The organism is Azospirillum aestuarii (assembly GCF_016632405.1).
Taxonomy (GTDB): domain Bacteria; phylum Pseudomonadota; class Alphaproteobacteria; order Azospirillales; family Azospirillaceae; genus Azospirillum; species Azospirillum aestuarii.
The window spans coordinates 1-377,711 of the sequence record NZ_JAEPIV010000003.1; the positions used below are offsets into that span (position 1 = coordinate 1).

361 protein-coding genes, 4 tRNA genes, 1 other RNA gene and 1 riboswitch are annotated in these 377,711 nt (G+C 69.4%); of the genes, 194 read left to right on the forward strand and 172 right to left on the reverse strand.

Annotation, left to right across the window (positions count from 1 at the left end):
- From JJL56_RS09320 to JJL56_RS09335, 4 genes are all read left to right on the forward strand, one after another.
- The coding region (locus JJL56_RS09320) for an integrase core domain-containing protein (RefSeq protein ID WP_200484995.1) at positions 1–395 on the forward strand (395 nt) is incomplete at its 5' end.
- 158 nt (positions 396–553) lie between these two features.
- Complete coding sequence (locus JJL56_RS09325) at positions 554–799, forward strand: type II toxin-antitoxin system Phd/YefM family antitoxin (RefSeq protein WP_247891013.1); 246 nt, start codon at positions 554–556, stop codon at positions 797–799.
- Positions 799–1,215, forward strand: coding sequence for a type II toxin-antitoxin system VapC family toxin (locus JJL56_RS09330; protein ID WP_145626718.1), 417 nt, complete (start codon positions 799–801; stop codon positions 1,213–1,215). The genes JJL56_RS09325 and JJL56_RS09330 overlap by 1 nt, the downstream gene beginning before the upstream one ends.
- 120 nt (positions 1,216–1,335) lie before the next feature.
- Entirely contained in the window at positions 1,336–1,830 is a 495-nt protein-coding gene (locus JJL56_RS09335; protein ID WP_200484996.1) for a hypothetical protein, read from the forward strand.
- Between the two features lie 601 nt (positions 1,831–2,431).
- Here JJL56_RS09335 and JJL56_RS09340 read toward each other — a convergent pair.
- Positions 2,432–4,402, reverse strand: a complete 1,971-nt coding sequence (locus JJL56_RS09340; protein WP_345772560.1) for a hybrid sensor histidine kinase/response regulator — start codon at positions 4,400–4,402, stop codon at positions 2,432–2,434.
- A gap of 306 nt (positions 4,403–4,708) precedes the next feature.
- Here JJL56_RS09340 and JJL56_RS09345 point away from each other — a divergent pair, with 306 nt between their 5' ends.
- Positions 4,709–6,943 (forward strand): hybrid sensor histidine kinase/response regulator, encoded by a 2,235-nt coding sequence (locus tag JJL56_RS09345; RefSeq protein WP_247889382.1) that lies wholly within the window; start codon positions 4,709–4,711, stop codon positions 6,941–6,943.
- A gap of 498 nt (positions 6,944–7,441) precedes the next feature.
- On the opposite strand, the gene JJL56_RS09350 is transcribed toward JJL56_RS09345, so the two are convergent.
- The 3 genes from JJL56_RS09350 to JJL56_RS09360 all read right to left on the reverse strand — a co-directional run bounded on the left by JJL56_RS09350 (position 7,442) and on the right by JJL56_RS09360 (position 11,164).
- The gene (locus tag JJL56_RS09350; RefSeq protein WP_247891002.1) at positions 7,442–8,146 is read right to left on the reverse strand and encodes a substrate-binding periplasmic protein; all 705 of its coding nucleotides are present in this window, start codon (positions 8,144–8,146) and stop codon (positions 7,442–7,444) included.
- A 288-nt stretch (positions 8,147–8,434) separates the two neighbouring features.
- Positions 8,435–9,109: a 3,4-dihydroxy-2-butanone-4-phosphate synthase gene (gene ribB, locus JJL56_RS09355; RefSeq protein WP_200484998.1), complete on the reverse strand. Its 675-nt coding sequence runs from the start codon at positions 9,107–9,109 to the stop codon at positions 8,435–8,437.
- A gap of 150 nt (positions 9,110–9,259) precedes the next feature.
- A riboswitch (FMN riboswitch) is annotated at positions 9,260–9,412 on the reverse strand.
- Positions 9,413–9,475: 63 nt separating this feature from the next.
- The gene (locus tag JJL56_RS09360) at positions 9,476–11,164 is read right to left on the reverse strand and encodes an alpha-amylase family protein (protein WP_145624959.1); all 1,689 of its coding nucleotides are present in this window, start codon (positions 11,162–11,164) and stop codon (positions 9,476–9,478) included.
- A gap of 213 nt (positions 11,165–11,377) precedes the next feature.
- On the opposite strand from JJL56_RS09360, the gene JJL56_RS09365 reads away from it, so the two are divergent.
- A complete protein-coding gene (locus JJL56_RS09365; RefSeq protein ID WP_200484999.1) occupies positions 11,378–12,553 on the forward strand; it encodes a calcium-binding protein in 1,176 nt (391 codons plus the stop codon).
- On the opposite strand, the gene rsmD is transcribed toward JJL56_RS09365, so the two are convergent.
- The 3 genes from rsmD to JJL56_RS09380 are packed head-to-tail and all read right to left on the reverse strand — an operon-like array spanning position 12,544 to position 14,632.
- Positions 12,544–13,122: a 16S rRNA (guanine(966)-N(2))-methyltransferase RsmD gene (rsmD, locus tag JJL56_RS09370; protein WP_145624961.1), complete on the reverse strand. Its 579-nt coding sequence runs from the start codon at positions 13,120–13,122 to the stop codon at positions 12,544–12,546. The genes JJL56_RS09365 and rsmD overlap by 10 nt on opposite strands.
- A complete protein-coding gene (locus JJL56_RS33655; RefSeq protein ID WP_282188926.1) occupies positions 13,103–14,362 on the reverse strand; it encodes a pseudouridine synthase in 1,260 nt (419 codons plus the stop codon). The genes rsmD and JJL56_RS33655 overlap by 20 nt, the downstream gene beginning before the upstream one ends.
- A gap of 60 nt (positions 14,363–14,422) precedes the next feature.
- Positions 14,423–14,632, reverse strand: a complete 210-nt coding sequence (locus tag JJL56_RS09380) for a dodecin (protein WP_014239544.1) — start codon at positions 14,630–14,632, stop codon at positions 14,423–14,425.
- A gap of 113 nt (positions 14,633–14,745) precedes the next feature.
- Between JJL56_RS09380 and JJL56_RS09385 the strand changes: the two genes are divergently transcribed.
- The 3 genes from JJL56_RS09385 to JJL56_RS09395 are packed head-to-tail and all read left to right on the forward strand — an operon-like array spanning position 14,746 to position 15,939.
- Positions 14,746–15,180 (forward strand): nucleoside deaminase, encoded by a 435-nt coding sequence (locus tag JJL56_RS09385; RefSeq protein WP_200485150.1) that lies wholly within the window; start codon positions 14,746–14,748, stop codon positions 15,178–15,180.
- A gap of 43 nt (positions 15,181–15,223) precedes the next feature.
- Complete coding sequence (locus tag JJL56_RS09390; RefSeq protein WP_200485000.1) at positions 15,224–15,538, forward strand: nucleotidyltransferase domain-containing protein; 315 nt, start codon at positions 15,224–15,226, stop codon at positions 15,536–15,538.
- The gene (locus JJL56_RS09395) at positions 15,535–15,939 is read left to right on the forward strand and encodes a HEPN domain-containing protein (protein WP_200485001.1); all 405 of its coding nucleotides are present in this window, start codon (positions 15,535–15,537) and stop codon (positions 15,937–15,939) included. The genes JJL56_RS09390 and JJL56_RS09395 overlap by 4 nt, the downstream gene beginning before the upstream one ends.
- Before the next feature lie 6 nt (positions 15,940–15,945).
- On the opposite strand, the gene purD is transcribed toward JJL56_RS09395, so the two are convergent.
- Positions 15,946–17,235 (reverse strand): phosphoribosylamine--glycine ligase, encoded by a 1,290-nt coding sequence (gene purD, locus JJL56_RS09400; RefSeq protein ID WP_200485002.1) that lies wholly within the window; start codon positions 17,233–17,235, stop codon positions 15,946–15,948.
- 75 nt (positions 17,236–17,310) lie between these two features.
- Here purD and xseA point away from each other — a divergent pair, with 75 nt between their 5' ends.
- A complete protein-coding gene (gene xseA / locus JJL56_RS09405; RefSeq protein WP_200485003.1) occupies positions 17,311–18,909 on the forward strand; it encodes an exodeoxyribonuclease VII large subunit in 1,599 nt (532 codons plus the stop codon).
- Between the two features lie 128 nt (positions 18,910–19,037).
- Here the strand turns inward: xseA and JJL56_RS09410 are convergent, their stop codons facing one another.
- Together JJL56_RS09410 and pyrC are read right to left on the reverse strand one after the other, a co-directional pair.
- A complete protein-coding gene (locus tag JJL56_RS09410; protein ID WP_200485004.1) occupies positions 19,038–19,433 on the reverse strand; it encodes a hypothetical protein in 396 nt (131 codons plus the stop codon).
- Between the two features lie 123 nt (positions 19,434–19,556).
- A complete protein-coding gene (gene pyrC, locus JJL56_RS09415) occupies positions 19,557–20,612 on the reverse strand; it encodes a dihydroorotase (RefSeq protein ID WP_200485005.1) in 1,056 nt (351 codons plus the stop codon).
- A gap of 158 nt (positions 20,613–20,770) precedes the next feature.
- Between pyrC and hisS the strand changes: the two genes are divergently transcribed.
- The 3 genes from hisS (at position 20,771) to JJL56_RS09430 (ending at position 27,481) form a co-directional block, all read left to right on the forward strand.
- The gene (gene hisS, locus JJL56_RS09420; protein ID WP_145624971.1) at positions 20,771–22,120 is read left to right on the forward strand and encodes a histidine--tRNA ligase; all 1,350 of its coding nucleotides are present in this window, start codon (positions 20,771–20,773) and stop codon (positions 22,118–22,120) included.
- Positions 22,121–22,308: 188 nt separating this feature from the next.
- Complete coding sequence (locus JJL56_RS09425) at positions 22,309–24,237, forward strand: tetratricopeptide repeat protein (protein WP_200485006.1); 1,929 nt, start codon at positions 22,309–22,311, stop codon at positions 24,235–24,237.
- Positions 24,238–24,454: 217 nt separating this feature from the next.
- Entirely contained in the window at positions 24,455–27,481 is a 3,027-nt protein-coding gene (locus JJL56_RS09430; RefSeq protein WP_200485007.1) for a transglycosylase domain-containing protein, read from the forward strand.
- 116 nt (positions 27,482–27,597) lie between these two features.
- Here JJL56_RS09430 and JJL56_RS09435 read toward each other — a convergent pair whose 3' ends face one another.
- From JJL56_RS09435 to JJL56_RS09445, 3 genes are all read right to left on the reverse strand, one after another.
- Positions 27,598–27,855, reverse strand: coding sequence for a hypothetical protein (locus tag JJL56_RS09435; protein ID WP_145624975.1), 258 nt, complete (start codon positions 27,853–27,855; stop codon positions 27,598–27,600).
- A gap of 166 nt (positions 27,856–28,021) precedes the next feature.
- Positions 28,022–28,498, reverse strand: coding sequence for a bacterioferritin (gene bfr, locus JJL56_RS09440; RefSeq protein WP_035671636.1), 477 nt, complete (start codon positions 28,496–28,498; stop codon positions 28,022–28,024).
- 411 nt (positions 28,499–28,909) lie between these two features.
- A tRNA-Leu gene (locus JJL56_RS09445) sits at positions 28,910–28,992 on the reverse strand.
- Between the two features lie 187 nt (positions 28,993–29,179).
- On the opposite strand from JJL56_RS09445, the gene JJL56_RS09450 reads away from it, so the two are divergent.
- A complete protein-coding gene (locus JJL56_RS09450; protein WP_186452881.1) occupies positions 29,180–29,347 on the forward strand; it encodes a hypothetical protein in 168 nt (55 codons plus the stop codon).
- A 48-nt stretch (positions 29,348–29,395) separates the two neighbouring features.
- On the opposite strand, the gene JJL56_RS09455 is transcribed toward JJL56_RS09450, so the two are convergent.
- Both JJL56_RS09455 and JJL56_RS09460 read right to left on the reverse strand, forming a co-directional pair.
- A complete protein-coding gene (locus tag JJL56_RS09455; RefSeq protein WP_145625590.1) occupies positions 29,396–29,641 on the reverse strand; it encodes a hypothetical protein in 246 nt (81 codons plus the stop codon).
- A gap of 100 nt (positions 29,642–29,741) precedes the next feature.
- Positions 29,742–30,518 (reverse strand): competence/damage-inducible protein A, encoded by a 777-nt coding sequence (locus tag JJL56_RS09460; RefSeq protein ID WP_200485008.1) that lies wholly within the window; start codon positions 30,516–30,518, stop codon positions 29,742–29,744.
- An 82-nt stretch (positions 30,519–30,600) separates the two neighbouring features.
- Between JJL56_RS09460 and sfsA the strand changes: the two genes are divergently transcribed.
- The 4 genes from sfsA (at position 30,601) to JJL56_RS09480 (ending at position 33,628) form a co-directional block, all read left to right on the forward strand.
- Positions 30,601–31,344 (forward strand): DNA/RNA nuclease SfsA, encoded by a 744-nt coding sequence (gene sfsA, locus JJL56_RS09465; protein WP_200485009.1) that lies wholly within the window; start codon positions 30,601–30,603, stop codon positions 31,342–31,344.
- Between the two features lie 71 nt (positions 31,345–31,415).
- A complete protein-coding gene (gene map, locus JJL56_RS09470; protein WP_145677561.1) occupies positions 31,416–32,249 on the forward strand; it encodes a type I methionyl aminopeptidase in 834 nt (277 codons plus the stop codon).
- A gap of 89 nt (positions 32,250–32,338) precedes the next feature.
- Positions 32,339–33,118, forward strand: coding sequence for a RadC family protein (gene radC, locus JJL56_RS09475; RefSeq protein WP_200485010.1), 780 nt, complete (start codon positions 32,339–32,341; stop codon positions 33,116–33,118).
- A gap of 84 nt (positions 33,119–33,202) precedes the next feature.
- The gene (locus tag JJL56_RS09480) at positions 33,203–33,628 is read left to right on the forward strand and encodes a tellurite resistance TerB family protein (RefSeq protein ID WP_145624981.1); all 426 of its coding nucleotides are present in this window, start codon (positions 33,203–33,205) and stop codon (positions 33,626–33,628) included.
- 46 nt (positions 33,629–33,674) lie between these two features.
- On the opposite strand, the gene JJL56_RS09485 is transcribed toward JJL56_RS09480, so the two are convergent.
- Complete coding sequence (locus JJL56_RS09485; RefSeq protein WP_200485011.1) at positions 33,675–36,929, reverse strand: bifunctional diguanylate cyclase/phosphodiesterase; 3,255 nt, start codon at positions 36,927–36,929, stop codon at positions 33,675–33,677.
- Positions 36,930–37,263: 334 nt separating this feature from the next.
- On the opposite strand from JJL56_RS09485, the gene purB reads away from it, so the two are divergent.
- Positions 37,264–38,559: an adenylosuccinate lyase gene (purB, locus tag JJL56_RS09490; RefSeq protein WP_035671612.1), complete on the forward strand. Its 1,296-nt coding sequence runs from the start codon at positions 37,264–37,266 to the stop codon at positions 38,557–38,559.
- Between the two features lie 108 nt (positions 38,560–38,667).
- Here purB and JJL56_RS09495 read toward each other — a convergent pair whose 3' ends face one another.
- Positions 38,668–38,988 (reverse strand): DUF1476 domain-containing protein, encoded by a 321-nt coding sequence (locus tag JJL56_RS09495; RefSeq protein ID WP_145624983.1) that lies wholly within the window; start codon positions 38,986–38,988, stop codon positions 38,668–38,670.
- Between the two features lie 152 nt (positions 38,989–39,140).
- Between JJL56_RS09495 and JJL56_RS09500 the strand changes: the two genes are divergently transcribed.
- The 5 genes from JJL56_RS09500 (at position 39,141) to JJL56_RS09520 (ending at position 42,503) form a co-directional block, all read left to right on the forward strand.
- The gene (locus JJL56_RS09500) at positions 39,141–39,917 is read left to right on the forward strand and encodes an NRDE family protein (RefSeq protein ID WP_200485012.1); all 777 of its coding nucleotides are present in this window, start codon (positions 39,141–39,143) and stop codon (positions 39,915–39,917) included.
- A 115-nt stretch (positions 39,918–40,032) separates the two neighbouring features.
- Positions 40,033–40,797: a phosphoribosylaminoimidazolesuccinocarboxamide synthase gene (purC, locus tag JJL56_RS09505; protein WP_014239519.1), complete on the forward strand. Its 765-nt coding sequence runs from the start codon at positions 40,033–40,035 to the stop codon at positions 40,795–40,797.
- Between the two features lie 49 nt (positions 40,798–40,846).
- Entirely contained in the window at positions 40,847–41,089 is a 243-nt protein-coding gene (gene purS, locus JJL56_RS09510) for a phosphoribosylformylglycinamidine synthase subunit PurS (RefSeq protein WP_038529315.1), read from the forward strand.
- Between the two features lie 92 nt (positions 41,090–41,181).
- The gene (locus tag JJL56_RS09515; RefSeq protein ID WP_200485013.1) at positions 41,182–41,817 is read left to right on the forward strand and encodes a DNA-3-methyladenine glycosylase family protein; all 636 of its coding nucleotides are present in this window, start codon (positions 41,182–41,184) and stop codon (positions 41,815–41,817) included.
- Positions 41,814–42,503: an MOSC domain-containing protein gene (locus tag JJL56_RS09520; RefSeq protein WP_200485014.1), complete on the forward strand. Its 690-nt coding sequence runs from the start codon at positions 41,814–41,816 to the stop codon at positions 42,501–42,503. The genes JJL56_RS09515 and JJL56_RS09520 overlap by 4 nt, the downstream gene beginning before the upstream one ends.
- A 3-nt stretch (positions 42,504–42,506) precedes the next feature.
- On the opposite strand, the gene JJL56_RS09525 is transcribed toward JJL56_RS09520, so the two are convergent.
- A complete protein-coding gene (locus JJL56_RS09525) occupies positions 42,507–43,682 on the reverse strand; it encodes an MFS transporter (protein WP_200485015.1) in 1,176 nt (391 codons plus the stop codon).
- Positions 43,683–43,783: 101 nt separating this feature from the next.
- On the opposite strand from JJL56_RS09525, the gene JJL56_RS09530 reads away from it, so the two are divergent.
- From JJL56_RS09530 to rarD, 7 genes are all read left to right on the forward strand, one after another.
- Entirely contained in the window at positions 43,784–44,680 is an 897-nt protein-coding gene (locus JJL56_RS09530) for a LysR substrate-binding domain-containing protein (protein ID WP_200485016.1), read from the forward strand.
- A 99-nt stretch (positions 44,681–44,779) separates the two neighbouring features.
- Entirely contained in the window at positions 44,780–45,469 is a 690-nt protein-coding gene (gene purQ, locus JJL56_RS09535; RefSeq protein WP_200485017.1) for a phosphoribosylformylglycinamidine synthase subunit PurQ, read from the forward strand.
- Positions 45,470–45,501: 32 nt separating this feature from the next.
- Positions 45,502–47,682, forward strand: coding sequence for a phosphoribosylformylglycinamidine synthase subunit PurL (purL, locus tag JJL56_RS09540; RefSeq protein ID WP_200485151.1), 2,181 nt, complete (start codon positions 45,502–45,504; stop codon positions 47,680–47,682).
- Positions 47,683–48,012: 330 nt separating this feature from the next.
- A complete protein-coding gene (locus JJL56_RS09545) occupies positions 48,013–48,252 on the forward strand; it encodes a BolA family protein (RefSeq protein WP_038531271.1) in 240 nt (79 codons plus the stop codon).
- A gap of 47 nt (positions 48,253–48,299) precedes the next feature.
- Positions 48,300–48,641, forward strand: coding sequence for a Grx4 family monothiol glutaredoxin (grxD, locus tag JJL56_RS09550; RefSeq protein ID WP_145624992.1), 342 nt, complete (start codon positions 48,300–48,302; stop codon positions 48,639–48,641).
- A gap of 142 nt (positions 48,642–48,783) precedes the next feature.
- Positions 48,784–49,218 (forward strand): hypothetical protein, encoded by a 435-nt coding sequence (locus JJL56_RS09555; protein WP_200485018.1) that lies wholly within the window; start codon positions 48,784–48,786, stop codon positions 49,216–49,218.
- A gap of 100 nt (positions 49,219–49,318) precedes the next feature.
- The gene (gene rarD / locus JJL56_RS09560; RefSeq protein WP_145624994.1) at positions 49,319–50,293 is read left to right on the forward strand and encodes an EamA family transporter RarD; all 975 of its coding nucleotides are present in this window, start codon (positions 49,319–49,321) and stop codon (positions 50,291–50,293) included.
- Between the two features lie 17 nt (positions 50,294–50,310).
- Here rarD and JJL56_RS09565 read toward each other — a convergent pair whose 3' ends face one another.
- Complete coding sequence (locus JJL56_RS09565) at positions 50,311–50,982, reverse strand: TetR/AcrR family transcriptional regulator (protein ID WP_145624995.1); 672 nt, start codon at positions 50,980–50,982, stop codon at positions 50,311–50,313.
- 206 nt (positions 50,983–51,188) lie between these two features.
- Here JJL56_RS09565 and JJL56_RS09570 point away from each other — a divergent pair, with 206 nt between their 5' ends.
- Both JJL56_RS09570 and JJL56_RS09575 read left to right on the forward strand, forming a co-directional pair.
- Positions 51,189–52,292 carry an alkene reductase gene (locus JJL56_RS09570; RefSeq protein WP_200485019.1) on the forward strand — a complete coding sequence of 368 codons (1,104 nt, stop codon included), beginning with the start codon at positions 51,189–51,191 and terminating at the stop codon, positions 52,290–52,292.
- 289 nt (positions 52,293–52,581) lie between these two features.
- The gene (locus JJL56_RS09575) at positions 52,582–53,085 is read left to right on the forward strand and encodes a hypothetical protein (protein ID WP_200485020.1); all 504 of its coding nucleotides are present in this window, start codon (positions 52,582–52,584) and stop codon (positions 53,083–53,085) included.
- 102 nt (positions 53,086–53,187) lie between these two features.
- Here JJL56_RS09575 and rpsD read toward each other — a convergent pair whose 3' ends face one another.
- From rpsD to cimA, 6 genes are all read right to left on the reverse strand, one after another.
- On the reverse strand, positions 53,188–53,802 hold the full coding sequence (gene rpsD, locus JJL56_RS09580; RefSeq protein WP_145625005.1) for a 30S ribosomal protein S4: 615 nt from the start codon (positions 53,800–53,802) through the stop codon (positions 53,188–53,190).
- Positions 53,803–53,986: 184 nt separating this feature from the next.
- Positions 53,987–54,283 (reverse strand): N(2)-fixation sustaining protein CowN, encoded by a 297-nt coding sequence (gene cowN, locus JJL56_RS09585; RefSeq protein ID WP_014239500.1) that lies wholly within the window; start codon positions 54,281–54,283, stop codon positions 53,987–53,989.
- 141 nt (positions 54,284–54,424) lie between these two features.
- On the reverse strand, positions 54,425–54,637 hold the full coding sequence (locus JJL56_RS09590) for a hypothetical protein (protein ID WP_145625007.1): 213 nt from the start codon (positions 54,635–54,637) through the stop codon (positions 54,425–54,427).
- A gap of 156 nt (positions 54,638–54,793) precedes the next feature.
- Entirely contained in the window at positions 54,794–55,486 is a 693-nt protein-coding gene (locus JJL56_RS09595) for a PAS domain-containing transcriptional regulator (protein WP_247889384.1), read from the reverse strand.
- Positions 55,487–55,547: 61 nt separating this feature from the next.
- Positions 55,548–56,318 (reverse strand): RNA methyltransferase, encoded by a 771-nt coding sequence (locus JJL56_RS09600; protein ID WP_145625011.1) that lies wholly within the window; start codon positions 56,316–56,318, stop codon positions 55,548–55,550.
- A 16-nt stretch (positions 56,319–56,334) separates the two neighbouring features.
- On the reverse strand, positions 56,335–57,939 hold the full coding sequence (gene cimA, locus JJL56_RS09605; protein WP_145625013.1) for a citramalate synthase: 1,605 nt from the start codon (positions 57,937–57,939) through the stop codon (positions 56,335–56,337).
- A gap of 313 nt (positions 57,940–58,252) precedes the next feature.
- Between cimA and JJL56_RS09610 the strand changes: the two genes are divergently transcribed.
- A complete protein-coding gene (locus JJL56_RS09610) occupies positions 58,253–58,666 on the forward strand; it encodes a response regulator (protein WP_186452883.1) in 414 nt (137 codons plus the stop codon).
- Positions 58,667–58,675: 9 nt separating this feature from the next.
- The gene (locus JJL56_RS09615) at positions 58,676–60,532 is read left to right on the forward strand and encodes a CHASE domain-containing protein (protein ID WP_200485021.1); all 1,857 of its coding nucleotides are present in this window, start codon (positions 58,676–58,678) and stop codon (positions 60,530–60,532) included.
- Positions 60,533–60,644: 112 nt separating this feature from the next.
- Here JJL56_RS09615 and JJL56_RS09620 read toward each other — a convergent pair whose 3' ends face one another.
- A complete protein-coding gene (locus JJL56_RS09620; RefSeq protein ID WP_145625019.1) occupies positions 60,645–61,109 on the reverse strand; it encodes a preQ0 transporter in 465 nt (154 codons plus the stop codon).
- A gap of 300 nt (positions 61,110–61,409) precedes the next feature.
- Between JJL56_RS09620 and JJL56_RS09625 the strand changes: the two genes are divergently transcribed.
- Complete coding sequence (locus JJL56_RS09625) at positions 61,410–62,606, forward strand: acyltransferase family protein (RefSeq protein ID WP_200485022.1); 1,197 nt, start codon at positions 61,410–61,412, stop codon at positions 62,604–62,606.
- A gap of 4 nt (positions 62,607–62,610) precedes the next feature.
- On the opposite strand, the gene cysS is transcribed toward JJL56_RS09625, so the two are convergent.
- The gene (cysS, locus tag JJL56_RS09630) at positions 62,611–63,984 is read right to left on the reverse strand and encodes a cysteine--tRNA ligase (RefSeq protein ID WP_145625024.1); all 1,374 of its coding nucleotides are present in this window, start codon (positions 63,982–63,984) and stop codon (positions 62,611–62,613) included.
- A 74-nt stretch (positions 63,985–64,058) separates the two neighbouring features.
- On the reverse strand, positions 64,059–65,402 hold the full coding sequence (gltX, locus tag JJL56_RS09635) for a glutamate--tRNA ligase (RefSeq protein WP_200485023.1): 1,344 nt from the start codon (positions 65,400–65,402) through the stop codon (positions 64,059–64,061).
- A 262-nt stretch (positions 65,403–65,664) separates the two neighbouring features.
- On the opposite strand from gltX, the gene ipdC reads away from it, so the two are divergent.
- From ipdC to JJL56_RS09650, 3 genes are all read left to right on the forward strand, one after another.
- Entirely contained in the window at positions 65,665–67,302 is a 1,638-nt protein-coding gene (ipdC, locus tag JJL56_RS09640) for an indolepyruvate/phenylpyruvate decarboxylase (RefSeq protein WP_200485024.1), read from the forward strand.
- A gap of 204 nt (positions 67,303–67,506) precedes the next feature.
- Positions 67,507–68,076: a hypothetical protein gene (locus tag JJL56_RS09645; RefSeq protein ID WP_038529345.1), complete on the forward strand. Its 570-nt coding sequence runs from the start codon at positions 67,507–67,509 to the stop codon at positions 68,074–68,076.
- Between the two features lie 157 nt (positions 68,077–68,233).
- On the forward strand, positions 68,234–68,473 hold the full coding sequence (locus JJL56_RS09650) for a hypothetical protein (protein ID WP_200485025.1): 240 nt from the start codon (positions 68,234–68,236) through the stop codon (positions 68,471–68,473).
- A 69-nt stretch (positions 68,474–68,542) separates the two neighbouring features.
- Here the strand turns inward: JJL56_RS09650 and JJL56_RS09655 are convergent, their stop codons facing one another.
- The gene (locus tag JJL56_RS09655; protein ID WP_200485026.1) at positions 68,543–70,207 is read right to left on the reverse strand and encodes an NAD+ synthase; all 1,665 of its coding nucleotides are present in this window, start codon (positions 70,205–70,207) and stop codon (positions 68,543–68,545) included.
- A gap of 146 nt (positions 70,208–70,353) precedes the next feature.
- On the opposite strand from JJL56_RS09655, the gene JJL56_RS09660 reads away from it, so the two are divergent.
- From JJL56_RS09660 to JJL56_RS09670, 3 genes are all read left to right on the forward strand, one after another.
- Positions 70,354–71,934 (forward strand): FAD-dependent oxidoreductase, encoded by a 1,581-nt coding sequence (locus JJL56_RS09660; RefSeq protein ID WP_200485027.1) that lies wholly within the window; start codon positions 70,354–70,356, stop codon positions 71,932–71,934.
- Between the two features lie 127 nt (positions 71,935–72,061).
- A complete protein-coding gene (locus tag JJL56_RS09665; RefSeq protein WP_200485028.1) occupies positions 72,062–73,045 on the forward strand; it encodes a hypothetical protein in 984 nt (327 codons plus the stop codon).
- 120 nt (positions 73,046–73,165) lie between these two features.
- Positions 73,166–73,585, forward strand: a complete 420-nt coding sequence (locus tag JJL56_RS09670) for a nuclear transport factor 2 family protein (RefSeq protein ID WP_145625038.1) — start codon at positions 73,166–73,168, stop codon at positions 73,583–73,585.
- 27 nt (positions 73,586–73,612) lie between these two features.
- Here JJL56_RS09670 and JJL56_RS09675 read toward each other — a convergent pair whose 3' ends face one another.
- The 3 genes from JJL56_RS09675 to JJL56_RS09685 all read right to left on the reverse strand — a co-directional run bounded on the left by JJL56_RS09675 (position 73,613) and on the right by JJL56_RS09685 (position 77,802).
- Complete coding sequence (locus JJL56_RS09675; protein ID WP_247889385.1) at positions 73,613–74,767, reverse strand: serine hydrolase domain-containing protein; 1,155 nt, start codon at positions 74,765–74,767, stop codon at positions 73,613–73,615.
- Positions 74,768–74,962: 195 nt separating this feature from the next.
- A complete protein-coding gene (locus JJL56_RS09680; protein ID WP_145625041.1) occupies positions 74,963–76,654 on the reverse strand; it encodes a glycosyltransferase family 39 protein in 1,692 nt (563 codons plus the stop codon).
- Positions 76,651–77,802: a glycosyltransferase family 2 protein gene (locus tag JJL56_RS09685; RefSeq protein WP_200485029.1), complete on the reverse strand. Its 1,152-nt coding sequence runs from the start codon at positions 77,800–77,802 to the stop codon at positions 76,651–76,653. The genes JJL56_RS09680 and JJL56_RS09685 overlap by 4 nt, the downstream gene beginning before the upstream one ends.
- Positions 77,803–78,203: 401 nt before the next feature.
- Here JJL56_RS09685 and JJL56_RS09690 point away from each other — a divergent pair, with 401 nt between their 5' ends.
- From JJL56_RS09690 to JJL56_RS09705, 4 genes are all read left to right on the forward strand, one after another.
- A complete protein-coding gene (locus JJL56_RS09690) occupies positions 78,204–80,213 on the forward strand; it encodes a HAMP domain-containing methyl-accepting chemotaxis protein (RefSeq protein WP_200485030.1) in 2,010 nt (669 codons plus the stop codon).
- Between the two features lie 118 nt (positions 80,214–80,331).
- Positions 80,332–80,982, forward strand: a complete 651-nt coding sequence (locus tag JJL56_RS09695; protein WP_200485031.1) for an elongation factor P hydroxylase — start codon at positions 80,332–80,334, stop codon at positions 80,980–80,982.
- A gap of 51 nt (positions 80,983–81,033) precedes the next feature.
- Positions 81,034–82,200, forward strand: coding sequence for an ABC transporter substrate-binding protein (locus tag JJL56_RS09700; RefSeq protein ID WP_200485032.1), 1,167 nt, complete (start codon positions 81,034–81,036; stop codon positions 82,198–82,200).
- A gap of 22 nt (positions 82,201–82,222) precedes the next feature.
- Complete coding sequence (locus JJL56_RS09705; RefSeq protein ID WP_145625052.1) at positions 82,223–83,137, forward strand: branched-chain amino acid ABC transporter permease; 915 nt, start codon at positions 82,223–82,225, stop codon at positions 83,135–83,137.
- Between the two features lie 9 nt (positions 83,138–83,146).
- Here the strand turns inward: JJL56_RS09705 and queC are convergent, their stop codons facing one another.
- A complete protein-coding gene (gene queC, locus JJL56_RS09710) occupies positions 83,147–83,842 on the reverse strand; it encodes a 7-cyano-7-deazaguanine synthase QueC (protein WP_145625054.1) in 696 nt (231 codons plus the stop codon).
- A 268-nt stretch (positions 83,843–84,110) separates the two neighbouring features.
- On the opposite strand from queC, the gene JJL56_RS09715 reads away from it, so the two are divergent.
- From JJL56_RS09715 to JJL56_RS09740, 6 genes are all read left to right on the forward strand, one after another.
- Entirely contained in the window at positions 84,111–85,541 is a 1,431-nt protein-coding gene (locus JJL56_RS09715) for a hypothetical protein (protein WP_200485033.1), read from the forward strand.
- 195 nt (positions 85,542–85,736) lie between these two features.
- On the forward strand, positions 85,737–87,098 hold the full coding sequence (locus tag JJL56_RS33035) for a nucleotidyl cyclase domain-containing protein (protein ID WP_247891003.1): 1,362 nt from the start codon (positions 85,737–85,739) through the stop codon (positions 87,096–87,098).
- Between the two features lie 119 nt (positions 87,099–87,217).
- Positions 87,218–88,237: a branched-chain amino acid ABC transporter permease gene (locus JJL56_RS09725; protein WP_200485034.1), complete on the forward strand. Its 1,020-nt coding sequence runs from the start codon at positions 87,218–87,220 to the stop codon at positions 88,235–88,237.
- Positions 88,234–88,992, forward strand: a complete 759-nt coding sequence (locus JJL56_RS09730) for an ABC transporter ATP-binding protein (protein ID WP_345772561.1) — start codon at positions 88,234–88,236, stop codon at positions 88,990–88,992. Before JJL56_RS09725 ends, JJL56_RS09730 begins: the two co-directional genes overlap by 4 nt.
- A complete protein-coding gene (locus JJL56_RS09735) occupies positions 88,992–89,693 on the forward strand; it encodes an ABC transporter ATP-binding protein (protein ID WP_145625061.1) in 702 nt (233 codons plus the stop codon). The genes JJL56_RS09730 and JJL56_RS09735 overlap by 1 nt, the downstream gene beginning before the upstream one ends.
- A complete protein-coding gene (locus JJL56_RS09740; protein ID WP_200485036.1) occupies positions 89,683–90,525 on the forward strand; it encodes an alpha/beta hydrolase in 843 nt (280 codons plus the stop codon). The genes JJL56_RS09735 and JJL56_RS09740 overlap by 11 nt, the downstream gene beginning before the upstream one ends.
- A 66-nt stretch (positions 90,526–90,591) precedes the next feature.
- Here the strand turns inward: JJL56_RS09740 and JJL56_RS09745 are convergent.
- A tRNA-Ser gene (locus JJL56_RS09745) sits at positions 90,592–90,681 on the reverse strand.
- 209 nt (positions 90,682–90,890) lie between these two features.
- On the opposite strand from JJL56_RS09745, the gene rplU reads away from it, so the two are divergent.
- The 5 genes from rplU to JJL56_RS09770 all read left to right on the forward strand — a co-directional run bounded on the left by rplU (position 90,891) and on the right by JJL56_RS09770 (position 94,728).
- Complete coding sequence (rplU, locus tag JJL56_RS09750) at positions 90,891–91,208, forward strand: 50S ribosomal protein L21 (RefSeq protein WP_145625065.1); 318 nt, start codon at positions 90,891–90,893, stop codon at positions 91,206–91,208.
- 33 nt (positions 91,209–91,241) lie between these two features.
- Entirely contained in the window at positions 91,242–91,520 is a 279-nt protein-coding gene (gene rpmA, locus JJL56_RS09755; protein WP_145625067.1) for a 50S ribosomal protein L27, read from the forward strand.
- Positions 91,521–91,668: 148 nt separating this feature from the next.
- Positions 91,669–92,907: a GTPase ObgE gene (gene obgE, locus JJL56_RS09760; RefSeq protein ID WP_145625069.1), complete on the forward strand. Its 1,239-nt coding sequence runs from the start codon at positions 91,669–91,671 to the stop codon at positions 92,905–92,907.
- On the forward strand, positions 92,831–94,048 hold the full coding sequence (proB, locus tag JJL56_RS09765; RefSeq protein WP_247891004.1) for a glutamate 5-kinase: 1,218 nt from the start codon (positions 92,831–92,833) through the stop codon (positions 94,046–94,048). The genes obgE and proB overlap by 77 nt, the downstream gene beginning before the upstream one ends.
- Entirely contained in the window at positions 94,045–94,728 is a 684-nt protein-coding gene (locus JJL56_RS09770) for an HAD-IA family hydrolase (protein WP_200485037.1), read from the forward strand. The genes proB and JJL56_RS09770 overlap by 4 nt, the downstream gene beginning before the upstream one ends.
- A gap of 22 nt (positions 94,729–94,750) precedes the next feature.
- Here the strand turns inward: JJL56_RS09770 and JJL56_RS09775 are convergent, their stop codons facing one another.
- The gene (locus JJL56_RS09775) at positions 94,751–95,494 is read right to left on the reverse strand and encodes a sulfite exporter TauE/SafE family protein (protein ID WP_145625073.1); all 744 of its coding nucleotides are present in this window, start codon (positions 95,492–95,494) and stop codon (positions 94,751–94,753) included.
- A gap of 110 nt (positions 95,495–95,604) precedes the next feature.
- Complete coding sequence (locus tag JJL56_RS09780; RefSeq protein ID WP_200485038.1) at positions 95,605–96,456, reverse strand: c-type cytochrome; 852 nt, start codon at positions 96,454–96,456, stop codon at positions 95,605–95,607.
- A 181-nt stretch (positions 96,457–96,637) separates the two neighbouring features.
- Here JJL56_RS09780 and JJL56_RS09785 point away from each other — a divergent pair, with 181 nt between their 5' ends.
- From JJL56_RS09785 to JJL56_RS09825, 9 genes are all read left to right on the forward strand, one after another.
- Positions 96,638–97,918, forward strand: coding sequence for a glutamate-5-semialdehyde dehydrogenase (locus tag JJL56_RS09785; RefSeq protein WP_200485039.1), 1,281 nt, complete (start codon positions 96,638–96,640; stop codon positions 97,916–97,918).
- Between the two features lie 103 nt (positions 97,919–98,021).
- Positions 98,022–98,639, forward strand: a complete 618-nt coding sequence (locus tag JJL56_RS09790) for a nicotinate-nucleotide adenylyltransferase (protein ID WP_145625079.1) — start codon at positions 98,022–98,024, stop codon at positions 98,637–98,639.
- Positions 98,636–99,076 carry a ribosome silencing factor gene (rsfS, locus tag JJL56_RS09795; protein WP_145625081.1) on the forward strand — a complete coding sequence of 147 codons (441 nt, stop codon included), beginning with the start codon at positions 98,636–98,638 and terminating at the stop codon, positions 99,074–99,076. Before JJL56_RS09790 ends, rsfS begins: the two co-directional genes overlap by 4 nt.
- A gap of 41 nt (positions 99,077–99,117) precedes the next feature.
- The gene (rlmH, locus tag JJL56_RS09800) at positions 99,118–99,576 is read left to right on the forward strand and encodes a 23S rRNA (pseudouridine(1915)-N(3))-methyltransferase RlmH (protein WP_145625084.1); all 459 of its coding nucleotides are present in this window, start codon (positions 99,118–99,120) and stop codon (positions 99,574–99,576) included.
- A 146-nt stretch (positions 99,577–99,722) separates the two neighbouring features.
- Positions 99,723–101,288, forward strand: coding sequence for a 2,3-bisphosphoglycerate-independent phosphoglycerate mutase (gene gpmI, locus JJL56_RS09805; protein ID WP_145625086.1), 1,566 nt, complete (start codon positions 99,723–99,725; stop codon positions 101,286–101,288).
- Positions 101,289–101,301: 13 nt separating this feature from the next.
- Positions 101,302–102,711, forward strand: a complete 1,410-nt coding sequence (locus JJL56_RS09810; RefSeq protein ID WP_200485040.1) for a murein hydrolase activator EnvC family protein — start codon at positions 101,302–101,304, stop codon at positions 102,709–102,711.
- Complete coding sequence (locus tag JJL56_RS09815; RefSeq protein ID WP_145625089.1) at positions 102,712–104,136, forward strand: S41 family peptidase; 1,425 nt, start codon at positions 102,712–102,714, stop codon at positions 104,134–104,136.
- A 16-nt stretch (positions 104,137–104,152) separates the two neighbouring features.
- Positions 104,153–105,400, forward strand: a complete 1,248-nt coding sequence (locus JJL56_RS09820) for a divergent polysaccharide deacetylase family protein (protein WP_200485041.1) — start codon at positions 104,153–104,155, stop codon at positions 105,398–105,400.
- Positions 105,401–105,405: 5 nt separating this feature from the next.
- Positions 105,406–105,903, forward strand: a complete 498-nt coding sequence (locus JJL56_RS09825) for an RNA pyrophosphohydrolase (RefSeq protein ID WP_200485042.1) — start codon at positions 105,406–105,408, stop codon at positions 105,901–105,903.
- Positions 105,904–105,923: 20 nt separating this feature from the next.
- On the opposite strand, the gene JJL56_RS09830 is transcribed toward JJL56_RS09825, so the two are convergent.
- The 6 genes from JJL56_RS09830 to JJL56_RS09855 form a co-directional block, all read right to left on the reverse strand.
- The gene (locus JJL56_RS09830; RefSeq protein ID WP_145625096.1) at positions 105,924–106,742 is read right to left on the reverse strand and encodes an acyl-ACP desaturase; all 819 of its coding nucleotides are present in this window, start codon (positions 106,740–106,742) and stop codon (positions 105,924–105,926) included.
- A 198-nt stretch (positions 106,743–106,940) separates the two neighbouring features.
- A complete protein-coding gene (locus JJL56_RS09835) occupies positions 106,941–107,354 on the reverse strand; it encodes a F0F1 ATP synthase subunit epsilon (protein ID WP_200485043.1) in 414 nt (137 codons plus the stop codon).
- A gap of 90 nt (positions 107,355–107,444) precedes the next feature.
- Complete coding sequence (gene atpD / locus JJL56_RS09840; RefSeq protein WP_145625099.1) at positions 107,445–108,884, reverse strand: F0F1 ATP synthase subunit beta; 1,440 nt, start codon at positions 108,882–108,884, stop codon at positions 107,445–107,447.
- Between the two features lie 69 nt (positions 108,885–108,953).
- Positions 108,954–109,844, reverse strand: a complete 891-nt coding sequence (locus JJL56_RS09845) for a F0F1 ATP synthase subunit gamma (RefSeq protein ID WP_145625101.1) — start codon at positions 109,842–109,844, stop codon at positions 108,954–108,956.
- A gap of 72 nt (positions 109,845–109,916) precedes the next feature.
- A complete protein-coding gene (gene atpA / locus JJL56_RS09850) occupies positions 109,917–111,446 on the reverse strand; it encodes a F0F1 ATP synthase subunit alpha (protein WP_035671446.1) in 1,530 nt (509 codons plus the stop codon).
- Entirely contained in the window at positions 111,446–112,015 is a 570-nt protein-coding gene (locus JJL56_RS09855) for a F0F1 ATP synthase subunit delta (protein ID WP_145625105.1), read from the reverse strand. The genes atpA and JJL56_RS09855 overlap by 1 nt, the downstream gene beginning before the upstream one ends.
- 414 nt (positions 112,016–112,429) lie before the next feature.
- Here JJL56_RS09855 and JJL56_RS09860 point away from each other — a divergent pair, with 414 nt between their 5' ends.
- Complete coding sequence (locus JJL56_RS09860) at positions 112,430–112,753, forward strand: hypothetical protein (RefSeq protein WP_145625108.1); 324 nt, start codon at positions 112,430–112,432, stop codon at positions 112,751–112,753.
- A 62-nt stretch (positions 112,754–112,815) separates the two neighbouring features.
- Here the strand turns inward: JJL56_RS09860 and JJL56_RS09865 are convergent, their stop codons facing one another.
- Positions 112,816–113,319, reverse strand: a complete 504-nt coding sequence (locus JJL56_RS09865; protein WP_247889390.1) for a cache domain-containing protein — start codon at positions 113,317–113,319, stop codon at positions 112,816–112,818.
- A gap of 159 nt (positions 113,320–113,478) precedes the next feature.
- Positions 113,479–115,743, reverse strand: coding sequence for a primosomal protein N' (locus JJL56_RS09870; RefSeq protein WP_247890528.1), 2,265 nt, complete (start codon positions 115,741–115,743; stop codon positions 113,479–113,481).
- An 88-nt stretch (positions 115,744–115,831) separates the two neighbouring features.
- Between JJL56_RS09870 and fsa the strand changes: the two genes are divergently transcribed.
- From fsa to JJL56_RS09885, 3 genes are read left to right on the forward strand one after another with little or no spacing between them, the layout of a single operon-like run.
- Positions 115,832–116,488: a fructose-6-phosphate aldolase gene (fsa, locus tag JJL56_RS09875; RefSeq protein ID WP_145625114.1), complete on the forward strand. Its 657-nt coding sequence runs from the start codon at positions 115,832–115,834 to the stop codon at positions 116,486–116,488.
- An 11-nt stretch (positions 116,489–116,499) separates the two neighbouring features.
- Positions 116,500–117,213, forward strand: coding sequence for a DUF484 family protein (locus JJL56_RS09880; RefSeq protein WP_145625116.1), 714 nt, complete (start codon positions 116,500–116,502; stop codon positions 117,211–117,213).
- Between the two features lie 13 nt (positions 117,214–117,226).
- Positions 117,227–118,186, forward strand: a complete 960-nt coding sequence (locus JJL56_RS09885) for a tyrosine recombinase XerC (protein WP_145625118.1) — start codon at positions 117,227–117,229, stop codon at positions 118,184–118,186.
- 192 nt (positions 118,187–118,378) lie between these two features.
- On the opposite strand, the gene lpdA is transcribed toward JJL56_RS09885, so the two are convergent.
- The 3 genes from lpdA to JJL56_RS09900 form a co-directional block, all read right to left on the reverse strand.
- Positions 118,379–119,779, reverse strand: a complete 1,401-nt coding sequence (gene lpdA / locus JJL56_RS09890) for a dihydrolipoyl dehydrogenase (RefSeq protein WP_145625120.1) — start codon at positions 119,777–119,779, stop codon at positions 118,379–118,381.
- A gap of 212 nt (positions 119,780–119,991) precedes the next feature.
- Entirely contained in the window at positions 119,992–120,633 is a 642-nt protein-coding gene (locus JJL56_RS09895) for a hypothetical protein (RefSeq protein WP_145625122.1), read from the reverse strand.
- A gap of 136 nt (positions 120,634–120,769) precedes the next feature.
- On the reverse strand, positions 120,770–121,651 hold the full coding sequence (locus JJL56_RS09900) for an alpha/beta fold hydrolase (RefSeq protein ID WP_200485045.1): 882 nt from the start codon (positions 121,649–121,651) through the stop codon (positions 120,770–120,772).
- 124 nt (positions 121,652–121,775) lie between these two features.
- Between JJL56_RS09900 and JJL56_RS09905 the strand changes: the two genes are divergently transcribed.
- On the forward strand, positions 121,776–121,934 hold the full coding sequence (locus JJL56_RS09905; RefSeq protein ID WP_038526216.1) for an entericidin A/B family lipoprotein: 159 nt from the start codon (positions 121,776–121,778) through the stop codon (positions 121,932–121,934).
- A gap of 69 nt (positions 121,935–122,003) precedes the next feature.
- On the opposite strand, the gene rfaE1 is transcribed toward JJL56_RS09905, so the two are convergent.
- Positions 122,004–123,449 carry a D-glycero-beta-D-manno-heptose-7-phosphate kinase gene (rfaE1, locus tag JJL56_RS09910; RefSeq protein ID WP_145625126.1) on the reverse strand — a complete coding sequence of 482 codons (1,446 nt, stop codon included), beginning with the start codon at positions 123,447–123,449 and terminating at the stop codon, positions 122,004–122,006.
- Positions 123,450–123,614: 165 nt separating this feature from the next.
- Here rfaE1 and JJL56_RS09915 point away from each other — a divergent pair, with 165 nt between their 5' ends.
- The 3 genes from JJL56_RS09915 (at position 123,615) to JJL56_RS09925 (ending at position 126,182) form a co-directional block, all read left to right on the forward strand.
- On the forward strand, positions 123,615–125,069 hold the full coding sequence (locus JJL56_RS09915) for a sensor histidine kinase (protein ID WP_200485046.1): 1,455 nt from the start codon (positions 123,615–123,617) through the stop codon (positions 125,067–125,069).
- A gap of 105 nt (positions 125,070–125,174) precedes the next feature.
- Positions 125,175–125,384, forward strand: coding sequence for a hypothetical protein (locus JJL56_RS09920; RefSeq protein ID WP_186452886.1), 210 nt, complete (start codon positions 125,175–125,177; stop codon positions 125,382–125,384).
- 33 nt (positions 125,385–125,417) lie between these two features.
- Positions 125,418–126,182, forward strand: a complete 765-nt coding sequence (locus JJL56_RS09925; protein WP_145625129.1) for a methyltransferase domain-containing protein — start codon at positions 125,418–125,420, stop codon at positions 126,180–126,182.
- 18 nt (positions 126,183–126,200) lie between these two features.
- Here the strand turns inward: JJL56_RS09925 and JJL56_RS09930 are convergent, their stop codons facing one another.
- From JJL56_RS09930 to JJL56_RS09945, 4 genes are all read right to left on the reverse strand, one after another.
- Positions 126,201–126,737, reverse strand: a complete 537-nt coding sequence (locus JJL56_RS09930) for a DUF4405 domain-containing protein (RefSeq protein ID WP_145625131.1) — start codon at positions 126,735–126,737, stop codon at positions 126,201–126,203.
- A gap of 112 nt (positions 126,738–126,849) precedes the next feature.
- Complete coding sequence (locus JJL56_RS09935) at positions 126,850–127,473, reverse strand: ParA family protein (RefSeq protein ID WP_145625133.1); 624 nt, start codon at positions 127,471–127,473, stop codon at positions 126,850–126,852.
- A gap of 11 nt (positions 127,474–127,484) precedes the next feature.
- Positions 127,485–129,092, reverse strand: coding sequence for a CYTH and CHAD domain-containing protein (locus tag JJL56_RS09940; RefSeq protein ID WP_145625135.1), 1,608 nt, complete (start codon positions 129,090–129,092; stop codon positions 127,485–127,487).
- A gap of 95 nt (positions 129,093–129,187) precedes the next feature.
- Positions 129,188–130,312 (reverse strand): class I SAM-dependent methyltransferase, encoded by a 1,125-nt coding sequence (locus JJL56_RS09945; protein ID WP_247891005.1) that lies wholly within the window; start codon positions 130,310–130,312, stop codon positions 129,188–129,190.
- Positions 130,313–130,456: 144 nt separating this feature from the next.
- Between JJL56_RS09945 and JJL56_RS09950 the strand changes: the two genes are divergently transcribed.
- Positions 130,457–131,653: a phosphoglycerate kinase gene (locus JJL56_RS09950; protein WP_200485047.1), complete on the forward strand. Its 1,197-nt coding sequence runs from the start codon at positions 130,457–130,459 to the stop codon at positions 131,651–131,653.
- A 169-nt stretch (positions 131,654–131,822) separates the two neighbouring features.
- On the opposite strand, the gene recR is transcribed toward JJL56_RS09950, so the two are convergent.
- The 5 genes from recR to JJL56_RS09975 all read right to left on the reverse strand — a co-directional run bounded on the left by recR (position 131,823) and on the right by JJL56_RS09975 (position 135,593).
- Positions 131,823–132,416: a recombination mediator RecR gene (gene recR / locus JJL56_RS09955; RefSeq protein ID WP_200485048.1), complete on the reverse strand. Its 594-nt coding sequence runs from the start codon at positions 132,414–132,416 to the stop codon at positions 131,823–131,825.
- An 83-nt stretch (positions 132,417–132,499) separates the two neighbouring features.
- The gene (locus tag JJL56_RS09960) at positions 132,500–132,823 is read right to left on the reverse strand and encodes a YbaB/EbfC family nucleoid-associated protein (RefSeq protein WP_014239409.1); all 324 of its coding nucleotides are present in this window, start codon (positions 132,821–132,823) and stop codon (positions 132,500–132,502) included.
- Positions 132,824–132,826: 3 nt separating this feature from the next.
- Entirely contained in the window at positions 132,827–134,683 is a 1,857-nt protein-coding gene (locus JJL56_RS09965) for a DNA polymerase III subunit gamma/tau (RefSeq protein WP_145625143.1), read from the reverse strand.
- Between the two features lie 117 nt (positions 134,684–134,800).
- An RNA gene (gene ffs / locus JJL56_RS09970) (signal recognition particle sRNA small type) lies at positions 134,801–134,898 on the reverse strand.
- Between the two features lie 155 nt (positions 134,899–135,053).
- Positions 135,054–135,593 carry a c-type cytochrome gene (locus JJL56_RS09975; RefSeq protein ID WP_145625145.1) on the reverse strand — a complete coding sequence of 180 codons (540 nt, stop codon included), beginning with the start codon at positions 135,591–135,593 and terminating at the stop codon, positions 135,054–135,056.
- Between the two features lie 248 nt (positions 135,594–135,841).
- On the opposite strand from JJL56_RS09975, the gene JJL56_RS09980 reads away from it, so the two are divergent.
- Positions 135,842–136,630, forward strand: a complete 789-nt coding sequence (locus JJL56_RS09980) for a 3-deoxy-manno-octulosonate cytidylyltransferase (RefSeq protein WP_200485049.1) — start codon at positions 135,842–135,844, stop codon at positions 136,628–136,630.
- A gap of 14 nt (positions 136,631–136,644) precedes the next feature.
- Complete coding sequence (locus tag JJL56_RS09985; RefSeq protein ID WP_200485050.1) at positions 136,645–137,529, forward strand: prephenate dehydratase; 885 nt, start codon at positions 136,645–136,647, stop codon at positions 137,527–137,529.
- A 215-nt stretch (positions 137,530–137,744) separates the two neighbouring features.
- Here JJL56_RS09985 and nudC read toward each other — a convergent pair whose 3' ends face one another.
- Positions 137,745–138,674 carry an NAD(+) diphosphatase gene (gene nudC, locus JJL56_RS09990; protein ID WP_145625149.1) on the reverse strand — a complete coding sequence of 310 codons (930 nt, stop codon included), beginning with the start codon at positions 138,672–138,674 and terminating at the stop codon, positions 137,745–137,747.
- A 142-nt stretch (positions 138,675–138,816) separates the two neighbouring features.
- Between nudC and hisN the strand changes: the two genes are divergently transcribed.
- Positions 138,817–139,599 carry a histidinol-phosphatase gene (gene hisN, locus JJL56_RS09995; protein ID WP_145625151.1) on the forward strand — a complete coding sequence of 261 codons (783 nt, stop codon included), beginning with the start codon at positions 138,817–138,819 and terminating at the stop codon, positions 139,597–139,599.
- Between the two features lie 18 nt (positions 139,600–139,617).
- Positions 139,618–140,145: a hypothetical protein gene (locus JJL56_RS10000; RefSeq protein WP_145625153.1), complete on the forward strand. Its 528-nt coding sequence runs from the start codon at positions 139,618–139,620 to the stop codon at positions 140,143–140,145.
- Positions 140,146–140,475: 330 nt separating this feature from the next.
- Here JJL56_RS10000 and aqpZ read toward each other — a convergent pair whose 3' ends face one another.
- Positions 140,476–141,216, reverse strand: coding sequence for an aquaporin Z (gene aqpZ / locus JJL56_RS10005; RefSeq protein WP_145625154.1), 741 nt, complete (start codon positions 141,214–141,216; stop codon positions 140,476–140,478).
- A gap of 214 nt (positions 141,217–141,430) precedes the next feature.
- Here aqpZ and JJL56_RS10010 point away from each other — a divergent pair, with 214 nt between their 5' ends.
- The 7 genes from JJL56_RS10010 (at position 141,431) to JJL56_RS10040 (ending at position 150,141) form a co-directional block, all read left to right on the forward strand.
- Positions 141,431–143,230, forward strand: coding sequence for an extracellular solute-binding protein (locus JJL56_RS10010; protein WP_247890698.1), 1,800 nt, complete (start codon positions 141,431–141,433; stop codon positions 143,228–143,230).
- 81 nt (positions 143,231–143,311) lie between these two features.
- Positions 143,312–145,186 carry an extracellular solute-binding protein gene (locus tag JJL56_RS10015; protein WP_200485052.1) on the forward strand — a complete coding sequence of 625 codons (1,875 nt, stop codon included), beginning with the start codon at positions 143,312–143,314 and terminating at the stop codon, positions 145,184–145,186.
- 143 nt (positions 145,187–145,329) lie between these two features.
- Complete coding sequence (locus JJL56_RS10020) at positions 145,330–146,439, forward strand: microcin C ABC transporter permease YejB (RefSeq protein WP_200485053.1); 1,110 nt, start codon at positions 145,330–145,332, stop codon at positions 146,437–146,439.
- Between the two features lie 160 nt (positions 146,440–146,599).
- Positions 146,600–147,712 carry an ABC transporter permease gene (locus JJL56_RS10025; RefSeq protein WP_247891006.1) on the forward strand — a complete coding sequence of 371 codons (1,113 nt, stop codon included), beginning with the start codon at positions 146,600–146,602 and terminating at the stop codon, positions 147,710–147,712.
- Entirely contained in the window at positions 147,709–148,026 is a 318-nt protein-coding gene (locus tag JJL56_RS10030; RefSeq protein ID WP_247889393.1) for a type II toxin-antitoxin system Phd/YefM family antitoxin, read from the forward strand. Before JJL56_RS10025 ends, JJL56_RS10030 begins: the two co-directional genes overlap by 4 nt.
- A 2-nt stretch (positions 148,027–148,028) precedes the next feature.
- Entirely contained in the window at positions 148,029–148,499 is a 471-nt protein-coding gene (locus JJL56_RS10035) for a PIN domain-containing protein (protein ID WP_145625166.1), read from the forward strand.
- A 10-nt stretch (positions 148,500–148,509) separates the two neighbouring features.
- A complete protein-coding gene (locus tag JJL56_RS10040; protein ID WP_425599126.1) occupies positions 148,510–150,141 on the forward strand; it encodes an ABC transporter ATP-binding protein in 1,632 nt (543 codons plus the stop codon).
- Here the strand turns inward: JJL56_RS10040 and JJL56_RS10045 are convergent.
- Positions 150,116–150,742 (reverse strand): pseudouridine synthase, encoded by a 627-nt coding sequence (locus tag JJL56_RS10045; protein WP_200485055.1) that lies wholly within the window; start codon positions 150,740–150,742, stop codon positions 150,116–150,118. The genes JJL56_RS10040 and JJL56_RS10045 overlap by 26 nt on opposite strands.
- A 53-nt stretch (positions 150,743–150,795) precedes the next feature.
- Here JJL56_RS10045 and JJL56_RS10050 point away from each other — a divergent pair, with 53 nt between their 5' ends.
- Entirely contained in the window at positions 150,796–151,722 is a 927-nt protein-coding gene (locus JJL56_RS10050; RefSeq protein WP_200485056.1) for an NAD(P)-dependent oxidoreductase, read from the forward strand.
- A gap of 12 nt (positions 151,723–151,734) precedes the next feature.
- Here the strand turns inward: JJL56_RS10050 and JJL56_RS10055 are convergent, their stop codons facing one another.
- From JJL56_RS10055 to JJL56_RS10065, 3 genes are all read right to left on the reverse strand, one after another.
- Positions 151,735–152,175, reverse strand: coding sequence for a MarR family transcriptional regulator (locus tag JJL56_RS10055; protein ID WP_145625174.1), 441 nt, complete (start codon positions 152,173–152,175; stop codon positions 151,735–151,737).
- A gap of 306 nt (positions 152,176–152,481) precedes the next feature.
- Positions 152,482–153,504, reverse strand: a complete 1,023-nt coding sequence (fliG, locus tag JJL56_RS10060; protein ID WP_014239388.1) for a flagellar motor switch protein FliG — start codon at positions 153,502–153,504, stop codon at positions 152,482–152,484.
- Between the two features lie 143 nt (positions 153,505–153,647).
- Positions 153,648–155,036: a leucyl aminopeptidase family protein gene (locus JJL56_RS10065; RefSeq protein ID WP_200485057.1), complete on the reverse strand. Its 1,389-nt coding sequence runs from the start codon at positions 155,034–155,036 to the stop codon at positions 153,648–153,650.
- 179 nt (positions 155,037–155,215) lie between these two features.
- Here JJL56_RS10065 and JJL56_RS10070 point away from each other — a divergent pair, with 179 nt between their 5' ends.
- Entirely contained in the window at positions 155,216–155,875 is a 660-nt protein-coding gene (locus JJL56_RS10070; protein ID WP_145625180.1) for a glutathione S-transferase family protein, read from the forward strand.
- Positions 155,876–155,888: 13 nt separating this feature from the next.
- Here the strand turns inward: JJL56_RS10070 and JJL56_RS10075 are convergent, their stop codons facing one another.
- The 3 genes from JJL56_RS10075 to JJL56_RS10085 all read right to left on the reverse strand — a co-directional run bounded on the left by JJL56_RS10075 (position 155,889) and on the right by JJL56_RS10085 (position 158,298).
- Positions 155,889–156,980 (reverse strand): TAXI family TRAP transporter solute-binding subunit, encoded by a 1,092-nt coding sequence (locus tag JJL56_RS10075; RefSeq protein WP_145625182.1) that lies wholly within the window; start codon positions 156,978–156,980, stop codon positions 155,889–155,891.
- Between the two features lie 119 nt (positions 156,981–157,099).
- Positions 157,100–157,663: a HupE/UreJ family protein gene (locus JJL56_RS10080; protein WP_200485058.1), complete on the reverse strand. Its 564-nt coding sequence runs from the start codon at positions 157,661–157,663 to the stop codon at positions 157,100–157,102.
- A 104-nt stretch (positions 157,664–157,767) separates the two neighbouring features.
- Positions 157,768–158,298, reverse strand: a complete 531-nt coding sequence (locus JJL56_RS10085; RefSeq protein WP_200485059.1) for a hypothetical protein — start codon at positions 158,296–158,298, stop codon at positions 157,768–157,770.
- Positions 158,299–158,466: 168 nt separating this feature from the next.
- On the opposite strand from JJL56_RS10085, the gene JJL56_RS10090 reads away from it, so the two are divergent.
- Both JJL56_RS10090 and JJL56_RS10095 read left to right on the forward strand, forming a co-directional pair.
- Positions 158,467–160,074 carry a Y-family DNA polymerase gene (locus JJL56_RS10090; RefSeq protein ID WP_200485060.1) on the forward strand — a complete coding sequence of 536 codons (1,608 nt, stop codon included), beginning with the start codon at positions 158,467–158,469 and terminating at the stop codon, positions 160,072–160,074.
- 10 nt (positions 160,075–160,084) lie between these two features.
- The gene (locus JJL56_RS10095) at positions 160,085–163,258 is read left to right on the forward strand and encodes an error-prone DNA polymerase (protein WP_200485061.1); all 3,174 of its coding nucleotides are present in this window, start codon (positions 160,085–160,087) and stop codon (positions 163,256–163,258) included.
- 21 nt (positions 163,259–163,279) lie between these two features.
- On the opposite strand, the gene JJL56_RS10100 is transcribed toward JJL56_RS10095, so the two are convergent.
- Both JJL56_RS10100 and JJL56_RS10105 read right to left on the reverse strand, forming a co-directional pair.
- Positions 163,280–163,858 carry a tyrosine phosphatase family protein gene (locus tag JJL56_RS10100; RefSeq protein WP_200485062.1) on the reverse strand — a complete coding sequence of 193 codons (579 nt, stop codon included), beginning with the start codon at positions 163,856–163,858 and terminating at the stop codon, positions 163,280–163,282.
- Between the two features lie 296 nt (positions 163,859–164,154).
- Positions 164,155–164,850: a tRNA-uridine aminocarboxypropyltransferase gene (locus tag JJL56_RS10105; RefSeq protein WP_145625194.1), complete on the reverse strand. Its 696-nt coding sequence runs from the start codon at positions 164,848–164,850 to the stop codon at positions 164,155–164,157.
- Positions 164,851–165,116: 266 nt separating this feature from the next.
- Here JJL56_RS10105 and JJL56_RS10110 point away from each other — a divergent pair, with 266 nt between their 5' ends.
- Positions 165,117–165,287: a hypothetical protein gene (locus JJL56_RS10110; protein ID WP_186452888.1), complete on the forward strand. Its 171-nt coding sequence runs from the start codon at positions 165,117–165,119 to the stop codon at positions 165,285–165,287.
- 59 nt (positions 165,288–165,346) lie between these two features.
- On the opposite strand, the gene JJL56_RS10115 is transcribed toward JJL56_RS10110, so the two are convergent.
- From JJL56_RS10115 to JJL56_RS10125, 3 genes are all read right to left on the reverse strand, one after another.
- A complete protein-coding gene (locus JJL56_RS10115) occupies positions 165,347–166,159 on the reverse strand; it encodes an ImuA family protein (RefSeq protein WP_200485063.1) in 813 nt (270 codons plus the stop codon).
- 148 nt (positions 166,160–166,307) lie between these two features.
- Positions 166,308–167,411: a Tim44 domain-containing protein gene (locus JJL56_RS10120; RefSeq protein WP_145625198.1), complete on the reverse strand. Its 1,104-nt coding sequence runs from the start codon at positions 167,409–167,411 to the stop codon at positions 166,308–166,310.
- 139 nt (positions 167,412–167,550) lie between these two features.
- Positions 167,551–167,787, reverse strand: coding sequence for a hypothetical protein (locus tag JJL56_RS10125; protein WP_145625200.1), 237 nt, complete (start codon positions 167,785–167,787; stop codon positions 167,551–167,553).
- A gap of 521 nt (positions 167,788–168,308) precedes the next feature.
- On the opposite strand from JJL56_RS10125, the gene JJL56_RS10130 reads away from it, so the two are divergent.
- The 4 genes from JJL56_RS10130 (at position 168,309) to JJL56_RS10145 (ending at position 171,469) form a co-directional block, all read left to right on the forward strand.
- A complete protein-coding gene (locus tag JJL56_RS10130) occupies positions 168,309–168,734 on the forward strand; it encodes a DUF4112 domain-containing protein (protein WP_145625202.1) in 426 nt (141 codons plus the stop codon).
- 81 nt (positions 168,735–168,815) lie between these two features.
- A complete protein-coding gene (hemN, locus tag JJL56_RS10135) occupies positions 168,816–170,219 on the forward strand; it encodes an oxygen-independent coproporphyrinogen III oxidase (protein ID WP_200485155.1) in 1,404 nt (467 codons plus the stop codon).
- 156 nt (positions 170,220–170,375) lie between these two features.
- The gene (locus JJL56_RS10140; RefSeq protein WP_145625204.1) at positions 170,376–170,996 is read left to right on the forward strand and encodes a glutathione S-transferase family protein; all 621 of its coding nucleotides are present in this window, start codon (positions 170,376–170,378) and stop codon (positions 170,994–170,996) included.
- Positions 170,997–171,004: 8 nt separating this feature from the next.
- Positions 171,005–171,469 carry a protease complex subunit PrcB family protein gene (locus JJL56_RS10145; RefSeq protein ID WP_145625206.1) on the forward strand — a complete coding sequence of 155 codons (465 nt, stop codon included), beginning with the start codon at positions 171,005–171,007 and terminating at the stop codon, positions 171,467–171,469.
- A gap of 136 nt (positions 171,470–171,605) precedes the next feature.
- Here the strand turns inward: JJL56_RS10145 and JJL56_RS10150 are convergent, their stop codons facing one another.
- The 3 genes from JJL56_RS10150 to JJL56_RS10160 form a co-directional block, all read right to left on the reverse strand.
- A complete protein-coding gene (locus tag JJL56_RS10150) occupies positions 171,606–172,499 on the reverse strand; it encodes an ABC transporter permease (RefSeq protein WP_145625208.1) in 894 nt (297 codons plus the stop codon).
- A complete protein-coding gene (locus JJL56_RS10155) occupies positions 172,496–173,461 on the reverse strand; it encodes an ABC transporter permease (protein ID WP_094301804.1) in 966 nt (321 codons plus the stop codon). Before JJL56_RS10155 ends, JJL56_RS10150 begins: the two co-directional genes overlap by 4 nt.
- 124 nt (positions 173,462–173,585) lie before the next feature.
- Positions 173,586–175,247, reverse strand: a complete 1,662-nt coding sequence (locus tag JJL56_RS10160; RefSeq protein WP_345772562.1) for a peptide ABC transporter substrate-binding protein — start codon at positions 175,245–175,247, stop codon at positions 173,586–173,588.
- 191 nt (positions 175,248–175,438) lie between these two features.
- Between JJL56_RS10160 and JJL56_RS10165 the strand changes: the two genes are divergently transcribed.
- On the forward strand, positions 175,439–176,218 hold the full coding sequence (locus tag JJL56_RS10165; protein ID WP_200485065.1) for an enoyl-CoA hydratase-related protein: 780 nt from the start codon (positions 175,439–175,441) through the stop codon (positions 176,216–176,218).
- Between the two features lie 94 nt (positions 176,219–176,312).
- Positions 176,313–177,752: a DHA2 family efflux MFS transporter permease subunit gene (locus JJL56_RS10170; protein WP_200485066.1), complete on the forward strand. Its 1,440-nt coding sequence runs from the start codon at positions 176,313–176,315 to the stop codon at positions 177,750–177,752.
- Positions 177,753–177,793: 41 nt separating this feature from the next.
- Here the strand turns inward: JJL56_RS10170 and JJL56_RS10175 are convergent, their stop codons facing one another.
- The gene (locus JJL56_RS10175) at positions 177,794–178,039 is read right to left on the reverse strand and encodes a hypothetical protein (protein WP_145625216.1); all 246 of its coding nucleotides are present in this window, start codon (positions 178,037–178,039) and stop codon (positions 177,794–177,796) included.
- 437 nt (positions 178,040–178,476) lie between these two features.
- Between JJL56_RS10175 and JJL56_RS10180 the strand changes: the two genes are divergently transcribed.
- Positions 178,477–179,367: a LysR family transcriptional regulator gene (locus tag JJL56_RS10180; protein ID WP_145625596.1), complete on the forward strand. Its 891-nt coding sequence runs from the start codon at positions 178,477–178,479 to the stop codon at positions 179,365–179,367.
- Positions 179,368–179,840: 473 nt separating this feature from the next.
- Here JJL56_RS10180 and JJL56_RS10185 read toward each other — a convergent pair whose 3' ends face one another.
- The 4 genes from JJL56_RS10185 to JJL56_RS10200 all read right to left on the reverse strand — a co-directional run bounded on the left by JJL56_RS10185 (position 179,841) and on the right by JJL56_RS10200 (position 182,432).
- Complete coding sequence (locus tag JJL56_RS10185; protein ID WP_345772563.1) at positions 179,841–180,209, reverse strand: hypothetical protein; 369 nt, start codon at positions 180,207–180,209, stop codon at positions 179,841–179,843.
- Positions 180,210–180,330: 121 nt separating this feature from the next.
- Entirely contained in the window at positions 180,331–180,885 is a 555-nt protein-coding gene (locus tag JJL56_RS10190) for an outer membrane lipoprotein (RefSeq protein WP_247891007.1), read from the reverse strand.
- Positions 180,886–181,046: 161 nt separating this feature from the next.
- Positions 181,047–181,451 (reverse strand): hypothetical protein, encoded by a 405-nt coding sequence (locus JJL56_RS10195; RefSeq protein WP_145625323.1) that lies wholly within the window; start codon positions 181,449–181,451, stop codon positions 181,047–181,049.
- 141 nt (positions 181,452–181,592) lie between these two features.
- On the reverse strand, positions 181,593–182,432 hold the full coding sequence (locus JJL56_RS10200; protein WP_145625325.1) for a universal stress protein: 840 nt from the start codon (positions 182,430–182,432) through the stop codon (positions 181,593–181,595).
- A 458-nt stretch (positions 182,433–182,890) separates the two neighbouring features.
- Here JJL56_RS10200 and JJL56_RS10205 point away from each other — a divergent pair, with 458 nt between their 5' ends.
- Positions 182,891–184,639 (forward strand): putative bifunctional diguanylate cyclase/phosphodiesterase, encoded by a 1,749-nt coding sequence (locus JJL56_RS10205; protein ID WP_145625327.1) that lies wholly within the window; start codon positions 182,891–182,893, stop codon positions 184,637–184,639.
- 19 nt (positions 184,640–184,658) lie between these two features.
- On the opposite strand, the gene JJL56_RS10210 is transcribed toward JJL56_RS10205, so the two are convergent.
- A complete protein-coding gene (locus JJL56_RS10210; RefSeq protein WP_200485067.1) occupies positions 184,659–185,294 on the reverse strand; it encodes a glutathione S-transferase family protein in 636 nt (211 codons plus the stop codon).
- 208 nt (positions 185,295–185,502) lie between these two features.
- On the opposite strand from JJL56_RS10210, the gene JJL56_RS10215 reads away from it, so the two are divergent.
- Positions 185,503–186,903, forward strand: coding sequence for an aspartate aminotransferase family protein (locus JJL56_RS10215; protein WP_200485068.1), 1,401 nt, complete (start codon positions 185,503–185,505; stop codon positions 186,901–186,903).
- Between the two features lie 73 nt (positions 186,904–186,976).
- Here JJL56_RS10215 and JJL56_RS10220 read toward each other — a convergent pair whose 3' ends face one another.
- Positions 186,977–187,378, reverse strand: coding sequence for a hypothetical protein (locus JJL56_RS10220; protein ID WP_200485069.1), 402 nt, complete (start codon positions 187,376–187,378; stop codon positions 186,977–186,979).
- Between the two features lie 456 nt (positions 187,379–187,834).
- Here JJL56_RS10220 and hemA point away from each other — a divergent pair, with 456 nt between their 5' ends.
- The 3 genes from hemA (at position 187,835) to JJL56_RS10235 (ending at position 190,667) form a co-directional block, all read left to right on the forward strand.
- On the forward strand, positions 187,835–189,049 hold the full coding sequence (gene hemA / locus JJL56_RS10225; RefSeq protein WP_145625333.1) for a 5-aminolevulinate synthase: 1,215 nt from the start codon (positions 187,835–187,837) through the stop codon (positions 189,047–189,049).
- 183 nt (positions 189,050–189,232) lie between these two features.
- The gene (locus tag JJL56_RS10230) at positions 189,233–189,778 is read left to right on the forward strand and encodes a hypothetical protein (protein WP_145625335.1); all 546 of its coding nucleotides are present in this window, start codon (positions 189,233–189,235) and stop codon (positions 189,776–189,778) included.
- Positions 189,779–189,890: 112 nt separating this feature from the next.
- Positions 189,891–190,667 (forward strand): Hpt domain-containing protein, encoded by a 777-nt coding sequence (locus JJL56_RS10235; RefSeq protein ID WP_145625337.1) that lies wholly within the window; start codon positions 189,891–189,893, stop codon positions 190,665–190,667.
- A gap of 222 nt (positions 190,668–190,889) precedes the next feature.
- Here the strand turns inward: JJL56_RS10235 and JJL56_RS10240 are convergent, their stop codons facing one another.
- Positions 190,890–191,627 (reverse strand): SDR family NAD(P)-dependent oxidoreductase, encoded by a 738-nt coding sequence (locus JJL56_RS10240; protein WP_200485070.1) that lies wholly within the window; start codon positions 191,625–191,627, stop codon positions 190,890–190,892.
- A 142-nt stretch (positions 191,628–191,769) separates the two neighbouring features.
- Here JJL56_RS10240 and JJL56_RS10245 point away from each other — a divergent pair, with 142 nt between their 5' ends.
- Entirely contained in the window at positions 191,770–192,945 is a 1,176-nt protein-coding gene (locus tag JJL56_RS10245; protein WP_200485071.1) for a ChaN family lipoprotein, read from the forward strand.
- 20 nt (positions 192,946–192,965) lie between these two features.
- Here JJL56_RS10245 and JJL56_RS10250 read toward each other — a convergent pair whose 3' ends face one another.
- A complete protein-coding gene (locus JJL56_RS10250) occupies positions 192,966–193,550 on the reverse strand; it encodes an NUDIX hydrolase (protein WP_145625345.1) in 585 nt (194 codons plus the stop codon).
- A gap of 162 nt (positions 193,551–193,712) precedes the next feature.
- Here JJL56_RS10250 and JJL56_RS10255 point away from each other — a divergent pair, with 162 nt between their 5' ends.
- The 7 genes from JJL56_RS10255 (at position 193,713) to JJL56_RS10285 (ending at position 199,682) form a co-directional block, all read left to right on the forward strand.
- Positions 193,713–195,143, forward strand: coding sequence for a DNA recombination protein RmuC (locus tag JJL56_RS10255; protein WP_145625346.1), 1,431 nt, complete (start codon positions 193,713–193,715; stop codon positions 195,141–195,143).
- A 199-nt stretch (positions 195,144–195,342) separates the two neighbouring features.
- Positions 195,343–195,552 carry a cold-shock protein gene (locus JJL56_RS10260; RefSeq protein ID WP_014239340.1) on the forward strand — a complete coding sequence of 70 codons (210 nt, stop codon included), beginning with the start codon at positions 195,343–195,345 and terminating at the stop codon, positions 195,550–195,552.
- 108 nt (positions 195,553–195,660) lie between these two features.
- On the forward strand, positions 195,661–195,891 hold the full coding sequence (locus JJL56_RS10265; protein ID WP_145625348.1) for a hypothetical protein: 231 nt from the start codon (positions 195,661–195,663) through the stop codon (positions 195,889–195,891).
- Positions 195,892–196,031: 140 nt separating this feature from the next.
- The gene (def, locus tag JJL56_RS10270) at positions 196,032–196,538 is read left to right on the forward strand and encodes a peptide deformylase (RefSeq protein WP_094301779.1); all 507 of its coding nucleotides are present in this window, start codon (positions 196,032–196,034) and stop codon (positions 196,536–196,538) included.
- Between the two features lie 25 nt (positions 196,539–196,563).
- Positions 196,564–197,532 (forward strand): methionyl-tRNA formyltransferase, encoded by a 969-nt coding sequence (gene fmt, locus JJL56_RS10275; protein ID WP_145625350.1) that lies wholly within the window; start codon positions 196,564–196,566, stop codon positions 197,530–197,532.
- Positions 197,514–198,251: a tRNA pseudouridine(38-40) synthase TruA gene (gene truA, locus JJL56_RS10280; RefSeq protein WP_145625352.1), complete on the forward strand. Its 738-nt coding sequence runs from the start codon at positions 197,514–197,516 to the stop codon at positions 198,249–198,251. The genes fmt and truA overlap by 19 nt, the downstream gene beginning before the upstream one ends.
- Before the next feature lie 84 nt (positions 198,252–198,335).
- Positions 198,336–199,682 carry an ABC transporter permease subunit gene (locus JJL56_RS10285; RefSeq protein ID WP_200485072.1) on the forward strand — a complete coding sequence of 449 codons (1,347 nt, stop codon included), beginning with the start codon at positions 198,336–198,338 and terminating at the stop codon, positions 199,680–199,682.
- A 77-nt stretch (positions 199,683–199,759) separates the two neighbouring features.
- On the opposite strand, the gene leuC is transcribed toward JJL56_RS10285, so the two are convergent.
- Entirely contained in the window at positions 199,760–201,163 is a 1,404-nt protein-coding gene (gene leuC / locus JJL56_RS10290) for a 3-isopropylmalate dehydratase large subunit (protein ID WP_200485073.1), read from the reverse strand.
- Positions 201,164–201,401: 238 nt separating this feature from the next.
- On the opposite strand from leuC, the gene JJL56_RS10295 reads away from it, so the two are divergent.
- Together JJL56_RS10295 and JJL56_RS10300 are read left to right on the forward strand one after the other, a co-directional pair.
- Positions 201,402–201,599 carry a hypothetical protein gene (locus JJL56_RS10295; protein WP_014239330.1) on the forward strand — a complete coding sequence of 66 codons (198 nt, stop codon included), beginning with the start codon at positions 201,402–201,404 and terminating at the stop codon, positions 201,597–201,599.
- A gap of 110 nt (positions 201,600–201,709) precedes the next feature.
- Positions 201,710–202,624, forward strand: coding sequence for a DMT family transporter (locus tag JJL56_RS10300; RefSeq protein ID WP_200485074.1), 915 nt, complete (start codon positions 201,710–201,712; stop codon positions 202,622–202,624).
- A 198-nt stretch (positions 202,625–202,822) separates the two neighbouring features.
- On the opposite strand, the gene rplS is transcribed toward JJL56_RS10300, so the two are convergent.
- The 5 genes from rplS to ffh form a co-directional block, all read right to left on the reverse strand.
- Positions 202,823–203,215 (reverse strand): 50S ribosomal protein L19, encoded by a 393-nt coding sequence (gene rplS, locus JJL56_RS10305; protein ID WP_145625367.1) that lies wholly within the window; start codon positions 203,213–203,215, stop codon positions 202,823–202,825.
- A 40-nt stretch (positions 203,216–203,255) separates the two neighbouring features.
- Entirely contained in the window at positions 203,256–204,056 is an 801-nt protein-coding gene (gene trmD / locus JJL56_RS10310) for a tRNA (guanosine(37)-N1)-methyltransferase TrmD (RefSeq protein WP_119509113.1), read from the reverse strand.
- Positions 204,053–204,658 carry a ribosome maturation factor RimM gene (rimM, locus tag JJL56_RS10315; protein WP_145625369.1) on the reverse strand — a complete coding sequence of 202 codons (606 nt, stop codon included), beginning with the start codon at positions 204,656–204,658 and terminating at the stop codon, positions 204,053–204,055. Before rimM ends, trmD begins: the two co-directional genes overlap by 4 nt.
- A 132-nt stretch (positions 204,659–204,790) precedes the next feature.
- Positions 204,791–205,144: a 30S ribosomal protein S16 gene (gene rpsP, locus JJL56_RS10320; RefSeq protein WP_014239325.1), complete on the reverse strand. Its 354-nt coding sequence runs from the start codon at positions 205,142–205,144 to the stop codon at positions 204,791–204,793.
- A gap of 81 nt (positions 205,145–205,225) precedes the next feature.
- On the reverse strand, positions 205,226–206,593 hold the full coding sequence (ffh, locus tag JJL56_RS10325) for a signal recognition particle protein (RefSeq protein WP_145625371.1): 1,368 nt from the start codon (positions 206,591–206,593) through the stop codon (positions 205,226–205,228).
- Between the two features lie 396 nt (positions 206,594–206,989).
- Between ffh and JJL56_RS10330 the strand changes: the two genes are divergently transcribed.
- Positions 206,990–208,354 (forward strand): pentapeptide repeat-containing protein, encoded by a 1,365-nt coding sequence (locus tag JJL56_RS10330; protein ID WP_200485075.1) that lies wholly within the window; start codon positions 206,990–206,992, stop codon positions 208,352–208,354.
- A gap of 26 nt (positions 208,355–208,380) precedes the next feature.
- Here the strand turns inward: JJL56_RS10330 and JJL56_RS10335 are convergent, their stop codons facing one another.
- The 4 genes from JJL56_RS10335 to JJL56_RS10350 form a co-directional block, all read right to left on the reverse strand.
- Complete coding sequence (locus tag JJL56_RS10335; RefSeq protein ID WP_200485076.1) at positions 208,381–209,088, reverse strand: hypothetical protein; 708 nt, start codon at positions 209,086–209,088, stop codon at positions 208,381–208,383.
- 147 nt (positions 209,089–209,235) lie between these two features.
- A complete protein-coding gene (locus JJL56_RS10340) occupies positions 209,236–209,862 on the reverse strand; it encodes a hypothetical protein (protein WP_200485077.1) in 627 nt (208 codons plus the stop codon).
- Positions 209,863–209,888: 26 nt separating this feature from the next.
- Entirely contained in the window at positions 209,889–211,232 is a 1,344-nt protein-coding gene (locus tag JJL56_RS10345) for a DUF2336 domain-containing protein (RefSeq protein ID WP_200485078.1), read from the reverse strand.
- On the reverse strand, positions 211,229–212,836 hold the full coding sequence (locus JJL56_RS10350) for a sensor domain-containing diguanylate cyclase (protein WP_247890573.1): 1,608 nt from the start codon (positions 212,834–212,836) through the stop codon (positions 211,229–211,231). Before JJL56_RS10350 ends, JJL56_RS10345 begins: the two co-directional genes overlap by 4 nt.
- A 289-nt stretch (positions 212,837–213,125) precedes the next feature.
- Here JJL56_RS10350 and JJL56_RS10355 point away from each other — a divergent pair, with 289 nt between their 5' ends.
- From JJL56_RS10355 to JJL56_RS10370, 4 genes are all read left to right on the forward strand, one after another.
- Positions 213,126–213,800, forward strand: coding sequence for a pyrimidine 5'-nucleotidase (locus JJL56_RS10355; protein ID WP_247891008.1), 675 nt, complete (start codon positions 213,126–213,128; stop codon positions 213,798–213,800).
- 135 nt (positions 213,801–213,935) lie between these two features.
- Positions 213,936–214,778 (forward strand): 2,3,4,5-tetrahydropyridine-2,6-dicarboxylate N-succinyltransferase, encoded by an 843-nt coding sequence (gene dapD, locus JJL56_RS10360; RefSeq protein ID WP_145625384.1) that lies wholly within the window; start codon positions 213,936–213,938, stop codon positions 214,776–214,778.
- A gap of 19 nt (positions 214,779–214,797) precedes the next feature.
- On the forward strand, positions 214,798–215,979 hold the full coding sequence (dapE, locus tag JJL56_RS10365) for a succinyl-diaminopimelate desuccinylase (RefSeq protein WP_200485080.1): 1,182 nt from the start codon (positions 214,798–214,800) through the stop codon (positions 215,977–215,979).
- A 47-nt stretch (positions 215,980–216,026) separates the two neighbouring features.
- Complete coding sequence (locus JJL56_RS10370) at positions 216,027–216,596, forward strand: hypothetical protein (protein ID WP_145625388.1); 570 nt, start codon at positions 216,027–216,029, stop codon at positions 216,594–216,596.
- A 113-nt stretch (positions 216,597–216,709) separates the two neighbouring features.
- Here the strand turns inward: JJL56_RS10370 and cobT (JJL56_RS10375) are convergent, their stop codons facing one another.
- On the reverse strand, positions 216,710–217,738 hold the full coding sequence (gene cobT, locus JJL56_RS10375) for a nicotinate-nucleotide--dimethylbenzimidazole phosphoribosyltransferase (protein WP_145625391.1): 1,029 nt from the start codon (positions 217,736–217,738) through the stop codon (positions 216,710–216,712).
- A 174-nt stretch (positions 217,739–217,912) separates the two neighbouring features.
- On the opposite strand from cobT (JJL56_RS10375), the gene cobS (JJL56_RS10380) reads away from it, so the two are divergent.
- Genes cobS (JJL56_RS10380) through JJL56_RS10390 form a run of 3 tightly spaced genes read left to right on the forward strand, consistent with a single transcriptional unit; the run spans position 217,913 to position 219,864 of the window.
- A complete protein-coding gene (cobS, locus tag JJL56_RS10380) occupies positions 217,913–218,692 on the forward strand; it encodes an adenosylcobinamide-GDP ribazoletransferase (protein WP_200485081.1) in 780 nt (259 codons plus the stop codon).
- Positions 218,689–219,318, forward strand: a complete 630-nt coding sequence (locus JJL56_RS10385) for a histidine phosphatase family protein (RefSeq protein ID WP_145625396.1) — start codon at positions 218,689–218,691, stop codon at positions 219,316–219,318. The genes cobS (JJL56_RS10380) and JJL56_RS10385 overlap by 4 nt, the downstream gene beginning before the upstream one ends.
- A gap of 36 nt (positions 219,319–219,354) precedes the next feature.
- Positions 219,355–219,864, forward strand: a complete 510-nt coding sequence (locus JJL56_RS10390) for a pyridoxamine 5'-phosphate oxidase family protein (protein WP_145625398.1) — start codon at positions 219,355–219,357, stop codon at positions 219,862–219,864.
- A 150-nt stretch (positions 219,865–220,014) separates the two neighbouring features.
- On the opposite strand, the gene JJL56_RS10395 is transcribed toward JJL56_RS10390, so the two are convergent.
- The 3 genes from JJL56_RS10395 to JJL56_RS10405 form a co-directional block, all read right to left on the reverse strand.
- The gene (locus JJL56_RS10395; protein ID WP_200485082.1) at positions 220,015–221,142 is read right to left on the reverse strand and encodes a UDP-3-O-(3-hydroxymyristoyl)glucosamine N-acyltransferase; all 1,128 of its coding nucleotides are present in this window, start codon (positions 221,140–221,142) and stop codon (positions 220,015–220,017) included.
- 101 nt (positions 221,143–221,243) lie between these two features.
- A complete protein-coding gene (locus JJL56_RS10400; RefSeq protein WP_145625402.1) occupies positions 221,244–222,080 on the reverse strand; it encodes an ABC transporter permease in 837 nt (278 codons plus the stop codon).
- A complete protein-coding gene (locus JJL56_RS10405) occupies positions 222,067–222,867 on the reverse strand; it encodes an ABC transporter ATP-binding protein (protein ID WP_145625404.1) in 801 nt (266 codons plus the stop codon). The genes JJL56_RS10400 and JJL56_RS10405 overlap by 14 nt, the downstream gene beginning before the upstream one ends.
- A 120-nt stretch (positions 222,868–222,987) precedes the next feature.
- On the opposite strand from JJL56_RS10405, the gene JJL56_RS10410 reads away from it, so the two are divergent.
- Both JJL56_RS10410 and JJL56_RS10415 read left to right on the forward strand, forming a co-directional pair.
- Positions 222,988–224,319: an ActS/PrrB/RegB family redox-sensitive histidine kinase gene (locus JJL56_RS10410; protein ID WP_145625407.1), complete on the forward strand. Its 1,332-nt coding sequence runs from the start codon at positions 222,988–222,990 to the stop codon at positions 224,317–224,319.
- Positions 224,320–224,333: 14 nt separating this feature from the next.
- Entirely contained in the window at positions 224,334–224,918 is a 585-nt protein-coding gene (locus JJL56_RS10415) for an ActR/PrrA/RegA family redox response regulator transcription factor (protein WP_014239303.1), read from the forward strand.
- Between the two features lie 77 nt (positions 224,919–224,995).
- On the opposite strand, the gene JJL56_RS10420 is transcribed toward JJL56_RS10415, so the two are convergent.
- Positions 224,996–225,187 (reverse strand): YgaP family membrane protein, encoded by a 192-nt coding sequence (locus JJL56_RS10420; protein WP_145625410.1) that lies wholly within the window; start codon positions 225,185–225,187, stop codon positions 224,996–224,998.
- A gap of 77 nt (positions 225,188–225,264) precedes the next feature.
- Complete coding sequence (locus JJL56_RS10425; RefSeq protein ID WP_247891009.1) at positions 225,265–225,981, reverse strand: Crp/Fnr family transcriptional regulator; 717 nt, start codon at positions 225,979–225,981, stop codon at positions 225,265–225,267.
- 203 nt (positions 225,982–226,184) lie between these two features.
- Between JJL56_RS10425 and JJL56_RS10430 the strand changes: the two genes are divergently transcribed.
- From JJL56_RS10430 to JJL56_RS10465, 8 genes are all read left to right on the forward strand, one after another.
- Positions 226,185–228,458, forward strand: coding sequence for a GumC family protein (locus JJL56_RS10430; RefSeq protein WP_200485083.1), 2,274 nt, complete (start codon positions 226,185–226,187; stop codon positions 228,456–228,458).
- Positions 228,459–228,618: 160 nt separating this feature from the next.
- Positions 228,619–230,076 carry a flippase gene (locus tag JJL56_RS10435; RefSeq protein WP_200485084.1) on the forward strand — a complete coding sequence of 486 codons (1,458 nt, stop codon included), beginning with the start codon at positions 228,619–228,621 and terminating at the stop codon, positions 230,074–230,076.
- A gap of 230 nt (positions 230,077–230,306) precedes the next feature.
- A complete protein-coding gene (locus tag JJL56_RS10440) occupies positions 230,307–231,662 on the forward strand; it encodes a nucleotide sugar dehydrogenase (RefSeq protein ID WP_200485085.1) in 1,356 nt (451 codons plus the stop codon).
- Between the two features lie 52 nt (positions 231,663–231,714).
- Positions 231,715–232,716, forward strand: a complete 1,002-nt coding sequence (locus JJL56_RS10445) for an NAD-dependent epimerase/dehydratase family protein (RefSeq protein ID WP_200485086.1) — start codon at positions 231,715–231,717, stop codon at positions 232,714–232,716.
- Positions 232,717–232,729: 13 nt separating this feature from the next.
- Complete coding sequence (locus JJL56_RS10450; protein ID WP_200485087.1) at positions 232,730–233,710, forward strand: GDP-L-fucose synthase family protein; 981 nt, start codon at positions 232,730–232,732, stop codon at positions 233,708–233,710.
- Positions 233,711–233,716: 6 nt separating this feature from the next.
- Entirely contained in the window at positions 233,717–234,988 is a 1,272-nt protein-coding gene (locus JJL56_RS10455) for a glycosyltransferase family 4 protein (RefSeq protein ID WP_200485088.1), read from the forward strand.
- Positions 234,985–236,190: a glycosyltransferase gene (locus tag JJL56_RS10460; RefSeq protein ID WP_200485089.1), complete on the forward strand. Its 1,206-nt coding sequence runs from the start codon at positions 234,985–234,987 to the stop codon at positions 236,188–236,190. Before JJL56_RS10455 ends, JJL56_RS10460 begins: the two co-directional genes overlap by 4 nt.
- Positions 236,190–237,338 carry a glycosyltransferase family 4 protein gene (locus tag JJL56_RS10465; protein WP_200485090.1) on the forward strand — a complete coding sequence of 383 codons (1,149 nt, stop codon included), beginning with the start codon at positions 236,190–236,192 and terminating at the stop codon, positions 237,336–237,338. Before JJL56_RS10460 ends, JJL56_RS10465 begins: the two co-directional genes overlap by 1 nt.
- Before the next feature lie 6 nt (positions 237,339–237,344).
- Here the strand turns inward: JJL56_RS10465 and JJL56_RS10470 are convergent, their stop codons facing one another.
- Positions 237,345–237,947, reverse strand: coding sequence for a demethoxyubiquinone hydroxylase family protein (locus JJL56_RS10470; protein WP_247889400.1), 603 nt, complete (start codon positions 237,945–237,947; stop codon positions 237,345–237,347).
- Between the two features lie 4 nt (positions 237,948–237,951).
- Positions 237,952–239,904, reverse strand: coding sequence for a right-handed parallel beta-helix repeat-containing protein (locus tag JJL56_RS10475; protein WP_200485091.1), 1,953 nt, complete (start codon positions 239,902–239,904; stop codon positions 237,952–237,954).
- 279 nt (positions 239,905–240,183) lie between these two features.
- Between JJL56_RS10475 and JJL56_RS10480 the strand changes: the two genes are divergently transcribed.
- The 4 genes from JJL56_RS10480 to JJL56_RS10495 are packed head-to-tail and all read left to right on the forward strand — an operon-like array spanning position 240,184 to position 244,746.
- A complete protein-coding gene (locus JJL56_RS10480) occupies positions 240,184–241,611 on the forward strand; it encodes a hypothetical protein (protein ID WP_200485092.1) in 1,428 nt (475 codons plus the stop codon).
- 20 nt (positions 241,612–241,631) lie between these two features.
- Positions 241,632–242,789 carry an alginate O-acetyltransferase AlgX-related protein gene (locus JJL56_RS10485; protein ID WP_145625430.1) on the forward strand — a complete coding sequence of 386 codons (1,158 nt, stop codon included), beginning with the start codon at positions 241,632–241,634 and terminating at the stop codon, positions 242,787–242,789.
- A gap of 29 nt (positions 242,790–242,818) precedes the next feature.
- Positions 242,819–243,823 carry a glycosyltransferase gene (locus JJL56_RS10490; protein ID WP_200485093.1) on the forward strand — a complete coding sequence of 335 codons (1,005 nt, stop codon included), beginning with the start codon at positions 242,819–242,821 and terminating at the stop codon, positions 243,821–243,823.
- Entirely contained in the window at positions 243,823–244,746 is a 924-nt protein-coding gene (locus JJL56_RS10495; protein WP_200485094.1) for a glycosyltransferase family 2 protein, read from the forward strand. The genes JJL56_RS10490 and JJL56_RS10495 overlap by 1 nt, the downstream gene beginning before the upstream one ends.
- Positions 244,747–244,777: 31 nt before the next feature.
- Here JJL56_RS10495 and JJL56_RS10500 read toward each other — a convergent pair whose 3' ends face one another.
- Entirely contained in the window at positions 244,778–246,280 is a 1,503-nt protein-coding gene (locus tag JJL56_RS10500; protein WP_200485095.1) for a hypothetical protein, read from the reverse strand.
- A 217-nt stretch (positions 246,281–246,497) separates the two neighbouring features.
- On the opposite strand from JJL56_RS10500, the gene rpmH reads away from it, so the two are divergent.
- The 6 genes from rpmH to JJL56_RS10530 all read left to right on the forward strand — a co-directional run bounded on the left by rpmH (position 246,498) and on the right by JJL56_RS10530 (position 251,283).
- Positions 246,498–246,632, forward strand: coding sequence for a 50S ribosomal protein L34 (gene rpmH / locus JJL56_RS10505; RefSeq protein ID WP_014239280.1), 135 nt, complete (start codon positions 246,498–246,500; stop codon positions 246,630–246,632).
- A gap of 5 nt (positions 246,633–246,637) precedes the next feature.
- Positions 246,638–247,120 carry a ribonuclease P protein component gene (rnpA, locus tag JJL56_RS10510; protein WP_145625438.1) on the forward strand — a complete coding sequence of 161 codons (483 nt, stop codon included), beginning with the start codon at positions 246,638–246,640 and terminating at the stop codon, positions 247,118–247,120.
- Positions 247,117–247,437: a membrane protein insertion efficiency factor YidD gene (yidD, locus tag JJL56_RS10515; RefSeq protein WP_145625440.1), complete on the forward strand. Its 321-nt coding sequence runs from the start codon at positions 247,117–247,119 to the stop codon at positions 247,435–247,437. The genes rnpA and yidD overlap by 4 nt, the downstream gene beginning before the upstream one ends.
- 26 nt (positions 247,438–247,463) lie before the next feature.
- Complete coding sequence (gene yidC, locus JJL56_RS10520; RefSeq protein WP_145625442.1) at positions 247,464–249,203, forward strand: membrane protein insertase YidC; 1,740 nt, start codon at positions 247,464–247,466, stop codon at positions 249,201–249,203.
- 144 nt (positions 249,204–249,347) lie between these two features.
- Positions 249,348–250,010 carry a ribosome biogenesis GTP-binding protein YihA/YsxC gene (gene yihA, locus JJL56_RS10525; RefSeq protein ID WP_145625444.1) on the forward strand — a complete coding sequence of 221 codons (663 nt, stop codon included), beginning with the start codon at positions 249,348–249,350 and terminating at the stop codon, positions 250,008–250,010.
- 4 nt (positions 250,011–250,014) lie between these two features.
- Positions 250,015–251,283 (forward strand): cation:proton antiporter domain-containing protein, encoded by a 1,269-nt coding sequence (locus JJL56_RS10530; RefSeq protein ID WP_200485096.1) that lies wholly within the window; start codon positions 250,015–250,017, stop codon positions 251,281–251,283.
- A 4-nt stretch (positions 251,284–251,287) separates the two neighbouring features.
- On the opposite strand, the gene JJL56_RS10535 is transcribed toward JJL56_RS10530, so the two are convergent.
- Positions 251,288–251,533: a hypothetical protein gene (locus JJL56_RS10535; RefSeq protein WP_145625448.1), complete on the reverse strand. Its 246-nt coding sequence runs from the start codon at positions 251,531–251,533 to the stop codon at positions 251,288–251,290.
- A 168-nt stretch (positions 251,534–251,701) separates the two neighbouring features.
- Between JJL56_RS10535 and argB the strand changes: the two genes are divergently transcribed.
- Genes argB through JJL56_RS10550 form a run of 3 tightly spaced genes read left to right on the forward strand, consistent with a single transcriptional unit; the run spans position 251,702 to position 253,928 of the window.
- Positions 251,702–252,601, forward strand: a complete 900-nt coding sequence (argB, locus tag JJL56_RS10540; protein WP_145625606.1) for an acetylglutamate kinase — start codon at positions 251,702–251,704, stop codon at positions 252,599–252,601.
- Between the two features lie 26 nt (positions 252,602–252,627).
- Positions 252,628–252,930, forward strand: a complete 303-nt coding sequence (locus tag JJL56_RS10545) for a hypothetical protein (RefSeq protein WP_200485097.1) — start codon at positions 252,628–252,630, stop codon at positions 252,928–252,930.
- A gap of 14 nt (positions 252,931–252,944) precedes the next feature.
- Positions 252,945–253,928 (forward strand): magnesium transporter CorA family protein, encoded by a 984-nt coding sequence (locus JJL56_RS10550; protein ID WP_200485098.1) that lies wholly within the window; start codon positions 252,945–252,947, stop codon positions 253,926–253,928.
- A gap of 7 nt (positions 253,929–253,935) precedes the next feature.
- Here the strand turns inward: JJL56_RS10550 and JJL56_RS10555 are convergent, their stop codons facing one another.
- From JJL56_RS10555 to JJL56_RS10585, 7 genes are all read right to left on the reverse strand, one after another.
- Positions 253,936–254,478 carry an MAPEG family protein gene (locus JJL56_RS10555; RefSeq protein ID WP_200485099.1) on the reverse strand — a complete coding sequence of 181 codons (543 nt, stop codon included), beginning with the start codon at positions 254,476–254,478 and terminating at the stop codon, positions 253,936–253,938.
- 6 nt (positions 254,479–254,484) lie between these two features.
- Entirely contained in the window at positions 254,485–255,441 is a 957-nt protein-coding gene (locus JJL56_RS10560; protein WP_200485100.1) for an acetyl-CoA carboxylase carboxyltransferase subunit alpha, read from the reverse strand.
- Between the two features lie 87 nt (positions 255,442–255,528).
- Positions 255,529–256,443 carry an EamA family transporter gene (locus tag JJL56_RS10565; protein ID WP_200485101.1) on the reverse strand — a complete coding sequence of 305 codons (915 nt, stop codon included), beginning with the start codon at positions 256,441–256,443 and terminating at the stop codon, positions 255,529–255,531.
- A 234-nt stretch (positions 256,444–256,677) separates the two neighbouring features.
- Entirely contained in the window at positions 256,678–258,282 is a 1,605-nt protein-coding gene (gene aceB / locus JJL56_RS10570) for a malate synthase A (protein WP_200485102.1), read from the reverse strand.
- A 143-nt stretch (positions 258,283–258,425) separates the two neighbouring features.
- The gene (locus JJL56_RS10575) at positions 258,426–259,457 is read right to left on the reverse strand and encodes a site-specific tyrosine recombinase XerD (RefSeq protein ID WP_145625462.1); all 1,032 of its coding nucleotides are present in this window, start codon (positions 259,455–259,457) and stop codon (positions 258,426–258,428) included.
- Positions 259,454–261,505: a hypothetical protein gene (locus tag JJL56_RS10580; RefSeq protein ID WP_200485103.1), complete on the reverse strand. Its 2,052-nt coding sequence runs from the start codon at positions 261,503–261,505 to the stop codon at positions 259,454–259,456. Before JJL56_RS10580 ends, JJL56_RS10575 begins: the two co-directional genes overlap by 4 nt.
- Complete coding sequence (locus tag JJL56_RS10585; protein WP_237904351.1) at positions 261,486–261,674, reverse strand: hypothetical protein; 189 nt, start codon at positions 261,672–261,674, stop codon at positions 261,486–261,488. Before JJL56_RS10585 ends, JJL56_RS10580 begins: the two co-directional genes overlap by 20 nt.
- A 216-nt stretch (positions 261,675–261,890) precedes the next feature.
- On the opposite strand from JJL56_RS10585, the gene JJL56_RS10590 reads away from it, so the two are divergent.
- From JJL56_RS10590 to JJL56_RS10605, 4 genes are all read left to right on the forward strand, one after another.
- A complete protein-coding gene (locus tag JJL56_RS10590) occupies positions 261,891–262,526 on the forward strand; it encodes a shikimate kinase (RefSeq protein WP_145625466.1) in 636 nt (211 codons plus the stop codon).
- 7 nt (positions 262,527–262,533) lie between these two features.
- A complete protein-coding gene (gene aroB / locus JJL56_RS10595) occupies positions 262,534–263,658 on the forward strand; it encodes a 3-dehydroquinate synthase (RefSeq protein WP_145625467.1) in 1,125 nt (374 codons plus the stop codon).
- A gap of 113 nt (positions 263,659–263,771) precedes the next feature.
- Positions 263,772–264,257: a CBS domain-containing protein gene (locus tag JJL56_RS10600; RefSeq protein ID WP_200485104.1), complete on the forward strand. Its 486-nt coding sequence runs from the start codon at positions 263,772–263,774 to the stop codon at positions 264,255–264,257.
- A gap of 124 nt (positions 264,258–264,381) precedes the next feature.
- Positions 264,382–264,993, forward strand: a complete 612-nt coding sequence (locus JJL56_RS10605) for a DUF2889 domain-containing protein (RefSeq protein ID WP_145625471.1) — start codon at positions 264,382–264,384, stop codon at positions 264,991–264,993.
- A 152-nt stretch (positions 264,994–265,145) separates the two neighbouring features.
- On the opposite strand, the gene JJL56_RS10610 is transcribed toward JJL56_RS10605, so the two are convergent.
- Both JJL56_RS10610 and JJL56_RS10615 read right to left on the reverse strand, forming a co-directional pair.
- On the reverse strand, positions 265,146–265,568 hold the full coding sequence (locus JJL56_RS10610; protein WP_247889401.1) for a ribbon-helix-helix domain-containing protein: 423 nt from the start codon (positions 265,566–265,568) through the stop codon (positions 265,146–265,148).
- Between the two features lie 311 nt (positions 265,569–265,879).
- Positions 265,880–266,152 carry a BolA family protein gene (locus tag JJL56_RS10615; protein WP_014239259.1) on the reverse strand — a complete coding sequence of 91 codons (273 nt, stop codon included), beginning with the start codon at positions 266,150–266,152 and terminating at the stop codon, positions 265,880–265,882.
- Positions 266,153–266,330: 178 nt separating this feature from the next.
- Between JJL56_RS10615 and JJL56_RS10620 the strand changes: the two genes are divergently transcribed.
- The 5 genes from JJL56_RS10620 (at position 266,331) to cobT (JJL56_RS10640) (ending at position 270,558) form a co-directional block, all read left to right on the forward strand.
- The gene (locus JJL56_RS10620) at positions 266,331–266,915 is read left to right on the forward strand and encodes a J domain-containing protein (RefSeq protein ID WP_145625476.1); all 585 of its coding nucleotides are present in this window, start codon (positions 266,331–266,333) and stop codon (positions 266,913–266,915) included.
- Between the two features lie 73 nt (positions 266,916–266,988).
- A complete protein-coding gene (gene cobS / locus JJL56_RS10625) occupies positions 266,989–267,993 on the forward strand; it encodes a cobaltochelatase subunit CobS (protein WP_014239256.1) in 1,005 nt (334 codons plus the stop codon).
- 31 nt (positions 267,994–268,024) lie between these two features.
- Positions 268,025–268,291 carry an AbrB/MazE/SpoVT family DNA-binding domain-containing protein gene (locus JJL56_RS10630; protein WP_145625478.1) on the forward strand — a complete coding sequence of 89 codons (267 nt, stop codon included), beginning with the start codon at positions 268,025–268,027 and terminating at the stop codon, positions 268,289–268,291.
- Complete coding sequence (locus tag JJL56_RS10635; RefSeq protein WP_200485105.1) at positions 268,288–268,683, forward strand: PIN domain-containing protein; 396 nt, start codon at positions 268,288–268,290, stop codon at positions 268,681–268,683. Before JJL56_RS10630 ends, JJL56_RS10635 begins: the two co-directional genes overlap by 4 nt.
- Before the next feature lie 9 nt (positions 268,684–268,692).
- Entirely contained in the window at positions 268,693–270,558 is a 1,866-nt protein-coding gene (gene cobT, locus JJL56_RS10640; protein ID WP_200485106.1) for a cobaltochelatase subunit CobT, read from the forward strand.
- Positions 270,559–270,637: 79 nt separating this feature from the next.
- On the opposite strand, the gene JJL56_RS10645 is transcribed toward cobT (JJL56_RS10640), so the two are convergent.
- On the reverse strand, positions 270,638–271,150 hold the full coding sequence (locus tag JJL56_RS10645; RefSeq protein WP_094301712.1) for an invasion associated locus B family protein: 513 nt from the start codon (positions 271,148–271,150) through the stop codon (positions 270,638–270,640).
- Positions 271,151–271,428: 278 nt separating this feature from the next.
- On the opposite strand from JJL56_RS10645, the gene JJL56_RS10650 reads away from it, so the two are divergent.
- Entirely contained in the window at positions 271,429–272,457 is a 1,029-nt protein-coding gene (locus JJL56_RS10650) for a Fe(3+) ABC transporter substrate-binding protein (RefSeq protein ID WP_145625487.1), read from the forward strand.
- Between the two features lie 67 nt (positions 272,458–272,524).
- Here JJL56_RS10650 and JJL56_RS10655 read toward each other — a convergent pair whose 3' ends face one another.
- The 12 genes from JJL56_RS10655 to ihfB all read right to left on the reverse strand — a co-directional run bounded on the left by JJL56_RS10655 (position 272,525) and on the right by ihfB (position 282,533).
- Positions 272,525–273,373: a pirin family protein gene (locus tag JJL56_RS10655; RefSeq protein WP_200485107.1), complete on the reverse strand. Its 849-nt coding sequence runs from the start codon at positions 273,371–273,373 to the stop codon at positions 272,525–272,527.
- A 105-nt stretch (positions 273,374–273,478) separates the two neighbouring features.
- Entirely contained in the window at positions 273,479–275,215 is a 1,737-nt protein-coding gene (locus tag JJL56_RS10660) for an ABC transporter permease (RefSeq protein ID WP_200485108.1), read from the reverse strand.
- A gap of 131 nt (positions 275,216–275,346) precedes the next feature.
- The gene (gene upp / locus JJL56_RS10665) at positions 275,347–275,997 is read right to left on the reverse strand and encodes a uracil phosphoribosyltransferase (protein ID WP_094301708.1); all 651 of its coding nucleotides are present in this window, start codon (positions 275,995–275,997) and stop codon (positions 275,347–275,349) included.
- Between the two features lie 106 nt (positions 275,998–276,103).
- Entirely contained in the window at positions 276,104–277,018 is a 915-nt protein-coding gene (locus tag JJL56_RS10670; protein ID WP_200485109.1) for a diguanylate cyclase, read from the reverse strand.
- Between the two features lie 184 nt (positions 277,019–277,202).
- Positions 277,203–277,847, reverse strand: a complete 645-nt coding sequence (locus JJL56_RS10675; protein ID WP_109070693.1) for a phosphoribosylanthranilate isomerase — start codon at positions 277,845–277,847, stop codon at positions 277,203–277,205.
- A gap of 11 nt (positions 277,848–277,858) precedes the next feature.
- Complete coding sequence (gene pyrF / locus JJL56_RS10680; protein WP_145625496.1) at positions 277,859–278,572, reverse strand: orotidine-5'-phosphate decarboxylase; 714 nt, start codon at positions 278,570–278,572, stop codon at positions 277,859–277,861.
- A 104-nt stretch (positions 278,573–278,676) separates the two neighbouring features.
- On the reverse strand, positions 278,677–279,297 hold the full coding sequence (locus tag JJL56_RS10685) for a hypothetical protein (protein WP_200485110.1): 621 nt from the start codon (positions 279,295–279,297) through the stop codon (positions 278,677–278,679).
- 42 nt (positions 279,298–279,339) lie between these two features.
- Positions 279,340–279,483, reverse strand: a complete 144-nt coding sequence (locus JJL56_RS10690; RefSeq protein WP_186452901.1) for a hypothetical protein — start codon at positions 279,481–279,483, stop codon at positions 279,340–279,342.
- A 115-nt stretch (positions 279,484–279,598) separates the two neighbouring features.
- Entirely contained in the window at positions 279,599–280,711 is a 1,113-nt protein-coding gene (locus JJL56_RS10695) for an NAD(P)/FAD-dependent oxidoreductase (protein ID WP_200485111.1), read from the reverse strand.
- Positions 280,712–280,725: 14 nt separating this feature from the next.
- On the reverse strand, positions 280,726–281,682 hold the full coding sequence (lhpI, locus tag JJL56_RS10700; protein ID WP_145625502.1) for a bifunctional Delta(1)-pyrroline-2-carboxylate/Delta(1)-piperideine-2-carboxylate reductase: 957 nt from the start codon (positions 281,680–281,682) through the stop codon (positions 280,726–280,728).
- Positions 281,683–281,770: 88 nt separating this feature from the next.
- Entirely contained in the window at positions 281,771–282,160 is a 390-nt protein-coding gene (locus tag JJL56_RS10705; RefSeq protein WP_109070688.1) for a lipopolysaccharide assembly protein LapA domain-containing protein, read from the reverse strand.
- Positions 282,161–282,248: 88 nt separating this feature from the next.
- Entirely contained in the window at positions 282,249–282,533 is a 285-nt protein-coding gene (gene ihfB, locus JJL56_RS10710) for an integration host factor subunit beta (RefSeq protein ID WP_014239239.1), read from the reverse strand.
- Positions 282,534–282,808: 275 nt separating this feature from the next.
- Between ihfB and JJL56_RS10715 the strand changes: the two genes are divergently transcribed.
- Positions 282,809–283,615 (forward strand): DUF2189 domain-containing protein, encoded by an 807-nt coding sequence (locus tag JJL56_RS10715; protein ID WP_200485112.1) that lies wholly within the window; start codon positions 282,809–282,811, stop codon positions 283,613–283,615.
- A gap of 134 nt (positions 283,616–283,749) precedes the next feature.
- On the opposite strand, the gene rpsA is transcribed toward JJL56_RS10715, so the two are convergent.
- The 4 genes from rpsA to ggt form a co-directional block, all read right to left on the reverse strand.
- Positions 283,750–285,459: a 30S ribosomal protein S1 gene (rpsA, locus tag JJL56_RS10720; protein WP_145625507.1), complete on the reverse strand. Its 1,710-nt coding sequence runs from the start codon at positions 285,457–285,459 to the stop codon at positions 283,750–283,752.
- Between the two features lie 156 nt (positions 285,460–285,615).
- Entirely contained in the window at positions 285,616–286,278 is a 663-nt protein-coding gene (gene cmk / locus JJL56_RS10725) for a (d)CMP kinase (protein WP_145625509.1), read from the reverse strand.
- A 5-nt stretch (positions 286,279–286,283) separates the two neighbouring features.
- Complete coding sequence (aroA, locus tag JJL56_RS10730; protein WP_200485113.1) at positions 286,284–287,621, reverse strand: 3-phosphoshikimate 1-carboxyvinyltransferase; 1,338 nt, start codon at positions 287,619–287,621, stop codon at positions 286,284–286,286.
- A 236-nt stretch (positions 287,622–287,857) separates the two neighbouring features.
- Positions 287,858–289,636 (reverse strand): gamma-glutamyltransferase, encoded by a 1,779-nt coding sequence (ggt, locus tag JJL56_RS10735; RefSeq protein WP_200485114.1) that lies wholly within the window; start codon positions 289,634–289,636, stop codon positions 287,858–287,860.
- 208 nt (positions 289,637–289,844) lie between these two features.
- Here ggt and JJL56_RS10740 point away from each other — a divergent pair, with 208 nt between their 5' ends.
- From JJL56_RS10740 to JJL56_RS10755, 4 genes are all read left to right on the forward strand, one after another.
- A complete protein-coding gene (locus JJL56_RS10740; protein WP_145625516.1) occupies positions 289,845–290,237 on the forward strand; it encodes a TIGR02300 family protein in 393 nt (130 codons plus the stop codon).
- A 127-nt stretch (positions 290,238–290,364) separates the two neighbouring features.
- Positions 290,365–290,440 (forward strand) — tRNA-Ala (locus JJL56_RS10745).
- A 170-nt stretch (positions 290,441–290,610) separates the two neighbouring features.
- Positions 290,611–290,889: a hypothetical protein gene (locus tag JJL56_RS10750; RefSeq protein WP_183177320.1), complete on the forward strand. Its 279-nt coding sequence runs from the start codon at positions 290,611–290,613 to the stop codon at positions 290,887–290,889.
- 89 nt (positions 290,890–290,978) lie between these two features.
- Positions 290,979–291,881 carry a pirin family protein gene (locus tag JJL56_RS10755; RefSeq protein ID WP_200485115.1) on the forward strand — a complete coding sequence of 301 codons (903 nt, stop codon included), beginning with the start codon at positions 290,979–290,981 and terminating at the stop codon, positions 291,879–291,881.
- Here JJL56_RS10755 and JJL56_RS10760 read toward each other — a convergent pair.
- The 5 genes from JJL56_RS10760 to JJL56_RS10780 are packed head-to-tail and all read right to left on the reverse strand — an operon-like array spanning position 291,859 to position 302,604.
- A complete protein-coding gene (locus tag JJL56_RS10760) occupies positions 291,859–293,844 on the reverse strand; it encodes a molybdopterin biosynthesis protein (protein WP_345772564.1) in 1,986 nt (661 codons plus the stop codon). The two genes, JJL56_RS10755 and JJL56_RS10760, sit on opposite strands and share 23 nt — an antisense overlap.
- Before the next feature lie 26 nt (positions 293,845–293,870).
- Positions 293,871–295,097 (reverse strand): molybdopterin molybdotransferase MoeA, encoded by a 1,227-nt coding sequence (locus JJL56_RS10765; RefSeq protein WP_200485116.1) that lies wholly within the window; start codon positions 295,095–295,097, stop codon positions 293,871–293,873.
- Positions 295,098–295,128: 31 nt separating this feature from the next.
- The gene (locus JJL56_RS10770; protein ID WP_200485117.1) at positions 295,129–296,049 is read right to left on the reverse strand and encodes a diguanylate cyclase; all 921 of its coding nucleotides are present in this window, start codon (positions 296,047–296,049) and stop codon (positions 295,129–295,131) included.
- A gap of 52 nt (positions 296,050–296,101) precedes the next feature.
- Positions 296,102–299,932 carry a response regulator gene (locus JJL56_RS10775; protein ID WP_200485118.1) on the reverse strand — a complete coding sequence of 1,277 codons (3,831 nt, stop codon included), beginning with the start codon at positions 299,930–299,932 and terminating at the stop codon, positions 296,102–296,104.
- Positions 299,933–299,991: 59 nt separating this feature from the next.
- Positions 299,992–302,604 carry an ATP-binding protein gene (locus JJL56_RS10780; protein WP_200485119.1) on the reverse strand — a complete coding sequence of 871 codons (2,613 nt, stop codon included), beginning with the start codon at positions 302,602–302,604 and terminating at the stop codon, positions 299,992–299,994.
- Positions 302,605–303,178: 574 nt separating this feature from the next.
- Between JJL56_RS10780 and JJL56_RS10785 the strand changes: the two genes are divergently transcribed.
- The 7 genes from JJL56_RS10785 to JJL56_RS10815 all read left to right on the forward strand — a co-directional run bounded on the left by JJL56_RS10785 (position 303,179) and on the right by JJL56_RS10815 (position 310,212).
- A complete protein-coding gene (locus JJL56_RS10785) occupies positions 303,179–304,294 on the forward strand; it encodes a glycosyltransferase family 2 protein (protein ID WP_145625525.1) in 1,116 nt (371 codons plus the stop codon).
- Complete coding sequence (locus JJL56_RS10790; RefSeq protein ID WP_145625526.1) at positions 304,291–304,716, forward strand: GtrA family protein; 426 nt, start codon at positions 304,291–304,293, stop codon at positions 304,714–304,716. Before JJL56_RS10785 ends, JJL56_RS10790 begins: the two co-directional genes overlap by 4 nt.
- 189 nt (positions 304,717–304,905) lie before the next feature.
- Positions 304,906–305,385, forward strand: coding sequence for an Hsp20 family protein (locus tag JJL56_RS10795; protein ID WP_014239222.1), 480 nt, complete (start codon positions 304,906–304,908; stop codon positions 305,383–305,385).
- 73 nt (positions 305,386–305,458) lie between these two features.
- The gene (locus JJL56_RS10800) at positions 305,459–305,692 is read left to right on the forward strand and encodes a DUF1150 family protein (RefSeq protein ID WP_038525869.1); all 234 of its coding nucleotides are present in this window, start codon (positions 305,459–305,461) and stop codon (positions 305,690–305,692) included.
- Between the two features lie 214 nt (positions 305,693–305,906).
- Positions 305,907–307,004, forward strand: a complete 1,098-nt coding sequence (locus tag JJL56_RS10805; RefSeq protein ID WP_145625527.1) for a hypothetical protein — start codon at positions 305,907–305,909, stop codon at positions 307,002–307,004.
- Positions 307,005–307,018: 14 nt separating this feature from the next.
- The gene (locus JJL56_RS10810) at positions 307,019–307,846 is read left to right on the forward strand and encodes a LytTR family DNA-binding domain-containing protein (RefSeq protein WP_200485120.1); all 828 of its coding nucleotides are present in this window, start codon (positions 307,019–307,021) and stop codon (positions 307,844–307,846) included.
- A 443-nt stretch (positions 307,847–308,289) separates the two neighbouring features.
- Positions 308,290–310,212: an acyltransferase family protein gene (locus tag JJL56_RS10815; protein WP_200485121.1), complete on the forward strand. Its 1,923-nt coding sequence runs from the start codon at positions 308,290–308,292 to the stop codon at positions 310,210–310,212.
- Positions 310,213–310,275: 63 nt separating this feature from the next.
- On the opposite strand, the gene acnA is transcribed toward JJL56_RS10815, so the two are convergent.
- Positions 310,276–312,966 carry an aconitate hydratase AcnA gene (acnA, locus tag JJL56_RS10820; protein ID WP_200485122.1) on the reverse strand — a complete coding sequence of 897 codons (2,691 nt, stop codon included), beginning with the start codon at positions 312,964–312,966 and terminating at the stop codon, positions 310,276–310,278.
- Between the two features lie 248 nt (positions 312,967–313,214).
- Here acnA and JJL56_RS10825 point away from each other — a divergent pair, with 248 nt between their 5' ends.
- A complete protein-coding gene (locus JJL56_RS10825; RefSeq protein ID WP_200485123.1) occupies positions 313,215–314,558 on the forward strand; it encodes an ABC transporter substrate-binding protein in 1,344 nt (447 codons plus the stop codon).
- A 6-nt stretch (positions 314,559–314,564) separates the two neighbouring features.
- Here JJL56_RS10825 and JJL56_RS10830 read toward each other — a convergent pair whose 3' ends face one another.
- Positions 314,565–315,584: a class I SAM-dependent methyltransferase gene (locus tag JJL56_RS10830; protein ID WP_200485124.1), complete on the reverse strand. Its 1,020-nt coding sequence runs from the start codon at positions 315,582–315,584 to the stop codon at positions 314,565–314,567.
- A gap of 327 nt (positions 315,585–315,911) precedes the next feature.
- On the opposite strand from JJL56_RS10830, the gene JJL56_RS10835 reads away from it, so the two are divergent.
- Together JJL56_RS10835 and JJL56_RS10840 are read left to right on the forward strand one after the other, a co-directional pair.
- Positions 315,912–316,502: an NUDIX domain-containing protein gene (locus JJL56_RS10835; protein WP_145625533.1), complete on the forward strand. Its 591-nt coding sequence runs from the start codon at positions 315,912–315,914 to the stop codon at positions 316,500–316,502.
- Positions 316,503–316,516: 14 nt separating this feature from the next.
- On the forward strand, positions 316,517–317,140 hold the full coding sequence (locus tag JJL56_RS10840; protein WP_200485125.1) for a 3'-5' exonuclease: 624 nt from the start codon (positions 316,517–316,519) through the stop codon (positions 317,138–317,140).
- A 24-nt stretch (positions 317,141–317,164) separates the two neighbouring features.
- Here the strand turns inward: JJL56_RS10840 and mtnA are convergent, their stop codons facing one another.
- Complete coding sequence (mtnA, locus tag JJL56_RS10845; RefSeq protein WP_200485126.1) at positions 317,165–318,265, reverse strand: S-methyl-5-thioribose-1-phosphate isomerase; 1,101 nt, start codon at positions 318,263–318,265, stop codon at positions 317,165–317,167.
- 184 nt (positions 318,266–318,449) lie between these two features.
- Here mtnA and JJL56_RS10850 point away from each other — a divergent pair, with 184 nt between their 5' ends.
- Complete coding sequence (locus JJL56_RS10850; protein WP_200485127.1) at positions 318,450–320,135, forward strand: sensor histidine kinase; 1,686 nt, start codon at positions 318,450–318,452, stop codon at positions 320,133–320,135.
- Positions 320,136–320,156: 21 nt separating this feature from the next.
- Here the strand turns inward: JJL56_RS10850 and JJL56_RS10855 are convergent, their stop codons facing one another.
- From JJL56_RS10855 to JJL56_RS10875, 5 genes are all read right to left on the reverse strand, one after another.
- On the reverse strand, positions 320,157–320,756 hold the full coding sequence (locus JJL56_RS10855; RefSeq protein WP_247891010.1) for a 3'-5' exonuclease family protein: 600 nt from the start codon (positions 320,754–320,756) through the stop codon (positions 320,157–320,159).
- A 28-nt stretch (positions 320,757–320,784) separates the two neighbouring features.
- A complete protein-coding gene (locus JJL56_RS10860) occupies positions 320,785–322,617 on the reverse strand; it encodes a putative nucleotidyltransferase substrate binding domain-containing protein (RefSeq protein WP_211111821.1) in 1,833 nt (610 codons plus the stop codon).
- A gap of 117 nt (positions 322,618–322,734) precedes the next feature.
- Positions 322,735–324,447: a cation acetate symporter gene (locus JJL56_RS10865; RefSeq protein ID WP_145625538.1), complete on the reverse strand. Its 1,713-nt coding sequence runs from the start codon at positions 324,445–324,447 to the stop codon at positions 322,735–322,737.
- Positions 324,447–324,749, reverse strand: coding sequence for a DUF485 domain-containing protein (locus tag JJL56_RS10870; RefSeq protein WP_014239204.1), 303 nt, complete (start codon positions 324,747–324,749; stop codon positions 324,447–324,449). Before JJL56_RS10870 ends, JJL56_RS10865 begins: the two co-directional genes overlap by 1 nt.
- A 218-nt stretch (positions 324,750–324,967) precedes the next feature.
- A complete protein-coding gene (locus JJL56_RS10875; protein ID WP_200485129.1) occupies positions 324,968–325,492 on the reverse strand; it encodes a DUF1178 family protein in 525 nt (174 codons plus the stop codon).
- Between the two features lie 132 nt (positions 325,493–325,624).
- Here JJL56_RS10875 and JJL56_RS10880 point away from each other — a divergent pair, with 132 nt between their 5' ends.
- Positions 325,625–326,257, forward strand: a complete 633-nt coding sequence (locus JJL56_RS10880; RefSeq protein WP_200485130.1) for a class I SAM-dependent methyltransferase — start codon at positions 325,625–325,627, stop codon at positions 326,255–326,257.
- A 7-nt stretch (positions 326,258–326,264) separates the two neighbouring features.
- Here the strand turns inward: JJL56_RS10880 and JJL56_RS10885 are convergent, their stop codons facing one another.
- The 4 genes from JJL56_RS10885 to JJL56_RS10900 all read right to left on the reverse strand — a co-directional run bounded on the left by JJL56_RS10885 (position 326,265) and on the right by JJL56_RS10900 (position 328,474).
- Positions 326,265–327,101, reverse strand: a complete 837-nt coding sequence (locus JJL56_RS10885; RefSeq protein ID WP_145625541.1) for a carbon-nitrogen hydrolase family protein — start codon at positions 327,099–327,101, stop codon at positions 326,265–326,267.
- Complete coding sequence (gene grxC / locus JJL56_RS10890; protein ID WP_014239199.1) at positions 327,098–327,361, reverse strand: glutaredoxin 3; 264 nt, start codon at positions 327,359–327,361, stop codon at positions 327,098–327,100. Before grxC ends, JJL56_RS10885 begins: the two co-directional genes overlap by 4 nt.
- A gap of 89 nt (positions 327,362–327,450) precedes the next feature.
- The gene (locus JJL56_RS10895; protein WP_145625542.1) at positions 327,451–328,194 is read right to left on the reverse strand and encodes a ComF family protein; all 744 of its coding nucleotides are present in this window, start codon (positions 328,192–328,194) and stop codon (positions 327,451–327,453) included.
- A gap of 13 nt (positions 328,195–328,207) precedes the next feature.
- Positions 328,208–328,474 carry a flagellar biosynthetic protein FliQ gene (locus tag JJL56_RS10900; protein WP_035669536.1) on the reverse strand — a complete coding sequence of 89 codons (267 nt, stop codon included), beginning with the start codon at positions 328,472–328,474 and terminating at the stop codon, positions 328,208–328,210.
- Between the two features lie 94 nt (positions 328,475–328,568).
- Between JJL56_RS10900 and JJL56_RS10905 the strand changes: the two genes are divergently transcribed.
- A complete protein-coding gene (locus JJL56_RS10905; protein WP_200485160.1) occupies positions 328,569–329,465 on the forward strand; it encodes a methyltransferase domain-containing protein in 897 nt (298 codons plus the stop codon).
- Positions 329,466–329,648: 183 nt separating this feature from the next.
- Here JJL56_RS10905 and JJL56_RS10910 read toward each other — a convergent pair whose 3' ends face one another.
- From JJL56_RS10910 to JJL56_RS10920, 3 genes are all read right to left on the reverse strand, one after another.
- The gene (locus JJL56_RS10910) at positions 329,649–330,416 is read right to left on the reverse strand and encodes a sulfite exporter TauE/SafE family protein (RefSeq protein WP_149164084.1); all 768 of its coding nucleotides are present in this window, start codon (positions 330,414–330,416) and stop codon (positions 329,649–329,651) included.
- 92 nt (positions 330,417–330,508) lie between these two features.
- A complete protein-coding gene (locus JJL56_RS10915; RefSeq protein WP_200485131.1) occupies positions 330,509–331,114 on the reverse strand; it encodes a hypothetical protein in 606 nt (201 codons plus the stop codon).
- An 83-nt stretch (positions 331,115–331,197) separates the two neighbouring features.
- Positions 331,198–331,344, reverse strand: a complete 147-nt coding sequence (locus JJL56_RS10920) for a hypothetical protein (RefSeq protein WP_167555893.1) — start codon at positions 331,342–331,344, stop codon at positions 331,198–331,200.
- Between the two features lie 106 nt (positions 331,345–331,450).
- On the opposite strand from JJL56_RS10920, the gene JJL56_RS10925 reads away from it, so the two are divergent.
- Positions 331,451–332,014: an ankyrin repeat domain-containing protein gene (locus JJL56_RS10925; RefSeq protein WP_145625545.1), complete on the forward strand. Its 564-nt coding sequence runs from the start codon at positions 331,451–331,453 to the stop codon at positions 332,012–332,014.
- Positions 332,015–332,021: 7 nt separating this feature from the next.
- Positions 332,022–333,029 (forward strand): cobalamin biosynthesis protein CobD/CbiB, encoded by a 1,008-nt coding sequence (locus JJL56_RS10930; RefSeq protein WP_145625546.1) that lies wholly within the window; start codon positions 332,022–332,024, stop codon positions 333,027–333,029.
- A gap of 241 nt (positions 333,030–333,270) precedes the next feature.
- Here JJL56_RS10930 and JJL56_RS10935 read toward each other — a convergent pair whose 3' ends face one another.
- From JJL56_RS10935 to secA, 3 genes are all read right to left on the reverse strand, one after another.
- Entirely contained in the window at positions 333,271–334,797 is a 1,527-nt protein-coding gene (locus tag JJL56_RS10935; protein ID WP_247891011.1) for a DEAD/DEAH box helicase, read from the reverse strand.
- A 253-nt stretch (positions 334,798–335,050) separates the two neighbouring features.
- Positions 335,051–335,497, reverse strand: coding sequence for a large conductance mechanosensitive channel protein MscL (gene mscL, locus JJL56_RS10940; RefSeq protein WP_145625547.1), 447 nt, complete (start codon positions 335,495–335,497; stop codon positions 335,051–335,053).
- 134 nt (positions 335,498–335,631) lie between these two features.
- On the reverse strand, positions 335,632–338,382 hold the full coding sequence (gene secA, locus JJL56_RS10945; protein ID WP_145625548.1) for a preprotein translocase subunit SecA: 2,751 nt from the start codon (positions 338,380–338,382) through the stop codon (positions 335,632–335,634).
- A 402-nt stretch (positions 338,383–338,784) separates the two neighbouring features.
- Here secA and JJL56_RS10950 point away from each other — a divergent pair, with 402 nt between their 5' ends.
- The 9 genes from JJL56_RS10950 (at position 338,785) to JJL56_RS10990 (ending at position 347,860) form a co-directional block, all read left to right on the forward strand.
- The gene (locus JJL56_RS10950) at positions 338,785–339,735 is read left to right on the forward strand and encodes a peptidylprolyl isomerase (RefSeq protein ID WP_145625549.1); all 951 of its coding nucleotides are present in this window, start codon (positions 338,785–338,787) and stop codon (positions 339,733–339,735) included.
- Between the two features lie 150 nt (positions 339,736–339,885).
- Positions 339,886–341,124 (forward strand): bifunctional glutamate N-acetyltransferase/amino-acid acetyltransferase ArgJ, encoded by a 1,239-nt coding sequence (gene argJ / locus JJL56_RS10955; RefSeq protein WP_200485132.1) that lies wholly within the window; start codon positions 339,886–339,888, stop codon positions 341,122–341,124.
- 16 nt (positions 341,125–341,140) lie between these two features.
- Complete coding sequence (locus JJL56_RS10960) at positions 341,141–341,674, forward strand: GNAT family N-acetyltransferase (RefSeq protein ID WP_200485133.1); 534 nt, start codon at positions 341,141–341,143, stop codon at positions 341,672–341,674.
- Positions 341,674–342,117 (forward strand): (deoxy)nucleoside triphosphate pyrophosphohydrolase, encoded by a 444-nt coding sequence (locus JJL56_RS10965; protein WP_145625552.1) that lies wholly within the window; start codon positions 341,674–341,676, stop codon positions 342,115–342,117. The genes JJL56_RS10960 and JJL56_RS10965 overlap by 1 nt, the downstream gene beginning before the upstream one ends.
- A gap of 439 nt (positions 342,118–342,556) precedes the next feature.
- Complete coding sequence (gene recQ, locus JJL56_RS10970) at positions 342,557–344,485, forward strand: DNA helicase RecQ (RefSeq protein ID WP_200485134.1); 1,929 nt, start codon at positions 342,557–342,559, stop codon at positions 344,483–344,485.
- Between the two features lie 81 nt (positions 344,486–344,566).
- Positions 344,567–344,641 (forward strand) — tRNA-Thr (locus JJL56_RS10975).
- A gap of 82 nt (positions 344,642–344,723) precedes the next feature.
- Complete coding sequence (locus JJL56_RS10980; RefSeq protein WP_200485135.1) at positions 344,724–346,295, forward strand: glycosyltransferase; 1,572 nt, start codon at positions 344,724–344,726, stop codon at positions 346,293–346,295.
- A gap of 169 nt (positions 346,296–346,464) precedes the next feature.
- Positions 346,465–346,893 (forward strand): hypothetical protein, encoded by a 429-nt coding sequence (locus JJL56_RS10985; RefSeq protein WP_145625560.1) that lies wholly within the window; start codon positions 346,465–346,467, stop codon positions 346,891–346,893.
- A 52-nt stretch (positions 346,894–346,945) separates the two neighbouring features.
- On the forward strand, positions 346,946–347,860 hold the full coding sequence (locus tag JJL56_RS10990) for a DMT family transporter (RefSeq protein WP_145625561.1): 915 nt from the start codon (positions 346,946–346,948) through the stop codon (positions 347,858–347,860).
- 4 nt (positions 347,861–347,864) lie between these two features.
- Here the strand turns inward: JJL56_RS10990 and JJL56_RS10995 are convergent, their stop codons facing one another.
- From JJL56_RS10995 to JJL56_RS11005, 3 genes are all read right to left on the reverse strand, one after another.
- Positions 347,865–349,148, reverse strand: a complete 1,284-nt coding sequence (locus tag JJL56_RS10995; protein ID WP_145625562.1) for a TRAP transporter large permease — start codon at positions 349,146–349,148, stop codon at positions 347,865–347,867.
- Positions 349,148–349,657 (reverse strand): TRAP transporter small permease, encoded by a 510-nt coding sequence (locus tag JJL56_RS11000; protein ID WP_247889407.1) that lies wholly within the window; start codon positions 349,655–349,657, stop codon positions 349,148–349,150. The genes JJL56_RS10995 and JJL56_RS11000 overlap by 1 nt, the downstream gene beginning before the upstream one ends.
- 87 nt (positions 349,658–349,744) lie before the next feature.
- Positions 349,745–350,782 carry a DctP family TRAP transporter solute-binding subunit gene (locus tag JJL56_RS11005; RefSeq protein WP_186452902.1) on the reverse strand — a complete coding sequence of 346 codons (1,038 nt, stop codon included), beginning with the start codon at positions 350,780–350,782 and terminating at the stop codon, positions 349,745–349,747.
- Positions 350,783–350,931: 149 nt separating this feature from the next.
- Between JJL56_RS11005 and JJL56_RS11010 the strand changes: the two genes are divergently transcribed.
- Complete coding sequence (locus JJL56_RS11010; protein ID WP_200485136.1) at positions 350,932–351,573, forward strand: OmpA family protein; 642 nt, start codon at positions 350,932–350,934, stop codon at positions 351,571–351,573.
- 15 nt (positions 351,574–351,588) lie between these two features.
- Here the strand turns inward: JJL56_RS11010 and tagF are convergent, their stop codons facing one another.
- Genes tagF through icmH form a run of 3 tightly spaced genes read right to left on the reverse strand, consistent with a single transcriptional unit; the run spans position 351,589 to position 355,593 of the window.
- Positions 351,589–352,233 (reverse strand): type VI secretion system-associated protein TagF, encoded by a 645-nt coding sequence (gene tagF / locus JJL56_RS11015; RefSeq protein WP_145625564.1) that lies wholly within the window; start codon positions 352,231–352,233, stop codon positions 351,589–351,591.
- Positions 352,233–354,239 carry a type VI secretion system membrane subunit TssM gene (tssM, locus tag JJL56_RS11020; protein ID WP_247891012.1) on the reverse strand — a complete coding sequence of 669 codons (2,007 nt, stop codon included), beginning with the start codon at positions 354,237–354,239 and terminating at the stop codon, positions 352,233–352,235. Before tssM ends, tagF begins: the two co-directional genes overlap by 1 nt.
- A 10-nt stretch (positions 354,240–354,249) precedes the next feature.
- Positions 354,250–355,593, reverse strand: a complete 1,344-nt coding sequence (gene icmH / locus JJL56_RS11025) for a type IVB secretion system protein IcmH/DotU (protein ID WP_145625566.1) — start codon at positions 355,591–355,593, stop codon at positions 354,250–354,252.
- A 101-nt stretch (positions 355,594–355,694) separates the two neighbouring features.
- Between icmH and JJL56_RS11030 the strand changes: the two genes are divergently transcribed.
- Positions 355,695–356,084, forward strand: a complete 390-nt coding sequence (locus tag JJL56_RS11030; RefSeq protein ID WP_200485138.1) for an STAS domain-containing protein — start codon at positions 355,695–355,697, stop codon at positions 356,082–356,084.
- Position 356,085: 1 nt separating this feature from the next.
- Here the strand turns inward: JJL56_RS11030 and JJL56_RS11035 are convergent, their stop codons facing one another.
- From JJL56_RS11035 to msrB, 3 genes are all read right to left on the reverse strand, one after another.
- On the reverse strand, positions 356,086–356,256 hold the full coding sequence (locus JJL56_RS11035; RefSeq protein WP_014239127.1) for a hypothetical protein: 171 nt from the start codon (positions 356,254–356,256) through the stop codon (positions 356,086–356,088).
- 139 nt (positions 356,257–356,395) lie between these two features.
- Complete coding sequence (locus JJL56_RS11040) at positions 356,396–357,415, reverse strand: LLM class flavin-dependent oxidoreductase (RefSeq protein WP_200485139.1); 1,020 nt, start codon at positions 357,413–357,415, stop codon at positions 356,396–356,398.
- Positions 357,416–357,557: 142 nt separating this feature from the next.
- Positions 357,558–358,052 carry a peptide-methionine (R)-S-oxide reductase MsrB gene (gene msrB, locus JJL56_RS11045; protein ID WP_145625569.1) on the reverse strand — a complete coding sequence of 165 codons (495 nt, stop codon included), beginning with the start codon at positions 358,050–358,052 and terminating at the stop codon, positions 357,558–357,560.
- A 119-nt stretch (positions 358,053–358,171) separates the two neighbouring features.
- Here msrB and JJL56_RS11050 point away from each other — a divergent pair, with 119 nt between their 5' ends.
- A complete protein-coding gene (locus JJL56_RS11050; protein WP_145625570.1) occupies positions 358,172–358,870 on the forward strand; it encodes a dienelactone hydrolase family protein in 699 nt (232 codons plus the stop codon).
- A gap of 59 nt (positions 358,871–358,929) precedes the next feature.
- Here the strand turns inward: JJL56_RS11050 and JJL56_RS11055 are convergent, their stop codons facing one another.
- The 4 genes from JJL56_RS11055 to JJL56_RS11070 all read right to left on the reverse strand — a co-directional run bounded on the left by JJL56_RS11055 (position 358,930) and on the right by JJL56_RS11070 (position 362,366).
- The gene (locus JJL56_RS11055; protein ID WP_145625571.1) at positions 358,930–360,561 is read right to left on the reverse strand and encodes an alpha-D-glucose phosphate-specific phosphoglucomutase; all 1,632 of its coding nucleotides are present in this window, start codon (positions 360,559–360,561) and stop codon (positions 358,930–358,932) included.
- Between the two features lie 149 nt (positions 360,562–360,710).
- Positions 360,711–361,463: a cold-shock protein gene (locus tag JJL56_RS11060; RefSeq protein ID WP_145625572.1), complete on the reverse strand. Its 753-nt coding sequence runs from the start codon at positions 361,461–361,463 to the stop codon at positions 360,711–360,713.
- A gap of 148 nt (positions 361,464–361,611) precedes the next feature.
- A complete protein-coding gene (locus tag JJL56_RS11065) occupies positions 361,612–361,827 on the reverse strand; it encodes a hypothetical protein (RefSeq protein WP_145625573.1) in 216 nt (71 codons plus the stop codon).
- Positions 361,827–362,366, reverse strand: a complete 540-nt coding sequence (locus tag JJL56_RS11070; protein WP_145625574.1) for a hypothetical protein — start codon at positions 362,364–362,366, stop codon at positions 361,827–361,829. The genes JJL56_RS11065 and JJL56_RS11070 overlap by 1 nt, the downstream gene beginning before the upstream one ends.
- A 156-nt stretch (positions 362,367–362,522) precedes the next feature.
- Between JJL56_RS11070 and JJL56_RS11075 the strand changes: the two genes are divergently transcribed.
- The 4 genes from JJL56_RS11075 to JJL56_RS11090 all read left to right on the forward strand — a co-directional run bounded on the left by JJL56_RS11075 (position 362,523) and on the right by JJL56_RS11090 (position 365,688).
- Positions 362,523–363,314 carry a nucleotidyltransferase family protein gene (locus tag JJL56_RS11075; protein ID WP_200485140.1) on the forward strand — a complete coding sequence of 264 codons (792 nt, stop codon included), beginning with the start codon at positions 362,523–362,525 and terminating at the stop codon, positions 363,312–363,314.
- Positions 363,307–364,038, forward strand: a complete 732-nt coding sequence (locus JJL56_RS11080) for a metallophosphoesterase family protein (protein ID WP_145625576.1) — start codon at positions 363,307–363,309, stop codon at positions 364,036–364,038. The genes JJL56_RS11075 and JJL56_RS11080 overlap by 8 nt, the downstream gene beginning before the upstream one ends.
- Positions 364,039–364,155: 117 nt before the next feature.
- Positions 364,156–365,067 (forward strand): DMT family transporter, encoded by a 912-nt coding sequence (locus tag JJL56_RS11085; protein ID WP_145625577.1) that lies wholly within the window; start codon positions 364,156–364,158, stop codon positions 365,065–365,067.
- Positions 365,068–365,172: 105 nt separating this feature from the next.
- Positions 365,173–365,688, forward strand: coding sequence for a MarR family winged helix-turn-helix transcriptional regulator (locus JJL56_RS11090; RefSeq protein WP_200485141.1), 516 nt, complete (start codon positions 365,173–365,175; stop codon positions 365,686–365,688).
- A gap of 21 nt (positions 365,689–365,709) precedes the next feature.
- Here JJL56_RS11090 and JJL56_RS11095 read toward each other — a convergent pair whose 3' ends face one another.
- From JJL56_RS11095 to JJL56_RS11115, 5 genes are all read right to left on the reverse strand, one after another.
- Entirely contained in the window at positions 365,710–366,486 is a 777-nt protein-coding gene (locus JJL56_RS11095; RefSeq protein WP_200485142.1) for an ABC transporter ATP-binding protein, read from the reverse strand.
- Between the two features lie 4 nt (positions 366,487–366,490).
- A complete protein-coding gene (locus JJL56_RS11100; protein ID WP_200485143.1) occupies positions 366,491–367,333 on the reverse strand; it encodes an ABC transporter ATP-binding protein in 843 nt (280 codons plus the stop codon).
- Complete coding sequence (gene nikC, locus JJL56_RS11105; protein WP_200485144.1) at positions 367,330–368,241, reverse strand: nickel transporter permease; 912 nt, start codon at positions 368,239–368,241, stop codon at positions 367,330–367,332. Before nikC ends, JJL56_RS11100 begins: the two co-directional genes overlap by 4 nt.
- Before the next feature lie 10 nt (positions 368,242–368,251).
- A complete protein-coding gene (locus JJL56_RS11110; protein WP_145625582.1) occupies positions 368,252–369,271 on the reverse strand; it encodes an ABC transporter permease in 1,020 nt (339 codons plus the stop codon).
- Positions 369,272–369,376: 105 nt separating this feature from the next.
- Positions 369,377–370,984, reverse strand: coding sequence for an ABC transporter substrate-binding protein (locus tag JJL56_RS11115; protein ID WP_145625583.1), 1,608 nt, complete (start codon positions 370,982–370,984; stop codon positions 369,377–369,379).
- Between the two features lie 240 nt (positions 370,985–371,224).
- Here JJL56_RS11115 and JJL56_RS11120 point away from each other — a divergent pair, with 240 nt between their 5' ends.
- Together JJL56_RS11120 and JJL56_RS11125 are read left to right on the forward strand one after the other, a co-directional pair.
- Positions 371,225–371,383: a hypothetical protein gene (locus JJL56_RS11120; protein WP_200485145.1), complete on the forward strand. Its 159-nt coding sequence runs from the start codon at positions 371,225–371,227 to the stop codon at positions 371,381–371,383.
- A 58-nt stretch (positions 371,384–371,441) separates the two neighbouring features.
- Positions 371,442–371,663: a hypothetical protein gene (locus JJL56_RS11125; RefSeq protein WP_014239111.1), complete on the forward strand. Its 222-nt coding sequence runs from the start codon at positions 371,442–371,444 to the stop codon at positions 371,661–371,663.
- 21 nt (positions 371,664–371,684) lie between these two features.
- On the opposite strand, the gene JJL56_RS11130 is transcribed toward JJL56_RS11125, so the two are convergent.
- Positions 371,685–373,517 (reverse strand): CHAT domain-containing protein, encoded by a 1,833-nt coding sequence (locus tag JJL56_RS11130; protein WP_200485146.1) that lies wholly within the window; start codon positions 373,515–373,517, stop codon positions 371,685–371,687.
- Between the two features lie 45 nt (positions 373,518–373,562).
- On the opposite strand from JJL56_RS11130, the gene JJL56_RS11135 reads away from it, so the two are divergent.
- Entirely contained in the window at positions 373,563–373,970 is a 408-nt protein-coding gene (locus tag JJL56_RS11135) for a hypothetical protein (protein WP_145625585.1), read from the forward strand.
- A 9-nt stretch (positions 373,971–373,979) separates the two neighbouring features.
- On the opposite strand, the gene JJL56_RS11140 is transcribed toward JJL56_RS11135, so the two are convergent.
- Complete coding sequence (locus JJL56_RS11140; protein ID WP_200485147.1) at positions 373,980–375,554, reverse strand: helicase HerA domain-containing protein; 1,575 nt, start codon at positions 375,552–375,554, stop codon at positions 373,980–373,982.
- 171 nt (positions 375,555–375,725) lie between these two features.
- On the opposite strand from JJL56_RS11140, the gene JJL56_RS11145 reads away from it, so the two are divergent.
- Complete coding sequence (locus JJL56_RS11145) at positions 375,726–377,594, forward strand: bifunctional diguanylate cyclase/phosphodiesterase (RefSeq protein ID WP_345772565.1); 1,869 nt, start codon at positions 375,726–375,728, stop codon at positions 377,592–377,594.
- The last annotated feature ends 117 nt before the right edge of the window (positions 377,595–377,711 follow it).

Sequence of the window (377,711 nt, forward strand, 5' to 3'; positions counted from 1 at the left end):
CATGGCGGTTGTCGAATACCATGGACGTCGAGTTCCGCATCGAGGCCGTGGAGGAGGCGATGGCGCGGCACGGACGGCCGGACATCTTCAACACCGATCAGGGCAGCCAGTTCACCAGCCCGCGCTTCACCGGGCTCTTGACCGCGGCCGGCATTCGGGTGTCGATGGACGGGCGCGGCCGGTGGATGGACAACGTCTTCATCGAACGGCTGTGGCGATCGATGAAATACGAGTGCGTCTACCTCCACGCCTTCGAAACGGGCAGCGAGGCCAGGGCCGGGATCGGCCGCTGGATCGATTACTACAACGCCGACCGCCCGCACTCGGCGCTCGGCGGCAGAACCCCGGACGAGGCCTACCAGGGCACATCGGACCGGATCAGATTGGCGGCATGACACGAACCTGAACCAAGCTTATTCCAACCGCAAATCTGTCCGGGAAACGGGGACCAGCTCATTGTAGGCTTGTGCCTACATCTCGTGTAGCGCGAGTCGTCTTTATGTAGTATTGTACCATCATCGTAGTGGATGGGGTGCATAGCATGGGCCGAATGATGTCCAGCAGAGAGTTCAACCAAAACCCAAGCGAAGCGAAGCGAGCAGCCGAAGATGGCCCGGTGATCGTCACGGATCGCGGCGAACCGGCCTTCGTACTTCTGCGTTACGACACCTATCAGCGCTTGTCGGGTGAACAGGGTGGCTCCATCGTCGAGATGCTGCGCCAGGACGACGCCGGGGCCGATTTCGACTTCGAGCCGCCGCGCATCGGCGACATCGCCCGGCCGGCGGTGCTGGACTGATGTTCCTGCTCGACACCAACGCCATTTCCGAACTGCGGCGGCCGGCGCGGACCAACCCTGGCCTTCTCGCCTGGGCGGGCGGCGTGCCGCCGGCCGACCTGTTCATCTCCGCCATCACCTTGTTCGAGATCGAGCTGGGTGCCGGCCAGGTCGGCCGCAGGGATGCCGCGCAAGGGGCGGTGCTGCGCAGTTGGATCGACACCCAGGTAATGCCGGCCTTTAGAGGCCGCATCCTGCCGGTGGATGCAGAAGTGGCGCAGCGCTGCGCGACGCTCCACGTTCCTGACCCACGGCCACAGGGCGACAGCCTGATCGCGGCCACCGCGCTGGTTCATCGCTTGACCGTGGTGACCCGCAACGTGCGTGATTTCGAGCCGATGGGCGTTCCGTTGCTCAACCCCTGGAGCAACAGCTGACACCCTTCCGCCTTTCCAGAAACCGCCGGTTTGGCACCCTTCCGCTCCCCCTGGACAGCCCCTTACCCGCCCCCACGGTAGGGGCTTGTCGCGCAGAAGACCAGAAGAGGAGGCAACCCTATGCTCCGCAAAATCCCCGGCACCGCGCTGTCCTGGACCACCATGCGGGACTGGTTGGCGCTCGTGTACGCGGTCTGCGGCCCGATCCGCGCCAGGTCGCGCGAACACGCCCGTCGCGAAAGGCTTTGCCGATCGCTGACCATCGCCAACATTCGCGCGTGCCTCGATGTCGAGACACTGGAGGAGGCGGCCGACCTGTTCGACCGGTCCCGGTACAACAATGCCCACCTGCATCACGGACCCTTCCGCTCTCTGACCCGAGCGGAGTGTGCCGAGCGCATGGTGGAGTGCCACAACCAAGCGCACCGCATCCGTTCCGGAGCGGCCTTCCGAGAGAGGATGCCGGGTCCGCGCTTCGACCCGGCCCGCACGCCCATGCGCGCGCTGGACCGGCTGCTTCAGACGCACCCCGACCTCGCCGTGGTCGAGGCGCTGCGTGCCGAAAAGCGACGCCGCTTCGAACACCGGGCCCAGCCGTCCCCCATGGCCGCCTGATCGTCCAACTGACCTCACTAAGACGTTGGCGCATAAGGCGAATACGTGAGTCGGGTCAGTTTTATTGTAGAAGTGCCGGAATCAGGTCAGTCTTATTGTGGAAGCGGGGTCACGCCAGTTCGGGAAAACTCAGCCTTTTCAGCATGTTAATAGGGTCAGTCTATCTGTGGCCTGACATGAGGTTGTCGGGCCACAGATAGACTGACCCTGAACCACACACGAATTGACCCTGAAACCACAATAAGACTGACCCGGAGACGGCCCGCTTCGGCGTCGCGCCAGCACTCGTTGGATGGCCGCTGACCGGCCTCCTCTCGCCGCAGATCGCGCTATGAAACGGGCGGCGCGACGGAAGGGAGCAGGCCGTCATGAGAATGATCGGCGAGTGCCCCCTTCTTCCCGAACCGGGTTCTGTGATCGAGATTGCGCGCGGGTTCACGGGACGCGGAGGGCACGATGGAGGATGGTGTCGGACTTCATCCCAGGCTTGAAGTCATGGATGAAGGCAGGCCGCATCGGCGGGTCTCGGCTGCATCACTCCAGAGCGGGCCAAGCTTCGGGCCGCATAACACGCTGTCCATTCTCCCAGGGGAAGCTCACCTCAGCCATTGCCCAGCATCGCGTGCACCTGGGCGATGAACTGGTCGATGGCGATGGGCTTGCTCAATAGCCGTGTGCGCGGCCCGAGTGCTTCCTTGTCCGTGGCTGCGTTGCCGGCATAGCCGGTCAGGAACAGCACTTTCAGCTCCGGCCGCATTGACCGGGCCGTTTCCGCGATCTGCTGTCCGCTGATGCCGGGCAGGCCAATATCCGTCACCAGCAGGTCGATCCCCGTCGGGGAGGCGAGGATGGTCAAGGCTGCATTTCCATCTTCTGCCTCCAGGACTGTCGAACCCTGCTCCCGGAGCGCCTCCACAAGCAGCATGCGGACAATCGCTTCGTCCTCCACCACCAAAACCGTTCCCGTCACCGGCGGCGGCGGCTGATCGGGTGCCTTTTCGGGGGTGGGTTCCGCCTTCTCCGCACCCTGATGGCGGGGCAGGTACAGCTTCACGGACGTTCCCTGTCCCACCGCGCTGTCGATGCGGACGCATCCGCCCGACTGCCGGACAAAGCCGTAGATCTGACTGAGCCCCAGGCCGGTTCCCTGGCCAACGGGCTTCGTCGTGAAGAACGGTTCGAAGGCACGGGCGAGAACCTCCGGCGGCATGCCGGTGCCGGTGTCGGCCACATCGAGCAGCACATAGTTGCCAGGCTGCATTCCGGCTTCCAAAGCCACCGCAGCCTCGTCCAGATGGGTGTTGGCGCCGCGAACGGTGAGTCGTCCGCCATCGGGCATCGCGTCGCGGGCGTTGATGGCCAGATTCAACAGCGCGGCCTCGACCTGATTGGCGTCCGCCCAGATCGGCCACAGTTCGGGAGCCAGCCGCGTCTCAACCCGGACCGCTTCGCCGACCGAGCGTTCGATCAGGTCCCGAAGCTCATCCACAAGCGCCTTCAAATCGGTGCGCTCGGGTTTGAGGGGCTGTCGGCGCGCGAAGGCCAACAGCCTCCGTGTCAGGGCTGTTGCCCGGTCGATCGAGGTCCGGGCGGCGGTCACATACGGTTCGATGTCGCCTCGCCCGGCGGCGAGCCGCCGTTCGATGGTCTCCAGGCTGCCGCCGATGGCTTGGAGCAGATTGTTGAAGTCGTGTGCGATGCCGCCGGTCAGTTGCCCCACCGCCTCCATCTTCTGGGCCTGGAAGAGGGCCGCACGGGTTTCCTCCAGAGCTTCCTGCGCCTTCTTGCGCTCCGTGATATCGCGGGTGACTTTGGCAAAACCGATCAGGTTTCCGTTGGTATCCCTGATCGCATCGATGACGACGCTGGCCCAGAAACGGGTGCCATCCTTGCGGAGCCGCCAGCCTTCGGTTTCGAATTTCCCGGTCTGCTCCGCGGTGCGCAGCCCCTGCATGGGCATGCCGACAGCCCGATCCTCGTCGGTGTAGAAGCGCGAAAAGTGCTCCCCGATGATCTCCTCGGCGGCATAGCCCTTCATGCGCTGGGCACCGGCGTTCCAGTTCGTGACATGCCCGGTCGTATCGAGCATGAAGATCGCGTAGTCGATCACTCCCTGGACCAGCAGGCGGAAGCGCGCCTCGCTCTGCCGCAGGGCCTCCTGGGCCTGCTTGCGCTCGGTGATGTCGCGCGTGACCTTGGCAAATCCAACCAGGTTGCCGCCGTCGTCCCGGATCGGATCGATGAGGACGTGGGCCCAGAAGCGCGTGCCGTCCTTGCGAACCCGCCAACCTTCCGCTTCGAATTTTCCTTCGGTCAAGGCGATGGTGAGCGCCCGCTGCGGCACTCCGGCTTGTTGATCGTTCTCGGTGTAGAAGCGGGAGAAGTGCTGGCCGATGATTTCCGCGGCCGCGTACCCCTTGAACCGCTGCGCACCCGGGTTCCAGCTGGTCACGACCCCATGTGCATCGAGCATGTAGATGGCGTAATCGCGAACGCTGTTGACGAGCAGCTCGAATCGCCGCTCGCCGGACAGCGACTGCCCGCCAACGCCGGTCGACGACTCAATCTCCACCAGGATTCTCCAAAGACTCTGAATGATGGTTGGCACTCTATCGCTGTTGGTGACACCACTCAACGAAACCAGCCTCAGGGAAACCCAAGGCTGTCCACTATGACCTGTGGCCGCTTGTCCGGCGGGCGGCCTTCTGTATAGTCCAGCCCATTCAGTGTCTAAGCCTTCGTGCTTCCGGTCGGCGGACGCCGCATCGCCAGCACGAAGGGACCAGATCGCCATGGCGATGCCAAGGGAAGCGCGGCAGAGAGCAAGGCTGACGATGGGAGTGAATGCGGTGCTGGGAGCGAACCGGAGGCGAGGGTCTTGCGGCGGCTTCTGAAGACCAACCGTCCGCTCCGGCGCATCGGCGCGCTCGGTGGGATCGTGCTGGCGGCCCTGTGCGGCGGTACCGCGATGATGATGGATCGGCTGCATGACGAGACGGTGGCCGAGGCCACGCTCGGCCTGCGCACGCTCAACGCTTCGCTGGCAGAGCAGACGCTGCGCGCAATCGAAGGCATCGAACTCACCGTCAGCGGAGTCGTCGAACAGATCCCCGCCGACAACCGGCGCAACGCCGACGCCTTCAAGCGGCTGGAAGCCGACCACGAAACCCATGAATTCTTGAAAGCCAGGGCGTCCAGCCTGCCGCAGCTTGAGGCTCTGAGCTTGATCGCCGCCGACGGCACGCTGGTCAACTTCACCCGCCAGTTCCCGGCTCCGCCACACGACCTGTCGCAGCGCGACTACTTCCTGGCGCTCAAGGACACCGATCCCGGGCGCGTTTACGTCAGCCGACCGGTGAAGAGTGTCGCCACCCAGGAATGGACCCTCTACATCGCCCGCCGCGTGAACGATCCCGATGGCGGGTTGGCTGGTCTGGTCGTGGGGGCCATCCGCCTGTCCTATTTCGAGCAATTCTACCGTAGCCTGCATGTGACGCCGGGCAGCGGCATCAGCCTGTGGTGGCGCGACGGCATGCTGCTGGCGCGCTACCCGGCGTTGCCGGACAAGGTCGGGACCATCGCCATCAGCCCCGGCGTCGCCGAACAGGTGGCAAACCACTCGGCCGGCACCTACGAGACGCCGCAGTCGGTCGACGGCGAGGACCGCATCCTGTCCTTCCTGTCCTTGCGCAACTACCCGCTGGTCGTCGGCGTAAGCCGGACACGGGGAGAAATCCTGGCCCGCTGGCATCACCAGGCGCAGATCATCGCCGCCGCCGGGCTGCTCAGCGCGGTGACGCTTACCCTGATGCTGTGGGCGATGGCGCGCCAGTTCTTCGCGTATGAAACCGCCAACCGCGCGCTCCAGGAGCGGCAGCAGGCGGTCGAGGCGCGCAATGTGGCGGAGGAGCATGTTCGCCAACTGCAGAAGATGGAGGCGCTGGGCCAGCTGACCGGCGGGGTGGCTCACGACTTCAACAACCTGCTGCAGGCGGTGCGCTCAAGCCTGCATCTGCTGGAGGGCAGCGGCGAGGTGGTGGAGGCGGAGAGCCGCCGGGCGCTGCAGGTCGCATGCCAGGCGGTCGAGCGGGGCGCCACCCTGACCCAACATCTGCTGGCCTTCGCCCGCCGCCAACGGCTGGCCCCGGCGCCCGTCGACCTCGGTGCCCAGGTGGCGGGGATGGTCACGCTGCTGGAGCGCACTCTGGGCAGTGCCATCCGCATCCGCATCGACCGGGAAGGCGACGTGCCGCCAGCCCTGGTCGATCCCCACCAGTTCGACATCGCCCTGCTGAACCTTGCGATCAACGCCCGCGACGCCATGCCCGGCGGGGGCACCCTGACCATCGTCATCGCCAGCCTGTCGGTGGGGGAGGAGACCAAGGGAGGAAACGAGGGAGAGGCGAAGGAAATGGGCGTCTCGCCCACCCTGGCACCGGGCGAATACGTCGCGGTGACGGTACGCGACAGCGGGGCCGGGATGCCGCGGGATGTGCTGGCCCGTGCCTTCGAACCCTTCTTCACCACCAAACCGGTCGGCCAGGGCAGCGGGCTGGGGCTGAGCATGGTGCACGGCCTGACCGCCCAGTCGGGCGGCGGCATCCGCCTGGAAAGTCACCTTGGGCTCGGCACCGCGGTGACGCTGTATCTGCCCCATGCCCCGGCCGACAGCCGATCCGAGGCTCAAGACGCCGCCACCGCCGCGGTTCCCCTTGCCGCGCCCCTCACCGCCGCCTCCGACGGACCGCCGGTCGGCATCTCTCACGTGCTGCTGGTGGAGGACGACGCCCTGGTTCGCATGGCCAACGCCGCAGTGCTGGCAGAGGCCGGCATGGTGGTGACCGAGGCCGCCACCGGGGAGGAAGCCTTGGCGCTGCTGGAGGCGGACGGCGACCTGGGCATCCTGGTCACCGACTTCGCCATGCCCGGCATGACCGGCGCCGACCTTGCCCGTCTTGCCCGCCGCCATCGCCCCGGCCTGCCGGTCCTGATCGTCACCGGCTATGCCGAGAAGGCGGCACTCCAGGATCTCGGTCGCGAACCCGGTATTCGCATCCTATCCAAACCGATCCCGCCGACCGCCCTGATCGGGCATATCTCAGCGGTGCTGTAGCGAGTGTGCCGATTTGGGTCGCGGCCATGGGCATGGTACCGGTCGCGCCCCTGGTGGAGCGGCTGACCGGCGACGGGACCAACGACCGAACCGAAATCCACGTAGCTGTGCGTGAACCGGAGATACAACCGGATCGCGTGCTGGATCAGGGCGGGAGGGAACTGATGGCGGGCATACGAGATCGGCGATGCCCGAGCAGGATAACGCCATGACGGCGCGTCTGCACCGTTCTCGCGACAACGCCGGTAAGCCCTACTGCGACGACCCATTCCGGGCTCGACTCCCTTGCGCGCTTCGTCGGTGCGATGATCGAGGGCATGTCCGTGCAGGCGCAGAACGGCGCGTCCACCAAGGCGCTGTCGTCACTTGCCCACCATGCCGTCGCCGAGATCGAGCGGCGCCGCGCGCAGCGCTTCTTCCCTGTCCACGCCGCGCTGTTCCACTCCCGCGGCGAACTCCACCTCAGGGCGGAGGGGGTTCAAGGGAGCCGGTCACGCCTTACCGCTCCCAGGCGCGGACGATGGCGTCGATGGTGCCGTCCCGTTTGAGCTTTTCGTAGGCCGCCTGCAATCGCTCGGCCTTCACGGCTCTCAACTTCGGGACGGACATGAAGCGCGGCACCATGGCCAGCGGTTTGGGAAGGATCTTGACGGAACTCGCCCGGCCCTCGCTCTCGGCAAGATATTTGAGCACCTGCAGGTCGCCGGCGATGGCATCGACACGGCCGAGAAGCAGGCGCCGGAAGGACACGACGTTGCTGCTGCTGCGGACCTTCTCGAACAGGGACGATTTGTCGAACTCGGGGGTGTACTCGAAGCCCTCGACGACGCCGATCCGCAGACCTTGCAGGTCGTCGATCCGCGTGTAGGTGATCTCCGAGGTGCTGCGGACCATGAGCACGGTCGCCCCGACACGATAGGGACCGATCAGATGGCCACGCTCCAACCGGCGCGGCGACGTGAAGAATTGGAAGGCGACATCCACCTCGTTCTCGTCGTGCGCGCGCACCACCTCAGGCCATGCCATGGGGCGATGAACCGGATAGACGCCGATGTCCTTCAGCATGGCATCGACGATCTCCGTGTCCATCCCCGTTCGCTTGCCGCGCTCGGTGAAATTGTATGGCGGGAAATAGTCTTCGGAGGCGACCGTCCAGTTCTCCGCGCGCGCCGGGGCCGAAGCCAGAAGCAAGGCGGCGACCATCAATCGCGCCACAGTCGCCAAACACGCGCGCAGCCTCGTCCTCATCAACCGTCTCCACTCAGTTCCTGAAATCGCGCGCACGACCGTTCACGCAGCGGCACGGCGAAGGGTGGCCGCCGCGTGTCGCCGGGCACCGCGTACAGGGCAATAGGATTGTCCTCAATGGGAAAAGAGCGGGCGGGTGTGATAACGCTCCGGCGGATGCGGAGGTCGACCGTTCCAGCGGACCGATGGGACCGGCCCCGCCCAGGAAGGCGGAACCGGTCCCACTCACTCAACCCAGGCCGGTCACGCGGCGGAGCGCAAACGCATCGCCCCGACCAGATCCTCGATGCTCACGATCGGCATGCCGTGACGCTCGGCGAAGGCCACCAGTTCGGGCAGGCGGGCCATGGTGCCGTCCGGGTTCATCACCTCGCACAGCACCCCCGCGGGACGGCGCCCGGCCAGGGTGGTCAGCTCGATGGTCGCCTCGGTGTGGCCGCGCCGCGCCGCCAAACCTCCGGCGTGCGCCCGGATCGGGAAGACGTGGCCGGGCCGGGCGAGGTCCTCCGGCCGGCAGCCGTCGGCGATGGCGGTGCGGATGGTGGTCACCCGGTCCGCCGCCGACACGCCCGTGCTCACACCCTCCCGCGCCTCGATGGAGACGGTGAAGGCGGTGCCGAAGCGCGCGGTGTTCGCCCCCACCATGGGCGGCAGGTCGAGGCGGCGCGCGTCGGCGTCGGTCAGGATCAGGCAGACGATCCCCGACCCTTCGCGGATCAGCAGGGCCATCTGCTCGGCGGTGATGGTCTCGGCGGCGTAGATCACGTCGCCTTCGTTCTCGCGGTCCTCGTCATCCACGACGACGACCCCGCCACCCTGGCGGATGGCCTCCACGGCACGGGCGACCCGCTCCTCGGCGGTACCGAAACGGTCGAGAAGGCCGGTGGAGGGTTGGTTGCTGGCAAAGGTCTGATTCACGGTTCTCACTCCGGTTGGGGCGAGCCTGAATCAGGGCGCAAAGAGACATCCGGCGGCGCGCGGGATGCCCCACGCGGACCACCGTCGCAGGCCAACGCACGCGCCCCACGCCCAACGCCATGCGCAGCGGGCGGACCACGGTGATGACCGGCTCGTCCTCTTCCATCCGGACTGTAACCGTCGGCTCCGGCCTTGAACCGGATCTGCTGACCTCCCCGCCTGACGGCCGGGAGCGCTCGCGGGCTCCCCCTCTTGCGAGGGGCTACCGCCGGTCGGGATTTTCACCCTGCCCTGAGAACAAGCGTCTGATGCGCCGCCCCCGGCTGGGGACGGCACGGCCAGCGTCCCCCAGCGGGCCGGAAGAAGTCAAGACCGCTTTCCCCCGCCGACCGGCCCCTCCGTCCGGCGCAGCAGGTAATCCAGTCCGCCCAGCCGGTACCAGCGGTAGCCGTAAGGCTCCAGCACCAGGCGATGCCGCCCGTCCTCCTCAGGGTCGTTGTGGTCCTCCGCCAACAGATTGACCAGCCGCGGCGATTTTCCCTCGCCATCGACCGCCAGCGCGACCTCGTGCGGGCGGTCGTCGAGGTTGTGGACGACGAGCACCGAGTTGTTCCGCCAGTCGTAGCGGATCGCCAGCACGGCGTTCGATCCGGTGGGCAGCACCCGATAGTCGCCCCAACCGATTTCCGGGCATTCCTTGCGCATGCGGATGATGCGCTCGGTCCAGTTCAGCAGGGACGACGGCTCACGGCGCTGGTGGGCGGCGTTGATCCGTTCGTAGCCGTAGGCGCCGCCGCTGATGACCGGGTGCACGGGGTCGGCGGCCTTGGTGAAGCCGCCCTGCGGCTCGTCCGACCACTGCATCGGGGTGCGGGCGCAGTCGCGCTCCGGCAGGGACAGGTCGTCGCCCATGCCGATCTCGTCGCCGTAGCGCAGCACCGGCGTGCCCGGCAACGTGAACAGCAGGCTGTAGGCCAGTTCCAGCCAGCGCCGGTCGCCGTGCAGCATCGGGGCGAGCCGCCGCCGGATGCCGCGGTCGTAGAGCTGCATGTCCTTGTCCGGGCCGAAGGCGTCGAAGACGCGCTTGCGCTGCGCCTCGGTCAGGCGGCCGAGGTCCAGCTCGTCGTGGTTGCGCAGGAACAGGCCCCACTGGTTGCTGCTGGGGCGCGGCACCCGGGTGACGTCCAGGGCCTTGGCCAGCGGCCGCGTGTCCGCCGTGGCCAGCGCGTAGAACAGGGTCTGGTTGACCTGGAAATTGAAGACCATGTGCATGCGGTCGCCGTCGTCGCCGAAATACTCCTGGTCGATGTCCGGTAGCACATTGGCTTCCGCCAGCAGCACGGCGTCGCCGCACCGCCACTGCACGAATTCCCGGAAGGTGCGGAGCATGTCGAACTGCTGCTTGGGCTTCTTCACCTCCGGCCCCTTGGTCGCGATGACGAAGGGCACGGCGTCCATGCGGAAGCCCGACACGCCCAGCTCGATCCAGAAGCCCATCACCTTCAGCAGTTCGGCCTGCACCTCCGGGTTGGCGGTGTCCAGGTCCGGCTGGAACTCGTAGAAGCGGTGGAAGTAATAGGCACGGGCCTCCTTGTCCCAACTCCAGGTCGTCTTCTGCACGCCGGGAAAGACGACGCCCTCGTCGGCGTCGGACGGCTTCTTGTCCGACCAGACGTACCAGCTCCTGTAGGGGGACTCCGGGTCCTTGCGCGCCGCCTGGAACCAGGGGTGCTGGTCCGAGGTGTGGTTGACCACGAGGTCGATGATGAGGCGGATGCCGCGCTGCTTGCAGGCGTGGCTGAACTCGACGAAATCGCCCAGCGTGCCGTAACGCGGGTCGACGTTGTAGTAATCGGAAACGTCATAGCCGTGGTCCCGCATCGGCGACGGCTGGAACGGCCCCAGCCAGAGGCAGGTCACGCCCAGCCCCTGCAGATAGTCCAGCCGGCGCTGCAAGCCCTGGAAATCGCCGACGCCGTCGCCGTTGGCGTCCATGAAGCTGCCGACCGACAGGTTGTAGATGACCGCGTTCTTGTACCAGAGATCCTTGATCATGGCCCGCCCCGCCTTGGACGCGGCGCCCGCCGCCGCTCGTCCTAGGCCATAACAGGGCCGACCGGCCGAGGTCCCTCCGCCCTGCCGCGCCAACCGTAAGGGGTGTCCTACGCCCTTAGGAAAAAGGTTAATGTATAGTTAAGGTCACAAGAAAGCCTTCAATCCTGCCCGCATGATGTCCCCCAAGACGCACAGAACCAGGGGAATCGTGCCATGAAGCGTGCCATGCGCCAGAACGCGCCGCAGAATTCCGGGACGCAGACCACCACGACGCAGGCCGTCAGCTACGCCTACGGGAACAACGCCGGCGCCATGGCGGCGGCTCCCGCGGCGCCGGTTCCCACCAGCTTCGCCCCGGTGACCATCAACTACGCGGAAACGCGGGCGGACGGCGGGTTCGGCTGGGACGTGAAGTACGACCTCGCGTTCGACGGCACGGCCTTCACCGTGCAGACCCGCATCCACCTGACCGGCGATGACGCCGGCTCGATGAAGCAGGTGTGGGAGCAGGGCATCGAAGGGATCTGGGGCGACAAGTACAGCCTGTCGGACGGCACCGGCAGCTACGCCATCCGCTTCGACGTGCAGTTCGTGGCGGCCGGGAGCCAGCATTACAACGTGAATGTCAGCAACAGCTACGGGCGCTGCGACATGCTCAACTGGTGCACCCAGACCGACTGGGGCCCCGACTACCAGGACGAGCTGGCGGCCCACGAGTTCGGCCACATGATCGGCGCCTTCGACGAGTATGCGGGCGGGGCCACCTACGGCAACTTCGCCGCCACCGGCACCATCATGTCGGACCTGACCCCGACGCTGCGTCCCAACTACATGAACTCCATCGACTATTACGCCGAGCAGTTCACCGGCAAGAGCTTCCAGATCGTGGAGATCCCGAAGAACCTGACGCTGACCGGCAACACTTGGGCCGACAGCCTCTATGGCGGGGCCGGCGACGACACGCTGAGCGGGCTGAGCGGCAACGACCAGCTGTTCGGCGGTGCCGGCAACGACCTGCTGTGGGGCGATGCCGGAAACGACACGCTGCGCGGGCAGGCCGGCAACGACGCGCTGCACGGCGGCGCGGGCGCCGATCTGCTGATGGGGGACGAGGGGAACGACACGCTGTGGGGCGATGCCGGCAACGACACGCTGTGGGGCGGCGCCGGGGCGGACCTGTTCGTCTTCGCACGCGGCGGCGGGCAGGACCGCATCGCCGATTTCAGCGGCGCGCAGAACGACCGCATCCAGATCGCCTCCAACATGACCTACCGCCTGGGATCGGACGGCAAGGGCGGCGCTCTGCTCGACTTCGGCGGCGGCGACCGACTGACCCTGGCCGGGATTGCCCCGATCCAGGTCGCCTCGTCCTTCTTCACCTACGGCTGAGGCGACTCGCAGCGCAGGAAGTGGACGCGGGTGTCACCGTAGCGGCGCTCGTCCAGCTCCGTGAAGCCGGGCGGCAGGGGCAGCGGGTCGCGCCCGGCGACCTCGACCACCAGGACGGCGCCGGGGGCCAGCCAGCCGGCCTTGGCCAGCCCGGCCAGCGCCCGCGGCGCCAGATCCTGGCCATAGGGCGGGTCGAGGAAGGCCAGCGTGCAGGGGCGGCCCGGCGGAGGAGGCGGGCGGGTGGCGTCGGCGCGCAGGATCGCGGCGTTCGCCCCCTCCCCCAGCGCCGCGACGTTGGCCCGCAAGGCGTCCAGGGCGGCGCGGCCCAGGTCGAGGAAGCTGGCGTGGGCGGCCCCGCGGGACAGCGCCTCCAGCCCCAGGGCGCCGGTTCCGCAGAAGGCGTCCACGACGACGGCGCCCTCCAGCAGGTCGGCGCCGTCCGGCCCCCAGTCGGCGTGGGACAGGATGTTGAACAGGGATTCGCGGGTGCGGTCGGTGGTCGGCCGCGTGTCGCTCCCCGCCGGGGCGGCCAGCCGCCGCCCGCGGTGCTTACCGCCGACGATCCGCACGGGTCCGCTCCGGCCCCCGGCCACCGGACGCACCACCACCCGAGGCGCCGCCGCCGGATGCACCGCCAGCGCCACGGGGCTTCGGTCCAGGCTTGCCGCCGCCGCCGGGCTTGCCACCCTTCAGCGTCAACGTGCCGGGCTTGCCGCCGGGTTTGGCCGCGGACCTGGTGTTGGGATTGGCGTTGGGATTGGCGCTGGGCTTTCCAGTGGCGCGCCCCGCCGAAGCGGTGTTGGCGTCGCGCGGCTTGGCCGGGCCGCGCCGGTCGGACACGGTCTTCGGCTCCGCCTTGGCCCAGCCCTCTTTGGCGTCGCGCGGCTTGGACGCCTTGGCCGGAGCGGCGGGGCGGCCCTTGGCGCCTTCGGCACCGGCGCCCTCGTTCCTGGCGGCGGCCTTGGCGGCGGCGGTCTTCCCACCGCCCCTGGCCTTGCCATCCTCAGCCGGATCGGCGCCGGTGAAGAAGCGGGACACCTGCTCGCGCACGACGCGCTTCGGCACCTCCTCGACGGCGCTCTCCTCCAGCTTGCCGAGTTGGAAGGGGCCGTAGGCGACGCGGATCAGCCGGTTCACCTGGAGGTCCAGCGCCTCCATCACCTTGCGGATCTCGCGGTTCTTGCCTTCCTTCAGGCTGACGGTCAGCCAGGCGTTGCGGCCCTGGACGCGGTCCAGAACGGCTTCGATGGGACCGTACTTCACCCCCTCGATGGTCGGTCCCTTCGCCAGCTCGGCCAGCTTCACCTCGTTCACCTCGCCGAAGACGCGCACGCGGTAGCGGCGGGTCCAGCCGGTGGCCGGCAGTTCCAGGAAGCGGGCCAGTTCGCCGTCGTTGGTCAGCAGCAGCAGCCCTTCGGTCGTCAAGTCGAGCCGACCGACCGAGATGACGCGCGGCATGTCCGGCGGCAGCCGTTCGAAGACGGTGGTGCGTCCCTTCTCGTCGCGGGCGGTGGTGACCAGCCCGGACGGCTTGTAGTAGCGCCACAGCCGCGCCGGCTCCGGCTCGGGGATGACCTTGCCGTCCACCTGAACGACGTCGCCGGACCGCACAACGCAGGCCGGGCTGTCCAGGGTCGTGCCGTTGACGGCCACGCGGCCGTCGGTGATCCAGCGCTCGGCGTCGCGGCGCGAGCACAGGCCCGCGCGCGCCAGCCGCTTGGCGATGCGCTCGCCGGCATCGGGCTCGCCCGCATCCGCATCGGCGGCGCCGGGCATGGCTTTGGAATGTTCGAAATCGGGGGTGTCCATGGGCACGGACCATAGGGCTTGCAAGCCCCGCCCGCAACCCACGGCACGGGGTCCCCGCCGTTATTCTTCGAGGCGGAAGCCGACCTTCATCACCACCTGGAAGTGGGCGACCTTTCCACCGCTGACGTGGCCGCGAATTTCGCCCACCTCAAACCAGTCCACGTTCTTCAGTGTCTTGGACGCCCGCTCGATGCCGTTGCGGATGGCGTCGTCGATGGTGGTTTCGGCGGTGCCGACGATTTCCACCTTCTTGTAGACATGGTTGCTCATGGATGTCCTCCCTGTTTCGTCCGATGCTTAACAACGCCGGAGGGCGTTCCGCGGCTTGACGAAAACAGGGACCGCCGGGCAGGGTGCCCCGCATGAGCCGCCCCCCCTCCCCCATGAACATCGCCTTCGTCGAGGCCGAAGCCGCAGCATCCCGCGGGGAGGTGCCGGTGGGTGCCGTGCTGGTCGATCCGGCGACCGGCGCCGTGCTGGCCCGCGCCGGCAACCGGACCGAGGAGTTGAACGACCCCACCGCCCACGCCGAGGTGCTGGCGATCCGCGCCGCCTGCGCCGCCTTAGGCGAGCCGCGCCTGCCGGGCCTGGACCTGTATGTGACGTTGGAGCCCTGCGCGCTGTGCGCCACGGCGATCAGCTTCGCCCGGCTGCGGCGGGTCTATTTCGGCGCCTACGACCCCAAGGGCGGCGGGGTGGAGCACGGCCCCCGCTTCTACCGGCAGCCGACCTGCCACCACGCCCCGGAGGTCTACGGCGGCATCGACGAGACGCGGGCGGGGGAAATGCTGCGGGAATTCTTCAGGAGGCGGCGTTGAAGACACCCATCGCCCATACCCCATCTCATGGTACATTATCGGCATGGCCAGCGCCGATCCCGTCCTGACCCGATTCCGCGCCGCTCTCGACCGAGCCTACGGCGACCGTGTGGAGCGCGTCGTGCTGTTCGGATCGCGCGCCCGCGGCGATGCCCGGCCGGACTCCGATTACGACATCGCCGTGTTTCTGAAGGACATGCCGGATCGCTGGGACGAGGCCGACCGCATCGCGGACATCGCGTCCGCCGTGATGGAGGACACTGGCGTCTTCATCCACGCCATGCCGTACCGGGCCGGTTCCTACGCCGACCGCACACCTCTGATGCACGAGATGCGTCGCGAAGGGCGAGACCTGTGAGTCCGGAAGCCTCTGGTTATCTGGACAAAGCCCGCCAGTGCCTTGGCTATGCCCGCATCAATCTGACGGTCGATTTGGGCAACGACGCAGGCCGCAATGCCTACCTCGCGGCCTTCCACGCGGCGCAGTCCCTGATCTTTGAGCGAACCGGAAAAGTCGCGAAAACCCACCAGGGCGTTCATGCCGAGTTCACCCGGCTGACCAAGGACGACCCCCGCCTGCCCGCGGAGGTTCGTCGCTTCCTGGCTCAAGCCTACAACCTGAAGGCTGTGGCCGATTACGAGCTTGGTCCGGAGTCCATCCTGCCGCTGGAGCGGGCGGCGAAGGCCGTGGTGAACGCCGAAACCTTCGTCGACGGCGTCACGGACCTTCTCATTCCCTCCGCGGAACAGCAGGGATAGGCGCCGTCAGCGCCCCACCGCCCGCCAGCCGATGTCGCGGCGGCAGAAGCCGTCCGGCCAATCCAGCGCGTCCACGCCCTGGTAGGCGCGCTTCTGCGCCTCGGCCACGGTCGGCGCCTTGGCGGTCACGCCCAGGACGCGCCCGCCGGTGGACAGCACCCGCCCACCGTCCGCCAGCTTCGTGCCGGCGTGGAAGACGGTCACGCCCTCCACCGCGTTGGCGGCCTCGAAACCCCTGATCTCCGTGTTCTTCACGTAGTCGCCGGGGTAGCCGTTCGCCGCCATGACGACGCACAACGCCGTCTCGTCGTGCCAGCGCAGGTCAATGTTCTTCAACTGGCCGTCCGCCGCCGCGATCAGGGCGGCCAGCGCGTCGGACTTCAGGCGCATCATCAGCGTCTGGCATTCCGGGTCGCCGAAGCGGACGTTGAACTCCAGCGTCTTCGGCACCGGCTTGCCGTCGGCGTCCTTGCCGATCATCAGGCCGGCGAACAGCACGCCCTTGAAGGGGCGCCCCTCCGCCGCCATGCCCTTGACGGTCGGCTCGACGATCTCGCGCATCACGCGGGCCTGGAGATCCGGGGTCAGCGCCGGGGCCGGGGAATAGGCGCCCATGCCGCCGGTGTTCGGACCGGTGTCGCCGTCGCCCACCGCCTTGTGGTCCTGGGCCGAGGCCAGCGGCAGCGCCGACTCGCCGTCGCACAGCGCGAAGAAGCTGACTTCCTCGCCGTCCAGGAACTCCTCGACCACCACCTCGGCCCCGGCGGCGCCGAAGCGGCCCTCGACCAGGGCCTCGTCGATGGCGGCGAAGGCCTCCTCCTCGGTGCGGGCGACGGTCACGCCCTTGCCGGCGGCCAGCCCGTCGGCCTTGACCACGATGGGGGCGCCGTTCTTGCGGACGAAATCCTTGGCGGCCTCGACGTCCTTGAAGCGGCCATAGGCGGCGGTCGGCACGCCGTACTTGGCCAGGATGTCCTTCATGAATCCCTTGGAGCCCTCAAGCTCCGCCGCCGCCGCGCTGGGACCGAAGGCCTTGATGCCGAGGGCGGTCAGCTTGTCGACGAGGCCGAGCACCAGCGGCCCTTCCGGCCCGACGACCACGAAGTCGATGGCCTTGTCCTGGGCGAAGCGGACAAGAGCGTCCACGTCCTCGGCGCCGATGGCGACGCATTCGGCCACGTCCGCGATGCCGGCGTTGCCCGGCGCGCAGTAGAGCGTGTCGCACAGCGGCGAGTTCTGAATGGCCCAGCACAGCGCATGCTCGCGCCCACCCGACCCGACCACCAGGACTTTCATGGCACCTCGTCCTTCCACGCTTGTTGCCGACACCGCGCCTTGTATCATGGTGCCGCCATGACTCAAGACCTTGATATGACCTCTCCGCTGATCGCCCCAGAGCCGCGCCCCGGCTCGAACCTGCCGGAATTCTCGGTGGGCGACCTCGCCCGGCGCCTGAAGCGCAGCATCGAGGAGGAGTTCGGCTTCGTCCGCGTGCGCGGCGAGATCTCCCAGCCCAAGCGCCACAGCTCCGGCCACTGTTACCTCCGCCTGAAGGACGACACGGCGGTGATCGAGGCGGTGTGCTGGCGCGGCACCGCGTCGAAGCTGGCCATCCAGCCGGCGGAGGGGCTGGAGGTCATCGTCACCGGGCGCATGACGACCTACCCCGGACGCTCGCAATACCAGCTCATCATCGAGTCGATGGAGCTGGCCGGCGAGGGCGCCCTCCTGAAGATGCTGGAGGAGCGCAAGAAGCGCCTCGCGGCGGAGGGGTTGTTCGACGCCGGGCGCAAGAAGCCCATCCCCTTCCTGCCCGACGTGATCGGCGTCGTCACCTCCCCCACCGGGGCGGTCATCCGCGACATCCTGCACCGGCTGCACGACCGTTTCCCGCGCCGGGTCCTGCTCTGGCCGGTCGCCGTGCAGGGCGAGCGGGCGGCGGCAGAGGTCACCGCGGCGATCGAGGGCTTCAACCGCATCGCCCCCGGCGGCCCGGTGCCGCGCCCCGATTTGCTGATCGTGGCGCGCGGCGGCGGCTCGCTGGAGGACCTGATGGCCTTCAACGAGGAGAATGTCGTCCGCGCGACGGCGGCCAGCCGCATCCCGCTGATCTCGGCGGTCGGGCACGAGACGGACACCACCCTGATCGACTTCGCGTCCGACCGCCGCGCCCCCACCCCCACCGCGGCGGCGGAGATGGCCGTTCCGGTGCGGGCGGAGCTGCTGGCCCAGGTGCTGGACGACGAGCGTCGCATGGTCGGCGCCGCCACCCGCCTGCTGGCCGAGCGGCGGACGCGGGTGGAGGGGCTGGCCCGTGGCCTTGGCGACCCGCGCGCCCTGCTGGAAAGCCACGCCCAGCGGCTGGACGACCGGGCGGAGCGGCTGGCGCTGGCCGCCGCCGCCCTGCTCGACCGCCGCCGCACCCGCCTGAACGAAATGGGCGCCGCGTTGCGTCACCCGCGGGAGAAGCTGGCGGAGGCCGGGCAACGGCTGGCGTCGGAGTCCCGCGCGCTCGACGGCGCGCTGCGCTACGCCGTCGTCGCCGCGCGGGGCCAGTATGAGCGGGTGAGCGGGCGGCTGACGCTCGGCCCGATCCGGGTGAAGTTCGGCGACGGCAGCCGGCGGCTGTCCGACCTGACGCCGCGGCTCGACCGCAGTTACGGCAAGGCGGTGGAGGACCGCGCGGCGAGGCTGGCGGCGGTGGGGCAGCTTCTGGAAAGCTATTCCTACAAGGGCGTCCTGGAGCGCGGCTTCGCTCTGGTGCAATCCGGCGACGGCAAGCCGCTGACCAGGGCCGCTCAGGCCACGCCGGGACTGGCGGTGTCGCTGGTCTTCGCCGATGGCCAAGCCGCCGCGACGGTGGACGGCGGGCCGTCGGAAAAGCCCGTTCCACCGCCCACGAAGCCGAACAAGGTCAAACCGGAGGCAAGAAAAACGCCAAAGGCGCCGACCCAAGGCTCCCTGTTCTGAGAGCGGGTCGGCACCAGAGGGACATCAGCGGTGCCCGCCACTCCAGCCCTTCCACCGATTCACTGTCTCAATCAGCGCCGGCGGGGGGGACAGGGAGCGTTGTCGCTTCGATGGCACCCGATGCCTTGTCACGGGGTTGGGCTATACTCAAGAATAAACTGATACAATGCATCCGCCGCGTCGTCCGGATTGGCAGGAAGATTGAGGGAGAAAATGACCTTCGCATCACCGCCAAGGCCACTGCACTTGGGCAAGGTCTTACCGATCTTGCTGACGTAGGTTTCTCCCGTCTTCTGCGCGCACTCCTTCAAAAGCAGCAGATACTTCGCCTTGCTGTCGTTCATGAGCTGAATGCTGGACTTCACCGCCTTGTCCCAACTGGCGAAATCCCGGTAATTGTCCATCATCGGATTGTAGCCATCGCCTCCGGAATATGTCGTCTCGGAGGAACCACGGATCGCGAGTTCAAACCGTTCGATCTTTCCGGCAAGCGTCGCCTTGTTCGCTTCATAGCTCGTCTTCATCGGACTCTCCGCCATCAATAAGGAGGCCTCCCTGAGGGAGGCCTATGTCGATGACGCCTGTCCTGATGAATCTGTGACGTGGGCTCCTCGTATCTGACCAGTGTATCTGGCCATGGAACTTGGTCAGACTGCCCCGGCAAAGGTCCAGCGGGTCGTCTCGCCGCTGCGGAAGGGCAGCACGGCCTCGCCGTCGGCGGTCAGCACGATGTCCGGCGTCGTGGAGGGGGTGCGCTCCAGAACCACCTTGTCCTCGTTGACCGGCAGGCCGTAGAAGCGCGGGCCGTTCAGGCTGGCGAAGGCCTCCAGCTTGTCCAGCGCGCCCGCCTCCTCGAAAGCCTCGGCGTAGAGTTCCATGGCGTTGGCGGCGGTGAAGCAGCCGGCGCAGCCGCAGGCGCTCTCCTTGGCGGTCACCGTGTGCGGGGCGGTGTCGGTGCCCAGGAAGAACGGCCCCTCGCCCGAGGTCGCCGCCTCGACCAGCGCCACGCGGTGCGTCTCGCGCTTGGCGATGGGCAAGCAGTAGAGGTGCGGACGGATGCCGCCGGCGAACAGGTGGCTGCGGTTGATCAGCAGGTGATGCGCGGTGATGGTCGCCCCGACCCGGCCCGAGGCGGCGTGCTCGCGCACGAAGGCCACGGCCTCCGCGGTGGTCGCGTGCTCCAGCACCACGCGCAACGCCTTGTAACGCTCAAGCAGCGGGCCGAGGGTGCGCTCGATGAAGACGGCCTCGCGGTCGAAGATGTCGACATGGGCGTCGGTCACCTCGCCGTGGATCAGCAGGGGCATGCCGATCTCCGCCATGCGCTCCAGCACCGGGGCGATCTTGCCGAGGTCGGTCACGCCGTGGGCGCTGTTGGTGGTGGCGTTGGCCGGGTAGAGCTTGGCGGCGGCGAACACGCCGTCCTCGAACCCCTGGGCCAGATCCTCGGCGTCGGTGCCGTCCGTCAGATAGGCGGTCATCAGCGGCGTAAAGGCGTGGCCCTCCGGCAGGGCGGCCAGGATGCGCTCCCGGTAGGCCACGGCGTCGGCCGTACGGGTCACCGGCGGCTTCAGGTTCGGCATGATGATGGCGCGGCCGAACTGGTGAGCGGTGAAGGGCAGCACCGCCTTCAGCATGGCGCCGTCGCGCAGGTGCACATGCCAGTCGTCGGGACGGCGAAGGACGAGACGGTCGGTGGGCATGGCGGCTCCGGCACGGATGTATGGGGGTTTGCCGGAGTTCTAGACCCTTACGGCCCCCCGCTCAACGGTATCCGGCCACTGCATTGGTGACGGGACCGGCGAAAGCCGCTAGAACCCTAGCCGAATCCCCAGGGACATTCGAAGCCGGACCCGCGCCGATGAGCCTCATTACCCCCCGCACCCCGCCCGGAACGATGGAGCTGCTGCCGCGCCAGCAGGTGGCCTTCCAGCGTCTGCTCGACACCATCCGCCGCGGCTATGAGCGGTTCGGCTTCGTGCCGGTGGAAACCCCGGTGTTCGAGACGGTGGACACCCTGCTGACCAAGTCCGGCGGCGAGACCGAGAAGCAGGTCTATTTCGTGCAGTCCACCGGCGCCATTCAGCAGGGGAACAAGCCGGACATCGCGCTGCGCTTCGACCTGACGGTGCCGCTCGCCCGCTACGTGGCGGAGCATGAGCGCGACCTCGCCTTCCCCTTCCGCCGCTACCAGATCCAGCGCGTCTACCGCGGGGAGCGCGCGCAGCGCGGGCGCTTCCGCGAATTCTACCAGTGCGACATCGACGTGATCGGCAAGGACAGCCTGTCCGCTCATTACGACGCGGAGATCCCGGCGGTCATCTACCACGTCTTCCGCGAACTGGACTTCGGCGGCTTCACCATCAACGTGAACAACCGCAAGGTCCTGCTCGGCCTGCTCGACGGGCTGGGGGTGGATGACGCGGAGAAGCGCGTCCTGGTCCTTCGCGAGATCGACAAGCTGGACAAGATCGGCCGCGACAAGGTGCGCGACAGCCTGACCGGCCTCGGCATGGCCGCCGACGCCGCGGAAAAGATCCTGTCCCTGATCGACGCCAAGGGCACCAACGAGGAGACGCTCGCCGCGCTAGGCGCGCTGGGCATCGACAACGAGACCTTCCGTCAGGGTGTCTCGGAGCTGACCACCGTCATCGAGGGGCTGAAGGCCCTCCAGGTGCCGGACGGCGTGGTGCGCATCAACCTCGCTATCGCGCGCGGGCTGGATTACTACACCGGCACGGTCTACGAAACCTTCCTGAACGACCATCCGGGCATCGGCAGCGTGTGCTCCGGCGGGCGCTACGACAACCTCGCCAGCCACTACACCAAGTCGAAGCTGCCGGGAGTCGGCATCTCCATCGGCGCGACGCGGCTGTTCTACCAGCTGATGGAAGCCGGCATCATCAAGGACGGCGGCGCGACCGCCCAGGTCCTGGTGACGCAGATGGACCCGGCCCTGTCCGCCGACTATTACGGTCTGGCGACGGCGCTGCGGGCGGCGGGCCTCAACACGGAAATCCAGCTCGACGGCGGCAAGCTCGCCAAGCAGATCAAGTACGCCGACAAGGCGGGCATTCCGCTGGTCGTCCTGATGGGCTCCGACGAGAAGGCCCGCGGCACGGCGACGCTGAAGCATCTGGTGAAGGGCGAGCAGGTCGAAGTCCCGCTGGCCGATCTCGCGGCCAAGGCGAAGGAACTGCTGGGGGCCTGACGTCTTCCCCCCCCGCCGCAGGCGGGGTCATTGCATTTGAAGTCCCCTCTCCCCTCTGGGGAGAGGGTCAGGGTGAGGGGGTTGCGCTTGTGCCGGACGTAGCGCCCCGCGCAACCCCCTCACCCGGCCCTCCGGGCCACCCTCTCCCCAGAGGGGAGAGGGGTCGTCCACCGCAGTGAGCCCCGCCCATGGCCAGCGTCGCCGAAGCCCTGAACCTCGCGCTCGACCATCATCTGTCCGGGCGGCTGGAGGAGGCGCGGCTGCTCTACGGCCGCATCCTGGAGGTGGACCCGGACAACCCCCACGCCCTGCATTTCGCCGGGCTGCTGGCGGCCCAGACCGGCGCGGTGGCGGACGGGGTGGCGATGATCGGCAAGGCGGCGGCCCGGCTGCCGCTCGCCGCCGACATCCACGGCAATCTCGGCAAGGCGCTGATGGCGCTGGGCACGGCCGACGGGGCGGCGCAGGCCGCCGCCGCCTTCCGCAGCGTCCTTGCCCTGCAACCCGAGGGCGCCGGCGACTGGTTCGCCCTGGGCGGCGCCCTGATCGAGGCCGGCGACGGTCCCGCCGCCCACCGCGCCCTGACCCGCGCCCTGACGGCCAGCGCCGCCACCGACAGCGAGCCGCTGGCCGAAGCCTTCGAACGGGCCGGCATGCTGCTTTACGCCGCCTCCGACTGGGCGGGCGCCACCGACGCCTTCCACAAGGCCCGCCGCCTCGCCCCGCAGCGCGCCGAGGCGCACCGCATGCTTGGCGCCGCGCTGGCCCAGACGGGCGACCCGGAGGGCGCCGTGGAAGCGCTGGGCGAGGCGCTGCGGCTCGACCCCACGCTGGCCGACGCGCAGACCAACCTCGTCCATCTCCTGGTCACGCTGGGGCGCTTCGACGACGCCGAGCGCGCCGGGCACCGGGCGGTGGCGCTGGACCCCGGCAACGCCGACGCCTACGGCAACATGGTGCCGCTGTTCGAACAGACCGTCCGCGTCGCGGAGGCGCTGCGCCAATGCGCGCGGGCGACGCGCATCGCCTCGGAACGGGCCGCCTTCCACCGCAACCGTCTGTCGCTCCTGCTGCACGAGGGCCGCCGCGACGAGGCCGTCGCCGCCGGGCGGGAGGCCACCCGCCTCGCCCCCGCCGACGCCGACGCCCATCTGGCGCTCGCCGTCGCCCTGCTCGCCTCCGGCCAGCTCCGCGAGGGTTGGGAGGAGTTCGAATGGCGGTGGGAGACCCGGCAGCTCGACCCCGTGCACCGCAGCTTTCCGCAGCCGCAATGGACCGGTGCCGAAGACGTGGCGGGCCGCACCGTCCTGCTCTACGCCGAACAGGGGCTCGGCGACACGCTGCAATTCGTCCGCTATGCGCCGCTGCTGGCCGGGCGGGGGGCGCGGGTGGTGGTCGGCTGCTCCCCCCTGCTGGTCCGGCTGATGGAGCGGGTGGACGGCGTATCCGCCGCCGTCGCCTGGGGCGGAGAGCTTCCCGCCTTCGACCTGCACATCCCGATGATGAGCCTGCCCCGTGCCTTCGCGACGGATTTGGACAGCATCCCGGCCGCGGTGCCCTATCTGCGCGCCGATCCCGCCGACGTCGCGGCGTGGCGCGAGCGCTTTCCGGTGAAGGATGGGCGTCCGCGCGTCGGGCTGGTCTGGGCGGGGTCGCCGCGCACGGTGCGCGGGGTGGCCAGCCCGATCGACCGGCGGCGCAGCCTGCCTCTGGCCGCCCTGGCCCCCCTGGCCGAGGTGCCGGGGGTGCGCTTCGTCAGCCTCCAGATGGGGCCGGGCGCGGCGCAACTGGCCGAGGCCCCGGCGGGCATGGACATCGCCGACCCCATGGGCGGCGTCCGCGACTTCGCCGACACGGCGGCGCTGGCCGAGACGCTGGACCTCGTCATCACGGTGGACACCTCCGTCTGCCACCTCGCGGGCGGTCTGGGGCGGCCCACCTGGACGCTGTCGCGCGCCGACGCCTGCTGGCGCTGGCTGGGCAACCGAGAGGTCAACCCCTGGTACCCGACCATGCGGGTGTTCGGCCAGGACCGCTCTGGCGACTGGTCCGGCGTGGTCGCCCGCCTGCGCACGGCGTTAACGGATTTCGTGGCGGCGCGCGGTCACGCCCCTTAACCCCACAACCACTGGGCGCATTCGTGGCGCCGCCGCAACGGTCCGCTACGAATTTGAGTTACACCGATTTCGAGGCGGACTCGCACCCCCGAAGGTCAGGGGATTACACCGGTTGTTAACCAAGGCGCCTCTACATTCCGGCCATATCGCTTGGCCTTTTTGCCAAGCATTTTAACCAATTCGCGGGCGTCGCCCGCGGTCATGGCTGGAGCCGGACATGACACGGTTGTGGGTGCGGCGCGCGATCTGGGGTGTGACGCTGGCGGCGACGCTGGGCGGCGGCGCTCTTCTGGCGCAGGAGGAGATGCGCACGTCGCGGCTGCAGGCCCGCCTGCTCGCCGGCTATGCCAAGGACATGACCTACACGCTGAGCGAGGGACCGAACCCCGCCGCGCGCCACCCCACCCAGGGTCCCTACAACGAGCGGATGGGCTATGTCGGGCTGCCCGGCTATCTGCGCTCGCTGACCTCGGACATGTACGCGGTGGAGATGCAGGCGCATCTGTCGCCGAGGCTCGACCAGTTCATGGCCGCCGGCGGCTTCCCGATCTACCACGAGAAGACGCGCGCCGGCCTGACCCTGCTGGACCGCAACGGCACCGCGCTGTTCTCCGCCCGCTACCCGGAGCGGGTCTTCGCCAAGTTCGAGGACGTGCCGCCGCTGGTCGCCGCCACGCTGCTGTTCATTGAGAACCGCGAGTTGCTGAACACCGACGAGCCGCGCCGCAACCCCGCCGTGGAGTGGGACCGCTTCGCCGGCGCCGTGGCGATGCTGCCGGTGCAGTGGGTCAAGCCCGGCCAGCGCTCCCCCGGCGGCTCGACCCTGGCAACCCAGATCGAGAAGTACCGCCACTCCCCCGATGGCCAGACCAGCGGCGCCACGGAGAAGCTGCGCCAGATGATCTCGGCCAGCACCCGCGCCTATCTGGACGGCGAGGACACCGGCGCCCACCGCCGCCGCATCCTGATCGACTATCTGAACTCCACCCCGCTGACCGGGCGCCCCGGCTTCGGCGAGGTGAACGGGCTGGGCGACGGGCTGTGGGCCTGGTTCGGCACCGACCTCGCCATCGCCGAGAAGGTGCTGTCGGAGGAGCCCGCCGACGACCGCGCCCTGCAGGTGAAGGCGCTGGCCTACAAGCAGGTTCTGAGCCTTCTGCTCGCCCAGCGCCGTCCCTCCTATTACCTGATCCAGGACCGGCAAGCGCTGGAGCGGCTGGCCGACAGCCATCTGCGCGTGCTGCATGGCGCGGGCGTGATCGACACCGCGCTGCGCGACGCGGCCCTCGGCCTGACGTTGAAGTTCCGCGAGGACCCGCCGCAGGCCCAGACCGCCAATTTCGTGGAGCAGAAGGCCCCCAACGCCATCCGCGCCCGGCTTCTCTCCATGCTCGGCGTGTCCAGCCTCTACCAGCTCGACCGCATCGACCTGACCGCCGAATCGACGCTCGACGCCCCGGCGCAGCAGCGGGTGGTCGAGGTTCTGGCGAAGCTGGGCGACCCGGCCTTCGCCGCGCAGATGGGGCTGACCGGCGAGCGGCTGCTCGACACCAAGGGCAGCGATCTGTCCAAGATCATCTACTCGGTCACGCTGTACGAACGCGGGCCGGACGCCAACTACCTGCGCGTCCAGGCCGACAACCTCGACCAGCCGCTGGACATCAACGAGGGCGCCAAGCTCGACCTCGGCTCCACGGCGAAGCTGCGCACGCTGGCGACCTACCTGGAGATCGTGGCGGAGCTGCACACCCGCTACGCCCACCTGCCCAAGGACTTCCTCGCCGACGTGGAGGAGGAGGCGTCCGACAACCTGACGCGCTGGGCGGCGAATTGGCTGTCGACGTCCGGCAACCGCGGATTGAGCGCCATGCTCGACGCCGCCATGGAGCGCCGCTACTCGGCGAACCCCGGCGAGGCCTTCTTCACCGGCGGCGGTCTGCACAGCTTCGTGAACTTCAACCCCCGCGACAACGGCAGCATCCTGACCGTGACCGAGTCACTGCGCAATTCGGTCAACCTGCCCTTCATCCGCATGATGCGCGACGTCGTGCAGTTCTATCTGTCCGAAGGCGGCGACGACAGCACCGACATCCTGCACAACCCCGACCACCCCGCCCGCCAGGCCTATCTCGCCCGCTTCGCCGACAAGGAAGGCAGCGACTTCCTGAACCGCTTCTACAACAGCTACCGGAAGCACACGCCGGACGCGATGCTGACCATGCTGGCGGCCCGGTCGCGGCCGATGCCGCACCGCCTGTCGGTGATCTTCCGCACCGTACGCCCGCAGGCCGGGGTGAAGGAGTTCGGCGCCTTCCTGCGCGCCCGCCTGCCCGACGCCAAGCTGGACGACGGCGACATCGCGTCGCTCTACGGCAAATACGGGCCGGGCAAGTTCCCGCTGAACGACCTCGGCTATCTGGCGCGCGTCCATCCGCTGGAGCTGTGGCTGGTTTCCTACCTGCAGAAGCGCCCCGACGCCAAGCGGCAGGAGGTGCTGGAGGCCAGTGTGCAGGAGCGCCAGGAAAGCTACCGCTGGCTGTTCAAGAAGGGGCAGTCGGCCCAGAACACCCGCATCCGTATCGGGCTGGAGGAGGAGGCCTTCCAGCGCATCACCGAGCAGTGGCGCAAGCTGGGCTACCCCTTCGAAACGCTCGTCCCGTCCTTCGCCACCGCCATCGGCAGCTCCGCCGACCGCCCGGCGGCCCTGGCCGAACTGGTCGGCATCATCCAGAACGACGGGGTGCGCCAGCCGACCGTGCGCGTGCGCAAGCTGCATTTCGCCGCCGGCACGCCCTACGAGGCCATCGTCGGCCTGGGCGAGCTGCGCGGGCAGCGCGTGATGAAGGCGGAGGTCGCGGCCACCCTGCGCAAGGCGCTGATGGACGTGGCGCAGAACGGCACGGCCAAGCGCGTCTGGGGCTCCTTCAAGGACTCGGCGGGGGCGGTCATCCCGATCGGCGGCAAGACCGGCACGGGCGACCACCGGCTGGACCGCTACGGCCCCGGCGGGCACCTGATCGAGTCGCGGGCGGTGAACCGGACGGCGACCTTCGCCTTCTACATCGGCGACCGCTTCTTCGGCACCATGACGGCCTTCGTCCATGGCCCGGAGGCCGACAACTACCGCTTCACCAGCGCACTGCCCGCCCAGCTGCTGAAGAGCATCGCCCCGGCGCTGCAGCCCCTCATCGACCCCGGCGTGACCAAGACGGCCGACACCGGCAAGCCGCAGACCGGGCTGTGAACGATGGGGCTGTGACCGGCGCGCCGGGGCCGCCGACCCGGACAGTGAAAAGGCCCGCCCCGGAAAACCGGAGCGGGCCTTCATCGTAAGCCGAAGAGAAAACGGCCGGGCGCGCCTTACGCCAGAGCGGGCTCCTGGGCGGCGGAGACGGCGGCCGGCAGGGAGGCCAGCAGCAATTCCAGCTCCGCCGCGGCAACGTTCAGCGGCAAGCCGGGACGGTAGCCGCGCAACGTCTCCAGCGCCCGGTCGAAGGCGCTCTCATGATCGCCCTGATCCAGGTCGCTTTCATCCAGCGCCGCCAGATAGGCGTGCGCGACGGCGGCGGTCTCCTTCGGCGTCAGGTCGTCAACCTGCAAGGACGTGATGGGGAGCATGATGGCGGTTCCCGTACAGACTGAAGCGGAAACCCGCAATCTATGGCAACATGGTTAACAAGGCGTTGCCGACACCGCCCCGCCACTCTGCGAAAAAGGGGGAAACGCAAAGGGGCGCGGCCCGTGGCCACGCCCCTCCGATCAGTCCCGAGTGGCTTCGAGCGGATCAGCTCTCGCCGTAGATCTGCTCCTGCTGGTAGGCGACGATGCCCACGCGCTGGATCAAGTCGAGCTGCGTCTCGATCCAGTCGATGTGCTCTTCGGTGTCGTCCAGCAGCTCGGTGAGCTGCGCACGCGTCTCGTAGTCGCGGACCTGCTCGCACAGGGTGATGGCGTCGATCAGATCGGTGCGGGCCTTGTGCTCCACCTTCAGATCGTTGCCGAGCATTTCCGGCACGTCCTCACCGATCATCAGCTTGCCCAGGTCCTGAAGGTTGGGAAGACCTTCCAGGAACAGGATGCGCTCGATCATCTTGTCGGCGTGCTTCATCTCGTCGATGGATTCTTCGTAGATCTTGTGCGCAATGCGCTTCAGGCCCCAGTTCTTCAGCATGCGGGCATGCAGGAAGTACTGGTTGATCGCCGTCAGCTCGTTGGTCAGGATCTTGTTCAAATGGGTGATGACCTGCGGATCGCCCTTCACGCCCTGCCTCCATGCGGTTTGTTTGTCGAATCGCAACGTTTCTGGAATGACCATGCCCCATTTGTCGAGCCTTGGCAACCAGCTGGACGGCAGTCGACAGAACAAATTCTCCACATCACATCAGAACAGCCATCGCAATTGCGAGTGAATATCAAAAACAGCGCCGGGCAGGCTGGACGATGAAGTGAAACCTAGAAAAGCAACCCAACGAATTTTGATAGTTTTACTTCATGAAACTGCGATATAAACACAATTTTTCTTGAAATATGGGAAGTTTGGGATGCCGGATCTACAATGCTCGTGAAGAGCAACAGGACCCACGGAAGCCCAAAGCGGGGCAATCGCAGCCCGCCACCAGCCCGGTCCACGCCCATCGGCGCGAGATCCTGGATATCGCCATTTTTGGATTTATGGTGCGGGCGGCGGGACTCGAACCCGCATGCCTAAGCGAAGGATTTTAAGTCCTTTGCGTCTACCGATTCCGCCACGCCCGCGCACCGTCGCGGATCGGCTCGGAGAACGGGTTGCCCCCGCCCGCCGGAGTTGCATATCATTGTATGCACCCCACCGTTCCGCTGGATTGACTTAGACAATCGGCGGGCGTTTGGTCAAGGATTGAGCGCGCTTGAGGCGCCGGACACGCAAAAATCCCCGCAACCCTGGCGTTCAAGGGAGGTGAGTTTGGAATCGATCAACTGGCTGGGTGTCGTGAGCGTGCTGATGATCGCCGTGCTGGTCGTCCCGGCGGCCTTGCGGCGCAACCGCAACACTTGGCTGCCCTACGCGGCGGTCTGGGTCGCCGCCATCGTGGCGCTGGTCTGGGCATACGACAGCTTCGGGCCGTTCTGAGCGGCCTAGGCCCGGCCGGGCTTCATCCAAACGGGTGTCCGGCGCCGGTCAGGGGCGCGTGTCCTCGTTCAGGGTCATGATGCCGATGCCCATCGCCACGCTGCCGAAGGTGAGGATGAGGCTGGCATACAGCATGATCGCGGCAATAATGCCGTGATCGCTGTTTCCCATCAGAGTCGCCAGATTGGCGACGTCAAGAACCAAAAGCCCCGTCGCCAGAACAACAGCCCCGGCCACGCCGGATGCCAGATGCTTCAGCAAGAACAGGATCGCCGCTTTTTCGAAGGGTTTCATGGCACGACTTTTCATGACCGTCACATCCCAGTCCTCAACATAGAATTACCCAGGGCGGCGACAATATGACCAAGGGTGGCTTGGCGTCCTAAGGGCTTCTCTAGCCTTTGGTCCCCACCGTGACGTTCGGCGTACCGCCCAAGCGCAGGACGATGCCCGCCAGCTCCTCCGTGGCCGCCACCACGCGGGCCTCGTCGGTGCCGCGCAGAACGAGGCTGACACCGAAGAAGCCGTTCCGGAAATAGGGATAGCTGCCGATCTCCAGGTCCGCGTAGCGGTCCTGCAGGGCGCCGAGATCCGCGGCGATCTGGCCCTCGGCCAGTTCGCAGGCGACGGTGCGGGCGTGCAGGTCCGGCCCGCCCTCCAGCTGCGGCAGGACGCCGTCGAGCATCGCCTGCATGATGTTGGGCACGCCCGCCATGACGAAGACGTTGCCGATGCGGAAGCCCGGCGCGGCGCTGATCGGGTTGTCGATCAACGACGCGCCCGCCGGGATGTTGGCCATGCGCAGCCGCGCCTCGTTCAGCTTCGACGGGTCGCCGTAATGGCGTTCCAGCCGGGCCACGGCCTCGGCGTTGCGCTCCAGCGGCACGCCGAAGGCCTTGGCGACGCAGGCCGAGGTGATGTCGTCGTGGGTCGGCCCGATGCCGCCCGTGGTGAAGACGTAGCCGTAGCGGCCGCGCAGGGCGTCCAGCGCCGCGACGATCTCCTCCTCCACGTCCGGGACGACGCGGGCCTCGCGCAGACGGACACCGATGCCGGCCAGCTTCTCCGCGATGTGCGGCAGGTTGGCATCCTTGGTGCGGCCCGACAGGATCTCGTTGCCGATGACGAGGACGGCGGCGGTCGGGTTGGGATTCGGGGAGGGCGCGGACATGCGGAGTCGGCTCCGTTCTCGGTTGTGGCGGGGATGGCGGGCTTGCCGGGCGGCGGGGGCGCGCTTTAACCTGGGGCCCAAGATGCGCTTCCCCACCCCCCTCCTGCAAGGCCGCCTCGTCCGCCGCTACAAGCGGTTTCTCGCCGACGTGGACCTCGACCGCACCCTGGTCACCGCCCATGTGCCGAACTCGGGCAGCATGATCGGGCTGGACGCTCCCGGCGCCGCCGTCTGGCTGTCGCGGTCGGACAATCCCAAGCGCAAGCTCGCCCACACGCTGGAGCTGGTCGAGGCGCTTGACGAGCCCGACACTCCCTGTCTTGTCGGCGTCAACACGTCGCATCCCAATGGGCTGGTCGCCGCCGCCATCGCCGCCGGCACCATCCCGGAACTGGCCGGCTATGCCCGGCTGCGCCGCGAGGTGAAGTACGGCCGCAACTCCCGCATCGACATCCTGCTGGAGGACGAGGCCCGGCCGCCGGCCTATGTCGAGGTCAAGAACGTCCATCTGCGCCGCCCCGCGCGGGGCGACGGGCGGGCCGCCGAGTTCCCCGACTGCGTGACCGCCCGCGGCGCCAAGCATCTGGTGGAGATGGCCGGGATGGTCCGCCAGGGCGCGCGGGCGGTCATGGTCTATCTTGTGCAGCGCGCCGACTGCACCCACTTCCGAGTCGCCGCCGACATCGACCCCGCCTACGCCGCCGGATTGCGCCTCGCGCTCGAATCGGGGGTGGAAGCCGTGTGCTGGTCCTGTAGGATCACCCCGCAGGCGATCGAGCTGGAACGGCCTTTGCCGATCCTGCATGGGCCGATCCGCACGGATTGACCGCAATCTCTGTTCGCCGCCGGGCCTGCCGGCGCGTTTTCTTGGGACCTGATCTGTAAGGGACGACTCTCTTGGACCACGACGACCTCGATTCCCATCGCATCCGGATTCATGGGCCGGAGGATTTCGAGGGCATGCGCAAGGCCGGACGGCTGGCCGCGGCCACGCTCGATTTCATCACGCCCTATGTCCAGCCGGGCGTCACCACCGGCGAGCTGGACCGGCTGCTGGAGCAGCACATCCGCGACCATGGCGGCGTCCCGGCCCCGCTCGGCTACCGCGGCTTCCCGAAGGCCAACTGCATTTCCGTCAATCATGTGGTCTGCCACGGCATCCCCGGCGACAAGCGGTTGCAGAACGGCGATATCCTGAACATCGACGTCACCCCGATCCTGGACGGCTGGTACGGCGACAGCAGCCGCATGTATCTGTGCGGCGACGTCGGCGTGAAGGCGAAGAAGCTGGTGGACGTCACCTACGACGCGCTGATGATCGGCATTGCCCAGGTGAAGCCGGGCGCCACGCTGGGCGACATTGGCCACGCCATCCAGACCTTCGCGGAAGGTCACCGCTACTCGGTGGTCCGTGACTTCTGCGGCCACGGGCTGGGCCGCGTCTTCCACGAGCCGCCGTCGGTCCTGCATTTCGGCAACCCCGGCACCGGCGCCGTCCTGCGCGAGGGCATGATCTTCACCATCGAGCCGATGATCAACGCCGGCCGCTACGACGTGAAGATCCTCGGCGACGGCTGGACCGCGGTGACCAAGGACAAGTCGCTGTCCGCCCAGTTCGAGCATTCCATCGGCGTGACCAAGGACGGCTGCGAGATCTTCACCCTGTCCCCCGCCGGCTTCCACAAGCCCCCCTACGCCGTCCCGGCCGAGGAAGCGACCGCGGCGGTGTGATGGCGCTCCGAGCGTGATGTTCCCGCGGATGTGATTTTCGCGCGGAAGAGGTATAGTCCCGACGCACACATTCGTATGGTGGCGTCGGGATGGCGGGACGGAAGAGCGCGAAGCGGCTTGGGGATGCGGTGGAGGCTCGGGAGCTACCCGGGCTGGAGCCGTCCGCCATTCCTGCTTCGGAGGACCCCCACCACAAGGGCCACCGCCAGCGTCTCTACACCCGTTTCCTCGACGGCGGCCCGGACGCGCTCCAGGATTACGAGCTGCTGGAGATGATCCTCTTCGCGGTCAACCCGCGCCGCGACGTGAAGCCGCTGGCCAAGGCCCTGATCCGCGATTTCGGCGACATCTGGAGCGTCGTCAACGCCCCGCCGCCCCGTCTGCGCACCTATTGCGTGGGAGAGGTTTCGCTGGCTTCCGACAAGGCCGTCGCGACGCTGCGGGCGGTCGGGGCGGCGGCGCTGCGCGGGATGCGCCAGCGGGTGATGGACCGGCCCGTGCTGGCCAACTGGCAATCGCTGCTGGACTACTGCACCGCCGCCATGGCGCACCAGCCGATGGAGCAGTTCCGCCTGCTGTTCCTCGACCGCAAGAACAAGCTGATCGCCGACGAGGTGCAGCAGACCGGCACGGTGGACCACACCCCGGTCTACCCGCGCGAGGTGGTGCGGCGCGCGCTGGAGCTGTCGGCCAGCGCCATCATCCTGGTGCACAACCACCCGTCCGGCGATCCCACCCCCAGCCGCGCCGACATCGAGATGACCAAGGAGATCCTGCGCGCCGCCCACAGCCTGGGCATCGCGGTCCATGACCACGTCATCGTCGGCAAGGGCAAGCATGTCAGCTTCAAAGCCCAAGGGTTGATATAGCCGCAACCCTGTCCTGCAGTCCCATCTTGTCGCCTGGATCGGCGCCCCCATATGTGCGGCGTTCGTCACCATAGAGGTAGCACCATGGGCCTTTTCGACATGTTCAAGGGATCGGCGCCGCTGGATCTCACCCCCCGCCGGACGCTCGTCGTCTCGCTGATCTACTGCATGGGCTCGGACGGGGAGCTGGACCCGGAGGAGGTCGGCCACCTGCTGTCCGTGATGGGCCGCAGCGCCACGCGGGAGGAACTGGACCGCTGCTTCAAATACGCGCGCAGCACCCCGCCGGACGCCTTCCTTGCCGCCGCCACGCCGAACCTGAACGAGCAGCAGCGGCTGTGCATCCTGTTGAACATGATCGACAGCGCCATGGCCGACGGCGAGGCCGAACAGGGCGAGCGTGACCTGATCGCGCGCTTCCAGCAGGCCTTCGGCCTCGACGACGCCAAGCTCGGCCCCTACTTCCAGGCGCTGGCCGCCAAGAACGACCGCAGCGTGCTGGGCGCGTAAGCCCCCCTCGCGCTCCTGGCCCGCGCTCCCTGGAGCGCATCGCCCATCAGCCGACCGCCTCCCCGACCGCTTCCGGGGGGGCGGCGTGACGGGCGATGAAGGCCACGAAGTCGTCATAGGGCATGGGGCGGCCCAGCAGATAGCCCTGGATCTGGTCGCAACCCAGCCGGGCGAGCCCGCCGAACTGCTCCTCGGTCTCCACCCCCTCGGCCAGGGTCTGCATGCGCAGCGAGCGCGCCATGCCGATGATCGCCTCGGCAATGGCCCCGCCGTCGGACCCGTCGGTCAGGCTGGTCACGAAGGAGCGGTCGATCTTCAGCTTGTCGACGCGGAAGCGCTTGAGATAGCTGAGGCTGGAATAGCCGGTGCCGAAATCGTCGATGGCCAGCGCCACCCCCATCTCGCGCAGCCGGGCGAAGGTGCCGGTGACCATGTCGGATTCGTCCATCAGGACGCTTTCCGTCACCTCCAGCTCCAGGCAGCGGGCCGGGACCTTGTAGGCGTCCAGCCAGAAGGCCACGCGGTCGGCCAGACCGGGACGGCGCAGCTGCACCGCCGACAGGTTGATGGCGATGAGAAGCGGATGGCCGCGGGCGAGCAGGTCGGCGGCGCGGCGGCAGGCCTCGCCCAGCACCCAGTCGCCGATCGGCTGGATCAGGCCGGTGTCCTCGGCCACCGGGATGAACTGGCCGGGCGGGATCATCGTGCCGTCGCGGCGGCGCCAGCGCAGCAGCCCTTCCGCGCCCACAAGACGGCGGCCGTCCACGGCGAACTGCGGCTGGAAATGCAGCTCCAGCTCGTTGTCGGCCAGGGCGTGGCGCAGGTTGCTTTCCAGCCACATCCGCTCCGACGCCCGCTTGTTCAGCTGCGGCGTGAAGAACTGATGGTTGGCGCGCCCCGCCTCCTTGGCGGCGTACATCGCCATGTCCGCGCATTTCAGAAGCGCGTCGATGGTCGTCGCGTCGTCGGGATAGAGCGCGATGCCGATGGACGGCGAGATCTGCAGCTCGTGCCCGTCCACCGGGAAGGATTCGGTCATCGCCCTCAGCACCTTGCGGGCCACCGAGCAGGCCGCGTCGGGTCCGTCCAGGTCGTTGACGAGGATGACGAACTCGTCGCCGCCCTGGCGGCTGACGGTGTCGCTGGCCCGCACCGTCTCCAGGAGCCGGGCCCCCACCGCGCGCAACAGCCGGTCGCCGACACCATGCCCCAGGCTGTCGTTGATGGTCTTGAAGCGGTCGAGATCGACGAACAAAAGCCCCACCTTGGTGCCGTGCCGGTCGGCGGCGAGCATCGCGCGCTCCAGCCGGTCGCACAGCAGGAAGCGGTTGGGCAGGTCGGTCAGGAAGTCATACTGCGCCAAGTGCCGGATGCGCTCCTCCTGGGCGCGCTTCTCGGTGATGTCGGAGAAGGCGGCGATGTAGTTGACGGCCTCCCCCGCCTCGTTGCGCACCATCTGGATGCTGAGCCACTCCGGATAGACCTCGCCGGACTTGCGCTTGTTCCAGATCTCGCCGGACCAGTGGCCCTCCTCCTTCAGCTTCACCCACATTTCGGCGTAGAAGGCGCCGTCCTGCCGGCCCGAGGCGAGCATGGCCGGATCGCCGCCGATCACCTCCTCGCGGCTGTAGCCGGTGATGCGGCAGAAGGCGTCGTTGACCGCGACGATGCGGTTCTTCTCGTTGGTGACGACCATGCCTTCCGCGGCGTTGTCGAACACCTTGGCGGACAGCCGCAGCTCCCACTCCGCGCGCTTGCGCTCCGAGATGTCGCGGGCGATGGCGCAGTAGTAGGCGTCGCCTTCGTAGGTGACGCGGCTGGCCGTCACCTCCAGCTCCAGCGCGCGCCCGTCGCGGGTTTGGTAGAGCGTCTCGTAATGGGCCGACGCCTCGGCCGCCTCGTCGCGGAAACGTTCCAGCAAGTCGGCGTGGGTGCCGGCGAGCCCGGCCAGCGGGGCGCCCAGAGCGTCGCAGCCGAAGGGGTTGACGTAGGCGATGCGCAGCTCCGCATCCGCCAGCACGACGATCTCGGACACATGGTCCACGAAGAAGTTGGCGAGATAGAGCTGCCGCGCCCGCTCGCGCAGCATGCTGTCGCTCTCCCGCATGTTCGACTGGTAGCCGCGGACGATGCGGCGGACCCAGCCGGTGACCAGCCAGGACACCCCGGCCGACGCGCCCAGCGCCAGCGCCAGCACCGCCACCGTGGTCAGGATGCGCTTCTTCATGCCGGCGCTGATCTCGGCCCGCCGCTGGGCCATCACGGAGTCGATGTCGTCGGCGTAGAAGCCGGCGACCAGCACCCATCCCCAGACGTCCGGCGCCGAGGCGTAGGACAGCTTCGGCGCCGGGCGCCCGGTGACCGGATGCACCCAGTCGAAGCGCAGCTCCCCGCCGCCCGTCAGCCCGGCCTCCAGCAGGCGGGTGACCAGGTCCCTCTCGGTCTCCCACGGCAGGTCGCGGGCGTTCCTGCCCTCCGCCGCCGGCGAGGTCGGCGAGAGCAGCACCTCGCCATCCTCGCGCAGAACGGCGATGAAGCCCGAATCCCCGAAGCGCCGGGCGCGCAGCCGCTCCAGGGTCTCGCGCTGGAGCTTCTCCTCCACCGCCCCGACATAGTCGCCGGCCCCGATCAGCCAGTCGAACGGCTCGAACCGGCGGACATAGGCGAACTTGTCGGACATGCTGTGCGGGTTGCCCGGCGCGTACCAGCGGTAGCGGGTGAAGCCCTGCATCTCCGGATCGTCCACGGCGCGGATCAGGTTGCGCATGATCGGGCGCCCCTGGTCGTCGCGATTGTCGAGCAGCGAGCTGCCCTCCCGCTGCGGGTCGGTGGGCAGCAGCACGCAGGTGCCCTGCATGTCGTCGATGAAGTAGTAGCCGCGCCCGGCGAAGAAGCGCAGGGGCCGCAGGGTTTCCTTGATCGACTGCCGGATCGACACCTCCGGCAGATACTCCTTCTCGCGCTCGTAGATGGTCCAGGCGATGCCGTAGGCCTCGTCCACCTTGGCGCGCAGCTCGGCGCGCAGCAGCGGTTCGGTGCGCGACCGCATGTAGGCGAGGTAGGAGCGCGCGTTCTCCAGTTCCTCCTGCAGGGTCTGGCGCTGCACTTCCAGGTAGCGGGCTTCGGTCTGCCTCAGGTCGGCTTCGAAATCCAGCCGGTGCTGCCAGATGAAGTAGGCGCCCAAGCCCACCACCACCGCCGCGACCAGAAACAGGGAGGTCAGGAACTGCAGACGGTAAAGGCGCCTTTCGTCCGAAGTCCGGGACGGCTCGCGCATCAACTCGGCGATCGGATCGGACAACGAAAGCCCTCCTGGAACCACGCCCGGCGTTGCCCGTCCACGGCGCATATGACACATCATTAGTGCGCACGACCGGGGCTCGGCAAGTTCAAGGTGAAGAAGCCGGCGCGACCAATTGCCAGTCTTTGCGATTTTTCCGGGAACAAGAGCCTGTCCTTGGAAACCTTATGACGCGCGCGCCGTGTCCGATGGGGCTGCGAAGGGGCTTTGCAGCGCCGTCCGGCGCGGCTATGGTCCCGCGCGCGAGCAAGACGGGGCGGTTTCCGCCGCTGCAAAGTCCCGATGCGCCCCGCCCGCCCCCAAGCGTTCAGGTCCGCCACCCCCGGAGAGTCCGATGATCCCCCGCTACACCCGCCCCGAAATGGCCCGCATCTGGGAGCCGGAGAACCGGTTCCGCATCTGGTTCGAGATCGAGGCGCACGCCTGCGACGCGCAGGCGGAGCTGGGCGTCATCCCGAAGGAGGCCGCCGCCGCCGTGTGGGAGCGTGGCAAGTGGGAGATCGACCGCATCGACGAGATCGAGCGGGAGACCCGCCACGACGTCATCGCCTTCCTGACCAACCTCGCCGAACATGTCGGGCCGGAGGCGCGCTTCGTCCACCAGGGCATGACCTCGTCCGACGTGCTGGACACCTGCCTCGCCGTGCAGATGACCCAGGCCGCCGACCTGCTGCTCGACGACATGGACAAGCTGCTGGCCGTGCTGAAGCGCCGCGCCTACGAGCACAAGGACACCGTCACCATCGGGCGCAGCCACGGCATCCACGCCGAGCCGACGACCTTCGGCCTGAAGCTGGCCGGCCATTACGCCGCCTTCGCCCGCGGGCGGGAGCGTCTGGTCCAGGCGCGCGCCGACATCGCCACCTGCGCCATCTCCGGCGCCGTCGGCACCTTCGCCAACATCGACCCGCGGGTCGAGCAGCACGTCGCCGCCAAGATGGGGCTGACGCCGGAGCCGGTGTCCACCCAGGTCATCCCGCGCGACCGTCACGCCTTCTACTTCTCGGTGCTGGGCGTCATCGCCTCGTCGATCGAGAATCTGGCCGTGGAGATCCGCCACCTCCAGCGCACCGAGGTGCGCGAGGCGGAAGAGTATTTCCATCCGGGCCAGAAGGGCTCCTCGGCGATGCCGCACAAGCGCAACCCGGTGCTGTCGGAGAACCTGACCGGTCTGGCGCGCATCGTCCGCGCCGCCGTCGTCCCGGCGCTGGAGAACGTCGCCCTGTGGCACGAGCGCGACATCTCCCACAGCTCGGTCGAGCGCATGTTCGGCCCCGACGCCACGGTGACGCTGGACTTCGCGCTGGCCCGCCTGACCGGCATGATGGACAAGCTGGTGGTCTATCCGGAGCGCATGCAGAAGAACCTGGACGATCTGGGCGGACTGGTCTTCTCGCAGCGCGTCCTGCTGGCCCTGACCCAGGCCGGGATGAGCCGCGAGGACAGCTACAAGGCGGTGCAGCGCAACGCCATGCAGGTGTGGGAGAAGGGCGGCAACTTCCTCGACCTGCTGTCGTCGGACGCCGACGTCGCGAAGCACATCTCCCGCGAGACGCTGGCCCCGATGTTCGACATGACCTACCACACGAAGAACGTCGACATGGTGTTCAAGCGCGTGTTCGGCGAGTGATCGGTCGGGGGCTTCGGTCTTCGGGGCCCCCACCCTTCCCACGGCTTCGCCGCGGGCCCCTTCCCTCCCCCGCTGACACAGGGGAGGGTCAGGGTGGGGGCACGCCCCTTACTCCGCGTGCACCTGCTGGCGGGCGACGTCCAGCAGTTGGGCCAGCTCCTTCTCCACGCGGTGGTCGGAGATGTCCACGCCCCTCGCGTGCAGGTCGGCGGCCAGACGGTCGCGGATGTCGTGCGGACCGGTGGCCGAGATGTCGGCGTCGATGATCTGGCGGACGTAGGCGTCGGCCTCGCCCCCGGTCAGGCCCAGCAGGCTCGCCGCCCAGAGTCCCGCCAGCCGGTCGCGGCGCGCGCGAATCCTGAAGAGCAGGTCCTGGTCGTGCTGGAACTTGTTCTCGAAGGCCCTCTCGCGCTCGTCGAAGGTCGTCATGGGACCCTGCTCCTTGGATTGGTTTTGCGCTCCCAGATACAAGACTATATAGCCGGTGGATCGGGCGTCGTCATCGCCCCCACCCACCGGCCAATCGACGAATCCGGCGTGCGGCGACATACCCAAGAGGGAAGCGGAAGGCAAGATTCCCCATGTGCAGCGTGATCCTCCTGCGACGACCGGACGCAACATGGCCCCTGATCCTGGGCGCCAACCGCGACGAAATGGCCGGACGGCCCTGGACGGCGCCGGCGCGCCACTGGCCCGACCGCCCCAACGTGGTCGCCGGGCTGGACGAGCTGGCCGGCGGCTCCTGGCTGGGCCTGAACGACGAGGGCGTCGTCGCCGCCGTGCTGAACCGCATGGGCACGCTGGGGCCGGAGGCCGGCAAGCGGTCGCGCGGCGAGCTGGTGCTCGACGCGCTGGATTTCGCCGACGCGGCGGAGGCGGCGCTGGCCATGGCGCAGCTCGACACGCGGGCCTACCGCCCCTTCAACCTGCTGATCGCCGACAACCGCGACGCCCGGCTGCTCGTCCATCGCGGCCCCTCCTCCCGCAACCGCCCGGAGGTGATCGAGATCCCCGAAGGCGTGCACATGATCACCGCCAGCGACCTGGACGACGTGGCGGCGGACCCGCGGCAGGCCCAGTATCTTCCCCTCTTCCAGCACACAGCACCGCCCGACCCGGAACGGGGCGAGGCCGGGGATCTGTGGGGCGGCTGGCCGGAATTGCTGGCGAGCCGCATCTGGGACGGAGCGCGGGGCGAACGCGGGGCGATGAACTTCCTGCTGCCCACCGGCTTCGGCACGGTGTCGAGCGCGCTGATCGCCCTGCCCGCCGTGGAGCGCCCGGACCTGGACCCGGTCTGGCACTTCGCCGCCGGCCGTCCTCACGAGGCGCCATGGCAGCCCGTCTCCTTGGGGTGAGGCGGTGGCGGACCCCGCGCATTGTGTTCCCTGGGCCAGCTTGCTATATCACTTGTGCATATCCCCTGGACCGGTCACCCGTCGGCCCGGGCTACACGTTTTTGGACGATCTCTCATGACACGACGTCGGCGCATCTACGAAGGCAAGGCGAAGGTCCTGTTCGAAGGTCCGGAGCCGGGCACGCTGGTGCAGTACTTCAAGGACGACGCGACCGCCTTCAACAACCAGAAGAAGGGCATCATCACCGGCAAGGGGGTGCTGAACAACCGCATCTCCGAGTATCTGATGAGCCGTTTGTCGGAAATCGGCGTGCCGACGCACTTCGTGCGCCGCCTGAACATGCGCGAGCAGCTGGTTCGCGAGGTCGAGATCATCCCCATCGAGCTGGTCGTGCGCAACACCGCCGCCGGCTCGCTGTCCAAGCGCTTCGGCATCCCCGAGGGGACCCCGCTGCCGCGCTCGATCATTGAGTATTATTACAAGTCCGACGAGCTGAACAATCCCATGGTCACCGAGGAGCACATCACGGCCTTCGGCTGGGCGGCTCCGCAGGACCTCGACGACATGGTGGCGCTGTCGCTCCGCGTGAACGACTATCTGTCGGGCCTCTTCCTCGGCATCGGCCTGCGGCTGGTGGACTTCAAGCTGGAGTTCGGCCGGCTGTGGGAGAACGAGGAGATGCGCATCGTCCTCGCCGACGAGATCAGCCCCGACAACTGCCGCCTGTGGGACATCAAGACCAACGAGAAGCTGGACAAGGACCGCTTCCGCCAGGACCTCGGTCAGGTCGAGGAGGCCTACCAGGAGGTCGCCCGGCGCCTCGGCATCCTGCCCGAAGGCGGCCCGGTGGACGTCAAGGGTCCCAAGACGGTTCAGTAACCCCCTTTTATCCCCTACCCATCAGCACCATCAAGCGAGCGGACATCCGATGAAGGCGAAGGTTCACGTCACCCTCAAGCGCGGCGTTCTCGACCCCCAGGGCAAGGCCATCGCGCACGCGCTGCACACGCTGGGCTTCGACGGCGTCGAGGACGTCCGCGCCGGCAAGGTCATCGAGCTTCAGCTCAAGAGCACCGACGAGGCCGCCGCCCGCAAGGAGGTCGAGGCCATGTGCACCAAACTGCTGGCCAACACCGTGATCGAAGACTACGCGATCGAGCTGGTGGCCTGAGAGTTGGTGGCCTGAGGCCGCCTCCGCTCAATCCTGCCTGTCGGAAAATGGGGGATGCGCAACCGCTGCGCATCCCCCATTTTCGTTCGGCCATGTCCATCAACCACCTCTCCGCGCTCGATCCTATCTTCGCCGAGTCCCTGCGCGTCGGCGGCCCGACGGTGCGCGACTTCCGCCGCCCGGACGGCTTCTCCGGCCTGCTCTGCCTGATTATCGAGCAGCAGCTCTCCACCACGGTCGCCGCGGCGCTGTGGGCCAAGCTCCAGGCCATGGTCGGGGTGGTGACGCCCGACGCCATCCTGGCCCTGCCCGACGAGGACCTGCGGGCCTGCGGCCTGTCGCGCCAGAAGATCGGCTACGCCCGCGGGCTGGCCCGGACCGTCGCGGACGGCCAACTCGATTTCGACGCCATCCACAAAATGGACGACGAGGAGGCCATCGCGGCGCTGATTGCGCTGAAGGGCATCGGGCGCTGGACCGCCGAAATCTACCTGATGATGGCGCTCGGTCGGCCGGACATCTGGCCGGTCGGCGATCTGGCCATCCAGCTCGGCGTGCAGCGGCTGAAGGGCTGGGCGGAGAAGCCGACCCAGACGCAGCTCCTCGCCGTCGCCGAGCCCTGGCGCCCGCACCGCAGCCTCGCCGCCCAGCTCGTCTGGCACCATTACGTGGCCCTGCAGGAGCAGGCCAGAGCCTCGAAGCCGCCCAAAGGGAAGAAGACACCGTGACCGAGACCACCATCACCGCCGTCCTCGTCGGCAAGGTCGCCGCCTTCGGCCCGCCGGGGCGGACCAGCGCCATCGCCAAGTTCCCGGTGGACGGCCCGCGCGCCGTCGGCCCCGAGGGCTTTCTGGACGACGAGCAGGCCGACCGCCGCGTCCATGGCGGGCCGGACAAGGCCATCCACCATTACCCGCTGGACCACCACCCGGCGTGGCGGGACGAGCTGGGCGGGGAGGTGCCGCTGCTCGGCCAGCCCGGCGCCTTCGGCGAGAACCTCGCCACGCTGGGGCTGACCGAGGCCGACGTCTGCGTCGGCGACCGCTTCCGCGCCGGCACCGCCCTGCTGGAGGTTGCCCAGGCCCGCCAGCCCTGCTGGAAGCTCAACCACCGCTTCGCCGTGCCCGACATGGCCAGGCGCGTCCAGACCACCGGGCGCACCGGCTGGTACTACCGAGTGCCGGAACCCGGCCGTATCGGCCCCGGCGACCGGCTGACCCTGGTCGAGCGCCCCTACCCGCAATGGACGCTCGCCCGGCTGCTGCACGTCCTCTACGTGGACACGCTGAACCGCGAGGCGCTGGCGGAGATGGCCGCCTTGCCGGTGTTGGCCCAGACCTGGCGCACGCTGGCCGAACGCCGGCTGGCTCAGGGCGTCGAGGACTGGAACAAGCGCCTGAACGGCGGCGACTGACGACTATCGGCGGCCGGTCGCCCACAGCACCCCCGCCGCGCCCACCGCCACCAGCGCCAGGACGGCGGACAGCAGAAGCGCCGCCGTCTCCCCCGCCCGCTCGATGATGACCGCGTAGCCCATCGGCGCCAGGGCGGCGGCGTAGAAGCTCGGCACCAGCAGCCGCCCGACCGTCCGGCCGTAGCTCTGCGGGTCAAACAGCACCAGCGGCAGCGTGCCGCGCACGATCGTCGCCAGCCCGGCCCCCGCTCCGAACAGCAGGGAGAAGGCGACGCCGGCGGCCAGCGCCTCGCCGCTCCACAAGCCGATCAGGAAGCCGGGCAGCAGCAGGCCGCAGGCGAGCAACGCCAGGGCGGTGGGGTGCAGGCGGGACCCCGACAGCACCTCGCACAGCCGGGCCGAGGACTGGCCGACGCCGCGCACCGTGGAAATCCACACCGCCGCCGCGGGCGCCGCCCCCAGCCCGACCAGGATGCCGATCATGTGCGCCGACATCGCCGAGGTCAGCACGCCGACCGCCGTGGTCATCACCATGTAGAACAGCGGCGCCACCCAGCTCCGCCGCCGCGGGTCGACGGGCCCGGCGGGCTCCGTTCCAGCGGGAATCGCCGGGCGCACATAGCGGTCGGACGGGATGGCGGCGTGCAGCGGGATGGTCAGAAGCGCGATGACGGCGTAGGCGACCAGGGCGCCGCGCCAGCCCCAGGCGTCGGCCATCGCCTGCCCCACCGGCCACAGCACCGTCGAGGCCAGCCCGCCCAGCAGCGTGATCTGCGAGATCGGCACCCGCGCCAGCGGGCCGCCCAGCCGGGCCAGGGCGGCGAAGGCCGCCTCGTACAGGCTCGCCCGCATCGCCAGCCCCAGGACCAGCCAGGAGGCGTAGTAGCTCACCAGCCCGGTGGAGGAGGCCAGCCCCAGGCAGCCCGCCGCCGTCAACAGCGAGCCGATGACCATCACCGGCCGCCCGCCCCAGCGGTCGATGGCCCGCCCGACGCTGCCCGACACCACCCCCATGACCAGCAGCGCCGCCGTGAAGCCGCCGAAGGCCACCGGCAGGCTCAGGCCCAGGTCGGCGGCCATGGGATTCCCGAAGATGGCGATCAGATAATAGGAAATCCCCCAGCACAGCAGCTGCGAGACGCCAAGGAACCAGACCAGCCGGCGGGTGATGTGCGACATGACGGACCAGGGGACGACGGAAAACGGCAGGCACCCTAGCCAGCCGGTCGGACACCGACAAACGACTTGTCTTCCGCCGACCGGTGAGAAAAACTCAACGGATGTCCTCCCGCTTCCCGCCGCTGAACGCCCTGCGGGCCTTCGTCGCCGCCGCCCGCCATTCCAGCTTCCGCCTCGCCGCGGAGGAGCTGAACGTCACCCCCGGCGCGGTCAGCCGCCAGATCCGCAGCCTGGAACTCTTCCTCGGCATCGCGCTGTTCGACCGCAGCCAGCGGCAGGTCCGGCTGACCGAGGCCGGGGGGCGCTACTTCACCCGCATCGCCGACCTGTTCACCGAGATCCAGCAGGCGACCGACACGCTGCTCGACGGCGACGGGCGGCGGACGCTGCGGGTGGACTGCATCCCGACCTTCGCCATGCACTGGCTGCTGCCGCGCCTGCCCCTCTTCCAGCAGCGCTTTCCGGAGCTGGCGGTGTCGCTGTCCACCGCCCCCGGCCCGATCGACATCGGCCGTCCCTTCGATTACGCCATCCGCCGCGACCCCGCCCATTTCGCCGGGCTGAAGCCGCTGCCCCTGATGCGCGAGCATTGCGTGCCGGTGTGCAGCCCGTCCCTGCCGGGGCTGGAAACGCTGCGCAGCCCCGCCGACCTGACCCGCCGGACGGTCATCACCATCCGCGCCCGCGCCGACCTGCTGCCGGCCTGGAGCACGGCGCACGGGCTGGAGCTGGACGCCTTCCGCAGCCGCATGGAGGTCGACCACACCTACTTCGCCATCCAGGCGGCGGAAGACGGGCTGGGCGTCGCCATCGTGCCGCGGCTGTTCGTGGAACGCCCGCTGGAGACCGGCCGGCTGACCGCGCCGCTGGGGGCCGAGGGGGTGGTGTCCGGTCACTATTACCTGCTGGAAAGCCGCCAGCGCGGCCACACCGAGGCGCCCGCCTTCCCCGATTGGCTGCGCGAACAGGCCGCCGGCGCGTCAACGCAGGGCCGATAAGGGAGAATGGCGGGGTCCTTGCCCTTGCTTTGGCGGGGCGGGGCCTTTAGTGTCCGGCCTCGAACCGTTCCCCCCACGACGCCGGATTTTCCAAGCCCCATGAAGGCCGCCGTCATCGTTTTCCCCGGCTCCAACCGCGAACGCGACGCCGTCGCCGCGCTGGAGGCCGCCAGCGGAACCAAGCCGCATCTGGTCTGGCACCGCGACACCGAACTGCCCAAGGTCGATCTGATCCTCGTGCCGGGCGGCTTCTCCTATGGCGACTATCTGCGCTCCGGCGCCATGGCGGCGCACTCGCCGATCATGCGCGAGGTCAAGGCGCGGGCCGATCAGGGCGTGCGGGTGCTCGGCATCTGCAACGGCTTCCAGATCATCACCGAGGCGGGGCTGCTGCCCGGCGCGCTGATGCGCAACGCCAAGCTGAAGTTCATCTGCCGCACCGTGCATCTGCGGGTGGAGAACACGGACAGCCCCTTCACGACCAAGTACCGCAAGGGCCAGATCGTCCGCTACCCCGTGGCGCACGGCGACGGCAACTACTGGACCGACGCCGAGACGGTGAAGCGGCTGGACGGCGAGGGCCAGGTGGCCTTCCGCTACGTCAGCGACGAGGGCCGCGACGATCCGCTGTGGAACCCGAACGGTTCGCTGGACGGTATCGCCGGCATCTTCAACGCCAAGCGCACCGTGCTCGGCCTGATGCCGCACCCCGAGGACGCGGTGTCCGCCTTCCATGGCAACACCGACGGCAAGCCCATGTTCGATGGTCTGGTGGAGGCCCTGTCGTGACCACCGCGCAGCAGCCCGAAGTCTCCCTGGAGATGGCCCGCGAGTTCGGCCTGTCCGAAGGGGAATACAACAACGCCCTGGAGATCCTGGGGCGCCAGCCGACCTACACGGAGCTGGGCATCATCTCGGTGATGTGGTCGGAGCATTGCTCCTACAAGTCGTCGAAGAAGTGGCTGATGACGCTGCCGACCACCGGCCCGCAGGTCATCTGCGGCCCCGGCGAGAACGCCGGCGTGGTCGATGCCGGCGACGGCGACGCCATCATCTTCAAGATGGAGAGCCACAACCACCCGTCCTACATCGAGCCCTTCCAGGGCGCGGCGACGGGCGTGGGCGGCATCCTGCGCGACGTGTTCACCATGGGCGCCCGGCCCATCGCGAACATGAACGCGCTGCGCTTCGGCGCTCCCGAGCATCCCAAGACCCGCCATCTGGTGTCGGGCGTGGTGGCCGGCATCGCCCATTACGGCAACTGCGTCGGCGTGCCGACGATCGGCGGCGAAACCAACTTCCACCCGGCCTACAATGGCAACATCCTGGTCAACGCGATGACCGTGGGCGTGGCCAAGGCCGACCGGATCTTCTATTCGGCCGCCGCGGGCATCGGCAACCCGGTGGTCTATGTCGGCTCCAAGACGGGCCGCGACGGCATCCACGGCGCCACCATGGCCTCGGCCGAGTTCAGCGAGGATTCGGAGGAGAAGCGCCCGACCGTGCAGGTCGGCGACCCCTTCACCGAGAAGCTGCTGATCGAGGCCTGCCTGGAGCTGATGGAGACGGACGCCATCGTCGCCATCCAGGACATGGGCGCCGCCGGCCTCACCTCCTCCTCGGTCGAGATGGCCGGCAAGGGCGGCCTCGGCATCGAGCTGGTGCTCGACGACGTGCCGATGCGCGAGGAGGGGATGACCCCCTACGAGATCATGCTCTCCGAAAGCCAGGAGCGCATGCTGATCATCCTGAAGCCCGGCCGCGAGGAGGTCGCCAAGGCGATCTTCGACAAGTGGGAGCTGGACTTTGCCGTGATCGGCACGCTGACCGACAACGGCAAGCTGGTCATCAAGATGCACGGCCAGACCTGGTGCGACATGCCGATCGCGCCGGTCTCCAACGCCTCGCCGCTCTATGACCGCCCGTGGGAGCCGACCCCGCCCGCCGCGGAGCTGGAGGACGCCGTGCGCGCCCTGCCGGCCGACAGGACGCTGGGCGACATCCTGGAAAAAATCATGTCCTGCCCCGATCAGGCGTCCAAGCGCTGGATCTGGGAGCAGTATGACAGCCTCGTGAACGGCGACACCCGCTTCATGTCCGGTCAGGCCGACGCGGGCGTGGTGCGGCTGCCCGGCCAGAGCAAGGGCATCGCCGTCACCACCGACTGCACCCCGCGCTACTGCCTCGCCGACCCGGTGCGCGGCGGCGCCCAGGCGGTGGCCGAGGCCTACCGCAACCTGTCCGCCGTCGGCGCCCTGCCGCTGGCCGTCACCGACAACATGAACTTCGGCAACCCCGAGAAGCCGCGGATCATGGGCCAGTTCGTCGGCGCCATCCAGGGCATGGCCGACGCCTGCCGCGCGCTGGACTTCCCGGTCGTGTCGGGCAACGTGTCGCTCTACAACGAGACCAACGGCGAGGCGATCCTGCCGACCCCGGCCATCGGCGCCGTCGGCCTGCTGCCGGACGCCATGATCGCCGTCGGCATCGCCTTCCGGAACGAGGGCGACACCATCCTGCTCGTCGGCGAAGGCACCGGCCATCTCGGCCAATCGCTCTACCTGCGGGAGATCCTGGGCCGCGAAGAGGGCCCGCCGCCGCCGGTCGATCTGGCGGTGGAGCGCCGCAACGGCGAGTTCGTCCGCGGCCTGATCGCCGAGGGTCTGGTGGTGTCGAGCCACGACATCCAGGACGGCGGCCTGCTGGTCACCGTGGCCGAGATGGCCATGGCCGGCGGCATCGGCGCCAACCTGTCGGGCCTCGACGGCGCCGACGCCGGCACCCTGTTCGGCGAGGACCAGGGCCGCTACGTCCTGGCCGTCCGCGCCGACAAGGCCGCCGCGGTGCAGGAGAAGGCGAAGGCGGCCGGCGTGCCGGTGAGCGTGCTCGGCAAGACCAACGGCACGGCCCTGACCGGCCGGGGCGGCGAGGCGATCACCATCGCCCGCCTGAAGAAGGCCAACGAGGCCTGGCTGCCCGGCTACATGGCCGCCGCCGAGTGATCGGACGCGGTTGAGGGTTCGAAGAACGGAAGGCCGGGCCATCGCCCGGCCTTTTCGTTTTGGGGCGGAGCCTTGCCCCCACCCTTCCCACGGTTTCGCCGCGGGCCCCTTCCCTCCCCCGCTTCGCAGGAGAGGGAGTTTATCCGCTGCAAACATCATCCCCTCCCCCGCCCAGCGGGGGAGGGTTAGGGTGGGGGCAAGAGCTCCAACACCACCAAACCCTTCGCACCGCGGAATGTCGTCGCTTCTCCGGTGACAAACCCGGCCGCTCCGCCTAATTATACGGGCAGTGCCCGCATGGGCAGGGATTGACGGAACAGGATGACGGCCATGGCGATGGAAGCCGCGGTGATCGAGAAGCTCATCAGGGAAGGCATCCCGGACGCGACGGTGGAGATCGCCGACCTGCGCGGCGACGGCGACCATTACGCCGCGCTGGTCACCTCCGCCGCCTTCAAGGGCAAGTCGCGCGTGCAGCAGCACCAGATGGTCTATGCCGCCCTCCAGGGCAGGATGGGCGGGGAGTTGCACGCCCTGGCCCTGACCACCGCCGTGCCGGAAGGCGCGTAGGACGGCATCCCGCACAACACGATGACATCGTAAGAAGGCCGAGAGACATGGTTGACCAGAACGTCAAGGATCGCATCGAGCAGGACATCAAGGGCAACGATGTCGTGCTGTACATGAAGGGTACGCCCGTCTTCCCGCAGTGCGGCTTCTCCGCCGCCGTCGTCCAGGTGCTCAGCACCGTCGGCGTGAAGTTCAAGGGCGTGAACATCCTGGAGGACCCAGGCCTGCGCCAGGGGCTGAAGGACTACTCGAACTGGCCGACCTTCCCGCAGCTCTACGTCAAAGGCGAGCTGGTCGGCGGCTGCGACATCGTGCGCGAGATGTACGAGTCGGGCGAGCTGCAGTCGCTGCTGGCCGACAAGGGCGTCGCGACGGGTGCCAACGCCTGATCGGTGCTCCTTGCCGAAGGTGTGTGACAAAGGGCTCCGCCACCGCGGGGCCCTTTTCCTTTGGCGGAACCGGTGCCGGGCGGCCCTTGTTTTTCCATCGATGAATCCGTGGAGGTGTCGGCACGGAAAAGGAGGCCCGGTCATGGACAGGCGCGTGTTTCCAGCGGCGGCGCTGCTGGCTCTGATGTCTCTTCCCGCTCAGGCGCAGGGCCAGGACGGAACGGTCACGAAGCAGGAACGGCTGACCGCCTGCCGGGACGAGGTGTCCCGCTTCTCCGACCTGTTTCTGGGCGACAAGGTGGTGGCCGGCGGGCGTAACCACACCGCCCTGACCGGTGAGCAGAAGGACCGGCTGCGCGGCCTGCTGGGCGAGGCGCGGTCCGCCGCCGGCAAGGGTGACCCGGACGGCTGCGTGACCCGGCTGCGCGAGGCCCGCGCGCTGGTCCGCAACGAGGGCGTCGGCACCAACGTCCCGATCGGCCGGGGCTCGTCGGGGTCGTCGGGGTCAATGCCACGCAACAGCGCCCCCACCGGCAGCGGAAGCGGAAGCGGCACCGCAGGCGGCGGAGGGGGCTGAGCGGGAAAACCCCTGCGGGAACTGCGGCATTCCCGGCGCGCAGTGCGGGCATGAGGGGGCGTTCCTATCGCCCATTTCTTGGGCATGGTAAAGGGGAGTCATGGCCCAGACTCCCTCCCCCTCCTTGCCGCAGGCCGACGGGCGCAACCCCGCCACCCTGGGCTTCGCCGCCGCCCTGACCGCCTTCCTGATCTGGGGTGGGCTGGCGCCGGTCTTCTTCAAGCAGCTTGGCAACGTCGGGGCGGTGGAGGTCGTCGCCCACCGGGTGCTGTGGACCGTGGTGCTGGTCGGGCTGTGGCTGGTGCCGACGCGCGGCCTGTCCGGCATCCTGCGCGGGGTGGGGAGCTGGCGGCGGCTGGGCATCTTCCTGGTGACGACCGCGCTGATCGGCAGCAACTGGACCATCTTCATCTGGGCCGTGAACAACGGCCATATGGTCCAATCGAGTCTCGGCTATTACATCAACCCGATCATCAACGTCCTGCTGGGCATCGCCTTCCTTCAGGAGCGGCTGTCGAAGCGGCAGGGCGTGGCGGTCCTGATCGCGGCGGCGGGCGTGCTGAGCCTCGTCCTGTCCTACGGGGAGGTTCCCTGGGTGGCGCTGTCGCTGGCCTTGACCTTCGGCGTTTACGCTCTGGTCCGCAAGAAGGCGGCCATCGACCCGCTGATCGGGCTGTTGGTGGAAACGGTGCTGCTGGTGCCGCCGGCCATCGCCTATCTGCTGTGGCTGAACGCCCAGGGCCTGGGGAGTTTCGGCGCGCACGGGCTGGGCACCGACCTGCTGATCATCCTGACCGGCCCGGTGACCGCCATCCCGCTGGTGCTGTTCATGGTCGGCGCCGCCCGGCTGAAGCTGTCGACCATCGGCATCCTGCAATACATCAGCCCGACCGGGCAGCTCCTGCTGGGTGTCGCGGTCTATGGCGAGGCCTTCACCTCCTCGCACCTGCTGGCCTTCGGCTGCATCTGGGTGGCCCTGGCGCTCTATTCGGCGGACGCGCTGTTCACCCACCGGGCCGCCCGCGCCGAGGCCCGCGCGGAGCAGGCCCGTGCCGCCGCCTGCCGCGCCGATTGATGGCGGATTGAGGTGGCTCAGGCCCGCGGCGCGAGGCCGTGGGCCATGGTGTGGGCGAGCGTCCGCACCACCTCGTTGACACGGTCCGGGCAACGCCCGAACACCACCTGATCGAGGAAGCCCAGCCCGAAGCTGAGCGTGGCGATGCCCGCCGCGACATGGGCGAGGTCGGCGTCGGGCGCGATCGCCCCGCGCGCGCGGAAGATTTCCAACCGGCTGAGCAGGCAGGGGATGCGGCTTTCCGACAGGGTGCGCGCCATCTCGTTCGCGATGTCCGGATCGACCAGCGCGCGCGCCAGCATCACCCGCGTGAAGTCACGGCACTTCCAGGCGTGGCGGAGCTGGTGCAGCAGGAAGGCGGCCAGATCCTCCTCCAGATCGTCTCCGGGCGGCGGCATGGCGCAGCCGCTCCCCTCCTCGCGCCCGTAGCGCTCCACGACGGCCAGCAGCAATCCGGCCTTGCCCGAGAAATAGCGCTGGATCAGCTGCTCGTTCACGCCAGCACGGCCCGCGATATCGCGCGTGGTCGCGGCGTCGAAGCCGCGCTCGGCGAACACCATCTTGGCCGCGTCCAGAAGGACGCCCTTGGTCGCCTCGCGGTCGCGCTTGCGCGCGGGCGCGTCGGCACCGGCGGCGCAACAGCCGTCGTCAATAGCCGGGGCGGTCGCCGGGGTGTCGGTCTTGTCCACGATACAGGCCCTCTCACTGGCCGCCGATCTGTGTGGCGGCTGAAATGATAATAGGTATGCGCGTGCATACTTGACAAGCCCGTATGGCGCTGGCAAGTATGTACCCACATACATACCGGGCACCGCCCAACCCGCGGAACCCCGGACCCCACTTTGGGACGCCCCAACGTGGGACCCGATTTTTGAATCGAGAGGGCAACCGCATCATGACCACCGCCGATCTGTTCACGCCGCTGCGTCTTGGCTCCATGGAGCTGCCGAACCGCGTCATCATGGCGCCGATGACCCGCAGCCGCGCGGGCGAGGGCAACGTTCCCACCCCGCTGATGGCCGACTATTACGGCCAGCGCGCCTCCGCCGGCCTCATCATCACCGAGGCGACTCAGGTCTCGGCCACCGCCCAGGGCTATCCCAGCACGCCGGGCCTCCACACCGACGCGCAGACGCTCGCCTGGCGCCGCATCGCGGAGGAGGTCCACGCCAAGGGCGGGCTGATCGCCGCGCAGCTCTGGCACGTCGGCCGCATCTCCCACACGGAATTCCAGCCGAACGGCGCCCTGCCGGTCGCCCCTTCGGCGATCGCCGCCGCCGGGGAGTCCTACACCAGCAAGGGTCTGCTGCCCTTCCCCACCCCGCGCGCCCTGGAAACCGGCGAGATCCCCGGTCTAGTCAAGGCCTTCGCCGACGCCGCCAAGCGGGCGGTGTTCGACGCCGGGTTGGACGGGGTGGAGATCCACGGCGCCAACGGCTACCTGATCGACCAGTTCCTGCGCGACCGCACCAACAAGCGCACCGACCGCTACGGCGGCGGCGTGGAAAACCGGGCGCGCTTCCTGCTGGAGATCGTGGACGCGGTGACCACCGCCGTCGGCCCCGGCCGGGTCGGCGTCCGGCTGTCGCCGACCGGCACCTTCAACGACATGGCCGACAGCGACCCGCGGGCGCTCTACACCCACGTCACCGAGGTGCTGAACCCCTTCGGCCTCGCCTTCCTGCACGTCATCGAAGGCCAGCCGGGCCATCACATGGCCCCGCCGGAAGGTGCCCCGCACCTCGCGGCGGAGCTGCGCCGGATCTTCAAGGGCCCCTTCATCATCAACGGCGGCTACAGCAAGGAGCAGGCCGAGGCGGCCATCGCCGCCGGCGCGGCGGACGCGGTGAGCTTCGGCGAGCCCTTCATCGCCAACCCGGACCTGCCGGAGCGCTTCCGCCGGAACGCGGCGCTGAACACGCCGGACAAGACCAGCTACTACGGCGGCGACGCCCACGGCTACACCGACTATCCGGCGCTGGAAACGGCCGACGCCTGATCCCTCTCCCCCGCGGGGATTGCCCCCGATCCCCGCACCTCAAGGCCGGGACCCGCAAGGGTTCCGGCTTTTTTCAATCCCTTTCAGGGTCGAACTCCACCAGATCCCATTTTCGATGCCAAATCTGAATCGCTACGCGTATTGAGCTGATTTATTTACATCATGTTCGATTAATGGTATTTATTAAATGGCATTATGCCAACAATCCGAGAGTCCGTCAGCCTTAACACCCTTAAACTCAGATCCTGGCCTTCTGAAAAAGCAAACACAGACACCAAAAGGCGGAAAAATGAAATTTTTAGTTTTACTATTTTCTATTTTTCTATTCTCCGCAAACGCAAATGCCGACCAATTCGCGGTTGCCGTTAAATATTTGTGCGATAGCGAGAGTGACATTCTTTCTATAAAATACGTAGGAGCATGGAACTCCGATGGTGACAAGTTAATTGAAGGATTGGGGCCTGATGATTGGGACCCGTGGAATTTATTTGTTGAAAATGAATATAACGATCTTCGTTATGCAATTACCGCCAAAAGAACCTGCTCCCTCAGCAGCGGCGCCTATCACGTTACCGTCGGACCCACTCCTGAAATCTGGAATGCACAGGGAGAATGCGGGGCAACCTTAACCGCTTGGGCAGAAATAAAGAAGGATGCCAATATTCTATTCAAACGCAGCTTTGAGGGATGGTGTCACGGATCAGACCCAGTTATCCGTGAAGTCAGAGTGCGTGGTAGCAATGGGGTTGCGGAAGTTGAAAGTGTTTCACAAGATGAATTCTACAAAGATTAGGAGCATACTCTAAAATCTTTGCATGCTCTCTTAAGCATTTCCCCAAACGAAAAAGGCCGCGCCCGGAGGCGCGGCCTTTCTTGTGTCGGCTGGGCCGAACGGTCAGCGCGAGTAGAACTCGACGACCAGGTTCGGTTCCATCTGGACCGGGTACGGAATGTCGGCCAGCAGCGGGATGCGAACAAAGCGGCCCTTCAGGGCGCCGGTGTCGACTTCCAGGTAGTCCGGGGTGTCGCGCTCACCCGAGGCGGCGGCCTCGAGGATGAGGGCCATCTGCTTGGACTTGGCGCGCACCTCGATGGTGTCGCCTTCCTTGATCTGGGCCGACGGGATGTTCAGGCGGCGGCCGTTGACCAGGATATGGCCGTGGTTGACGATCTGGCGCGCGGCGAACGGGGTCGGCGCGAACTTCATGCGGTAGACCACCGCGTCCAGGCGGCGCTCCAGCAGGCCCACCAGATTCTCGCCGGTATCGCCCTTGCGGCGCACGGCCTCGGCGTAGATGCGGCGGAACTGCTTCTCGCCGATGTTGCCGTAGTAGCCCTTCAGCTTCTGCTTCGCCATGAGCTGCAGGCCGTAGTCGGACGGCTTCTTGCGGCGCTGGCCGTGCTGGCCGGGGCCATACTCACGCTTGTTGATCGGCGACTTGCCGCGGCCCCAGAGGTTTACGCCGAGGCGGCGGTCGATCTTGTACTTGGACTGTTGACGCTTGGCCATTTTGGTCCTCGATGGAACACGAGTTGGTTTTGTCCCGGTAGTTCCGCGGAACAGGCCGCGGACGGGGCGCAAACAAGAGGCACGCCCGCTTTCCCAGGAGTGAAGGCGCGCACTATACGGATTCGGCGCGCCTTGTCAAACCATGAGTCGGGTCAAACCATGAGTCGTGTCGAACCACGAAGCCTCAGCAGCACTCGTCCTCGAGCTGGCGCAGCATGGCCAAGCCCTCCTCGTCCTCGTATTCCTCGAAGAGGTCGGAGATGTAATAGACGTTGGCGCAGAGCAGGCACAGCCCGTCCGCCTGACGCTTCAACGGATCGTCGGCCACGGCCAGCTTCGCCCGGAAGCGTTCCCAGAAGGCGTTGGTCTTGGCCGGGTCGTCGATGTGCATGTACAGGCGCTCGATGATGCGGCGGGAGTTGCCCTCGCAGTCGATGCCCTTGAAGGAGACGTAGCGGTCGGGAGTGTCGGTTGCGTCCACGGTCGTGTTTCCTGCGCAAGAGGCTTGTATTGACCTCTCTCATCGCGGAAGGCGGGTCCGGGAACAAGACCCGCTGCACGAACGGCGGGCGGACGGCGCGAACGGCGGGTGTCCTGCGCGAACGGTTCGCGCTCTCACCACTCAGGCGGCGTGCGACAGCTCTTCCTCGGTGAAGTCCAGCAGCGTGTTCAGCCGCTGCGGGGTCAGCGCTTCGATCCCCTCGTGCCACATCACCTCGCCGAACAGCGCGTGCAGAGCGGCGAGACGCTCCGGCGCGAGCCCGGTCAGGCGGTCGCCGTAATACTCCACCACGAGCTGGTCCACATAGGCGTGGTCGTCGTCCAGGAAAGCCATGGCCGTATCTCCTCGTCATCCTGGCGCCCACCCGATGCGGGCGCCGGCCATGGCTTTGTTCTACGCCTGCGGCGGGACGGGACGATTGAGGCGGATCAACCGCCGTCGGAAGTCACAAGGCGGCGGGATCAACCCTGATGCGCGTAAGGAGAAAGGCTAGAGGGCCAGCAGCTTCTTCAACTGCTCGATCCGGCCACGGCTGACCGGCACGCGGGGGGAGCCGGGGGCGGCCATGACGAAGGCGGCCCGCCCGTCGCTGCGGTCGATGGCCTGGGCGTGGCGCAGGTTGACCAGATAACGCCGGTGCGCCCGCACGAACTGCCGCCCGTCCAGCCGCGCTTCCAGCTCCGACAGGGAGAGCGAGCAGAAGAAAGCGCCGTCCGCCGTGTGGACCCGCGTGTAATGGCCGTCGGCCTGCACATAGACCGCATCGGCAGGGTCGATCAGAACCACGCCCTGGCGCGTCGTGATCGGCAGCTTAACCAGCGGCGTGACGGGTTCGGCCACCGCGTCCGCAGGCGACGGCGGAGCCGGCTCGGGAAGCGCCTTGCCGTTCACCTCGAACAGCATCAGGGCCAGCGCGGCCCCGCCGCCCGGCGGCAGGGCTGTGGCCTTCACCACGATGGTCCGTCCCGGCAGCGCCACCATCATGGAACTGGCCACCGCCGGGGAGTCCGGATCGTGCGCCGCGGCCAGCAGCAGCTCCACTTTGGCCCGGCTGCCCGGCGGATGCAGGTCGTGCAGGCTGGCCCCCAGCAGCGGACGGTCACGGCCCAGCATCCGCGCCACGGCGGCGTTGACCGACACCACGCGCCGGTCGCCGTCGAGCAGGACGAGGCCAACGTCCATATGCTGCAAGGTGTATTCCATGGGGCAGTATAGGCAGCGATTCGCCCCGGAAGGGAAGAGGTTACGCTTCGCCCTTGCGCCGTCCGGTCAGCGCCGCGACGACGCCGTGGAAGGTGCGGACCTCCTGCTCGGTCATCTGCATCCGCTCCAGGGCGTTGCGCAGCGTGCGGACCATGGAGGGGCGCTTTTCCGGCGAGGTGAAGAAGCCGGTGCGGTCCAGGTCGCCTTCCAGATGCTCGAAGAAGTTCAGCAACTCGGCCTTGGTCGCCGGGCGGGTCTGGCCGGTGTGCAGCACGCGGTCCGGCGGAGTCTCGCCGGTCTGGAACCACTCGTAGCCGATCAGCAGGACCGCCTGCGCCAGATTGAGCGAGGAGAAGGCCGGGTTCAGCGGCACGGTGATCAGCTTTTCGGCCAGCGTCAGATCGTCGTTGACCAGCCCGGTGCGCTCCGGCCCGAACAGCACGCCGGTCTTGTGCCCGGCGTCGACATGGGCGCGCAGCTCCGTCGCCGCGATGCGCGGGGTGACGAACTCCTGGATCATCCCGCGGGTGCGGACGGTGGTGGCGAAGACCACGTTCAGGTCGGCCACGGCCTCCGCCGTCGTGTCGTAGAGCTTGGCCCCGTCCAGCACCGGATCGGCGCCCGACGCCGCGGCCACCGCCTTCTCGTTCGGCCAGCCGTCGCGCGGCTTCACCAGACGCAGCTCGGTCAGGCCGCAATTCAGCATGGCCCGCGCGCAGGCGCCGATGTTCTCGCCGAGCTGGGGCTGCACGAGGATGATGGTCGGGCCGCCCAGGACGGAGGGCCGGTTGGGGTCTTTGCCGGAGGTCATGATCTGAACTTTGGTCTCAGCTTCGCGGTGTTGCGCCGCCTTTAAACAGCTTGAATGTGTAACTGTCCACCAGCGCCTCCATCGACGCCTCGATGATGTTGGTGGAGACGCCCAGCGTCGACCATTCCTGCCCGTCGCCGTTGCGCGAGCGGATCAGCACGCGCGGCATGGCGCCGGTACCGTCCTTGGCGGCCAGGATGCGCACGCGGTAGTCGGACAGCTTCACCCCGTCGAGCAGCGGGTACAAAGGCTCCAGCGCCTTGCGCATCGCGGTGTCCAGGGCGTTGACCGGGCCGTTGCCGGACGCCACCTCGTGATACTCCTTGCCGCCGATCTTCACGCGCACCACCGCCTCGGACTCGACCACCAGTTCGCCCTTGGCGTTGTAGCGGCGCTCGTCGGTGACGTGGAAGCGCTTCAGGGTGAAATAGTCCGGCACCTCGCCCAGCTCGCGGCGGACCAGCAGTTCGAAGCTGGCCTCGGCGGTGTCGTAGGCGTAGCCCTCGGTGTCGCGCTGCTTCACGAGGTCGAGCAGGCGGTTCAGCCGCTCGTCCTTCGGGTCCACCGCCATGCCCATCTCGCGCAGGCGCGCGATGACGTTGGCGCGGCCCGCCTGGTCCGACATCACGATCTGGCGGCGGTTGCCGACCGCCTCCGGCTCGACATGCTCGTAGGAGGACGGGTCCTTCTCCACGGCGGAGACGTGCAGGCCGCCCTTGTGGGCGAAGGCGCTGGCGCCGACGTAGGGGGCGTGGCGGTTCGGCGCGCGGTTCAGCCGCTCGTCGAACTTGCGGCTGATCTCGGTCAGCAGCGGCAGGTCGGCGGGCTTGATGCCGACGTCGTAGCCCATCTTCAGCATCAGCGACGGGATCAGCGACACGAGGTTGGCGTTGCCGCAGCGTTCGCCCAGCCCGTTGATCGTCCCCTGCACCATCCGCACACCGGCCCGCACCGCGGCCAGCGAGTTGGCGACCGCGTTCTCGGTGTCGTTGTGGCAGTGGATGCCCAGCCGGTCGCCGGGAATGCCGTGCTCCTCGATCACCCGACGGACGATCTCGTCGATCTCGTGGGGCAGCGTGCCGCCATTGGTGTCGCACAGCACGACCCAGCGCGCGCCCGCCTCATAGGCGGCCTTGATGCAGGAGGCGGTGTAGGCCGGATTGCGCTTGTAGCCGTCGAAGAAATGCTCCGCGTCGAACAGCGCCTCGCCTTTGGCGGCCTTCAGCGCGGCGATGCTGTCGGCGATCAGCTCGATGTTCTCCTCACGCGGGATGGCCAGCGCCACGTCGACATGGAAGTCCCAGGTCTTGCCGACGATGCAGACGGCACGCGCCTTGGACTGGATCAGGGCGGCGAGCTGCGGGTCGTTCGCGGTGCTGCGGCCCGGACGGCGGGTCATGCCGAAGGCGGTGAAGGTCGAGCGGGCGAGGTCCGGCGCCTCGGCGAAGAACTGGTCGTCGGTCGGGTTGGCGCCGGGCCAGCCGCCTTCCACATAGTCGATTCCCAGACGGTCGAGATCGCGGGCGATGGCGATCTTGTCGGCGACGGAGAAATCCACGTCCTGGGTCTGCGCCCCGTCGCGCAGCGTGGTGTCATACAGATGGATGCGTTCGCCCGTCATTGCCGCCGCCCGAAGATATTGGTCGCCCGAAGGAAGGTCATAGGACTGTCCGGAGGGCCGGAAGAATGGACGATGCGCTCCGCCATCTCAATGCTTTTGATCGAACCCGCCAGAAATGCGGGGCTTTGCCGCGCCCGACATAGGCACGCAATGGAGGTAATAGGACAAATGTACTGACCGAACAAACCATCGTCTGTGCTACACAGCCGCCCCTCTGCATGGCGCCCATCTCACGGGTGCGGTACTCTTTTCTGGCTGGATGCCTATTGATCAGTATGATCCTCGGCCTTTCTGAATGGATGGATTGGACACAGTGACTCCCGCGGGTGACGACGACCAGGACAAGCTCGTCATTGTGATCGACGACGAGCGGACGGTTCTGCAGGCCCTCAATCTCCTGCTGGAGATGTGGGGGTATCGCGTCGTCACCGCCGAAAGCGAGGGCGAGGCCGTCGACCGCCTGTCCACCGCCGGAGAAACGCCGCACGCCATCCTGGCCGATTACCGGCTGCGCGAAGGGCGCACAGGCGTTCAGGCCATCGACCGCATCCGGGCGGAGGCCGGGGCCGAGGTGCCGGGCGTCATCATCACCGGCGACACCTCCACCGAAGGGCTGCGCGACGCCCGCGCCCGCGGGCTGACCGTCCTGCAGAAGCCGGTGCTGCCGCCCCATCTCCAGGCGGTTCTGACCAAGGTGCTGCGGGAGCACCCCGCCGGTACGGCGTGACGGACCGGCATGGACGTTCCCTTACCATCGGCGCCCTCCACGCCGCCCCAGCCGAAGCACGACAAGCCGAAGCGCAAGCGCGCCGCCGTTCCCGACGGGCGGCTGTTCCGGTCATGGGAAAGCTGGGTGGTCTTCGGATTGGGGCTGCTGCTGACCGGCCTCGCCTGGTGGCTGCTGACCGAGCAGAACCACCGGCTGGCCGAGGCGCGCTTCCGCACGCTGACCCGCGATCTGGCGGGTGACGTCACGGCGCGGCTCGACACCTATGAACAGATGCTGCAGGGCGCCGTGGCGATGGTGGACGCCGGCGGCGGGCAGGTCAGCCGCACGGAATGGCGGGCCTACGTCACCGGCCTGCATGTGGAGGACCGCTATCCCGGCATCCAGGGCATCGGCTACGCCAGGCGCGTGAAGGCTCCCGACCGGGAGCAGCACGAGGCGGCGCTGCACGCCGCCGGCTTCTACAGCTACCGCGTGACGCCGGAGGGCGAGCGGCCCGAGTATTTTCCCATCGTCTACATCGAGCCCTTCGCCAGCCGCAACCTGCGGGCCTTCGGCTTCGACATGCACGCCGAGCCGACCCGCCAGGCCGCCATGGAGCGCGCCCGCATCAGCGGCACCGCCGCGGCGACCGCCCGGCTGCGGCTGGTCCAGGAAACCGACGAGGACGTGCAGCCCGGCTTCCTCATCTATGTGCCCGTCTACGACCAGACCCTGCCCCTGACCACCGCCGCCGACCGGCGGGAGGCGCTGCTCGGCTTCGTCTACAGCCCTTTCCGCGCGCATGACCTGATGCGCAGCATCATGGACCGGGGCGCGTCGGAGCTGCTCGACATCCGCGTCCATGACGGGACGGAGACCACCGCGGACTCCCTGATGTTCGACTCCGCGATCGCCCGGGACGCCGCCTTTCAGGAGGTTCTTCATGTCGAGGTGTTCGGCCGCCCCTGGACGCTGGTCCTGTCCGGCACCCACGCCTTCGAGGGAAGCGTGGCCAGCGCCACGCCGCGGGCGGTGCTGTTCGCCGGCCTGATCATCACGCTGCTTCTGGTCGCCACCGTCAACTCCGTGCTCCAGGACCGCGACCGCATGGCGGAGCTGCGCCGCAGCTACGACGCGCTGGCGCTGGCGCGGGCCGAGGCGGAGCAGGCCAACGCCGCCAAGTCGCGCTTCCTGGCCGCCGCCAGCCACGACCTGCGCCAGCCGCTCCAGACGCTGGGCATCTACCTGCACATGATCGGCGAACAGACGGACAGCCCCCGGCTGCATAAGCTGGTGGACGCCGCCCGCGACGGGTTCGAGGCGACGCAGCGCCTGCTGAACTCGTTGATGGACATCGCCACGCTGGAAACCGGCGTGATCAGCCCGCAGCTGGCCGAGCTGGACCTGCCCGTCTTCTTGGAGCGCATCTGCGAGGAAGGCCGGCTGGAGGCCGCCGGCAAGGGTTTGGGCTTCCGCGTCACCTGCGGCGGCGCCCGCGTGGCGACCGACCCGGCGATGCTGGAGCGGATCGTCCGCAACCTGCTGAGCAACGCGCTGAAATACACCCACAGCGGCACCATCCGGGTGACCTGCCGGCAGGCCCGCGGCTTCACCGCGATCAAGGTGCAGGACACCGGCCCCGGCATCCCGCAGGACCGGCTGCACTTGATCTTCGAGGACTTCTACCAGATCGGCAATCCGGAGCGCGACCGGCGCAAGGGCCTCGGCCTCGGCCTCGCCACGGTGGCGCGGCTCAGCCGGCTGCTCGGCTACCGGGTGCGGGTGCTGTCCCGCCCGGGACGCGGCGCCATCTTCCTGGTCGAGATCCCCGACGAGACGACCAGCCCCCGTCAGGCCACGGAGACGGCGACCTCGGAGGCGTGACACCCTCCGGTCCTTTTGGCAATCGCCGACGCCGCGGACCTCCGGCCCCGCCGGGATGGCCTGCGGCGGAACCGGCGTCTCGCCGAGTCGGCGATTGCCAAATCCGTATGGATCACGCCGTCGCTGGCCGGGTCGCCCGCGCGCGCATCAGCATCCACACCGCCGACACGCCGACCAGCTTGGACGCGAGACTGGCCGCCCAGACCGCCGGGTCCCAGATGCCGAGCATGCCGAAGAACAGCGCCGTGTCCACCGGCACCGACAGGGCGGCGCTGATCCACAGCCGGTCGCGCAGCGGGCGGCGGGTGACGGTGAAGACGCCCCAGTCAATCAGCTCCGACACCGCGAAGGCGGTGACGCTGGCCGTCGCGACGAAGGGATCGGCCAGCAGGAAGGACAGCAGCGTGGCGGCCAGCATGGCGGCCAGCGACCAGTGGCCGTAGCGGACCTGGACCATGTCGCGCAGGATGAAGATCAACCCGGCCCAGCAGGACCACACCAGATCCAGATGCGGCGCCAGGCTGAAGGCGTAGTTGATGGCGAGTACGCTGCCGATGTAGGCGGCGAGCCAGAGCATGACGGAATCCTCCAAATGCCACCCGCGGAAATACGGGCGCGAACGACGGCGCCACCCGCGTGAATGCGAGCGCTTCGCAACGGTCTTGTAGCAGGTTCAAACCATCGTCGTGAACCCTCGGCGCGCACCGGTCCGGACGGGGCGCAACCGGCGGGAACGGCTTACCCCCACCTCGGTTCCTCGAATGCGCCGGCGGTTCTAGCGCATCCGGACGATGCCCCGGCGCGTTCGTTCGGAGAGGCGAAACGAAAGAGACCCCGAAAGGTGTGGGCGATGGCGGCGGCGGGCGTATCAATTGGAATGGGCGGCACACGGGATCACGCGCTGGACGCGGCGCGCAGCCTGCTGATGATCCTCGGCGTGCCCTACCACGCGGCGCTGATTTACACGCCGGGCTACGACTGGGTGATGAACTCCCCCGACGGCATCGCCTGGATCGGGCTGTTCGCGGACTTCATCCACAGCTTCCGCATGCCCGCCTTCTTCCTGATCTCGGGCCTGCTGATCACCCACAGCCTGCGCCGCCACGGGCCAAGGGCGGTGCTGACCTCGCGCGCCTCGCGTCTGCTGGTGCCGCTCGTCGCCATGGCGGCGACGCTGAACGTCGCGCAATTGTGGATGGAAAGCCGCGCGGTCGACCCCGGCCTGACCGCCGCGGAGTTCCTCACCCAGGCCATCCCCGCGGCCTTCTGGAGCGGTGGCCTCGTCTATCACCTGTGGTTCCTGGTCGAGCTGTTCATCAGCGTGCTGGCGCTCTGCCTCGCCTACCCGCTGCTGGTCGCGCTGCATCGGCGGATGGCCGGGCGGGCGCCGGGGCTGGCCCGCTGGCTGGCCGACCCGCCGGACTGGCTGCCGCCGCTCCTGCTCAGCCTCGTCATGATGGGAGTGCTGGGGTTCGACAACATCTCCGATCGGCTGGTGACGCCGCTGGTGCCCACCAACTCCACGGCGGTGAGCATCGTCACCTCGGCGGGCTTCTTCGCGGTCGGGGTGCTGATCGCCCATTGGCCGGGCGGGGCCGCGCGCTACGCCAAGGCGAGCTGGGGGGTGGCGCTGACCTATCTGGTCTGTTTCGCCATCCACATCGGCATGGTCGGCGTGGAGAAGCCCATGCCGGTCCGCTTTCTCGACGAGGCGCTGCGCGCCGTCGCCGCCTGGTCGGCCTTCCGCTTCGTCCTCGGCCTGACGCAAGCCTTCTTCTCGGCGGAGAGCCGCCGGGTGCGGGCGCTGTCGCAGGCCTCCTACACGATCTATCTGCTGCACCATCTGGTGGTCATGGCCGCCGGCTTCGCCCTGCTGGCCGTCACCGCCCCGCCGTTGCTGGAGTTCGCCGCCATCAACGCGGTGGGGCTGTTCGTGCCGCTGGCGGTCCATCACGGGCTGGTGCGCCGCTCGCCGACGCTGCGCTTCCTGATGAACGGCGTCCCGCCAGGGGAAACGAAGAAGCAAAGAGGTCCGGCGCGCGGCCGCGAGGCGATGGCGCGCCGGACCGGTTAAAGCGTCAGGCCCGCTTCCAGCTCGTGCCCTGCGGGCCGTCCTCCAGGACGATGCCGAGGTCGGCCAGTTCCTTGCGGATGCGGTCGGCCTCCGCGTAGTTCTTGGCCTTGCGGGCGGCCAGACGGTCGTCGATGCGCTGCTGGATGTCGGCGTCCGACAGGGCGGCGGCCCCCTTCGGCGCCCAGCGGAACCATGCCTCCGGGTCCTGCTGGAGCAGGCCCAGCGCCTCGCCGGCGGCGCGCAGCGCGCCCTTGGCGGAGGCCTTTTCCGCCTCGCCCGTCGCCTTGTTCACCGCGGACGCCAACTCGTGCAGATGCGATATGGCGAGCGGGCTGTTGAGGTCATCCTCCAGCGCGGCCAATACGTCGAACGGCAGTTCGGCCTGCGTCGGAGCCGGGTCGCCGCGCAGCGCCTGATACCAACGGTCGAGCGTCGCCTTGGACTGCTTCAGCCCCTCGCGGGTGAAGTCCAGCGGCTGGCGGTAGTGGGCGCTCATCAGCGTCAGGCGGATCGCCTCGCCGGGGAACTCGTCCAGCAGCTCGTGCACGGTGAAGAAGTTGCCCAACGACTTGGACATCTTCTCGCCCTCGACGGTCACGAAGCCGTTGTGGACCCAGTAGCGGGCCAGCGGCTCGCCGTCGTGGGCGCAGCGGCTCTGGGCGATCTCGTTCTCATGGTGCGGGAAGATCAGGTCCAGCCCGCCGCCGTGGATGTCGAAGGTGACGCCCAGATGCTCCTTCGCCATGGCCGAGCATTCGATGTGCCAGCCGGGCCGGCCACGGCCCCACGGGCTGTCCCAGCCGGGCTGGCCGTCGGCGCTCGGCTTCCACAGCACGAAGTCGGAGGAGTCGCGCTTGTAGGGGGCGACCTCGACGCGGGCGCCGGCGATCATCTCGTCCAGCGAGCGGCGGGACAGCTGCCCGTATTCCGCCATCGACGGCACGGAGAACAGGACGTGCCCTTCCGCGGCGTAGGCGTGGCCGCGCTCGATCAGCAGGCCGATCAGGGCGACCATGTGCGAGATGTGGTGCGTGGCGCGCGGCTCGATGGTCGGGCGCAGCGCGTTCAGCGCGTCCATGTCGGCGTGGTAGAGGTCGGCGGTGCGCTTGGTCAGCGCCTCGATCGGCTCCCCGCTGTCGCGCGAGCGGTCGATGATCTTGTCGTCCACGTCGGTGATGTTGCGGACGTAGGTCACCGCCGGATAGAGCCGTTGCAGCAGCCGGAACAGCAGGTCGAACACCACCACCGGGCGGGCGTTGCCGATGTGCGCGGTGTCGTAGACCGTGGGTCCACACACATACATGCCCACCCGATCCGGACTCATCGGCTCGAAGCGTTCCTTGCGGCGGGTCAGCGTGTTGTAGAGGTCCAGCGGCACGGCGCCCTATCTCCTGTGAAAGGTTCATCCCCCTCCCCCGCCCAGCGGGGGAGGGCCGGGGTGGGGGAAGGACTCTAGGCCGTCTCTCCCGCGAGGCGCTTCTGCGCGCGGGTTCGGCCGATCAGGGGTAGCAGGTTCTTCAATTCCGGTCCATGGTCCCGCCCGGTGAGGGCGCGGCGCAGGGGGAGGAACAAATCCTTGCCCTTCCGTCCCGTCTTCGCCTTCACCGCACCCGTCCAGGTGCCCCAGGTGGAGAGGTCCCAGGGCTCCTCCGGCAGCAGGGCCGCCGCCTCGGCCAGGAAGGCGGGGTCGTCCGCCGCCGGGGCGACCGGGGCGTGGGTCACCGCCCACCAGTCGCGGGCCTCGGCGACGCGCGACAGGTTGGGGCGCACCGCCTCCCAGAAGACGGCGTCGGCGTCCGCCAAACCGAGCGCGGCCAATTCCCCGGCCACCCGCTCGAAGGGCAGCAGGTGGAGGATGCGGGCGTTCAGCCGCAGCAGTTCCTCCGGGTCGAATTTCGGGGTGGCGCGGGACACCTTGGCGATGTCGAACTCGGCCACCAGCTCGTCCAGCGTCAGCCGCGGCTCGATGGCGTCGGAGGTGCCGAGCTTGGCGAGCAGGCTGGCTAGCGCCATCGGCTCGATCCCCTCCTCCTCGCGCAAGCTGGCCACCGACAGGCTGCCCAACCGCTTGGACAGGCCCTGTCCCGCCGCGTCGGTCAGCAGCGGCAGATGGGCGAAGACCGGGACCGCTCCACCAACCGCTTCGAAGATCTGGATCTGCACCGCCGTGTTGGCGACGTGATCCTCGCCCCGGATGACGTGGGTGATGGCGAGGTCGGCGTCGTCCACCACGCTGGTCAGCGTGTAGAGCGGGCGCCCGTCCTCGCGGATCAGCACGGGATCGCTGAGAGCGGCCCCCTCGAAATGCACCGGCCCGCGCACGAGGTCGGTCCATTCCACCGGTGTGTGCTCCAGCTTGAAGCGCCAGTGCGGCTTGCGCCCCTCCGATTCGAGGCGGGCGCGGTCGGCGTCGCTCAGGCGGAGCGCCGCACGGTCGTAGATCGGCGGACGGCCTTGCGAGACGAGGCTGGCGCGCTTGAGGTTCAGTTCCTCCGGCGTCTCGTAGCAGGGGTAGAGCCGCCCGCTGGCCTTCAGCGCCGCCGCCACCTCGTCGTAGCGGCCATAGCGGTCGCTCTCCCGCGCGAAACGGTCCCAGGTCAGGCCGAGCCAGGTCAGGTCCCGCTCGATCCCCTCCGCGTATTCCGGCTTGGAGCGCTCCTCGTCCGTGTCGTCGAGGCGCAGCAGGAAGCTGCCGCCCGCCTTGCGCGCGAACAGCCAGTTGACGAGCGCGAGGCGCACGTTGCCGACATGGAGGAGACCGGTCGGGCTGGGGGCGAAGCGGACGGCGACGGACATGCTGGCATCATTCGAAAGTCGGGACGGGCCGGCAGTCGTAGCACGCCGCGCGCCGCTCCGAAAGACGCCCATCGGGCGTCACAGGGGGCGCCACGGGGCCTATCGCGTTCGGCGACAAATCCCTGTCCCACCTCTCCACAATTTCCGGCGCAAACGGATTGTTTCGAATGAAACAATTCTTGCGCGGAGCGGTGGCGGAGGCGATGCTGTCCCCCTGTGCGGGTTTTCGGCCCGCGAAACCAATTGGAACGGGAGAGCGGCCATGAAGCTGGCCGAAGCCCTGCTGCGCGCGCTGAAGGATCGCGGCGCACAGGCCATGTTCGGGATTCCGGGCGACTTCGCCCTGCCCTTCTTCAAGGTGGCGGAGGAAACGCAGATCCTGCCGCTCCACACGCTGAGCCACGAGCCGGCGGTCGGCTTCGCGGCGGACGCGGCGGCGCGCTACAGTTCGACGCTGGGGGTGGCGGCGGTCACCTACGGGGCGGGCGCCTTCAACATGGTGAACGCGGTGGCCGGCGCCTACGCCGAGAAGTCGCCGGTTGTCGTCATCTCCGGCGCGCCGGGCACGACGGAGGGCAACGCCGGCCTGCTGCTGCACCACCAGGGCCGCACGCTGGACACACAGTTCCAGGTGTTCAAGGAGATCACCGTCGCCCAGGCGCGACTGGACGACCCGGCCAAGGCCCCGGCGGAGATCGCCCGCGTTCTGGGGGCCGCCCGCGCCCTGTCGCGCCCGGTCTATCTGGAAATCCCCCGCAACATGGTCAACGCCGAGGTCGGGCCGGTGGGCGACGATCCCGCCTGGCCGGTGGACCGCGACGCGCTGGCCGCCTGCGCGGACGAGGTGCTGGCGGCCATGCGCTCGGCCACGTCCCCGGTGCTGATGGTCTGCGTCGAGGTCCGCCGCTACGGGCTGGAGGCCAAGGTGGCGGAGCTGGCGCAGCGGCTGGGGGTGCCGGTGGTCACCACCTTCATGGGGCGCGGCCTGTTGGCCGACGCGCCGACCCCGCCGCTCGGCACCTACATCGGCGTTGCCGGCGACGCGGAGATCACCCGGCTGGTCGAGGAGTCGGACGGGCTGTTCCTGCTCGGCGCCATCCTCAGCGACACCAACTTCGCGGTGTCCCAGCGCAAGATCGACCTGCGCAAGACCATCCACGCCTTCGACCGGGCGGTGACGCTGGGCTATCACACCTACGCCGACATCCCGCTGGGCGGGCTGGTGGACGCGCTGCTGGAGCGGCTGCCGCCGTCCGACCGGACGACGCGCGGCAAGGAGCCCCACGCCTATCCGACCGGCCTTCAGGCGGACGGCGAACCGATCGCCCCGATGGACATCGCCCGTGCCGTCAACGACCGCGTCCGCGCCGGGCAGGAACCGCTGCTGATCGCCGCGGACATGGGCGACTGCCTGTTCACCGCCATGGACATGATCGACGCCGGGCTGATGGCGCCGGGCTATTACGCGGGCATGGGCTTCGGCGTGCCGGCGGGGATCGGGGCTCAGTGCGTGTCGGGCGGCAAGCGCATCCTGACGGTGGTCGGCGACGGCGCCTTCCAGATGACCGGGTGGGAGCTTGGCAACTGCCGACGCCTGGGCATCGACCCCATCGTGATCCTGTTCAACAACGCCAGTTGGGAGATGCTGCGCACCTTCCAGCCCGAATCCGCCTTCAACGACCTGGACGACTGGCGCTTCGCCGACATGGCGGCGGGCATGGGCGGCGACGGCGTCCGCGTGCGCACGCGGGCGGAGTTGAAGGCGGCCCTGGACAAGGCCTTCGCCACGCGCGGGCGCTTCCAGCTGATCGAGGCGATGATCCCGCGCGGCGTGCTGTCCGACACGCTGGCCCGCTTCGTCCAAGGGCAGAAGCGCCTGCACGCCGCACCCCGGGAGTAGGCGGGGGAGCCGCGTCCGCAAGCTGGCGGTCAGCCTCCCACCGATCGGGCTGGTCCGCTAAGCTCTTGTCGCGCTTGCGCTAAGGGCAGCGGCGCCGAAGCGGGATACCCCCTTCGGCGCCGCTGCCGCGCAACAATTCGTTAACCATAAAAGCCCACCCTGTCCCTGCTTTCGGGCAGAATTGATTCAGGGACGAGGACGGCGATGACCTGCATTGTTGGCTTGGTGGACGGCGATCGTGTGTGGATGGGCGGTGACAGCGCGGGCGTGAACGGCCTGGACATCACCGTGCGCGCGGACACCAAGGTGTTCCGCAACGCCGACCTGCTGATCGGCTTCACCAGCAGCTTCCGCATGGGCCAGCTTCTGCATTACCGGCTGGAGCCGCCGCACCGCGACCCCGAGGCCGACGTCTTCCGCTACATGGTCGTCGATTTCGTGGACGCCGTGCGCGGCTGCCTGAAGGACGGCGGCTATGCCCACCGCTCCAACGACGTGGAGACCGGCGGCACCTTCATGGTCGGGTACGAGGGGCGCCTCTTCTCGATCCAGTCCGACTATCAGGTGGGCGAGGCGGTGCGCGGCTATCACGCCATCGGCTGCGGGTCCGACTACGCGCTGGGCTCGCTCGCCTCGACGGCCGGGCTGCCGGCGGAGGAGCGGGTGCTGAAGGCGCTGGAATGCGCCGAGCTGTTCAGCGGCGGCGTGCGCGCGCCCTTCACCATCCAGTCGATGGTCCGCCGCCCGCATCTGGCGCTGACCGAAGCGGCGTAAAGCCACAATAAAAATCAGGACTTCCCGCGCCGTTTTCGCCATCCGGCAAGACGGCGCGAAGTCGTGCCCGCACTGCGGCAAACTGTGTTATAGGGACGCCGCTCCGTCCCGAAGAGATGGAGAACAAAAAGACCATAAATACAGTGGGTGCTAGAGAATGGTTGACCAAACTGTTGGTGATGCTGATCGTTTGATTGGCGAAGATTCCCGCGATGTCTCGGGCTTGGTGCATGGCCTGCCGGCTTACTGCAATTCGCCTTACTTCGTGTTTCCGGCGCTGATCCTTCTGCTGATCATGCCGCTGTCGATCATTTTCCACCCGTCCTGGATCATTCCGCTGGCCGAGCTGTACGCGGTCGGCATGATGGTGACGATCATCCGCCTGACGCGCGGGTGAACTGCGGGTCTTGCCCCCACCCTTCCTATGCTGCGCACGGGAAAGGTGGGGGCCCGTTTCACGCATGCCTCACGCAATGCTCCCAAACCCGTTGGTGATCGGATAGCGCCGCTCGCGGTTGAACAGCCGCGGGGTGATCTTCGGCCCCGGAGGCGCCTGGCGGCGCTTGTATTCGGCCAGATGCAGCATGCGCCAGACCCTGTCCACCACCTCCGGCGTATGGCCGCGGGCGACGATTTCCGCCACGCCCAGATCCTTCTCCACCAGACACCTCAGGATGTCGTCCAGTTCGTCGTAGGGCGGCAGCGTGTCCTGGTCGGTCTGGTCGGGTTTCAGCTCCGCGGTCGGGGCTTTGACCAGAACCCGCTCCGGCACGACGCGCCCCGCCGGGCCGAGCGCACCCTCCGGCACATGGCCGTTGCGCCAGCGCGCCAGCGCGTAGACCGTCGTTTTGTAGACGTCCTTCAGCACGGCATAGCCGCCGCACAGGTCGCCATAGAGCGTGGCGTAGCCGACCGACATCTCCGACTTGTTGCCGGTGGACAGCACCATGGGGCCGAACTTGTTCGACAGCGCCATCAGCGTGACGCCGCGGGAGCGCGCCTGGATGTTCTCCTCCGTGGCGTCCGGATCGCGCCCCGCGAAGGCCGGCAGGAGCATCCGGTCGAACGCCTCCATCGCCGGAACGATGGGAACGGTGTCCAGCTTGCAGCCCAGCAGTTCCGCCGATTCCGCGGCGTCGTCCAGGCTGTCCTGCACGGTATAAGGCGACGGCATCATCACGCCGTGCACCCGGTCGGCGCCCAAGGCATCCACCGCGATGGCCGCCGACAGCGCCGAGTCGATGCCGCCCGACAGGCCCAGGATGACGCCGGGGAAACCATTCTTGGTCACGTAGTCGCGCAAGGCCAACACCAGCGCCGCATAGACTGACTCCAGACCCTCCGGCGGGGCGACGCACTCCGTGTCGGCGCAGCTCCAGACATCGTCTTCGCCGCGCTCCCAGCGGGTGACCAGCAGATGCTCGGCGAAGGCCGGGGCCTGCGCCACCAGCCGGCGATCGGCGCCCAACGCGAAGCTGGCGCCGTCGAAGACCAGCTCGTCCTGCCCACCCACCTGATTCACGTAGAGCAGCGGCAGGCCCGACTCGGTGACCCGCCGCACGGCGAGCTGCAAGCGCTGGTCGTGCTTGCCCAGCTCGAACGGGCTGCCGTTGGGAACCACCAGGATCTCCGCCCCGCTTTCCGCCAGCGTCTCGATCACGTCGGCGGACCACATGTCCTCGCAGATCGGAACGCCCAGCCGCAAGCCGCGGACGTTGATCGGGCCGGGCAGCGGGCCGGGGGTGAAGACGCGCTTCTCGTCGAACACGCCGTAGTTCGGCAGATCCACCTTGAAGCGGGTCGCCGCGACCGTGCCGCCGTCGAGCAGCAGCGCCGCGTTGAAACATGCGCCGCCGTCGCGCCAGGGCGCGCCGACCAGCAGGGCCGGACCGCCGTCCGCCGTCTCGGCGGCGAGTTCACGCACCGCCCGCTCCACCACGTCCAGGAAGAAGGGTTTCAGCACCAGATCCTCCGGCGGGTAGCCGGTCACCGCCAGCTCCGGGCAGACCATCAGGTCGGCGCCGCGCGCGGCGGCCTCCGCCCGCGCGTCGCGGATGCGGTCGATGTTGGCGGCGATGGCGCCGACGGTCGGGTTGATCTGGGCCAGCGCGATGGAAAAGCGGTCGGTCATGGCGGCGTCGTCCGAGGAAGCGGCGGATCGGCGACACCGTAGCAGCCGAAGGCGGGGGGCGGAAGCGGCGCACGGCCGCAGCGGAACCGCCCCACCGCAAGCTGTGTTGCCGAAAGGACAGGATTCCAACAGAAGGATGACCGGTCATGCAAAAGTCCGGGCAGGGTTCCGGGGCCACGACCTCCGTCTGGATGGATCGCGGCGGGGCGGCGATGCCCGCCGGGACGGTCGCCCCCACCGCCGCGGCGCTGGGCGCCCTGCGGCCCAACCCATCACCCGACGTGATCGTCGTCGGGGCTGGCATCGCCGGGGTCACCACGGCCTACCTGCTCCAGCGTTCCGGCAAGTCGGTTCTGCTGCTGGACAACGGGCCGCCCGGCGGCGGCGAAACCGGGCGGACCACGGCGCATCTCTCCAACGTCATCGACGACCGCTTTACCGAGATCGAACGGCTGCACAGCGAGTCCGGCGCCCGCATGGCGGCGGACAGCCACGGCGCCGCCATCGACACCATCGAGCGGATCGCCCGTGAGGAAGGCATCGACTGCGGCTTCGCCCGGATCGACGGCTATCTGATGCTGGCGCCGGGGCAGGACCCAGCCACCCTGGACCGCGAGCGCGACGCCGCCCGCCGCGCCGGACTGGACGATGTCGAGCGGCTGGACGCCCCGCCCATCCGGCATCCCGGCCCCTGCCTGCGCTTCCCGCGGCAGGCGCGGATTCAAGCGCTGGACTATCTGGCCGGGCTGACCCGCGCCTTCCTGGCGCGCGGCGGCGCGCTGGCCACCGGGGCTCATGTCTCCACGGTCCGGCAGGACGGGGAGTGCGTGCGCGTCGAGGCCGGGCCGGACCATGCGTTGATCGAGGCCGCAGCGGTGGTCGTCGCCACCAACTCCCCGATCAGCGACCGCTTCGCCATCCATTCCAAGCAGGCACCCTACCGCACCTACGCCATTTCCGTCCGGGTTCCGAAGGGCAGCGTGCCCGACGCCCTCTATTGGGACACGCTCGACACCTATCACTATGTGCGGCTCCAGCCGGAGGCCGACCACGACCGGCTGATCGTCGGCGGCGAAGATCACAAGACCGGCGAGGCCCGCGACATGGCGGAGCGCTGGGCCGCGCTGGAAGCCTGGACACGCGCGCATTTCCCCCAGGCCGGGGCGGTCGGGCACCGCTGGTCCGGGCAGGTGATGGAGCCCTTCGACGGGCTGGCCTTCATCGGCCCCGACCCGGCCTATGGCGGGCGGGTCTTCGTGGCGACCGGCGACAGCGGCATGGGCATGACCCACGGCACCATCGCCGGGCTGGTCCTGTGCGAGCTGATCCACGGCAGCGGCAGCCCCTGGGCCGCGCTCTATGATCCCGGCCGCAAGATGACCAGCACGCTCGGCACCTATCTGCTGGAGAACCTGGACGTGGCCCGCCACTTCCTGCCCTACGTCCAGGGGCCGGAACTGGAGGGCGAGGACCGCATCCAACCCGGACAGGGCGCGGTGCTGAAGTCGGGCGTCTGGCCCGTCGCCGTCTTCCGCGACGAGTCGGGGGCGCTGCACCGCCGCTCCGCCATCTGCCCCCATCTGAAATGCGTGGTGCGCTGGAATCCCGGCGAGCGGAGCTGGGACTGCCCCTGCCACGGCTCCCGCTTCGCGGTGGATGGGACGGTTCTGAACGGCCCGGCCACCCAACCCCTCGCGCCCGTGGAGGACTCCGCAAGCAAAAACTGATAAAATCCTTCGAAACCGAAGGGTTTCGACCGGGCGTTGCAGGAGCCCTGCGACGAATTAACCTGTGGTAAAGGACTCCGGTACGATCATACCCTTACGGCGAAACGATCACGCGCGGGAGGCGGCGATGTATTACTCGGAAATGTCCGGACCGACAGGGACGACCAGTACGGTCCTGCAACAGGCGAACAACGCCAAGAAGGCAACCGAGAGCAAGGCCGCGGACGGCGCCAAGGCCGCCGCCGCCACGACCGACGCCGCGGCCCCCGCGAAAAGCGCCAGCCCGGCCTACACGATCAGCCAGTCGATGGAAAACCTGCTCGACAACCTGTCGGGCAAGAAACCCGCCGCGGCGGGCGCCGACGGCGCGAACGCCGGTGCTGCGGGCGACGCGGCCGGCGGCGGCAAGACCGGCGCCCAGGCCATGGCCGACCGGGCCAAGGAAGCCGAGCGGATCATGAGCAACGCCCTGGAGCAGTCCAAGGGGCTCGCCGGCCTGTTCGAGAAGGCCATCGACAACATGGCCGGCGACCTCGGCAGCCTGCTCGGCGGGCTGGGCATGTCGGACGACGACGTGAAGGGCGCCGTCGGCGATTTCGGCAGCACCATGAAGGACAAGCTGAAGTCCATGGATTTCAGCCAGATGGGCATGAGCATGGAGGAAGCCCGGTCGCAGTGGTCCATCGAATCCCGCGGCATGGAGTTGACCATCCAGGACGGCGACAAGTCGGTCCGCATCTCCTTCGCCAAGTCCACCCTCGACTTCACCCGTGAGGACCGCGGCCTGTCGGCCACGCTGAACGCGGACGGTTCGGGCAGCGCCATGTTCTCCGCCGCCACGACCAAGGTGTCCGGCAAGGCCACCGGCATGATCGTCCGCTCCGAGGGTTTCAGCGACGACGAGATCAAAGGCGTCCTGGAGAAGCTGAACGGCATGGCCGCGAAGGGCGGGATGAGCGGCCTTGGCGCCCTGACCCCGACCAAGAGCGCCGATGGCGTGATGCACCTGAACCTGGACCTGTCGCAGCCGATCGCCGGCCTGACCGACGGCAGCAGCGCCAAGACCGGCGCCGCGGCGGACACGTCCCAGAAGGTGGACATCAAGGCGTGACAAAGCGCGGTTCGTGCCCGCAGGGGGCGGTATGGGCTGTGATAAAGGGGGCCGATGCTTGCCGTTGAGCCGGCTCCCTGTATAGAAGCGGCTTTCGATGTATCGGAGATTCGCTTCCCCATGACCGACCGCAACGCCGTGCTGGCCGCGAACCGGGCTTTCTATCAGGCATTCACCGCGCGTGACTTTCCCGCCATGGACCGGCTGTGGGCCTCCCGCCTGCCCGTGTCCTGCATCCATCCCGGCTGGACGATCCTGTTCGGCCGGGAGGCGGTGGTGTCGAGCTGGCAGGACGTGCTGCGTGCCCCCCGCGGCCCGGCGGTGCAGGCGCGCAACGAACGCGTCAGTCTGTACGGCGACACCGCGGTCGTCCTGTGCGAGGAGATCGTGGGGGACACCCTCCTGGTCGCGACCAACCTCTTCGCGCGCGAGGACGGCGAATGGCGGCTGGCCCACCATCAGGCCGGGCCGGTGGCCGAGCCGGCCTCGCAGGTCCTGACCCCTTCCGACCGCCTTCCACCCGGCGGCCTTCTCCACTGACCGCGGCCAGTTTCGACAGCCGCACCTTCACCGACGGTCCGCCGCGTTCTCCAGATGCCAGATCAGGTCGCCCACCACACGGTCGGCGGTGACGCGCTCGGGGTCGCTGTTGGTCAGCGCCACCGCGGCCCAACGGTGGGCGCGTGAAAAGGCGATGTAGGCGTTGAAGCCGCCGGTGGACCCGGAATGCCAGAGGATCGGCGTGCCGTCCGCCGCCCAGGCGACGAACCAACCCAGCGCCATCGCCCCCTGCCCCAGCGCCCCCGGATCGCGCAGCGCCCGCCCATCCACCTGCACCGACTGGGCGAGCGCCAGCGTCGCGGCGGTCTCGCCGTCGCAGGCGGCCTTTCCCAAGCCGGTGCAGTCGCCCATGTTGGCGCGCAGCCAGCGCAGCAGGTCGTCGGCGGTGGAGTAGAGGCCGAAGGAGGGCTGCATGGCCGGCGCCTCCCAATCGGGCACCACCTGCCCGCGGGCGTGGCCCACCGCCTTGCGGGCTCGCTGCCCGGCGTTGGGCGACAGGGTGGTGTCGGTCATCCCGAAGCGGTCGGTGACCACTCTCTTCAACAGCGTTTCGTACGGAATGCCGGAAGCGGTGGACAGCGCCTCCCCCAGCACCGCCATGCCGACGTTGGAGTAGCGGAAGCGCGTGCCCGGCGGCACCGTCAGGCTAAAGCCGGACAGCCACGCCCCCACCTCCTCCCGCGTCAACGGCTTGTAGGGGTTGCGCGGGTCCTCCAGCCGGCTCCAGGAGAAGCGCGGCGTTTCCGGCACGTTGGGCAGCCCCGCCGTGTGGGTGGCGAGGTCGAGCAGGCGGATCGGCGTGCCGTCGAAGTCCGGGGCGTGGACCGGCTTGGGCAGATGGCGGGCCAGCGGATCGGTCGGGGCGACTCGTCCGGCGCGGATCAGCTCCGCCAGGATGGTGCCGGTGAAGGGCTTGGTCAGCGAGGCGATCTGGAACAGGGTGCGCCCGTCCGGCGGGCCGCCGTCGGGCCGTCCGCTGTCGCCACGCCCGATGACGAGGCTGCGCCCGTCGCGGATCACCCCGACGACGATGCTGCCCGCCCCCGCCTCGGCCAGACGGCGGTCGGCCAGCGCCGTCACCGCCTCGCCCAGACGGTCCGGGGCCACCGCGTCCGCCGGGGCCGGGGCCGTCGCCCAGACGGTGAGCGCAAGAAACGACACGACACCGAGCACCGGCCCCCGCATCCCCAGCCTCCGTCATCGGCGCGCGGAATGGGCGCGCTGAGGGGAGAATGGGAAGCGGCCCCGCCCGCCGGTACGCCCGCGGACGGACATCACGCCAACGGAGCAGGCCGCGCCGGGCGGGTTAGACCGGTAAGGTCCAGCCCACCCGGCCGAAATTTACTCGGCCAATTTCTACTCGGTGGGAATTTCCGCCAGCGGCGGGCGGCGGTCCTTCACGATGGTCAGGGGCACGTCGTCGGCGGCGATCTCGATGATCGGCTGGCCGCCCAGCAGGCTGGGGCACTGCTTGACCTGGGTGAAGGCCATGAAGAAATCGGCCTTGCGCCAGTCCAGCCCGGTGCCGTTGACCAGCTTCAGCCAGGGCGGCAGCTCGAAGCGTACGGCCAGCGTGTTGCCGCAGACCGACAGGGTGTACTGGCGCGGCGGCGCCTTGCCGCCGTTCTCGCGCTCCACCAGATCGATCAGCTCGGCCAGCGCCTCATGCTGGGAGTTGCCCCAGTAATCCAGCTCGAACCGGCCCTCGGCGCCCTTCAGCCCGCCGGCGAACTGGTTGTAGTAGACGTACTGGTTCGGGTGCATGGCGCCGAGCTGCCACGCGTACAGCACGGCCACCGCGATGGCCGCCGCCCCGTACGCCTGTCCCGTACGCCGCCCCAGCGCCTCGGCCCCGCTCCACAGCCGGTCGAGGGCGATGCCGGCCAGCACCGCCATCGGCGGCGCCACGAACAGGAAATGGCGGATGCCGTTGTAGACGGACGGGCGCATCAGCATGAACAGGATCACCGGCAGGAAGGCCGCCAGCGCCAGCGGCACCCAGCGCACCGCGCCGAAGGCGCCGTCCACGCTCCGCCAGCCGCCGCGCACCACCCACAGGGCGGCCAGCACCACCGCGGCCAGGGTGCCCAGCAGGACCGCCTCCGGCAGCTTCACCCCCAGATAGACCGGCAGGTAGAGCGCCGGCGGGGCGGCGGAGCTGACCATCTGCCCCATGAACAGCGTCTGGATGTCGATGGGGAAGTGCGAAACGACGCGCAGCGCCTCCAGCGGGTTCAGCGGCTTCTGCACCGCCCAGGGCCAGAACAGCGCCATCACCGCGTAGGCCAGGGGAATGGCCGGCAGCAGGGGCGGCACCGAACGACGGACGACGCCGAACGCCGGCCGCAGCCCGCCCCGCCACGCCACCAGCACCACATAGAGCGCCAGCGCCACCGCAAGGTAGAAGCCGGCCAGCACCGCGCCCACCCGGATCGACAGGGTCAGGCCCAGCGCCAGCCCGAATTTCAGCACCGCGCTGCGGCGCGGGGCCGGCATCTGCCCGATAATGCGGGTGGCGAAATAGAGCGTCCACACCATGCCCGCGGCGAAGGGCACGTCCTTGGTGTTGTTGAACATGGCGCCGTAATAGACGCCGGACAGCGCCAGCAGCGCCGCCGCCAGGAAGCCCGCCCGCGGCCCGGCCAGCAGCCGGGCGTAGCGCCAGCAGCCGGCGATGCCCAGCACCCCGACCAGCGCGCAGAGCAGGTGGCGCGTCTCGTACTCCTCGAACGGCGAGATCGGGACCACCAGGGCGGTCACCAGATCGAACAGCCCGCCATACAGGTACAGGTCCTTGAAATGGAAGGCCGACCGGTCGGTGAAGCCGGACAGGTAGAAGGACAGCAGCTTCTTGCCGTAGATGTGCTGCACCTCCTCGTCGGTGCTGATCCCGTAGTTCCGGAAGGTCAGCGCGGCGAGGATGATCAGGCACAGCAGAAGCGCGCGCGCCATGTCGTCCCACAGGGCCCCGGCGCGGCGTTGCGTCAGGGCGCCCGCCGGGGGCGTCGCCCCGAGGGGATTCAGGCCGATCGGCGGCATCAGGCTCATGAACGGCGGTCCTCGCTTCCGGGCTGGCGCCAAGCGCCTGCATTGGCCCCCGGATTGGCCCCTGGATTGGCCCCTGGATTGGATGCCGGAGCCGCGGCCTCGTCCTCGAAGCCGTGCGCGGAACGGACGATGTAGAGGGGGCGCCCCTTCACCTCGTTGAAGACGCGGCCGAGATAGTCGCCGATGACCCCCAGCGTGACGAGCTGGATACCGCCCATGAACAGCACCGCCGCCAGCAGCGATTCATAGCCGGGCACGTCGATGCCGTAGATCAGGGTGCGCAGCAGGCGCAGCAGGATGTAGACGAAGGCGAAGCCGGAGATCGCCATACCCACCAGACTCCACACCCGCAGCGGGAAGGTGGAGAAGGCGGTCAGACCGTCGAAGGACAGGCTGAGCAGCTTCAGGAAGCCCCATTTGGTGTCGCCACCCGCGCGCTCCCCCTGCTCGTAGGGGATGCTCGCCTGACGGAAACCGACCCAGGCGAAGATGCCCTTCATGAAGCGGGTGCGTTCCGGCATGCGGTTGATGACGTCGACCACCCGACGGTCCATCAGCCGGAAGTCGCCGACCTCGCGCGGCAGCTTGACCTCCGACAGGTTGTCGAAGATCCAGTAGAAGGCGCGGGCGAACATCCGGTGCCTCAGGCTCTGCCCCACCCGCGCGTGGCGCACGGCGACGACCACGTCGTAGCCCTCGCGCCATTTGGCGAGGAATTGCGGCAGCAGCTCCGGCGGGTGCTGGAGGTCGGCGTCCATCGGCACCACGGCGTCGCCGGTGGTGTGGCGCAGCCCGGCCGACAGGGCCAGCTCCTTTCCGAAGTTGCGCGACAGGTCGACCACCTTGATCCGCGGGTCGGCGTCATGGACGTCCAGCAGGCGGTCGAGCGTGTCGTCGCGGCTGCCGTCGTTGACGCAGACCACCTCCCACTCCGCGTCCAGCCGGTCGAGCACGGGCACCAACCGTTCGAACAGCGCCGCGATGTTGGGGGCTTCGTTGTAGAAGGGGATCACCACCGACAGGCGCCCCCGCTTCGTGCGGGCGGAGCGCGACGGCTTCGAAGCGGAAGCGGCGTCGCCTGGGCCAAGGGCGGGGCGGGGAACGGTGTTGGGAGAAGGCGCCAGAGTGGGCGCGTCGGTCAGGGACATGGCCGGCCGTTGGGTCAGATCATCACGAGCCGGGTCGGAGGGGTCCAGGCAGGCGTCCCCGGCGGGGCGCTTCGCCCTTTGGCGTATAGCACGATACATGGGGATGAGCAAAACGCCTCTATTGTGACCATCCACGGCCTAAGCCGTGACCAGCACGCCGCTGGAGCCGGCGCCGGAACGGCCCGTCGCTGTGGGCTAACGCCGCGGGCAGGACAAATATTCCAAGCCCCCGCGAAACCGCCAGAACCCGGAAGGATAAGGACATCCCCAAGCGTGCGCGGAGGGGCCACATGCCCGTTTTCGGGGACCGCAAGCCAGTTGGCACACTTAATGAATTGGTAAGCGGACACTGCCATGTTCTGTATCTAAACCATTCAGCCTCATCCGGAGTTTTCCCGACCATGAGCCTGTTCAACCATCTGCGGGTCGGCACCAAGATCACGGCGGCGAACGCCGGGGTTCTCCTCTTCCTGGTCGCCATCGGCGGCGTCGGGGTGTACGCACTGACGGGCGCGAAGGACGGCTTCGCGACCTATCAGACGCTGGCCCGCCAGACCACGGAGGTCGGGCGCATCCAGGCGACGATGCTGGAGGTCCAGCTCCAGGCCAAGACCTTCCTGCTGACCGGCAGCGAGGAGGCCGCCCACACGGTGGACTCGCTGGCCGCGGATCTCGACGGGCGGATCGACGAGGCCAAGACGCTGTTCACCGAGCCGACCCTGAACCGCACGGTGACCCAGATGGACGATGAGCTGGGCCAGTACCGCGAGGCCTTCGCCCGCATCATGGAGTTCCAGGCGACCCGCAACGAGGCGTCGGCGGAGCTTCTCGATCTCGGGATCAAGATGGAGAAGGCGCTGAGCAGCGTCATGGACAGCGCCTACGCGGACGGCGACACCGAGGCCGCCTATCAGGCGGGCATGGCCGCCCGCCACTTCCTCGCCGCCCGCAACACCGCCAACCGCTTCCTGACCGACGGCATGGCGGACAGAGCCGACAGCTTCCGCAAGGAGCTTCAGAGCGCCCGCGAGCGCGGCAACGCGATGCTCGCCAAGCTGACCGAGCTGGAGCGGCGGCGGGGCGCCTCCTCCTTCCTGGCCTACCAGCGCGTCTTCGCCACCCAGTTCGAGAAGGTGGTCGTCGCCACCACCAAGCGCGACGAGCTGGTCTCGCAGGTGCTGGAGACGCTCGGCCCGACCGTCAACGCGCGGGTCGAGCAGCTGCGCGACGCCAGCGCCCGCCAGCAGGCGGCGCTCGGCACCACCGCCACGGAGAACATCGACCGCGCCCGGACGATGACCACCGCCGCCGCCGCGGTCGCCGTCCTGCTCGGGCTGATCTCCGCCCTGCTGATCGGGCGCGGCCTGTCGCGGCCCATCGTCTCGATGACCGACACCATGACCCGTCTGGCCGGCGGCGACCGCCGGGTTGACGTGCCCGGCCTGGGCCGCGGCGACGAGATCGGCGGCATGGCCAAGGCCGTCGAGGTCTTCAAGCACAGCCTGATCGAGGCCGACCGCATGGCCGCCGCGCAGGCCGCCGAGCATGAGACCCGCCGCGAGCGGTCGGAGCGCATCGACGCCCTGACCCGCGAGTTCGACCGCATGGTGATGGAGGTGCTGTCCCGCGTCTCCTCCGCCGCCACCCAGCTCAACAGCACGGCCCAGGGCATGTCGGCCACCGCCGAGCAGACCACCCGGCAGGCCAGCGCCGTCGCCGCCGCCTCCACCCAGGCGACCGCCAACGTGGAGACCGTCGCCGCCGCCGCGGAGGAGCTCTCCAGCTCGATCCAGGAGATCAGCCGGCAGGTCGCCCAGAGCAACAGCATCGCCGGGCAGGCGGTCAACACCGCCGAGCGGACCGACGCCACCGTGCGCGGTCTGGTCGACGCCGCCCAGCGCATCGGCGAGGTGGTGCAGCTCATCAACGACATCGCCAGCCAGACCAACCTGCTGGCGCTCAACGCCACCATCGAGGCGGCCCGCGCGGGCGAGGCCGGCAAGGGCTTCGCCGTCGTGGCGTCGGAGGTCAAGAGCCTCGCCAACCAGACCGCCAAGGCGACCGAGGACATCTCCGGCCAGATCGCCGGCATCCAGCAGGTCAGCCGCGAGGCCGCCGGGGCCATCGCCGAGATCGGCCGCGTGATCGGCGAGATCAGCCACATCTCCACCACCATCGCCGCCGCGGTCGAGGAGCAGGGTGCGGCCACCCAGGAGATCAGCCGCAACGTTCAGCAGGCCGCCCGCGGCACGCAGGAGGTGTCCGGCAACATCGCCGGGGTGACCCAGGCGGCGGAAGCCACCGGCGACGCCTCCCGCCAGGTGCTCGACGCCGCCGACGGGCTGACCGGCGAGGCGGAGGGGCTGCGCGGATTCGTCTCCCGCTTCCTGACCGACATGCGGGCCGCCTGACGGTCTCTTCTTCACCCCTCTTCCATCGGATTGCGATGGAAGAGGGGTTTTTCTTGCGCCGCGCCGGACCTGTTGGGCAAATAGGGGTCGTTGCGCACCCCGGACTGCTTTTCCCATCATGATCCTGACCCCGATCCCGGCCGAGACGATGCCGGAGGCTCTGGCGACCTTCGAACGCCTGCTGGCCGGCAAGCCCCTGCCCCTCGCCGCCTTCCGGCGCATCGCCGCGACATGGCCGGTGCCCGGCGGCGTCGACACGCCGGAGCAGCGCGCCGAAGCGGTGCGGCTTGCCCATGCCCACGGCATCGGCACGCTGGACGAGCCGCCGAACGCCTCCTTCATGTGGGACGGCGAGGTCATCCGCACCGACGTGGAATCGACCGTCATCGTGCATGAGGTGGCCCACTGGCTGGTCGCGGCGCCCGAGCGCCGCGCGCTCTACGACTTCGGCCTGGGGCCGGGGCCGGAGACGACGCTGCGCAAGGAGGCGCGCAGCCAGCAGAAGCTGACCTTCGAGGACTGCATGCACGAGGAGCAGCAGACCTCCCTCCTCGGCGTGCTGTGGGAGGCCGAGCTGGGCCAGCCGGCGATCCTCGCCTTCCTGGAGCAGAACTGGATGGAGCGCTGGGAGCGGGAGAGCACCGCCGCCTTCTTCATCCGCCATGTCGAGGAACTCTTCACCCGCGGCCTGATCGACGCCGAGGGCCGCCCGTCCACGGCGCGCGCCTGGGCGGACCAGCGGGCAGACGAACGGATGCGGGCTGCCTGAAATTTGCACTGCCTATAAATCAATCATAATACCCCTGGAGGCTGGACCGTCATGACCCGCAACCTGCTTACGCTGGCCTCCGCGCTGGCCCTGCTCGCCACCCCGGCGGCGGCGGACACGCTGAAGATCGGCATGATCACCACCCTGTCCGGCCCCGGCGCGGGTCTGGGCATCGACATCCGCGACGGCTTCGCGCTGGCGGTGGAGCATGCGGGCGGCAAGCTGGGCGGGCAGGACACCCAGGTCATCGAGGCGGACGACCAGCAGAAGCCGGACGTCGCCGTCGGCCTCGCCAACCGCATGGTCGAGCGCGACCGCGTGCAGGTGGTGACCGGCGTGGTCTGGTCGAACCTCGCGCTGGCGATGCTGCCGACGCTGGCCGGCGGGCAGACCTTCTTCATCAGCCCCAACGCCGGCCCGTCGCAGCTGGCGGGCGCGCAGTGCAACCCGTACTTCTTCAACGCCGCCTACCAGAACGACCAGATCCACGAGGCCGTGGGCAAGCATGTCCAGGACGAGGGCTTCAAGAAGGTCTATCTGATGGCCCCCAACTACCCGGCGGGCAAGGACGGTCTGGCCGGCTTCAAGCGCTACTACAAGGGCGAGGTCGCGGGCGAGGTCTACACCCAGGTCGGGCAGCTCGACTACGCGGCGGAGTTGGCGCAGCTCAAGGCCGCGGCGCCGGACGCCGTCTACGTCTTCTACCCCGGCGGCATGGGCATCAACTTCATCAAGCAGTATGAGCAGGCCGGGCTGAAGGGTGCGGTGCCGCTGTTCGGCCCCGGCTTCTCCTTCGACCAGGACATCCTGGCGGCGGTCGGCGAGTCCGCGCTCGGCGTGAAGAACTCGGCGCAGTGGAGCCCCGACCTCGACAACGCCGCCAACAGGAAGTTCGTCGCCGACTTCAAGGCCAAGTACGGGCGCATCCCGTCCATGTACGCCGCCCAGGGCTACGACACGGCGCTGCTGATCGACACGGCGGTGAAGGCGGTCGGCGGCAACCTGAAGGACAAGGACAAGCTGCGCGCCGCGCTGGCCTCGGCCAAGCTGCAGAGTCTGCGCGGCGAGGTGGCCTTCAACACCAACCACTACCCGATCCACAACATCTACCTGCGCGAGGTGGTGAAGGGTGCGGACGGTGCGGTGACCAACAAGACCGTCGCCACGGTCTTCACCAACCACGCCGACGCCTATGTCAAAGACTGCCCGATGAAGTGAGGCGCAGCCAGGACGCCGGAGAATGGACGCGCTCCTCCTCGTCGAACAGGGTCTGAACGGGCTTCAGCTCGGGGTGATGCTGTTCCTGATGGCCGCCGGACTGACGCTCGTCTTCGGCATCATGGACCTCATCAACCTCGCCCACGGCACCTTCTACATGGTCGGCGCCTACCTGACGGCGGCGCTGGTCCCGGTGCTGGACAGCTTCCCCCTGGCGCTGGCGGCGGCGGTGCTGCTGACGGCGCTGCTGGGGCTGGTGGTGGAGGCGGTGGCTCTGCGCACGCTCTACCGCCGCGATCATCTCGACCAGGTGCTGGCGACCTTCGGGCTGATCCTGTTCTTCAACGAGCTGGTGAAGATCGTCTTCGGCCCGGTCCCCATCTTCCTGAACCCGCCGGCGGCGCTGGCCGGGACGGTGGACCTGTTCGGACTGAAATATCCGGCCTTCCGGCTGGCGATCCTCGCCGTCGGCATCGCCGTGGCGGTGTTCCTGTGGCTGCTGATCGCCCGCACGCGGGTCGGCATGCTGATCCGCGCCGGGGCCACCAACCGCGAGATGGTGATGGCGCTGGGGGTGGACGTCCGGCGGTTGTTCGGGCTGGTCTTCGCGCTGGGCTGCGGGCTGGCCGGGCTGGCCGGCGCGATGGCCGGGCCGGTGCTGGCCGTGCAGGTCGGCATGGGCGAGCAGATCCTGATCCTGACCTTCGTGGTCATCGTGATCGGCGGCATCGGCTCGATCCGCGGGGCGCTGGCCGGCGCCCTGCTGGTCGGCATGGTGGACACGCTGGGCCGCGCCCTGCTGCCCGCCGCCTTCCGTCTGGTGATGGACGCCGCCAACGCCAGCGCCGCCGGGGCGGCTTTGGCCTCCATGGCGATCTACGTGCTGATGGCGGTGGTTCTGGCGATCAAGCCAAAGGGGCTGTTCCCCGCCCATTGACGGCGTGTGTCACGCCCCGCCATAAGCCACCGGGTCGGCCAGCCCGGCCTCCTGGAAGCCCTTCAGCCGCAGCAGGCAGCTGTCGCAGGACCCGCAGGCGGTGCCGTCGGGCGCCGGGTCGTAGCAGGAGTGGGTCAGGCCGTAATCCACGCCCAGCTCCAGCCCGCGGCGGATGATGCCCGCCTTGTCGAGCGTCATCAGCGGGGCGTGGATCGTGAACCGGCTGGTGCCCTCGACCCCCGCCTTGGTGGCGAGGTTCGCCATGGCCTCGAAGGCGGCGATGTATTCGGGGCGGCAGTCCGGATAGCCGGAATAGTCCAGCGCGTTCACGCCGATGAAGATGTCCGACGCCTGCAGCGTCTCCGCCCAGGCCAGCGCGAAGGACAGGAACACCGTGTTGCGCGCCGGGACGTAGGTCACCGGGATGCCCGTCCCCAGATCCGCCGCGCTGGCGTGCTTGGGCACGGCGATGGCGTCGGTCAGGGCCGAGCCGCCGAAGGCCCGCAGATCGATGTCGGCGATGACGTGACGGTCCACCGCCATGGCCGCGGCGACGCGCCTGGCCGCTTCCAGCTCCACCGCGTGGCGCTGGCCGTAGCGGAAGCTGAGCGCGTTCAGCCGGTAGCCCTGGTCCCGGGCGATCGCCAGCACCGTCGTGGAATCCAGCCCGCCGCTGACCAGCACCACCGCGTTCCTTGCGTTCATGTCCTTGCCCTTTCCCCATGCCCCCGGCCGGCCCGGCATAATCCCGTCCAGCCGGCGGGTCAACGGCCATGGCCGCTTGTGCAGGGCCGCTCGTGGTAGCCCGCCTACAGGGGCCAGCCGCCGAAGCCCCTCCGCACCGCTCCAGAATCCCCGCAGCTGTTAACTCTTCGGCAATTTCCCTGTAACATTGTTGTTAAGACGACAAACATTCAGAAGGCGGAAGCATACCGGCACACAGGCTTATGCCGGTCGCAAGGGAGCTATTGCCGTGAATGCAATCCATTCGCCCCCCTCCGTCCAGGAAGGGCCTGCCGAATCCACCTGCTCCGGCCCCACTTCCCACTGCACCAGCGCCACGAAGGCAGCGGAGTGCCGGTCGTCCTGCCATCTGAACGACGCGGCCTTTCGAGACAGAGCCCGCGATATCCTTTCCAGCGGAAGGACCGTCACCGCCGGCGCCGTTCATCTGATCGGTCTGGAAGACATCCGGGACCATCTGGGCAAACGGTGGGAGACCGTGAAGGAACGGGTGCGGGACTACACGGGCCGCCTGCTCGAAAAGATGCTGTCCCCGCAGGATGTGTGGTTCCGGCATGGGGAAGCCCAGTTCATCATCGTGTTCGCCCATGCCGACATAAAGGCCGCCCAACTGATTTGCGGCAAGATCGTCGAAACCCTCCATCAGACGCTGCTCGGCCACAGCGACACCAGCCAGATCACCGTCAAGACCGCCCTGATGGAAATCGACGGCAGCATCGCCATCGGCAGCGCCCGCCTGGACGATCTGCTCCACCGGGCCGCCGGCCAGCCGGAGCGCCAGGCGGATCGCACCGACCCGACGGCCCAGCCAAGGACGGCCCAGCCAACTGCCCAGCCGGCCGCCCAGCCGCAGGCCGAGGAGCGGCGGCGGCCCTCGCTGGCCGGTTTCGCCCTCGACAACGGCGAACCGTCGCTGCAGCCGAAGGTGCTGTTCCGTCCGGTCTACGATGTGAAGAACAAGGTGATCTCCACCTACACCTGCCGTCCGGATCTCCACACCTGCCGTCACATCAACCAGATCACGCTGGACGACGTCCTGCAGGAAGAAGCCATTTTCGATTACGACATGGAAACCCTGTGCCACGCCATCAGCACCTACAATGAACTGTACAAGAACAAATTCCGTTACGCCCAGACCATTCCAGTCCACTTCGAAACCCTTGCCTCGGCGCGGCGGCGGCGGGAGTATCTCCAGTCGTGCCGGATGATCCCCAATTACTTGATCCCCTTCCTGGCCTTCGAGTTTGAAGGGCTTCCGCAGGGCATTCCCAACGGGAGGCTGGCCGAGATGGTCACCATGCTGCGCCCCTTCGGCCGCGCCGCCATCGTCATCCTGCGGGAATACACCACCGACATCGCGGTCTATGCCAACGCCGGCGTCAAGGGGGTGGGGCTGTCCATGGATTTCCGGGACGGCGACCAGCGCTGCATCGACAAGATCAACGCCTTCTGCCCTGCCCCGCGCAAGCATGGCCTGTTCGCCTATCTGGACGGCGTCCGGAACGTCGAGCAATTCCAGGCCGCGATCGAAGCCGGGGCGGCCTATATCGGTGGCGCCGTGGTCGGCAAGGATTCCGACGTTCCCGAACACATGCGGCGTTGCACCGAAAGGCAAATGCTGATGAGGGCCAGAGTAAAAGCACGGCGCAAGTCGGCATAAGCGGGTTCGGCAGAGACGCGCTCCTTTTCGCATAGATCGTCTGCAGAAGCCGGCGCGACGTCTCCGTTAACCCATTAGCAAGTGCGAAAGGATCATCCTGGTTGTGCAGTCGATCCATTCATGTTCGCACCCATTCCAGGCGGCTGCCCTGCCTTTGGGTTCGCGCTCCCCACAACCGGAAAGGGAAGCTCGGCCATGGTTTCACACCATCCCTCCGGTCCGGACTGTGTTCCACTGGAACAGGATGACGGCCCAACTCCGTCCTCCACCCAGTCCATCGACGAGTCCTTCAAGGAGCGCGCCCGGCAGATCCTGTCGCACGGCCAGACGATCACCGCGGGGTCCGTTCACCTGATCGGTCTCGACGAAATCCGGAAAGAGTTGGGTGACCGCTGGGAGAGCGTGAACGAGCGGGTGCACGTCTACACCGAGCGCATGCTCAAGAAGGTGCTGTCGCCGCGCGACGTCTGGTTCCGCTATGGTGAGAACCACTACATCATCGTCTTCGCCCAGGCCGACCGGAGGTCGGCGCAGCTGACCTGCAGCAAGGTGATGGAAAGTCTGCACCAGGCGTTGCTGGGCCACGCCGACACGCGGCGCATCACCGTCAAGACCGCGGTGGTCGATGTCGGCGGCGGAGTCGCCCTGGACACCGCGCGGCTGGCCGACCTGCTCAAGGACGCCGTCCATGGCCCGGAAGGCACCGCCGCGGCCTCCCCCCCGCCAACCGACGCCGCCGTTCCCGCGGTGGAGGCGCGGCGCACGCACTGGACCGAGATGCCGGCGGACAACGTCACGCCGCAGCTTCGGCCCAAGGTGCTGTTCCGTCCGGTCTTCGACGTGAAGCACAAGGTGGTGTCCACCTACTGCTGCCGCACCGACGCGGACACCGCCCGCTATCTGAACTGCATGGACGCCTTCGACCCGGAGCGCGAGGAGGCGGTCTTTGACCTGGACATGGAGACGCTGAGCTTGGCCGTCAGCACCTACAACGAGCTGTACGCCAACAAATTCCGCTACGCCCAGACCATCCCCGTCCATTTCGGCACGCTCGCCTCCAGCCGGCGGCGGCGGGAATACATCCAGGCCTGCCGGATGATCCCGCGCGTGCTGATGCCCTTCCTCGCCTTCGAACTGGACGGGCTGCCGACCGGCGTTCCCTACGGCCGGCTGGCGGAGATCGTGGCGATGCTGCGCCCCTTCGCCCGCGCCGCCATGGTCATCCTGCACGACGACGCGGGCGACCTGTCGGTCTACGCCACCGCCGGCGTCAAGGGGGTCGGGCTGCGGCTGGACGGGCGGGAGGACGAGCCGCACATCCTGGAGCGGGTGCAGACCTTCTGCCCCGGCCCGCGCAAGTTCGGCATGTTCGCCTATGTGGACGGCGTGCGCACCCCGGTGGAGCTGGAGGCTGCGGAGGCCGCGGGCGCCGCCTATCTGAGCGGTCCCATCGTCGGTGAGGATTCGGAGGTGCCGGAGCATATGAAGCGCTGCACCGAACGCCAGCTCCTCCAGCGGTCGCGGCGCCGCCGCCACCACGGCGCGCCCTGGGGCTAAGCGGGCGGGCACGCGCTGTCGGCGCGACCTTTTGTGTTCAAGCCCGCCCATCTGTGCGAAAAGACGGGCCTACCGATTGGCCTGCCGATTGGTTGACCACCCCTCTTTTCCGGCCCTCCATGCCTCCGACCGCGCCCCGAACCGCCCTGCTCACCCGTCCCCGCATCGCCCTGCTGATCCTGCTGGCCGTCGCACTGGCGCTGCCCACCGTCGCCCATTGGATGGGAGAACCCTTCTACGTGCGGCTGGCGACGCGCATCCTGGTCTTCGCCCTGGCGGCGGTCAGCCTCGACCTGATCCTGGGCTTCGGCGGGATGGTCAGCTTCGGCCACGCCGCCTTCGTCGGGATCGGCGGCTATGCCGTCGGCATCCTGTTCGCCCACCAGTCGGACGGATCGACGCTGTTCGGCTTTCCCGGCACGGTGAACGGGCTGATCGTCTGGCCGCTGGCCATGCTGGCCGGGGCGCTGGCGGCGCTGCCGGTGGGGGCGATCTCGCTGCGCACCACCGGCGTGCCCTTCATCATGATCACGCTGGCCTTCGCCCAGATGCTGTTCTACCTGATGACCGGGCTGAAGGCCTATGGCGGGGACGACGGCATCGCGCTGTGGAGCCGCTCCACCCTGCCCGCCCCGCTGAACATCGCCGACCACACCACCTTCTATTACGTGGTGCTGGGGCTTCTGGTGGCGGCGCTGGCACTGGGCTGGCGGCTGGTCAACTCCCGCTTCGGGCGGGTGATCCGCGGCGCCAAGGACAACGAGCGGCGGATGGCCGCGCTCGGCTACCCGGTCACCCGCTACAAGCTCGTCGCCTTCGTCATCGCCGGGGCGCTGGCCGGGCTGGCCGGGGCGCTGCTTGCCAACGCCACCATGTTCGTCGGGCCGCAGTACCTGCATTGGAGCCGTTCCGGCGACCTGATCGTGATGGTTGTGCTGGGCGGCATCGGCACGCTGATCGGCCCGGTGCTGGGCGCCGCCGCGCTGCTGCTGCTGGAGGAGTTCGTGCCGGAGCTGATGGACCTCGCCCACGCCGGGCTGGGCGAGCATTGGAAGATCGTGCTGGGGCCGGTGCTGATTCTTCTGGTGCTGTACGCCCGCAAGGGGCTGTGGGGCGTCGTCGCGGGGAGGCGCCCGTGAGCCGTCCCCTGCTGAGCACAAACTCGCTGGTCAAGCGCTTCGGCGGTCTGGCCGCCACCGACGGCCTCTCGCTGTCCGTCGCGGAGGGGGAACTGCACGCCCTGATCGGCCCGAACGGGGCCGGCAAGACCACCCTGATCGGCCAGCTGTCGGGGGAGCTGACTCCCGATTCCGGGACCATCCTGTTCGACGGGCGCGACGTGACCCGCCTGCCCGTGCACAAGCGGGCACAGCGCGGGCTGGCGCGCAGCTTCCAGATTACCTCGATCTTCCCCAGCTTCACCGCGCTCGACAACGTGGCGCTGGCGGTGCAGGCCCACGCCGGGCACAGCTTCCGCTTCTGGCGCGACGCCGGGCGCGACCGGCGGCTGAGCGACCCCGCCCGCGCCGTGCTGGAGCGGGTGGGGCTGGGCGCGCGGGCCGACACCCGCGCCGACGCCCTGGCCCATGGCGAGAAGCGGCAACTCGAACTGGCGATGGCCCTGGCCACCGGTCCACGCCTGCTGCTGCTCGACGAGCCGATGGCCGGCATGGGGCCGGAGGACTCCGCCCGCATGGTCGAGCTTCTGCAAGAGCTGAAGGGCGGCGTGACGATCCTGCTGGTGGAGCATGACATGGACGCCGTCTTCGCGCTGGCCGACCGCATCACCGTTCTGGTGCGCGGCAAGGACCTCGCCAGCGGCACCCCGGCCGAGATCCGCAACGACCCGGCGGTGCGCGAAGCCTATCTCGGCGACGAGCTGGAGGTCGTCTGATGCTGCGCGTCGCCGACCTGACCGCCGCCTACGGCTCCAGCCAGGCGCTGTTCGGCATGGAGCTGTCCGTCAACGCCGGAGAGGCGGTGACCCTGATGGGCCGCAACGGCATGGGCAAGACCACGACCATCAAGGCCATCATGGGCCTCGTGGCGCCGACCGGCGGCTCGATCGCCTTCGAGGGCACGGAGATCGCTGGCCGGCCGCCGCACCGCATCGCGCGCGCCGGCATCGCCCTAGTGCCGGAGGGGCGGCAGGTCTTCCCCACCCTGACCGTGCGCGAGAACCTGATCGCCACCGCCGCCAACCGCTTCGCGCGGCGCGATCCCTGGACGGTGGAGCGTGTGCACGCCCTGTTCCCCCGGCTGGCCGAGCGCGCCGGCAACCTCGCCCGCAACCTGTCGGGCGGGGAGCAGCAGATGCTCGCCGTCGGGCGCGCCCTGATGACCAACCCGAAGCTGCTGATCCTCGACGAGGCGACGGAGGGGCTGGCCCCGCTGGTCCGGCAGGAGATCTGGGACTGCCTCGCCCGCCTGAAGGGCGAGGGGCAGGCGATCCTGGTGGTGGACAAGAACGTGCACGCCCTCGCCGCCCTGGCCGACCGCCATCACGTCATCGAGAAGGGACGGCTGGTGTGGTCCGGCAGTTCCGCCGCCCTGCTCGCCGACCCCACGTTGAAGGAGCGATATCTTGGCGTCTGACCCCCTGTTTTCCGGCATGACCGCCGCCGAGATCGACCGCCAGTACAATTTCCGCAAGCTGGTGCCGGAGCACCCGGCCTATTTCGCCCGCTGGCAGGCGGAGAGCGAGGCGGTGCGCGCCCGGCTCGGCGGACGCTACGACGTCCCCACCGGCCCGCACCCGCGCCAGCGCGCCGACGTCTTCCTCGCCGGAGAGGGCGCGCCGGTGCTGGTCTTCATCCATGGCGGCTACTGGCGGGCCCTGTCGAAGGACCTGCACTCCTTCATCGCCGCGCCCTATGTGGAGCGCGGGGTGGCGGTCGTCCTGCTCGGCTACGGCCTGTGCCCGGACGTGACGATGGACGAACTGTGCGGCCACGCCCAGGCCGGGCTGGACTGGGTGATCGCCAACGCAGCCAGCTTCGGCGGCGATCCGCGGCGGGTGGTGGTGTCCGGCCATTCGGCGGGCGGCCACCTGACGGCCAAGCTCGTCTCGGAGAATCGCGACCGCGTGGCCGGCGGCATTCCGATCAGCGGCATCTACGACCTGGAGCCGATGCTCGGCTTCGAGGTGAACGAGCAGCTGCGGCTCGATCCCGACTCGGCGCGGCGGCTGAGCCCGATCCACGCCGTTCCCGCACTGGCCCCGCTGCTGATGCCGGCGCTGGGCGGCCTTGAGACCGACGCGATGCACCGCCAGCAGGCCGACTACGCCCTGGCCTGGGCCGCGCAGGGCAACGCGGTGCGGGAGATCGTGGAGCCGGGCGCCGACCATTTCAGCGTGGTGGACCGCTTCGCCGAACCGGGCAGCGCGCTGTTCGAAGCGGCGCTGGAGATGATCCGGAGCGCCTGAGCCTGGAAACAAAAAAGCCTTCCCGGTTGGGAAGGCTTTTTTCTTGAGCGTTCGCTCGAATGAGAGTGGCGGATGGGGGGAGATTCGAACTCCCGATACCCTCGCGGGTATGCCGCATTTCGAGTGCGGTGCATTCAACCGCTCTGCCACCCATCCGCTGCCCCGTTTCCGGGGTGGCGCGGAACCTACCCAAAAGCTTTTGGGGATGCAAGCCCTTGTTTGCAGGAAAATGAACGGGAAAATGCCACCATGCCTGTTGACTCCCGGTGGCCCATCAGTTAAATCCCCGCTCTCACGAACGGGCTTGCACCTCAAACGGTGGGCGAGCGGCCCTTCCGTTTGTTTTGAGATAGGCAGTGACGACGATGTTTGCAGTGATCCGCACCGGCGGCAAGCAGTACAAGGTCGCCAATGGCGACGTGATCCGCGTTGAGAAGCTCGAGGCCGAGGCCGGCGCTTCCATCACGCTCAACGACGTGCTGATGGTCAGCGATGGCAGCAGCACCACCCTTGGCACCCCGACGGTTGCCGGCGCCGCTGTGACCGCCGAGATCGTCGCCCAGGATCGCGGTCCGAAGATCATCGTCTTCAAGAAGAAGCGCCGCCAGAACTACCGCCGCAAGAACGGCCACCGCCAGGACCTGACCGTCCTGCGCATCACCGGGATCAACGGCGCCGCCTGAACGGCCGCCGACCAGTCACAGGAGTAACTCCCCATGGCCCATAAAAAAGCAGGCGGCTCCTCGCGCAACGGCCGCGATTCCGCTGGCCGCCGCCTCGGCGTGAAGCGTTTCGGTGGCGAGAACGTCGTCGCCGGCAACATCATCGTCCGCCAGCGCGGCACGAAGTTCCACCCTGGTGAGAACGTCGGCATCGGCAAGGACCACACCCTGTTCGCCAAGGCGAACGGCACCGTGGCCTTCAAGCGCAGCGCCCAGGGGCGCACCTACGTCGCCATCCTGGCGGCGGAGGTCCCGGCGGTCGCGGCCGAGTAATCTCGTCCGGCCCGTACGGTGTGATGGGATAAATCGGGGGTTCGGGCAACCGGCCCCCGATTTTCTTTTGTTGATGTGGTGGTCACCGCCCCCCTTCCCACGGTTGGAGGACGGTGCGCAAACGGTAGATTGGCCGGCACGGTCCCCGATGAAGTTCCTCGATCAAGCCAAGGTGTATCTGAAAAGCGGCGACGGCGGCCCCGGCGCCATCGCCTTCCGCCGCGAGAAGTTCATCGAATATGGCGGACCGGACGGCGGCACCGGCGGCCGTGGCGGCGACGTCGTGATCGAGGTCGTGAACGGCCTCAACACGCTGATCGACTACCGATACAAGCAGCATTTCAAGGCGCAGCGCGGCAACCACGGCATGGGCGCCAACCGCAACGGCGCCAGGGGCGACGATGTGGTCCTGCGCGTGCCCGTCGGCACCCAGATCCTGGACGAGGATCAGGAGACCGTGCTGCTCGACCTTACGGAGCCCGGCCAGCGCGTCGTCTTCCTGAAGGGCGGCGACGGCGGATTCGGCAATGCCCATTACAAGACCCCGACCAACCGCGCCCCGCGCAAGTCCCACCCCGGCTGGCCGGGCGAGGAGCGCTGGGTCTGGCTGCGGCTGAAGCTGATCGCCGACACCGGGCTGCTCGGCCTGCCCAACGCCGGCAAGTCCACCTTCCTGGCCGCGACGACGGCGGCGCGCCCGAAGATCGCCGATTACCCCTTCACCACGCTGGCCCCCAATCTGGGCGTCGTCCGCGCTGGCGACGAGGAATTCGTCATCGCCGACATCCCCGGCCTGATCGAAGGCGCCCACGAGGGGCATGGGCTGGGCGACCGCTTCCTCGGCCATGTGGAGCGCACCCGCGTGCTGCTCCATCTGATCGACGGCACGGCGGAGGATGTGGTGCAGTCCTACACCACCATCCGCAACGAGCTGATCGCCTATGGCGGCAACCTCGCCGACAAGCTGGAGATCATCGGCCTGAACAAGGCCGACGCCCTGCTCGACGAGGAGATCGCGGAGAAGAAGGCCGCGCTGGAAGCGGCGTCGGGCGCGGAGGTCATGGTTCTGTCCGGCGCCACCGGCCAGGGCGTCCAGGCCGTGCTTTACCGCTTGCTCACGCTCATCAAACAGTCCAAGGAAGAGGAGCCCGACGTCATCCAGGCCCCGGTCACGCGCTCCATCCCCCGGCCCCCGGTCGGCCGGAAGATGGACGACGAGTATGCGGGCTGGAACGAGGAGACGGGCGAGTACGACGATCTCCCCGACGAGCCGGACAGCGACTCCGACGAGGACGGGGACGACTGGGACGATGAAGGCGACGATGACGGTGACGACACCGAACACAGCGACGACGGCGACGACCGCGGCGACAACGCCAAAGGCTGATACCCCCTCCCTGCTCCCCACATTGCTCGACGCGCGGCGGCTGGTCGTCAAGATCGGCTCAGCCCTGCTCGTCGACAGCGCCACCGGTCGGATGCGCCGCGAGTGGCTGGACGCGCTGGCCGACGATGTGGCCGCCTGCCGCAAGCGCGGGCAGGAGGTGGTGATCGTCACCTCCGGCGCCGTCGCCTGCGGGCGCGAGCATCTCGGCCTCGTCGGGCGCGCCCTGCGGCTGGAGGAGAAGCAGGCCGCCGCCGCCACCGGCCAGATCCGGCTCGCCGCCGCCTATCAGGAGACTCTGGCCCGCCACGGGCTGACCGTCGCCCAGGTGCTGGTGACTCTGGAGGACACCGAGGAGCGCCGCCGCCACCTCAACGGCCGCGCCACCATCGACACGCTGCTGAAGCTGGGCGCCGTCCCGGTCATCAACGAGAACGACACGGTCGCCACCGCGGAGATCCGCTTCGGCGACAACGACCGTCTGGCGGCCCGCGTCGCCCAGATGATCAGCGCCGACACGCTGGTCCTGCTGTCGGACATCGACGGCCTCTACACCGCCGACCCGCGCAAGGACCCCGACGCCCGGCACATCCCGGTCGTCCAGGAACTGACCTCCGACATCGAGAACATGGCAGGCGAGCCGCCGCCCGGCTACAGCTCCGGCGGCATGGTGACCAAGATCGTCGCCGCGCGCGTGGCGCTGGCCGCCGGCTGCCGCATGGTCATCGCCAAGGGCAAGCGCATGAATCCGCTGGCCGCGCTGGAGCAGCGGCCCGAGCAGGGCGGCGCGCTGTGCACGTGGTTCCTGCCCGCCGCCTCCCCCTCCTCCGCCCGCAAGGCGTGGATCGGCGGCAACCTGAACGCCCACGGCGCGCTGACCGTGGACGCCGGCGCCCTGTCGGCGCTCGCCCGTGGGGCCAGCCTGCTGCCCGCCGGGGTGCGCGGTGTGGAGGGTGACTTCGAGCGCGGCGACGTGGTGGTGGTGAAGGCGCCGGACGGGCGCGAGGTGGCGCGCGGCCTGACCGCCTACGCCGCCGAGGACGCCCGCCGCATCGCCGGCCGCAAGAGCCACGAGATCGAGGAGATCCTCGGCTACCGGGGCCGCGACGAGATGATCCACCGCGACGATCTGGTGGTGCGGTGAGCCGTTCGATCCTGGCCCGCCCGCCCCTCCAGGCCATCCTGTGGGACATCGACGGCACGCTGCTGGACAGCGAGCCCTGGCACCAGCGCGCCACCATCGCGGTCTGCCGGCTGCACGGCCATGCCCTGTCCGACACGGATTACGCGGCCACGCTGGGCGTCGCCTTCCCCGAGCTGTACGCCCGGCTGCACGCCGCCCGGCCCATGGCCCTGACTTTCCGGGAATGGGCGGACGCCATCACCGACCTCTATCTGGAGCGCATCGCCGAGGTCGAGGCGCGGGCCGGCGCCCTGGCGCTGGTCGACGCCTTCGCGGAGCGGGGGCTGTTGCAGGCCTGCGTGTCGAACAGCGGGCGCCGGGTGGTGGAGGCCAACCTGCGCCACATGGGCAGCCCGCATTTCCTGTTCGGCCTCAGCCGCGACGACGTGAGCAAGGGCAAGCCGGACCCCGAGCCCTACCTGACCGCCGCCGACCGCCTCGGCGTGCCGCCCACGGCCTGCGCGGTGATCGAGGACAGCCCGACCGGTGCCCGCGCCGCCAAGGCGGCGGGAATGCTGACCATCGCCTGGCCCCAGCACGCCGACCTGCTGTTCGAGGCCGCCGACCATGTGGTGGCGGACCCGGCGGCGCTGGACTGGGACAGCCTGTGCGGCCTCGCGGAGCGCATGGCGGCGGACTGACCGCCGCCGCCCCCTCGGCGCCTCAGCCCTTCGCGAAGAAGAAATAGACGGTCATCGCCACGCCCACGACGATCACGAACTTGCGCAGGATCGGCGGCGGGATGTGGCGGGCGACGGCGGCCCCGGCATAGCCGCCGGCCATGGCGGCGACCAGCATGATCAGCGCTTCGTTCCAATAGACCGCACCGCCGAGGACGAAGGCGACCACCGCCACCGCGTTGAGACAGCCCGAGACCAGCGCCTTCAGCCCGTTCATCGCGTGCAGGTCGGTCAGGCCGAAGACTCCCAGCGTCGCCAGGATCAGGATGCCGATCCCCCCGCCGAAATAGCCGCCGTAGATGGCGATGAAGAACTGCACGATCAGCACCGTGCCGTGCCCGACCTTGAAGTTGCGGCGGATGTAGGCCGACACCTTCGGGCCGAAGGCGAACAGCACCGTCGCGAACAGCAGCAGCCAGGGGATGATCTCCACGAACACCCGCTGCGGCGTCCACAGCAGGAGCAGCGCGCCCAGCAGCCCGCCGATCAGGCTGACGCCGAGGAAGGCCGGCAGGCTGACCTCCTTGATCCGCCCCAACTCCCGCCGGTAGCCGTAGGCGCTGGCCAGCGCGCCCGGCGACACCGCCACCGTGCTGGTCGCGTTGGCGTTCAGCGGCGGCACGCCGGCCATGATCAGCGCCGGAAAGGTCAGGAAGCTGCCGCCACCGGCCACGGCGTTGAGCACGCCCGCGAAGAAGGCGGAGACGATCAGCAGCAGGGTCAGCATGGGAGGCACGGTCCGGCGGGTGGGAAAAAGCCCGCGGACTATGCCCTCTCGGCAAGGCTTACGGTACTGCGTTTTCGGCGGTGCGGTATTTCACGCTTGCCCAGTGGGGTCTAACGGGTCGGAGGAAGCGTACGGAGGTAGGCGACCAGGGCGCCCAGCTCGCTATCGCTCATGGACCTGTAATAGTGATAGCCCATGGGCGGGCTCAGCCGGCTGCCGTCGGGACGTACACCCTCGGTGATGGCCTTGCGGATCTCCGCGTCGGTCCAGGCGCCCAGCCCATGTTCCTTGTCCTGCGTGATGTTGCGGGACACCGCGTTGCCCCACGGCCCGGTGAAATTCCGCCCACCGGCCCCCGCGCGCGTCATGTCGAGCCGCCCGTCCGGCAGCATTGGCGTGTGGCATTCCATGCAGTGGCCGAGCGGCCCGGCCATGTACGCGCCGTACGTCACCGGGTCCGTACGCGGCACCTCCGCCACCGCTCCGACCGGTGGGCCATAGGCGGCGGGAAGCGCCATGCGGTACTCCGACTTCGGGACGGAATGCCGCACCGGCGGCACGCTGCGCAGATAGGCGACGATAGCGCGCAGATCGCCGTCCGACAGGCCGCGGTAGAAGCTAAAGGGCATCGGCGGACCGATCAGGCTGCCGTCGGGACGCTTGCCCTCGCGGATGGCGGTGATCAGCTGCTCGTCGGTCCATCGGCCGATCCCCGTCTCCGGGTCCGGCGTGATGTTGGAGGCGTAGGCGGTGAAGGGCTCCTCGACGAAGGGCGTCCCGCCGGCCAGTTCCCGTTCCGCGACCGGACCGCCCGGCCCCTGCGGGGTGTGGCAGTTGCCGCAGGCGACGATGCCGTTGACCAGGGCGCGCCCCCGTTCCAGCGGTGTTTCCGCCCAGGCCGATCCCCCCAGGCACACCACCCCAACGGCCACGGCGGCGCCGCGGCGGACCAGCCGGTTCATGAAAGGCTCCCTCGCCAATGTTGCATGACGGAACGCTAACCACGCAACAATCCGCGGCCCAGACTGAATGTTGAGTATTCCACTCAGCTTTTCGGCTTAACCGGCATGGCTTTCGCGGAAACGCAGGATCGGCTATGGTTCCGGCCCTTTTCAATTGGCGAACGCCACTGGAGTGAGACCGATGTCCGCCCTGCTTGAGACCACCGACGCCTTGCACGATCAGATGCTCGCCCTCGGTCGCGCCGCCCGCGCCGCCGCGGCGGAGCTGGCGACCGTGCCAAGCCCGTCGAAGGATCAGGCCTTGCGGGCCGCCGCCGCCGCGATCCGCGCCCGCAAGGCAGAGATCCAGGCGGCCAACGACGCGGATGTCGCCGCCGCCCGTGAGCGCGGCCTCGCCGGTCCCATGATCGAACGTCTCGCCCTCAACGACGCCCGCATCGAGGCGATGGCCAAGGGGCTGGAGGACATCGCCGACTTCCCCGACCCCATCGGCGGCGTCATCGCCGAATGGACCCGCCCCAACGGGCTGGCCATCCAGCGCGTGCGCGTGCCGCTGGGGGTGATCGGCATCATCTACGAGAGCCGCCCCAACGTGACCGCCGACGCCGGCGGCCTCTGCCTGAAGTCGGGCAACGCGGCGATCCTGCGCGGCGGCTCGGAGAGCATCCGCTCGTCCGGCGCCATCGCCGCCTGTCTGGCCGACGGGCTGCGCGCCGCCGGTCTGCCGGAGGCGGCGATCCAGCTCGTTCCGACCACGGACCGGGCGGCGGTCGGCCACATGCTGACCATGCGCGACTTCATCGACGTGATCGTCCCGCGCGGCGGCAAGTCGCTGATCCAGCGCATCGCCGAGGAGAGCCGCATCCCGGTCATCAAGCATCTGGACGGCAACAACACCGTCTATGTCGATGCCGGCGCCGACCCGGAGAAGGCGCGCAAGGTGGTGATGAACGCCAAGATGCGCCGCACCTCGATCTGCGGCGCCGCCGAGACGCTGCTGGTCGACCGCCGGATCGCCGACGCCGTCCTGCCGGTTCTGGTGAAGGACCTGCTGGACGCCGGCTGCGCCGTCCGTGGCGACGCCGCCGCCCAGGCCGCCGACCCGCGCGTGACGGCGGTGACGGCGGAGGACTGGGACACCGAGTATCTCGACGCCATCATCGCCTGCGGCGTGGTGGACGGGGTGGACGGGGCGATCGACCACATCAACCGCCACGGTTCCCACCACACCGACGCCATCGTGACCGAGGACCCGGCGGCGGCGGAGCGCTTCCTGCAGCGCATCGACAGTGGCATCGTGCTGTGGAACGCCAGCACCCAGTTCGCCGACGGCGGCGAGTTCGGCATGGGGGCGGAGATCGGCATCTCCACCGACAAGTTCCACGCCCGCGGCCCGGTCGGTGCGGAGCAGCTGACCAGCTACAAGTATGTCGTGCGCGGCGATGGCCAGACGCGGCCGTAACACGTCCATCCACGAGCCCCCCTCCCAACCTCCCCCCGCTCCGCAGGGGGAGGAGTTAGTCCCCTCCCCTGCGAAGCGGGGGAGGGTCAGGGTGGGGGCAAGCATGGCGACACCCCCCCACCGCTACGCCGGCCCGCTCCACGCCGGCCTGCGCGTCGGGCTGCTCGGCGGGTCCTTCAACCCGGCCCACGCCGGGCACCGGCACATCAGCCTGTACGCGCTGAAGGCGCTGGGCCTCGATCAGGTGTGGTGGCTGGTCAGCCCGCAGAACCCGCTGAAGCCGGTGCGGGGCATGGCGCCGCTCGCCGAGCGGTTGGAGGAGGCCCGGCGCACTGCCCGCCATCCGGCCATCCGCATCACCGCGATCGAGCGTGAGCTTGGCACCCGCTACACCGCCGACACGCTGGCCCAGCTGAAGCGCCGCTTCCCCAGAACGCGCTTCGTCTGGCTGATGGGGGCGGACAATCTTCGGCAAATCCCCCGCTGGCGGCATTGGACACGCATCTTCCGGCTGGTGCCGGTTGCAGTTCTCGCCCGACCAACTTATTCTATAGGGGCGCTTGGTGGCATAGCCGCTCAGCGCTATGCCCGTCGCCGGGTGAGCATGCACAAGGCCAAGGGGTTGGCCGGTTCCAAAACACCGGCCTGGATTTTCCTCCGCAACCCGCTGCATCCGGCTTCGGCGACGGCGATCCGCCGGGCACGCGCCAGCGGGTCGTGACCCTGTATCGCGAGGTAGGTACCATCAACACGTTCATCGAACCGGCCGCGCCCGTTGTGCGGCCCGCGCCCGTTCCCGTTCCCCAGCCGGACGAACTGAAGGCGCTCGTCGAGCAGTCCCTGGACGACGATCAGGCCGAAGACGTCGTCGTCATCGACCTTGCCGGCAAGACCAGCATCGCCGACTACATGATCGTGGCGTCGGGCCGCAACACCCGGCACATCGCCGCCATGGCCGTGAAGCTGGCCGACCGCATGAAGCAGGCCGGCCTGCGCGGCGTCGAGACCGAGGGCCTGAACCAGTGCGACTGGGTTCTGGTCGACGCCGGGGACGTCATCATCCACCTGTTCCGCCCGGAAGTCCGGACCTTCTACAACATCGAGAAGATGTGGGGTCTGGAGACGCCGCGGCCCTCCGCCGAGCGCATGAGCGCCTGACGGAGAACGTTCAGGACCGGTGACGAACGGGAGTCGGACCGATGCGTCTGTGGCTTGCCGCGGTTGGGCGGTCACGGACCGGTCCGGCGCGCGACCTTTATGACGAGTATGCCGGCCGCTTGTCCTGGCCGCTGACGCTGCGCGAGGTCGAGGTGAAGAAGCGCCTCGCCTCCGACGAGCTGAAGCGGCAGGAGGCGGATCTGCTTCTGGCGGCCATCCCCGCCGGGGCGATTGTCGTGGCGTTGGATGAGCGCGGCAAGACCATCACCAGCGAAGCCTTCGCCGCCAAGATCGGCGGCTGGCGGGACCAGGGTGTGGGCGACATCGCCTTTCTCATCGGCGGGGCCGACGGCCACGGCGACGCCGTGCGGGCGCGCGCCGATTTTCTTTTGGCCTTGGGCGCCATGACATGGCCGCATATGCTGGTGCGAGGCATGTTGGCGGAGCAAATCTACCGTGCCCAGCAAATTCTGGCCGGACACCCCTATCACCGTGCATGACTCCCATTGCGCGGCTGCGAGGGCGTGCCATTTTCTGATCCGGCCCAAGGCGATGCGCGCGTTAAAGGGCATCAGCCATAAGAAACCGCGTCAGACAGTTCGACCGAGACCCGCAACCCGACCGTGACAGGCGTATGAGGAGCGTGATGACCGAGACCAATCGTCCCCGACCCGTAGTGCTGTGCATCCTGGATGGCTGGGGCTACCGCGAGGAGCGCGAGGACAACGCCATCGCGCAGGCCAACACGCCCAACTGGGACCGGTTGTGGTCGTCGGAGCCGCGCGCCTTCCTGGAGGCCAGCGAGGAGGAGGTCGGGCTGCCCAAGGGCCAGATGGGCAACTCCGAGGTCGGTCACATGAATCTGGGCGCCGGCCGCGTCGTCCGCCAGGATCTGGTGATGATCGACCACGCCATCGTCGAGGGCGAGCTGGAGCGCAACGCCGCGCTGACCGGCCTCGCCAAGACGCTGCTGGCCTCGGGCGGGCGCTGCCACATCCTGGGCCTGCTGTCGCCGGGCGGCGTCCATTCGCACCAGGACCACATCGCCGCGCTGGCCGGCGTGCTGGCCCATGAGGGCGTCCCGGTCGAGATCCACGCCTTCACCGACGGCCGCGACGTGCCGCCGCAGAGCGCCAAGGACCAGATGGCCGAGTTCATGGCCGACGTCCACGCCCTGCCCGGCGTCAATGTCGCCACGGTCAGCGGGCGCTACTACGCCATGGACCGCGACAAGCGCTGGGACCGCGTCGCCAAGGCCTACGCCACCTTGGTGAGCGCCCAGGGCGAGACCGCCGCCGATCCGATCCAGGCCATCGAGCAGAGCTACGCCGCCGGCACCCACGACGAGTTCATCCTGCCGACCGTCATCGACGGCTACACCGGCATGAAGGACGGCGACGCCATCCTGATGGCGAACTTCCGCGCCGACCGCGCCCGCGAGATCCTGGCCGCCTTCGTCGACCCGGCCTTCGACGGGTTCGAGCGCGCCTCGGTCCCGAAGCTGGCCGCCGCGGTCGGCATGGTCGAATATTCGTCGACGCTCGCCAAGCTGATGACGACCATCTTTCCGCCGAAATCCCTGACCAAGGTGCTGGGCGAAGTGGTCAGCGAGGCCGGATTGACCCAGTTGCGCATCGCCGAGACGGAAAAGTACCCGCACGTCACCTTCTTCTTCAACGGTGGCGAGGAGCGTGTGTATCCGGGCGAGGACCGCATCCTGGTGCCGTCGCCGAAGGTTGCGACCTACGATCTCCAGCCGGAGATGTCCGCCGCCGAGGTGACCGACAAGGTCGTCGCCGCCGTGGACAGCGGGAAGTACGATCTGGTGGTCATCAACTACGCCAACCCCGACATGGTCGGCCACAGCGGCATCCTGTCCGCCGCCATCAAGGCGGTGGAGGCGGTGGACGCCAGCCTGGGCCGGCTGGAGGCCGCCGTGCGCGCCCAGGGCGGGGTGATGCTAGTCACCGCCGACCACGGCAACTGCGAGCTGATGAAGGACCCGCAGACCAACGGGCCGCACACCGCCCACACGCTGGACAAGGTGCCGCTGGTGCTGGTGAACGGCCCCGCCGGGGTGTCCGCGATCCGCAGTGGGCGTCTGGCCGACATCGCCCCGACGCTGCTCGACCTGATGAAGCTGCCGCAGCCGGCGGAAATGACGGGCAAGAGCCTGATCGACCGCGCCGCCGCGCAGGCCGCCGCGGAATAAGGCGGAACAGGGCATGGGCGCAGGGCGCGATCATCCGGCGGGTGTTGCTCTGCTCCCCCTCCCCGTCTCCCGTCCGCAAGGCGCGGGGGGGAGACGGGCGTTTCCCTGGCGGCCGGCCCTGCTGACCGCCACCCTTCTCGCCATCTCCGCCACCGCCGCGGCGCAGACCGAGTCCCCCGGCCAGACGCTGAAGCGGGTGGAGCAGGACCTCCAGTCCGACAAGGCCCTGCAACGGCAGCTCGACCGCCAGTCCCAGACGCTCCAGAAGGAGCTGGACGAGCTGCGCGAGCGGCTGGTCGGTCTGGCCGACCAGGAACGGGCGCAGGAGGACGAACTCGCCCATCTCGAAGAGTCCCTGACCGCGCTGGAGACGCAGGAGCGCAGCCAGGCCGACAAGCTGGAGGGCGAGCGGCAGCAGATCGCCGCCCTGCTCGCCGCCCTGCAACGGGTCGCCCGCATCCCGCCGGAAGCGGCGCTGGCCCGCCCGGACGGGCCGGTGGACACGCTGCGCTCCGCCCTGCTGCTGCGCGACACGGTCCCGGCTCTGCGCGCCCGCGCCGACGCGCTGGCCCAGGCGCTGACCCGGCTGGCCGAGACGCGCGAGACGCTGCAGGCCCAGCGCAGCCGCACCTACGCGGCGCGCCTCACCCTGATCGACCGCCAGAAGGAAATCGGCCAGCTCGTCGCCCGGCGCGAGGAGCTGTCGCGCCAGACCGAGGAGGAGCGCCAGCAGGTCGCGCAGCGCACCGCCCGGCTGAGCGGTCAGGCTGCCGACCTGCGCCAGCTGATGGAGCGCATCGAGGCCGAGCGCCGCGCCGCGGCGGCAGCGGCGGCCAAGCGCGAGGCCGAACGGCTGGAAGCGGCGCGCCGGGACGCCGAACGCCGGCTCGCCGAGCAAAAGGCCGCGGAACAGAAGCAAGCCGAGCAGAAGCTGGCGGACCAGAAAGCGGCGGAGCAAAGGCAGGCCGAAGAGAAACTCGCGGAGCAGCGGGCCAGGGCCGAGGCGGAAACCGCCCGCGCCGCGCCCAGCGCGCCCGCCGGGGAGCGCCTGCCGGTGGGCGGCCGGGTGACCGTCCGCTACGGCGAGGCCGACCGCTACGGCGCGACCAGCCGGGGCGTCACCATCCAGGCCCGCGCCGGCTCGACGGTGGTGTCACCGCAGGCCGGAACGATCGTCTTCGCCGGGCCGTTCCGCGGCTATGGCCAAATCTTGATCGTGGAACACAGCCACGGATATCATAGTCTCATCGCTGGATTTGGCCGCATCGACACGGCCGTCGGACGGCGCGTGGCCACGGGGGAACCCATCGGCCTGATGCCCGCCGACGGGTCACCCGATCTTTACTTCGAGCTACGACGTCACGGACAGCCGATCAATCCACAGCGCGGTTTCGGCGCCCCGGAGGGGAAAGGACAAGGGTAGATGAGGATAGTCAAGCGTGCCGCCACCGCCGCGGCCCTGGTGTTTCTGGGGGCCGGCGTCGCCACCGTCACCGCGCAGGTGAACAGCACCGGCAACAGTTCCGAGACCTACCGCCAGCTCAACCTGTTCGGCGACGTGTTCGAGCGCGTGCGCGCCGAGTATGTCGAGTCGACGACGGACGAGCAGCTGATCGAATCCGCCATCAACGGAATGCTCACCTCGCTCGACCCGCATTCCAGCTATCTGAACCGCAAAAGCTTCCAGGACATGCAGGTTCAGACCCGCGGCGAGTTCGGCGGGCTGGGCATCGAGGTGACGATGGAGAACGGCCTGATCAAGGTCGTGTCGCCCATCGACGAGACGCCGGCCTTCCGCGCCGGGCTGCAGCCGGGCGACCTGATCATCCAGCTCAACGGCGAGGCGGTGATGGGCCTGTCGCTGAACGAGGCGGTGGAGAAGATGCGCGGCCCGGTGGGCAGCGACATCAAGGTCACCGTGCGCCGCGGCGAGGCCGGAGAGCCGTTCGAGGTCACGCTGACCCGCGCCGTCATCAAGGTGCAGTCGGTCCGCTACCGCACCGAGGGCGACATCGGCTACGTCCGCGTCACCAGCTTCAACGAGCAGACGCAGCAGGGTCTGGAGAAGGCCATCGCCTCGATCCAGCAGCAGCTGGGCGACAAGCTGAAGGGCTACGTCCTCGATTTGCGCAACAACCCCGGCGGCCTGCTCGACCAGGCGGTCTCCGTTTCCGACACCTTCCTGGAGAAGGGGGAGATCGTCTCCACCCGTGGCCGCAAGGCGGAGGAAGGCACGCGCTACAACGCCAAGCCCGGCGACCTCGCCAAGGGCCTGCCGGTCGTGGTGCTGATCAACGGCGGCTCGGCCTCGGCGTCGGAGATCGTCGCCGGCGCGCTTCAGGACCACAAGCGGGCGCTCGTCCTCGGCACCCAGTCCTTCGGCAAGGGCTCGGTCCAGACGATCATCCCGCTGCCCGGCCACGGCGCCATGCGCCTGACCACGGCGCGCTACTACACCCCGTCGGGCAAGTCGATCCAGGCGCTGGGCATCGCCCCGGACATCGAGGTGCATCCGGCCCGCGTCGAGGAAACCGACCAGGGGCTGATCCGCCGCCGCGAGAGCGACCTGCGCGGCGCGCTGCGCAACCCGGACGCCCCGCGCCCGGCCACCACCCAGCCGGCGCCGGCGCCGGGCGCCAGCAACGCTCCGGCTCCGGGCGCTGCCCCTGGGGCGACGCCGGGTGCGGCCCCTGGGGCGGCTCCGGCGCCCGCCAACGGCAACGCGCCGGCGGCGCCGTCCGCGGAGAATGGCGAGGGCGCGCCCAACCAGCCGCCCTTCGACTACCAGCTGGCCCGCGCGCTCGACCTGCTGCGGGGCGTCGCCCTGTTCCAGGCCCGCGCGCACTGAGGGGAGTGACGGGTCCGTGAACGCTGCCGCCCTGCTGGGCCGCCTGAAGCCCGCGAAACGGGAACGTTCCGGACCCGGCCTGCTGGCCCGCCTCCGGCGCCGGAAGGCCGGCGGCGACCTGGACGACGCTCCGCGCGCGCGCAAGGAGCGTCGCCCTCTGTCGCCCCTCGCCAAGAGGCTGCTCGGCGCTTACGCCGTGCTGGCCCTCGGGCTGGGCGGACTGGCCGGCTGGCTGGCGATGAACGGGGAGCACACCACCGAGGCGTGGCAGGCCGCGATTCCCAGCGTCGAGGTGCCGGTGAAGGGCGCGCAGCCCCCGGCACCGCCGGCAGCACCGCCCGCCGCGGCTGCGGCCGTTCCCGTCCAGCCGGCTCCTCCGGCTGCCGCCCCGGCGATGGTTCCGCCACCCGCCGCCGCGGCTCCCCCGCCGCCGCTCGCCGTGCCCGTGAACGAGCCGGTCACCCTCACACCGGCGCCGGTCCCCGGCCTGGTCGAGGATTCGCGCAACGGCCCGCTGCCGCGCATCGCCGAGGATGGCCGCAAGCCCTGGCAGGTCTACGCCCGGCCCTTCCCCGCCGCCGACCGGCGCCCGCGCATCGCCATCGTGCTGGCCGAGATGGGCATCTCCGGCGTGACCACCGGCAACGCCCTGCAGAAGCTGCCGCCGACCATCACGCTGGCCTTCGTCCCCTACGCCGAGCGGCTGGACAACTGGGTCGAGCGCGCCCGCGGCAAGGGACACGAGGTGATGCTCTCCGTCCCCATGGAGCCGCAGGACTATCCACGCAACGACCCCGGCCCCAACGCCCTTCTCACCATGCTGCCCCCCGAGCGCAACATGGAGCGGCTGGAATGGTCGCTGGGCAAGGCGGTCGGCTATGTCGGCATCACCAGCACCACGGGCAGCAAATTCACCGCCAACCCCGACGCGGTGAACCCGGTCGTCGCGGCGATGAAGGCGCGCGGCCTGATGGTGCTGGACGCCCGCGCCAACCCGCGCAGCGTCGCCGGCACCCTGGCGGGACAGGCCGGCGTGCCGCGTGCCTTCGCCGACCGGGTGATCGACCGCGACCTGTCGCGCGGCGCCATCGACGACCAGCTCGCCGAGCTGGAGGCCATCGCCAAGGCCAACGGCGCCGCGGTGGGCATCGGCGCGCCCTACCCCAGCACCATCGAACGGATCAACCTGTGGCTCACCGGGCTGGCCGACCGTGGCATCGCCATCGTGCCGGTCTCCGCCGTGGCCAACATGCAGAAGCAATAAGGCGCATGAGCAAGAAGCCCATCGACCGCGAGTCCCTCCCCTACCGCCCCTGCGTCGGGGTGATGCTGCTGAACGACCGCGGGCAGGTCTTCGTGGCCCGGCGCTGCGACAGCAAGGACGCTTGGCAGATGCCCCAGGGCGGCATCGACGAGGGAGAGAGCGCCCACGAGGCCGCCCTGCGCGAGCTGAAAGAGGAGATCGGCACCGACAAGGCCGAGATCCTCGGCGAGACGGCGGAGACGCTGCGCTACGACCTGCCCGACCATCTGATCGGCAAGGTCTGGAAAGGCCGCTGGCGCGGGCAGGAGCAGGTCTGGCTGGCCGCGCGCTTCACCGGCGCGGATGCCGACATCGACCTCGCCACCGAGCATCCGGAGTTCGACGCCTGGAAATGGGTCGATGCCGACGACCTGCCCGGCCTGATCGTGCCCTTCAAGCGCCCGGTCTATGAGTCGGTGCTGGCGGAATTCGCCCCGGTGATCGCGGCGCTGCGGCGGGGCTGACCCCGCCGCGTCCGGTCTGTTCAGGCGACCTTGGCCAGCCGCTTGGCGCGGCTTTCGATCAGCCACCAGGCGCCACGGGCGGCGACGCTGTAGAAGCGGGTGTGCGGCTTCAGCCCGCAGGCCTTGAAGACCATCGCCACCGCGCGGTCGACGTGCTTGGGCCGGTAGCGGCCGTAGGCGCGGCGCATGTAGGCCTGATTGTAGGTCTTGTGCGCGTAGGGCTCGCCCTCCGGCGCGTTGGCCGCGTAGTAGGCGTAGGCCAGCTCGTCGTCCTCCGACTCGCCGATGCGCGACAACGCCACCTTGAGCCGCTGGAACTTGTTGAGCTGCTCCAGCTCCAGATACTTCTTCGTGTAGGTGTAAAAGAGCTTGAAGTGGCGCAGCTCGTCGGCGGCGATGTTCTTGCAGATCAGCTTGAGGACCGGCTCGTCCGTCGAGTCGCCGATGGCGGCGTAGTAGCTGCTGGTGCCGGTCTCGACCATGCAGCGGGCGATCATCTCGCCGGTGCGCGAGCCGCGGACCGAGGCGTCGAGGTTGATCGGCACCTTGTAGCCGGCGCGGAAGCGCTCCACGGCCCGGTCGAAGTCGAAGGTCGGATCGACCAGCTCGGCCCATTTGCCGAGCGCGCGGCCATGCTGAACCTCCTCGACCGCCCAGCCGTGCGCGACCTCCTGGAACTCGGGGTCGTCGTGGAAGACGTTGCAGAGATAGGCCGTGTAGTCGTCGGCGTTGAACTCCACCAGGGCCGCCGCCTTGATGAGCGGGACGAGGTCGGGATCGACCTTCGTGTGGTCCAATTGATCCCAGGGAAGCTCTTCGTAATTCCAGTGCAACGCCACACTCCACTCCCGCTGCTGGCCGCCGTTCCGGGCCGGTTGTTCCACGCTCTGACGGAAACCAGGACCAAAAAACAAAACGCCTCGACGGACGGGCCGGGAGGCGTTCGATCCCCTGGGGGATACTATGTATGGCTGCGATGACACAATACAACGGAAACGGCCCAGCCGGCGGTCGCCGCCGCCGGGCCGGCCCCGCTGTCAGTGCGTGGTCGCGCCGGTCGCGTCGAGCTTGGCGCGGGCGACGGCGATCTTCGCCTCCACGCGGGCCTTCTCGTCGTCGGACTTGGCGTCTTCCAGATCCTCGCCCAGGTCGCGGATCTGCTGCTCGACCTTGCCGCGGTCGATCTCGGAGACCGCGATGGCCTCCTCGGCCAGGACGGTGCAGCGGGTCTCGGTCACCTCGGCGAAGCCGCCGGCGACGAACACCCGGTCGACCACGCGGTCGGCCTCGTAGACGTCGATCACGCCCGGACGGACGGTCGAAATCATCGGCGAGTGGCCGGCGAGGACGCCGAAGTCACCTTCCGAACCCGGCACCACGACCATGTCGACGGGCTGCGAGGTCAGCAGCTTCTCCGGGGAGACCAGCTCGAATTCGACTTTATCGGCCATGGGTTTCCTGGTGCCTCTTCATAAGAACCCCCTCCCCCGCGCGGGCGGAGGAGAGGGTTAGCCTCGTTACCGAACCTCAGCCGACCCTTATCAGGCGGCTTCGGCGGCCAGCTTCTTCGCCTTGGCGATGGCTTCGTCGATGGTGCCGACCATGTAGAAGGCCGCTTCCGGCAGGTGGTCGTAGTCGCCGTTCACGATGCCCTTGAAGCCCTTGATGGTGTCTTCCAGGCTGACGAGCACGCCCGGGGTGCCGGTGAACACCTCGGCGACGTGGAACGGCTGCGACAGGAAGCGCTGGATCTTGCGGGCGCGGGCCACGACCAGCTTGTCCTCTTCCGACAGCTCGTCCATGCCCAGGATCGCGATGATGTCCTGCAGCGACTTGTAGGTCTGCAGCACCTTCTGGACCGAACGGGCGACCGCGTAGTGCTCTTCACCGACGACGCGCGGGTCCAGGATGCGGCTGGTCGAGTCCAGCGGGTCCACCGCCGGGAAGATCGCCATTTCGGCGATCGAACGCGACAGCACCGTGGTGGCGTCCAGGTGGGCGAAGGAAGTGGCCGGGGCCGGGTCGGTCAGATCGTCGGCGGGCACGTAAATGGCCTGCACCGAGGTGATCGAACCCTTCTTCGTGGAGGTGATGCGCTCCTGCAGGGCGCCCATGTCGGTGGCCAGCGTCGGCTGGTAACCCACCGCCGACGGGATGCGGCCGAGAAGCGCCGACACCTCGGAGCCCGCCTGCGTGAAGCGGAAGATGTTGTCCACGAAGAACAGCACGTCCTGGCCTTCCTCGTCGCGGAAATACTCCGCGAGGGTCAGACCGGACAGGGCGACGCGGGCGCGGGCGCCCGGCGGCTCGTTCATCTGGCCGTACACCAGGGCCACCTTGGAGCCCGGGCCGTCGAGCTTGATGACGCCCGACTCGATCATCTCGTGGTAGAGGTCGTTGCCCTCACGGGTGCGCTCGCCCACGCCCGCGAACACGGACACGCCGCCGTGCGCCTTCGCGACGTTGTTGATCAGCTCCATGATGGTCACGGTCTTGCCCACGCCGGCGCCGCCGAACAGGCCGATCTTGCCGCCCTTGGCGTAGGGAGCCAGCAGGTCGATGACCTTGATGCCGGTGATCAGCACTTCGGCGTCCGTCGACTGCTCGACGAAGTCCGGGGCCGAACGGTGGATCGGCAGGGTGCGCTCGGCGCCGACGTCGCCGCGCTCGTCGATCGGCTCGCCGATCACGTTGATGATGCGGCCGAGGGTGGCCGGGCCGACCGGCACGGCGATCGGGGCGCCGGTGTCCGTCACCGCGGCGCCGCGGACCAGGCCGTCGGTGCTGTCCATGGCGATGGCGCGGACGGTGCTCTCGCCGAGGTGCTGCGCAACCTCGAGCACGAGGGTCTTGCCGTCGTTCTGGGTGTGCAGCGCGTTCAGAATGGCCGGCAGCTCGCCGTCGAACTGGACGTCGACAACGGCGCCCGTGACCTGCGTGATCTTGCCGGCGGCGTTCGTCGCCTGGGTGGTGGTGGCCATGGAGTAAAGCTCCCTCGGAACTCGATAATTGTCGGATGTGCCGTCGTATCGACCGCGAACGCTGCGCCGTTAAACCGCCTCGGCGCCGGAGATGATCTCGATCAGCTCCTTGGTGATGTAGGCCTGGCGCGTGCGGTTGTAGGTGATCGTCAGCTTGTTGATCATGTCGCCGGCGTTGCGCGTCGCGTTGTCCATCGCGGTCATGCGGGCGCCCTGCTCGGACGCGGCGCTTTCCAGGAGGGCGCGGTAGACCTGGATCGACAGGTTGCGCGGCAGCAGCTCGGCGAGGATCTGCTCCTCGTCGGGCTCGAACTCGTAGATCGCCTTCGCTTCGGCGCCCGCGGCCTCCTCGTCCGCCTGCGCCTCGACGGCGAAGGGAACGAGCTGCTGGACGGTCACGATCTGGGAGATCGCCGACTTGAACTTGTTGAAGATCACCGAGCAGACGTCGAACTCGCCCGCGTCGTACATCGCCAGAACCTTCTGAGCGACGACGTCGGCGTCGGCGAAGGACAGCTTGCGGCGACCCACATCCTCGTAGGTCTCGACGATCAGCGAGCCGTACTCGCGGCGCAGCTGGTCGCGGGCCTTGCGGCCGACGGTGAGCAGCTTGACCGTCTTGCCTTCCGACTGGAGGCGCTGGATCTGGCGGCGGGACTCACGGACGATGGCGCCGTTGAAGGCGCCGCACAGGCCGCGGTCGGAGCTGATGATGACGAGGAGATGCACCTGATCGGAACCGGTGCCGCTCATCAGCTTCGGGCCGTTGCCCGAGTCCTGCACGTTGGCCGCGAGAGAGGCCAGCATGCGGCCCATGCGCTCGGCGTAGGGACGACCGGCTTCCGCCTGCTCCTGCGCACGGCGGAGCTTGGAGGCGGCGACCATCTTCATCGCCGAGGTGATCTTCCGCGTCGATTGGACGCTGGCGATCCGGTTCTTAAGGTCCTTGAGGTTAGGCATGCCGGCCCTTCATTCCGCTCGGGGTCGTTCGGGTTGACGGACGGGGCGCAGAGACTGCGCCCCCGCCGTCGATCAGACGAACACCTTGGAGAAGTTGTCGAGGAAGGCCTTCAGGCGCTCCTCGGTCGCAGAGGTGATCTGCTTCTCGTTGCGGATCGTCGCCAGGATGTCGGCCCCCTTGGAGCGGACCTCGGCGAGGAACTTCTGCTCGAAGCGGTTGACGTCCTCGACCTTGATCTTGTCGAGGTAGCCCTTCACGCCCGAGAAGATCGAGACGACCTGCTCTTCGACCGGCAGCGGCTGGAACTGCGGCTGCTTCAGCAGCTCGGTCAGACGGGCGCCGCGGGCCAGCAGGCGCTGGGTGGCAGCGTCGAGGTCCGAGGCGAACTGCGCGAAGGCGGCCATCTCGCGGTACTGGGCCAGCTCCATCTTGATGGTGCCCGCGACCTGCTTCATCGCCTTGATCTGGGCGGCGGAGCCGACGCGCGACACCGACAGGCCGACGTTGATGGCCGGACGGATGCCCTTGTAGAACAGGCCCGTCTCCAGGAAGATCTGGCCGTCGGTGATCGAGATCACGTTCGTCGGGATGTAGGCCGACACGTCGCCGGCCTGCGTCTCGATGACCGGCAGGGCGGTCAGCGAGCCGTTGCCGTGGGCGTCGCCCATCTTGGCGGCGCGCTCGAGCAGGCGGCTGTGGAGATAGAACACGTCGCCCGGGTAGGCTTCGCGGCCCGGCGGACGGCGGAGCAGCAGCGACATCTGACGGTAGGCGACGGCCTGCTTGGACAGGTCATCGTACACGATCAGGGCGTGCATGCCGTTGTCGCGGAAGTACTCGCCCATCGTGCAGCCGGTGTAGGGCGCCAGGAACTGCAGCGGGGCCGGCTCCGACGCGGTGGCCGCGACGACGATGGAGTATTCCAAGGCGCCGGCGTCTTCCAGGGTCTTGACGATCTGGGCGACGGTGGAGCGCTTCTGACCGACGGCGACGTAGATGCAGTAGAGCTTCTTGCTCTCGTCGTCGCCCTGGTTGATCGGCTTCTGGTTCAGGAAGGTGTCGATGACGACGGCGGTCTTGCCGGTCTGGCGGTCACCGATGATCAGCTCGCGCTGGCCGCGGCCGATCGGAACCAGGCTGTCGACGGCCTTCAGGCCGGTCTGCATCGGCTCGTGCACCGACTTGCGCGGGATGATGCCGGGGGCCTTGACCTCGACGCGGGTGCGGGTGACGTCCACCAGCGGGCCCTTGCCGTCGATCGGGTTGCCCAGGCCGTCCACGACGCGGCCCAGAAGCCCCTTGCCGACCGGCACGTCCACGATGGTGCCCGTGCGCTTGACGGTGTCGCCTTCCTTGATCTCGCTGTCGGTGCCGAAGATCACGACGCCGACGTTGTCGGTCTCGAGGTTCAGCGCCATGCCCTTGATGCCACCGGGGAACTCGACCATCTCGCCGGCGCGCACGTTGTCCAGGCCGTGCACGCGGGCGACGCCGTCACCCACGGAGAGGACCTGGCCGACCTCGGCGACGTCCGCCTCGGTCCCGAAATTCGCGATCTGCTGCTTGAGGATCGCAGAGATTTCTGCGGCGCGGATATCCATCAGACTGATCCCCCTGAGGCCTTCATGGCGAGTTGCAATTTGTTCAGCTTCGTGCGCACCGAGGTGTCGACCATGCGCGAGCCGAACTTAACGATCATGCCCCCGATCAGCGCGGGATCGACCGAGGTGTTGACCAACACCTTGGAGCCGATCGACGCCTTCAGCGTGTCGGTCACCGCGGCCAGCTGAGCGTCGCTCAGCGGCTGGGCGGAGGTGACCTGTGCGGTCACTTCGCCGCGGCGGCGGGCCAGTTCGGCGAGATAGCCTTCGATCATGCCTTCCAGCGCGAACAGGCGGCGGTTCTTGGCCGCCAGCCCGATGAAGCGCTTGGTCAGATCGGACACTTCGGCGCGGTCCAGAACCGCGGCCATCGCCCGGCCTTGGTCGGCGCGGCTGATCACGGGACTGCGGACGAGGCGGCGAAGGTCGGCGCTCTCAGCCAGGATTTGCTTCAGCGCAACCAGATCGCTCGCGACCTGATCCAACGCTTTGTTCTCGTCCGCAAGCTCGAACAGCGCGATGGAGTAGCGCGTAGCGAGTTCGGAAACGCCTGTACCTTCGATTGCCACCTGATCCCTCGAATTGAGTTCGGTAGACGGTGAATTTTCAGGGCCTTAAATAGGGCAAAACCCACATCGCGGCGGCCCAGCCCGCGAAAGCGAGCGGTCCAATATCACAGGATTAGGCCCTGCGCAACGGGGTCTGGACAATTTGCACGCGGCTTGCGTGCGGCGTTTTGCGCCCCTGCGGCGTGGGGTCCGCTCTTGGCGGTGGCGGCTGGAAATGGGCATACCACTTCACAACCGCAACGGATCACCTCGGCGTCCACTGGCCCCACGCTCGTCAGGGGCCATGTTTCCGGGTCCCGTTTCGCGATGGTCCAGGGACCAGACTGTGACCTAACGCCCTGCTTAACACCCGTTTAACCATTCGCGCGCACGGTCGCCCCACAGCCCGTCTGACAGGACAAACCCAGGCCAATCATGACCGTCGTCGCCTTTTCCTGCGCCCGCTTCACGCCCGCCGACCTCAACGAATTCGAGGCGGTGGCCGAGCCGAAGCTGCGCCTTGGCCATTGGGCCGGGGTCATCCGCGAAACGGGCCGGGAGCATGACCGGCTCCTCGTTCTCCTGCCCGGCGTGGACCGTCCCGTCTTCCGGTTCGAGCGCGACGGGCGCGGGCGCTACAGCCTGTCCTTCAACGACCGCTCCGGCTGGTACGGCATCGGATCGGGAGGCAGCGCCGCCGAATGCCTGTCGATCTGGCGTCCCCGCCCGCGGACCGACCGCTCCGTCTCGGTGCTCTGAGCGCCTTTTTCACCCCTCGGGAAAGTCCGAGTCGGCGGTCCGCCGACCGGTCGGCCCATCCTTCAGCGATACACGCCGACCGACAGCAGATAGGGCTCGCCGCCCAGGACGATGCGGCGCACGATCATCGTCTTCGGCGCGATCTGGCCGGACAGCGGGTCCGTCCATTTGTAGCTGACGGCGCCCGAGTCCCGCTCCGCCACGATGTCCAGCGCCTCCCGGATGAAGGGCTTGCCGTCGACGTCCTTCAGGTCCTTGAGGTTCGCGCCATTCAGCGACGGCGTCCAGCCATGGGCCACCATCACGCCGTCGCGGTCGATCAGCATCGGGTAGAGATCGCGGTCGATCAGCGCGCCGTCGCGCTGGGCGAAGGCGTCCGGCGCGCCCTCCGCGCCATGCTCGCGCAGGTAGCCGCTGGTCTTGTCGAGCAGCGCCTTGGCGTCCGATTCCGTCCCGCGCGTCTGGGCGGGCACGCCCGCGGCCAGCGCGATGATTGCCAGCAGGGCGAGAACCGGAAGAACCGTCAGCAAGGTGTGGAGGTGGAAACGACCGCGCAGCCTGGACATGAGATCGCTCGGCGAAAGATGACTTCCATACTCTGGTAATACCATGACCCGCCGGCCGCAACGGACCAAACGTCACAGGTGCCTTGCGGAGCGCGCAGGGACAATCGGTCGCAGCCCCCCTTTACAGGAGTCCGACGTTTCTTAGCGGGAGCCGCGCCATTACAGGAAGCTGTAGGGGTCCACGTCCACTTGCACGCGCACGTTGGGGGGAATCACCACCTGCTCCAACCAATGGGCGATCAGGGGTTGCACCTGAACGGTGCGCGGCGCCTTCAGCAGCAGACGCCGCCGATGGCGCCCCCGGAGCAGGGCGAGCGGCGCCGGGGCCGGGCCGAGCACGGCGACGGTGTCGCTGCGCGGCGCGGCGCGGCCCAGCGCGATGGACAGCTTCTCCACCGCCGCCGCGTCCTCGCCCGACACGATCAGCGCGGCCAGCCGTCCGAAGGGCGGCATCCCGGCCTCCAGCCGCATCTCCGCCTCCAGCTGGTAGAAGCCGTCGCGGTCCCCGGCGGCCAGCGCCTGCATCACCGGATGTTCAGGCATGTAGGTCTGCAGCATGACCCGCCCCGGCCGCTCGCCGCGCCCGGCGCGCCCGGCCACCTGATGGAGGAGCTGGTAGGTCCGCTCCCCCGCCCGCAAATCGCCGCCGGCCAGCCCGAGATCGGCGTCGACCACCCCGACCAGGGTCAGCATGGGGAAATGGTGGCCCTTCGCCATCACCTGGGTGCCGATCAGGATGTCCAGCTCATGGTCGGCGATGCGGCGGACCATCTCCTGGATGGCGCGGGGGCCGAACAGCGTGTCGGACGCCATGATGGCGGCGCGGGCGTCGGGGAACAGCTCCGCCACCTCCTCGGCGATGCGCTCCACGCCGGGACCGCAGGCGGCCAGCGTCCCTTCCTCGCCGCATTCCGGGCAGGTCGGGGAGAGAGGCTGGGAGAGGCCGCAATGGTGGCACTGGAGCTTGCGGGCCAGCCGGTGTTCGACCAGCCACGCCGTGCAGTTGGGACATTGCAGCCGGTGCCCGCAGGCACGGCACAGGGTCAGCGGGGCGTAGCCGCGGCGGTTGAGGAACAGCATCACCTGCTCCTTCTCCGCCAGCGTCTGCTCGATGGCCTTCTTCAGCGACGGGGCCAGCCAGTGGCGGGCCGGCGGCCGGTCCTTGCGCAGGTCCACCAGCTCGACGTCGGGCAGCACGGCGCCGCCGTGACGGCCCGGCAGCTCGATGCGGGCGTAGCGGTTGCTGTCGGCGTTGACCTTGGTCTCCAGCGACGGCGTGGCGGAGACCAGCACCGTGGGGATACCGCCGAGATGCGCCCGTGCGACGGCCATGTCGCGGGCGTGGTAGATCGACCCCTCCTCCTGCTTGTAGGCGGAGTCGTGCTCCTCGTCGATGATGATGACGCCGAGGTTCTTGTAGGGCAGGAACAGGGCGGACCGGGCGCCGACCACCACCGGAACCTCGCCGTTGGCCACCGCCCTCCAGGTGTCGCGGCGCTGCGCCCCGGTCAGTTCGGAATGCCATTCCGCCGGCGGCGCGCCGAAGCGGCGGGCGAAGCGTTCCAGCCACTGCGCCGACAGGGCGATTTCCGGCAGCAGAACCAGCGCCTGCTTGCCCACCTTCAGGGCGGCGGCGATCGCCTCGTAATAGACTTCCGTCTTGCCGGAGCCGGTCACCCCATCGAGCAGCACGGTGGAATAGACGCCGGACTCGACGCGGGCGCGCAAGTCCGCCGCCGCGGCCTCCTGGTCGGCGGACAGGGTGGGGCCGGGGCGGTGGCAGTCGGGCCGCCCGAGCTTGGTCGGCTGCAGCAGCACCGGCTCCAGCAGCCCGGCCTCCGCCAGCCCGCGCACCACGGTGACGCCGCAGCCGGCCTCCTCGGCCAGCTCCGCCGGGGTGCGTGGCGGACCGTCGTCCAGCAGGGCCAGGACGCGCCGCCGCGGGTCGGTCATCTTGAAGCCGGGGGGCGGCTCGGCGTCGGGCTTGCGCAGATAGGCGAGCATGGCCTTCGCCGGCTCCAGCGCCGACGGCACGCTGATCGCCATGCGCAGCACATGGCCCGGCGGCGTCATGGTGTAGGCGGCGACCCACTCCACGAACTTGCGCTCGACCTCCGGCATCGGCGGCACGTCGAAGCGGCGGACCACCGGCTTCAGCCGGGCGGCCTCCACGACTCCGGCGCCGTCGCCCCACACCACTCCCAGCACGCGGCGCGGCCCCAGCGGAACCTCCACATAATCGCCGGGGACGAGGGTCATCCCGGCGGGCACGCGGTAATCGTAGGCCTCGCGCAGCGGCAGAGGCAGCAGCACGCGGACGCGCGGGTCCGCGTCCACCGGCACCGTGCCCGGCAGAAGGGCCTGCGCAGAATGTCCGGAAGCGGCCCCGGATTTGGCCCCGGATCTGGCGGAATTTTCACGCATCGGCTACAGTGCCCCCTGGCCGCGACGCCGGGCAGCGAATCCCGGACAACAGGGCGCGCTCTTCCTCAGCAAGTATGGATTCCTGGTCATGAAGTTCTTCGTTGACACCGCCGACATCGCCGAGATCCGCGATCTGGCCGACACCGGCCTGCTGGACGGTGTTACCACCAACCCCTCCCTCGTCGCCAAGTCCGGTCGCAGCTTCCTCGACCTCGTGGCCGAAATTTGTGACGTGGTGAGCGGCCCGGTCAGCGCCGAGGTGGCCTCCACCGACTTCGAGACCATGCTGGCGGAAGGAAAGAAGCTTGCCAAGATCGCCGACAACGTCGCGGTCAAGGTTCCGCTGACCCAGGCCGGTCTGAAGACGTGCAAGGCGCTGTCCTCCGAGGGGACGATGGTCAACGTCACGCTGTGCTTCTCCCCGGCGCAGGCGATCCTGGCCGCCAAGGCCGGCGCCAGCTTCGTGTCGCCCTTCGTCGGCCGCCTGGACGACATCGGGCAGGACGGCATGGGCCTGATCGCCGACATCGTGGAGATTTACAGCAACTACGATTACTTCAAGACCGAGGTGCTGGTCGCCTCGATCCGCAACCCGATCCACATCGTCGACTCCGCCCGCCTGGGCGCCCACGTCGTCACCGCCCCGCCGTCGGTGCTGAAGCAGCTCTTCAACCACCCGCTGACCGACAAGGGTCTGGCCCAGTTCGTGGCCGACTGGCAGAAGACCGGCCAGTCCATCCTCTGAGGACAGCAAGCATGGGCCGGGAGCCGGGACACACCCCCCACCGGAAGGATGCGCCGACCGCCGAGGAGGTGCACGCCTACCTGCGGGACCATCCCGATTTCCTGGTCCATCACGGTGATCTGGTCCACCATCTGACACCGCCGTCGCCGGACCGCGGGCGCGGGGTGGTGGACCTGCAGGCCTACATGGTCGAGCGGCTGCGCGGCGAGGTCCGCCTGCTGAAGGACCAGCAGCGCGAGCTGATCGGCACCTCGCGCGCCAACATGAACAGCCAGAACCGCATCCACGCGGCGGTGCTGTTCCTCCTCGACGCCCAGAGCTTCGAGCAGCTCATCCAGACCATCACCACCGATCTGGCGGTTCTGCTCGACCTGGACGTCGCCTGCCTGATCGTCGAGTCGAACGGCCAGGACACACCGCATGTCCAGACCTCCGGCGTGCGGGTGGTCGAGCCGGGAACCGTCGACCGCTGGCTGGGCAAGGCCGACGTGGCGCTGAACGCCGACATCCAGGGCGACCCGGAACTCTACGGCCCCGGCGCCGGGCTGGTGCGGTCGGAGGTCCTGATCCGCCTCCAGGTGTCCAGCGAGACGCCGGACGGCATGCTGGCCTTCGGCAGCCGCGAGCCGGACAGCTTCCACGGCGGCCAGGGCACGGAGCTGGTCGGCTTCCTCGCCCGCGTGGTCGAGCGGGTGATCCGCGGCTGGCTCGAACTGCCGGCCTGAACCCACGGAACGCATGACCGGAAAACAGAACCCCGTCCTCGGCTTCGCCGCCCAGCCCGACGTGCAGGATACGCTGATGCACTGGCGCCGCTGGATGGAGAGCGAGCGCAACGTCTCGCCCCACACGCTGACCGCCTACATCGGCGACGTCGCGACCTTTCTGGAGTTCATCACCGGCTATCAGGCCAAGCCGCCGTCGATGAACGACCTCGCCGCGCTGACCGTCACGGATTTCCGCTCCTGGCTGTCCCACCTCGCCATGAAGGGAATCGGCTCCAACAGCCGCTCGCGCGCCCTGTCGTCGGTGCGCAACCTCTTCCGCTGGATGGACCGCGACGGACGCCTGCACAACCCGGCGATCAACACCTTCTCCGGCCCGCGCATCAAGCGCCCGGCGCCGAAACCGCTGACCGTGCTGGACGCCGACCGCCTGCTGGAGGAATCGGAGAAGGAACCGGACGAGCCGTGGATCGGCAAGCGCGACCGCGCGCTGTTCACGCTGCTCTACGGCTGCGGCCTGCGCATCTCGGAGGCGCTGAACCTGACGCGCCGGAACGCGCCGCTGGGCGAGACGCTGCGCGTCACCGGCAAAGGCAACAAGGAACGGATCGTCCCGGTGCTGCCGGCGGTGAACGAGGCGGTGCGGGCCTACATGGACGCCTGTCCCTACCGCCAGGGGCCGGACGCGCCGCTGTTCGTCGGGGTGCGCGGCGGGCAGCTCGCCCCGGCCATCGCGCAGCGGCAGATGCGCGACCTGCGCCGCATGATGGGCTTGCCGGAAACCGCGACGCCACACGCGCTGCGGCACAGCTTCGCCACGCATCTGCTGGCGGACGGCGGCGATTTGCGGGCGATCCAGGATCTGCTGGGCCACGCCTCGCTGTCCACGACGCAGCGCTACACGGACGTGGAGAGCGAGCAGCTGATGCAGGTGTACCGCTCGGCGCACCCGCGGGCGAAGAAGACGCCGTAGGGTCGCAGGGTGGGAGGTGCTCGCCCCCTCCCCGGCCAGAGCGACCGCACTTGAAGTCCCCTCTCCCCTCTGGGGAGAGGGTTAGGGTGAGGGGGGCGCGCTTTTGCCGAACCGCCGTCACGCGCAACCCCCTCACCGGCCCTCCGGGCCACCCTCTCCCCAGAGGGGAGAGGGTTATGAGAGAGACGCGCCTTAGATGTGCAGAGCGCGGCCGTCCACGGCGAGGGCGGCTTCCTTGGTCACTTCCGACAGGGTCGGGTGGGCGTGGCAGGTGCGGGCGATGTCCTCGGCGGACGCGCTGAACTCCATCGCCACGGCCAGCTCGGCCACCATCTCCGACACGTTCGGGCCGACCATGTGGACGCCCAGCACCTTGTCGGTGCGCGCGTCGGCCAGGATCTTCACGAAGCCGTCGGTCGTGCCGCTGGCGCGGGCGCGGCCGTTGGCGGTGAAGGGGAACTTGCCCGTCTTGTAGGCGACGCCGGCGGCCTTCAGCTCCTCCTCGGTCTTGCCGACCGCGGCCACTTCCGGCCAGGTGTAGACAACGCCGGGGACGAGGTCGTGGTTGACGTGGCCCGCCTGACCGGCCAGCAGCTCGGCGAGCGCGACGCCCTCCTCCTCGGCCTTGTGGGCCAGCATCGGGCCTTCGACCACGTCGCCGATGGCATAGATGCCCGGCACATTGGTCTCGAAATGCGCGCCGATCTTCACGCGGCCTCGGTTGTCCATCTCCACGCCCACGGCGTCGAGGCCCAGGCCGTTGGTGAAGGCGCGGCGGCCGATGGCGACCAGCACCACGTCGGCCTCGATCTCCTCGGCGGTGCCACCGGCGGCGGGCTCGACCGACAGGGTGACGCCGGTGTTGGTGACCTTGGCGCCGGTGACCTTGGCGCCGAGCTTGAAGGTCATGCCCTGCTTGCCCAGGATGCGCTGCATCTGCTTGGACACTTCGCCGTCCATGGTCGGCAGGATGCGGTCGAGGAACTCCACGACCGTGACCTGCGCGCCGAGGCGGCCCCAGACCGAGCCCAGCTCAAGACCGATCACGCCGCCGCCGATGACGACGAGGCGCTTCGGCACCTCCGGCAGCTCCAGGGCGCCGGTGGAGGAGACGATCTTCCGCTCGTCGATCTCGATGCCCGGCAGCGGTGTGACTTCCGAGCCGGTGGCGATGACGATGGCCTTGGACGCCGTGATGGTGCCGATGCCCTCGACCTCGACGGTGTTCGGGGCGGTGATGCGGCCGGCACCCTTCAGCCAGGCGATCTTGTTCTTCTTGAACAGGAACTCGATGCCGCCGGTGTTCTCTTTGACGACCTTGTCCTTGTGGGACAGCATGCCCGGCAGGTCCAGCTCGACGCCGCCGACCTTGATGCCGAACTTGGCGAGGCCGTGCTTGGCCTCCTCGTACTTCTCCGACGCGGCGAGCAGCGCCTTGGACGGGATGCAGCCGACGTTCAGGCAGGTGCCGCCCAGCGCGCTGCGCTTCTCGACGCAGGCGACCTTGAAACCGAGCTGCGCCGCACGGATCGCGCAGACATACCCGCCGGGACCGCCGCCGACCACGACGACGTCGAAAGTGCTTTCAGCCATTGGGGCTTTCCTTCCGCCATTTTTGTGTTTGCCAAAAGCCGTCCCGTCCAGCGGGGAGGGCCGCGCGCCGATTTATGCCGCCGCTCACGCCAACTGGCAACGGGACAGTTCGTCCGGGGGGAGGGATGCCGGGTTGAAAGACCGGCATGGGACCAGCCGGAACCCATGCCGAAACGAGCGGGACCGGGGCCGACTCCCCGGTCCGGGCCGCATCACACCGAAACGGCGACGAGGAACAGCCTGGGGACGCCGCCCTGGGCGACATTCGCCAGGGTGCTGACCTGGTTGTTGGCCACGTCGTAGACATAAGCGGTGCGCCCGCCCGCCCAGAACCAGCCGAGCGTCGGGTTGAGCCCTCCGACATCGGCCTGCTGAAAGATCCCGAACGTCGCCAGCATGGAGATGTAGTTCAGGCCGGCGTTGCCGAGGCGCAGGGTTTGCTGCTTGAGAACGTCGGACTCGAAGCGCCCCCAGGCATCATTGATCGGATTGGCGTGCGACGGATTGATGCATTTCAGCTCGATGTAGGCGTCGTCCGCCATCCCGGCGTTGCGGTGCAGGAAGAAATCGGCGCGCGCGGCGGCGCGGCGGTTGCCCGTCACCCCCCAGGCCGGACCGACCGCCGTATAGGTCAGAAACGGGTTTCCGATGTTTGTGGAGGGGTAGGGCTGCTCCCGTTCGCAGGTCCAGTTGCCGAGAACGTTCAGAAACCCATGAGCGATTTCCAACTGGAGCCAGACCTCCCAGCCGCCGCGGATGTTGGCGTTCTGAGCGAAGACGTTGGCCCGTTGAAGATTGATGTTCCCGTTGTTGAACTCGGTCTGGATGGTGTTCAGGAGTTGCTGGCAACGCATGGCGATGTCCCTTGCTGACGACCGGGCGCCGGAGCCGCGCTCCGGGCTTCTGCAAAGGGACGGTTTCGCGGGGCTCCGCGTGACCGGAAATCCACAAGCCCCCCAACCGCCGATCCCCGGTCGCCCAGGGTCCCGGTCACTCCGTGAAGAAATCCAGCAGCGCCTGCGCCGTCTCCTCCGGCGCCTCCTCGGGGATGAAGTGGCCGGCGGGCATCACATGGCCCGCGATGGCCGGGGCGTAGCCGCGCCAGATGCCCAACGGATCGTCGTAAAGGCGCCCGACCGCGCTGTCGCGGCCCCACAGGAACAGGGCGGGGCAGTCGACCTTGCGGCCCGCCGCCCGGTCCTCGCGGTCGTGCTCCAGGTCGATGCTCGCCGCAGCGCGGTAGTCCTCGCACATGGCGTGGACGGTGGCGGGATCGCGGAAGGCGGCGCGGTAGGCCTCCATCGCCTCCGGCTCGAAGATGTCGGCGCTGCTGCCGATCGAGCCGAGCACCTGCCCCAGGTAGAAGTCCGGGTCCGACCCGATCAGCCGCTCCGCCAAACGGTTCGGCTGGATCAGGAAGAACCAATGGTAGTAGGCGGTCGCCATGCGCTGGTCGATGCGGGCGAAGACCTCCAGCGTCGGCACCACGTCGAGGAAGGCCGCGCGATCCACCCGGTCGGGATGATCGAGGACGAGCCGGTGGGCCACCCGCGCGCCGCGGTCGTGCCCGGCCAGCCTGAAGCGGTCGAAGCCCAGCGCGGCCATCACCGCCACCTGATCGCGCGCGTTGGTGCGTTTGCAGTAGGTCTCGTGCGCGGAATCGCCCGGCGGCTTCGACGATTGGCCGTACCCCCGCAGGTCGGTCAGCACCACGGTGAAGCGCTCGGCCAGCCGCGGCGCGACCCGGTTCCACAGGGCGTGACACTGCGGAAAGCCATGAAGCAGAAGGAGCGGCGGCCCCTCGCCCCCGACCAGCGTGTGGATCTCGGCGCCGTCGGTGGCGATGCGGTGGCGGGTGAACCCTTCGAACATGCGCGCCCTCCCCCTATCCGTTTGAGTGTGGAGAACTGTCCTTCCGCATCGCGGGTCATCGGAAACCTTGGGGGGTTTCTCGCGTTTTTCAGCCGATTGTTTTCGACCTCAAGAGGAAAATGCCATGCGTAGCCTGAAGAAGCTCGTCCTTTTCGCCGCCTTGGGTGCCGCCCTGACCACCAGCCTCGCCGCCTGCAACACCGTCGAAGGCATGGGTCAGGACGTGCAGGCGGGCGGCCGCGCAGTGGAGCGCTCGTCGGACAGCGTCCAGAAGAAGATGTGATCGCGCGGCGCGGACGCCCCGGAGCTTCGGCTCCGGGGTTTCAGCGCCCCGGCGTCCGCATCCCAGGGCTCAGCGCTGCATGCGCTTGATGGTGTTGGTCGTGCTTTGGCCGTCCACGAGGTCGGCCAGCACGACCTTTCCGCCGTAGCTCTGCACGAACCCGGCGCCGATCACCGTGGCGACGGTGTAATCCGCCCCCTTCACCAGCACGTCGGGGCGCAGGGCGCGGATCAGCTCCTCCGGCGTGTCCTCGCCGAAGATCACCACCAGATCGACGCAGGCCAGCGAGGCGAGCACCGTCGCCCGCGCCGTCTCGGTCTGCACCGGGCGGGTCTCGCCCTTCAGCCGCTTCACCGAGGCGTCGCTGTTCAGCCCCACCACCAGCACGTCGCAGGCGGCCTTGGCCTGGTTCAGCAGCGCGATGTGGCCGGGGTGCAGCAGATCGAAGCAGCCGTTGGTGAAGCCCACCCGCCTGCCGCGGGCGCGCCAGCGCGCCGCGCGCTCCACGGCCTGCTCCAGCGTGTCGACCTTCTCCTCGCCGCTGCGCCATTCCTGCTCGTGCAGGGCGGACAGCAGCTCCGGCGCGCGGACCACCGCGGTGCCGACCTTCCCCACCACGATCCCGGCGGCCAGATTGGCGAGCCGCGCCGCGTCGGTCAGCTCCACCCCCACCGACAGGGCGGAGGTCAGCGTCGCCACCACCGTGTCGCCGGCGCCGGACACGTCGAAGACCTCGCGGGCGTTGGCCGGCAGATGGGTGGCTGCGTCCCGGGTCACCACGGACATGCCGCGCTCGCTGCGCGTGGCGACCACCGCGTCGATTCCGCAGGTCTCCAGCAGGAAGCGGCAGGCGGCCTCGACCTCCGAGTCGCTGTCGGCGGGCATCCCGGTCGCCTGCATCAGCTCCTTGCGGTTGGGGGTGATCACGCTGGCCCCGCGGTAGCGCCCGAAATCGTCGCCCTTGGGATCGACCACCACCGGCAGCCCGGCTTCCCGCGCCGCCTGGATGAGCTGCGCGACCAGCCCGTCGGTCAGCACGCCCTTGCCATAGTCGGACAGGATCACCGCGCCCACCGTCAGCAGGCCGGTGCGGGCGGCGACCATCACCTCCTCCTCCGATCCGATGGCGGCGATGGTTTCGGCGTCGGCGCGCAGCAGCTGCTGGCGCCCGCCGATGAAGCGCGTCTTGACGGTGGTCTGGCGCCCCGGCTCGGCGACCAGCCCGCCGCCGTCGCCCGTCTCCCTGGCCACCAGGCGGACCAGCTCCAGCCCCGCCGCGTCCTCGCCCACCACCGACACGAAGCGGCAGCCGGCGCCCAGCGCCATGACGTTGGCGGCCACGTTGCCGGCGCCGCCGAGCATGGCCGTCTCGCGCTCGATCCGCAGCACGGGGATCGGCGCTTCGGGGGACACGCGGTCGACCGACCCGTAGATGAATCGGTCGAGCATGACGTCGCCGACGCACAGCACGCTGGCGCGGGACAGGGAGTCGATGTGACGGGCAAGGTCGCTCATGCCGGTTCTACTACCAACCTTGCGCGCGGGGCGCCAGAGGAGAGCGCTCGAATCCCCTCCCCCGGTGCGGGAGAGGGATAATAAGGTCCGGCAACTGGTCTGCGGCGGCATCCTGCCCTATCCTCCGGCATCCCTTTCCCCGGACCCTGCTCCCGGACGCCGCCCATGCCCCTGCCCTCCGTGACGCGCAGCCTGTCGGCCAAGCTGCTGGTGCTGACCGTGCTGTTCGTCCTGCTGGCCGAGGTGCTGATCTACACGCCGTCCATCGCGCGCTACCGCCTGACCTATCTGGAGGAGCGGCTGGCCGCCGCGCATCTCGCCGCCCTGTCGGTGGAGGCCACGCCGGACATGATGGTGGCGATGGAGCTTCAAAACGAGTTGCTGGCCCATGTCGGCGCCCACGCGGTGGAGCTGATCCGGCCCGACAGCCGCGTCTACATGCTGTCCCGCTCCATGCCGCCGACGGTGGACGCCGTCTTCGACCTGCGCGCCGCCATGGCGCCGCGGCTGACCGCCGACGCCTTCATGGCGCTGGCCCAGCGGCGGGACCGGGTGATCCGGGTGATCGGGCCGTCGCCCAAGGACCCCGCCTTCCAGGTCGAGATGGTGATCGACGAGCGGCCGATGATCCGGGCGATGGTCGATTTCTCGGGCCGCATCCTGGCGCTGTCGGTGGCGATCTCGCTGATCGCGGCGGTGCTGGTCTTCGTCTCGCTGACCCGGTTGCTGGTGCGGCCGATGCGCCGCCTGACCGAGGGGCTGGTCGCCATCCGCCGCGACCCCGACGGCACCCCGCCCTTCCAGCCCAGCGCCCGCACCGACGAGATCGGCGTGGCCGAGCGCGAGCTGGCCGACATGCAGGCCACCATCCGCAGCGCGCTGCGCCAGCGCGAGCGGCTGGCCGCGCTGGGCACCGCGGTCGCCAAGATCAACCACGATCTGCGCGCCATCCTGTCCACCGCCGCCCTGCTGTCGGAACGGCTGGCCGAGAGCGCCGATCCGGAGGTGCGGAGGGTCACGCCGCGGCTGATGGCCTCCATCGACCGGGCGGTGGAGCTGTGCGGCCAGACCATGACCTACACCCGCGACGGCCTGCTGCCGCTGGCCCGCACCGAGGTGCCGCTGCGCCCGCTGGTCGAGGAGGCCGGGGCCGAGGCGCTGGCCGCCCTGCGCCCGGACGGTGAGCGGGCGGAGGTCCGCTGGGACAACCGCGTGCCGGATGGGCTGACCGTCCGCGCCGACGCCGCCCAACTGTCCCGCGCGCTGGTCAATCTGGGACGCAACGCGGCGCAGGCGGGGGCCGCGGCGGTGACGGTGACGCTGCGGGAGCGGGAGGGCGGCGGGCTGGTCCTCCTGGTCGCCGACGACGGACCGGGCCTGCCGCCGCGGGCGCGCGACAACCTGTTCCAGCCCTTCGCCGGCTCCGCGCGGGCGGGCGGCGTCGGGCTGGGCCTCGCCATCGCGCGGGAGGTGCTGCGCGCCCATGGCGGCGACCTGCGGCTGGCGGAGAGCACCGCGGCGGGCACCGTCTTCGCGTTGGAACTTCCCGCAGGACTCGTCGTGGAGGGTGCCGGCCGGGTGGGCGAATTGCCCACATCGGATTCGCCCATCCCGGATTGATTTCCGGCGCCCGCTCCACCAGAATTCGCGGCACGGTCAACCCGTCGGCATCCCGCCGGGCGGACGCCCCGCGCGGGACCGGCAGCGAAGGAAGGGAACGGGACTTTGGAAGGCACGGGCAAGTGGATCACCGGGGGTGTCCTGGGCTTCATGGCGTTCATCGGCCTGCTGGCGGCGTCGCGCGCGTCGGACGAGGCGTTCTATTATGGCGGCTGGCTGCTGGCCATCGGCTGCATCGCGACCATCTTCATGATGGTGACGAAGCACTACAACCACATGGACGAGCAGATCGCCCGCCAGCGCGAGCAGGACTGACCGCGACACCCCTTCAACCGGTGGAGGCCGGGCATGCCGTGGGACCCCGAACAATACGCACGGTTCGAGTCCTGGCGCCGCCGCCCGGCCCACGACCTCGTGGCGGCCCTGCCCTCCCTGACCCCGCGGACGGTGGTCGATCTCGGCTGCGGGACCGGGCAGCTCGCCCGCCTGCTGGCTGAGCGCTGGCCGGAGGCCGAGGTGCTGGGGGTGGACAATTCCCCCGCCATGCTGGAGCGCGCGCGGACCACGCCGTCCCGCGTGCGCTGGCTCCAGGCCGATCTGGGCGTCTGGCGTCCTGATCGGCCGGTCGATCTGCTGATCTCCAACGCCGCCCTGCAATGGCTGGACGGGCACGAGCGGCTGTTCCCCGACCTGCTGCGGGCGCTGGCTCCCGGCGGGGTGCTGGCCGTGCAGATGCCCCGCAACTTCGACGCGCCCTCGCACCGCCTGTTGTACGAGACGGCGGCGGACGGTCCCTGGGCCGAGCGGCTGGCGCCGGTGCTGCGCACCGCCCCGGTGCACGCGCCCGAGACTTATTACGGCTGGCTCGCCCCGCTCAGCCGGCGTCTGGACCTCTGGGAGACGGAGTATCTCCAGGTTCTGGAGGGCGACGATCCGGTGCTGGAATGGACGCGCGGCACGACGCTGCTGCCGGTCCTGGACACGCTGACGGGCGCGGAGCTGGACGACTTTCTAGCGGCCTACCGCGCCCGGCTGAACACCGCCTATCCCCGGTGCCCCAATGGCCGCACGCTGTTTCCCTTCAAGCGGCTGTTCCTCGTGGCGCGGGTCTAGGCGGGCGGTTTCAGGGCATTACGACGCCGGCCCATTTGACGCTGGCTTGGGTTGCTTGGCGGCGGTGAGGATGTTCGCCACGCCCACCGCGTTCATCCCGGCGCGGCTGCCAATGGCCGACAGCGACTCGCCGGGCTGCGCCTCGATGTTGGCGGCCTTGAGCGCCTGGATGGCCTTGTCGGGGTCCAGCCCGAAGACCGGCGCCACCGTCGCCAGCGGGGCGTTCGCCACCGCCCGCATCATCGCGCCGGGTCCGCCGGTGGAGGCCGGGGTCCCGGTCATCGCCGTGAAGACCAGCGAGCCGGCGACGCTGACCACGAAGGCCGACAGGGCCACATTGCGCTTGAAGTATTGGAGGAAAGCGGCCCAGTTGCGCGCCAGATGCCACAGGCCGATGGCGGAGAAGCCGACGCTGAGCCATTCGTGCGAGAAGCGCACCAGATTGCCGTTCCAGTGCAGCAGCAGCATGATTCCCGTCACCGTCGAGACGACGAACAGGACGATGGTCACCGGCGTGACGATCTGCCGGGTGATGGTGGAGGATATGGAGGGCATGGAGGACGGCTCGCGGGTTGAACGGAATGCGGCCAAAGTGAGGCCGGATTGTAACCGCTTGATGTCCCGCGCCGCCGCCGAACGTAACAGACTGTAACGGCGCCGTCCCCGCTCACGCCTTCTCGATGTAGGCGAGCAGCGGTTCCCAGTCGGCGCGATGCTCGGCGGCGCGCTTGCCGGTCAGATCGAACAGGCTGAGGCCGGAGGCCGCGGCGTCGGCGTAGATCTGGCTGTCGCGCAGACGGGTCACCACGCTGTGCCCGACCCCGCCGAGGAACTGGTCCAGCCGGTCCGCCGCCTTGGTGCGGGCGCGCAGGCGGTTGCCGACCACCGCCACCGCTTTGCGGTTCCTGGCGATCGACTTCAGCTCCTCCAGCTTGCCGAGGAAGCGCTGCGTCGCCTGCTCGTCGAAGGCGCTGGGCAGGACCGGCAGCACGACGATGTCGGCCATCCGCACCAGATCCTCGATCTGCTTGGTCTTCAGCGCGGCCGGTGCGTCGATGACGAGGCGCTGGATGCCCTTCGGCGCGTCGGACAGGTCCTTGGCCCAGTCCAGACCCACCAGGGCGGCGGCCGTGGCCGGGCGGCGGGCCAGCCAGCCGAGCGAGGAGCGCTGGCGGTCCACGTCGGCCAGCGCCGTGCTGTGCCCGGCGGCGGCGCAGGCCGCGGCGAGGTGGGTGGCGATCGTGGTCTTGCCGCAACCGCCCTTGATGTTGGCGACGAGGATGGTCCGCATGGGCCGGAAGATTACCCCTCCCGGTCGGGCTTTGACCAGAAGGCTTTCGCGTCGGCGAACTCCTCCCACAGGCCGCGGAGCACCGTCTCGGACTCCGCCACGCCGCGGGCGTGCCAGCCGATGACGATGCCGGCGGCGCGCGGCTCGCCCGGCTCGGGGCGGCTGCCGTCGTCGTGCAGCTCGTGCAGCAGGCGGGTCGCCGTCGCCACGTCGTTCAGGTGGCCCAGCGCGTCCTGGAAGGCCGACAGGTCCTGGATGTAGCGGCGGGCCGGCTTGTCGTCGTAGAGGCTGCGGAAGAACTCCGCCGCGTAGCGCAGCTTCTTCAGCGCGATGCGCAGCTCGTGCCGCTCGGTCACCGACAGGCCGGCGAAGCCGTGGCCGGCGCGGCGGGCCTTCTTGGCGCGGCGCGACAGCAGATGGTCGGCCAGATCCTCCACCGGGTCGAACAGCCGGGCGGAATGCTCGCTGACCGGCTGGTCGCGCCAGCCCCGCGACTCGACCCAGGCGCCGAACTTCAGCAGGAAGGTGGTGTAGCGCTCCGACCGGATGGCCTCGCGCACCGCCTCGTAGGCGCGGTCGCGGCGGGCGCGCGCCGCCGCGGCGAGCGCGTCGATGTCCTCCTGGAGCGGCTTGCCGTGGCCGTCGGCGCGGTGGAAGGAATCCTTCACCGGCTCCAGCAGCTCGGCCAGGAAGACGTCCCAGTCGCGCGCCGGGCCGAGGCTGCCGCCCAGCCACTTCACCTCGCCGACCAGCCAGGCGTAGGACGCGGCGGGGATGAAATCCTTGAACAGGGCGAGCGCCGAGCGCAGGCGGCGCAACGCCACGCGCATCTGGTGGACGCCCTCCGCATCCTCGCCGATCAGGGTGACGGCCTCGTTCGCCAGCATGTGGCCGATGCAGGTGCGCAGGATGCGGGCCAGCGCGCCTTCCACCGTGGTGTCGCGGTCAAGCTCCAGCTTGCCCGCCTTGATGACCTTGTCCACCGTGCCGTCGGCGAGCGCGTAACCGCGCTCCGCCTTGGTGCGCGGGTCGAGCCGCAGCGGCGCGGCCTGGGCCAGCTCCAGCGCCAGATCGTAGAGGGCGGCGGCAGAACCTTCGAGAAGCTCCAGCTCCACCTCCGACACGGGGATGGAGGCGCCGTCGGGGCTGCGGATCTCGCCGCTGTCGAAGGCGACCTCGATGCGGCTGGCGGTTTCGCCCTCGCCCACCGTCACCACGCGCACGGTGCGCTGGATGACCGTGGTGAAGAGCGGCTGCAGCTCCGCCGCGCCGACCGAGCCCAGCAGGTCCAGCGCCTCCGGCGATTCGATGGCCGACAGGTCGGGGGCCGGTCCGGCGACCGGATGCTCCCACTCCGCCCGGCCAAGCTCACCGCGCTCCGGCGCGCCCTTGATGGTCTGGAGATGCTGGTTTCCGACCTTGCGCACGCGCAACGCCACCAGCCGCCCGGCCAGACGCCGGTCGGCGGTGTCGTAATAGGTGCTTTCCAGGGTCTTGGTGCCGGCTTTTCCCTTGGCGCGGGATGCGACCGCCGGGCAGGACCGGAGCTTCGCCATGTCTTCGGCCTTGACGGCCAGCTTCAGCTCGGTTTCCCGGTTGGACTCCGCTTCGACCACCATTCGTGCCCCGTCGTTTCCGGTGGGTCCCCGTTTTGCACAGGCCCCAGCCACGGTCAAGTTACAGAACCATGACGCTTTTGTTGCAGTCCCCGCAATCAGGGGTCCACCTTTTCCAGCACCAGGAGCTTGGACATGTAGGCGAGCGACGTCTCGCGCAAGCGCAGCCCGGCGGCGGCGAACAGGGCGGGCAGGTCATCGCGGGCGTAATGGGCGTAGAAGGGCTCGTGGAAGGACTGCGGGAAGCGGTCGATCAGCCCGTCCATCATCGGGTTGTCGCCGTACTGCACGCTGTCCATGAAGACCAGGATGCCGCCGGGCTTCAGCACGCGGGCCATCTCGGCGGCGGCCTGGGCACGGATCTTCGGCGGCAGTTCGTGGAACAGGTAGATGCAGGTCACGATGTCCTGCGAGCGGTCGGCCAGCGGGATCGCCTCGGCCGCCGCCTGGACCAGCGCGCTGCTGCGCGCCCAGGGGGCGAGGTTGCGCCGCGCCTCCCGCAGATAGGCCGGGGAGAGGTCGAGCGCGGTGACCGGCAGGCGCGGATGGTTGTCCTTCACGAAGGTCAGGAAGCGCCCCGTCCCGGCGGCCACGTCGAGCAGGCGGCAATCCGCGCCGCGGCGTGTTTTCAAGTATTCGAAGATCGGCACCAGGACTTGGCGGCGCATGGCGTCGGCGCCGCCGCCGAACAGCACCTCCACCTGATGGTCGTAGAGGCGGGCGCTCTCTTCCGTGAGGTAGCCGCCACTCTGGTAGTGGAAGTTCTGGCGGTAGTAGGCGGGCAGCCCCGCGCTGCCGGGCGGCGGATTGGCGCGCACCTCCACCGCCGCATGATCGCGGCGGCGGCGCGACACCTCGGGCACGTCGCGGAAGAAGGCGGCGGCCTCGGTCAGCAGCCGGCGCGGGTCGGGCAGCAGGTCGTGCGGCAGGCGGTACCAGCCCGCCTCGATGTTGGCGAGGTCGCGGGCCAGCAGCACGCGCAACTCCTCCAGAATCGCGCGGGTGTCTGGCACCGGACGCCCGCCGGGCGGGGGTGTTCGCGGCGGTCCGGTGATCCGCCGCCCGATCCGCGCGGCCATCATGTACTGGCCGAGGAACCAGGCGACGCGGGCGGACTGGCTGGCCGCATAAGCCAGCCGGGGGGCCAGCCGCGGGGCCGGCCAGGGAGCCGGCCGGGGAGCCGGATGGGCGGAGGACGGCGGGGTGATCCTGTTCATGGACATAGAGATGGGATCGCCGGCCCCGCCCGCCCAGAGCCCGGTCCTTTCGCCGCATGGGGCAACCGGTCGCCCACGCGGGCCGTTGCAAAGCGGCCGCCCCTGTGCTGGATTGCCCGGCAAAAGTTTCAACCCGTAGGGACAGCAGCCATGACCGAGTTCAACACCATCGACGACCTCGACGTGAACGGCAAGACGGTGCTGGTGCGTGCCGACCTGAACGTCCCGATGCAGGACGGCAAGGTCTCCGACACGACCCGCATCGACCGTCTGGCGCCGACTCTGACCGAGCTGGCGAAGAAGGGTGCGAAGGTCGTGGTGCTGTCGCACTTCGGCCGTCCGAAGAACGGTCCGGACGCCAAGAACTCGCTGCGCAACGTGCTGGAGGCGCTGAGCGCCGCCGTCGGCCAGACCGTCGCCTTCGGCGAGGATTGCGTCGGCGACAAGGCCAAGGCCGCCATCGACGGCGCGCAGCCGGGCGCCATCGTGCTGCTGGAGAACACCCGCTTCCACGCGGAAGAGGAAAAGAACGATCCGGCCTTCGCCAAGCAGATCGCCGAACTCGGCGACCTCTACGTCAACGACGCCTTCTCCGCCGCGCACCGCGCCCACGCCTCGACCGAAGGCGTCGCCCAGCATCTGCCGGCCGCCGCGGGCCGCCTGATGCAGGCCGAGCTTGAGGCGCTGACCAAGGCGCTGGAGAAGCCGGAGCGTCCGGTGGCCGCCGTCGTCGGCGGCGCCAAGATCTCCACCAAGCTGGACCTGCTCGGCAACCTCGTGAAGAAGGTCGACATGCTGGCGCTTGGCGGCGGCATGGCCAACACCTTCCTCTACGCCCAGGGCGTGGATGTCGGCGCCTCGCTCTGCGAGAAGGACATGGCCGATCAGGCCCGCGCCATCATGGAGACCGCCAAGGCCGCCAACTGCGAGCTGCTGCTGCCCAAGGACTTCATCGTCGCCAAGGAATTCAAGGCCGGTGCGGCCCACCGCGCCGTTCCGGCGGACGGCATCGGCGCCGACGAGATGGCGCTGGACGTCGGCCCCAAGACGGTCGAGTTTCTCGGCCTGAAGCTCCAGGGTGCGAAGACGGTGGTGTGGAACGGCCCGCTGGGCGCCTTCGAGATCCAGCCCTTCGACGCCGGCACCAACGCCGTCGCCGGCCTCGTCGCCGAGCGCACGTCGGAAGGCGGCCTGCTGTCGGTGGCCGGCGGCGGCGACACCGTGTCGGCGCTGGCCCATGCCGGCGTGGATGAGAAGTTCACCTACATCTCCGCCGCCGGCGGCGCCTTCCTGGAGTGGCTGGAAGGCAAGGACCTGCCGGGCGTCGCCGCGCTGAAGAAGAAGTAAGGGCTTGGGGGAATGGGTGGGTGGTCGGAACGGGCCCCCACCCTCCCCACGGCTTCGCCGCGGGCCCCTTCCCTCCCCCGCTGCGCAGGAGAGGGAGCTTTATCCCCTCCCCTGCGCAGCGGGGGAGGGTCAGGGAGGGGGCAAGGAACCTCCCCCCACAAACACCTCGCTACAGCGGCCGCCGCGCCTTCAGTGCCGCGGTCAGCGTCCCGTCATCGAGATAGTCCAGTTCTCCGCCCACCGGCACGCCGTGGGCCAGACGGGACACGGACACCCCGCTGCCGGACAGACGGTCGGTCACCACATGGGCAGTGGTCTGCCCGTCCACCGTGGCGTTCAGCGCCAGGATGACCTCGGTCACCACCGGGTCCTTCGCGCGCTCCACCAGGGACGGGATGTTCAGATCGTCCGGCCCGACCCCCTGCAAGGCCGACAGCGTGCCGCCCAGCACATGGTAGGTGCCGCGGAAGGCGCGCGTGCGCTCCAGCGCCCAGAGGTCGCCGGCATCCTCCACCACGCAGATGGTCGAGCGGTCGCGGCTGTGGTCGGAACAGACGGAGCAGGGGTCGCGGCTGTCCAGATTGCCGCAGACCGAACAATTGCGGATGGCCTCCGCGGCGAGCGCCATGGATTCGGACAGCGGCACCAGCAGGCTGTCGCGGCGCTTCATCAGGTGCAGCGCCGCCCGCCGCGCCGACCGCGGCCCCAGCCCCGGCAGCTTGGACAGGAGCTGGATCAGGCGCTCGATTTCAGGTCCGATCATTCACGGCTTCGCTGGCACGGCTTCGTTGGCACGGCTTCGATTTCAAGGGGCGGCCGGGCCGCGTTCGACCCGGCCATAACAACTCAGAACGGCAGCTTCATGCCCGGCGGCAGCTTCATCCCGCCCATCAGATTCTGGGTCTCGTTGGCGACGTGCTGCTCCACCTTGGCCTTGGCGTCGTTGAAGGCGGCGATGATCAGGTCCTCCAGAACCTCGATGTCCTCCGGATCGACGATCGACTTGTCGAGCTTGATCTTCTTCATCTCGCCCTTGCCGTTGACCGTGACGTTGACCATGCCGGCGCCCGACTGGCCGGTCATCTCGACCTCGCCCAGGCGGGCCTGCATCTCCTGCATCTTGGCCTGCATCTGCTGGGCCTGCTTCATCATCTGGCCGAGGTTCTTCATGGGTCAGAAATCTCCTTCATCGTCGAGCGGGTAATAAACCCCGTCGTCCTGCTGCATGACCATAAGGTCGGGATTCTCGCCGTCATCCGCAACCTGGGGCTCGGCCTCGACCGCCGCCTTGAGGTCGCGGACGTCGGTGATCTTCGCGCCGGGAAAGGCGTCCAGAACGGCGCGCACCACCGGATGCGCCTCCGCCTCCTCCAGCGCGCGCCTCTGGGCGGCCTGCTCCTGCTGGATCAGCGTCGGCTCGCCCGGCGCGTCCGACACGATGACGACCCAGCGCTGGCCGGTCCATTCCGTCAACAGCTGGCCGACGCGATTCGGCAGGGTCGACGGGGCCAGGGTCGTCAGCCGCAGTTCCAGCCGCCCCGGCTCCAGACGCACCAGATGGACGCTGCCGGTCAGGTGGCCGTAGAGCGCGCCCTCGCGCTTCTCCGCGAAGACCTGGACCAGCGTGCGGAAGTCGCGCGGCATCGCCACGCGCTCCTCGTCCGCCACGGCGACGGCAACGGTCTGCACGGGTTGGGCAACCGGCTGCGGGCTTGGCTGTGCCTGGGCGACGGCGCGCACGGCGGAACCGCCCACCGCCACCGGCCCGCCACCGGGACCGCGTGGGGCCGAGCCACCACCTTGTCCACCCTGCCCGCCACCGTTCTGCAAATTCTGGAACTGGCGGATCAGGTCGCCCGGAGTCGGCATATCGGCGGCGTAGGACAGCCGCACGATGACCATCTCCAGCGCCTGCTGCGGCACCGGGGCCGCCTGCACCTCGCCCAGCCCCTTCAGCAACAGTTGCCACGCGCGGGTCAGCGCCGGCATACCGAGCTTGGCCGACAGGGCGGCGCCGCGGGTGCGCTCCGCCTCCGGCAGGCCGGGGTCGTTGGCGCTGTCCGGCACGACCTTCAGCCGCGTCAGATTGTGCACGAGGTCGAGAAGGTCCTGGAGGATCACCACCGGATCGGCGCCGACGCGGTGCAGGTCGGACAGGATGTCCATCGCCTCCGCCGGCTTGGCCGAGACGGCGGCCTCGAACAGGTCGATCACCTTGGAGCGGTCGGCCAGACCCAGCATGTCGCGCACCTGCTGGGCGGTCACCGTGCCGGCGGCCAGCGCGATGGCCTGGTCGAGCAGCGACAGACCGTCGCGCACCGACCCGTCGGCGGCCCGCGCGATCAGGGATGCTGCGTCCGGCTCGATCCCCGCCCCTTCCAGGCCGGTGATGCGGGTGAAATGCTCCTTCAGCACCTGGGCGTCGACGCGCCGCAGGTCGAAACGCTGGCAACGCGAGAGCACCGTCACCGGCACCTTGCGGATCTCGGTGGTGGCGAAGACGAACTTCACATGGGCCGGCGGTTCCTCCAGCGTCTTCAAAAGCGCGTTGAACGCGCTCTTGGAGAGCATGTGGACCTCGTCGATGATGTAGAGCTTGTAGCGCGCCGAGACGGGGGCGTAGCGCACACCGTCGATGATCTCGCGGATGTCGTCCACGCCGGTGTGGCTGGCGGCGTCCATCTCCATCACATCGACGTGGCGGTCCTCGGCGATGGCGCGGCAATTGTCGCAGACGCCGCAGGGCGTCACGGTCGGCCCGCCGGTGCCGTCCGGCCCGGTGCAGTTCAGCGCGCGGGCGATGATGCGGGCGGTCGTCGTCTTGCCCACGCCGCGCACGCCGGTCAGCATGAAGGCCTGGGCGATGCGGCCCGAATGGATGGCGTTGGTCAGGGTGCGGACGAGCGCGTCCTGCCCGATCAGCTCGGCAAAGCTCTTCGGACGGTATTTCCGCGCCAGCACCCGGTAGGCGAGGCCCCCGGACGTCCCGGAAACGGAAGAGGACATATCGGCAACGGTGGTATCGGTCACGCGGCTGGCCCGGTAATCGGCTTCACGACGGAGCGCAGAATAGCGTCACGGCACAGGGCTGTCGCCGTTTCAATTCGCTGAAACGATTTGACTGGCGCAACGATTTCATGGGGAAGGGTGGGAGACTGGACGAACGACCCGAGCCGAAACTCGTTACGGCTGCTTCCTTCCGGACCTGACCGGGTTGGCGAGGGACTCGTCCGCCGCCAGCCTCCCGCGCCTTATATCGGCGATCAGGCCGTCCCATGCAAGGCCAATCTGCGCCGATCTGCCGGCCTTCCGTTTGACGCGGAACGAAAAAGCCCCGCGTCCGGCGGAACGCGGGGCTTTTCCTCTTCCCAGGCCTCGTCCCGGATGGAACCGAGGCGCGTTACTGCGGCAGCGGCGCCGGGCTGTCGGACAGGGAGCGCAGATAGGCGATGATGTTCGCCCGGTCCTGGTCCTTCTTCACGCCGGCGAAGGTCATCTTGGTGCCCGGCGCGTAGGCCTTCGGGTCGTAGAGGAAGTGGTTCAGCTCGTCGTAGTTCCAGGGGCCGGCCTTGCCCTTGATGGCATCGGAATAGGCGAAGCCGTCGATATGACCGTGTGCGGCGCCGACGATGCCGTAGAGGTTCGGGCCGACCTTGTTCGCGCCGCCCTTGTCGAAGCTGTGGCAGGCGGCGCAGGCCTTGGCCGCGGACTGGCCGGCGGCGGCGTCGGCCTTGGCGAGCAGCGGGGCGATCTCGGCGGGGCCGGACGGGGCCGCGCCACCGGTGGGAGCCGGAGCGGCGCCGTCCGGCATGGCCACCACATAGGCGGGTTTCTCAAGCGACTTCGGGTGCACCAGAACTTCCGCGGCGAAGCCCGCCAGCATGGCGATCAGACCCGCCAGCAGCACGGCGCCGAAAATCTTGTTCCACTCCATGCTCATAACGTCTTGTTCCCCTTTTTGTCGTGCCGCGGGTCCGTCGCCAGGGCTGGCTGGTTCTCCGCCGCACGATAGCGTGACCGCGGCGGCTTGTCACCGCTTCGGCCCCCTCCCATGCCACAGGAATGTCGGTTCTCCGACTGTTGGCCGTCTGAATATTGGACCGACGCCGCTTGACGCAAAGGGCGATCCATGGTTCACCCGCCCGACCTTTCGACGCGACAGGGGGCCGTTCCATCATGAACGCCGACATGAACGCCAGCGCAGACATCCGGAGCACGGCGAACCCGCCGCCCTCAAATCCAATCGTCGTGATTCCCGCCCGCATGGCATCCACCCGCCTGCCAGGCAAGCCGCTGGCCGACATCGGCGGGGCGCCGATGATCGTGCAGGTGTGGCGCCGCGCCATGGAGGCGGAGATCGGCCCGGTGGTGGTCGCCTGCGCCGAGCCGGAGATCGCCGCGGCGGTGGAAGCGGCGGGCGGCACCGCCGTCCTGACCCGGCCCGACCATCCCTCGGGCTCCGACCGCATCTTCGAGGCGGTCAGCCTGCTCGACCCGGAGGGGAAGTACGACGCGGTGGTGAACGTGCAGGGCGACCTGCCGACCATCGAGCCCGCCGTGGTGCGCGCCGCCTTCGCCCCGCTGTCCGACCCGCAGGTCGACATCGCCACGCTGGTGGTCGAGATCACGCGGGAGGAGGAGCGCACCGACCCCAACGTGGTGAAGGCCATCCTGGAGCTGCCGCCCGGCGCCCGGCGCGGCCGCGCCCTCTATTTCAGCCGCGCCACCGCACCCTGGGGCGACGGGCCGCTGTTCCACCACATCGGGCTTTACGCCTACCGCCGCGCCGCGCTGGAGCGCTACGTTCGCCTGCCGCCCTCGGCGCTGGAGCAGCGGGAGCGGCTGGAGCAGCTCCGCGCGCTGGCCTTCGGCATGCGCATCGACGCCGCCGTCGTTGACGCGGTTCCGCTCGGCGTCGATACTCCCGCCGACCTGGAGCGCGCCCGCGCGATCCTTGCCAAGCGCACTTCCCTTTAAAAGAAGATCTCCCGATGACGACTTCGAACGTGATCGCCTTCCAGGGCCTGCCCGGCGCCTATTCGGACCTGTCCTGCCGGACGGTCTTTCCGGACATGACGACGCTGCCCTGCGCCACGTTCGAGGACGCCTTCGCCGCGGTGCGCGAGGGGCGCGCGGCGCTCGCCATGATCCCGGTGGAGAACTCCATCGCCGGGCGCGTGGCCGACAACCACCATTTGCTGCCCGAGGGCGGCCTGCACATCATCGGCGAGCATTTCCAGCGGGTGAACCACCAGCTCCTCGCCCCGAAGGGCGCGACGCTGGCCGGGCTGAAGACGGTGCGCAGCCACATCCAGGCGCTGTCCCAGTGCCGCAACATGACGCGCGAGCTGGGGCTGACGGCGATCTCCCACGCCGACACCGCGGGCGCCGCCGCCGAGATCGCCAAGCTGGGCGACCCGCAGCACGCCGCCATCGCCTCCTCGCTGGCGGCGGAGATCTACGGCCTGGACATCCTGAAGGGCGGCATCGAGGACGCGGAGCACAACACCACCCGCTTCCTGATCCTGTCCCGCGAGCCGAAGACCCCGCCGCTGCCCACCGAAGGGACCGGGGCCAAGATCATCACCACCTTCGTCTTCCGCGTGCGCAGCGTGCCGGCGGCCCTCTACAAGGCGCTGGGCGGCTTCGCCACCAACGGCATCAACATGACGAAGCTGGAAAGCTACATGGTCGGCGGGCACTTCACCCAGACCCAGTTCTACGCCGACGTGGAAGGCCATCCGGAGGAGCGCTCCCTGCGTCTGGCGCTGGAGGAGCTGGCCTTCTTCGCCCGCGCGGGCGAGGTGAAGATCCTGGGCGTCTACCCCGCCAACCCCTTCCGCTATCAGGAAAGCCAGCGCATCGGCGAGGATTGAACACCCGCCCACTTGCCCCCACCCTTCCCACGGCTTCGCCGCGGGCCCCTTCCCTCCCCCGCTATCGCAGGAGAGGGAGCTTAATCCCCTCCCCTGCGAAGCTCTCGCACAAACCAAAGGTTTGCGCTGACGCGACAGGCGGACCTCTGGTCCGCCGAGAGCGGGGGAGGGTTAGGGAGGGGGCAATGACCGAGGGGGCACGCGATGCGACGCCCTCACTCCCCCTCGGCGATCCACTCGTCGATCAGGCGGCGGGCGATGCTGTCGGGGCGGGCGAGGCGGAACTCCTCGCTGGGAGTAAAGGTCCGCAGAAACTCGCGGTCGAACCAATGGGCCGTCTCCAGCTCCTCCAGGTCCGTCTGGATGTCCAGCGTCACCGCCCGCGCGCTGAAGCCCAGCATCAGCGAGGACGGGAAGGGCCAGGGCTGGGATGAGTGGTAGCGGATGTCGGTGACCTCCAGCCCCACCTCCTCCAGCACCTCGCGCTTCACGCTGTCCTCCAGGCTTTCGCCCGGCTCGACGAAGCCGGCCAGCACCGAATGCATGCCCGGCGGGAAGCGGGAGTTGCGGCCCAGCACCATGCGTCCGGCCCCGTCATGGACCAGCATGATCACCGCCGGGTCGGTGCGCGGGAAATGGTGCGTGGCACAGTCCGGGTTGGTGCAGACGCGCACGTGCCCGCCCTCGGCACCCATAGCGACGGAGCCGCAGACGCCGCAGAAGCGGTGCCGGGCGTTCCACCAGGTGATGCCGCGGGCGTAGGCGCACAGCCCGGCCTCCGTCGCCTCCATCAGCGGGCCGACGGCGCGCAGGTCCTCGAAGCGACCGAGCCCGGCAAGGGCCGGATGCTCCTCCGGCGCTTCCAGACCGGTCAGGTCCACGGTGAACTGCGGCACGCCGTCCAGCAGGCCGAGGAAGACCGGCTCCACGCCCCAGTCGCCACCACAGGCCACGGCGACCGCGCGGGCCGAGTCGGCGTCGCCGGTCACGAAGTTGCGCGATTTCGCCACGGGCAGCAGGCGCGCGTTCGGCGAGGCCCAGGCGTCTTTCAGCCAGTCCTTGTCCTTGCGGCGCACGGCGGCGCGGTCGAGCGGAATGCCGGCGTAGGCGTTCGGGCGGTCGGGTGGGGAGGAGCGGTCGTGCATGGCGAAGAGGCTGCCACAAGCCCGCGGAACGGGGAAGCGGCGTCCCGCGCAACCCTCCCCCCGCATTGATGGTTTGCGCCGGGAGAGCACCCGACTAGGATGCCGTCCTCGTCCCAACCACGCGCATTCCGGCGGAGCGACCATGACCGAACCCTGCCCCACCCCCCTGGTGACCCTGGCGGAGCGTCTGGCCGACGCCTCCGGCCCGGTCATCCGCCAGTATTTCCGCACGCCGGTGGCGGTGGACGACAAGGCCGACGCCTCCCCCGTCACCATCGCCGACCGCGAGGCGGAGCGGACCATCCGCACCATCATCGAGGCCGAGCGCCCCGACGACGGCATCTATGGCGAGGAGTTCGGGACCAAGAACCTGGACGCCGAGTGGGTGTGGGTGATCGACCCCATCGACGGCACCAAGTCCTTCATCACCGGCCGCCCGATCTTCGGAACGCTGATCGCCCTGCTGCACCGCGGTCGCCCGGTGCTGGGGGTCATCGACCAGCCCATCGTCCGGGACCGCTGGCTGGGCGTCGAGGGCCGCCCCACCCTGTTCAACGGCCAGCCGGCCCGCGTGCGCGCGTGCGCCGGGGGGCTGGCCGCGGCGACGCTGGGCACCACCTCGCCCGACCTGTTCCCCGGTGCGGACCAGGACGCCTTCCGCCGGGTGGCGGGGGCGGCCAAGGTGTCCGTCTATGGCGGCGACTGCTACAGCTACGGCCTGCTGGCGGCGGGCTATTACGACCTCGTCGTCGAATCGGGGCTGAAGCTCTACGACTTCGCGGCGCTGGTGCCGGTGGTGACCGGGGCCGGCGGGCTGATGACCGATTGGGACGGCCAGCCGCTCGACGCCAAGTCCAGCGGGCGGGTGGTCGCCGCGGGCGACGCCCGCACCCACCGCGAGACGCTGGCCGCCCTGGCCGGCTGAGACAGGAGGACCACGCCCATGGCCACCATCGCCACGCCCGCCCGCTCCGTCTTCGAGACCTCGCCGGAGAAGCTGCGCCCCTTCCTGCATTCGCTGGCCGGCCGGGTGTCGGGCGGGGCGAACTGGCTGGTCCGCAAGAAGACGGTCTGCGACCTGCTGCTGGGGCTGGACGCCTTCTTCGCCCTGCCGGCGGAGGAGCGCCGCGCCCTGATGGGCGCCGGGGAGGACGCCTCCAGCCAGGACGGCACCGGCCCGGAGGACTTCCGCAACGTCCTGCCGCTCTATGTCGGGGCGATCCTGGAAGGGCTGAAGGAGGAGGCCGTGACGGGGCCGGAGCAGGCGGCGATCTACATGCTGTCCATCCATCCGGAGCACCAGATGGCCGCGGAGGAATGGATGCTCGCCGACCCGCGCAACGGCAAGGCGGTGCGCCGGATGATGCGGTCCGACCGCCGCTACCGCCAGCTCATGGAGCGCATGGCGGACCATTGGAAGAAGACCCGCGCCGGTCAGGGCAGCAGCGAGACGGCCAGCAGCCCCAGGTAAATGCCGATGAACAGGCCGAGGACGATTCCGTAATCCTCGTCGGTCATCGGGTTGGAATCGGGGTCGAACTGCCGCATGATATACTCCCGGTGCGTCAACGGATTCCCAGAATAACCGTTGACGGGCCAAGAGTTCCCGCGACAAGGCCGTGACTTCCGGTGGACAGGGATGAACCACAGAGACACGGAGGCACAGAGAGGCCTCGTGTCGATGGCTCCGTGCCTCCGTGGTGAAAATTCCGACAAAAAACGGACCGCGCCGGAGGGGCACGGTCCGCGTAGTCGGGAGGGACCCGAAGGGAAGGGTCAGGAAGGACTCAGGTGGACGGACTCAGGTGGAAGGCCGGGCCTCGCCGGTGATGGCCGGTTTCGGCGGCAGCTCCTCGGCCAGCGCACGGTAGGCCAGCCCGCCGAGCAGCCCGCCGACCAGCGGCGCCACCCAGAAGGCCCAGAGCTGTTGCAGCGCCCAGCCGCCGACGACCAGCGCCGGCCCCGTGCTGCGCGCCGGGTTCACCGACGTGTTGGTGACCGGGATGCTGATGAGGTGGATCAGCGTCAGCGCCAGACCGATGGCCAGCGGCGCGAAGCCGGCGGGCGCCCGCCGGTCGGTGGAGCCCAGGATGACGATCAGGAACATGAAGGTCAGGACCACCTCGGCCAGCAGGCCCGAGGTCAGGTTGTACGCGCCCGGCGAATGCTCCCCGTACCCGTTGGCGGCCAGCCCCTTGGCGGCCAGCGACCAGTCGGCCTTGCCGGTGGCGATGACGTACAGCACCACCGCCGCCAGGAAGGCGCCGACCAGCTGCGCGATGACATAGGGCAGGATGTCCTTGGCCGGGAAACGCCCGCCGGCCCACAGCCCCACCGTGACCGCCGGGTTCAGGTGGCAGCCGGAGATGTGGCCGACCGAGTAGGCCATGGTCAGCACCGTCAGGCCGAAGGCCAGGGAGACGCCGGTCAGCCCGATCCCGACCTCCGGAAAGGCGGCGGACAGCACGGCGCTGCCGCAGCCGCCGAAGACCAGCCAGAAGGTGCCGAGAAACTCCGCGCTCGTGCGCCGGAACATCGACATGTCACCACCTCGTCGGGCTTGCCACATGTTCGCCTTTTTTGCGCCCCGGAACCGGCCGGCGCCAGCGGACGGGCGTAAGATACCGTTGCGTACGCGGACTTGACGCGCCGCGAGGCGCGTACATGCTAAGGCTGATCCGCCTCACGATCCCAGGCCAACCACATCAGGACCGACGATGCGCCGAGTTCTCGCTGCCGCCCGGACGACCGCTGTCTTGGCTCTCCTTGCGCTGACGGCGCCAATCCAGGCGAATGGGGTCCAAGCGGAAACCGTCACCGTTCCCGCCCTGAAGCAGTTCGGCGAGCCGGAATTCAAGCCGGGCTTCACCCACTTCCCGCACGCCAACCCCGACGCGCCGAAGGGCGGACAGATCACGCTGGCCGCGCAGGGCAGCTTCGACAGCCTGAACCCGATCATCCTGCGCGGCGTCACCCCGCGCACGCTGGGGCTGATCGCCGACTCGCTGATGGTCGGTTCCGGCTGGGAGATGGACGCGGCCTACGGGTCGCTGGCGGAGTCGGTGGAGTTGCCCGACGACAAGAGCTGGGCCGTCTTCCACCTGCGCCGGGAGGCGCGCTGGCACGACGGCGTGCCGGTGACCGCCGGCGACGTGGTCTTCGCCTGGGATTCCATTCAGGCGCACGGCAACCCCTTCCTGAAATCCTTCCTCGACCGCGTCGCCGCGGTGGAGGCGCTGGACGAGCACCGGCTGAAGATCACCCTGAAGACCACCGGGGAGATGAAGCCGATCATCGACTTCGCCACCAGCATCGCCCCCCAGCCCGAGCATTGGTGGACCGCCAACGGACGCGACATTTCCAAGACGACGCTGGAGCCGGTGCTGGGCAGCGGCCCCTACCGCATCAGGACCGTCGATCCGGGCCGCTCCATCACCTTCGAGCGGGTGGCCGACTGGTGGGGCCGCGATCTGCCGACGGCGCGCGGCTTCTACAATTTCGACAGCGTGAAGGTCGATTACTACCGCGACGACGACGTGATGTTCGAGGCCTTCAAGGCCGGCGCCTACGACTTCCGCACCGAGAACCGGGCGCAGCGCTGGACCACCGGCTACGACTTCCCCGCCGCCAAGGACGGCCGGGTGAACCGCGTGGAGGTGAAGAGCGACCTGCCGCTGGGCGCCCAGGGCTTCCGCCTGAACACCCGCCGCGCCAAATTCGCCGACCCGCGGGTGCGCGAGGCGCTGGGCTATCTGTTCGACTTCGAATGGATTCAGAAGAACATCCTGTACGGCCAGTATCTCCGCACCACCTCCAACTTCCCCAACTCCGACTTCGGCGCCAAGGGGCCGCCGACGCCGGAGGAGCTGGCCCTGCTGGAGCCCTTCCGCGCCCAGCTGCCGGAGCGCGTCTTCACCACCCCCTTCGAGCCGCCCAAGACCGACGGCAGCGGCAACACCCGCAACAACCTGCGCGAGGCCATGCGCCTGTTCCGCGAGGCCGGGTGGGAGCTGAAGAACGGCCGGATGTCCAGCGCGAAGACCGGCGAGGTGCTGAGCATCGAGTTCCTCGACGGCACCGGCGCGTTGACCCGCGTGATCCAGCCCTATGTCGAGGCGCTGCGCAAGGCGGGCATCGACGCGGTCCTGCGGGTGGTCGACACCGCCCAGTTCCAGGCGCGCACCGACGAGTTCGACTTCGACGTGGTGGTGGCGAACTTCAACTTCTTCACCCCGCCGGGAACCGAGCTGCGCAGCTATTTCGGCTCCGCCGCCGCGGACGTCCGGGGATCGGCCAACTACGCCGGCATCAAGGAACCGGCGGCCGACGCGATGATCGAAAAGGCGCTGGCGGCGAAGGATCTGGCGTCCGTCCAGGCGGCGACCCGCGCGCTCGACCGCGTGCTGCTGTGGGGCTTCTACATGGTGCCGCACTGGTACAACCCGGACAACTGGATCGCCCACCGGACGACGCTCGGCTTCCCGGAGAAGACGCCGAAATACGATCTGGGCTTCCGCAACAGCGGCTTCCCCGATGCGTGGTGGGTGAAGCGATAGCCCCTTAAAGCCGAGGCTCCGCCTTGATTGTGCCACAAGGGAGACCCTACCTTACCGGAAACAAAAAGGACCGAGAGGGGCATGAGGAAGACCGGTAAAGCGATCCTGGCCGCGGTCATGTGCCTGTATCTGGCGGAACCCTTCGCCACGGCCCGTGCCCAATCCACCCAGCCGGAGGCCGCAAGGCACGCCGTCACTGCCCATGGGACGCCGAAATACGGGCCGGACTTCCAACATTTCGACTACGTCAACCCCGACGCCCCGAAGGGCGGCGAGATCAAGCTGGCGACCTACGGCAGCTTCGACAGCCTGAACCCCTTCATCCTGCGCGGCTCGGTCTCCGCCGGGGCCAGCCTGCCCTTCGACACGCTGACGGTGGAGAGCGGGGACGAGGTGCTGACCCGCTACGGGCTGCTCGCCGAGACCATCACCGTCGCCGAGGACCGGAGCTGGGTGCGCTTCACGCTGCGCCCGCAGGCGCGCTTCCACGACGGCGCCCCGGTGACCGCCGAGGACGTGGTGTGGAGCTTCGAGACGCTGCGCGACAAGGGCCACCCGCTCTACCGCACCTACTACGCCGACGTGGTGAAGGCGGAGAAGACGGGCGAGCGCACGGTCACCTTCACCTTCCGCGACGGCGGCAACCCCGAGCTGCCGGTCATCATGGGCCAGTTGTCGGTGCTGCCGAAGCATGTCTTCGAAGGAAACGGTTCCGGGGTGCGCGACTTCGCCAGCACGACGCTGGACCCCATCGTCGGCAGCGGCCCCTACCGGATCACCGAGGTGCAGCCCGGCCGCTCCCTCGTCTTCGAGCGGGTGACGGACTGGTGGGCCAAGGACCTGCCGGTCAACCGCGGGCGCTACAACTTCGACCGCATCCGCTTCGACTATTACCGCGACCTCGACGTGGTGTTCGAAGCCTTCAAGGCCGGGGCCATCGATTTCCGGTTGGAGCATTCGTCGAAGAACTGGGTGACCGGCTACAACGTGCGTGCCTTCTTCGACGGTCACATCGTCCGCGAGGAGATGAAACACCAGGACCCGCAGGGCATGCAGGCCTTCGTCTTCAACAGCCGCCGCCCGGTCTTCGCCGACCGCAAGGTGCGCGAGGCGCTGAATCACCTGTTCGACTATGAATGGACGCGGGCGAACCTGTCCTACGGGCTGTTCCAGCGCACCAAGAGCTTCTTCTCCAACTCCGAGCTCGCCTCCAGCGGCTTGCCCTCGCCGGAGGAGCTGAAGCTGCTGGAGCCGTTCCGCGGCACGGTGCCGGATGAGGTCTTCACCAAGCCCTTCGCGCCGCCGCAGACCGACGGGTCCGGCAACATCCGCCCGAACCTGCGCACGGCGCTGTCCTTGCTCAAGGAGGCCGGGTGGGAGCTGAAGGGCAACAAGCTGCTGAACGCGAAGACCGGCGAGCCGATGCGCTTCGAGATCCTGCTGGTGCAGCCGGACATGGACCGCATCGTCCAGCCCTTCGTCCGCAACCTGGAGCGCGCCGGGATCGAGGCGGCCATCCGCGTGGTGGACACCGCCCAGTATCAGAACCGGATCGACCGCTACGACTTCGACATGGTCATCCAGCGCATCCTGCAATCGACCTCGCCCGGCAACGAGCAGCGCGACTACTGGCAATCCGCCCGCGCCGACCAGCCGGGCAGCCGCAATCTGGCCGGCATCAAGGACCCGGTGGTCGACGCGCTGATCGACAAGGTCATCCAGGCCCCCGACCGCGAGAGTCTGATCACGGCGACCCGCGCGCTCGACCGCGTGCTGCTGTGGGGCTGGTACGTCATCCCGCAATGGCACGACGACGTGCGGCGCGTCGCCTATTGGAACCGTTTCTCCCATCCGGCGGTTGCGCCCAAATACGGCTTGGCCTTCACCGACACCTGGTGGGTCGATCCGGACAAGAACGCGAAGCTCGCCAACACGGCCCGCCGCGCGGCGCCCTGAGACGGTTGGGAAATGACCGCTTCCATCATTTTCCAACCGTAGAACCCGGCAGATCAATGCGTTAGCATTGATCGAGAGGGGCACCCCGGCGGCACGAACGTGCCGCCGGGGTGAGACGGCAAACAGAAAGGCGAACCCGCGCGATGCTGGCCTACATCATCCGCCGTCTGCTGCTGATCATCCCGACGCTGTTCGGGATCATGGTCATCAATTTTCTGATCGTGCAGATCGCCCCCGGCGGTCCCATCGAGCAGATGATCGCCCGCGTCCAGGGCACCGCGGTGGAGGCGACCGCCCGCATCGGCGGCACCGGCGGCGGCGAGACCGGCGGTCCGGCGGCGCAGCAGGCCCAGGGCGGCGACGCCGGCAGCCGCTACCGCGGCGCCCAGGGGCTGGACCCGGAATTCATCAAGCAGCTCGAACGCGAGTTCGGCTTCGACAAGCCGCTGCACGAGCGCTTCATCCACATGATGTCGAACTACCTGATGTTCGACTTCGGCAAGAGCTACTTCCGCGACCGCAGCGTCGTCGATCTGGTGATCGAGAAGATGCCGGTGTCGATCTCGCTGGGCATCTGGACGACGTTGATCGTCTATCTGGTGTCGATCCCGCTGGGCATCGCCAAGGCGGTGCGCGACGGCCAGCCCTTCGACGTCTGGACCTCCGGCGTGGTCATCGTCGGCTACGCCATCCCCAGCTTCCTGTTCGCCGTGCTGCTGATCGTCGTCTTCGCCGGCGGGCGCTATTTCGACCTGTTCCCGCTGAGGGGGCTGGTGTCGGACAACTGGGCGAGCCTGCCCTGGTGGCGGCAGATCCTGGACTACATGTGGCACATGGTGCTGCCGGTGCTGTCCATGGTGATCGGCGGCTTCGCCGGCCTGACCATGCTGACCAAGAACTCCTTCCTGGAGGAGATCAACAAGCAGTATGTCGTCACCGCCCGCGCCAAGGGGCTGGCGGAGCGGCGGGTGCTCTACGGCCACATCTTCCGCAACGCCATGCTGATCGTCATCGCCGGCTTCCCCGGCGCCTTCATCGGCATCCTGTTCACCGGCGCCCTGCTGATCGAGGTGATCTTCTCGCTGGACGGTCTGGGGCTGCTGGGCTTCGAGGCGGCGATCAACCGCGACTATCCGGTGATGTTCGGCACGCTGTATTTCTTCACGCTGCTGGGGCTCATCATGAACCTCGTCGGCGACGTGACCTACGTCGCCGTCGATCCCCGCATCGACTTCGAAGCGCGGAGGGTGTGATGGGAAGCTTTGCGCTTTCGACGCGTGCTCCCTCTCCCCTCTGGGGAGAGGGTTGGGGTGAGGGGGTTGCGCATTTGCCGCACGCACCGCCACGCTCAACCCCCTCACCCTCCCCTCTCCCCAGAGGGGAGAGGGCAAATGCCCGTCGGGAGGGCCATGCATGACCGGCGACCGCTTCCTCGGCATGCGCGTGACGCCGCTGACCCGGCGACGGCTGGCGAATTTCCGGGCGAACCGGCGGGGCTTCTGGTCCTTCTGGATCTTCCTGGTGCTGTTCACCCTGTCGCTGGGCGCGGAGTTCATCGCGAACGACCGCCCGCTGCTCATCAAGTACGACAACGCGCTCTACTGGCCCGTCTTCACCGCCTACCCGGAGACCACCTTCGGCGGCGAGTTCGAGACGGAGACCGACTACCGCGACCCCTATGTGCGCCAGCTGATCGAGGAAAAGGGCTGGATCGTCTGGCCGCCGATCCCCTACGGCTACCGCACCATCAACTACAACCTGCCGGTTCCCGCCCCGGCCCCGCCGTCCGCCGACAACTGGCTGGGCACCGACGACCAGGGGCGCGACGTGACGGCGCGGCTGATCTACGGCTTCCGCATCTCGGTGCTGTTCGGGCTGGTGCTGACCGCCTTCTCCTCGGTCGTCGGCATCATGGCGGGGGCGGTGCAGGGCTATTTCGGCGGCATCACCGACCTGCTGTTCCAGCGCTTCATCGAGATCTGGCAGGGCCTGCCCACCCTGTTCCTGCTCATCATCCTGTCCAGCGTGGTGACGCCGAACTTCTGGTGGCTGCTCGGGCTGCTGCTGCTGTTCTCCTGGACCTCGCTGGTCCATGTGGTGCGGGCGGAGTTCCTGCGGGCGCGCAACTTCGACTATGTGCGCGCCGCCCGCGCGCTGGGCGCCACCGACGCGACGATCATGGTGCGCCACGTGCTGCCCAACGCGATGGTGGCGACGCTGACCTTCCTGCCCTTCATCCTCAACGGCTCGATCACCACCCTGACCGCGCTGGACTTCCTGGGCTTCGGCCTGCCCCCCGGCTCCCCCTCGCTGGGCGAGCTGCTGGCCCAGGGCAAGGCGAACCTCCAGGCGCCCTGGCTGGGCCTGACCGCCTTCTTCGTGCTGGCGATCATGCTGAGCCTGCTGATCTTCATCGGCGAGGCGGTGCGCGACGCCTTCGACCCGCGCAAGACCATCGGCCAGCTCTCCACCGCCACCGGAACCGCCAACGAGGCGGCGGCGGTGGCGCAGAAGGCCGCGGAATGAGCGCCCTTCTTGACGGGCTGCCGGTCCGCAGCCATTCTGTAGGCAAATTCACTACATTTGGTGCGCGTCTCATGGAAGAAGCTGTTTCCGCTGCCGAGGCCAACCGGAACTTCTCCCAAATCCTCCGCAGCGTGAAGGAAGGGCACAGCTATGTCGTGACCTCCCATGGGACACCGGTTGCCCGGATCGTTCCCACCAAGCGGAGCAGCGCGCTGTCCGATGCCGCCAAGTCCACATTGATGGCACGGCTGAGGACGCAGCCGGTGCAGATCGTCGGTCCGCGCTGGAGCCGCGACGAGCTGTACGAGGAGTGAGCATGCGCGTCGCCCTCGATACGAACCTGCTCATCTACGCCGAGGGCGTCGCCTTCCTGCCATCCGACACGCACAAGCCGGCGGTGGTCCACGATCTGCTGGACGCCGTTCCCGCGGAGGACGTCGTTGTTCCAGCCCAGGTTCTGGGGGAGCTGTACCGCGTGCTCACCGGAAAGGCCAAACGCCCGGCGACCGAGGTCCGCACCGCGATCCTGAACTGGTGCGATCTCTACACACCGGTGGACACCACCGCCGCCGTGATGATGGCGGCGATCGATCTGGCGGCAATCCATCGATTGTCGATCTGGGACAGCGTCGTCCTGTCGGCTGCTGCGGAGTCCGGCTGCCGTCTGATGCTGTCGGAAGACATGCAAGACGGCTTCACATGGCGCGGCCTGACCGTCGTCAACCCGTTTTCCGCCACGCCGCACCCCCTGCTGTCGGCTCTGCTCGCCGGCAAGCCGGCCTCCTAGGATGGAAACCATGACCGCGACCGACGATCTCCTCTCCGTCCGCAACCTCCATGTCGAGTTCCGCTCGGGCGGCGGGGCGATGCACGCGGTGAAGGGCGTGTCCTTCGACATCGCCAAGGGAGAGACCCTGGCGCTGGTCGGCGAGTCCGGGTCGGGCAAGTCGGTCACCGCCCTGTCGATCCTGCAACTGCTGCCCTACCCCATGGCCCGCCACCCGCATGGCTCCATCCGCTTTCGCGGGACCGAGCTGGTGGGGGCGGAGGAGAAGGTGCTGCGCGACGTGCGCGGCGACCGCATCGCCATGATCTTCCAGGAGCCGATGACCTCGCTGAATCCGCTGCACAGCATCGAGCGGCAGATCAACGAGACGCTGTTCCTGCACAAGGGCCTGTCCCGCGCCGCCGCGCGCAAGCGCACGCTGGAGCTGCTGCGGCTGGTCGGGTTGCCCAACCCGGAAAAGCGGCTGAACGCCTACCCGCACGAGCTGTCGGGCGGCCAGCGCCAGCGCGTGATGATCGCCATGGCGCTCGCCAACGAGCCCGACCTGCTGATCGCCGACGAGCCGACCACCGCGCTGGACGTGACCATCCAGGCCCAGATCCTGGAGCTGCTGAAGGACCTCCAGCGCCGCTTCGGCATGGCGCTGCTGCTCATCACCCACGACCTGGGCGTGGTGCGCAAGATGGCCGACCGGGTCTGCGTGATGAACCAGGGGGAGATCGTCGAGCAGGCCGAAGTGGCCGACATCTTCGCCCGCCCGCAGCACGCTTACACGCGCAAGCTCCTGGCCGCGGAGCCGAAGGGTGACCCGCTGACCCCGCCTGCCGACGCGCCGGAGATCATGGCCGCCGACAACCTCAAGGTCTGGTTCCCCATCAAGAAGGGCCTGCTGCGCCGCACCGTCGATCACGTCCGCGCCGTGGACGGTGTGTCGGTCAACGTGCGGCAGGGGCATACGGTCGGGGTGGTCGGCGAGTCCGGTTCCGGCAAGACGACGCTGGGGCTGGCCCTGCTGCGCCTGCACGCCAGCGAGGGGGCGATCCGCTTCGACGGCAAGGACATCCAGGGCTGGCAGGCGAAGAAGCTGCGCGGGCTGCGCCGGGAGATGCAGGTGGTCTTCCAGGACCCCTACGGCAGCCTGTCGCCCCGCCTGTCGGTCGGCCAGATCATCGGCGAGGGGCTGACGATCCACGGCATCGGCTCCGGCGCCGAACGCGACGCCATGGTGGCGAAGGCGCTGGAGGAAGTGGGGCTCGACGCCTCCAGCCGCCACCGCTACCCGCACGAGTTCTCCGGCGGCCAGCGCCAGCGCATCGCCATCGCCCGCGCCCTGGTGCTGAAGCCGAAATTCGTCGTTCTGGACGAGCCGACCAGCGCGCTCGACATGTCGGTGCAGGCGCAGATCGTCGATCTGCTGCGCGACATCCAGGCGCGCAACAACCTCGCCTATCTCTTCATCAGCCACGACCTGCGGGTGGTGCGGGCGCTCAGCAGCCACGTCATCGTCATGAAGGACGGCAAGGTGGTGGAGCAGGGCCCGACCCGCCGCATCTTCGAGGAGCCGCGGGAGGAGTACACCCGCGCCCTGCTCGCCGCCGCCCTGAACCTGGAAGCCGTCAAGTCCGACGCCGTGCGGATGTAGCGGTCCGCGGGCGCTTCGCCTTCGTGTTGCCGGACGGCGCCTTCGCGGATGTCCGCCCCGGCACCGTCACCTCGCGCCATTCCCCCGGCGCCAGACCGTCCAGCGTCCAGTCGCCGATGGACCAGCGGATCAGCCGCAGGGTCGGGAAGCCGACCGCGGCGGTCATGCGGCGCACCTGCCGGTTCCGCCCCTCCCGCAGGGTCAAGGCGATCCAGCTCGTCGGGATGGCGGCACGGAAGCGCACGGGCGGGTCGCGCGGCCACAGGCCGTCCGGCTCCTCCATCCGGCGGGCCTCGGCGGGCAGGGTTGGGCCGTCGTTGAGCGTCACCCCGTCGCGCAGGCGCTGCAACGCCTCCTCGGTCGGGATGCCCTCCACCTGCACCCAATAGGTCTTGGGCAGCTTGTGCTTCGGCGAGGCGATGCGGGCGATCAGCGCGCCGTCGTCGCTCAGCGCCAGCAACCCCTCGCTGTCGCGGTCCAGCCGCCCGGCGGCGTAGACTCCTTTCACCGGGACATGGTCGGCCAGCGTCGGGCGCCCCTGCTCATCAGTGAATTGCGGCAGCACGCCATAGGGCTTGTTCAGCAGGATCAGACGGGGCACGGTTGGCTCGGAAGGGTTCGACGACGAACAATAACATTACAGGGGGTTGCACCGTGACGCTGCTTTTCTGCTCCACCACCGACCGGTCCGACCGCTGGCTGAGCGAGCTGGACGCCCGCCTGCCCGGCCTGGAGGTGCGGGTGTGGCCCGAGATGGGGGACCCGGCGGACATCGAGATGGCGCTGGTGTGGAAGCCGCCGCACGGGCTGCTCGCCACCCTGCCGAACCTGAAGCTGATCGTGTCGCTGGGCGCCGGGGTGGAATCGCTGCTGCTCGACCCCACCTTGCCCGACGTGCCGCTGGTCCGCATGGTGTCGGAAGGGCTGACCGTGGACATGGCCGGTTATGTGGCGCTCCAGGTGCTGCGCTGGCACCGGCTTCTCGACGAGTACAAGGCGCTCCAGCAGGCCGGGCGGTGGGAGCCGCTGGACCCCTGCCCGGCGTCGGAGGTGAACGTCGGCATCCTGGGCCTGGGCGAGCTGGGCATGGCCTCGGCGAAGACGCTGCTGAGCATGGACTACCGCGTGCTGGGTTGGAGCCGGACTCCGAAGGCGCTGCCGGGGGTGGAGAGCTTTTCCGGACCCGACGGGCTGGCGGCGATGCTCGGGCAATGCGACCTGCTGGTCTGCCTGCTGCCGCTGACGGCGGAGACACGCGGCCTGCTGAACCGCAAGCTGTTCGCCGCCCTGCCCAAGGGGGCAGTGGTCGTCAACGCCGCGCGCGGCGGGCATCTGGTGGAGGACGATCTGCTGGAAGCGCTGGAGAGCGGGCACATCGCCGGGGCCAGCCTGGACGTGTTCGCGGAGGAACCGCTGCCCGCCGGCCATCCCTTCTGGACCCACCCGAAGGTGCATGTGACGCCGCACGTCGCCGCCATCACCCACCCGTCGCGCTCCGCCGCGGTGGTGGCCGACGCGATCACCGCGTTCCGCGAAGGCCGTCCGCTGCCGAACCTCGTGGACCGCAGCCAGGGCTACTGAAAACGACGGCGGTCAGGCAGGCACCGCCACAGGGTTGGAGGCGCCCAACTGCGCCTCCAGCCGCGCCTTGGCGGAGGCGGCCACCTCCTCCTCGGCGCGGATGACCGCCATGTCCTCCGGCGCCACGGCGCCCGCCGCGACGACCAGCTCGGCGAAGTCGGACAGGAAGACGCTGCCCTTCACGGTGCGCTGGACCAGCACGCTGCGCTTGTCCTCGACGTCGCGCTTGCGCTTGATGAAGCCGAGCAGCGACAGCCGGTCGAGCGCGCGGGTCACCGCGGGCTTGGAGATGTCCAGAGTCGCCGCCAGACCGCGCACGGTGTGCGGCGGATCGGTCAGATAGACCTGGAGCATGATGGCCATCTGCCGCGCCGACAGATCCGGCCCGTCCTGCCGGACGCTGGCGATCAGAGCCGTCCGCCACAGGCCGAGCGCTTTCAGGTTCCGTGCCATGTTTTCCCCCCGCGTGCCGCGTCCCTTGCCCCCAAAGGCCCCCGCATTCGGGACGCGCGGCGAAGGAGTGTCCCCCAACCCGGCCCGGACAGGCAAGCGTTTCGCAACCGGATCGATCGGTCAGGGTGTCGCGGGTGGGGGAATGTGTCGGGGAAAGCGGAGCTTGGCCCCCACCCTAACCCTCTCCCGCTGCGCAGGGGAGGGAACTCCGCTGGCTCTGAACATGGCCCTCCCCTGCACAGCGGGGGAGGGAGGGGACCCATGCGCGAGCATGGGGAGGGTGGGGGCTCCTCGTCGGGAGCCCGCTCAGTAGATCAACTCGTTCTCGCCGCTGCCTTCGGAGATGACGATTTCGCCGCGGGCCGCCAGGTCCTTGGCGAGCTGGACCATGTACATCTGGGATTCGTCCACCTCGCGGACGCGGACCGGCCCCATGGCGGCCATGTCCTCGCGCAGGATCTTCGCCGCGCGTTCCGACATGTTGGAGAAGAACAGGTCCTTCAGCGTCTCCGACGCGCCCTTCAGGGCGGTGGCGAGTTTCTGCTTGTCGACGCTGCGCAGCAGGGCCTGGACGCCGGAGGGATCGAGCTTGGACAGGTCCTCGAAGGTGAACATCAGCGACTTGATGCGCTCGGCGCTGTCGCGGTTGCGCTCCTCCAGGGCGGCCATGAAGCGGTGTTCGGTCGTGCGGTCCAGGCCGTTGAAGATTTCCGCCAGCATCTCGTGGCTGTCGCGGCGGCTGGTGCGGGCGAGGTTGGTCATGAACTCGGTGCGCAGCGTGCGCTCCACGTCGTCCAGAACCTCCTTCTGCACGGCCTCCATACGCAGCATGCGCATGATGACCTCCATCGCGAAGCTTTCCGGCAGCTGGGTCAGCACGCGGCCGGCGTGTTCCGGGCGGATCTTGGACAGAACCACCGCCACGGTCTGCGGGTACTCGTTCTTCAGGTAGTTGGACAGGACCGACTCGTTGACGTTGGCCAGCTTGTCCCACATGGTGCGGCCGGCGGGACCACGGATCTCCTCCATGATGGAGTCGACCTTGTCCTTGGGCAGCGTCTTCAGCAGCAGGCGTTCGGTGGAGTCGAAGGAGCCGACCAGCGAGCCGGTGGCCGACATCTGCTCCGCGAATTCGACGAACAGGCGCTCGATCAGGTTGGCGGAGACGGTGCCGAGGTTCGCCATCACCTGCGACAGCTCCTTGATCTCCTCGTCGTCCATCATCGCGAACAGCTTGGACGAATGCTCCTCGCCCAGCGCCAGCATCAGAATGGCCGCCTTCTCCGGACCGGTGAGGGTGCGATAATCCTCACGAACCTTCAGCGCCATGTGTCCGCCTCCAAAAACCCGGCCGGCACCCGAGTCCACCGGTCCTACCCGAAGGTTTTAGTCCTTTCCGAATCGGCACGCCACCCCCGCGACGCCCGCGGGGGTGACAATTTTAACCATATGCCGGATGTTGCTCCGTTCTATCACCCGAACCGCTTGGCGATGACCGCATAGGCCGCGCGCAGGCCCAGCGCCTCGCCGCCTTCCGGGCGGCCGGGGCGGGCGCCGCTGTTCCAGGCGAAGGTGTCGAGATGCGCCCAGGGCGTGTCCTTCGACACGAATTCCTGGAGGAACAGCCCGGCGGTGATCGCCCCGGCCATGCCGTTGCTGGTCACGTTGTTGAGGTCGGCCACCTTGCTGTCCAGCCCCTTGCGGTAGGGCGCCCACAGCGGCAGGCGCCACAGCGGGTCGCCCTGCTCCTCGCCGGCGGCCAACAGGTCGTCGGCGAGAGCGTCGTCGTTGGCGAACAGCGCCGGCAGGTCCGGCCCCAGCGCGACGCGGGCGGCCCCGGTCAGGGTGGCGAAGTCGATCAGCAGGGCGGGCTTCTCCGAATCCGCCTCGGCCAGCGCGTCACACAGGATCAGCCGCCCTTCGGCGTCGGTGTTGCCGACCTCCACGCTCAGGCCCTTGCGCGTCTTCAGCACATCCATCGGCTTGAAGGCGTTGCCGGAGATCACGTTCTCCACCGCCGGAACCAGCACGCGCAGCCGCACCGGCAGCCCCGCCATCATCACCATGCGGCCCAGCGCCAGCGCGTGCGCGGCGCCGCCCATGTCCTTCTTCATCAGCAGCATGCCCGACGACGGCTTGATGTCCAGCCCGCCGCTGTCGAAGCAGACACCCTTGCCGACGATGGTCACCTTCGGGTGCGCCGGGTTGCCCCAGCGCAGGTCGATCAGCCGCGGCGCCCGCGGGCTGGCCCGGCCCACCGCGTGGATGGCCGGATAGTCGCGGTCGAGCAGGTCGTCGCCGACGATGACGTCCAGCCCGGCCTCGAATTCCTCCGCCACGGCATGGGCCACCTCGGCCAGTTCCGCCGGGCCGAGGTCGTTGGCCGGGGTGTTCACGAGGTCGCGCAGCAGGTAGGTCGCGGTGGCGGTGCGCTGCACCTCGCCCTGGTCGGCGTGCTTGGGCCAGACGAGGTTGGCGAAGACCTTGTCCGACGCCTTGTAGCGCCCGAAGCGGTAGCTGCCGAGCGCCCAGCCCAGCGCCAGACGGGTCGCGGCGCGGCGGTCGAGCGCGGCGTCCACCGCCTCGTCCAGCCGGTAGTTCCCCGGCGGCAGGCCGGCGGGCAGGCCGGCGAGGCCCCACAGGTCGTCCAGCGCCGACACGCCGGCCAGCACGCGGGCGATCGCCCCGCCCTCCCCCGGCAGGAAGGCCGTCGAACCGGCCTCCGCCGTGAAGTTCACGGCCTTCACCCAAGCCGCGGTGGCGGGCGGCTGACCCTCCAGCCACGTGGCGAGGCCGGCCTTGTTCAGCGGGGTGATGGTCACGGTGCCGGGGCCGGCCGTGGCGAGCAGGGTGGCGAGCAAGGTGGGCGTCCTTCGTCAGGAAACGGAAACAGTGATGGAAAGCATGGCGCGCCGGGGCGTCCCTGAAAAGGGGGATTGCGTTCGACAGGCCCTCTCCCGCGGGAGAGGGCTGGGCTTGCCGCAAGGTCGCGAGGCAGGCATGCTCCGCCTCCCCCTCCCTTCGCGACCGAGGCGCACCCATGGACGACCTGACGCTGGTCATCGGCAACAAGGCTTTCTCATCCTGGTCCCTGCGGCCCTGGCTGACGTTGAAGCGGACGGGCCGGCCGTTCCGGGAGATCGTCATCCCGCTGCGCCAGCCCGACACCGCGGCCCGCATCGCGGAGCATTCGCCCTCGGGCCGGGTGCCCTGCCTGCGGCACGGCGACCGGGTGATCTGGGATTCGTTGGCGATCTGCGAGTATCTGGCGGAGTCCTTCCCCGAGGCCGCCCTCTGGCCGGCGGACGCCCATACCCGCGCCGTGGCGCGTTCGGTCTCGGCGGAGATGCATTCGGGCTTCGCCGCTCTGCGCACCCACATGTCCATGGACCTCAAGGCGTTCCGCCCCGGCGTGGGCCGCAACGCCGAGAGCGAGGCCGACATCGCCCGCGTCTTCGCCCTGTGGCGCGACGCACGGTCCCGCTTCGGGGCGGGTGGCCCCTTCCTGTTCGGCGGCTTCTCCATCGCCGACGCCATGTACGCGCCGGTGGTGACGCGCCTCATCACCTACGGGGTGGAGATGGACGGGCTGTGCGGCGCCTACGCGCGGGCGGTGATGGAACTGCCGGCCATGGCGGAGTGGGTGGCGGCCGCCGAGGCGGAGCCGTGGGACCTCTACGCCGACGAACGGACCATCTGACGCGCGGAAGGGATCAGGGCGTCGGCCCTCCCGTCGGTTCGTTGGCGGCGTTGCCGATCAGGCCGACCTCGCGGTAATAGCGCTCGGCGCCCGGATGCAGTGGGACCGAGACGTTGGCGACCGCCTTGGTGGCGTCGAAGCTGCGCCCCTTGGGGTGGCCCTCGATCAGCAGGCGGCGGGTGTTCTCGTGCCACAGCGCCTTGGTGACGCCATGGATCAGGGCGGGGTCGCGGTCGGCGCGGACCAGCAGTTCCGCCCCCACCCCCAGCGTGTGAATCTCCGGCACGCCGGGGTAGGTGTCGGCGGGGATGGTCTGGTCCATGTAGAAGCGCTGGCGGATGCGCAGCCGGGCGGCCATCTCGCCGTCCAGCGGGATCAGGCGGATCGGCTCGCGGTTCGCCACGTCGGTGACCGCCGCCACCGGGAAGCCGCCGACCATGAAGAAGGCGTCCAGTTCCTTCTTGGCCAACCGGTCCGCCGCCGTGCCCGGCTTCAGGTAGGCCGGGGGCCGCAACTCCGCCTCCTTCACGCCGAAGGCGTCGAGGATCGCCCGCGCCTCCACCAGCACGCCGGACCCCTCCTCGCCCAGCGAGACGGCCTTGCCCTTCAGGTCGGCCACGCCGTGCAGGTCGCTGTCGGCGCGCACGACGAGCTGGATCGCCTCCGCGTAGAGCATGCCGATGGAGCGCAGCCCCTCGAAGGGTGCCTTGCCGTGGAAGATGCCCGACCCGGTGTAGGCCCAATAGGCGATGTCGGCCTGGGACATTCCGGCCTCGATCGCGCCGGAGCGCAGCAGCTCGATGTTCTCCACCGAGCCGAGCGTGGCCTGCGCCACCGCGATCAGCCCCGGCACGCCGCAGCTTCCCCCGCGGTCGCAGGGGCGGGAGCCGGGCGGGTTGGAGATGGCGTTGGCGATCAGCCCGCCGATCGGGAAATAGGTGCCCGACGTGGTGCCCGTGCCGATCCGGAAATAGCGGATGTCCTGCGCCGCAGCACCCCTTGGCAGAAGGCCGAGCAGAGCGCCTCCCGCGACGCCAGCGAGGACCTGACGGCGGCTGGGAAGACCTTCGGGGGAAAGGCGGGGGTTGGGTCCTGCGCGCGGCACCGGCGGGTCCACCTTTCCTGTTGGCCAGCCGTTCCGGCGGCGTGGGCCATCGGCGGCGTGTTGTTGGACACGCTCTTACAAGAATACCCGCAGCCGGGCTTTTTCAAGGCGTCGGAGGCTTAAAAGACGCCCGCCAGATCAAGAACCCCGGCGAGTGCTACCGCGCCGCCACACATTTGCACCACACGGCCCGACGCCGCCTGCCCCAGCGCCACCGACAGGCCCAACCCGGCGCCGATGACCAGCAGCACGCCGGACGACAGCCCCGCCCAGAACAGCGGCCCGCCCATGTGCACATAGCCGTGGAAGGCCCCCGCCGCGGCGACCGTCAGAACGCCCAGGGCCAACGGCGCCTTCAGCCCGACGGCGACCAGCCCGCCCATCAGGATCAGCGACGCCGACAGTCCTTCCGCGGCGTAGGGCAGCCGAATGCCGATCTGCGCGGCCAGCCCGGCGGCCAGCACCGCGGTCAGCGCCGCCACCGGAAGCTGCCAGACGGAGGCACCGCCGTTCTGCCCGCTCCACAGTCCGATGGCGAGGAAGCCCAGCAAATGCTGAAGCACCCACACGGGCTCGGTCAGGCCGGTGCCGAACGGCCCGGTCACCGTCATCCGCGCCAGCGCGGGCGCGGCCCCGGCGCCGATCAGCAGAAGCGCTAAGAGAACCGCCCGGATCGCCACCATCCCCTACCCCTTTTCCCCAACGTCTTTGCGCAGCACCGGGCCGGTATGGCCGCTGCGCGGGGTGGGGTCAAGTGACCAGAGCCGAGAGCTTTAGAAGCTGGGCATCAGTAACCCAAGGGGCCGGGGCCGTACTGGCGGAGGTCCTGCTGCTTGCGGAGCAGGTCGCGCTGCTGCAGCGGGTCAAGCCGGCCCATGGCGTCGTCGGTGCGCAGCCGGTCGACCTCCGGGCTCATCAGGTCGCGCTTGGCGCGGTCGGTCAGCCCCTGGGTGGAGCCCGGCGCCGGCAGGGCGGGCGTGGCCGGCTGGTCGATGGGCGGCGGCGGCGGTGACGAACTGCCGCGGCGACGGACCGGAGGCGGCTGGTTGGGCGCCTGCGAGGCGTCGGAGAGCTTCTGCGGCGGGGTGGGTGGAGGTTCCGGCGCAGGGGTGGTCGGGCGGACGTTCTCCTCCGCCTGGATCTGGCGGAGCGTCTTCAGCCCGCCGCTTTGTGCGGCCGCCGGCGGCGCCGCCTGGGCCCGCCCCGGCATCTCGTCGTGCACCTCGGTCGCGCAGGCCCCCAGCGCGAGGGCGGCGAGCGCGACGGCGACGGGCAGGAGCGCGGCGGTGGGCGCGGCGGTGGGGCGGATCGGTGTCATACCAACCATGTCGTGCCCCGCGGAGGCGTGACAAGACCCCCTGTCCATCTCCCTCTTCCTGGTCAGGCCGTAAGGAGACTCCCACCCGCCGGCTTTTGCCGCTAGAATGTTCTTGTTTTGTTCGAGATAAAACGGTTTGCGTCCACATCGGCGAAGGGAGGGTTGGGCATGACGGAACGGACGGCGCGGCGCATCCTGTCCCTGTGGCTGCCGCGGCTGCCCACCGACGCCCACAGCCGCCGCCATCCGGCACTGTGCGGCCATCCCCTCGCCGCCATCCTGGCCGAGCGCGGGCGGCTGGCCGTGGCCGCCGTCAACCGCGCCGCGGCGGAGGCCGGGGTGCGGCCCGGCATGAGCCTGGCCGACGCCCGCGCCATCGAACCCGCCCTGGCCGTCTTCGACGCCGAGCCCGAGTCGGACGCCCGCCTGCTGGAACGGATCGCCGGCTGGTGCACACGCTACACCCCCTGGACCACCCCGGACGGCCCCGATGGGGTGGCGCTGGACATCACCGGCTGCGCCCACCTGTTCGGCGGGGAGGAAGCCATGGCCGCCGACCTGACCGCCCGCCTGACCGCGGCGGGCTTCGAGTCGCGGCTGGCGGTGGCGGACACGCCCGCGGCGGCCTGGGCGCTGGCGCGGTTCGGTAGGAAGGCCCCCACCCTCCCGCTTCGCGGGTCCCTCCCTTCCCCGCTCCGCAGGGGAGGGATAGATAGCTCCCTCCCCTGCGGAGTGGGGAAGGGTCGGGGTGGGGGCAACCGGGCCGACACCCTCCTCTCTCCCCTCCCCGTCGCCGCGCTGCGCCTGCCGCCCGCCACGGTGGACGGGCTGGCCGCGGTGGGCTTGCGGCGGATCGGGGACCTGCACGCCGTCCCCCGCGCCACGCTGGCCGCCCGTTTCGGGCCGGAACTGCTGCGACGGCTCGACCAAGCCTATGGACGGCTGGACGAGCCGCTGTCGCCCCGCCTGCCGGTGCCGCCGCACAGCGTCCGCCTCGCCCTGCCCGAGCCGCTCACCACCGCCGAGGCCATCGCCGAGGCGCTGCGCCGCCTGCTGGCCACCCTCTGCGCCGGGCTGGAGAAGAGCGGAGAGGGCGCCCGCCGCCTGCGGCTGGAGCTGCACCGGGTGGACCGCCGGCTGGAGGACGCGCCCCAGACGCTGGCCATCGGCACCGGCCACCCGGTGCGCCGCCCGGACGCGCTGATGCGGCTGTTCGCCCAGAAGCTCGACCGGGTGGAGCCCGGCCCCGGCCTGGAGCTGATGGTGCTGTCGGCCACCGAGGCCGGTCCGCTCGCCGCCGCGCAGGCCGCGCTGGATGGCGGGATAGATGGGCAGCCGGAACTGGGCGAGCTGATGGACCGGCTGGCCAACCGGCTGGGGGCGCGGGCGGTGCTGCGGCTGGTCCCGCGGCAAAGCTGGCTGCCGGAGCGCAGCGTGGCCCCCGCCTCGGCCTTCGCGGATGCCCCCGGCGGTTCCCTGTGGCCCGCTGACCGCCCGCGCCCGGTGCGGCTGCTCGCCCCGCCGGAGCCCATCGAGGCCATGGCCCTGGTTCCCGACGACCCGCCGGTGATGTTCCGCTGGCGCGGCACCCAGCACCGTATCCGCCTTGCCGACGGGCCGGAGCGGATCGCGGCCGAGTGGTGGCGGAGCGACGGCGAGCCCCGCGACTATTACCGCGTCGAGGACGAGGCCGGCCGCCGCTTCTGGGTCTTCCGCCAGGGGCTGTACCGGCCCGGCGTGGTGGCGCCGTGGTTCCTGCACGGCTTCTTCGGGTGACGGGGCCGTCATGACCCCCTACGCCGAACTCCAGGTCTCCACCAGCTTCACCTTCCTGGAGGGCGCGTCCCACCCGGACGAGCTGGCGCTGACCGCCGCCGCCCTCGGCCACGCCGCCGTTGCGGTGACCGACCGCAACTCGCTGGCTGGGGTGGTGCAGGCGCACGCCGCCGCCCGCAAGCACGGCCTCCGCCTGATCGTCGGCTGCCGGCTGGACCTGACCGACGCGGACAGCCTGCTCGCCTACCCCACCGACCGGGCGGCCTACGCGCGGCTGTCGCGGCTGCTGACGCTGGGCAAGCGGCGGGCGCCCAAGGGGGCCTGCTTCATCGCCCGCGCCGACGTGCTGGACCATGCGGAAGGGATGCTGTTCCTGCTGGTGCCGCCGGACCAGCGCGACCCCGCCTTCGTCCACGCGCTGCGCGGCTGGCGCAACGATCTGGGGAACCGCCTGCACCTCGCCGCCAGCCACCGCTACCGCGGCGACGACCAGCGGCGGCTGTCCTGGCTCGCCGGGCTGGCGGAGGCGGAGCGGGTGCCGCTGGTCGCCACCAACGACGTGCTCTACCACACGCCCGCCCGCCGCCCGCTGGCCGACGTGATGACCTGCATCCGCAGCGGCACCACCATCGACGAGGCGGGTTGGCGCCTGCCCGCCAACGCCGAGCGGCACCTGAAGGCCGGGGTGGAGATGGCCCGCCTGTTCCACCGCCACCCCGAGGCGGTCGCCCGCACGGTGGAGATCGCCGCCGCCTGCCGCTTCTCGCTGGAGGAGCTGCGCTACGAATACCCGGACGAGGTGGCGGAGGACGGTCACAGCCCGCAGGAGACGCTGACCGATCTGACCTGGAGCGGCGCCGCCCACCGCTACCCGGACGGCGTGCCGGAGACGGTGACGAAGGCCCTGCACCATGAACTGGCGCTGATCGGGCAGCTGGGCTACGCGCCTTATTTCCTGACGGTGCACGACATCGTGCGCTTCGCCCGCTCGCGGGACATCCTGTGCCAGGGGCGCGGCTCGGCGGCCAATTCGGTCGTCTGCTACTGCCTGGGGATCACCGCGGTCGATCCCACCGCCATCGATCTGCTGTTCGAGCGCTTCATCTCCGCCGCCCGCAACGAGCCGCCGGACATCGACGTGGATTTCGAGCATGAGCGGCGCGAGGAGGTCATCCAGTACATCTACGGAAAATACGGGCGCGAGCGGGCCGGGCTGACCGCCACCGTCATCCGCTACCGCGCGCGGGGCGCCATCCGCGAGGTCGGCAAGGCCATGGGCCTGTCCGCCGATCTGGTGGCGCGGCTGTCCGGCTCCGTCTGGGGCTGGAGCCGCCACGGCGTGGACGAGGAGCGCGCCCGGCAATACGGCTTCGACCCCGACGACGTGCGGCTCCGCCAGACGCTGGAGCTGGCGCAGGAGCTGATCGGCTTCCCCCGCCACCTGTCGCAGCATGTCGGCGGCTTCGTCATCACCCGCGGCCCCCTGAGCGACCTCTGCCCCGTCGCCAACGCCGCCATGGAGGGCCGCACGACCATCGAGTGGGACAAGGACGACATCGACGCGCTGGGCATCCTGAAGGTGGACGTGCTGGCGCTGGGGATGCTGACCTGCCTGCGCCGCAGCTTCGACCTGCTGAAGTGTCATTATGACAGCGCCCTGACGCTGGCGACGGTGCCGCAGGAGGACCCGGCGACCTACGACATGCTGTGCCGGGCCGACAGCCTGGGCGTCTTCCAGGTGGAAAGCCGGGCGCAGATGTCCATGCTGCCCCGCCTGCGACCCAAGACCTTCTACGATCTGGTGATCGAGGTCGCCATCGTCCGCCCCGGCCCGATCCAGGGCGACATGGTCCACCCCTACCTGCGGCGCCGCACCGGCGAGGAACCGGTCAACTACCCTTCTCCCGAACTGGAGAAGGTGCTGAGGAAGACGTTGGGCGTGCCGCTGTTCCAGGAGCAGGCGATGAAGATCGCCATCGTCGGCGCCGGCTTCAGCCCGGAGGACGCCGACCGGCTGCGCCGCGCCATGGCGACCTTCCGCAAGACCGGGCTGGTCCACACCTTCCGCGACCGCTTCATCGAGGGGATGGTCGAGCGCGACTACGACCGCGCCTTCGCCGAACGCTGCTTCCAGCAGATCGAGGGGTTCGGCGAGTACGGCTTCCCCGAAAGCCACGCGGCGAGCTTCGCCCTGCTGGCCTATGTGTCGGCCTGGATGAAGTGCCACCATCCGGACGTCTTCGCCGCGGCCCTGCTGAACAGCCAGCCCATGGGCTTCTACGCCCCCGCCCAGATCGTCCGCGACGCCCGCGAGCACGGGGTGACCGTGCTGCCCCCGGACGTGAACGCCTCCGACTGGGACTGCACGCTGGAACCGCTGTCGCCCTCTCCCGGGGCGGGAGAGGGAATAAGGCACGTCCTGCGCCTCGGCCTGCGGCTGGTCCGGGGGATGGACGAGGAGGACGCCCGCCGGCTCGTGCTGTGCCGCGGGGCGGGCTACCGCGATCCCTACGACCTGTGGCGCCGCGCGCGGATGCCGGTCGCCGGGCTGGAGCGGCTGGCCAGGGCCGACGCCTTCCGCTCCGTCGGGCTCGACCGGCGGGCCGCGCTGTGGGCGGTGAAGGCGCTGGGGGTGCAGCCGCTGCCGCTGTTCGCCGGCCTCGCCGACTCCGCCCAGGAGGAGCCGCAGACCCTCCTGCCCGCCATGGCGCCGGGCGAGCATGTGGTGATGGACTATGGCAGCCTGTGCCTGTCGCTGAAGGCGCATCCCATGGCGCTGCTGCGGGACGGCTTCGCCGGGGTGGTCCCGACCGAACGGCTGGGAAAGGTACGGGCCGGCACGCGGCTGACCGTGGCGGGGCTGGCGCTGGTCCGGCAGCGGCCCGGCAGCGCCGAGGGCGTGGTCTTCATCACGCTGGAGGACGAGACCGGCATCGCCAACCTCATCATCATGCCGGACGTGTTCGAAAAATTCCGCAAGACGATCCTCGGCGCCCGCCTGATCGCCGCCACCGGCCGGGTGGAGCGCAACGGCAAGCCCAACCCCGAGGGCGGCGAGGTCATCCACCTGCGCGTCGAGCGGCTGACCGACCTGACGCACCGGCTGCGCGACCTGACCGACTCCGACGCGCTCCCCAACCGCTCGGCCGCCGCGGTCTTCCCGGAAGGCCGGAATTTCCGCTGAGGGACGGAGCGGCTCGACCGGTCAGTCGATCAGGTCCGCGACCTCACGCACCCGCCCGTTGTCGATCATGAACTGGACCAGATCGGGGCGCTCCCGGCCATAGCTGGCGTGGCGGGCGCGGACGGCGGCGACCAGCTCGCCCCGGCGCTCCAGGATCTCGTCGGCGAATTCGATCATGCGCAGGTTGGGCCACGCCTTGTGGCGGATGCCGACCACGGCGGCCATCGCCTCGGCGGCGGGGCGGGCCGGGCTGGCCTGGGCCAGGATCATGGTCAGGGCGGCGGTCGAGCGCGAGATGCCGGCGTGGCAATGGACCAGCAGCCCGCCCACCCCGGTCGGCTCGGTCATCAGGTCGCGCCCGAAGGCCAGGATGCGCTCGACGTCCGCGCGCTGCGGCAGGGACTGGCCCATGTAGGGGTCGATGATGTCGTGGAAGCGCAGCTCCAGCCGCCTGTGCTCGCCGTAGGAGCCGAAGGCGGTCGGCTCCGGGTGGCCGGGGTCGAGGATCGACAGGACGTGGGTCACGCCGGCCTCGCAGAAGCCGTTCAGCTCCTCGATGCCGCAAACGGTCAGTTCGAAGGGAACGAAATCGCGGGCCATGGTCCTCGTCTCTTGCCGTGCGCGCGGAGGGCGGCGCGGTTCGCATGTGGCGCCGCCGGTCCGTGCCGTCAAGCCGATCGGAGGCCCGATCAGAGGACGTTGAACAGATACAGCAGAAGAATGATCGGAATGGGAAGCCCGACAAGCCACAGCAAAACGCCCTTCATGGATCGCTCCCTCGGTTGAGGCCGGAACGGCCGATGCAATCCCCAACAGCGCAACAGCGCATTGGTTGCCGCGGCCGCCCTCGTCGAGGGGGGCTTACCCGGAAAGGGCGATCCCGGAAGAGGCGCGGATCATTCCGCCTCGCCCTTATCCAAGGCTCTCTCCGAAGCCGATTCCTCCGCCTCTGCACGGGGCGTCGCCACGGGGCGCGGGGCGCGCAGCTTCTTCAGCAGCAGCGAGAAGGGCTTCAGCGCGCGATCGAGGATCGCCGGCTCGGCCTCCAGCCGCGACAGCAGGAAGGCGGCGGCCTCCAGCGTCGAGACGCTGTCGCGCCGCGGCTCCTTGCGGGCCTGCCCGTAGAGGGAGCGGAACTGCGGGTTCAGCACGATGCGGCGGCACTTCAGAAGCCACGGGTTGCGCCACCACAGCGTTTTGGCCTGGCTCCAGGTGCCGTCCAGGACGATGACGCCCTCCAGATCGGCCAGAACCAGATCGCTGTCCCTCTGCGGGACGCCGCCCTTGTCCACGATGGACATCTCCGGCAGGGGGGCGGCGCCCTGCTTGACCGGGCCGAGATAGAGCACGCCCCAGCGCTTGTAATCGACCTCGCGCCCCAGGATGCGCTTCAGGTTCGACCAGCTCAGCCCCACCTTCAGCGCGGAGTTCCTGAACTGGAGATGGGCGATCTGCGCGGTGCCCAGCGTCTCGCGCTTTTCCTGCGGGTGCTGGAGGATGAGCAGGAAGACGGCGTTGTCGATCGGCTCCACCGCCTCGCAGACGCACAAGTGCACAGGTTTTAGGCAGGCGGAGCAAGGTTCGGCGTGCATGGTTCGGTCTCGGAGAAGGAGCATCGGCGGGAAAACGGGAGGCGGGGACTATGGGCTTCCCATCCGAAAAAAGAAACGGGGCCTTAAAAAAGAAACGGGACCCGAAAAAGAAACCGGGCGCATTAAAGTTTGCATAACGCGTGATCTGCATCACTTAGAGGCCTGGACCTTGCATGATAGCGTCCAGACACACAGGACGGGTTGGGCCGAGGGCGGCCGACAGGACCGCTCCCCAGGCTCTCCCGACGCTCAAAAGGAGGCTTGCCATGCTGCCCGCTCATTTGGCCGCCCGCTTGCTGGAGCAACGCCGGGCCGAGGAATCGGCGGAATTCGCCCGGCAACTGCCGCTCTACGCGGACGACGCGCCCTTTCCGCTTCACACCGATCCGGATGGCGAAACCGGGCATCCCCTGCCCGACTGGACAACCAACTACTGATCCGAAGCTGACAGGTGGCTGTCGTGTAAGCGACATCACCACCCGTCCTTCCGTCCGCATCACGCCACCTCGGCCCAGGACGGTCCGTGTCCGCCCGCCGGAACCGGACGCCGAACCGGGGTGGACGTGGATGCGGGCGCGGGGATGGCCCGTTCCGGCCCCTTTGTTGGGACCAGGGCACCGTCACGCCATTCCACAAGCCACGCCCCCGGGCGACCGCCCCGGCAGCGCTCCAGTTCGGCACGCCAGCGCGGGTCGCCCACGCCCGGCTCCGCCGTCCAACTGGGCGCCGGCGCGATCCGCCAACGGGTGACCGCCGCGCTCGCCGCCGAGCGGCGGGCGGTGCTCTGCAACAGGAATCCCGTCACACCCGACGACTCGGCGGCCAGTTGCAACCGGCGGCTCGCCGTCAGGTCCAGCCCACCGACCTCCCCCAGCACGGCGGACAGCCGCTTGCAGCGCAGCGCCTCCTCCATCGCCCACAGGGCGTCGGCGTCGCGGGTCGCGCGCACGGCGATCAGCCGGTCCGGCGTCAGCCCATAGGCGGCCAGCCCGGCGGCGTGCAGGTCGCGCGCGCGCACGACCCACAGCGCGGGCGCCGCCGTGCTGGCGAGGCGGGCCAGCAGATGCGCGGCGAAGGCCGTGCCGGCCCCCGGCTCCTCCCCCGCCACCTCGTGCAGGCAGCCGAGTGGCAGTCCCCCCGCCGGGAAGGCCCCGTCGAGATCCGGCAGGCCGAAAGGCAGCACCCGCGCCCCTTCCCCGCCCAGCCCTTCCAGGCCCCGGATGCGGGCGCGCAGATCGGCCAGAACGGCCGCCCGGTCCGGCGAAGACGCTTCAAAGCTCTGGGGGATGGGCATGGAAAGATCGGGCATGACTCTCTTCCGTTGGTCAGGCTTTTGTTCCTGACACGTTCTATCATGCCCAGGCCGCCCCGTGGATTCGGGAAATGCGTCCCAAAATGAAAGGGGGCGCCCTTTCGGACGCCCCCCTCGCGAGACCGGTTGAGGAGTGGAGAGTGGATCAGCCGGCCTGTTGGATCGCCGACAGGACCCAGCGCCCGCCGCGCGGACGGGTGAAGGTCCAGATTTCCGTGGCTTCGACCGGACGGTTCGGGTCGCCCTCGACCACGCGATTGCTGGCGCGGTCCACCGTCACGTCGGTCAGCGAGAAGCGCATCGCCACGGTGGCGTATTCCGCGTTGCCCTCGCGCCACGCCTCGGCCAGGTCGCCCTGGAGCAGACGAACGTCGGACAGACGGTTGATTACGCCGCGGTTGTTGTTGGCCGCCAGTTCCTCGGTGAAGTAGGAGGCCATCTCCGGCGTCACGGCGCCGCGCAGGGCCGTCAGGTCCTCGTTGCCGTAGGCGGTCTGGACCGTGACCAGCGTCTGCTCGAACGCCTGATAATCAGCCGGGGCGATGCCCAGATCGTCACGGCGCACGCCCGGACGGCCGGACGAGGCCGGACCAGCCGCACCACCACGGACGCCGCCGCCCAGCGGGTTGTGACGAACGTCCGCCGCGTCGCGGTTCATGGTGCCGGGGTTCTGGGCGCCAGCGTTCATGGCGCCCGGATTCGGACCGGCATAGGCGGTGTTGGGAGCGCCCATGCCCGCCGGCCGCGCCGCGCCCGCCGAGCGGTTGCGGAAGAAGCGCATGGCCAGCCGAACCAGGAAGACAACCAGCAGGATCTGGAGGATGAAGCCCAGGATGCCGGCGAAGCTGCCCAGCCCGTCGAGGAAGCCGCCGCCGAACAGCATGCCGGCGATGCCGGCGCCGATCAGGCCGCCCATCAGGGCCGGCATGAAGCCGCCGCGCGAGAAGAAGCCGCCGCGCTGCGCCGCCGCCGGGTTGGCCATGCCCGGCTGCTGCATGCCCGGCTGCTGCGCGCCCGGCGTCTGGGCCGGGGCGGCCGAGCGCTCCATCGGGGCGGCGCGCGGCGCGGTGTTGGTCTGGGCCGGCGCCTCGTAGGTGCGCGAGCCGCGGCTGCCCGCGGAGCTGCTCTTGCCCGCGCGGGCATCGGCGGTGCCGGCGGTCAGCGCCACGGCCAGCGCCAGAGCGACGGCGCCGAAGGCGCGGGCCGGAGTGCGGGTGACGGTGCTGGGGGATCGCGTTTTCTGGATCATGGCCGTGTTCGGAAAAGCCCTCGGTTCGGGGGGACGCTCATCATGTAGCGTCCTCCTATATGGTATGGCAGCCCTGCTGTTTTAGAGGGGGCCGCAACCAAACCGGCCAAAAAATACGCAGAGTGCGTGTGGCGCCCCATCAGGCGGAGGCGCGCTCCCACACCATCCCGGTTTGCGGATAGGGTCCCGCACCGGCCGGAAGGACGGGAGCCGACGTCGCGGCGGCCGCCCGTTCCGCCGGTTGCCGCGACGCCCAGACGCGGCGGCGGACCTCGATCTGGCGGCGGCAATCGCGTGAGCAGTAGAGCGGCGCCGGCCCGCGCGACGAGCTGCGGCGGAACGGCTGTCCGCAGCAGGCGCAATAAAGCGTGGTCATGGTTATCCTCCCCGTTATTCCCGACCTGTTTTTTCCGATGCCAAGTGCCCGCCCATCACCCTGTGGGGTGGACACCCGCTCGGTTCTTTTCGGTCTTAAGTATCGACTTGCGCGCACCATTGTTGTCCTTCGGGACGTCCTGGACCAGAGATGCCTTCGGCATATGGCCGTCTGATCGCCACCCGAAAGCCCGGCAACACCGGAGAATTCCATCGAAGTGGCAGGCGCTTAGCTTCCGACGAGTCCGCATCGCGCGTCCAATCGCCGCATCCGCTCCGGCAAGGCCCTTTCCTTTCGGACGATGACCCTGCGTCCGTCTGGTCATCCGCCCGCTCATCCCTATGACGACGCCCCCGCCCGGACCGTGAGCGCGTCCGTGGTGCCGGACACCCGATGGAGATAGGCCGGGAACCGCCGGGCACAGCCGCGGGTTGCTCAACGCGACACGCCCGACCGGCTCCGCCCACGGCTCCATCCGCCGGCGGCTCCCCACGGCGGCTCTCCTGCACCGGTGAAGCCCCATGAGCGACATCAGCACGCGTCCCGCGCCCGCCTCCACCTTCTCGGGCGTCGCCACGGCGCCGCCGGTCATTCCCATCGATCTGGAGCGGCTGGAACGGCTGCGCCGGCTGACCCGGCTGATGGACACGCGCTGGCGCGTTCCCGGCACGGGCATCCCCGTCGGGCTGGACGGCATCGCCGCGCTGGTTCCGGTCGCCGGCAGCACGGCGACCACCGTGGTGGCCGCCTACATCGTCATGGAGGCCGCCCGCTTCGATCTTCCCAAAAGCCTGATCGCCCGGATGATCGCCAACATGGCCGTGGATTGGGCCGGCGGGTCGGTCCCGGTGGTCGGCGCCCTCTTCGACATCGGCTTCAAGGCGAACCGCCGCAACCTGAACCTGCTGCTGGAGCATCTGGAAAACCGGCTGGCATCCCCCGCGTAACGGGCGGCCCCGACGGGCGGGCGTTCGAACGCTTGACTTGTGTCAAAGCGGCGGGAGGCGGTCTGGATGATCCTCCCCGCCATGAACGCGATCTCCCCCGTGGCCTGCGCCACCGCCCCGACCGCCCCGCTGAACGCCGCTCTGCTCGCCAAGTACGACGGGCTGCGGGTGCCCCGCTACACCAGCTACCCGACGGCGCCGCACTTCACCGCCGCCGTGGGGGCGGAGCGCTACGCGGACTGGCTGGCGGAGCTGGACACGGCGGCCCACACGGGGTCCCTGTACCTCCACGTGCCCTTCTGCGCGAAGATGTGCTGGTACTGCGGCTGCCACACCAAGATCGTCGCCCGCTACGCCCCCATCGCCGAGTATCTCGGCCATCTGCGCCGCGAGATCGGCATGGTCGCCGACCGCATTTCCGGACGGCTGCGGGTGCGGCACATCCATTTCGGCGGCGGCACCCCGACCATGATGGCGCCGGACGACTTCGAATCGCTGATCGCCCTGCTGCGCGAGCGCTACGACGTGACAGCGGACGCGGAGATCGCGGTGGAGATCGACCCGCGCACCCTGACCCGCGAGATGGCCGAGGCGCTGGGCCGCGCCGGGGTCAACCGCGCCTCGCTGGGCGTGCAGGACTTCGACGCCGGGGTGCAGGCGGCCATCAACCGCATCCAGCCGCGGGAGCAGACCGAGCAGACGCTGGAGTGGCTGCGCGCCAACGGCATCCGCCACATCAACCTCGACCTGATGTACGGCCTGCCCGGCCAGTCGGTGGAGAGCGTCGCCCGCTCCGCCGAAATCGCCCTGACCATGGCGCCGGACCGGCTGTCGGTCTTCGGCTACGCCCATGTGCCATGGATGAAGTCCCACCAGAAGAAGATCGACGAGTCGGCGCTCGCCGGCACGCTGGGCCGGTGGGAGCAGTTCGCGTCCATCGCCGGGGTGCTGACCGACGCAGGTTTCCAGCCCATCGGGCTCGACCACTTCGCCAAGCCCGACGACGAGCTGGCCATCCAGCAGGCCGAGGGGCGGCTCAGCCGCAACTTCCAGGGCTACACGACCGACGACGCGGAGGTGCTGCTGGGCTTCGGCGCGTCCTCCATCGGGGCGCTGCCGCAGGGTTACGTGCAGAACGCCGTTCCCTTCGACCAGTACGCCCAGGCCGTCGAGGCCGGACGGTTCCCGACCGGCAAGGGGCTGACGCTGACCGCCGACGACCGGCTGCGCCGCGATCTGATCGTCCGGCTGATGTGCGACCTGTCGGTGGACGTCGGCGCGGTGGCCGTGGCCCACGGGCTGGCCGCCGGTGCCTTCGACGCCGACCTGGAGGCCATGGCCGATCTGGTGGCCGACGGGGTCGCCGTGGTGGAGGGCCGCCACGTCCATGTGCCGGAACCCGCCCGCCCGCTGATGCGCATCGTCGCCGCGCGCTTCGACACCTACCTGTCCACCGGCGCCGGGAAGCACAGCCGCGCGGTGTGAGGACGGAGCCCATATGATCGGCCAAAGACTGTGATCGGCAGGCAAAAAGGCGCTTTTTGCCTGCCTCTGGCCTTCCGTGCGCAAATCGGCGAAACTGGCGCCTGTTGAACGCCTTTGCGGACATGGCAAAGGGACAGGCTCCAGGGACGGGCACCGATGATCACGCTCTACACCTTCGCCTCGCCGAACGGGCAAAAGGCTTCGATCCTGCTGGAAGAGCTGGGTCTGACCTACAAGGTCCACAAGGTCGACCTTGTGGCCGGCGAAGGCCGTCAGCCCGACTATCTGGCGGTCAGCCCGATCGGCAAGATCCCGGCCGTCGTCGAGGATCTGCCCGGCGGCCGGAAGCGCCGCCTGTTCGGCTCGGGGGCCATTCTGCTGCATTACGCGGAGCGCACCGGCCGCCTGCTGCCCGATGACGAGGACGAGCGGGCGGAGGCGATGAGCTGGCTGATGCTGGGCGTCAGCGACCTCGGCCCCTCGGGGCTGAGCAAGTTCCGCTTCGCCGTCATGGCGCCGGAGAAGATCCCCTACGCCATCGACTATTTCAAAGGCGAGCTGCAGCGCATCCACGCCGCAATGGAGGAGCGTTTGGGCGGGTCGGAGTATCTGGCCGGCGGCACCTACTCCATCGCCGACATCGCCTGCTTCCCCTTCGTGGCCGTGGCCGCCAAGGCGGAGGGCAACGTGCTGGACCGCTACCCCAACCTGAAGCGCTGGCACGACGCGGTCGCGGAGCGCCCGGCGGTCAAGCGCGGCATGGCGGTGCCGGAGTGAGCCGCCGCATGCTCCGGCCCACCGCCGCCATCCTTCTCGCCTTCGCCACGCTCCCCCTGCTGGGCGCCTGCCAGACCGCCCCGGATGGGGCGGAGCCGCAGTCCCTGCTCCCCGCCGACGCCGATCCCGGCACCTATTGGCAGGGCGACCGCAGCCAGGCCTACGAGCGCGCCTATGTCGTCGCCCGCAACCCGCAGGAGTGGAACGATCTCTGGGCCCGCGTCGGCGAGGCGGCGCCGGGTCCCCTGCCCGGCGACCGCATGGCCGCGGCGGTGTTCCTCGGCCCGCGCGACACCGGCGGTTACGGCGTGTCCATCGTCAGCGCGCAGGCGTCCGGCGGCGATGTGGTCGTCGGCTACCGCGAGCGCGTTCCGGGTCCGGCCCAGGCGGTGGCGCAGATGCAGACCAGCCCTTACGCGGTGCGGTTGATCCCGATGGCGGCGGGGGCGGCGAAGTTTCAAAGGGAGAAGTGAGGGGGCGGTTGCCCCCACCCTTCCCACGGCTTGCACCGCAGGCCCCTTCCCTCCCCCGCTGTCGCAGGAGAGGGAGTTTGTTCCCTCCCCTGCGACAGCGGGGGGAGGGTTAGGGTGGGGGCAAGACCCCGCTCCCCTACCGCTTCCCCACCACCCGCGGGTCCAGCGCGTCCTGCAGCCCGTCGCCCAGCAGGTTGACGGCGATCACCGTCAGGAAGATCAACAGCCCCGGCCACACCGCCAGCAGGGGCGCCGTGCCCACCAGCTCCTGCGCGTTGGTCAGCATGTTGCCCCAGGACGGCAGCGGCGGCTGGATGCCGAGACCCAGGAAGCTCAGCACCGACTCCAGCAGGATCACGTTGCCGACCGTCAGCGTCGTCGCCACCACGGCGGGGGCGGCGACGTTCGGCAGGATGTGGGCCAGCATGATGCGGCGGCTGCCCGCCCCCATCGCCACCGCCGCCCGCACATAATCGCGCCGCCGCGCCGACAGGGTGGCTCCGCGCACCAGACGCGCCACCGTCGTCCAGCCGAACAGAGCCACCAGCACGACGATGCGCAGCAGGCTGGCATCCTCCGCCCCCGCCACCTCCGGCGGGATGCCCAGCCGCGTCAGGTCGATGGCGCCCAGCACGATCAGCAGCGGCAACAGCGGCAGGGCGATCAGCCCGTCGGTGACGCGCATCAGCAGATCGTCGAGCCTCCCGCCGAAATAACCGGCCAGCAGCCCGATCCCCGTGCCGATGACGGCGGAGGCCAGCGCCGCCGCCACGCCCACGAACAGCGACACCCGCCCGCCGTAGAGCAGCCGCACCAGCACGTCGCGCCCCAGCTCGTCCGTGCCCAGCGGGTGCAGGGCCGAGGGCGGGCCGAAGCGGTCGAGCAGGCTGATGCCCGTCGCCTCCACCCCCAGCCAGTGTTCCACCCAGGGTGCGGCCGCCGCGGCGACGGCCAGGACGAGCAGCAGAAGGGCGCTGACCACCGCCAGCCGGTGGCGGGCGAAGCGCCGCAGGAAGCGCCCGGTCCTCACGCCCCGTCCCCCTTGAAGGAGATGCGCGGGTCCAGCCCGGCGTAGGCGGCGTCGGCCAGCAGGTTGCCGGCCAGCGTCGTCAGCGTGGCGAACAGCAGCGCCACCAGCGCCACGTTCAGGTCGTTGCCCATGATGCTGTCGTAGATCAGCTTGCCCATGCCCGGCCAGGCGAACATCGTCTCGGTCACCAGCGCGCCGGAGAAGAGGGCGCCGAACTCCAACGCCACGATGGTCACGATGGGGATGGTCGCGTTGCGCAGCGCGTGGCGCCAGACCACCCGCCCCTCCCCCAGCCCCTTGGCGCGGGCGGTGCGGACGTAATCCTGGCGAAGCTCCCCCATCATCGCGGCGCGGACGTAGCGCGTGTAGCCGCCGATGCTCGCCAGAGTCAGCGAAGCCACCGGCAGCACGAGATAGGGCAGCCGCTCCCACCAGCCCTCCCCGCCGACCGGGCCGAGGCCGGAGGCGGGCAGCCATTGCAGTTCCACCGCGAAGAGCAGGATCAGCAGCAGCGCCAGCCAGAAGGCCGGGACCGAGATGCCGGCGAAGCAGAACAGGTTGATGGCGTTGTCCGCCCAGCCATAGGGCCGCCGCGCCGCGTAGACGCCGAGCGGCAGCGCCACCGCCAGGGTCAGCGCCATCGCCGCCCCGAGCAGCAGCAGCGTGTTGCCCAGCCGCGGCAGCAGGATCGTCAGCACCGGCTGCGCGTAGAGCCGGGAGAAGCCGAAATCCCCCACCAGCGCCGCCTGGAGCCAGTGTCCGTAGCGTTCCAGCAACGGCTTGTCGAGGCCGTAGAGCGCCTTCAGCCGCGCCGCGTCGGCGGGCGTGGCGCGCGGATTGCCGGCCAGCATCATGTCCACCGGATCGCCCGGCATCAGCGTCATCAGCACCGTGATGACGAAGCTCATCAGCAGCAGGACGACCAGCGCCTGGAGCAGCCGGGAGGCGAGGAAGCGGGTCATGGAGTGTTGGGGGCGTTGCTGAGCAGAGCCCCCCTCCCGACCTCCCCCCGCTGCGCAGGGGGAGGAGCCATTCCCTCCCCTGCGCAGCGGGGGAGGGTTAGGGTGGGGGCCCGACGCGACCCCCTCACTCCTTCGCCTTCCACGTCTCGATCCACAGCGTGCTGGAATCGAGATGCCCGGTCGGCACCACCCCCTCCAGCCAGGGCGGCAGGATGAACGGATCGGCGCGGAAGAACAGCGGCAGGTTCGGCAGGTCCTGGGCGTAGAGCGTCTGCAGCTTTGCCCACAGCGCGCGGTTGGCCTCCGGCTCGCAGACATGCTCCAGGTCTTCCAGAACCCGGTCCATCTCCGGGTTCCGGTAGCCGGTGTAGTTCTGCCCGGCCCAGTTGTTGGCCTCCGTCGGGATCATGCTGGAATGCAGGATGGTGCGCGGGATGTTCTCAGGCGCGCTGATCCAGGCGAACAGCGCCATCGACTTGAAACGGCGCTTCTCCAGCGTGTCGCCGAACAGGACGCGGGCCGGCTCGTTGATGATGCGCACCTCCACCCCGGCCTGCCGCCACTGCGCCTGGAGCACCTGCTGCAACACCTCGCGGGAGCGGTTGCCGGCGGTCGTCATGATCTCCAGCGCCAGCCGCTCCCCCTTGGCGTTGTGGCGCACCCCGGCGCGCCGCTCGCTCCAGCCCGCCTCGTCCAGCAGCCGGCCGGCCAGCGCCGGGTCGAAGGCGTAGGTCGGGTAGCCCGGCGCGTGCACGCGGTCGAGCGGGCTGATCTCGTTGTGGGCGACCGGCTGGCGCCCGTCGTAGAGCTGCTTGGAGATCGCCTCGCGGTCGATGGCGTGCAGCAGCGCCCGGCGCACCCGCAAGTCGGCCAGCGCCGGGTTGTCGAGGTTCAGTTCGACATGCTCGAAGAACAGGCCGGGCTTATAGAAAACGTTGTAGCGGCTGCCGTGCCGCTTCTCGAAGGCGAGCACCTGATCGAGCGGCAGGCCGGTCTCCCCCGGCACCATGTCGACCTGCCCGGCCAGCAGGTTGGCCTCCAGCGCGGCGGTGTTCTCGATGGACTTCACGATCACCCGCTTGAAGGCCGGCTTCGCCCCCCACCAGGTCGGGTTCGGCTCCAGCACCACATGGCTGCCCGGCTCGACCTGGGCGATGCGGTAGGGGCCGAACCATAGGCCAGGGTTCGTCGTGTCGGTCTCGTATTTGGAGCGGTTGCGGTAGGTCGCCGGGTCCGCCTCGAACACCGCGCGCTCCAGATGGGCGGGCAGGATCTCGAAGTCGTTGATCTCGGCGTAGCTGCACACCGCCTTGTCGCGATGGATGGTGAAGGTGCGCTCGTCCTTCGCATCGATCGCCACGATGTCGCGCGCGAACAGGTCGAAGTTGCTGTAGCCGCTCTGCGGGTGCTTGCCGACCGTCCAGGTGAACAGCACGTCCTCGGTCGTCACCGGCGAGCCGTCGCCCCAGGTCGCCTTGGGGTTGATGGTGTAGGTGACCTTGATGCCCTTCTTGCCGTCGGCCCGCGTCTCGTACTCCGCGGTGCCCTTGTCCAGCGCCGGCAGTTCGGTGCAGAGCAGGCAGGTCAGCCGCCAGTCGGGGTCGTAGGCGGTGAAGGGCCGGCGCGCCATGGACAGGACGTAGCTCTTGGCCATCATCGCTTCCATGGAGGGGTGCCAGTTGGACGGGAACTGGGTCATGCCGATCACCAGCTCGTCCTTCGCCGCGAAGGCGGGCGTGCCCATCGGGGCGGCGGCCAGAGCGGCGGCCAGGGTGAAAGCGGCCAATCCCGTTCGCATCGCGGCGTCATCTCCCGTCCGGTGAAGTCCCGGCTACGAACTATGGGGACCCGTGGCCCCGCGGTCCAGAGTGGAAGCGGGCTTTGCGAAGCCCCAAGGGAAGCGCTTGACGGAACGGGGCGGCGGGTGTTTGTGGTTCGCCCCATACGCAACCGAATGGATGGGGAGCCCGACACGCGATGGCCGGCACCATGACCCTGACCCGCGACGGCGTCGTCGCCACGCTGACGCTCAGCAACCCCGACAAGCTGAACGCCTTCGACAAGCCGATGTGGCAGGCACTGATCCCGCTGCTGCGCCAACTCGGCGCCGACGAGACGGTGCGCGCGGTGGTGCTGCGCGGGGCCGGCGGGCGGGCCTTCAGCCCCGGCGCCGACATCTCCGAATTCGAGACGGAGCGCAACAGCCCCGAACAGGGCGCCGACTACGGCGTGCTGATGGACGAGGGGCTGACCCTGCTGCGCGACCTGCCGCACCCGACGCTGGCGGCCATCCAGGGCGCCTGCTGCGGCATCGGTCTGGCCGTGGCGCTGGCCTGCGACCTACGGGTCTGCACCGCGGGGAGCCGCTTCGGCGTGCCGGTCAGCCGGCTCGGCATCTCCATGGCGCTGCCCGAGCTGAAGCTGCTCCACGACATCGCGGGCGGCCCGGCGGCACTGGAAATCCTGCTGGAAGGCCGCGTCTTCGGCGCCGAGGAGGCCAAGGACAAGCGGCTGGTCCATCGCATCGTCGCTGACGAGGCGTTCGAGGCCGAGATCGCCGCGACCTGCGGGCGCATCGCCGGGGGCGCCCCGCTGGCCGCCCGCCTGCACAAGCAGTTCGTCCGCCGCCTGTCCGACCCCGCCCCGCTGTCGGAGGCGGAGATCGCCGAATGCTACCATTGCTTCGGCACGGAGGACTTCCGCGAGGGCTACCGGGCGTTCCTGGAGAAACGCAAGCCGGTGTTCAAGGGGCGGTGAGCGCCCGCGCATGCCAGGGTTCGCGCCATAGCGGTGGTTTCCGGACGGTGTCAGTCCAGATTGGGAACGTCGCCCCCATCCCATCGCCCCCGCCATGCCCCGCGCCACCCGCTGCATTCCCTTCATCATCGCCTGTGCCCTGTTCATGGAGAATCTGGACGCGACGGTGATCGCCACGGCGCTGCCGGAGATCGCGCGGTCGATGGGCGAGGACCCGCTGCGCCTCAGCCTCGCCATGACCTCCTACATGCTGGCGCTGGCGGTGTTCCTGCCGGTCAGCGGCTGGATGGCCGACCGCTACGGCACGCGGACGGTTTTCGCGGCGGCCATCGGGGTGTTCACCGTCGGCTCGATCCTCTGCGGTCAGGCGGACGGGCTGTACGAGCTGGTGGGCGCGCGCATCGTCCAGGGGCTGGGCGGGGCGATGATGGTGCCGGTGGGGCGGCTGATCCTGCTGAAGACGGTGCCCAAGGAGAAGCTGGTCGCCGCCATGGCCCAGATGACCCTGCCGGCGCTGATCGGCCCGGCGCTGGGACCGCTGGTCGGCGGCTTCATCGCCACCTACGCCTCCTGGCGCTGGATCTTCTACATCAACGTGCCGATCGGGCTGATCGGGATCGCGCTGGTGCTGACCCTGATCCCCAACGTGCGGGAGACCGAGCGCGACCCCTTCGACAGCCGCGGCTTCGCGCTGAGCGCGCTGGCCCTGGCCGCGCTGATGTTCGGGCTGGAGAATGTGGGGCGCGGGGTGCTGCCGCCCGCCGCGGTCGCCGGGGTGCTGGGGCTGGGCTTCGCCACCGCGTGGTTCTACCTGCGCCACGCCCGCGGGATGGAGCGGCCGGTGCTCGACCCCTCGCTGCTGCGGCTGCCCACCTATTTCGCCTCGGTCATGGGCGGCACGCTGTTCCGCATCGGCATCGGCGCCGTGCCCTTCCTGATGCCGCTGATGCTCCAGGTCGGCTTCGGGCGCACGCCCTTCGAATCCGGGGCGCTGACCTTCGCCGGGGCCGCCGGGGCGCTGACCATGAAGGCGCTGGCCGGTCCCATCCTGCGCCGGCTGGGCTTCCGCCGGGTGCTGACCGCCAACGCGCTGCTCAGCGGCCTGATCCTGGCGAGCTACGCCGCCTTCCGGCCCGAGACGGCGCATTGGGTCATCCTGGGCGCGCTGCTGATGGGCGGCTTCTTCCGCTCGCTGCAGTTCACCGGGCTGAACAGCCTGGCCTACGCCGAGGTGCCCAAGGAGCGGCTGAGCCGCGCCAATACGCTGGCCAGCGTGATGCAGCAGGTCTCGCTCAGCCTGGGCGTGGCGGTCGGGGCGACGGTGCTGCACCTGACGCAGAGCGTCACCAGCGGCCCCGGTGCGCCTCTGACGCCCACCGACTTCGTGCCGGCCTTCCTGACGGTCGGGGGAATGGCCTGCGTCTCCGCCCTGTTCTTCCTGCGGCTGTCGCCCGACGCCGGTTCGGAGATCAGCGGCCACCGCGCCCGCGCGCGGGCCAAGGAACCGCCGCGCGCGCTCGAAGCGGCCGACTGAACCGCAGCCGGATCAGCCCAGCCGGATCAAATACGGCCGGATCAGCGGTCCTCCCAGTCCGGCTCGTCGGCCTTGAGAAGCTCCACGAGCCGGGCGACCCGGCCCGAGGGAGGATGCTGGGTCGCCTCCCCCATGTAATCGTCGGCGCCGGTCCAGCTGTTGGCCTCCATCAGTTCGGCAGGGCTGGCGCCGGTGCCGATGATGCTGGCGATGCGCATGTCGTCCAGGCGCCCACAGATGTCGATCACCTGATCGCGGGTGAGCGCTGGCTGAAGCTGATCGGGCATTCGGAATCCCTCCTTCCCAAGTCCGCGTCACACCTGATTAGCGACCCGTCTCCCGGCCCGCGCAACGGCGCAAGGGTGGAAGCCCCGCCGCAACAAGGGGGATGCGTCTTTTCAGGGTCTGCCGGCCCGAGTCTCCCGGTCCGAGTCTCCCGGTCCCGCGCCGGGCCTCGATTGTCCTCCGGGCAAATCCAGTGCGGGGAAGTCGTCCTTCGGTTGCGCGAACGGCAAAAATCCCACAATGCGGGATAAACAAATGTGCGCTCTTCGCAGCACAACGGAAAATTCTTACCAAGCTTGGCTCTTTTTCGTGCGGTGAGCCTTTGGTTGGGGGTGCGTTCGCCGCGCGTTCCCGGTATAAATGAGCATGGCGGCTATGCGCCGTCTTCAAGAATGAACGGGAGGCTCCCCGCCAGGGCGCGGGCAGCAAGACAGGCATGATGGACTGGGACAAGCTTCGGGTCTTCCACGCCGTGGCCGAGGCTGGAAGTTTCACGCACGCCGGCGAGACGCTGAATCTCAGCCAGTCGGCGGTCAGCCGCCAGATCAGCGCGCTGGAGGAGAGCCTGGGCGTGCCGCTGTTTCACCGGCACGCGCGCGGCCTGATCCTGACCGAGCAGGGCGAGCTTCTGCACCGCACCGCCCGCGACGTCTTCGCCAAGCTGTCGATGACCGAGGCGATGCTGACCGAAAGCCGGGAGCATCCGAAGGGACCGCTGCGCGTGACCACCACGGTCGCCTTCGGCTCGACCTGGCTGACCCCGCGCGTCAACGAGTTCCTGTCGATCTATCCCGACATCCAGCTCACCCTGCTGATCGACGACAACGAGCTGGATCTGGCGATGCGCGAGGCGGACATCGCCATCCGCATGAACACGCCGCGCCAGCCCGACCTGATCCAGCGTCACCTGATGTCGGTGCATTTCCACCTCTACGCCCACCAGGACTATCTGAAGAAGCGCGGCGCCCCGAAGATCCCCGCCGATCTGGACGGGCACGACATCGTCGCCTACCCGCCGGACGTCCGTGCGCCCATCGCCAACGTCAACTGGATCAACGAGGTGGGCGACCCGGCTCCGGGTGCGCGCAAGCCGATCCTGCAGGTCAACAGCATCTACGCCATGTACCGCGCCGTGGAGAGCGGCCTGGGCATCGCCGCCCTGCCCGACTTCCTGGTGGACGGCAGCAAGGAGCTGACGCGCGTCCTGCCGGACGTGGACGGCCCAAAGGTCGACGCCTACTTCGTCTACGCCGAGGAGCTGCGCCATTCCAAGCGCATCGCGGTGTTCCGTGACTTCCTGGTGAAGAAGGTGGCGGAGTCGGCCTTCTGATTCGGCCCAGCCTTTGTGCAGACAACCGATTTGCCTGCTTTGTATGCACAGGCGCCCGCCAATTCATGCCGGGCGCCTTTCTTTTTGTACAAATTGTACCGAAATCTGCCCCTTAGCTTTGCAATCCGGTTGCCGTTTCTCGCACCGAACCCCCCACCCTTCAGCACCATACGCCCCCGCACGCCAATTTTTCGCGCTTCTTCAAGCCCTTACAAGCTATGCGGTTCTCGCATGGCCGAATTGGATATTTGGGGATGGAATCCTTTGGGCAGAATGGTCAAATCTTGGGCGTTGGATGTTGCGCCGCAGCATCCGGCGTTTCGTCCCGGAAGCCCGCTTCCGGGGTTGGGTCCTCGGACCCAGCGTCTCCCAGACGTGAAGCCTCCCTGTTCAACTCGCCGCTAGCCCAATGGGTTAGCGGCAGTTTTTTTGTCGGGATGGCACGGACGGTCCGGATGAGAGCGGCCGCCGCTTCATAGGGCGTCGGGAAGCCGGGCGCCCTCGCGCGCGTAGATCTGGCGCGGCGCGCAATATTCATCGAGTTGCACCACGACCGCTCCGGGCTGGCTGTTCAAGCCCACCCACGCATCGTAGCCGACGATGTCCCCCGGAATGTTGCGATACAGCCCATAGGCGAGATAGCGGATGTCAGACACCGGTATCCGCACCCCGGCGAGGGATGAGGCGACAGCCCCGTTGCAGCGGTTCGGGCTCAGCCGGTCCAAGGCGCTCACCGCACCGGGTTCGGGAGCGGCCTGCGGCGGCGGGCTCAGCCCGGCACAGGCGGCCACGAGGGCCGTCGACGCGATGGCTCCACCCCGTAGGACCGTGCGGAGAGACACTGACTTCCTGACTGTTCCGCCCGTCATCGGACCATCCTCCCGCACGCCGTTCCTTCGTTCCCTCGGGTCAACAGGCAAGAGGATGTCATGTGCCAAGGCCTCAGCCTACGGCCGATCCGCCTCAATCGACCACTTTGATGCCCTTGGGGCGGCTCGTTTCGATCGGCAGATGGTCGGCGGACAGGACGCGCTGGTAGGTGCCGTTCGTCTGCACCATCACGCGCTGGCCAGGGCCGAAGACCGGCTCGTTGGCCGCCTGCTCCTGAACGATGGTGATCGTGCGGCCGGTGGCCAGCGTCACCACATACTCGATCCCGGTGCGGTCCGAGATCGCCTGCTCCGCCACGGCGCCGGCCACAGCGCCCACCAGGGCACCGCCCAGGATCGCCGCCACGTTGCCGGAGCCCTTGCCGACGTTGGACAGCGCCAACCCGCCGGCAGCCCCACCGACCAGCCCGCCGGCTCCTGTGTTCTGTCCCTGGATGTCCACCGGACGGGTCGCCATCACGGTGCCGAACTCGACCGAGGTCGCGTGGCCGACGTCGCGGTAGCTGTAGCGGTTCTGGCTTTGGCTGGCGCAGGCGCCAAGCAACAGGGCCGCCACGCCCAGCATCGCCGCGGCCAAGCCGCGCTTCGTCGACCGCCGGTGTTTCGTTTCTTGATTCAGGAAAGACATCGCACCCTCATGCACGCGCAGCGCGGCACCCCGAACCGGGCGCCACCGAGGCGAGCATGGCCGGGGAGCGGGTCGATGTCCATGCGAGAATACGCCATTGCGGCGCCGTTCCCGCGACACCCATTCCCTTCAAACAGACCACCTTGAAGCGGACCGGCCCGTCACCAGCCCCGGCCTGACGACCAGCCGCCATAGAACTGAACGCTCGGCCCCGGATAGGGACGCGGCCCCCAATCGTTGCGCCAGGCGCGGCGGTGATGATGGCGGGGCGGCGGCCCCCAGTAAGGGGGCGGCGCGACCACGATGGGCGGCGGCGGGCGGTAGCCGGGCACGACGATCACCCGGCTTCCCGGCGGCGGCACGATCACCGAAGGACCGCCATACGGAGAACCGCCATACCAGGAGCCACGGTCACGCGGGCCATGCGCCTCCGCCGCCGTTGGAAGAACGGCCAGCGCCAGCACCCCGGCGATGCCCAGAACCGCCATGCGGGCCGCCGGACGGAAGGCTGCGGCCATGCCCTGAGGACGAATGCGGTGGAGAAACGTGGAAATCAGCGCGCTCATGCCGGCCTTCCTTCGCAGGTCCGGCGGCGCCCGTCGACCAAGGTCCGGCACCGCCACACTGGGATGAACAGGCGGCAACGCCGGACTATTCCCGGCCAGATTGCTTCAGGACGAGTCACCGACCGGACGGCCGGACGACCCTCAATGGCTCATCAGGACCGGAACCGTCATATGCTCCAGCATGTAGCGGGTCATGCCCCCCAGCACCTGTTCGCGCAGCCGCGACCGGCCATAGGCGCCCATGACCAGCAGATCGCAGGATTCGTCGGCGACCGTGTTCAGCAGCGTGTCGCCCGGATCGATCTGGTCGGTCACGATGTGGGTGGCCTCCACCCGGCAGCCGTGGCGCGACAGGTGCTTGGCGATGTCGGCGCCCGGCTCGTCGCCGATGCCGGCGGGGCCGATCTTGGGATTGACGGCCATCACCACCACGCGCTTGGCGGCGGTCAGGATGGGCATCGCGTCGGCCACCGCGCGGGCCGCCTCGCGGCTGCCGTTCCAGGCGACCAGCACGCGCTCCCCGATGTGGGGGAAGCTGCCGGCATAGGGCACGACCAGAAGCGGACGGCCGCATTCGAACACCAGATCCTGCGGCAACACGATCGGACGGTCGCGGTCGCGGTGCGGATCGGCCTGTCCGATCACCACCACGTCGGCGTAGCGCCCATGCAGCGCCGCGCTGTCCGTCGGGTGGCCGTAGAGGACCCGCCATTCCGAACGGTCGGTCAGGCCGTTGCGGCGCACCGCGTCGGCGAAGAGGGCTTCCGCCCTGGCGGTCTGGTTCTCGGTAAAGCCGCGCTGCATGGCGCGCACCTCGTCCGGCAGCTCGGCCTCGACATAGCCGGGCAGGGTCAGCGGAACGACGGGGTAGAGGCCGGTGATGTGGCCGTCGGTGCGCGCGGCCAGTTGGACGGCGGCATCGATTCGCGCCGCAGCGGCGGCGGTGTCGTCGACGACCACCAGCAGATCCTTGAGTGCCATGGCGATTCTCCCTCGCTCGCGCGGGTGGGCGATCGTTGTGCACCACCTCTTCTCGCGCATTGGTCGAAATTATAGCCCGGCATGGCTGTCTCTGACGATGGTCAGAATGGAGAACGCTGGCATGCCGCATCTGCGCGCCCGACCGGTCCGACCGCCGGCCTGGGATTCGACCATTCGTGGCTTTTCACGGCGCCGGCAACCTGCCGTGGTCCGACGCGGAACGGCACGCGGCCCCCGGCCCCAGACGCCACCGATGCCACAAAACCAATCATCGCCAATCGAAACATCAACCGTGATTTGCATGAATACCCGAGTATGAAGGTCGGTTCTGTCGTCGGGCAACTATAGTAAGGCGATGCTATCCACCGTCTTCGGCGGCTTTGGTTTTGACGTGCGGGCATTCTTTCGCGTAAGTGTTGACCGTGGTTTTCCCAACGGTGTCTCGACCATTCCCGCCCATGAAGCCGGACCCTCACCTCGCCTCCCTTGCCGCAGCCCTGTCCGGCACCGCTTCCGGGGCTCCGGCGCTCGACACCCTGCGGCAGCTTCTCGACGTCATGCCGGCGATGGTCGGCCTGCTCGACACGCAGCGGCGGCATCTCTACGCCAACCAGGCGTATCTGGACTATATGGGCCGCAAGCTGGACTCCCTCATCGGGACCACGGTGGGCGACATCCTCGGGCCGGAGACCCAGCGCAACAACAGCGCCGCGGTTGAACGCGCGCTGGACGGCGAGACGGTGCAGGTGGAGGGCTGGCTTCCCCGGTCCGGCGGCGGCAACGACTATGTGACGCGGGTGCACGCGCCCTACCGCGGCCCGGACGGCACCATCGCCGGTTATTTCGTCATCATGCAGAACATGACGGAGCGGCGGCGCACCCAGGACGACCTCTTCCGGCTGGCCTACTACGACCCGGTGACCGGGCTGGCGAACCGGCTCCTGCTGGTCAAGCACATGGCCGATTTCCACGGCATGGGGGAGCCCTTCACGCTGGTCATCGTGGATTTCGACCGCTTCGTCGATGTGCGCACCAGCCTGGGCCAGAGCTTCGCCAACGAGATCCTGACCGACGTCGCCACGCGGCTGAGCGTGCGGGCCGGGTCCGTGGACCTGATCGCCCGCATCAGCGACCACGCCTTCGCGCTGCTGATCGGCGGCACGCAGGACCCGCTGGCGGTGGAGGAGCGGCTGACCACCATCGCGTCGCTGGTCCGCTCCGCCAAGACGGCGTCGGGCGCCTCGGTCTTCCTGTCGGCCAGCATCGGCGTCGCCGCCTCCTGCGACACCCACACCCGGCCGGAGGACGTGCTGCGCGACGCGGAGATCGCCACCGGCCGCGCCCGCGAGCAGGGCGGCGGGCGCCACGCCTGGTTCGATCCGGCCATGCACGCCCGCGTCGTCGAGCAGGTGCGGCTGGAGCATGACCTGCGCCGCGCGCTGGAGCGGGGCGAGGAGCTGTGGGTCGCCTACCAGCCGATCGTCGAGATGGTCACCGGCGGGCTGGCCGGGTTCGAGGCGCTGGTGCGTTGGAACCATCCGGAGCGCGGCAACATCCCCCCCGGCGTCTTCATCCCGATCGCCGAGAGCACCGGTCTGATCGTCACGCTGGGCGCCTGGGTGCTGCGCGAGGCGTGCCGGCAGATCGCCGAGTGGCAGGACCAGCGCCTGCCCGGCTCCGCCAACCTGTTCATGAGCATCAACCTGTCGACCCGCCAGTTGAACGACCCCGACATGGTCTCGCTGGTGCGCGAGGTGCTGCGCGAGACGGGAGCCGAGCCGTCCTGGATCAAGCTGGAGATCACCGAAAGCGCGGTCATGGAGAAGGCCGAGCAGTCGATCAGCCTGCTGCAGACCCTGCGCGGGCTGGGCATCAAGATGTCCATCGACGATTTCGGCACCGGCTATTCGTCGCTGTCCTACCTGCACAAGCTGCCCATCGACAGCCTGAAGGTGGACCGCTCCTTCGTCATGGCCATGCACCAGTCGGAGGAAAACCGCGCCATCGTCCGCATCATCATGGATCTGGCGCGGCTTCTCGGCTTCGACGTCATCGCCGAGGGCATCGAGACGAGCGCCGACGCCAATCTGCTGCGCGCGCTCGCCTGCGACTACGGCCAGGGCTACCATTTCGCCCGTCCGATGCCCGCCGCCGACGCCGACCGGCTGGTCGGCGCGGAGCATCTCCCCTGGCAGGTGCCGCGCTGAGCGGCACCCCCTTGTCCACTCAATAATAAGGGTCGCCGAGCCCTTCGGCCTCGAACGCCGCCTTGACCGCGGGACGGTCCAGCACGCGGGCGAGGTAGGGGCCGAGGTTGGGCAGGCTGCGCGCCGGGGTGCCCATGAAGCGGGTCCAGCGGGCCAGCATGAACAGGTAGGGATCGACGGCGCTGTAGCGGTCGCCCAGGAACCACGGCTTGCTCCCCAATTCGCGGTCCAGAAGCGTGAAGCGCTCCAGCAGCCGCGCCTCCGCCATGCCCTTGACCGAGGCCTGCGCCTCCGCCCCCTCGGCATGACGCTCGGGATAGAAATAGACCAGCATGTCGGCCTGGACGGTGTTGGTCAGGAAGACCAGCCACTGGTAGAAACCCGCGCGCTCCGCGGTGCCGGGCGCGGGGGCCAGCCCGGCGGCAGGGTGCGAGTCGGCCAGATGCAGGCAGATCGCCGCCGATTCGAACAGCACCAGTTCGCCGTCCACCAGAGTCGGCACCCGTCCGTTGGGGTTCAGGCGCAGATAGTCCGGCGCCTTGTGCGCGGCGGTGGCGCGGTCCAGCAGGACCAGTTCGAAGGGCAGCCCGATCTCGCGCAGCAGGATGTGCGGCGCCATCGACGCGCTGCTCGGCATTCCATACAAGGTGACCATCTTTCCCCTTCTCTTCCGAAACTCCGGAGCTTGTGCAACGAGCCTGGGCGCCATGCAGGACGGGAATGCCCGCCCCACCCCCTGATTCTCCGGCTTTGTCGGGAGGGCCAACCATGCCTATGATCGGGGACGCCGTTTAACATTTTCAACAGCGGCGGACGGGCACCGGCAACGACCGACTCCGGCAGCGAATACAGGGATAGCGAACATGACCGAACAAGGCACCGCGGCGATCGGAAATTCCGGGGCTGGAAATTCCGCCGCCAGCCGCGACAAGGCGTACTTCCTCCACCCCTACACGAATCTGCACGCGCACGAAACCCAAGGTCCGCTGATCATCGAGCGCGGCGAGGGCGTGCGCGTCTTCGACGACAGCGGCAAGGAATACATCGAGGGTCTGGCCAGCCTGTGGTGCGTGTCGCTGGGCTGGGGCGAGGAGCGCCTTGTGGAGGCCGCCACCCGCCAGATGCGCAAGCTGCCGACCTACCATGTCTTCGGCCACAAGAGCCACGAGCCGGGCATCGATCTGGCCGAGCGGCTGATCAAGCTGGCCCCGGTGCCGATGTCCAAGGTGTTCTTCGCCAACTCCGGGTCGGAGGCGAACGACACCGCCGTCAAGCTGGTCTGGTACTACAACAACGCGCTGGGCCGCCCGGAGAAGAAGAAGATCCTGTCGCGCGTGAAGGCCTATCACGGCGTCACCGTGGCGACGGCCAGCCTGACCGGCCTGGTGAACAACCACCGCGACTTCGACCTGCCCATCGCGCGCATCCATCACGCCGACTGTCCGCACCACTACCGCTTCGCCGAGCCGGGCGAGAGCGAGGAGGCGTTCGCGACCCGTCTGGCGGAAAGCCTGGAGGCGCTGATCCTGGCCGAGGGGCCGGAGACCATCGCCGCCATGTTCGCGGAGCCGGTGATGGGCGCCGGCGGCGTCATCGTGCCGCCCGCGACCTACTTCGCGAAGATCCAGCCGATCCTGAAGAAGTACGACATCCTCCTGGTCGCCGACGAGGTGATCTGCGGCTTCGGGCGCACCGGCAATTTCTGGGGCAGCCAGACCATGGGCATGCAGCCGGACATCCTGACCTGCGCCAAGCAGCTGTCCTCCGGCTATCTGCCGATCTCCGCCGTGATGGTGTCGGACGCGGTCTATCGGGCCTGCGTCGAGGAGAGCAAGGCGATCGGCACCTTCGGCCACGGCTACACCTACTCCGCCCATCCGGTGGCGGCGGCGGTCGCCGTGGAGACGCTGAAGATCTACGAGGAGCGGGACATGGTCGGCCATGTCCGCGCCGTCACGCCGCTGTTCCAGCGCCGGCTGAAGGCCCTGGCCGACCATCCGCTGGTCGGCGAGGCGCGCGGCATCGGGCTGATCGGCGCCCTTGAACTGGTCGCCGACAAGGAGACCAAGACCCCCTTCGATCCGGTGGGCCGGGCGGGTGCCGTCGTGAACGGTCTGAGCCAGGAGAACGGCCTGATCATCCGCGCCATGGGCGACAGCGTGGCGGTCTGCCCGCCGCTGGTCATCGGCGAGGAGGACATCAACCTGATGTTCGACCGCCTGACCACGGCGCTGGACGCCGCGATCCCCGTCCTGCGCGGGTAACGCCGGGCTCCGCAAGGACGAAGGGCCGCCCCGCCATCCGGCGCGGGCGGCCCTTTTCATTCGATGGCAGGCGTCAGGAACGGGCGGTGTTGATGACGTGCGACGAGACCGGGACGCCCGCCGCCACCGCGTCGCGGATCAGCGCATCGGCGGTCGGCCAGACCATGCGCCCGCCCAGTTCCAGCAGCGTGGCGTCGCGCACGGCCATGTATCCGCCCACACTCGCCATATAGATCAGCCGCGCCAGACGCTCCGGCCGCGACGCGGGTTCCGCCGGCCGGGCCATCGCATCGGCGCGGGCCGGAGACGGCACGGCGGGGTACCGCGGCGGCGAGGGGGGCGGGGAAACCGCCGCGGCGGGAGCCGGACGGAAGGGGATGACCTTGCTGCCGCCGGGACCGATGGCGCCATGGCTCAGATCCGGGCCGGACATTCGCCGGCCACGCGCGCTGTCGAACGTCAGAACGACCTTCATCGAACAACACTCCCCATCAACGGCTTGAATGAATCCTCTCACTCACCCCCCGTTTGCGTCCATACGACCTTGTTCGTAAAAGAACACGACAAAGGTATTCGGCGAAATCGGTCAGGAGACCCCCCGATATTTGCTGTCCGTTATACCCTATGAATATTCAAAATCACTTGCGGTTATCAATGAAACGTCAGGACGAAAGGGTGTTTCGCGCCCTCGGCAACCGCGCGACGGGCGCCGGACAAGAATCGCCCCGCGCGGATGATCACCCATAGGTCGAATGGCCCCGCGACGGCGGATCGGCGAGAATTGCCTCCTTGCCGGGCGGGCCTATTGACATCGGTCAATGCCGGGTGGCAACGCGGCGACGATCATGCCATCTTCCTAACGTGCTAGTCCCGGCGGCTGAACCGCCCGGACGGCACCCGCCCCTTCGGATGAACGCGAACGGAACGCGCGATGGATTACGAGAGCTTTTTCCGCACCCAGATCGCCAGCCTCAAGCAGGATGGCCGCTACCGGGTGTTCGCCAACCTCGAACGGCACGCGGGGAACTTTCCGAAAGCCACCTTCCGGGACGCCGCCGGCAAGGAACGCGAGGTCACGGTCTGGTGCTCCAACGACTATCTGGGCATGGGCCAGAATCCGGTCGTCCTGAAGGCGATGCACGACGCCATCGACGGCGTGGGCGCGGGCGCGGGCGGCACGCGCAACATCTCCGGCACCAACATCTACCACGTGCTGCTGGAGCGCGAGTTGGCCGACCTTCACCGGAAGGAAGCGGCGCTGCTGTTCACCTCCGGCTACGTGTCCAACGACGCGACGCTGGGGACGCTGGGCAAGCTGCTGCCGAACTGCGTGATCCTGTCGGACGCGCTGAACCACAATTCGATGATCACCGGCATCCGCAACAGCGGCGCCGAGAAGCACATCTTCCGCCACAACGACCCCAAGCACCTGGACGAGCTGCTGTCGCAGATCGCCCCGGACCGCCCGAAGGTCGTGGCCTTCGAGAGCGTCTATTCCATGGACGGCGACGTCGCCCCGATCCATGACCTGTGCGACGTCGCGGACAAGCACGGCGCCATGACCTACCTGGACGAGGTGCACGCGGTCGGCATGTACGGCCCGCGCGGCGGCGGCGTGGCGGAGCGCGACGGCGCCATGGACCGGCTGACCATCATCGAGGGCACGCTGGGCAAGGCGTTCGGCGTCCAGGGCGGCTACATCACCGGTTCCACCGCGCTGGTCGATTGCATCCGCAGCTTCGCCGCCGGCTTCATCTTCTCCACCTCCCTGTCGCCGGTTCTGGCCGCCGGGGCGCTGGCCAGCATCCGTTATCTGAAGACCAGCCAGACGGAACGCGACCGGCACCAGGAGCGCGCGGCGACGCTGAAGCGGCTGATGGCCGAGGCCGGCCTGCCGGTGATGCCGTCGGCCAGCCACATCGTTCCGGTGATGGTCGGCGACGCCCACCGCTGCAAGCGCGCCTCGGACGAGCTGATGGAACGGCACGACATCTACGTCCAGCCGATCAACTACCCGACCGTGCCGCGCGGCGGCGAGCGCCTGCGCTTCACCCCCACCCCGCTGCACAGCGACGCCGAGATGGCGCGTCTCGTCGACGCCCTGCTCGACGTGTGGAGCCGCCTGGACCTGCGTCTGGCGGCGTAAGCCCCACGGGCACCCCTCTTCCGCGGCCCTCCTGCGCGGGGAAGGGGATTCGGTGATCTCCCGGCGATGATGGCATCGGCGCTCTGGACTTGTGGGCCGGAGCGCCTTACCTTTAGACGTACCTGAGAACGTTTCGCAACGTTCGGTCCGCAAACGTCGACAGCCACCGCCCGGGAGTTCGCCATGTACCGTGACAACTCGCTGATGCCGAAAGAGGCCGTGCGCCTCGCCGTCCTGGGCACGCTGATCCAGAACGGGCCGCAGCGTTACGCCGAACTGGCCGGAGCGCTCCGCCATTTCCTCGACCGCATCGTCGGCCCGTCGCTCGACCTCATGGGCACCTCGCTGGAGATGCTGCGCTACGAGGGGCTGATCGAGGCGCTGGACGGCACCGGCATGGAGGACAACGCCCTGCTCGGCGCCACCGGAGCCGGACGGGCGGAGTTCGACACGCTGATGCGCGCCAACGTGCGCGCACCCTCGGCGGATGGTGTGAACAAGCTGGTCATCGCGCTGAAGCTCCGCTTCCTGCATCTTCTGGACGTCGAGTCGCAGCGCGACCAGATCGACCACCTCGCCTCCCTGTGCGAGACGGAGCTGGCCCGGCTGGGCGACCTGAAGCGGGCGAGTGCGGGAACAGACGGCCATTTCGCCGAATGGCTGGAGCACGACATCGCCCAGGCCGAGGAACGGCTGAACTGGTTCAACAATCTCCTGTCGCGGTTGTGATCGGCGCGGCGTTTTAGCCGCCTTTCATGCCAGAGTTTGTTTCGCGTTAGGGTTCTGGTGTAACTTTCGGGGCCATAATGCCTAACCCGAAAGCATAGTCAGGACCCCTCCCATGGCTTCCAACCTGTCGCCCGACGATCTTGAAGACCGCCTGCGCGTCGAATTCATGGACGACGCCCGCGACCGGCTGGAAGTGATGAACGCCGCCCTGGAAGGCTTGTCCAAGGGCACGCGGGAGGAAAGCGCGGTCATCGGCTTGCTTCGCCTGGAGGCCCACAACTTCAAGGGCATGGGCACCAGCTTCGGCTACCCCACCGTCAGCCTCGTCGCGCACCGCCTGGAGGATTACCTGTCCGGCCTGAAACGGCTGGAGCAGCGCGAGTTGAACGACGCCCAGACCTTCGTGGACCGGATCGCCGAGCTGGTGGACCGCGCCGAGCAGCCGCAGGTTGCGGAAACCAACCGGATCATCCGCGCCCTGCCGGTGCGCTACCAGTTCGAGATCACCGACATCCAGATCAGCAACGTCGAGATCATGCTGGTCACCCCGTCCAAGGTCGTCGCCAAGAAGGTGGGCGGGGAACTGGCGGCCTGCGGCTTCCGCACGGTGACGGTCAGCGACCCCATCGAGTCGATCAGCCTCGCCGTGCGCGTCCCGCCGGACATGCTGATCGCGTCGATGGTGATGGACGGCCTGTCCGGCCTGGACCTGATCCGCGGCCTGCGGGCGATGAGCGTCACGCACACCGTGCCGATGGCTCTGCTGACCTCGATGAGCCTGGACAACCCGGCCCTGAAGGAAATCCCGCACGGCGTCTCGGTCATCCGCGTCGGCGAGCATTTCGGGGACGACTTCGCGGCGGTGGTGGCGAAGCACAACCTCGGCTGAGGTTCAGGACACTTGCGGGCAAAATGACTTCACGGATTACACGGATCTTTTCACGGATTGCACGGATTTTTCTTTGATGCTTGCTCAGTTGTGACTTTTCGAGAAGCCCCTTCCGGGCAAGCGATCTAAAAAAATCCGTGCAATCCGTACCTCCAATCCGCGAAATCCGTGTGAATCTTGTGCCCTTGTCCCCTCATCCCCAACGGGCAACCACCACCCGCCTCAATACAGGTGCTGCCCGCCGGTGATGAACATCTCCGTCCCGGTGACGTAGCCCGAGTCGGGACCACACAGGTAGAAGACCACCGCCGCCACGTCCTCCGGCGTGCCCATGCGCTTCAGCGGGATGCGCGGGATCAGCACGTCGTATTCCGGCCCGGTCATGGCGGTCTCGATCTCGCCCGGCGCCACGGCGTTGACGCGCACGCCGATGTCCGCGAACTCCACGGCCATCTCGCGGGTCAGGCCGGACAGCGCCGCCTTGGAGGTCGAATAGGCCGACCCCGCGAAGGGGTGCACCGAATGGCCGGCGATCGAGGTCACGTTGACGATCGCCCCCTTCGCCCGCGACAGCGGCGCCGCGAAGCCGCGGGCCAGCACCAGCGGGGCGAAGAAGTTCAGTTCGAACACCCGGTGCCAGCCTTCGATGGCCCCGTTCAGGCAGCCGAGACGCTCCTTGATCGGCGTCTTGGGCGAGATGCCGGCGTTGTTGATCAACGCGTGCAGCGGCCCCCCGTCCAGCGCGCGGTTGGCTTCCTCCAGGAAGTGGGCGCGGCTGTCCGGATCGGACAGGTCCGTCGGAATGTGATGGGTCCAGTTCGGATCGCGCCGGCAATGGTCCGGCACCTCCTCGCGGGAACAGGAAATGACTCGCCAGCCCTCGGCGCTGAAGCGCTGCACGGTGGCGTGGCCGATGCCCCGGCTTGCGCCGGTCAGAATGACGGTTTTACGGTGCGGCATGATGTCCGAGAATACCCCGCTTCGCCGCACCGCGCCAGCGCGGCCGTTGCCGGTCAGACCAAGCGCCGTTGACGGGCGCACTCCACCGCCCAACCTTCAGCCTGAGGCCAACCGCTTCCCAAAACCCAGGAGGACCGCCGACGTGCTCCCCCGTTTGATGGCCGTCCTTCTGCTCTCCGGCGGCCTGCTGGCTGGCCAGGGCGACGCCGCCACGGCGAAGGCCGCCGCCCAGACCAATGCCTGCGTGCCGCCCGGCGGCTGGTCCGACGCCGCCGCCCGCCCGCTGAACGCCGCCGACCTGCTGCGCCGCGCCGCGGCGTCGCCGGCCGTGCTGCTGGGGGAGCGGCACGACAACGCCGACCACCACCGCTGGCAGCTTCACAGCCTGGCGGCGCTGCACGCGCTGAACCCCGATCTGGCGGTCGGCATGGAGATGTTCCCGCGCAGCGTCCAGCCGGTCCTGGACCGCTGGAGCGCCGGACAGCTGACCGAGGCGGAGCTGCTGCGCGACACCAACTGGCCGAAGGTCTGGGGCTACGACGCCCGCTTCTACCTGCCGATCCTGCATTTCGCCCGGATGAACCGGCTGCCGGTGGTTGCGCTGAACGTCGACCGCGGGCTGGTCAGCCGCACCGCGCGCGAGGGCTGGGCCGCCGTCCCCGCCAACGAGCGGGAAGGCGTGGGCGACCCGGCCCCTCCCCCGGCCTCCTACACCGAGCGGCTGCGCCAGGTGATGGCCGCCCACGGCCCGACCGAGCGCCGCTCCGGCAGCTTCGAACGGTTCGTCGAGGCGCAATCCGTCTGGGACCGCGCCATGGCGGAGCGGATCGCCGACACCCACCGCCGGACCAACCGCACCGTCGTCGCCATCCTCGGCCAGGGCCACATCGAGGGGCGCGACGGAGTCCCCCACCAGCTGGCCGACCTGGGCATCCGGAACAGCGTCGTCCTGCTGCCCTGGGATGAGGACCGCCCCTGCACCGAGCTGGACGGGCGGATCGCCGACGCGGTCTATGGGCTGGGCGAGAGCGAGGCGCCGGCCGAGACGCCCCGTCCCCGGCTGGGCGTGATGCTGGAGCCGGGGCCGGACGGGGTGCGCGTGCGCTCCGTCACCGAGGGCAGCGTCGCCGCCGCCGCCGGCCTGACGGCGGGCGACCTCGTCGTCGCCGCTGCGGGGTCGCCGGTGCGCGAGGCCTCCGACCTGACGACGGTGGTGCAGCGCCAGGCCCCCGGCACTTGGCTGCCGCTGACCGTGAAGCGCGAGCAGGGCACGGCGGAGCTGGTGGCGAAGTTCCCCGCCTCGCCCACCGTGGAATAACGGGGTGGAGTGAGGCCCGGCTAGAGCATCCGTTCCCACTGCGCCAGCACGTCCGGCGTGGGGTTCATCGCCGGGGCGAAGTCCTGGCGGCCCAGCCGCGACCGGTGTTCGCGCAAGGCCCACTGGACGGTCGGGAAGGCCAGATCGTCCCAGGGGATCTCCTCCCAGCGGAACAGCCCGACTTCCTGGCTCTCCGGCCCGGCGGACACGTCCGGCGACAGGAGGCGGGCGCGGAAAATGAGCTGCACCTGGCTGATGCGCGGGATGTCGTAGACAGCCAGCAGCGAGTCGATGGCGATTTTGGCCCGCGCCTCCTCCCACGCCTCGCGGGCGGCGCCCTCCATGGTGCTTTCCCGCTCCTCCATGAAGCCGGCGGGCAGCGTCCAATAGCCTTTGCGCGGTTCGATGGCGCGGCGGCACAGCAGGATGCGGTCCTCCCAGGTCGCCACCGACCCGACGACGATCAGCGGGTTCTGATAGGCGATGTAGCCGCAGTCCGGACAGGTCAGCCGCTCGCGATCCTCGCCGGGCGGAATGGTGCGGACGCTGGGGCCCTTCAGGGGACCTTGGGAAGAGCCGGAGGGGGCGGTCGGATCGTCGGGCATCCGTCGGATATGGCGCAGACGGGGACGGCGGGCAAGCCCGCTTCACCGCCCCGCATCGCCGGTGGAACGGAACCGGGAAGGGGTTCGCCTTTGTTCATCGCCCGTTCTCTTTCCCGATTCGTTCCTGTACTCTCGGGATTTGCAGCGTTCTTGGGGAATTTCATGCAGTTCGCGTTCGACGCACAGTCGGTGGCTCTCGGTGGCCTTGCCGGCGCCCTTCTCGGGGCGGTCCTCGCCGGGATGATCGTGCGCCTCTACGCCGCACGCGCCGAGGCGGAGGCCGCCGCCATCCACGCCGAACTGGTCACCCGGCTCGATGTCGCGGAGCGAATCGAGGGCGACCTGCGGGAGGAGGTGGAGGCCCGCGACCACCAGATCGCCCGGCTGAACGGCGAGCTGTCCGCCGCCCGCGAACGGCAGGCGGAGCTGTCCACCACGCTGGCCCGCGAGCGCGCCTCGGCGGCGGAGAAGCTGGCCCTCCTGGAGCGCGCGCAGGCCACCCTGTCCGACAGCTTCAAGGCCCTGTCGGCGGAGGCCCTGCGCTCCAACAACCAGAGCTTCCTCGACCTCGCCAAGGAGACGCTGACGACCTTCCAGGAGCAGGCGCGCGGCGACCTGGAGAAGCGGCAGACCGCCATCGCCGACATCGTCGCCCCGGTCCGCCAGTCGCTGGAGCGCATGGACGGCCAGATCCAGGAGATGGAACGCAGCCGCGCCGGCGCCTATGAGGGGCTGAAGCAGCAGGTGCTGTCGCTGGTGGAGACCCAGGCCCAGCTCCGCACGGAGACCGGCAACCTCGTCCGCGCCCTGCGCAGCCCGGTGGCGCGCGGGCGCTGGGGCGAGATCCAGCTCCGCCGGGTCTGCGAGATGGCCGGCATGCTCGACCACTGCGACTTCGTGGAGCAGATGAGCGTGGAGGCCGCCGGCGGACGGCTGCGCCCCGACCTCGTGGTCAAGCTGCCCGGCGGCAAGACCATCGTGGTGGACGCCAAGACGCCGCTGGAGGGTTATCTCGACGGGGTGCAGGCCGCCGACGACGGCGCCCGCCGCGACGGGTTGTCGCGCCACGCCCGCCATGTGCGGGAGCATATGAAGCAGCTCGGCACCAAGGCCTATTGGGACCAGTTCGCGGATTCGCCGGAATTCGTCGTGCTGTTCCTGCCCGGCGAGAACTTCTTCTCCGCGGCGCTGGAGCACGACCCGGCACTGATCGAGGCGGGCATCGACCACCGGGTGATCCTCGCCACCCCGACGACGCTGATCGCGCTGCTGCGCGCCGTCGCCTATGGCTGGCGGCAGGAGCGGCTGACCGACAGCGCCCGCGAGATCAGCGCCTTGGGCGCCGAACTCTACAAGCGTCTGCACGACCTGGGCGGCCATATGGAACGGCTGGGCGGGCAGCTCGACAAGGCTGTGGGCTGCTACAACGGGGCGGTCGGCAGCCTGGAGTCCCGCGTCCTGGTCACCGCCCGCCGCTTCCGCGACCTGCACGCCACACCGGACAGCGCCGAGGAGATTCCCCTGCTCGAACCGCTGGACCACACCCCGCGCCCGATCCAGGCGCCGGAGCTTCGGGCGGCGGCCAGAGTGTGAGGTCCGCAGCAACCCAGATTTGCCCTGTTCTGTTTCGCCTTGCAAAGAGCGGAGGCGGTCCCAATTTCCCTCCTGTCATTGTGCTTCGGACTGCCGGCCTGCTACGCCTTCGGGTGCCCAGATCGTCGCTATGCCTGGACACAGTCTGATGCGCCGCACCGGCCGATGCGGCGCCTTTCATACTAATCGGAGAGCAATCATGCCCGTCGGTACCGTCAAGTGGTTCAACAGCACCAAGGGTTATGGCTTCATTCAGCCGGACAACGGTGGTGCGGACGTTTTCGTCCACATCTCCGCGGTTGAGCGCGCGGGTCTGCGCAGCCTGAACGAGGGTCAGAAGGTGTCCTACGAGGAGCAGCGCGATCCGAAGCGCGGCAAGACCTCGGCGGAGAACCTGAAGGCCGTCTGAGCCACGTCTCACGGCACGGCATCGGAGGGGGCACCGGGAAACCGGTGCCCTTTTCCGTTGCGCGCTTTTCCTCTACAAGCACCCCCCTGACGTTCGGAGTTTCCCCCCATGGCCAAGACCAAGAAGAAGCAGCCGGTGGACAGCGCCTTCGTGCTGTTCGACGTGCTGTACGAAGACGGCGCCCGCACCTCCAACCGCAAGGTCCCCGGCACGCTGGTCGGCGGCCTGGACGGCGACGAGCCGGCCCGCGGCTTCATCGAGGAGCAGGACCGCAAGATCGCCGAGATGTCCGGCAATCCCCGCGGCCCCATCAAGTCGATCTCCCGCTCGCCCCTCTGAGACGGGGCCGGCATGGCTGGGCCGTCATGACAGGATCGGCGGGTCGCCGCGGGTTGTGCCTTGCGCCTTCCTTGACCTCGTGGCCCGCCCCCCATATTTTGACGGATTGTCGCACCTCCACGCACCGTTGCTGAGTTCCCATGGCCGTTCTCGATATCCTCGTCGCCCCGCACCCCGTCCTGAAGCAGAAGGCGAAGCCCGTCGAAAAGGTCGACGCCCGCATCGCCAAGCTGATGGACGACATGGTCGAGACCATGTACGCCGCGAAGGGCATCGGCCTCGCCGCGCCGCAGATCGGCATCCTGGAGCGTGTGATCGTCGTGGACGTGCACGACAAGGACGAGAAGCCCAACCCCATCCGCCTCGCCAACCCGGAAATCGTCTGGAAGTCGGACGAGACGTCGGTGTGCGAGGAGGGCTGCCTGTCAGTGCCTGACCAGTACGCCGAGGTCACCCGCCCGGCGTCGGTCCGCGTCCGCTATCTGGACGAGACCAACGAGACGCGCGAGATCGAGGCCGACGGCATGCTGGCGACCTGCATCCAGCACGAGATCGACCATCTGAACGGCGTGCTGTTCGTTGATTACCTGTCGATGCTGAAGCGCAACATGATCCTGCGCAAAGTCCAGAAGATGCAGCGCGCCTAACCTTCCGACGTTGGACGACCATTTCATGACGCCGCTCCGCCTCGTTTTCATGGGCACGCCGGATTTCGCCGTGCCCAGCCTGCGCGCCCTGGCCGATGCCGGGCACGAGGTGGTCTGCGTCTACAGCCAGCCGCCCCGCCCCGCCGGGCGCGGGCAGCAGGTCCAGAAATCCCCGGTCCACCGCTTCGCCGAGGAGCGCGGCATCCCCGTGCGCACGCCCAAGTCGCTGCGCAACGCCGAGGCCCAGGCCGAGTTCGCCGAGTTGAAGGCCGACGCCGCGGTGGTCGCCGCCTACGGGCTGATCCTGCCGCAGCCGATCCTCGACGCGCCGCGGCTGGGCTGCCTGAACGTGCACGGCTCCCTGCTGCCGCGCTGGCGCGGGGCCGCCCCGATCCAGCGCTCGATCCTGGCCGGCGACGCCGAGACCGGCATCACCATCATGCAGATGGACATCGGGCTCGACACCGGCGCCATGCTGCTGAAGGACGCGGTGCCGATCACCGCCGAGACCACCGCCAGCAGCCTGCACGACGCGCTCGCCGACATGGGCGCGCGGCTGATCGTCGAGGCGCTCGACGGCCTCGCCGCCGGCCGCCTGACCGCCGAACCGCAGCCCGAGGCGGGCGTAACCTACGCCGCCAAGCTGACGCGCGAGGATGGCCGGCTCGACTGGACGCGCGAAGCCGCCTCTGTGGAGCGGCAGGTCCGCGCCCTGACCCCCTGGCCCGGCTGCTGGTTCGACGCCCCGACGCCGACCGGCGGGGTGGAGCGCATCAAGGTGCTGAAGGCCGAATTGACGCCAAATGCTCGTAAGGCGGCGCCCGGCACGTTGCTGGACGACCGCCTGACCGTCGCCTGTTCCGACGGCGCCGTGCGCCTCACCCTGGTGCAGCGGCCCGGCAAGGCCCCGGTGGACGGCGCCGCCCTCCTGCGCGGCTTCAATCTGCCCGTCGGCACCCGTCTCGGCGACGCCGCATGCAGCGCTGGAAACTGACCCTCGAATATGACGGCCGGCCCTTCGTCGGCTGGCAGCGGCAGGACAACGGCCCCTCCGTCCAGCAGACGCTGGAGGAAGCGATCGAGCGCCTGTCCGGCGAAACCGTGCGCGTCCACACCTCCGGACGGACGGACGCGGGCGTGCACGCGCTGGGGCAGGTCTGCCATTTCGACTTGGAGAAGCCCTTCACCGGGCTGAAGCTGCGCGACGCGCTGAACTTCCACCTGAGGCCCGCCCCCGTGGCCGTCCTGCAGGCCGAGGCGGTGCCGGAGGACTTCCACGCCCGCATGACCTGCCTGGGGCGCAGCTACGTCTTCCGCATTGTCAACCGCCGCGCCCCATTGGCCCTGGAGACGGGCCGCGCCTGGCACGTCATGCGCCCGCTGGACGCCGAGGCGATGCACGCGGCCGCGCAGGTCCTGGTCGGCCAGCACGATTTCACCAGCTTCCGCGCCTCGCTCTGCCAAGCGAATTCCCCGGTCAAGACGCTGGAGCGGCTGACCGTGGAGCGGGTCGGCGACGAGGTCCGGGTGCACGCCGCCGCCCGCTCCTTCCTGCACCATCAGGTGCGCAACATGGTGGGCACGCTGGAGTTGGTCGGGGCCGGCAAATGGAGCGCCGACGACCTGCGCCGCGCGCTGGAGGCCCGCAACCGCTCCGCCGCCGGGCCGACCGCCCCACCGGACGGGCTGTATTTCGTCGGCGCCCGCTACTGACGCCCATAAGGCGGCGTCTGGCGTTTCACATCCAGAACCGATAGATTCTCAGGCGAACGAACAACCGGCCGGGGTCCCTCCGCCGTGCACCGCCGTCCGTCGCGCCTGTTCCCACCCTTCATTCTGCTGGTCGTCGCGCTGTTGCTGACCGGCTGCGGCGTGGACGGCGATCAGGCCGCGCTGTGCCGCAAGCTGATCCCCGCCTTCGACTCCGGCCCCGTCACCATCCTGGACACGGAGGCGCTGGGCGGCGACGAGCCGGCCTTGCGCCTGACTTACCGCTCGGACAACGGCGGCACGGAGACCGGCACCCACTGGATCGCCTGCCGCTTCGGTGGGCGCTTCTTCGATTCGCGACGGCACGAGCTGGTGGCGGTGGCGACCGACCGCATGGGGCGGCTGCGGCCCATCCAATTCACCATGCTGCGCGTCTGGGCCGGCCTGCCCGCCGCCCGCCTCGGCCTGCCGCCGGAGCCGAGTGGAGCGGAACGGGGACCGCAAACGGACTGGGCGCCGCTGCTGTTCTTCCTGCAACAGGTCATCAACGCCGCCACGGTGGCCTGCGTCTACGGGCTGCTGGCGCTGGGCTACACGCTGGTCTACGGCATCCTCGGGCAGATCAACCTCGCCATGGGCGAGCTGACCATGATCGGCGCCATGCTGACCGCCATGGGGGCGGCGGGGCTGGGCATGGCCGGGTTGGGCAGCCTGCCGCTGGCGGTGCTGGGCGTCTTCGCCACGGTGATGGCCTTCACCGCCGTCCAAGGCTGGACCATGGACCGGCTGGTGTTCCGCCGTCTGCGCCGCACCCACAGCCACACGCCGCTGATCGCCGCGGTGGGACTATCCATCGCCTATCAGGAGGGGATGCGGCTCCTGCACGGCGCCCGCGACTGGTGGCCCGCCCAGTTCCTGGCCGACCGGCACGAGTTGCTCAGCGACGGCGCCTTCACCGTCACCGCCCTGACCTCGCAAGCCGTCATCCTGCTGATGACCGGCGGGCTGTACGCCCTGCTCTGGGCGATCATGCAGCGCACCGCCTACGGCCGCGCCCACCGCGCCTGCGCCGACGATGTCGGGGCGGCGGAACTGGTCGGGGTGGATGTGGACCGGACCGTGGCCACCACCTTCGCGGTCGGCGGCGCGCTGGCTGCGGCGGCGGGGGCGGTGATCGCACTCTATTACGGCGGGGTCAATTTCTACACGGGCTATCTGGTGGGCTTCAAGGCGTTGGCCGCCGCGGTGGTCGGCGGCATCGGGTCGGTCCCCGGCGCCATGCTGGGCGGCGCCCTGCTGGGGCTGGTCGAGACCTTCTGGTCGGCCTATTTCGCCATCGCCTACAAGGACATCGTGGCCTTCGGTCTGCTCACCCTCTTCCTCATCTACCGCCCGGACGGGCTGATGGGCCGCCGCCGCGGGCGGGGGGATTGAGGAAGGCGGAAACAGAAAAGCGGGGGCGGATGTCTCCGCCCCCGCTTCCGATAACCTTGCCGGATGACAGCGCCGGATTACAGCGACCGAACGTCCGTCAGGTACCCGGTCACCGCCGCCGCAACGGCCATGGCCGGGCTGAGCAAGTGGGTGCGCCCGCCGCGGCCCTGGCGGCCTTCGAAGTTGCGGTTGGAGGTCGAGGCGCTGCGCTCGCCCGGCGACAGGCGGTCGGCGTTCATGGCGAGGCACATGGAACAACCCGGCTCACGCCACTCGAAGCCGGCCTCGGTGAAGATCTTGTCCAGACCCTCTTCCTCCGCCTGCTCCTTCACCAGACCGGAGCCGGGGACGACCAGGGCGCGCACGCCCTCGGCGACCTTGCGGCCCTGGGCGACCACCGCGGCGGCGCGCAGATCCTCGATGCGGCCGTTGGTGCAGGAGCCGATGAACACCGTGTCCACCTTCACCTCGGTCAGCTTCTGGCCGGGCTCCAGGCCCATGTAGGCCAGCGAGCGCTCGACCGCGGCGCGCTTGCCGGCGTCGGCCACGTCCGCCGGGTTCGGCACGGTCGCGGTGATCGGCAGCACATCCTCCGGGCTGGTGCCCCAGGTGACCTGCGGAACGATGTCGGCGGCGTTGAGCACGACGGTGGTGTCGTAGACCGCGCCCTCGTCCGACGGCAGGGTCTTCCAGTATTCCACCGCCTGCTCCCAGGCGCCGGCCTTCGGGGCCAGGGCGCGGCCCATCACATACTCGAAGGTCTTCTCGTCCGGGGCGATCAGGCCGGCGCGGGCGCCGCCCTCGATGGCCATGTTGCAGACGGTCATGCGGCCTTCCATCGACAGGCCGCGGATGGCCTCGCCGGCGAACTCGATGACGTGGCCGGTGCCGCCGGCGGTGCCGATCCGGCCGATGATCGCCAGTACGATGTCCTTGGCGGTCACGCCCGGCGACAGCTCGCCGTCGACGCGGACCAGCATGTTCTTGGCCGGCTTCTGCAGCAGGGTCTGGGTGGCCAGCACATGCTCCACCTCCGACGTGCCGATGCCGAAGGCGAGCGCGCCGAAGGCGCCGTGCGTGGCCGTGTGGCTGTCGCCGCAGACGATGGTGGCGCCGGGCAGCGTGAAGCCCTGCTCCGGACCGACGATGTGCACGATGCCCTGGCGGACGTCGTCCATCGGGAAGTAGCGGACGCCGAAGTCGCGCGCGTTCTTGTCCAGCGTCTCGACCTGGATGCGGCTTTCCTCCTCGACGATGCCCTTGGAGCGGTCGGTGGTCGGCACGTTGTGGTCGGGCACGGCGAGGGTCGCTTCCGGACGGCGCACCGGACGGCCGGCAAGCCGCAGCCCCTCGAACGCCTGCGGGCTGGTCACCTCATGGACCAGATGGCGGTCGATGTAGAGGATGCAGGTGCCGTCGTCCTGACGGTGGACGACGTGGCTGTCCCAAATCTTGTCGAACAGGGTGCGCGGCTTGGACATAGCAACTCTCTCTCGCGGCAATTCTCTCTCGCAAACCACAGACCGGACGAACGAAGCGTGCGGTAAGAGGGCCGCACAATAGCCGTCTCTTTCAACCAGGACAAGGCCGAGGCTGTGGAAAACACCCCGCTTCCCGCAGCGAAAAATCGCCGCTCCCCCGCGCCGCCCATCGGCTGGCGGGGAGGGCTCTCCTTATGATAGCGTCCGGCACCACCCCCATTCGATGAAGGGTCATCCCGTGACGGACCCCACTGTCCGCTGTGAACGCTGCGAACGGCCTTATCCCGCCGAGCTTCCCGGCTGCCCGAACTGCCGGCGCATCCGCCAGACCAACATCGCCATCGCCACCACCATGATCCTTCTGGTGCTGTTCGCCATCGGCGGCTGGTTCGGCATCCAGGTCTTCACCGGCTTCTCCACCGGCGGCACGCCGTAACGCCGTCCCGTCGCGGGGCTGCCGCACCGGGAACGCAGACCTCCCACCTCCGCCCGCGCCGTAGGATGCGGCAAAATTCAGGGTTGGGAGGACTCATGGCGGATCAGGCCATGCCACGCGCCGCGGCCGGCCAGGGACCCGTGGGCGGTCCGGGCACCGTGGTCTACGCGCAGCTTGCGGGAATCGTGCTGTTCTGGGGCGCCAACTGGCCCCTGATGAAGCTGGCCCTGTCCGACATCGGGCCGCTGACCTTCTGCTTTCTCCGTTTCGCCGGGGCGGCGGCGGTGCTGGCCCTGCTGTCGCGGGTGCTGCGCTTTCCCCTCCTGCCGCCGCCGGGGGAGCGCTGGCCGCTGGCCCTGGTCGGGCTGCTGCAGATTGCCGGCATGCTGGACCTCAGTTCCATCGCGCTGCGGGTGGTGCCGCCGGGACGGGCCGCGGTGCTGGCCTACACCATGCAGATGTGGGCGCTGCCGCTGGGCGTCCTGCTGGCCGGGGAGCGCTTCACGCGCGGGCGGGTGATCGGCGCGCTGCTGACCTTCGCCGGCGTCCTCGTCTTCTTCAACCCGGCGCTGATGGACTGGAGCGACCCGGTGGTGCTGCTGGGCAACGGGCTGCTGCTGGCCTGCGCGCTGAGCTGGGCGCTCGGCGCCACGCTCTACCGCCGTCGCCGCGGCGGCTGGCGCACGCCCTTCTGGACCCAGACCTTCTGGCAGATCGCCGTCAGCGCCGTGGCGACCGCGCCGCTGGCCCTGGCGGCGGAGCACGCCCGGCCGATCCACTGGACACCCGCGCTGGGCACCGTCCTGGCCTTCAACTGGGTGATCGCGACGGGGCTGTGCTTCTGGTGGTGGGCGAAGTCGCTGACCGCCATGCCGGCGGCCCAGGCCGGGCAGATCATCTGCCTCGTCCCCGTCACCGCCCTGCTGCTGAGCGCGGTCTTCATGGGCGAGCCGCTGACGGTCGGCGTGCTGATCGCGGTGGCGCTGATCGGCGCGGGAATCCTCACGACGATGCGGGCGCGGTAGGGAAGCGGTTGCCCAAGGCCCCCTCCCGACCTCCCCCGCTGCGCAGGGGGAGGGGAAAAACCCTTCTCTGCGTCAGCGGGGGAGGGTTGGGCGGGGGCACCAATGCAACCGCTCCCCCCTACTCCCCAACGCCAAACACCCGCCCGGATCGCTCCGGGCGGGTGCTGGTTCAGACGTACCGAACGGAAGGGCGCCGGATTACTCCGCAGCGGCCTTCGTGTTCATGCCGCGGCCGGACGTGCGCTCGGCGATACGGGCCGACTTGCCGCGACGGTCGCGCAGATAGTACAGCTTGGCGCGGCGGACGGCGCCCTTGCGGACCAGCTCGATCGACTCCAGACGCGGGGAGTAGAGCGGGAACACGCGCTCCACACCCTCGCCGTAGCTGATCTTGCGGACGGTGAAGGACGAGTTCACGCCGGCATTCCGGCGGGCGATCACGACGCCCTCGTAAGCCTGGACACGCTCGCGCGTGCCCTCGACCACCTTCACGTTCACGCGGACGGTGTCGCCCGGCGAGAACACAGGAATGGTCTTGCCGCCGAGGGCCTTCTCGATCTGCTCCTGCTCGAGCTGCTGCAACAGGTTCATGACACTACCCCTTTCCATCGGTGCGCCTCGCGGCGGACCGTCACTCTGGTTTCGGGCCGCGCCGGCGACCCCGTTTTCCAATCTGACCCTCGGCCTTCCTGCCCGCCTCGTAGCGGTCCCACAGGTCCGGTCGCCGGGCCTGCGTGATCCGCTCCGCCTCGGCGAGCCGCCAGGCGCGAACCTTCTCGTGGTGGCCGGACAACAGGATGTCCGGAACCGACCGTTCCACACCCTGCCCGTCGGTCCAGACCGCGGGCCGGGTGTAGTGGGGGTATTCGAGCAACCCCCGTTCGAAACTTTCCTCGCCCGCCGTCTCCACATTGCCCATGACACCGGGGAGCAAGCGCACCACGGCGTCGATCAGGCACAGGGCGGCGGTCTCGCCGCCGGACAGCACGAAATCCCCGAGGCTGACCTCCTCAAGGCCGTGCGCGTCCAGCACCCGCTCATCCACCCCTTCGTACCGGCCGCAGAGCAGGGTGACCACCGGGGTGGCCGCCAGCTCCTTGACCAGCTCCTGGTCGAGCACCCGTCCGCGAGGCGACAGGTAGATCGCCCGTCCGCGTCCAGGAGTGCCCGGAGGACCCGCCGTCGCGGTCAGAGCCGCGTCCAGCACGTCGGGCCGCATGACCATGCCGGCCCCTCCGCCGAAGGGGGTGTCGTCGACGGAGCGGTGTTTATCGCGCGCGAACGAGCGAATGTCCACTGATTCCAACGCCCAGACTCCATTTTCCAGCGCCTTTCCCGCGAGGCTGAGCCCCAGCGGACCCGGAAACATCTCCGGGAACAGCGTCAGAACCTTGGCCGTCCAGACAAGAGAACCGGAAGCGCCGTGATTCACGGGCGGGTTCCCTTGTCTTGAACGTCGTCTTGAGCGTCTTCAGCGGCATCCGCGCCCTCCGGCGCGTCCTCTCCGTCCTTTTCCGCCTCGCCTTCGCGCGCTTCGATGACGGCGGGAAGATCGACCACGACGCGGCCTCCCTTCACATCGACCACCGGAACGCAGGCGCGGGTGAAGGGCAGCATCTCCAACGGCCCCGATTCCGTGCGGATCTCCAGCACGTCACCGGCCCCGAAGTCGTACAGCGCCTTCACCGTGCCCCAGACGGTGCCGTCGGCGAGTTCCGCACGCAGGCCGATCAGGTCGGCGTGGTAGAACTCGTCCTCGTCCTCCGTCTCGGGCAGGGCGGAACGGTCCACATAAAGGCGGACGCCGGTCAGCTCCTGCGCCTGTTCGCGCGTGGCGATGCCATCGACGCGGACCAGGAACAGGTCCTTCATGGTGCCCTGGAGCGTCAGCGTGAAGCGCCGGGCGCCCCGCTCGTCCGAGAGGGGGCCGTAGGACGCCACGGCTTGCGCATCCTCGGTGAAGCTTTTCACCTTCACGAGGCCGCGGACGCCGTGCGCCCCGGCGAATTGGCCGACGCAGACTTTTGTGGACATGGCTTGAGCGTGTGCGTTGCGGGCGTTCTGCCCCCATCCCGGCCTTCCCCCGCTGGGCGGGGGAAGGAGCTTTTATCCCCTCCCCCGCTCAGCGGGGGAGGGTCAGGGTGGGGGCAACGAGCCTTCCCTTTATCAGCCCTCGGCGGCGGCCTTGGCGGCGGCCTCGGCCTTCAGACGCTCCTGCGCCTTGGCCTTCGGAGCGGACTTCTTCGGAGTCTCGCGGATTTCCGGCTTGGCGATCAGGCCGGCGTTCGCCAGGAACAGGGCGACGCGGTCCGTCGGCTGACCGCCGACCGACAGCCAATGCTTGGCGCGCTCGGCGTCCAGGACGATGCGCTGCTCGTGCTCGCGCGGCAGCATCGGGTTGTAGGTGCCGATCTTCTCGATGAAGCGGCCGTCGCGCGGGCTGCGGGCGTCGGCGACGACGATCGAGTAGAACGGACGCTTCTTGGCGCCGCCACGGGCCAGACGGATCTTCAGGGACATGGGACAGTCGCTTCCTTGGTGTAGTCGCTTGGTGTGCGGTTGAACGTGATCGCGCTCATCGCGCGGTGTGGTCGCCGGGGGTCAGTTCGGCCCCCGGAAATTCTTCGGCAGGAGGCTCTGCAGCCCGTGGCGCATCAGCCCCTTCTGCCCCAGCTTCTGCACCTGCTTCATCATGCCGCGCATGGTGTCGTACTGCTTGAGCAGCTTGTTCACCTCCTGCACGCTGGTGCCGGAGCCGGCGGCGATGCGCTTGCGGCGCGACGCCTTGATGAGCTCGGGGTGCTTGCGCTCCTTCTTCGTCATCGAGGAGATGATCGCCTCCTGGCGCTTGATCACCCCGTCGTCGATGTTCGCGTCCTTGAGCTGGTTCTTGATCTTGCCGATGCCCGGCAGCATGCCCATCAGGCCGGACATGCCGCCCATCTTGCGCAGCTGCTTGAGCTGGGAGGCCATGTCGTCGAGGTCGAAGCCCTGGCCCTTCTCCATCTTGCGGGCGAGCTTCTCGGCCTCTTCCTTGTCGATGCTCTCGGCGGCCTTCTCGACCAGCGACACGACGTCGCCCATGCCGAGGATGCGGCCGGCGATGCGGTCGGGGTGGAAGGCCTCCAGGGCGTCGATCTTCTCGCCCATGCCCAGCAGCTTGATCGGCTTGCCGGTGATCTGGCGCATCGACAGGGCGGCACCGCCGCGGGCGTCGCCGTCCACGCGGGTCAGCATGATGCCGGTGATGCCGACCTTGTCGTTGAAGTTGGTGGCGACCGTCACCGCGTCCTGGCCGGTCATGGCGTCGGCGACCAGCAGCGTTTCCGCCGGCTTGGTCGCGTCGCGCACGGCCGCGACCTCCGCCATCAACTCCTCGTCGATGGACAGACGGCCGGCGGTGTCGAGCATGACCACGTCGTAGCCTTCGCGGCGACCGGTCTCGATGGCGCGCCGCGCGATGGCGACGGGGTCCTGGCCGGGAACGATCGGCAGCGTGGCGACGCCGGTCTGCTCGCCGAGGACCTTCAGCTGCTCCTGGGCCGCCGGACGGCGCACGTCCAGCGAGGCCATCAGGACCTTCTTGCGGTCCCGGTTCTTCAGGCGCAGCGCGATCTTGGCGGTGCTGGTGGTCTTGCCCGAGCCCTGCAGGCCGACCATCAGGATCGGCACGGGGGCGGCGGCGTTGAGGTTGATCTCCTCGCCCTGCCCCAGCATCTCCACGAGGTTGTCGTGGACGATCTTGATGACCTGCTGGCCGGGGGTGATCGAGCGCAGGACCTCCTGGCCGATCGCGCGTTCCTTGACCTGGTTGACGAACTGCTTGACCACCGGCAGGGCGACGTCGGCCTCCAGCAGCGCCACGCGCACCTCGCGCAGCGCGGCGTTGACGTCCTCCTCGCTCAGCGCGCCGCGGCGGCGCAGCTTGTCGAAGATGTCGCCCAGGCGTCCGGTCAGGCCATCGAACATGGGTCAGCGGTCCTCAGTTTCGGTCTCCATCCGCTCGAACGCGATCGGCTCAAGCACAAACGAGCCAGTGCGCGAAACTCGCGGACTGGCGGAGGTCCCCGGCACGCAGGCCGATGGTACCCGGTCGATGGCTCGACGGATGCAGGTCGGCGGACCATACGCATCGCGGGGGGCGGAGTCAACCATGCAGCAACGGCGTGCCGTGCGGGAGCCTCTTGCGCAAAGACGCGCGAAGGGTCACTATTTCCTTACACAACCAAGGACTTTACCGCCCGGAAACAGCGCCCGCGATGGAACGCATTCGAGGCGTACTTGAATAAAGCGTTACCGATTGTTAACTTTTTCTTCGCGGCTCCCCTTTAGAGTGGGCCGCGACTCCAACCCGGGATTTCCCTGATGCCCCCCGCGCAAGGCTTCGGAACGAACACGCCGCGCACGAAGCTGACGCAGAGTCAGCTGAACACGATCCTGCTCCGGCATCAGGCTTTCCGGAAAAGCCAGCCGGGCGGTGTGCGCGCGAACCTGAAGATGCGCGACCTGTCGCATCTGGACCTGTCCGGCATCGACCTGTCCGACGCCGACCTGTCCGGGGCGAAGCTGTTCAGCGCCCGGCTGACCCGGGCCAACCTGACCAACGCGAACCTCTACGCCGCCGACCTGCGGCTGGCGAATCTGGAGAAGGCCGATCTGCGCCGCGCCGACCTGCGCGGCGCCTGCCTGCGCGGCGCCGTGCTGTCGGAAGCCATGCTGGTTGAGGTGGACCTGCGCGACGGCACGCTGCTGCATTACACTCCGTCGGGCGAGATGATGCCGCACAATTTCGAGGACTCGGTCCTGACCTCGGAGCTGACGGCGGCGGTCATCCGCGGCGCCGACCTGTCGCGGGCCAAGGTGGCGAACGCCTTCGTCATGCAGACCGACCTGACCGACGCGATCCTGCGCGGCACCAAGTTCATGCGCGCGAACCTGACGAATTCCAACCTGACGGGCTGCGACCTGACCGACGCCGACCTGTCGGAGGCCAACCTGTCCGGCGCCCGGCTGTCCGGTGCGGTGATGACCAATTGCGCCATCGGGCGCGCCAACTTCACCAACGCCAACCTGATCGGCGCCATCCTGGACGCGGCCCAGCTCCGCTCGCCCAACCTGTCCGCCGCGGTGATGGCGAAGGTTCTGGAGAATCCGGACGACGACCTGCGCGACATCCTGACCCTGCACCTCTCCTGGATCGACAGCGGCGGCAAGGACGGCAAGCGCGCCGACCTCTCCTCGCTCGACCTGTCGGGGCGCAACCTCGACGGCATCAACCTGTCGGCCGGCATCCTGCAATGCATCACGCTGCGCGGCGCCTCGATGATGGGCACCTCGCTCGCCATCGCGGACCTGTCGCTGTCGGACCTGCGCAAGGTGAACTTCACCAATGCCGACCTGCGCGGCGTCAATTTCGAGCGGGCGACCCTGACCGGCGCCAATCTGACCGAGGCGCAGCTCGGCCCCGTGCACATCCAGGGGTCGAGCAGCCATGTCTGGCGGGCCAACCTGCAGCGCGCCCGCATGGGCATGGCCGTTCTGAAGGACGCCGACCTGCGCAAGGTGAACCTGTCCGGCGCCAACCTCGCCGGAGCGGACCTGCGCGGCGCCAACCTGAGCGAAGCCGACCTGACCGGCACCGACCTGACCGGCGCTGACCTCGACGGCACGGTGCTGGACGGCACCAGCCTGACTGATGCCATCGGGGTCGAGGAGATGACCGGGACCTGATCCCGGCCTTAATCTGTTTTCGGGCGTCAGGACCGCCGCTGCGTCCACGGGCCGGAGCGGTAGGCCGTGCGGACGTGGTTGATCAGCAGATTGCGCGCGTCGATCAGCTGGGCCATGCGGTCGCGGCAGGCGACCACGCCGGTGTCCGGGTGGTAGACCGGGGCCAGCTCGCGGAAGCGTTTCACCACCCGGTCCTCGTCGAAGCACCATTCGTTGACGAAGCCGAACATCTGCGCGGCGTCGCGCACCTGGGTCAGCTTGCCGTCCAGCGGGCGGAAGGACACCCGCTCCAGCGCGTGGGCCAGCGCCTTGTTCCGGTAGGTCAGGGTTTCCACCGCCCCCTCCAGCCGCCCCGCCTCCCCGGCGGGCATCAGCCGGCAACCGGGTTCGGCCAGCGCCAGCGCCGCCGCCAGCGCCCGGCGGATCGCCGGTTCGCTGTGGCCGGGCGGCAGCCGCAACTCCAGCACCGACCGCTCCGCACCGTCCGGGGCGCCCGGATCGGGCATCCGGTCGGACACCAGCAGCAGCGCCGCGGCGGCGAGCGCCGAAACGTCGGTGCCGCGCCCGGCGGCCAGACGCACCGCCGCCGCCGCGAAAGCGGGGGTACAGGGAACCGTGTAGGGAGTGGTGTGCGACGCGACGCGCACCGAAACGACGCCGACCGCGGCGGACGGGAACAGCCCGGCGTCCACATCGGTCAGCGCGGCGAAGGGATAGCCATCCGGAGCGGTCATCAGGGCACCAACGCGTCGTGCGTGCGGAGCGACTCTAGCGCAATCCCTGGATTCCACGCAACGGCCCACCCCGTCGCAGGAGGTGTAACGCGGACCGCGGCACTCCCCTGCCTGTCCGCGCTAGCACAGCCGCGCTCACCCAGCCGGTCAGCGGCGCATCATCGCCGGCTTGGCCGGCAGCTTCTGCAGCATGTCCTCGATGTAGGCCTCGTCGCTCTTGCCCGACATGGCGGCGAAGCCCTTCAGCATCTGGCTGCCGAAGGTGAAGACTCCGCTCAGGTCGATCTTCCACGCCCCACCCTCGCGCACGAAGTCGGCGGGAACCAGGGCCGGGCGGTTGTCGACCATCAGCAAAGCGGAGGCGCGGTCGCCGCGCACCCGCACCGGGCCGAGCCCGCTGCTGCCGATGACGTTGGGGCCGAGCCAGCCGTTCTTCATGCCGTGATCGGCCAGGTCACCGAGCGACATGCGGCGCAGGTCGGCCGGGCTGACATAGCGGCGCAAGCCCATGGCGGCAAACTTCTCCGCCGGTTCCAGCTTGGCGAGGCCGGCGTCGTTGCCGCTGCGGGCGACGCCGCGCACCTGCTCCAGCTTGTCCAGCGACGCGCGGGACAGCAGAGGAACGATCGCCGCGCCGCGCTTCTGCGCCAGGGCGGAGCGGGCGCTTTCAAACACCGCCGCCACCTCCCGCTCCTCCGGGGAGGCGGGCGGCGGGGCGGCGAAGGCGGGAAGGGAAAGACCGAGGAACAACAGCAACAGGGCCAGGGCGCGCATGGACGGGTCCGTGTGGTGACGCGGCGTCAGACTTTCTCCTCGACTCCGAAGAAGGCGAGCTGCCAGCGCATCTCGTCGTCGGACATCGGGTAAAGGACGCCTTCCCTTGCCATAAGCGCGGTTTTTGGCGGAATCTGGGCGATGCGCAATTGCACCTGCCGGGCGAAGCGCATCGACAGGCCGCAGCGCCACACCAGCGAGGTGACGGCGCGCGGGGCGTGGGTGCCGATGATGCGGTCGATGATCGGCATCGGAAGCTGCGCCAGTTCGCCCAGCCCGGCCAGGACGAAGGCCCGGTCGCCCTCCGCCAGCGCGCCTTCCAGCAGCTTTTCGGTCAGCTTGCCTTCCTTGTTCAGCCTTGCCGCCTTGTCGGACGGGCGTTCGGCCGCCTTGTCCTTGTCGCCCGGCAGATGGCCAAGCTCCTCCTCCCCGAAGTCGACGAGGCCGCGGGCGACACCGGGTCCGCCACCGCCGTTGCCGCCGGCGCCACGGTTGACCCGTGCCCGCACGCCCTCGGCCAGGGCGCGGGCGGCGGCGGGGTCGAGGTCGGTGCGCTCCCGAAGGACCTTCAGCAGGTTGTCGGCGACGAAGCTCGCCAGACGCGCCACGGCGCGGGCCGGCAGGCGCGGGCGGCGCACCAGAGGGGCGTGCCACGGCTCGTGCCGCGGCGCCTGATCGAGGATGCGGTCCAGCGTCTCCTCGCGGATCTGGGCCGAGGGGTTGGCGAGCAGAGCGGTCATCGCCGCCTCGTCGTCGGACCGTGCGATGGCCTCGGCGACGGAGGCCGAGACCGTCTTGCGCCCGGCGATCGCCGACAGGGCGCCGGCCACCGGCCCGCGCATGATGATGTCCGCCAGATCCTCGTCGGTCAGGATCGGCGAGAATTGCAGGACCGGCGCGCAGACCGACAGCTCCACGTCGCGGGCCAGCGTGTTGATGACGCCGTGCGGCGCGCCCGGCAACTCCTTCAACGCCTCGGACAGGATGCCGCGCACCTCCGTCGCCTGATCGCGGGCCAGCGCCTCCAGGCATTCCAGGGTCAGCCGCTCGATCTGCGACGCCTGGTCGGCGGACAGGTCGGGCAGCAGCCGGGCGACCTTCTGGGCCAGGGCGCCGCGCACCGCGACCTCCCGGTCGGTGGCCAGCATCAGGTCGGCCTGCCGCGGGGTGCCGGCGTTGGTGGCGATGGCCTCACGCACCTCCGCCGCGGTGTCGGCGGCCAGGAAATAGAGCAGTTCCGGCCGGGTCTCGGGCGACGCGGCGACGCGGCGACGCACCGCCGGGTCGGTGCTGCGCGCCATCTGCTTGGCCGCCTCGTAATCGGCGGGGTCGAGAAGCTGTGGCTCGGCGCGGTCGCCGCGGACGGTCATGGGGACGCCTCCGCCATGGGGTCCGCCACGACGGCGGTTTCCATGGAGACCGGAGCGACGGCGTAATGACCCTTACCGCGCTTCTTGGCGTCGTACATCGCCGAGTCGGCGCGGTCGGTCAGCTCCTGGACGGTCTCGCGCCCCACCCGATGGACGGCGATGCCGATGGACAGGCCAAGCGGCTTGTCCGGGCTGGCCGAGAGATGGCGCAGCGCGGCCATGCCGGCCAGCAGACGCTCGGCCACCGCCACCGCCTGCCCCTCGTCGGTGCGGCCCAGCCAGAGGACGAACTCGTCGCCACCCAGCCGCCCCGGCAGGTCGCCGGGCCGGACGCCGTTGGTCAGCAGCCCGCCGATGGCCTTCAGCACGGCGTCGCCCTGCTGGTGGCCATGCAGGTCGTTCACCGCCTTGAAATTGTCGAGGTCCACGTAGAGAAGCGCGGACGGCCCGGTGTCCGGACGGCCGAGCACCTCGTCCAGCCGCTCGAAGAAGGTGCGGCGGTTGAACAGGCCGGTCAGCCCGTCGCGCTCCGACAGGCGGCGCAACCGTTCCTGGTAGGCCAGATGCGCGTGGGCGATGCCGATGTGGTCGGCCACGCCGGACAGCAGCATCCGGTCCTCGTCGTCCCAGGGATCGGAATCGTCGCCGCGCCAGATCACCACGGCGCCGTTGACGGCCTGCCGGTGCTCCGTCCGGGCGGCCAGCAGCCGGTTCGCCCCCAGGGTCAGTTCGTGCGGGTCCTCGCTGCCGGCGATCTCCTCAAGAACCGGCCGCAACAGATCGGAGAGCAGCTCTTCCGGGATCTCCGCGGCGAAATCGGCGGCGGGACGCAGGGCGCCCGTTTCCGTCGCGCGGTAGATGCGGCAGCCGTCGGCGCCCAGCGCGCGCGCGGTTTCCACCGCGGCGACGTGCAGCGCCTTCTGGGCGTCGAGCTGGTCGCGCAGCGTGTGGACGATGTGGGCGAGCATCTTCTCACGGTTGCGCACCCGCGCCAGCTCGGCGGAGCGCAGCACCTGCTCCGTCGTTTCGCGGCAGACGCCGCGCGCGCCCATCCATTCGCCCTGCGGCCCGAACAGCGGCACCGCCGAAACCACGAAGCAGGCGGGCAGATCGTCCACCCGCTTCAGCCACAGCTCCGCCTGGTCGACGGGGCGGCGGCTGTCGAACGGCAACGGCAGGTCGCCCCACTCGGCCACCGCCAGATCCTTGGGGTTGCGACCAATCAACGCATCGGAGGTGTAGCCCAGCGCGCCCTTGGGCGTGACGAAGACGAATCGCCCATCGCTGCCCGTTTCCCAGGCAAAATCGCTCGAAACCTCGACGAGATCCTTGTAGCGGCGGCGCGACTCGATCAACGTCTGGCGGAGCTGCCGCTCCAGCGTGGCGTCGCGTCCCAGCAGCAAAATCTCGCCGTCGGGCAACGGCGTGGCCGCCCATTCGACGATCATCACGCCGCGCGGCAACTCCACCGGAAGGGAGCGCAGGCCCGGCGCCACGCTGCACATCGCCAGCCACCCCTGGATGTCCGCGAGCCAGCGCCCGCCGGCGCACAGCAGTTCGTCCGCGGCGGCGTTCGCGGCGGCGACAGCGTGAGCGGAATCCAACCGGATCGCCGGACCGGGGAATGCGGCCAGGAGCGTGGGAGTCGGAACGGCGCCGGACGGGTTGGCCGGCGGAACTTCGGATATTGGGTCTGCGGACACGGTGCGAACCTGAGACTGCGCGGCGCGGAGTATACCGGAGAAATGCGTTTCTTTCCCGAATCTTTCTTCAGGCGGTCCGAGCACCTGCCATACGCAACCACTCATTGAAGGCAACCCCGTCCCGGAACGGAAACGGGCCATGCGGCGAAGCGGCTTGCGGGCGGGCGGGCGAAGCCCCATTGTTCAGCCCATGACGGCTTCCCTTCGCGACACCGGGGTCTGGATCTTCGACCTCGACAACACCCTCTATCCCGCCTCCTGCAACCTGTTCGCCCAGGTGGACCGGCGCATCGGCGATTTCATCGCCGGGCATTTCGGCATCACCTACGACGAGGCGCGCGTCATGCAGAAGCGCTTCTTCCGGGAGCACGGAACGACGCTGCGCGGCCTGATGGTGGAGCACGACGTCGATCCGGTGCCTTTCCTGGATTACGTGCACGACATCGACGTCAGCCCGGTGGCACCCTGCCCCGGCCTGGCGGACGCGCTGAATCGTTTGCCGGGGCGCAAGATCATCTACACCAACGGCTCCGTCCGCCACGCCGAGAACGTGACGCGGCAGCTGGGCATCGACGGCTGCTTCGAGGCGACCTTCGGCATCATCGAGGCCGGCTATGTGCCCAAGCCCGACCCGCGCCCCTACGACATCCTGGTGGATCACTACGGCATCGACCCCGCCCGCGCCTGCATGGTGGAGGACATCGCCCGCAACCTCGTCCCCGCCCACGCCCTGGGCATGACGACGGTGTGGGTGCGCAGCGAGGCCGACTGGGCCCGCCCCGACCAGGGCGGAGTCGGCACCGGCCGCCACATCGACCACACCGTCGACGACCTGCCGGCCTGGCTGGAGGAGGTCGCGGGCTGAGCGGCGACCGCAAGGCCCCACCTTCCCCCCGTAGGAACCCTTTAAGAACCCATTGAGAACAAGGCAACGTTGACAAGGCGGCGCGGCGCGGCCCATGTTCCGAACCCTCGAACAGACAGCCCAGCGAATGCCGCCATGAGCCACGCCAGCCTCGAATCCGCCGTCAACGCCGCGTGGGAAACCCGCGACACCCTGAATGTTTCGACCAAGGGCGCCGTCCGCGACGCCGTGGAGGAGGCCCTGTCCGGCCTCGACGCCGGCGATCTGCGCGTCGCGCAGAAGACGGACGCCGGCTGGGTCGTGAACCAGTGGCTGAAGAAGGCGGTCCTGCTGTCCTTCCGCTTGAACGCCAACGAGACGATCCCCGGCGCGCCGGGTGGCGCCTCCTGGTACGACAAGGTGCCGCCGAAGTTCGAAGGCTGGTCGGAGGCGCAGTTCCAGGCCGCCGGCTTCCGCGCCGTTCCGGGCGCGGTCGTCCGCCGCTCCGCCTACGTCGCGCCGAACGTCATCCTCATGCCCAGCTTCGTCAACGTCGGCGCCTATGTCGACAGCGGCACCATGGTGGACACCTGGGTCACCGTCGGCTCCTGCGCGCAGATCGGCAAGAACGTTCACCTGTCGGGCGGCGTCGGCATCGGCGGCGTCCTGGAGCCGCTCCAGGCCAACCCGGTCATCATCGAGGACGACTGCTTCGTCGGCGCCCGCTCCGAGGTGGTCGAGGGCGTGATCGTGGAGCGCGGCGCCGTGCTGTCCATGGGCGTCTTCATCAGCGCCTCCACCAAGATCATCGACCGCAACACCGGCGAGGTCTTCGTCGGCCGCGTCCCGGCCTATTCGGTCGTGGTTCCCGGCACCCTGCCGGGCAAGCCGCTGCCCGACGGCACGCCGGGTCCGGGCCTCTATTGCGCGGTGATCGTGAAGCGCGTGGACGAGCAGACCCGCGCCAAGACCTCCATCAACGACCTGCTGCGCGACTGACGCCGGGGAAGACCACACGATGAGCACCGCCGCCGCCGCTCCCTCCTTCGACCCCTGCGATCCCGTCGCGGTGGCGCAGGCCCTGATCCGCTGCCCCAGCGTGACGCCCGAGGAGGGCGGCGCTCTGGGCGTCCTGGAGGCGGCGCTGGCGCCGCTGGGCTTCGCCTGCCATCGCCTGCGGTTCGAGGAGGAGGGCACGGCGCCGGTGGACAACCTCTACGCCCGTCTGGGCACGGAAGGGCCGAACTTCTGTTTCGCCGGGCACACCGACGTGGTGCCCCCCGGCGAGCTGAAGGGCTGGTCCATCGATCCCTTCGCCGCGGAGATCCACAACGGCCGCCTCTACGGCCGAGGCGCGGTGGACATGAAGGGGGCCATCGCCGCCTTCGTCGCCGCCGCGGCCCGCCACGTCAGGGCCGGCGGCGCCCCGAAGGGCTCGATCAGCCTGCTGATCACCGGGGACGAGGAAGGGGTCGCCATCAACGGCACCCGCAAGGTGCTGGACTGGATGCAGGCCAAGGGTGAAAAACTCGACGCCTGCGTGGTCGGCGAGCCGACCAACCCCAAGGCGCTGGGCGACATGATCAAGATCGGGCGGCGCGGCAGCATGACCGCCTTCCTGACCGTCCACGGCGCGCAGGGGCATGTCGCCTACCCGCATCTGGCCGACAACCCGCTGCCCCGGCTGGCCCGCATGCTGGCGGCCATCACGGCGGAGCCGCTGGACGCCGGCACCCCGCATTTCCAGCCGTCGAACCTGGAGCTGACCACCATCGACGTCGGCAACCCGGCGCACAACGTCATCCCGGCACAGGGCAAGGCGACGCTGAACATCCGCTTCAACGACCTGCACACCGCCGACACGCTGCTGACGTGGCTGCGCGAGCGGCTCGACCGGGTGGGCGGCTCCTACGAGCTGGACCATTTCGTGTCGGGCGACAGTTTCCTGACGCCGCCCGGCCCGCTGACCGAGCTGGTGGCGGAGGCGGCGGAGCGCGTCACCGGGCGCCGTCCCGAATACTCGACGACCGGCGGCACGTCGGACGCCCGCTTCATCAAGAATTTCTGCCCGGTGGTCGAGTTCGGCCTCGTCGGGCAGACGATGCACAAGGTGGACGAGCACACCACGCTGGACGACTTGACCCGCCTGACCGACATTTACGGCGAGGTTCTGCGGAACGTCTTCGACCGGATCGGTTGACGTAAGGCCTCCTCCGCCCGTTCCCACCACCCTCCGGTGACCGCAACATGCCGCTGACCGCCCGGGACGTCGCCTCCTCCGTCTTCGGCGCCTATCGCCTGGCCCGGTTCGACCCCACCGGATTGCAGCATCTGGACCGCACCCCCGAAGGGGCGTGGAAGTCCTTCTACGCCGCGGTGATCGTCGCCCCGGCCTGGACGCTGCTGCTGGCGATCCGGCTGTGGGACCAGGTGCCGGACACGCCGCTGTTCCAGCTCGTGGTGGTGGAGGCCATCGCCTACGTCATCAGCTGGACGGCCTTCCCCGTGGTCATGCACGGGGTGAGCGGGCTGCTGGACCGGCAGAGCCGCTACATCGATTTCCTGTGCGCCTACAACTGGTCGTCGGTCGTGCAGATGAGCGTCTATCTGCCGGTGGTGATCCTGGCCGCCACGGGGATTCTGCCCGGCCCGATCTCCGAAGGGCTGGTGTTCGGCATCATGCTGGCGATGCTGACCTACCAGTGGTTCGTCATGCGCACGGCGCTGGACATCTCCGGCGTCGCGGCGGCGGTCCTGGTCCTGCTCGACCTGTTCCTGTCCGCGCTCATCACCGACTTCGCCGACGGGCTGCTGTAGGGACCGTTTGCCCCCTCCCTAACCCTCCCCCGCTTCGCGGTGGAGGGAATCAATCCCCCTCTCCCGCGTGAGCGGGGGAGGGCCGGGGAGGGGGCAAGAGTACCTCGCCCTCCTCACACCCCGCGGGTGCTGACGCCCGCGTCGGCGAAGGTCGCCATGCCGGCATGGCAGGCGCAGGCCGACTTCACGATGTTGATCGCCAGCGCCGCGCCCGAGCCCTCGCCCAGACGCATCCCAAGATCGAGCAGCGGCTCCTTGCCGATGGCGGCGAGAAGATGGTCATGGCCCGGCTCGACGGAGCGGTGGGCGACCATGCAATGGTCGAGCGCCCGGCGGTCGGCCTTGAACAGCACCGCCGCCGCCGCCGTGCAGGCGTAGCCGTCGAGCAGCACCGGCACCCGCGCCATGCGGGCGGCCAGGATGGCGCCGGCGATGGCCGCCAGCTCATAGCCGCCGAAGCAGCGCAGCGCCTCGAACGGGTCGTCCTTGGCCTGCGGGTTGACGGCCAGACCGGCCTCGACGGCGGCGACCTTGCGAGCCAGCCCCTCGTCGTCCACACCGGTGCCGCGGCCCGTCCAGTCCTTGGCCTCGCCGCCGAACAGGGCGTGGCAGAGCGCCGCCGCCGCCGTGGAGTTGCCGATGCCCATCTCGCCGAGCGCCAGAAGCTGGACCCCCGTCTCCACGGCCATCATGCCGTAGGCCATGGCTTGGCAGCAGTCCTCCTCGCCCATCGCCGGACCTTCGGTGAAGTCGGCGGTGGGGGTCTCCAGGTCCAGCTCGTAGACGCGCAGGTCGGCGTCGGCCACCTCGCAGAGCTGGTTCACGGCGGCGCCGCCGTTCTGGAAGTTCTGGACCATCTGGGCGGTCACCGCCGCCGGGTAGGCCGAGACGCCGCGCGCGGCGACGCCGTGGTTGCCGGCGAAGACGGCGACGCGCGGGCGGCGCACCTCCGCCGGGTGCTGGCCCTGCCACGTCGCCATCCACTGGGCGATCTCCTCCAGCCGGCCGAGCGCGCCCGCCGGCTTGGTCAGCTGCCGTTCGCGCTGGAGGGCCGCCGTACCGGCGTCGAGGTCCGGCCCCGGCAGGTTGCGCACCAGCGCGCGGATTTCCTCGAAGGTGATGGCGGGCTGCGTGTTGCTCATGGCGAAGGGTCCTGACGCTGACGGCAGAGGATGTGATCGGGAAACGATGAAAAAAGCGGCGCGACCTTGGACCATTCCCGACCCGCTGTCAAAGCGCCTCTCGTCCTGCCTGTCATCCGTTGTGGGCCTGTTATCCGTTGCGGCGGGCCTGGGGTTGCCGTACTTCGAAGCGCCATGCTTGAGGATTCCCCCGCCCCGCCCCGCTCCCGCTGGACCGCCGATTTGGCGCTGGCCGTCGTCTTCCTGACGCGGCTGCCGCTGCGCCTGTCCGGCCCACTGGCCGAGGACGCCCACGCCCGCGCCATGGGCTGGTTTCCCCTGGTCGGCGCCGGGGTCGGGCTGTTCGGCGGCGCCGTCCACGGGCTGGCGGCGCTGGCCCATCTGCCGCCGCTGCCGGCGGCGCTGCTGGCGCTGGGCGCCATGGTCTGGCTGACCGGCGCCCTGCACGAGGACGGGGCGGCCGACGTCGCCGACGGCTTCGGCGGCGGGCGCGACAAGGCCCGCAAGCTGGAGATCATGCGGGACAGCCGGGTCGGCAGCTACGGCGTGCTCGCCATCGTCTTTTCGGTCGCGGTCCGCGCCTCGGCGTTGGCGGCGCTGGCCGAGCCGCGCATCGTCATCCCCGCCCTGCTCGCCTCGGGCGCCCTGTCGCGCGGCGGCATGGCGGTGATCGCCCGATTCATGGAGCCGGCCCGCGCCGACGGCCTCGCCGCCCGGCAGGGAAGCCCGTCGCCCGGCACGGTGGCCCTGTCGCTCGCGCTGGCGCTGGCCGTGGCCGTGGCGGCGCTGCATGGGCTGGCCGCTGCCGCAGTCCTCTCGGCCGCGCTGGCCGTCCTGGCGGTGGCGTGGCAGGCGCGGCGGCAGATCGGCGGCCACACAGGCGACGTGTTCGGCGCCGCCCAGCAGGTGGCGGAGGCCGCCGTTCTGCTCACCCTGGCCGCGACTGTTGCATGAAAAACACTCGCTGGTGGCTCATCCGCCACGCTCCCGTCCCGAATCCGGGAAAAGTGATCTACGGGCGGAGTGATCCCGCTGCCGATACCGGCGAATCCGACGCGCTGGCGACGCTGGCGGCGCGGCTGCCGCCGCAGGCGGTCTGGGTGACCTCGCATCTGCGCCGCACCCGGCAGACGGCGGCGGCGCTGCGCCTGCCCGGCAGCGACATGGCCTTGGTCGAGCGGGCGCTGGCCGAGCAGGACTTCGGTCGTTGGGAAGGGCTGTCCCACGACGCGGTGGCGGACTTGCACCCGGAGGAGGCCCGCCGCTTCTGGAGCGATCCGGCGACCGAGGCCCCACCGGATGGCGAGAGCTTCGCGGCGGTGATGGAACGGGTGGCCGGCGCGGTCGCCCGGCTGACCGACCTCTACGCCGGGCGCGACATCGTGGCGGTGATCCACGGCGGGTCGATCCGCGCGGCGCTGGCGCTCGCGCTGGACCTGACACCTCGGGCGGCGTTGCGGCTGGCAGTGGCGCCGCTCTCGCTGTCGCGGATCGACCATTACAGCGGGGATGGGACGGACGGCTCCTGGTCGGTCGCGGCCCTGAACGCCCTCGGAACCTTTTCGGGACATGGGCGTTGACCCAACTCCGTTGGGCTACCAATAGAGGGTCAGACCATGGCAAGAAGCGCTGACGATCGCGAGGCCGCCGAGAAGCTCTGGGGCATGATCAAGGGCGTCCGCATCTGCATGATGACGACGCTGGACGAGAACGGCATTTTGCATTCCCGCCCGATGGCGACCTTGCCGCACGCGGGATTCGACGATGGAACCTTGTGGTTCTTTACACGGGCCGACTCACCGAAGGTCCATGAACTGAAGACGCATTGGCGCGTCAACCTGTCCTACGCCGACCCGGAGAAGCAGGATTACGTCTCGGTGTCCGGGGTGGCGGAGACGGTGCGCGACCGCGACAAGATCCGCTTCCTGTGGCGGGACATCCTGTCCACCTGGTTCCCGCAGGGGGTGGACGACCCCGATCTCGCGCTGTTGAAGGTCAGCGTCGATCAGGCCGAATATTGGGACAGCCCGTCGAGCGCGATGGTCTACGCCTACGGCTATGTGAAGGCGAAAATCACCGGCGAGCCGCCGAAGCCGGGGGATCACGCGAAGATCGCGTTCCAGTAAGCACATCACAGGGGCAGCGTTTGCCCCCCTTCCCATGCTGCGCCTGGGCCCCTTCCCTCCCCCGCTGGGCAGGGGAGGGAGTTGCTCCTGCGAACCTCTTTCCCTCCCCCGCCCAGCGGGGGAGGGAAAGAGATGGGGGAAAACGCCCCCTCACTTCTCCTCGACCGCCGGTTTCCCGCCGCCATCCAGCGCCCCGACCCGCTTCTTCAGGTCGGTCACATCCGCGAACATACGCTTCAGCCGGGCCAGCCCCTTGTACTGGTCAAAGGCGCGGTCGCGCGGCACAGCCGGGTAACCCATGTAGACGGCCTTCGCCGGAATGTCCGTGCCGACGCCGGAGTTGCCGGCCACCACCGCGTCGTTGCCGATCTTCACATGGTCGGCCACGCCCACCTTGCCGGCCAGCACCACACGGTCGCCGATGGTCGAACTGCCGGCGATGCCGACATGGCCGCACAGCATGCAGTTGGTGCCGATCTGCACGTTGTGGCCGATCTGCACGAGGTTGTCGATCTTGGTGCCGGAGCCGATGCGGGTCGCCGTGATGGTGCCGCGGTCGATGGTGGCGCCGGCCCCCACCTCCACATCGTCGCCCAGGATCACCGTGCCGATGGAGTTCACGCGATGGATCAGCACGTTGGTGCCGACCACCCGGCCCGTCGCCTTGGCCGATTCGACGCTGCCCGGCTCCGGCGTCACGAAGCTGAAGCCGTCGTTGCCGACCGCGGCGTTGGGGTGGATGATGCAGCGCTCGCCCATCACCACCCGCTCGCCGATGCGGGCGCCGGGGTGCAGCAGGCAGCCCTTGCCGATCACCGCCTCCGCCCCGACCGTGGCGTGGGGCATGACGATCACGCCCTCGCCCAGCACCGCCTTCGGCCCGACATAGGCGAAGGGACCAACCGACACGCCCGCCCCCAGGATGGCCTCCGGCGCCACGAAGGCGGCAGGGTGCACCCCCGGCTCGGCATGGACCGGCTTTTCGAAGACCGTGGTCAGGCCGGCCATGGCGAAGCGCGGGCGCTTGACGACGATCCAGCCCTTGAGGTTGGCCGGCACCTCCGCCCCTTCCGCAACCACGGCGGCGACGGCCTTGCCGCCGGCCAGCAGCTCCGTCATGCCCTTTTCCATGGCGAGCGCCAGATCCTCCGGCCCCTCGGCCTCCGACGGGTGGACGGCGCGGGCGATGCGCAGGGTGCCGTCACCCTCCAGCGCCGCGCCCAGGGCGGCGGCGATCTCGGCGAGGGTGACCGGGGCGGCGGGGGAAACGGGGGTCATGGCGGCGCTCTGGCTGTCGGTCCGAAGAAGAGGCCGGGACGCTAACACGGCTGGCCGGTGCTGGCGAGGCCCGGCGCCTTTTGTCACCCCCCGGCCTTATGTCATTCTCCCGTCTGCAGCAGCGCCCCGCGCACCCGCGCCTGATGGAAGGAATAGAGGAAGGCGGCGCTGCACAGCCCCATGAACAGGGCGTTCAGCCCCACCGCCCAGGCCAGATGGTCCCAGCGCATCGTGCCGTCGAACAGGATGGCGCGCATCCCCTCGAAGACGTGGGCGGAGGGCAGCGACAGGGCCACCCATTGCAGCCAGCCCGGCAGGACGCCGACCGGGTAGTAGACGGCGCTGACCGGGGCGAGCATAAAGACGACGATCCAGGCCAGCCCTTCCGCACCCATGCCGTAGCGCAGGATCAGCGCCACGATGACCAACCCCAGCGACCAGCCGAAGACGATCAGGTTGGCGAAGAAGCCGGCCAGCGGCAGACCGAGGTCGAACAGCGAATAGCCGAACAGCGGAATCGCCAGCAGCGCCGCCGGGACGACGCCGATGACGGTGCGGATCAGGCTCATCCCGAACAGCGCCGCCACCCATTCGCTCGGACGCAGCGGGCTGACGAACAGGTGGCCGAGGTTGCGCGACCACATCTCCTCCAGGAAGGACACCGACACGCCGAGCTGGCCGCGGAACAGCACGTCCCACAGCAGCACCGCGCTGACCAGCACCCCGGCCCCCTGCGCCACCCAGGCGCTGGAGGTCGCCATGAACTGGTTGATGTAGCCCCACAGGATCATCTGCATGGTCGGCCAGTAGGCCAGCTCCAGGAAGCGCGGCCAGGAGCCGCGCAGCAGATACCAGTAGCGCAGCACCATCGCCCCCACCCGGCGCAGCGAGAAGGCGGGGTTGGCGTGGACCAGGACAGCGGCGTCACTCGGCGGCATCGGCGGCCTCCCGGCGGGCATCCTCACCATTGGCGCGGTCGCGGGCGATGTCGAGGAACACGTCCTCCAGCGAGGTCCGGCCATAGCGGGCCAGCAGTCCCGCCGGCGACCCGTGGTCGACGATCCGTCCCTGGCGCATCACCAGCACGTCGTCGCACAGCCGCTCCACCTCCAGCATGTTGTGGGAGGCGAGCAGGATGGTGGCCCCGGATTCCATGCGGTAGCGCTCCAGATAGGTGCGAATCCAGTCCGCCGTGTCGGGGTCGAGCGAGGCGGTCGGCTCGTCCAGCAGCAGAAGCTCGGGCCGGTTGAGCAGCGCCTTGGCCAACGCCACCCGCGTCTTCTGCCCCGCCGACAGCCCGCCGGAGGGGCGCTCCAGGAAGCGGGTCAGCTCCAGATGCTCGGCCAGTTCCTCCACCCGCCGCGTCACCCCCTTCAGCCCGTAGAGGTGGCCGTAGACGGTCAGGTTCTCCCGCACGGTCAGCCGGTGCGGCAACTCCACATAGGGCGAGGAGAAGTTCATGCGGGGCAACGCCGCGTGGCGGTGGCGCACCATGTCGACCCCCAGCACCTCCACCGTGCCGGAGGTCGGCAGCAGAAGCCCGAGCAGCATGGAGATGGTCGTCGTCTTGCCGGCCCCGTTGCCGCCGAGAAGCCCGGTGACCGACCCCGCCGCAACGGTGAAGGAGATGCCGTCCACGGCGGTGACCTCGCCGGAGCGGGCGGTGCCGTAGCGTTTGGTCAGGTTCTCGGCCCGGATGGCGTGCTGTTTTGCGCATTGATCCATAGGCGGAGAATATGGCCGCTTGGCGCGCAAACGCCAGAGTGGCAAAACAGCACCGACAAATCGGCCAAGCGCCCCGATACGAAGCCGCGGCGACAGCGGCCCTTGCTGGAAAGCCCGCCCATGACCGTGACCGCCGCTTCATCCCTCCGCCACGCCATGACCCACGCCGGCCGGCCGGGGCCGGCCCAGTGGACCAACCTGGACGGGCGCGTCACGCTGCGCACCCTGATCCTGATCCGCTGGATCGCCGTGATCGGGCAGCTCGCCACCGTGGCGACGGTCCAGCTCGTCATGGGCTTCCCCTTGCCGCTGGGGCCGGTGCTGGCGGCCATCGGGGCGTCGGTGCTGCTGAACCTCGTGGCGATGGCCCAGCGCGGCGGGCGGCTGCGGCTGGCCGACCGGGACGCCGCGCTCTATCTCGGCTACGACATGCTGCAGCTCACGCTGCTGCTGTATCTCACCGGCGGCCTCGCCAACCCCTTCGCCATCCTGCTGCTGGCCCCGATGACGGTGGCCGCGGCGATCCTGTCCCGCTACAGCGTGGTTCTGCTGACCGGCCTCAACCTCGTCTGCCTGACGGTGCTGGCGCTGTGGCACTTCCCGCTGCCCTGGCCGGAGCCGATGCCCTCGGTCGCCCCGCTCTACGCCTTCGGCATCTGGCTGTCGCTGTCGGTGTCGGCCGGCTTCATCAGCGGCTACGTCTTCCGCGTGGCCGAGGAGGCGCGGCGCTTCGCCAACGCCCTGTCGGCCTCGCAGGTGGCGCTGGCCCGCGAGCAGCGGCTGTCCTCGCTGGGCGCGCTGGCCGCCGCCGCCGCGCACGAGCTGGGGTCGCCGCTCGGCACCATCGCGGTGGTGGCGAAGGAGCTTCTGCACGACATGCCGCCGGACAGCCCCTACACCGAGGACGTCTCCCTGCTGCAAAGCCAGGTGATGCGCTGCCGCGAGATCCTGGCGGAGCTGGCCCGCAAGCCGGAGGCGGACGGCGGCGACCCGTTCGAGCGCCTGCCCCTGACCGCGCTGGTGGAGGCGGCGGGCGCACCGCACCGGCTGGGCCACATCCAGTTCGCGGTCGAGCGCAGCGACGGCTCCGTGGGGGAGGAGCCGATCGTCCGCCGCAGCCCGGAGATCATCCATGGCCTCGGCAACTTCATCCAGAACGCCCACCAGTTCGCCGATGGGCGGGTGACGGTCGCCGCCTCCTGGGACGCGCGATCCGCCACGGTGGTGGTGATGGACGACGGGCCGGGCTATCCCGCCCATCTGCTGAGCCGCATCGGCGAGCCCTACCTGTCGGCAAGAAGCGAGCGGTCGGGACATATGGGGCTGGGAATCTTTATTGCACAAACGCTGCTAGAGAAAACGGGTGCCCTTGTAGCCTTTAGCAATAACCGTAGCGGCGGCGCGCGAGTTGTCGTACGTTGGGACCGTGGTGTCTTAGAACCAGAGGACTAGTGGTGGATAGCGCGATGACCACGGACGAGAGTCCAACGGGCGAAACCGCCAAGCTGACGTTCACGGGTGACGTTACCCGCAGCCTCCTCATCGTCGACGACGACGCGCCGTTCCGAACCCGCCTCGCGCGCGCCATGGAAAAGCGCGGTTTCAACGTGGTGGCCGTGGACAGCGTGCAACTCGGCATCGACGTCGCCCAGGAATCGGCGCCGGCCTTCGCGGTGGTCGACCTGCGGCTGGCCGACGGCAGCGGCCTGGATGTGGTCAAGACCCTGCGCGACGCCCGCCCCGACGCCCGCATCGTCATGCTGACCGGCTACGGCAACATCGCCACGGCGGTCGCCGCGGTGAAGGCCGGCGCGGTGGACTATCTGCCGAAGCCGGCGGACGCCGACGCCGTGGAATCCGCCCTGCTGGCCGATGGCCGCCCGTTGCCCTCCCCGCCGGAAAACCCCATGTCCGCCGACCGCGTGCGGTGGGAGCACATCCAGCGCGTGTTCGAGCAGTGCGACCGCAACGTTTCCGAAACCGCCCGCCGGCTGAAGATGCACCGCCGCACCCTGCAGCGCATCCTGAACAAGCACGCCCCGCGGGGGTGATGTCGGTCGCCGGACCCTGACAGAGAAAAGGCCCCTTTCCTTGCGGAGAGGGGCCTTTTTCTTTGCCGCGCGGCGGCTCATTTCCTGACGGAGCAGGTCCTGACACCGAACAGGGTGTAGGCCGGGCAGAAGCCGACCACGGCGGTCAGCAGCGGGACGAGGCCGATCCAGCCCCAGGGGGTCTGCGGGCCGACGAAGACGAGGGCGATCAGGACGAGGCCGACGATGGCGCGCAGCGCGCGGTCGATGGTGCCGACGTTGACGGGCATGGGTGCACCTTAGGAATTGAGGTGGGCGGTTGGTGCGCCCATCCAAGCCCCTTTCCTCCCGCCGGTCTGTGACTCCGTCACACGCCGTCCGTGCGCTCCAGCGCCAGCAGCGCGTCGGGATCGCGCACCCCGACGCGGCCGCGCGACAGCTCCACGAAGCCGCGCCGCTCGAACTCCTTCAACTGGCGGCTGACCACCTCCCGCGCCGTGCCCAGCTCGACGGCCAGCGTCTGGTGGGTGGTGTCCAGCCCGCCGCGCGCGTCGCGGTGGTCGACCAGGAAGCGGGCCAGCCGCAGGTCGATGCGCCCGAAGGCCACCTCCTCCACCAGCATCATCATGCCGAGCAGGCGCGTGCCGAAGGAGGCGAAGACGAAGTCGCGGAACACCGCGGACCGCGCCAGCAGCTCATGAAAAGCCCCGGCCCCGAGCGCGATGGCCTCAAGGTCGGTTTCGGCCACCCCCTCGGCGCTGTAGTCGGCGCGCGTCATCAGGCAGGCGGTGGTCAGGATGCAGGTTTCGCCCGCCCCGACGCGGTAGAGAACGATCTCCCGCCCGGTTTCGGCGGTCATCTGGACCCGCACCGTGCCGTCCAGCAGCATGAGAAAATTGTGGCAGAGACTGCCGATGCGGAACAGCACCGTGCCGCGCGGCACCGTCATCCGCACCCCCTGCGCGCGCAGGACGGCCTGCGCGTCGGGCTCCAGGGCGGACAGCGCCGGAAACGCACCCGCCCAGGCAGCGTCAGCCTTTTCAACATGTTGCGGCAGCATGCCCAGCTCCCTTCGATCGACCATGACCATTATCCGCGAAGGGGCTTCACCGGTCCACCCAAAGGACCTCTCCAACCAATGGCGACTCCGGGGAGGGTACCCAAAGAGCGTGTCTTCCCCACCATATGCCCTCCGGGCAGCATGAAACGGCCGGACGGTCGATGGCGTTCTAGGCAATCGTAACGCCCCGAACGGGGTGCCGTTCGGCATGCGAGGAGGAACCCGCTTTGGCCACCCAGGACATTCAGGATCAACCCCAGCGGCGGCAGGCGGCACCGGTCTCAACACCGGTCTCGTTCGACCTGTCCACCGCGGCGGCCAGCGCGGTGCGCCGCACCACCGGCATGCTGCTGCGCCACAAGCTGCTGATCGGGACGGTGATCGTGCTGGGGACGGGCATCGCGGGTCTCGTCGCCCTGCGCATGACGCCGCTCTACACCGCCCAGACCCTGATCATGGTGGAGCACCGCAAGAACCAGGTGATGAACTACCAGGAGGTCGTCTCCGGCCTCTCGACGGAGCTGGGCGCCCTGCAGAGCGAGGTGGCGATCCTGAAATCCCCCGCCTTCGCGGAAAAGGTGGTGAGCAAGCTGGGTCTGATGAACGACCCGGAGTTCAACGCGGCGCTGCGGCCCGAGCAAACGAACTGGTTCTACTACCTGAACCCGAAGAACTGGGTGCCCGACTCCTGGTGGAACAGCGCCCGCGGCGACCGGCCCGAGATCGCGCTGAGCCCGGAGGAGAAGACGGCCAACGAGAAGACCTCGGTCGTCAACAGCTTCATTGAAAATCTGGCGGTGCGCCCGCAGGGCCGCTCCTACGTCATCGCCGTGGATTTCGACAGCGAGGACCCGCGCAAGGCTTCGCTCATCGCCAACACGATCGGCGAGATGTACCTCGTCGACCAGCTCGACGAGAAGTTCAAGGCGGCCAAGCGCGCCACCACCTGGCTGGAGGAGCGCATCACCGAACTGCGCCGCGAGGCCAAGACGACCGGCGAGGCGGCGGAGAAGTACCGTGCCGAAAGCGGCCTGACCAACGCCAACGGCGAAACCACCCTGATCGCCCAGCAGCTGGCCGAGCTGAACACCAGCTACGTCCTGGCCCGCACCAAGCGGCAGGAGGCGGAGTCCAAGCTGCGCGAGGTGACCACCCTGGCGCAGAGCCCGCGCGGCGTGTCGGCCATCGGCGACGTGCTGGGGTCCCCCCTGATCCAGGCGCTGCGCCAGCAGGAGGTCGAGCTTCAGCGCAAGATCGCCGACGCCGCCAACAAGTACGGCGCCCGCCACCCGACGCTGACCGCGCTGCAGAGCGAGTTGCGCGACCTGCAGGGCCAGATCCGGGCCGACGTGGGCCGCATCGTCCAGAACCTGAGCAACGAGGTGGAGGTGGAGCGCGGGCGCGAGGCCGCTTTGAAGACCAACCTCGACCAGCTCCAGGCCCAGCGCAACCAGCAGCAGGAGTCCAACGTGACCCTGCGCACTCTGGAGCGCGACGCCGAAACCTCGCAGACCATGTACGAGGCGATGCTGACCCGCTTCCAGGAGATCGCCGGCCAGACCGACATCCAGCAGCCCGACGCCCGCATCGTGTCGGAGGCGGCGATCCCCCTGAACCCGTCGCAGCCCAACAAGAAGATGATCGTCCTGCTGGCCCTGATCGCCTCGGCCACGCTGGGCGTGCTTCTGGCGATGCTGCGCGAGCAGTCGGAGCGCGGCTTCCGCAGCCCGCACCAGTTCGAATCGGTGACCGGCGTGCGCTCGCTGGGCATCGTCCCGGCGATCGGGCGGCGGCGGCGCGGCACCTCGCCCGCGGCCTACGCCATCGACAAGCCGATGTCGGCCTTCGCCGAGGCGATGCAGAACCTGCGCACCACGCTTCTGCTCGCCAACCCGGACGGCCACCAGCGGGTGATCCTGTTCAGCTCCTCCGTCCCCGGCGAGGGCAAGAGTTCGATCGCCGCGGCCTTCGCGCGGATCTGCGCCAACGCCGGCCAGAAGACGATCATCCTGGACTGCGACATGCGCCGCAAGGGGCTGCACCCGATGCTGGGGCTGGAGAACCGGCACGGCCTGTACGAGGTGCTGTCCGGCGAATGCGCGCCGAACGAGGTGATCCAGACCGACCCGCGCACCGGCCTGCATTTCATCGCGTCGGGCCGCGGCTCCGCCCTGCCGCAGGACATGCTGGGGTCCAGCCGGATGCACCAGCTCATCTCGCGGCTGGCGCTGGAGTATGACCGGGTGATCCTGGACAGCCCGCCGGTGCTGGCGGTGTCGGAGGGCAAGCTGCTGGCGGCGCTGGCCGACCAGACGGTCTTCATCGTGCATTGGGGCAAGACCAAGCGGGAGACCGCGATGGCCGGGCTGAAGGAAATCGTCGAGGCGGGCGGCGAGGTCGTCGGCGTCCTGTTCTCCCAGGTCGATATCCGCCGCCACGCCCAGTACGAGTTCCCGGACAGCGGGCGCTACCACGGCTACCGCCGCTACTACGCGAACTGACGGCGGCGCTTGAGAGAAGCCACTGCTTCGGGCCCCCACCCAACCCTCCCCCGCTTCGCAGGGGAGGGCTTATCTCCTCCCCCTGCGAAGCGGGGGAGGTCGGGAGGGGGGCCCGACATGACACGCCCACACGACACGCCCACACATCCCACGAAGACCCATGACCGCCGGACGACGCATCTTCCTGAACATCCGCGCGCTGGGGCTGGCTCGCATCGCCACGCTGCTGAGCGGGCTGATCACCACGGCCTGGACCGCCCGCGCGCTGGGGCCGGACGGGTTCGGCGTGCTCGGCTTCGGCACCTCGATGCTGGCCTACGCCGCGCTGTTCGTGAATCTGGGCCTGTCCACCTACGCGGTGCGCGAGATCGCCCGCGACCGGGAGAAGGCCCCGGAGACGGTAACCGATCTCGCGGACCACGTGCTGACCCTGCGGATGCTGCTGGCCGTGCTGGTCGGCGGGCTCTACGCCCTGTTCGTGCTCCAGCTCGACAAGCCGTCGCTGGTCAAGGCGGTGCTGCTGGTCCAGGCGGTGCAGTTGCTGGGCAACGCGCTGCTGCTCGACTTCGTCTATCAGGCGACGGAGCGGATGAGCGTCATCGCGGTGCGCGAGATCGGCACGTCGCTCGGCAACATGGTCGCCGTGCTGGCGCTGGTGCGCGGGCCGGACGATCTGGCCATCGCCGCCGGCATCACCGCCATTTCCTTCGTCGTCAACGCCGCCCTGATGCTGGCCCGCTTCAGCCGCGATTTCCGGATGCCGAGGCCGCGGGTGAGCCTCGCCAAGTGGCGGGAGATCCTGAAGGCCTCCGCCCCGATGGCGGTCAGCGTCTTCGCCTGGGCGCTGTTCTCGCACCTGGATCTGGTGATGCTGGGCTTCATGGCACCGCAGACGGAGGTCGGCTGGTACGCCGCGGTGACCAAGCTGCTGGTGCTGTCGCTGACCGCGGGGAACATCATCCTCAGCGCCTTCATGCCGCAGCTCGCCGCCGCCTATGGCGACCGCGAGGCGATGCGGGCGCGGATGCGCGACTACGCCACCACCACCTTGTCCATCGGCGCGCTGATCGCGGCGGGCGGCTTCACCCTGGCGCCGGCCATCCTGGGCACCGTCTTCGGCCCGGCCTACGCGCCCGCCGCCGACACGCTGCGCCTGCTGATGATCGCGGTCGCCATCGTCCACATCAACCTGACCATGGGCAACCCGCTGCTCGTCTGGCACCGCCAGACCGGCTACATGACGGCCATCCTGATCGGCGGGCTGACCAACGCGGCGCTCAACCTGCTGCTGATCCCGCGTTACGGCATCGAGGGGTCCGCCGTGGCGACGATCATCGCGGAGTTGACCGCCATGACCGGCCTCGCCTGGCTGCACCGGCGCGCGGTCGGGCAGCTCTATCTCGGGATCGCCGCGCGGGCGGCGCTGTGCGCCGCGCTCGCCGTGGGGGCCACGCTGGGCTTGACCCACGCGCTGCCGGACCTGATGGCTCCCGCTCATCCCCTGCCCGCGCTGCTGATCGGCGGAAGCGTTCTGGTCGCGGTCTACACGCTGGCGGCGCTGCTCACCGGGCTGGTGCGCCCGTCGCGGCTGCGCCGGCTGATCGCGGCGGCGGCATGATGCGCCAGCCTCATCCCGAATCCCGAAGGACGCCGACCGGACGCACCCTTGTCGCCGGTCCGGGGTACCACGAACAAAACAATGCTCGATCAACGGCATAGCCAATTCACGCCACCCCGAACGGCCGGAACAATGCCGCGTTGCAAGACGTTCGGATTGCGCATGGCGCGGGTGGCGGATGGCGGCGCCTTTGGATGCATGCTCCAATCACTAGGCAGGATCGAAAGACTATGCTCCCAAAGTCCTTTCCCGACCGGAACGTCTGCGTGCTCGGTCTCGGCTATGTCGGGCTGACGCTGGGCGTGGCCATGGCGGACGCGGGGTTCCAGGTGCACGGCGTGGAAGTGCGGGACGAGGTGCTGGACAAGCTGGCCCGCGGCGTCCCCCATTTCCATGAACCGGGTCTCGCCGAGAAGCTGCGTCATGTGATGGAGCGCGGGCGCTTCACCTTCGGCCGCACGCCGGACGGTTGCCGGGACTGCACCGTCTTCATCATCACCGTCGGCACCCCGCTGGACCGCGACGGGCGCGTGCGCACCGACATGATCGAGGCGGCGACCCGCCAGGTGGCCGACCGCATCCACGACGGCGACCTGGTCATCCTGCGCTCCACCGTGAAGCTCGGGACGACCCGCGAGGTGGTGGCGCCGATCCTGCGGCGCACCGGCAAGCGCTTCGACATCGCCTTCTGCCCCGAGCGCACGCTGGAGGGGCAGGCGCTGATCGAGCTGAACCAGCTTCCCCAGATCATCGGCGCGGAAAGCGTCGAGGTGGCGGCCCGCGCCTCGCAGATCTTCGGCATGCTGACCCCGACGACGGTCAAGGTCTCGACGCTGGAGACGGCGGAGATGATCAAGCTGGTGGACAACACCTACCGCGACGTCACCTTCGCCTTCGCCAACGAGATCGCCCGGCTGTGCAACGCCATGGAGGTGTCGGCGCTGGAGGTGTCGCGGGCGGGCAAGCTGGGCTACCCGCGCACGCAGCTTCCGCTGCCCGGCCCGGTCGGCGGCCCCTGCCTGGAGAAGGACCCGCACATCCTGATCGAATCCGCCCGCGAGTTCGGGGTGGACATGGACATCACCGCCGCCGGGCGCCGCATCAACGAAAGCCAGCCGCTCGAGGTGTCGCACTTCCTGGAACGGCTGACCGGCTCCATGCAGGGCTTCCCGCAGGAGCCGACCATCAGCCTGATGGGCCTCGCCTTCAAGGGCCGCCCGGCGACCGACGATCTGCGCGGCACCATGGCCAAGCCGCTGTTCGAGGAACTGCGCACCCGCTTCCCGAAGGCGCGCTGGCGCGGCTTCGACGCGGTGGTGGCGGCGGACGACATCCGCGGCTTCGGGCTGGAGCCGGCCAACAGCATGGCCGAGGCGGTGGACGGCGCCAACCTCGCCGTCATCCTGAACAACCACCCCGTCTTCACCTCGATGCCGCTGCCGGATCTGGCGCGCCGCATGGACCGTCCGGGGGTCATCTACGACTTCTGGAACAACTTCAACAGCCGCGAAGTGGACCTGCCCGAGGGCACGGCCTACGTGGCGCTGGGCAGCCACGGCGCCGCCCGCTTCGCCCATGTCGCTTGAAAGAGCGTCGCGTAAAGAAGCGTCGCTTGACGCTGCCGCCTGAGGAAAAGCAATGCCAAAACACTATCTCGTGACCGGGGGCAGCGGCTTCATCGGTGCCGCCCTGGTGCGCCGTCTGGTGCGCGACGGACACCGCGTGCGCGTTCTCGACGACAACTCCCGCGGCCACCCGCGCCGGCTGGGCGACGCCGCTGAGGCGGTCGAATTCGTGTCCGGCGACATCCGCGACCCGGCGGCGGTGGACAAGGCAGTGCGCGGCGTCGACGGCGTGCTGCATCTGGCCGCCGTCAACGGCACCAAGCACTTCTACGAGAAGCCGGAGGTGGTGCTGGACGTCGGCGTGCGCGGCATGCTGAACGTGCTCGACGCCTGCCGGTCGAACGGGGTGGGCGATCTGGTCGTCGCCTCCTCCTCCGAGGCCTACCAGACCCCGCCGATGGTGCCGACGCCGGAGGACATCCCGCTGGTCGTGCCGGACGTGCTGAACCCGCGCTACAGCTACGGCGGGTCGAAGCTGATCTCGGAGCTGCTCGCGGTCAACTGGGGCCGCACCGGCTTCGACCGCGTCGCCATCTTCCGCCCGCACAACGTCTACGGCCCCGACATGGGGTGGGAGCATGTGGTGCCGGAGTTCGTGCGCCGCGCCGTGGACGCCATCGACCGCAGCCCGGAGGTCCTCGTGCCCTTCCCCATCCAGGGCGACGGCACCCAGACGCGCGCCTTCGTCCACATCGACGACGCGGTGGACGGCATCATGACGGTGATCGAGCGCGGTGAGCATCTCGGCATCTACCACGTCGGCAACCCGGAGGAGATCTCCATCGCCGAGCTCGCCCGGCAGATCGTCGCGGTGCTGGGGCGGGTGGCGGACATCCAGATCGGACCGCCCGCCCCCGGCGGCACCCAGCGGCGCAGCCCCGACATCGCCCGCCTCTCCGCGCTCGGCTACGCGCCGCGCATCCCGTTGAAGGACGGTCTGCCCGGCGTGGTGGACTGGTACGCCGCCCGCAGCCGCGACCAGGGCCGGGCTGGAATCGCCAGCGCCGCGGAATAGGAAAGGCAAGCTCATGGAACGAAACAGCCGCATCTTCGTCGCGGGGCACCGCGGCCTTGTCGGTTCGGCCATCGTCCGCCGTCTGGTGGAGGACGGCTACGACGACCTCGTGCTGCGCGGCCGCGACGAGCTGGACCTGACCGATCAGGCCGCGGTGCGCGCCTTCTTCGACCGGGAAAAGATCGATTACGTGATCCTGGCCGCGGCCAAGGTCGGCGGCATCCTGGCGAACGATCGCTTCGGCGGCGACTTCATCCGCGACAACCTGCTGATCCAGACCAACGTCATCGACGCGGCGTGGCGGGCGGGGGTGAGGAAGTTGCTGTTCCTCGGCTCCTCCTGCCTCTACCCGAAGTTCGCGGAGCAGCCGCTGAAGGAGGAGGCGCTGCTGACCGGCCCGCCGGAGCCGACCAACAAGCCCTACGCCATCGCCAAGATCGCCGGCATCACCCAGTGCCAGGCCTACCGGCGGCAGTACGGCTTCAACGCCATCTGCGCCATGCCGTCGAACCTCTACGGCCCTGGAGACCATTTCGATCCGGAGGGCTCCCACGCCATTCCCGGCATGATCCGGCGCTTCCACGACGCGAAGATGGAGCAGGCGCCCAGCGTCACCCTGTGGGGCACCGGCACGCCGCGGCGCGAGTTCCTCTATGTGGACGACATGGCCGACGCCTGCCTCCACCTGATGGACCATTACGACGGGGAGGACATCATCAACGTCGGCCCCGGCGAGGACATCGCCATCGGCGATCTGGCCCGGCTGATCCGCGCGGTGGTCGGCTACGAGGGCGCGCTGACCCAGGATCTGAGCAAGCCGGACGGCCACCCGCGCAAGCTGATGGACGTGTCGCGCCTGCTCGCCACCGGTTGGCGCCCGAAGGTTGGGCTGGAGGAGGGGCTCAGCCGCACCTACGCGTGGTTCCTGGAAAACGCCGCCCCGCCGGCCCCCCGGCCCGCCATCGGCAACGCCACCGGCGAAGCCGCGGAGTGACCGCCCATGCCCGATGACTCCACATCCCTGCGCGCGCCGGTCTCCGATGGGGCGGCCACTCCGGCCTCCCTCCCGCCGTCGGTCCTGCTCGTGGCGATGAGCTATTGGCCGGAACCCGCCGGCAGCGCGCCGATGATGACCGATCTCGCCACCGCCTTCGCCGCGGCGGGGACGGACATGACCGTGCTGACCGCCCGGCCCAACTATCCAGGCCAGGCCATCTACGACGGCTACGCCGACGGGGCCGAGGACCGCCGTACCGTGAACGGCGTCCGCATCGAGCGGCTGCTCACCATTCCGCCGAAGGGCGGCGGCATGAAGGCCCGGCTGATCCATGAGGGCGTGCTTCATGCCGGCTTCCTGGCGGCCCGCGCCCGCGGGCGCGTCGGGCGGCACAAGGCGGTGCTGTCGCTCTGCCCCTCGATCTTCAGCGTCGCCGTCGCCGACCGCTTCCGGGCGCCGGGCGGGCGGCACATCGCCATCGTGCACGACATCCAGTCGGGCCTTGCCGGCGCGCTGGGCATGGGCGGCGGTGCCGCGCTGAAGGCCATCCAGGCGGTGGAGCGCACCGCGCTGAACCGCGCCGACGGCATCGTCGTGCTGTCGGAGGCGATGGCCGACGTGCTGCGCGACCTCGGCGTGCGGCGGCCGATCACGGTGATCCCGCCCCATGTCGACGCCGAGGCCGTCCGCCCCCTGCCCCGGCCCGAGGGCCAGCCGCCGACCGTGCTCTACAGCGGCGCCTTCGCCCGCAAGCAGGGGCTGGACCAGGTGCTGGAGATGGCCCGCCACCTCCACGCGCTGCGCCCCGACGCCCGCGTGCTGCTGCGCGGCCAAGGCGGGCTGGAGGAGGAGCTGAAGGCCCAGGCCAAGGCGATGGCGCTGCCCAACGTGGAGTTCGCCCCGCTGATCCCCTCCGACCGGCTCGCCGAGGGGCTGGCGGAGGGCGACGTGCATCTGGTGCCGCAGCGTCCGGAAGGGGCGGCCTTCGCCATGCCGGGCAAGGCGGTGACCATCCTGTCCGCCGGGCGGCCCTTCGTCTGCACCTGCCTGCCGGGCTCGGCGCTCGACCGGCTGGGGACGGAGATCGACGCCTTCCTGCGCACCCCGCCCGACGCGCCGGAGGCCATGGCGCAGGCCGTGGCCGACCTGTTGAACGATCCTCCCCGGAGCGCCGCCATGGGCCGCCGGGGCCGCGCCTGGGTGGAGGGCAACGCCAGCCGCAGCGCCGTCCTGGCGCGCTACGCCGCGCTGCTGCTGGGAGACGACGCCGCATGACGAAGCCCGCCCTGGTCTTTTCCTGGGAGATGTTCGGCCCCTACCACATGGACCGGTTGGAGGCGGTGGGCCGTCGGCTCGGCCATCTCTACGACGTGGTCGGTCTGGAGGTCGGGTCGAAGTCCCACACCTACGCCTGGGACTCCACCGGGGAGGGGCAGCAGTTCCGCAAGGTCACGCTGTTCCCCGGACGCTCCAAGGCGGACATCCCGTCCTTCCAGGTCTACCGCGCCCTGCTGCGCGAATGCCGCAAGGCGGGGGCCAGCCACGTCTTCCTCTGCCATTACGAGGAGCCAGACGTCTTCGCCCTGGCGGTGACGATGCGGCTGATGGGCCGGCGCGTCGTCAACATGAACGCCTCAAAGTTCGACGACAAGCCGCGCGTCCTCTGGCGCGAGGCCCTGAAGTCCCTGCTCTACAAGCCCTATCAGGCGGCGATCGGGGGCAGCCACCGCACCGTCGACTACTACCGCTTCCTCGGGCTGCCCAAGGACCGGCTGTTCATCGGCTACGACACCCTGTCGCTGGAGCGGGTGCGCCGGCTGTCCGGCATGACCCCGGCCCCGGACGGTGTGCCCTTCGCGGAGCGGCACTTCACCATCATCGCCCGCTTCGTGCCGAAGAAGAACCTGTTCCGCGCGGTCGAGGCCTACGATCTCTACCGCCGATTGGCGGGAGACGCGGCGCGGCCCCTGCACCTTTGCGGCTCCGGCCCGCTGGAGGCCGACCTGCGGGCGGAGGTCGCCAAGCGCGGGCTGGAGAAGCACATCATTTTCCGCGGCTTCCTCCAGGAGACGGGGATCGCGGAGACGCTGGGCTCCACCCTGTGCCTGCTGCTGCCCTCGTTGGAGGAGCAGTTCGGGCTGGTGGTGAACGAGGCGCTGGCGATGGGCGTGCCGACGATCCTGTCCGACCAGTGCGGCGCCCGCGACGTGCTGATCCGCAGCGGCCTGAACGGCCACATCGTCGAGCCCGACAACCCCGAGGGGCTGGCCCGCCACATGCTGTCCGTCGCGTCCGACGAGGCGGAATGGCGCCGCCTCAGCCTCAACGGGCGTCCCTTCCAGGCGCTGGCCGACGCCGGCTTTTTCGCGGAGGCCGTGGAGAAGGCCCTGCACAGCTTGGGCGCACGCCCGGCGCCGTCCGCACCGGAACGTGCCAACGAAAGCGCCCGCAAGGGCACCCGTGAAAGCGAAGCCTGATGACCGACCGCCGCATCACCCCCCACATCGTCGTCTCGGGCCGCCTTCCCCCGCCCATGGACGGGATGAGCCGGGTCACCGCCCTGGTGCTGGACCGCCTGCGCAACCGTGGCCCGGTGGAGGCCACGGTGGAGGTCGCGGACCTGTCGCCGGGCTGGAACGGCGGCGGCCTGCGCTACCACGCCGCCAAGGCCATGCGCGTGCTGCTGGCGGGCTTGCGTCTGGCGGCCGGGGCGACGATCCCCGGACGGCGCTTCTACATGCCCGTCGATTCGGGGCTGGGGATCTTCTACACGGCGGCGCTGGCCGGAACGGCGCGGTTGTTCGGCTATGAACGGACGCTGCACCACCATTCCTTCGCCACCATCTCCAAGCCGACCTGGCGGATGAGCCTGCTGACCCGCCTTGCCGGCACGGACTGCATGCACGTGCTGCTCTGCCCCGCCATGCAGGCGCGCTTCCAGGCGCTCTACCCGGCGGCGAAGACGGCGATGAGCGTCTCCAACGCCATCTTCACCCCGCCGGTGCCGCGGCCGCGCCACGGCAAATCCGGCCCGCTGCGCATCGGCCATCTGTCCAACCTGTGCACCGAGAAGGGGCTGGACACGCTGTTCACACTGCTGCGCGCCCTGCGGTCGGAGGGGGTGGACGTCACGCTGGTGCTGGCCGGGCCGGGCCTGGGGCGCATGGACAACGCGCTCGTCGCGGCGGGGCTGGCGGCCTTCGACGGCGACGTGGAGTATCGCGGCCCGGTGGACGATGACGCCAAGGCGGCCTTCTACCGCGACATCGACGTCTTCGTCTTCCCCACCCGCTACCGCAACGAGGCGCAGCCGCTGGTGCTGTTCGAGGCGATGGCGGCGGGCGTGCCGGTGCTGGCCTACGACCGCGGCTGCATCGGCAGCGACATCCCCCGCCCCGGCCTCGTCCCGCAGGACCGGGACTTCATCCAGGCGGTTCTGCCGGCGCTGCGCCTGTGGGCCAAGGACCGCGACGCCCTGGCGCTCGCCTCCGAGCAGGCCCACGCCCGCGCCCGCGCCGCCCATGAGGCCGGGCACAGCGGACTCGACGCGCTGCTCGACCGCATCGCCGGTCCATTGCCCGAAGCCGCCGGAACTTCCGTCCGCCCGAAACGCGCCATGGGCTGAGCGCCGTCACACCCAGCGCGCCGCCCTCGCCCCCAGGCGGGACAGGAACACTGCCAGCCCGGCCAGCGCGCGGGCGGTCCAGGGCGGCGCCGGGTCCAGCCGCGTGGCGTCGCGGGCGTGCAAGCTCTCGTCGAGGCGGCAGGCCTCCAGCAAATTCAACAGGTCCGGATCGGGGGCGAGCCGCCGCGCCAGAGCGATCTGCCGGGCGTAGTGCCCATCCACCCACGCCTCGACCCCGGCGACCACCGCGTAGAAATAGGGCGGGCCGAGCCAGGCCGGCAGCGCGCCCATCACCCGGCCCGACCAGCGCCAGAACGCCATCGGCCCGCTGCGCCTCTCCGGCGGCAGCACCGCCTCGAACAGCCGCAGGTGCCGCCGCTCGACCCGGCGGTGGGACGCGGCGAAGCGCAGGACCTCCGGGTCGGTCGTGGCACCGGCGACGCCGTCGTAGAGGGACACCGCCACGGTCTCGCCGACATGGCTGGCGCGCAGCTCGCGCAGGATGCGGGGCGGCAGGGCGGACAGGTCGAGGCGGGGCGGCGCCAGCCCGATGGTGGCGGACGGTGGAGCCTCGGGCGGGGAGTTGGGCGAGGGAATGCGGGTGTCCACGGGCTCAGCGCGCCCCTTCCGGGCCGATACGCGACCAGGGAAGCTCCTGGAAGCCGATCTTCAGGGCGGGGGAGTTCGGGCGCAGGCGGTAGTCGTCCTTCGCCGGGTTCATGAAATAGGGGTCGGGCAGATTGCCTCCTTGAACGGAGCGCGCCTGCGTGCGTTCCGTGGCCGCCCCCGGCGCGCGCAGGCCGCGGCCCGGACGGTCGAAGATGTTGTTTTCCAGCCGGTACTCGCCGCCGGTCAGTGCGGTCACCAGCTGCTCCACCGGAACGCGGGCGTGGATGAGGTTGCGGCTGGCCTCGTTGTCGCGCAGGAAGCCCGCCGTCCCCGCCTTCGGCACCCATTCGAAGCGCAGGAAGCGGTCGCGCTCGTCGGTCAGCACGGCGATGTTGTTCTCCACCCGGTTGCCGTCGCCGCCATGGATGAAGACCGACGCCCAGCCGGTGTCCTCCAGGAAATTGCCCTCCACCCGCACGCCGTTGGTCAGGTCGTCCAGATAGATGCCGAAGCCCTTGTAGCGCGTCATCCAGCGTCCCGCCGCGTCGGTGGCGATCCCGCCGGTCCCCCGGATGTCGTTGAAGCGGATGACCAGCTTGGTGTCGATGTCGCTGCGCCCCAGCGTCTCGATGGCGCCGAGGTCGGCGGTCTCCCGCCCAACGTCGCGGATGCGGTTGTACTCGATCACGTTGTCGGTGTTCTTCGTCTCCGGGTTCCAGTTCTTCATGGAGATGCCGTAGCGGGCGGCGTGCCGGATGTCGTTGTGGGCGATCTGCGTGCGGGTCACCCCGGCCGTCATGATGCCGGCGCTGTAGAGGTTCACCTCGCCGACATGGCGGATGGTGTTGGCGATGATCCGGTTGCCGGCGCTGCCCGGAGTCAGTTCGATCCCGCTGCGCCCCAGATGCTCCAGGCGGTTGCCGCGCACCTCGCTGTCCGCGACGCCGACCAGCAGCACGCCCGTGCCGACGGCGGAGAAGCGGTTGTCGAGGACGCGGTGCCCCGTGCCGCCGGCCAGCCGCACCGCCGCACCGTTGTAAGGCACGTCGGCGAAGGACAGCCCGTCGAGGGTGATGGAGTCCGCCTTCTCCGCCTGGATCAGCGGTGCGGTGCGGGCCACCACCGCCTCGCCGTCGCGGGCGAAGGCCGCCGGGTCGTGGGGGCGGAGCAGCAGGCGCCGGTCCTTGGCGCTCCAGGCGAACTGGCCGGGGAATTTCAGGAAGTCGGGATGGCCGAGCAGGCGGAAGGTGCTGCCGTCGCGGAACGGGTACCAGCCGTCGCGGTCGAGGACCAGCGTGCCGTTGCGGTCGATGCGCTCGATGCCGCGGATGTCGTCGGCCTGCCGCTCGCGGTCGAGCGCCTGGACGCGCACGCCGGGGACCGCCCAGGCCGCCTGGACGGTGCCGGGCGGAAAGCGGAACTGCCGCTTGTCACCGCCGCCCTTGGTCTGCTGGGCGACGAACCAGCCGCTGCGGATCGGGTCCTGCGGGTCGAAGGCGCCGCTCTGCGCCGCGCGCAGCCGCACCCCGCCGGCGGTCACGTCCAGCCCCGGCTCGCGGGCCAGCGGGGCGGAGACGATTCCGTCCCGCTCGGCCTTGAAGCCCGTCACCACCTCCCCGCCCGAGAGGACCGGGGTCTCGCCGGGAAAGGCGGCGATGCGCAGCCCGGAATCCTCCGGCCCCAGCGTCACCGTGTCGGTCAGCCGGTGGGTGCCGCCGCGCAGCAGGATCAGGTGCAGGCCGCGCTTGCGCGCCTCCTCCACCGCGCGGGCCAGCGTGGCGACCGGGCCGTCCCGTCCGTCCGGGGTGGAGGCGGCCACCCGCCCGGACCAGCGGTCGTCGCCCTGGGGGGAGACATGGATCGCCGGCTCCGCCGCGACGGACGGGGTGGGACCAGCCAGCAACAGGACCAGCCACAACAGCCCGCCCGCGAAGAGTCCAGGAATCCGGCGCGTCATATCACCTCCGTTCCGCACCCCAGCGAAACTGGCGGCGGGGGGCGGATGAAGCAAAAGCGCGGACGGGGTGCCACGAAGGCGCTGGGCGGATAGCCCTGACCGGGCGGCCCTCGCCGTCTGCGCTCCCGGACGGGGGGACCCGAGCGGGGCCGGCAGTGTTGCTTCCGGGTGCGCCGCCTTCGCTCCCCGAGGGCCGGCACGACGACACCGCCCCACCGGCCGACACCACCGGCCGTGGCCGGCGGTGTCGCGCGTTCACGAGGCAAGGCGGAGTCCGGCATGATCGAAACGGCGTTGATCGCGCAGGTGCTGGTGGTGGCCCTGGTCGTCGTGGTGTTCCTCAGCACCGGCACCGCGTCGATGTTCCACCCGCTGACCTACTATCTGATCTTCCACACGCTGGTCTTCGTGATCCGCCCGCTGCTGGTCCACGGCTTCGGCATCGACAACGCCTGGCTGTTCATGGGCTACTGGCCGAGCGCCGGAGAGTTCGTGAAGTCGCTGACGGTCAGTTCGGTCGCCCTGATCGCCTTCTCCGCCGCCTGCGGCTGGGCCGGGCGGGTGAAGCCGGACTTCAGCCGGGCGCCCACCTTCACCTTCGACCGGCTGGACATCACCGCCTTCGCCCTGACCGTGGCGGCGCTGGGGCCGCTGGCCATCTACTCGGCGATCCTGCGCCAGGACGGTGCCGACTTCACCGGCACCGGCGACGTGCAGATGGAGCGCGACCCGCTGACCGGCCAGCCGGTCTACGTCAACACCACCGGCTACATCGCCGAGGCCCATTCGATGGGCCTGCCGCTGACGCTGGGCATCATCTGGGTCAGCCGCTTCCACCCGCTGTCCTTTATCCCCTTCATCGCCTTCGTCAGCTACCGCGCCTATCTGGGCTGGGGGCGCTGGGCGATCATCATGGGCGTGCTGGGCATGGTGCTGCTGATCCTGTACCACACGCGCACCAAGTGGTTCCGCTGGTGGCAGCTCGCCTGCGGCCTGCCGGTGCTTCTTCTGTTCCACACGCTGGGCAACAACCGCGACTTCCTGCGCGGCGTTCTGGCCGGCACCGAGAGCCCGGGCAAGCTGTTCAGCGTCTTCCAGGGCGGCCAGGGCTCCTTTGTGGAGAGCGTGTCGAACCAGGACATCGCCAACTTCGACTTCCTGGCCTTCATCCTGTGGGCGGTGCCGCAGCAGTCGGGGACCTACACCTGGTTCACCCAGTATCTTCAGCTCTTCACCGAGCCGATCCCGCGCATGCTGTGGCCGGACAAGCCGATCGGCGCGCCCATCAAATGGGTGTCCCTGCACGATTTCGGCAACTTCTCCAACCTCACCACCTCGCTGGCCGGCGACGGCTGGATGAGCGCGGGGTGGATCGGCGTGATCGTCACCATGGTGGTGGTCGGGCTGATCCTGGGCCGGCTGCACCGCTGGTTCTGGGAGTCGGGCTTCACCAACCGCTACGCGGTGCTGTTCTATTGCGCCTTCATCCCGCTGTCGCTGCAATGGTACCGCGACGGCAACATCACCATCGTCAAGTTCGGTTTCTTCTCGCTGCTGCCCATCCTGCTGTGGATCGGCGCGACCAAGGCGCTTCGGCTGTGGATCGGCGACTCCGCCGGCTCGCCGCTCGCCCAAAGCCGCATGTCCGTCTTCCATAAGCCCGCCTTCCGCCTGCCCGGATTCCGGTTCCCCGCGGACCGGGCGTGAGGCGACCGGTGAGGGGCGGGTTGGACAGGATCGTTCTGCGCGGGCTGGCCCTGGCCGCGGCGCTGGTCCTGCCGCTGGCCTTCGCGCTGGACCCGCCTAACGGCGACCTGACGGAGTTGGGCGGCTACGCGGAGAACCGCTTCGGCCCCAGGGCGCCCCAGGCAATCTTCGTGCCGCCGCTCGCCGAGCCGGCGCGGCCCGGCGCCTCCTACGACGTGCTGGTGTTCGGCGACGGCTTCTCCCGGCCCGAGGCGGAGGAGCGTCACGCCCGCTACGGCCATTACTGGACCGACCACCTGCGCAACCTGACCGGTGTGACCGTTGGCTTGCGGTCCGCGGGCACCGCGCCGTTGGCCGCCTATCTGGCCTCCCCCGATTTCCGGGAGCGCCCGCCGCGCGTCGTGATCCTTCAATTATCCGAACGCGACCTGGGGGAGCGCGTCGCCGGGCTGGCGCTGTCCACCGTCACCACCCCCCGCCCCCACAGCGTAGCGACCTTGCGCCCAATCGCCGTCGAGCCCCTCAACCGCCAGCCCCGGACCATGGAGCGCACCCGCGCCCAGGCCTGGAGCCCGCCGCCGATCGGCCACGCGCTGGACCTGCTGGTCAAGGCGCTGCCGCGCGCGCTGCTGAACGTGACCGGCGGCCCGGTGGAGGAGCGGTCCCTGGCCTATGCGGGTCTATTCAGCTCCGCCGCTGCCACGACCACCCTCTTCCGCGCGGAGGATTTCCAGCCCTGGCGCACCGACCGCCGCCTGCTGGAAGAGCGCCGCGCGGGGTTGCACGCGATCCAGGACGCGGTGCAGGCCAACGGGGTGACGCGCTTCCTGCTGCTGGTCGCGCCAGACAAGGGGACGGTCTACGCCGATTTCCTGCTCACCCCCCCACCCCACCGGTCCGCGGTGGACGAGGTCATGGCCGCCGACCCGACGCTCCAGGCGGTGCCGCTGGCGGCCGGCCTGACGGCGCTGGCCGCGGGCGGGGTGCGCGATCTCTACGCGCCCAACGGCAGCCGCTGGGGGCTGGAGGGGCAGCTCTACGCGGCGCGGACGGTCGCCCGCACCCTGGGGCGGCTGGGCGTGCTGTCCGGAGCCGCCGAAGCATCGCCGGACGTCGCCATCCTGCCCTGTCGGCCGGATCAAGGCGACTGCACCCCCACCCCCACCCAAACCGACTGATGGACAGGACCAGGAGGAACCGCCCAGCCATGGCTCAGGACACTTTTCCGGCAGACGACGCCCCAGCGGACATCGCCCGCGGCGTCGTGGCGATCGTCGTCACCCACAACCGCCTGCCGCTTCTGGCCACCTGCGTCGCGGCGATCCTCGGGCAGCACCCGCGACCGGAGCGGCTGGTGGTGGTGGACAGCGGCTCCAGCGACGGCACGCCGGACTGGCTGGCCGCGCAGGCGGAGGAGTGGGGCGACGCGCTGGTCGTGGTGCGGCAGGCCAACTGCGGGTCGGCCGGCGCCTACCACACCGCCTTCGAGACGGCGCTCGGCCTCGGCGGACGCTGGATCTGGAGCACCGACGACGACGGCATCCCGCAGCCCGGCGCGCTGGCCGAACTGCTGGCCCAGGCGCGGCATCACGGCCTGTCCATGGTCGGCCCGCTGGTTCTGGCGGCGGAGGACCGCTCCACCCTGGCCTTTCCCATGCAGGGCACCCGCGACCCCGACAGTCTGATGGCGCGCGCGGTGGACGGGCTGGTGCCGGGCACCATCGCCCTGTTCAACGGCACGCTGATCGGGCGGGCGGTGTTCGAGCGGATCGGCAACGTGAAGCGCGAGATGTTCATCTGGGGCGACGAGTACGAGTTCACCCTGCGCGCCCGCCGCGCCGGGCTGACGGTCGGCACGGCGGTGAAGGCCCTGCACATCCATCCCGGCATGTCGCGGACGGAGCACAAGGTGCTGGGCGGCCGGCTGGGCACGGTGGAGACGATGCGGGCCGACCGGGCGCCGCATTTCTTCCGCAACATGGGCTACATCCACGCCAACTACGAGAAGGCCGGGGTGATTCCGCGAATGATCGCCAAATACACCGCCCATTATCTGGTGAACCGGGATTTCCGGGGCCTGCGGGTTTTCCTCGACAACTACCTGTCCGGCCTGCGCGACATGTATCCGGAGGAGCTGAAGCGCCCGCCGGTCCGGCTGCCCCTGCCCGAGCGGCCGCGCGCCGCCCCGTCCTCCTCCAGCGAGGTCGCCTGATGCCCACCGTCAGCGCCGTCATCGCCACCTTCAACCGCGCGCCGGAGCTGCGCACGGCGCTGTCCCGCCTGCTGGCCCAGACGCATCCCGTCGCGGAGATCCTGGTGGTGGACGACGGGTCCACGGACGGCACCGACGCCATGGTGCGAGGGGAGTTTCCCACCGTCCGCTACGTCCGGCTGCCGCACAACGCCGGGCTGATCTACGCCCGCAATTTCGGCTTCGTGAACACGGCGGGCGACTACGTGCTGTCGGTGGACGACGATTCCTGGTTTGCCGAGCCGGACGGCCTCGCCCGCGCGGTGGCCTACATGGAGACGCACGCGGACGTGGCGGCGCTGGCCTGCAACATCGAGACGCGCGACGGGCTGGTCTATTTCCCGCCGCAGGCCGCCCCCTTCGACGCGCCCTGGTACGTCGGCTGCGGTCATCTGCTGCGTCGCAGCGCGGTTGCCGCCGCCGGCCTCTACATGCCGGAGCTGTACCGTCAGGGGGAGGAGAAGGACCGCTGCCTGCGGCTGATCGGCGCCGGCCACCGGGTGGTCGCCCTGCCCGGCGTCATGGTCTATCACGACAAGAGCGAGAAGGGCCGCAAGCCGGGGCTGGAGCGTTTCTACAACCACCGCAACGACCTGATCCGCGAGATCGCCCGCTGCCCCGCCCGCCTGCTGCCCTGGCGCTTCGCGCGGAGCTGGATCGGCAACAGCTGGAAGAACCTGCGCCACGGCCCGCGGCTGACCGACCTGAAGGTCCTGCTGGCCCTGCCGGAGATCCTGCGCATCGGCCTGAAGCACCGCGCCCCCGTCAGCGAGGACGCCTACCGCCGCTGGCTGCACCTGTCCAAGACGGCCGCACCCGGCCTTCCCCAACCCGACCCCGCGCCAGCCCACAATCCCCTCTCCCGCCCAGCGCGGGAGGGTTAGGGTGGGGGCAAGCCGCTCCCCTTAATCCCCCCTACGCCGACGTCCGCGCCAGATGGTGCCCGATCGCCGTGCGCAGCTTGTTCAGACGGCGCGGCAGCTTGCGCAGCTGGCGCAGCACGGCGGGCTGCGGCGGGTTGATCGGCTCGCTCAGCAGGTCGGGGGCCATGCGGCGGATCAGCTCCGCCTGATGCTGGCTGGAACGCCGGACATCAACCGGCATGGCCAGGGCGATGGCCAGGAAATCGGCGCAGTTGCCGACCTGGAAGAGCTGCCGCCCGGTCAGGTCCACCCCCTGGTCGATGGCCGACAGCCAGCCGGCCACCCGCTGCTCCAGATAGAAGCGGTCGCGCAGGTCCATCGTGCCGCCCGGCAACACGTCCGGCGTCCGCGCCACCCAGGCCAGCCATTCGCGCAGCGCCTCGCAATGGGACGGCGGGTTGTAGAGCTTGCCGCGGAAGGCGTCGAACATGCGGGCGGCGGTGTCCTCGCCATCGGCGGCGAGGCCCGGCGGGATCTGCCCCCAGTAGAAGCAGCGCGCCACCTCGAAGACCCCACCGTGCAGGACGACGGCACCCTCCGGCACGCCGTCCCAGGCGCCGTTGGCGTAGAATTCCCCGTCCATCGCCGCGGTGTGCCCGCCGGTGTGGGCGGCGTAGTCCCGCGCGCGCTGGGTGTCCAGCGGCGGACAGGGGATCAGGTGATGCTCCACCCCGGCCAGCCGGGCCAGCTTCGGCGGCAGCTTGCGGTCGCCCGGCGTCAGGTCGCGGTGGTCGAAGGTGAAAGTGGCGAAGGGCACCGCGGCCTTCTGCGCCGCGGCTAGCAGCAGCCGCGTGTCGTAGCCGGCGGTGAGCTGGAGCATCAGCGGACGGTGGCCGCCATCCGGCCCCGACAGGGTCCGGTGCAGGTTGCGGATGGCGGTGACCAGGATCGATTCCATCCGCTCATAGGCGAGCGAATCGGAAAAGCCCGGCGGAACCGCCGGGAAGGGCCGGCGGAAGGTCAGGAAACCCGGATCGTCCATCGGGCGGGCGGGGTCGAGCACCTGGGTCGGCAGCAGCCGCCGCACCCCCGCCAGCCCGGAACCGGGCAGCGGGTACCAGTCCAGCCCGGCCTCGTGCGCCAGCGGGCGGCGGAAGGTCGCCTCGTCGCCCAGCAGTTCGGCCATCACCCCGGCGCTGGAGGTGAGCGTCAGGGCGCCGTCCACCATCGCGTAGAAGCAGCCGAGCGTCCCGCCGGTGTCCAGGTGGACCGCCCGGTTGTTGAGCAGCAGCCAGCGTCCCGTCCAGGAACGGCACAGCTCCGCGATGTCCCCGGCGCGCGCAGCCGCCAGCGCCTCCACCGGGTCCGGGCGGGCCGGGTCGGTCTGCACGGGCAGGCCCAGCAGATGCCAGACCGTCTTGTCGGCGCCCAGCACGCGCCGGACCGGCAAGTCGGGACAATGGGACAGGACGAGCCCGCCGATGTCACGGCTCACCCAATCCGGACGGAGCGCCTGGGCGTTTCTGGACACGATGAATTGCCGCCGGTGCAGCATGCCGACTTCCCCCGGACCTTTCGCGATGTCAGGGGGTAAACACGCCGCACGGCGGGGGAGGCAGGGCCCTACCCCTTTTCACCCTCCTTTGCGCCACCTTCCATCCGGACGGAGAATATTTCCCACGCTTGGGTGGCAGCGCGTGATTGACTCCGGGGGGCGGTACCTCTATACAGCGGGGCTCATTTTTTGCCCTGAGATCGAGGAGTATGGTGCCGTGAAACGCACGTTCCAGCCCAGCAAAATCGTGCGCAAGCGCCGGCATGGCTTCCGCGCCCGCATGGCGACCGTCGGTGGCCGCAAGGTGATTGCCCGCCGTCGCGCCAAGGGCCGCAGTGTCCTGAGCGCCTGATACGCATGGCGGCGCCGGACCCCAGGGTCGGGCGCCTGAAGCGGCGGCCGGAATTTCTGGCCGTGGCCGGTACACGGCGCAAGCATGTGGCACCCGGCCTTATCCTGCAGGTGCGCCGACACGACGAACGGCAGCGGCCCGCCCCTGGCGAGCCGCCGATTCGTCTTGGCCTGACGGCGAGCCGCAAAGTGGGGAACGCGGTCGTGCGCAATCGCGCACGCCGCCGCCTTCGCGAAGCGGCCCGCCAGATTCTGACCGCCCACGCGGCCCCCGGTCACGATTTCGTGCTGGTGGCCCGCGCCGCGACGGCCGAAAGGCCGTGGACGGAGCTGGTGGGCGATCTGACTGCGGCGCTGAAACGCCTCGGTCTGTGGCGCGATGCGTCCAAGAGCGAGGTGCCTAAGAGCGAGGCGAATGGCGGGCCAAACGCCGTCACACCCAACGGCGGGACCGGCAACGGTTCCGGCGGTGGGGAGGCCGGCGCGTGAGCCCGCTCGCCTTTTTTCTGCGCGCGCTCGTGGTCGGCTATCAGTGGACCCTGTCGCCCTTCATCGGGTGGCACTGCCGATTTCAGCCGACCTGTTCAAACTATGCGCTGGATGCGCTATCTAAGCACGGAGCGATCCGGGGCAGTTGGCTGACCGTCCGGAGGCTTCTGCGCTGCCATCCCTGGGGCGGGTGGGGATATGATCCCGTGCCCGAACCGGGGCGGTCCAACCGCTGTTCGCACGGGCCGGACGACGCGGCGCATCGATGCAGCAATTCGCATGCCGGCCTGAAAACCGGCGTTCGGCCCCCTTCTTGATGAAGGCCCACGGCAACCGGGATGCCATGACCGATCAACGCAACCTCATCCTCGCGATCGCTCTGTCGATCGCCATCCTCCTGGGATTCCAGTATTTTTACGATGGACCCCGGGTGAAGCAGCAGCAGGCTGCGCAGCAGGCCGCCCAGACGGAGCAGTCGGTCGCCCCCGGCGCCGCGACCGCGCCGGGCGCCGCTCCCGGTTCGGTTCCCGGCACGGCGGCTCCCGCCACGGTCCGCGACCGCGCCGGCCTGCTCGCCGAGCAGATGGCCGCCGGAACGCGCGTCAAGATCAACACGCCGTCGCTGCACGGATCGGTCAATCTGGTTGGGGGACGCATCGACGACCTGACGCTGGCCGACTACCGCGTCACTCCCGATCCCAAGAGCCCGGAAATCGTGCTGCTGGCCCCCGCCGGCACGCCCGAGGCCTATTACGCCGAGTTCGGCTGGGTTCCGGAGGACAAGTCGCAGCCGGTCCCCGGCGCTGACACCCGCTGGACCGCCGCCGGCACCGCGCTGACGCCGGACCAGCCGCTGACCCTGACCTGGGACAACGGCAAGGGACTGGTGTTCGAGCGCACCATCGCGGTCGACCAGAACTTCATGTTCACGATCACCCAGAAGGTGCGCAACACCGGTTCCGCCCCGGTCAGCCTGCTGCCCTACAGCCTGGTCAGCCGCGCCGGCACGCCGCACACCGACGGCTACTACATCCTTCATGAAGGCCCGCTCGGCGTCTTCGACGGCAAGCTGAACGAGCACAAGTACGACGACCTGCGCAAGGCCGGCACCGTCTCCGCCCAGAGCACGGGCGGCTGGATCGGCATCACCGACAAGTATTGGCTGGTCTCGCTGGTCCCGGACCAGAAGGCCCCGATGACCGCCCGCTTCGTCCACTCCGCCCCCGGCGGCACCGACCGCTATCAGGTCGACACGCTGGGCAAGGCCGTGGAGGTCGCCCCCGGCGCCACCATCGAGCTGACCGACCGGCTGTTCGCCGGCGCTAAGCAGGTCCGCCTGCTGGACGAGTATTCGGACAAGCTGGGCATCGCCAACTTCGATCTGGCGATCGACTTCGGCTGGTTCTACTTCCTGACCAAGCCGTTCTTCTACGGGCTGGACCTGCTGGGCCGCCTGTTCGGGAACTTCGGCATCGCCATCCTGGTCTTCACCGTGATCGTCAAGGCGGCCTTCTTCCCGCTGGCCAACAAGTCGTATCACGCGATGGCCAAGATGAAGAAGCTGCAGCCCAAGATGATGGAGCTGCGCGACCGCTTCGGCGACGACAAGGTCCGCCTGAACCAGGAGATGATGGCGCTCTACAAGCGCGAGAAGGTCTCGCCGGTGTCGGGCTGCCTGCCGATCCTGATCCAGATCCCGGTCTTCTTCGCGCTCTACAAGGTGCTGTTCGTGACCATCGAAATGCGGCACGCGCCGTTCTTCGGCTGGATTCACGACCTGTCCGCGCCCGATCCGACCACCATCTTCAACCTGTTCGGTCTGATCCCGTGGCAGCCGCCGCACCTTCTGATGCTGGGCCTGTGGCCGATCATCATGGGCATCACCATGTACTTCCAGCAGAAGCTGAACCCGGCGCCGCCCGATCCGGTGCAGCAGAAGGTGTTCCAGTTCCTGCCGATCATCTTCACCTTCATGCTCGCCAGCTTCCCGGCTGGTCTGGTGATCTACTGGGCTTGGAACAACACCCTGTCCATCGCCCAGCAGTGGATCATCATGCGGCAGGACGGTGTGAAGGTGACCTGAGGGTCCGTCTCACCTGATACCCGGCTTCCCTGAACCTCAGGGCATCGACCGCCGGCAAGCGCCTCCTTGACGGGCGTTTGCCGGCGGTTATGTTTTGGGCCGGTCACGTTCATCCGCACCCCGTGTCTTTCGAAAGCGCCGTCCATGACCTCTTCCAGCAGCTCCCCGATCTCCGGTTTCGACGAGGAGGCCCTGGAAGCGGGGCGGCTTCTGTTCGCCAAGGAATGCGATTTCATCTGGGGCGCCCAGACGGCGGAGCAGCTGCCGGAGGCCGACCTGCCGGAGGTCGCCTTCGCCGGCCGCTCCAACGTCGGCAAGTCCAGCCTCGTCAACGCGCTGACCGGGCGCAAGACGCTGGCCCGCACCTCCAACACGCCGGGCCGCACCCAGCAGCTCAACTTCTTCAACCTCGGCAACCGGCTGAAGCTGGTCGACATGCCCGGCTACGGCTACGCCAAGGAGTCGAAGGAGAAGATCGAGATCTGGAACGACATGGTCCGCCGCTTCCTGCGCGGCCGCGTCACGCTGCGCCGGGCGCTGGTGCTGGTCGATTCGCGCCACGGGCTGAAGCCCAACGACGAGGAGATCATGACGATGCTCGATCAGGCGGCGGTGCCCTACGTCGTCGTCCTGACCAAGTCGGACAAGGTGCGGTCGCAGGAGCTGGCCGAGGTGAGCACGCGCACCGTGGCGGCCCTGAAGAAGCACCCCGCCGCTTTCCCGGAGATCCACGCCACCAGCGCCGAGAAGGGCCAGGGGATCGCGGAGCTGCGCGCCAGCCTCGCCCAGCTCGCCAGCCTGGGATGACCCGATGCCCGTCGAGCTGACGCCGGCCCTGCTGTTCCTCATCCAGGCCATCCTGCTGATCGCCGGCCCGTTCCTGTTCTGGCGGTTGTCCGGCCTGAAGCATGTGGCCCCGATGGTGGTGATCCAGATCCTGTTCGGGATCGCGCTCGGCCCGTCGCTTCTCGGGCAGGCCGCGCCGGAGCTCTGGCAACCGCTGTTCGCCAGGGAGTCGCTGGCGCCGCTCTCCGGGCTGGCTCTGCTCGCCGTGGTCTTCTTCGCCTTCCTGACCGGGCTGCATCTCGATCTGGAGGAGTTCAAGGGGCGCGGGCGCGCCTTCGTCGGGATCAGCCTGTCGAGCATGCTGGTGCCGACGCTGCTCGGCGGGGCGCTCGGCTGGTGGATCGTCGGCGTCTTTCCCGAGATGGCCGGGCCGAAGGCCGATCCGCTGCTGTTCGCCGCGGGGTTCGGCATCTGCGTCGGGGTGACCGCCCTGCCGGTGCTGGGGGCCATCCTGCGCGAGATGGGTCTGATCGGCGAGCGGGTCGGGCGGCTGGCGCTGGGCTACGCGGCGGTCAACGACGCGCTGCTGTGGCTTCTCATCACCGCCGTGCTGGCGCTGGCGGCGGGGGGAAGCGGCGGGGTCGCCGGGGTGGCGTGGATCGCCGTCCTGGGCTTCGCCTATCTGGCCGCGACGGAGCTGTTCGCGCGCCCCCTGCTGACCCGGCTGATGAACCGCATCGCCCCGGACGGCACGGTCGGCGACATGGTGGTGGTGGTCACCTGCGCCGCCCTGCTCGGCTCCGCCGCGGTGACGGAGCTGATCGGTCTGCACTACATCCTGGGCGCCTTCGTCGCCGGCACGGTCATGCCGCGGCGGCTGGCGGCGGCCATCCTGGACCGGCTGGAGCATTTCGCCACGCTGATCCTGCTGCCCTTCTTCTTCACCCTGACCGGGCTGAAGGTCGATCTCGACCTCGCCGCCTCGGCGCAATGGTGGGTCTTCGCGCTGGCGACGGTGGCGACCATCCTGGGCAAGGTCCTGGGCACCGCCCTGCCCGCCCGGCTGTCGGGCGAGAGCGCCGCCGATTCCTGGCGCCTCGGCACGCTGATGTCCTGCAAGGGGCTGATGGAGGTCATCGTCCTGACCATCCTGCTGGAAGCCGGGGTGCTGTCGGAGGCCTGCTTCTCCGCCATGGTGCTGATGGCGGTGGTGGTCACCGCGCTGACCCAGCCGATGACCCTGCTGGCCGGGCGGATCGCCGGCCGCCGGGCGGGCCACGCCGGCGCGTCCTGACCTCTCAGCCGGGCTTGCGCACGTTTCCCGTCACCACCGGATCGGCGCCCGGCCCCTCGGAATCCAGCCTGCCCGACCCGGCCTTTCCGTCCCCGCGCGCCTGCTCCTTCAGCGCTTTGTTGGCCTCCGTCACCTCCTGCGCGTCGGGTGAGCCGTAGATCTCCTCGGCCCGCCGGGCGGTCTCCTCCATCTCGGCCTTGTGGGCCTCGGTGAAGGGGGTGCGCGGGGTCGGCATGATGCGGTCGTTCATGGCTCCGTCCTCTACGGTTCATCCCATCCGGGCGAACCGCCGGGCGCGGCAAGGGTTCCCGGACGCGGCACCCTCCTGAAAAAGCCCCCTAGGCACCCCCGGCGCTTTCCGTTAAAGAGTCGGCGGAATCTCACCCGATTGGCCCACCCCGACGAACGGCTCCATCCCGTGCAGAACACGACCCGCGACGAGTGGCTCGCCAAGGCCCGCACCCTGTCCGAAGCCCTGCCCTACATGCGCCGCTACGCCGGGCGCACCTTCGTCATCAAGTACGGCGGCCACGCCATGGGTGACGACAGCCTGGCGGAGAAGTTCGCCCGCGACATCGTCCTGCTGAAGCAGGTCGGCATCAACCCCGTGGTCGTGCACGGCGGCGGCCCGCAGATCGGGCAGATGCTGCAGCGGCTGGCCATCAAGTCCAGCTTCATCGACGGCCTGCGCGTCACCGACAAGGAGACGGTCGAGGTGGTCGAGATGGTGCTGGCCGGCTCCATCAACAAGCAGATCGTCGCCGCCATCAACAACGCGGGCGGCCGCGCCGTCGGCCTGTCGGGCAAGGACGGCAGCCTGATCACCGCGCGCAAGCTGCGCCGCACCCAGCGCGACCCGGACAGCAACATCGAGAAGGTGCTGGACCTCGGCTTCGTCGGCGAGCCCTATCAGGTGAACCCGCAGATCCTCACGTCGCTGGCCCAGTCGGACATCATCCCGGTCATCGCTCCCATCGGCTTCGACCGCAACGGCGACACCTACAACATCAACGCCGACACGGCGGCGGGCGCCGTCGCCTCGGCGCTGGGCGCCACCCGCTTCTTCCTGCTGACCGACGTGGCCGGCGTTCTGGACAAGAACAAGGAGCTGGTGCCGCGCATGTCGCTGGACCAGGCGCGCGCCGCCATCGCCGACGGCACCGCCACCGGCGGCATGATCCCGAAGATCGAGACCTGCATCGACGCCGTCGAACAGGGCGTGGACGCCGCCGTCATCCTGGACGGCCGGGTGCCGCACGCCCTGCTGCTGGAGATCTTCACCGAGGGCGGGGCCGGCACGATGATCGGCCGCGAGTAACCGGGTTTAAGCGAAGGGGACCGGCCATGTCCGACGTGCGCAAGGACCTGCTCCGCCAGATGAAGGCCATCCGCGAACGGATGGACCCGAAGCTGCTGGAGCGCGCCAAGCTGTCGGTCTTCGGCAAGGTCCCCTACGACCGCGACTCGGCGAAGGAAGCCGTCGGGCATTTCCTGGAGTCCAAGGACGACGGCGGGGCTTTCCGGCGCAAGCTGGAGGACGCGCTGCGCCAGGACGGCGTACCGCTCGATCTCCCGAAGGGGGACGCCGACGGCCCCGCCGAGACGCCCCAGCCGCGCAAGCCGCGCCGCTTCGGTCGCCTCCTCTAAGGCGGGCCGCCGGCATGCTCCACGTCTTCGCCTGCGACGGTGACCGGCTGCGCTGGGCCCGCGAGGCCGAGGGCGTCAGCACCCCGCTGCCCGCCGAAGCCGTCTGGCTCGACCTGCAGAACCCGACGCCCGAGGAGCTGGCCCGCGCCGAGGCGCTGATGGGCATCAAGCTGCCGACTCGGGAGCAGATGGCGGAAATCGAGGAATCGAGCCGCCTGCGCCTCACCCCCGGCGCCGTGCACATGACCGCGCTCGTCCTGGTCTGGGCCGACACCGACCAGCCGCGCATCGTCCCGGTCAGCTTCGTCCTGGCCGGCGGGCGGCTCGCCACCATCCACACCGTCGATCCGCAGCCCTTCCTGGCCTTCCGCCGCCGCGTCACCCGCAGCGGCGGCGCGGAGCGAACGGCGGAAGCCGTTCTGGCCGCCCTGCTGGATGGTGTGGTGGAGCGCACCGCCGCCGTCCTGCGCCGCGTCGGGCTGGAGCTGGACACCATGGGCAGCCGCGCCTTCCGCGGGCGCGCCCTGCCGGTCAAGGGGGAGCGGCGGGACGACAGCCGCACGCTGAAGCGCATCGGCCACACCGGGCACCTGATCGGCAAGGCCCATGTCAGCCTGTCCACGCTCAACCGCCTGCTGACCTTCCTGGCCCGCGGCGAGGGCTGGACCCCGGCCAAGCGGACCCGGCGCTGGGCGCGCGCCGCTTTGCAGGACGTGACGGGACTCGGGGAATACGCTCAATTCCTGTCGGGGAAGGTCAGCCTGCTGCTGGACACCACGCTGGGCCGCATCAACGTGGAACAGAACGAGATCATCAAGATCGTCTCGATCCTGACGGTCACGCTGTTCCCGCCGACGCTGGTCGCCAGCATCTACGGCATGAACTTCGCGACCATGCCGGAAAAGGACTGGACGTTCGGATATCCGCTGGCGGTGATGCTGATGATCCTGTCGGCGGCTCTGCCGATGATCCACTTCAAGCGACGGCGCTGGCTGTAAATTCCGCTCAGCCGATGGCCAGCGCCAGCGCCCAGCCCAGCACGACGAGGTTGACCGTCAGCGTGACCGCCATGCCGGGGGCGCGGGCGTAGGGGTGGATCACGTAACCCGCCCAGAACAGAAGACGCCCCACAACGAACAGAGCGGTCGCCAGCCGGGCGAAGCCCAGGTCGGGCAGCGGCATCTGCGCCACCAGCGCCGCCAGGGCGGGCACGAAGATCAGCGTCTGCTCCACCGTGTTGGTCAGCACGCGCTGGCTGACCCGATGGAAGCGCGACTCGGCGTCGTCGATGGGGTTCAGGGCGACGGAGCGGGCGCGGGCGACCAGCACCCCGCCCACCGTCAGGAACAGCAGCAGCGCCGGCCAGAGGGCGAGACGCCCCCAGAAGGCCATGCGCGCCCCCGGATCGGCGATGCCGGGCGGCGGGGCAAACAGCGGGGGCAGCAGCCACAGGGCCAGCAGGGCTACGGCCACCGCAGCGAGGTTGACGGTGGCCGCCAGACGCAGAAGACGGGTCTTGGAAGGACGGGTCTCCGGCGCGGCGGCCATGGCGTCTTACCCCAGGCCCTTCTGGCCCATGTCGAGGAACTTCTGGCGGCGCTGGGCGCGGATCGCCGCGCCGTCCAGCCCGTCGAGATCGCCCAGCGACTCCTCGATGGCGTCGCCGAGCGCCTTGACGGTCTCCGCCGGGTCGCGGTGGGCGCCGCCGATCGGCTCGCTCACCACCCGGTCGATGACGCCGAGTTCCTTGAGGTCGTGGCTGATCAGGCGCAGCGCGACGGCGGCCTCGCCGGCCATGTCGGGGTTGCGCCAGAGGATCGACGCGCAGCCCTCCGGCGAGATGACGGAGTAAATGGCGTGCTCCAGCATCAGCACCCGGTCGGCCGTCGCGATGGCGATGGCGCCGCCGGACCCGCCCTCGCCGATCACCGCGGCCACCATGGGCACGGACAGGCGCAGGCAGCGTTCGATGCTCTTGGCGATGGCCTCGGCCTGGCCGCGCTCCTCCGCCTGGACGCCGGGGAAGGCGCCGGCGGTGTCAACCAGCGAGACGACCGGCAGCTTGAAGCGGTCGGCGAGGTCCATCAGGCGCTGGGCCTTGCGGTAGCCCTCGGGCTTGGCCATGCCGAAGTTGTGGCGCACGCGCGTTTCGGTGTCGTGGCCCTTCTCCTGCCCGATCACCACGACCGAGCGGCCGCGGAAGCGGCCCAGCCCGCCGATGACCGCGCGGTCCTCGGCGAAGCCGCGGTCGCCGGCCAGCGGCGTGAAGTCGTCGATCAGCCCCTTCACATAGTCCAGACAGTGCGGACGGTTCGGGTGGCGGGCCACCTGCACCTTCTGCGCCGGGGTGAGCTTCGCGTAGGTCTGCCGGAGGAGCTTGTCGACCTTGGTCTGCAGCTTCGTCACTTCGTCGGCGATGTTGATGTCGCCGGCGTTGGTCAGGTGGCGCAGTTCCTCGATCTTGCCTTCAAGCTCGGCGATCGGCTTTTCGAATTCCAGGAAGGTTTGCATGCCGGAAGGATCACGGACCGAATAGGATAGGACGCGGACGTCGCGGACCGGCCTTGGTACCACGGTGCGCGGCGGCGATGCCACAGCTTATCGCGCGAATCGCCGGCCAAAACTGACCAGAAGCACGCCCAGGACGATCACCGCCGCCCCGCCCCACACCCAGGGGGAATAGCGCTCGCCGAACAGCAGCGTCCCGGTGCCCAGCCCGACGGAGGTCGCCACGTAACCGATCTGGCTGAGATAGACCGGCCCGGCGACGACCTGGAGCCGGAAATACAGCACATAGGTCAGCGCCGTCACCGCGATCTGGAGCAGGGCCAATCCGGGTGCAAGCCCCAACGCCGGCAGCTCCGCCACCGCCCCGGTGCCGAGCAGGGCCAGCGCGACCCAGCCCGCCCCGCCCAGCATGGTGCCTGCGGCCAGCGCCACCGGCTGCCCGCCCGGCGGCCAGGCCACGGTGCGGTAGACGTTGCCCGCCGCGACCGACAGCGGCATGACGAAGGCCAGCGCCATCCAGCCCGCCAGATCGGGCGAGGGCAGGCTGCCGCGCGGCCCCACGATCATCAGCGCGCCTATGAGGCCCAGCAGGATGCCCGCCACCCGCCCGCGATCCGGTTTCTCGATCCGCACGGCCACCGCCATCAGCAGCGTCAGGATCGGCGGCAGCGTATAGACCACCGCCGACAGCCCGGCCCCCAGCCACGGCATCACGAAGAACAGAACCACATTGGGCAGCGCCATCGACAGCAGCCCCGAGACCGCGAAATAGCGCAGGTACCGCCCGCTCAGGGGCATCGGTTGCCGTTTGAAACGCGCCAGCCCGGCCAGGATCACCCCGGCGCCCAGCATCATGGAGAAGGCCCAGGGCAGCGGCGGCACGCCGGCCGCCTGCGCGATCTTGGTGACCGGAAAGATCACCCCGATCAGCCCGCCGACCAGAAGCAGGAGCGCAAGCGACTCGGCCCCGCGCGAGGCCGGCGGAACGGTGGAGGGTGTGGGCACGGGGACGAAACCTCTGGCTCAGAACGCGGGCAGGCCAGCGAACATGGCGAAGCCCCCGCCTTTTGCCAAGCAGGTCGGGCACATTGGAGAAGCGCGTGTGAGCGTCGCCCCCACCCCGGCCCTCCCCCGCTGCGCAGGGGAGGGTGCCTTCTGCGAAGCGGCGTCCGTCCCCTCCCCTGCGCAGCGGGGGAGGGTTAGGGTGGGGGCCCTTGAGTGATGGTTAGGGTGGGGACCTCAGGCCCCTTGCGCGACGATGCGGTCGTAGGCCGGCAGGGTCAGGAAATCCACGAAGTCGTCGCGCTCCACAAGGTCGCGCAGCATCACCGCTGCGTCCTCGTACAGGCCCCGGTCGAAGGCGCGGTCGCCGACGCGGGCCTTCCAGGCGGCCAGCTCCTCGGCGATGGTTTCGTCCACCAGCTCCATGGTCACCGGGCGCCCGTCATCCAGCGCGGCGCGATGGTGGACCCACTGCCAGAGCTGGGTGCGGCTGATCTCCGCGGTGGCGGCGTCCTCCATCAGGTTGAACAGCGGCACGCAGCCGATGCCGCGCAGCCACGCCTCCAGATAGCCGATGGCGACGGCCACGTTGTTGCGCAGACCGCGCTCCGTCTTCGGCCCCTCCGGCACGGCCAGCAGGTCGGCGGCGGTCACGGCGACGTCGGCGCGCTTGCGGTCGATCTGGTTGGGCTTGCGCATGTAGGCGTCGAACACCTCCCGCGCGACGGGGACGAGGCCGGGATGGGCCACCCAGGTGCCGTCATGGCCGTTGGACACCTCCCGCTCCTTGTCGGCGCGGACCTTGGAGAAGGCGCTCTCGTTGGCCGCGGGATCGTCCTTCACCGGAATGAAGGCCGCCATGCCGCCGATGGCCGGCGCGCCGCGGCGGTGGCAGGTCTTGACCGCCAGCAGGCTGTAGGATTGCAGGAAGGGCGTCGCCATCGTCACCTCCGCCCGGTCGGGCAGGACGGCGGCGGGGTCGTTGCGGAACTTCTTGATGAAGCTGAAGATGTAGTCCCAGCGCCCGCAGTTCAGCCCGGCGGAATGATCGCGCAGCTCGTAGAGGATCTCGTCCATCTCGAAGGCGGCGAGGATGGTTTCCACCAGCACCGTGGCCTTGATCGATCCGTGCGGGATCGTCAGGTAATCCTCGGCGACCGAGAACACCTCGTTCCACAGCCGCGCCTCGAAATGGCTTTCCAGCTTCGGCAGGTAGAAGTAGGGGCCGGAGCCATGGGCGAGAAGCTCCCGCGCGTTGTGGAAGGCGTAGAGGGCGAAGTCGAACAGCGCGCCGGACACCGGTTCGCCGTCGAACCGAACGTGCTTCTCATCCAGATGCCAGCCGCGCGGGCGGACCTTGAGGACGGCGGTCTTGTCGTTCAGCCGGTACTTCTTCCCCGACACGGGATCGTCGAAGGCGATGGTCCGGCGCACGGCGTCGCGCAGGTTGGCCTGCCCCTCGATCAGGTTGGCCCAGGACGGGCAGCTCGAATCCTCGAAATCCGCCATGAAGACCTTCGCGCCGGAATTCAGCGCGTTGATGATCATCTTGCGGTCCACCGGCCCGGTGATCTCCACCCGGCGGTCGAGCAGGTCGTGCGGCAGCGGCGCGATGGTCCAGTCGGCCTCGCGGATGGCGCGGGTTTCGGGCAGGAAGTCCGGCTTGTGCCCCTGGTCGATCAGCGCCTGCCGCTTGGTCCGCACGTCGAGCAGGCGCAACCGTTCCGCCCCGAACCGCCCCTCCAGTTCCGCCAGGAAGGCCAGCGCCTCAGGCGTCAGGATCGCCTCGAAACCCGGCGTGATCGGACCCAGGATCTCAAGCCCGGAGATGGTCGTGGCCATGCGGTTCCCCCTGTTCGTCGCCAGGGCGGTCCGGCGCACCCGCGCCGACCGACCCCATTGGAACAAGGGCTATACCACAGCGGGAGAAGCCGCCATAGCCGGATTGGTATCTTTCGAAAGGGAGAACCCTTTTTCGCGCAACACTATTGCGTACGAACGGTTTTTCGCCGGGCCAGCGGGTGATGCTCGTGCACGACCTGTTTCAGCCGCTCCGACACCACATGGGTGTAGATCTGGGTGGTGGCGATGTCGGCGTGGCCCAGCATCTTCTGGACCGAGCGCAGGTCGGCCCCGCGATCCAGCAGATGCGTGGCGAAGGCGTGGCGCAGGACGTGGGGGCTGACCTTCTCCGGGTCGATGTTCGACTCGATGGCCAGCTCCTTCAGCAGCTGGGCGAATCGCTGGCGCGTCAGGTGTCCGTTGGTGGAGCTGCGCGACGGGAAGAGGAAGGCGATCGGCCCGTTCTCCCGCCCGGCCAGGATGAAGTGGCTCCGCCAGGGCAGATAGGCGGCCAGCGCGGCCGAGCCCGGTTCGGACAGCGGCACCATGCGCTCCTTGCCCCCCTTGCCGCGCACGATCAGCCCGCGCCCGTCGCGCAGGATGGCCGCCATCGGCAGGCCGACCAGCTCCGACACGCGCAGGCCGGTGGCGTAGAGCACCTCCAGCAGCGCCACCAGCCGCAGCCCCTCCGGCCCGCCGCGGGTCTGGGCGGAGTCGATCATCCGGGTGACCTCCTCCACCGTCAGGATCTTGGGCAGCGGGCGGCCCTGCTTGGGGCTGTCGAGCGCCGAGGCGGGATCGTCCGCCCGCCGCCCTTCCGAGACCAGGAAACGGTAGAACTGGCGCATCGCCGACAGGCGGCGGGCCAGCGTGCGCGGCGCCGGCTTCTGCCCGCCCTCGACATACTGGAAGGCGAGGTAGGCGCGCAGATCCTCCGTCACCGCCTTCTCCAGCGGCTGGCCGCGCTGGGCCAGCCAGAGGGCGAGGTCGGCGAGGTCGCGCTCGTAGGCCATGCGGGTGTTGAGCGCGGCGCCGCGCTCCGCCGTCAGCATGTCCAGGAAGGCGTCGACATGGGGCGAGGCCGCGATCGGGCGCGGTTTGCAGGGGCGCCCGCGCCGCTTCGGCTGGGCTTGCGGCTGGGCTTTTGGCGGGGTCGTTTTGGGCATGGGACTCATCCGGCCAGGGCCGCGGCGGCTTCACGGGCGATGGCGCGGGCATCGCTGTCCAGACCCACGGCGCGCAAGGCCGCGACCACCCGCGCCACCACCGCCGGCGGCGTCCCCGCCGGCCCGGCGTTGCCGAGCAGCAGCAGGGCGGCCAGCGCCGTCTCGCCGACGCGCCGGTCGGCGGAGGCCTCGGCCAGACGCTGCCACAGGGCGGGGTCGGCGGTGGGAGGACGGGCGTCCGCGGGCATCGGCGCCTCGTCGTCGGAAGCGGCGGTCTTGCGCCACGCCTCCTCGGGCACGGCGACACCCATCGCCTGAAGCAGGGCCAGCTGCCCGACGACGCGACCACGGGCCTCCAGATCGGCGCCGCGCAGCGATTCGTCCAGCCAGCCGGCGAGGCCCAGCGCCCCGCCGCCCGGCGGCGGCCCCAGCGCGATGACGGCGAGCGGCCACAGCCGCGCCACCTCCGCCGTGGGGCGGCTGCGCAGGGCGAGGTCGTGCCAGCGCTTGCCCTTGTCGGCGCGGCCCAGCGCGAAGCAGAGCCGCGCGGCGGCGGGGGCCAGGGCGGCGGCGTCCGGAGTCGGCGACAGGGTGTCGAGCATGTCCGCCACCACCGCCCCCGCCGGACCGGCCAGCATCGGGGGATCGAGAAGCTCCAGCGCCAGCCCGGCCAGTTCCACCCGCCGCCCGCCGACCATGGCGGCGAGCATGGCCTGCTGGACCAGCGCGCGGGTGCGGGCGGTGCGGTCGCGGGCCGCGGCGTCCTTCAGCCGCAACAGCTCGTCTCCCTTGGCCGGCGCGGCGCGGTACGCCTCCGCCAGCCGCCGGGAATCGAGGAACAGGGCGGTGGCGGCGCGCTCCGCCGCGGTCACGCGCGTCGCCGGGTCGGTGCCGGTGTTGGACGCAACGGCCGCCAGCCGGGCCGGGTCGATCAAGGACAGCACGTCCGGCGGCAGCCCGGCCTGAAGCGCCCGCAGGGCGGCCAGGGTCAGCGGGCTGGGGTCCTTCAGACTGCGCGGCCGGACCGCCGGGCCGCCGGCCATCGCCTCGGCCACCCGCAGGAAATCGGGGTCGCCGCCCGGCTGCTCGCGCAGCATCTCGAAGGCGAGGTCGTCCCCCGTCGGGCCGGGTCCGACCTCCGGCGGGGCCTCCATGGGCGCGCCCCCGCCGATCCGCCCGGCGCGCAGGCGGCAGAACAACGCCACCCGCTGCCAATAGGGGCCGGAGAAGGGCATGGCGCGGTCCGTCGCAGCGGCGCAGTCCAGCGGGCCGGCGAGCAGTTCGGCGTCGGTCAGGGCGCGGGCGGCGGCCTCGTCGGCCGTCATCGCCTCGGGCAGCAGCGCGGCGAGGTCGGCGGCCCCGCGCGGGTCGCCCATGGCCGCCAGCTTCTCCACCCGCAGCGCGCCGAAGCGCCGCGCCGGTTCGGGCTCGCCCGGAGCGGCGGCGGGCGAGCCGCGGCTGAGCAGCAGGCGGCGCTGCAGCTCCTTCACGGCGGGCGACGGGGTGAGGGTGGGCAGTTCCGGCAGCAGGGCCAGCACCTCGGCGCGCGGGATGCCGCGCCAGGGGTCGCCGCCCAGCCCGGCGGCTCCCGCCAGAGGGCCGGCACCGTCCGGGTCGAGCGGCCCCAGCGTCTCCACCGCGATGGCCGAGGGAGACGCGACGGTGGGCACCACGTCGAAGGACGGCGTGTGGATGGGCGGAGTCAGGGACAGCGGCGCGGAGGGCAGCCCTGGCGAGGGCGGCACCGGTGAGGTCAGCGGATCGTCCAGGACCCGCCCGACGCCGGATTCGACGTCGGGGACGGCCATCCTTTCCGGCGGCGGAAACAGGCGGATCGGCGGCCCGGAGGGTACGGCCTGGGTATAGGTCTGGGCCGGCGCCGGCGTCGCCGCTCCCATCAGGGCACCGGACAAAGCCAGCGCCAGGGGGGCCAACCCGAGAAATGAGACGGCAAACATGGAAACGGCGCCGGCCCCGGCCCGTCCGCCCCGTGACGGAGCGGCGAACCGGCGGCGGCGCCCGGCGGCGTCCCCGGCGTCAGCGGGGGAACCGCTCATCCGGGATGACCTTTTCCACCGTCTTGGACGGTGCCGGCATGTCCCAGGAGGCAAGGAAGGCCATGCCACCCCCGATGACGAAGAGGAACAGAACGAAAAGAATGGAAATAACCCGGCTCATGGCGATCGGAGTCGTGTTTCTGTGGAAGGAACGGCGGCGCTGTATCACGGTCTGCGTCCGTGCGGCTTGGGACAAGGGTGCGCTTTCATGCTAATCATCGCACACCGTCCGCACCGCTGGCCCGATGGCCGATGAACGCCGGACGTACCACTTTAGCCACCGGGGCGCCGCTGCGCAACATGCGGCGGCCCCTGCGACCGAATCGAACACCTGTCCTCCGGAACCGCATCAGGCCGGAACCGCATAAGGAAAGTCCACAGCACCATGACCGCCCGCCTTCCATCGCAGGGACAGCCGCCGGACCCGTCGAACACCCTTCCCAAGACGGTGGTGCTGGTCGGCCTGATGGGCGCGGGGAAGAGCGCGATCGGCCGGCGGCTGGCCGCGCGGCTGCACCTGCCCTTCACCGACGCCGACACGGAGATCGAGACGGCGGCGGGCTGCTCCATCGCGGAAATCTTCGCCCGCGACGGCGAGGCGGTGTTCCGCTCGGTGGAGCGGCGGATCATCACCCGGCTGCTGACCGAACAGCCGGTGCACATCCTGGCGACCGGCGGCGGCGCCTTCATGGACCCGGAGACGCGCGCGGCCATCCGCGCCCACGGGCTGTCGATCTGGCTGCGCGCCGAACTGGACGTGCTGCTGGCCCGCACGGCGCGGCGCACTCACCGCCCGTTGCTGAACGCCGGCGACCCGAAGGAGATCCTGAGCCGGCTGATGACCGCCCGCTATCCCGTCTATGCGGAGGCCGACCTGACGGTGATCAGCGACGAGCGCCCGCCGGAAGCGACCGTGGAACAGGTAATCGAGGCGCTGGAGGCGCATTTCGGCATCACCCTGCCCCACTCGCACCACCATCATCACCGCCACCCGGCGCACCACCACCACGACAAGCCCTGATCCCGCCATGACCAATACCGTCACAGACACCGTCCGCCTCGACCTCGGTCCGCGCAGCTACGACATCCTGGTCGGCGACCGGGTGCTCGACGGCGCCGGACCGCGCATCGCCGCGATCACCGGGGGCAAGGCCCCCATCGTCGTCACCGACGAGAACGTCGCTCCGCGGCATCTCCCGACTCTGGAGCGCACGCTGCGCGAGGCCGGCATCGAACCGACCCAGGCCATCGTCCTGCCGGCAGGCGAGAAGACCAAGGACTTCGCCCATTTCGAACGGCTGATGGACGCGATCCTGGCGCGCGGGATCGAGCGGTCGGCGGTCCTGCTGGCGCTCGGCGGCGGGGTGATCGGCGACATCACCGGCTTCGCCGCCGCCTCGGCGCTGCGCGGCATCGACTTCATCCAGGTGCCGACCACGCTGCTGAGCCAGGTGGACAGCTCGGTCGGCGGCAAGACCGGGATCAACAGCCCGCACGGCAAGAACCTGATCGGCGCCTTCCACCAGCCGCGTCTGGTCATCGCCGACACCGCCACGCTGGACACCCTGCCGCGGCGCGAGGTGCTGGCCGGCTACGCCGAGGTGGTGAAGTACGGGCTGATCCGCCTGCCCGGCTTCTTCGCCTGGCTGGAGGAGAACGGGGAGCGGGTGGTCGCCGGCGACAGCGACGCCCGCCGCCACGCCGTCACGGAAAGCTGCCGGGCCAAGGCCGCCATCGTCGGCGTGGACGAGCGGGAGAGCGGCGACCGCGCCCTGCTGAACCTCGGCCACACCTTCGGCCACGCGCTGGAGGCGGCGACCGGTTTCGGGTCCCGCCTGCTGCACGGCGAGGCGGTGTCGATCGGCATGGTGCTCGCCTTCGACCTGTCGGTGCGGCTGGGTCTGTGCCCGGCGGCGGACGCCGAGACGGCGCGCGCCCATCTGGCCCGCGTCGGCCTGCCGGTCCGCCCCACCGACATTCCAGGCGTCGAGTGGGACGTCGACGGGCTGATCCTGTCCATGGCCAAGGACAAGAAGGTCAAGGATGGGCGCATCGCCTTCGTGCTGGTGCGCGCGCTGGGCGACGCCTTCACCCGGCGCGACGTCGATCCGGCGGTAGTGCGGGCGCTACTGGAGGATGCCGTGGCGCCCTGATGCGGTGCACCATAAGCCCTTGACCGTTGGGGTGGCAAACTGTCAGACTTCACGACAGTTCCGATTCGCGTCCAAGGCGCAGCGGAATGCCGACCCATAAAGGGAGAAGGGACATGCCGAACCGCAAGCTCATCCCCGACGTCATCAAGGATCAGCAGCTCGTCTGCCTGCCCCCGGAGGCCAGCGTCCAGGACGCCGCCGTCCTGATGGCGGAGCGCCGCGTCGCCGCCCTCCTGGTCACGCAGCCCCAGGCGCAAGGGGGGCGGTCGCTGAAGGGAATCTTCACCGAGCGCGACCTCGCCAGCCGCGTCGTCGCCGCGGGCCGCGACCCGGTGGCCACCCGGCTGGCCGAGGTCATGACCTCGTCCCCCGACACGCTGGGGCCGGACGCCCGCGCCTACGAGGCGCTGGACCTGATGGAGCGCCACCACTACCGCCACCTGCCGGTCACCGCGAACGGCGAGTCGGACGGCACGGTGTTGGGCATCGTCTCCATCCGCGACCTGTTCGCCGTGGTCCGCGCCCATCTGGAGGACGAGATCCGCGACCGCGAGGCGTTCATCTTCGGGTCGAACTACTCCGCCAGCGCTCCCCCATAACCACGGGGCGCGTAATGCTGCAATGCGGCGAAGCTGGCTTGACCTGAACGCTGGCCCCACCGATATTCCCGGGTACGCCCCAACAATCAGGCCGTCCGAACTAGGCCGAACGTCAGAGAGTCCCATGCCGCTGTCCGAACCCGCCGCGCGCGAACCGATCCACACCCGGGAAGTCACCTGCCGGGGCTATCGGCGGACCGATGGGCTGTGGGATGTCGAAGGCCATCTGACCGATGTGAAGAGCTACGCCTTCCACACCGAGCAGCGCGGCCAGATCCTGCCCGGCGACCCGGTGCACGGCATGTGGCTTCGCCTGACGGTGGACAACGATCTGACCGTCCAGGCGGTGGAAGCGGTGACGGAGAAGAGCCCCTACCGCACCTGCGGCTCCGTCACACCCAATTTCCAGCGGCTGGTCGGGCTGAAGATCGGGCCGGGCTGGACCCGCGCGGTGAAGGAGCGGCTGGGCGGCGTCCAGGGCTGCACGCATCTGGTGGAGCTTCTGGGGCCGATCGCCACCACCGCCTTCCAGACCATCTATCCCATCCTGGCGCGCGAGCAGGCCGACAAGGCCAGGGCGGCCGGCGGCGAGGCGGGCAGCAAGGAGGACATGCTGCGCACGAAGCGCCCGGTGCTGCTGAACACCTGCCACATCTTCGACAGCAACGGCGAGGTCGTGCGGAAGAACTGGCCCGACCACTACACCGGCGACCGTCCGCGCGACGCCGCGGACTGAGACGGCGGTCGGTTCGGCCGGGCATCCGGTCGGGGCCGACCGGCACTCGCCAGCACCGGACCCGGCATGCCGGACAAACACGCCCGACAAACACAAGGGGGCGCGTCCCGTGGACGCGCCACTTTCCTTTCCCGATCAAAATGCTCGGGCCGTCACGCTTCCAACGCGGACCGCAGGCTCTCGCTCGGCACGCCCGGCTTCGCCGCCGGCGGCATGGCCGATGCGGTGGTGCCGGCCCCGCTCTCCGGCCGGTCCAACTCGTCCAGCGGCGGCAGGTCGAAGGGCGTGCCGACGAAGGGATCGCCGCCGCCGTGCCCGGCCTGGACATGGCCGTCCTCGGTGCAGGCCCGGCGGAAATAGGCCGCGATGAAGACGCGGACCGCCGAGGTCAGGGTGACCTCCGCATGGTCCGCGCCCGAACCGCGCCGCCGGATCTGCTCGTCCAGCCGGTCCTTGATCAGGGTGCAGAGGCCGTTGACCGTCAGGCCCTCGCGGCGGGCGATGTCCTCCAGAGCGTCCCACATGGTCGGCTCCAGACGCATGCTCGTGCGGCGCCCGGCAATCATGATGTTCATGCTCTTCAGCGGTTCCACACACGCGTTGGGATTGACTGTTAACCGCTTCTTCGGCCCGCGCTTCGCCATACGCCGCCCTCTCCACGAACCCGCCGGACGACGCGCGAAAAGTGCGTCGCCCACGGCGCATTGATTGGTTGCATGCGCTGCACTCTACTAAATACAGCGAGAATTGCAACCACGGCAGCACTCCAATTATGTTTGAAGACGGAAAAGAACCTCTAGTAGTTGCATGCGTATGTATGCATTTGCAGGTGGCACTTTTCCCTTGCTGCACGGGCGGCGGCCGGGCGTTCTTGTCGGCGTTGCTGTCAGCGAGCCTCTTCGGGCGTCAGTGTGGTCAGGCCGAGGGCGTGAACGCGCTCCGCCATTTCTTGGGCGAGCAGGCCATAGACCAGCCGCTGCCGCTCCACGCGCGACTTTCCGGCGAAGGCGGCGGAGACGATGGTGACGTGGAAATGCGTCTCGCCTTCCGGGTGGGCGCCGCCATGGCCGGCGTGCCGGCCGGAGTCGTCCTGGATGTCGAGCCGCTCGGGGGCCAGCGCGTCGGTCAGCTTCCGGCGCATGCGGGTGGCGTATTCCATGGGGGTCCTCGTTGGGTCTGGGCCGGGGATTTGGGCCGGGTGTGCCTTGAGATTGAGGTGACGGCGCGGCACCGCTCCCGTCAAGACGCCAATGCCGCAGACCGGCCATTTTCCGCAGTCCGGCACCGCCCCCTTGCGTGCGCTTGCCAGAATGGGTGCCTCTTCCCATACTTCGCACATGAGCAAGCCACGCCCCCGCCACGACTTCAGCCGCTATGACCAGCCGCGCACCGCCGTGCGCGCCTGCGATCATCCGGGCTGTGCCGGCGAGGGCGAGTACCGGGCGCCGAAGAGCCGCCGGCAGCTCAACGACTATTACTGGTTCTGCCTGGACCATGTGCGCGAATACAACCGCGCCTGGGACTATTACGCCGGCATGAAGCCCGAGCAGATCGAGGCCGAGGTCCGCCGCGACACCACCTGGCAGCGGCCGAGCTGGCCGCTCGGCTTCTGGGGGGTGCAGGAGAAGTTCCTGCGCGACCGCGCGATGCACGGCTTCAGCTTCGAGTTCGGGCGCGAGGCCGGCAAGGACCAGTCCGAGGAGGGCAAGCAGCGCCGCCAGGCCGCCCGCAACGTGGAGGAGGAGGCTCTGCTCGTCCTCGACCTTGCTCCGCCGGTGGATTTCCCGCGCATCAAGGCGCGCTACCGCGAGCTGGTGAAAATCCACCATCCCGACGCCAACGGCGGGGACAAGACGGCCGAAGAAAAGTTGAAGGAGATCAATCAGGCCTACAACACGCTGAAAGCCTGCTATGGTGCGTAACCCCGACGGTTGGCCGGACCAGATTGGCCGGGCGGCCCCGACAACAGACACGTTGGAACGATAAGAACCTCCCATGCCTTCTCAAGGAGCCACCCAGGCCAGCTCGGCCCTGTTCGATCACGTTCCCGACATCACCCTGTCGGTGCGTCAAGTGTTCGGCATCGACAGCGACATGCAGGTGCCGGCCTTCAGCCAGCGCACGGAGCATGTGCCGGACATCGACGAAGCCTACCGCTTCGACCGCGACACGACGCTCGCGATCCTGGCGGGCTTCGCCTACAACCGGCGCGTCATGGTCCAGGGCTACCATGGGACCGGCAAGTCCACCCATATCGAACAGGTGGCCGCGCGCCTGAACTGGCCCTGCATCCGCATCAACCTGGACAGCCACATCAGCCGCATCGACCTGATGGGCAAGGACGCCATCGTCCTGCGCGACGGCGTTCAGGTGACGGAATACCGCGAAGGCATCCTGCCCTGGGCGCTGCAGCACGCCTGCGCGCTGGTCTTCGACGAGTATGACGCGGGCCGCCCCGACGTGATGTTCGTGATCCAGCGCGTGCTGGAGGTGGAAGGCAAGCTGACCCTGCTCGACCAGAACCGCGTCATCCGCCCGCACCCGGCCTTCCGCCTGTTCGCCACCGCGAACACCGTCGGTCTGGGCGACACCACCGGCCTCTATCACGGCACGCAGCAGATCAACCAGGGTCAGATGGACCGCTGGAACATCGTGGCGACGCTGAACTATCTGCCGGTGGACGCCGAGGTGAAGATCGTCGCCTCCAAGGTGCCGGAATACGACAGCGAGGCCGGCCGCAAGACCGTGGCGTCGATGGTCCGCCTGGCCGATCTGACCCGCGCCGGCTTCATCAACGGTGACATCTCCACCGTGATGAGCCCGCGCACGGTCATCACCTGGGCGCAGAACGCCAACATCTTCAACGACATCGCCTTCGCGTTCCGGATCACCTTCCTGAACAAGTGCGACGAGGTGGAGCGGCCGACCGTCGCCGAATACTACCAGCGCTGCTTCGGCACCGAGCTGCCGGAGACGGGGGTTCAGGCCAATCTGGTGTGATCGGGGGCGCGAGCCGAGGGAAAGGCTGGCAATGGGGTACATCGAGGTCGGACCGAACGGGGAATTGGCGTTGCCGCAGGATCTGCGCGAACGGATGGGCGTGAAGCCCGGCGACCGCGTCGAGTTGATCCTGTGCGACGACCGCACCGTCGTAGTCAGACCCCGCCCCCACAGTCTGGACGATCTCATTGGCAGCGGGGGCACGTTCACGCGCGCCCTGTCCCAGGAAGAGATGGACGACGCGATCCGCCTGCGCATGGCGGAACGGCATGCCGGCCCACAGGACCGGACGTCGTGATCGGATTGGACACCAACGTCCTGCTTCGGCTGGTGGTGGAGGACGATCCGGACCAGGCCGCCAAGGCGCGGACCGCCGTGCGTGCCCTGGTTGCCGACGGCGAGGTTTGCTTCGTCGGCGACATCGTCCTGTGCGAATTCGTCTGGGTTCTGGAGGGCATCATGCGCCGGGACCGTGAGACCATCGCGCGCATCCTGGACCTCATCCTCGACAACGCGGACATCCGGGTGGAAAGCGAAAAGGCCGCGTGGGCCGCTTCGGCCCTGCACCGGCAAGGCTTCGACTTCTCCGATGCCCTGATCGGCCTCCGCAACCGGAACTCCGGCTGCGCCACCACGCTGACGTTCGACCGCAAGGCAGCCCGGCTGCCGGAATTCCAGATTTTGAGCTGACAGCCCGCCATGACCGACCGTGAAAACCCCGTCGAGGCCTTCAAGCGCTCCACCGCCGCCGCGGTGCGGGCCCTCTCCCGCCGGGCCGACGTGCAGGTGGGCTTCTCCACCGAACCGCCCGGCGTCGCCGGCCTGCGGGTGCGCATCCCCACCCCGGCGCGCGACCTGAACCCCCACGACGTCGCGACGCTGCGCGGCGCGGCGGACGCCGTGTCGCTGCGGCTGCGCTTCCACGACAACGCCATCCATCTTCAGCGCATGCCGCTGGGCGACAGCGCCCGCGCCGCCTACGACGCGCTGGAGCAGGCCCGCTGCGAGGCGCTGGGCGCCAGCCACATGCCCGGCGTCGCCGCCAACCTGGAGGCGGCGCTGGACGAGCGCTACCACAAGCAGGGCTTCGAGCGGCTGGATGAGCGCGAGCAGGTCCCCCTGCCCGAGGTGCTGCGCCTGATCGCCCGCGAGGCGATGACCGGCGCCGCTCCGCCCCCCGCCGCCGAGCACGCGGTCAGCCTGTGGCGCGGCTGGATCGAGGAGCGGCTGGGCAAGGATCTGCACGGGCTCGCCGGCCACATGGCCGATCAGGACGCCTACGCCCGCGCCGTGCGCAAGCTGCTGACCGAGCTGGACATGGAGGTCGGCAACGACCCCGACGAGCCGCAGGAGCCGGAGGAGGACGAGCGCGACTCCGGCGAGAACGAGAACGAGCCGAACAAGGGCCAGACCCAGGGTGAGGACGACACCCAGAGCCAGGCCGAATCGATGACCTCGCAGGAGACGCAGGAGTCCGACCAGGGCGAGCAGGCCGACGAGGGCACCGGCGAGGAGGGCGACACCGAGATGGGCCAGGGCGAAGGGGCGGAGGAGCCCGCCGGCCCCGGCCAGCCCTGGCGCCCCGAGGCCAGCCGCCGCAACGAGCCCGATCCCAACGCCTACAAGCCCTTCACCACCCAGTTCGACGAGGTGGTGGGCGCCGCCGATCTGTGCGACCCGGAGGAGCTGACCCGGCTGCGCCACATGCTGGACCAGCAGCTCGTCCATCTCCAGGGGGTGATCTCCAAGCTGGCCAACCGCCTGCAGCGCCGCCTCCTGGCCAAGCAGCAGCGGTCCTGGGAGTTCGACCTGGACGACGGCATCCTCGACGCCGCCCGTCTGGCCCGCATCGTCGTGAACCCGGTCCTTCCCCTGTCCTTCAAGAAGGAGAAGGAGATGGACTTCCGCGACACGGTGGTGTCGCTGCTGATCGACAATTCCGGCTCGATGCGCGGGCGCCCGATCTCCATCGCCGCGATGAGCGCCGACATCCTGGCCCGCACGCTGGAGCGCTGCGCGGTGAAGGTGGAGGTGCTGGGCTTCACCACCCGCGCCTGGAAGGGCGGGCAGGCGCGCGAGCAGTGGATCGCCTCGGGCAAGCCCGCCAATCCGGGCCGCCTGAACGACCTGCGACACATCGTCTACAAGGACGCCGACCAGCCCTGGCGCCGCGCCCGCAAGAATCTCGGCCTGATGCTGCGCGAAGGCATCCTGAAGGAGAACATCGACGGCGAGGCGTTGATGTGGGCGCACAACCGCCTGATCGGGCGGCCCGAGCAGCGGCGCATCCTGATGGTGATCTCCGACGGCGCCCCGGTGGACGACTCGACCCTGTCGGTCAACGCCGGCAACTATCTGGAGCGGCACCTGCGGCAGGTGATCGAGTACATCGAAACCCGCTCGCCGGTCGAACTGGTGGCCATCGGCATCGGCCACGACGTGACCCGCTACTACCGCCGCGCCGTCACCATCGTGGACGCCGAGCAGCTGGGCGGCACCATGATGAACAAGCTGGCCGAGCTGTTCGACGAGGACGACCGCCGGGGCCGCTCCGGCTGGCGGTAAGGTCGAATGCAGGACCGAAAACGACAACGGCGCGGATCACTCCGCGCCGTTGTTCATTGATCGCGTCCGGTTCGGATGGTCACTGCAGGCTGCGCTGCATCTCTTCGAAATTGCGCGAGAAGCCGTTCAGCGGGAAGTCGATGTCACGCTTGCCGGCGCGCAGGAAGTTGACGCGGACCAGCACCGTGGAGCCGTTGCGGAACTGGTCCACGACGCGGCCCGACACGAAGTTCGGGAACATGCACATGTTCAGCGTGGCGATCTGCGTCTCGATGCGCGGTTGGCGATCGACGCGGATGGCGCAGTTGTCGATCATGCCCTGGCTGGTCGTCAGGAACAGATGGTAGTCGTTGCCGGTCGGGATGACGCTCAGCGCCACGAAGCCGACCTCCTTGCCGTCGTCGAACAGCCGGTAGTTCATCAGCCGGCACACTTTGGTGTCGGTCATGCGGTCGATCTCGCAGCGGCTGGTCCAGGCGCCCTCCGGGCCATACTCGGCGGCGGATTTGGAGAAATCGACGGCGGAGGCCGGCGTGGCGGCCAGCGCGGACAGCAGCGCCGCACCAAAAGCGAAGAGACCTGTCCAACGCATCCTGACGCTCCCCATCTGTCGTCCCAATCGGCCGCTAGCGATCCCGCCCGACGGCGGGTACCGCAAACGGATTATAGGCATACCCCAAGGACGAACAAGCCTTTACACCTCTGGTTGGCGTCTTAGTGCCGGATGATCGTTCCGCTCCGCATCGTTTTTGAATACTGAGAACGGTTATCATTCACGCTTGACACACTGGCCCCTGAATGGTCAAGTCGGCGCATGAGAACGCCTCGCAATTGCGGGCGTAAACCGACAGGAATTCGGGAGTCATGAGGATGCACATCGGATCGCGCGGCGCGTTTGCCGCCACCTTCGCCGCGACGCTGCTGGCCATGACCGGCCTCGCCAGCGCCGCTGAGGTGAACATCTACTCCGCGCGCCATTACGATGTGGACAAGGACCTCTACGACGCCTTCACCAAGAAGACCGGCATCAAGATCAACGTCATCGAGGGCAAGGAAGAAGAGCTGATCGAGCGGATGAAGACCGAAGGCGGCAACAGCCCCGCTGACGTGTTCATCACCGTGGACGCCGGCCGCCTGTGGCGCGCCCAGGAGGCCGGTCTGCTCCAGCCGACCCGCTCCAAGGTCATGGAGGAGGCCATCCCGGCCCACCTGCGCGAGCCGGAAGGCCATTGGTTCGGCATCTCCAAGCGCGCCCGCATCCTGGTCTACAACAAGGCCTCGGTGAAGCCGGACGAGATCAAGACCTACGAGGAGCTGGCCGATCCGAAGTGGAAGGACCGCGTCCTCGTCCGCTCCTCGACCAGCGTCTACAACCAGTCGCTCGTCGGCTCGCTGCTCGCCGCCCATGGCGAGAAGGCGACGGAGGAGTGGGCCAAGGGCGTCGTCGCCAACATGGCCCGCAAGCCGCAGGGCGGCGACACCGATCAGATCAAGGGCGTGGCCGCCAACGAAGGCGACGTGGCCGTGACCAACACCTACTACTTCGCCCGCATCGCCTCCTCCGCCAAGCCGGAGGACAAGGCCATCGCCGAGAAGCTGGGCGTGATCTTCCCCAACCAGGGCGACCGCGGCACCCATGTCAACGTCTCCGGCGCCGGCGTGATGAAGAACGCGCCGAACAAGGAGCAGGCCGTCCAGTTCCTGGAGTATCTGGTCAGCCCCGAGGCCCAGAAGATGTTCACGGAAAAGAACTACGAGTACCCGATCGTGGCCGGGGCCGAGACCGCGCCGGTTCTGGTTTCCTGGGGCAAGTTCAAGGAAGACCCGCTGAACGCCGCCGTCTACGGCAAGAACAACGCCGAGGCTCTGAAGATCATGGATCGCGCCGGCTGGAAGTAAGCCACCGTCCGGCGTAGCGAAGGGGCGCGTCCCAGCGGTGGGGGGCGCCCTTTTCGTTTGTGCGGTCTTAGAATTTCCCCTCTTCATAGTCGCGGTAGGCCTGCATCACCTCTTCGCGGCTGTTCATGACGAAGGGGCCGCCCCAGGCCACCGGCTCGCCAATCGGCCGGCCGGAGAGCAGCAGGAAGCGCGCCCCGGACGGGCCGGCGGTGATCTCCGCCCGGTCGCCCTCGCCCAGCACCAGCACCCGCGGCCCGCCCAGCCGGACGGAGCTGCCAGGCGCCACCACCGAGCCTTCGAAGACCACCAGCGCCGCCGCGTGACCGGCGGGCACCGGCTCGGAGAAGGCGGCACCCGCCGGCAGGCTGACGTCGAAGTAGCGGGCCTCCGTCGGGCCGCTGCGCACCGGGCCGGCGGTGCCGTTGCCGGTGGTGCCGGCGATCACCGTCACCGTGGTCCCGCCCTCGCGCGTCTCGACCGGGATGCGGTCGGCGGCGAACTCCTGATAGGCGGGCTCCGACATCTTCAGCCGCGCCGGCAGGTTGATCCAGAACTGGAAGCCCTTCATCAACCCTTCGGTCTGCTCCGGCATCTCGGAATGGATCACGCCGCGCCCGGCGGTCATCCACTGCACGCCGCCGGTCTCGATCACGCCCTCATGGCCGTGGTTGTCCCAATGGCGCATGCGGCCGGCCAGCATGTAGGTGACCGTCTCGAAACCGCGGTGCGGGTGGTCGGGGAAGCCGGCCAGATAGTCCTGCGGCGTGTCGGACCCGAAGTAATCCAGCATCAGGAAGGGGTCGAGCATGCGCAGGCGCGGCGTGCCGACCATGCGGGTCATGCGCACGCCGGCCCCGTCGGACGCTTCCATGCCTTCGACGGCGGTCAGGACGGGGCGGACGGTTTCGGCGGTCATCGGACGCTCTCCTCAGGCAAGATGGCTGAGAGAGAGGTATTCTTTCCAGGGCGCCGGATAAAGCCTCACCGCCGCTCAACACTGTTGCGGCGGCGACGACAGTCGTCACTCGTCCGTCTGGCCGGGGCGGGAGCGGCTGATGGATAGGCTGAGCAGGATCACCGGCACGATGCCGACCGCGACGATGGCCAGCGCCCCGGTGGCGGCCTCGGTCAGCCGCTCGTCGGAGGCCAGCGTGTAGACGCGAACCGCCAGCGTGTCGAAGTTGAAGGGCCGCACGATCATCGTAGCCGGCAGTTCCTTCATCACGTCGACGAAGACCAGCAGGCCGGCGGTCAACAGGCTGCCCCACATGATCGGCGCGTGCACCCGGATCAGCGTCCGCCCCGCCGTGTGGCCGAGCACGCGCGAGGCGAAGTCCATCGTCGGGCGGATCTTGCCCAGGCTGGCCTCGATCGTGTTGAAGGACACCGCCAGGAAGCGGACGAGATAGGCGAACAGCACCGCCGCGATGGTGCCGCTCAGCAGCAGGCCGGTGGACACGCCGAAGGTCTGGCGCATGAAGGCGTCGACGGCGTTGTCGAGATGGGCGAAGGGAATCAGCACGCCGACGGCGATCACCGAGCCGGGAATGGCGTAGCCCATGGCGGCGACGCGCACCGCGCCCTTCAGCAGCGGCGTCGGGCGCAGCCGCTGCCCGTAGGCCAGGACCAGCGCCAGCGACACCGCCAGCACTGCGGCCAGAGCCGCCAGCGTGAAGCTGTTGCGGGCCAGCGTCAGGAACACCGGCCCGAAGGCCTGATCCCCGGCGGTCACGGCCATGCGGACCAGCAGCCCGGCGGGCAGCAGGAAGCCGAGCAGCAGCGGCAACCCGCAGGCCGTCACGGCGGCGGCGGCGCGCCAGCCGGTCAGCCGGTGCTTGGGCAGGCGGCGGTAGCGGGTGGTGGTGTGGTGGTAGCGGGCCTGCCGGCGCGACCAGCGTTCCATCAGCACCAGCACCAGGACGAACATCATCAGCACGGCGGCCAGCTGCGCCGCCGCCACCGGCTGCCCCATGGCGAACCACGTCCGGTAGATGCCGGTGACGAAGGTGTTCACCGCGAAATACTGCACCGTGCCGAAATCGGCCAGCACCTCCATCAGCACCAGCGCCAGGCCGGCGACGATGCTGGGGCGGGCCAGCGGCAGCGCCACCGTGAAGAAGCTGCGCCACGGCCCGCGGCCGAGCGTGCGGCTGACCTCCAGCACGCAGACGGACTGTTCGAGGAAGGCGGCGCGCGACAGCAGATAGACGTACGGGTACAGCACCAGCGTCATCATCAACGCCGCGCCTTCAAGCGTACGGATGTCGGGAAACCAGTAATCCCGGCGCGACCAGTGGAAGGCCTCGCGCAGCGCGGTTTGCACCGGGCCGACGAACTGGAGCAGGTCGGTGTAGACATACGCCATGACGTAGGCCGGCACCGCCATCGGCAGCAGCAGGGCCCATTCCAGCGTACGGCTGCCGGGAAAGCGGCACATGGTGACCAGCCAAGCGGTGCCCACCCCGATCACCAGCGTGCCCAGCCCCACCCCGAAGACGAGGCGCACGGTGTTCAGCAGATACTCCGCCAGCACCGTCTCGACCAGATGCTGCCACACCCCGTCCGTCGGCACGAAGACGCGGCTGATCACCGCCAGCACTGGCAGTGTGACCAGCGCCGCGATCACCAGCGTCGCCAGCGTCCAGCCGCTGAAACCGATGCGATGCCACAGGGAGGCCCACAAGGAGGAGTGGAAGCCGGCGGCCTGAACCGGGCCGCCCGGAGGCTGGCCGGGGGTTTGAAAGGTGTCCGTCGTCAAGGCCGGTTGCGCCCATAGGGATGTGTCGAACGGGAGCCCTATGGTCTCACACTGTGCGAATAATTCGCAATGACAACATGCCGCATCCCTTTCCCGTGAGGGTATGACAGGGATGCGGCCGCTGTTTGTGGTTACTTGGTGCCGAACATGCGGTCGCCCGCGTCGCCCAGGCCGGGGACGATGTAGGCGTTCTCGTCCAGATGGCTGTCGAGCGAGGCGGTGAACACCTTCACCCGCGGGTGGGCGGCGGCGAAGACGCGCATGCCCTCGGGCGCCGCCACCAGCGCCATGAAGCGGATGTTCTCGTCGTCCACACCGTGGCGGTTGAGCACGTCGCAGGCATGGACCGCGGAATTGCCGGTCGCCAGCATCGGGTCCACGACGATGAACAGGCGGCCTTCCGCCTCGGGCAGCTTCACCAGATACTCGTGCGGCATCTTGGTGTCGTGGTCGCGGTAGAGGCCGATGTGCCCCTCGCGCGCCGACGGCACCAGCTCGTGCAGGCCCTGGGCCATGCCGAGGCCGGCGCGCAGCACCGGCACGATGGCCAGCTTCTTGCCGGCGATGACCGGCGCGTCCATGGGCTGGAGCGGCGTGTCGATCCGCTCGGTCGTCAAAGGCAGGTCGCGGGTGATCTCATAGCCCATCAGCAGCGAGATTTCGCGCAGCAGGGTGCGGAAACCGCCGGTGGAGCGTTCCTTGGCCCGCATCAGCGTCAGCTTGTGCTGGATCAGCGGGTGGTCGAGGATGAACAGATTGGGAAATTCGGAATTGGTGCGCATGGATCTCGTGCCGCGGCCTGTATAGACCCCGATCCTAACCCGGCGGACCCGCTTCGGCCAAGCCGCCCTTAAGCGATGCCGCCGTATACCGCTCGGGAGACGAAAATCAGCGTCGGTTCGGAAGCGCCGACCGTCCCGCCGCCACCTCCGGCTGGTCGACCCCGTAGCGGACCACGCGGTTGCGGCCGCTGTTCTTCGCCTGATAGAGGGCACGGTCGGCGCGGACCACCATCTCCTCCACCGGCAGGTCCTCCCCGGCCTCGACCAGCCCGAAGGAGGCGGTGACCGCGATCCGCCGCCCGTCCGGCAGTGCCACCGGGGTCCGCGCCAGCTCGCCGCGCAGCCGCTCGATGACCCGGAAGCCCTCGGCGAGGCCGGTTTCCTTCAGGCAGATCAGGAACTCCTCCCCGCCCATGCGGAAGGCCTCGTCGAAGCTGCGGATGCCCCGGCTGATCGCGGCGGCGGTGGCGGCCAGGACGCGGTCGCCGATGTCGTGGCCGTAGGTGTCGTTGATGCCCTTGAAGCGGTCGATGTCGCAGATGGCGACGCAGAAGGCCGGGCCGTTCCGGCGGAAGCGGTTGTGCTCGCGCTCCAGCGCCTCCTGCATGCCGCGGCGGGTGCGCAGGCCGGTCAGCGGGTCCAGCCCGCTCGCCGCAGCACCAAAAGCGCGCTCGACCCGGCGCAGATGCAGGACGAACTCCTCGAAGCGGGCGATCACCCCCTCATAGTCGGCCTCGCTGGGGCTCTCGCCGCCGGCCGCCTTCAGCAGAAGCAGCTTGGCCTTGCGGTGCATCTGCTCGTGCAGGGTGACCAGCTTCTCCACGGCGGGCTGGTGGGCCAGATCGTCGGCGTTGACCGCCACGCACCACGCCGCGAAGGAGGCCGGGGCCGACACCCGCTCACCCCCCTGCCCGCCGCGGAAGAAGACCGCGCGGTGCCACTGCCCGATCCATCGCAAATGCTCGTCGAGCACGAGGCCGAGGCTGTCGGATGGCGAGCGTGTGTCGGACGAGCTGGTCATCGGGCTTGCACGGCTTCCCTTCGGACACATCCACCGGTCGCGGCCCATGGATGCCAACAGTATCGCACGAAGTCATACCCCAGGTCCGCAACCCGGTCGTGCGATTAAGTTGTGCCCATCCGCCAAAAGGGAAAGCCCTGCGGCAACATCAAATTTTATTCAAATACCTTGCCGCGACGAGACGTCACAGCCCGGCCACGCTGTCGAGGAAGCGGCGGATCAGCTCCGGGTCCTTGTGGCCGGGACGGTCCTCCACCCCCGACGACACGTCGAGCGCCGTGGCCCCGGTCGTCCGCACCGCTTCCGCCGCGTTTTCCGGCTTCAGCCCGCCGGACAGCATCCAGGGCTTCGGCCAGCTCCGCCCGGCGAGCAGCGTCCAGTCGAAGGCGATGCCGTTGCCGCCCGGCAGGGCCGACACTTTGGCCGGCGGCTTGGCGTCGAACAGCAGCCGGTCGGCGACCTCGGCGGCCTCCAGCGCGGCGGCCAGATCCTCCGGCCCGCCGACCTTGATCGCCTTCATCACAGGGATGTTGAAGGCGGCCTTCACCTCGGCGATGCGGCGCGGCGTCTCCTTGCCGTGGAGCTGGATCAGGTCGAAGGGGACTTGGCTGACCACATGCTCCAGGAAGTCGTTCTCCGGATCGACGAACAGCCCAACCGTGCGCACGCCGGTGGGGACCAGCCGCGCCAGCTCCGCCGCCATGGACGGCGCGATGGAGCGCGGGCTCGGCGGGTAGAAGACGAAGCCGACATAGCGCGCCCCGCCGGACACCGCGGCGTGCAGCGACAGGGGCTCGGTGAGGCCGCAGATCTTCACGCTGACGGGCATGGCGCGGGTCCTTACAGTTCCGAAACGATGCGGCGGGCGGCGGCTTCCGGGTCGGCGTCGCCGGTGATCGGGCGGCCGATGACCAGATGGTCCGCCCCGGCGGCCAGCGCCTCGGCGGGGGTCATGACGCGCTTCTGGTCGTTGGCGGCGGCCCAGGCGGGGCGGATGCCCGGCACCATCAGGATGAAGTCCGGTCCGCAGGCCTCGCGGATCAGCGCCACCTCGGCGGGGGAGCAGACGACGCCGTCCACCCCGGATTCCTTGGCGAGCAGCGCCAGCCGCTTCACCTGATCGGCCACCGGAACGCTCTGCCCGACGGCCTGGAGGTCGGCAGCGTCCATGCTGGTCAGCACGGTGACGGCGAGGATCTTCGGACGGCCGACACCGGCACTCGCCGCGGCCTCCGCCGCCGCGCGCATCATCGCCGGGCCGCCGGAGGTGTGGATGGTCAGGAAGGCGGGCTTCAGCGGCAGCGCCGCCCGGATGCCGCCTGCGACCGTGTTGGGGATGTCGTGCAGCTTGAGGTCGAGGAACAGCGGCGGGCCATCCTCGCCGATCACCGCGCGGATGCCCGCCGGGCCATGGGCGATGAAGAACTCCAGCCCCAGCTTGATCCCGCCGACCACTCCCGCGATGCGCCGGCCGAGGTCGCGGGCGGTGTCGAGGTCGGTCGTGTCGACGGCGCAGAAGATGCGCGAGGCGGGCGCGATGCTGGGCGTGCTCATGGAAAAACGGCTCTCCGGACCCTGGACGATGGTGACGGGGCGCAGCCTAACAAGGGCCGGCGGCAATCACCAGACTTCCGGGGGCCGGAGAGGGGTGAGGACCGCTATTCGCGGTTCACGTCGACGCGGCCGGTCGGCGGAGTGGCCGGAGTTCCCGCCGGGGTAACGGTCGGCGTGGCCGCCGGAGCGCCCGCCGCCGGGTTGGCGCCCTGGGTGTTGACGTCGCGCAGCGCGGCGGCGGCGGCGCGGCGGCGTTCCTCGGCGGCCTGCGCGTTGTCGTAATCGGCGGTGCCGGCGTCATAACCGCTCCAGCCGGCCTCGCGGTAGCTCTGAGCCCGGCCGGGGATGTCCACCGAGCCGTGGCGCTGCATGACGGTCAGCGCGGAGTCGCACATCGCCTCCTCGACCCGGCCGACCAGCAGCACGCCGCCGCGGCGCACGCCCTCCGCGAAGACCTCCGCGTCCTCCCGAGTCACGCCGACGCCGGTCAGCATGGAGACGCGGCGGTCGCGGGCGTCGAAATTCGGGTCCTGCCCGAAATCGGCGGCGTGGCGCCAGCTTTCCAGCCGGTTCTCGGTGGCCAGACTGGCCGACGAACCCAGCTTCGCGCTGTCGGCGCCCATCATGGTGAAGTCCTGCCGCAGATTGGCAGCTTCGAGTTCGCTCAACGCGCGTTCGGCGCCGGACAGATCGTCGTACAGCGCGACAATGGTCTTCTTGTTCATGAACCCGCTCCTGTGCTGGTCCGATCCGGACGTGGTCCAGACTCAGAGGAAGTAATAGAGGAGGGCGAGGACCACCAGCACGACCAGCGCGATGACCCACCAGTTCATGGAGCCGGCCGCACCGCCCGTCGCCGTCCGGTTGCCGTCCGTGTCATAGACACCCACTTTGCGAGGTTCGTCGGCCATGGATGCTTCACTCCCTGTCGGTAAGGCTTCAGCCAACACAGGCTGATTGCCCTCTCAACAGGGGTGGAGCCGCACCGTTCCGCCGGTTCCCGGAAGGGCGGCGCCGGGAGAGCGCTCAGCGCCCGGCAGCCCAGTCCGGCAATTGCGACGCTTGCGCCGGATCGCCGATGGCGGCGGCCAGCGCCTCGCCCAGCGCCGGGGCGAACTTGAAGCCGTGGCCGGAACAGGCGCTCATCAGCCAGCAGCGGGCGGACAGCGGCTCGACGACGAAGCGCTCGTCGTCGGTCACCGTGTAGAAGCAGGTCGCCGCGTTGGCGAGGCTGTAGCGGTGCCCGTCCGCCAGCACCCGGCGGGCGCGGTCCAGCACGTCGCGCGCCTCGTCCGGATCGGGATCGCGGTCGGCGTCCGGGTCGCCGACGCGCGAGAAGCGGTGGTCGCCCGCCTTCATCGTCGTGCCGGCCACCGGGGGAACGACGTAGACCCCGCTCTCCCCGTCCGCGTCGATCAGCATCGGCGCCTTGGCCCAGACGCCGCGCAGCCCTTCCGGCGGCATCAGATAGGCCACCACCTGCCGCGACGGGGTCAGGCGAGCCGCCGTTACCGGAAGCAGCTTGGTCACCCAGGCCCCGGCAGCGACCACCAGCGCGTCGGCGCCGATGGTCCGGCGGTCGGCGAGCGTCACGGTGGCACGCTCGGCGTCGATCGCCGTCACGGGGGCACGCGCGTGAACCGTCACCCCCAGCGCGTTCAGATGGTGGCTGAGCAGCTCCACGATCCGCCCGGCAAGCAGCACGCCGCCGGACTCCAGATGCAGCCCCTCCGCCACCGCGTTGGCGTCGACCAGCGGGAATTCCGCGGCGATCTGCGCCGGGGTCAGGCGGCGGAAGGGATGGCCCAGCGACTCCAGCACAGCGGCGCTGTCGGCCAGCCAGCGCCGCCCGTCCTCCGCCGAGGCGGTGCAGAGCGTGCCGCTGGGAACCAGCAGCCGTTCGCCCAGGTCGCCCCACAGCCGCTCCCACGCCTGGAGCGCGCGCTCGGTCATGCGGGCGTAGCCGGCGCTGGCGCCGTAGGCGTGGCGGAACAGCCGGTGCTGGTCCACGGAGCTGCCGAAGGGGTTGGGCACCTGGCCCTGGTCGAAGACCGCGACCTCATGCCCGGCGCGGGCCAGCGCCCAGGCCGTGCACAGCCCCATGATGCCGGCGCCGACGACGGTGATGCGGAGAGTCATGATGGGAAAACGCCTTAACGGATCGTGTCGTTGTGGATCACCATCTCCACCGCCAGCTGGGCGGCGCAGAGGTCTTCCAGCGCGGTGCCGACCGACTTGAACAGGGTGATCTGGTCGTAGAAGCGGCGTCCGGCGCGCTGGCCGCGGGTCAGGTCGTAGAGGTCGCCGGCGATGTCCGCGTCGGTCAGGATGCCGGCCTTCATCGGCTGCACGATGTCCCCCGCCTCCTTGCAGGCGCCCTCGCGCGTGTCCACGAAGACGCGGGAGCGGCGGATGCAGTCGTCGTCCGCCTCGCGCATCTCCGGGGTGAAGCCGCCGACGAGGTCGAGGTGGGCGCCCGGCTGAAGCCATTCGCCGCGGATCAGCGGCTCCTTCGCCAGCGTGGCGCAGGAGATCACCTGGGCGCCGCGCACCGCCCCTTCCAGGTCGGCGGTGGCCTCGATGCGGAATTTCGGACGGTGGAAGCGGTTGGCCACCTTCTTCGCCTTCTCGATGCTGCGGCCCCAGACCAGCACATGCTTGATCGGCAGGACGGTGGCGAAGGCCTCGATCAGCTCGGGCGCCAGAGCCCCGGTGCCGACCATCAGCAGCCGTTCCGAGTCGGGCCGCGCGAGGTAGGAGGCGGCGAGCGCGGAGGCCGCCGCGGTGCGCCGCTTGGTCAGGGCGGTGCCGTCCAGAACCGCCTGGGGCATCCCCGTCCTGCCGTCCATCAGCAGGTAGATGCCCTGCACCGCCGGCAGATCCTTCGCCCCGTTGTCGGGGAAGACGGTGACCACCTTGACGCCGATGGACTGGTTGACCTGCCACGCCGGCATCAGCAGCAGCGTGCCGTCGTTCTGCCCATAGGTCTCGACCGTGTGGTGGTGCCGCATCGGCACCTCGACCCCGGCGCGGAAGGTCTGCCGCATGCGCTCGATCAGCATGCGGAAGTGCAGGACGGATTTCAGCTCGGCTCCGGTGACGGTGCGCATCGGCGACTCCCTCCACAGGTCCGGCAAAGCGGAACCCCCCTCCCGCCCCCCAGCCGGACGGGAGGCCGAAGGGGATGCCGGCGAGCGGTCAGTGGACCGTGGTCGCCGGCAGGGCGGCGCCGGAGCCGGTCACCGCGGGCAGGCCGCCGGTGCCGGACACCGGACGGTTCATCTCCGCCAGACGCTTCTCCGCGGCGGCGGCGCGGACCTGCGTCTCCTTCAGCTCGCGCTCCAGGTAGGACACGCGGTCGGAGGAGCGGCGGGCGCGGCGGCGGTGGCGGCGCTGGGCGTTCCAGGCGACGACTCCGCCGGCCAGGAAGCCGATCACCAGCGCCACCAGCGTGGCGAGGTAGACCGGAACCTCCAGCGTGAAGGGCAGCGGCCAGAGCGACAGCGTGACCAGGCCACGGTTGGAGATGGCGAACAGCACCGCGGCCAGCGCGATGGGAACGGCGATGATGAGGGCGATGAAACGCACGGGTATGGTCCTCGTGTCCGTGGTCGGGGACCGGGGCAGCGCCGGGTCCGGGCCGATGAATCAGTGACAGGCTGTCAATGAACGGAAATCATTCGTCGGTGTTCAAGCGCTCGCGCAACTGTTTTCCGGTCTTGAAGAAGGGGATCGCCTTCTCGCCCACCTCGACGGCTTCGCCCGTGCGCGGGTTTCGGCCGGTGCGGGCGTCGCGACGCTTGACGGAGAAGGCGCCGAACCCGCGCAGTTCCACCCGGTCGCCGCGGGCGAGCGCTTCGGAGATCTCGTCGAAGATGGTGCCGACGATCTTTTCGATGTCGCGCTGGTACAGATGCGGATTGCGCTCCGCGAGCCGTTGAATCAGCTCTGATTTGGTCATGGCGATTCCGTTTCCCCCGGTTCGAGCGCCCTTGGACCGCGCTCCTTGACCTGCGCGCAAGCGTGCCACCGGGTCCGGTGACCGTCAAGCTAAGCCTTTCTGGCGGAACCCTTTTCCCGGCAACGCTCCGGCTTGCCCGATCACCGCTCGGAAAAAGGCCCGAAATGTGATTAATCCGTCTTACGGATTGCCTTTGAACACACCATTTCCGATGACATGGATGGAACGGTCCCCGTCGCCGAACGCGGTTGGAGGGACGCGGTTGGAGGTTCGCCATGACACACGCCCATCACACCGGCCCAGCCGATCCGCTGGCCGGCCTGCCCTACGCGGACCGCGTCCGCACCGTCACCGCCGCCCAGGCTCTGGGCTGGCTGCGGGCGGGCTGGGCGGACCTGCGGGCGTCGGGCTGGGTCAGCCTTGCCTACGGCGCCCTGTTCGTCGCCATCGGCTTCGCGCTGACCGGCGGGCTGGTCCTGGCGGGCATGGCCTATCTGATCGCGCCGATGATCGGCGCCTTCCTGCTGATCGCCCCGCTCCTGGCGCTCGGCCTCTACCGGATTTCCAAGGATGTCGAGGAGGGGCGGCGGCCCAGCCTGTGGCGGGCGCTGACCGCGTGGCGGGCCAACCCCTACCACATCCTGACCGCCGGCCTGATCCTGATGCTGTACGTGATGATCTGGGCACGGATGAACGTGGTGGCCTTCGCCCTGTTCTTCCCGCACGAGGCCATCGCGCTCGATCATTTCGTGGCGCAGATGTTCAGCCTGGACGGTCTGGTCTTCACCGCTTTCATCACGGCGCTGGGCTTCGCCTTCGCCGCCTTCGCCTTCATCACCAACGCCACCGCTCTACCGATGATGATGGATCGCCCGGTGGACGTCTTCGCCGCGGCGCTGGCCTCGGCGATGGCGGTGCTGCGCAACCCGCGGGTCATGGCGCTGTGGGCCGGGCTGATCGTGCTGGTCACCGGCGCCGGGCTGGTGACCGGCTTCCTCGGACTGATCGTCGCCCTGCCCCTGGTCGGCCATGCCAGCTGGCACGCCTACCGCGACCTCATCAAGGAGGACGAGGAGGGGTGAAGGGCTGAAACGTTTCAAACGGAAAAAGCCGCCGCGGGGTGACCGCGGCGGCTTTTTCTTTGGCATAGATACGGGAGACGGGCCCCCTCCCCGACCCTCCCCCGCTGACGCAGGGGAGGGGGATGGGAAGGACCTTACTCCTCGCCGGTCTGCTGCTTGCGCTTCAGAGCCGCACCCAGGATGTCGCCCAGCGAGGCGCCCGAGTCGGACGAACCGTACTCGGCCATCGCCTGCTTCTCCTCCTCCATCTCGCGGGCCTTGATGGACAGCGAGATGCGGCGGGAGCCGCGGTCGATCTGGGTCACCTTCGCGTCGACCTTCTCGCCGACGGCGAAGCGGTCCGGACGCTGCTCCGAACGGTCGCGGGACAGGTCCGACTTGCGGATGAAGCCGGTGTAGCCCTCGCCGACCGTGACCTCGATGCCACCGTCGGTGACCTGGGTGACGGTGCAGGTGACGACCTCGTTCTTCTTCAGGCCGGCCGTGGCAGCCTCGAACGGATCGTTCGCGAGCTGCTTGATGCCGAGGGAGATGCGCTCCTTCTCGACATCCACGTCCAGGACCTTGACCTTGACGCGGTCGCTCTTCTTGTACTCGGCGATGGCCTCCTCACCCGACTTGTTCCAGTCGAGGTCGGACATGTGGACCATGCCGTCGATGTCGCCCGGCAGACCGACGAACAGACCGAATTCGGTGATGTTCTTGACCTCGCCTTCCAGCTCCGTGCCCGGACCGAACTTCTCGAGGAAGGTTTCCCACGGGTTGTCCAGGCACTGCTTGAGGCCCAGGCTGATGCGGCGCTTCTGCGGATCGACGTCCAGGACCATGACCTCGACTTCCTGAGACGTCGACACGATCTTGCCCGGATGGACGTTCTTCTTCGTCCAGGACATCTCCGAGACGTGCACCAGGCCCTCGATCCCCGGCTCCAGCTCCACGAAGGCGCCGTAGTCGGTGATGTTGGTGACGCGACCCTTGAACCGCGAGCTGACCGGGTACTTGGCTTCCACGCCTTCCCACGGATCGGCTTCCAGCTGCTTCATGCCGAGGCTGATGCGCTGGGTCTCCGGGTTGAAGCGGATGACCTGGACCGTGACGGTCTGGCCGATCTGCAGGGCCTCGGACGGGTGGTTGATGCGGCGCCACGCGATGTCGGTGACGTGCAGCAGGCCGTCGACGCCACCCAGATCCACGAACGCGCCGTAGTCGGTGATGTTCTTGACCACACCCTGCAGAACCTGGCCTTCCTTGAGGTTGGCCACCAGCTCCGAACGGGCCTCGGCGCGGCTCTCTTCGAGCACGGCGCGGCGCGACACGACGATGTTGCCGCGCGAGCGGTCCATCTTCAGGATCTGGAAGGGCTGCGGGGTGCCCAGCAGCGGGGAGATGTCGCGGACCGGACGGATGTCCACCTGCGAACCCGGCAGGAACGCCACGGCGCCCGACAGGTCGACGGTGAAGCCGCCCTTGACGCGGCCGAAGATGACGCCGGTGACGCGGGTCTGGTCCTGGAAGGACTTCTCCAGCAGCGCCCAGGCCTCTTCGCGCTTGGCCTTCTCACGCGACAGAACGGCTTCGCCGTTCTTGTCTTCCATGCGCTCCAGATACACCTCGACCGTGTCGCCCGCCTTCATCTCGGGCGGCTGGCCGGCAACGGCGAATTCCTTCAGCGCGACGCGGCCTTCCGACTTCAGACCGACGTCGATGGTGACCATGTCGTTCTCGACGGAGACGACGCGGCCCTTGACGACCGAGCCTTCGAGGGACTCGGCCGTGCCGAGCGACTCCTCGAGCAGAGCCGCAAAGCTTTCCTTTTCGCCGGTCCGGGCCATAGCTTGTGCCATTGAAACTCCTAAGGTTGGCCGAAAGCGATCCCGCCATGGTCCGTCCCGCGGCAAAACGGGCCGGCCCCCGATGGGACCACCGCGCCGGGCACCACGCCCGGCGACTTGGTTGACATGCGTTCCATATGGAGGGCCGAAGCGCCCGGACCCTGATGCTCAGACCTTGGGGCCGAAACCGGTTTTCGTTCCGATAAAGGCGGTCGCCGCTGCGAACGCCTGGTCGGCGTCGAGGGCGGAGGTATCAAGCACAAAAGCGTCGGCAGCCGGCAGGAGCGGTGCTACCGTCCTCTGGCTGTCGCGCGTGTCACGGGCCTTCATGTCCTCCAGGACGTCGGACGGTATAGCCGGAATCCCGCGTTCCCGCAACTCCTTGAGTCGCCGCTCGGCCCGCACCTCCACCGAAGCGGTAACGAACAGTTTGGCATCGGCGTTCGGGCATACGACCGTTCCGACATCCCGCCCGTCCAGCACCGCCCCCGGCGCGCCGCCGGGCGGGGTGGCGGCGAAGCGCCGCTGGAAATCGAGCAGGGCGGCCCGCACCTCCGGCACCGCCGCGACCTTGGACGCCGCCTGCGCCGCCTCGTCGCTGCGCAGGGCCGGGTCGTTCAGGATGCCGTCGTCCGGCCGCAGCGCGCGGGCGGCCCGCGCCGCGGCCTCCGCGTCCGCCGGGTCGCCGCCCGCGCGCAGCACGCCGACGCCGACGGCGCGATAGAGCGCCCCGGTGTCGAGATGCGCGAAGCCGTAGGCCTGGGCGATCCGCTTGGACAGCGTGCCCTTGCCCGCCGCCGCCGGGCCGTCGATCGCAATGATCAGACCCATCGCCCTTACGCCCCCGCGATCTTGGCGCCGACGCCGTTCATCAGAGCGACGAAGCCGGGGAAGCTGGTGTCGATGAAGGCGCCGTCGTCCACCTGGACCGGCTCGGATGTGGCCATGCCCAGCACCAGGAAGCTCATGGCGATGCGGTGGTCCATGGCGGTGGCGACGGTGGCGCCGCCCTGCGGTGGCTTGCCGGTGCCGTAGACGGTCAGGCTGTCGTCGGCCCCGACCTCGACCTTCACGCCGCACTTGGTCAGCCCGTCGGCGACCATGGCGAGGCGGTCGCTTTCCTTCACGCGCAGCTCCTTCAGGCCGAGCATCACGGTGGTGCCCTCCGCACAGGCGGCGGCGGCGGCGAGGATCGGGTATTCGTCGATCATGCTGGGGGCGCGGTCCGCCGGGACGACGATGCCCTTGAGCGGTCCGTGCTTGACCCGCAGGTCGGCCACCGGCTCGCCCGCCTCGTCGCGGCGATTCTCGAAGGCGATGTTCGCGCCCATCTCGACCAGCGTGTCGTAGAGGCCGGTGCGGCGTGGGTTCATGCCGACGCCGGGGAGCAGCAGCTCCGAACCGGGGCGCAACAGGGCCGCCACCGCCGGGAAGGCGGCGGAGCTGGGGTCGGCGGGCACCACGATGGTGCGCCCGGTCAGTTCCGGCTGGCCGGTGACGGAGACGGCGAGCGCGCCGTCCTCCATCCGCTCGGTCGTCACGGTGGCGCCGAAGTGGCGCAGCATCAGCTCGGTGTGGTCGCGGGTCGGCTCCGCCTCGATGACGGTGGTGGTGCCGGCGGTGTTCAGGCCGCAGAGGATGATCGCCGACTTCACCTGGGCGGAGGCCACCGGCAGGCGGTAGGTGATCGGCACCGTGCGGTCGCTGCCGACCACGGTCAGCGGCAGCCGCCCGCCCGACCGCCCGACGAAGCGTGCGCCCATCTGTTCCAGCGGGCCGGTCACGCGGGCCATCGGGCGCTTGTTCAGCGAGGCGTCGCCGGTGAAGACGCAGGTGATCGGGTGCGACGCGACGAGGCCCATCAGCAGGCGCGCCGCCGTGCCGCTGTTGCCCATGTCGAGCACCTGCGCCGGTTCCGCCAGCCCGCCCAGACCGACGCCGCGCACGCGCCACACGCCGTCCCCGCCGCGCTCCGCCTGGGCGCCCAGCAGGCGCATGGCGGCGGCGGTGTTCAGCACGTCCTCCCCTTCCAGCAGGCCGTGGATGACGGTCTCGCCCACCGCGACGGCACCCAGCATCAGCGACCGGTGCGAAATCGACTTGTCGCCCGGCACGCGGATGGTGCCGGCCAGCGCGCCGGTGGAGGATGAGCGAAGCGGCTTCGCCTGCAGCATGGGAGGACTCCCCAGACAAGAATGTTACCAGGGCGGAGTACCTAGCACAGAGGCGGGAACGAAGCGAGGGGCGCCCACGCAATGGCGAGGCAGCGGCTCCGGGGTGGTTCAAGAATCGGGATGGGGTGTGAACCACAGAGACACGGAGGTCAATCATCCCCGCGGCGGTGAGCTCACTGTGTCTCTGCGTCTCTGTGGTGAAAAGACCAGCCAAGTTGTTTGTCAAACCGCCCCCGTCAATCCCCGACCGCCACCCCCTCGCGCCGGGTGTCGGCGCCGCCGGACAGCCCCTGGCCGGTCACCATGATCGCCTGGGTGCCGGAGGTCAGCTCCATCGCCTTGACCATGTGCCCCCGCGCCTCCAGCGCCGCGATCCAGCCTTCCGCCTCGGTGCCCTGCTCCAGCTCGGTCGGGCCGTTGCGGCTGCCGAAGTTGGGGGCGTCCACCGCCGCCTGCGGGTCGAGGTTCCAGTCGAGCAGGGCGACCAGCGTCTTGCCCACGTAGTTGATGATGTTGCTGCCGCCCGGCGACCCCACCGAAGCGACCAGGGCGCCGTCGCGGAAGACCAGCGTCGGCGCCATGGAACTGCGCGGACGCTTGCCCGGCTCCACCCGGTTGGCGACCGGCTTGCCGTCCTCCGTCGGGGTGAAGGCGAAGTCGGTCAGCTCGTTGTTCAGCAGGAAGCCGCGCACCATCAGGCGGGAGCCGAAGCCGTCCTCGATGGTGGTGGTCATGGCGACGGCGTTGCCCGCGCCGTCCACCACGGAGATGTGGCTGGTGCCGTGCTCCTCGGCCTCGGCAAAGCCCCAGGCACGGCCTTGCCGGAAGGGCGGTTCGCCCGGCTGGGCCTTGCCCATCGACCGCTCGCCGACCAGGGCGGCGCGGCTCGCCAGATAGCCACGGTCGAGCAGCCCCTTCACCGGCACCGACACGAAATCCGGGTCGGCCAGATAGAGGCCGCGGTCGGCGAAGGCGAGTCGCCCGGCCTCCGACATCCAGTGCGCCGCCAGCGCCGGATCGCCGCGGGTGGCGGCCATGTCGCGGCTCTCCAGGAAGGCCAGCATCTGCAGCACCGCGACCCCGCCGGAGCTGGGCGGCCCCATGCCGCACAGGGTGTAGGCGCGGTAGGGGCCGCAGACCGGTTCCCGCTCCTTCACCCGATAGGCCTTCAAGTCGGCCTCGGTCATGTCGCCGGGGTTGGTCGGGTGGCCGGTCACCGCCGTGACGAGGTCGGCGGCGATCGGTCCCTCGTAGAAGGCGGCGGAGCCATTCTCAGCGATGGCGCGCAGGGTCGCCGCGAACTCCGGGTTCTTCAGGACATGGCCGACCGGCCAGGGCGTGCCGTCCGGCTGGTAGAAATAGGCGCGCGCCGTGGGGTTGCCCGGCAGATGCTTCTCCATCGCCAGCTGGCCGTTCAGCCGTGGGCTGACCGTGAAGCCGGTTTCGGCCAGCGCGATGGCGCGCTCGAACAGGCGGGGCCAGGGCAGTTTGCCGTGCGTGCGGTGGGCATGCTCCAGCAGCATCACCGTGCCCGGCACCCCGACGGACCGCCCGCCGACCACCGCGTCGTAGAAGGGCATCGGTTTGCCGTCCGCCCCCAGGAAACGCTCCGGAGTCGCCGCGGCCGGCGCCGTCTCGCGTCCGTCGATGGAGGTCACCGCCTTCGTTGCGGCGTCGTAATGGACCAGGAAGGCGCCGCCCCCGATGCCGGAGCTTTGCGGCTCCACCAGATTGAGCACGAGTTGCACGGCGATGGCCGCGTCCACCGCGCTGCCGCCAGCGCGCAGGATGTCCCGCCCGGCCTCCGCCGCCAGCGGATTCGCGGCGGCCACCATATGGCGCGCGGCGGTGTCGACGCTGCGGCTGCCGCGTCCGGTCGCGCGCTCCGGCGCCACATCACCCGCGGCGCCAGGGGCGAGCGACGGCGCCGTCTGGGCGAGGGCCGCCAGCGGCAGCGCCGCCAACAGGCCGGCGGACAGCAGCGCCCGCCAGCGGCGGGACAGCAGGATCGGCATCGGGTTCCTCCCCCTTTTATCATGGTATCCTTGTCGGCGGACCGATGGACCACCGCAGGGTTGAAGTTTGGCACCGGCCACCGGCCCCGCCACGTCACCGGCGACATTCAGCGAACTTTTTTTTGACAAGCGCCCGCTGGCGTGGCAAAGGGCGCGGCTTGCAATTCCCGAATTGGGCATTCCCTAGGAACGTGACGGAGGACGAGGCGTGGCCAAACCCGAATGGGGCGTCAAGCGCATCTGCCCGAGCTGTGGCGCGCGCTATTACGATCTGCGCAAGGACCCGCCGGTGTGCCCGAGCTGCGGAGCGCAGTTCGATCCCGAGGCGTTGCTGAAGTCCCGCAAGGCGCGCCCGGCGCCGGTCGACGATGTCAAGAAGGCCCCGGTGGTCTCCTCGGAGGACGAGGATGTCGAGACCGAGACCGAGGAGTCGCCGGAACTCGATGAGGTCGAGGACGACGTGTCCGTCGACGACATCGAGGAAACCGACGAGACGCCCGAGGATGAGGACGACGTCCTGATCGAGGACACCTCGGAGCTGGGCGAGGACGACATGGACGAGGTCGTCGACGTCGAAGGCGAGGACGAGGAGGAGCGCTGACCGGCGCTCTTCCGGGTGAGCGGAAAAAAGCTGGGCGGGGCTGAATTTTTCTCTTGCATCGCCCCCCCGTCCTGACCAATATCCCGCTCCACCGAGGCTGGCCGCAAGGCTCGCCGCCCAGAGTTTCGGGGCCATAGCTCAGCTGGGAGAGCGCTACAATGGCATTGTAGAGGTCAGGAGTTCGATCCTCCTTGGCTCCACCAAACACCCGAAGGGCCTGCGCAACACCGCGCGGGCCCTTTGGCGTTTCGGGCCTCGGCTTCCTGCCATCCCACCCGCTGCCACCGTCTTGACAGGCGTCAAGGAACGCTCTTTGGTCGGGCGGCACCGTCGGCTTCCGCCGATTCCCGTTCCCTCCCGCTTCGGACACGCCATGGCCGACATCCTGATCGCCAACACCCTGACAGGCGACACCACCCTGGGCGCGCTGAACGCCGTCGATCCGGACGCCGTGAGCCGGCTGGCGCAGATCCATCCGGTCTTCAACCCCGGCGTCGGCGTGCCCGACAGCGCCAGCCTGGGCGATCTCGCCAAGGCCACCGGCATCCCGCTGGACGTTCTGCTGGCCACGGCGCGCGGCGCCATCCACGTCACCGCCCCGGCGGGCGGCTGCGGCTGCGGAAGCGGCGGCTGCGGCACCCCCAAGCACTGAACGCTTTCCCCCTCCCATTCGCGGCGCCGGTCCCCACCTGTTGGTGGCACCCACCATTGGGAACAGGCTTCGGGAACGGGAGGACACGCATGACGACGGCGCCAACATCGACCGAGTCTCCGGACGGCTGGCTGGAAACGGTGGTCGTTCCGCGCACCAGCGACATCGGCGGATTCGAGGTGCGGCGCGCCCTGCCCTCTGTCCGCAAGCGGATGGTCGGGCCGTTCGTCTTTCTCGACCAGATGGGGCCGGCCATCCTGAAAGCCGGGGCGGGCATCGACGTACGCCCCCACCCGCACATCGGGCTGGCCACCGTCACCTACCTGTTCGACGGCGAGATCCTGCACCGCGACAGCCTGGGCACCGTGCTGCCGATCCGTCCGGGGGCGGTGAACTGGATGACCGCCGGGCGCGGCATCGCCCATTCCGAACGCTCCGCCACCGACGAGCGCGGGCGCGACCGGCTGCTGTCGGGCATCCAGTCCTGGGTCGCCCTGCCCAAGTCCCATGAGGAAACCGACCCCGCCTTCGTCCATCTCGGCGCCGACGAGTTGCCGGTGGTGGAGGGCGAGGGCAAGCGGCTGCGCGTCGTCGCGGGCGAGGCGTACGGTGTACGTTCGCCCATGAACACGCTGTGGGACACGCTGTACGTCGATGCCTCGCTGGACGCCGGCGCCCGCCTGCCCATCGACCGCGAGACCGAGGAGCGGGCGCTTTACATTGCCGACGGCACCGTCACGATCCACGGCGACCGTTTCGAGGCCGGGCGGCTCCTGGTGCTGCGCCCCGGCGACGCGGTGACGGTGGAGGCCGAAACCCCCGCCCGCCTGATCCTGCTGGGCGGCGCCGTGATGGACGGCCCGCGCCACATCTGGTGGAACTTCGTGTCCAGCCGCCAGGACCGCATCGAACAGGCCAAGGCCGAATGGAAGGCCGGGCGGTTCGACGCCGTTCCCGGCGAGACGGAGTTCATTCCGCTTCCGGAACGGTGAAGCCCAGCGCCGTCAGCCTCTCCCGCACCGCCGGATCGGCCAGCGCCGCCAGGAAGCGCCGGACCGCCGGCCGGTCCCGGCGGTCGCTGGGGATCACGAAGTCGTAATGCTCCGCCTGCAGGGGCAGGAAGCCCAGCCCGTAGAGGGTGGCGACGCTTTCGATGGCGACGCCCCAGTCGGCGCGCCCCTGGGCCACCGCCACCGCCACGGCGTTGTGCGACTTGGCCTGCGACCAGTAACCGGTGGGACGCGCCGCCCCCAGCAGCCGGTCGGTCAGGATGCGCGTGCCGCTGCCGGCGTTGCGGTTGACCAGGATGCAGTCGGGGTCCTGCGCCGCCGCCAGACCGGCCTCCTCGGCCGTTTTGCCTTCGAAACGAACGTCGCCCTTGCGGAAGACAATGCCCTGAAGGCGGCGGTAACCGGTCACGAGGCCGAGCGCCGGGGTCAGGAAGGGGCGGTTGTACTCGCCGCTCTTCGGGTCCATCAGGTGGATGGCCGCGACGTCGCATTCGCCGCGCCGCGCGGCGGCGAGGCCGCCCATCGAGCCGACGTTCAGCGCCTTGACCGTCAGCCCCTCTTCGACCAGACGGCCGGTGATGGCATCGAGACCGACGCAATGGCTGCCGATCACGATCAGGTCGGCGGGGCGGGTGTCGCGCCCGATGCGCTGGACCGACACCGGGGTGCCGGCCTCGACCGCCTCGGCCTGCGGGTCGATGGCGATGAAGCCGTCCGCCGCGCTGAAGGCGGTCACCGCGCCAGAGCCCTTGGACAGCGGATAGGCCGCCAGCAGTCCGTCCGCCCCGCGCACCAGCGAGACCATCACATATTCGGTCCGGCCCCGTTCCGATCCCAGCCGCATCGGCACCGTCGCGTCCACGGTCTCCTTCGCCGCGGGCGGCAGGCCGGCCAGCGCACGCAGCACCGGGGCGACGAATTCGTGGAAGGTGAACATGGCGGAGGTCGGGAAGCCGGGCAGGATCACCACCGGCTTGCCCTTCGTTACGGCCAGGCACAGAGGCTTGCCGGGCTTCAGCGCAACGCCGTGCGCAACGATGCCGGGGTCGGTCAGGCGGTTGACGATGCGGTAGGACAGGTCGCCCGCCCCCTTCGACGTGCCGCCCGACAGCAGCAGCGCGTCGCAGGCCAGCCCCTGCTCGACCAGCGGGGCCAGTTCGGCCTCGTCGTCGCGGGCGATGCCCAGCCGGACCGGCTCCCCGCCCAGCTCCTCCACCGCGGCGGCGAGGATGGCAGCGTTCGAATCATAGACGGCGCCGGGCCGGATCGGCTCGCCGGGGGCGACGATCTCGTCGCCGGTGGACAGGATGGCCACGCGGGGGCGGCGGACCACCGAGACCTCGGCCCGCCCGATGGCGGCCAGCACGCCGATCTCGCGCGAGGTCAGCAGCTGGCCGCGGCGCATCACCGTCTCACCGCGCCCGATGTCCGACCCGGCGGCGGCGACGAAGGCGCCGGGCACCACCGGCTTGCGGATCTCCACCAGAAGGGCGTCACCCTCCTCATGCGATTCGGTGTGCTCCACCATCACCACGGCGTCGGCGCCGCGCGGCAACATGCCGCCGGTGGCGAGCACGGTGGCCGTGCCGGGGGCGACGGTCAGCGCCGGGACGCGCCCGGCGGACAGCACCTCCTCGTTCAGGCGCAACACGACCGGTGTGTCCTCACCCGCCCCCTGGGTGTCGGCGGCGCGCACCGCGAAGCCGTCCACCGAGGAACGGTCGAATCCCGGGACATCGACCTCAGCCACCACGTCGGCGGCCAGCACGCGGCCCAGCGCGGCGCCCAGCGGCACCGTCTCCGCCCCCTTGGGCGTCAGGTCGAGGTGGCGGCGGAAGCGCGCCTCGGCCTCGTCGCGGCCCACCACCTCGAGGAACTGCTCCTGCCGGGCCGCCTGGGCGACAAAACGCCGGATGTCGATTCGCCGGATGTCCTGGTTGGACACGCCCTTCCCCCCTCGCTCGATGCCGTTCAGAGATTTGTACCGTCAAAACAGCGCAGGGTCACGGTCGCCCCGGCGGGAACGCCCTCGCTGTCCGCCGGGATCAGCACGAAGCCGTCGGCCAGCACCGCCCCGGCCAGACCCGGCCGGTGTGGGGAGGCGACCGGCTCGACCATCCCATCCGCCGTCCGGCGCACGCGGTACAGTTCAGTGCAGCCGATCTCCGACACCAGCTTGCGCACCGTCACGGCGGGGACCGCCGGATGCGGCAGCGCGGGGTCCCGCCCGCCCAGGCGGCGCACCGCCCGCCCGGCCAGCAGCTCATAGGCCGTCAGGCAGGCCATCGGTTCACCGGGCAGCAACACCGCGGGCATGCCGCCGGCCCATCCCAGCGCCGCCGAGTCGCCGGGGCGCAGGGCCACGCCATGCAAGGCGAGCCCTCCCGCGTCGGCCAGTGCCAGGGGTGCCACGTCGTCCTCCCCCACCCCGGTGCGGCCGGCGGAGATCAGCAGGTCGGCGCCGGGGGCCGCGTAGGCGGCGGCCAGGGCGGCGCGGTCCGCCGGCAGCGGCCCCACCAGCTCCACAACGCCGCCATCCCGCGCCACCAGCGCGGCCAGCATCGCGCACAGCGTTTCGGGTCCGGACCGCGGCCCACCGGCCAGCACGATCCGCACCCGCGGGCGGGCGCCGACATGCACGACGTCGATCCCCAGCGCGGCGAGCAATCCAAGATCCTGCGGGCGCAAGCGGTGCCCGGCCTTCAGCAGGACCGTCCCGGCGCGCAGCCCCTCCCCCTGCCGCTCCACGCCCTCGCCCGGGGCGGCGCTGCCCAGCGCCTCGACGAAGGGACCATCGGTCTGCATGGCCTCCACGGGCAGGACGGCGTCGGTCCCCGGCGGCATCGGCTCGCCCGCCGCGACCGTCACGGCGCCCGGCAACGGAACCGGGTTGTAGGAGCCGGCGCCCAGCGTGTCGCTGGAGGCCACCGCCACGCCGTCGCGGGCGGCCCGGTCGGCGGGCGGCCAATTCCCCGGCGCGGTCACCGGAGCGGCGAGAACCACGCCCTCCGCCAGCGTGGCGGCGAGATCGGCGAGAGGCACGGCAAGCGGCGGCAGAGGGGCGACGGCGGCGTCGATCCAGCCTTCCATGACCGGCAGGGCGGCACGGCTGGAAAAACCGCGCCCGCGCACGTCGGTCGCTGAACAAGGACGCCGGTCGCTGTTTGCGGTGCCGTCTCCGGCTCTGGCCGCGGTCATGGCTGCATCCGTGATGCCTCAGGTCGGCCCCTTATACCGCAACCTCCACACCGCCGCTGCACACACGGTTGCGGCCGGCGCGCTTGGCCTCGTAGAGCAGGCCGTCGGCAAGCTGGGTCAGCCGGTCCGGCGTGTTGTCCAGAATCGGCTGGGCGGTGGCGACGCCGAGGCTGATGGTGACGTGGTCGGCGACATGGGACACCGCGTGGGGCAGGCGCCGGTCGGCCACCGTCCCGCGCAGGCGTTCGGCCACCTGGACCGCCCCGTCCTCGTCGGTTTCGGGAAGCAGGCAGACGAACTCCTCGCCGCCGTAGCGGGCGATCAGGTCACCCGGCCGCATCATCTGCCCGGCCAGGAGCTGGGCCACCGCGCGCAGGCACTCGTCGCCCGCCTGATGGCCGTAATGGTCGTTGTAGGGCTTGAACTGGTCGACATCGAGCATGATCAGCGACAGCGGAAGCTGCACCCGTGCGCAGCGCCGCCATTCGCGCAGCAGCACCTCGTCGAAGCGGCGGCGGTTGGCGATGCCGGTCAGGCCGTCGGCGAAGGACAATGTGCGCAGCAGATCGGTCTGCCGCTTCAGCAGCAGGTGGTTGCGCACCCGCGCCTTGACGATCGGCGGGCTGATCGGCTTGGAGATGAAATCGATGGCGCCGACCTCCAGCCCGTAGGTCTCGTCCTCCACCTCGCTCTTGGCGGAAATGAAGATGACCGGGATGTCGCGGGTGATCGGATCGGCCTTGAGGCGGGAACAGACCTCGTAGCCGTCCATGCCCGGCATCATGATGTCCAGCAGAACGAGATCGGGCAGCCGGGACTGCGCCAGTTCCAGCGCCTTCGCCCCGTCGGTCGCGAAATAGATTTCGTGGTCGTCCTTCAGGATGCGGCTCAGCACATGCACGTTGGACGGGATGTCGTCGACCACCAGGATCTTGGAGCGTGCGTCGGTCATGTTCGGTTCCTGGTGGCCGGTTCCTGAAAGGCGGTTCCTGGTGTGAAGCGGGTCAGTCGGCCGGAAGGGACAGGCCGAGGTCCTGGGTGATCCTGCGCAAAATTCCTTGAGCTTTTGTAAAATCGAGGCCGTCGACCGCCGACGAGAGCGCCTTCATGGCCACCGGGTCGATCCAGTCGGCCAGCGGCGGCGCCAGGATGGCGAACTCCTCCGCGGCGGCGAAGTTGCTGTCGCGCAGCAGCCGGGCGAAACGCTCCAGCATGGGCTCCAGCGTCGCGATGTCCATCGTCGGACCGTCACCACCCGGAGGGGGGCCGGGGGGGACGCCGGGGGCGTGCCCCGGCGCCACGGCCAGCCGGGCGGCGGAGTCCAGCACCGCCTCAAGCTCCGCGCGCAGCACCGGCAGCTGCTGCGCCGCCGCCGCCCCGTCCCCGCGGAAGGCGGCGACCTGCACCGCGTCCGCGGCGGCGGACAACGTCCGCGCACCGATGTTGCCCGCCAGACTTTTCAGCTCATGCCCCAACGCCTTGGCCCGCGGCAGGTCGCCGGCGGCCAGGGCGGAGGCGATGCCGTCCGCCACGCCGTCGTAGGTCCGGGCGAAATCGGTGACGAACTTGCGGAACAGCCCGACGTCGCCGTCCAGGCGGTGCAGCGCGTCCTTCACGTCGATGCCCGGCAGTTCGGCAGGAAGCGTTCCACGGGCATAGGACGGCACGGCCTTGGGCAGCAGCGGGATGCCGGGCGTCGCCGGTTGGCCGAGCCAGCGGGTCACCACGGAGAACAGCTGCTCCACGTCGATGGGCTTGGCGATGTGGTCGTCCATGCCGCCGTCCAGGCAGCGCTGCCGGTCGGACGGCAGGGCGCTGGCGGTCATCGCGATGATCGGCAGCCCCTGCCCGGCAGGCCGGGCGCGCAGCCGGCGCGTCGCCTCGAATCCGTCCATTTCCGGCATCTGCACGTCCATCAGGACGAGATCGAAGGGCGGATTGGCCTCCTCGACGCGGGCGACGGCCTCGCGCCCGTTGCCGGCCAGGGTCACGCGGGCGCCGGCGCGCTCCAGGATCTCGCGGGCCACCTCCTGGCTGATGCCGTTGTCCTCCACCAGCAGCAGGCGCTGCCCGAAGAGCGGGCGCCGTTGCGGCGGCCGGAGAAGGCCGACGGGAACCGGCGCGCAGGCGTGCAGCGCAGTGGTTTCCAGCGCCTCGCCCTCCGCGCTCTGCCCAAAGGCGTCGATCACCGCGTCGAGCAGGGAGGAGGCGGTGACCGGCTTCACCAGCGCGCCGCTCAGGCCCAGATCCGGCGTTCCCGCATCCCCCGACGCGGCGCCCATCCTCTCGCGGCCGAAGGCGGAGACCACGATGATGACCGGGGCCTTCACCAGCCCGTCCTCGCGGATGCGGCGGGAGGTCTCCAGACCGTCCATCCCCGGCATCTTCCAATCCATCAGCACGATGTCGTAGGGCTGCCCGTCGGCGGTCGCGCGCTCCAGCACCACGATCGCCTCAGGCCCGGACGCGCAGAGCGAGGCCCGCCAGCCGAACGAGGCGACCAGCTCGCCCAGCACCTCGCGCGCCGTGAGGTTGTCGTCCACCACCAGCACCGACAGGCCGCGCGGCACGGCGCGGAACCGCGACGGACGCTCCCCCGCCCGCCCGGCATTCCCGAAAGCGCCCTGCCCGAAGACAGCGTTCCCGAAAACGGCGGTGAAATGGAAATCGCTGCCCCGGCCCGGCTCGCTCGTCACATCCATGACGCCGCCCATCAGGGTGACCAGCCGCGTGCAGATGGCCAGCCCCAGGCCGGTGCCGCCGTAACGCCGGGTGGTGGAGCTGTCGGCCTGGCTGAAGGCCTGGAACAGCCGCTCCTTCTGCTCCGCGTCGATGCCGATGCCGGTGTCGCGGATGGAGAAGGTCAGGACCGCCCGCTCCTCCGTCACCTCGACGGCGCGGACGGACACCACCACCTCCCCCGCCTCGGTGAACTTGATGGCGTTGCCGGCGAGGTTGATGAGCACCTGCTGAAGGCGCAAGGGGTCGCCGACGATGTCGAGCGGAACCTCCGGCCCGACCGAGAACAGAACCTCGATGTCCTTGTCCTGCGCCGCCGCGCCGACGATCACCGCGAGGTTCTGCAGCAGGTCGTCCAGGCGGAATTCCACCCGTTCCAGCTCCAGCTTGCCGGCCTCCACCTTGGAGAAGTCCAGAATGTCGTTCAGGATGCCGAGCAGCGACTGCGCCGACACGCGGATCTTCTGGGCGTAGTCGCGCTGGCGCGTCGACAGGTCGGTCTGCTGGAGCAGATGGACCAGCCCCAGGATGGCGTTCATCGGCGTGCGGATCTCGTGGCTCATGTTGGCCAGGAATTCGCTCTTGGCGCGGCTGGCCGCCTCGGCCACGGATTTGGACTGGCGCAGCGCCTCCTCGGCCCGCTTGCGCTCGGCGATCTCGTGGAAGACGACCACCGCCCCCTCCACCCGCCCGTCCTCCAGCATGGGCGAGGCCGCGAACTCCACGGGGAAGCTGGTGCCGTCCTTGCGCCAGTAGATGTCCTCCGACCCGCCCCGCGCCTCGCCGGTGCGCAGCACCTCGAAGACCGGGCAGTCGATGGTCGGCGCCGGCGTGCCGTCGGCGCGGGTGTGGTGCAGCAGCACATGCAGGCTGCGGCCCAGCATCTCCTCGTTGCTGTAGCCGGTCAGCGCGCAGGCGGCGGGGTTGGCGAAGGTGATCCGCTCGTCGCGGTCCACGCCGCAGATGCCTTCCGACGCCGATTGCAGGATCAGGTTCAGCCGGCGGTTGGCCCCGGCGAAGGCGCGGTTGGCCAGTTCCAGGCTGCGGGCGGTGGCGTCCAGGTCGGCGTTCGTCTCGGCCAGCCGGCGGCGCCCCACCTCCTCGCGCGACAGGCTGCGCGCCGCCGCCATCGCCAGCGCCGCGCAGGCGGCCACCGCCAGCAGGACCAGCAGGCCGCCGTGGACCGTGCGCTCGCGCCAGGGCGTCAGCGCCTCGTCCCGCGACATGCCGACCTGCACGATCAGCGGCAGATCCTGAACCCGCAGGTTGGCGACGATCCGTTCCGATCCGTCCACCGGGGACTGGCTGAAGATCGTGCCGCCGGTGGCCCGCGGCGCCTCATCCATCGGGCGGGTGACCGGAGGCGTGTCGGGCGGTGCCCCGGACGGTGCCCCGGACAGCGATGCGGCGGTGTCCAGGCCCGACAGGCTGAACAGCAGGGTCCCGTCCTCGCGGTACACGGCGACGGCGCCTCCGCGTCCGATGTTCAGCCCGTCGAAGAAGGAACGGAAATAATCGAGGTCCAGGGCGATGTTGGCGACGCCCTGGAAATTCTCCACCGTCCCGATCCGGCGGCTGATGGTGAAGGTCGGCTGGCCGGTCAGCCGGCCCCGGATCATCCCGCCGATGTGGAACGCCTCGCCGTTCCGGTGAGCCTTGAAGAAGGCGCGGTCCGCGTTGTTCATCGGCGGCGACGGAAACTGGCGCGTGGTCAGCAGCCCGTTTCCGGCGGCGTCGAGTATCCAGATGGAACTGACCTCCGGCATGGCGTCGGACATCGCGCGCAGCTCCTGCCACAGCGGCAGGTCGCGCCCGACCGCCTCGACCTCCCGTGGGCGAAGCCGGTCGTCCACGCGCTGCAGAACGAGATCGCTTGTCGCCACGGTGCGGCGCACATGCTCGTGCAGCAGGCGGGCGGCGCTCAGCGTCCGGTCGCGGGCGTGGCTCACCGCCTCCTCGCGGTCGGCCCAGGTCGCGGCCCCCCAAAGGCCGACTCCGAACAGGGCGATCACCCCGACGATGGTCGTCAACAGCGTCCGCAGCCGCGTGCGGGGGGCCGCGGCGGGTCCCTCCCCCGTCGAAAAAGCTTCGTCCATTGCCGGTGTCCGCCAGGTCCGGCGCACGCCGGAGGAGAGAAAGTTGCCGCACATCGGAATTATGGCGTCCGGACGATATCCTTCGCAAGAGACTTGAAATGGCTGCCCCCCCGGCCGCGGGACAGCGCGTCGCGCAGAGCTTCCGCCCCTTCCTCCGCGGCGTCGAGGACGTTGCCGGCCAGCCCCTCCGCCTCGTGCCGGCGGCCGGCGCGGAGGGCGGCGCTGAGCGCGCGGCAGGCGGACGCCAGACGGACCAGCCCCAGATTGGCCGACGGCGCGATCAGCGCCTGCGCTTCCGCGAGCGGGCAGCCGGATTCGCTGCCCGTGCGCAGGCGGCTCATCCGCCGCGGCAACTCGTCGAGGAAGGCGGCGGCCAGACGGGCGCACGCCTCCTCCCCCAACTCGTCGGACAGCCGGACCAGCATCGCGCGGTCGAGCGGCTGACGGAGCGGGTTCGGCTCCACCGCCGTGAAGGTCTCGGGCATGGCGCCCTTTTGTGCCGCGCCGTCCGGGTCTTCGGCGGTCCGACCGCCCTGGATGGCCCAGCCCAACGCGCCGTCGATCGCGTCCAGCATGGTGGCGCGGTCCACCGGCTTGGCGATGTGGCCGTTCATGCCGGCGTCGTGGCAGCGCTGCACCTCGTCGGGCAGCGCGCTGGCGCTCATCGCCAGGATCGGGATGGTCCCCACCGGCGGCGGCAGGCCGCGGATCGCCCGTGTGGCGGCGTGCCCATCCATTTCCGGCATATGCACATCCATCAGCACGAGATCGTAGGCGCCGCGCTGCACCGCCTCCACCGCCTGCCGCCCGTTGGCGACGGCGCCCACGCGGTGGCCCGCCCCCTGCAGCATGGCCATGATCAGCTCCCGGTTCATCGCCAGATCCTCGGCCAGCAGGATGCGCGCCGGACGGCGGTGAACCAGCAGTTCCGCCGCGCAAGGGGCGTCGTTGCCGACGGGCGGATCGGCTTCGGGCAGCACCAGCGACAGCCAGAAGGTGGAACCGACGCCGGCCTGGCTCTTCACCCCGACCGTCCCGCCCATCATCTCCACCAGCCGCCGGCTGATGGCGAGGCCGAGACCGGTGCCCCCGCGCGACCGGTCGATCTGGCTGAAGCGCTGGAACAGCTGGCCCTGCCGGTCCGGCGGAATGCCGATCCCGGTGTCGGTGACGGCGATCGTCAGGTGCGGCCCGGCGGGCGTGTCGGCGATCTTCACGATGGTCAGGCCGACGCCGCCATGCTCGGTGAACTTCACGGCGTTGGCGAGCAGGTTCAGCACCACCTGCCGCAGCCGGTCGGGATCGCCGCGCAGCCAGTCCGGCACGTCCGGCGCCATGGCGGCGTGCAGCGTCAGCCCTTTGGCCTGCGCTTCCAGCCGCAGCACCGCCTCGCAATTGGCGATCAGGTCGCGGATGGCGAAGGGGGCGTCGTTCAGCACCAGCCGCCCCGCCTCGATGCGGGCGAAGTCCAGCACGTCCTCGATCACGGTCAGCAGCGACCGGCCGGCGTCGCGGACCAGACGGGCGTGGCGGCGCTGCCGGGGCGTCAGCTCCTCGTCCAGCAGCAGGCGGGCGAAGCCCAGGATGCCGTTCAGCGGGGTGCGCATCTCATGGCTCATGGTCGCCAGGAATTCGGCCTTGGCGCGGCTGGCCGCCTCGGCCTCCAGGCGGGCCTGGATCAGCGCCTGCTCGTTGCGCTTGATCTCGGTGACGTCGGTGACGATGCCGTCCCACACGATGTCGCCGTTGTCGCGCCGCGCCGCGCGGCTGGAGACGCTGATCCAGCGGATGTCGCCGTCCGGCCAGAGGATCCGGTATTCGAGTCTCCAGGGCTCCAGCGTCTCGGCGGAGGCGTGGATCGAGGCGAACAGGCGCGGGCGGTCTTCGGGGTGGAGGATGCGGTTCAGCGACTCCAGCGTCACCCGCTCGGTCGCCGGCAGCCCCATCACCTGGAAGAAGCCCGGACTGCAATAGGGAAAGCGCAGCCGGCCGTCCACCGTCAGCACCCGCTGATACACGCCGCCCGGCAGGTTCGCCACCGTCGCGGCGAAGCGGCGCTGGCTTTCGGTGAGGGCGATCTGGAGATCGCAGCGCTCCTGCTCCTTGCGCAGGAAGGTGCCCAGCGCCAGCGTGCCGAGAAGGTTTCCAAGGCTCAACGGCACCAGCGTCGTTTCGAACATGCGGAACGCCATGTCGGGCGGCAGCAGCAGGAAGCTGAAGGGCGCCATCACCGTCACCAGCAGGGCCAGCGCGGCCAGATGGCGATTGCCGAACCGCCCGGACCGCCGCGCCGCCGCCCCCACCAGCATGCCGATCAGCCCGGCCCCGACCAGCGAGATAACCCCCGCCACGGCTCCCGGCCCGCCCAGCCAGAAACGGAAGGCTCCGGACACCGCCGCCGCCGCCACTGCGGCCAGGACACCGCCGAACGGACCGGCCAGCCCGACCATCACGTTGCGCGCGTCGATGAACAGGCCCGGCGCCACCCGCACCGGGTCGGCCATGCCCAGCACCGCCACCGCGCCGAACATCAGGCCCAGAAGAACGTTGGCCGCCGGCGCCGGCCAGCCGGCGGCCCGGCCGCGAATCTGCAGGAAGACGACCGCCACGACCGCGAACAGCCCGATGTTCTGCGCCAGCCCGAGCAGCAGTTCACTGGACACCATGCTCATTGCAACCCCCTAGCGGTCCCGCTTCGCATTTTGCCAGTGCGGCGCGATGCGAATTCGCATCGTGCGACGCATTCCCGGCATACGGGGGGACGCCGCTCCGTTTCGGTCCGCCCGTCGGCCCCAGTCACGCAAAGGGCGTGCCGCGCCGGAGGTGGTCATCCATCCTGGGCAACCCGGCAGAGGCAACCCGCCCGGCATCGCCATAGGGGGTGGCGGAGCCGCGCCGCGCCGGGGCGGAAAAGATCCCGCGTCCCGCACCGCACCACGCCCTTCGGGGGACCCCGTCCGCGCCGGCAATCGTCGCAAATTCCATAGGTCTGTGACGTTCCGGGGACTTCCGCCAGCCGGCCCGGCGCTGCGGCGGCATGACCGGGTTAGTACCGAATTCCGACGGGGCAAAAGGGCCTGCAATCCCGTTGCGGAAGCGGGATGCCGGCGGTACCGCGCCGGTGTCGCCCGAAGACTGCGCTTTCGCCCGAAGAGGACCTCCGTTGGGTTTCACGCCGTGAACACCATCGCCGGGATTGCCATCGGGCCTGGAGCGTGGACGGGAGGCGGTGACGGGAGAAGGTTTATGCAGCACGCCGTTGCCGGGACCCCGCGGTTGTCCGTGGTGGTTCCCTGCTACAACGAGGCCGAGGGGATCGGCGAATTGCACCGCCGGGTGTCCGCGGCCTGCCGCGCCGAGGTCGGGGAGAGCTATGAGCTGATCCTGGTCGATGACGGGTCGCGCGACGGCACCTGGAGCCGCGTCGCCGATCTGGTGCGCGACGATCCGGCCGTGGCGGGGGTGCGGCTGTCGCGCAACCACGGCCACCAGCTGGCCCTGACCGCCGGCCTCCATGTCTGCCGGGGCGAGCGCATCCTGATCATCGACGCCGACCTGCAGGACCCGCCGGAGCTGCTGACCACCATGATGGCCCGCATGGACGCCGGGGCCGACGTGGTCTACGGCACCCGCATGGCCCGCGACGGCGAGACGTGGTTCAAGAAGGGCACGGCGGCGCTGTTCTACCGTCTGCTCGACCGGCTGGTCGATATCGAGATCCCCAAGGACACCGGCGATTTCCGCCTGATGAGCCGGCGCGCCCTGGAGGTGCTGAACGCCATGCCGGAGCAGCACCGCTTCATCCGCGGCATGGTGAGCTGGATCGGGCTGAAGCAGGAGCCGCTGCCCTACGACCGGCAGGCCCGCGCCGTCGGCGAGACCAAGTACCCGTTGGGCAAGATGATCCGCTTCGCGGTGGACGCCATCACCAGCTTCTCCATCAAGCCGCTGCGCGCCGCCTCCTACGTCGGCTTCTTCTTCGCGCTGTGCGCCGTGCTGGCGCTGGGCTACGCGCTGGTGAGCTGGGCCCAGCACGCGACGGTTCCCGGCTGGACCAGCGTGATGGTCGTCTCGCTGGTGCTGGGCAGCACCCAGCTTTTGATCCTGGGCGTCCTGGGCGAGTATCTGGGGCGGCTCTACATGGAGACGAAGCAGCGGCCGCTGTTCGTGGTGGACCGCATCGCCCGCCATCCCGACGCCATCGCCGCCCAGGCCGCCGCCCACGCCGCCGCCCGGACCGCCGCCGCCGGTGCCGGCGGGCAGGCCGTGCCGGAGCCCGTCGTGGTGCATCTGGGAACCGGCATCGCCGCGGCCGCCGGAGCCTTCTCCCGCATCGAGGTCAAAAGCGAGGCCAACAGTTGAGCGGCACGGAAGGCCGTGGACGGGCCGTTCCCTGGACGGCCATCCGTTTCGCCGCGGTCGGCCTGCTGAACACCGGGGTGGATTTCGCGCTGTTCCTGGCGCTGGTGTCGCTGGCCGGCACGCCCGTGCTGGCCGCCAACGCCGTGGGCTACGGAGCCGGGGTGCTGTGCAGCTTCCTGCTGAACCGCAGCTGGACCTTCCGCCTGCGCCGGGAGGCGGCCCCGATGGCCCGCCGCCTGCCGCTGTTCCTGGCCTTCAACCTTGTCGGGCTGGGGCTGTCCACGCTGGTGGTCGGGCTGCTGGTCCCCGCCGTGCCGCCGCTGGCCGCCAAGATCGCGGCGACCGCCGTCACCTTCGCCTGGAACTACTGGTCGAGCCGGCGCTTCGTCTTCACGGCACCGGCCGCCAATCCCCTCGCCTGACGTCCCGGCGCTGGCGGCCCCGCCGAAGCGGCGGGTGCGCTTTGCCGCAACGGCGAACCTTGACCGCCGGGCGGCCTACCCCAATCTATGACGAAGCGGCGCCGATCCTCCCCTTTCGGGCCGCCAGCCAGCCGGGCGCCGGAAACGGGCCCAATGTGCAACTCGCTCGCCTCTCGAGGAGGATGCGCCGTGACGACACGTCTTTCGCTCTTCAACAGTCCGCTGCTCCTGGGCTTCGACCAGTTCGAGCGCACGCTGGACCGCATCGCCAAGAATTCCGCGGAAGGCTATCCGCCCTACAACATCGAACAGATCGGAGACGAGGGCCTGCGCATCACGCTGGCCGTGGCCGGCTTCACCTCCGAGGACCTGTCGGTCCAGATCGAGGACAACCAGCTCGTCATCCGGGGCCGCCAGACCGACGACCGCTCGCGCATCTACCTGCACCGCGGCATCGCCGCCCGGCAGTTCCAGCGCAGCTTCGTGCTGGCGGAGGGGATCGAGGTGGTCGGCGCCTCGCTCGACAACGGCCTGCTCAACATCGACCTCAAGCGGCCCCTGCCGGAACCGAAGGTCCGCACCATCAAGATCGAGCAGCCCGCCCAGGCCGCCAGCGGCACCGCCGGACCGCAGACCATCGACGTCGCTCCCGACCGCGGCGACGCCTGACCGGCCCGGCGCCCGACCAGCCTGAGACTGGCCGCCCACACCTCCTCGACCGATTCGTCCAAAGGACTGCGTCATGAACAGCTTCGATACCGACAAGGCCGCAGCCTATCTGCGCCAACTGTCGCCCCAGGACTTCGCCACCTTCGGGCTGGACCATGTGGCCTATGTGCGGCCGGTGACCGTCGACGACGCCCCGGCCTTCTCCGTCCACGCCGCCGACGGCACGCCCCTGACGGTGCTGGCCGAGCGCGACGTGGCCTTCGCCACCGTCCGCCAGAACGACATGGAGCCGCTGAGCGTCCACTGACGCCCGCAGGTCTCCCACGGAAACCTCCCCGGAGGTTGCGACAGGGCCGGTCCGCCGCGGGCCGGCCCTTTTCGTTTCTGTACGAGCGGTGCTATGACATTGCTCCGGGACGCCCCCTTCAACCCTTGCCTGCCCCCCGCAACCCGCTATCCTTGTGGGGGACCTCGAAAGTGGCCAAGCGGGCGGATGGGCGCCGGCTTGCGGGGAGATGGCATTGAGCGACGGGGCAGACACCAGCGAAGCCGCGGCCGAGGTTGCGGGGGACAAATCGGCCCGGCCTCAGGGCGGAGGCCGGCGCAGGCAGTGGGAGGACGAGGCCCGCGACGCGCTGCACATCATGCCGCTGTCGGCCATCCCGCTGGAAACGCCGGGACTCCAGCACGCCCGGTTGATCAAGAACGTGCGGTTGCAGACCGTCGTCGAGATGTTCCACGACGTCCAGACCGGCAGCGGGCAGGTTTCGCCGCGCCACCTCACCGCCTATTTCGAATCCTACAAGGACGAGGTGGAGCGCGATCTCGTCAAGATCGAGAAGATCGCCGCCGCCTCCAGCTTCGACGTCTACACCTCCCGCATCGAGCTGCGGCGGATGAACATCGATGTCAACAGCATCGAGTCGCTGACCCTGTCCGACCGCAAGAAGGAGGAGCTGACCAACTACATGCGCGTCTTCACGCGCCCGCTGGTCGAGTATGTCTACGGGTCCGAGGACATGCAGGTCCAGGACGTGAAGGACATCATCGGCATGTTCTCCAACCCCAACCGGGACGAGGCGCTGCGCAATCTGCGCATGATGGCCGACCGGCTGGACATCGAGCTTGGAGAGATCCCGCAGTTCCTTGAGGAATACGGCGACATCTTCCTGTCGCTGGCCTATTTCAAGAAATGCCTGGACGACATCGTCCCGGAGATCCAGCGCTTCCTCTCCTGGATGGCCGAGATCCGCAGCTCCACCGAGGTCAAGCGCGACGCCCGGCAGATGCGCATGCTCGACGAGATCAGCCGCGACCTGACCGACATCTCCACTTCGATCACCGGACGGTTCGAGAGCTTCGACAACCGGTCGAAGGACTTCTGGCGTGACATCAACGCCGAGACCTTCCATTCCATCCGCGAGCTGATCGCGTCCCACCACGTGACCATCGGCGGCGTGCTGTGCGGTCTGGCGGTGAAGATGGACCTGTGGAAGGCGCGCTTCGCCCGCGGCGGCGGCGGCCCGAACCGGCGCATGGAGTTCGTGAAGTCGGAAATCCTGCCCGGCCTGTCCCACATCAAGTCACTGGAACAGTCCGCCCGCTCCGCCAGCGCGTGACCTTGCGTGACGCCATGGACACATCCGCGACGGGACGGCCCCGCACGCCCTACCGCCGCCGCCTGCTGGGCCGGCGGGTGCCGGTTCTGCTCGGCGCGGCGCTGGTTCTGGCCCTGCTCGGTCCCTTCGGCACCTTCGCGGACCTGACGCTGACGCAGCGGCTGGCCTATTGGGTCGGTCTGATCGGGCTGGGCGGCCTCGCCTTCGAGCTTCTCACCCTGGCCGCCGGCCGCCTGCTGAGCGAGAGGCCGGAGGCGTGGCGCGCCCTGCTGGCCGGGGTGACGCTGGCGGTGGCGGCGCCGATGACGCTGGCCGTGGCGCTGCTGGAGAAGTCGCTGCGCGGCAAGGACATGCTGGACCCGCTGGGTCTGGCGGAACTCTCCGTCTACGTCGTCCTCGTCACCCTGCTGGTGTCCGCCATCCCGGTCTGGCTGGAATTGCGCGACCGCGGGCTTCTCGCCGCCCCCACGCCGCCCCCGCCCCTGCCGGACCGCCCGCCGGCGACCTCGGCGGAGCCCGCCTTCCTCGCCCGCCTGCCCGCCCGGCTCGGCCGCGACCTGCTGGCGCTGGAGATGGAGGACCATTACGTCCGCGTCCACACGGCGGAGGGCAGCGACCTGATCCTGATGCGCCTGCGCGACGCCATCGCCGAGCTGGCCGGGCTGGACGGTATGCAGGTCCACCGCTCCCACTGGGTCGCCGCGGCGGCCGTCGCCAGGGTGGAGCGCAAGCCCGACGGCAAGCTGGTGCTGGTTCTGCGCAACGGCCTGCGCGTACCGGTCAGCCGCAGCTATGCGACGGCGGTGCGGGAGGCAGGCTGGGTGGAGAAGACGGGGCCGTGACCAACTTCCCCGTCGAAGACACGAATTCATCGTGAAAGCCCGGTCGGACTCCAGATACCCCACGCAATAACGGATGCCTCCTCTATCCCATCGGTCGTCGATTAACTTTGCATCATTGTTAGATCATTCAAAATGCCGACACCCTAAGGACATTCATTCAAGAATCCCCTTCAACACCTCGCCCCGATGACATATTATCGAATTCCAGGGTATTTTCCCGACAAGAACACCAAAAACATCTAAGCAATACAGACGACAACAAGGCCAATCTCAGGCCCATAATGCGACGTCTTTTTCACATTATCGATTTGTCAGGGGTAATCACGCTCCCCTTCCTCGCATAGCCGGGCATCCCGACACTCATTGCCGCTCGCCTCCCGCCACAGAACCGGGTTCGGGGCCGCCGACCCGCGCCTCCGTTCCACTCCAGCATTGCGGGTCCCATGACGTACCGCCCCGACATCGACGGCCTTCGCGCGGTTTCGATCCTTTCCGTTTTGCTGTTCCACGCGAAGTTTTCCCTGTTCAGCGGCGGATACATCGGCGTCGATGTGTTCTTCGTGATCTCCGGCTATCTCATCGGCTCGATCGTTCTGAACGACGCGCAGCGCGGCACCTTTTCCCTGGCCGACTTCTATGTCCGCCGCATCCGCCGAATCCTTCCCGCCCTGTTCGCGGCTCTGGCGGTAACGGCGGTGCTCGCGCTGATCCTGCTGTCACCCCAGGAGTTGAAGAGCTTTTCCCAGAATCTCGCGGCGACCACGCTGTTCTCATCCAACATCCTCTATTATCTGAAATCCAGTTACTTCGAAAACGCGGCGGAGATGAACCCGCTTCTCCACACCTGGTCGCTGGGGGTGGAGCAGCAGTTCTACATCGTCTTTCCCCTCGCCCTGCTGGCTTTGCTCCCGTACGGGCGTTCGGTATGGATTGCCGTTCTAGCGGCGGCGGCGGCGGTGTCCTTCGCCTTGAGCGTGTTCCTGGTGCGGGATCATCCGGTGGCGGCCTTCTACCTGCTGCCACCCCGGCTGTGGGAACTGGTGCTGGGCGCCCTTCTCGCCTTCGGCGCCGTCCCGGACATCCGCAGCCGCACGGCGCGGGAACTGGCGTCCGCCCTCGGCGCCGCGCTGATCATCGCCAGCGTGTTCGCCTTGACGGAGGCGACGGCCTTTCCGGGCTACGCCGCGCTGCTGCCCTGCCTGGGGGCGGCCTTGGTGATCCACGCGGGGCGGGGCGGCCCGACGGCGGTCGGGACGGTGCTGACGCTGCGCCCCGTGGTCTTCATCGGCCTGATCTCCTATTCCATGTACATCTGGCATTGGCCGCTGATGGTCTTCGCCCGGTTCTACAAGGGGCGGGACCTGTCCACCGGGGAGACGCTGGTCCTTATCGCGATCATCGCCGCGGTGTCCGTGCTGTCCTGGCGACTGATCGAGGTTCCGTTCCGCAAGGCCAGGGCGGAGCCGGGGACCGGGTCAGGGGCGGGGCCGGGCAGCCAGCCATACAAGGTCTTCGCCCGGACCGGCTGGGCCATGGCGGGGCTGGCGGGGGTCGGGCTGATCGGCCACCTGTCCAACGGGTTGCCGCAGCGCTTCACCGACTACGCGCCGCAGGACATCTCAGGGCGGGAACTTTACAAGGAGCACACCTGCTTCCTCGAAACCGACCAGCCGCCGGAGGCGTGGCCGGGCTTGGAGAGTTGCCGGATCGGTTCCCTGAAGGCGGACGCGCCCACCGCCCTGCTCTGGGGGGATTCCTTCGCGGCCCATTACGTGCCGGGGCTTCTGAACGCCGCCGACGCCCTGCCCTTCAACATCGTCCAATACACGGCGTCCGGTTGTCCGCCCATCAAGGACCTGTCGGTCAACGCCCGCCCGAACTGCCAGGAGTTCAACAGCCGCGTCGACGAGATCATCGACAGGAACGGCATCCGCATCGTCATCATGGCGGCGCGGTGGGAATGGTACATGGACACCAACGCCCTCGACCTCCGCCGCCTGCACGCGACCGTGGAGGCGCTGCTGAACCGGGGCATCCGCATCGTCGTGCTGGGGCAGAGTCCGGTCTTCCGCTTCCGCAACCCGTACGACCACACCTATTTCATGAAGTCGGAGCGGGCCTACTCGATCACCGGCCAAGCCACCGATGAGCCGGTGATCACGGCGACGCGCGGCGCGCGGTTCATCGACACCTCCGACTATTTCTGCGACCCCGATCCCTGGAAAGCCCTTCCTCTCTGCCGGATCAGGGACGACCAGGGCTTCTATTTCCTGGATCAGGGCCATTTCTCGACCCACGGCAGCATCCTGCTCGTGCAGAGCATCCAGAACACTCTAAGCGCGCCCGATCCGTTCTATGGAGAGTGAAGCCCGGCCGGGGTGCCGCGCAGCGGGAAGGCGGTGCCGCCGCCCCCGCTGCGCCGCCTTCCGTCACTTCGCCAGATTGCGCAGGACGAAGTTCAGCACGCCGCCGTTCCGGTAATACTCGACCTCGTCCACCGTATCGATGCGCAGCAGCAGCGGCACCTGCCGCGTCTGGCCGTCGGCGCGGGTGATGGTCATCGTCACGTCCTTGCGCGGGCGCAGGTCCTGCTCGATGCCGTCGATGTCGAAGGTCTCCGTGCCGTCCAGCGCCAGATCGTTGCGGGTCAGCCCGTCCTTGAACTGGAGCGGCAGGATGCCCATCCCGACGAGGTTGGAGCGGTGGATGCGCTCGAAGCTTTCGGCGATCACCGCGCGGATGCCCAGCAGCTTGGTGCCCTTGGCCGCCCAGTCGCGGCTGGAGCCGGTGCCGTACTCCTTGCCGGCGATGACCACCAGCGGCACGCCCTCCTGGGCGTAGCGCATCGCCGCGGTGTAGATCGGCAACTGTTCCCCCGAGGGATAGTGCCGGGTCTCGCCGCCCTCCACGCCCGCCAGCATCTCGTTGCGGATGCGGATGTTGGCGAAGGTGCCGCGCATCATCACCTCGTGGTTGCCGCGCCGCGCGCCGTAGGAGTTGAAGTCCTGCGGGCGCACCTGATGGCTCAGCAGATACTCGCCGGCCGGGCTGGTCTTCTTGATCGAGCCGGCGGGCGAGATGTGGTCGGTGGTGATGCTGTCGCCCAGAACGGCCAGCGCGCGGGCGCCCCGCACGTCGCTCACCGCGTCGGGCGTCTTCGGCATGTCGGCGAAGAAGGGCGGCAGCTTCACATAGGTGCTGCCCGCCTGCCACTCGTAGGTCTGGCCCTCCGCCGTCTGGATGCCGCGCCACTGCTCCGGCCCCTCGAACACGTTGCCGTAGCGGCTGCGGAACATCTCCGCCGACAGGGAGGCGTCGATGGCGTCCTGGACCTCCTTGTTGGTCGGCCAGATGTCCTTCAGATGGACGGGCTGGCCGTCATGGCCGATGCCGATAGGGTCCTTGGCCAAGTCGATCTTCATGTTGCCGGCCAGCGCGTAGGCGACGCACAGCGGCGGCGAGGCCAGATAGTTCGCCCGCGTGTGCGGGTTCACCCGGCCTTCGAAGTTGCGGTTGCCCGACAGCACCGCGGCGACCACGAGGTTGCCCTCCTCCACCGCCGCGGCGATGGGGTCGGGCAGCGGGCCGCTGTTGCCGATGCAGGTGGTGCAGCCGTAGCCGACGATGTTGAAGCCGAGCTGGTCGAGATAGGGCTGGAGCCCGGCCTTGGCCAGATAGTCGGTGACCACCTGCGACCCCGGCGCCAGCGAGGTCTTGACCCAGGGCTTGGACTTCAGCCCCTTCTCCACCGCCTTGCGGGCCAGCAGGCCGGCGGCCACCAGAACCGCAGGGTTGGAGGTGTTGGTGCAGGAGGTGATGGCGGCGATCACCACCGCCCCCTGGTCGAGGTTGTAGCCGCAGCCCTGCACGGGGATGGAACGGTTGGCGTCCTCCGCCTTGAAGGTCCCCACCAGATCGCCGCCGAAGCTCTGCGCCGCCTGGGACAGCGGCACGCGGTCCTGCGGGCGCTTCGGGCCGGCCAGCGACGGCTCGACCGTCGTCATGTCCAGTTCCAGCGTGTCGGAGAAGACGGGGTCCGGCGAGCCGGTTTCGCGCCACATGCCCTGGGCGCGGGCGTAGGCCTCGACCAGCGCCACGCGGCCGGCGTCGCGGCCCGTGAAGGTCAGGTAGCGGATGGTCTCCGCGTCGATCGGGAAGATGCCGCAGGTGGCGCCGTATTCCGGGGCCATGTTGCCGATGGTGGCGCGGTCGGCCAGCGTCAGGTGATCCAGCCCCGGCCCGTAGAACTCCACGAATTTGCCGACCACGCCCTTCTTGCGCAGCATCTGGGTGACGGTCAGCACGAGGTCGGTCGCCGTCGTGCCCTCCTTCAGCCGCCCGGTCAGCTTGAAGCCGACGACCTCGGGAATCAGCATGGAGATGGGCTGGCCGAGCATGGCCGCCTCCGCCTCGATGCCGCCGACGCCCCAGCCGAGCACGCCCAGCCCGTTCACCATGGTGGTGTGGCTGTCGGTGCCGACCAGCGTGTCGGGATAGGCGACGAGCTTGCCCGCCGGGTCGCTGTCGGTCCACACGCCCTGGGCCAGATACTCGACGTTCACCTGGTGACAGATGCCGGTGCCCGGCGGCACGACGCGGAAATTGTCGAACGCCTTCTGGCCCCAGCGCAGGAAGGCGTAGCGTTCCAGGTTGCGCTCGAACTCCAGCTCGACGTTCTTCTCGAAGGCGGAGGGGCTGCCGAAGAAATCGACCATCACCGAGTGGTCGATGACCAGATCGACCGGGACCAGCGGGTTGATCTTCTTGGGATCGCCGCCCAGCGCGGCCATCGCCTCGCGCATCGCCGCCAGATCGCAGACCGCCGGCACGCCGGTGAAATCCTGCATCAGCACGCGCGCCGGGCGGTAAGCGATCTCACGGTCGGACCGCTTGTCGTGAAGCCACTGGGCCACCGCCTTCACGTCGTCGGTGGACACCGTGCGCCCGTCCTCGAAGCGCAGGAGATTCTCCAGCAGCACCTTCATCGAATAGGGCAGCCGGGAGAGGTCGCCCAACCCGGCGTCCTCCGCGGCCTTGATGCTGAAATAATCGTAGCTCTTGCCCCCGGCGGACAGGGAGCGGCGGGTTTTCAGCGAATCCTGACCGGTGAACGTCGTCACGGTACCCCTCCTTCGCGTTATTGGCGGATTGGCCGGGCGGCGGCCAAGGTTTCCGCATGTCTCAACCGCCTGATTTAGTGCCGGTCCCGCCCCCCTTCAAACGGCGCCTTGAAAAGGGCAGGCAAGCGGAAGCGTGGGGGCTGCGCTCTCTTCGTGCGAAAAGGGGCCGGTCCGTACTAGAATCGCGCGCAACGAAAACCACGCGAACGGGCGGAACGGCCCAGCGCGCGACGGGTGGAGGAAACGGAATGGCATGGCGCGCCCCAGCCCTGGCGGTTGCGGCCCTCGTGGCGATGCTCGTCGGAGCACCGGCCGAGGCCGCCCCGGAGTCGCCGCAAGGGGCGCAGTTCTTCCCGCATCTCGTCTACCGCAGCGGCCCCTACGCGCCCTACGGCATCCCGCTGGCCGACGGAGTGGCCGACTATCTGACGCTGGTCAACCGGCGCGACGGCGGCATCGGCGGCGTGCCCATCGTGTGGGAGGAGTGCGACACCGGCTACAACACCGACCGCGGCGTGGAGTGCTACGAGCGGCTGAAGACCAAGGGGCCGACCGGGGCCGCCGCCGTCCTGCCGCTGTCCACCGGCATCACCTACGCCCTGATCGAGCGCGGCGCCGCCGACCGCATCCCGGTCTTCTCCTCCGGCTACGGGCGGGCGGACGTGTCCGACGGGCGGGTCTTCCCCTACGCGGTCAACGCCCCGGCCAGCTATTGGACGGGCATCGACGCCGCCATCAGCCACATCGCAACGGAGCTGGGCGCCACGGAGCTGGGCGGGACGGAGCGGCTGCGCGGGCGGAAGATCGCCTACGTCTACCACGACAGCGCCTTCGGCAAGGAGCCGCTGCCCATGCTGGAGGCGCTGCGCGGCCCGCTGGGCTTCGAGATGCGCAGCTTCCCCGTCGCCCCGCCGGGGCTGGACCAGCGCGGCGTGTGGACGCAGATCGCCCGCCACTACCGGCCCGATTACGTGATCCTGTGGGGCTGGGGCGTGCAGAACTCCACCGCCCTGCGCGAGGCCGCCGCCGCCGGCTATCCGGCCGACCGCATGATCGGGGTCTGGTGGGCCGGGTCGGAGCTGGACGTCCGGCCGGTCGGCCCTGCTGCGGTCGGCTACAAGGCGGTCGCCTTCCACGCCGCCGGGGCGGACCTGCCGGTGATCCGCGCCATCCGCGAGCAGGTCCACGCCCGCGGGTTGGGGGCCGGCGATCCCGGCCAGATCGGCACGGTGCTCTACAACCGCGGGGTCTTCAACGCCGCCGTCCTGGTCGAGGCCATCCGCACCGCGCAGGGAAAGTATGGGCGCCGGCCGCTGACCGGGGCGCAGGTGGCCTGGGGCTTCGACCATCTGGACCTGACCGCCGAACGGCTGGCCGAGCTGGGGCTGGACGGCTTCATGCAGCCGCTGCGCATCACCTGCGCCGACCATGAGGGGATCGCGCCGCTGCACGTGCAGCAATGGGACGGGGAGCGCTGGCTGGATGTGTCCGGCCCCATCGAGCCGCGCCGCGCCCTGATCCGCAAGCTGGTGGTGGAGTCGGCCCGGCGCTTCGCGGCGGAACGCAAGATCGAACCACGGGCCTGCGATTAGGAGCTTTCAGGTCGGGCGCATCGCCACGTAGCGGCAGAAGCGCAGCCCGCTGCCCAGCACGCGCAGGCGCGACCACCACAGCGCCAGCTCGCGGGCCAGCGCCTTCAAGACGCGGGGCTCGGGGGCGGCGGTCTTCAGCGCCTCGCCCAGCCGGCGCACCCGATCCACCGCCTGACGGCGGTGGAATTGCGTGAGGTCCTCGGAAATGCGCAGGTCGAGGTTACGCTGGGTCAGCTCGTCGGCCATGCGGGTGGCCGACCAGGGATAGACCTCCAGCGGCTCGGAGTCGCGCCAGCCGTTCCAGCTTTCCCAGGAGGAGGGGGTCCCCTCGATCACATAGTCGAACAGCAGCACGCCGCCCTTCGGCTTCACGCAGTCGCAGACGCGGTCGAGGAAGTTCTCCTTGTCGCGCACCCGGTGCATCACCCGGTCGGCCAGCACGAGGTCGAAGGAGCCCGCCTGGTTGAAATGCTCCGGGTCGTAATGGCCGATCGGCGCCTTCTTCGACACGCCCAACGCCTTGGAGCGGTCCATCCCCAGCTTGGCCAGCAGGGGCGACATCTCCAGCCCGGTCACCCAGGTGTCGTAGCTGTCGACGATGCCGCGCGCCGGCCCGCCCAGCCCCGCCGACAGGTCCAGCACGCTCTTGGCCGGGTTCAGCCCGAAGGAGCGGACGGATTCGACCATCCATTGCGAGTCGCCGGGACCGACGCAGTCCTGGCCCCACAGCATCTGCGCCCCCTCCGTGCGGGCGACCGACCAGACCGGTTCGCCCTGGCGGTCCAGTTGCAGGTTCTCCAGACGCTCAAGATCGGCATCGGGCCGCGGCGCTTCGGGCGGCAGGGCGGCAGCCGGCGCGGCGGCTCCCAGCGCCGCCACCGGGCCGCGCAGAGGCAGGCGGGAAGCCGGAGCGGTGCGGGCCAAGCGGGATAGGGCGGCGAGGTCGTAGCCTTCCCACCAGGCGACGAATTTCGTCCGCCAGTCGGGATTGCGCCAGCGCTCCCTATCCTGAAAATTGTGCCGCATCCGGCGCTGCGTTTCCAAAATTGCTGCCCCACAACGGACGGCCACCGCCAGCATCAACGGATACCGCACAATATAGAGGTAGACCTCAACAGTCGGGGAGTCAAGTAACCAGCCTGAACAGTTGAACAGGACTTGCAAGAACTGTCGCGAAAATTTTATCTAACTGTGTAATATTTTTGCAATGACCACGGCTTGCGGTCCCGACGCCGACGCTCGGCAAGGCGGCGGAAGCGCACCGCGTTGCAGCATGGTGCCGCAATGCCTATAGTTCCGCCCCAGCACCCCCTCAACCTGTCCCCAGCCTCCCACCGCGCAAGGAGCACCGGCGTGCCGCACAAGACCGGCAATCCCTGGACCGTCCTGACGACCAAGCCGATCTACGAGAATCCGTGGATGCGGGTGGTGGAGCACGACGTGCTGACCCCGCTCGGCAATCCCGGCATCTACGGCGTCATGCACGCCCAGAATCTGGCGACCGGGGTGGTTCCCATCGACGACCAGGGCCGCGTCACGCTGGTCGGCCAATACCGCTTCCCCTTGCAGCAATACAGTTGGGAAATCCCGGAGGGCGGCGGCAAGAAGGGCGTCGATCCGGTGGAGTCGGCGAGGCGCGAATTGCTGGAGGAGACCGGCCAGACCGCCCGCCACTGGCTGCCGATCCTGACCATGCACCTGTCCAACAGCATCACCGACGAGACCGCCCATTGCTTTCTCGCCTGGGGGATCGAGCAGGGACAGGCGGAACCGGAGGAGACGGAGGTCCTGCAGCTGCGCCACGTGTCCTTCGCGGAAGCCTACGCCATGGTCAAGCGCGGGGAGATCACCGACGCCATCGCGGTGGCCTGCCTGCTGAAGGTCCGCCTGATGGCGCTCGACGGCGACCTGCCCGAGGACGTCACCCGGCTGATCCTGGGCTGAGGGGCGAAGACATCATGCAGGCCGTCGCCATCGACTTCGAAACCGCCAACGAGTCACGAACCAGCGCCTGCTCCATCGGCGTCGCCTGGATCGAGGACGGGCACGTGGTGGAGACCGAGGAGCATCTGATCCGCCCGCGGGAGATGCGCTTCAACCCCTTCAACACCGCCGTCCACGGCCTGCGGGCGGAGGATGTGGCCGGTGCGCCGGAGTTTCCCGAGGTCTGGCGCCGCTTCGCCCGGAGGCTGGAAGGCCGTCTGGTGCTGGCCCACAACGCTTCCTTCGACATCAGCGTGCTGCGCCACACGCTGGACGATTACGGTCTGGCCTGGCCGGCCTGCAGCTACCTCTGCACCGTCGTGCTGGCGCGCAAGGCGTGGCCGCAACTGTCCGCGCACAAGCTGAACTATCTGGCCGACCATCTGGGGATCGCGCTGGACCACCACCACGCCGGCAGCGACGCCGAGGCCTGCGGGCGCATCGCGCTCGCCGCCACCCGCGTGCTGGGGCTGGAGCGTCTGGCCGACATCGCCGCGGCCACCGGCATCACGCTGGGGCGGTTGACGCCGGGCGCCTACAGCCCCTGCAAGGGCGGCAACCCGCCGCCGCGGCGGCGCAAGCTGGTGCCGGTGGTGTAGGAGGGAGCGGGTGGGGCAAGCGCTTCAGACGCCACCCCGCTCCGGAAACAACCCCGCCAACCCCTCGCGGGTCGCCGGACACACCCCGCGTTCGGTCACCAGACCGGTGACCAGACGGGCCGGGGTCACGTCGAAGCCGTAATTGACCGCCGGGCTGCCGGCCGGGGTGACGCGAACGGTCTCGATCCGCCCGTCGGCGGTGATGCCGGTCAGTTCGGTCACCTCGCGGACGTCGCGCTCCTCGATGGGGATTTCCTTGACGCCGTCCGCCATGCCCCAGTCGATGGTCGGCGACGGCAGCGCGACGTAGAAGGGCACGCCGTTGTCGCGGGCGGCCAGAGCCTTCAGGTAGGTGCCGATCTTGTTGCAGACGTCGCCGGTCGCCGTGGTGCGGTCGGTGCCGACGATGCACAGGTCCACCATGCCGTGCTGCATCAGGTGGCCGCCGGTGTTGTCCACCACCACCGTGTGGGGCACGCCGTGGCGGTTCAGCTCCCAGGCGGTCAGGCTGGCGCCCTGGTTGCGCGGGCGCGTCTCGTCCACCCAGACATGCAGGCGGATGCCCTCCTCGAAGGCGACATAGACCGGGGCGAGCGCCGTGCCCCAATCCACGGTGGCCAGCCAGCCGGCGTTGCAGTGGGTCAGCACGTTCACCGGCTCGCCGGGGGCCTTGCGGCGGGCGGCCTCGCGGATCAGGGCGGCGCCATGCTCCCCGATGGCGCGGTTGATGGCGACGTCCTCGTCGCAGAGCCCGGCGGCCTCGGCGTAGGCGGCCTCCGCACGGGCGGCGGGCGGCAGCGGCGCCAGACGGGCGCGCATCCGCTCCAGCGCCCAGCGCAGGTTGACCGCGGTCGGGCGGGTGGCGAGCAGCCGCGCGCAGGCCCCCTCCAAACCGGCGTCGGACGGGTCGGCCCGCATGGCCAGCGCCACGCCGTAGGCGGCGGTCGCCCCGATCAGCGGCGCCCCGCGCACCAGCATGGCGCGGATGGCGTGGGCGGCCTCCTCCAGGTCGGTCAGCCGCGCGACGGCGAAATCATGCGGCATCCGCGTCTGGTCGATGATCTCCACAGACCAGCCGTCCTGCGCCAGCCAGATGGTGCGGTAGGCCGTGCCGTCGATCCTCATACGCCATACTCCCCGCGCTCGATGCTGCTTCGGCCTTTCGGCCCGGCGCGACAATAGGGGGTGGCGCGGCGCGGTTCAACGGGCGTACCCAGGGAACAGGAGCCCGCAAAAAAGTGTTGGTCCGCCACAAAAGCCACGACCTTCGATGCCACGCCAACCCGTCCTTTCCCGTCCCGCCGAAATCATGCCCCTGCGCGCCCTGCGATCCAAAGGTTCCCCTCTGCTCTACCGGATGCCGGGGTCGGCGCTGGTTCTGATGGTCTGCGCGGTGGCGCTGCTGCTGACGCTCGGGCTGTCGGCCAGCTTCGCGTTGCGCGACCGGGCGGCGGCCCTGCAGCACGCCCAGGACACCGCCGGCAACGCCAGCCTGCTGGTCGCGGAGCACGCGGCCCGGCTGGTGGAGACCAGCGACCTGATCCTGAAGCAGGCGGTCCAGCTCGCCGGACCGGCGGACGCACCGCTGCCCGACGACCGGGCCGACTGGGAGCGCTACGCGGCGCTGGTGCGGGGCACGCCCTATCTGGTGTCGATCTGGCTGTTCGACGGCGAGGGGAACCCCGTCCTGACCACCCGCCGCTTTCCCACCCCGGCGATGAACGTCGCCGACCGCGATTACTTCGTGGCCCAGCGGACGGGCGGCAGCGAGGCGGGCGGCCATCTCTTCATCACCGCGCTGGACAGCAGCCGCTACAGCCAGGAGCCGTTGATCCTCCTCTCACGCCGGCTGCCCGCAGCACCGGGGGAATTCCGCGGCGTGGCCCTGGTCGCCGTCTCGCCGCGCTACGTCCGCGACATCTACAAGAGCTTCGATTTCGACTACGCCCGCTCCATCACCCTGCGCCGGGCCGACGGCACGGTGCTGCTGCACGAGACCCAGGGTCCGGACGCCACCGACAGCGCCGCGGCGGAGGCCGCCGGGGAGCCGGAAATTTCCGCGCTGCGCCGGGTGGACAGCGTGCCGCTGACCGCCGAGGTGGCCATCCCGGTGAGCAGCGTCATGGATCGCTGGCACGGACAGCTCTGGACCTACATCTCCTACGCGCTGGCGGCCTTGGCCGCGGTGTCGGTGATCGGCGGGATCGCCCTTCAGCGCGCCCGGCGGGAGCGGCAGGCGGAGAACGCGCTCCAGCACGCCTACGACACGCTGGAGGAGCGGGTTCACCAGCGCACGGCGGAGCTGGAGCGGACCAACGCCCAGCTCGAAACGGCGGTGACCGACAAGGAGGTCCTGCTGAAGGAGGTCCAGCACCGGGTGAAGAACAACCTTCAGGTCATCTGCAGCCTGCTGCGCCTTCAGGCCGCCCGCATCGACGAGCCGGCCCGCCGCGCCTTCGACGAGAGCCTGCGCCGCATCCAGTGCATGAGCCTGATGCAGGAGCTGCTCTACCGCTCCGACCAGCCGGCGCGCATCGACTTCGCCGATTACCTGCGCCAGCTCTGCGACGGGCTGGTCCGCTCGACCAACCCGACCGGGGCACGGCTGACGGTGAACGCCCCCCAGCCCTGGAGCCTGGACGTCGATCAGGCCACCCCGCTCGCCCTGATCGCCAGCGAGCTGGTGTCCAACGCGCTGCTCCACGCCTTCCCCCTCGGCCATCCCGGCACGGTGACGGTGGAACTGCTGCCGGAAGGGACGGAGGGCATGCGGATGACCGTGCGCGACGACGGCACCGGCCTGCCGCCCGATCCGTCCGCGCAGAACCGCGCGAACGAGAAGCGCCAGAGCGGGCTGGGGCTGGTTCTGGTCCGGGCGCTGGCCCAGCAGGCCGGGGCGCAGGTGACCATCGACCGCCAGCCGGACGGCGGGCCGGGCACCCGCTTCATCGTGTCGGTGCCGACCCTCGCGAAGGCCCAGACGAAAGTGGCCTGAGGGGGCTTGTGTGAAGCGCCGTCAGGGCTGCGGCGGCTCCAGACGCAGATAGACCATGGCGGAGGCGAGCGCGCTGGCGTAGGCGTCGTCCCCGGCGCGCGGCGGCAGGTCGAGAGCGCGCAGGATGCTGTCCAGCCGCAGATCGACCGCGTATTTGCCGGGCGCCTTGGCCTTGCGGCCGTAATAGAGGCTGGACACCTCGATCCGCTGGTTCGGCAGGGCCATGCCCACCATCGGCTGCACCAGCCGGTCCAGGAGCCCCACGGTGAAATCCAGGTAGTAACCGACCAGCGGCCGGTTGCCGATGAAAGCCAGCAGACGCGACAGCGCGGGCTCCGCCGGTTCGGTGGGCCAGAAGGAGAGAATCAGGCGCTGGCTGGTCAGGACGCGGCTGCCGCGGATGCGCAGCGCGGCGACGCCGCGCAGATCCGCCGTGGCCGCGTCGAAGGAGGTGGCCTCGCAATGGATCGCCACCCGCTCCCCGCTCTCGTCCCCCGACAGCAGCAGGGCACGGTCGGGATGCTCGGCATGAAGGCCGGCGGTGTCGGCGACGGTGGAAATCGGAGCGGGAGCGGCCACCACCCCGTTGGCCACCACGCTGGCAATGGTCTCGGTCGGCATGCCGCCTCCTCTCCCCGCTCGCGGCGGGTCAATGGTTCAGGTGGAAGTGGTAGGCGAGGAGTTCCTTGAACTTCTTCACCAGCGCCAGACAGTCCTTGAACTGGTCGCGGTCGAGCTTGCCCAGGGTCTCCGTGCGGACGAGGTTGTCGGTCTGGGTGCCGGACACGCTGCCGTCCAGCCCGGCCTTCAGCCGCAGCGTGGACAGGAAGGTGAAGGCGTCGGCCAGTTCGCCCGCCACGCTGCGGTCGAGAACGCCCTGGTCGGCGAGCGCCCAGATGCGCTCGGTCGTGTTGGTCTCCGCCATGTGCTTTTCCAGCGCCAGCGCGCGGACGCCGTGGACGATGGGGAAGATGCCGGCCTTCTTGATGTCCACCGCCTCGTTGCGGCGCCGTTCGAACAGGCCGCCGAACAGGCCCGACGGCGTGTCGAAGGCGAGCGCCGGGCGGGCGAAGGCGGTGAAGAACATCTGGTTGTCCTGAAGCCGGCCGAGCAGATAGCCCTTCGCCTCGCCCAGCAGGGCGGCATCCCCGGCCACCGCCGCCGCGTCGTAGAAGATGGCGAGGTTCATCTGCGCCGCCTCGTCGGGCCGGTGAATCCAGTGGAAAAGGGAGTCCTTGTACTGCGCCAGAGGGCGCGTCCAGTCCGGGTTGGACACCATGATGCGCCCCGGACAGGGCGGGTAGCCGAATTCGACCAGATGGCGGGTGAAGGCGTCGGTCACCTGGGACAGCGTCGGGCAGTCGTAGCCGTCGCGCAGGATCAGCCCGTTGTCCTGGTCGGTCTTCAGGAGCTGCTCGCCGCGCCCCTCGCTGCCCATCACGATCAGGCAGGCGTTCGCCAGCAGGTCGGGCGGCGCCAGCAGTTCGAACAGGCGGCGGAAGATCTTGCGGTTCAGCTCGGTCACGAGATCGGCGATGAAGGACACCTTGACGCCGGTGCCGTGCAGCGTGCGGATCAGCCCGACGATGTCCTGACTGGCCCGGCCCAGATCCTCCGGCGTGGCGGCGCGGTCGACCCTGAGCGCGATGACCTGGGAATGGTTGGACAGGACGGCCAGCAGATCGGTCTGCTCCAGCAGGCCGGCGATCTCGCCCTGCTCGGTGATGACGAGACGGCGCACCGAATGCTTGGTCATCAGGATCAGCGCGTTGAACAGCAGGTCGTCGCGGTCCAGCGCCAGCAGCTCGTAGCGGGCGAGCGGCCCGACCGGGCTGTCCACCGGGCGCCCCTCCAGCACCACGAGGTCGCGCAGGTCAGTGCCGGTCAGGATGCCGATGCGACCACCGCTCTCAGGGCCTCCATTTTTGGGATCGCTCTCGCGGACCAGCACGCTGCTCGCCTGGTTGCGCTTCATCGCCGCCGCCGCGTCGCGCAAGGACGCCCCGGCTTCGACGAAGACCGGCGGGTGCAGATAGGCCTGCCGGATGCGCGCCATCGTCAGCGCGGCGGTTTCACGGTTGGACCGCTCATTGGCCAGAGCGCTCAGCCGGTCCGCGAACTCCTGCTGGATCAGCGCGCCGAAGGCGGCGTTCTCGTGCGCCAGTTCGAGAAGGATCGGACGGGGCACCAAATCGCACAGCGTGTCCTCCGCCGCGACGAAGCTGCGCGCCTGCCCGTCGGAGAACAGAGCCTGGAGGTCGAAGCTGTCGTGGGCGCCGTGCACCGCCACCACCTCGCCGCCCCGGCGTTCGTGGACCAGCCCCTGGCGCACCACGAACAGGCAATCCGCCGGCTCGTCCCGGCTCAGGATCACGCTGTCCCGGACATAGACGCCGAGGTCGAGCGCCGCGACGAGCCGCTGCCGCTGCTCCGGGGTCAGGCGGTCGAAGGGGGAGACGGAGAAATCGAAGGCGTCGGACAAAATCCGCTCCACGAACCGGCGGGTGAATAAAAAAGGCGCCCCAAGACCGCTGTCTTGAGGCGCCTTGAAGATTACACCAGCCCCCTCATCTGCGGAAGGCGGGTGCGACCATTCGCATTAGTGAGCAGAGGCCCCTTCCGCGCCCAAGCCGGTCTGCGACCGGATGTACTGGGCCTTGTAGGCCTCGCGCTCGTCCTGCGCGGCCTTGCTGTTGTCGGTGATCGAGAAGAACCAGATCGCCAGGAACGACAGCGGGATGGTGAAGATGCCCGGGTTGTCGTACGGGAAGAGGGCGGCCGGGTTGCCCAGCACCGACTTCCACACGGTCGGACCCATGATCAGCAGGCTGACCGACGAGACCAAGCCGATCCAGCCGCCCAGCACGGCGCCACGGGTGGTCATCCGGCCCCAGAACATCGACATCAGCAGAACCGGGAAGTTCGCCGAGGCCGCGATCACGAAGGCGAGGCCGACCATGAAGGCCACGTTCTGGTTCTCGAAGGCGATGCCGAGGAAGATCGAGACGATGCCGATGACCACCGTGGTGATCTTCGACACGCGGATCTCGTCATGCTCCGACGCGCGGCCCCTGGCGATCACCGAGGCGTACAGGTCGTGCGACACGGCCGAGGCGCCGGCCAGCGTCAGGCCCGCGACCACCGCGAGGATGGTGGCGAAGGCCACCGCCGAGATGAAGCCGAAGAACAGGTCGCCGCCCACCGCGTGCGCGGTGTGGATGGCCGCCATGTTGGAGCCGCCGATGATGGTCGCCGGGTTGGCCAGCGCGCCCGCCGCGGGGGCCGCGGTCAGGAACGGATAGGCGCCGGTGGCGTCCGGGGCCAGCAGCAGCACGATGGCGCCGAAGCCGATGATGAAGGTCAGGATGTAGAAGTAGCCGATGAAGCCGGTCGCGTAGAACACCGACTTGCGGGCTTCCTTGGCGTCCGACACCGTGAAGAAGCGCATCAGGATGTGCGGCAGGCCGGCGGTGCCGAACATCAGCGCCATGCCCAGCGAGATCGCCGAGACCGGGTCGGAGATGAGGGCGCCCGGCGCCATGATGGCGGTCGCCTTCGGGTGGACCTGGGTGGCCGTGGCGAACATCGCCTCCGGGCTGAAGCCGAACTTGGCGAGCACGGCGAAGGCCATGAAGGAGGCGCCCGACAGCAGCAGCACCGCCTTGATGATCTGCACCCAGGTGGTGGCGAGCATGCCGCCGAAGGTCACGTAGGCGATCATGAGAACGCCGACGATCACCACCGCCCACATGTAGTCGAGGCCGAACAGCAGCTGGATCAGCTTGCCGGCGCCGACCATCTGGGCGATCAGGTAGAAGGTCACCGTGGCGAGCGAGCCGCAGGCGGCCATGGTGCGCATCGGGGTCTGCTGGAAGCGGTAGGAGGCGACGTCGGCGAAGGTGTACTTGCCGAGGTTGCGCAGCCGCTCGGCGACCAGGAACAGGATGATCGGCCAGCCGACCAGCCAGCCCACCGAGAAGATCAGGCCGTCGAAGCCGGAGGTGTAGACGAGGCCGGCGATGCCGAGGAAGGACGCCGCCGACATGTAGTCGCCGGCGATGGCGAGGCCGTTCTGGAAGCCGGTGATGCCGCCGCCGGCGGCGTAGAAGTCCTTCGCCGACTTCGTGCGGCGCGCCGCCCAGTAGGTGATGCCGAGCGTGGCCAGCACGAAGATCAGGAACATGACGATCGCCGAGAGGTTCGTCGCCTGCTTCTGAACCGCGCCTTCGACCGCCGCCGCGTGCACCGACGCGGGGATGAGCGCGCCGGCCGCGACGGCCGCGACGCCCACACGATTGACCAGCGAACGCATCACTTCGACTCCTCCATGATCTGCCGGTTCAGCTCATCGAACTCGCCATTCGCCCGGTGGACGTAGATGCCGGTCAGGATAAACGCCGAGATGATGGTGAAAAGGCCGACGGGGATACCCCAGGTGGTCACGCCGCTGCCGATCGGGGTACCCAGGAACCCCTTGCCGAACGCGACCAGCAGGATGAAGCCGAAGTAGATGACGAGCATGGCGATCGAAAGCGTCCACGCGAATGCGCTGCGTTTCTGCACCAGCTCCTGAAACTTGGGATTCGCGAGAATCCTCTGAGCGTTTTCTTTCATAGTGCGTCCCCTCGCGAGTGCCGAGCGATTTTTGCAAGGTCATATTAGACACTCGGGCCATATGGTCTTTGTAACGAACTATCCCGTCAACAACTTTGATGCAGGCCAACCGCTAAAAAGCGGCTTGACGCAGCCCGCAGCCGTTGTTCCGGAGGTTCATCCACAAACCCATGGCAGCGAAAGGGCAAGGGGTGCACGAAATATTGTGAAGCGTGGGCTTAGGAATTGGTGCGCGGAAGCCAAGGTATGCGACCAAAAGTCACACCTTCCTCCTTCAACTCTTCCGCTTCCTTGTCGGTGGCCTCGCCATAGATCCCGCGCGGGTCGGTTTCGCCATAATGGATGCGCCGGGCCTCCTCGGCGAAGCGATCCCCGACGTAATCGCAGTTTCCCTCAACCGTGCGGCGAATGTCCGCCAACTGACGCATGACCTCCGCCGCGAGGCGCTCGCGCATCTCCTCCGGCACGGGCGACGTTGCGGACGCCGGAGGCGCGGCGGGCGCCGTTGCGCCGCCGTCCGCCGCGGGCACCGCCTCCGGCGCGCCGCTCTCACGGGGTGCGTCGTCCTTGGGGCGGCCGCCTTTGGCGATGCGCGGGGCCATGGGGGCCTTGGCGATGTGCGTGTCGCCGCAGACCGGGCAGGCGATGGCTCGGGCGGCGGCCTGCGTCTCGTAGGCATCGCCGTTGCGGAACCAGGCTTCGAACCGGTGGTCGGCCGTGCATTTCAGAACGAAGAGGATCATGTCCCCGTCGGAAGCTCCAAGGTGAGAAGAACGGATGGCAATGGTATACGATCGATAACCGGTTGCCAGTTCACCACGACGCCGACGTCGCGGTCAAACACGCGTCATGAAGAGATTGGGAGCATCCATCCCTTGTCCACACCGCCCTCCGCCGGATCGCCCCCCAACGGATCGCCCCATGCCGCGATCAGTCCGCCCTCTCCCTGGGTCCTGCGCTTCGCGCCGCTGGTGCGGGCGGGCGGCCCGGTCCTCGACCTCGCCTGCGGGTCGGGGCGGCACCTGCGTCTGTTCCAGACGCGCAACCATCCGGTGGCCGGGCTGGACCGCGACCTGCGCGGGGTGGCCGACCTGACCGGAACGGCGGGGGTGGAGCTGGTGGAGGCCGATCTGGAGAACGGGGCGCCCGTGCCGCTGCTGCGCGACCGCCGCTTCGCCGCGATCGTGGTGACCAACTACCTGCACCGCCCGCTGTTCCCCGCGATCCTCGACGCGCTGGAACCGGGCGGCCTGCTGCTTTACGAGACCTTCGCGCTGGGCAACGCCCGCTTCGGCCGTCCCGCCTCCCCCGCCTTTCTGCTGCGCAACGGCGAGCTGCTGGAGGTGGCTCGCGGGCGTCTTCAGGTCGTCGCCTACGAGCATGGCGAGGTCGCTTCGCCCAAGGCCGCGATGGTGCAGCGGCTGTGCGCGGTCAAGGACCTGGAGGCCGGACACGGCCTGGACGGCGACCCGGAGCCCAGGCCGCTGCCCCACCCCCTGCCCGCATGACGGCCGGTTAAAAGCCGACCCGGTCGAGCGTGAAGGCCCGGTCGTGGGTCAGGGCCGGCACCATGCGGCGGGCCTCCTCGACGCGGGCCATGTCCAGCTCGGCCAGGACGAAGCCCACCGCCTCCTCGGCGTCGGCCAGCACCTCGCCCCAGGGGGCGACGATCAGGGAATGGCCGTAGGTCAGCCGCCCCTGGTCATGGCTGCCGGTCTGGGCCGGGGCCAGGACGAAGCAGCCCGTCTCGATGGCGCGGGCGCGCAGCAGCGTGTGCCAGTGCGCCCGCCCGGTCGGCACCGTGAAGGCCGCCGGCACCGTCAGGATCGACGCCCCCGCCTGGGCCAGCGCCCGGTAGAGATAGGCGAAGCGCAGGTCGTAGCAGACGGTCATCCCCACCCCGCCCCAGGGCGTGGCGGCCAGGACCGCCCGGTCGCCGGGCCGGAAGGTCGCGGATTCGCGGTAGCTCTCCCCGCCCTTCAGGTCCACGTCGAACATGTGGAGTTTGTCGTAATGGGCGACGGCCCGCCCCTCGGCGTCGAACAGATGGCTGCGGTTCGCCACCCGCCCGTCGTCGAGCAGGACGCCCAACGTCCCGGCGAGCAGCCAGGCTCCCGTCTCCCGCGCCAGATCGGCGAAAAAGGGGATCGCCGGATGCTCGTCCGCCGGCTTCACCCGCTCCAACACCTTGGCGCGGCCCTGGACGATCATGCTGACATTCTCGGGCAGGGCGATGAAGTCCGCTCCGGCGTCGCGCGCCCGGCGGACCAGATCGCCCGCCGCCTGAAGGTTCGGAAGGATTTCCGTGCCGGCGTTGACCTGGACGCAGGCGGCCTTCAGGACGCCGCTCATCCCCCGATTCCCAGGATCGGGTCGAGCTTGCCGGCGCGGTCCAGCGCGTGGATGTCGTCGGAGCCGCCGTAGGGCTTGCCGTCGATGAAGACCTGCGGCACGGTCATGCGCCCCTCGGCACGCTGCACCATCTCCTCGCGGCGGCCCGGCTGCATGTAGAGGTCGATCTCCTCATACGCCACCCCCTTGCTGTCGAGCAGGCGCTTGGCGCGCGAGCAATAGGGGCAGAAGGGCGTGGTGTAGATGACGACGTCGGCCATGCGGAGGGCTCCTTGGCTGTTTTGAACGGTTATAAGATCAACCGCCGCACCGCGCCACCCGTTACGTTTTCATGGCTCACGTTCACGGCTCACGTCTTGACGACGCGCGCCAGGGTCAGCGCGTCCACCCGCTCCGCCCCGGCGCGCAGCAGCACGCGCGCGCATTCCGACAGGGTGGCCCCGGTGGTCAGCACGTCGTCGACCAGGACGATCCGCTTGCCGGCGACCCGCGGCTCCAGCCCCGGCCGGACCGCGAAAGCGCCCTTGACGTTCCGCCGCCGCCCCGAGCGGTCCAGCCCGCCCTGCGACGGGGTGGACCGGCGCCGGACCAGCAGGTCGGGAAGCACCGGGCGCCCGGCCTGCCGCCCCGCCGCCTGGGCGAGCAAAGCCGCCTGGTTGTAGCGGCGCCGGAACAGCCGCAGGCGGTGCAGCGGCACCGGGGCCAGCAGATCGGCGTCGGCCAGCAGCTCCGCCCCGGCGCGGGCCAGCCACGCGCCGTAGGCCCCGGCGGCGTGGATACGGTCACCGTGCTTGAAGCCCAGCACCAGCGGGCGGCTGCCGTCGTCGTAGGCCAGGACGGCGCGGGCGCGGGCGAAGACCGGCGGCTCGGCGATGCAGGCCCCGCACAGCGGCTCTCCCTCCAGCGCGAAGTCGAAGGGCGTGCCGCATCCGGTGCACAGCGGCGGCGCGATGAAGGTCAGGCCGCTCCAGCAGGACGCGCACAGCCCACCCTGCCGGTCCACCGCCCCGCCGCAGCACAGGCAGCGCGGCGGCAGCAGCGTGTCGAGAATTCCCGCCAGAACCTTGGTCGCCAGCCGCTGCGGAAGGGCCATCGCGGCACGTCCCTCAGTTCAGGCCGGCGATGCGGTCGAAGATCACGAAGGTGTAGTCGCGCAACGCGATGTAGATCGCCGGCCCGGTGATGAACAGGATCGCCAGCGTCGCGAAGATCTTCAGGTCCTGCTGCAGCGTCGATTCGTTGATGTTGGTCGCCTGCTGGAAGATGGTCAGCAGCATGCCGAGCACCGTGGTGACGACGAGGACCGGGGTGGTGATCTTGATGATGACGATCAGCGCCTCATAGGTGGCGCCGATGGCTTCCTCGATGCCCATGGCCAAGCTCCAGCGACGTTCGGCGCCGAACATAGCACAGCCCGGCCCCTTCGCCGATGGTTGTAGCCCGCTGGGGCTGGGCTATATTGCGGGCATGACCACGCCCGACAGCATGACCGTCTTCGACCGCGCGCTCGTCCGCCGCCGCCGCGACCGCGCCGTCCCCGCCTTCGCCGAACACGCCTTCCTGTTCGAAGAGGTGGCCGAACGCCTCGCCGACCGGCTGGAGGACGTGGCCCGGCCCTTTCCCACCGCGCTCGACCTCGGCGCCCATGACGGGGTGATGGGGCGGACGCTGCGCGGGCGCAAGGGCATCGAGACGCTGGTCGCCTGCGATCTCTCGCCCGGCTTCGCCCGGCGGGCCGGGCCGCTGGCCGTCGCCGCCGACGAGGAGTTCCTGCCCTTCGTGCCGGAGACCTTCGACCTCGTGGTCAGCAACCTCAGCCTCCACTGGGTCAACGACCTGCCGGGGGCGCTGGTCCAGGTGCGGCAGGCGCTGAAGCCCGACGGCTTCTTCTGCGCGGCCATGCTGGGCGGGGAAACGCTGCTGGAGCTGCGCCGCTGCCTGTACGAGGCGGAGATGGAGGTGGCCGGCGGCGTGTCGCCCCGCGTGTCGCCCTTCGCCGAGATCCGCGACGTCGGTGGGCTGATGCAGCGCGCCGGCTTCGCCCTGCCGGTGGTGGACAGCGACGTCATCACCGTCACCTACAGCGACGCCTTCCGCCTGATGCGCGACCTGCGCGGCATGGGCGAGAGCAACGCCGTGCTGGCCCGCCGCAAGGTCCCGGCCACCCGCGCCCTGCTGTTCGACGCCGCCCGCCGCTACGCCGAGCGCTACGCCGAACCGGACGGGCGCATCGAGGCGACCTTCCAGATCCTCTATCTGGCCGGCTGGTCGCCGCACGAGAGCCAGCAGCAGCCGCTCAAGCCCGGTTGTGGGGAAATTCCGTTGGGCGAGGCGCTGAAGGGGGCGGCGGGGACGCTGTCGTAATTCCTGGAGTGTCGCTTGGGCGGCAATTCACCACGAAGACACGAAGGACACAAAGAAAGCACGAAAAACCGCGGCACTGAGAAGGCCGCAGGTCTAGAATTTTTTATCCGGGCTTACGCTTGATCAAGCCAAACAACCTTCGTGAAAACTTAGTGTCTTTCGTGTCTTTGTGGTGAAAACCCTTTACCCGATCATCCGGATCGCCATCCAGCCCAGCACCCCGGCGTTCACCACCATGATGACCGGCGCCGCCCGCGCCACCGCGGAGCGCCAGGTGCGCCCCGCCAGATGGCCGGCGAGGCCGACCGCCAGCAGGCTCGGCAGCGTGCCCAGCGCGAAGGCCGCCATGCCCAGCGCGCCGGTCAGCGCGCTGCCGCTGGCCGCCGCCACCGCCACCGCACCGTAGAGAAGACCGCAGGGAATGAAGCCGAGCGCCAGACCCAGCGCGTAGCCGCGCCAGCCCGTGGGGTTGCCGAACAGGGGGCGGGCCAGCCGGGACACCCGGTCGCCCCACCAGCGCTGCACCGCGCCGTCGAGCTTCGGCACCCAGGCCGTCAACCCCTTCACCGCATAGCCGAGGAAGAACAGCGCCGCGAAGGCCAGCAGCGCCACCGACAGCCATTTCAGCCCGGGCAGCGCCCCGACATGGCCGGCGACCGCCGCCGCCGCCGCGCCGATGAGCGTGTAGGTGGTGCCGCGCCCCAGATGGTAGGGCAGCACCGCCGCCCCGGCCAGCCGGTGGAACTCGCTCATCCGCGAGGCCGGGACCTGCTCCAGCCGGGCGGTGACCTGGGCCAGCACGAAGGGGCCGCACATGCCCGCGCAATGGGTCGATCCCCCGACCAGCCCCGCGGTCAGCAGCGCGACCAGAAGCCCGCCGTCGCGGTCGATGACGACGGCGCACTGGTTGAGGCCGGCTTCGAGAAGCGTCAGGGCCGAATGGGCGTCCAAGGCGGATCTCCGGTTGGAAGACCGCCCGTGTATAGGGCAAGCCCGCCGCGAAGGCCATGACCTGGGTCAACGGGACCCGGACGCCCCTCTGGTCACCCCTCGGAGCCGGACTGCGGCACCTCGTGCACCTCGACCGGCCGGGCGGCGTGGCGGTTCATGATCTCCAGCGCCTGCTGCTCCCGCCCGGCATCGGCCAGATTGACCCACAGCAGGATGCCGCCCTTGTCGAGGTGCTGGAGCATCGGCTCGTTGCGCTTGTCGGTCAGCCAGCTCGACATGACCGACCCCATCGCACCGCCGCCCACCCCCGCCGCCGCAGCGGCCGCCGCCGCCGCCAGGGCCGTACCGCCGGTCGCCAGGACGGCGCCGGTCGCCAGGATCGCCCCGACATAGGCCGGGAATCCGACCGCCACGCCCTTCACGCTGCCGACATCCTCCGGCGAGACGTAGGACTGGCGCGGCGCGTCGGGGTCGTGGGCGATGTCCTCCGCCCGCTGCGGCACATGGCCGAGATGGTCGCGGATGGTCTCGTCGTTGGCGAGGACACTCAGCTCATGGCGTTGGAAGCCGGCGAGTGTCAGGTCGTCGACGGCCTTCTGCAGGGCGTCGCGGCTGGCGAAGATGCCCACGGCCTCGCGCACGGCGCCGCGCAGATTGCCGCCGGAGCGGTTCGCGTTCACATCACTTTCGAAGGTCATGGCGGTCTTCCCCTGTTGCGCTTCCCGGTTGAGCTTCAACCATGGCCGCCGAGCGGAGGTTCCCGCCGGGAGACCGGGCGACGTCAGGGCGTTCCCGCGGCGGCGGGCGGGGTCACCACGCCGCGCGGCTCCGGCATGGTCCCCAGGAACCACCACAGGCCCAGCGCGATCAGCGCGGCCTTCACCGCCAGGAACAGGGCGATGTGGCGGGCGAGCGGGTTGCGGACCATGGGCGCCTCCATTGCAGCGGGTCGCCGTCGCCAAACCGGGCCAAACTGGATAGTATCCCCAGCCGAAAGACGGATCACCCACACGGATCGCACAAAAGGACGCGCCATGAAACGGTTGCTGATGCTCAGCCTGCTGGCCCTCGGCCTGACCGCCCCCGTCGCCGCGCCGGCCCTGGCCCAGATCAACCTTCTGGAAGGCCCCTCCATGGTCAAGGCGGTGACGTCCAACGACGCCAGCGCGCTGCGGCTGCTCCTGCTGAAGGGGGAAAACCCGAATCAGGTCGATGCCGGCGGGCGGCCCGTCCTGCTGCTGGCCATCGGCAACGGCCATCCGGAGCTGGTGCGGCTTCTGCTGGATGGCGGGGCGAATCCCAACCGCGCCGACAAGTCCGGCAACACCCCGCTGCACTATGCGGTGGAGGCCGACGCGCCGGAGGCGGTGGACCTTCTGCTGACCAAGGGGGCCAAGGTCGACCAGGACAACCGCCAGGGCATCACCCCGCTGATGACCGCGGCGCGCTTCGGGCGCGTCGATCTGGTGGAGCGGTTGCTGAAGGCCGGGGCGCAGGCCGACCGCACCGACTTCACGGGCCGCACGACGCTGAGCTGGGCGCAGGACAGCCGCAACGCCCGCGTGGCGAACCTGCTGCGCCAGGCCGGGGCGCGCTGAGGCGGCGATGGGCGACGCCCTGCTCACCTCCGTCCTCGGCGCCGCCCCCCTGAACGGTCCGGGTCCGCTGTTCCTGCTGCTGCTGGCCCTGGCCATCGACGCCGCCGCAGGCGACTGGATCGGGCGCGTCCTGCCCGACCCGGCGGCGCTGGCGCAACGAGTCTGCGCCTGGGCTGACCGGCGGCTGAACCGGGTGGAACGCGGCAAGACCGCCCGCCTGCTGCGCGGCGCACTGGTCGTGCTGGCGCTCGTGCTGGTTGCCGTCGCCGTCGGCCTGATCGTCGAGCGGATCGGCGCGCAGAGCCGCGGCTGGCTGCTGGAACTGGCGGTGATCCTCGCCACCCTGCGCGGGCGAAGCGCCTGGGCGCGGGTGCGGGCGGTGCGCCGCGCCCTGGACAAGGGCGGGGTCGCTCCGGCGCGGGACGCCGTCGCCCCCCTCACGCGCCGCCACGCCTTCAGCCTGGACGAGCACGGCGTCGCCCGCGCCGCCATCGAGGCCGCCGCCAAGGGCTTCGCCCGCAAGCTGGTGGCGCCGGTCTTCGGCTACGCCTTGCTCGGGGTGCCCGGCCTGCTGGTCTGGGCGGTGGTGGACGGCGCCGACACCGCGTTGGGCCACGCCGGCGTGCGGCACGAGCGCTTCGGCCAGACCGCGGCGCGGCTGGACGACGCGCTGAACGCCATCCCGGCGCGGCTGGCGGCGGTTCTTCTGGCGTTGGCCGCGCCCTTCGCCGGGGCGAAGGCCGGCGGCGCCTTCCGCACGATGATGCGGGACGGCGGCAAGGCGGCCTCCCTCAACATGGGCTGGCCGACCGCCGCGATGGCCGGCGCGCTGGGCCTGGCGCTGGGCGGTCCGCACCGCGACGGCGGCGTGGTCATCACCGAACCCTGGATCGGCGAGGGCCGCGCCCGAGCCACCGCCGCCGACATCGGGCGGGCGCTGGCGGTCTACGCCGTGGCCGGGTTGATGCTGGCGCTGCTCGTGGCGCTGCTGCTGTGGGGGATCGCGGGGCTGTAAAGCGCGGGAGCGGGGAACAAGACTTCACATGGATTGCACGAACGATTTCACGGATTACACGGATTCACTTATTGATTCTTGCCGTCTTTGTTGTTCGCGCAAGCGCAACAGCGTTCTCATTATTATCAATAAAAATCCGTGAAATCCGTGGATAGTCTTGCCCGCCACGCCACGACCTGCCCAAGAAAAAAGGCGCGATCCCGAAGGACCGCGCCTTTTTCATATCAGCGGCGAACCGCTGTTACCACTTGGACGCCCGGTGCGCCGGCTTGCCGCCCTGGGAGTCGCGGCGGGCATGGCCGCCGTGCTCGTTGCGGGCATGCTCGTTCCGGTTCGCCGGACGACCCTGCGGACGGCCCGAGTTGCCGGCAGGCTCGGCGCCACCGGCGTTGCGGACCCACGGCTTCTTGCCGTAGCCGCCGCCGTTGCCGCCACCCGGACGACCCGAACGGCCCGCCGGACGGCCACCGCCGCCGCCGCCGGTCTGGAACGGACGCTGCGGCTCCAGGCCGGGAACGACGTGGATGTCGAGGCGGGTGCCGGTGTAGCGCTCGATGCGGAACAGGGCGTCGCGGTCGGCGCGGGCGGCGAAGGAGACCGCCACGCCCGAGGCGCCCGCACGGCCCGTACGGCCGATGCGGTGGACATAGTCCTCCGCCGAACGCGGCAGGTCGAAGTTGATGACGTGGGTGATGTCGCGCACGTCGATGCCGCGCGCCGCCACGTCGGTCGCCACCAGCAGGCGGACCTGACCGGTGCGCAGGCGCTGAAGCGTGCGGTTGCGCTTGAACTGGTCCATGTCGCCGTGCAGGGCGGCGGCGGCGTGGCCGGCGTCGCTCAGCTCCTCGGCCAGCGCATCCGCGTCACGCTTGGTGGCGGCGAAGATGATCGCCTTGCCGACCTCGGGCTGGTCCGCGAAGTGCTTCAGCAGGCGACGCTTGTGGTCCATGTCGTCGGCGTGGTGCAGGCGCTGCTCGACGTTCACCGCGGTGGTCGCGCTTTCCACGGCGACACGCACCGGGTTGCGCAGCAGGTTGCCGGCGAGCTGGGCCATGCGGCGGTCCAGCGTGGCGGTGAACAGCAGCGTCTGGCGGCTCTCCGGGCAGCACTTGGCGATGGTTTCCACATCGTCCAGGAAGCCCATGTCGAGCATGCGGTCCGCCTCGTCCAGGATCAGCACCTCGACGGCGCTGAGGTCGATGCGGTTGCGCGACACATGGTCGAGCAGGCGGCCGGGGGTGGCCACCATCACGTCCACGGCGCGCGACAGCAGACGAAGCTGGTCGCGGTAGGGCATGCCGCCGACGACGTCCACGATGTTGTACTTCATGAACTTGGCGTACTTGCGGGCGGCGTCGGTGACCTGCTTGGCCAGCTCGCGGGTCGGGGCCAGCACCAGCACGCGCGGGGCGGCGACGCCAAGGCGCGGCAGCTCGACGGTGCGGGTCAGCGCCGGCAGCATGAAGGCCGCGGTCTTGCCGGTGCCCGTTTCGGCGGTCGCCAGGATGTCGCGGCCTTGCAGGGCCGGCGGGATCGCCTCGGCCTGGACCGGGGTCGGGGTGTTGTACTCGAACGCTTCCAGCGCCTTCACGACCAGCGGGTGGACGCCCAGCCCGGCGAACGCGTTGGGGGTAACGGTTTCAGTGGTGTCGGTCACGGTTTCGCCGGCGACGGCAGTCTCGACGACAGCAGTCTCGATGACAGAGGTCTCGGTGACGGTGGTCTCGGCAACGAGAACGTCGGCGGCGGTCATTTCGATGGACGACAAGTAGGGTAACCTTTCCTCAGGACCATGACGGCGCACGGCCGCAGCACCAGGATGGTGAGCGGTGGAACGCCGGCGTTTTCGCCGGGAGGAGGTCGGAAGAGGGAGAGGCGTCTGTCCGAAGCTACGGGCGACCGGGTCCCAAGGAAGGCCGTCCCGAAATATCAAAGCGCGTCTCGCTCAAGAGACGCGCGAGCCTCCAGCGATCAAGACGCCTTACATAAAGGGTTGCGCTGCACAATCCAAGAAGATTCTTTCACGCCCCCGGTCGGGTCGGGTCCCCGGAAGCGGTTGCCTGCCGTGCGCGCAGCGCATCCCGGATCTCCTCCAGCAGGATCTCCTGGCGGGGCGGCGCCTTCGGCTTGGAATCATGGAGGAAATGCAGGCGGTTGACCTGCCGCACGATGAGGAACAGCGCCCCCGCCACGATGAAGAAGTTGATCAGGGCGTTGATGAAGCGGCCATAGTTGATGGTCGCCACCCCCGCCGCCTCCGCCGCGGCCAGGCTCTCGTAATGGCCGCCGGACAGGTTCAGGAAGTAGTTGGAGAAGTCGATCCCGCCCATGACCCAGCCGATGGGCGGCATCAGCATGTCCCTGACCAGCGAGTTGACGATGCCGGTGAAGGCCGCGCCGATGATGATGCCGACGGCCAGTTCCACGACGTTGCCGCGGCTGATGAAGGTCTTGAATTCCTGCAACATGGCTGCGCTCCCGCTTGTTGATCGGAAGAACGCCACAGCCCAGCCGAAGTTTCCAGGGCGGCAAAAGGAAAGGGCCGGACCTCGCGGCCCGGCCCTTTCCTGCATTCACCGCCGGAATTCACCGACGGCGGCGCCTACGCCACCTTGCCGTGGCAGTGCTTGTACTTCTGGCCCGAGCCGCAGGGGCAGGGCGAGTTGCGCGGCGTGTTCGCCCAGGCGTTGGGGTCGGCCCCCGGCACCACCGAGGCGGCAGCCTCGCGGCGGACCATGCCGGCGGGCAGCGGCGCGTCGGCGGGCGGATAGCCCCCCTGCCCGACGGCTCCGGCCTCGGCCATGGCCAGCGCCGGATCGTCGCGACCCTCGTGCATCTCCTGCGGCGGGCGGGCGTAAAGCTCCTCCGGCTGCGGGGCGATGCGGATCTCGACATGCATCAGCACGGCGGTCACCTGCTCGCGCAGGGTCGACAGCATGGTTTCGAACAGCTCGAAGGCTTCCCGCTTGTACTCGTTCAGCGGGTCCTTCTGGGCGTAGGCGCGGAGGCTGATGCCCTGGCGGAGATGGTCGAGCTGGAGCAGGTGGTCCTTCCATTCCTGGTCGAGGATCTGCAGCAGCAGGCTCTTCTCCACATGGCGCATCGTTTCGGCGCCGTAATTCTCCACCTTCTCCGCGTATTTGCGGTCGGCGGCCTCGCGGACGCGCTCCTCGATCTCCGGCTCGGCGATGCCCTCCTCCTTGGCCCAGTCGGCCACCGGCAGGTCCATGCCCAGCAGGCGGTTCACCTCCTCGTGCAGGCCGGCGATGTCCCAGGCCTCGGAGTAGGAGTTCGGCGGGATCGCCTTGTTGACCATGTTGGAAACGACCTGATGGCGCATCTCCAGGACGGTCTCGGCGATGTCCTCGGTGTCCATGATCTCGCGACGCTGCTCATAGACGACCTTGCGCTGGTCGTTCATGACGTTGTCGAACTTGAGCAGGTTCTTGCGGACCTCGAAATGGTGGGCCTCGACCTTGGTCTGGGCCTTCTCCAGCGCCTTGTTGATCCAGGGGTGGATGATCGCCTCCCCCTCCTTCAGGCCCAGGCGCTGCAGCATGCCGTCCATGCGCTCCGACCCGAAGATGCGCATCAGGTCGTCGTCCAGCGACAGGAAGAACTTCGACGCGCCCGGATCGCCCTGGCGGCCCGAACGGCCGCGCAGCTGGTTGTCGATGCGGCGGCTCTCGTGCCGCTCCGTGCCGACGACGTAGAGGCCGCCGGCCTGCTTAACCAGTTCGCGCGCCTCGGCCACCTCGGCCTCGATCTGCTTGACCTTGGCGTCGCGCTCCGGCCCCTCGGGCAGGTTCGCCAGCTCCATCTGGATGCGCATCTCGACGTTGCCGCCGAGCTGGATGTCGGTGCCGCGGCCGGCCATGTTGGTGGCGACCGTGACGGCGCCCGGACGGCCCGCCTGCGCGACGATGTAGGCTTCCTGCTCGTGGTGGCGGGCGTTCAGCACGTTGTGCGGGATGCCGCGCTTCTTCAGCAGCTCGGCGATCAGCTCCGACTTCTCGATGGAGGTGGTGCCGACCAGGACCGGCTGCTGGCGCTTGCGGGCGTCCTCGATCAGGTCGGTGATCGCGTCGTACTTCTCCGACGCCTTGCGGTAGACCTCGTCATCCATATCCTTGCGCTGGACCGGCACGTTGGTCGGCATGTCCACGACCTCCAGGCCGTAGATCTCCGCGAACTCCGCCGCCTCGGTCATCGCCGTGCCGGTCATGCCGGCCAGCTTCGGGTAGATGCGGAAGTAGTTCTGGAAGGTGATGGAGGCGAGCGTCTGGTTCTCGCGCTGGATCGTCACCTTCTCCTTGGCCTCCAGCGCCTGGTGCAGGCCCTCCGAATAGCGGCGGCCCTCCATCATGCGGCCGGTGAACTCGTCGATGATGATGACCTTGTCGTCCTTGACGATATAGTCCTTGTCGCGCTGGAACAGCGTGTAGGCGCGCAGTGCCTGCTGGGAATGGTGGACCAGCGCCACGTTCTGGATGTCGTACAGCCCGCCCGCCTTCAGCAGCCCGGCCTCGGCCAGAAGCTGTTCCATATGCTCCTGCCCGGTCTCGGACAGGCTGACCGTGCGGTTCTTCTCGTCCAACTCATAGTCGTCCCGCGTCAGCAGCGGGATCAGGCGGTCGACCTGCACGTACATTTCCGACGAATCGGTGGACGGGCCGGAGATGATCAGCGGGGTGCGCGCCTCGTCGATCAGGATCGAGTCGACCTCGTCCACGATGGCGAAGTTGAAGGGCCGCTGGACCATGTCCTCCAGCCGGAACTTCATGTTGTCGCGCAGATAGTCGAAGCCGAATTCGTTGTTCGTGCCATAGGTGATGTCGGCGGCGTAGGCGGCGCGGCGCTCCTCGTCGTCCAGCCCGTGCACGATGCAGCCGGTGGTCAGGCCGAGGAAGCCGTAGATGCGGCCCATCCAGGCGCTGTCGCGCGAGGCCAGATAGTCGTTCACGGTGACGACGTGGACGCCCTTGCCCTCCAGCGCGTTCAGATAGACGGCCAGCGTGGCGACCAGCGTCTTGCCTTCGCCGGTGCGCATCTCGGTGATCTTGCCCTGGTGCAGGACCATGCCGCCCATCAGCTGCACGTCGTAGTGCCGCTGCCCCAGCACGCGCTTGCCCGCCTCGCGCACGGTGGCGAAGGCGTCGGGCAGGATGGCGTCGAGCGTCTCGCCCTGCGACAGCCGGCCGCGCAGCCAATCGGTGCGGGCGCGCAGCGCGTCGTCGGAGAGCGTCGCCAACTCGGGCTCCAGCGCGTTGATCTGCTGGACGGATTTTTGCAGCGCCTTGACCGTGCGCGTGTTGGCGGTGCCGAAAATCTTGCGGGCGAGAGCACCGAACATGAAAACCTCGGGGGTGGAACGTCGTGAAGCCGGCTTTTTGACCGGTCTCACATAGGCCCGAAGCAAGTTTCTGTCAACGAGACCCGCCCCTTTGCCCGGCCCTTTGAGGGGTGCGTCGCGGGGTGCCGGCGCTGCACGGGGCGGGGATCGGCGTGTGATGCGCCCTGGAAGCACCACCGTTCCGCCGCCATATCGCCTTGAACACGGTCGAAGCAAGGCGCCGAAGCAAGGCGTCACGGCCGCGCATCACGACCGCTTGCCCCGCGCCGCGAACCCATGCTTAATCCCCCGCGGATTCGGGCGCGGGGCCGGACAGCCGGCGCAGCTGGTCGTCCGTCATAAGAAGCCCCCTGTCATAACATTGCCTGTGACAAGACACATCCGCCGGAAGGAAGAGACTCCATGGTGAATCGAGTGTTCCGCGCCGCCCTGCTGTCGATGGCCGCCTGCGGCCTCGCGCTGGCCGCACACGCCCAGACTCCGGCACCGACTCCGGCTCCCGCGGCGACGCCCGCTCCCGCCGCGCAGGCCGCTCCCGCCCCGGCGGAGGCCGATCCGGTGGTGGCGCGCGTCAACGGCGAGGCGGTCCACCGCTCCGACGTCCAGCGCATGGTCGCCCAGCTTCCGCCGCAGGTGCAGCAGATGCCGCTGGAGATGATCTACCCGGCGGTGATCGAGCAGCTCGTCAATTCCAAGCTGGTGGCCGAGGCCGGCTACAAGGCCAACCTCGCCGGCTCGCCGGAGGTCAAGGACGAGATCAAGCGCGCCGAGGAGCGCGCGGTGCAGCGCGCCTACATCCAGAAGGAAGTGCAGTCGCGCATCACCCCGGCCAAGCTGGACGAGGCCTACCAGGCCTTCCTGAAGCAGAACCCGGCTCAGGAAGAGGTCAAGGCCAGCCACATCCTCGTCGAGAAGGAGGATGAGGCCAAGGCGATCATCGCCCAGCTCAAGAAGGGCGGCGACTTCGCCAAGCTGGCCAAGGAGAAGTCGAAGGACCCGGTGGCGGCCGAGCAGGGTGGCGATCTCGGCTACTTCACCAAGGACACGATGGTCGAGCCCTTTGCCGACGCCGCCTTCGCCATGAAGAAGGGCGAGGTGAGCAAGGAGCCGGTGAAGACGCAGTTCGGCTGGCACATCATCAAGGTCGAGGACAAGCGCACCCAGCCGCAGCCGTCCCTGGACGAGGTGAAGCCGCAGCTCGAGCAGCAGCTCAGCAAGGACATCGTGACCAACGTCGTCGAGGACCTGCGCAAGGTCGCCAAGGTCGAGACCTTCCAGCTCGACGGCTCGCCAATGCCGAAGGAGGAGCCGGCCACGGACGCGCCCAAGGCCGAAGAGCCCAAGAAGAACTGAGGTCCCACACCGGTTGCCCCCAGCCCTCCCCCGCTTCGCAGGGGAGGGAGATCAGTCCCCTCCCCTGCGAAGCGGGGGAGGGTTAGGGAGGGGGCAAGCGCCTGACACCCCCAACATTCCCCCGCACACCAGCCCCACGAGCCCGTCCCCATGGCCACGACCGTCTCCCCCTTGGCACCCGCCGGCTTCCCGACGCTCCCGCCCGTGGCGGGCGTGCGCATCGCCACCGCCAACAGCGGCATCCGATACAAGGGCCGCGACGACCTGATGCTGGCCGTGCTCGACGCGGGCACGACGGTGGCCGGCGTGCTGACCAAGTCGCTGACCTGCTCCGCCCCGGTGATCTGGTGCCGCGACAGCCTGCCGCGCGGCTCGGCCCGCGCGGTCGTGGTCAACGCCGGCAACGCCAACGCCTTCACCGGCAAGGCCGGCGACGCCACCGTCCAGGCGACCGTCGAGGCCGCTGCCAAGATCGCCGGCTGCGCCACCGACGAGGTCTACGTCGCCTCCACCGGCGTGATCGGCATCCCGCTGGCCGCCGACGCCATCGCCAAGGTCCTGCCCGGCATGGTCCCGGCCCTGAAGGACGACTCGGCGGCGCTGGAGGCCGGTGCGCGGGCCATCATGACCACCGACACCTTCGCCAAGGGCTCGACCCGTCAGGTCGCCATCGGCGGGACGACGGTGACGATCAGCGGCTTCGCCAAGGGCTCCGGCATGATCGCCCCGGACATGGCGACGATGCTGGGCTTTATCTTCACCGACGCGGCCATCGCCGCTCCGGCGCTGCAGTCCATGCTGTCGGAGTTCACCGAGCGCAGCTTCAACGCCATCACGGTGGACGGCGACACCTCGACCAGCGACACGCTGCTGCTGTTCGCCACCGGCAAGGCCGGCAACGCCCCGGTGACCGACGCCCGGGCGCCGGAGCTGGCCGACTTCCGCAAGGCGCTGGAGGAGGTGATGCTCGACCTCGCGCTGCAGATCGTGCGCGACGGCGAGGGGGCGACCAAGTTCGTCTCCATCACGCTGGTCGGCGCCGAGAGCGACGCCGCCGCCAAGCGCATCGCGCTCACCGTCGCCAACTCCCCGCTGGTCAAGACCGCGCTGGCCGGCGAGGACGCCAACTGGGGCCGCATCGTCGCCGCCATCGGGCGGGCCGGCGAGCGGGCCGACCGCGACCTCATCAAGATCACCATCGGCGGCACGCTGATCTGCGCCGAGGGCATGGAGGTTCCGGGCTACGACGAGGCGCCGGTCGCCGCCCACATGAAGGGCCAGGAGATCGACGTGCACATCGACCTGGGCATCGGCACTGGCAAGTCCCGCGTCTGGACCTGCGACCTGACGCACGGCTACATCGACATCAACGGCTCCTATCGGAGCTGAGGCCGGCCCTGACGTCATGACCGGCGCGCCCCTGCCCGACCGCCTCGACACGGTGCGGCTGACGCTCCGCCCCTTCCACATGGAGGATGTGGAGCGTTTCGTGCCGCTGATCGGGGACTGGGAGGTGGCGCGTTGGCTCGCCCGCGTGCCCCATCCCTACGGCCCGGAGGATGGGCGCGCCTGGGTCGCCCTGGCCGCCCGCAACCGGGCGGAGCGCGCCTCGCTCGACCTGCTGGCGGTGCGCCGGAACGACGGGCAGCCGAATGACGGGCAGCCGGTGGGCGGCATCGGCGTGATCCTGGCGGACGGCGAAATCGGCTATTGGCTGGGCCGGCCGCACCAGGGCATCGGCTACGGCACGGAGATGCTGCGGGCCGTCGTCCCCACCGCCTTCGCTCTGGGCCTGCCCCGCCTGTGGGCGCGGATCGCGCCGGACAACCACCGCTCCCGCCGCGTTCTGGAGACGGTCGGCTTCCTGCCGCTCAACGATGCCGACCATTATGAACTGACCGCCGGACGCTGGCGGTTCCTCACCCGGGAGACCGCCTGATGCCGGCCTGCTTCGATCCCTCCTCCACCCCGGCCCCCGGTTCCCTGCCGACCCTGCTGGTCGTCGCGGTGGCCCTGGTGGACGCCGACGGCCGCGTCCTGCTGGCCCAGCGCCCGCCCGGCAAGTCGCTGGCCGGGCTGTGGGAATTTCCCGGCGGCAAGGTCGATGAGGGCGAGACGCCGGAGGCCGCTCTGGTCCGCGAACTGAAGGAGGAGTTGGGAATCGACACGGCGGCGAGTTGCCTCGCCCCCTTCACCTTCGCCTCGCACAGCTACGAAAAATTCCACCTGCTGATGCCGCTGTTCGTCTGTCGCGTCTGGGAAGGCGACGTGGTGGCGCGGGAGGGGCAAAAGCTCGCCTGGGTCTATCCGAACCGCATGGGCGACTACCCCATGCCCCCCGCCGACGTGCCGCTGGTGGCGATGCTGCGCGACCTGTTGTAGCCGGCTGGGGATTTGCAACGCCGGGGAATTGCGCTACCTTATCGAGAGTGGCCGGCAGGTGCTGCTAACACCCACCGGCACGCTCCTAGTGCTTAGCCGACGGTGATGCGGATTTCGATCCGCCATCGCCGCCACTGGAGCACCAGGAAAAAGAGCATTTTGGGCATGCCTCTTTCTCCTTTCGAAACGGCGGGTGGCCTATTCCACCCGCCGTTTTCACTTACACACGATCGGATGCACTCGCTCCACGGTTTTTCCCGCATCGCGCGATGCACCATCCTTGTCCCCTTACCCATTCCGGATTGCGTCTTCACGAATCGGGCGATCTGTGCCACATCATAGCCGTTGAGTTCGGGATCGCTTCCTGGCCACCAGATTTTGACCCGACCACCGGATTTTGAATCGTCCAAAGACGGACCCGCATCTGAACCGCATCGGCGTGGACTCGCTCTTCAATTTCAAGGCCCATCCGGCGGAGCCGGCCCAGGACCCTGACGGCAACCCCGCCCTGGAGGTGCTGGCGTCGGTCTTCGGCTATTCCGCCTTCCGCGGGCAGCAGGCCGACATCATCGCCCACGTCATCCGTGGCGGCGACGCGCTCGTCCTCATGCCCACGGGCGGCGGCAAGTCGCTGTGCTACCAGGTGCCGGCGCTGGTGCGCGACGGCGTGACGGTGGTGGTCTCGCCGCTGATCGCGCTGATGCGGGATCAGGTGACGGCGCTGCGCGAGCTGGGCGTGCGTGCGGCCTTCCTCAACTCCTCCCTCGACCCCGCCGAGGCGCGCGATGTGGAGCGGGCCATGGTCCGCGGCGAGATCGACCTCGTCTACGTGGCGCCGGAACGTCTGGTCACCCCGCGCTTCCTCGATTTGCTGGACCGCACCAAGCTCGCCCTCTTCGCGCTGGACGAGGCGCATTGCGTCAGCCAGTGGGGCCATGATTTCCGGCCCGAGTATCTCCAGCTCTCCATCCTGCACGAACGGCACCCGACCGTGCCGCGCGTCGCGCTGACCGCCACTGCGGACGCGCAGACCCGCGCGGAGATCAAGGACAAGCTGGGGCTGACCGAGGCCCGCGTCTTCCTGTCCAGCTTCGACCGGCCCAACATCACCTACCGCGTCGTCCCGAAGAAGAGCGAGCGCCAGCAGATGCTGGCCTTCCTGCGGGAGAACCACCCCGAGGACGCCGGCATCATCTATTGCATGTCGCGGGCGAAGGTGGAGGACACCGCCAACTGGCTGAACCAGCAGGGACGGGAGGCGCTTCCCTACCACGCCGGGCTGCCGTCGGAGGTGCGCGAGGCGAACCAGGACCTGTTCATCAAGGGCGAGGGCATCGTCATGGTGGCGACGGTGGCCTTCGGCATGGGCATCGACAAGCCGAACGTGCGCTTCGTCTGCCACCTCGACCCGCCCAAGAGCCTGGAAGCCTATTATCAGGAGACCGGCCGCGCCGGGCGCGACGGCCTGCCCGCCGACGCCTGGATGAGCTACGGCATGGCCGACGTGGTCGGACTGCGCCAGATGCTGGAGCAATCGGAGGCCGGCGATTCCCACCGCCGCGTCGAGCGTTCCAAGCTGGAGGCGCTGCTCGGCTTCTGCGAGACCTCCGCCTGCCGCCGCAAGGTGCTGCTGAATTATTTCGGCGAGACGCTGGAGGCGCCCTGCGGCAATTGCGACACCTGCCTGGAGCCGGTCGAGACCTGGGACGGCACCGTCGCCGCGCAGAAGGCCCTGTCGGCGGTCTACCGCACCGGCCAGCGCTACGGCGCCGGGCATCTGATAGACGTGCTTCTGGGCAATTCCACGGAGAAGGTGGCTCAGCAAGCGCACGACGCGCTGAAGACCTTCGGCTGCGGCAAGGAGCTGTCGAAGGCGGAATGGCAGTCGGTCTACCGCCAGCTCGTCGCCGCCGGCTATCTGACGGTCGATCTGGAGGGCTATGGCGGCTTCCGCCTGACCGACGCGGGCATCCCGGTCATCAAGGGCCAGCAGACGGTGAAGCTGCGCAAGGACCCGGTCGTCGAGAAGCGCCGCGGCGTCCACGACGCGCTGCGCCGCCACGTCTCCCGCGGCGGCTCCGCCCCCTCCGGCGGCCTGTCCGGCGAGGGCGTGTCGCGGGCGGGCGCGCGCGGCGCCCTGTCGCCCGCCGACGACGCGCTGTGGCACGCGCTGAAGGACTGCCGCACGGAACTGGCCCGCGCGCAAGGGGTGCCGCCCTACGTGATCTTCCACGACAGCACGCTGCTGGAGATGGTCGCGACGCGTCCGACGGACCACGCCGCCTTCGCCCGCCTGCCCGGCGTCGGCGCCCGCAAGCTGGAGCGTTATGCCGACCCCTTTTTGGACGTCATCCGCCAGAAAGGATAATTTTATCCATCTCCCAAAAAAGCGCTTGCGCCGGTCCGCCCCCGCGGTTAATTTCCGCGCCCACGACGCACCGACGTCGGCGCCGCAGTAGCTCAGGGGTAGAGCAACTGATTCGTAATCAGTAGGTCCGGGGTTCAAATCCCTGCTGCGGCACCACTCTAAGGCCCTGGAAGGTAACGCCTTCCGGGGCCTTTCCATGTGTGGCAATACTCATCGCGCCCTTTTCCCGACAAGGCCGATGCCCCAACCACTCGCCCCCTCCCCCCTCACCGACCTCGCCGCCGCATTGCGTCGGCCCGTGACGAGCGGGCACGAGCTGAAGGCCATCGAGACGCTCTGCGAGGCCTTTCTCGACCGCCCCAGGGCCGAGCGGGCGCGGGCGGCGCGGGAGTTGCCCCGGCTGGCGCGGGGAGCGGACACCGTCCTGCTGCTGTCGGCTATGGCCGCCGTCTCGGGCGATCTGCGCTATTACGACGAGCTGCTCGACGCGGTTGAGGGCAACATCGCGCAATCCGGGCTTGAGGGGTTGCTGCACATCCACGCCGGCATCGGGCGCCAACTCTTTTTGATGCGCATGAACCCGGCGAGCCGCCCCGGCTTTTTCGAAGAGCGGCAGTTCCCCTTTTACCGCCGCATCCTCGACGAGATCCGCCGCCGTCAAGCCATCGTCCCGCCCGCCCGCCGGGCCGGGGGAGCGGACAGCGGGCGGGTCGTGCTGGTGACCAACCAGTTCCTGTCGCTGCGCCATCAGCCGTCGCGCGACCTGCTGTCCTACGCCGCCCTGCTGGAGGACCGCTGCGGGCGGGAGGTGGTGATCCTCAACACCAACATCATGCCGACAGAGGTCCACAGCCTGTTCGTGCCCTCCTTCGCGGCGTCGGTGGAACCCGCCTTCTCCAGCGATCAGAGGATCGAGGCGGACGGCCGCACCCATCGCATGCTGTCCTCCGTCGAGCCCTGCGTCAGCCCCGGCAAGATCGCCGGGTTCATGGAGGCCATCGCGGCGCTCGATCCCGACGCGGTGCTGTCGCTCGGCGGGTCGTGCGTCGTGGCCGACCTGATGGCCGGCGCGCGTCCCACCCTGTGCATCCCGACGACCACCGGAGCCACCCTGTCGCTGGCCGACATCGTGCTGGATTTCGGCGGCGGCGCGGCACCCGCCCAGGGACCGCTGGTCCGGTCCTGGCGTCCCTTCCGCTTCCTGCATTCGCTGGCCGGGGCCACCCCGAGGAAAGAAGGATCGCGCGCCGCCTTCGGGCTGGATGAGGGCGCCTTCGTCTGCGCCGTCGTCGGCAACCGGCTGGACGAGGAGGCGGACGGCGCCTTCCTCGCCATGCTGGACGCGCTGTTCGACCGCGTGCCGCGCGCCGTCGCCGTCTTCGCCGGGCACGCCGACGCCCTGCCCCGGCGGCTGGCCGCCGCGCGCCACGCAGCACGGCTGCGCTGCCTGGGCTATGTGTCGGACATGGGCGCCCTGCTGGCGGTCTGCGACGCCTATGTGAATCCCCGGCGGACCGGCGGAGGCGCCAGCGCCGCCGAGGCCTTGGCCGCCGGGGCGGTGCCGCTGTCGCTTCCCGGCGGCGACGTCGCCAGCGTCGTCGGCCGGCACTTCATCCATCACGACTATGGCGCTTTCGTCGATCGGCTGGCCGCTCTGGCCGCCGACCCCGCCGCCTTGGCCGCCGCCGCCGCGGAGGCCCGCGTCCAAGGGTCGCGCCGCGCCGGGCCGGCGGAGGCCGCCGCCAACCTGTCGCGCTATCTCGACGAGGCGGCATCGCTGTTCCACGGCCGGCGGTCCTCAGCGGACTGATCCGGGCGAAGTGATCCGGGCCGGCGCCGTCAACCGCTTTATCGCACAGGCGGAGCAAACTCCCGGCTTGCTTTGCCGCCGGTGCCTTTCCAATAATCCGCGCTCCCCGACCGGGCGTCCGCTGGGACGCCGCGGCGGGTGTCTTATTTTCTGCAACGAGGACCTTTTCATGCGCGCCTTCGACGGCCAGCATTCCGACAACGTCGCCATCAAGCGCACGCGGGAGCAGAAGCAGCTTCAGCTCCAGCAGTTGAAGGAGCAGCTCGCCACCCTGAAGTCCCACGCGGCCCCGGCGATCCGTGAAGCGCTGATGAAGCGCATCGCCGAGCTGGACGCGGAGATGCGCCAGCCGCCGAAGCCCCCGCGCGAGGGCCGCGGCGACGGTCCCCGTGGCGAGGGGCGCGGCCCCCGTGGTGATGGTCCGCGCGGTGATGGTCCCCGTGGTGATGGTCCCCGTGGCGACCGCCCGCGCCGCGAGGGCTTCTCCCGCAGCGAGACCTTCCGGTCGGATGGCCCGCGCGGAGATGGCCCCCGTGGCGATGGTCCTCGTGGCGATGGTCCTCTTTCGCCCTTCGCCTCCCCGCGCCGCCGCGGCTGAGCCGCGAAACACCCCTTGACGGGTCCACGTCCAGCCCCATGAGTCGCCAGCCGTGAGCGAAAACGCCACCCCTGCCCGCCGCCGCCTGTTCGATCAGGCGTGGCTCCTGATGATGTTGCCGCCGCTGTTCTGGTCCAGCAACGCCGTCCTGGGCCGCGCGGTGTCGGGGGAGGTGCCGCCGGTCGGGCTGGCCTTCTGGCGCTGGACGCTGGGGATGCTGCTGGTTCTGCCCTTCGCGTGGCGGCATCTGCGGCACGACGCGCGGGCGCTGGCCGCCCAATGGCCGGTCGTGCTGCTGCTGTCGGCGCTGGGCATCGCGGTCTTCAACACCTTCCTCTATGTCGGGCTGCACACCACCACGGCGCTGAACGCGGTGATGATGCAGTCCTCGATGCCGGTGCTGATCGTGCTGATGAGTCTGGCGCTGTTCGGCGACCGGGTGACCCCGCTGCAAGGGGTGGGCATCGCCGTGTCGTTGGCCGGCGCCCTGACGCTGATCGCGCGGGGCGACCCGGCGGTGCTGATCGGGCTGCAGCTCGCCGCCGGGGATCTGTGGGTGCTGGCGGCGGTGCTCGGCTACGCCGCCTACACCGCCCTGCTGCGCCGCCGCCCGACGGTGCATGGCCTCAGCTTCATCGCCGTCACCTTCGCGGGCGGCGCGGCCATGCTGCTGCCCTTCTATCTGTGGGAAAGCGTCGGCGGGAACCCCATGCCGATCACCCCGACGGCGCTGGGGGCGGTCGCCTATGTGGCGCTGTTTCCGTCGATCGCCGCCTATCTCTGCTTCAACCGCGCCGTGGCGCTGGTCGGCGCCAACACGGCGGGAATGTGCATTCATCTGATGCCGGTGTTCGGAAGCATCCTCGCCATCCTGTTCCTCGGCGAGCAGCCCCACCTCTACCACGCCGCCGGCATCGGCCTGATCGCGGCGGGCATCCTGTTGGCCACCCGCCGCGCCAAGACCTGAAGGGTTACAGGTAGCCGAGCTTCCGGGGCAGCCAAAGCGCCAGTTCCGGCACGAAGGTCACCAGCACCAGCGCGCAGAGCATCGCCGCGACCATCCACAGCACCCAGCGCACCGTCGACTCCATGCTGATGCCGGCCACCCGCGTGGTCACCATCAGGTTCACCGCCATGGGCGGCGTGAACTGGCCGATGGCGAGGTTCATGGTCAGCATCACGCCGAACCACACCGGGTCCCAGTGGAAGGCGGTCATGATCGGGGTCAGCAGCGGCAGCAGGATCAGGAAGATCGACACCGCGTCGAGCACCATCCCCAGCGCCAGCAGCGCCACGTTCAGCAGCAGCAGGACGAGGACCTCGCTGCCCACCCCCTCGATCGCCAGGGCGGCGACCCGGTCGAAGGCGCCCAGCGTGCTGCCCGCCCAGGCGAAAACGCTGGACAGCGCGATGATGAGAAGCACCACGGCGGACATCTCCGCCGCTTCGGCCAACACCTCGTACAGCTCGCGCCAGGTCAGGCTGCGGTAGACGAAGACGCCGACGGCCAGACCATAGAAGACGGCGACCACCGCCGCCTCGGTCGGGGTGAAGGCGCCGGTGCGCAGACCGCCCAGGATGATGACCGGGGCCAGCAGCCCCCAGATCGCCTGCCGCAGGCTGCGCCAGAAGGGCGGGCGCGGGCCGGCGTCCTTCAGGCCGAAGCCGTGCTTGCGCGACAGCCAGATCGTCGGCGCCAGCAGCGACAGACCGGCCAGCACGCCGGGGATCAGCCCCGCCGCGAACAGCGCCGGCACCGACGCCTGCGGGACCAGGACGCTGTAGATGATGAAGGCGACCGAGGGCGGGATCAGGATGGCCGTGGCCGCCGCCGCCGCGATCACGCTGGCCGAGAAGGCCTTGGGATAGCCGGCCTTGTGCATGGACGGGATCATGACCGTGGCGACCGCCGCCGCGTCGGCCGGGCCGGAGCCGGAGATGCCGCCCATCACCATGCAGACCAGGATCGCCACCACCGCCAGCCCGCCGTTCTTCGCCCCGACGATGGAGGACGCGAAGGTGACGAGCTGCTTGGCGACGCCCGCCCGCTCGAAGATCAGGCCGGCCAGGATGAAGACCGGGATCGCCAGCAGCGGGTATTTGGCGATGCCCGCATAGACGTTGGTCGGAACCGACAGGATGCCGAGTTGCGCGTCCAGGATCGCCAGCGACCCCGCCAGCCCCAGGGCCACCGCCAGCGGCGCGCCGATCACCAGCAGCAGCAGGAAGCCGCCGAACAGAATCGTCAACGCCATCAGGCCGTTCCCTTCGCCGTGCGGATCAGGCGCCCGATCACGCGCAGGGAAACCACCACCGACAGCAGCGGAAGCCAGACCGTGTAGAGCCATTGCGGGTTGCCCAGGCCGGGCGAGGTTTCCTCGAACCGCCACTGGTCGTAGGTCAGGCGCCCGCCGTACCAGACGAGCAGGCCGAACATCGCCAGAGCCGCCGTCCAGGCCACCAGCTCCGTCACCCGGCGCAGGGCCGGCGGCAATTTCTCGGCGATGAAGGTGATGCGGATGTGCCGGTCGGCGGCGGCGGCGACGGCGGAACCGAACAGCGTCATGACCACCAGCAGGAAGATCGAATATTCCTCGGTGAAGGCCAGGGACACGTCGGTCAGGTAGCGCGTCACGACGTTGGCGAAGGTGACGAGGCACAGGGCGGCCATGGACAGGGCGGCGAGCGAACGCTCCAGCGTCACCGGCACCCGCGTCTTGGGCTGCTCCGTCGCCATGCCGGCTTCCAGCAGATCGTTGTTCATCGGAAAATCTCGAAGTGGGAATCGATTGCCCCCACCCTCTCCCCTTGCGGATCAGGATGGGGGCAATGACTTGGGCAGTCCGCGGGCTTACTTCCGGTTGGCGACGGAGGTCTCGGCGGCTTTCACGAGGTCGGGACCGATGGTCTTGGCCCACTTGTCGTAGACGGCCTGGGTGGCCTTCTGGAACGCCTTCTGCTGCTCGGGCGTCAGCTGCACGACCTCGACGCCCTGGGCGGCGATGTCCTTCAGCAGGCTGTCGTCCTGGGCGGTGATGCCCTTGCGGGCGATGGCGACCTCCTCCGCGGCGGCCTGGACGGCGGCGGCGCGGACCGCCTCCTGGTCCTCCTTCGACCAGCTGTTCCAGACCTCCTTGTTGACCACGAAGATCAGCGGATCGGCGACGTAGCCCCACAGCGTCAGGTGCTTCTGGCCGAGCGTCGGCAGCTTGCCGGCGACGAACACGCCGACCGGGTTCTCCTGCCCGTCGACGGCGCCGGTGGACAGCGCCGGCTGCGCGTCGGCCCAGCTCATCTGCGTCGGGTTGGCGCCCAGCGCGGTGAAGGTGTCGAGGTAGAGCGGGGAACCGACGACGCGGATCTTCAGGCCCTTCAGATCCTCCGGCGTGCGGATGGCGCGCTTGGAGTTGGAAACCTCGCGGAAGCCGTTCTCGCCCCAGGCCAGCGGCACCACGTCCTTGGTGGCGAGCAGGTCGAACAACTGCTTGCCGACCGGCCCCTGGGTCAGCGCGTCCATCGCCTTGTGGTCGGGCATCAGGAAGGGCAGCGAGAAGAGGTTCAGCTCCTTCACCTGCGGCGACCAGTTGATGGTGGAGCCCACCGCCATGTCGATCACGCCCTGGCGCAGCGCGGTGAATTCCTTGGTCTGGTCGCCGTTCACCAGGGCGGAGCCGGGATACATCTTCACATTGATGCGCCCGTTGGTCTTCTCCTTGACCAGCTCGGCCCAGCGGTCGCCGCCGATGCCCCAGGGGAACGGCTTGCCCAGCACGGTGGACAGCTTGTACTCGGCCTTGTAGTCCGCCGCCGCCGCGCCGTTGGCGACCACGCCCGGCAGCACCATGGCGGCCAGCGCCAGACCGGCGAACAGCGCCTTCATCGACTTCATTCTTGTTTCCTCCCACATACCGCAAACGAAAGATCGGACCGGGATCGTACAGAGGCACGCACGACTGTTCCACGCGGAATTTGACGGCCCGCCCCCAAGCCTGGGACAATGCCGTCATGCATATGTGCAAAATCCCAACAATCGGGGCATTGACGGTCGGACTTTTAGGGGGCTGGCTGGCTCTTCCGGCGGGTGCTGCCCTGGCGCAATCGGCGGCGACGCCCGCCGTCCCGCTCGGCCCCAACCCCAGCGAATGCGAGATCCAGGCCGCCCTGTTCGGCGCCGCCGGACCCGGCTGCCCGCCCATCGTGATGAAGCGCCCGCCGCCGCCGCCCGTCGCGGCGGCACCGCCCCCGGCTCCCGCCCCCGCATCGCCTCCCGCCCCGGTGGCGGTGCCCGCCCTGCCGGGGCCGCCGCCGGACCCGCCCGTCGCGGCGCTGAAGGCCGGGCTCCGCGCCGCCTTCCGGATCGGCTTCGACTTCAACTCGGCGCGCATCCGCCCGGAATCGCGGGCGGTGCTCGACCGCATCGGCGCGGTGATGACGGCGCCGGAGGCGGCGACCGCCCGCTTCCGCATCGTCGGCCACACCGACGCGGTGGGCGGCGACACGGCCAACCGGGCGCTTTCGCAACGCCGGGCCGACGCGGTCGCGGATTATCTGGCGGAGCGGCACGGCGTGCGCCGCGACCGGCTGGACACCGCCGGGATGGGCGCGCGGGAACCTCTGCTGCCCAAGACGCCGAAGGCCGCTGAGAACCGGCGGGTGGAGATCGTCAATCTGGGAGGATAGGCTTTCCTCCGCCCCCTACCCGTCCAGATCGTCCCAACCGCGCCGTTCCCAAGCGCCGTCGATGAAGGCGGCGGCGCGGGTCGAGCGGGGAAGGCCGCAGCAGGTCAGCACCGACGGCGGAACCCGCCCGCCGCCGCGGCTCCACCACAGGCTGGCGCGGGGCGGCAGTGGGCCGACGCGCTCCTCGACCACGGTGGCGACGGTGGGGTCGGCGCCGTTGGGCTCCGGACGGCCCAGGATCGCCATGCGGGCCGGCAGGGCGTCCACGTCGGCCCCGGCGCGGCAGGCGTCGGCGGCGATGGATTCCGCGCGGGTGAACCAGTGCAGGCAGGCCACCGGCACCACCGCCAGATCGGTGCCGTAGGGCAGCGTGCCGACGATGGTGAAGGGATACTGCCGGCCCACCCGGTCGGCACTGGGCATCATGATGCCGGCCAGCGGCGGCTCCCCGCACAGGCCGGGGGACAGGGCGAAGCGCCAGACCGGGGCCGACTGGAACAGCCGCTCCCAGGGCGAGCCAAGCTGGCGCACCGCCGCCTCCAGAACCTCCGTCAGCCAGGCGTCCCAGGGAAGCAGCACGCCGCGCGGCAGGCCGTAGCCCACGAAATCGCCGCGCGCCGGCACCTTCCCATGGAAGCCCACCGCGAAACCGGGGCTCATCAGCCGGCCCCGCCGTCGTTGGGGGTGCGGGGCATCGGCGCGGTCGGCTGGCCCAGCACGTCGAGGACGCGGGACACCAGCGCCTCGTCGGGCGGCACCGGGGCGAAGCCGGCCTCGACCAAAGCGGCCAGATGATCGCCCAGCGCCCGGCGCTCCGCCTCATGGGCGGGGCCGGGCAGCGTGCGCCGCCAGTCGGCGGCCAGCCATTCGGCCAGCACCGCCGGGTCCAGCGGCTCCCGCCCGCCGATCATGGCGTAGGCGCGCAGGCTCTGCCGCAGCAGGTCGGGCCGCGCCCAGCCGGTGCGCAGCTGCTCCTCCAGCCGCAGCACGATGCGCGACAGGAACACGCTGCGCAGCGCCCGCCGGTAGACGTCCTCGGCGGGCAGGCCGATGCGCTCCCCCTGCGACAGGCCGAAGCCGAGCAGGGAGGCCCGCCGCTCCGCCCGCTCGGTCCAGCCGGCCGGAAGCGCGCGCAGCGCGTCGAGCGCCGGCAGGACGGCCAGGAAATCGGAATCCTCCACCCGCGTCAGCGAGCGCGGCGGGGTGTCGAGGACGCGCAGCCGCTCCTCCGCCACCGCCACGGCGGCCTCCGCCCGCGCCAGCAGCGCCTCGTTGGCGCGGTGGCTGCTCAGCCCGGCCAGCCCCAGCAGCAGGCCCGCTGCCGCCGTCCCGCCCAGCGCCCAGACATGGCGCCGCCGCCGCGCCCGCTCCAGCTTGCGATCCACCCCGACCATGTTGGCTTCGGGGAAGACCACCTCGGGCAGCAGCCGTTCCAGGAAGAAGGTCTGGGCCGGCGATTCCGCGGAGGCGCCGGGCTGGGTCGCGCTGGTCAGGTAGATGCCGCGCAGCAGCGGCACCGCCTCCTCGGCCTCCGCGGTGAAGGCGGTGTCGACGAGATCGGCCAGCGCCGCCTCGAACGCCGCCATGCGCAGCGGGAAGGCGAAGGCGTCGCCGCGCCGCTGGATGTCCGGCTCCTGGTGCAGCCGTTCGGGAAGCCGCTCCTCCAGCCGGCGCAGCAGCGCGGCGTACTGCGCGTGGAAGCTGGCCAGCGGGCCGGGCGGCATGTCCTCCACCGGGAAGGTGATGCCCCAGATCTGGCCGCGCTCTGCCCGGTCCAGCGGGTCGAAATAGGTGGTGAAGCCGTCCACGAGGTCGGCCTTGGTGCACAGCAGATAGACCGGCACGCGGATGCCAAGATGGGCGCGCAGCTCGCCCAGCCGCTGGCGGATGGTGATGGCGTGGTTGTGCCGTTCCGCGTCGCTCCAGCCGGCGAGGTCGGTCAGGCTGATGGTCAGCAGCACGCCGTTCACCGGCTGGCGCGGGCGGTGCTCCTTCAACAGGTCGAGCAGGCCGGACCAGACGCGGCCGTCGATGGCCCGGCGGCTGTCCTGGGTGGTGTAGCGGCCCGCCGTGTCGATCAGTACCGCCTCGTCGGTGAACCACCAGTCGCAGTTGCGCGTGCCGCCCAGATTCTGCACCGGCATGCCGTCCAGCCCGCCGCCCAGCGCCGCGCCCAGCCGGGCGTTGGCCAACGCGGTGGTCTTGCCCGAGCCGGGGGCGCCGATCACCAGATACCAGGGAAGCTGGTAGAGATACTGGCCGCCCCAGCGCGCGCCGAAGCGCTGCGTCTTCAGCCGGTCGATCACCGCGTCCAGCCGCTCGCGCACCGTGCCCAGCTCGTCCAGCGACGCCTTCAGCTCGGGATCGCGGGACGCCGCCAGCGCCTCGACGAAACGGGCGTTGGCGGCGCTCTGCCGGCCGTCCTCGTGCCGGTTCAGCGCGTACCACAGGCCGAGCAGGAGCAGCGCCGGCAGCAGGCGGGCCAAGCCGCCGAAGCCGAGCAGCGGCATCACCGCCCAGCCGAGCAGCCCCACCGACAGGGCGACCGCGAGCGTGGTCCACCAGCGCAGGCGCGGCGCCATCGCCGGGTCGGCGCGGCGGGACCGGTTGCGGGCCCGGTTGGGGAAGCGGGATTCGGGGCGGGTGCGCGGAGACGGTTCGCTCATGGACCGCGGCCTATTCGGGGTAGAGGCGGACATCGACGCGCCGGTTGGCGCCCCGGTTGGCCGGCGTGGTGTTGGGGGCCAGCGGTTCGCGCTCGCCCCGCCCTTCGGCGGTCAGGCGCTCGGTGCCCAGCGTGCGCTCCAGGATCTTCAGCACGGCCATCGCCCGCGCCTCGGTCAGCGCCTCCGGCGTCGGCAGCCCGCCGCCGCGCGGGGTCTGGTCGTCGGTGTGGGCGACCACCAGCACACGCCCCGCCTCGGGACCCAGCGCCTGCCCGACGCGGTCGACCACGGCGCGGTAGCGGGCGCGGATCGCGTCGCTGCCGGTGGCGAACATGCCCGCCCCCTCGATGCGGATGACCAGCGCCCCGTCGTCGCCGGCCAGCACCGCCACGGCGCCGGAACGGATCTCCGGCTGGAGCAGGGCGGTGACCCGGACGGCCAGCGCCGGACCCGCGCTGGGCGGGGGCGGCGGGACGGCGCGGACCAGCTCCAGCGGCCGGTCGGGAAGCAGCGCGCCCAGCCGGCCCACCACCGCGTCCGCCCGGCCGCCCAGCGAGGCGGACAGATTCAGGAACAGCCCGCCGAGCAGCGTCGCCACCGCCACCGCGGCCAGCCAGGGCGGCAGGACATGCCCCAGCGGACGGAAGCGTTCGGCGACGCCGCGCCATTGCGGCGACAGCGCACGCTCCCGCTCGCCGCGCAGGCGGCGCAGCACGCGGAACAGCTCGTCCCGCAGGTGGGCGAGGTCGTGGGCGCCACGCGGCTTGTCGCGGAACTTGCCCTCGAAGCCCAGCGACAAGCAGGCGTAGAACAGCTCCAGCTCCAGCCGGTGCAGGCGCGGGTCGCTCAGCATGGTGTCGAGCAGGTCGAAGAAGCGGTCCGGCCCGCCGGCGCCGGGATCGACCACCACCGCCAGCCCCTCGCGCGCCCAACGGCAGCGCGCCCCCCAGGGGGTGGCCCGCACCACGTCGTCCAGCATGGTGCATAGGGCGAAGCGGGCGACGCGCACCTCCTCCGGCGGGACGCCGATGGCGGCGGCCTCCTCCTCGAAGCGGCGAACCTCGGCGAGGATGACGTCGCGCAGCCCCTCCGGATTCTCGTGCCCCGAGCGTTCGCGCAGCGACCCGGCGAGGTCGAGCAGCGGCCCGGCGGCGGCCAGCAGCGGGTTCAGCGCGCCGCGCAGCCGCGCTGGCTGCTCCGGCGGCGCCTCCACCTGCGGGCGGTCCTCAGGGGCCACGGCGGGCCCCGCCGCGAGGAAGGCCGGGAGCGCGCGCGGCCCACCGCCGGACTCCGCGGAAAACTCCCCGCCGTCCCGCAGGCCCGCCCCGCCGCCGAAGCGTCCGTCCGATTCCATGCCCCCGCCGCCACTCTGCTGTATGATGATCCGTGTGATGGGAAATCCCCCGCCGGAGGAGGTATAGCAGGCCCGGCCGGATGGGGAAATCGGAGGGTTTGATGCAAATCGCGGAAGAGGTGCGCGGCGACGTAACGATCCTGCGCCCGGTGGGGCCGATCGACAGCGCCGCCGCCCCCCGGTTCGAGGCGCGATTGATCGCAGCACTGGCCCCCGCCACATCGGACGAGCCAGGAAAGACGCCGGCCGGGCTGGTGCTCGACCTGTCGGCGGTGACGCAACTCACCCCGGCGGGGCTGCGGTCGCTGCTGCTGGCGGTGCGGCAGGCGCGGCCGGGCGCGGGAAACGCTGGCGGGCGGTCCGGTGTGCGGATCGTGCTGGCGGCGGTGCCCGGCCCGATCCGCGGCGTGCTGGAGGAGGCCGGGCTGGCGGCGCTGCTGGAAAGCCACGGCGACCTCGACGCCGCCGTGCGCGCCGCCTCACAACAATGAACTAATCCATATTGCGAAGACTGGAGTCGTAGAGCTGCTGCGCCAGGATAGTCTTCAACAGAGCCTCGACGGTAACGCTCATGTAGCGCGCCTGCTGTTCCAGACGCCGATAGACGTCGAGCGGCAGATCAAGCGTCACGTTGACCCTGCTGGCGTGGGGAAACTCGGCCATATCCCCTCTCCATCTCTGTGAACCGCGTCACGCGACGCCGGGCCACAGACGATAGGACTCCCCTCCGGCGCGGTCCATGGCGCAGTCCGCGAAGCGCGCTGTGCGGTTGCGCCGGACCGCTCCCCCAAATTGGAGCGCGTCAGGCCGCGGCCCGCAGCGACCCGTGGACCTCCGCGAGGATCTCGTAGGAGCGCACCCGCGCCGCGTGGTCGTGGATGGCCGAGGCCACCATGATCTCGTCGGCGCCGGTTTCCTCCAGGAAGGCGTCCAGCCCGCGCCGCACCGTCTCCGCCGAGCCGACGAAGGAGCAGGACAGCATGTTCATCGCCTGCGCCTTCTCCAGCGGCGACCAGAAGCTCTCGATGTCGTCGATGGGCGGCGGCAATTGGCCGCGGGTGCCGCGGATCAGACGGGCGAAGCTCTGCTGGGCGGAGGTGAAGAGCCGGCGCGCCTCGGCGTCGGTCTCGGCGGCGACGACGTTCACCCCGACCATGGCGTGGGGCCGGTCGAGTTGCGCCGAGGGCGTGAAATTCTCCCGGTAGACCTGCAGCGCCCGCATCAGCGCGTCCGGCGCGAAGTGCGAGGCGAAGGCGTAGGGCAGGCCGAAGGCCGCCGCCAGCTGGGCGCCGAACAGGCTGGAGCCGAGAATCCACAGCGGCACCTCGGTGCCGGCGCCGGGCACCGCCTGCACCCGCTGGCCCGGCTGGACGGGGCCGAGCAGGGCCTGAAGCTCCAGCACGTCCTGCGGGAACTGCTCCGCTACCGACGGGTCGCGGCGCAGGGCGCGCAGCGTCATCTGGTCGGTGCCGGGCGCCCGGCCCAGCCCGAGGTCGATGCGGCCGGGGAACAGCGCCTCCAGCGTGCCGAACTGCTCGGCGATGACCAGCGGCGAATGGTTGGGCAGCATGATGCCCCCGGCGCCGACGCGGATGGTCGAGGTGCCCGCCGCCACATGGCCGATGACGACGGAGGTCGCGGCGCTGGCGATGCCGGTCATGTTGTGGTGCTCGGCCAGCCAGTAGCGACGGTAGCCCAGCCGCTCGGCGTGGCGGGCGAGGTCCAGCGTGTTGCGCAGCGCGTCGCCGGGCGTGCTGCCCTCCGGCACGGGAGCGAGGTCGAGGACGGAGAGGGGGGAACGGGCGGTATGGTCGGTGGGCATGACAGGGGATTTCCAATGAAACGGGAGGATCGGGAGAGGTGCTGTTGCCCCCACCCCGGCCCTCCCCCGCTGGGCGGTGGAGGGAAAGTCAAGTCCCCTCCCCCGCCCAGCGGGGGAGGGTTAGGGTGGGGGCAATGCGGGCCTAGAACGCCGCCCCCTCCTCCACCCAATCCTGAACGCTCCTGGCCAGCGGCTGCCCCTCGGGCAGGAAGGCCAGCGAGACGGAGTTGATGCAGAAGCGCATGCCGGTCGGCGGCGGGCCGTCCGGGAAGACGTGGCCCTGGTGGCTGCCGCAGCGGGCGCACAGCGTCTCCACCCGCACCATGCCGTAGCTGTTGTCCTGCACCAGCTTCAGATGCGCGTTCTCGTAGGGCGCGGTGAAGCTGGGCCAGCCGGTGCCGGATTCGAACTTCGTCCCGGACCGGAACAGCGGCAGGCCGCACAGCCGGCAGGCGTAGGTGCCCGGCGTCTTGTTGTCGAGCAGGCCGCCGCAGAAGGGCGCCTCCGTCCCGTGGCTGAGCAGGACGTGCCGTTCCTCGTCCGACAGGCGCTCCACCAGCACCGCGCGCTGCTCCGGCGTCGGCGGCGTCAGGTCGAAGGGTCCAGCGGTCGGGGAACGGTCGGCGGGGGCGGACATCGGGCGGCTCCAGTGACGGGATGACGGTCCTAGGGGATATGGGCCAGTCGGTCGCGGATGACACCCGGCGTCAGGCTGCTATCTTCCCTGCACGGAAGGAATGGAGGGAGTGACCAGCCATGACCGGAACGACCACCGGAACGACCACCGGCACGAGCAGCGCCTGGACGCACCTGACGGCGTCCGACGGGCACCGGCTGACCGCCTACGAAGCCCGACCCGTCGGGCCGGAGAAGGGGCGGCTTCTGATCGTCCAGGAGATTTTCGGGATCAACAGCCACATCCGCCGCGTCTGCGACGGCTACGCGGCCGACGGTTACCGCACGCTGGCCCCCGCCCTGTTCGACCGGGCGGAGCGCGGGGTGGAGCTGCCCTATGACGAGGCCGGCGTCCAGCGCGGCCGCGACCTGATGGGCGCGGTCAGCGTCGAGGACGCGCTGACCGACGTGGCGGCGGGGCTCGCCCATCTCGGCGGGGCGGAGGGGGCGGCGGTCGCCGGCTATTGCTGGGGCGGCACCATCGCCTGGGCCGCCGCGTCGCGCCTGCCGGTCCGCGCCGCCATCGCCTATTACGGCGGCGGCATCGGCAACCGGCTGGACGAGGTGCCGCGCACGCCCGTGCTGCTGCATTTCGGCGAGACGGACCACGCCATCCCGCTGACGGTGGCCGAGGCGGTGCGCCAGCGCCATCCCGCCGCGATCACGCACCTCTACCCGGCCGGCCACGGCTTCAACTGCGACGAGCGCGCCAGTTACGACGCGGCGAGCGCCGCCCTGGCCAAGAGGCGCACGCTGGGCCTGCTCCAAGCGGTGTTCTGAAAAAGAAAAGGCCCTTCCCCCGCCGCGGGAAGAAGGGCCTTTCTCCCTATACGTGGCCCTTACGTGGCGACGTCCGGCTTGGTGCGGCCGGTGTGGCGCTCGATGCCAGCCAGCTCCGCCGCCAGATCGGCCAGCGGCTTCAGCGCCACCGGGGCGTCCAGCCCGTGCTCGCCGCCAACCGGCTCGTACCGCTCGAAATAGACGCGCAGCGTGGCGCCCGACGTGCCGGTGCCGGACAGGCGGTAGACGATGCGCGAGCCGTCCTCGAACCCGACGCGCAGGCCCTGCCGCTCCGACCGGCTGCCGTCCACCGGGTCGGTGTAGGCGAACTCGTCCGCCGCGGCGACCGTCCGCCCGCCGAGGGCCGTGCCGGCCAGCGAGGGCAGTTTCCCGCGCAGTTCGGCGATCAGGGCGTCGGCGGCCTCCTGCGGGATGGCCTCATAATCGTGGCGGCCGTAATAGGTGCGCCCGTAGGTGCCCCAATGCTCGGCCATCAGCTCGGCCACCGACAGGCCGCGGGCGGCCAGCACGTTGAGCCACATCAGGACGGCCCACAACCCGTCCTTCTCGCGCACATGGTCGGCGCCGGTGCCAAAGCTCTCCTCGCCGCACAGGTTGATGCGCCCGGCGTCGAGCAGCGTGCCGAAGAACTTCCACCCCGTCGGCGTCTCGTAGCAGGAAATCCCCAACTTCGCCGCCACCCGGTCCACCGCCCGGCTGGTCGGCATCGAGCGGGCGACGCCCGCCAGACCGCCCTTGAAGGCCGGGACGTGGGTGGCGTTGGCGGCCAGCACGGCGAGGCTGTCGCTGGGCGAGACGAAGACGTTGCGGCCAAGGATCATGTTGCGGTCGCCGTCGCCGTCCGAGGCGGCGCCGAAGTCCGGCGCGTCCGGCCCGAACAGCCGCTCGACCAGTTCCTCCGCGTGGGCGAGGTTCGGGTCGGGATGGTGCCCGCCGAAATCCTCCAGCGGCGTGCCGTTGATCACGGTGCCGGCGGGGGCACCCAACCGGCGCTCCAGGATTTCCGTGGCGTAGGGGCCGGTGACCGCGTGCATGGCGTCGAACACCATGCGGAAGCCCGACGCGAACAGCTTGCGGATCGCCGCCATGTCGAACAGCGATTCCATCAGCTCCGCGTAGTCGGCCACCGGGTCGATGACCTCCACCGCCATGCCGCCGAGCGCCGTCCCGCCGAGCCGGTCAAGGTCGAGGTCCGGCGACTCCAGCGTCTTGAACTCGGCGATGGCCTTGGAGCGGGCGAAGAAGGCGTCGGTCATCGATTCCGGCGCCGGGCCGCCGTTGGCGGCGTTGAACTTGATGCCGAAATCGCCGTCGGGGCCGCCAGGGTTGTGGCTGGCCGACAGGATCACGCCACCGATGGCACCGCGCTTGCGGATGACGCAGGAGGCCGCCGGGGTGGACAGGATGCCGCCGCGCCCGACCACCGCGCGCGCGACGCCGTTGGCCGCGGCCATGCGCAGGATGGTCTGCACGGCGGTGCGGTTGTGATACCGCCCGTCGCCGCCGATCACCAGCGTGGCGCCGGAGAGGCCGTCGACGCAGTCGAAGATGGATTGGACGAAGTTTTCCAGATAGCGCGGCTGCTCAAAGACCTTCACGGCCTTGCGCAGCCCGGAGGTGCCGGGCTTCTGGCCGTCGAAGGGCGTGGTCGGACAGGTGACGGGAACCACTGGACGTCCTCTCTTGGTCGTGTCGGGCCGGGGCGGCGCGCCGTCGCACCACCGTCCCGGCCCCGCCACGATGCGCGGCTTTGCGCCGCCGTTCAACCGGGCCGAACGACACCTTACCTTCGGAAGCCCACCTTCGATGGGCCGACGCTTTACGCCTCTTCGACCGAGACGGCTTCCGGACCCTTGTCGCCCTGGCGGACGGAGATGCGGACGCGCTGGCCGTCGTTCAGCCCCTGCAGGCCGGAGCGCTCCACCGCCTTGATGTGGACGAACACGTCCTGGCCGCCGCCGTCCTGGGCGATGAAGCCGAAGCCCTTGGTGGCGTTGAACCACTTCACGGTGCCCTCGGTCTGGGTGGCCGGGCCGCCCGCCGCCGGACGGCGCGGGCCGGCGAAGCCGCCCCGGTCGCCACCCCGGTCGCTGAAGCCGCGGTCGCCACCGCGATCGTTGAAACCACGGCTATCGCCTCGGGCACCGAACCCGCGATCACCGCCACGATCCCCACCCCGATCGTTGAAACCACGGTTGCCGAACCCGCGGTCGCCCCCGCGGTCGTTGCGGTCGCCGAAGCCACCCCGCTCGCCGAAGGACGGGCGCGGACCCTGGGCACGGGCCGGGCGCGCCGGGGCGGCGGTGGAGGTGTCGACCGAATGCAGGGCGGAGACCTGGTTGCCCTTGCGCCCCTCGACGATGTCCACCACGACGGTGGCGCCGTCCGGCAGGGACTCGTGGCCGGCGGTGCCGACGATGGCGGCGGGGATCAGGGCGTCGGGCGACCCGTCCTCGAACTTGACGAAGCCGAAGCCGCGGGTCGGATCGTACCACTTGACGGTGGCCTGAACCTGGGTGCCGAGGACGACGGGCTGGCGGTAGACGTGCTGGCGCGGGGGTTGACGGTGCATGAGACCCACTGAACTCCAAAAGGCGACTCGGCACCGGCCTCCGGTGCCCGACAGAAGACATCGCCTTTCCCCGCGCGAATCACAAGACCGCAGGAGCGCCGTTTGGCGCTCCTGCGGTCCTGGTGCCATTTTTCTCCCGGATGCGGCCTCAGATCAGCCGCTCGGGGTTCGGCGGCGGCTCCTCCGGCGGGACCGGAATGGCGTCCGGCGGCTCCTTGATCGGCGGACGGGACGGGTCGCCGGGCATGTCCGGCATGCCGGGCGGCGGCACCGGCATGTCGGGGGTCGGCGGTGACGGTGGAAGGGGACCGGCAACGCTCAAGTCGGCGGCCATCAGTTCGGCCATCATCAGCGCCGTCGCCATCAGCCGCCCCCGCCCATCGTGCCACCCGGCGCGGCGCGGGTCAGGCCGCGCGCCTTGTCCAGCGATTCCATGCAGAGTGGCTCGTTGCCGTCCTTCGCGGCGGAGCGCGCGGCGGTCACCAGCGATTCGATCTGGGCGTTGCGCGCCGCCTGCCCCATCGACCCGCTCTCCATGGAGGAGCCGCTGTTCGGTGCCGCGTCGGGCCGCACCGCCGGGGCGGTCGGCATGGGAGCGCCGGTGCGCGGCGGCTCGATCACCGCCCGGTCGCCCGAGGCCGGCGGCGCCACCACCCCGCCCGAGCGGGCGAGCTGGTCCGGCGTCGTCCCGGAGCTTCCATTCGGCAAAGATCCGTCCCCCGCGGTGGAGCCGGAGCTGCCCGGCGGTGTCGCGACCGGCGGCGGGCGGGCCGACAGGTTGTTCTCGGCGGCGAAGTGGTCGACCAGCGCGGCGCAGCTTCCCTGCGCCAGAGCGGGACCGGCGCCGCACAGCACGAGGCCGGCGGCGAGCAATAGGCCCTGTGGGATCGGGTGTCGTGCCATCGGTTGCCTCCCCATCAGCAATACCACCCTCAACCGGCGTAGCGGTGCGGCGGTTCCGCCTGCCTTTTTCCCGCCATGAACACCATTTGATGGTGCCGTTTCGCCCGCTCCTCCTGTTGAAGACGCGAATGATGACGGCGGGGGAGAGGGGGTGCGATGGACGGCAACCGTGAAAGCCGGGGGCGCGAAAGCCGGGGGCGCGAAGGCCGTGCGGATGTCTCGGCCGAGGCCGAGGCCTTCTACACCGAGAGCCTGAAGGTCCTGAAGGAGTCCGGCATTCCCTTCCTGCTGGGCGGCACCTACGCGCTCAGCGCCTACACCGGCATCACCCGGCCCACCAAGGACATCGACATCTTCTGCCGGGGCGGCGACTTCCCGCGCATCCTCGGGCATTTCCAGGACCGCGGCTTCGCGACGGAGATCGAGGACGAGCGCTGGATCGGCAAGGTCCTGCACGGCGACCTGTTCTTCGACGTGATCTTCAACTCCGCCGCCGCCATCAATCCGGTCAACGACCGCTGGTTCGAGGAGGATCACCGCGCGCTGGTCTGCGGCGCCGACGTGCAGCTGATCCCACCGACGGAAATGGTCTTCTCCAAGGCCTTCGTGCAGATGCGGCACAAGTACGACGGCCCCGACGTCGCCCACATGATCCTCAAGCAGCACGCCCACATCGACTGGAAACGGCTGCTCGGCCACATGGAACAGTATTGGGAGGTGCTGCTGATGCATGTCCTGAACTTCCGCTTCATCTACCCGACGGAACGCGACCACATCCCGGATTGGCTGTTGCAGGAGCTTCTGGACAGGCTGAACGAGCGCGCGAAGCTGCCGGTGCCGCAGACCCGCATCTGCCGGGGGCGGCTGTTCTCCCGCGAGGATTATCGGATCGACGTCACGGACTGGGGGTTCGCCGACGTCGTCGGCGAGGAAACGAAGCATGGTTGAACACATTCGGGCTGAAGGAACGATCAAGGTCGCCGCCATCGGCGACATCCATGTGGGGGAAACCTCCACCCATCCCTACCGCGAGCTGTTCCAGGAGATCGCCGACCGGGCGGACGTTCTGGCGCTGGCCGGCGACCTGACCAACCACGGCAAGCCGCGCGAGGCCGAGGTGCTGGCCGAGGACCTGCGCGCCATCGGCATCCCGGTGGTCGCCGTGCTGGGCAACCACGACCATGAATGCGGCCATGTCGAGGAGCTTCAGCGCATCCTGGAGCAGGCGGGCGTCCGCTTCCTCGACGGTAACCCGGTGGAGATCCGCGGCGTTGGCTTCGCCGGGGTGAAGGGCTTCGGCGGCGGGTTCGAGAACCGCATGCTCGACGCCTTCGGCGAACCGGCGATCAAGCAGTTCGTGCAGGAGTCGCTGAACGAGGCGATGCGGCTGGAAAGCGCCCTGCGCCAACTGGAGACGGAGCGGACGATGGTCGTCCTGCACTACGCCCCCATCGCCGAGACGGTGCGCGGCGAGCCGACCGAGATCTATCCCTTCCTCGGCTCCTCCCGTCTGGCGGAGACCATCGACCGCTTCCACGTCCAGGCGGTCGTCCACGGCCACGCCCACCACGGCAGCTACGCCGGCCGGACCCTGCGCGGCACGCCGGTCTACAACGTCGCCCAGACCATCGAGAAGGAGTCGGGGAGGCCGTACGCGCTGATCGAGCTGTAGGCGACGGCTTCGATTGCCCCCACACCCCCGCCATGCGACCGCCGCACTACCACCCCGGCGGGGTTCCGGATAGGGTGCGGGCACAATGCCCTACCCCGCCCTTTCGAAGCTCCCACCATGCTGACCGCCAACCTCGCCGCCCTGGGGGCCGCGCTCTGTTGGGCGGCCAGCGGGCTGATCGCCATCGGCCCCGTGCGGGCCATCGGCTCGGTCGCTTTCAACCGTCTGCGCATGAGCATCGTCTTCGTCGGCACGGCGCTGGCCGCGACGCTGCTCGGCGGCTGGCAGACGCTCGACCTGCAGGGTGCTGCGATCCTGGCGCTGTCCGGCGCGGTCGGCATCGTCATGGGCGACACCGCGCTGTTCTGGGCGCTGGGGCGCATCGGCCCGCGCCGCAACTCGGTCATCTACGCCACCAACGCGCCGATCACCGCGCTCCTCGCCTGGGCCGTGCTGGGGGAGGCGCTGGGGCCATGGACGGCGGTCGGCATCGCGCTGGTCACCGCCGGGGTGATGCTGGCGATCTTCTTCCGCGCCAGCCCGGTCCCGAACGGCACCGGCACTGTCCCCCACGACTGGGAGTCGGTGCGCGGGCGCCTGCTGATCGGTGTCGGCGCCTGCCTGATCGCGGCCGTCTGCCAGGCCGCCGGCTCGGTCATCGCCCGGCCGGTGATGGCGGCGGGTGCCGACCCCATCGCCGCGGCGGCGGTGCGCGTCGGCATGTCGGGGCTGCTGCTCTTCGCGGGCGGGCTGCTGCCCGGCCAGCGCTTCGGCTTCGGCCCCGGCCTGACGCCGCGCATTTTCGCCCAGGTGGTGGTGAACGGCTTCATCGGGTTGGGGCTGGGGATGACGCTTCTGCTGATCGGGCTGGCCCATGGCAACGCCGGGGTGGTCGCCACCCTTTCGGCCACGAGCCCGGTGCTGATCCTGCCGATGCTTTGGGCCTGGACCCGCCAGCGTCCGGGAGCCGGCGCCTGGGCAGGCGCCATCGTCGCGGTGCTGGGCGTGGCGCTGATCGTCAACCGCTGAAGCGGTTTGAAAATTTTTATCTGAAACGGTTGCGTCCGCCAATTTCCGGGGCAGGATGGAGAAACCGGCATCCGGTTCCCGCATTCCGATAAGGCGCGACACCCCATGGCCTCCCCCCGCCGCAAGCGTTCCGGCGCCGATCCCGCCGCGCCGGTGCTGCATCTGACCCGCTTCCTGCCCTACCGCCTGTCGGTGCTGTCCAACACGGTCAGCCACACGGTGGCGAAGCTGTACGAGAAGCGATTCGGCATCACCATCCCGGAATGGCGGGTCATCGCCGTGCTGGGCGGCGGCGAGACGCTGAGCGCGGGGGAGATCGCCCAGCGCACCGCCATGGACAAGGTGCAGGTCAGCCGGGCGATCAGTCGGATGCTCGATTCGGCGCTGATCCTGCGCGAATCGGGCGCCACCGACCGCCGCAAGGCGCAGCTGACCCTGACGCCCAAGGCGCTGGCGATCTACACGGAGATCGTCCCCCTCGCCCTGGCCTACGAGCGGGAGCTGACCGGCGCCCTGACGGAGGAGGAGATGGGCCAGCTCGACGGCCTGCTGGCCAAGCTTCAGGCCCAGGCCGACGCGCTGGCCGCCCGCCCCGCCCCGCAGACCCCGAACGCGGACTGACTCCGGACGCGGACCGACCGCCTACGCGAAGTCCTTGAAGCTGTCCGCCGCCGCCCGGTCGTAGCCCTGGCTGGCGCGCAGGAGCTGCCGCGTGTAATCCTCCCGCGCCGCCCCCCGGCGCAGGGACTCCACGTCCATCTCCTCGACGATGCGGCCGCGGTTCATCACGGCCAGCCGGTCGCACATGGTGGCGACCACCGCCAGATTGTGGCTGACCAGCACGTAGGTCAGCGCGTGCTCCGCCCGCAGCCGCTTCAGCAGGTTGAGGATTTCCGCCTGCACCGACACGTCGAGTGCCGAGGTCGGCTCGTCCAGCAGCAGCACCCGCGGCTCCAGCACCAGGGCGCGGGCGATGGCGACGCGCTGGCGCTGGCCGCCGGAGAGCTGGTGCGGGTAGCGGAAGCGGAATTGCGGCCCCAGCCCGACGTCGCGCAGCACCCGGTCGATCCGCGCGTCGGCGTCGCGCAGCCCGTGGATGGCGATGGGCTCGGCCAGGATGCGGTCGATGGTGTGGCGCGGGTGCAGCGAGCCGTAGGGGTCCTGGAAGACCATCTGGCAGGACTTGAAGAAGCCCTTCTCACGGCGACGGCTTTGCGCCGCACCGGCCACGGCGATGGACCCGGTCCAGTCGTGGTTCAGCCCGACGACGGCGCGCAGCACGGTGGACTTGCCCGACCCCGACTCGCCGACCAGCCCGAAGCTCTCGCCCTCCCGCACGGCGAAGGACACCCCCTGCACGGCGGCCACGATATCGGCGCCATGGCCGAAGGTGACGCGCAGATCCGTGACGTCGATCATCGCCTCAGCCCTCCAGCCAGGACGGGTCGCGCGCCAGCACCGGCAGCTCCGCCCGCGTGTCGTCCAGGCGCGGCAGGCTGTCGAGCAGGCCGCGGGTGTAGGGGTGTTTCGCCGCGTGCAGCTCCGACGCGCGGCAGGTCTCGACCACCCGGCCGGCGTACATGATCAGGATGCGGTCGCAGAAGGACGCCACGAGGTTCAGGTCGTGGCTGACGAAGATCATCCCCATGCCGCGGCTGGAACACAGCTCGTCCATGATCGCCAGCACCTGCATCTGCACCGTCACGTCGAGCGCCGAGGTCGGCTCGTCGGCGATCAGCAGGTCGGGGTTGGGGATCAGCATCATGGCGATCATGATGCGCTGGCCCATGCCGCCCGACACCTCGTGCGGGTAGAGGCCGTAGACGCGCTCCGGGTTGCGGATGCGCACCGCCTCCAGCATCTCCAGCGCGCGCCGCTTCGCCTCCGCCTTGCCGGCGCTGGAATGGACGCGGTAGGCCTCGGCGATCTGGGCGCCGATGGTCATCACCGGGTTCAGCGAGAATTTCGGGTCCTGCATGACCATGGAGATGCGCCGCCCGCGGATGCCGCGCAGCCGCTTCTCCGGCAGGGTCAGCAGGTCCTCGCCCTGGAAGGACAGCTTGTCGGCGGTGACGACGCCGGGCGGCGGGACCAGCCGCAGGATGGCCCGCCCGGTCATCGACTTGCCCGAGCCGGACTCGCCGACGATGCCCAGCTTTTCCCGGCCCACGGTGAAGGAGACGCCGCGCACCGCCTGCGTCACGCCCGTCCGGGTTGGGAAGGAGATGCGGAGGTTCTCGACCTCCAGCAGTGCTTTGTCGCTCATTGGCCTTTCGGGTCCAGAACGTCGCGCAGGCCGTCGCCCAGCAGGTTGAAGCCCAGGCTGACCACGAAGATGGCGATGCCGGGCATGGTGGCGACCCACCATTGCTCCAGCACATACTGGCGCCCGGTGGCGATCATCGCGCCCCACTCCGGCGCCGGCGGCTGCGCGCCGAGGCCGAGGAAGCCCAGCCCCGCCGCCGTCAGGATGATCCCCGCCATGTCCAGCGTCACCCGCACGATCAGCGAGGAGGAGCAGAGCGGCACGACATGGCCGAGGATGATCCGCGGCGTCGAGGCGCCCTGGAGACGCGCGGCGCTGATGAAGTCGCTCTTGCGGATGGTGATCGTCTCGGCCCGCGCGATGCGGGCGTAGGGCGGCCAGCTGGTGATGGCGATGGCGATGATGGCGTTCTCGATGCCCGGCCCCAGCGCCGAGACGAAGGCCAGCGCCAGGATCAGCTTCGGGAAGGCCAGGAAGATGTCGGTGACGCGCATCAGGACCGCGTCCACCCAGCCGCCGAGATAGCCCGCCACCGTCCCGATCAGCAGCCCGGCCACCGGCGCCGTCACCGCGACCAGCGCCACGATCATCAGCGTCAGGCGGGAGCCGTGGAGGATGCGCGACAGGATGTCCCGCCCGAACGCGTCGGTGCCCAGCCAGTGCGCCGCGCTGGGCGGCAGCAGCCGCTGCGACAGGTCCTGCCTGTAGGGATCGTAGGGGGCGATCAGCGGGGCCAGCGCCGCCATCAGCACCAGCAGCAGCACGATGCCCAGCCCGATCATGGCCAGCCGGTTGCGCGAGAAGGCCAGCCAGCCCAGATAGACCCGGCCCAGCCGCGCCTGCCCGCGGGACTGCGGCGTCTCCGCCGTCAGCCACGCCCGCAGGCCATTGTCAACAGCGTGCGTCATCGCGCCACCCTCATCGCGCACGGGGATCGAGCAGGCGGTACAGCAGGTCGGACAGCAGGTTCAGGCCGATGAAGACCGCCCCCACCACCAGCGTGCCGCCCAGCACCGCGTTCATGTCCGCCGACAGCAGCGAGTTGGTGATGTACAAGCCCAGCCCCGGCCAGGCGAACACCGTCTCGGTCAGCACCGACCCTTCCAGCAGCGAGGCGTAGGACAGCGCGACCACCGTGGTCAGCGGCACCGCGATGTTGCCCAGCGCGTGGCGCCAGATCACCCGCGCCTCGGACATGCCCTTGACGCGGGCCGTCGTGATGTATTCCTGGCGGAGTTGGTCCAGCATGAAGCTGCGCGTCATGCGCGCGATGTAGGCCACGCTGTAGAGGCCGAGGATGCCCGCCGGCAGCACCAGATGGTGGAGCGCGCTCCAGAACACGTCGGTCTCGCCGGCCAGCAGGGCGTCCACCGTGATGATGCCGGTCACCGGATCGACCAGCCCCTCGTAGAAGACGTCCACCCGCCCCGGCCCCGGCGCCCAATCGAGCCGCGCGTAGAAGACCAGCAGCGCCATCAGCCCCAGCCAGAAGATCGGAATGGAATGGCCGATCAGCCCGATCACCCGGATCAGATGGTCCGGCCAGCGCCCGCGATGGACGGCGGCCATCACCCCCGCCGGGATGCCCAGCAGAACGCCGACGACCAACGCGGCGGTGGCCAGCTCCAGCGTCGCCGGGAAGACGCGCAGGATGTCCTCCAGCACCGGGCGGGAGGTCAGCACCGAGGTGCCGAAATCGCCCTGGAGCACGTCGCCGACGTAGCGCAGGAACTGCTGCCACAGCGGCAGGTCCAGCCCCAGCTCCTGTCGGACGCGGGCGTAGGTGTCGGCGGACACGCGGTCGCCAACCACGGAGATCACCGGGTCGATGGGCACCACGCGCCCGATCAGGAAGGTGACGAGCAGCAGCCCGAGGACGGTCAGCGCCACCGAGACGAGCAACCCCGCCCCGCGGATCGCATGACGCCGCCCCGGCATCCCCGGTCTTTTCAAGATAGCGGCCAAATTTCACCCGAGCTTGAAAGCAATAACCCTCTCCCCGGAGGGGAGAGGGGATGACGTGCGGAAAGGATAAATCCCGCCTTACTTCTTGCTGACCTTCCAATAGTAGTTGCTGTCGAAGCTCGGCCCCCAGACCAGCCCCTCGACGTTGCTGCGCTCCGCGATCACCTCGGTCTGCTGGAACATGATGACGAAGGGCGAGGTCTCCAGCACCTCGCGCTGAAGCTCCTGGTACATCGCCGCGCGCTTGGCGGTGTCGCGCTCCTCGACCGCGGCGGCGGTCTTCTTGGTCAGTTCGGGGATGTCCCAGGCGTTGCGCCAGGACAGCGGCTTGGCCTTCGCGTCGTCGGCGTTGTCCGGGTTGGCGGCGAAGGTGTCGGCGTTGGTGTTCGGGTCCTGGTAGTCGGCGCCCCACTGGTAGAGCAGCGCCTCGTGGTTGCGGGCGCGGTACTTGGTGACCACCTGCTTGCCGTCCGCCGGCAGCAGCTTGACCGTGATGCCCGCCGCCGCCGCGCTGCCCTGGATGGCCTGGGCCATGTCCATGCTGGGCGAGGTGTTGCGGACGTCCATGGTCACCGTGATGCCGTCCGGATAGCCGGCCTGCTTGAGCAGTTCCTTCGCCTTGGCCGGATCGTACGTGTACGGGTTCTCCTCCAGCGCACCGAGGAAGCCCTTGGGCAGGAAGGCCTGATGAACGGTGCCCAGCCCGTTCATGATGGTCTTCGCCATGCCGTCGTAATCCACGGCGTACTTGAAGGCCTTGCGCACGTCGGGCTTGGCCAGCACCTCGTTCTTCTGGTTCAGGCCGAAATAATAGAGCGTGCCCTTGGGCGCCTGGACGATGCGGATCTTGTCGTTGCCGCGCAGCGGCTCGAACTGCTCCGGCTTCAGGTTGCGGGCCACGTCCACGTCGCCCTTCTCCAGCAGCAGGCGCTGGGTCGCCGGCTCCGCGATGTGGCGGATCAGCACGCGCTTCACGGCGGGGGCGCCGCCCCAGTAATTGGCGTTGGCCTCCAGCGACAGAAGCTCGCTGGCCTTCCACTGGCGCAGGACAAAGGGGCCGGACCCGGCGGAGTTGGCCTTCAGGAAGGCGGCGCCGAAGTCACCGTTGACCTCCTTGCTCTTGACCAGCTTGGAATCGACCACCCCAGAGACGTCGGCGGTCAGGCAATAGAGCACGAAGGTCGGGGCGTAGGTCTTGTCCGTCTCGAACACCAGGGTGCGCGGGTCGGTGGCGCGGACCTTCTGATCGACGTTCTCCGGCGTCAGGCCGAACTGGGTCAGGATGAAGGCCGGCCCCTTGTTCATCTTCACGGCGCGCTGGAGCGAGTAGGCCACGTCCTCCGCCGTCAGCGCGTTGCCGGAGTGAAACTTGATGCCGTCACGGATGGTGAAGGTGAAGGTCTTGCCGTCGTCGGAGACGGTCCAGCTTTCCGCCACCTGCCCATGGATCTTGCTGACGTCGTTGACGTCGAAGCGGATCAGCCGGTCATAGACCTGGGCGCCATATTCGGCCCCCGACAGCTCGAAGATCTCGCCGGGATCGAGCGTCACGATGTCGTCGAACTGCCAGGCCATGACCAGCGTGTCCTTCGGCGTGTCGGCCAGGACCGGCGTGGCCGCGAGACCAAAGGAAAGACCGGCGGACAGAAAGGCGGCACCGGCCAGACGGCGCGCGAGCGTGTTCATGGTTCCCATACTCCCTGCGTGATCCCGGAACGACCCCGGACGGGGCGAATTCTCTTTGGAATTCTTGGCGGTTAACGGCCGGATGATCCGGCGGCGTGGGTTCGCCTGTCAAGCGGGCGGCGGTCATAGCGCCCCCTGTGATCGAACGCGAATGCCTTAACCCGGTCCGCGCCCCTGTCCGGAATGGGCTTGCCGATCCCACCCGTCCGTCCACATCACTGGCAAAGCGATGGAGGACCCATGGACCAGGACCACGAGAACGGCCAGTCGCGCGTGCCCAAGCCGCCGAGCCGCGACGAGGTGGAGAAGATCAGCGACGCGCAGCGCTACATCACCGACGACTGGACCGGCGACGGCGGGAAGCCGGAGGACAAGCCTGAGGACGACAGCGGACGTTGAGTCCGGAACCGTCCCCGCGTAGCTTCGGCGACCAGCAACCACGCGCGCGGGGACGACCATGATCGGGAACGACGGAAAGCCGGTGTCGAAGGAGGGGCTGCGCCAGCACCTCGCCGCCTACAACACGCAATCGCGCGGTTCGAAGGAGTTCGCGGCGATCCCACGTGCTCTCGTCACCGTCTGCGATAATCTGAAGGCCGGCAAGACCACCTACGTGAAGTGCCTGGACGGCCAGTTGCAGCTGTCGCGGCGCAAGGACAACAGCGTCCAGGCGGCCTAGCGGCCCGTCACCCCTCGCCCTTCACCCCTCGCCTTTCACCGGGAAATCGAACCAGGGCAGGCGCAGGAACTCATATTCGCGCAGTCGTGGCGTCCGCCCGCGCCGCATCCAGTCATGGAGGATGGCGTAGGGCGCCGCCTGGTCGAGCGTCCAGGCCGCCTCGCCCCGGTCGAAGAACCAGCCGATGTAGGCGCGGACGAGGCCGAGGAATTCCCGCCCCGCCGCGGTTGGCGCGATGCCGAGGAAGCTGACGATGATGTCGTCGAACGGCCCGCGGGCGCGGCGGTCGCGCATGATCGTCAGGTCCCAGCCCGCCCCGTCCCGCAGGTCCGGTGGAAGCGGCGCCGTGCAGCGGGCGTCGATGTCGGTGATGAAGACCGGCGCCCCCGCCCGCTCCAGCAGGTCCAGGGCCACGAAGAAGCGCGCGCAGGCGTAATAGGTGGTCTCCACCCCCGGCGCGTGGGCGGACAGGTCGATGCGCTCCAGCGACCAGGACAGGCGCCCCGGCTGGGCGGCGCAGCGGCGGTCCAGGTCGGCGCGATCCTCCGCGCCGGGATTGACGATGTGGACATGCACGCGGTCGCCCGGCTCCTCCTTCAAGGCGTGGGACAGGAACCAGCCGCCGAAGCGCCGCCAATAGCCGGAATCGACGCTGACCAGCAGGATCGCCCCGCCTTCGGCAGCGGGCGGAACCGGCATCGACCGCTCCCCCGCCTCCGCGATGCGCGGCCGATACCCGGCGAGCGCCTCAAGAAAGACCGGACGCGCATCGACCGGACGCCATTTCGCCGCCTGCGGGTCGGCGCGGATGGCCTCCTCCGACCAGCCGCGCAGATACCGCCGGGCGAGGCGCGAGGCGGTCACCAGCCGCCCCCGGCGATAGAGGCCATGGGCGATGCAGGCCGCCGCGGCGCCGTCTCCCGCCGCCCGCCGCAGCCGGTCCCGCGCCCGTTCGGCGATCCGCTCCAGCCGCGCGTCGTCCAACATGCCGCGGTGGATGGTCAGCACGGCGGTGCGGAACAGCGCCACCTCCGCCACCTCCCCGGCCCCGCGCTCCAGCGCCGCCAGGAACAGGTCGAGGGCGCGGGCCAGCGGTTCGCCCCAGCTCGCCTCCCGTCGGTCGGCGCGGGGGAACTCCGGCAGCGCCCCGCTGGCCTGCAAGGTCGCCATCGCGAGGTTGCTCAGCGCCGCCCCGTCGCCCGGACGCAGCCGCGCCGCCCGGCCATAGCCCGTCATCGCACCATCGGCTTCCCCCGCCGCCAGCCTTGCGCGCCCCACTGCGGCCCAGCCGTCGGCGCTGTCCGGCGCCAGGGACAGGGCGTGGGCCAGCCAGCGCTCCGCCGCCCCACGGATCACCCCTGACTCCGGCCCCCCGGACAGCAGCCGTCCGGCGGCCAGCGCCGCCGCCCCATAGCCGGGATCGATCCGCAGGGCGGCGCGGAAGCATCCCAGCGCCTCTCCCATCCGGCCCAGATCGCCGAGCGCCAGCCCGCGGTTGAAGGTAGCCTTGGCCCGCGCCGGTTCCAGCGCCAGGGCACGCGCGTGATGCGCGGCCGCACGCATCGCATCACCGCCGCCGCGGCGCAGGCTACCCAGATTGTCGTGATAGTCCGCCGCCTCCGGGTCCTGCGCGATGGCCTGGGCGATCAGCGACACCGCCTCCTCGCTCCGGCCGGTCTGGCCGGACAGCACCCCCAGCAGATGCAGCGCGTCGGCCTGCCGCGGATCGGCATCGAGAATCGCCCGGTAGACCCCGGCGGCCTCGCCCATCCGTCCGGCCCGGTGGTGACCGATGGCGATGGCGTAGGCTTCGGACAGGCTGACCATGACGACTCCGGGCTGCGCTTGCGACATCGCGCCCGCTTGCGGAGGCGCACCGTCCCTCTACCATCGCGGGCCATGAGAACCGATCCCGACGGCCTTCCCCATCATGACGACCGCCGCGCCCTGGCGGAAGCCCTGCGCGCCGCTCTGACGCAGCGCTTCCCGGACGCCGACGCCGATCTGGTCGCGGCAACCGGGGCCATGGCGGCCAGCCGTTTCTTCGGGGTGCGTTTCCGCGCCGAGGGGAACGCCGCTCGCGCCTGGGTCGCCCGCCGCCCCAACCCCGACGTGTTCGAGGTCTGGGACCCCGCCACCGGCGCCTGGGACTTCGTCGAGCGCCTGCCCGACCCGTCGCTCTACCAACCGGCTCCCGAGGGCACCGCGCGCATCGCCGCCAAGGCGCAGGAGGCCATGGCCATGGTCGCCGCCACTGGGCGTCTGGCCCACGCCCTGGCCGCCGGGATCGAGCCGGACGACGAATAGAATTTCCGCTCAGGCGGTGGCGAACAGCCCGCCGTCCTCCGGCCCGTCCGCCCCGTCGCCGGCGTTCGGGTCGGCGTTCGGATCACCCAGCGCGGTTTCCCAGCCCAGCGCCGGCAGGACGATGCTGCGCGTGTTGCCCAGCCCGCTGCGCGTGGCGACGAAGCCCCGCTGCTCCATGTAGGTCAGCAGGCGCCGCGCCCGCCCGCGCGACCGGCTGCCGCAGGCGCGAGCCACGTCGGCGTCGGACGGGCAAGGCAGATGGTCCAGCGCCGCGCGGGCCAGCAGCAGGAAGACGACCTGGATGTCCTCCGGCAGGGTCGCCGCGACCTGGGTCGCCTTCGCCCAGGCGGGATTCTCTTCGGTGCCCTCCCCCGCCCCGGCGCGGGCCGCCGCCAGCTTGCGCCGGAAGGCCGGCAGTTCCAGCAGCTCGCCCCGCACCCCCTGCGTCCGGCAGCGCACCAGGAAGTCCTGATAAAGCACGGCGATGGAGCGGTAGGGCGCCTCCGGATCGGCCAGCACGTCGCGCAGGATCGCCTCGTAGGCGGCTTTGCGCTCCGCCGCCTGCTCCGGCGTTTCCGGCTCCTCCAGGGGCAGCGCGGGCACCGCGTCGTCGCTCTCCGGCTCCACCGGCAGGGGGCGCGGGCGGGAGAGCTGGGCCAGCAGGTCGGCGCTGGCGCTGGTCGAGGGGCGGCGCACCGCCAGGCGCGGCGGTTCCGGCTCGCCCGGCCGGAAGATCAACTCCCGCGCGTCCTCCAGCGGGGTGTCGGGCAGCGGCATCAGCTTCGGGCTGCCGGCCCGCCCCTGCGTCTCGACGGCACCGATGCGCAGCGGCAACGGGCGGCGCGAGATCGCCGGGCCGAGCGCGATGAAATGGCCGCGCTCCAGGTCGCGGAACATCTCCGCGGTGCGGCGCTCCATGCCCAGCAGGTCGGCGGCGCGGGCCATGTCGATGTCGAGGAAGGTGCGGCCCATCAGGAAGTTGGAGGCCTCCGCCGCCACGTTCTTGGCCAGCTTGGCGAGGCGCTGCGTCGCGATCACCCCGGCCAGCCCGCGCTTGCGCCCGCGGCACATCAGGTTGGTCATGGCGCCCAGCGAGACCTTGCGCGCCTCGTCCGACACCTCGCCGGCGGCGGAGGGGGCGAAGAGCTGCGCCTCGTCCACCACCACCAGCATGGGGTACCAGTGGTCGCGGTCGGCGTCGAACAGCCCGCCCAGAAAGGCCGCGGCGTGGCGCATCTGCATGTCCGCGTCCAGCCCCTCCAGGTTCAGCACGACGGAGACGCGGTGCTGGCGCACGCGGGCGGCGACGCTCTGCAGGGCGGCCTCGCTGTGCTCTTCGGCGTTCACCACGATGTGGCCGAAGCGCTCGGCCAGAGTCACGAAGTCGCCTTCGGGGTCGATCACCGCCTGCTGCACCCAGCGCGCGCTCTGCTCGATCAGGCGGCGCAGCAAATGCGACTTGCCGGAACCGGAATTGCCCTGCACCAGCAGGCGGGTCGCCAGCAGCTCCTCGAGATCCAGCATCGCCGACGCCCCCGTCGCGCCAGCCGTCATGGCCGCCCCCATGTCGATGCCGACCTTCATGCCCCGCCGCCTCCGTCTGCGTTGAAGCGCACCCCTATAGCGCAAAGCGGGGCCGGGGTGCGAAGGGCATTTTGGATCGCGCTGCGCGCAGACGCCTTGCCTTTGTCACGAAATCGAAAAGATCATCCGCTACAAGATGGGCTTGCCCGCGACGAACATGGACAGCCGGCAGTGAACGAAGCCATGGCCTCGGTGCCAGCAGAAGAATGGGACGATCGCTCCGGCGCCCCGGCGGGGAGCGCCCGCAAGGCCGCGCTGCCGGCGGAATGGACCCGTCTTCTGGCCGGTCTGTCGGTCGCCTTCCAGCCCATCGTGCAGATGCGCACCGGGCGCTGCCACGGCATGGAGGCGCTGCTGCGCGGATTGGAGCGCAGCCCCTTCGCCAGCCCCAACGACCTGCTGGACGCCGCCTGCATGCAGGGCGTGCTGGCCGAGGTGGAATGCGCCCTGCACGCCAAGGCGACGGCGGCCTTTCGTGCGCTCGACCATTGGCAGGACGCCAAGCTGTTCCTGAACATCGACGCGCGGGTGGTCGGGGTGGCCGGCTCGCCCTGGCTGGCTCCCTTCGCGCTGGACGGCGGCACAGCCGACCCCCGCCTGACCATCAGCCTGGAGATTTCAGAACGTCGCGAACTGCGCCCCGACCACAGCATCGAGCAGGCCATCGACCGCTACCGGCAGGCGGGCATCGGGGTGGCGCTGGACGATTTCGGCGTCGGCTTCGCCGGGCTGCGCCTGCTCTACGAATCCAAGCCCGACTATCTCAAGATCGACCGCTACTTCGTGGCCGGAATCGACCAGGACACGCGCAAGCGGGCCATCGCCCACGCGCTGGTCGGCTACGCCCACGCGCTCGGCATCCTCATCATCGCCGAGGGGGTGGAGACGGAGAAGGAATTCTACACCTGCCGCGATCTGGGCTGCGACTTCGCCCAGGGCTATCTGATCGCCCGGCCCAGCGTGGATCTGCGCGCCATTCCCGAACGCTACGGCATCGTCGAGGAGATGAACCGCCGGGACCGCCGCAAGCCGAACGAGGCTCGTCTCCGCCTGTCCGAAGTGATCGAGCGGCAGACGCCGCTGGCGGTCAATTCCCCGAAGACGGAGCTTCTCGACTATTTCCGCGGCGACGACAGCCCGTCCATCGCCCCCATCGTCGACCGCCAGCAGCGCCCGCTGGGGCTGATCCGCGAGCGCGACCTGAAACGCTTCGTCTATTCCCGCTTCGGCAGCGAGCTTCTGCGCAACAAGGGGCTGGGCGACACGCTTCTGGATCTGGTGGTAAAGAGCCCGGTCTGCGACATCTCCACACCGCTCGACCAGGTGATCGAGGCCTTCTCGGCGGAGGAGGCCAGCGACGGCATCATCATCATCGAAGGCGGCGAGTATGCCGGCTTCCTGTCCAGCGGCGCGCTGATCCGTCTGGTGCACGAGCGCAACCTCGCCATGGCCGCGGACCAGAACCCGCTGACCCGTTTGCCCGGCAACGCCGCCATCGTGCGCCACATCGAGCGGGCCCTTCAGGAGCAGGACCGCGGGCATGTCCTGGCCTATCTCGACTTCGACAACTTCAAGCCCTTCAACGACCGTTTCGGTTTCCGCCAGGGCGACCGCGCCATCCTGATGTTCAGCGAGCGGCTGAAGGCCTGGGCCTCGGGCAACGGCGGCTTCGCCGGCCACATCGGCGGCGACGATTTCTTCGTCGCCCTCAGCGGCGCCGCGGACGAGGACGCGCTCGCCCGCGTGGCGGACCTCGTCGCGCAATTCCGCTCCGACGCGGAGAGCCTCTACGACGCGGAGGCGCGGGAGGCCGGCTGTTTCGAGGGCAAGGACCGCTACGGCGCGGTGCGGCGTTTCCCGCTGCTGTCGGCCAGCGGCGTCGCCGTGGTGATCGCTCCCGGCGCGCATCGCTTGACCCCCGACGCGATCAACACCGCCATCGCCGGCCACAAGGCCATCGCCAAGGAAAGCCCCGACAAGCTCTGCACCGTCCGCCTCCCAACCCTTTATCCCCTCCCCTGCGAAGCGGGGGAGGGTTAGGGAGGGGGCCTGTGGCGACACCCGGACACGACAAAAAACCGGCGCTTCCCGTTGGGGAAAGCGCCGGCTTTGTCGTTCATGAAGCCGATTGTCAAGTGAGTGCGAAACCTGTTGCGT

Coding starts and splice junctions, on each gene's coding strand:
- JJL56_RS09325 (WP_247891013.1), top strand. CDS start 554: ATGTCCAGCAGAGAGTTCAACCAAAACCCAAGCGAAGCGAAGCGAGCA.
- JJL56_RS09330 (WP_145626718.1), top strand. CDS start 799: ATGTTCCTGCTCGACACCAACGCCATTTCCGAACTGCGGCGGCCGGCG.
- JJL56_RS09335 (WP_200484996.1), top strand. CDS start 1,336: ATGCTCCGCAAAATCCCCGGCACCGCGCTGTCCTGGACCACCATGCGG.
- JJL56_RS09350 (WP_247891002.1), bottom strand. CDS start 8,146: ATGGTCGCCGCCTTGCTTCTGGCTTCGGCCCCGGCGCGCGCGGAGAAC.
- JJL56_RS09360 (WP_145624959.1), bottom strand. CDS start 11,164: ATGATCAAGGATCTCTGGTACAAGAACGCGGTCATCTACAACCTGTCG.
- JJL56_RS09365 (WP_200484999.1), top strand. CDS start 11,378: ATGAAGCGTGCCATGCGCCAGAACGCGCCGCAGAATTCCGGGACGCAG.
- JJL56_RS33655 (WP_282188926.1), bottom strand. CDS start 14,362: ATGGACACCCCCGATTTCGAACATTCCAAAGCCATGCCCGGCGCCGCC.
- JJL56_RS09380 (WP_014239544.1), bottom strand. CDS start 14,632: ATGAGCAACCATGTCTACAAGAAGGTGGAAATCGTCGGCACCGCCGAA.
- JJL56_RS09385 (WP_200485150.1), top strand. CDS start 14,746: ATGAACATCGCCTTCGTCGAGGCCGAAGCCGCAGCATCCCGCGGGGAG.
- JJL56_RS09390 (WP_200485000.1), top strand. CDS start 15,224: ATGGCCAGCGCCGATCCCGTCCTGACCCGATTCCGCGCCGCTCTCGAC.
- purD (WP_200485002.1), bottom strand. CDS start 17,235: ATGAAAGTCCTGGTGGTCGGGTCGGGTGGGCGCGAGCATGCGCTGTGC.
- xseA (WP_200485003.1), top strand. CDS start 17,311: ATGACCTCTCCGCTGATCGCCCCAGAGCCGCGCCCCGGCTCGAACCTG.
- JJL56_RS09410 (WP_200485004.1), bottom strand. CDS start 19,433: ATGAAGACGAGCTATGAAGCGAACAAGGCGACGCTTGCCGGAAAGATC.
- pyrC (WP_200485005.1), bottom strand. CDS start 20,612: ATGCCCACCGACCGTCTCGTCCTTCGCCGTCCCGACGACTGGCATGTG.
- hisS (WP_145624971.1), top strand. CDS start 20,771: ATGAGCCTCATTACCCCCCGCACCCCGCCCGGAACGATGGAGCTGCTG.
- JJL56_RS09425 (WP_200485006.1), top strand. CDS start 22,309: ATGGCCAGCGTCGCCGAAGCCCTGAACCTCGCGCTCGACCATCATCTG.
- JJL56_RS09430 (WP_200485007.1), top strand. CDS start 24,455: ATGACACGGTTGTGGGTGCGGCGCGCGATCTGGGGTGTGACGCTGGCG.
- JJL56_RS09435 (WP_145624975.1), bottom strand. CDS start 27,855: ATGCTCCCCATCACGTCCTTGCAGGTTGACGACCTGACGCCGAAGGAG.
- JJL56_RS09455 (WP_145625590.1), bottom strand. CDS start 29,641: ATGAAACCCTTCGAAAAAGCGGCGATCCTGTTCTTGCTGAAGCATCTG.
- JJL56_RS09460 (WP_200485008.1), bottom strand. CDS start 30,518: ATGTCCGCGCCCTCCCCGAATCCCAACCCGACCGCCGCCGTCCTCGTC.
- sfsA (WP_200485009.1), top strand. CDS start 30,601: ATGCGCTTCCCCACCCCCCTCCTGCAAGGCCGCCTCGTCCGCCGCTAC.
- radC (WP_200485010.1), top strand. CDS start 32,339: ATGGCGGGACGGAAGAGCGCGAAGCGGCTTGGGGATGCGGTGGAGGCT.
- JJL56_RS09480 (WP_145624981.1), top strand. CDS start 33,203: ATGGGCCTTTTCGACATGTTCAAGGGATCGGCGCCGCTGGATCTCACC.
- purB (WP_035671612.1), top strand. CDS start 37,264: ATGATCCCCCGCTACACCCGCCCCGAAATGGCCCGCATCTGGGAGCCG.
- JJL56_RS09495 (WP_145624983.1), bottom strand. CDS start 38,988: ATGACGACCTTCGACGAGCGCGAGAGGGCCTTCGAGAACAAGTTCCAG.
- JJL56_RS09500 (WP_200485012.1), top strand. CDS start 39,141: ATGTGCAGCGTGATCCTCCTGCGACGACCGGACGCAACATGGCCCCTG.
- purC (WP_014239519.1), top strand. CDS start 40,033: ATGACACGACGTCGGCGCATCTACGAAGGCAAGGCGAAGGTCCTGTTC.
- purS (WP_038529315.1), top strand. CDS start 40,847: ATGAAGGCGAAGGTTCACGTCACCCTCAAGCGCGGCGTTCTCGACCCC.
- JJL56_RS09515 (WP_200485013.1), top strand. CDS start 41,182: ATGTCCATCAACCACCTCTCCGCGCTCGATCCTATCTTCGCCGAGTCC.
- JJL56_RS09525 (WP_200485015.1), bottom strand. CDS start 43,682: ATGTCGCACATCACCCGCCGGCTGGTCTGGTTCCTTGGCGTCTCGCAG.
- JJL56_RS09530 (WP_200485016.1), top strand. CDS start 43,784: ATGTCCTCCCGCTTCCCGCCGCTGAACGCCCTGCGGGCCTTCGTCGCC.
- purQ (WP_200485017.1), top strand. CDS start 44,780: ATGAAGGCCGCCGTCATCGTTTTCCCCGGCTCCAACCGCGAACGCGAC.
- purL (WP_200485151.1), top strand. CDS start 45,502: ATGGCCCGCGAGTTCGGCCTGTCCGAAGGGGAATACAACAACGCCCTG.
- JJL56_RS09545 (WP_038531271.1), top strand. CDS start 48,013: ATGGCGATGGAAGCCGCGGTGATCGAGAAGCTCATCAGGGAAGGCATC.
- grxD (WP_145624992.1), top strand. CDS start 48,300: ATGGTTGACCAGAACGTCAAGGATCGCATCGAGCAGGACATCAAGGGC.
- JJL56_RS09555 (WP_200485018.1), top strand. CDS start 48,784: ATGGACAGGCGCGTGTTTCCAGCGGCGGCGCTGCTGGCTCTGATGTCT.
- rarD (WP_145624994.1), top strand. CDS start 49,319: ATGGCCCAGACTCCCTCCCCCTCCTTGCCGCAGGCCGACGGGCGCAAC.
- JJL56_RS09570 (WP_200485019.1), top strand. CDS start 51,189: ATGACCACCGCCGATCTGTTCACGCCGCTGCGTCTTGGCTCCATGGAG.
- JJL56_RS09575 (WP_200485020.1), top strand. CDS start 52,582: ATGAAATTTTTAGTTTTACTATTTTCTATTTTTCTATTCTCCGCAAAC.
- rpsD (WP_145625005.1), bottom strand. CDS start 53,802: ATGGCCAAGCGTCAACAGTCCAAGTACAAGATCGACCGCCGCCTCGGC.
- JJL56_RS09590 (WP_145625007.1), bottom strand. CDS start 54,637: ATGGCTTTCCTGGACGACGACCACGCCTATGTGGACCAGCTCGTGGTG.
- JJL56_RS09595 (WP_247889384.1), bottom strand. CDS start 55,486: ATGGACGTTGGCCTCGTCCTGCTCGACGGCGACCGGCGCGTGGTGTCG.
- JJL56_RS09600 (WP_145625011.1), bottom strand. CDS start 56,318: ATGACCTCCGGCAAAGACCCCAACCGGCCCTCCGTCCTGGGCGGCCCG.
- cimA (WP_145625013.1), bottom strand. CDS start 57,939: ATGACGGGCGAACGCATCCATCTGTATGACACCACGCTGCGCGACGGG.
- JJL56_RS09615 (WP_200485021.1), top strand. CDS start 58,676: ATGGACGTTCCCTTACCATCGGCGCCCTCCACGCCGCCCCAGCCGAAG.
- JJL56_RS09620 (WP_145625019.1), bottom strand. CDS start 61,109: ATGCTCTGGCTCGCCGCCTACATCGGCAGCGTACTCGCCATCAACTAC.
- JJL56_RS09625 (WP_200485022.1), top strand. CDS start 61,410: ATGGGCGGCACACGGGATCACGCGCTGGACGCGGCGCGCAGCCTGCTG.
- gltX (WP_200485023.1), bottom strand. CDS start 65,402: ATGTCCGTCGCCGTCCGCTTCGCCCCCAGCCCGACCGGTCTCCTCCAT.
- ipdC (WP_200485024.1), top strand. CDS start 65,665: ATGAAGCTGGCCGAAGCCCTGCTGCGCGCGCTGAAGGATCGCGGCGCA.
- JJL56_RS09645 (WP_038529345.1), top strand. CDS start 67,507: ATGACCTGCATTGTTGGCTTGGTGGACGGCGATCGTGTGTGGATGGGC.
- JJL56_RS09650 (WP_200485025.1), top strand. CDS start 68,234: ATGGTTGACCAAACTGTTGGTGATGCTGATCGTTTGATTGGCGAAGAT.
- JJL56_RS09655 (WP_200485026.1), bottom strand. CDS start 70,207: ATGACCGACCGCTTTTCCATCGCGCTGGCCCAGATCAACCCGACCGTC.
- JJL56_RS09660 (WP_200485027.1), top strand. CDS start 70,354: ATGCAAAAGTCCGGGCAGGGTTCCGGGGCCACGACCTCCGTCTGGATG.
- JJL56_RS09665 (WP_200485028.1), top strand. CDS start 72,062: ATGTATTACTCGGAAATGTCCGGACCGACAGGGACGACCAGTACGGTC.
- JJL56_RS09670 (WP_145625038.1), top strand. CDS start 73,166: ATGACCGACCGCAACGCCGTGCTGGCCGCGAACCGGGCTTTCTATCAG.
- JJL56_RS09680 (WP_145625041.1), bottom strand. CDS start 76,654: ATGAGCCTGATGCCGCCGATCGGCCTGAATCCCCTCGGGGCGACGCCC.
- JJL56_RS09685 (WP_200485029.1), bottom strand. CDS start 77,802: ATGTCCCTGACCGACGCGCCCACTCTGGCGCCTTCTCCCAACACCGTT.
- JJL56_RS09690 (WP_200485030.1), top strand. CDS start 78,204: ATGAGCCTGTTCAACCATCTGCGGGTCGGCACCAAGATCACGGCGGCG.
- JJL56_RS09695 (WP_200485031.1), top strand. CDS start 80,332: ATGATCCTGACCCCGATCCCGGCCGAGACGATGCCGGAGGCTCTGGCG.
- JJL56_RS09700 (WP_200485032.1), top strand. CDS start 81,034: ATGACCCGCAACCTGCTTACGCTGGCCTCCGCGCTGGCCCTGCTCGCC.
- JJL56_RS09705 (WP_145625052.1), top strand. CDS start 82,223: ATGGACGCGCTCCTCCTCGTCGAACAGGGTCTGAACGGGCTTCAGCTC.
- queC (WP_145625054.1), bottom strand. CDS start 83,842: ATGAACGCAAGGAACGCGGTGGTGCTGGTCAGCGGCGGGCTGGATTCC.
- JJL56_RS33035 (WP_247891003.1), top strand. CDS start 85,737: ATGGTTTCACACCATCCCTCCGGTCCGGACTGTGTTCCACTGGAACAG.
- JJL56_RS09725 (WP_200485034.1), top strand. CDS start 87,218: ATGCCTCCGACCGCGCCCCGAACCGCCCTGCTCACCCGTCCCCGCATC.
- JJL56_RS09735 (WP_145625061.1), top strand. CDS start 88,992: ATGCTGCGCGTCGCCGACCTGACCGCCGCCTACGGCTCCAGCCAGGCG.
- rplU (WP_145625065.1), top strand. CDS start 90,891: ATGTTTGCAGTGATCCGCACCGGCGGCAAGCAGTACAAGGTCGCCAAT.
- rpmA (WP_145625067.1), top strand. CDS start 91,242: ATGGCCCATAAAAAAGCAGGCGGCTCCTCGCGCAACGGCCGCGATTCC.
- obgE (WP_145625069.1), top strand. CDS start 91,669: ATGAAGTTCCTCGATCAAGCCAAGGTGTATCTGAAAAGCGGCGACGGC.
- proB (WP_247891004.1), top strand. CDS start 92,831: ATGAAGGCGACGATGACGGTGACGACACCGAACACAGCGACGACGGCG.
- JJL56_RS09775 (WP_145625073.1), bottom strand. CDS start 95,494: ATGCTGACCCTGCTGCTGATCGTCTCCGCCTTCTTCGCGGGCGTGCTC.
- JJL56_RS09780 (WP_200485038.1), bottom strand. CDS start 96,456: ATGAACCGGCTGGTCCGCCGCGGCGCCGCCGTGGCCGTTGGGGTGGTG.
- JJL56_RS09785 (WP_200485039.1), top strand. CDS start 96,638: ATGTCCGCCCTGCTTGAGACCACCGACGCCTTGCACGATCAGATGCTC.
- JJL56_RS09790 (WP_145625079.1), top strand. CDS start 98,022: ATGGCGACACCCCCCCACCGCTACGCCGGCCCGCTCCACGCCGGCCTG.
- rlmH (WP_145625084.1), top strand. CDS start 99,118: ATGCGTCTGTGGCTTGCCGCGGTTGGGCGGTCACGGACCGGTCCGGCG.
- gpmI (WP_145625086.1), top strand. CDS start 99,723: ATGACCGAGACCAATCGTCCCCGACCCGTAGTGCTGTGCATCCTGGAT.
- JJL56_RS09810 (WP_200485040.1), top strand. CDS start 101,302: ATGGGCGCAGGGCGCGATCATCCGGCGGGTGTTGCTCTGCTCCCCCTC.
- JJL56_RS09815 (WP_145625089.1), top strand. CDS start 102,712: ATGAGGATAGTCAAGCGTGCCGCCACCGCCGCGGCCCTGGTGTTTCTG.
- JJL56_RS09825 (WP_200485042.1), top strand. CDS start 105,406: ATGAGCAAGAAGCCCATCGACCGCGAGTCCCTCCCCTACCGCCCCTGC.
- JJL56_RS09835 (WP_200485043.1), bottom strand. CDS start 107,354: ATGGCCGATAAAGTCGAATTCGAGCTGGTCTCCCCGGAGAAGCTGCTG.
- atpD (WP_145625099.1), bottom strand. CDS start 108,884: ATGGCCACCACCACCCAGGCGACGAACGCCGCCGGCAAGATCACGCAG.
- JJL56_RS09845 (WP_145625101.1), bottom strand. CDS start 109,844: ATGCCTAACCTCAAGGACCTTAAGAACCGGATCGCCAGCGTCCAATCG.
- atpA (WP_035671446.1), bottom strand. CDS start 111,446: ATGGATATCCGCGCCGCAGAAATCTCTGCGATCCTCAAGCAGCAGATC.
- JJL56_RS09860 (WP_145625108.1), top strand. CDS start 112,430: ATGACCGTCGTCGCCTTTTCCTGCGCCCGCTTCACGCCCGCCGACCTC.
- JJL56_RS09865 (WP_247889390.1), bottom strand. CDS start 113,319: ATGTCCAGGCTGCGCGGTCGTTTCCACCTCCACACCTTGCTGACGGTT.
- JJL56_RS09870 (WP_247890528.1), bottom strand. CDS start 115,743: ATGCGTGAAAATTCCGCCAGATCCGGGGCCAAATCCGGGGCCGCTTCC.
- fsa (WP_145625114.1), top strand. CDS start 115,832: ATGAAGTTCTTCGTTGACACCGCCGACATCGCCGAGATCCGCGATCTG.
- JJL56_RS09880 (WP_145625116.1), top strand. CDS start 116,500: ATGGGCCGGGAGCCGGGACACACCCCCCACCGGAAGGATGCGCCGACC.
- JJL56_RS09885 (WP_145625118.1), top strand. CDS start 117,227: ATGACCGGAAAACAGAACCCCGTCCTCGGCTTCGCCGCCCAGCCCGAC.
- lpdA (WP_145625120.1), bottom strand. CDS start 119,779: ATGGCTGAAAGCACTTTCGACGTCGTCGTGGTCGGCGGCGGTCCCGGC.
- JJL56_RS09895 (WP_145625122.1), bottom strand. CDS start 120,633: ATGCGTTGCCAGCAACTCCTGAACACCATCCAGACCGAGTTCAACAAC.
- JJL56_RS09900 (WP_200485045.1), bottom strand. CDS start 121,651: ATGTTCGAAGGGTTCACCCGCCACCGCATCGCCACCGACGGCGCCGAG.
- JJL56_RS09905 (WP_038526216.1), top strand. CDS start 121,776: ATGCGTAGCCTGAAGAAGCTCGTCCTTTTCGCCGCCTTGGGTGCCGCC.
- rfaE1 (WP_145625126.1), bottom strand. CDS start 123,449: ATGAGCGACCTTGCCCGTCACATCGACTCCCTGTCCCGCGCCAGCGTG.
- JJL56_RS09915 (WP_200485046.1), top strand. CDS start 123,615: ATGCCCCTGCCCTCCGTGACGCGCAGCCTGTCGGCCAAGCTGCTGGTG.
- JJL56_RS09925 (WP_145625129.1), top strand. CDS start 125,418: ATGCCGTGGGACCCCGAACAATACGCACGGTTCGAGTCCTGGCGCCGC.
- JJL56_RS09930 (WP_145625131.1), bottom strand. CDS start 126,737: ATGCCCTCCATATCCTCCACCATCACCCGGCAGATCGTCACGCCGGTG.
- JJL56_RS09935 (WP_145625133.1), bottom strand. CDS start 127,473: ATGCGGACCATCCTCGTCGCCAACATCAAGGGCGGTTGCGGCAAGACC.
- JJL56_RS09940 (WP_145625135.1), bottom strand. CDS start 129,092: ATGGTGGTCGAAGCGGAGTCCAACCGGGAAACCGAGCTGAAGCTGGCC.
- JJL56_RS09945 (WP_247891005.1), bottom strand. CDS start 130,312: ATGTCCATGAACAGGATCACCCCGCCGTCCTCCGCCCATCCGGCTCCC.
- JJL56_RS09950 (WP_200485047.1), top strand. CDS start 130,457: ATGACCGAGTTCAACACCATCGACGACCTCGACGTGAACGGCAAGACG.
- recR (WP_200485048.1), bottom strand. CDS start 132,416: ATGATCGGACCTGAAATCGAGCGCCTGATCCAGCTCCTGTCCAAGCTG.
- JJL56_RS09960 (WP_014239409.1), bottom strand. CDS start 132,823: ATGAAGAACCTCGGCCAGATGATGAAGCAGGCCCAGCAGATGCAGGCC.
- JJL56_RS09975 (WP_145625145.1), bottom strand. CDS start 135,593: ATGAGCATGGAGTGGAACAAGATTTTCGGCGCCGTGCTGCTGGCGGGT.
- JJL56_RS09980 (WP_200485049.1), top strand. CDS start 135,842: ATGAACGCCAGCGCAGACATCCGGAGCACGGCGAACCCGCCGCCCTCA.
- JJL56_RS09985 (WP_200485050.1), top strand. CDS start 136,645: ATGACGACTTCGAACGTGATCGCCTTCCAGGGCCTGCCCGGCGCCTAT.
- nudC (WP_145625149.1), bottom strand. CDS start 138,674: ATGCACGACCGCTCCTCCCCACCCGACCGCCCGAACGCCTACGCCGGC.
- hisN (WP_145625151.1), top strand. CDS start 138,817: ATGACCGAACCCTGCCCCACCCCCCTGGTGACCCTGGCGGAGCGTCTG.
- JJL56_RS10000 (WP_145625153.1), top strand. CDS start 139,618: ATGGCCACCATCGCCACGCCCGCCCGCTCCGTCTTCGAGACCTCGCCG.
- aqpZ (WP_145625154.1), bottom strand. CDS start 141,216: ATGTCGATGTTCCGGCGCACGAGCGCGGAGTTTCTCGGCACCTTCTGG.
- JJL56_RS10015 (WP_200485052.1), top strand. CDS start 143,312: ATGAGGAAGACCGGTAAAGCGATCCTGGCCGCGGTCATGTGCCTGTAT.
- JJL56_RS10020 (WP_200485053.1), top strand. CDS start 145,330: ATGCTGGCCTACATCATCCGCCGTCTGCTGCTGATCATCCCGACGCTG.
- JJL56_RS10025 (WP_247891006.1), top strand. CDS start 146,600: ATGACCGGCGACCGCTTCCTCGGCATGCGCGTGACGCCGCTGACCCGG.
- JJL56_RS10030 (WP_247889393.1), top strand. CDS start 147,709: ATGAGCGCCCTTCTTGACGGGCTGCCGGTCCGCAGCCATTCTGTAGGC.
- JJL56_RS10035 (WP_145625166.1), top strand. CDS start 148,029: ATGCGCGTCGCCCTCGATACGAACCTGCTCATCTACGCCGAGGGCGTC.
- JJL56_RS10040 (WP_425599126.1), top strand. CDS start 148,510: ATGACCGCGACCGACGATCTCCTCTCCGTCCGCAACCTCCATGTCGAG.
- JJL56_RS10055 (WP_145625174.1), bottom strand. CDS start 152,175: ATGGCACGGAACCTGAAAGCGCTCGGCCTGTGGCGGACGGCTCTGATC.
- fliG (WP_014239388.1), bottom strand. CDS start 153,504: ATGGCGCTGAAGGTTCGTGAGGATTATCGCACCCTCACCGGTCCGGAG.
- JJL56_RS10070 (WP_145625180.1), top strand. CDS start 155,216: ATGGACGACCTGACGCTGGTCATCGGCAACAAGGCTTTCTCATCCTGG.
- JJL56_RS10080 (WP_200485058.1), bottom strand. CDS start 157,663: ATGGTGGCGATCCGGGCGGTTCTCTTAGCGCTTCTGCTGATCGGCGCC.
- JJL56_RS10085 (WP_200485059.1), bottom strand. CDS start 158,298: ATGACACCGATCCGCCCCACCGCCGCGCCCACCGCCGCGCTCCTGCCC.
- JJL56_RS10090 (WP_200485060.1), top strand. CDS start 158,467: ATGACGGAACGGACGGCGCGGCGCATCCTGTCCCTGTGGCTGCCGCGG.
- JJL56_RS10095 (WP_200485061.1), top strand. CDS start 160,085: ATGACCCCCTACGCCGAACTCCAGGTCTCCACCAGCTTCACCTTCCTG.
- JJL56_RS10100 (WP_200485062.1), bottom strand. CDS start 163,858: ATGGCCCGCGATTTCGTTCCCTTCGAACTGACCGTTTGCGGCATCGAG.
- JJL56_RS10105 (WP_145625194.1), bottom strand. CDS start 164,850: ATGCACGCCGAACCTTGCTCCGCCTGCCTAAAACCTGTGCACTTGTGC.
- JJL56_RS10110 (WP_186452888.1), top strand. CDS start 165,117: ATGCTGCCCGCTCATTTGGCCGCCCGCTTGCTGGAGCAACGCCGGGCC.
- JJL56_RS10115 (WP_200485063.1), bottom strand. CDS start 166,159: ATGCCCGATCTTTCCATGCCCATCCCCCAGAGCTTTGAAGCGTCTTCG.
- JJL56_RS10120 (WP_145625198.1), bottom strand. CDS start 167,411: ATGATCCAGAAAACGCGATCCCCCAGCACCGTCACCCGCACTCCGGCC.
- JJL56_RS10125 (WP_145625200.1), bottom strand. CDS start 167,787: ATGACCACGCTTTATTGCGCCTGCTGCGGACAGCCGTTCCGCCGCAGC.
- JJL56_RS10130 (WP_145625202.1), top strand. CDS start 168,309: ATGAGCGACATCAGCACGCGTCCCGCGCCCGCCTCCACCTTCTCGGGC.
- hemN (WP_200485155.1), top strand. CDS start 168,816: ATGAACGCGATCTCCCCCGTGGCCTGCGCCACCGCCCCGACCGCCCCG.
- JJL56_RS10140 (WP_145625204.1), top strand. CDS start 170,376: ATGATCACGCTCTACACCTTCGCCTCGCCGAACGGGCAAAAGGCTTCG.
- JJL56_RS10145 (WP_145625206.1), top strand. CDS start 171,005: ATGCTCCGGCCCACCGCCGCCATCCTTCTCGCCTTCGCCACGCTCCCC.
- JJL56_RS10155 (WP_094301804.1), bottom strand. CDS start 173,461: ATGACCCGCTTCCTCGCCTCCCGGCTGCTCCAGGCGCTGGTCGTCCTG.
- JJL56_RS10165 (WP_200485065.1), top strand. CDS start 175,439: ATGGCCGGCACCATGACCCTGACCCGCGACGGCGTCGTCGCCACGCTG.
- JJL56_RS10170 (WP_200485066.1), top strand. CDS start 176,313: ATGCCCCGCGCCACCCGCTGCATTCCCTTCATCATCGCCTGTGCCCTG.
- JJL56_RS10175 (WP_145625216.1), bottom strand. CDS start 178,039: ATGCCCGATCAGCTTCAGCCAGCGCTCACCCGCGATCAGGTGATCGAC.
- JJL56_RS10180 (WP_145625596.1), top strand. CDS start 178,477: ATGGACTGGGACAAGCTTCGGGTCTTCCACGCCGTGGCCGAGGCTGGA.
- JJL56_RS10190 (WP_247891007.1), bottom strand. CDS start 180,885: ATGTCTTTCCTGAATCAAGAAACGAAACACCGGCGGTCGACGAAGCGC.
- JJL56_RS10195 (WP_145625323.1), bottom strand. CDS start 181,451: ATGAGCGCGCTGATTTCCACGTTTCTCCACCGCATTCGTCCTCAGGGC.
- JJL56_RS10200 (WP_145625325.1), bottom strand. CDS start 182,432: ATGGCACTCAAGGATCTGCTGGTGGTCGTCGACGACACCGCCGCCGCT.
- JJL56_RS10205 (WP_145625327.1), top strand. CDS start 182,891: ATGAAGCCGGACCCTCACCTCGCCTCCCTTGCCGCAGCCCTGTCCGGC.
- JJL56_RS10210 (WP_200485067.1), bottom strand. CDS start 185,294: ATGGTCACCTTGTATGGAATGCCGAGCAGCGCGTCGATGGCGCCGCAC.
- JJL56_RS10215 (WP_200485068.1), top strand. CDS start 185,503: ATGACCGAACAAGGCACCGCGGCGATCGGAAATTCCGGGGCTGGAAAT.
- JJL56_RS10220 (WP_200485069.1), bottom strand. CDS start 187,378: ATGAAGGTCGTTCTGACGTTCGACAGCGCGCGTGGCCGGCGAATGTCC.
- hemA (WP_145625333.1), top strand. CDS start 187,835: ATGGATTACGAGAGCTTTTTCCGCACCCAGATCGCCAGCCTCAAGCAG.
- JJL56_RS10230 (WP_145625335.1), top strand. CDS start 189,233: ATGTACCGTGACAACTCGCTGATGCCGAAAGAGGCCGTGCGCCTCGCC.
- JJL56_RS10235 (WP_145625337.1), top strand. CDS start 189,891: ATGGCTTCCAACCTGTCGCCCGACGATCTTGAAGACCGCCTGCGCGTC.
- JJL56_RS10240 (WP_200485070.1), bottom strand. CDS start 191,627: ATGCCGCACCGTAAAACCGTCATTCTGACCGGCGCAAGCCGGGGCATC.
- JJL56_RS10250 (WP_145625345.1), bottom strand. CDS start 193,550: ATGCCCGACGATCCGACCGCCCCCTCCGGCTCTTCCCAAGGTCCCCTG.
- JJL56_RS10255 (WP_145625346.1), top strand. CDS start 193,713: ATGCAGTTCGCGTTCGACGCACAGTCGGTGGCTCTCGGTGGCCTTGCC.
- JJL56_RS10260 (WP_014239340.1), top strand. CDS start 195,343: ATGCCCGTCGGTACCGTCAAGTGGTTCAACAGCACCAAGGGTTATGGC.
- JJL56_RS10265 (WP_145625348.1), top strand. CDS start 195,661: ATGGCCAAGACCAAGAAGAAGCAGCCGGTGGACAGCGCCTTCGTGCTG.
- def (WP_094301779.1), top strand. CDS start 196,032: ATGGCCGTTCTCGATATCCTCGTCGCCCCGCACCCCGTCCTGAAGCAG.
- fmt (WP_145625350.1), top strand. CDS start 196,564: ATGACGCCGCTCCGCCTCGTTTTCATGGGCACGCCGGATTTCGCCGTG.
- truA (WP_145625352.1), top strand. CDS start 197,514: ATGCAGCGCTGGAAACTGACCCTCGAATATGACGGCCGGCCCTTCGTC.
- leuC (WP_200485073.1), bottom strand. CDS start 201,163: ATGTCCAAGCCGCGCACCCTGTTCGACAAGATTTGGGACAGCCACGTC.
- JJL56_RS10300 (WP_200485074.1), top strand. CDS start 201,710: ATGCCACGCGCCGCGGCCGGCCAGGGACCCGTGGGCGGTCCGGGCACC.
- rplS (WP_145625367.1), bottom strand. CDS start 203,215: ATGAACCTGTTGCAGCAGCTCGAGCAGGAGCAGATCGAGAAGGCCCTC.
- rimM (WP_145625369.1), bottom strand. CDS start 204,658: ATGTCCACAAAAGTCTGCGTCGGCCAATTCGCCGGGGCGCACGGCGTC.
- rpsP (WP_014239325.1), bottom strand. CDS start 205,144: ATGTCCCTGAAGATCCGTCTGGCCCGTGGCGGCGCCAAGAAGCGTCCG.
- ffh (WP_145625371.1), bottom strand. CDS start 206,593: ATGTTCGATGGCCTGACCGGACGCCTGGGCGACATCTTCGACAAGCTG.
- JJL56_RS10330 (WP_200485075.1), top strand. CDS start 206,990: ATGCCCCCCGCGCAAGGCTTCGGAACGAACACGCCGCGCACGAAGCTG.
- JJL56_RS10335 (WP_200485076.1), bottom strand. CDS start 209,088: ATGACCGCTCCGGATGGCTATCCCTTCGCCGCGCTGACCGATGTGGAC.
- JJL56_RS10340 (WP_200485077.1), bottom strand. CDS start 209,862: ATGCGCGCCCTGGCCCTGTTGCTGTTGTTCCTCGGTCTTTCCCTTCCC.
- JJL56_RS10345 (WP_200485078.1), bottom strand. CDS start 211,232: ATGACCGTCCGCGGCGACCGCGCCGAGCCACAGCTTCTCGACCCCGCC.
- JJL56_RS10355 (WP_247891008.1), top strand. CDS start 213,126: ATGACGGCTTCCCTTCGCGACACCGGGGTCTGGATCTTCGACCTCGAC.
- dapD (WP_145625384.1), top strand. CDS start 213,936: ATGAGCCACGCCAGCCTCGAATCCGCCGTCAACGCCGCGTGGGAAACC.
- dapE (WP_200485080.1), top strand. CDS start 214,798: ATGAGCACCGCCGCCGCCGCTCCCTCCTTCGACCCCTGCGATCCCGTC.
- JJL56_RS10370 (WP_145625388.1), top strand. CDS start 216,027: ATGCCGCTGACCGCCCGGGACGTCGCCTCCTCCGTCTTCGGCGCCTAT.
- cobT (WP_145625391.1), bottom strand. CDS start 217,738: ATGAGCAACACGCAGCCCGCCATCACCTTCGAGGAAATCCGCGCGCTG.
- cobS (WP_200485081.1), top strand. CDS start 217,913: ATGCTTGAGGATTCCCCCGCCCCGCCCCGCTCCCGCTGGACCGCCGAT.
- JJL56_RS10385 (WP_145625396.1), top strand. CDS start 218,689: ATGAAAAACACTCGCTGGTGGCTCATCCGCCACGCTCCCGTCCCGAAT.
- JJL56_RS10390 (WP_145625398.1), top strand. CDS start 219,355: ATGGCAAGAAGCGCTGACGATCGCGAGGCCGCCGAGAAGCTCTGGGGC.
- JJL56_RS10395 (WP_200485082.1), bottom strand. CDS start 221,142: ATGACCCCCGTTTCCCCCGCCGCCCCGGTCACCCTCGCCGAGATCGCC.
- JJL56_RS10400 (WP_145625402.1), bottom strand. CDS start 222,080: ATGCCGCCGAGTGACGCCGCTGTCCTGGTCCACGCCAACCCCGCCTTC.
- JJL56_RS10405 (WP_145625404.1), bottom strand. CDS start 222,867: ATGGATCAATGCGCAAAACAGCACGCCATCCGGGCCGAGAACCTGACC.
- JJL56_RS10410 (WP_145625407.1), top strand. CDS start 222,988: ATGACCGTGACCGCCGCTTCATCCCTCCGCCACGCCATGACCCACGCC.
- JJL56_RS10415 (WP_014239303.1), top strand. CDS start 224,334: ATGACCACGGACGAGAGTCCAACGGGCGAAACCGCCAAGCTGACGTTC.
- JJL56_RS10420 (WP_145625410.1), bottom strand. CDS start 225,187: ATGCCCGTCAACGTCGGCACCATCGACCGCGCGCTGCGCGCCATCGTC.
- JJL56_RS10425 (WP_247891009.1), bottom strand. CDS start 225,981: ATGGTCGATCGAAGGGAGCTGGGCATGCTGCCGCAACATGTTGAAAAG.
- JJL56_RS10435 (WP_200485084.1), top strand. CDS start 228,619: ATGACCGCCGGACGACGCATCTTCCTGAACATCCGCGCGCTGGGGCTG.
- JJL56_RS10440 (WP_200485085.1), top strand. CDS start 230,307: ATGCTCCCAAAGTCCTTTCCCGACCGGAACGTCTGCGTGCTCGGTCTC.
- JJL56_RS10445 (WP_200485086.1), top strand. CDS start 231,715: ATGCCAAAACACTATCTCGTGACCGGGGGCAGCGGCTTCATCGGTGCC.
- JJL56_RS10450 (WP_200485087.1), top strand. CDS start 232,730: ATGGAACGAAACAGCCGCATCTTCGTCGCGGGGCACCGCGGCCTTGTC.
- JJL56_RS10455 (WP_200485088.1), top strand. CDS start 233,717: ATGCCCGATGACTCCACATCCCTGCGCGCGCCGGTCTCCGATGGGGCG.
- JJL56_RS10460 (WP_200485089.1), top strand. CDS start 234,985: ATGACGAAGCCCGCCCTGGTCTTTTCCTGGGAGATGTTCGGCCCCTAC.
- JJL56_RS10465 (WP_200485090.1), top strand. CDS start 236,190: ATGACCGACCGCCGCATCACCCCCCACATCGTCGTCTCGGGCCGCCTT.
- JJL56_RS10475 (WP_200485091.1), bottom strand. CDS start 239,904: ATGACGCGCCGGATTCCTGGACTCTTCGCGGGCGGGCTGTTGTGGCTG.
- JJL56_RS10480 (WP_200485092.1), top strand. CDS start 240,184: ATGATCGAAACGGCGTTGATCGCGCAGGTGCTGGTGGTGGCCCTGGTC.
- JJL56_RS10490 (WP_200485093.1), top strand. CDS start 242,819: ATGGCTCAGGACACTTTTCCGGCAGACGACGCCCCAGCGGACATCGCC.
- JJL56_RS10495 (WP_200485094.1), top strand. CDS start 243,823: ATGCCCACCGTCAGCGCCGTCATCGCCACCTTCAACCGCGCGCCGGAG.
- JJL56_RS10500 (WP_200485095.1), bottom strand. CDS start 246,280: ATGCTGCACCGGCGGCAATTCATCGTGTCCAGAAACGCCCAGGCGCTC.
- rnpA (WP_145625438.1), top strand. CDS start 246,638: ATGGCGGCGCCGGACCCCAGGGTCGGGCGCCTGAAGCGGCGGCCGGAA.
- yidC (WP_145625442.1), top strand. CDS start 247,464: ATGACCGATCAACGCAACCTCATCCTCGCGATCGCTCTGTCGATCGCC.
- yihA (WP_145625444.1), top strand. CDS start 249,348: ATGACCTCTTCCAGCAGCTCCCCGATCTCCGGTTTCGACGAGGAGGCC.
- JJL56_RS10530 (WP_200485096.1), top strand. CDS start 250,015: ATGCCCGTCGAGCTGACGCCGGCCCTGCTGTTCCTCATCCAGGCCATC.
- JJL56_RS10535 (WP_145625448.1), bottom strand. CDS start 251,533: ATGAACGACCGCATCATGCCGACCCCGCGCACCCCCTTCACCGAGGCC.
- JJL56_RS10545 (WP_200485097.1), top strand. CDS start 252,628: ATGTCCGACGTGCGCAAGGACCTGCTCCGCCAGATGAAGGCCATCCGC.
- JJL56_RS10550 (WP_200485098.1), top strand. CDS start 252,945: ATGCTCCACGTCTTCGCCTGCGACGGTGACCGGCTGCGCTGGGCCCGC.
- JJL56_RS10555 (WP_200485099.1), bottom strand. CDS start 254,478: ATGGCCGCCGCGCCGGAGACCCGTCCTTCCAAGACCCGTCTTCTGCGT.
- JJL56_RS10560 (WP_200485100.1), bottom strand. CDS start 255,441: ATGCAAACCTTCCTGGAATTCGAAAAGCCGATCGCCGAGCTTGAAGGC.
- aceB (WP_200485102.1), bottom strand. CDS start 258,282: ATGGCCACGACCATCTCCGGGCTTGAGATCCTGGGTCCGATCACGCCG.
- JJL56_RS10575 (WP_145625462.1), bottom strand. CDS start 259,457: ATGAGTCCCATGCCCAAAACGACCCCGCCAAAAGCCCAGCCGCAAGCC.
- JJL56_RS10580 (WP_200485103.1), bottom strand. CDS start 261,505: ATGAGCGGTTCCCCCGCTGACGCCGGGGACGCCGCCGGGCGCCGCCGC.
- JJL56_RS10590 (WP_145625466.1), top strand. CDS start 261,891: ATGACCGCCCGCCTTCCATCGCAGGGACAGCCGCCGGACCCGTCGAAC.
- aroB (WP_145625467.1), top strand. CDS start 262,534: ATGACCAATACCGTCACAGACACCGTCCGCCTCGACCTCGGTCCGCGC.
- JJL56_RS10600 (WP_200485104.1), top strand. CDS start 263,772: ATGCCGAACCGCAAGCTCATCCCCGACGTCATCAAGGATCAGCAGCTC.
- JJL56_RS10605 (WP_145625471.1), top strand. CDS start 264,382: ATGCCGCTGTCCGAACCCGCCGCGCGCGAACCGATCCACACCCGGGAA.
- JJL56_RS10610 (WP_247889401.1), bottom strand. CDS start 265,568: ATGAACATCATGATTGCCGGGCGCCGCACGAGCATGCGTCTGGAGCCG.
- JJL56_RS10615 (WP_014239259.1), bottom strand. CDS start 266,152: ATGGAATACGCCACCCGCATGCGCCGGAAGCTGACCGACGCGCTGGCC.
- JJL56_RS10620 (WP_145625476.1), top strand. CDS start 266,331: ATGAGCAAGCCACGCCCCCGCCACGACTTCAGCCGCTATGACCAGCCG.
- cobS (WP_014239256.1), top strand. CDS start 266,989: ATGCCTTCTCAAGGAGCCACCCAGGCCAGCTCGGCCCTGTTCGATCAC.
- JJL56_RS10630 (WP_145625478.1), top strand. CDS start 268,025: ATGGGGTACATCGAGGTCGGACCGAACGGGGAATTGGCGTTGCCGCAG.
- cobT (WP_200485106.1), top strand. CDS start 268,693: ATGACCGACCGTGAAAACCCCGTCGAGGCCTTCAAGCGCTCCACCGCC.
- JJL56_RS10645 (WP_094301712.1), bottom strand. CDS start 271,150: ATGCGTTGGACAGGTCTCTTCGCTTTTGGTGCGGCGCTGCTGTCCGCG.
- JJL56_RS10650 (WP_145625487.1), top strand. CDS start 271,429: ATGCACATCGGATCGCGCGGCGCGTTTGCCGCCACCTTCGCCGCGACG.
- JJL56_RS10655 (WP_200485107.1), bottom strand. CDS start 273,373: ATGACCGCCGAAACCGTCCGCCCCGTCCTGACCGCCGTCGAAGGCATG.
- upp (WP_094301708.1), bottom strand. CDS start 275,997: ATGCGCACCAATTCCGAATTTCCCAATCTGTTCATCCTCGACCACCCG.
- JJL56_RS10670 (WP_200485109.1), bottom strand. CDS start 277,018: ATGACCAGCTCGTCCGACACACGCTCGCCATCCGACAGCCTCGGCCTC.
- JJL56_RS10675 (WP_109070693.1), bottom strand. CDS start 277,847: ATGCCCGTCAGCGTGAAGATCTGCGGCCTCACCGAGCCCCTGTCGCTG.
- pyrF (WP_145625496.1), bottom strand. CDS start 278,572: ATGAGCACGCCCAGCATCGCGCCCGCCTCGCGCATCTTCTGCGCCGTC.
- JJL56_RS10685 (WP_200485110.1), bottom strand. CDS start 279,297: ATGAACAAGAAGACCATTGTCGCGCTGTACGACGATCTGTCCGGCGCC.
- JJL56_RS10690 (WP_186452901.1), bottom strand. CDS start 279,483: ATGGCCGACGAACCTCGCAAAGTGGGTGTCTATGACACGGACGGCAAC.
- JJL56_RS10695 (WP_200485111.1), bottom strand. CDS start 280,711: ATGACTCTCCGCATCACCGTCGTCGGCGCCGGCATCATGGGGCTGTGC.
- lhpI (WP_145625502.1), bottom strand. CDS start 281,682: ATGCGCACCGTCACCGGAGCCGAGCTGAAATCCGTCCTGCACTTCCGC.
- ihfB (WP_014239239.1), bottom strand. CDS start 282,533: ATGACCAAATCAGAGCTGATTCAACGGCTCGCGGAGCGCAATCCGCAT.
- JJL56_RS10715 (WP_200485112.1), top strand. CDS start 282,809: ATGACACACGCCCATCACACCGGCCCAGCCGATCCGCTGGCCGGCCTG.
- rpsA (WP_145625507.1), bottom strand. CDS start 285,459: ATGGCACAAGCTATGGCCCGGACCGGCGAAAAGGAAAGCTTTGCGGCT.
- cmk (WP_145625509.1), bottom strand. CDS start 286,278: ATGGGTCTGATCATTGCGATCGACGGCCCGGCGGCGGCGGGCAAGGGC.
- aroA (WP_200485113.1), bottom strand. CDS start 287,621: ATGCTGCAGGCGAAGCCGCTTCGCTCATCCTCCACCGGCGCGCTGGCC.
- ggt (WP_200485114.1), bottom strand. CDS start 289,636: ATGCCGATCCTGCTGTCCCGCCGCTGGCGGGCGCTGCTGTCCGCCGGC.
- JJL56_RS10750 (WP_183177320.1), top strand. CDS start 290,611: ATGGCCGACATCCTGATCGCCAACACCCTGACAGGCGACACCACCCTG.
- JJL56_RS10755 (WP_200485115.1), top strand. CDS start 290,979: ATGACGACGGCGCCAACATCGACCGAGTCTCCGGACGGCTGGCTGGAA.
- JJL56_RS10765 (WP_200485116.1), bottom strand. CDS start 295,097: ATGACCGCGGCCAGAGCCGGAGACGGCACCGCAAACAGCGACCGGCGT.
- JJL56_RS10770 (WP_200485117.1), bottom strand. CDS start 296,049: ATGACCGACGCACGCTCCAAGATCCTGGTGGTCGACGACATCCCGTCC.
- JJL56_RS10775 (WP_200485118.1), bottom strand. CDS start 299,932: ATGGACGAAGCTTTTTCGACGGGGGAGGGACCCGCCGCGGCCCCCCGC.
- JJL56_RS10780 (WP_200485119.1), bottom strand. CDS start 302,604: ATGAGCATGGTGTCCAGTGAACTGCTGCTCGGGCTGGCGCAGAACATC.
- JJL56_RS10785 (WP_145625525.1), top strand. CDS start 303,179: ATGCAGCACGCCGTTGCCGGGACCCCGCGGTTGTCCGTGGTGGTTCCC.
- JJL56_RS10800 (WP_038525869.1), top strand. CDS start 305,459: ATGAACAGCTTCGATACCGACAAGGCCGCAGCCTATCTGCGCCAACTG.
- JJL56_RS10810 (WP_200485120.1), top strand. CDS start 307,019: ATGGACACATCCGCGACGGGACGGCCCCGCACGCCCTACCGCCGCCGC.
- JJL56_RS10815 (WP_200485121.1), top strand. CDS start 308,290: ATGACGTACCGCCCCGACATCGACGGCCTTCGCGCGGTTTCGATCCTT.
- JJL56_RS10825 (WP_200485123.1), top strand. CDS start 313,215: ATGGCATGGCGCGCCCCAGCCCTGGCGGTTGCGGCCCTCGTGGCGATG.
- JJL56_RS10830 (WP_200485124.1), bottom strand. CDS start 315,584: ATGCGGCACAATTTTCAGGATAGGGAGCGCTGGCGCAATCCCGACTGG.
- JJL56_RS10840 (WP_200485125.1), top strand. CDS start 316,517: ATGCAGGCCGTCGCCATCGACTTCGAAACCGCCAACGAGTCACGAACC.
- mtnA (WP_200485126.1), bottom strand. CDS start 318,265: ATGAGGATCGACGGCACGGCCTACCGCACCATCTGGCTGGCGCAGGAC.
- JJL56_RS10850 (WP_200485127.1), top strand. CDS start 318,450: ATGCCCCTGCGCGCCCTGCGATCCAAAGGTTCCCCTCTGCTCTACCGG.
- JJL56_RS10855 (WP_247891010.1), bottom strand. CDS start 320,756: ATGCCGACCGAGACCATTGCCAGCGTGGTGGCCAACGGGGTGGTGGCC.
- JJL56_RS10865 (WP_145625538.1), bottom strand. CDS start 324,447: ATGCGTTCGCTGGTCAATCGTGTGGGCGTCGCGGCCGTCGCGGCCGGC.
- JJL56_RS10870 (WP_014239204.1), bottom strand. CDS start 324,749: ATGAAAGAAAACGCTCAGAGGATTCTCGCGAATCCCAAGTTTCAGGAG.
- JJL56_RS10875 (WP_200485129.1), bottom strand. CDS start 325,492: ATGATCCTCTTCGTTCTGAAATGCACGGCCGACCACCGGTTCGAAGCC.
- JJL56_RS10885 (WP_145625541.1), bottom strand. CDS start 327,101: ATGAGCGGCGTCCTGAAGGCCGCCTGCGTCCAGGTCAACGCCGGCACG.
- grxC (WP_014239199.1), bottom strand. CDS start 327,361: ATGGCCGACGTCGTCATCTACACCACGCCCTTCTGCCCCTATTGCTCG.
- JJL56_RS10895 (WP_145625542.1), bottom strand. CDS start 328,194: ATGGCCCTTCCGCAGCGGCTGGCGACCAAGGTTCTGGCGGGAATTCTC.
- JJL56_RS10900 (WP_035669536.1), bottom strand. CDS start 328,474: ATGGGCATCGAGGAAGCCATCGGCGCCACCTATGAGGCGCTGATCGTC.
- JJL56_RS10905 (WP_200485160.1), top strand. CDS start 328,569: ATGACCACGCCCGACAGCATGACCGTCTTCGACCGCGCGCTCGTCCGC.
- JJL56_RS10915 (WP_200485131.1), bottom strand. CDS start 331,114: ATGACCTTCGAAAGTGATGTGAACGCGAACCGCTCCGGCGGCAATCTG.
- JJL56_RS10920 (WP_167555893.1), bottom strand. CDS start 331,344: ATGGTCCGCAACCCGCTCGCCCGCCACATCGCCCTGTTCCTGGCGGTG.
- JJL56_RS10925 (WP_145625545.1), top strand. CDS start 331,451: ATGAAACGGTTGCTGATGCTCAGCCTGCTGGCCCTCGGCCTGACCGCC.
- JJL56_RS10930 (WP_145625546.1), top strand. CDS start 332,022: ATGGGCGACGCCCTGCTCACCTCCGTCCTCGGCGCCGCCCCCCTGAAC.
- mscL (WP_145625547.1), bottom strand. CDS start 335,497: ATGTTGCAGGAATTCAAGACCTTCATCAGCCGCGGCAACGTCGTGGAA.
- secA (WP_145625548.1), bottom strand. CDS start 338,382: ATGTTCGGTGCTCTCGCCCGCAAGATTTTCGGCACCGCCAACACGCGC.
- JJL56_RS10950 (WP_145625549.1), top strand. CDS start 338,785: ATGGTGAATCGAGTGTTCCGCGCCGCCCTGCTGTCGATGGCCGCCTGC.
- argJ (WP_200485132.1), top strand. CDS start 339,886: ATGGCCACGACCGTCTCCCCCTTGGCACCCGCCGGCTTCCCGACGCTC.
- JJL56_RS10960 (WP_200485133.1), top strand. CDS start 341,141: ATGACCGGCGCGCCCCTGCCCGACCGCCTCGACACGGTGCGGCTGACG.
- JJL56_RS10965 (WP_145625552.1), top strand. CDS start 341,674: ATGCCGGCCTGCTTCGATCCCTCCTCCACCCCGGCCCCCGGTTCCCTG.
- JJL56_RS10980 (WP_200485135.1), top strand. CDS start 344,724: ATGCCCCAACCACTCGCCCCCTCCCCCCTCACCGACCTCGCCGCCGCA.
- JJL56_RS10985 (WP_145625560.1), top strand. CDS start 346,465: ATGCGCGCCTTCGACGGCCAGCATTCCGACAACGTCGCCATCAAGCGC.
- JJL56_RS10995 (WP_145625562.1), bottom strand. CDS start 349,148: ATGGCGTTGACGATTCTGTTCGGCGGCTTCCTGCTGCTGCTGGTGATC.
- JJL56_RS11000 (WP_247889407.1), bottom strand. CDS start 349,657: ATGAACAACGATCTGCTGGAAGCCGGCATGGCGACGGAGCAGCCCAAG.
- JJL56_RS11005 (WP_186452902.1), bottom strand. CDS start 350,782: ATGAAGTCGATGAAGGCGCTGTTCGCCGGTCTGGCGCTGGCCGCCATG.
- tagF (WP_145625564.1), bottom strand. CDS start 352,233: ATGAGCCCCGGTTTCGCGGTGGGCTTCCATGGGAAGGTGCCGGCGCGC.
- tssM (WP_247891012.1), bottom strand. CDS start 354,239: ATGAGCGAACCGTCTCCGCGCACCCGCCCCGAATCCCGCTTCCCCAAC.
- icmH (WP_145625566.1), bottom strand. CDS start 355,593: ATGGAATCGGACGGACGCTTCGGCGGCGGGGCGGGCCTGCGGGACGGC.
- JJL56_RS11030 (WP_200485138.1), top strand. CDS start 355,695: ATGCAAATCGCGGAAGAGGTGCGCGGCGACGTAACGATCCTGCGCCCG.
- JJL56_RS11035 (WP_014239127.1), bottom strand. CDS start 356,256: ATGGCCGAGTTTCCCCACGCCAGCAGGGTCAACGTGACGCTTGATCTG.
- JJL56_RS11040 (WP_200485139.1), bottom strand. CDS start 357,415: ATGCCCACCGACCATACCGCCCGTTCCCCCCTCTCCGTCCTCGACCTC.
- msrB (WP_145625569.1), bottom strand. CDS start 358,052: ATGTCCGCCCCCGCCGACCGTTCCCCGACCGCTGGACCCTTCGACCTG.
- JJL56_RS11050 (WP_145625570.1), top strand. CDS start 358,172: ATGACCGGAACGACCACCGGAACGACCACCGGCACGAGCAGCGCCTGG.
- JJL56_RS11060 (WP_145625572.1), bottom strand. CDS start 361,463: ATGCACCGTCAACCCCCGCGCCAGCACGTCTACCGCCAGCCCGTCGTC.
- JJL56_RS11065 (WP_145625573.1), bottom strand. CDS start 361,827: ATGGCGACGGCGCTGATGATGGCCGAACTGATGGCCGCCGACTTGAGC.
- JJL56_RS11070 (WP_145625574.1), bottom strand. CDS start 362,366: ATGGCACGACACCCGATCCCACAGGGCCTATTGCTCGCCGCCGGCCTC.
- JJL56_RS11075 (WP_200485140.1), top strand. CDS start 362,523: ATGGACGGCAACCGTGAAAGCCGGGGGCGCGAAAGCCGGGGGCGCGAA.
- JJL56_RS11080 (WP_145625576.1), top strand. CDS start 363,307: ATGGTTGAACACATTCGGGCTGAAGGAACGATCAAGGTCGCCGCCATC.
- JJL56_RS11085 (WP_145625577.1), top strand. CDS start 364,156: ATGCTGACCGCCAACCTCGCCGCCCTGGGGGCCGCGCTCTGTTGGGCG.
- JJL56_RS11090 (WP_200485141.1), top strand. CDS start 365,173: ATGGCCTCCCCCCGCCGCAAGCGTTCCGGCGCCGATCCCGCCGCGCCG.
- JJL56_RS11095 (WP_200485142.1), bottom strand. CDS start 366,486: ATGATCGACGTCACGGATCTGCGCGTCACCTTCGGCCATGGCGCCGAT.
- JJL56_RS11100 (WP_200485143.1), bottom strand. CDS start 367,333: ATGAGCGACAAAGCACTGCTGGAGGTCGAGAACCTCCGCATCTCCTTC.
- nikC (WP_200485144.1), bottom strand. CDS start 368,241: ATGACGCACGCTGTTGACAATGGCCTGCGGGCGTGGCTGACGGCGGAG.
- JJL56_RS11110 (WP_145625582.1), bottom strand. CDS start 369,271: ATGCCGGGGCGGCGTCATGCGATCCGCGGGGCGGGGTTGCTCGTCTCG.
- JJL56_RS11115 (WP_145625583.1), bottom strand. CDS start 370,984: ATGAACACGCTCGCGCGCCGTCTGGCCGGTGCCGCCTTTCTGTCCGCC.
- JJL56_RS11120 (WP_200485145.1), top strand. CDS start 371,225: ATGGACCAGGACCACGAGAACGGCCAGTCGCGCGTGCCCAAGCCGCCG.
- JJL56_RS11125 (WP_014239111.1), top strand. CDS start 371,442: ATGATCGGGAACGACGGAAAGCCGGTGTCGAAGGAGGGGCTGCGCCAG.
- JJL56_RS11130 (WP_200485146.1), bottom strand. CDS start 373,517: ATGTCGCAAGCGCAGCCCGGAGTCGTCATGGTCAGCCTGTCCGAAGCC.
- JJL56_RS11135 (WP_145625585.1), top strand. CDS start 373,563: ATGAGAACCGATCCCGACGGCCTTCCCCATCATGACGACCGCCGCGCC.
- JJL56_RS11140 (WP_200485147.1), bottom strand. CDS start 375,554: ATGAAGGTCGGCATCGACATGGGGGCGGCCATGACGGCTGGCGCGACG.